Source organism: Actinomyces israelii (genome assembly GCF_030253495.1).
Lineage (GTDB): Bacteria > Actinomycetota > Actinomycetes > Actinomycetales > Actinomycetaceae > Actinomyces > Actinomyces israelii.
In genome coordinates, this window is the sequence record NZ_CP124548.1 from 3,606,553 (window position 1) to 3,980,311 (window position 373,759).

General features: G+C 71.3%; 296 protein-coding genes, 5 tRNA genes, 1 other RNA gene, 7 pseudogenes and 1 riboswitch (1 of these 310 cut by a window edge). Of the genes and pseudogenes, 132 read left to right on the forward strand and 177 right to left on the reverse strand.

Features of this window, described 5'->3' with window-relative positions:
* From AIF0345_RS15000 to AIF0345_RS15010, 3 genes are all read right to left on the reverse strand, one after another.
* On the reverse strand, positions 1 to 715 hold the start of the coding sequence (locus AIF0345_RS15000; RefSeq protein WP_285296592.1) for an NAD(+) synthase. It extends 1,565 nt beyond the left edge of the window; only the first 715 of its 2,280 coding nucleotides appear in the window; it begins with the start codon at positions 713 to 715; its stop codon lies off the left edge, out of view.
* Positions 716 to 1,191: 476 nt separating this feature from the next.
* Complete coding sequence (locus AIF0345_RS15005) at positions 1,192 to 1,902, reverse strand: TetR/AcrR family transcriptional regulator (protein ID WP_268917313.1); 711 nt, start codon at positions 1,900 to 1,902, stop codon at positions 1,192 to 1,194.
* A 1,075-nt stretch (positions 1,903 to 2,977) separates the two neighbouring features.
* Positions 2,978 to 5,692 carry an ATP-dependent Clp protease ATP-binding subunit gene (locus AIF0345_RS15010; protein ID WP_043560970.1) on the reverse strand — a complete coding sequence of 905 codons (2,715 nt, stop codon included), beginning with the start codon at positions 5,690 to 5,692 and terminating at the stop codon, positions 2,978 to 2,980.
* A 617-nt stretch (positions 5,693 to 6,309) separates the two neighbouring features.
* Between AIF0345_RS15010 and AIF0345_RS15015 the strand changes: the two genes are divergently transcribed.
* The 4 genes from AIF0345_RS15015 to AIF0345_RS15030 all read left to right on the forward strand — a co-directional run bounded on the left by AIF0345_RS15015 (position 6,310) and on the right by AIF0345_RS15030 (position 10,745).
* Positions 6,310 to 7,017 (forward strand): hypothetical protein, encoded by a 708-nt coding sequence (locus tag AIF0345_RS15015; RefSeq protein WP_285296593.1) that lies wholly within the window; start codon positions 6,310 to 6,312, stop codon positions 7,015 to 7,017.
* A gap of 247 nt (positions 7,018 to 7,264) precedes the next feature.
* On the forward strand, positions 7,265 to 7,924 hold the full coding sequence (locus tag AIF0345_RS15020) for a hypothetical protein (protein ID WP_268917315.1): 660 nt from the start codon (positions 7,265 to 7,267) through the stop codon (positions 7,922 to 7,924).
* 120 nt (positions 7,925 to 8,044) lie between these two features.
* Complete coding sequence (locus tag AIF0345_RS15025; protein ID WP_268917316.1) at positions 8,045 to 8,227, forward strand: Rv0909 family putative TA system antitoxin; 183 nt, start codon at positions 8,045 to 8,047, stop codon at positions 8,225 to 8,227.
* A 175-nt stretch (positions 8,228 to 8,402) separates the two neighbouring features.
* Positions 8,403 to 10,745 (forward strand): prolyl oligopeptidase family serine peptidase, encoded by a 2,343-nt coding sequence (locus AIF0345_RS15030; RefSeq protein WP_268917317.1) that lies wholly within the window; start codon positions 8,403 to 8,405, stop codon positions 10,743 to 10,745.
* Positions 10,746 to 10,783: 38 nt separating this feature from the next.
* Here the strand turns inward: AIF0345_RS15030 and AIF0345_RS15035 are convergent, their stop codons facing one another.
* Positions 10,784 to 11,527, reverse strand: coding sequence for a Fic family protein (locus AIF0345_RS15035; RefSeq protein WP_285296594.1), 744 nt, complete (start codon positions 11,525 to 11,527; stop codon positions 10,784 to 10,786).
* Positions 11,528 to 11,656: 129 nt separating this feature from the next.
* Positions 11,657 to 12,121, reverse strand: a complete 465-nt coding sequence (locus AIF0345_RS15040) for a GNAT family N-acetyltransferase (RefSeq protein ID WP_268917319.1) — start codon at positions 12,119 to 12,121, stop codon at positions 11,657 to 11,659.
* A 230-nt stretch (positions 12,122 to 12,351) separates the two neighbouring features.
* Between AIF0345_RS15040 and AIF0345_RS15045 the strand changes: the two genes are divergently transcribed.
* The gene (locus AIF0345_RS15045) at positions 12,352 to 12,774 is read left to right on the forward strand and encodes a YjdF family protein (RefSeq protein ID WP_273166920.1); all 423 of its coding nucleotides are present in this window, start codon (positions 12,352 to 12,354) and stop codon (positions 12,772 to 12,774) included.
* Positions 12,775 to 13,035: 261 nt separating this feature from the next.
* On the opposite strand, the gene AIF0345_RS15050 is transcribed toward AIF0345_RS15045, so the two are convergent.
* From AIF0345_RS15050 to AIF0345_RS15065, 4 genes are read right to left on the reverse strand one after another with little or no spacing between them, the layout of a single operon-like run.
* Complete coding sequence (locus tag AIF0345_RS15050) at positions 13,036 to 14,238, reverse strand: ABC transporter permease (RefSeq protein ID WP_043560988.1); 1,203 nt, start codon at positions 14,236 to 14,238, stop codon at positions 13,036 to 13,038.
* Positions 14,235 to 14,972 (reverse strand): ABC transporter ATP-binding protein, encoded by a 738-nt coding sequence (locus AIF0345_RS15055; RefSeq protein ID WP_268917321.1) that lies wholly within the window; start codon positions 14,970 to 14,972, stop codon positions 14,235 to 14,237. The genes AIF0345_RS15050 and AIF0345_RS15055 overlap by 4 nt, the downstream gene beginning before the upstream one ends.
* Positions 14,969 to 16,171: a peptidoglycan-binding protein gene (locus AIF0345_RS15060; RefSeq protein ID WP_268917322.1), complete on the reverse strand. Its 1,203-nt coding sequence runs from the start codon at positions 16,169 to 16,171 to the stop codon at positions 14,969 to 14,971. Before AIF0345_RS15060 ends, AIF0345_RS15055 begins: the two co-directional genes overlap by 4 nt.
* Positions 16,168 to 16,656 (reverse strand): hypothetical protein, encoded by a 489-nt coding sequence (locus tag AIF0345_RS15065; RefSeq protein ID WP_268917323.1) that lies wholly within the window; start codon positions 16,654 to 16,656, stop codon positions 16,168 to 16,170. Before AIF0345_RS15065 ends, AIF0345_RS15060 begins: the two co-directional genes overlap by 4 nt.
* 240 nt (positions 16,657 to 16,896) lie before the next feature.
* Between AIF0345_RS15065 and AIF0345_RS15070 the strand changes: the two genes are divergently transcribed.
* Positions 16,897 to 17,556, forward strand: coding sequence for a response regulator transcription factor (locus tag AIF0345_RS15070; protein ID WP_268917344.1), 660 nt, complete (start codon positions 16,897 to 16,899; stop codon positions 17,554 to 17,556).
* A gap of 1 nt (position 17,557) precedes the next feature.
* The gene (locus AIF0345_RS15075; RefSeq protein ID WP_268917324.1) at positions 17,558 to 18,826 is read left to right on the forward strand and encodes a sensor histidine kinase; all 1,269 of its coding nucleotides are present in this window, start codon (positions 17,558 to 17,560) and stop codon (positions 18,824 to 18,826) included.
* Between the two features lie 44 nt (positions 18,827 to 18,870).
* Here the strand turns inward: AIF0345_RS15075 and AIF0345_RS15080 are convergent, their stop codons facing one another.
* The 6 genes from AIF0345_RS15080 to dnaK all read right to left on the reverse strand — a co-directional run bounded on the left by AIF0345_RS15080 (position 18,871) and on the right by dnaK (position 24,381).
* Complete coding sequence (locus tag AIF0345_RS15080) at positions 18,871 to 19,692, reverse strand: regulatory protein RecX (RefSeq protein ID WP_268917325.1); 822 nt, start codon at positions 19,690 to 19,692, stop codon at positions 18,871 to 18,873.
* Between the two features lie 7 nt (positions 19,693 to 19,699).
* The gene (locus AIF0345_RS15085) at positions 19,700 to 20,158 is read right to left on the reverse strand and encodes a hypothetical protein (RefSeq protein ID WP_268917326.1); all 459 of its coding nucleotides are present in this window, start codon (positions 20,156 to 20,158) and stop codon (positions 19,700 to 19,702) included.
* Between the two features lie 112 nt (positions 20,159 to 20,270).
* Complete coding sequence (locus AIF0345_RS15090) at positions 20,271 to 20,732, reverse strand: heat shock protein transcriptional repressor HspR (RefSeq protein WP_043560998.1); 462 nt, start codon at positions 20,730 to 20,732, stop codon at positions 20,271 to 20,273.
* Positions 20,729 to 21,751: a DnaJ C-terminal domain-containing protein gene (locus tag AIF0345_RS15095; RefSeq protein WP_043561001.1), complete on the reverse strand. Its 1,023-nt coding sequence runs from the start codon at positions 21,749 to 21,751 to the stop codon at positions 20,729 to 20,731. Before AIF0345_RS15095 ends, AIF0345_RS15090 begins: the two co-directional genes overlap by 4 nt.
* Before the next feature lie 63 nt (positions 21,752 to 21,814).
* Positions 21,815 to 22,525 carry a nucleotide exchange factor GrpE gene (locus AIF0345_RS15100; RefSeq protein WP_268917327.1) on the reverse strand — a complete coding sequence of 237 codons (711 nt, stop codon included), beginning with the start codon at positions 22,523 to 22,525 and terminating at the stop codon, positions 21,815 to 21,817.
* Entirely contained in the window at positions 22,522 to 24,381 is a 1,860-nt protein-coding gene (dnaK, locus tag AIF0345_RS15105; protein ID WP_268917328.1) for a molecular chaperone DnaK, read from the reverse strand. Before dnaK ends, AIF0345_RS15100 begins: the two co-directional genes overlap by 4 nt.
* Positions 24,382 to 24,791: 410 nt before the next feature.
* Between dnaK and AIF0345_RS15110 the strand changes: the two genes are divergently transcribed.
* Both AIF0345_RS15110 and AIF0345_RS15115 read left to right on the forward strand, forming a co-directional pair.
* A complete protein-coding gene (locus AIF0345_RS15110) occupies positions 24,792 to 25,838 on the forward strand; it encodes a phosphodiester glycosidase family protein (protein ID WP_268917329.1) in 1,047 nt (348 codons plus the stop codon).
* 1 nt (position 25,839) lies between these two features.
* Positions 25,840 to 26,988 (forward strand): glycosyltransferase, encoded by a 1,149-nt coding sequence (locus tag AIF0345_RS15115; protein ID WP_268917330.1) that lies wholly within the window; start codon positions 25,840 to 25,842, stop codon positions 26,986 to 26,988.
* Positions 26,989 to 27,208: 220 nt separating this feature from the next.
* Here the strand turns inward: AIF0345_RS15115 and hemQ are convergent, their stop codons facing one another.
* The 3 genes from hemQ to AIF0345_RS15130 are packed head-to-tail and all read right to left on the reverse strand — an operon-like array spanning position 27,209 to position 30,881.
* Positions 27,209 to 28,015, reverse strand: a complete 807-nt coding sequence (hemQ, locus tag AIF0345_RS15120; protein ID WP_043561014.1) for a hydrogen peroxide-dependent heme synthase — start codon at positions 28,013 to 28,015, stop codon at positions 27,209 to 27,211.
* Positions 28,012 to 29,382, reverse strand: a complete 1,371-nt coding sequence (locus AIF0345_RS15125; RefSeq protein WP_268917331.1) for a ferrochelatase — start codon at positions 29,380 to 29,382, stop codon at positions 28,012 to 28,014. The genes hemQ and AIF0345_RS15125 overlap by 4 nt, the downstream gene beginning before the upstream one ends.
* Complete coding sequence (locus AIF0345_RS15130) at positions 29,379 to 30,881, reverse strand: glutamyl-tRNA reductase (protein ID WP_285296596.1); 1,503 nt, start codon at positions 30,879 to 30,881, stop codon at positions 29,379 to 29,381. The genes AIF0345_RS15125 and AIF0345_RS15130 overlap by 4 nt, the downstream gene beginning before the upstream one ends.
* 241 nt (positions 30,882 to 31,122) lie before the next feature.
* Here AIF0345_RS15130 and AIF0345_RS15135 point away from each other — a divergent pair.
* Positions 31,123 to 32,337, forward strand: a pseudogene (locus AIF0345_RS15135) (uroporphyrinogen decarboxylase); the annotation flags it as partial.
* On the opposite strand, the gene AIF0345_RS15140 reads toward AIF0345_RS15135, so the two are convergent.
* Positions 32,265 to 34,703 (reverse strand): PKD domain-containing protein, encoded by a 2,439-nt coding sequence (locus AIF0345_RS15140; RefSeq protein WP_285296597.1) that lies wholly within the window; start codon positions 34,701 to 34,703, stop codon positions 32,265 to 32,267. The pseudogene AIF0345_RS15135 and the gene AIF0345_RS15140 overlap by 73 nt on opposite strands.
* A gap of 323 nt (positions 34,704 to 35,026) precedes the next feature.
* On the opposite strand from AIF0345_RS15140, the gene AIF0345_RS15145 reads away from it, so the two are divergent.
* From AIF0345_RS15145 to AIF0345_RS15170, 6 genes are all read left to right on the forward strand, one after another.
* Positions 35,027 to 36,796, forward strand: coding sequence for a protoporphyrinogen/coproporphyrinogen oxidase (locus AIF0345_RS15145; protein WP_268917334.1), 1,770 nt, complete (start codon positions 35,027 to 35,029; stop codon positions 36,794 to 36,796).
* A 3-nt stretch (positions 36,797 to 36,799) separates the two neighbouring features.
* Complete coding sequence (gene hemC, locus AIF0345_RS15150) at positions 36,800 to 37,858, forward strand: hydroxymethylbilane synthase (protein WP_285296598.1); 1,059 nt, start codon at positions 36,800 to 36,802, stop codon at positions 37,856 to 37,858.
* Positions 37,855 to 38,721 (forward strand): uroporphyrinogen-III synthase, encoded by an 867-nt coding sequence (locus AIF0345_RS15155; RefSeq protein ID WP_285296599.1) that lies wholly within the window; start codon positions 37,855 to 37,857, stop codon positions 38,719 to 38,721. The genes hemC and AIF0345_RS15155 overlap by 4 nt, the downstream gene beginning before the upstream one ends.
* 34 nt (positions 38,722 to 38,755) lie before the next feature.
* On the forward strand, positions 38,756 to 39,844 hold the full coding sequence (gene hemB, locus AIF0345_RS15160; RefSeq protein WP_285296600.1) for a porphobilinogen synthase: 1,089 nt from the start codon (positions 38,756 to 38,758) through the stop codon (positions 39,842 to 39,844).
* A 111-nt stretch (positions 39,845 to 39,955) separates the two neighbouring features.
* A complete protein-coding gene (hemL, locus tag AIF0345_RS15165) occupies positions 39,956 to 41,419 on the forward strand; it encodes a glutamate-1-semialdehyde 2,1-aminomutase (RefSeq protein WP_268917338.1) in 1,464 nt (487 codons plus the stop codon).
* A 186-nt stretch (positions 41,420 to 41,605) separates the two neighbouring features.
* Positions 41,606 to 41,851, forward strand: coding sequence for a PspC domain-containing protein (locus tag AIF0345_RS15170; protein ID WP_268917339.1), 246 nt, complete (start codon positions 41,606 to 41,608; stop codon positions 41,849 to 41,851).
* A 61-nt stretch (positions 41,852 to 41,912) separates the two neighbouring features.
* Here the strand turns inward: AIF0345_RS15170 and AIF0345_RS15175 are convergent, their stop codons facing one another.
* Complete coding sequence (locus AIF0345_RS15175) at positions 41,913 to 43,232, reverse strand: alpha-amylase family protein (RefSeq protein ID WP_285296601.1); 1,320 nt, start codon at positions 43,230 to 43,232, stop codon at positions 41,913 to 41,915.
* Positions 43,233 to 43,271: 39 nt separating this feature from the next.
* Between AIF0345_RS15175 and AIF0345_RS15180 the strand changes: the two genes are divergently transcribed.
* Positions 43,272 to 43,892 (forward strand): TetR/AcrR family transcriptional regulator, encoded by a 621-nt coding sequence (locus AIF0345_RS15180; RefSeq protein ID WP_268917341.1) that lies wholly within the window; start codon positions 43,272 to 43,274, stop codon positions 43,890 to 43,892.
* A 1,101-nt stretch (positions 43,893 to 44,993) separates the two neighbouring features.
* Here AIF0345_RS15180 and AIF0345_RS15185 read toward each other — a convergent pair.
* From AIF0345_RS15185 to AIF0345_RS15195, 3 genes are all read right to left on the reverse strand, one after another.
* Positions 44,994 to 45,869, reverse strand: coding sequence for a macro domain-containing protein (locus AIF0345_RS15185; RefSeq protein WP_043563596.1), 876 nt, complete (start codon positions 45,867 to 45,869; stop codon positions 44,994 to 44,996).
* A 139-nt stretch (positions 45,870 to 46,008) separates the two neighbouring features.
* Entirely contained in the window at positions 46,009 to 46,500 is a 492-nt protein-coding gene (locus AIF0345_RS15190; protein WP_285296602.1) for a Dps family protein, read from the reverse strand.
* Between the two features lie 375 nt (positions 46,501 to 46,875).
* Positions 46,876 to 47,250, reverse strand: coding sequence for a thioredoxin family protein (locus AIF0345_RS15195; RefSeq protein WP_043563600.1), 375 nt, complete (start codon positions 47,248 to 47,250; stop codon positions 46,876 to 46,878).
* 139 nt (positions 47,251 to 47,389) lie between these two features.
* On the opposite strand from AIF0345_RS15195, the gene AIF0345_RS15200 reads away from it, so the two are divergent.
* The 6 genes from AIF0345_RS15200 to AIF0345_RS15225 all read left to right on the forward strand — a co-directional run bounded on the left by AIF0345_RS15200 (position 47,390) and on the right by AIF0345_RS15225 (position 53,263).
* Positions 47,390 to 47,683: a hypothetical protein gene (locus AIF0345_RS15200; RefSeq protein ID WP_285296603.1), complete on the forward strand. Its 294-nt coding sequence runs from the start codon at positions 47,390 to 47,392 to the stop codon at positions 47,681 to 47,683.
* A gap of 65 nt (positions 47,684 to 47,748) precedes the next feature.
* On the forward strand, positions 47,749 to 48,669 hold the full coding sequence (locus AIF0345_RS15205) for a MurR/RpiR family transcriptional regulator (protein WP_285296604.1): 921 nt from the start codon (positions 47,749 to 47,751) through the stop codon (positions 48,667 to 48,669).
* Between the two features lie 150 nt (positions 48,670 to 48,819).
* Positions 48,820 to 50,472: an NAD-dependent malic enzyme gene (locus AIF0345_RS15210; protein ID WP_285296605.1), complete on the forward strand. Its 1,653-nt coding sequence runs from the start codon at positions 48,820 to 48,822 to the stop codon at positions 50,470 to 50,472.
* A 76-nt stretch (positions 50,473 to 50,548) separates the two neighbouring features.
* Positions 50,549 to 51,808 (forward strand): threonine/serine exporter family protein, encoded by a 1,260-nt coding sequence (locus tag AIF0345_RS15215; RefSeq protein WP_285296606.1) that lies wholly within the window; start codon positions 50,549 to 50,551, stop codon positions 51,806 to 51,808.
* Positions 51,809 to 51,856: 48 nt separating this feature from the next.
* Complete coding sequence (locus AIF0345_RS15220) at positions 51,857 to 52,555, forward strand: DUF1345 domain-containing protein (protein WP_285296607.1); 699 nt, start codon at positions 51,857 to 51,859, stop codon at positions 52,553 to 52,555.
* A gap of 42 nt (positions 52,556 to 52,597) precedes the next feature.
* Positions 52,598 to 53,263: a GNAT family N-acetyltransferase gene (locus AIF0345_RS15225; RefSeq protein ID WP_285296608.1), complete on the forward strand. Its 666-nt coding sequence runs from the start codon at positions 52,598 to 52,600 to the stop codon at positions 53,261 to 53,263.
* 74 nt (positions 53,264 to 53,337) lie between these two features.
* Here the strand turns inward: AIF0345_RS15225 and AIF0345_RS15230 are convergent, their stop codons facing one another.
* Positions 53,338 to 53,892, reverse strand: coding sequence for a GNAT family N-acetyltransferase (locus AIF0345_RS15230; protein WP_285296609.1), 555 nt, complete (start codon positions 53,890 to 53,892; stop codon positions 53,338 to 53,340).
* A gap of 88 nt (positions 53,893 to 53,980) precedes the next feature.
* Between AIF0345_RS15230 and AIF0345_RS15235 the strand changes: the two genes are divergently transcribed.
* The gene (locus AIF0345_RS15235; RefSeq protein ID WP_043563607.1) at positions 53,981 to 54,802 is read left to right on the forward strand and encodes a sulfurtransferase; all 822 of its coding nucleotides are present in this window, start codon (positions 53,981 to 53,983) and stop codon (positions 54,800 to 54,802) included.
* A 386-nt stretch (positions 54,803 to 55,188) separates the two neighbouring features.
* On the opposite strand, the gene AIF0345_RS15240 is transcribed toward AIF0345_RS15235, so the two are convergent.
* Both AIF0345_RS15240 and AIF0345_RS15245 read right to left on the reverse strand, forming a co-directional pair.
* A complete protein-coding gene (locus tag AIF0345_RS15240) occupies positions 55,189 to 56,295 on the reverse strand; it encodes an aspartate-semialdehyde dehydrogenase (RefSeq protein WP_285296610.1) in 1,107 nt (368 codons plus the stop codon).
* A complete protein-coding gene (locus AIF0345_RS15245) occupies positions 56,292 to 57,800 on the reverse strand; it encodes an aspartate kinase (RefSeq protein WP_285296611.1) in 1,509 nt (502 codons plus the stop codon). The genes AIF0345_RS15240 and AIF0345_RS15245 overlap by 4 nt, the downstream gene beginning before the upstream one ends.
* Before the next feature lie 433 nt (positions 57,801 to 58,233).
* Here AIF0345_RS15245 and AIF0345_RS15250 point away from each other — a divergent pair, with 433 nt between their 5' ends.
* The 5 genes from AIF0345_RS15250 to AIF0345_RS15270 all read left to right on the forward strand — a co-directional run bounded on the left by AIF0345_RS15250 (position 58,234) and on the right by AIF0345_RS15270 (position 63,058).
* On the forward strand, positions 58,234 to 58,950 hold the full coding sequence (locus AIF0345_RS15250) for an ATP-binding protein (RefSeq protein WP_268918651.1): 717 nt from the start codon (positions 58,234 to 58,236) through the stop codon (positions 58,948 to 58,950).
* Positions 58,947 to 59,972, forward strand: coding sequence for an ABC transporter ATP-binding protein (locus AIF0345_RS15255; RefSeq protein ID WP_268918650.1), 1,026 nt, complete (start codon positions 58,947 to 58,949; stop codon positions 59,970 to 59,972). Before AIF0345_RS15250 ends, AIF0345_RS15255 begins: the two co-directional genes overlap by 4 nt.
* Positions 59,969 to 61,048 (forward strand): ABC transporter permease, encoded by a 1,080-nt coding sequence (locus AIF0345_RS15260; RefSeq protein WP_268918649.1) that lies wholly within the window; start codon positions 59,969 to 59,971, stop codon positions 61,046 to 61,048. Before AIF0345_RS15255 ends, AIF0345_RS15260 begins: the two co-directional genes overlap by 4 nt.
* 127 nt (positions 61,049 to 61,175) lie before the next feature.
* The gene (locus AIF0345_RS15265) at positions 61,176 to 62,072 is read left to right on the forward strand and encodes an ABC-2 transporter permease (protein ID WP_268918648.1); all 897 of its coding nucleotides are present in this window, start codon (positions 61,176 to 61,178) and stop codon (positions 62,070 to 62,072) included.
* 557 nt (positions 62,073 to 62,629) lie between these two features.
* Positions 62,630 to 63,058, forward strand: coding sequence for a hypothetical protein (locus tag AIF0345_RS15270; RefSeq protein ID WP_268918647.1), 429 nt, complete (start codon positions 62,630 to 62,632; stop codon positions 63,056 to 63,058).
* Between the two features lie 268 nt (positions 63,059 to 63,326).
* Here the strand turns inward: AIF0345_RS15270 and recR are convergent, their stop codons facing one another.
* The 3 genes from recR to ffs form a co-directional block, all read right to left on the reverse strand.
* On the reverse strand, positions 63,327 to 63,932 hold the full coding sequence (gene recR, locus AIF0345_RS15275) for a recombination mediator RecR (RefSeq protein ID WP_043563621.1): 606 nt from the start codon (positions 63,930 to 63,932) through the stop codon (positions 63,327 to 63,329).
* A 1-nt stretch (position 63,933) separates the two neighbouring features.
* Positions 63,934 to 67,245 (reverse strand): DNA polymerase III subunit gamma and tau, encoded by a 3,312-nt coding sequence (locus AIF0345_RS15280; protein ID WP_285296612.1) that lies wholly within the window; start codon positions 67,243 to 67,245, stop codon positions 63,934 to 63,936.
* A 47-nt stretch (positions 67,246 to 67,292) separates the two neighbouring features.
* Positions 67,293 to 67,387, reverse strand: an RNA gene (gene ffs, locus AIF0345_RS15285) — signal recognition particle sRNA small type.
* Positions 67,388 to 68,672: 1,285 nt separating this feature from the next.
* On the opposite strand from ffs, the gene AIF0345_RS15290 reads away from it, so the two are divergent.
* Both AIF0345_RS15290 and AIF0345_RS15295 read left to right on the forward strand, forming a co-directional pair.
* Positions 68,673 to 68,757, forward strand: a tRNA-Ser gene (locus tag AIF0345_RS15290).
* A gap of 129 nt (positions 68,758 to 68,886) precedes the next feature.
* Positions 68,887 to 69,492, forward strand: coding sequence for a septum formation family protein (locus tag AIF0345_RS15295; RefSeq protein ID WP_268918623.1), 606 nt, complete (start codon positions 68,887 to 68,889; stop codon positions 69,490 to 69,492).
* A gap of 148 nt (positions 69,493 to 69,640) precedes the next feature.
* Here AIF0345_RS15295 and AIF0345_RS15300 read toward each other — a convergent pair whose 3' ends face one another.
* Positions 69,641 to 74,881 carry an acyl-CoA dehydratase activase-related protein gene (locus tag AIF0345_RS15300; protein ID WP_285296613.1) on the reverse strand — a complete coding sequence of 1,747 codons (5,241 nt, stop codon included), beginning with the start codon at positions 74,879 to 74,881 and terminating at the stop codon, positions 69,641 to 69,643.
* Positions 74,882 to 75,233: 352 nt separating this feature from the next.
* Between AIF0345_RS15300 and AIF0345_RS15305 the strand changes: the two genes are divergently transcribed.
* The 3 genes from AIF0345_RS15305 to AIF0345_RS15315 all read left to right on the forward strand — a co-directional run bounded on the left by AIF0345_RS15305 (position 75,234) and on the right by AIF0345_RS15315 (position 77,072).
* A complete protein-coding gene (locus AIF0345_RS15305; protein ID WP_084682613.1) occupies positions 75,234 to 75,908 on the forward strand; it encodes a TetR/AcrR family transcriptional regulator in 675 nt (224 codons plus the stop codon).
* A gap of 155 nt (positions 75,909 to 76,063) precedes the next feature.
* Positions 76,064 to 76,402 carry a hypothetical protein gene (locus AIF0345_RS15310; protein WP_043563656.1) on the forward strand — a complete coding sequence of 113 codons (339 nt, stop codon included), beginning with the start codon at positions 76,064 to 76,066 and terminating at the stop codon, positions 76,400 to 76,402.
* Positions 76,403 to 76,445: 43 nt separating this feature from the next.
* Positions 76,446 to 77,072: a LytR C-terminal domain-containing protein gene (locus AIF0345_RS15315; RefSeq protein ID WP_268918625.1), complete on the forward strand. Its 627-nt coding sequence runs from the start codon at positions 76,446 to 76,448 to the stop codon at positions 77,070 to 77,072.
* Positions 77,073 to 77,124: 52 nt separating this feature from the next.
* On the opposite strand, the gene AIF0345_RS15320 is transcribed toward AIF0345_RS15315, so the two are convergent.
* Positions 77,125 to 78,540, reverse strand: coding sequence for a uracil-xanthine permease family protein (locus AIF0345_RS15320; protein WP_404975948.1), 1,416 nt, complete (start codon positions 78,538 to 78,540; stop codon positions 77,125 to 77,127).
* Positions 78,541 to 78,898: 358 nt separating this feature from the next.
* Between AIF0345_RS15320 and AIF0345_RS15325 the strand changes: the two genes are divergently transcribed.
* The 3 genes from AIF0345_RS15325 (at position 78,899) to AIF0345_RS15335 (ending at position 81,007) form a co-directional block, all read left to right on the forward strand.
* On the forward strand, positions 78,899 to 79,234 hold the full coding sequence (locus tag AIF0345_RS15325) for a DUF4190 domain-containing protein (protein WP_043563651.1): 336 nt from the start codon (positions 78,899 to 78,901) through the stop codon (positions 79,232 to 79,234).
* A 79-nt stretch (positions 79,235 to 79,313) separates the two neighbouring features.
* Positions 79,314 to 80,051: a glutamine amidotransferase-related protein gene (locus AIF0345_RS15330; RefSeq protein WP_273168441.1), complete on the forward strand. Its 738-nt coding sequence runs from the start codon at positions 79,314 to 79,316 to the stop codon at positions 80,049 to 80,051.
* Positions 80,052 to 80,158: 107 nt separating this feature from the next.
* Complete coding sequence (locus AIF0345_RS15335; RefSeq protein WP_268918628.1) at positions 80,159 to 81,007, forward strand: Sir2 family NAD-dependent protein deacetylase; 849 nt, start codon at positions 80,159 to 80,161, stop codon at positions 81,005 to 81,007.
* 116 nt (positions 81,008 to 81,123) lie between these two features.
* Here AIF0345_RS15335 and AIF0345_RS15340 read toward each other — a convergent pair whose 3' ends face one another.
* The 4 genes from AIF0345_RS15340 to AIF0345_RS15355 form a co-directional block, all read right to left on the reverse strand.
* Positions 81,124 to 81,858, reverse strand: a complete 735-nt coding sequence (locus tag AIF0345_RS15340) for a glutamine amidotransferase (protein ID WP_043563646.1) — start codon at positions 81,856 to 81,858, stop codon at positions 81,124 to 81,126.
* Between the two features lie 178 nt (positions 81,859 to 82,036).
* Positions 82,037 to 82,858 (reverse strand): nucleoside phosphorylase-I family protein, encoded by an 822-nt coding sequence (locus tag AIF0345_RS15345; RefSeq protein WP_285296614.1) that lies wholly within the window; start codon positions 82,856 to 82,858, stop codon positions 82,037 to 82,039.
* Between the two features lie 603 nt (positions 82,859 to 83,461).
* Positions 83,462 to 83,650, reverse strand: coding sequence for a helix-turn-helix transcriptional regulator (locus AIF0345_RS15350; protein WP_043563637.1), 189 nt, complete (start codon positions 83,648 to 83,650; stop codon positions 83,462 to 83,464).
* Between the two features lie 9 nt (positions 83,651 to 83,659).
* Positions 83,660 to 83,866 (reverse strand): hypothetical protein, encoded by a 207-nt coding sequence (locus AIF0345_RS15355; RefSeq protein ID WP_285296615.1) that lies wholly within the window; start codon positions 83,864 to 83,866, stop codon positions 83,660 to 83,662.
* Between the two features lie 272 nt (positions 83,867 to 84,138).
* Between AIF0345_RS15355 and AIF0345_RS15360 the strand changes: the two genes are divergently transcribed.
* The 7 genes from AIF0345_RS15360 to AIF0345_RS15390 all read left to right on the forward strand — a co-directional run bounded on the left by AIF0345_RS15360 (position 84,139) and on the right by AIF0345_RS15390 (position 93,267).
* Entirely contained in the window at positions 84,139 to 86,979 is a 2,841-nt protein-coding gene (locus tag AIF0345_RS15360; RefSeq protein WP_285296616.1) for an ATP-dependent RNA helicase, read from the forward strand.
* A 101-nt stretch (positions 86,980 to 87,080) separates the two neighbouring features.
* A complete protein-coding gene (locus tag AIF0345_RS15365) occupies positions 87,081 to 87,365 on the forward strand; it encodes an arginine repressor (RefSeq protein ID WP_043564390.1) in 285 nt (94 codons plus the stop codon).
* A 212-nt stretch (positions 87,366 to 87,577) separates the two neighbouring features.
* Positions 87,578 to 89,044 (forward strand): arginine-ornithine antiporter, encoded by a 1,467-nt coding sequence (gene arcD, locus AIF0345_RS15370; RefSeq protein ID WP_285296617.1) that lies wholly within the window; start codon positions 87,578 to 87,580, stop codon positions 89,042 to 89,044.
* Between the two features lie 73 nt (positions 89,045 to 89,117).
* The gene (locus AIF0345_RS15375; protein WP_268918761.1) at positions 89,118 to 90,365 is read left to right on the forward strand and encodes an arginine deiminase; all 1,248 of its coding nucleotides are present in this window, start codon (positions 89,118 to 89,120) and stop codon (positions 90,363 to 90,365) included.
* A 104-nt stretch (positions 90,366 to 90,469) separates the two neighbouring features.
* Positions 90,470 to 91,480, forward strand: a complete 1,011-nt coding sequence (gene argF, locus AIF0345_RS15380; protein WP_285296618.1) for an ornithine carbamoyltransferase — start codon at positions 90,470 to 90,472, stop codon at positions 91,478 to 91,480.
* A 118-nt stretch (positions 91,481 to 91,598) separates the two neighbouring features.
* Entirely contained in the window at positions 91,599 to 92,564 is a 966-nt protein-coding gene (locus tag AIF0345_RS15385) for a carbamate kinase (protein WP_285296619.1), read from the forward strand.
* A 130-nt stretch (positions 92,565 to 92,694) separates the two neighbouring features.
* Complete coding sequence (locus AIF0345_RS15390; RefSeq protein WP_268918606.1) at positions 92,695 to 93,267, forward strand: arginine repressor; 573 nt, start codon at positions 92,695 to 92,697, stop codon at positions 93,265 to 93,267.
* Positions 93,268 to 93,946: 679 nt separating this feature from the next.
* On the opposite strand, the gene AIF0345_RS15395 is transcribed toward AIF0345_RS15390, so the two are convergent.
* From AIF0345_RS15395 to AIF0345_RS15415, 5 genes are all read right to left on the reverse strand, one after another.
* Positions 93,947 to 94,032, reverse strand: a tRNA-Ser gene (locus AIF0345_RS15395).
* 107 nt (positions 94,033 to 94,139) lie between these two features.
* On the reverse strand, positions 94,140 to 94,736 hold the full coding sequence (locus AIF0345_RS15400; RefSeq protein ID WP_268918605.1) for a DapH/DapD/GlmU-related protein: 597 nt from the start codon (positions 94,734 to 94,736) through the stop codon (positions 94,140 to 94,142).
* 276 nt (positions 94,737 to 95,012) lie between these two features.
* Complete coding sequence (locus tag AIF0345_RS15405) at positions 95,013 to 95,888, reverse strand: S8 family serine peptidase (protein WP_285296620.1); 876 nt, start codon at positions 95,886 to 95,888, stop codon at positions 95,013 to 95,015.
* Between the two features lie 4 nt (positions 95,889 to 95,892).
* Positions 95,893 to 96,258: a hypothetical protein gene (locus AIF0345_RS15410; protein WP_285296621.1), complete on the reverse strand. Its 366-nt coding sequence runs from the start codon at positions 96,256 to 96,258 to the stop codon at positions 95,893 to 95,895.
* A gap of 60 nt (positions 96,259 to 96,318) precedes the next feature.
* Entirely contained in the window at positions 96,319 to 96,807 is a 489-nt protein-coding gene (locus AIF0345_RS15415) for a nucleoside deaminase (protein ID WP_285296622.1), read from the reverse strand.
* Positions 96,808 to 97,003: 196 nt separating this feature from the next.
* Here AIF0345_RS15415 and betT point away from each other — a divergent pair, with 196 nt between their 5' ends.
* Positions 97,004 to 99,208, forward strand: a complete 2,205-nt coding sequence (gene betT, locus AIF0345_RS15420) for a choline BCCT transporter BetT (protein ID WP_285296623.1) — start codon at positions 97,004 to 97,006, stop codon at positions 99,206 to 99,208.
* A gap of 1,038 nt (positions 99,209 to 100,246) precedes the next feature.
* On the opposite strand, the gene AIF0345_RS15425 is transcribed toward betT, so the two are convergent.
* The gene (locus AIF0345_RS15425; RefSeq protein WP_285296624.1) at positions 100,247 to 100,990 is read right to left on the reverse strand and encodes an FtsX-like permease family protein; all 744 of its coding nucleotides are present in this window, start codon (positions 100,988 to 100,990) and stop codon (positions 100,247 to 100,249) included.
* 107 nt (positions 100,991 to 101,097) lie between these two features.
* Here AIF0345_RS15425 and AIF0345_RS15430 point away from each other — a divergent pair.
* Positions 101,098 to 101,586: pseudogene (locus AIF0345_RS15430) on the forward strand (response regulator transcription factor); the annotation flags it as partial.
* 143 nt (positions 101,587 to 101,729) lie between these two features.
* Entirely contained in the window at positions 101,730 to 102,368 is a 639-nt protein-coding gene (gene upp / locus AIF0345_RS15435; RefSeq protein ID WP_043563999.1) for a uracil phosphoribosyltransferase, read from the forward strand.
* A 41-nt stretch (positions 102,369 to 102,409) separates the two neighbouring features.
* On the opposite strand, the gene AIF0345_RS16765 is transcribed toward upp, so the two are convergent.
* The 3 genes from AIF0345_RS16765 to AIF0345_RS15445 are packed head-to-tail and all read right to left on the reverse strand — an operon-like array spanning position 102,410 to position 103,587.
* Positions 102,410 to 102,679 (reverse strand): ribbon-helix-helix protein, CopG family, encoded by a 270-nt coding sequence (locus AIF0345_RS16765; protein ID WP_353962053.1) that lies wholly within the window; start codon positions 102,677 to 102,679, stop codon positions 102,410 to 102,412.
* Positions 102,680 to 102,715: 36 nt separating this feature from the next.
* Entirely contained in the window at positions 102,716 to 103,093 is a 378-nt protein-coding gene (locus AIF0345_RS15440; protein WP_285296625.1) for a hypothetical protein, read from the reverse strand.
* 14 nt (positions 103,094 to 103,107) lie between these two features.
* Positions 103,108 to 103,587 (reverse strand): hypothetical protein, encoded by a 480-nt coding sequence (locus tag AIF0345_RS15445; protein ID WP_285296626.1) that lies wholly within the window; start codon positions 103,585 to 103,587, stop codon positions 103,108 to 103,110.
* 462 nt (positions 103,588 to 104,049) lie between these two features.
* Between AIF0345_RS15445 and AIF0345_RS15450 the strand changes: the two genes are divergently transcribed.
* From AIF0345_RS15450 to AIF0345_RS15460, 3 genes are all read left to right on the forward strand, one after another.
* Positions 104,050 to 105,465 (forward strand): hypothetical protein, encoded by a 1,416-nt coding sequence (locus tag AIF0345_RS15450; RefSeq protein ID WP_285296627.1) that lies wholly within the window; start codon positions 104,050 to 104,052, stop codon positions 105,463 to 105,465.
* 138 nt (positions 105,466 to 105,603) lie between these two features.
* Complete coding sequence (locus tag AIF0345_RS15455; RefSeq protein WP_285296628.1) at positions 105,604 to 107,007, forward strand: hypothetical protein; 1,404 nt, start codon at positions 105,604 to 105,606, stop codon at positions 107,005 to 107,007.
* Between the two features lie 792 nt (positions 107,008 to 107,799).
* Complete coding sequence (locus AIF0345_RS15460; protein WP_285296629.1) at positions 107,800 to 109,416, forward strand: hypothetical protein; 1,617 nt, start codon at positions 107,800 to 107,802, stop codon at positions 109,414 to 109,416.
* 39 nt (positions 109,417 to 109,455) lie between these two features.
* On the opposite strand, the gene AIF0345_RS15465 is transcribed toward AIF0345_RS15460, so the two are convergent.
* Both AIF0345_RS15465 and AIF0345_RS15470 read right to left on the reverse strand, forming a co-directional pair.
* A complete protein-coding gene (locus AIF0345_RS15465; RefSeq protein ID WP_285296630.1) occupies positions 109,456 to 109,659 on the reverse strand; it encodes a hypothetical protein in 204 nt (67 codons plus the stop codon).
* Complete coding sequence (locus tag AIF0345_RS15470) at positions 109,656 to 109,907, reverse strand: hypothetical protein (protein ID WP_285296631.1); 252 nt, start codon at positions 109,905 to 109,907, stop codon at positions 109,656 to 109,658. The genes AIF0345_RS15465 and AIF0345_RS15470 overlap by 4 nt, the downstream gene beginning before the upstream one ends.
* Positions 109,908 to 110,293: 386 nt before the next feature.
* On the opposite strand from AIF0345_RS15470, the gene AIF0345_RS15475 reads away from it, so the two are divergent.
* From AIF0345_RS15475 to AIF0345_RS15495, 5 genes are all read left to right on the forward strand, one after another.
* Positions 110,294 to 111,685, forward strand: a complete 1,392-nt coding sequence (locus AIF0345_RS15475) for a MalY/PatB family protein (RefSeq protein ID WP_285296632.1) — start codon at positions 110,294 to 110,296, stop codon at positions 111,683 to 111,685.
* Positions 111,686 to 111,778: 93 nt separating this feature from the next.
* Positions 111,779 to 113,053 (forward strand): PLP-dependent transferase, encoded by a 1,275-nt coding sequence (locus tag AIF0345_RS15480; RefSeq protein WP_404975949.1) that lies wholly within the window; start codon positions 111,779 to 111,781, stop codon positions 113,051 to 113,053.
* 148 nt (positions 113,054 to 113,201) lie between these two features.
* A complete protein-coding gene (locus tag AIF0345_RS15485) occupies positions 113,202 to 113,891 on the forward strand; it encodes a hypothetical protein (protein WP_268918591.1) in 690 nt (229 codons plus the stop codon).
* 72 nt (positions 113,892 to 113,963) lie between these two features.
* Positions 113,964 to 114,197 carry a FitA-like ribbon-helix-helix domain-containing protein gene (locus AIF0345_RS15490; protein ID WP_285296633.1) on the forward strand — a complete coding sequence of 78 codons (234 nt, stop codon included), beginning with the start codon at positions 113,964 to 113,966 and terminating at the stop codon, positions 114,195 to 114,197.
* Positions 114,194 to 114,613 carry a type II toxin-antitoxin system VapC family toxin gene (locus AIF0345_RS15495; protein WP_285296634.1) on the forward strand — a complete coding sequence of 140 codons (420 nt, stop codon included), beginning with the start codon at positions 114,194 to 114,196 and terminating at the stop codon, positions 114,611 to 114,613. The genes AIF0345_RS15490 and AIF0345_RS15495 overlap by 4 nt, the downstream gene beginning before the upstream one ends.
* Positions 114,614 to 114,632: 19 nt before the next feature.
* On the opposite strand, the gene AIF0345_RS15500 is transcribed toward AIF0345_RS15495, so the two are convergent.
* From AIF0345_RS15500 to AIF0345_RS15570, 16 genes are all read right to left on the reverse strand, one after another.
* On the reverse strand, positions 114,633 to 116,078 hold the full coding sequence (locus tag AIF0345_RS15500; protein ID WP_285296635.1) for a GuaB1 family IMP dehydrogenase-related protein: 1,446 nt from the start codon (positions 116,076 to 116,078) through the stop codon (positions 114,633 to 114,635).
* A 194-nt stretch (positions 116,079 to 116,272) separates the two neighbouring features.
* Complete coding sequence (locus AIF0345_RS15505; protein WP_285296636.1) at positions 116,273 to 117,088, reverse strand: shikimate 5-dehydrogenase; 816 nt, start codon at positions 117,086 to 117,088, stop codon at positions 116,273 to 116,275.
* Between the two features lie 144 nt (positions 117,089 to 117,232).
* Positions 117,233 to 117,308: transfer RNA gene (locus AIF0345_RS15510), tRNA-Arg, on the reverse strand.
* Between the two features lie 190 nt (positions 117,309 to 117,498).
* Positions 117,499 to 121,092, reverse strand: coding sequence for a S8 family serine peptidase (locus tag AIF0345_RS15515; RefSeq protein WP_285296637.1), 3,594 nt, complete (start codon positions 121,090 to 121,092; stop codon positions 117,499 to 117,501).
* A 228-nt stretch (positions 121,093 to 121,320) separates the two neighbouring features.
* Positions 121,321 to 121,407, reverse strand: a tRNA-Ser gene (locus tag AIF0345_RS15520).
* Positions 121,408 to 121,630: 223 nt separating this feature from the next.
* A tRNA-Ser gene (locus AIF0345_RS15525) sits at positions 121,631 to 121,716 on the reverse strand.
* A 170-nt stretch (positions 121,717 to 121,886) separates the two neighbouring features.
* A complete protein-coding gene (locus AIF0345_RS15530; RefSeq protein WP_285296638.1) occupies positions 121,887 to 123,737 on the reverse strand; it encodes an FtsX-like permease family protein in 1,851 nt (616 codons plus the stop codon).
* Complete coding sequence (locus tag AIF0345_RS15535; RefSeq protein ID WP_268916817.1) at positions 123,734 to 124,501, reverse strand: ABC transporter ATP-binding protein; 768 nt, start codon at positions 124,499 to 124,501, stop codon at positions 123,734 to 123,736. The genes AIF0345_RS15530 and AIF0345_RS15535 overlap by 4 nt, the downstream gene beginning before the upstream one ends.
* A gap of 228 nt (positions 124,502 to 124,729) precedes the next feature.
* A complete protein-coding gene (locus AIF0345_RS16860; protein ID WP_449701834.1) occupies positions 124,730 to 124,942 on the reverse strand; it encodes a class III lanthionine synthetase LanKC N-terminal domain-containing protein in 213 nt (70 codons plus the stop codon).
* A gap of 536 nt (positions 124,943 to 125,478) precedes the next feature.
* Positions 125,479 to 126,828 carry an AGE family epimerase/isomerase gene (locus AIF0345_RS15540; RefSeq protein ID WP_285296639.1) on the reverse strand — a complete coding sequence of 450 codons (1,350 nt, stop codon included), beginning with the start codon at positions 126,826 to 126,828 and terminating at the stop codon, positions 125,479 to 125,481.
* Positions 126,829 to 127,112: 284 nt separating this feature from the next.
* On the reverse strand, positions 127,113 to 128,636 hold the full coding sequence (locus tag AIF0345_RS15545; protein WP_285296640.1) for an ABC transporter substrate-binding protein: 1,524 nt from the start codon (positions 128,634 to 128,636) through the stop codon (positions 127,113 to 127,115).
* On the reverse strand, positions 128,636 to 129,907 hold the full coding sequence (locus tag AIF0345_RS15550) for an HAD family hydrolase (RefSeq protein WP_285296641.1): 1,272 nt from the start codon (positions 129,905 to 129,907) through the stop codon (positions 128,636 to 128,638). Before AIF0345_RS15550 ends, AIF0345_RS15545 begins: the two co-directional genes overlap by 1 nt.
* Before the next feature lie 12 nt (positions 129,908 to 129,919).
* Entirely contained in the window at positions 129,920 to 131,191 is a 1,272-nt protein-coding gene (serS, locus tag AIF0345_RS15555) for a serine--tRNA ligase (RefSeq protein ID WP_285296642.1), read from the reverse strand.
* Positions 131,192 to 131,557: 366 nt separating this feature from the next.
* On the reverse strand, positions 131,558 to 133,060 hold the full coding sequence (nhaC, locus tag AIF0345_RS15560) for a Na+/H+ antiporter NhaC (RefSeq protein ID WP_043562834.1): 1,503 nt from the start codon (positions 133,058 to 133,060) through the stop codon (positions 131,558 to 131,560).
* Positions 133,061 to 133,366: 306 nt separating this feature from the next.
* The gene (locus AIF0345_RS15565) at positions 133,367 to 134,605 is read right to left on the reverse strand and encodes a MalY/PatB family protein (protein ID WP_268916822.1); all 1,239 of its coding nucleotides are present in this window, start codon (positions 134,603 to 134,605) and stop codon (positions 133,367 to 133,369) included.
* Positions 134,602 to 135,492, reverse strand: a complete 891-nt coding sequence (locus AIF0345_RS15570; RefSeq protein WP_268916823.1) for a helix-turn-helix transcriptional regulator — start codon at positions 135,490 to 135,492, stop codon at positions 134,602 to 134,604. The genes AIF0345_RS15565 and AIF0345_RS15570 overlap by 4 nt, the downstream gene beginning before the upstream one ends.
* 357 nt (positions 135,493 to 135,849) lie before the next feature.
* On the opposite strand from AIF0345_RS15570, the gene AIF0345_RS15575 reads away from it, so the two are divergent.
* Together AIF0345_RS15575 and AIF0345_RS15580 are read left to right on the forward strand one after the other, a co-directional pair.
* Positions 135,850 to 136,782: a hydrogen peroxide-inducible genes activator gene (locus AIF0345_RS15575; RefSeq protein ID WP_043562830.1), complete on the forward strand. Its 933-nt coding sequence runs from the start codon at positions 135,850 to 135,852 to the stop codon at positions 136,780 to 136,782.
* A 73-nt stretch (positions 136,783 to 136,855) separates the two neighbouring features.
* Positions 136,856 to 137,878: a diacylglycerol/lipid kinase family protein gene (locus AIF0345_RS15580; RefSeq protein ID WP_268916824.1), complete on the forward strand. Its 1,023-nt coding sequence runs from the start codon at positions 136,856 to 136,858 to the stop codon at positions 137,876 to 137,878.
* 171 nt (positions 137,879 to 138,049) lie between these two features.
* On the opposite strand, the pseudogene AIF0345_RS15585 reads toward AIF0345_RS15580, so the two are convergent.
* The 4 genes and pseudogenes from AIF0345_RS15585 to pheA all read right to left on the reverse strand — a co-directional run.
* A pseudogene (locus AIF0345_RS15585) lies at positions 138,050 to 138,193 on the reverse strand (prephenate dehydratase); the annotation flags it as partial.
* A gap of 30 nt (positions 138,194 to 138,223) precedes the next feature.
* Positions 138,224 to 139,660, reverse strand: a complete 1,437-nt coding sequence (locus AIF0345_RS15590; protein WP_285296643.1) for a hypothetical protein — start codon at positions 139,658 to 139,660, stop codon at positions 138,224 to 138,226.
* 286 nt (positions 139,661 to 139,946) lie between these two features.
* A complete protein-coding gene (locus AIF0345_RS16830; protein WP_404975951.1) occupies positions 139,947 to 140,885 on the reverse strand; it encodes a DUF4143 domain-containing protein in 939 nt (312 codons plus the stop codon).
* A complete protein-coding gene (gene pheA, locus AIF0345_RS15600; RefSeq protein WP_285296645.1) occupies positions 140,821 to 141,777 on the reverse strand; it encodes a prephenate dehydratase in 957 nt (318 codons plus the stop codon). Before pheA ends, AIF0345_RS16830 begins: the two co-directional genes overlap by 65 nt.
* Positions 141,778 to 142,311: 534 nt before the next feature.
* Between pheA and AIF0345_RS15605 the strand changes: the two genes are divergently transcribed.
* Complete coding sequence (locus AIF0345_RS15605) at positions 142,312 to 143,253, forward strand: fructosamine kinase family protein (protein ID WP_285296646.1); 942 nt, start codon at positions 142,312 to 142,314, stop codon at positions 143,251 to 143,253.
* Positions 143,254 to 143,316: 63 nt separating this feature from the next.
* Positions 143,317 to 146,106 carry a hypothetical protein gene (locus tag AIF0345_RS15610; RefSeq protein ID WP_285296647.1) on the forward strand — a complete coding sequence of 930 codons (2,790 nt, stop codon included), beginning with the start codon at positions 143,317 to 143,319 and terminating at the stop codon, positions 146,104 to 146,106.
* Here the strand turns inward: AIF0345_RS15610 and AIF0345_RS15615 are convergent.
* The gene (locus tag AIF0345_RS15615) at positions 146,079 to 146,855 is read right to left on the reverse strand and encodes a glycosyltransferase (RefSeq protein WP_404976016.1); all 777 of its coding nucleotides are present in this window, start codon (positions 146,853 to 146,855) and stop codon (positions 146,079 to 146,081) included. The two genes, AIF0345_RS15610 and AIF0345_RS15615, sit on opposite strands and share 28 nt — an antisense overlap.
* Positions 146,856 to 147,488: 633 nt before the next feature.
* Between AIF0345_RS15615 and AIF0345_RS15620 the strand changes: the two genes are divergently transcribed.
* On the forward strand, positions 147,489 to 148,217 hold the full coding sequence (locus AIF0345_RS15620) for a hypothetical protein (RefSeq protein WP_285296649.1): 729 nt from the start codon (positions 147,489 to 147,491) through the stop codon (positions 148,215 to 148,217).
* A gap of 231 nt (positions 148,218 to 148,448) precedes the next feature.
* Complete coding sequence (locus tag AIF0345_RS15625; RefSeq protein ID WP_285296650.1) at positions 148,449 to 149,708, forward strand: hypothetical protein; 1,260 nt, start codon at positions 148,449 to 148,451, stop codon at positions 149,706 to 149,708.
* Here the strand turns inward: AIF0345_RS15625 and AIF0345_RS15630 are convergent.
* Both AIF0345_RS15630 and AIF0345_RS15635 read right to left on the reverse strand, forming a co-directional pair.
* Complete coding sequence (locus AIF0345_RS15630; RefSeq protein ID WP_156966742.1) at positions 149,678 to 149,866, reverse strand: hypothetical protein; 189 nt, start codon at positions 149,864 to 149,866, stop codon at positions 149,678 to 149,680. The two genes, AIF0345_RS15625 and AIF0345_RS15630, sit on opposite strands and share 31 nt — an antisense overlap.
* A 912-nt stretch (positions 149,867 to 150,778) precedes the next feature.
* Entirely contained in the window at positions 150,779 to 151,801 is a 1,023-nt protein-coding gene (locus AIF0345_RS15635; RefSeq protein WP_285296651.1) for a LacI family DNA-binding transcriptional regulator, read from the reverse strand.
* Between the two features lie 143 nt (positions 151,802 to 151,944).
* Here AIF0345_RS15635 and AIF0345_RS15640 point away from each other — a divergent pair, with 143 nt between their 5' ends.
* The 6 genes from AIF0345_RS15640 to AIF0345_RS15665 all read left to right on the forward strand — a co-directional run bounded on the left by AIF0345_RS15640 (position 151,945) and on the right by AIF0345_RS15665 (position 160,972).
* Positions 151,945 to 155,169 (forward strand): glycoside hydrolase family 2 TIM barrel-domain containing protein, encoded by a 3,225-nt coding sequence (locus AIF0345_RS15640; protein ID WP_285296652.1) that lies wholly within the window; start codon positions 151,945 to 151,947, stop codon positions 155,167 to 155,169.
* Between the two features lie 4 nt (positions 155,170 to 155,173).
* Positions 155,174 to 155,647: a hypothetical protein gene (locus AIF0345_RS15645; RefSeq protein WP_043563201.1), complete on the forward strand. Its 474-nt coding sequence runs from the start codon at positions 155,174 to 155,176 to the stop codon at positions 155,645 to 155,647.
* A 59-nt stretch (positions 155,648 to 155,706) separates the two neighbouring features.
* The gene (locus AIF0345_RS15650) at positions 155,707 to 157,305 is read left to right on the forward strand and encodes an amino acid permease (protein WP_285296653.1); all 1,599 of its coding nucleotides are present in this window, start codon (positions 155,707 to 155,709) and stop codon (positions 157,303 to 157,305) included.
* 433 nt (positions 157,306 to 157,738) lie between these two features.
* The gene (locus AIF0345_RS15655) at positions 157,739 to 159,082 is read left to right on the forward strand and encodes a hypothetical protein (protein WP_285296654.1); all 1,344 of its coding nucleotides are present in this window, start codon (positions 157,739 to 157,741) and stop codon (positions 159,080 to 159,082) included.
* Between the two features lie 57 nt (positions 159,083 to 159,139).
* The gene (gene dcm, locus AIF0345_RS15660; RefSeq protein WP_285296655.1) at positions 159,140 to 160,483 is read left to right on the forward strand and encodes a DNA (cytosine-5-)-methyltransferase; all 1,344 of its coding nucleotides are present in this window, start codon (positions 159,140 to 159,142) and stop codon (positions 160,481 to 160,483) included.
* Positions 160,484 to 160,501: 18 nt separating this feature from the next.
* Positions 160,502 to 160,972 carry a very short patch repair endonuclease gene (locus tag AIF0345_RS15665; protein ID WP_285296656.1) on the forward strand — a complete coding sequence of 157 codons (471 nt, stop codon included), beginning with the start codon at positions 160,502 to 160,504 and terminating at the stop codon, positions 160,970 to 160,972.
* Between the two features lie 367 nt (positions 160,973 to 161,339).
* Here AIF0345_RS15665 and AIF0345_RS16550 read toward each other — a convergent pair whose 3' ends face one another.
* Complete coding sequence (locus AIF0345_RS16550) at positions 161,340 to 161,549, reverse strand: hypothetical protein (RefSeq protein WP_311136093.1); 210 nt, start codon at positions 161,547 to 161,549, stop codon at positions 161,340 to 161,342.
* 5 nt (positions 161,550 to 161,554) lie between these two features.
* Positions 161,555 to 161,821 carry a hypothetical protein gene (locus AIF0345_RS16555; RefSeq protein ID WP_311136094.1) on the reverse strand — a complete coding sequence of 89 codons (267 nt, stop codon included), beginning with the start codon at positions 161,819 to 161,821 and terminating at the stop codon, positions 161,555 to 161,557.
* Between the two features lie 1,266 nt (positions 161,822 to 163,087).
* On the opposite strand from AIF0345_RS16555, the gene AIF0345_RS15675 reads away from it, so the two are divergent.
* Positions 163,088 to 163,336 (forward strand): hypothetical protein, encoded by a 249-nt coding sequence (locus AIF0345_RS15675; protein WP_285296657.1) that lies wholly within the window; start codon positions 163,088 to 163,090, stop codon positions 163,334 to 163,336.
* A gap of 320 nt (positions 163,337 to 163,656) precedes the next feature.
* Here AIF0345_RS15675 and AIF0345_RS15680 read toward each other — a convergent pair whose 3' ends face one another.
* Positions 163,657 to 164,523 carry an SMP-30/gluconolactonase/LRE family protein gene (locus AIF0345_RS15680; protein WP_285296658.1) on the reverse strand — a complete coding sequence of 289 codons (867 nt, stop codon included), beginning with the start codon at positions 164,521 to 164,523 and terminating at the stop codon, positions 163,657 to 163,659.
* 342 nt (positions 164,524 to 164,865) lie between these two features.
* Here AIF0345_RS15680 and AIF0345_RS15685 point away from each other — a divergent pair, with 342 nt between their 5' ends.
* The 3 genes from AIF0345_RS15685 (at position 164,866) to AIF0345_RS15695 (ending at position 168,411) form a co-directional block, all read left to right on the forward strand.
* Positions 164,866 to 166,356 (forward strand): sugar ABC transporter ATP-binding protein, encoded by a 1,491-nt coding sequence (locus tag AIF0345_RS15685; RefSeq protein WP_285296659.1) that lies wholly within the window; start codon positions 164,866 to 164,868, stop codon positions 166,354 to 166,356.
* Positions 166,357 to 166,358: 2 nt separating this feature from the next.
* Positions 166,359 to 167,318, forward strand: a complete 960-nt coding sequence (locus AIF0345_RS15690; protein ID WP_285296660.1) for an ABC transporter permease — start codon at positions 166,359 to 166,361, stop codon at positions 167,316 to 167,318.
* A gap of 160 nt (positions 167,319 to 167,478) precedes the next feature.
* A complete protein-coding gene (locus AIF0345_RS15695) occupies positions 167,479 to 168,411 on the forward strand; it encodes a sugar ABC transporter substrate-binding protein (RefSeq protein ID WP_285296661.1) in 933 nt (310 codons plus the stop codon).
* A 172-nt stretch (positions 168,412 to 168,583) separates the two neighbouring features.
* On the opposite strand, the gene AIF0345_RS15700 is transcribed toward AIF0345_RS15695, so the two are convergent.
* From AIF0345_RS15700 to AIF0345_RS15710, 3 genes are all read right to left on the reverse strand, one after another.
* Positions 168,584 to 169,426 (reverse strand): MetQ/NlpA family ABC transporter substrate-binding protein, encoded by an 843-nt coding sequence (locus AIF0345_RS15700; RefSeq protein ID WP_268916860.1) that lies wholly within the window; start codon positions 169,424 to 169,426, stop codon positions 168,584 to 168,586.
* Between the two features lie 158 nt (positions 169,427 to 169,584).
* Positions 169,585 to 170,346 carry a methionine ABC transporter permease gene (locus tag AIF0345_RS15705; RefSeq protein WP_043563184.1) on the reverse strand — a complete coding sequence of 254 codons (762 nt, stop codon included), beginning with the start codon at positions 170,344 to 170,346 and terminating at the stop codon, positions 169,585 to 169,587.
* On the reverse strand, positions 170,343 to 171,356 hold the full coding sequence (locus AIF0345_RS15710) for a methionine ABC transporter ATP-binding protein (RefSeq protein ID WP_404976017.1): 1,014 nt from the start codon (positions 171,354 to 171,356) through the stop codon (positions 170,343 to 170,345). The genes AIF0345_RS15705 and AIF0345_RS15710 overlap by 4 nt, the downstream gene beginning before the upstream one ends.
* A 125-nt stretch (positions 171,357 to 171,481) precedes the next feature.
* Positions 171,482 to 171,573: riboswitch (SAM riboswitch) on the reverse strand.
* Between the two features lie 860 nt (positions 171,574 to 172,433).
* Here AIF0345_RS15710 and AIF0345_RS15715 point away from each other — a divergent pair.
* The 3 genes from AIF0345_RS15715 to AIF0345_RS15725 all read left to right on the forward strand — a co-directional run bounded on the left by AIF0345_RS15715 (position 172,434) and on the right by AIF0345_RS15725 (position 177,724).
* The gene (locus AIF0345_RS15715; RefSeq protein WP_285296662.1) at positions 172,434 to 175,040 is read left to right on the forward strand and encodes a hypothetical protein; all 2,607 of its coding nucleotides are present in this window, start codon (positions 172,434 to 172,436) and stop codon (positions 175,038 to 175,040) included.
* 38 nt (positions 175,041 to 175,078) lie between these two features.
* Positions 175,079 to 175,576 carry an NTP pyrophosphohydrolase gene (locus tag AIF0345_RS15720; protein ID WP_285296663.1) on the forward strand — a complete coding sequence of 166 codons (498 nt, stop codon included), beginning with the start codon at positions 175,079 to 175,081 and terminating at the stop codon, positions 175,574 to 175,576.
* An 834-nt stretch (positions 175,577 to 176,410) separates the two neighbouring features.
* Entirely contained in the window at positions 176,411 to 177,724 is a 1,314-nt protein-coding gene (locus AIF0345_RS15725; protein ID WP_285296664.1) for an alpha/beta hydrolase, read from the forward strand.
* 100 nt (positions 177,725 to 177,824) lie between these two features.
* Here the strand turns inward: AIF0345_RS15725 and AIF0345_RS15730 are convergent, their stop codons facing one another.
* Positions 177,825 to 178,487: an arsenate reductase/protein-tyrosine-phosphatase family protein gene (locus AIF0345_RS15730; protein ID WP_285296665.1), complete on the reverse strand. Its 663-nt coding sequence runs from the start codon at positions 178,485 to 178,487 to the stop codon at positions 177,825 to 177,827.
* A gap of 520 nt (positions 178,488 to 179,007) precedes the next feature.
* Between AIF0345_RS15730 and AIF0345_RS16770 the strand changes: the two genes are divergently transcribed.
* Together AIF0345_RS16770 and AIF0345_RS15735 are read left to right on the forward strand one after the other, a co-directional pair.
* Entirely contained in the window at positions 179,008 to 179,112 is a 105-nt protein-coding gene (locus tag AIF0345_RS16770; RefSeq protein WP_353962073.1) for a ribbon-helix-helix protein, CopG family, read from the forward strand.
* Positions 179,113 to 179,733: 621 nt separating this feature from the next.
* Positions 179,734 to 181,479 (forward strand): DUF885 domain-containing protein, encoded by a 1,746-nt coding sequence (locus tag AIF0345_RS15735; protein WP_404975952.1) that lies wholly within the window; start codon positions 179,734 to 179,736, stop codon positions 181,477 to 181,479.
* Positions 181,480 to 181,547: 68 nt separating this feature from the next.
* Here the strand turns inward: AIF0345_RS15735 and AIF0345_RS15740 are convergent, their stop codons facing one another.
* From AIF0345_RS15740 to nrdF, 9 genes are all read right to left on the reverse strand, one after another.
* Positions 181,548 to 182,951, reverse strand: a complete 1,404-nt coding sequence (locus AIF0345_RS15740; RefSeq protein ID WP_285296666.1) for an amidohydrolase — start codon at positions 182,949 to 182,951, stop codon at positions 181,548 to 181,550.
* 62 nt (positions 182,952 to 183,013) lie between these two features.
* Positions 183,014 to 183,268: a hypothetical protein gene (locus AIF0345_RS15745; protein WP_043564210.1), complete on the reverse strand. Its 255-nt coding sequence runs from the start codon at positions 183,266 to 183,268 to the stop codon at positions 183,014 to 183,016.
* Positions 183,265 to 183,477 carry a hypothetical protein gene (locus AIF0345_RS15750; protein WP_268916868.1) on the reverse strand — a complete coding sequence of 71 codons (213 nt, stop codon included), beginning with the start codon at positions 183,475 to 183,477 and terminating at the stop codon, positions 183,265 to 183,267. Before AIF0345_RS15750 ends, AIF0345_RS15745 begins: the two co-directional genes overlap by 4 nt.
* A 116-nt stretch (positions 183,478 to 183,593) precedes the next feature.
* Positions 183,594 to 185,102: an amidohydrolase family protein gene (locus tag AIF0345_RS15755; RefSeq protein ID WP_285296667.1), complete on the reverse strand. Its 1,509-nt coding sequence runs from the start codon at positions 185,100 to 185,102 to the stop codon at positions 183,594 to 183,596.
* Between the two features lie 535 nt (positions 185,103 to 185,637).
* Positions 185,638 to 186,591 carry a hypothetical protein gene (locus AIF0345_RS15760; protein WP_285296668.1) on the reverse strand — a complete coding sequence of 318 codons (954 nt, stop codon included), beginning with the start codon at positions 186,589 to 186,591 and terminating at the stop codon, positions 185,638 to 185,640.
* Positions 186,592 to 186,746: 155 nt separating this feature from the next.
* Positions 186,747 to 187,436, reverse strand: a complete 690-nt coding sequence (locus AIF0345_RS15765) for a hypothetical protein (RefSeq protein ID WP_285296669.1) — start codon at positions 187,434 to 187,436, stop codon at positions 186,747 to 186,749.
* Positions 187,437 to 187,971: 535 nt separating this feature from the next.
* Positions 187,972 to 189,180, reverse strand: coding sequence for a Fic family protein (locus AIF0345_RS15770; RefSeq protein WP_285296670.1), 1,209 nt, complete (start codon positions 189,178 to 189,180; stop codon positions 187,972 to 187,974).
* 359 nt (positions 189,181 to 189,539) lie between these two features.
* Entirely contained in the window at positions 189,540 to 190,919 is a 1,380-nt protein-coding gene (locus AIF0345_RS15775; protein WP_052375218.1) for an LssY C-terminal domain-containing protein, read from the reverse strand.
* Positions 190,920 to 191,117: 198 nt separating this feature from the next.
* Entirely contained in the window at positions 191,118 to 192,092 is a 975-nt protein-coding gene (gene nrdF / locus AIF0345_RS15780) for a class 1b ribonucleoside-diphosphate reductase subunit beta (protein ID WP_285296671.1), read from the reverse strand.
* Between the two features lie 127 nt (positions 192,093 to 192,219).
* On the opposite strand from nrdF, the gene AIF0345_RS15785 reads away from it, so the two are divergent.
* The 3 genes from AIF0345_RS15785 (at position 192,220) to AIF0345_RS15795 (ending at position 194,304) form a co-directional block, all read left to right on the forward strand.
* Positions 192,220 to 192,453, forward strand: coding sequence for a hypothetical protein (locus AIF0345_RS15785; protein ID WP_043564155.1), 234 nt, complete (start codon positions 192,220 to 192,222; stop codon positions 192,451 to 192,453).
* Positions 192,440 to 192,883: a TA system VapC family ribonuclease toxin gene (locus tag AIF0345_RS15790; protein WP_285296672.1), complete on the forward strand. Its 444-nt coding sequence runs from the start codon at positions 192,440 to 192,442 to the stop codon at positions 192,881 to 192,883. The genes AIF0345_RS15785 and AIF0345_RS15790 overlap by 14 nt, the downstream gene beginning before the upstream one ends.
* Before the next feature lie 164 nt (positions 192,884 to 193,047).
* Positions 193,048 to 194,304 carry a hypothetical protein gene (locus tag AIF0345_RS15795; RefSeq protein WP_285296673.1) on the forward strand — a complete coding sequence of 419 codons (1,257 nt, stop codon included), beginning with the start codon at positions 193,048 to 193,050 and terminating at the stop codon, positions 194,302 to 194,304.
* Between the two features lie 498 nt (positions 194,305 to 194,802).
* Here the strand turns inward: AIF0345_RS15795 and AIF0345_RS15800 are convergent, their stop codons facing one another.
* Complete coding sequence (locus tag AIF0345_RS15800; RefSeq protein ID WP_285296674.1) at positions 194,803 to 195,798, reverse strand: hypothetical protein; 996 nt, start codon at positions 195,796 to 195,798, stop codon at positions 194,803 to 194,805.
* Positions 195,799 to 195,892: 94 nt separating this feature from the next.
* Here AIF0345_RS15800 and AIF0345_RS15805 point away from each other — a divergent pair, with 94 nt between their 5' ends.
* Both AIF0345_RS15805 and budA read left to right on the forward strand, forming a co-directional pair.
* The gene (locus AIF0345_RS15805; RefSeq protein ID WP_268916878.1) at positions 195,893 to 196,582 is read left to right on the forward strand and encodes an AAA family ATPase; all 690 of its coding nucleotides are present in this window, start codon (positions 195,893 to 195,895) and stop codon (positions 196,580 to 196,582) included.
* A gap of 517 nt (positions 196,583 to 197,099) precedes the next feature.
* Entirely contained in the window at positions 197,100 to 197,834 is a 735-nt protein-coding gene (gene budA, locus AIF0345_RS15810; protein WP_043564149.1) for an acetolactate decarboxylase, read from the forward strand.
* A 167-nt stretch (positions 197,835 to 198,001) separates the two neighbouring features.
* On the opposite strand, the gene AIF0345_RS15815 is transcribed toward budA, so the two are convergent.
* On the reverse strand, positions 198,002 to 200,599 hold the full coding sequence (locus AIF0345_RS15815; RefSeq protein ID WP_285296675.1) for a hypothetical protein: 2,598 nt from the start codon (positions 200,597 to 200,599) through the stop codon (positions 198,002 to 198,004).
* A 368-nt stretch (positions 200,600 to 200,967) separates the two neighbouring features.
* Here AIF0345_RS15815 and AIF0345_RS15820 point away from each other — a divergent pair, with 368 nt between their 5' ends.
* The 5 genes from AIF0345_RS15820 to AIF0345_RS15840 all read left to right on the forward strand — a co-directional run bounded on the left by AIF0345_RS15820 (position 200,968) and on the right by AIF0345_RS15840 (position 205,550).
* On the forward strand, positions 200,968 to 202,002 hold the full coding sequence (locus AIF0345_RS15820) for a carboxylesterase family protein (RefSeq protein ID WP_285296676.1): 1,035 nt from the start codon (positions 200,968 to 200,970) through the stop codon (positions 202,000 to 202,002).
* A 987-nt stretch (positions 202,003 to 202,989) separates the two neighbouring features.
* Entirely contained in the window at positions 202,990 to 204,570 is a 1,581-nt protein-coding gene (locus AIF0345_RS15825; protein WP_285296677.1) for an ATP-binding protein, read from the forward strand.
* On the forward strand, positions 204,534 to 204,710 hold the full coding sequence (locus AIF0345_RS15830; protein ID WP_285296678.1) for a helix-turn-helix domain-containing protein: 177 nt from the start codon (positions 204,534 to 204,536) through the stop codon (positions 204,708 to 204,710). The genes AIF0345_RS15825 and AIF0345_RS15830 overlap by 37 nt, the downstream gene beginning before the upstream one ends.
* Positions 204,711 to 204,886: 176 nt before the next feature.
* Complete coding sequence (locus AIF0345_RS15835) at positions 204,887 to 205,252, forward strand: type II toxin-antitoxin system RelE/ParE family toxin (protein ID WP_285296679.1); 366 nt, start codon at positions 204,887 to 204,889, stop codon at positions 205,250 to 205,252.
* Positions 205,236 to 205,550: a helix-turn-helix domain-containing protein gene (locus AIF0345_RS15840; RefSeq protein ID WP_285296680.1), complete on the forward strand. Its 315-nt coding sequence runs from the start codon at positions 205,236 to 205,238 to the stop codon at positions 205,548 to 205,550. The genes AIF0345_RS15835 and AIF0345_RS15840 overlap by 17 nt, the downstream gene beginning before the upstream one ends.
* Before the next feature lie 210 nt (positions 205,551 to 205,760).
* Here AIF0345_RS15840 and AIF0345_RS15845 read toward each other — a convergent pair whose 3' ends face one another.
* From AIF0345_RS15845 to nrdH (AIF0345_RS15870), 6 genes are all read right to left on the reverse strand, one after another.
* Positions 205,761 to 207,248, reverse strand: a complete 1,488-nt coding sequence (locus AIF0345_RS15845; protein WP_084682631.1) for a sugar porter family MFS transporter — start codon at positions 207,246 to 207,248, stop codon at positions 205,761 to 205,763.
* A gap of 255 nt (positions 207,249 to 207,503) precedes the next feature.
* The gene (locus AIF0345_RS15850; protein ID WP_285296681.1) at positions 207,504 to 208,391 is read right to left on the reverse strand and encodes a hypothetical protein; all 888 of its coding nucleotides are present in this window, start codon (positions 208,389 to 208,391) and stop codon (positions 207,504 to 207,506) included.
* 338 nt (positions 208,392 to 208,729) lie between these two features.
* Positions 208,730 to 209,896 (reverse strand): ISAs1 family transposase, encoded by a 1,167-nt coding sequence (locus tag AIF0345_RS15855; protein WP_285296682.1) that lies wholly within the window; start codon positions 209,894 to 209,896, stop codon positions 208,730 to 208,732.
* Positions 209,897 to 210,513: 617 nt separating this feature from the next.
* The gene (nrdE, locus tag AIF0345_RS15860) at positions 210,514 to 212,670 is read right to left on the reverse strand and encodes a class 1b ribonucleoside-diphosphate reductase subunit alpha (RefSeq protein ID WP_285296683.1); all 2,157 of its coding nucleotides are present in this window, start codon (positions 212,668 to 212,670) and stop codon (positions 210,514 to 210,516) included.
* Positions 212,655 to 213,080, reverse strand: coding sequence for a class Ib ribonucleoside-diphosphate reductase assembly flavoprotein NrdI (nrdI, locus tag AIF0345_RS15865; protein WP_043563913.1), 426 nt, complete (start codon positions 213,078 to 213,080; stop codon positions 212,655 to 212,657). The genes nrdE and nrdI (AIF0345_RS15865) overlap by 16 nt, the downstream gene beginning before the upstream one ends.
* Before the next feature lie 5 nt (positions 213,081 to 213,085).
* Positions 213,086 to 213,331 (reverse strand): glutaredoxin-like protein NrdH, encoded by a 246-nt coding sequence (gene nrdH, locus AIF0345_RS15870; protein WP_285296684.1) that lies wholly within the window; start codon positions 213,329 to 213,331, stop codon positions 213,086 to 213,088.
* A gap of 646 nt (positions 213,332 to 213,977) precedes the next feature.
* On the opposite strand from nrdH (AIF0345_RS15870), the gene AIF0345_RS15875 reads away from it, so the two are divergent.
* From AIF0345_RS15875 to AIF0345_RS16775, 5 genes are all read left to right on the forward strand, one after another.
* Positions 213,978 to 214,478 carry a transcription repressor NadR gene (locus tag AIF0345_RS15875; protein WP_008732358.1) on the forward strand — a complete coding sequence of 167 codons (501 nt, stop codon included), beginning with the start codon at positions 213,978 to 213,980 and terminating at the stop codon, positions 214,476 to 214,478.
* 167 nt (positions 214,479 to 214,645) lie between these two features.
* Positions 214,646 to 215,803, forward strand: a complete 1,158-nt coding sequence (locus AIF0345_RS15880; protein WP_043564433.1) for a PTS transporter subunit IIC — start codon at positions 214,646 to 214,648, stop codon at positions 215,801 to 215,803.
* A gap of 237 nt (positions 215,804 to 216,040) precedes the next feature.
* Positions 216,041 to 216,388: a helix-turn-helix domain-containing protein gene (locus tag AIF0345_RS15885; RefSeq protein WP_285296685.1), complete on the forward strand. Its 348-nt coding sequence runs from the start codon at positions 216,041 to 216,043 to the stop codon at positions 216,386 to 216,388.
* Between the two features lie 103 nt (positions 216,389 to 216,491).
* Positions 216,492 to 216,809 (forward strand): hypothetical protein, encoded by a 318-nt coding sequence (locus AIF0345_RS15890; RefSeq protein WP_229118618.1) that lies wholly within the window; start codon positions 216,492 to 216,494, stop codon positions 216,807 to 216,809.
* On the forward strand, positions 216,781 to 217,128 hold the full coding sequence (locus tag AIF0345_RS16775; protein ID WP_353962054.1) for a transposase: 348 nt from the start codon (positions 216,781 to 216,783) through the stop codon (positions 217,126 to 217,128). Before AIF0345_RS15890 ends, AIF0345_RS16775 begins: the two co-directional genes overlap by 29 nt.
* On the opposite strand, the pseudogene AIF0345_RS15895 reads toward AIF0345_RS16775, so the two are convergent.
* The 3 genes and pseudogenes from AIF0345_RS15895 to nrdH (AIF0345_RS15905) all read right to left on the reverse strand — a co-directional run.
* Positions 217,121 to 217,318, reverse strand: a pseudogene (locus AIF0345_RS15895) (hypothetical protein); the annotation flags it as partial. The gene AIF0345_RS16775 and the pseudogene AIF0345_RS15895 overlap by 8 nt on opposite strands.
* Entirely contained in the window at positions 217,303 to 217,728 is a 426-nt protein-coding gene (gene nrdI, locus AIF0345_RS15900) for a class Ib ribonucleoside-diphosphate reductase assembly flavoprotein NrdI (RefSeq protein ID WP_043563913.1), read from the reverse strand. The pseudogene AIF0345_RS15895 and the gene nrdI (AIF0345_RS15900), both read right to left, overlap by 16 nt.
* Before the next feature lie 5 nt (positions 217,729 to 217,733).
* A complete protein-coding gene (gene nrdH, locus AIF0345_RS15905) occupies positions 217,734 to 217,979 on the reverse strand; it encodes a glutaredoxin-like protein NrdH (protein WP_285296684.1) in 246 nt (81 codons plus the stop codon).
* A gap of 716 nt (positions 217,980 to 218,695) precedes the next feature.
* Between nrdH (AIF0345_RS15905) and AIF0345_RS15910 the strand changes: the two genes are divergently transcribed.
* The 6 genes from AIF0345_RS15910 (at position 218,696) to AIF0345_RS15935 (ending at position 225,153) form a co-directional block, all read left to right on the forward strand.
* On the forward strand, positions 218,696 to 219,661 hold the full coding sequence (locus AIF0345_RS15910; protein WP_285296687.1) for a DUF4956 domain-containing protein: 966 nt from the start codon (positions 218,696 to 218,698) through the stop codon (positions 219,659 to 219,661).
* 53 nt (positions 219,662 to 219,714) lie between these two features.
* The gene (locus AIF0345_RS15915) at positions 219,715 to 220,533 is read left to right on the forward strand and encodes a polyphosphate polymerase domain-containing protein (RefSeq protein WP_285296688.1); all 819 of its coding nucleotides are present in this window, start codon (positions 219,715 to 219,717) and stop codon (positions 220,531 to 220,533) included.
* Between the two features lie 206 nt (positions 220,534 to 220,739).
* Positions 220,740 to 221,273, forward strand: a complete 534-nt coding sequence (locus AIF0345_RS15920; RefSeq protein ID WP_285296689.1) for a transcription repressor NadR — start codon at positions 220,740 to 220,742, stop codon at positions 221,271 to 221,273.
* Between the two features lie 283 nt (positions 221,274 to 221,556).
* On the forward strand, positions 221,557 to 222,354 hold the full coding sequence (locus tag AIF0345_RS15925; RefSeq protein ID WP_285296690.1) for a DUF4956 domain-containing protein: 798 nt from the start codon (positions 221,557 to 221,559) through the stop codon (positions 222,352 to 222,354).
* A 42-nt stretch (positions 222,355 to 222,396) separates the two neighbouring features.
* Positions 222,397 to 223,200, forward strand: a complete 804-nt coding sequence (locus AIF0345_RS15930) for a polyphosphate polymerase domain-containing protein (RefSeq protein ID WP_285296691.1) — start codon at positions 222,397 to 222,399, stop codon at positions 223,198 to 223,200.
* A 150-nt stretch (positions 223,201 to 223,350) separates the two neighbouring features.
* Complete coding sequence (locus AIF0345_RS15935; RefSeq protein ID WP_404975953.1) at positions 223,351 to 225,153, forward strand: carbohydrate-binding domain-containing protein; 1,803 nt, start codon at positions 223,351 to 223,353, stop codon at positions 225,151 to 225,153.
* 124 nt (positions 225,154 to 225,277) lie between these two features.
* Here AIF0345_RS15935 and AIF0345_RS15940 read toward each other — a convergent pair whose 3' ends face one another.
* From AIF0345_RS15940 to AIF0345_RS15960, 5 genes are all read right to left on the reverse strand, one after another.
* The gene (locus tag AIF0345_RS15940) at positions 225,278 to 227,248 is read right to left on the reverse strand and encodes a glycoside hydrolase family 13 protein (RefSeq protein ID WP_285296692.1); all 1,971 of its coding nucleotides are present in this window, start codon (positions 227,246 to 227,248) and stop codon (positions 225,278 to 225,280) included.
* Positions 227,249 to 227,577: 329 nt separating this feature from the next.
* A complete protein-coding gene (locus AIF0345_RS15945; RefSeq protein WP_285296693.1) occupies positions 227,578 to 227,814 on the reverse strand; it encodes a hypothetical protein in 237 nt (78 codons plus the stop codon).
* A 1,258-nt stretch (positions 227,815 to 229,072) separates the two neighbouring features.
* Complete coding sequence (locus tag AIF0345_RS15950) at positions 229,073 to 230,299, reverse strand: type II toxin-antitoxin system HipA family toxin (RefSeq protein WP_285296694.1); 1,227 nt, start codon at positions 230,297 to 230,299, stop codon at positions 229,073 to 229,075.
* On the reverse strand, positions 230,296 to 231,948 hold the full coding sequence (locus AIF0345_RS15955; protein ID WP_285296695.1) for a DUF262 domain-containing protein: 1,653 nt from the start codon (positions 231,946 to 231,948) through the stop codon (positions 230,296 to 230,298). Before AIF0345_RS15955 ends, AIF0345_RS15950 begins: the two co-directional genes overlap by 4 nt.
* A 66-nt stretch (positions 231,949 to 232,014) precedes the next feature.
* Positions 232,015 to 233,694 (reverse strand): L-serine ammonia-lyase, encoded by a 1,680-nt coding sequence (locus AIF0345_RS15960; protein ID WP_285296696.1) that lies wholly within the window; start codon positions 233,692 to 233,694, stop codon positions 232,015 to 232,017.
* 283 nt (positions 233,695 to 233,977) lie between these two features.
* Here AIF0345_RS15960 and AIF0345_RS15965 point away from each other — a divergent pair, with 283 nt between their 5' ends.
* Positions 233,978 to 236,539 (forward strand): ATP-binding cassette domain-containing protein, encoded by a 2,562-nt coding sequence (locus AIF0345_RS15965; RefSeq protein WP_404976018.1) that lies wholly within the window; start codon positions 233,978 to 233,980, stop codon positions 236,537 to 236,539.
* A 265-nt stretch (positions 236,540 to 236,804) separates the two neighbouring features.
* On the opposite strand, the gene AIF0345_RS15970 is transcribed toward AIF0345_RS15965, so the two are convergent.
* The 6 genes from AIF0345_RS15970 to AIF0345_RS15995 all read right to left on the reverse strand — a co-directional run bounded on the left by AIF0345_RS15970 (position 236,805) and on the right by AIF0345_RS15995 (position 247,186).
* On the reverse strand, positions 236,805 to 238,868 hold the full coding sequence (locus AIF0345_RS15970; protein ID WP_285296697.1) for an alpha-amylase family protein: 2,064 nt from the start codon (positions 238,866 to 238,868) through the stop codon (positions 236,805 to 236,807).
* Between the two features lie 164 nt (positions 238,869 to 239,032).
* Positions 239,033 to 240,364, reverse strand: coding sequence for a DUF3322 and DUF2220 domain-containing protein (locus AIF0345_RS15975; protein ID WP_285296698.1), 1,332 nt, complete (start codon positions 240,362 to 240,364; stop codon positions 239,033 to 239,035).
* Positions 240,361 to 244,116, reverse strand: coding sequence for an ATP-binding protein (locus AIF0345_RS15980; protein ID WP_285296699.1), 3,756 nt, complete (start codon positions 244,114 to 244,116; stop codon positions 240,361 to 240,363). The genes AIF0345_RS15975 and AIF0345_RS15980 overlap by 4 nt, the downstream gene beginning before the upstream one ends.
* On the reverse strand, positions 244,113 to 245,012 hold the full coding sequence (locus tag AIF0345_RS15985) for a DUF4194 domain-containing protein (RefSeq protein ID WP_285296700.1): 900 nt from the start codon (positions 245,010 to 245,012) through the stop codon (positions 244,113 to 244,115). Before AIF0345_RS15985 ends, AIF0345_RS15980 begins: the two co-directional genes overlap by 4 nt.
* Positions 245,009 to 246,484 (reverse strand): DUF3375 domain-containing protein, encoded by a 1,476-nt coding sequence (locus AIF0345_RS15990; RefSeq protein ID WP_285296701.1) that lies wholly within the window; start codon positions 246,482 to 246,484, stop codon positions 245,009 to 245,011. The genes AIF0345_RS15985 and AIF0345_RS15990 overlap by 4 nt, the downstream gene beginning before the upstream one ends.
* Before the next feature lie 123 nt (positions 246,485 to 246,607).
* The gene (locus AIF0345_RS15995; RefSeq protein ID WP_285296702.1) at positions 246,608 to 247,186 is read right to left on the reverse strand and encodes a winged helix-turn-helix transcriptional regulator; all 579 of its coding nucleotides are present in this window, start codon (positions 247,184 to 247,186) and stop codon (positions 246,608 to 246,610) included.
* Between the two features lie 102 nt (positions 247,187 to 247,288).
* Between AIF0345_RS15995 and AIF0345_RS16000 the strand changes: the two genes are divergently transcribed.
* The 5 genes from AIF0345_RS16000 to AIF0345_RS16020 all read left to right on the forward strand — a co-directional run bounded on the left by AIF0345_RS16000 (position 247,289) and on the right by AIF0345_RS16020 (position 251,516).
* Positions 247,289 to 247,903, forward strand: a complete 615-nt coding sequence (locus AIF0345_RS16000) for an NAD(P)-dependent oxidoreductase (RefSeq protein WP_285296703.1) — start codon at positions 247,289 to 247,291, stop codon at positions 247,901 to 247,903.
* Positions 247,904 to 248,058: 155 nt separating this feature from the next.
* On the forward strand, positions 248,059 to 248,889 hold the full coding sequence (locus AIF0345_RS16005; RefSeq protein WP_285296704.1) for a hydroxymethylpyrimidine/phosphomethylpyrimidine kinase: 831 nt from the start codon (positions 248,059 to 248,061) through the stop codon (positions 248,887 to 248,889).
* Between the two features lie 289 nt (positions 248,890 to 249,178).
* The gene (locus AIF0345_RS16010) at positions 249,179 to 250,834 is read left to right on the forward strand and encodes an AAA family ATPase (RefSeq protein ID WP_285296705.1); all 1,656 of its coding nucleotides are present in this window, start codon (positions 249,179 to 249,181) and stop codon (positions 250,832 to 250,834) included.
* An 11-nt stretch (positions 250,835 to 250,845) separates the two neighbouring features.
* The gene (locus AIF0345_RS16015) at positions 250,846 to 251,301 is read left to right on the forward strand and encodes a hypothetical protein (protein WP_285296706.1); all 456 of its coding nucleotides are present in this window, start codon (positions 250,846 to 250,848) and stop codon (positions 251,299 to 251,301) included.
* Complete coding sequence (locus AIF0345_RS16020; protein ID WP_285296707.1) at positions 251,298 to 251,516, forward strand: DUF2997 domain-containing protein; 219 nt, start codon at positions 251,298 to 251,300, stop codon at positions 251,514 to 251,516. The genes AIF0345_RS16015 and AIF0345_RS16020 overlap by 4 nt, the downstream gene beginning before the upstream one ends.
* A gap of 12 nt (positions 251,517 to 251,528) precedes the next feature.
* Here AIF0345_RS16020 and AIF0345_RS16025 read toward each other — a convergent pair whose 3' ends face one another.
* Entirely contained in the window at positions 251,529 to 251,789 is a 261-nt protein-coding gene (locus AIF0345_RS16025) for a hypothetical protein (RefSeq protein WP_285296708.1), read from the reverse strand.
* A 13-nt stretch (positions 251,790 to 251,802) separates the two neighbouring features.
* On the opposite strand from AIF0345_RS16025, the gene AIF0345_RS16030 reads away from it, so the two are divergent.
* Together AIF0345_RS16030 and AIF0345_RS16035 are read left to right on the forward strand one after the other, a co-directional pair.
* Positions 251,803 to 252,459, forward strand: coding sequence for a ComEA family DNA-binding protein (locus tag AIF0345_RS16030; RefSeq protein ID WP_285296709.1), 657 nt, complete (start codon positions 251,803 to 251,805; stop codon positions 252,457 to 252,459).
* Complete coding sequence (locus tag AIF0345_RS16035; RefSeq protein WP_285296710.1) at positions 252,456 to 253,091, forward strand: 4Fe-4S single cluster domain-containing protein; 636 nt, start codon at positions 252,456 to 252,458, stop codon at positions 253,089 to 253,091. The genes AIF0345_RS16030 and AIF0345_RS16035 overlap by 4 nt, the downstream gene beginning before the upstream one ends.
* A gap of 230 nt (positions 253,092 to 253,321) precedes the next feature.
* On the opposite strand, the gene AIF0345_RS16040 is transcribed toward AIF0345_RS16035, so the two are convergent.
* The 9 genes from AIF0345_RS16040 to AIF0345_RS16080 all read right to left on the reverse strand — a co-directional run bounded on the left by AIF0345_RS16040 (position 253,322) and on the right by AIF0345_RS16080 (position 262,529).
* Positions 253,322 to 253,933, reverse strand: a complete 612-nt coding sequence (locus tag AIF0345_RS16040) for a hypothetical protein (RefSeq protein WP_285296711.1) — start codon at positions 253,931 to 253,933, stop codon at positions 253,322 to 253,324.
* A 170-nt stretch (positions 253,934 to 254,103) separates the two neighbouring features.
* Complete coding sequence (locus AIF0345_RS16045; RefSeq protein WP_285296712.1) at positions 254,104 to 254,481, reverse strand: hypothetical protein; 378 nt, start codon at positions 254,479 to 254,481, stop codon at positions 254,104 to 254,106.
* Positions 254,482 to 254,747: 266 nt separating this feature from the next.
* Positions 254,748 to 255,806 carry an LppP/LprE family lipoprotein gene (locus tag AIF0345_RS16050; RefSeq protein ID WP_285296713.1) on the reverse strand — a complete coding sequence of 353 codons (1,059 nt, stop codon included), beginning with the start codon at positions 255,804 to 255,806 and terminating at the stop codon, positions 254,748 to 254,750.
* A gap of 340 nt (positions 255,807 to 256,146) precedes the next feature.
* Complete coding sequence (locus tag AIF0345_RS16055) at positions 256,147 to 257,700, reverse strand: AAA family ATPase (protein WP_285296714.1); 1,554 nt, start codon at positions 257,698 to 257,700, stop codon at positions 256,147 to 256,149.
* Positions 257,701 to 257,709: 9 nt separating this feature from the next.
* The gene (locus tag AIF0345_RS16060; protein WP_285296715.1) at positions 257,710 to 258,561 is read right to left on the reverse strand and encodes a serine/threonine-protein kinase; all 852 of its coding nucleotides are present in this window, start codon (positions 258,559 to 258,561) and stop codon (positions 257,710 to 257,712) included.
* Positions 258,558 to 259,808 (reverse strand): hypothetical protein, encoded by a 1,251-nt coding sequence (locus tag AIF0345_RS16065; RefSeq protein ID WP_285296716.1) that lies wholly within the window; start codon positions 259,806 to 259,808, stop codon positions 258,558 to 258,560. The genes AIF0345_RS16060 and AIF0345_RS16065 overlap by 4 nt, the downstream gene beginning before the upstream one ends.
* Positions 259,809 to 259,810: 2 nt before the next feature.
* On the reverse strand, positions 259,811 to 261,580 hold the full coding sequence (locus AIF0345_RS16070; protein WP_285296717.1) for a hypothetical protein: 1,770 nt from the start codon (positions 261,578 to 261,580) through the stop codon (positions 259,811 to 259,813).
* A 45-nt stretch (positions 261,581 to 261,625) separates the two neighbouring features.
* Positions 261,626 to 262,099 (reverse strand): hypothetical protein, encoded by a 474-nt coding sequence (locus AIF0345_RS16075; RefSeq protein WP_285296718.1) that lies wholly within the window; start codon positions 262,097 to 262,099, stop codon positions 261,626 to 261,628.
* Positions 262,100 to 262,241: 142 nt separating this feature from the next.
* On the reverse strand, positions 262,242 to 262,529 hold the full coding sequence (locus AIF0345_RS16080) for a hypothetical protein (protein ID WP_285296719.1): 288 nt from the start codon (positions 262,527 to 262,529) through the stop codon (positions 262,242 to 262,244).
* Positions 262,530 to 262,972: 443 nt separating this feature from the next.
* On the opposite strand from AIF0345_RS16080, the gene AIF0345_RS16085 reads away from it, so the two are divergent.
* Positions 262,973 to 264,703 carry a DUF5635 domain-containing protein gene (locus tag AIF0345_RS16085; RefSeq protein ID WP_285296720.1) on the forward strand — a complete coding sequence of 577 codons (1,731 nt, stop codon included), beginning with the start codon at positions 262,973 to 262,975 and terminating at the stop codon, positions 264,701 to 264,703.
* A gap of 294 nt (positions 264,704 to 264,997) precedes the next feature.
* On the opposite strand, the gene AIF0345_RS16090 is transcribed toward AIF0345_RS16085, so the two are convergent.
* From AIF0345_RS16090 to AIF0345_RS16115, 6 genes are all read right to left on the reverse strand, one after another.
* Positions 264,998 to 265,153 (reverse strand): hypothetical protein, encoded by a 156-nt coding sequence (locus AIF0345_RS16090; RefSeq protein ID WP_273167348.1) that lies wholly within the window; start codon positions 265,151 to 265,153, stop codon positions 264,998 to 265,000.
* Between the two features lie 391 nt (positions 265,154 to 265,544).
* Positions 265,545 to 266,036: a transposase family protein gene (locus tag AIF0345_RS16095; protein ID WP_285296721.1), complete on the reverse strand. Its 492-nt coding sequence runs from the start codon at positions 266,034 to 266,036 to the stop codon at positions 265,545 to 265,547.
* Positions 266,029 to 267,096: an IS630 family transposase gene (locus tag AIF0345_RS16100; RefSeq protein WP_285296722.1), complete on the reverse strand. Its 1,068-nt coding sequence runs from the start codon at positions 267,094 to 267,096 to the stop codon at positions 266,029 to 266,031. Before AIF0345_RS16100 ends, AIF0345_RS16095 begins: the two co-directional genes overlap by 8 nt.
* A gap of 9 nt (positions 267,097 to 267,105) precedes the next feature.
* A complete protein-coding gene (locus AIF0345_RS16105) occupies positions 267,106 to 267,408 on the reverse strand; it encodes a helix-turn-helix domain-containing protein (protein WP_285296723.1) in 303 nt (100 codons plus the stop codon).
* A gap of 522 nt (positions 267,409 to 267,930) precedes the next feature.
* A complete protein-coding gene (locus AIF0345_RS16110; protein ID WP_285296724.1) occupies positions 267,931 to 268,359 on the reverse strand; it encodes an amidase domain-containing protein in 429 nt (142 codons plus the stop codon).
* Entirely contained in the window at positions 268,356 to 268,949 is a 594-nt protein-coding gene (locus AIF0345_RS16115; protein ID WP_285296725.1) for a hypothetical protein, read from the reverse strand. The genes AIF0345_RS16110 and AIF0345_RS16115 overlap by 4 nt, the downstream gene beginning before the upstream one ends.
* Before the next feature lie 816 nt (positions 268,950 to 269,765).
* On the opposite strand from AIF0345_RS16115, the pseudogene AIF0345_RS16865 reads away from it, so the two are divergent.
* A pseudogene (locus AIF0345_RS16865) lies at positions 269,766 to 270,058 on the forward strand (ATP-binding cassette domain-containing protein); the annotation flags it as partial.
* Positions 270,055 to 270,627 carry a hypothetical protein gene (locus AIF0345_RS16125; RefSeq protein ID WP_043560309.1) on the forward strand — a complete coding sequence of 191 codons (573 nt, stop codon included), beginning with the start codon at positions 270,055 to 270,057 and terminating at the stop codon, positions 270,625 to 270,627. The pseudogene AIF0345_RS16865 and the gene AIF0345_RS16125, both read left to right, overlap by 4 nt.
* Positions 270,628 to 270,741: 114 nt before the next feature.
* Here AIF0345_RS16125 and ddaH read toward each other — a convergent pair whose 3' ends face one another.
* A complete protein-coding gene (gene ddaH / locus AIF0345_RS16130) occupies positions 270,742 to 271,518 on the reverse strand; it encodes a dimethylargininase (RefSeq protein ID WP_043560305.1) in 777 nt (258 codons plus the stop codon).
* A gap of 166 nt (positions 271,519 to 271,684) precedes the next feature.
* Between ddaH and AIF0345_RS16135 the strand changes: the two genes are divergently transcribed.
* Positions 271,685 to 273,319 carry an amino acid permease gene (locus AIF0345_RS16135; protein WP_285296727.1) on the forward strand — a complete coding sequence of 545 codons (1,635 nt, stop codon included), beginning with the start codon at positions 271,685 to 271,687 and terminating at the stop codon, positions 273,317 to 273,319.
* A 121-nt stretch (positions 273,320 to 273,440) separates the two neighbouring features.
* Here the strand turns inward: AIF0345_RS16135 and dnaB are convergent, their stop codons facing one another.
* Positions 273,441 to 274,898 (reverse strand): replicative DNA helicase, encoded by a 1,458-nt coding sequence (gene dnaB, locus AIF0345_RS16140; protein ID WP_404975954.1) that lies wholly within the window; start codon positions 274,896 to 274,898, stop codon positions 273,441 to 273,443.
* 450 nt (positions 274,899 to 275,348) lie between these two features.
* Between dnaB and AIF0345_RS16145 the strand changes: the two genes are divergently transcribed.
* A complete protein-coding gene (locus AIF0345_RS16145; protein ID WP_404975955.1) occupies positions 275,349 to 276,917 on the forward strand; it encodes an MATE family efflux transporter in 1,569 nt (522 codons plus the stop codon).
* A gap of 420 nt (positions 276,918 to 277,337) precedes the next feature.
* Here AIF0345_RS16145 and AIF0345_RS16150 read toward each other — a convergent pair whose 3' ends face one another.
* Together AIF0345_RS16150 and AIF0345_RS16155 are read right to left on the reverse strand one after the other, a co-directional pair.
* Entirely contained in the window at positions 277,338 to 277,787 is a 450-nt protein-coding gene (locus tag AIF0345_RS16150) for a hypothetical protein (protein ID WP_268917734.1), read from the reverse strand.
* Positions 277,788 to 277,791: 4 nt separating this feature from the next.
* The gene (locus AIF0345_RS16155; protein WP_268917733.1) at positions 277,792 to 278,211 is read right to left on the reverse strand and encodes a hypothetical protein; all 420 of its coding nucleotides are present in this window, start codon (positions 278,209 to 278,211) and stop codon (positions 277,792 to 277,794) included.
* A gap of 228 nt (positions 278,212 to 278,439) precedes the next feature.
* On the opposite strand from AIF0345_RS16155, the gene AIF0345_RS16160 reads away from it, so the two are divergent.
* The gene (locus AIF0345_RS16160) at positions 278,440 to 279,027 is read left to right on the forward strand and encodes a LuxR C-terminal-related transcriptional regulator (RefSeq protein WP_285296728.1); all 588 of its coding nucleotides are present in this window, start codon (positions 278,440 to 278,442) and stop codon (positions 279,025 to 279,027) included.
* Positions 279,028 to 279,058: 31 nt separating this feature from the next.
* Here the strand turns inward: AIF0345_RS16160 and AIF0345_RS16165 are convergent, their stop codons facing one another.
* On the reverse strand, positions 279,059 to 279,889 hold the full coding sequence (locus tag AIF0345_RS16165) for an alpha/beta fold hydrolase (RefSeq protein ID WP_268917731.1): 831 nt from the start codon (positions 279,887 to 279,889) through the stop codon (positions 279,059 to 279,061).
* Positions 279,890 to 279,949: 60 nt separating this feature from the next.
* Here AIF0345_RS16165 and AIF0345_RS16170 point away from each other — a divergent pair, with 60 nt between their 5' ends.
* The 6 genes from AIF0345_RS16170 (at position 279,950) to AIF0345_RS16195 (ending at position 288,856) form a co-directional block, all read left to right on the forward strand.
* The gene (locus AIF0345_RS16170) at positions 279,950 to 281,209 is read left to right on the forward strand and encodes a glycosyltransferase (RefSeq protein ID WP_285296729.1); all 1,260 of its coding nucleotides are present in this window, start codon (positions 279,950 to 279,952) and stop codon (positions 281,207 to 281,209) included.
* A gap of 263 nt (positions 281,210 to 281,472) precedes the next feature.
* Entirely contained in the window at positions 281,473 to 283,941 is a 2,469-nt protein-coding gene (locus AIF0345_RS16175; RefSeq protein WP_285296730.1) for a sensor histidine kinase, read from the forward strand.
* Between the two features lie 213 nt (positions 283,942 to 284,154).
* Complete coding sequence (locus tag AIF0345_RS16180; protein WP_043564495.1) at positions 284,155 to 284,799, forward strand: response regulator transcription factor; 645 nt, start codon at positions 284,155 to 284,157, stop codon at positions 284,797 to 284,799.
* A gap of 9 nt (positions 284,800 to 284,808) precedes the next feature.
* Positions 284,809 to 287,244 (forward strand): sensor histidine kinase, encoded by a 2,436-nt coding sequence (locus AIF0345_RS16185; RefSeq protein WP_285296731.1) that lies wholly within the window; start codon positions 284,809 to 284,811, stop codon positions 287,242 to 287,244.
* 263 nt (positions 287,245 to 287,507) lie between these two features.
* Positions 287,508 to 288,101, forward strand: a complete 594-nt coding sequence (locus tag AIF0345_RS16190) for a TetR/AcrR family transcriptional regulator (RefSeq protein ID WP_268917727.1) — start codon at positions 287,508 to 287,510, stop codon at positions 288,099 to 288,101.
* A gap of 107 nt (positions 288,102 to 288,208) precedes the next feature.
* Complete coding sequence (locus AIF0345_RS16195; RefSeq protein ID WP_268917726.1) at positions 288,209 to 288,856, forward strand: NAD(P)-dependent oxidoreductase; 648 nt, start codon at positions 288,209 to 288,211, stop codon at positions 288,854 to 288,856.
* A gap of 517 nt (positions 288,857 to 289,373) precedes the next feature.
* Here the strand turns inward: AIF0345_RS16195 and rplI are convergent.
* The 5 genes from rplI to AIF0345_RS16220 all read right to left on the reverse strand — a co-directional run bounded on the left by rplI (position 289,374) and on the right by AIF0345_RS16220 (position 294,003).
* A complete protein-coding gene (gene rplI, locus AIF0345_RS16200) occupies positions 289,374 to 289,829 on the reverse strand; it encodes a 50S ribosomal protein L9 (protein WP_285296732.1) in 456 nt (151 codons plus the stop codon).
* A 15-nt stretch (positions 289,830 to 289,844) separates the two neighbouring features.
* The gene (gene rpsR / locus AIF0345_RS16205; protein ID WP_043560285.1) at positions 289,845 to 290,081 is read right to left on the reverse strand and encodes a 30S ribosomal protein S18; all 237 of its coding nucleotides are present in this window, start codon (positions 290,079 to 290,081) and stop codon (positions 289,845 to 289,847) included.
* A 171-nt stretch (positions 290,082 to 290,252) separates the two neighbouring features.
* A complete protein-coding gene (locus tag AIF0345_RS16210) occupies positions 290,253 to 290,849 on the reverse strand; it encodes a single-stranded DNA-binding protein (protein WP_285296733.1) in 597 nt (198 codons plus the stop codon).
* A 24-nt stretch (positions 290,850 to 290,873) separates the two neighbouring features.
* Positions 290,874 to 291,161, reverse strand: a complete 288-nt coding sequence (gene rpsF / locus AIF0345_RS16215; RefSeq protein WP_043560280.1) for a 30S ribosomal protein S6 — start codon at positions 291,159 to 291,161, stop codon at positions 290,874 to 290,876.
* Positions 291,162 to 291,435: 274 nt separating this feature from the next.
* Positions 291,436 to 294,003, reverse strand: a complete 2,568-nt coding sequence (locus AIF0345_RS16220) for a transglycosylase domain-containing protein (protein ID WP_285296734.1) — start codon at positions 294,001 to 294,003, stop codon at positions 291,436 to 291,438.
* Between the two features lie 436 nt (positions 294,004 to 294,439).
* On the opposite strand from AIF0345_RS16220, the gene AIF0345_RS16225 reads away from it, so the two are divergent.
* Together AIF0345_RS16225 and AIF0345_RS16230 are read left to right on the forward strand one after the other, a co-directional pair.
* A complete protein-coding gene (locus AIF0345_RS16225; protein WP_285296735.1) occupies positions 294,440 to 297,889 on the forward strand; it encodes a hypothetical protein in 3,450 nt (1,149 codons plus the stop codon).
* A gap of 128 nt (positions 297,890 to 298,017) precedes the next feature.
* Positions 298,018 to 300,957, forward strand: coding sequence for a cation-translocating P-type ATPase (locus AIF0345_RS16230; protein WP_285296736.1), 2,940 nt, complete (start codon positions 298,018 to 298,020; stop codon positions 300,955 to 300,957).
* A gap of 106 nt (positions 300,958 to 301,063) precedes the next feature.
* Here the strand turns inward: AIF0345_RS16230 and AIF0345_RS16235 are convergent, their stop codons facing one another.
* From AIF0345_RS16235 to AIF0345_RS16305, 15 genes are all read right to left on the reverse strand, one after another.
* Entirely contained in the window at positions 301,064 to 301,894 is an 831-nt protein-coding gene (locus tag AIF0345_RS16235; protein WP_302473225.1) for a MerR family transcriptional regulator, read from the reverse strand.
* 606 nt (positions 301,895 to 302,500) lie between these two features.
* Positions 302,501 to 304,024 (reverse strand): NCS1 family nucleobase:cation symporter-1, encoded by a 1,524-nt coding sequence (locus AIF0345_RS16240; RefSeq protein ID WP_285296738.1) that lies wholly within the window; start codon positions 304,022 to 304,024, stop codon positions 302,501 to 302,503.
* A gap of 331 nt (positions 304,025 to 304,355) precedes the next feature.
* A complete protein-coding gene (gene gcl / locus AIF0345_RS16245; RefSeq protein WP_302473221.1) occupies positions 304,356 to 306,131 on the reverse strand; it encodes a glyoxylate carboligase in 1,776 nt (591 codons plus the stop codon).
* A 66-nt stretch (positions 306,132 to 306,197) separates the two neighbouring features.
* A complete protein-coding gene (locus AIF0345_RS16250) occupies positions 306,198 to 307,118 on the reverse strand; it encodes a sugar phosphate isomerase/epimerase family protein (protein WP_285296740.1) in 921 nt (306 codons plus the stop codon).
* Between the two features lie 99 nt (positions 307,119 to 307,217).
* Positions 307,218 to 308,168: a transketolase family protein gene (locus tag AIF0345_RS16255; RefSeq protein ID WP_285296741.1), complete on the reverse strand. Its 951-nt coding sequence runs from the start codon at positions 308,166 to 308,168 to the stop codon at positions 307,218 to 307,220.
* Positions 308,165 to 308,986 carry a transketolase gene (locus tag AIF0345_RS16260; protein WP_285296742.1) on the reverse strand — a complete coding sequence of 274 codons (822 nt, stop codon included), beginning with the start codon at positions 308,984 to 308,986 and terminating at the stop codon, positions 308,165 to 308,167. Before AIF0345_RS16260 ends, AIF0345_RS16255 begins: the two co-directional genes overlap by 4 nt.
* A gap of 61 nt (positions 308,987 to 309,047) precedes the next feature.
* On the reverse strand, positions 309,048 to 309,458 hold the full coding sequence (locus AIF0345_RS16265) for a DUF3830 family protein (RefSeq protein WP_043560263.1): 411 nt from the start codon (positions 309,456 to 309,458) through the stop codon (positions 309,048 to 309,050).
* A 56-nt stretch (positions 309,459 to 309,514) separates the two neighbouring features.
* On the reverse strand, positions 309,515 to 310,510 hold the full coding sequence (locus tag AIF0345_RS16270) for an aspartate/ornithine carbamoyltransferase family protein (RefSeq protein WP_285296743.1): 996 nt from the start codon (positions 310,508 to 310,510) through the stop codon (positions 309,515 to 309,517).
* Positions 310,511 to 310,594: 84 nt separating this feature from the next.
* Positions 310,595 to 311,950, reverse strand: coding sequence for an allantoinase AllB (allB, locus tag AIF0345_RS16275; RefSeq protein WP_285296744.1), 1,356 nt, complete (start codon positions 311,948 to 311,950; stop codon positions 310,595 to 310,597).
* 58 nt (positions 311,951 to 312,008) lie between these two features.
* The gene (locus AIF0345_RS16280; RefSeq protein ID WP_268917712.1) at positions 312,009 to 313,487 is read right to left on the reverse strand and encodes an NCS1 family nucleobase:cation symporter-1; all 1,479 of its coding nucleotides are present in this window, start codon (positions 313,485 to 313,487) and stop codon (positions 312,009 to 312,011) included.
* An 82-nt stretch (positions 313,488 to 313,569) separates the two neighbouring features.
* Entirely contained in the window at positions 313,570 to 314,511 is a 942-nt protein-coding gene (gene arcC, locus AIF0345_RS16285; protein WP_285296745.1) for a carbamate kinase, read from the reverse strand.
* Between the two features lie 63 nt (positions 314,512 to 314,574).
* Positions 314,575 to 315,297, reverse strand: coding sequence for an aspartate/glutamate racemase family protein (locus AIF0345_RS16290; RefSeq protein ID WP_043560254.1), 723 nt, complete (start codon positions 315,295 to 315,297; stop codon positions 314,575 to 314,577).
* A 496-nt stretch (positions 315,298 to 315,793) separates the two neighbouring features.
* On the reverse strand, positions 315,794 to 316,072 hold the full coding sequence (locus AIF0345_RS16295) for a hypothetical protein (RefSeq protein ID WP_268917711.1): 279 nt from the start codon (positions 316,070 to 316,072) through the stop codon (positions 315,794 to 315,796).
* A gap of 164 nt (positions 316,073 to 316,236) precedes the next feature.
* Complete coding sequence (locus AIF0345_RS16300; RefSeq protein WP_043560249.1) at positions 316,237 to 316,959, reverse strand: FadR/GntR family transcriptional regulator; 723 nt, start codon at positions 316,957 to 316,959, stop codon at positions 316,237 to 316,239.
* A gap of 193 nt (positions 316,960 to 317,152) precedes the next feature.
* A complete protein-coding gene (locus AIF0345_RS16305) occupies positions 317,153 to 318,463 on the reverse strand; it encodes an MFS transporter (protein ID WP_285296746.1) in 1,311 nt (436 codons plus the stop codon).
* 446 nt (positions 318,464 to 318,909) lie between these two features.
* On the opposite strand from AIF0345_RS16305, the gene AIF0345_RS16310 reads away from it, so the two are divergent.
* Positions 318,910 to 320,124, forward strand: a complete 1,215-nt coding sequence (locus AIF0345_RS16310; protein ID WP_285296747.1) for an MFS transporter — start codon at positions 318,910 to 318,912, stop codon at positions 320,122 to 320,124.
* A gap of 110 nt (positions 320,125 to 320,234) precedes the next feature.
* Positions 320,235 to 320,882 (forward strand): TetR/AcrR family transcriptional regulator, encoded by a 648-nt coding sequence (locus tag AIF0345_RS16315; RefSeq protein ID WP_043560243.1) that lies wholly within the window; start codon positions 320,235 to 320,237, stop codon positions 320,880 to 320,882.
* A gap of 115 nt (positions 320,883 to 320,997) precedes the next feature.
* Here the strand turns inward: AIF0345_RS16315 and AIF0345_RS16320 are convergent, their stop codons facing one another.
* The 3 genes from AIF0345_RS16320 to AIF0345_RS16330 form a co-directional block, all read right to left on the reverse strand.
* Entirely contained in the window at positions 320,998 to 322,434 is a 1,437-nt protein-coding gene (locus AIF0345_RS16320) for a glycoside hydrolase family 30 protein (RefSeq protein WP_052374663.1), read from the reverse strand.
* Between the two features lie 133 nt (positions 322,435 to 322,567).
* Positions 322,568 to 324,772, reverse strand: coding sequence for a beta-galactosidase (locus tag AIF0345_RS16325; RefSeq protein ID WP_285296748.1), 2,205 nt, complete (start codon positions 324,770 to 324,772; stop codon positions 322,568 to 322,570).
* Positions 324,773 to 324,877: 105 nt separating this feature from the next.
* The gene (locus tag AIF0345_RS16330; protein WP_285296749.1) at positions 324,878 to 326,008 is read right to left on the reverse strand and encodes a GNAT family N-acetyltransferase; all 1,131 of its coding nucleotides are present in this window, start codon (positions 326,006 to 326,008) and stop codon (positions 324,878 to 324,880) included.
* A gap of 214 nt (positions 326,009 to 326,222) precedes the next feature.
* Here AIF0345_RS16330 and AIF0345_RS16335 point away from each other — a divergent pair, with 214 nt between their 5' ends.
* Complete coding sequence (locus AIF0345_RS16335) at positions 326,223 to 327,365, forward strand: ROK family transcriptional regulator (protein ID WP_285296750.1); 1,143 nt, start codon at positions 326,223 to 326,225, stop codon at positions 327,363 to 327,365.
* A 127-nt stretch (positions 327,366 to 327,492) separates the two neighbouring features.
* Here the strand turns inward: AIF0345_RS16335 and AIF0345_RS16340 are convergent, their stop codons facing one another.
* The 5 genes and pseudogenes from AIF0345_RS16340 to AIF0345_RS16355 form a co-directional block, all read right to left on the reverse strand.
* Complete coding sequence (locus tag AIF0345_RS16340; RefSeq protein ID WP_285296751.1) at positions 327,493 to 328,023, reverse strand: aldo/keto reductase; 531 nt, start codon at positions 328,021 to 328,023, stop codon at positions 327,493 to 327,495.
* Between the two features lie 70 nt (positions 328,024 to 328,093).
* A pseudogene (locus AIF0345_RS16780) lies at positions 328,094 to 328,369 on the reverse strand (aldo/keto reductase); the annotation flags it as partial.
* 2 nt (positions 328,370 to 328,371) lie between these two features.
* Positions 328,372 to 329,073, reverse strand: a complete 702-nt coding sequence (locus AIF0345_RS16345) for an NADPH-dependent F420 reductase (RefSeq protein ID WP_285296752.1) — start codon at positions 329,071 to 329,073, stop codon at positions 328,372 to 328,374.
* A 61-nt stretch (positions 329,074 to 329,134) separates the two neighbouring features.
* Positions 329,135 to 329,878, reverse strand: a complete 744-nt coding sequence (locus AIF0345_RS16350) for an SDR family NAD(P)-dependent oxidoreductase (protein ID WP_285296753.1) — start codon at positions 329,876 to 329,878, stop codon at positions 329,135 to 329,137.
* Between the two features lie 25 nt (positions 329,879 to 329,903).
* Positions 329,904 to 330,287 (reverse strand): DUF2255 family protein, encoded by a 384-nt coding sequence (locus AIF0345_RS16355; RefSeq protein WP_043560227.1) that lies wholly within the window; start codon positions 330,285 to 330,287, stop codon positions 329,904 to 329,906.
* A 179-nt stretch (positions 330,288 to 330,466) separates the two neighbouring features.
* Here AIF0345_RS16355 and AIF0345_RS16360 point away from each other — a divergent pair, with 179 nt between their 5' ends.
* Entirely contained in the window at positions 330,467 to 331,351 is an 885-nt protein-coding gene (locus AIF0345_RS16360; protein ID WP_285296754.1) for a helix-turn-helix transcriptional regulator, read from the forward strand.
* A 355-nt stretch (positions 331,352 to 331,706) separates the two neighbouring features.
* Here AIF0345_RS16360 and AIF0345_RS16365 read toward each other — a convergent pair whose 3' ends face one another.
* The 7 genes from AIF0345_RS16365 to cas3g form a co-directional block, all read right to left on the reverse strand.
* A complete protein-coding gene (locus AIF0345_RS16365; RefSeq protein WP_268917698.1) occupies positions 331,707 to 332,888 on the reverse strand; it encodes a phosphoglycerate dehydrogenase in 1,182 nt (393 codons plus the stop codon).
* Between the two features lie 47 nt (positions 332,889 to 332,935).
* Positions 332,936 to 334,018, reverse strand: coding sequence for a 3-phosphoserine/phosphohydroxythreonine transaminase (serC, locus tag AIF0345_RS16370; RefSeq protein WP_285296755.1), 1,083 nt, complete (start codon positions 334,016 to 334,018; stop codon positions 332,936 to 332,938).
* Between the two features lie 682 nt (positions 334,019 to 334,700).
* Positions 334,701 to 336,011, reverse strand: a complete 1,311-nt coding sequence (gene csb2, locus AIF0345_RS16375; protein ID WP_285296756.1) for a type I-G CRISPR-associated protein Csb2 — start codon at positions 336,009 to 336,011, stop codon at positions 334,701 to 334,703.
* Complete coding sequence (cas7g, locus tag AIF0345_RS16380; protein WP_285296757.1) at positions 336,008 to 337,210, reverse strand: type I-G CRISPR-associated RAMP protein Csb1/Cas7g; 1,203 nt, start codon at positions 337,208 to 337,210, stop codon at positions 336,008 to 336,010. Before cas7g ends, csb2 begins: the two co-directional genes overlap by 4 nt.
* A gap of 68 nt (positions 337,211 to 337,278) precedes the next feature.
* Positions 337,279 to 337,914, reverse strand: a complete 636-nt coding sequence (locus AIF0345_RS16385; RefSeq protein WP_285296758.1) for a type I-E CRISPR-associated protein Cas6/Cse3/CasE — start codon at positions 337,912 to 337,914, stop codon at positions 337,279 to 337,281.
* Entirely contained in the window at positions 337,907 to 338,872 is a 966-nt protein-coding gene (locus AIF0345_RS16390; protein WP_285296759.1) for a hypothetical protein, read from the reverse strand. Before AIF0345_RS16390 ends, AIF0345_RS16385 begins: the two co-directional genes overlap by 8 nt.
* Positions 338,856 to 341,561 (reverse strand): type I-G CRISPR-associated helicase/endonuclease Cas3g, encoded by a 2,706-nt coding sequence (gene cas3g, locus AIF0345_RS16395; RefSeq protein ID WP_285296760.1) that lies wholly within the window; start codon positions 341,559 to 341,561, stop codon positions 338,856 to 338,858. The genes AIF0345_RS16390 and cas3g overlap by 17 nt, the downstream gene beginning before the upstream one ends.
* A gap of 343 nt (positions 341,562 to 341,904) precedes the next feature.
* On the opposite strand from cas3g, the gene AIF0345_RS16400 reads away from it, so the two are divergent.
* Positions 341,905 to 343,191: an ATP-binding protein gene (locus AIF0345_RS16400; protein ID WP_285296761.1), complete on the forward strand. Its 1,287-nt coding sequence runs from the start codon at positions 341,905 to 341,907 to the stop codon at positions 343,189 to 343,191.
* Between the two features lie 110 nt (positions 343,192 to 343,301).
* On the opposite strand, the gene AIF0345_RS16405 is transcribed toward AIF0345_RS16400, so the two are convergent.
* From AIF0345_RS16405 to AIF0345_RS16420, 4 genes and pseudogenes are all read right to left on the reverse strand, one after another.
* The gene (locus tag AIF0345_RS16405; protein ID WP_285296762.1) at positions 343,302 to 344,333 is read right to left on the reverse strand and encodes a hypothetical protein; all 1,032 of its coding nucleotides are present in this window, start codon (positions 344,331 to 344,333) and stop codon (positions 343,302 to 343,304) included.
* Between the two features lie 160 nt (positions 344,334 to 344,493).
* On the reverse strand, positions 344,494 to 345,075 hold the full coding sequence (locus tag AIF0345_RS16410) for an IS630 family transposase (protein WP_285296763.1): 582 nt from the start codon (positions 345,073 to 345,075) through the stop codon (positions 344,494 to 344,496).
* A 49-nt stretch (positions 345,076 to 345,124) separates the two neighbouring features.
* Positions 345,125 to 345,562, reverse strand: a pseudogene (locus AIF0345_RS16560) (IS630 family transposase); the annotation flags it as partial.
* A 137-nt stretch (positions 345,563 to 345,699) separates the two neighbouring features.
* Entirely contained in the window at positions 345,700 to 347,277 is a 1,578-nt protein-coding gene (locus AIF0345_RS16420; protein WP_268917690.1) for a CCA tRNA nucleotidyltransferase, read from the reverse strand.
* 77 nt (positions 347,278 to 347,354) lie between these two features.
* On the opposite strand from AIF0345_RS16420, the gene AIF0345_RS16425 reads away from it, so the two are divergent.
* The 6 genes from AIF0345_RS16425 to thrC all read left to right on the forward strand — a co-directional run bounded on the left by AIF0345_RS16425 (position 347,355) and on the right by thrC (position 357,012).
* Positions 347,355 to 347,864 carry an NUDIX hydrolase gene (locus tag AIF0345_RS16425; protein WP_043560200.1) on the forward strand — a complete coding sequence of 170 codons (510 nt, stop codon included), beginning with the start codon at positions 347,355 to 347,357 and terminating at the stop codon, positions 347,862 to 347,864.
* Positions 347,861 to 350,251, forward strand: a complete 2,391-nt coding sequence (locus tag AIF0345_RS16430) for a DUF6049 family protein (protein WP_285296764.1) — start codon at positions 347,861 to 347,863, stop codon at positions 350,249 to 350,251. Before AIF0345_RS16425 ends, AIF0345_RS16430 begins: the two co-directional genes overlap by 4 nt.
* Positions 350,248 to 353,988, forward strand: coding sequence for a lipid II flippase MurJ (locus tag AIF0345_RS16435; protein ID WP_043560197.1), 3,741 nt, complete (start codon positions 350,248 to 350,250; stop codon positions 353,986 to 353,988). Before AIF0345_RS16430 ends, AIF0345_RS16435 begins: the two co-directional genes overlap by 4 nt.
* A 95-nt stretch (positions 353,989 to 354,083) precedes the next feature.
* Positions 354,084 to 355,010, forward strand: a complete 927-nt coding sequence (trxB, locus tag AIF0345_RS16440; RefSeq protein ID WP_285296765.1) for a thioredoxin-disulfide reductase — start codon at positions 354,084 to 354,086, stop codon at positions 355,008 to 355,010.
* Positions 355,011 to 355,040: 30 nt separating this feature from the next.
* Positions 355,041 to 355,367 carry a thioredoxin gene (gene trxA / locus AIF0345_RS16445; RefSeq protein ID WP_043560190.1) on the forward strand — a complete coding sequence of 109 codons (327 nt, stop codon included), beginning with the start codon at positions 355,041 to 355,043 and terminating at the stop codon, positions 355,365 to 355,367.
* 220 nt (positions 355,368 to 355,587) lie between these two features.
* Complete coding sequence (gene thrC, locus AIF0345_RS16450; RefSeq protein WP_285296766.1) at positions 355,588 to 357,012, forward strand: threonine synthase; 1,425 nt, start codon at positions 355,588 to 355,590, stop codon at positions 357,010 to 357,012.
* Positions 357,013 to 357,119: 107 nt separating this feature from the next.
* On the opposite strand, the gene AIF0345_RS16455 is transcribed toward thrC, so the two are convergent.
* Complete coding sequence (locus AIF0345_RS16455; RefSeq protein ID WP_043560184.1) at positions 357,120 to 357,707, reverse strand: sugar O-acetyltransferase; 588 nt, start codon at positions 357,705 to 357,707, stop codon at positions 357,120 to 357,122.
* A 308-nt stretch (positions 357,708 to 358,015) separates the two neighbouring features.
* Between AIF0345_RS16455 and AIF0345_RS16460 the strand changes: the two genes are divergently transcribed.
* Positions 358,016 to 359,323: an aminotransferase-like domain-containing protein gene (locus AIF0345_RS16460; protein WP_268917687.1), complete on the forward strand. Its 1,308-nt coding sequence runs from the start codon at positions 358,016 to 358,018 to the stop codon at positions 359,321 to 359,323.
* 9 nt (positions 359,324 to 359,332) lie between these two features.
* A complete protein-coding gene (locus AIF0345_RS16465; protein ID WP_268917686.1) occupies positions 359,333 to 360,319 on the forward strand; it encodes a D-alanine--D-alanine ligase family protein in 987 nt (328 codons plus the stop codon).
* Positions 360,320 to 361,194: 875 nt separating this feature from the next.
* On the opposite strand, the gene AIF0345_RS16470 is transcribed toward AIF0345_RS16465, so the two are convergent.
* The 9 genes from AIF0345_RS16470 to rpmH all read right to left on the reverse strand — a co-directional run bounded on the left by AIF0345_RS16470 (position 361,195) and on the right by rpmH (position 373,390).
* Positions 361,195 to 361,605, reverse strand: coding sequence for a hypothetical protein (locus tag AIF0345_RS16470; RefSeq protein WP_285296767.1), 411 nt, complete (start codon positions 361,603 to 361,605; stop codon positions 361,195 to 361,197).
* Positions 361,606 to 367,392: 5,787 nt separating this feature from the next.
* On the reverse strand, positions 367,393 to 368,748 hold the full coding sequence (locus AIF0345_RS16475) for a ParB/RepB/Spo0J family partition protein (RefSeq protein WP_404976019.1): 1,356 nt from the start codon (positions 368,746 to 368,748) through the stop codon (positions 367,393 to 367,395).
* Positions 368,749 to 368,750: 2 nt separating this feature from the next.
* Positions 368,751 to 369,746 (reverse strand): ParA family protein, encoded by a 996-nt coding sequence (locus AIF0345_RS16485; protein ID WP_043560171.1) that lies wholly within the window; start codon positions 369,744 to 369,746, stop codon positions 368,751 to 368,753.
* 201 nt (positions 369,747 to 369,947) lie between these two features.
* Positions 369,948 to 370,544, reverse strand: coding sequence for a 16S rRNA (guanine(527)-N(7))-methyltransferase RsmG (gene rsmG, locus AIF0345_RS16490; protein WP_268917709.1), 597 nt, complete (start codon positions 370,542 to 370,544; stop codon positions 369,948 to 369,950).
* A gap of 94 nt (positions 370,545 to 370,638) precedes the next feature.
* Positions 370,639 to 371,214: a Jag family protein gene (locus AIF0345_RS16495; RefSeq protein ID WP_268917684.1), complete on the reverse strand. Its 576-nt coding sequence runs from the start codon at positions 371,212 to 371,214 to the stop codon at positions 370,639 to 370,641.
* A 41-nt stretch (positions 371,215 to 371,255) separates the two neighbouring features.
* Entirely contained in the window at positions 371,256 to 372,440 is a 1,185-nt protein-coding gene (gene yidC / locus AIF0345_RS16500; RefSeq protein ID WP_285296768.1) for a membrane protein insertase YidC, read from the reverse strand.
* Positions 372,441 to 372,521: 81 nt separating this feature from the next.
* A complete protein-coding gene (gene yidD, locus AIF0345_RS16505; RefSeq protein ID WP_052374657.1) occupies positions 372,522 to 372,851 on the reverse strand; it encodes a membrane protein insertion efficiency factor YidD in 330 nt (109 codons plus the stop codon).
* Entirely contained in the window at positions 372,848 to 373,240 is a 393-nt protein-coding gene (gene rnpA / locus AIF0345_RS16510) for a ribonuclease P protein component (protein WP_084682358.1), read from the reverse strand. The genes yidD and rnpA overlap by 4 nt, the downstream gene beginning before the upstream one ends.
* Before the next feature lie 12 nt (positions 373,241 to 373,252).
* Positions 373,253 to 373,390, reverse strand: a complete 138-nt coding sequence (rpmH, locus tag AIF0345_RS16515; RefSeq protein ID WP_084682357.1) for a 50S ribosomal protein L34 — start codon at positions 373,388 to 373,390, stop codon at positions 373,253 to 373,255.
* Positions 373,391 to 373,759: the final 369 nt, after the last annotated feature.

Consider the following 373,759-nt stretch of genomic DNA (forward strand, 5'->3'; position numbering starts at 1 on the left):
CCGCCAGCGACGACGGCGGCACGGGCACCCACATGTCCTCGCAGACCTCCACGTGGAAGGTCAGGCCCGGCACGTCGGCGACCTCGAAGAGCAGGTTCGGGCCGAAGGGCACGACGGCGCCGCCCTCCCGGTTCCCGACGGCGGGGGTCGCCCCTGCGCCGTCGCGGTGCCCGACGGCGCCGCCCTCCCCTGCGCCGTCGCGGACCCCCGGCAGGGAGATCCGCCGGGCCGCCGCGCTGCGCCCGTCGGCGCCGTCGGCGAAGTGCCGCTTCTCGTAGAACTCGCGGTAGGTGGGCAGGTAGGACTTCGGGACGACGCCGCGCACGGCCCCGCCCTGGATGACGACAGCACAGTTGTACAGGCGGTTGCCCTCCCGCAGGGGCGCGCCGACGACGATCGCCGGCAGGAGCCCGGCGGAGGCCGCGCGGATGGTCTCGATGGCGGCGAGGACCTCGTCGAGCAGCACGTCGCCGAGCAGCAGGTCGTCGATGGAGTAGCCGGTCAGGCTGAGCTCGGGGAAGGCGGCCAGGCACACGCCGTCGTCGGACAGGGTGCGGGCCTGCTCAATGATCGCCGTCGCGTTGGCGGCGGGGTTCGCCAGCGCGACGGGCAGGGTGACGGCGGCCACGCGCGCGAAGCCCTGGTCGTAGGCGGAGCGGAACTCGATGGCCGGCCGGCCGGTGGCGGGGGGCGGCGTGGGTGCGTCCTGGTGCATGTGACGATCCTCCCACGGACGTCGGGGCGGGGCGCGGGGCGGGCTGCGGGCAGCCGGAGGGCCCCCCGGGGCGGCTCCGGGGCCCCGGAGGGGCCCTCAGAACCCCCGACGTTACCGATTCGTTACCTTCGGAGAGGAATCGAGATCATTTCGTTATCATGGGCCCGCGGAATCTCGCGGAATCCCCGTGGGGCGGGATTGGATTTTCGAGCCGGGACCCCCTATAGTTTTCCTCGTCGGAACGCGGACGACACGAGGGGATCAGGGACCCTGTTGACTGTCGTCGCGTTCGGGGATGTCGCGATTCAGGGACCGCGCCCCCGAGCCCGACACGAGGCCCCGCACCGCAAGGTGTCGGGGCCTCCCTCTGTTCTCCGGCAGGTCATGATCGCAACACCTGCCGGAGAACCGCCGGGGGACGTCGCGATCAGTCGAGCCCCGGCTCGGGATCGCTTCGCTTCCGCGCCGAGACCGGTTCACCCGCGGGCATCGGCGTCGATCCGCCACCGCTCCCGCAGCCCGTCCACGAACATGCGGACCTCCGGCTCCATCGAGGTGGCCAGGCACTGATCCGCGGCGCTGTCCGGCGTCGTCGAGCACAGCCACTGGATCTGGAGCCCGTCGCTGAGGGCCACGACCGACCGGGCGATCATCCGCGACGGAGCCTCCGGACGCACGGTGCCCGTCTCCTTCCCCCGCTCCAGCGCCTCCTCGATCATCCTCACCGAGCCCGCCAGATGACTGGCGAACCACCGGTGAGCCGGATGCTCGGCGTCGAGCACGGACACCGCCGTCGCCGCGTAGATCGCCACGAGGTCCCGGTGAGCCGAGTTGTGCGCGACCAGCGTCACGAAGGCGTCGAGCAGCTCCCACGGGTCCTCGATCGCGCCACCACCCATCACGCCGACGAAGTCGTCCTGGTCCCGCCGCGCCAGCACCCGGGCGAAGAGCGCCTCCTTGGAGGAGAAGTGGTGCAGCAGCCCCGCCTTCGAGATGTCCGACGCCGTCGCGATATCGGCCAGGGACGTGCCGGCGTATCCGTGCGCCCCGAACAGCGCGATGGCCTCGTTGAGGATCCGCTCGCGCTTGTCCTCGCCGCCGGCCCTGGGGCGGCCCGGCTTGCGCCGATCGGCCTCCTCGATCTCGGAGGGATAGTCACCGGGGGAGGCACTGTCAATACTGTTCATACCAGCATTGTGGCACCGGGTCCCGCCCGCGCCCGGCAGGCGCGTCCCAATATCTCGAACTGATCTCAGCGCGGAACTGATGCGCGCGGGCCCGGCGGCCGCGCGACCATTCTTCGACGGCGAGGCTCGGCTTGTCCGCAGTTCGGGCGCCGCCCCGGGGACGGCCCGCAACTGGTGCGCACGCGCTCCTTGCGCGCCGGTACGCGGGGCGGCCGCGGCAGGCCGGCACGCATTCGCCCATCGCATAACACCGCGCCCCCTCCCGGTGCAGCAGCAGTCTATGAGGATTATCCATGGGACTTATGCGAATATGATTTCGAGGATGACCGCGAGAGCTTCGGGTTGTCGCCAGTCCAGGTCGGCCTCCCGGGGGTCCCGGAGAGCCGATGGAGGCCCGGCGGCGGGCGCCCCGAGTCCCCTTGAACCGATCTCGAGCCGGAAGCGGACCGATCTCGACGCGGAGTACGACCGATCTCGGCGAACGGGCGGCGGCCGCCGCCGGTGGACGGGGAGGGTGCCGGCGCGGGCACCTACAGCGTCCCGAACGAGAGCACCTCCACGGCCACCCACACGCAGAAGTCAGCCGGCTGCTGACCCTGAGGCGGAGGAGGGCATCATTCCTTTGCCGACGCTCAACCCGCCACAAGCAGCAACGCACCCAGCGTAAGCATGAGCGAAGCGGCTACATGCCGCTCACTACTCAACCTGGATATCACTGGGTCTCACCACGTACCCCAAAGAGCGCAGAAAAGGCCCCGGCCCAGCGCGCACCATAATGAGAGGCCTGGCCGAGGGCCGATTGATTGGGTTTGCAGCATCGGACTGGGGCGAAAGAGACCGATGCCGCCATTTATGTGTTCTGCATAATATCCGGGACCGAGTCGCACGAGTCGCACGTCCACCCACCCTGCGGAGCGCCTGGCCTCGACGCGGGCCCGGCCCGCCTGCCCCACTTCCCCACGCAGAAGCCCGGCCGGGGGCGGCAGGTGAACGCGCCTGCCGCCCCCGGCCCGCCAGCCGTCGGTGCACGCCGTCCCGGCTCAGGCCGGCCTCAGAGCCCGCCGCCCCGCCCGGCTCACACGGCGCTGGTTGCGGACGGCGCCCAGGCCTCGCCGCGGGCGGTCAGGGCGAGCCCGGCGAGCACGCCGTCGGGGCTGACGTCCACCACGACCTCCTGGCCGTCCAGGACCTCCCCGGCCAGGATCATGCGGGCCAGCTCGTCGCCGATCTCGCGCTGGACCAGGCGGCGCAGCGGCCGCGCCCCGTAGGCGGGGTCGTAGCCCTCGTCGGCGAGCCAGGCGCGGGCGGCGTCGGTGACCGACAGGGTGAGCCGGTGGCCCGCCAGGCGCTCCTGCATCTTGGCCAGCTGGATCTCGACGATCCGGCCCAGCTCCTCCTTGCTCAGCGGGTCGAAGACGAGGGTGTCGTCGAGCCGGTTGAGGAACTCGGGCTTGAAGGAGGCGCGCACCTGCGCCATGACCTCCTTGCGCTTCTCCTCGGGGCTCAGCAGCGGGTCGATGAGGAACTGGCTGCCGAGGTTGGAGGTGAGCACGAGGATGACGTTGCGGAAGTCCACCGTGCGCCCCTGGCCGTCGGTCAGGCGGCCGTCGTCGAGCACCTGCAGCAGGATGTCGAAGACCTCCGGGTGGGCCTTCTCGATCTCGTCGAGCAGCACCACCGAGTAGGGGCGGCGCCGCACGGCCTCGGTGAGCTGGCCGCCCTCCTCGTAGCCGACGTACCCGGGGGGCGCGCCCACGAGCCGGGCCACCGAGTGCTTCTCGGAGTACTCGGACATGTCGATGCGCACCATGGCGCGCTCGTCGTCGAACAGGAAGTCGGCCAGCGCCTTGGCCAGCTCGGTCTTGCCGACGCCGGTGGGGCCGAGGAAGAGGAAGGAGCCGGTGGGGCGGTCGGGGTCGGACACCCCGGCGCGCGAGCGGCGCACGGCGTCGGCGACGGCGGTCACGGCCGCCTTCTGCCCGATGAGACGCTCGCCGATGACGGACTCCATCTCCAGGAGCTTCCTCTGCTCGCCGGCCATGAGCTTGCCCACGGGGATCCCGGTCCAGGAGGAGATGACCTCGGCGATCTCGGTCGGGCCGACCTTCTCGGCGATCATGGGCTCGGGCGCGGTGCCGGGCTCGCGCTCGACGCCGTCGGGCCCGACGACGGCAGCATCGGCCGCCGCCTGAGCGGCCTCCATGTCGCGGATCTGCGCCTCCAGGGAGGGCATCTCGCCGTAGCGCAGGCGCCCGGCCTCCTCGAAGCGGCCCTCGCGCTCGGCCAGGTCGGCCCTGGTGCGCAGGTCGTCGAGGGCGGCGCGCAGCTCGCCGACCCTGTTGTGGCCGGCCTTCTCAGCCTCCCACCGGGCGTTGAGCGCGGTCAGGCGCTCGGAGGCGTCGGCCAGCTCGGCGCGCAGGCGCTCCAGGCGGTCCGCGGCGTCCGGGTCGGCGGAGGAGCCCTCCTCCTCGATGGAGTCGGCCAGGTAGGACTCCTCCATGCGCATGCGGTCCACCCGCCGCTGGAGCTCGTCGATCTCAACGGGGCTGGAGTCCAGCTCCATGCGCAGACGTGAGGCCGCCTCGTCAATGAGGTCGATGGCCTTGTCGGGCAGCTGGCGGCCGGTGATGTAGCGGTCGGACAGGGAGGCCGCGGCCACGAGGGCGCCGTCGGAGATGGTGACCTGGTGGTGGGCCTCGTACTTGGGGGCGATGCCGCGCAGGATGGCGACGGTGTCGGCCACGGAGGGCTCACCGACGAAGACCTGCTGGAAGCGGCGCTCCAGGGCGGGGTCCTTCTCGACGTTCTCGCGGTACTCGTCCAGCGTGGTGGCGCCGACCAGCCGCAGCTCGCCGCGGGCGAGCATGGGCTTGAGCATGTTGCCGGCGTCCATGGCGCCCTCAGACCCGCCTCCCGCTCCCACGACGGTGTGCAGCTCGTCGATGAAGGTGATGACCTCGCCGTCGGAGTCCTTGATCTCCTTCAGGACGGCCTTGAGGCGCTCCTCGAACTCGCCGCGGTACTTGGCGCCCGCGACCATGCCCGCCAGGTCCAGGGCGATCAGGCGCTTGCCGCGCAGCGACTCGGGCACGTCGCCCGCCACAATGCGCTGGGCCAGCCCCTCGACGACGGCGGTCTTGCCGACGCCGGGCTCGCCGATGAGGACGGGGTTGTTCTTGGTGCGGCGGGACAGGACCTGGACGACGCGGCGGATCTCGGCGTCGCGGCCGATGACCGGGTCGAGCTTGCCCTCCCGGGCGGCCTCGGTCAGGTCGGTGCCGTACTTCTCCAGGGACTTGTAGGTGCCCTCGGGGTTGGGCGAGGTGACGCGGGCGCTGCCGCGGACCTTGGGCAGGGCCTCGCGCAGCGCGGCGGCGGTGGCGCCGGCCTCGGCGAGGATGCGCGCGGCGGCGTCGGAGGACGGCTTGCCCGCGGCAATGCCGATGAGCAGGTGCTCGGTGGAGATGTACTCGTCGCCGAGGCTCTTGGCCTCGGCGGAGGCGGCCTCGAGGGCGGCAAGCAGGCCGCGGGAGGGCTGGGGCTGGCTCACCGAGCTGCCGGACGACGTCGGAAGCTGGGTGAGGGCGCGACGGGTGGCGGCGCCGATGGCCTGGCGGGCGCCGGCGTCGGGGTTGACGGCGGCGAGCAGGCCGACGGCGACGCCGTCCTCCTGGCCGAGGAGCTCGGCGAGCAGGTGGAGAGTGTCGATCTGGGGGTTGCCGGCCGCGGCGGCGGCCTGCATGGCTCCGGAGATGGCCTCCTGGGAGCGGGTGGTGTAGTTCGTGTCCATGTGGACCTCCTTGAAGTCGTTCAGACGGCGCAGGTCCTGGCGGGCGGGGCGGTCGAGGGCCCGCTCCTCCGGTGGTGCCGGTGGCGGTGAGGTCCCGGTCCGCGGGCCCGCGGGGATCCTGGCGTCTCCGGCCAGTGCAACCTCGCCAGAGCTGAGTCTATTCCGCTCAGCTTACTGGCAAGCCGGGCGCTTTCTGCGATGAGCGCCACACGGGCCCCTTGGCGCGCCCCGCAAAGACGCCGGACCCTTGCACGCGCCGCCCACGGAGGACCGGCGCACGCGGCGCCCTTGACACGGAGCCGTCGGGCACGCGGCATGATCGCCGCCAGAACCACGACCGTCGCCGACACCGAGACCTCCGCCGGACGGCGACCGGCACGGCACCGGTGGCGGCGGCTGTCGGCGGCCCCGGGGGTCGCAACCGGCGCTGCGCGGAGGCCGTGCAGGCTCTCGCTGGCGAGTGGCGGCCCCGGGGGTCGCGACCGGCGCGATCGCCCCCGGCATCGATCTGCCCCGCGGGGGGGGGCGCCCGGGGAGGGCTGAGCGGGAAGCGGACGGACTCCGGCAGTGGGTACTTCTGCCCACCGCCGCGCCAGGACCATCGCATACAGTGAGAAGTGTTCTTCAGCAACGACCCCAAGCACCGGGAGACACTCATGAAGACCTTCCACCGTGCAACCGCCGTCACTGCCGCAGCGCTCCTGTCCGCATCCCTGGCGGCATGCTCCTCGACCAGCCCCAGGAACGATTCCAGCGGCGACTCCAAGGATCAGGAGAGCTCGGCCCAGCCGACAGCCGTATCCGCTCAGCCGGCGCCCGCCGGATACCAGATGGTCACCACGTCCACGTCGAAGATCTCCTTCGCCATTCCCGATAACTGGCAGATCCTGAGCAAGGACGCCGCCCAGGACGACCAGCGGGTTCAGGCTATCGCGGACGCGCTCGGCAAGAGCCCCGACGAGGTCCGCACGATGCTCTCGTCCCTCGACATGCAGGCCATGTCCACGGCTCCCGACGACAAGGGATTCACCGAGAACGTGAACGTCGAGCCGGTGACAGGGCCCACCTCCCTGCCGACCGAGAACGACATGTCCCAGATGATCCAGGGGCAGAACGGCACACCGGGCGAGTACTCCACCACGCAGACCGCGCTCGGGGAGGTCGCCGTCATGACCTACACCATGACCGTCCAGACCACCACGGTGCAGGGCGCCGTAATCGCCGTCCGGACCAAGGACGGCACCTGGACTCTCATCTGGGTGTCAACCTCAGAGACCTCCCGCGCCAAGGAGCTGGCCGGCATCATCACGTCCACGCTGTCCTGACGCCCCCACCCTGACGCCTCCGCCTCCTCAACACGCCTGTTCGCGTCCGCGTCCCGACTACGCTCATCGCAAACACGCGGGAACGAGCAGACGGGCACCGCCATCACGGGAACCCCGCCGGGGCGGCCACCTCGCCGCCGGGCAAGGTGCACTCGCACCAGCCCGGCGGGGGCCTTCTCCCCGTCTGCTCCGATCGTGATCGTCACATACTGTATAGACGGTTCCTCTGCAATATCGGGAGACGATCATGAAGGCCTTTTCCTGCGCAACCGCCGCAGCAGCAGCATTGCTGTCCGCCTCCCTGGCGTCCTGCTCATTGATCGGCTCCGAGGATGACCGGGGCGTCACGGCGCCAACGGGCACGGCCTCGCAGAGCGCCGAGCCGACGGATGCCTCCACCGACGGGGCCGACGACGGCTACCAGACGGTCACGGCGCCCTCAACGCAGATCTCCTTCGACGTCCCTGCAAAATGGAAGGTGATCAGCAACGACGGCCAGGGGACCGCGATTATCGCCGAGACGCTCGGCGTCGGCACCGACGGGGAGGCCCATGCGCTCACGGCCGTCGACCTGGAGGCCATCGCTCCGAAGCGCAGGAAGAAGAGCTACGCGGAGAACGTGAGCGTCGCACCGGCGGCGGAGTTCTCCTCCCTGCCGAGCGAGGAGACTCTGTCCGAGCTGATCCGGACATGGGGGGCCACCCCGGGCGAGTACTCCGTTTCCGAGACGGCCCTTGGAGACGCCGCTGTCATGACCTCCTCCATCACCGAGTACGCCACCGCGGTGCAGGGCGCCTCAATCATTGTCTCGAGCAAAGACGGCGACTGGACGACCATTACGGTGCTGACATCAGACGCCTCCCGCACCAAGGAGCTGACCGACACCATCATCTCCACCCTGTCCTGACGCCCACGAGCCGCCCGCCGCCCACATCATTTTGTGACTCGCGGCGCCCGCGCCGGCGTGCCATGCTGTAGCCAGGCCGGTGCCGCCCGGCACCGCGCACCCCGACGAAAGGAGGTCGCTATGGGACTTGGTGACCTGACGAGCAAGGCTGGTGAGCTCCTCGGCTCCGACAAGAGCGAGGCCGTGACCGATCAGGCTCTCGACAAGGCCGCCGATGCCGCCAAGAAGGCGACCGGCGGCAAGTTCGACTCCCAGGTCGAGGCCGTGCGCGACGCTGTCGACTCCAAGATCGGCAGCGCCTGAGCCCAGGAGCATTGAAGCGGCCCTGTGATCGCAGGTGAGCCCCGGCGCCCCGCGGGGTGCCGGGGCTCCTGCGCTCCGGCCGGCCCGCCCGACGACGAGGCCCCGCCCAGTGGGCCCCTGGGCTGGGCGGGGGCCCGGCGGGCCCCCGCCCGGGAACCTCCTGCACAATGCCCCCATGACCGACCCGACCGACCCGACCGACCCGACCGACGCAGCCTCCGCCCAGCCCGGCCTGCCGCCCGTGCCCGCCTGGCTCGACGACATCGAGGGCGACCGGGCCCTCGCCTGGGTCGCCGAGCACAACGCCGCGACCCGCGCCGTCGTCGAGGGAGCCGAGCGCTTCGAGGCCATCCGGGCCGAGACCGAGGCGATCCTCGACTCGCCCGACCGCATCCCCGCCGTCGGCCAGGCGAACGGCCTGCTCTACAACTTCTGGACCGACGCCGACCACCCGCGCGGCCTGTGGCGCCGCACCACCTGGGAGTCCTACCGCGCGGGCGCCCCCGGTCGGGCCGACAACGGCACCGCTGCGTCAGGCGCGGCCTCCGCCGAGACCGGCACCCGGTGGGAGGTGCTGCTCGATCTCGACGCGCTCGGCGAGGCGGAGGGCGTCGCCTGGGTGTGGCACGGCGCCCAGGTCCTGCGCACCGGGCCCCTGGCCGGTCGGCGGGCCCTCGTGGCCCTGTCTGACGGCGGTGCGGACGCCGATGTCACCCGCGAGCTGGACCTCGACACCGGGCGCTTCGTCCCGCCCGCCGAGGGCGGCTTTCACCGCGGGGCCTCCAAGGGGTCGCTGTCGTGGGCCGACGACGAGGGCGGCTCGGTGCTGGCCCTGACCGACCTCGGCGAGGGCTCCTTGTCCCCCTCCGGGTACCCGCGCCAGGTCAGGCGGCTGCTGCGCGGCCAGCAGCCGGCCGAGGGCGAGGTCCTGCTGACCGCCGCAGCCGACGACGACGGCGCCTGGGCCCACCGCGACCGCTGGGGCCGCACCTGGCTGCTCACACGCCCCGACTTCTACACCGAGGAGCTGTGGCTGCTTCCCGACGGCGCCCCCGCCCTCCCGGCGTCGTCGGGACCGGGCGCCCTGGCGGAGGCCTCCGCGACCGTGGCCCCGGGAGCCGTGCACATCGACGTGCCCGCCTCCGCGGAGGCCTCCGCCGTGTGGGACTGGCTCCTGGTCAGCCTGCGCGAGGACTGGGAGACCGGCGGCGCCGTCCACCGGGCGGGCTCGCTGCTGGCCGCGCCCCTGGAGGACTTCCTGGCCGGCGGGCGCGACTTCGAGACCCTGTTCGCCCCGACGCCGTCGGCCTGTCTGATCGGCTTCACCGCAACCGCCCGCCACCTGGCCCTCACCCTGCTCGACGACTGTGCGGCCGCCCTGGAGGTGCTCACGCCCCCGCGCGCCACCACCGGCGGGTGGGCGCGCCGCCCCCTGGACCTGGGCGCGCTGGCCGGGAGGCCCGATGCCAGCGCCCGCGCCGATGCCGAAGCCGACGCTCCTGCGCGGCCCGACGCGCAGCCCGACCCCACTGCGCTGCGCCCGGGCCGGCCCCTGATCGAGGTCAGCGCCACCGCCGTCGACGGGCGGGAGGGCGACCGGCTGTGGCTGACGACGTCGTCCTTCACCCGGCCGACCACCCTCATGGCGGGCGAGCTCGACGACGACGGCGCCCTGACCGGCGTCGAGGTGCTGCGCGCCGCGCCGGAGCGCTTCGATGCGACCGGCGTCGAGGTGAGCCAGCACGTGGCGGTCAGTGCGGACGGCACGCGCGTACCCTACTTCCAGATCGGGCGGCCGGTCGCCGACGCCGAGGGGCGCGCCGCGGGCGGGCCGACGATCCTGTACGGCTACGGCGGCTTCGAGGTGCCACTGGGGATCGGGTACCTTCCGGTGACCGGCAAGGCGTGGCTGGAGCGGGGCGGCACCTATGTCATTGCCAACATCCGCGGGGGCGGGGAGTACGGGCCGGCCTGGCACCGCGCCGGGCTCAAGGAGCACCGGCACCGCGTCTACGAGGACTTCGCGGCGGTCGCCCGGGCGCTGAGCGAGCGGGGCGTCGCCGCGCCGGGGCAGCTGGCCGTGCACGGGGGCTCCAACGGCGGCCTGCTCGTGGGCAATATGCTCACTCAGTACCCCGACCTGGTCGGGGCGGTGCTGTGCGAGGTGCCGCTGCTGGACATGCGCCGCTATACCCACCTGCTGGCCGGCGCCTCCTGGCGGGCCGAGTACGGGGACCCGGACGACCCGGCCCAGTGGGAGTTCATCCGGACCTTCTCCCCCTTCCACCTGCTGGAGGCCGGGCACGACTACCCGCCGGTGCTGCTGGTGACCTCGACCCGGGACGACCGGGTCCACCCGGCGCACGCGCGCACCATGGCCCACCGGCTGGAGAGCCTGGGGCAGATGGTGACGTACTTCGAGAACTCCGAGGGCGGGCACGGCCGGGCCTCGACCAATGCGCAGCGGGCCTTCATGAGCGCCCTGACCTACGACTTCGCCTGGCGGACCCTGCGCTAGCCCGCCGAGATCGGTCCGCTGCACCGAGCCACAGCGAGCTACTCGTCAAGCACCTCGACGAACGGAGCGAAGCGGGCGTAGTAGTCGTCCTGCAGCGAGCGGAGCGTCTCGCGCAGGAACCCGGGCTGGTGCTCGTACTCGTTGAGACCCCGGTAGTAGAAGAGCTTCGTGGCGTCGAGGACGATGAAGGGCATGAGGCCATTGCGCAGGCACTGCTGGAACATCAGCATCCGGCCGACCCGGCCGTTACCGTCCTGAAAAGGGTGGATGCTCTCGAAGCGGTGGTGGAAGTCCGCGACGTCGTCGAGCGTCATGGACCCCGGCGTGCGCGCCAGAAGATCCTCGATCGCCGGCCCGACGCGCCCAGGGGCGACCGTCTCCCGCCCGCCGACGACGTTGGGCACGCGCCTCCAGCCGCCGACGGCGAAGGACGGCCTGCGGGCGTCGGCCGTCCCGCGCTTGAGGATCCGGTGGTAGTCCTTCATCACCGCTGCCGTGATCGGCTCGTCGAACCGGTCGAGCACGGCGTCGAACAGCTCAAAGCTGTTGACGGTCTCCACAATGTCGTCAACGGGGAGGGCATCGCCGGCAATGGTGCGGGTCTCGTAGATGTAGCGGGTCTGCTCCTCATCGAGGCGGCTGCCCTCGATCCGGTTGGAGTTGTAGGCCATGAGCACCTGGTTGAGGTGGTAGAGGCCGCCCTTCATCCGGGTGCGGCGCTGCTCGCGCAGGGTGCGCGCGAACCCCGTGGGGTCAATGGCGTACTCGCCCCGCTCGGGCATGCCGCACCCCCTCCCCGATCCGCAGGGCTTCCATGCTACGAGTCACCCGCACCGAGATCGGTTCACTTCCGGCTCGAGATCGGTTCACTTCCACAACTTCCACATCGAGACGCCGTCGCCTCAGCACGCTCAAAGGTCAGCACGCATGGCGGGGAACTTGTTGAGCGTGAAGCCGGTCTGCTCGTACATGCCCTGTCCCGCCTCGGTGGCCATGAGCTCGGCCCGGCCGATGCCGGTCGATGCGGCCCACCGCATCACCGCCTCGAAGGCCCTCCGGCCGTGTCCGCGGCCGCGATGAGCCGGAAGAGTGCACACGTTGCTGACCAGCACGTCACGGCCGTCGGGAACCTCCGGCGAGGGCGCGGCGTCCCGGACCGCCCCCATCGCGCAGGCAACGACCTCCCGGTCCGCCTGCACGACGAAGATCCCGTATATCGGGTCCCTGATCCTCTCAAGAAACCAGCGGCGCGCATTGCTCCGCCACCGGCCATCCGTCATCGCCGTCCCCGTCACGCGGAACATCTCCTCGCGCAGCGCCACCAGAGCACCGACGTCGGGAACGGTCGCCCGTCTCACGACAATGGCATCATCCACGGTCACGAAACTACCGCGGGCCCAAGCATGAGCAAAGGCCCTCACCCGGGCCGAGTCGAGGCGTGCGCCACGGCGCTCCGTCGGCGGCGGTAGAATCGCCCCATCAGCTCCTGGTGCGCGAATCGCACTGCCCGGTAGGAAGTCCGGGCGGCACCCCGCCCGTGCCCGTCGCCTCGCTCCGTCGAGGAATCCGGCGTCACCAGGTCCGCTTCGGCGTACCTGGAGGCACAATGGCGACGACTTTCACCATCTTCTTCGACGGCCACCGGTGGGTGGGCGTGCTCGAGCAGCACGACGGCGGCCGGATCCGGGCCGTCCGAGTCGTCTTCGGCCGAGAACCGAGCGGCGCGGAGATCGAGGACTGGCTCCGCCGCCACGGCAACGACCTCATTGGCCGCGCGGCCGCTGCGCAGCCCATCGACGGCGGCCGCCCGGCAATGCGGGCGCGCAATCCGAAGCGCGCCCAGCGCGAGGCCGCCCGGCAGGCGCGCCAGCCGCACGGCGCCACCGCCTCCCAGCAGGCCCTCGCCGCAGACCGGGAGGCACGAGTCGCAGCCCGCGCACAGGGTGAGGCCGCCCGACGCCGTCGGGAACGCGAGGAGGCCAGGGCGAGGCGACGCGCACGCGCCCGAGCGCGCCACCGAGGCCGGTGAACCGATCTCGACGCGGAACTGGACCGATCTCGGCGAAGAGGGGCGAGGGTGCCGGCGGGGCTGCGTGCTGGACGGGCGCGCGGGCACACGAGAGCCGCCGGCGCGTACCCCTGAAACACGCGCTCGGCGGCTCGTCGTGCTATGAACCTCCTCTCACTCGGTGGATCCCCGCGGCCGTCGTACCTGGAATAGGCCGCGGAGTCTGGACATCTTCCCCTGTCGTTCCTTGTATTCCTCCTTCCGTGCGAGCTGCGTGCAGGTCTACTGGGCGTTGAGGGCCGCCGTCGGGGGCGTGCGCGCCGCCCGCACCGCCGGGTACAGCCCCGCCACCGCGCCGATAATGACCGTGACCCCCAGGCCCGCCAGGATGATGAGCGCTGGCAGGGAGAAGGGCCAGCCGTTGGCGGCCGCCACCCCGGCCGTCACCCCGACCCCGATGACGCAGCCCAGCGCTCCTCCCAGCCCCGCCAGAAGCAGGGCCTCGGCGAGGAACTGGATGAGGATATGGCTGCGCATCGCCCCCAGGGCCCGTCTCAGGCCGATCTCGCGGCGCCGTTCCAGCACCGAGATGATCATGGTGTTGGCCACCCCGATCCCGCCCACGATCAGGGCGATCGAGCCGACCCCGGTCAGCAGGCTGGTGAAGGCCTGGTCGGCGGCGTTCTTGGCCGCCAGCGCGTCCGAGGGCCGCGAGATCTTGACGGCCCCGGGCGCCTGGGGCGAGATCGTGGGGCCGAGCAGCTCTCTGACCCGCTCGACGGCCTTGTCCGCGCTGCGCTCGTAGATGGTCGTCGGATTGCCCGCGTAGCCGAACAGCCTCTCGGCCACGGGCGCCCCGATGAGCGCCGCATTGTCGAGCTCGGGCGCCAGCACCGACGGCTTGAGGATCCCCACCACGGTGAAGGACGTCCCGCCGAGCCACACCTGGGTGCCGGGCTCCACCACGCCCAGTCGCCGGGCGGCGGAGGCCCCGAGCACGGTGGACGGGTAGGAGGACGTGGCCGGGTTGAGCCAGGCCCCCTTGTCCACCTCGCCGGCGACGACGTCGAGCAGCCCCGGCTCGGCCACCAGGGCCGAGATGCCGCCGGTCGCCGCCTTGTCGCTCAGGGAGTTGCGGTAGACGGAGGCTTTGACCAGCGAGGTCGAGCTCGACTGCTGGACGCCGTCGATCTTGTTCACGCGCCCGACGGCGTCGGTGGGGAACTTGACCTCGGTGCCGGTCAGATCGGAGCCCGGCGTGAGGGTGAGCATATTGGTGCCCAGGGACTCGAGCTGGGCGGTGAGCTGGGCCCGGCTGGAGGTGGACACGCCGACCACCGCGATCATGGCCGCGATGCCGATGGCGATGCCCAGGGCGGACAGGAAGGCGCGCATGGGTCGGGCTCGCAGGCCCGTTCCGGCCAGGCGCAGGATGTCGGCCGGACGCAGGTGCGAGCGCTTCGGGCGCGTCGTCGTCGAGCTCATTGTGCCTCCTTCGCCATTGTCGCCTCGCCCGCCCGCGGGCGGGCCTCACCCGCCTCCGGGTGGGCGGAGTCTGAGACGATCCTCCCGTCCCGGATGGCGACCCGCCGCGGCAGCTTGGCCGCCAGCTCGTTGTCGTGGGTGATGACGACCACCGTCGTGCCCTGCTCGTGCAGCTCGTGGAGGAGCTCGACGATCGAGGCCCCCGAGACCGAGTCGAGGTTGCCGGTCGGCTCGTCTGCCAGGAGCAGGGGCGGGTCCCCGACGACGGCGCGGGCGATGGCCACGCGCTGCCGCTCACCGCCGGAGAGCTGGTGGGGGCGGTGGCGCAGGCGGTGCCCGAGCCCCACGCGCCGCAGGGCGGTCTCGGCGCGCCTGCGGCGCTCGCCTCGCGGCACCCCCAGGTAGAGCAGGCCGTCGGCGACGTTGTCGATCGCCGTCACGCCGTCGGCCAGGTGGAACTGCTGGAAGACGAAGCCGATGCGCCGCGCGCGCACCGCCGACAGGTCCTGGTCCGACAGCCCGGCGACGTCGAGGCCGTCGATCTCGACGGTTCCCGAGCTGGGCCGGTCGAGGGTGCCGATGAGGTTGAGCAGAGTCGACTTGCCCGAGCCGGAGGGGCCGACAACGGCGATGAACTCGCCGCGGTCTACATCCAGGCTGATGCCGGCGCAGGCGGCCACGGGCGGCTCCCCGTAGGTGCGGCGCACATCGCGAAGGGACAGGATGCGGCTCATCGCTGCGGCACCACCACGCGCTGCCCCTCGGCCAGGCCCTCGCCCGAGATCTCGACACGGCCGGCGGCGAACAGCCCGGTGGTCACCGGGACCCGCTGGGTCGTGTTGTCGGCCTGGACCACCTCGACGCCGAACTGCTCCGGGCTCAGGGCGACCAGCGCACCCACGGGCACGGACAGGACGTTCTCGCGCTTGTCGCTGGGCAGGCCCACGGTGACCGAGACCTCCTGGAAGCTCGCGGTGACCGAGGCGTCGTCGGGCGTGATGGTCACCGGGATGACGCGCTCCTTCTCCTTGGAGTCGCCCGACCCGCTCTTCTCCGTGGGGGTGCCCACCGAGGAGATGGTGCCGGTGGTGTCGACGGCCCCCGGCAGGTGCAGGGTGACCTTGTTGCCGACGACGCCGAGCTGCTGGTCGGCGAGCTTGATGTTGACGTCCACCACCTGGGCGGTGGAGGTGACGTCGTACAGGTCGCCCTCGACCGCCGCCTTGTCCCCCACGCGGGACTTGATGGAGCCCACGCGCAGGTCGTCCGGGGCGAAGACGACGCGCCCCAGCGGGATGGCGCCGGTCTGCTCCAGGTCCTTGTCCTTCTGCCAGGCCCTGATCGCCCGCATGGTCCACCACCCGAAGGTGCCGTCCGGCTCGCGGGTGAAGTAGCCCAGAGACTGCAGGGCGGCCTGGAGCTGCTGGACGTCGCTGCCCTTGCTCATGCCGTCCTCGAAGGCGCGCCAGGCGGGGATGGAGCCGTGCATGAGGTAGGCGGGCTCGCCGCCGACGTCGTAGAGCTGGTCGCCGGCGTGGAGCACTGTGCCGGCCGCCGGCAGCCAGGTGACCACGCCCTCGAATCCGGAGCGCAGCACGTGGGAGTCGGAGAAGCGCAGGGTGCCGGCGGCGCTCGTCTCGCCCTGCAGGGTCCCGCGGGTGATCTCCTCGGTGGTGCCGGTGAACTCGGCGGGCTTGTCCTCGTTCTTCCTCGCCTGGCCCGGGAGCACTCCGACCGCCGCCGCGGTGCCCGCCCCGGCTCCGACCAGGAGGAGGGCGGCGCCGGCTCCGATGAGGAGCCGACGGCGGGTCGGGTGCGCGGAGCCCTTCCTCCTCGGGGCCTCCGCACCGGCCGGGTCGCCCGCGCCCTCACCGCCCTCGATGAGGGACGCGAGGTCGCCCCCGGCGTCACGGGTTCGACGCCTGAGCCTCACTGGCTGTCCCCGGACGTCGCGGCGGCGCACTTCTCAATGGCCTCCTGGGGGATGGTGCCGACGTCGAGGGACAGGCCCTTGCCGGGCTCGGGGTCCTTGACGTCGTAGCCGTCGTTGCGCAGGCACTCGGCGAGCGCAATGCTCGACTTGAGGATCTCGGGGTCGTCGGGTCCCTGGGTGCTGGCCCCGGGCGGCGTGCCGAGCTTCTTCTCGCACTCCTCGACGGCGGTGTTGAAAGCGGCCGCGTCCCCGCCCACGTCCTGGGTACGGACGTCCTTGTCGTCCGCGGAGTCGGAGACGTTGAAACCCGCGTCGCGCAGGCACTGGTTGAACTTGAGGTTGTAGTCCTGGGCCGCATCGGCCGTGCTGCTGGTGGAGGCATCGGCGGCGTCGGCCGACTTGCCGCCCCCGCACGCGGCGACCATCCCGAGAGCGCAGACCACGCTCGCCGCTGCCGCGAACATCCTCGTCTTGCCGTTCCTCATTGGGGTTCTCCTCATTCCTCGATCGTGGGTTCTGAGCTCCCGTGCGCGCGCCGCCCCGGCATCCGGGGCGGCTCAGCGCCGGGCCCCGGTCCGTCCGGAGCTGGGCACAATCTCAGCGAAGCCGACGTTGCGAGAGCCTTTAGAAAAATCTTTACGCGGGTTTTAACCCCGTCTCCCCTATCGTTGGCTCGGGAAGACGCGGGAGACCGCGGGAGGATGCAGAGCCTGGAGGTCGATGACGTGCGCGTGCTGGTGGTTGAGGACGAGTCCTACCTCGCAGAGGCGATAGCCACAGGGCTGCGCCGCGAGACAATGGCGGTCGACGTCGCGGGCGACGGCGCCGAGGCGCTGGCCCAGGTCGAGATCGCCGACTACGACGTCGTCGTCCTGGACCGGGACCTGCCCGGCACCCACGGCGACGAGGTCTGCGCCCGCCTTGCCCGCGAGCACCCGGAGGTGAGAGTGCTCATGCTCACCGCGGCCCGCTCCCTGCGCGAGCGGGTGGAGGGCTTCCAGATCGGGGCGGACGACTACCTCGTCAAGCCCTTCGAGTTCCCCGAGCTCGTGGCCCGCCTGCGCGCGCTGGAGCGGCGCAACCAGCCGGCCCGCGGGCCCGTCCTGGAGTCCCAGGGGGTACGGCTGGACCCCTTCCGCCGGGAGGTCTCACGCGACGGCCACTTCGTGCGGCTGAGCCCCAAGGAGTTCGCGGTCCTGCAGCTGCTCATGGAGGCCGACGGCGGGGTGCTCAGCGCCGAGACGATCCTGGAGAAGGCCTGGGACGCCAATGCCGACCCCTTCTCGAACACCATGCGGGTGACGATCTCCCACCTGCGCAAGCGCCTCGGCCGGCCCTGGGTCATCCAGACGGTCCCGGGCGCCGGCTACCGCTTCGGGGGCTGACATGTCGTCGCAGCGCAGCTCGGGCGACCCGGCCGTCGAGACGGCCCGGACGGCGTCATCCGCGTCAGGACCGACGACGACCGCTTCGGCTCTGTCGGCGTCGCCGCCGTCTGGGCAGTCGGCCCGGAGGCCCAGGGCCCGCAGGCTGACCATCCGCGCCCGGCTCACCCTGACCTATGCGGGCCTGGTGACCGGGTCGGGCGCCGTCCTCATCGCCCTGGTCTACCTCTATATGCGCCGCTTCGAGGTGCCGGTTTCCGAAGCGCCGGTGGTGGGCACCAATGAGAGCGACGGGTCCATCTACCTGCGGGTCACCCTCCTGTCGGAGTTCCTCAACACCATGCTCGGGATCTCCCTGGGGGCGCTCGTCCTGCTCGCCCTGCTGTCCGGCGCTGTCGGCTGGGTGGTCGCCGGTCGCATGCTCGCCCCGCTGTCGACCATGAACGAGGCCGCCAAGCAGGCGGCATCCGGCGATCTGAGCCGGCGTCTGGCGCTGGCCGGCCCGCACGACGAGATCCGCGACCTGGCCGACACCTACGACCACATGCTCGACTCCCTGGAGTCCTCCCTGGCCACCTACCGCCGCTTCGCCGCCAACGCCTCGCACGAGCTGCGCACGCCGCTGGCCACCGCCCAGACCATGATCGACGTGACCCTGGTCGACCCCGGCGCCTCGGCGGACCAGCTGCGCTCCCTGGTCGAGCGGCTGCGGGAGACCAACCAAGCGAACGTCGAGACCGTCGACGCCCTGCTGGACCTGGCGGAGGCCCAGTCGGGGGACATCTACCGCGAGGAGGTGGACCTCGGCGAGGTGGTGGCCACGGTGCTGGCCCAGCTCGCCCCGGAGGCCGCCGAGCGGGAGGTGACCCTGCCGGCGGCCCCCGGCGACATCGTCGTCGTGGAGGGCGACCCGGTGCTGCTGCGCCAAGCCGTCTCCAACCTGCTGCGCAATGCGGTGCGGCACAACGTCGCGGGCGGCGGCGTCGAGCTCGGGCTCGCCCGCGCGGGCGACAGGGCCCGGCTGCTGCTGTCCAACGACGGACCGCTCGTGCCCGCCGAGCACCTGACAGCACTGCGCGAGCCCTTCGTGCGCGGCGCCGGGCGGGGCCGGACCCGCGGCGACGGTCACGGCCTGGGCCTGGCCATCGTCTCCGCGGTCGCGGCCGCCCACGACGGCGTCCTGGAGCTGTCCGCGAACCCGTCGGGCGGGCTGAGCGTCGTCCTCGACCTGCCCGCGCGCAGCGGCGAGCCGGAGGGCGGGGCCCTGTGACGCGCCGCCGGCCCCTTCTCCAGAGCCTTGGACGTTCGGACGTCTCAGTACTGGTAGGTGCGTTCGAGGGAGCGGTAGCGCAGCAGGCGGGCGGTGGCGAGAATCGTCACCACCAGGCCCACCAGCCCGGACACCCCGGCGATCAGGAGCATCAGCATGATCAGCGGCATGCGCGAGAGGTTCAGGGGCGGTCCGATGACGACGTTGCTAGTCCCCGCGGGGCAGGTCACCGTGAACGTGCCCGTCCCGGGAGCCTCGAACAAGGCGTACAAGGCGTAGGGCATGGTGTCGGACAGCGGGGTCAGCGCCACGGTGTCGCCGCTCGGAGCGGTGACGGTGCAGTCGGTCGTGGTCCCGCCGAAGGTCGAGGTGTACAGGGCCGAGGTGGTCCCCTGCTCCAGGTACACCGTACCGGCCTCGCCCAGCGGCTCGCCCAGGCCCCTGGAGCCCCCGAACGCCACGAACATGCTGGCGGCGCCGAGGACCAGCGGCACGACGAACAGAAGGACCAGGCCGATCACCGCCATGCGCCAGGGTCGGCGCCTCGCGCGGGGCTGGGTGCTGAAGCCCGTGTCGGCCCCCAGGCCCGTGTACTCGCGCACGGGCGGTAGAGGGGCCGCCAGTCGGACCAGTCCGTCTCCGGGCGCGCGCGCATACGGATCCGGGCCGCTGCCCCCGCGGTCGGCCTCGGTGTCCCCCGCAGGCGACCCGAACGACGTCGTCGCCGGGGCCGTCTGCCAGTCGGAGTCCGCAGGCGAGGCCGACGACCGCTCGAGTCTCTGCTCGTGCAGGTAGGCCGCCAGCTCCTCGGGGCTCAGACGCTTGCCGTAAAGGGGCTGGCCGTCCTCGGTCTCGTAGCGCGCCACGCGTGACTCAGCCCTGACGGCCACCTGCGGGACCACCGACCTTCGCCGCGATCTCAAGCACAAGGCGCAGCCCCAGGATCTCGGTCAGGACCCAGGGCAGGTTCACGAGCAGGTCGATGAGGAACTTGCCGACGTCGAACTCCGAGCCGGAAAGAGAGGAGAAGGACAGCGAGACGCCCGCCTTGTAGGACGTGTAGAGCCAGGACAGTGCGAAGCCGATGGTGCCGACGATCATGACGATCGTGCCGTACTTGGCCGCGAAGGAGCGGCCGGCGTCGAACAGGTTGGTGAAGACGGAGTCCCCGGCCGGAGCCATGCCCGGCTGCTGCGGCACCGCGCCGGTGGGGACGTACTGGGTGTTCTGGGCCGCGAACTGCTGCGGGTTGTAGGCGCCCGGGGCGCCCGGGGCCGACGGCGCGGAGGTGGGTGGGATGTAGGGCTGTCCGGGATTGGGAGGTTGAGTCATGGCGAACTTCCTTCGTCGTTGGGAGTACTCGCACACTATAGTCACGGGGCCGGAGGCTCCGGACAGAGGATCACGTTCTGATCTCGGCCAGGATACGCCGGTCACGACGACGTCAGAAACGGGGCAGGATCATGGCGCCGCCCACAGACGTCCTCGGCGCCGCACTCCGCCCCGTCCGGCCGGTGCGGGCGGGCACGACCTGGACCTCGCCGTCGGCGGCCGCGGCGAAGATCCGCTCGGCAGCCGCCTGGCGCAGGCGCAGGGCGCGGTTCTCGCGCTCAAGGGCCTCCAGGCGGCGCTCGAGATCCAGGATACGCCGGATGCCCTCCAGGTTGACGCCGTCCTGGCTCAGGGCCTGGACGCGCCGCAGCCGTTCGACGTCGCGGTGTGAGTAGCGTCGGCCCCGCCCGGAGGTGCGGGCGGGGCTGACGAGCCCGAGGCGGTCGTACTGGCGCAGCGTCTGCGGGTGCATGCCGGCCAGCTCGGCCGCCACCGAGATGACGTAGACGGCGCGCTCGGCGGCGTCGTCGGCTGGGAAGTCGACGCTCTGGCCGGTGCGGCGCCGCGGGCTCACTGCGACGCCTCCCGGGCCAGCGAGGCGCGCGGGTCGGACTCCATGGCGGCGTCGAAGGCCTCCAGGGCGTCCTTGGCCGCGCGCGAGAGCCTCCGGGGCACGGCGACCTGGATGGTGACGAGCAGGTCCCCGGTCTTCTTGGAGGTGACGACCCCCTTGCCGCGCACCCGCATGACGGTGCCCGAGGACGTGCCGGCCTTGATCTTGATGCGGGTGGTCGTCCCGTCCAGGAGCGGCACCTCGACGGTTGCGCCCAGCGCCGCCTCCTTGAGGGTGACCGGCAGGTCCATGCGCAGGTTGACGCCGTCGATGGAGTAGACGGGGTGCTTGGCGACGGTGATGGTGATGACCATGTCGCCGTTCTCGCCGCCGTCGCGCCCGGGACGGCCCTTGCCGCGCAGGCGGATCTTCTGGCCGTTGTGCACGCCCGCGGGAATGCGCACGGTCATGGTCCGCCCGTCGGCGGTGAGCTCGACGGTGGTCCCGGCGACGGCGTCGCGCAGCGACAGGGTCGCGCTGGTGATCACGTCGGGGCCCTTGACGGGCTCGGGCTGGGAGCCGAAGCCCCCGAAGCCGAAGGGGCCGCGGGAGCGCCGCCCGCCGAAGCCGCCCGCACCGCCGGCCGCCCCGAACTGGCGCAGGAGCTCGTCGATGTCGGGGTCGGCGCCGCCCGACGTGGTGAAGCGGACGTTGCCGCCACCGCCGCCGAACATCGAGGAGAAGATGTCCTCGAAGCCGGCGCCGGCGCCGCCCCCGGTGCCGGAGGTGAAGCGGGCCCCGCCTCCGGCCATGGAGCGGATGGCGTCGTACTGCTGGCGCTCCTTGGCGTCGGACAGGACCGCGTAGGCCTCCCCGATCTCCTTGAACTTCTCAGCCGCGGCGGCGTCGTCGGGGTTGCGGTCCGGGTGGTACTTCTTGGCGAGGGTCCGGTAGGCCTTCTTAATGGCTGCGGAGTCGGCGTCCTTGGCGACGCCGAGGACCGCGTAGAAGTCCTTGGTCATCCAGTCCTGGCTGGCCACGGGTCACCGCCTCCTTGTCTGGGTGGTAGTCGTGTTTCTGTCTTTCGTGCGTGTGCGGGTGGGTCAGGCGGGGTTCGCGACCTGGACGCGAGCGGCCCGCACGATCCTCTCACCCAGGCGGTAGCCCGGCTGCAGGACCAGGGAGATGGAGGGCTCGCTGACCTCGTCCGACTCGGTGGCCATGAGGGCCTCGTGGATCGTCGGGTCGAAGACCTCGCCCACCTCGCCGAAGCGCACCAGGCCGAACTTGTCGGCCAGGATCGCCTCAAGCTTGCCCGCGGTGGTCTCGAAGGTGCCGGTGAGGTCCCCGTGCTGACGGGCCAGCTCGATCTCGTCGAGGACCGGGATGAGGGCCTCGACGACGGCGGCCTGCCCGGTCTCCCGGTGCCCCGCGGCCCCCTCGCGGGAGCGGCGCACGAAGCCCTGGTACTCCTGCTGGAGGTTGTACAGGTCGGCGCGCGCCCGGGCCAGGTCGTCGGCCGCCTGCGCGGCCTGTGCCCGGGCCCGCTCGAGCTCGGAGGTCTCGGCGGGCTCAGAGGGCCCAGCGGGCTCAGAGGCCCCGGCAGCCCGGGCGGACCCGGCAGCCCGGGCCCCGCCGTCGTCGGCCCCCCCGGAGCCCTCGGCCTCCCCGGCCTCCCCCGCAGGGGCGACCGGGTTGCCCGACTCATCCAGCACGACACCGTCGAAGGCGGAATCGACAGCCTCCGCCAGGGCGGGGTCTACCTGCTCCCCGCCGTCTCCGTTGTCCGTGCGCCCGGTGTTCTCGTCACTCACTTGGAGTCCTCGTCGTCAATGATCTCGGCGTCAACAATGCCGTCGTCCTCGGCCGGGGCCTCGGAGGAGGCGCCGGCGGCGGAGGTCTGGGCCTGCTGGGCCTGGTCGTGCTGGTAGAGGGCCTCGCCGATCTTCTGGGCGACCTCGCTCAGCTTCTCCTGGGCGGTCTTGACGGGCTCGATGTCCGAGCCCTCGAGGGCCTTCTTGAGGTCATCGACGGCGCCGGAGACCTCGGAGTGGACGGCCTCGGGCAGCTTGTCCTTGTTGTCCTTGAGGAGCTTCTCCACGGAGTAGGCCTGCTGCTCGGCGGTGTTGCGGGTCTCGGCGTCCTCGCGGCGCTTCTTGTCCTCGGCGGCGTGCGCCTCGGCGTCCTTGACCATGCGGTCGATGTCCTCCTTGGGCAGGGCCGAGCCGCCGGAGATGGTCATGGACTGCTCCTTGCCGGTGCCGCGGTCCTTGGCGGAGACGTGGACGATGCCGTTGGCGTCGATGTCGAAGGAGACCTCGATCTGCGGGATACCGCGCGGGGCCGGGGCGATGCCGGTGAGCTCGAAGGTGCCCAGCGGCTTGTTGTCGCGGGCGAACTCGCGCTCGCCCTGGTAGACCTGGATGAGCACGGAGGGCTGGTTGTCCTCGGCGGTGGAGAAGACCTCGGAGCGCTTGGTCGGGATGGCCGTGTTGCGCTCGATGAGCCTGGTCATGACCCCGCCCTTGGTCTCGATGCCCAGCGACAGGGGGGTGACGTCAATGAGCAGGACGTCCTTGCGGTCGCCCTGGATGACGCCGGCCTGGAGGGAGGCGCCGATGGCGACGACCTCGTCCGGGTTGACGCCCTTGTTGGGCTCCTTGCCGCCGGTCAGCTCGCGCACCACCTGGGCGACGGCGGGCATGCGGGTGGAGCCGCCCACCAGCACGACGTGGTCGATCTCGGACAGGGAGACGCTGGCGTCCTTGATGACGTTGTGGAAGGGCACCTTGGTGCGCTCCAGGAGGTCGGCGGTCATCTCCTCGAAGTGGGAGCGGGTGAGCTTCTCGTCCAGGTGGATGGGGCCGGACTCGCTCATGGACAGGTACTGCAGGTTGATGTTGGTGCTCGTCGCGGACGACAGCTCCTTCTTGGCCTGCTCGGCGGCGTCCCTCAGGCGCTGCATGGCGATCTTGTCCTTGGACAGGTCGACGCCGTCCTTGGACTTGACCTGCTTGACGAGCCAGTCCACGATGCGGGCGTCCCAGTCGTCGCCGCCCAGGCGGTTGTCGCCGTTGGTGGCGCGCACCTGGATGGTGGCGAAGCCGTCCTCGTCCTTGCCGACCTCCAGCAGGGAGACGTCGAAGGTGCCGCCGCCCAGGTCGAAGACGAGGATGAGCTCGTCCTCCTTGCCCTTGTCCAGGCCGTAGGCCAGGGCCGCGGCGGTGGGCTCGTTGACGATGCGGTCCACGCTCAGGCCCGCAATGGTGCCGGCCTCCTTGGTGGCCTGGCGCTCGGCGTCGTTGAAGTAGGCCGGGACGGTGATGACCGCGTTGGTGACGGTCTCGCCCAGGTAGGCCTCGGCGTCGGCCTTGAGCTTGGCCAGGATGCGGGCGCTGATCTCCTGGGCCGTGTACTTCTTGCCGTCGATGGTGACGGACCAGTCGGTGCCCATGTGGCGCTTGACCGAGGAGATGGTGCGGTCGACATTGGTGACGGCCTGGCGCTTGGCCACCTCGCCGACGAGGACCTCGCCGGACTTGGAGAAGGCGACGACGGAGGGGGTCGTGCGGCCGCCCTCGGCGTTGGGGATGATGGTGGGCTCGCCGCCCTCGAGGACGGCGATGGCGGAGTTGGTGGTACCGAGGTCGATACCGACGGCGCGTGCCATGGAAGACTCCTTGCTGCTCCTGACGGAGCGACGGTTGATGTTGAGTGGTATGCATTCAGGATTGCGGTTGAGCGGAGCCGTGTCAACTTCGCCGTCCTCAATCTTGAGCCTGCTGAACTCAACTTCAGCGCGGGAGGTTCTATTCCGCGCCGCCGCTCCGGGCCGTATGCGGTGCGCCACAGGACCTGCCTCCCCCGAGCCGGAGCACCCCGGCACCCTTTTGCCGAGATCGGTAGATCTCCGCACCGAGACCGGTTCGAAGCGCCCGCCCGGCACCATCCTCACCATGCCCGCGGGCCTGACCATGACGGGCCCGCCGAACGCCGTTCCGCTGGTCACCGCCGTCTTTTCACAGAAGACCCACAAGAGGGACCTGCGCGCGCCACACGCCGGCTCGACACGGTGGAACCATGTCGAGCAAGCACCATCCACCGGCCCCGCACGCCGCCGCCCCGGCCGACCCCGCCGGAACCACCGGTTCAGCCGCCACCGCCGCGCCCCCGCCCGGGCAGCACCGCCGCCACACGCGCCGCAATATTCTGCTGGGCGGCGCCGCCGCCCTGGGCCTGGCCGCCACCGGCACCAGCGCCTGGGCGCTCAACCGCTTCGTCATCGACCACACCGAGATCACCGACGTCGAGGCCTACGAGGCCGAGAACGCCGCCGCGACCTCGGCCGCGACCGCCGACGCGTCCAGCATTACAATCACCGACACCTCCTACACATCCTCGCTCACCTCGATCGCGATCGGCACGGTCGCCACCGGCTCCGGGGACGACACCGTCACCTACTACACGGCCGACATCACCGTCACCGACGCCACCGCCGTCCGCAGCGCCTTCGCCAACAACGAGTACGGCACCAACATCACCGCCAAGCCGAGCCGGATCGCCGCCGAGCACGACGCCGTCTTGGCCATCAACGGCGACTACTACGGCTTCCGCACCGACGGCATCCTCATCCGCAACGGCGTGGTCTACCGCGACGACGGCGTGCGCGACGGCATGGTCTTCTACTCCGACGGCCGCTGCGAGATCTACGACGAGACCTCCACCGGCGCCCAGGCCCTCCTGGACGCCGGGGCGTGGAACACGCTGTCCTTCGGCCCCGCCCTGGTCAGGGACGGGCAGATCCCCGCCGGGATCGACAGCGTCGAGGTCGACACGAACTTCGGCAACCACTCCATCCAGGGGACGCAGCCGCGCACCGCCCTCGGGTGGGTGGAGACCGACCACTACATGTTCGTCGTCGTCGATGGCCGTGACGAGGGCTACTCGCGCGGAGTCACCATGACCGAGCTCGCCCGGATCATGGCCGGCCTCGGCTGCCGGGCCGCCTACAACCTCGACGGCGGGGGCTCCTCGGCCATGTACTGGGGCGGGCGGATCGTCAACCGGCCCTCCAACGGGGGCGAGCGCGCCACCTCCGACATCCTCTACATCACCAGGGGGGCATGAGATGAGCGTGCAGACAGGCCCCGTCCCGGTCCGCCCCCGCATCGCCCCCGGCCGCCGCTCCCCCGCCGGGAGCCCGACGCGCCCGACGCCGGGGCGGGGCGCTGCGGCCCGGGGAGGGCGGGCCCGTCCCGCCCGTCTGGCGGTGCTCGTGCCCGCCTACCAGCCCGACGCCCGGCTGGCCGGCCTGGTGACCGACATCCGCCGCCGGCTGCCCGGCGCGCAGGTGCTCGTCGTCGACGACGGCTCCGGCCCCGCCCACGAGCACGTGCTCGCCGCGGCCCGCGCCGCCGGCGCCGCGGTCACCGGCTACCCGGCCAACGCGGGCAAGGGCGCGGCCCTGCGCACCGGCCTGGCACGGGTGGCGGAGCTGTGGCCGGACGCCGACGTCGTGTGCGCCGACGCCGACGGGCAGCACACGCCCGCCGACATCGCCGCGGTGGCGCGCCGGGTCCGCGAGACCGGCCGCATGACGCTGGGCGTGCGGGCCTTCACCGGGCCGGTGCCCCTGCGCAGCCGGCTGGGCAACCGGGCGACCGCGCTGCTGTTCCGCGGGGCGACCGGGTGGCGGCTGCGCGACACCCAGACCGGTCTGCGCGGCTACCCGGCCGGCGGGCTGGAGTGGCTGATGGAGGTCCCCGGCAACCGGTACGAGTACGAGTTGTCGGCCCTGCTGCGGGCCCGCGAGCTGGGGATGGCGGTCGAGGAGGTCGAGATCGCCACGGTCTACGAGCCCGGCAACACCTCCTCCCACTTCCGTCCGCTGCGGGACTCGGCGCGGATCTACGCCCCGCTGCTGCGCTTCACGGGGGCGTCGCTGGCGAGCTTCGTCATCGACTGGGTCGGGGTCATGGTGCTGCACCTGCTCACCGGGAACCTGCTGGCGAGCGTGGTGGGGGCGAGGCTGATCAGCGGCACCGCCAACTTCTTCATGAACCGTCGCGTCTTCCGGGCGGCGCCGGGGACGGTGGGGCGCACGGCGGTGCGCTACGTGGCGCTTGCCCTCGCCCTGGTCGCGGCGAGCTATCTCGCGCTGGCCGTGCTGACCGGTATCGGCATCCCGCTGGGCATTGCCAAGGTCGTGGGCGACAGCGCGATCTACATGACCAGCTATGCGATCCAGCGCCGGGTCGTGTTCCGCGAGAGGGCCTGAGAACCGGCTGGTGCGCGGCGTGGGGGTGTTTCAGAGGGTGGGATGGTGCCGAGCAGCGGGGCCAGGCCAACGGCGGCATCACCGCCAGACACCGGCATCAACCACCCGCACCAGAACCGATCTCGAGCCGGAAGTGAACCGATCTCGGCGGAAGGGGGCGGCCGCGTCTGGCCCCCCTCGCCCCCGGGACTCTCCCCCCGCCCTCGGGGGCTCGTCGAGGTCAGGCGCGCGGCTGGCGCTCCGCCCACTCGCGCGGGCTCACGCGGGACCCCGTGTAGAAGGGCGTGTCCTGGCGCACGTGAAGCCGGGCCTCGGTGTAGCGCTGGTGGTGGATGACGCCCTCCAGGCGGTCCAGGGTGTCGGCCTCGAAGGCGAGAATCCACTCGTAGTCGCTCATGCCGAAGGCCGACAGCGTGGAGCCCTTGACGTCCGGGTACTTCGAGAACCCGTTGCGGCCGTGCGCGGCCATAATGCGCGAGCGCTCCTCGGCGGGCAGCAGGTACCAGTCGTAGCTGCGCACGAACGGGTAGACCATGCACCAGTCGCGCGGGGCGACGCCCCCCAGGCAGGCCGGAATGTGCCGGCTGTTGAACTCGGCGGGCGTGTGCAGCCCCATGCAGGACCACACGGGCTCCAGGTACCGGCCCAGCGCGCTGGCGCGCAGCCGGTGGCTGGCGTCCTGGAGCTTCTCGGGGTCGTCGTCGAGCCACCAGATCATGAGGTCGGCATCCGAGCGGAACCCGGCCACGTCGTACCAGCCGCGGGTCGTGACCTCGGACTGGTCGACGAAGAAGTTCGACTCCCCGACCAGCCGGCGGCGCGTGTCCTCCAGAGCCGGCAGAGGCGCCACCAGGCAGTAGACGGCGTAGAGGGCGTAGTGGTGCCGGTTGTTGACGGCGTCGAAATCGACGTCGGTGGCGTCGCGCGGGTCGCGGTAGGGGCGGCGCTCCTCGTCCTCGAAGCGGTGCAGGCGCGGATCGCCCGCACCCGAGTCGGCAGTGGGCTGGGAGGCGTCATGGTTCGTCATCGCGTGCTTCCTTCATTGACGAGAGCAGTATCAGGAGCAGTATGCGGGCTTGCGGACACCGATGGGAGTGATTTCGCGGTCGGGCGCATCCCGCGACCGCGGGCGGAGCGGGTCTCCGGCCGGCAGCACTGGGGCGGGCAGACGGTGTGGAAGGGGCCGACGCCGGTGGTCGACGCCGGGCGGACCTCCTCGCCGCGAGCCACGGCGGCCCGCTCCGCGAGCACGTCCGCCAGGGAGGACACCAGGGCCGGGTGCGTCCCGGCGGTCGCGGCCCGCACGTAGGGCAGGCCCAGGCGGGCGGCGGTCTGCGCGGCCTCGGTGTCCAGGTCGAAGACGACCTCCATGTGGTCGGCCACGAAGCCGATGGGCGCGACGACGACGCCGACGGGCGGGCGCACGGGCGTGCCATCGGTCAGGCGGCCGCCCACGAGGGCCTCCAGGTGGTCGTTGACATCCGGCTCGAGCCAGCGGGCGTGCGGCGGCCCGGAGCGCGAGCAGTACACGAGGTCGTGGCCGGGCGCCGCCTCCAGGCCGAGGCTCTCGGCCAGGGCGGGCAGGAGGACCTCGATGAGACGGCGGTGCTGCTCCACGTAGGAGATCTCCGTGGACAGGTCCGCGGTCACGCCCGGCTCAAGGCGCGGAGCGGCGACCGGCGCCGCCCCGCCGAGATCCGGCACTACCTCGCCGGGACCCGGCGCCGAGAGCTCCTCCATGGAGACGGGCACGGAGTGGGTGACCAGCACGAGCCTGACGCTCTGCGGAGGCAGGCCCCGCTCGGCCATCCGCCCGTAGGCCTCGGCAATGGCGTCGACATTGGCCCTCAGCATGCCCTCGGTGTTGTAGAAGGGGCGGGTCTTGTCCACTACGAGCTCCACCGGCGCCCCGCCCGCGCCCCCCACCCGTGCGGCGGCGTCGGCCTCGGCGCCCCGCCCGGTGCTCCCGTCGGCGCCGGCGGCGAGCAGGGTCAGCGCCCCGGCCACGTCCTCGCGGTACTGCCGGCAGCCGGAGTAGGAGCCGTAGGCGGAGGTCGTGATCGCCAGGACGCGGCGCGCCCCGCCGTCGGCCAGAGCGCGCAGGGCCTCGGAGACGAAGGGGCGCCAGTTCCGGTTGCCGATGACCACGGGCAGGCGCGAGCCGCGGGCGGCGAGCTCGGCCCGCAGCGCCTCCAGCAGCTCGGCGTTGCGGGCGTTGATCGGCGAGACGCCGCCGAAGCGGCCGTAGTGGCCGGAGACCTGCAGGAGCCGGGAGTCGGGCACGCCCCGCCCGGCGGTGGCGTTGCGCATGAAGGGCAGGACGTCGTCGGGGCCCTGCGGGCCGCCGTAAGACAGCAGCAGGACGGCGTCGTAGGGGGCCAGTGGATCCGTCATGCGCGCCCTCCCGAGAGCTCCGACATCACAGCGAGCCCGGCGAGCGGCTCGTCCCGCCAGTCCGGCCAGTCGCCGGCGGTCGGGGCAGCCGGCCGAGTCGGAATCGTCGGGAGGTCGGCGGCCCCCCGCTCCACACCCGCGTCCTCGGCGCCCCCGGCGCCCTGAGCCTCGCGGGCGGGGCAGGCCGCGGGCGGGCGGACGCCGTCGCGCAGCCCGGCGGCGACCTCCGGGCCGACCACGAGGTCGAGGGCCGCGAGATACTCCCGCTCGCGGCCGGCCTCCCCGGCGGCGCGCGCGGCGACGCTGGGGTGGTGCAGCAGGCGGGCGGCCAGCCGGTGCAGCGCGCGGGCTGCGTCCTCGGCGTCGACGCGGCCGTCCGCAGGGCGCAGGCGGGCGATCTCCTCCTCGACGACGGCGCCGACGCCGCTGCGCAGCCGCCGCACGACCGGGTCCATGCGGCGCCCGGCCCGCACCCGCTCGAAGCCCGCCGCCTCCTCGGCCACGATCCGCCGCGCCGCATCGACCTGGGAGGCCTCGACGTCGGGTACGGCGCGCTGCACACTGGGCAGGTCGATGAGCAGGACGCCGGGCAGGGAGCCGACGGACCGCTCGACGTCGCGGCTCAGGGCGAGGTCGAGCACGACCAGGGGGCGCGCTGCGGGCCCGGCGCCCCCGTGCGGCGCTGCGGGCCCGGCGCTCCGGCGCAGGCCCGTGGCCGAGGCGACCAGCCCCCGGGTCAGGACGGGAGCGCCCAGCCCCCGGCAGGTGACGACGAGGTCGGCCTGCGCCAGCGAGCGCGGCAGCTCGTCCTTATCGACGGCGCGCACGCGGTGCCCGGCGGCGAACTCCCTGGCGCGGTCGGACCGGGAGTGGACCCCGATGTCGCGGATCCCGCGGTTGCGCAGGGCGGTGACGGTGGCGCCCGCGTAGGCGCCCGTGCCGACGATGAGGGCGCGCACCCCCTCGGGCGGCGGCAGGCGGCGCGCTGCGAGCTCCAGGCCGACGGCGACGACGCTGCGGCCGGTGCCGGCCAGCGCGGTCCGGGCGGCCACGCGCCGGGAGACGGCCGAGGCGTGCTCGACGGCGCGGGTAATGGCCCCGGTGACGGTGCCCTCGGCGGTGGCGAGGATCAGAGCGCGGCGCAGCTGGCCGGCGATCTCGCGCTCGCCGACCACCATCGACTCCAGCCCGGCCGCGGTGGCGAAGAGCTCGCGGTGCGCGGCCCGATCGGACCACAGGCTCAGGCGGACGGGCTCGCCTGCTCCCGAGCGCTCGGCGAGGAAGTCGGTCACGGCGTCGCGCAGGTCCTCGGCCGGCGAGCCCTCGGGGGCGTCCAGAAGGATCGCCAGGCGGTTGCAGGTGCCCAGGACGAGGACGCCGTCGATCCCCCGGACGGCGCGCAGCAGGTCGGGCCCGAGTCGCGCGGAGACGCCGCCCAGGCGGGAGACTGCCTCCAGGCCCTGGGCGCGGTGGTCGGCGGAGAGAAGGTGAACGGTCACAGCGAGCGCTAGTTAAGCATCTCCCGGCAGCGGGGTTCCAACACCGACCGCGGCATAGGGCCCGGCTATCGCGACAATGTGTCAAAATTGCGTTCTGACATACCGTCATATTACGGTCTGCGTTGCGATTCCGGGCGTCAAAAGCCCCCGTGCGGACGTCGGGGGCGCGCCGGGGAAATGACGTCGGTTAACATCCGTTAACGGCACGTGGTGTCGCCTCAACCGCATTCAGGGAGTTTTCATGACAGATTCCTCACCAAATTCGGGCGGAGGCGGCCCCGCCGCCGCGCCAGCCCTGCTCGCGGCGCTCGCGGGCGCCCGCCCCGCGCGCACCCCCGTGTGGTTCATGCGCCAGGCGGGGCGGAGCCTGCCTGAGTACCGGGAGCTGCGGAGGCGGGCCGGCCTGGGCATGCTCGAGGCCTGCCTGACCCCCGGGCTCGCGGCCGAGATCACGCTCCAGCCCGTGCGGCGCCACGGGGTGGACGCCGCCGTCTTCTTCTCCGACATTATGGTGCCGCTGCGCGTGGCGGGCCTGGACGTGCGGATCGAGCCGGGCGTGGGCCCCGTCGTCGGCGATCCGGTGCGCACGCCCGACGACGTCGCCCGCCTGACCGCCCGTCGCTACGGGCAGGGCGCCGCCGGGGAGGCGGGCGCGCGCGCCGTCGAGGCCGGGGTGCGCGCCGCCGTCGTCGAACTGGGGACCCCCGCCGCGCCGGGCGGCGGCCCCGGTCTGGCCGAGCGCGCCCGCGCCGGCCTGGCCGAGTCGCGCGGGCGGGCGTCGTGGACCCCGCTCATCGGCTTCGGCGGCGCGCCGTTCACCCTGGCGGCCTACCTCGTCGAGGGCCGTCCGAGCCGGGACCACCTGGCCGCGCGCACCCTCATGCGCGCCGACCCCGCCTCCTGGGACGCCCTCATGACCTGGTGCGCCCGGACCACCGGCGCCTTCATCGCCGCCCAGGTGCGCGCGGGGGCGAGCGCCGCCCAGCTCTTCGACTCCTGGGCCGGGTCCCTGTCCCCGGCGGACTACCGCGAGCGGGTGGCCCCCTACTCCGCCCTGGCCCTGGACATCGCCCGCGAGGCGGTCTCGCCCACCACCGGCTCCCGCGTCCCGCTGATCCACTTCGGCACAGGTACGGCCCGGATCCTGGCGGACATGCGGGCCGCGGGAGCGGGGGGCGACGGCGGGTGCGCCGTCGGCGTGGACGACCGCACGGACCTGGGCTGGGCCATCGGCCGGCTGCGGGCCGACGGCGCCGGTCCCGTCGTCGTCCAGGGCAACCTGGACCCGGCGCTGCTGGCCGCTCCCTGGGATGTCCTGGCTCCGGCCGTGGACGCCTGCCTGGAGGCGGGGCGCGCCGCGGACGGGCACGTCGTCAACCTCGGTCACGGGGTGCCGCCGTCCACGGACCCGGATACGCTCACCCGCGTGGTCGCACGCGCGCACGGCTCGGGCGAGTGGGAGGGCGTGGCACTCGCCGGCTGGGACGCCCCCGCCGAGATCGGTTCACCTCCGCACCGAGATCGGTTCACCTCCGCACCGAGATCGGTTCGGACGCGCAGGGCGACGGCGCCGGCCGTGGTCAGGACCACGGAGGCCAGGACCACTGCGGGGGCGTCGGTCCCCGTGCGGGCGATCGAGGAGGATCCCACCTCGACCCGGGAGGACGCCGGCGCGGCCCCGGACGGCAGGACGACGGGGGCGCCGGCGGGCTCGGCCGGCGCGGAGCCCGCGGACTCGTCGCCGGGTGCGGCGGCGGGGGCGCTGCCGGTGATCTCACTGACGCCGGGGGCGTCCTCGGCGGGGAACCCCGGGGTGGGGTCGCACTCGTCCCCGACGCCGTCGGAGTCGTAGTCGGTCTGCCCCCAGTTGCCGGTGTCGGGGCAGTTGTCCGACTCCCGCGGCGTCTGATCGCCGTCGTCGGTGACCATGAGCGGGGACGCGGCCGTCGCGCTCCGGCCGTCGGACTGGGTCACTCGCACCCCGACGACGCCGCCCCGCTCATCGGGGAAGACATGCTCGACCCTGGGCGTCGCGGTGGTCTGGTCGTAGGCGCCGTCGCCGTCGAAGTCCCACTCGTAGGAGACGATCCGGCCGCTCGTGGCGTACGAGGCCGACGCGTCGACGATCAGCGCGTCGCCGGCCTTGACGACGGCGCCCCCTTGGACCCAGGCGAAGGGCCTGGACGTCTCGGCCGTGATGTCGCTGTCGACCAGCCCGGGCAGGTCGTCCGGGGAGCCCGCCTCCGCTGCGCTGCCGCCGCTGGCCGACGCCAGGGCCCCGAGGGACTCGAGGGACTCGAGGCTCGCGGAGCCGCCGGCGCTAATGCCGTAAATGGTGACCTGGGCGCCCCCGCGGGCCGCCCGGGCCGCCCGGGCCACCGAGGCGGCGGTGTAGCCGGTGCCCGGCTCGGGGTCTCCGGCAGGCGCGTCCCCGATCACGATCACCTCTCTTCTCGCCCCGGACCGCCAGCTCAGCCCCATGGCCCGCATAATGCCGGAGTAGACGGGGGCGCTCGCACGACCGACCTCACCGGCGCCTCCGCCGCGAGCCAGGGAGTCCAGGCCGTTCTCGACGGCGGCGGCATCGGCGGTGAAGTCCACGTCGGTGCGGGCACGCTCATCGCCGGCGCCACCCCCGTAGGACACCAGGGCGAATCTGCACGACGACGAGGACGCCCCGGCCCTGTCCGCGATCGAGCGCATACTCGCGCGCAGGGCGGCCACGTCGTCGGACACGGAGGCCGCGGCGCTCACCACGAAGACGATATCGGTGCCCGCGCTGGAGGGCGCGGCCGGCCTGGCGTTGCCGGGCACGCCGACCCGCTCCTCGATAAGCTCGGCGATCTGCTCGTGACCGATCTTGTTGAGCTGGTAGAAGGTGCTGGCATCGCCGCTGAGACGCGACACCGTCGTCCCGTCCTCGCCCAGGTCCCCCTCGGTCTCCCAGGCCCCGTTGATCCACCGGCGGTCATTGCGGACGCCGGCCGACGGATCGGGCTCATGGCCGGAGAAGGCCGCTGCCGTGGAGTCGATGCAGGTGACCTTCAGGGTGCTGGAGCGCACCGCGTTCCACTCATCAACCAGGGCCGACTGGGACTCCCTCATCTTCTCACTCAGGCTCCGCACCCCCGCCCCGGCGTCATAGACCTCCCCGCCCGCGCCGGAGAGCCGGTACGACCTGTCCATCACCGGGTACGGGTAGCTCACCAGCACCACCTGCGCACCGTCGGCGAGCTTCGCGTCGAGCGCCTCGAGGATGCTCCGGGTCTGCGACCTCACGCTCGGCACGGCCACTCCCTTGTCGACCGTCGCGCTCTCCAGGCGCCTGCCGGCGGCCTCAACCGTCTCCCGGCAGCCGGACGCGCTGCGCGACCCGGGGACGAAGCACCGCTTCGCAATGGCCGGGACGCCCACATCGGCCCCGCCGACCGCGAGCATCACCAGATCGGTGTCGGCGGGCATTGCGCCGATCTGCCCGTTCGCGACGTCCTCGGCCGTGGCGCCGCTGCGGGCGAGGGTCGTGAGCGTCGCGTGCGCGCCCTGCTCGTTGAGCCAGCCCACGTAGTGGTGCGCCCAGCTGTTGCGGCTGCGGTAGGCCGGGCCGTCCGGGTCACTCGGGTTCTCGGCCTCGTAGTCGCCGGCCCCGCTTCCGGATGAGTAGGAGTCTCCGAGGATAACGACGTTCAGCGTCACATTCAGCGAACCCGAGCCCGCTGCCGCGCGGGCCGGAGCGGACATCGGCAGCAGGACCGAGAAAACGAGAGTGACCGCCAGAAGAATAAGCAGGGGGACGAGGGGGCGAGATCGTTCTGTCTCATTCATCAGGGAACCTTCTAAGGGAATTGTAAGGGAGGGGAAAGGGCGCGCAGGTCCGGAAACCGAACCGGCGCGCGCCGGCGCGTCGTCGCACACAGGATTGTTGAGAGCCAGGGAGCCAACGCCCTAAAATTAACGAGCCGGATGTGCAGCGTCAACGCCCGCATGGTCACCGTCTGACAACAATTCCCCGGGCCCCGCCGGCGCCGGGGCCCGGCTGAGGAGAGGGTGCCGGCCCGGCGCCGGTACAGTCGCCGAGGAGCGCGCGCCGCTCCCCACTCAACCGCCGCTGGCCCTCCGCGGGCCCTCCACCGCACAGGACGACGACCATGACGCCTCCCGCCGCCGACACCCCCTCGCCGAGATCGGTCCAGTTCCGCACCGAGACCAACGAGACCGGTGCGACGACGCCGGCACCGGCCGCGCCTCTCGACCTCCTGGGCGGCGAGGAGCTCGTCGAGCACTGGGACGCCCTCGTCGTCGGCGGCGGCATCGCCGGCCTGACGGCCGCCTGGGAGCTGACCCGCGCAGGCCTGCGGCCGCTGCTTATCGAGGCCCGCGGCTACACCGGGGGGCTCGTCGCCGCGGGCGCGATCGCCGGGGTGCGCATGGACCTGGGGGCGGAGGGGTTCGCCGTGCGCGGCGGGGCCGTGACGAGCATGGCCGATGCGCTCGGCCTGGACGTCGTCGGCCCCGCGGGCGGCGGAGCCCGCCTCTTCCTGCCGCCGCGCCCCGGCGAGCCGGCGCAGTCTCCACCCGCCCCTTCGGACGGCGACCCCGCCCGCGGATGGCGGCTGCACCGCTTCGTCCGCGGCGCCGTCCTCGGCATCCCCGCCCACCCCCTGGCCGACGACGTCATCGCCGTCATCGGCGAGCAGGCCGCCGAGCGGGCCGCCCGGGACGCCCGCCTGGGCGAGGCCGGCACCCGCCCCGGCGACCCGGAGGACCTGGCCTCCTTCGTGCGCACGCGCATGGGCGACGGCGTGCTCGACCGCCTCGTGGGCCCGATCGTCGCCGGCATCTACTCCGCCGACCCGGCCGCGCTCGCCGCGGACACGGTCCTCCCGGGCCTGCGGGAGGCCACGGCCCGGCTGGGCTCGCTGCAGGCCGCGGTCGGAGAGGCCCTGGAGCGACGGCGCGCCCGCGGATGCGGCAAGGCGGACGCGACGATCGCCGGAGGGCTCTCGCGCCTGACCGACGCCCTGCGCGCCGCCGTCGAGACCGCGGGGGGCGGCGTGCTCACGCGCACGGGCGCGCAGTGGCTGCGGCCCGCCGGCGGCACGAGCGACGGCCCCGACGACGGCGCACCCGGCGCGGCGCCGGACGGTGGCGCACCCGGCTGGGCCGTGGCCATCGCCCCCACGGGCCGCGGCCCGACGCCGTCGGACGAGCCGGTTCCCGTCGGCCCCGCCCGTATTGTGCGCACGCCCCGCGTGGTGCTGGCCTGCTCGGCGCCGGCCGCCCTGCGGCTGCTCGGCGGCGCGGGCAGTGCGGGCAGTGCGGGCGGCGCGGGTGCAGGACAGGTGGGCACGGACCTGCCGATTCCCGCCGGCGCCCCGATCGCCCGCTTCACCCTGGTGGCGCGCGCCCCCGACCTGGCGGGCGCCCCGGTGGGCTCGGGCCTGCTGGTCGCCGGCGCAGCCGGCTGCCCGGTGCGCGCCAAGGCCCTGTCGCACCTGAGCGCGAAGTGGCCGTGGATCGGGGCGGAGCTGGCCGCCCTGCACGGTCCGGGCACCCACGCCCTGCGCCTGTCCTACGGGCGCCCCGGCGAGCCGCCACCCGAGGTGGACCTGGAGCGCGCACTGGCCGACGCCCGGACCCTGACCGGCGTGCGGATCACCCCGTCCGACGTCGTCGACTCCGCCCTGGTGCGCTGGGACGGCACGCTGCCGCCGGCCACCCCCGAGCACCGCGAGCGCGTGCGGCGCCTGCGCGCCCAGGTCCGCGGGCTGCCGGGGCTCGCGCTCACGGGGGCCTGGGCGGCCGGCACTGGGATCGCCGCCGTCGTCGAGGACGCCCGCCTGCAGGCCATTGTCACGGCAGGCGCCGACGCGGGTAGCCTGCCGGTAGCCTCAGCGTCGATCCATCAAGAGGAGTGACTCGTGACAAAGCCCGCGACCAGGACCGTCAGACTCGGTACACGCGGTTCGGCGCTCGCCATCACCCAGTCCGGGCTCGTCGCCCACATGATCGCGCAGCGGGCCGCCGACCTCGACCTCGACCTCGCCGTCAAGATCGTCGAGATCCGCACCCGGGGGGACGAGGACCCCACGGCCCTGACCCAGCTCGGCGGCACCGGGGCCTTCGCGGCGGCTCTGCGCCGGGCGCTTCTCGACGGCGACTGCGACCTGGCGGTCCACTCCCTGAAGGACCTGCCCACCGCGCCGACGCCCGGGCTGCGCATTGCCGCGGTGCCGATGCGCGAGGACCCACGCGATGCGCTGTGCACCGTGGGCGGTCCCGACGGGCGCCGCCTGGCCGAGCTGGCGCCCGGGGCGCGCATCGGGACGGGCTCGCCGCGGCGCGCCGCCCAGCTGCTGGCCGTGCGCCCGGATCTTCAGGTCGTGCCGATGCGCGGCAACGTGCCCACCCGCCTATCAAGGGTCCTCGGCAAGGGCGTGCGGGAGGACGGCCCCATGGGGGCGGCGGGGGAGCCGGACCTCGACGGCGTCGTCCTGGCGCTGGCGGGCCTGCAACGGCTCGAGCTCGACAGCCACGTCAGCGAGATCCTGCCCGCCGGCACCGACGGGGACGCCCCGATCATGGTGCCGGCAGCGGGCCAGGGGGCGCTGGCCGTGGAGACGCGAGAGAACCTGGAGCGGGAGGACCCCGAGCTGTCGCAGGTTCTCAACCACATCGACAACCCGGCCACCCGCGCGGCGGTGACCGCCGAGCGCGCCGTGCTGGCCCGGCTCGGGGCGGGGTGCGCCGCACCCGTGGGCGCCCTGGCCGTACCGGCCGTGGCGGGGGGCGACGCCCTGAGCCTGAAGGCGGTCGTGGCCTCGCTCGACGGCCGCACCGTTCTGCGCGAGTCATCCACGGCGCACCTGGACCGGGCCGAGGCGCTGGGGGTGCACGTCGCGCAGGCCCTGCTCGCGGCGGGCGCCACGAGGGTCGCCGACCTGCGGGCCGGGGCCCCGGTCCGAGGGGGCCGGCGGTGAGCGGGCCCGGGGCCAGGGCGGCGACGCCCGGGTCCGCAGAACCCGGGGCCGCAGAACCCGGGGCCGCAGAACCCGGGGCCCCAGAGCGCAGCGGCCCTCTGAGCGGGCGCCGCATTCTGCTGCCGCGTCTCAAGGACGGGGACGCGCTGGCCGCCGCGCTGCGCGCCGCGGGGGCCGACGTCGAGACGGTCCAGGTGACCCGCACGGTCGCCGGCCCGTCCGAGCTGCGCGCCCGCGCCGGGGCGGCGCTGGCCGCGGGCGCCTACGCCTGGCTCATCGTGTCCTCCCCGCGGACGCTCGACCACGTCGACCTCACCGGCCTGCCCGCGGATACGGGCCTGGCGGTCGTCGGCGCCGCCACGGCCCGCATCGTCTCCCGGGCGCTCGGGCGCCGGGCCGACCTCGTGGCGGCCGGCTCGTCGGCGGCGCTCCTGGAGCTCGCCCCCCTGGCGGACGGCCCGGCGCCGGGCGCCGCCGGGGCTGCGCGGCGGATCCTGCTGCCGGGCTCCGCGCTGCGCGGCACCGTCCTGTCCGGCGGGCTGACGGCGGTCGGCTGGGAGGTGGATCAGGTGTCGGCCTACACCATGGAGCCGCTCGCCCCCGCCGAGCTGCCCGACGGCTTCGCCCGGCGCTGGGCGGGCGGGGCCTTCGACGCCGTCGTGCTCACGGCGGGCTCCTCCAGCCGGGCGCTGGCCGGGCTCGCCGGGCCGCCGCCGGCCTCCACGCGGGTGGTGGCGCTCGGGCGCCCGACCGCGACCGCGGCCGGCGAGGCGGGCTTCGCCGTCGACGTCGTCGCCGACTCCCCCACCCCGCCCGGCGTCCGCGCCGCCGCCATCGCCGCCACTACCACGCCGGCGCCCTGAGCCCGCGCCCGCCCCGTGCACGAAGGAGCACCCCATGACCGACTCGTCCGGCCGCACGGCCGCCCTGCCCAACCCGACCGACCCCGCCACATCCCCGGCCGCCGACCTGCTCACCGGCCGTGGCGTCCCGGCGCCTGCGGCGCCCGTCGTGCGGCCCCGCCGCCTGCGGCGCACGCCCGCCCTGCGGGGCCTGGTCGCCCAGACGCGCATCAGCCCCGCCCAGCTGATCCTGCCCGTCTTCGTGCGCGAGGGCATTGACGAGCCGGCCCCGGTCGGCGCCATGCCCGGCGTCGTCCAGCACACCCTGGACTCGCTGCGCCGCGAGGCGGCCGCGGCCGCCGAGGCCGGAGTCGGGGCGATCGACCTGTTCGGGGTGCCCGCCGCCCGCGACGAGGCCGGCTCGGAGGCCTGGGCCGAGGACGGCATCCTCAACCGCGGCATCGCCGCCGTGCGCGCCGAGGTGGGCGACGCGCTCGTCGTGTGCGCCGACACGTGCCTGGACGAGTTCACCAGCCACGGCCACTGCGGGCTTCTGCGCCCCGGGCCGGGCCCGCGCGCCGGGGAGGTCGACAACGACCCCACCCTGGCGCTCTACCAGGCGATGGCGGTCAGCCAGGCCGAGGCCGGGGCGCACATGGTCTCGCCCTCGGGCATGATGGACGGGCAGGTCGCGGCCATCCGCGCCGCCCTGGACGCCGCCGGGCACGACGACGTCGCCATCCTGGCCTACTCGGCGAAGTACGCCTCGGCCTACTTCGGGCCCTTCCGCGAGGCCGTGGGCTCGACCCTCAGGGGCGACAGGCGCACCTACCAGCAGGACCCGGCCAACCGGCGCGAGGGGCTGCGCGAGGCGATGCTCGACGTCGAGCAGGGCGCGGACATGGTCATGGTCAAGCCGGCGGGCCCGTACCTGGACGTGCTGGCCGACGTCGCGGCCGCCAGCCCCGTGCCGGTGGCCGCCTACCAGGTCAGCGGGGAGTACGCGATGGTCGAGGCGGCCGCCGCCAACGGGTGGATCGACCGCGAGCGCGTCATCGCCGAGTCGGTGCTCGGGATCGTGCGGGCCGGGGCGGACGCGGTGCTGACCTACTGGGCGCGCGAGATCGCCGAGGGGCTCGGCTGAGGCGCGGGGCGCCGGCCCGGTGCGCTGCGTTACGGGCGCCCGGCGAGCCAGTAGAGTCCGGGTACCGATCCTCACACGGCTCCGCCCGACCGACACACGACAGCAGGAACGATGACGCCCACGCACCCGACCCCGACCACCAACGACTCCCTCTTCGACGCCGCCCGCGCCGTCATCCCCGGGGGCGTGGACTCCCCCGTTCGCGCCTTCGGATCGGTCGGCGGCACGCCCGCCTTCATCGTGAGCGCCCGGGGCGCCCACGTCGTCGACGCCGAGGGGCGCGACTACGTCGACCTGGTGGGATCGTGGGGCCCGGCGCTGCTCGGGCACGCGCACCCCGCCGTCGTCGAGGCCGTGCGGGAGGCGGCCGCCCGCGGCCTGTCCTTCGGGGCGCCCACCGCCGCCGAGACCGAGCTGGCCGAGGCGGTGCGCCGCCGCGTGCCCGTGGCCGAGCGGGTGCGCTTCGTGTCCACCGGCACCGAGGCGACCATGACGGCCGTCCGCCTGGCGCGCGGGGCGACCGGCCGCGACCTGGTGGTGAAGTTCGCCGGCTGCTACCACGGGCACAGCGACGGCCTGCTCTCGGCTGCCGGCTCCGGGGTGGCCACCGGCGGCCTGCCCGGGTCGGCGGGGGTGCCGCAGCCGGTGGCCGCGCAGACGATCGTGCTGCCCTACAACGACGTCGTCGCCCTGGAGGAGTGCTTCGCGGCGCGCGGGGAGGAGATCGCCGCCGTCATCCTGGAGGGCGCGCCCGCGAACATGGGGATCGTGCCGCCCGCGCCCGGCTTCAACGAGTCGGTGCGGCGGGTGACGGCTGCCCACGGCGCCCTCATGATCGCCGACGAGGTGCTCACCGGCTTCCGCGTGGGCCCGGCCGGGTTCTGGGGCCTGGAGGCCCTGGACGGCTGGTCGGCCGACGTCCCCGACGGCGGCGCCCCGTCGGTCCCGGCAGTACCGGCAGCGGCGGCCTCCGCGCCGTCGTGGCCGGGGGCCGGCTGGCGCCAGCGGGCCGCCTGGGTGCCGGACCTGCTGACCTTCGGCAAGGTGGTGGGCGGCGGCATGCCGCTGGCGGCCCTTGGAGGTCGGGCCGCCGTCATGGACCTGCTCGCACCGCTGGGGCCCGTCTACCAGGCGGGCACGCTGTCGGGCAATCCGCTGGCCACCGCCGCCGGCATCGCGACACTCGCCCTGGCCGACGACGCCGTCTACGCGACTGTGGCTCGGCGCGCCCGGGAGATCGGGGAGGTCGTCGGCGCGGCGCTCGACGCCGAGGGCGTGGCGCACCGGGTGCAGTGCTCGGGCTCGCTGTTCTCGATCATGTTCGGGCCCGACGCCGCCGCCCGCGGGGTGCGTGACTACGACGGGGCGCGCGCCCAGGAGGCGTGGCGCTTCGGGCCCTTCTTCCACGCGTTCCTGGACGAAGGGGTGGCGCTGCCGCCGAGCGTCTTCGAGGCCTGGTTCGTCTCGGCCGCGCATGACGACGCCGAGCTGGAGCGCATCACCCGGGCGGCGCGCCCGGCGGCGCGGGCCGCGGCGGCGGCCCGGCCCCCGAGCGCGGACGCCCCCTCCGCCTGACCCGAGCCCTGGCCCGCCCCGTCCTCTTCGTCGAGATCGGTCCGCTTCCGCGCCGAGATCGGTCCGGGCGATGGGCGGCCCGCCCCGGGCGCGCACGCGCCGTCGTGAATGATCCACCAGGCGGCCGGGGCCGAATCAGGGGGTTCACGGATACCGGTCGAGGCCGGAAGGCGGCACACTGGAGCCATGACACAGCACTACCCCTCCGACCCGTCCCTGTCCGCCCGCACGGAGAGCTGGCGCTCCACGCTCCCCCGCCGCTCCCACCACCGGCTCCTGGCGGGCGTGTGCGGCGGCCTGGCCGAGTACTGGGGCGTGAGTCCCGCCCTCGTGCGCGTGGCCTACCTCGCCCTGTCGCTGCTGCCGGGGCCCATGTGGGTCGCCTACGTCCTGGCCTGGATCCTCATGCCCGCCCCCGACGAGGCCCTCTGAGCCGACCGCCCCGGGCCGCTGCGCCCGGGCGTCCCGCCGCCGCCGTGACCGCCCGGCGCGCTCAGCCCCCGTGCTCCATGACGAGGGCGGGCTCGTCCGGCGCCTCCGCCTCCGCCCGCGGCACCGGCTCAAGGCGAAGGCGGACCCGGATGCGCCGTCCCCCGGTCCCGACGGCGTCGTACTCCATGAGCCGGTTCTCCAGGGCGATGCGCTCGGTGCGGGCTCCCACGAGCCACGGGTGACGACGGCGCAGCCCGATGAGCTCCTGGTGCCAGCGGTAGAGCCAGCCCCCGAGGGGCGAGAGGGCCTCCGGTCCCGGCGGCAGCGCCGGACGGACTTCGTCGTCGCCTGACGGGCGGTCCGTCTTGACGCCGCGGAAGGCCTGCTCGTCGCCGTAGTAGATGGCGGGGACGCCGCCGACGGTGAGCAGGACCGTGACGGCGAGCGCGGCCTTGGCGTCGCCGATGCGGCTGGCAATGCGGGTGACGTCGTGGTTCCCGACGAAGGTCAGCGGCGTGAAGACGTCGAGGAACCCGTTGTGGCGGTTCAGGCACCAGTCGAGCTCGAAGAAGTTCTCGTCGAGCAGGGAGCTCCAGATCGCCTTCCACAGCTCGTACTGGGTCAGCGAGTCCATTGAGGAGCGCTCGACAATGCCGGCGTAGTCCCCGTGGATGACCTCCCCGACGAACCAGGCGTCAGGGAACTCGCTGCGGACCCGCGGCAGGACGCGGGCCCAGAAGGCCGGCGGGACCGCGTAGGCCGCGTCGAGCCTCCAGGCCGAGGCTCCCCGCCCCAGCCAGTGGGAGAGCACGGACACGGCCAGCTCGGCGACCTCGTCGCTGTCGTAGTTGAGCACCGCCAGCCCCTCATGCCCCTCGAAGACGGCGTACCCGGGTCGGGAGCCGGGGACGCCGGGCGGGCCGGAGGAGCCGTCGGCGTCGTCGAAGCGGAAGAGGCGGCGCTCCCGCTGCTCCGGGCCGCCGGCGCGGGCGGTGCGGAACAGCGGGTGCGCCGTGCCCACGTGGTTGAGGACGCCGTCGAGCATGAGCGCCACGCCCCGGTCACGGCAGGCCTCGGCGAGGCGGTCGAAGACGGCGTCGTCGCCGAGTCTGGGGTCGATGCGGAAGTGGTCGGTGGTGTCGTACCCGTGGGTGCTCGACTCGAAGACCGGCCCGAGCGCCAGGCCGTTGGCGCCCAGGTCGACGAGGTAGTCGAGCCATTCGACGAGGCGTCCGAGACGGGGTGCGGGCGACCTGTCGGCCGGGGTCTCCGGCCGGATCGGGGCTCCGGTGGCGCCCAGGGGGTAGACGTGCCACCAGATGCTGTGCTCGACCCGGGCGGGAAGGCCCCGTCCGCTTATTCCAGTACTCTCACTAGTCATGTTAATGACTGTACTCACTAGCATGACTAGAATGCAACCATGCCGACCAGATCAGATCGCCGACCCCGTGTGCGCATGGACCCCGACGAGCGCCGGCGGCTCATCCTGGACGCCGCGCGCCGGGCCTTCGCCGCGCAGTCCTACGAGGACGTGTCCCTGTCCGCGATCGCGCGGGAGGCCAGGGCCTCCGAGGCGCTCGTCCACAAGTACTTCTCGACCAAGGGGCGGCTCTACGGCCAGGTGCTCGCCCTGGACGCCGCGGACCTGGCCGAGCGCACGCGGCTGGCCGCCGACGCCCTGGACGACAGCAGCACCGCCCGAGACCATGTCCGCACCTCGATCGGCGTCTACCTCGACTTCATCGCCGAGCGCGCCCCCGGATGGGCCGCCTACCAGATGCTCGCCGGTCACGAGCCGAGCGAGGCCGCCGAGGTCCGCAGGCGCGCCCGCGAGGTCTCGATCGATGCGCTGCGGGACCTGCTCGGGGGCGCCGACGACGCGCGGACCACCTTCGCGCTGTGGGGATATCTGGGGTTCCTCGAGATGATCTGCCTGGAGTGGGTCTCACGGGGCTGCCCCGCGAGCGACAGGCCCGCCGTGACCGACGCCGCACTGGGCTGCCTCGAAGGGGCGCTCGGCGCGACGGGCCTCGGCCGCTGAGTCGGCTGAGTCGGCGTCCGGTCTGGTTGGCCGGCCCGGCGGCCCGCCGGGCGCTGCCGCGCCCCGCGAAGTGATCACCCCACGCGCCCTCAGCCCTCCGCCCGCATTGCTGGTGGCCTACGGTCCGCCTCGGCGATCACCCCACGCGCTCTCAGCCCTCCGCGCCGCCCGGCCCGCACAGCAGAACCGCGGAACCACGCCGACCTCCACCACACCCGAGACCGGCGACCGACCTAAAAGTGCGTGGGACGACCACCTCCCCCGCCCCGACTTGTCCCGCCCCGTCTTGGAGCCGGCCGGTCAGCCAGCCATCGGGACGACCGGCCCCGGACCAGCAGGCACCGCCACCAGGCACTGCGAGAGCCGGCCCCGCACCGGAACGTCAACATACCCTCCCAGCATGACCCCCTCCCCCAATCCTCCTGGGAGACAGAGCCCAGAAGGACGGGAGAAAAGCACGACCACACGACAAAGATACGTCCGTACGTCCACGTCGGGCCGCACGCCCCCTGTCGAGACAGACATTGTCGTACGAGATAGACGGTGACACCGCCGACCTCGTACGACAATGTCCATCTCGACGCCGGAGGCCGCCGCCGCGCGCCCCGACCGACACGACCCAGCGCGCCACACGACCCAGCGGACGTCACCGGCAGACAGGACGAGCTCGACCGGCAAGCACGGCAGAGCCACAGGACACCACCCACCACCAGCCCCGAATCACTCACCTAGGGCGGCCGCGCATCGCTGCGCTCAACTCGCACTCAACCCGCACACCAAGCCTGGTTGCACATGGGAGAAAGGCGCCCTCATGAAGCAAGGGCTACTTTTCTTTGATATTCCAGTGCTTCCTCTAGTCCATCAAGGTCAGTTGGCGGTCTCCCATGTGCGCAGAGGGGGGTCTGCGCACGTGGGAGCGGCTCCTCCTCGGCGGACGGTATAGCAATCCCGCATGATTCCGCGGTTCTTGAAGCGACGTGCCACACGTGAATGTGCAGCTCCACCGGCCCGGCACCTGCGGGATCCTCCACGGCCGCGTCGACGCAGGCCGAACCTCCGGCCAGTGGCCACGAGACGCCGGGGTCTCTTACAGGACGGCCATCATCCGCGCTGCGGGGCCAGAGCCGCCTCGTAGGCGTCGACGTCCTCCTGCTCGAAGGCGCAGATGACAATGCGCAGCCCGGCGTCGGGGTGCGCGCTCAGCCACTGGTCGATCACCGAGACCACCAGCGGGGCGGCCTCCCCCTTGGGGTAGCCGAAGACCCCGGTGGACACCGAGCACAGGCCGACGGAGTCCAGCTCCGCCTCGGCGGCGGCATCGAGGACGGAGCGGTAGGAGCTCGCCAGGAGGGCGCGGTGCTCCTCGGTGACACCGCCGTTGACAATGGGCCCGACCGTGTGGATGACGTGCCCGGCAGGCAGGTGGTGCCCGCCGGTGAGCAGGGCGCGGCCTGTCTCCTCCGGCCGGCCCCCGCGCCCCCGCATGTACTCGGCGCACTCGGCGCGCAGGCCCGGCCCGGCGACCGCGTGGATGACGTTGTCGATGCAGGCGTGGCCGGGGACCCGGCAGCCGAGCATCTCGGCGTTGGCGGCGTTGACGATCGCCCCGGCTCGCAGCGTCGTCAGGTCGCCCCGCCACAGGGCGACGCTCCGCCCCATCGGCTCCTTGACACCGTGCGTGGAGGACAGTGTCGGCAGGGTCTGCGCGTCGGGGGCGCCGGCGTCGAGGACGCGCTGGGCGACCTCCGCGGCGAGCATCTCGTCGAGGTCCTCGCGGACGTCGTCGTCGGGGATGGGTCTGGGCGGGCGGATGGTGAGCAGCCCGTCAAGAAGGCGGCGCAGCTCGAGCGGCGGAAGCTCGGCGAGCGCGGCGGGCGGCGGGAACGCGGCGACGTCGCCCGCCCGGACCGCCTCGGTGGCGAAGTGCTGCGTGAGGCGGACCAGGCGGACGACGTCAGCGCGTGCGGTGGGAGACATGGGCCCAGGCTATCGGCGGCCGGCGTGGCCGCGGGACGAACCGGTCTCGCACCGGAATACGACCGATCACGGCGCGAGGGAAAAAGCCCGGGGCCCGGTGCGACGCGCGTCGCACCGGGCCCCGCCGGCACCGGCAGTGTCAGGCGCTGTAGTTCTGGGCGGAGAGGAACCAGTTCTGCTGCTCCAGCCGCTGGGTGTAGTCCTCCAGAATGCTGGAGGAGGAGGGGTCGGCCTCGTCAACGGCGTCGTGGATGTCGCGCAGGGTCGTGGTGACCGCATTGATGGCGGACACGATGTAGTCGACGGCGTCGGAAGTGATGACGCCGGCCTCGGGGGCCTCGGGCACCGAGGTCTGGGCGGCGACCGTCGAGGGACGGGCGTCGGGGTAGGCGTTGATGGCGCGCATGCGCTCGGCGAGCTCGTCGGAGCCCTCGCGGGAGATGTCAACGACCTCGTCGAGGTTGAGGTGGAGGTCGCGGAAGTTCGGACCGACGACGTTCCAGTGGATCTGCTTGCCGACCAGGCTCAGGGCGGTGATGTCGATGAGAGCGCGCTGGAGGTCGGCGCGCAGCTCGGCTGAGGCGGTGAAAGCAGGGGCAACGGGCGGGTTCTTGACAGTCTTAGCACTCATGGAAGCGACCTTACAATCAAGGATGCTCAATGGTTAGATCTTATCGCTCTCAGGGAACACAGGACAGGCTCGCCTATAGCTTTGGGGCTGAGTGGCGCTGTGCGGCGGAAAAAGGTGGCTCCCACGCACCTTTAAGGTGCTCGGCGGTCTTGGGCGTAGCGAAGATTGGCGTGATTCTGCGGTTCTGCGGCGAGGACGGGGCGGCGGTCGGTGTTAAAAGTGCGTGGGAACCACCTTTTTCGGTCGAGAACGGCTCTCAGGGGTCTCGGAGAACCCACGAGGGGCGGCGCCCCGCCCCTTGAACCGAGCTCGAGCCGGAACCCGACCGATCTCAGCGAGGGGTCGGGAGGCCCCGCAGCCCGCCCGGGCCCGCGCTCACGCCTGCTTGCCCGCCCGCTCCTCGGCGATCTTCGCCTTGAGATCGGCCATGTCGAGCTCGCGGATCTGGTCGATGAGGGAGGCGAGAGCCGGGGCGGGCAGGGCGCCCGCCTCGCGGTAGACGAGGACGTCGTCGCGGAAGGCCATGAGGGTCGGGATGGAGGAGACGCCCAGTGCGCGCGCCAGCCCCTGCTCGGCCTCGGTGTCGACCTTGGCGAAGGTGATGTCGGGATTGGCCTCAGAGGCCTTCTCGTAGACCGGGCCGAAGCGCATGCACGGCCCGCACCAGGACGCCCAGAAGTCGACCAGGGTGATGCCCTCCCCGCGGACGGTGGAGTTGAACTGTTCGCCGGTGATGTTCGTGGTGGCCATGGGGCTCCCTTCGGGTGGTGCGCTCGGCGGCGCGTGACGGTTGTTCGACTGCTGTTCAGTCGTGTTGGCGTTCAGCCGTGCTGGCCGCTCGGCAGGCGCAACGCCCGCCGGTGCGGCCCCTATTCCGGGCCGCGCCCGAGTGCGGCTGGGGCCACGCGAGCCCCACGGCGGACGGCACGGCACGAGGGCGAGTGCGGACGCGAGCCGCACAGCGGGCGCTGCGAGCGGCGCGGGAGGCGTTCACAAGCACGAGCACCGTCCGGGCGCTCGCCCGCTACGAGGCCCGCAGGGCGCAGACCGCCCCTTCGCCCTGGTCGCGGCGCTGGCCATCCGCCCGATACGGCGGTACGCCCTCGGCATCTCGGAGCGGGTCTTCCTCCTGGCCGTCAACGTCTTCTACCTCGGCGCCGCCCTGGGGCTCGCGCTCGCCTGACGCCTCCGTCGGAGCCGGCGGCGCCAGTCCGCGGGCCCGTCCGCCCCTCCGATACATTGGGCGCCGTGGAGCCACGCACAGGCAGCACGGACAGCGCAGGCGGCGCAGGCACTCCCCCGGACGCCCCCTTCCTGGACAGGCTCGCGTCCGCCCGCCTCACCGCCCGCGAGCGCGACGTCGCCCGCTTCTACGAGGACTCTCTGCCCAGCGCAGCCCTGCTCAACCTGGAGGAGGTCTGCCGGGGGGTCGGCGTCTCCTCGGCCACGGTCGCCCGATTCGCGCGCAAGCTCGGCTACGCCGACTTCCGGTCGATGAGCCGCAGCCTGCGCGCGGGCATCCGCCAGGACCTCTCCCTGCCGGTGGATCGGCTCCGGCGGCTCGACGACGGCGAGGACCGCGCACCCGAGTCCGTCCTGGCCCATCGCATCCACCTGGCCCAGGCCTCGCTGTCCGCCTCCCTGGCCTCCATCGACGACAGCGCCTTCGCGCGGGCCTGCGACCTCGTCGCCGACGACGACCGGCCCCTCTACCTGGGCGCCGTCGCCTCCGGCCAGCCCCTGCTCCACCACTTCTTCCTGCTCCTGGCCTACCTGCGGAGGGGGGTGACGCTTCTGGACGGCACCGACCGCTGGGCGCACGCCGCGGCCGGGATCGGCGCCGACTCGGTGGTGCTGGCGGCCGCCTTCGACCGCAGCCCTGCCCCGGTGGAGGGGCTCCTGCGCCTGGCGCGCCGTCGAGAAGCGACGTCGATCCTGCTGACCAACCGGCGCACCGGCGCCTTGCCCCCGCTGGCCGACATTCTGCTGACCACGACGTCCCCCGCCCAGGACGCCATGTTCCGCACCCGGGCGGCCACGCTCGTCGTCCTGGAGGCGCTGCTCGACGCCGTGGCGGTCCGCCGGCCCTCCGGGCAGCCCTGCCGCGGTGGACGCGCCGAGGCGATCGAGGAGGCCTTCGCCCTCTTCGGCGGCTACCTGTCGTCCTGACGGCGCCCCACCCCGTCTCAACGGTAGTGGACAGTACGCGGAACAGATCGTAACTTTCCTCTCACAGTCTCACCAAGAGCGTCAGTCAACTGACACACTGGCCGCAGGGCGGCGCCCCGTCGTCGTCCTCCGCAGCGAGAGGAGCACCCCATGCCAGCCAAGCCGTCCGTCATCGCGGACCCCCTGACCAACCGCGGCACCGCCTTCACCGCCGAGGAGCGCCGTCGCCTGGGCATCCTCGGCCGCTTCCCCTCGGCGGTGGAGACCCTGGACGAGCAGGCCGCCCGCTCCTACGCCCAGCTGCGGTCCTTCGCCACAGACCTGGACAAGTACGTCTTCCTCGACCAGCTCCACAACCGCAACGAGGTGCTCTACTACCGCGTCCTGACCGACCACCTGGCCGAGCTGCTCCCGATCGTCTACGACCCCACCGTGGGGGAGGCCATCAGGAAGTGGAGCCGGGACTACCGGCGCTCACGGGCCGTCTACCTGTCCATCGACCGCATCGAGGACGTGCGGCCCTCCTTCGAGGAACTCGGCCTGGGCCCCGGCGACGTCGACCTGCTCGTGGTCTCCGACGCCGAGGAGATCCTGGGCATCGGCGACTGGGGCGTGAACGGCACGGATATCTCGGTGGGCAAGCTCGCCGTCTACACGGCGGCCGCCGGCATCCACCCCGAGCGGGCCATCGCCGTCAACCTGGACTGCGGCACCGACAACGAGGCACTTCTCAACGACCCCGCCTACCTGGGCAACCGGCACGCGCGCGTGCGCGGGGCGCGCTACGACGCCCTCATCGACGAGTACCTGGCGGTGGCCAGTGAGCTCTTCCCCGGCGCGCTGCTGCACTTCGAGGACTTCGGCCCGGCCAACGCCCGCCGCATCCTCCAGGCCAACCGCGAGAGGTACCGCATCTTCAACGACGACATGCAGGGCACCGGCGCCATTGTCATGGCCGCCGTCGTCTCCGGCATGCGAGTGACCGGCCAGACCTTCGCCGACCAGCGCCTGGTGGTCTACGGGGCCGGCACCGCGGGCACCGGCATGGCCGACCAGATTCACGCGGGCATGGTGCGCGACGGCCTCTCCCCCGAGGAGGCGACCGCCCGCATCTGGCTCGTGGACCGGGCGGGCCTGGTCACCGACGACATGACCGGCCTGCCCGACTACCAGCGCGCCTACGCCCGCCCCGCCGCCGAGGCCGCCGGCTGGCAGCGCTCGTCCCGCGGCGCCGTCGAGCTGCTCGAGGTGGTGCGCCGCGCCCGCCCCACCATCCTCATCGGCACCTCCACCAACCACGGCGCCTTCACCCGCGAGGTCGTCGAGGCCGTGAGCGCCGGCGTGGAGCGCCCCATTATCCTGCCGCTGTCCAACCCCACCGAGCGCATTGAGGCCATGCCCGAGGACGTAGTCGCCTGGTCAAGGGGGAAGGCCCTGGTGGCCACGGGCATCCCGGTGGCCCCCTTCGACTACGAGGGTACGACCTTCACCATCGGCCAGGGCAACAACGCCCTGCTCTACCCGGGCCTGGGGCTGGGCGTCATCGTCTCGGGGGCCTCGCGGGTCACCGACGGGATGCTGCTGGCCGCAGCGCAGGCCGTGGCTGGCCAGGTGGACCCCACCGAGCCCGGCGCCTCACTGCTGCCGCCGGTGGAGAACCTGCGGGCGTCCTCGGCGACCGTTGCGGTGGCCGTGGCGCGTCAGGCCCAGGCCGACGGCGTGGCCACCGCGAGCCACGACAACCTCATCCAGGCCGTGCAGGACGCCATGTGGCAGCCGGTCTACGGGAACCTGGAGGCCTGAGCTGGACGACCAGGACGGCGACCGGGAGGACCAGGGCGGCCGGGGCGGCCAGGGCCCTCGGGCGCACGCGGCGCTCGTGGCGGACATTGCGGCGCTCCTGCACGGCAACGGCTACGCCACCCAGGCGAGCGTGCGCGCCGTCGACCGCCTCAACGCGCTCCTGGGCACCCGCTACCGCCTGGTCCCCGCCTGGCGCGAGGTCACCCTGGTGGACGAGCACGGCGCCGTGGTCCTCACCCGCGCCGTCAACCTCTCCGCCATCAATATGAGCCGGGTGACGCACCTGACCCGGTGCCTCTACGGCGAGCGGGCCCCGACCGCCGCCGGGCTGCGCGCGGCCGCCGACGAGGCCGCCGCCGCTCCCGCGAGCCCCACCTGGCTCTTCTGCCCGGCGGCCGGGGCGGGGGCGGTGCTGCTCGCGCTCATCTTCGGACTGGCCCACCTCCACTCCGGCGTCCTCATCTTCGCCGCCGGCGCCCTGGGGGGCCTGGCGCGCCGCCTCCTGGGCGGGCGCGGGGCGAGCCTGACCACGCAGATCGCCGCCGCCTCCCTCATTGGCGGGCTGGCCGGGGGCCTGTCGGTCCACCTGGGCTGGACGAGTGCCGCCCGGCTCGTGGCCGTGTGCCCGGCCATGGTGCTCGTCCCCGGCCCCCAGGTGCTCAACGGCTGCCTGGACATCGCCCGGCGCCGCCACGACCTGGGCCTGGCGCGCCTGGCCGACGCGGCCCTGACCATCCTGGCCATCGCCGGCGGCCTGGTGGCGGGCATGGCGGCCTGGGGCGCGAGCCTGCCGGTGTCGGCGTCGTTCCTGTCCGTGCCGCTGTGGGTGGACGTGCTCGGCGCGGGCCTGGTGGCCTGCTGCTACCCCGTCTACTTCTCCATGCCCTACCGGACGGTCCCCTGGGCGCTGCTGGCCGGCGGGCTCGGGCACGCCCTGCACTGGGTCGCGGTGAGCCGGTGGGGATGGGGAGGGCCGGCGGCGTCGATGGCCACCTGCGCGCTGGTGAGCGCCATCCTGACCCCGGTAAGCCGACGGTTCCGCATCCCCTTCGCGGGCGCGGGCTTCGCCGCGGTAGTCGCCCTCGTGCCGGGGGTCTACCTCTTCCGGGCCACCGCGGGGCTGCTGGCCCTGCCGGGGATGAGCGGTGCGACGGCGTCGGCCGAGCTGCTGGCCGTCGCCCAGGACCTGACGACGGCGGGCCTGACCATCCTCGGGATGGCGATCGGCCTGCTGGCCCCCTACCACCTGATGTCACGGGGCGTAGGAAGCGCGGCGGCGGCCCCGCGCCCCGGCAGGCGGCCAGGAGGGCTGGCGAGGGCAGGGCGGGGCAGGTGAAGACGGGGCGGACCGTCCCCGGACCCCGGGTCTGAGAGGATGGCGGCCATGTACCGCTCCCGCGCCCTGGCCGTCATCGAGGTGCTCCTCCTCGCCGCAGGCCTCGCCCAGATGCTCTTCTCCGAGCTGGTCGTCATCGCGGTGGGCGCCCTGTCCTGGGTGGGGCTGGCCCTGGCCTACGTCGCCGGCTCCCTGTGGGCGGCCCGGGGCGGCCGCCCCGGCGAGCACGCGGACCGGGGCGGCCGGGCGCCGTCGGCCGGCCCCTGCTCCCGGCCGCCGGGCCACCACCCCTGGCTCCGCAACCTGTCCGACCTCACCCCGCTCCTGGCCGCCGCCACCGGCCTCATCACGGCCGTCGGCTACCTCGACGAGCCCGACGGCGTCGCCACCGGAGCCTCTCTGGCCGACGACGTCAGCCGCCTCTACCTGGCTCTGGACCGCAGCCAGGCCCTCACCGTGCTCATCGGCGTGCTGGGGTGGCTGGTCCTCCACATCGGGTTCGCCCAGATGTACGAGCGCCACGACCAGCTCGAAGCCCACGGCGGCTTCCGCTTCCCCGGGACCAGGACGCCGGCGAGCGCCGAGTACCTCTACCTGGGCATGACGATCGGGGCGACCTTCGCCACCTCCGACGTCGAGGTGCGCTCCTCGCGGACCCGCTGGATCGTCATGACCCACACGGTCCTCGCCTTCCTCTACAACGCCGTCGTCGTCGGCGTGGTGGTCAAGCTCCTCACGGGCGGCTGAGGGCAGGCCCCATCCCGCACGCACCGATCAGAAGGAGACCGTATGACACGACGGGAAGCCATCACCTACCGCCCCTACGAGGACCGCGACGCCGAGAGCGTCATGGCGATCATCAACGACGCCTTCCACATCCACCGCTACACCAGGCGCCGCTACCTGGAGCGCTCGACCCTGGAGGTCTATCTGGACGAGTGCCTGCAGGGATCGAGCTATGCGCGGGTCGCGGTCCTGGACGGCAAGGTCGTGGGCGTCATGATGGGGCGGGTCCGGGGCGAGCCGCCCCTGCCCGGACGCGTCCGGCGCCGGGTGCGGATCGCCGCGGGCAGGGCCTGGCTCCTCACCGTGGGGCTGCCGCAGTGGCGCACGCTGCGGTTCTTCTTCAGCTTCGAGCGCACCTACGAGGAGCTGCGCGAAGACGTGCGGCAGGCGGGCACGTGGGCCCTGAGCGACGAGGTCATGCTCTTCGCCGTCCACACCGTCGCCCGGGGCAGGGGCGTGGGCACCCACCTGTACCGGGACCTCATGTCCCACCTGCGCGAGCGCGGGCGCACCGAGCTCTTCCTCTACACCGACGAGCTGTGCACCTACCGGTTCTACGAGAGGGCGGGCCTGGTCCGCGCCGCCGAGCGGAGCCTGGACCTCGAGGTGCCGGGCCTGCCCAAGGCCGTGGGCGTGTACCTCTACGCGGGGCCGGCCCCCGGGGCGTGAGGCCGCCCCGGGCGCTGCACGGGTCGCCGTCGACGGCGGCCGGCGCGGCTCGGCGGCACGGACGCGCGCGGGCCTCACTCCCGCGTGAGGGACGTCCGGCGCAGCCCCAGGCCGAACAGGAACACCAGGCGGCGGAAGGCCCCGGGGTCGAAGACGCCGTCGGCCATGACCGAGTAGCTCTGATCGCCCTCGTGGATGCGGTAGCCGGTCAGCGCGAAGCCGCCCCGCTCGTAGAAGGCCAGGCGACGGCGGCGCTGCTCGAGGTTGGGGGCGCCGTCGTCGAGGGGCTCGAGCTCCAGGACGACCGTGCGCCCCGCCGCATGCCGGCGCACGCCGTTCAGGATGCGCGAGCCGTAGCCGCGCGAGCGCACGGAGTCATTGACCGCCAGGTAGAACAGCCAGACCGTGGCCGGGGAGTCGACCGTGTAGGTGAGCCCCACCAGGGCGCCGTCGTCGAGCCAGGCCCGGAACCCCACGTCTCGCCGCAGCGCCATCAGACGCATGTGCCACAGCGGCAGCCGCTCCTCGGGCGGGAAGGCGCGCCGGTACAGGTCGATGACCTCCCGGTACTGGGGCAGCCGCCGCGTCACCTCCCGCGACTGCAGATCGGTGTCGCTCCGCGCGGTCATTCCCTCTCCTCGTTCTGCTCCTGCGGTCGCGGCCGGCCGCAGCCGCAGACTACTCCCGCCGCCCGGCCGCCGCCGGTAGCCTGTCCCCATGATTCCTCCCGTTGTCGCCCCCGACTGGCTGCGCGACCACCCCGGGGCTGTCATCGCGGACGTGCGCTGGTACCTCGACGGCCGCTCCGGGGCCGCCGCCCACGCCGGCGGGCACATCCCGGGCGCCGTGTGGGTCGACGTCGACGTCGACCTCGCCGCCCCGCCCTCGCGCCGGGGCCGCCACCCCTTCCCCGCCCCGGAGGACTTCGCGGCCGCCATGTCCCGCCTGGGCATCGGGGACGACGACGCCGTCATCGCCTACGACGACGCCGGGGGCCTGTCCGCGGGGCGCCTGGTGTGGATGCTGCGCCTGCTGGGGGTGGACGCCGCCCTGCTCGACGGCGGCCTCGGCGCCTGGGGCGGGAGGCTGTCGGTCGACCCGGTCTCCCCCGCGCCCGCACGCTTCACCGCCCGCCCGTGGCCCGTCGGCGCCCTGGTCGCCATGGAGGAGGCGGCCGCGCAGGCAGCCGACCCGGCAGCGCCGCCGGTGCTCGACGCGCGCGCCGCCGACCGGTACCACGGCCGGGTGGAGCCGACCGACGCACCCGCCGGGCACATCCCCGGGGCGCTGAGCGCCCCTCTGGCCGGTAACCTCGACGACGCCGGCCGCTTCCTGTCCCCCGCGGCCCTCGCCGGGCGCTACGCGGCCCTGGGCGTGGCCGATGCCGCGGGCGTGACCGTCTACTGCGGCTCCGGGGTGAGCGCCTGCCACGACCTGCTCGCCATGGAGCGCGCGGGGCTGGGACGCGGCCGTCTGTACGTCGGCTCGTGGTCGCAGTACGCCTTCTCCGGTCTGCCCGTCGCCACGACTGCGCCGTGACCGGTGAGGGAGGGGCGCCTCCCGCCCGCCGTGCCCGGGCCGCCCGGAGGCGGGCGGTAACACCGTCAGGCCGTCGGTGAGCATACGGGCCAGCGGTAATGACGACCATCTCCGAGAGCCTGTCCCCGGCACACCGCTGAGCGGCGTGACAGGGGTCGCTCCTGGGAGCCGGGCGGCGAGGGCCGGATCTGCAGGCTGGTGCTTGGAGGTGTCGGTGCGGGCGTCAACGCGGCGGCGGACCCTGTCCCAGACCTCAGGGAGCTCCTGCCACTCGTCGAGGAGGACGGCGGGGCGCCGTCCAGGTACTCGCGGGGACCGGCAGGGGCCCCGGGGACGCGGGCCCCTGCGCGGACGGACCCGCCTCGGGCGACGTTCCGCCAGCGGGCTCAGGCGCGCAGCTCGGCGGCCACCAGCTCGGCGAGCTCGACGGCGTTGAGGGCCGCCCCCTTGCGCAGGTTGTCGCCCACGGCGAAGAAGGCGATGCCGCGCCCGGGGGCGAAGCCCTGGTCGGCGCGCACGCGGCCCACGAAGGTGCCGTCGCGCCCGGCGCTCTTCAGCGGGCTGGGCACGTCCTGGCAGGTGACGCCCGGCGCGGCGGCCAGCAGCTCGCGGGCCCGCTCCGGGACGATCTCGCGGGCGAACTCGGCGTTGACACTCACGCCGTGGCCGGAGAAGACGGGGATGCGCACGCAGGTGCCCGAGACGGCCAGGTCCGGGATCCCCAGGATCCTGCGGGACTCGTTGCGCAGCTTCTGCTCCTCGTCGGTCTCGCCGCTTCCGTCACCGGCGTCGCTGCCGGCCCAGGCGACGGCGTTGAAGGCGATGGTGTCCACGTACACGCCCGGAGCGGGGAAGGCGACGGCGCGCCCGTCGCCGGCCAGGGCCTCCATGTCCTTGTCGGCGACAGCGCGCACCTGCCCGGCCAGCTCGGCCACCCCGGCCCGCCCGGAGCCGGAGACGGCCTGGTAGGTCGAGGCGAAGAACCGGACCAGGCCGGCCTCGTCGTGCAGGGCCTTGAGGGCCGGCATGATCGCCATGGTCGTGCAGTTGGGGTTGGCGATGATCCCCTTGGGGCGCTCGCGCAGCGCGCGCGGGTTGACCTCGCTGACCACGAGCGGGACCTGCGGGTCCCGCCGCCAGGCGGAGGAGTTGTCCACGACGACGGCGCCGGCCGCCGCGAAGCGGGGTGCGTGCTCGCGGGAGGCCGCGCCCCCGGCGGAGAAGACGGCGACGTCGATGCCCGCCGGGTCCGCGGTGGCCACGTCCTCGACCTCCACCGCCGCGCCGCGGAAGTCCACGACGGTGCCGGCGGAGCGGGCGGAGGAGAAGAAGCGCACGGCGCGCGCCGGGAAGCCGCGCTCGGCCAGCATGGCGCGCATGACCCGGCCGACCTGCCCGGTGGCGCCGACGACGGCGACGGCCACGCCGTCGGCCGGGCCGACGTACTCGTTGACTGGGCGGTGCTGGGTGCTCTGGGTGTCCTGGGTGCTCATCGGCCGGTCCCTCCGTAGACGACCGCCTCGGCGGCCTGGGCGTCGAGGCCGAAGGCGGAGTGGACGGCGCGCACGGCCTCGTCGAGCACGGCGTCGTCGACCACCACCGAGAGGCGGATCTCGGAGGTGGAGATCATGTGGATATTGACCCCGGCCTCGCTCAGGGCGCCGAAGAGGCGGGCGGAGACCCCCGGGTTGGAGCGCATGCCGGCGCCCACCAGGGACAGGATGCCGATGTCGGGGTTGAAGCGCAGGGAGTGGAAGCCCAGCTCGTCGCGGGCCCTCTCCAGGGCCCGGCGGGCGGCGGTGGAGTCGCCGTCGGGGCAGGTGAAGGAGATGTTGGTCAGGCCCGTCTCCACGGCGGAGACGTCCTGGACGATCATGTCGATATTGGCGCCCGTGCCGGCCACGATCGCGAAGATGCAGGCGGCCGAGCCGGGGACGTCGGGCACGCCCACGAGCGTGATCTTGTCCTGGCTGCGGTCGTGGGCGATTCCGGAGATGACGGGGGCTTCCACGTGGTCCTCCTTGGCGGACGGGCGGGGGCGGGCCTGGGCCCGCGCGGCGATGGCGGTGCGGTGGGCGGCGTCGACGACGTCGGCGGAGGGGCCGTCGTCGAGCCCGGCCGGGGAGGCGGGCGCGGAGGCGGCGGGACCGGGTGCGGCGGCGAGCGGGGCCTCCGAGGAGTGGGCGCGGGGAGGCGGCTCAGTGTCGGCGGCGACGACGTCGTCGAGCCTGGCGGCCACGGCCGAGGGCACGAAGGCGCCCTCGCGGCGGCCGTCGTAGATCCAGGTGCCGGTCCTGTCGGAGAAGGAGGAGCGCACGTGCAGGGGCACGCCGAAGCGGCGGGCGTACTCCACCGCCCGCAGGTGGAGGATCTTGGCGCCGTGGGCGGCCAGCTCCAGGGTCTCCTCGCTGGAGAGGGACTCGATGCGCCTGGCGGTCGGGACGATGCGGGGGTCGGCGGTGAACAGGCCGTCGACGTCGGTGTAGATCTCGCAGACGTCGGCGTTCAGGGCGGCCGCCAGGGCCACCGCGGTGGTGTCCGAGCCGCCGCGGCCGAGCGTGGTGACGTCCTCGACCTCGTTAATGCCCTGGAAGCCCGCCACGATGGCGACGGCCCCGGTCTGGATGGCGCGGGCGATGCGCTCGGGCAGGACGCCGACGATGGAGGCGCGCCCGTACTTGGAGTCGGTCAGGACCCCGGCCTGGGCGCCGGTGTAGGCATGAGCGGGCACGCCGAGCTCGCCGACGGCCATGGCGAGCAGGGCCATGGAGATGCGCTCGCCGGCCGACAGGAGGATGTCCATCTCGCGGGCGGGGGGCGCCTCGGTCAGGGCGCCGGCCATGTCGAGCAGGTCGTCGGTGGTGTCGCCCATGGCGGAGACGACCACGACGACGGTGTTGCCCGCCTCGCGCGTGGCGACGACGCGCCTGGCGACGCGTCGCACCGCCTCGATGTCGCTGACGGACGAGCCGCCGTACTTCTGGACGACCAGTGCCATGTGGCGCTCCTCGGATTGTGGTCACCGCCGGCCACAGGGAGGGGCGCTGCTCACGCGGTTGGCGCGACCGGGCCCACCCCGACGTGGCAACGGCTCCCAGCATACGTGCGCCCTGGGCCCCGGGCCCGCTGAAACACCATCGTGAGACGACCGCCATGACGGACCGCCCGCTCGCGGCCGCCTTCGCCGCGCCGACCCCCTTCGCCAAGATCAGTCGTACTCCGCACCGAGATCGGTCCGGTTCCGGCTCGAGATCGGTTCGAGGTACCCGCCCGGGCACTGCGCTCCTCGCCGCGCCGGTCGGTCACCACTCGATGACGGCGACCGCCGCATCGAGGGGGCCATCCGGGACGTCATCAGGCAGGCGGCCGCCCTCATCGAGCAGTGGGCGCCGAGGCGTCGCGCCCTGAGGCGGGACGGAACCTTCGGGCCCGTGGACGTCATACCTCGGGACGCCTGGCTGGAGGCGGTGGTCAACGCCGTCGTCCACCGCTCCTACTCCATGGCCGGGGACCATATCCGCGTCTCCATCTTCCCGCACCGCATCGAGGTGTCCAGCCCGGGGCGCTTCCCGGGGCCGGGCGACCCGAGCCGGCCGCTGGAGATCGCCCGCTATGCCCGCAATCCGCGCATCGCCCGCGTATGCGCCGACCTCGGAATCACGCAGGAGCTCGGCGAGGGGATCCGCCGCATGGTGGAGGACATGCGGCAGGCGGGCCTCGCCGACCCCCGTTACCGCCAGACCTCGACCAGCGTCGTCGTCAGGCTGGACGCGGTCTCGGCACTCTCCAGCGATATTGCCGCCCGTATGCCCCCCGGAGCCCTCGAGATCATCTCGCTGCTGCGCAGCACCGGCCCGCTGAGCACCGGCGAGATCGCCTCGGGCATGGACGCCGCCCGCCCCACGGTGCTCAGATGGCTCAAAAGCTCCGAGGGGAAGGGCTCGTGGAATGGAGCGGGCAGTCGCCGCGCGACCCGCGGGCCACATGGTTCGTTCCCGGGCTGTAGAGACTGCGGAACCAGTCGCCGAATGCCTGAGGAGCCCCGAACCGCGCTCGTCCGCAGGGCCCCGGCCCGCGCAGCCGACGGGGACTCCTCCCCATCGGAATATGGCCCCGCGGGCCGCCGCCTCCGTAGCATGTACCCATGAGCATCGAGGTCACCGGGGTGACGCGCTTCTTCGGCCCCACGCGCGCGGTCTGGCAGATGAGTATGACGGTGCCCGCGGGCTCGGTCACGGGGCTCGTGGGCTCCAACGGGGCGGGCAAGACGACTCTTCTGCTCATGCTGGCCGCGCTCCTGGCCCCCGACGCGGGCTCGATCCGCGTGGCGGGGCTGGACCCGGCCACCCAGCCCCGTCAGGTGCACCAGGCGATCGGCTGGATGCCGGACTCCTTCGGCACCTGGGACTCGCTGACCTGCACCGAGATCCTCATGACCTTCGCGGCCGCCCAGGGGCTGGACGAGGCCACCGGCCGGGAGCGCGCCATCGAGACGCTCTCCGCCGTCCACCTCCAGGAGATGGCCCACACCCCCGCCCGCGTGCTCTCGCGCGGGCAGAAGCAGCGCCTGGGCCTGGCGCGGGCGCTCGTGCACCACCCGCAGGTCCTGCTGCTCGACGAGCCCGCGGCGGGCATGGACCCGCGCTCGCGCGCCGACCTGCGGGTCCTGCTGCGCGACCTCGCCTCCGGCGGCGTCACCGTCCTGGTCTCCAGCCACATCCTGTCCGAGCTGGAGCAGATGGTGGACGGCGTCGTCTTCATGGCGCGCGGGCAGGCGGTCGCCCCCGCCTCCGCACCATCCGCCCCCGCGGCCCCCGCGCAGCCGCGCCCCGACGTCGTCGGCGACGACGGCGACGACGGCGACGGCAGCCCGAGCGACGACGGCGCCCGGACCCCCGCCGCGCCGCCCGCGGTCCTCCCCCAGCCGCTGCAGCGCCAGTGGCGGATGCGGGCGCTGGACGCGCAGCGGCTGTCGGAGTGGTCCGCCGGGGCCCCGGTGCGCGCCACCGCGTCCGAGGACGGCACGGTGCGCCTGGCCGTGCCCGACGACGCCGTCGCCGCGCGCATCCTGCGGGAGGCGCTGGACGCGGGGGTCGAGGTGGTGTCCTTCGCCCCGACGGGCGGGGCCCTGGAGGAGATCTACCTGTCGATGGAAGGAGAGCGGCGATGAGCTGGTCCGCCGTGCGCACCGTTGCGGTGCTGGAGCTGCGTCAGCGCGTGAGGTCCACGCGCTGGCAGGTCATGCTGGTGGTGTGGGGCGTCGTCCTGGTCCTCCTGTGCGGGGGCCTGACCGCGCTGGCGGGAATGACCGGCAGCGAGGCGGAGGACACCGCCCCCGTCCTGTACGACCTGACGGTCTGCTTCGTCCTGGGCATCGGGCTGATCATCGCCCCGACCCTGTCGGCCACCTCCGTCAACGGCGACCGCGCCGACGCGACCCTGGCGCTCCTGCAGGCCACGAGGCTGCGCTCGCAGGAGATCGTCGTCGGAAAGCTCGTGGCGGCGTGGTCCGCGGCCCTGGCGTTCCTGGCGGTGGCCCTGCCCTTCCTGGTCGTGTTCACCCTGCTGGGCGGAGCGGCGTGGATGACGCTGGCGGGCCACCTGCTGATCCTCGTGGTGACCCTGGGGGCCGTGTGCGCGATCGGGCTGGGATTCTCGGCGGCGACCGCGCGCACCTCGGCCTCGGCGGTGCTGACCTACCTGGTCGTCGCGGGCCTCGTCATCGGGTCCCCCATTATCACCGCGATCTCGGCGACGGCGGTTCAGGGGAAGCAGACGACGCTCTCCTACGAGACGGACTACAGCGCCTCAACGAACGGCAAGATGGTCTGCGAGACCGAGCCCCACGTCCGCACCAGCAATATTGTGCACACCGAGCGGATCTGGTGGATGCTCGTCCCCGACCCCTTCGTGGCGCTGGCCGACGTCTCGGGGCGGAGCATGGTGTACGGCGGGCAGTCGTCGTACACCGAATACGATAAGCAGCCGTCGTACCCGACGTCTCCGCTGGGGATGGCGGGGGCGGCCGTCGACCAGATGCGCAACCCCCAGCCGGAGGAGGTCGTCATCAACCACTGCGAGCCGGAAACGACGTCGAGCCCATTCGACTGGGAGATCACGCACCTCGCCTTCTGGCCGGTCAGCCTGGTGATGGTGCTGGCCCTGGGCGCCTGGTCGCTGACGTCCGCCTCACGGAGGCTGCGCACGCCCGTGCACCGCCTCGCCCGCGGCACGCGAGTGGCCTGACGGCGCCCGACCGGCGTCGTCCGCGCAGCTGAGACCGATCATGTTGATCCGAAGGGGTGGGAGAGACGGCACCGGAGCCGCGTCGGGAGGCGGCACGTCCTTGGGCCGGGACGCTGTCCGCGCCGTCATGAGCCGGCGAACGGTGCTCACGTGCTGGTTCGTGATCCTGGCCGTGACCTGCGGCCTCATCACGCTGTTGAAGGCCTGCCTCAGCGCCGGTACCGCGAAGTACCTGCCGACCATGTACGAGCAGCTTGTCTGCTTCATCCTGCTCATGATTCTCGTCATGGCCCCTCTGCTTCCGGCGACCTTGAGCCCACGGGCCGCCGCTGGCAGGTTCCTGGGGGTCGGGGCGATCGGGCTCGCCTTCATCGTGACGGCCCTGCCCTTCCTCATCCTCCTCGTCCTGATCGGTGGGGCGACCTGGGAGGCCTTCCTCGGGCACCTGCTGGTCCTCGTCGTCACCCTGGGGGCGGTGTGCGGCATCAGCGCCGGCCTGTCCGCCGTGACAGCGCCCTCGCGGGCCGCGGTGCCGCTGACGTACCTCGTGGTGGTGGCGCTGACGATCGGCACCCCGCTGGTCAAGGTGACGGCGGAGCAGGTGTCGGTCGGGGTGCAGCGCGACACCTGGGAGTTCGCCGGGGACTCCGGCTACTGCGTCCTGAACCCTCACCACAAGAGGGTCCCCCACGCCATGCAGCTCTGGCTGGTCCTCGTCCCCAATCCTTTCGCCGCGCTCGGTGACATCACCGCGCACCATCCCGTCGGCGACCCCGACGACTGGCACATCGGATGGCTGTACGACATCGGGACCGCAGTGGACTCCATGCGCGACGCGGACACCAGGGAGGACTGCAAGAGGAGGGCGTACACCTTCTTCACGCCCGCCGTCGCCCGCCACGCGCCCTTCTGGCCGGCGAGCGTCGTGCTCCTGCTGGCGCTCGGGTGCGGGGGCGTGGTGACGGCCTCAGCGGCGGCCTCGCGCTCCCGCCGAGGTCCCCCGCAGCCTCACGACGGGAAGTAGGAGCGCCTGGCGACGCCCACCACCTCGTACTCGATGCCCTCGGAGTCCTTGAAGTAAGGAACCGTAGTAGTCAGCGCAGTACCCCGGCCGGCTGCGCGGGGCGCGGAGGAGGCGCGCCGCTATCCGGAGGACGGCGTCGTGGATCGGGCCGACGTCCCGGGGACTGCCGACCCGGAACGCCAGGTGGTGCATCGCACCGGCCCGGCGCCGCGCCCGCCGCCCCCTTCGCCGAGATCGGTTCACTTCCGCACCGAGATCGGTCGTACTCCGGCTCGAGATCGGTTCATACTCGCGTCGAGACCGGTTCGCCGGACGGGGCCCGGAGCGGGTGTCCGTCAGAATGACATTGGATCCTCCAGGTCCCGAGGTCTACACAGAGACCCGCGTGATCATGCGGATCCGTCCGACACGCACAGCCCCCGCACGCTCCAATGTCATTCTGATGGACACCTGCACCTGTGCGACCCGGCCCGCCCGGCGCACGCAGATCCGCTTTCCCATCGCCGACGACGCTGACGCTCTCAGCCGATCGATGTCCTGAGGAAGAAGGAAGAAGCATGGCGCTTGACAGTGAGCCGCTGCTCGGACACCACTGCGAGACAACGGCAACCGGCACGCTGCTGAGTCAGCTGGGGCTGCGACTGTCCGAACCGATGCTCTTCGGCTCGGCGGAGGACACCGACATCGTCTCCCTGGCGGGCCGCCTCGTGCCCCGGTACGGCCACCGCCTCCGCCTGCCGCGGCGCGCCCTGCCCCGCCCGCTGCTCCTGGCCCTCGCGCCCAGGATCGGGATGACGCTGGGACACGTGCGGCACAACATGGGCTTCCCGGTGCGCTGCGACGCCGGGCTCAGCGCACCGAGCTGGGCGTCCGCTACCGCCCGGCCCAGGGGTCGCCGGAGGCGATGGTCGAGCAGATGCTGCCCTGCAAGTCGCCGACGGCGCAGGGCCCCTCTTCCGGATCCGCTGGCTGAGTCCGTGCGCTGAGCGACCCTCGTCCGCCTCGGGCGAAGGGCCGCTCAGCAGGTGGTGGGGCATGACCGCGCATCAGTACTCCGGCCGAGGAGGCGGACCGCTCGCCCCTCCGTCCTCCTCACCCGGCGAGGCCGCGGGCCGCGCGGCGGGAGGGACCGAGGACTGGGGCGGGGCGGCTGAGGGCGCCGACGGGGCCTCGGAGGCGACCCGCCGCCGGGCACCGGCGTCGTCCCCTGATCCGGCGGCCGCCCGCCCGCCGCGTCGTCGTCCCGCCGCGCGGTCACCCCTCGACGAGCCGCCGCCCCTCGAAGGCCCGCCCCAGGGTGACCTCGTCGGCGTACTCCAGGTCGGAGCCCACGGGCAGGCCGGAGGCGAGCCGCGAGACGGGCACGTCCATGGTGCGCAGCATGCGGGTCAGGTAGGCGGCGGTGGCCTCGCCGACGACGTCGGGGTCGGTGGCGATAATGACCTCCTCGACGCCGCCCCCCACCCGGGCGAAGAGCTCGCGGATACGCAGGTCGTCCGGGCCCACCCCGTTAATGGGGTCGATCGCCCCGCCGAGCACGTGGTACAGCCCCCGGTACTCGCGGGTGCGCTCAATGGCGACGACGTCCTTGGGCTCCTCCACCACGCAGATGACCCGCTGGTCGCGGCGCGGGTCGCGGCAGACGGCGCACTGCTCGGACTCGGCGATATTGCCGCAGGTCTCGCAGAAGCGCACCCGGGCCTTGACGGCGCGCAGGGCCTCGATGAGGCGCTCGACGCTGGCCGAGTCGGCCGACAGGATGTGGAAGGCCATGCGCTGGGCGGACTTCGGGCCGATGCCGGGCAGCTCGCCGAGCTCGTCGATGAGGTCCTGGACGGCGCCTTCGTAGACGGCTGGCATGTCAGCGTCCCTCCTGGGTCACGGTGATCTCCTCCAGCACTGTCGCCCCGAGCAGCCGCTTGACCACCTCCAGGCCGACGACGCCGGCCTCCTCGGCGTCCTCGTCGTCCTCGCTGGGGACGTCGTCCTCGACGGAGGACGGCGAGAAGACGGCGCCGCGAGCCGCGCCCGGCTGCGCCTGCCCGCGGGCGGCCGCGCGGGCCGCGGCCCGGGCGGCGGAGACCCGGTCGCCAGCGGCGTCGGCGGGCGCCCAGGAGTCCTCCGGCCCCTCATCCTCTTCGGGCGGGGGCTCCTGCGGGACAGGCGTGCCGTCGGAGAAGGTGGCGGGGCCGTCCCAGCTGACGGGGGCCAGGCCCTGGTGCTCGTGGTGCTCGCCGCCCTCGTGAGGCTGCCGGTGCTGCTCGGCCCTCGTCGTCGGCGCCGACGACGAGGACGGCGCAGCCCCGCCGGGCAGCTTCGGCAGGGCGTGCAAGCGGTGGACGGTGGCGAGGGGGATCGCATCGGCGGGGTCCGGCGGGGCGGCGTCGGGAGGCGGGGCGGCGGAGACGGCTGAGGCCGCCGGAGCCGCCGCGCCGGGTGACGGCGCCGGTTCCGGGGGTGCGGGGGGAGCCGCGGGCGAGACCGGCCGGCCGGCCGGCGACGCCGCGGACGGCGGGGCCGCAGAGGGCGCGGCCGGAGCCGATCCCACGGCGCCGGAGCCCCCTGGGGCGGGCGGCGCGGAGCCGGGCGAGACCGGGCTCGTCCCCCCGGAGCCGGCCGACGCGCGCCAAGCGGGCCCGGACGCGGAGGCGGGGCCCGTTGCAGGAGCGGGCCCCGCGCCGGGCGGTGGCACGACACGTCCGCCGCCTGCGGGACCGGTCCGGGGCGGGCCGGCCGGAGCCGCCCCCCCGGAACCGGCGGCGTCGGGCGATGCCCCCGGTGCGGCCTCGGGCGACGACGGGACCGGGGCCGACCGGGCCCGCGCACCGCCCGGGTCCGCCAGTGCCGCGGGGCTGCTCGGCGCCGCGGGTGTCGGGCGACCGGGCTCGGGCGAGGGCCGCCGGTCCGCGACGTCGGCGGCCGGGCTGGCTGCCGGGGCCACCGGCTCGGCGCTCTCCCGGGCCGCGCGCCGGGCTCCGGGGACGGCGATGACGCCCCACCCGTCGTCCTCCGCCTCCGGCGGTGCGGCGGAGGCCGGGGGCCGGGGCGAGGCGGGGGCCGATGATGCGGACGCCTCGGGCGAGAGGGCCGCGGGCCCGGGGCCGCCGCCGTCGGCGGGGCCGCCCATGTCGACCGGACCGCGCGGGGCGGAGGCGCCCGGCATGCCGCCGAGACCGCTCGGGGCACCGCCCGTCCCGGCGTCGTCGGGCCACCCGGGACCGCCTGCCCCGCCGTCCGGAGCGGCAGGGCCGGGGCCCCCTCCGGGACCTGCCGAGCCGGCGGGTCGGCCACCGCCAGGGCCGCCAGGGCCGGGGCCCGGGCGCCCGCCTGGGCCGGCCAGGACGGCGTGCACCTCCAGCCTCAGCCCGAGCGCCTGGTGCAGGGCCGCCGACAGCACCGGGCCGTGGCCGCCGTTCTCGAAGGCGTTGACCAGGCCCTGCCCGCTGAAGATGACCTCGAAGACGCCGTCGCGGATGCCGCCGGGCTGGGAGTTGGGGCCGACGAGCGCCCAGGTGGCGCGCCGCGAGCGCTTGGCCGCCTCCAGGACCTCCTCCCAGCGGCCGCGGATCATCTCGGCGTCCGCCGCCGAGTCGCCCCGCCCGCGGCGCTGCGAGGCGGCGCCCTCCGGGGGGCCGGCCTGCCCGCCCGAGAGGCCTGCCTGCGCGGGACGCTGGGGCGGCTGCCCGGGGGCCTGGGCGGGGGCGTCCCAGTCCACCGGGGCGACCCCGCCCTGCGGCGTCGGGGAAGAGGCGGGGGCCGACGGCGCCGCGGGGGCGCCCGACGCGGCGGAGGCGGGGGCAGCGGGCCCGGCGGCAGCCGGAGGCGGCGTCGGCAGACCCGCCGGGGGGGCCTCGACGGGCGGGGCGCCCCGCGCAGGTGCGCCGCCGGGAGGGGCGGGCGCCGCGCGGCGGACGGTGTCGGAGGCCATGGCAGGGCCGCCGCCCCCCGCGCCGTCGGCCCAGATGCTCTCCGCCCCGCCGGCCCCCGCTCCGCTCCCGGGCCGCTGCACGGGCGCCGCCTGACCGCCCGGGGCCTGACCGCCGGCGGTCTGCCCGCCCGGGGCCACGGCGCGCCGTCCGGGCACGAGCAGCCGGGCCATGAGGAGCTCGAGCTGGAGGCGCGGCGAGGTCGCCCCGACCATCTGCGAGAGAGCCTGCGCCGTCGTGTCGGCCGCGCGCGACAGGCCGGCCGCGCCGATGGTGCGCGACTGCACCTCCATGCGGGCCAGCTCGTCGTCGGGCAGGGAGCCGAGCGCGGGGCCGGCCTCCGAGCCGGCCAGGGCGATGACCAGCAGGTCGCGCAGGCGCTGGAGGAGGTCCTCGACGAATCTGCGCGGGTCGTGCCCGGAGGAGACGACCCGGTCCACGACCCGGAAGACACCGGCGCCGTCGGAGGCGGCCAGGGCGTCCACGCAGGCGTCGAGCATGGTGGTGTCGGTGTAGCCCAGGAGGGCGACGGCGCGGGCGTAGTTCACCTCGCCGTCGATCGCCCCGCCGATGAGCTGGTCCATGACGGACAGGGTGTCGCGCACGCTCCCGCCGCCGGCGCGGGTGACCAGCGGGAAGACGCCCGGGCCGACCCGCACGTCCTCGGCATCGCACAGGTGGGCGAGGTAGCCCTCGAGGGTGTCCGGGGCCACGAGGCGGAAGGGGTAGTGGTGGGTGCGCGAGCGGATGGTGCCAATGACCTTCTCCGGCTCGGTGGTGGCGAAGACGAACTTCACGTGGGCCGGGGGCTCCTCGACGAGCTTGAGCAGGGCGTTGAAGCCCTGCGGGGTGACCATGTGGGCCTCGTCGAGGATGAAGATCTTGAAGCGGTCGCGCGCCGGGGCGAAGGAGGCGCGCTCGCGCAGGTCGCGGGCGTCGTCGACGCCGTTGTGGGACGCGGCGTCGATCTCGACGACGTCGAGGCTCCCGGGGCCGCCGGTGGCCAGGTCCCGGCAGCTCGGGCACTGCCCGCAGGGGGTGTCGGTGGGGAAGCGCTCGCAGTTCAGGCAGCGCGCCAGGATGCGGGCGGAGGTGGTCTTGCCGCAGCCCCGCGGACCGGAGAAGAGGTAGGCGTGGGTCACACGATCCCCGCGCAGCGCCGCCATGAGAGGGGCGGTCACGTGGTCCTGCCCGATCACGTCCTGGAAGGTGTCGGGGCGGTAGCGGCGGTACAGGGCGGTGGTCACGGTCCGACTCTAAACGGGACCGGTGACGCCGTGCGAGACTCCGGGCAGATGAAGACCCCTCGCGCACCCGCCAGAGCCCGCTTACCCTTGCTACCTCCCGGTCCTGGGGGATTCACTGGATGACGCCGCACGAGGGGCCGAGGACGAGTGTACCCGATGACGGGCCGAGCCCGGCACCGCGAGCCGGTCACACCGCTCCCCCGGCCGCGGGGCGCGCCCAGGGGAGTGTGGGCCCGACACTCGCGGCCTCCTCCCTCTTCGTCGGGATTTGTTCAGGTCATATGGGGGTGGGGTCTGATGGCTTGTGGGCCGGGGCCTGGCGTGTGCGACCTCGTGGGTCGTTGGCGGCTGTGAGGGGGTCGGGGTGCCGAGGTGGGTAGGAGGTCCCGGTGCTTGCCGGGTGCAGGAGTCTGGGACTGGGTGCTCGTGCCCGTGTCTGTCAGGGTCGCGGCGGTCGATGCGCTGACGGGTGAGCTGATTGACGGGACGGTGCCCGGTGGTGCCGGCGAGGTCATGGCGCTGGTCACGCGGCCTGCGGGCGGGGTGCGGGGGTGTCAGGGCGACGCTGTGAGGCCGGTCCGACCGGTCTCGGGCGGGCCCGGGGCCCTGGCCGGGGAGCGGGGTCGCCCGCCGGGTGGCGGCGCCCTCCAGGCTGCTGCGCCCTAGCGGTGAGCGGGCCCGGGACCGATCGCACGGTGCGCGATCCTGCTGGCCCGCCTGGCGCACCGCGACGATATCGCCCGTGGTGCGGGTCCCCCGCCCGTCCCCAGGAGGGGGCCCGTGACCTGGCGGGCTCGCGCCCCGGGTGCCCGCGGCAACCTGATTGAGGGCCCGCCACCGCCTGCCCCAGGACGCTGCTGCGCCGCGGGATCGTCTATGACGGCGCCAGGGGCGCAGAGCCCGGACCCCGCGGGCGCCCCCCGATCCCAGGCCAGGAACAAGGGACCAGCCCCACCCCGCCCACCTGACAGCAAGCACCCCCATACCAGCCCCGCACCGAGACCGGTTCACGGGGCGGGCGGTCTCTTCTGCCTGCTCTGTCTGCTCTCCGACGCCGTCAGGGGCTCCCGGGTGTCGGCCTTGACCGGAAAACTTGACCGAAAAAGGTGGCTCCCACGCACTTTTAGCACCGACCCCCGCCCTGCCCTCGTCGCAGAACCGCAGAATCACACCGATCCCCGCCGCACCCAAGACCGCTGAGCGCCTTAAAAGTGCGTGGGAGCCACCTTTTTTCCACCGCGCAGCACCACTTGACGACTGAGTCCTGGCGAGGCGGGGGCCACAGGTCGGCCCGCAGGTGACCCGCCGGACGGCCGCCGCGCCGCGTGACAGATCCCACCGTCGCGGGCTGGTCTCGGGGAGGGGCGTCCGATATATTGCTTTCTCGTCGCGCAGGCTCGGCGTCCCGCCGCTGCTCCGTGACGCCTGGAGGATTCGCCTAGTGGCCTATGGCGCACGCTTGGAAAGCGTGTTGGGTGCAAGCCCTCGGGGGTTCGAATCCCCCATCCTCCGCCGTCGCCCCGGATCCGCCCCATGATCCGGGGCTTTTTGCGCACGTTCAGGGGACTTCCGGATGCGCGTGGGGAGAACGCCCCGTGGTCGCCGGTGGTATCAGGGCGTCAAGTCTGCCAGACTCCGCACATGCGTAAGATCACCCATGTTCTTGCTGTCCCCACCGCCCTTGTCCTCGCCGCAGGTCTGGCCGCCTGCAAGCTCCCCGGCACGTCCACCAGCAGCGAGACCTCCGCATCGGAGCCCACGAGCACCTCCAGCCCCGCTCCCGTGCCCACGGTGCCCTCGATTGCGTCCACCTCCGGCGGGGGCAATGTCCCGACCGTCCCGGCCAGCCCGACCCCCAGCAAGCGGTCCATTCGCGCCGCCGACCTCAAGGTCAGCGACTGCTTCTCCAAGTCCGGCGGCAGCGGTACCGAGATCAGCACCGTCGATGTCGTCGACTGCTCAGTACCCCACCAGTACGAGGTCTACAATATCTACACCATCTCCGCCAGCACCTTGCCCACCGGCGACGACATGGAAACCGAGGTCTACACCGCCTGCTACGACTCCTTCACCAGCTACGTCGGCACCGACGCCGACAGCAGCAGCTACGGCGTCTTCACTCTCCGCCCCACCCCCGGCTCCTGGGGCCAAGGCGACCGTGCGATCACCTGCGCGGTGTCCCCCAACAAGGATGAAGGCGACACCACCAGCACCCTCACCGGCTCCGTCAAGGACACGAACAAGTAGCATCACGGCCCGCAGCCCCGCCGGCTGAGGCCGCACGACGCCGGCGGCCCGCTGCGGGCCGGGTCCGCCTCGCGCTGGCGGCGCGCCCCGGTTCCGGGGCCCCGGAACCGGGAAGCTCCGGTCCCGGGGCGCCGTCATGCCCAGCCGCTCAGCGCCCCGGCCCGCTGCGGAGCGCCTCGGTCCACTCCGAGGCGGCGACGTCGGGCGACTGGGGCGTGCTGTCCGGCGCCGGGCCCAGGTCGGCGAGGAGCTCATCGAGACCGACGACGACGTCCGCCGTGCCGGCGGCCTCGGTCTCCCCCGGCCGGCTGGAGCAGGCCTCCGCCCAGTCGCCGTCCGCCGTCGGGGCCGCGCGCTCTTCGGCCTGACGCTCGTTGAGCATGTGGGCGGTGGAGATCATGAGCTTGAGGCGGTTGAGCTGGTTGACCTCGCTGGCTCCGGGGTCGTAGTCGATGCCGACGATATTGGCCTGCGGGTACTGGCGGCGGATCTCGCGGAACATGCCCTTGCCGACGACGTGGTTGGGCAGGCACCCGAAGGGCTGGCAGCACACGATGTTGGGGGCGCCGTTCTCAATGAGCTCGATCATCTCGGCGACCAGCAGCCAGCCCTCCCCCGCCTGGTTGCCCAGGGACAGGACCTTGGAGGCCTTCCGCGTCATGTCGACGCTGGAGGCCTCGACGTCGAAGATCCCCCCGGCGGCGAGCGCGGCCCGGGCCGGGGCCTGGGCCTGCTCCAGGAACCACACGGCGGCCTTCTTCTTGGCCAGGGAGTCCAGCCCGATGCCGTAGGTGTCGGCCTCCCACTGGGCGGTGGCCGGGCCGTTGATGAAGAAGGCGAGCATCCCGGGGACGACGGCCTCGCAGCCCTCGGCCTCGATCTGATCGACGACATGGTTGTTGGCGTCGGGCTGGAACTTGACCAGGATCTCCCCGACGACGCCGACGCGCGGCTTGCGGGGGATGTCTCGCCGCGGCAGGGCGGCGAACTCGCGGACCATCTCGCGCAGCAGGCGCCGGTAGCCCAGGCGCCCGCCCCAGGTGGGGCAGCGGCCCTTGCGCTCGAAGAACTCCCCGATGATCGCGTTCCACCGCTCGACGAGCCGGTTGGCGGACCCCTCCTCGGCCTCGTAGGGGCGCACGCGCAGCAGGCAGGTGTTGAGGGTGTCGCCGATGACCACGCCCTGGACGACCTTGAGCGCCAGGGTCGGGGTGATCCTGAAGCCGGGGTTCTCCTCCAGGCCCTGCACGGAGACGGCCAGGACCGGGATCTGGGGGTACCCGGCGTCGTGCAAGCCCTTGCGGAGCATGGCGGCGTAGTTGGTGGCGCGGCACATGCCGCCGGTCTGGGAGATGGCGACGACGCAGCGGTCGGGGTCGTGGGTGCCGTCCTCGAAGGCGCCGATGAGCTGGCCGATCACCATGATGGCGGGGAAGCAGGCGTCGTTGTTGACGTAGCGCAGGCCCACCTCGAGGTCGGCCCGGCTGGCCGACTCCAGCAGCTCGACCCTGTAGCCCAGGCGCCGCATGAGCGGCGCGAGCGGCCGGAAGTGGACCGGGCTCATCTGCGGCATGAGGATCGTGTGGGTGGCGCGCATCTCCTCGGTGAAGGCCGGGGTGGTGGCCCCGGGCAGCCTGCGCGGCGGCTTCCCCCCAGACCCGTCGGCCCCGGAGCCGGCCTCCGCGGGCACGGGCCCGCCGTCGCGGACGGGGTCCGAGGGCGCCCCGCCGGGCTCGGGCGCGTGTGCGGGGCTGAGGCTCGTGTCGATCTCGGCCGGCTCGTTCTCCAGCGGCCGCGCGGCCTCCCGGGCCTCCGGGCCAGCCGGCTGCGCGCCCGAGCCGGCCCGCCGGGCGGCGGCCGGCGCCTCGTCGCGGTGACGACGCCGGGCCTCCGCTGCGGCGGACAGGGAGCGCAGGCGGATGGTGGCGGCCCCGAGGTTGGAGACCTCGTCGATCTTGAGGGTGGTGTACACGTCCCCGGCTGACTCCAGGATCTCCTGGACCTGGTCGGTGGTGACGGCGTCGACGCCGCAGCCGAAGGAGTTGAGCTGGACCAGCTCGAGGTCGTCCGCACCGGTGACGAGCTCGGCGGCCTGGTAGAGGCGGGAGTGGTAGGCCCACTGGTCGCGCACGCGCAGGCGCACCTGAGAGCCCTCGGTGGCGACGCTCGCCTCGGGGCTGGGCAGGTCCTCCTCGCGCACGTCCGACCAGTCGGCGGGGGCCTGCGGGTCCTCCTTCCTCCGGCTCAGGCCGCGGCGGATGGAGGCGACGGCGCGGGACAGCGCGCCGCCCGCCACCTGGTGCTCGACGCCGTCGTCCGCCTCGGGCCGGACGGGCTCGGGCAGGATCGAGTCCTCCGACAGGACCGCCATGCCCAGGGTGTTGATGACGTCGGGAATGCCGTGGTTGATCTCGGGGTCGATGTGGTAGGGCCGGCCCGCCAGGACGATGCCCTTGCGGCCGTGCTCGCGCATCCACTCCAGGGTGCGGCGCCCTTCGGCGCGCACGTCGGCCTTGAAGGCGGCGTCCTCGGCGAAGCCGGCGGCCACCGCCCTGCGGGCCTCGGGCAGGGTGACGTCCCAGTCGGCGAAGACCTCCACGAGCCGCTCGGCGAGCTTGGCCGGGTTGGCCAGGTTGAGGAAGGGGGACAGCAGGCGCACGCCCGGCCCCTCGCCGTCGTCGCTCCCGCCGGAGCGCTCGGAGCCGCCGGCGCCGTCGCGGACCTGCTCGACATTGGTGCGGATGACCTCGGGGTAGGTGGCGACGATCGGGCAGTTGAAGTGGTCGTCGGCCCGGTCGACGAGCTTGCGCTCGAAGAAGACGCACGGGAACCAGATGGTCTTGATGCCCTTGTCGATGAGGGACCTCACGTGCCCGTGGGCGAGCTTGGCCGGGTAGCACACGTTCTCGCTGGGGATGGACTCCATGCCCGACTCGAACAGCTCGTGGTTGGAGCGCCCCGAGATCATGACCCGGAAGCCGAGCTGGGTGAGGATGGTGAACCACAGGGGGTAGTTCTCGTACATGCCCAGCACCCGCGGCACGCCGATCTCCCCGCGCGTGTCCTGCCCGCGGCGCAGGCGCCGGTAGGCGAAGGTGCGCCGGTACTTGTAGTCGTACAGGTTGGGCATGTCGGACTTCTTGGCGCGCCGCTCCTGGGTGGCGCCGCGCTCGCAGCGGTTGCCCGACACGTGGCGCTGGCCGTCGCTGAAGGTCGTGATGGTGAGCTTGCAGTGGTTCTGGCACAGCTTGCACACGGCAGTCTCGGTGGTCAGGCTGAATCGGGAGAGCTCGGCGAGCGTCATGAGGGTGGAGGGCACGCCGTCGTAGGTCTCCCGGGCGGTCAGGGCCGCACCGAGGCAGCCCATGAGCCCGGCGACGTCGGGGCGCACCACCTCGCGCCCGGTGAGCAGCTCGAAGGCGCGCAGGACGGCGTCGTTGAGGAAGGTCCCGCCCTGGACCGAGACGTGGTCGCCGAGCTGGTCGGCGTCGCGCAGCTTGATGACCTTGTACAGGACGTTGCGGACCACCGAGTAGGACAGCCCGGCGCTGATCTCCCCGGGGGTGGCGGCCTCCTTCTGGGCCTGCTTGACCGAGGAGTTCATGAACACGGTGCAGCGCGACCCCAGGTCAACCGGGCGCTCGGCCCGCAGGGCCTCCTCGGCGAACTCCTGGACGGTCTGCCCCATGGACTGGGCGAAGGTCTGCAGGAAGGAGCCGCAGCCGGCCGAGCAGGCCTCGTTGACGCTGATGGAGTCGATGGCGCCGCCGCGGATGCGCAGGTACTTCATGTCCTGCCCGCCGATGTCGATCACGGAGGTGACTTCCGGGTTGAGGCGGGCGGCGGCCCGGTAGTGGGCCATGGTCTCCACCACGCCCTCGTCGATGTGCAGGGCCGCCTTGACGATGCTCTCGCCGTAGCCGGTGACGCAGGAGCGCACGATGCGCACGTGCTCGGGCATCTCGACGTGGATGCGGCGCAGGATCTCGACGGCGGCCGTGACGGGGTCGCCCTCGTTGCCCGCGTAGTGCTCCCAGACGATATTGCCGTCCTTATCCAGGACGACGGCCTTGATGGTGGTGGAGCCGGCGTCGATGCCCAGGAAGCAGTCGGGGCGGGGAGGCTCGGGGCTCTCGGCGGCGCCGGCCTCGGGGACGCCGGCGTCGGCGTCGGCGGCGTCGGGGCCGACGCCGGGGCCCTCGGGACCGGCGTCGGGATGACTCCCGGCGGGCGGCTCGGGCCAGCCGGTGCGGGGGATGGTGGCGCGGGCGTGGCGCTCGCGGAAGGCGGCGAGCTCGTCGTCGTCGGAGAAGAGGGGCCGCATGCGGGAGGTGGCCAGGCTCAGGGCCTTGCGGGTGGCCAGGCGCGTGGAGAGCTCGGCGAGGGTGACCGGCGGGCCGGAGGCCATGAGGGCGGCGCCGACGGCGACGTAGAGCTGGGCGTCGGACGGGCAGGTGAAGGAGTCGACCTGGTCGGCCAGGGTGCGCTCGAAGGCGGTGCGCAGCTCGGGCAGGAAGTGGAGGGGGCCGCCCAGGAACATGACGTTGCCGCGGATCGGCCGCCCGCAGGCCAGGCCGGCGATGGTCTGGGTGACGACGGCCTGGAGGACTGAGGCGGCCAGGTCGGCGGGCTCGGCGCCCTGGTTGATCAGGGGCTGGAGGTCGGACTTGGCGAAGACGCCGCACCGCGAGGCGATGGGGTAGAGCGTGGTGTGGGCGGCGGCGAGCCCGTTCAGGCCCGGGGCGTCGGTGTGGAGGAGCTGGGCCATCTGGTCGATGAAGGCGCCGGTGCCGCCCGCGCAGGTGCCGTTCATTCGCTGCTCGGGGGTGGGATGGAGGTAGGTGATCTTGGCGTCCTCGCCGCCGAGCTCGATAATGACGTCGGCCTCGGGGTTCTTGGCCTGGACGGTGCGGGTCTCGGCGATGACCTCCTGGACGAAGGGCAGGCCCATGAGGGTGGCCAGGCTCAGGCCGGCGCTGCCGGTGACGGCGCCGCGCACGGTGGCGCCCGGGAAGCGGGCGGCGGCCTCGGTGAGCAGGCGGGTGAGCTCGCCGCGCACATCGGCGTTGTGGCGGCGGTACTCGGCGAACACGGGCTCGGGGACGGGCGTCTCGGGGGCCTGCCCGGCGGCGCCGGGCTCAGGTGGCTGCGCCGCCCGCGGCGCAGCGGGGGCGGGCACGGCGCAGGACTCAGGTGGCTGCGCCACCCGCGGCGCAGCGGGGGCGGGCACGGCGCAGGACTCAGGCAGGAGCACGAGCTTGACCGTGGTGGACCCGACGTCGAGCCCCAGGGTCAAAGACCGCGGCGCAGCGTGCGCGACGCCGGGCTCGTCCGGCGTGTCGCCTCCGGCCCCGGCCGGGGCATCGGGGGGAGTGCTGTCAGCGCTCATCGTTCACCCTCCTGACTGCGCACAGACGTCACGCGATCTGCTCGGACCGTATCGATAGCATCTGCCGAAGTTCAACGACGTTGAAATTTACAACGGGCGGGCCCTAGGTCCCACCTACTTTCTGTTGACATTCGGAGCGTTGCGTGCGGCGGCCCCGCCCCCGGCCGACACTCACCCTCGTCGGCGTTGAATAGCGCACGGGTTGCGTGACGAAATTCCCGGTGCCCGACGAGGCCCTCGCACCGCCCCCGGCGGCTCACTCATCACCTCAAACCTCACCGCTCTCGCCGTCTTCGGGAGGGCGCCGCAAGCACCCAGCGGGATCGCGGCGGGCTCGGCATAGCCTCCCACCATGAGCAGCGCCACCGATGCCGCACTGCCGGGGCGGGACGCCCCGCGCCGTCGAGGCCCCCGGCCGCCGGGCACAGGGTCGGAGTCCACGCGTCAGGCGATCCTCGACGCCGCTCGCGCCTCATTCCTCGCGAACGGCTTCGCACGCACGACGATCCGCGGCGTCGCCCGCACCGCCGGTGTCGATCCCGCCCTGGTGTCCTACTACTTCGGCACCAAGGGGGATCTCTTCGGGGCGTCCATGAACCTGCAGGTCAGGGCCAGCGAGGAGATTGCGAAGATCGTGTCCGACGACATCCGCACAGCCGGTCCGCGACTGGTCCGGCTGGCCATGACCGCCTGGGACGACTCCGAGGGCGGGGCGACCTTCCACGCGCTCCTGCGCTGGATCGCCACCGACGACTCGGCGCCCGAGGCCGTGCAGGCCTACGCCACCAAGCAGATCGCCGGGCCCATCACCCAGGCGCTCGCACAGGTCGGCGTCTCCGTCCCGCACGCCCGCGAGCGCGCCACCCTGGTCGGCTCCCAGGTCGTCGGGCTGGCCGTGATCCGCTACCTCTTCCGCCTGGAGCCCCTGGCGAGCGCGAGCGTCGACCACCTCGTGGAGGTCATGGGGCCCACCGTCCAGCACTACCTCACCGAGCCGCTCATCCCGCCCCAGCCCCGACATCGTTGACCCCCGCGGCACCCCCGCGGCACCCCCACGGCCTCGCAGCCCCGCGCCACCGCGGCCCCCTGTCGCCCGAGCCGCAGCCGGTAGTGATATGACGCTCGCCGAGACGCGCCCGCCACCGGTCACGGCCGGGGCGGCATGGCCGCTAGCATGGACGCGTGATCTTCAAGGCAGTCCGCGAGCGAGCGCCCTACCCCGAGCACGAGCTCGTGGAGCAGCGCGGCTGGGCCGAGATCGCCCCGCGCCAGGTCCGCCTCGACCAGCTCACCACCACCCGGGCGACACTGGATCTGCGCAACCTTCTCGACGACGACTCGACCTTCTACGGCGACCTGTTCGCGCACGTCGTCTCCTGGCACGGCGAGTTCTTCCTGGAGACGGGGCTGCACCGGGCGCTGCGCGCAGCCCTCCAGGGGCGGACCACGATCCACGCCCGGGTCCTCGAGGTCGACGACGCCGGTCGGCCGACGACCCCTCCCCCGCCCCCGGCGCCCTGACACTCAGAGACCCGGGGCCGTCTCGTCCACTACTGTGGGGCGCGTGAGCACCGCAGACCCCCGCGCCGAGTACCGCCGTCGGCTCAAGCACCGTCAGACCACCGTGATCGGCGGAATGATCACGTTCCTGGCACTCCTGGTGATCATCTGCCTTCTGGTGTGGTTCAACGTACTCCCAGTCCCCGACCCCGGGTTCTCCTCCGCCAAGGACGACAAGGAGAAGGTCTTTCAGCCCTGCCTGCCGCCGGACGCGAAGACGACCGACGTGTCCGCCATCCCCGTCAACGTCTACAACGGCTCGGACCAGACCGGGCTGGCGACCGGGGTCGCCGATCTGCTGAGCGACTCCGGGCTCACGGTCGCCAACACCACGGACTGGCCCAAGGGCGAGTACGACGGCGAGATCGAGCTGACCACCTCGCAGGCGGGGCTGGCCAACGCCTACACCCTGTCCAAGGTGTTCACGGGCACCGTCGTCGTCCAGATCGACGAGACGCAGGACGCCACCGACCCCACCGTGAGCGTCGTGCTCGGCAACGACTTCAAGAACGAGATGCTCTCCGCCGCCGAGGTCGCCCAGATCAAGCCCGGGGAGGCCCTGAGCGCCCCGTCCGACTGCGTCCAGGTGACCACCGCCCCGTCGGCATCGGCCACCGCCACCGACGGCTGAGCCGGGCGGGCGCGAGCCGGGAGCCGGGGAGCAGGCGCGGGGAGGGCCGCAATCAGCCCCTGGAGTGCCGCGTGGCGTAGGCCGGGCCCTCCAGCTCGGTGCCCGCGGGCGCCGACGCCGGGGAGGCCTGCTCAAGGTTGGTGCCGCGCATCCTGGAGACCCATCGCATCGCGTGGTGGACCGCGATCGCGGCCGCTGATCCCAGGGCGATGCCGCTGAAGGTCATCTCGCCCCAGTGCCAGGTGTAGTCGGCGATGGCCACCACCATGGCCACGGCCGCGGTGTTGAGGTTGACCGGGTCGGAGAAGTCCACGCGGTTCTGCACCCAGATGCGCACCCCGAGCATCCCGATCATGCCGTAGAGGATGGTGGCCGCCCCGCCGAGGACGCCAGCGGGGATGGTGGCGATGACCTGGCCGAACTTCGGCAGCATGGACAGGCCCAGCGCGGTGAGGGCGGCGACGACGTAGGCGGCGGTGGAGTAGACGCGCGTGGCGGCCATGACGCCGATGTTCTCGGCGTAGGTGGTGGTGCCCGAGCCCCCGCCCGCCCCGGCGAGCATGGTGGAGACCCCGTCGGCCAGCAGGGCGCGGCCGGTGACGTCGTCGAGGTTCTCCCCGGTCATGGCGGACACGGACTTGACGTGCCCGATGTTCTCGGCCACCAGCACGAGCACGACCGGCACGAACAGGCCCAGCAGGGTCGCGTCGAAGGCGGGGGCGCGGAAGGCCGGGGCCCCCACCCAGCCGGCCTGCGAGATCGCGGAGAAGTCGACCTCGCCGCGCGCGCAGGCGACGGCGTAGCCGATGAGCACGCCGATCAGGATGGCCAGGCGCCCGACGATCCCCTTGAACAGGACGGTGATCAGCAGGATCGAGGCGATCGTGACCAGCGCGGTGGCGGGCGCGGACCTGACGTTGTTCCAGGCGCTGGGCGCCAGGTTGAAGCCGATGAGGGAGACGATGGCGCCGGTGACGATCGGCGGCATGAGCCGGTCGATCCACCCGGCCCCGGCGACGTGGACGACGGCGCCCACCAGTGCCAGCGCCGCGCCGGCGGCCAGCACCCCGCCCTGGGCCAGGGCGGCCCTGTGGGCGTCGATCGCGCCGCCGCCCCCGGCCACGTACCCGGTGACCGCGCCGATGGGGGCGATGAGCGCGAAGGAGCTCCCCAGGTAGCTGGGCAGGCGCCCGCTCGTGATCCCCAGGAACAGCAGGGTGCCGACGCCGGTGAAGAACAGCGTCGTGGAGGGGTCGAAGCCGGTGAGCAGCGGGACGAGGAAGGTCGCCCCGAACATGGCGACGACGTGCTGGACGCCGATGCCGACGGTGCGGGGCCAGGTCAGCCGCTCGCCGGGGGCGACGACCTCGCCGGGCGCGATCGAGCGGCCGTCGCCATGCAGGTGCCAGAGGCGGGACAGACCTGAGGGGGGTGCGGGCACTGAGGGCGCTGAGGGCACTGAGGGCACTGCGTACTCCTGTCGCGGGGGAAGGACGGGGCGGCGGGCCGCCCGCGAGGCGGCGCCGCACGCGACAGGGACCGACGACGCCGACGGCGCCGAGCCCGTGAACCTGACAGAGCCCTGCCAGGCCTCCAGCATAGACGGCGCCCGCCGGCATGTCGCATTGCCCGGGGCGCGCGGCCGGGGATGTCTCACGGGTCACCAGTCGCCCTACCTACGGCGCATTGCCCGGCGCGGCCAGGGGAGCGACGCTCCCGGGGCGGGCGGGCAGCGTCCCGCGCGCCATCGCCCGGCCCGGCGCGCCCGGCCGCGTCTCGTCCGGGCGGACGAGGCGCGGCCCCGGATCCGCGGGCATGATGAGCCCATGAGTCAGGAGCAGCCCGTCGACCCCGCACGGATCGTGCCGCAGGGCTTCGTCTTCCCCGGCACCGAGAGCCTCGACCCCCGCGAGGTCTTCGCCGGCCCCGGCTACCAGGCCCCGCGGCAGCGCACCGACCCGGCCGCCGTCGTCGCCCTCGTGACGACCGTGCTCAGCCCGTTCCCCGGTTTCGGCGCGGTCGCGGCGCTCACGGGCTGGTGGGCGCTGCGCCGTCTGCGGAGGAGCTACGCCACCGGGCACGCCCAGGCGTGGCTGGGCGTCGTCGTCGGCTCGGCGACCACCGTGGGGTGGCTGTGGGTGTGGGTGATGTCGACCCCCTGATGCGGGGGAGGGCTCCGGGGCGCCGGAGATTTCCGCGATGTTTCTGAGACATGACCACCGCACCCCATAGGCTGGGCGGATGAAGCCCTTCATCATGGTGTCGACGCGCCCCGAGCTCGAGGCGGCGCAGCACGAGTACGAGTCCTTCCTGTCTCAGAGCGGCCTGCGCCGCGAGGACCTTCACCACGTGCTCCTGGAGGATGTCGATTTCCTCGACGCCTTCACGGCCGGCGACGTCTCCGGCGTCCTGATCGGGGGGAGCCCCTACGACGTCTCCACGCCGCAGGGGTCCAAGACCCGCTCCCAAATGCGTGTCGAGGAGCAGGTGCGCGAGCTGCTGGCGGTGGCGCTCAAGGAGGGCGTGCCGGTACTCGCCACGGGCTTCGGGCTGGAGGTCCTGGCCGGCTACCTCGGCACCTCGACATCCCAGGAGTTCGGCGAGGACCTCGGCGCCACGGAGATCTTCGTGACCGCCGAGGGGCGCGCGGACCCGCTCCTGGCCGACCTGCCGCAGACCTTCACGGCGCTGGTCGGCCACCACGAGGGCGTCGGCCAGGTTCCGGCCCACGCGACCCTGCTGGCATCCTCGCCCGACTGCCCCGTGCAGATGATCCGGGTGGGCGCCGCGGTCTACGGCTCCCAGTTCAACCCCGAGCTCGACGCCGAGCGCTTCGCCCAGCGGGTGTCGGCCTACGCCGACGCCGGCTACGGCGACCCCGGCCGGGTGGAGACCATCGTGTCGCAGGCGCGCAGCACCTCCGAGCACGTGGCAGGCCGGGTCATCCGCAACTTCGTGGCCCACTTCTCGCGCGACTGAGGGATCGGCGGCGGCCCTGGCCGCCCCCTCTTCTTCCGTCGTCGGCCCTGCCCGCCCCCTCGAGACAGGGCTGGCCGGGGCCGGGGCGCACGGTGTAGACCAGGTGCATGAGCGATCTGAATCACGCCAAGGACGCCGCAGACGCTGCGGACGCGATCGCCGCCCTCATGCGGGGGCGGCGCACCCTCGCCGTGACCGGAGCGGGGATCTCCACCGACGCCGGCATCCCCGACTACCGGGGCGTGGGCACGACGCCGGTCGAGCCGGTGGACTACGACCAGTTCGTGACCGACCCGGTGTGGTACCGGTGGGTGTGGGCGCGCAACCACGCCACCTGGCGGCTGCTCGACCCGTTGACGCCGACGCCGGGGCACACCGCCCTGGCCCGCCTGGAGGAGGCGGGGCTGGTCACGGGCGTGGCCACCCAGAACGTGGACCGGCTGCACTCTCGGGCCGGCCAGCGCACCGTGTGGGAGCTGCACGGCGCCTACGACCGGGTCGTGTGCCTGACCTGCGGGCGGATCGTCCCGCGCGCCGAGGTCGACGCGCGGCTGACGGCACTCAACCCCGACTACCCGCGCGAGACCGACCCGGCGCGGGTGGCGATCACCCCGGAGGCGGACCGGGCGGCCGCGGAGGCCTGCGACTTCGAGACGGTGCTGTGCGAGGTGTGCGACGGCCCGCTCAAGCCCGACATCGTCTTCTTCGGCGAGGGGCTGCCGGCCGCCATGGGCGAGGCGATGGACGCCGCCGAACGCTGCGACGTCGTACTGGTGGCGGGCACGAGCCTGGCGGTGCTCACCGGGCTGTGGATCGTGCGCCAGGCCATGGCCCGCGGCGCCGCGCTCGTCGTCATCAACCGCGGGCCGACCGCCGTCGACGAGGTGGCCGACGTGCGCGTCCAGGGCGGGACGAGCCAGGCGCTCGCGCCGCTGGCCCGGGCCCTGGGGGCCTGACCGGAGCCCCGCGGACCGCCCGCCCTCCGACGCCCTCCCCTTCACCGAGATCGGTCGATCTCCGGCTCGAGATCGGTCGCACATGTGCACATATGCGCGGCGAGGGCCCGCGGGGCTCAGTCGCGGGCGTAGTGCTCGGCGAAGTTGCGCAGCACGGCCCAGGACTGGCTCACGTCCTGGGCGCGTGTCCAGGCCTGGACGGCCGGCAGCTCGTCGGGGTCGAAGTAGCCGTGGTCGGCGTAGAAGGCCTGGCGGTGGGCGAAGGACTCGCCGTCGAGCTCGGGGTGGAACTGCGTGGCGTACAGGTTGGTCCGCATGCGCAGCATCTGGACCGGGCAGGGCCGGGACGTCGCCAGCACGACGGCGCCGGGCGGGGGCGTGAGGATGGCGTCGTTGTGGGCGACGAAGGCCTGGAAGGTCGGGGTCATGCCGGCGCACAGCGGGTCGGCCCGGCCGGCGGCGGTCAGGGTGATCTCGGGGGCGCCGACCTCCTCGGCGTAGGTGCCGTCGATGACGGCCCCCTGGTGGCGCGCGAGGGTGCCGATGCCGTAGCAGGCGCCGAGGAAGGGGAAGTCGGCGGCGACGACGCGGTCGAGCAGGGCGGCGAACTCGGCCTCGACGCGCCGCTGGGTGGCGGACTTCGCGGCCTCGGGAGTGGTGGTGTTGAAGGGGGAGCCCCCCACCATAATGCCGGAGTACGCGCCCAGATCGAGGTCGGGCATGGGCCCCGCCTCCAGGCGGATGCGGCACAGGTCGCGCTCCTGCAGGCCGGTGCGGGTGAGGAAGGCGTCGTACTCGGCGTCCGCCGGACCGTCGTCGTCCCGGGTGGCGAGCAGGATGAAGGGCTTCACGGGCGCACTTTAGCGGCAGCGGGGCCGCGGCGGCGCGCGGGCCCGTTGAGCGGGCGGCAGAGGGCGCGGCTCGGGACGACGGCGGGTGCCGGCGGGCGGTGCGACGGTGCAGCGGTGCGATGCTCGGGACAGGAGACGACAGGGCCGGCCGGCGGCGGACGACGTCGGGCGCCGGCGCTCAGCCGAGGGCCGCCAGGACGGTCTCGACGGCGGCGCGGACGACGTCGGGCGCCGGCGCCTGGGCGATGCCCGCGCTGTGCGCGCCCGCCCGGCGATCCGCGGCGCGCCGGCCGGTGGCGGCGGGCCGATCGGCGACGAGGTCGACATAGGCCAGCCCGGCCACGCGGACGTCCCGGGAGGCCAGGGCCATGGCCTCGGCGACGGAGTCGGTGACGACGCCGTCGGCGCCGAGCGCGGCGAAGGCGTCGGCCTCGGCCCGGGTGGGGCGCAGCGGCCCCGGGGCGAGCGCCAGCGTGCCGGGCTCGCGCACGCCGTCGAGAGCGGCCAGACGCCCGGTGAGGCCCTCGTCCCAGTCGGCCTCGACGGCGCCCCGCGTGGAGAACAGCGGGGCGCCGGCGAGGTTGAGGTGGTCGCCGGCCGGGAGGAAGTCGCCGACGTCGGCGCCGCCCAGGCCGGTCGCCCGGGTGACGAGCAGGGCGGCGCGCACCCGGGCGGCGACGGTGCGGGCGAAGGAGGTGACGCGGCGGGCGGGCCTGCCCTCGAACAGGGTGGTGCGACCGCGAGCGATGAGGACGCTGAAGCCGTCGCGCTCGTAGGAGTGGAGGGAGTCCTCCTGCCCGGCGAGGCCGGGCGCGGACACGCCGGGGAGAACGGACAGGCGCACGCTGGAGGCGGGGCGGCCCCAGGCCTCGCGCAGGTCGGTGAGGAAGAAGGGCTCGGCGATGACGAGAAGGTCGTGCTGCGCCCGGCCGGTGGCCAGGAGAATCGAGGCCCCGGCGGGGTCGTCGTCCCAGGGCGCGGTTGCGGGCTGCGAGGTCACGCGTCCTCCCTCTGCTCGCGGGCGGATCCAATAGCCAGTCTACCGGCTCCTGCGCAGAAAGAGTCTTTTTCTAAGGAGAGCCGCGTGTCCCGCGCCGATTTCTCGACGCCGTCTATACGGCCGCGCGACCACCGCTCACTCACACGGTCCGGTCGTAGTAGAAACGGGCCGACACCACGATGATCGCGTACACGGGAATCCCATCCGGATGAGCCAGAACAGCGGAAACAACGTGAAGGACATCACGAGGAGAATGAACAGGAATGTGAAGGCCGCCTTGCCGGCCAGGGCCCACGTCCTCCGCTTGACCGCCCTGTCCCGCTCGTCCCACACGTGTCCATCCCGCGGCTGGGCATGGTGTCGTGGCCACGGCGGCCCCGCACGAGCAGGATCACCAGCATGAAGGCCCCGAGGAACAGCCCGACGGGCCCCATGCGCGGAATCGCGGGCCTGCTCTCATCGGCCAGGCGCGGAGCGACAGCGAGAAGGCCGGCCCCGGCGGCAACACATACGGCCAAGTACACGTTCCCCCAGAAGGTCCGGCGACACCGCTTGCGCTCGGCGGGGGATACGGCAGCCGGAGCCGCCGGCGAAACACGGCTGTCAGGCATGGAAGATCTCCTCGACGGCACGCCCGAAGAAACGCGCAATTGCAATGGCCAGCGGCAGAGAAGGGTCGTACTTTCCCTTCTCAATGGAGCTGACGCTCTGGCGCGAGACGCCGAGGGCCTTGCCCAGCTGCGCCTGGGTGAGGCCCTTCGCCTCGCGCAGCACGCGCACGTCGTTGTCCACCCCGCCCCCTCACCGCCGGGATCGATCATGACGAAGACGGGACAGGACGACCGCGGCGCCGGTCGCGAGCAGGGCGGCGGCCACGCCCGTGTGCCACCCGCCGAGAGGGCTCGCCAGGTCCCCGGTGGCGGCGCTCTGGGAGGCGGCCAGGAGCAGCAGCCCGGCGCTCATAACCAGGCGGCTGCGAGCGCGGCGGCTGCGAGCGGTGCGGCACATGGCGTTCTCCTTCTCGAACCATGTCAGGCGCCCTTGACATGGGCAGTCTGCTTGACATTGGCGCTTGTGTCAAGCGTGCTTGGCGCTCCCTCCTCGTCGAGGTCGGTTCGGTTCCGCTGGCGCCGCACCCGGACCGGCAGGCTCGGCGGCGGCCGGTGCACCCGCCGGGTCCGGGAGCCTGACGGCGTCGTCCTTGTCCGCCGCGCAGCGCCGCTCTGCCGCGCGATCCGTCCGGGTGCTGGCTCGCGGCCGTGCGTTGGCTCGTGCGCTCCGTGCTAGCGGAAGCAAAGAAGGAGGGGACGGGCGATGCAGGGGCGGGCCCGGCGTCGGCCACAATGAGCGCGTGGATCCGACCGCGCCCGACCCTCTCGCCCGGCTGCTCGCCGCCCCCCCCGCCACTGCCCGCACGCGAGGCCCTCCCCCGGCTGCGCAGGCTGCTGGCGGACGAGCCGGGGCGCGGCGTCGTCGTGACCGCCCCGCCCGGCACCGGCAAGACCACCCTCGTCCCGCCCCTGGTCGCCCGGGTCCTCACCGCCCCCGACGACGGTCGGCGCGTCGTCGTCACCCAGCCCCGGCGCGTCGCCGCCCGCGCCGCCGCCCGGCGCCTGGCGGACCTGCTCGGCGAGCCGTTGGGCCGAACCGTCGGCTACGCGGTGCGCGGGGAGCGGCGGGCCGGCCCGCGCACGCGCATCGAGGTGGTCACCGCCGGTCTGCTGCTGCGCCGCCTGCAGGCGGACCCCGACCTGCCCGGGGTTGCCGCCGTCGTTCTGGACGAGGTGCACGAGCGCTCCCTGGAGTCCGACCTGCTCCTGGCGCTCCTCCTGGACGCCCGGGCGCTGCGCGAGGACCTCGTGATCCTGGCCATGTCCGCCACCGTCGACCTCGACCGCCTGCCCGCCATGCTCGCCGCCGGCGGCCCGGCAGGCGCCGCCCCCGTCGTCTCGGTCGCCGGCGCGCTCCACCCGGTCGAGGAGGTGTGGGCGCCCCCGCCACCGCGCGCGCCCCGCCTGGGCCCGCGCGGCGTGCCCCGGGAGTTCCTGGCGCACGTCGCCGCCACCGTGCGGCGGGCCCTGGCCGAGCGCACCGGCGACGTGCTCGCCTTCCTGCCCGGCGCCAGGGAGGTCGATGACGTCGTGAGCCGCCTGCGCGCCTCGCTGCCGCCGGGCACCGACGTCCTGCCCCTGCACGGGCGGCTGAGCGCGAGCGCGCAGGACGCCGCCCTGGCGCCGTCGCCGCCGGGAGGGCGGCGCGTGGTGGTGGCCACGAACGTCGCCGAGTCCTCGTTGACCGTGCCGGGGGTGCGCGTCGTCGTCGATGCCGCGCTGGCCCGCCGGCCGCGCCTCGACGTCGCCCGCGGCATGTCGGGGCTGGTGACGGTCGGCGCCTCCCGCTCGGCGGGCGTCCAGCGCGCCGGCCGCGCGGGGCGCGAGGGCCCCGGCGCCGTCTACCGCTGCTGCTCGCCGGTGGACTGGGCGCGCGCGCCGCAGGCGCCCACGCCGGAGATCCTGTCCGCCGACCTGTCCCGCGCCGCCCTCGAGCTCGCGGTGTGGGGCGCACCGGGCGGGGCCGGCCTGGCCTGGATCGACCCGCCGCCCGCCCCGGCCATGGAGGCCGCCCACCGCACGCTCACGCGCCTGGGGCTGCTGGAGGGCGGCGCGGCGGCAGGCGGCGCCGGCAGCAGCGCTGGCGGCGCTGGCACAGACGACGGCGGAGCGGGCGGACCCGCCGGGCCGGGCAAGACGGGCGGGCCAGAGGGACCTGGCGGGCCTGGCGGCGCGGCCCCGGCGCCGCTGTCGGCGACCGCGCTCGGGCGCGCCGTGGCCCGCATCCCGGCCGACGTCCGCCACGCGCGCGCCCTGCTGACCGCCGGCGGGATCGTGGGCGCCAGGCGGGCCGCCGAGGCGACCGCGCTGCTCAGCGCCGACCTGCGAGCCCCCGGAGGCGACCTGACCGCGCTGGCGCGCGACGTGCACGACGACGGCTCTCCGACGAGCGCCTGGAGGGCGGAGACCCGCCGCCTGGAGCGGGCGGCCGCCGGGGTGAACAGGGCGGTCGCCGGAGCCCCGACCGAGGCGGCCGCCCCCGCGGCCAGCGCCGCCACCCTGGCCGAGGCGGTCGCCCTGGTGGCGGCGCTCGCCCGCCCCGAGTGGATCGCGCGCCGCCGCGGCCCGGCGCCCGCCGCCGGGGCCGACGCCTCCTACGCCAGCGTCGGCGGCACGGGCCTGCGCATCCCGCGCCGCTCCCCCCTGGGCTCGTCGCCGTGGCTGGCGGTGGCCGACGTTGACGCCGTCCCCGGCCGCGGCGACGCGACGGTGCGCTCCGCGGCGCCCATCGACGAGGAGCTCGCCCTGAGCGTCGGCGCGCCGTGGCTCGTCGAGGAGGAGCGGGTCGTGTGGGCCCGGGGGCGGCTGCGCACGGAGCGGCTGCGGCGCCTGGGCGCGATCACCCTGACGACGACGCCGGGCGGGTCGCCTCCGCCGGGCGCCGCCGCCGACGCCGTCGTGGCGGCGTGCCGGGCCGAGGGGCTCGGCGTGCTGCCGTGGGGCGGGGCGAGCGAGCTGCGGGCGCGCCTGGCCCTGCTCCACCGCGAGCTGGGTGAGCCGTGGCCCGCCATGGACGACGACGCGCTGCTGGAGCGGGCCGGGCTGTGGCTGGCGCCGGCCGTCGAGGCGCTCGCGGCCCGCGCCAGGCAGCTCGACCTGGACAGGCTCGACGTCGGCGCGGCGCTGCGGGCGCTGCTGCCGTGGCCGGAGGCGGCCGGGCTCGACGAGCTCGCGCCGGAGCGGATCGAGGTGCCGTCGGGCTCGCGGGTGCGGGTGTCCTACGTCGGCGAGCGGGGCGAGGCGCTCGAGCGGCCGGTGCTGGCGGTACGCGTGCAGGAGTGCTTCGGCTGGGCGGACACGCCCCGGGTGGCGGGCGGCCGGGTACCGGTTCTGATTCATCTGCTGTCACCGGCCCGGCGGCCGGTCGCGGTGACCGACGACCTGCGCTCGTTCTGGGCCGGGCCCTACCGGCAGGTGCGCGCCGAGCTGCGGGGCAGGTACCCCCGGCACGCCTGGCCCGAGGACCCGTGGACGACGACGGCGACCCGCGGGACGAGGCGGCGCCGCTGAGGCCCGGCGCCCGGGAAGGCCCGGCCCCGGACGCAAGCTACACTTATAACTACCCGACACAAACCGACCCCCTCCTTCATAGAAGAACTCGAGAAATCCAGATGCTCACCTTCCGACGACAACTCCAGAGCGCCGCGCTCAGACCGGAGCGCACCGCCCCCTCGCTGTGGCTATCCTTCGAGCGCGTCCGCCACCGGATCATTGTGCGCACCGTCGCGGGCGGGGCCACCTATGTGGCCCACAAGATCGACGCCGCGAAGCCGCACGACACTCTCGGCACCATCGCCGGCAACGACTCGGTCGTCGTCGTGTGCGCCAGCCCGGAGGCCGCCGCCGATCTCACGGCCCGGCTGACCGGCATCCTCTCCCCCGTAGGGGGACCTTAGTCCCAAATCGTTCCACGTATTTTTATGCGCGTGTCAACAGATCCCGGTCGCTCGCGCCCCGCATCCTGAAGAATTCCACGCGGCGGCGATGCATAGAGGAATGCTTATGCGCGAGGATTTCAATAAATTACCGTTTCACGGACAGAGACAATAGCCCTCAACCTGCCCTAGCCTTCTGACGTCAGACAAGCAGTTCCACAAAGGGGCGGGACATGGCGTCAGAATCGCCTATCGATTCTATTACCAAGGATCATCCAACACCTTCGTCACCCGCGAAGGTGTCCTTGGCCGTACTCATTGCGCTCGTCATCGGCTCGATGATCGGCGGAGGGATATTCGGCCTCCCAAAACAGATGGGTGCCGCGGCGGCGCCCGGGCCGCTCATTATCGGGTGGCTCATCACCGGGGCCGGAATGCTCATGCTGGCCAAGGTCTTCCAAAGCCTGGCCGTGCGGCGCCCCGATATTGACGCGGGCGTCTACGGCTACGCCAAGGAGGGCTTCGGCAACTACCTGGGCTTCTCCTCCGCCTGGGGCTACTGGGTCAGCGCCTGGATGGGCAACGTCGGGTACCTGGTCCTCCTCATGACGTCCATCGGCGTGTTCCTGCCCGGCTTCGGGGAGGGCACCACGCTTCTGGCCACGATCGTCTCCTCGGCGCTCCTGTGGCTGTACCACCTGCTCATTATGCGCGGCATCCGCGAGGCCGCCGTCGTCAACGTCGTCGTGACGATCGCCAAGGTCGTGCCCCTGATCGTCTTCATCATGATCGGGATCGTCGCCTTCAAGGTCGACACCTTCTCCGCCGACTTCTGGGGGGCCCAGAGCGACCTCGGCTCCACGCTCGACCAGATCAAGGCCATGATGCTGGTGACGGTCTGGGTGTTCATCGGCGTGGAGGGCGCCTCCGTCTTCTCCGAGCGCGCTCGTGAGCGCCGCGACGTCGGCCGCGCCACCATCACCGGCTTCGCCTCGGTGCTGGCCCTCCTCCTGCTCGTCAACCTCCTGAGCTACGGCATCGTGCCCCGCGAGGAGCTCGCAGCCCTGGAGGACCCCTCGCTGAGCGGCGTGCTGACCGCGGCGGTCGGCCCCTGGGGCGCCAAGTTCATCGCCGCCGGCCTGTCCATCTCCCTGATCGGCGCCCTGCTGTCCTGGTTCCTCATGTGCGCCGAGGTCCTGCGCGTGCCGGCGCTCGACAACACCATGCCGCGCTGGTTCTCCAGGGAGAACAAGAACGGCACGCCGGTCGGCGCAATGTGGCTGACCACCTCAATGGTCCAGCTCGTGCTGATCTGGGCTCACTTCGCCGGATCGACCTACAACGCCCTCGTTACCCTGGCGGCCGCGCTCATCCTCATCCCCTACCTGTTCTCGGCCGCGTTCCACCTCATCAACTCCTTCCGCAACCGCAGGAAGGCCGGGACCGGAGACATCGTCATCGGCGTGCTCGGAACCCTCTACGCCATCTGGCTCCTGTACGCGGCCGGACTGACCTACCTCCTGTTCGTGGGCCTGTTCTACCTGCTGGGAACCCCCTTCTACGTCGTCGCCAGAAAGCAGGCGAAGGAGAAGGTCTTCACCACTATCGACTGGATCGTCGTCGCCGTCTTCTCCCTGACCTCGCTATACGCGATCTACGGGTTGTGCATGGGATATTTCACTGAAATGCTTACAAACTGAGCCCAAGCAACTGCACGACCACCCACCGACGGCCGGATAAGGACCGGCCAGCTCAAGAAAGGACACCGACACCATGAGCACATCACCCAACGGAGTCTGGTCCGAGGCCGGGAGGCTGCGAACCGTCATGGTCTGCGCACCCGGACGGGCACACTCCTTCCTCACGCCCTCGAACTGCCACGAGCTCCTCTTCGACGACGTCCTCGACGTGGAGCGGGCCCGCGCGGACCACGCGGACTTCGTCTCCCTCATGCGAGAGCGCGGCATCAAGGTGCTGGAGTTCGAGTCCCTGCTCGCCGACGTCCTCGACGTGCCCGAGCACCGCGCCTGGATCCTCGACCGCCGCGTCAACAGGGACACCATGGGCGTGGGCGTGGCCGAGGGCCTGCGCGGCTGGATGGACGAGATGCCCAGCAAGGAGCTGTGCTCCTACCTCATCGGCGGGCTGTCCTCCGACGAGGTCGCCGAGGACATCCTCGGCACCGGCATCGCGCCCTACCACGTGGGCATCGACGAGCCCGAGATGCTCATCGCCCCCCTGCCCAACTCGATCTTCACCCGCGACTCCTCCGCCTGGCTCTACCAGGGCCTGTCGCTGAGCTCGATGTTCTGGGCGGCCCGCAAGCGCGAGACCATGCTCGTCAAGGCGGTCTACAAGTTCCACCCGACCTTCGCCTCCAGGGAGTTCCCCATCTGGTTCGACGCCGCCGAGGGCGACCAGGGCCACTCCTTCATCGAGGGCGGCGACATCATGCCGGTCGGCAACGGCGTCGTCCTGGTCGGCATGGGCGAGCGCTCGACCTACCAGGCCGTCAGCCGCCTGGCCCGCGGGCTGTTCGAGCAGGGCGGGGCCGAGCGCGTGATCGCCGCCCGCATGCCGCGAGACCGCTCCACCATGCACCTCGACACCATCTTCACGTTCTGCTCCGAGGACGTCGTCAACATCTACGAGCCGGTGGTCGCCGGCCTCACCTCCTTCTCCCTCGAGCCCTCGAGCACGGAGCCGGGAGGCATCAGGGTCACGCACGAGGCGGGCTCCTTCCTCGACGTCGTCGGCCAGGCGCTGGGCACCAGGCTGCACCCGGTGTCCTCCCCGGCCGGCCGCCTGGGCGCCGCCCGCGAGCAGTGGGACGACGGCAACAACGTCGTGGCCCTCGAGCCCGGCGTCGTCGTCGCCTACGACCGGAACTACGGCATCAACTCGGCCCTGCGCAAGGCGGGCATCGAGGTGCTCGAGATCTCCGCGGCCGAGCTCGGCCGCGGGCGCGGCGGCGGCCACTGCATGACGTGCCCCATCGACCGCGACGCGGTGGGCTACTGACACCCGGCTGCGCGCAGCCGATTAGCGTATCCACCGTATTCTGTCTATATTATTCCAATCATCTATCTATCTCATCCACCATCGAGTCAGGTTCAGGAGTTGTTGTGGGTCATTTGTTGTCTGGTCGTCATTTTCTGAGGGAGCTGGACTTCTCTGCTGAGGAGTGGGGGTCGTTGCTGGATCTGGCTGGGGAGCTGAAGGCGGCGAAGCGGTCTGGTTGTGAGGTGCGGCGTCTGGTGGGGCGGAATATCGCTCTGGTCTTTGAGAAGACCTCGACGCGGACGCGGTGCTCGTTCGAGGTGGCGGCCTATGACCAGGGGGCGCGGGTGACGTACCTGGACCCGTCGGGCTCCCAGCTGGGGCACAAGGAGTCGGTGGCGGACACGGCGCGGGTGCTGGGCCGGTTCTATGACGGGATCGAGTTCCGGGGCAGCCGGCAGGAGCACGTCGAGACGCTGGCGGAGCTGTCGGGGGTGCCGGTGTGGAACGGTCTGACCGACCAGTGGCACCCCACGCAGATGCTGGCCGACCAGCTGACGATGCTGGAGCACTCGGGGGGCCGGCCGCTGGGGGAGGTGTCCCTGGCCTACCTGGGGGACGCTCGTAACAACGTGGCCCACTCCCTGCTGGTGTCGGGGGCGCTGATGGGCATGGACGTGCGCATGGTCTGCCCGGGCGAGCTGCGGCCCGAGGCGGGTGTGGTGGCCGCGGCCGAGGGCCTGGCCGCGGGCAGCGGCGCGCGGGTCACGGTCACCGAGGACCCGGTCGCGGGCGTGGAGGGGGTGGACTTCCTGTACACCGACGTGTGGGTCTCCATGGGCGAGCCCAAGGAGGTGTGGGACTCCCGGATCGGGCTGCTGCGCCCCTACCAGGTCAACGCGGCCCTGGTCCGGGCCACCGGCAACCCCGGCGTGAGGTTCCTGCACTGCCTGCCGGCCTTCCACGACCGGGGCACCGCGGTGGGGGCGGAGATCTACGACAGGACCGGCATGGAGGGCCTGGAGGTCACCGACGAGGTGTTCGAGTCCGAGGCCAGTATCGTCTTCGACCAGGCCGAGAACCGCATGCACACCATCAAGGCGGTCATGGTGGCTACCCTGGGGGACTGGGAGTGACGGTGACGCAGGCGAGACAGGCAGGACAGGCCGAGCAGGCCGAGCGGGCCGAGCGGGCAGAGCAGGCCGGGAAGGCAGAGCGGGCCGGACAGGCCGGGGTGGCCGGGGGGGAGTGGCGATGAGGATCGTCGCGGCGCTGGGCGGCAACGCCCTGCTGGAGCGCGGGCAGGCGCCCGACGCGGCCGTCCAGGTGGCCAACGTGCGCGCCGCCGCGGCGCGCCTGGCCGAGCTGGCGCAGGACCACGAGCTGGTCATCACCCACGGCAACGGCCCCCAGGTGGGGGTCCTGGCCCTGGAGTCGGCCGACGACCAGCGGCTGTCCGAGCCCTACCCCTTCGACACCCTGGGCGCCCAGACCCAGGGCATGATCGGCTACTGGCTGCTCCAGGCCATGCAGAACGCCCTGCCCGGGCGCCAGGTCGCCTCCATGGTCAACCAGACCCTGGTCCTGGCCGGCGACCCCGCCCTGGAGCACCCCACCAAGTTCGTCGGCGAGGTCTACACCAGGGACGAGGCCCAGGCCCTGGCCGCGACGCGCGGGTGGACCGTGCGCCCCGACGGCGAGCACTACCGGCGCGTGGTCGGCTCCCCCGCCCCCCAGCGCGTGATCGAGACCCGCCTGGTGCGCACCCTGCTCCAGGCCGGCGCCGTGGTCATCTGCGCCGGAGGCGGCGGCGTGCCCGTCATCCGCAACACCCACGGCAAGCTCCAGGGCATCGAGGCCGTCATCGACAAGGACCTCACCGCCGCCGTCCTGGCCGAGGACCTCGAGGCCGACGCCCTGCTCATCCTCACCGACGTCAACGGCGTCTACACCCACTACGGCACACCCCACGCCAAGCAGATCCCCCGCGCCACCCCCACCACCCTGCGCGCCCTCAACCCACCCGCAGGATCCATGGGACCCAAGGTCGAGGCCGTCTGCCGCTTCGTCGAGCTCACCGGAGACATGGCCGCCATCGGCCGCCTCCACGACGCCACCCGCATCATCCAAGGCACCGCCGGCACCATCATCACCCCCGGCGGCAGCTACGGAAACCCCAACGACCTCCAACCACCCGCGGCACGCAAGCCCGCAAGCTAGGAGATGCTACGCACGCAACTGCTGAGTCATATCGAGAAGGAAATAGCACCGAGGTGCCGGCTACCGGAAAGCCCTGGGGAGAGCCCGCCCCTTCCCAGACGCACTTCGCAGGCTTCGACCCGGAGGGCCCGTGAACGCCAAGTCACCGCAAGAGGCCGTTGATATCGCGGCCCGGACCCGTGCTGCGCGGCGCCGCTTGATCGAACGGCTCATCAGCACCACACGCATCCACTCGCAGCGCGAGCTGCAGCAGATGCTCGAGACCCATGGGTTCAGCGTCACTCAGGCGACGCTGTCCCGCGACCTCAAGGCGATGCGGGCCTCCAAGGCCCGCACCGCCAGCGGGAAGCAGGTCTATGTTCTGCCTGAGGCGGGCGCCCCCGGGCAGAAGCGCCTTCCCGACGACGCCGAGGCCCGGGCCAACCAGCATCTTGCGCACCTGGCCGAGGAGCTCCTGGTCTCGGTCGCCTGCGCTCATGGGGACGTCGTTCTCCAGACGCCTCCGGGAGCCGCCCAGCTCATGGCAGCCGCCGTGGACGATGCGATGCTCCCGGGGGTCCTGGGGACCATCGCGGGCGATGACACCATTCTCATCGCCACGACCGGGGACGCCGCAGGCCTGGCGATCGCCCAGCACATCGCCTCGCTGTCGAAGTCAGTCCCCGAGGAAATCGACAACCGCCCCGATCGTCCCAGCCGCTGAGACCGAAACGCCGAGATCGGTCCAGCTCCGGCCCGAGATCGGCAAAGACCTATAAGGATAGCCGGCACTCTGAGCGGCGCAAGGTCCCGGAGCCCTTTCTGGGTTCCGGGACCTTGCGCCGCCCCGCAGTCGCCCTCACCGTCGAGATAGACGAAAGCCGAGTGCACTGGTCCTCGGTCCCGCGCTCCGGGCGGGGCGGCGCCTCGCGCTCCGGGCGGGCCCGGACGGGTCGGGCGCGGCTGCGCCGTCGTCCATGTTCCGCCTCACCCGGACACCGCGGCGCCTCGCGCCCCCGCATCACAGCGACGGCAGGCCCGGCCCGGACACGCAGTGGGCCAAGCAGGCCGAACGCGTGTCCGTCAGAATGACATTGACCGCCCCAGGCCTCAGAAGCACCAGTAAAAACCGCATGATGGCGGGGATCTCTCCACGACCCACGGCGTCTAAGAGCCCCAATGTCATTCTGACGGACACCCGCCCCGGGGTCGCGCCGTTAAAGGCACGTGCGGGGCACCCGGAAAGCGAGCGCCCCCCTGTCCTCGACCTCGCCGATGTCGTGCGGGACGGCCCGTCTCGACGTCCCCGCTGGGACCTCTCGGTATACCGCGTGCGTTCCACGCGCTATACGCGCTAATCCCCGGCACCCCACTCTTCTTTGGGATGCCGGGGATCGTGGCGGCGGTAGCGCTGGGATTCGAACCCAGGGTGGCTATGAACCACACAGACTTTCGAGATCTGCACCTTCGGCCGCTCGGACACGCTACCTCAGGGGTTGAGGTTACACGGCGGAGGGCACCCAGCCCAATCCGCGGCGGGTGCGAGGTCCCTCACGGCTCGGCCGGGTCCTCGACCGGCCGCCCGCCCTCGGCCCCCTATTTCCCGACGGCGGTGCCCGCCTCCTCGTCGGTGAGGCACCGGATGACCTTGGCGGGCACGCCGCCGACGATCGTGCAGGGCGGCACGTCCCGGGTGACGACGGCCCCTGCGGCGACGACCGCGCCGTCGCCGATGCTCACGCCCGAGGTGATGACGACCTTGGCGCCCACCCACACGTCACTGCCCAGGCGAATCGGGGCCGGGTGGGTGGTGGCGCGGTCGGCCACCGCCAGGGAGTGGTCCAGGGTCGCCATGACGACGTCGTGGCCGATGAAGCAGCGGTCCCCGATCCAGATGCCGCCCTGGTCCTGGAAGCGGCACCCGGAGTTGACGAAGACGCGCTCCCCCAGATGGATATTGGCGCCGAAGTCGGTGGTGAAGGGCGGGAAGAGGGCGAAGGACTCGGGCACGGCGCGCCCGGTGATCCGCTCCATGAGGGCGCGGATCTCCTCCGGCGTGCGGTACCCGGTGTTGAGCTCGGCGGTGAGCCTCTGGACCTCGACGGCGCGCCGGGTCTGGAAGGCGGCGGCGGGGGTGCCGGCGCGCACGGGCAGTCCGGCGTCGACGTGCCGGAGGAACTCTGTCAGGTTCACGGGGTCTCTCACCTCTGCATCTCGATCTCGGCGGCGGCTGCGATCATAGTACTCACCGGGGTGTAGATGTCCACATCGCTCTCAGGAGTCTCGATACTAACAATCAAAGAATAGCGGACCCCGAGACTGCTGCGACCCAGGGACGGACGACTCTTCCATTCACGCCGGGAGGGGTTCGGCTCAATGAAGTACGAAAGCGTGATGCGGAGCCCGACCTGTACCTCGTCCAAGCCGTCCAGAACGCCACGAGGCCATGGGAGCTCGTGGAGGGCCGTCTCACGGTAGACATGGTCGGCATTCTGCTGATGTCCGGGCTTGAACGGGTGCAGCTCGCCTCTCGCACACGAGTGTCAGAGCATCTGAAGCACTGCGAAGGGCGCGTTCGAGATCCGGTACGCCCATGCCGTAACGGCGCCGCAAAACCTGAAGCTCTCCTTTCGGAGGATTCTTCCCCGAAGACTGGTGAGCGTGCATGGCGTCCGCCCAGCGCGCGGAGTGGACGACCAGCCCGCGTACCGTTTCCGGACGAAGCGCCGGATAGACCGCTTGGACAGATGCGGCTGCCGCCGCGACCTTCGCGGCGGCAGCCGATGTGTCGAAGCCGCCCGTGAGGAAGCTGCCGGCGCCAAGATGCTGGAATCGGGTCGTGAGAACAGTCAGGTGGTCGGACCGGTCCACGGTGCCGCCATCCGGGGACCGGAGCAGGTTCCCGCCGTCGGCGACCGCGTCGGACTTGAAAGGCCAGCCGGTATGAGCGAAAGAGGCCGAGGTGCGACTGGTCGGAGCGAGGTCTCCCGCCGGTGCGATGGGTTCATAGCCCACGAAACTCGCGGGTGCGGACTCCAAGTCGCCGTACAGTGCCGGCCCCGCCATCTCCGTGCCATGAGGACAAACCGGGTCGGGTCGCCACTGCGCGTCAGCACGATGACAGTCGGCGCCATTGAGAGCATCGGTGAGCAAACGATGCTCTCGATGGACTCCGGTATCTAAGACGCAGACGGCAGGCGCATCGTCAGGGATCGGGCCGCCACGAGACAACAGGTCCTCAATCCACTCGATCTGCTCGGACCGGCGCGTGCCGGTGAAGAAGCCGGGCTGACGAGGCCGCCTCAATTCCGCAACACCATCGGCATGCTCGACGACCTGCACCATGTCCTCAACTGCGCCCCGCAGCAGGCAAACGGGCCGTGGCCCTGCGGATCCGCTCGACCGACTCGATGAGCCTTTGATGACGCGGGCGGTCCTCGTCAACAGTGGCAGCATACTCATCGAGTTTCTGCGTGAACCACGACTCCTGCGATTCAGGAATATAGACCGACGCCGTGAGGACAGCATCACCCTCGTCGCCTGCAATTGTCGCCGACAACAGCCCGACGCGAGGCTCCCGCAGCTCCCGAGGGAACCGCGACTGCCCGGCGCGCGCCGCCTTCGCAGCCACCTGGATGGCAACGGCGTAGAACTGCGCATCGTCACCATCCCCATGGCTGGGCACGAGTGCGCGAACCTGGTCGTTGGTCGCCATGAGCCCTCTCCCGGCACCGATCGGAACTACCCCAATGGCAACCGCCGCCTGCGCCCAGCCTCACCGCCGCTCGGCGAAGAAGCCCCGCAGCAGCGCCTCGGACTCGCGCTCGCGCACCCCGGCCACGACCTCGACGCGGTGGTTGGCGCGCGGGTCGCGCAGGACGTCGCGCACGCTCCCGCACGCCCCGGTCCGCGGCTCCCAGGCGGCCAGGACCACCCGCACCAGGCGCGCGAGCTGGATGGCGCCGGCGCACATGGTGCACGGCTCCAGGGTGACCACCAGCTCGCAGCCGTCCAGGTGGGAGTCCCTCAGCGCCGCCCCGGCCGCCCGCAGGGCCAGCACCTCGGCGTGGGCCGTGGGGTCGCACGCGGACTGCCGGGCGTTGGCCGCCTCCGCCAGGACCCCGCCGTCGGGACCCAGGACGACGGCACCCACCGGCACCTCGCCCGCACGGCCGGCGGCAGCGGCCAGGGTCAGGGCGCGGCCCATGGCGCCGCCGTAGCGCGCATCGAGAAGTCCCGTGCTCACACCGCCAGCCTGCCGCATTCCAAGGCGACGCCAAAATGTGTCCTACCTCATACCTACCGACCGAAACCGTAAGTCCCGCACGGCCCGCGACCCTCTTCTTCCGGCGGGAATCCGCCACTCGAAGTTGCCACGGCCACCCGCACCTGCCAGGCTCTATCACTGACATCACCACAGTGAATGGAGTCACACCAGTATGGAACCGCCGGCGAACAGCATGCCCGACCCCGCAGACAGATCCGAGACCGCCGACCCGAGAGCCTCCACCCCCATGGTCAAGGCCCCCGGCGACGCCCCGTCCGCACCCCACCCCACGACCCCCGACCCGCCCGACAGGCCCGACCCGCACGAGCCCCACCCCATCAACTGGGGCGTCTTCCTCTCCTCGGCCGTCATAATCGCCGTCGTGGCCGCCGCCGCCATCATCTCGCCCACCACCGTGCAGGACGCCTTCAACGCCGCCGTCGCCTGGGCCGGGAAGTGGTTCGGCTCCTTCTACATCTTCCTCATCACGGCGACGATCGTCTTCGTCGTCCTGCTCGCCCTGAGCAGGTACGGGCAGGTGAGGCTGGGCCCGGACAACTCCACCCCGGACTTCTCCACCTTCTCCTGGGCCGCCATGCTCTTCGCGGCCGGCATCGGCACCGGCATCATGTTCTTCTCCATCGCCGAGCCCGTGGCCCAGTACGTGCACCCGCCCACCGGCGAGGGCGAGACCATCGAGGCCGCCCGCCACGCCGTCGTCCTGGCCATCTTCCACTACGGGATCTCCGGCTGGGGCGTGTACGCGATCATGGGCATGGCCATGGCCTACTTCGCCTACCGGCGCCGCGACGCGCTGGCGGTGCGCTCCACGCTGCGCCCGCTGCTCGGGGCCCGCGTGGACGGCTGGATCGGCGACGTCGTCGACACCGCCGCGCTCGTGGGCGGCGTCTTCGGCATCGCGGCCTCGCTAGGGGTCGGCGTCGTCCAGCTCAACGTGGCCCTCGACATCCTCTTCGGCATCCCGCAGGGCACCGGCGGGCAGATCGGCCTCATCACGCTGTCCGTCATCATGGCCACGATCTCGGCCACCACCGGCGTGGACCGGGGCGTGCGCGTGCTGTCCAACATCAACGTGGTCCTCGCCATCGGCCTGGCCCTGTGGGTCCTGGTCAGCGGCGACACGGCCTTCCTCATGGACGCGCTGGTCGGAACCGTCGGCGACTTCATGGTCCAGTTCCCGCAGCTGACCCTGGAGACCTACGCCTACAACCGGCCCGAGGAGTGGCTCAACAACTGGACGCTGTTCTTCTGGGCGTGGTGGATCACCTGGGGGGCCTTCGTCGGCATGTTCCTGGCCCGCGTCTCCCGCGGCCGCACGCTGCGCGAGTTCATCCTCGGGGCCCTCATCCTGCCCTTCTCCTACGTGGTGATGTGGGTGACGATCTTCGGCAACAGCGCCCTGGAGCTCATCCGCTCGGGCGACACGAGCTTCGCCGAGACCACCATCAGCGCCCCCGAGCAGGGCCTCTACCTCCTGCTCGGCGCCGTCGGCGGGAAGCCCATTATCGCGATCGCGCTGTTCATCGGCGTCCTCTTCTACGTCACGAGCGCCGACTCCGGGGCGCTGGTCATGTCGAGCCTGTCCAGCCGGATCAAGGGCGAGAGGGAGGACGCCGCCCCGTGGCTGCGGATCTTCTGGGCGACCCTGACCGGCATCCTCACCGTCGCCATGCTCGTGGCCGGGGGCGTGCCCATCCTCCAGCAGGCGACTCTGGTGATGGCGCTGCCCTTCAGCTTCATCCTCGTGGTGATCATGGCCTGCCTGCTCAAGGCCCTCCACCGGGAGGCGAGCCTCAACCAGGCCCGCTCGCGCGCCTACCGCAACCGGCAGGTCGGCTTCACCGGGACGGCGGCGGGGCTGCGCCGCATCTCCTGGCGCGACCGCCTGTCCCACACCTTCGCCCGCGTCAGGGCCGAGCAGGCCCAGCGCGCCCTGGACGAGCGCATCGTGCCCGCCCTGGAGGCGGTGGCCGCCGAGCTGGCCAAGGAGAGGCTGGAGGCGGAGGTCCAGGTCGAGGGCCGGGAGGCCGACGACCCCGACGACGAGCGCACCTACCTGGGCCGTGTCACCCTGCTGGTGACCGATCCCAACAATGAGGCGCGCGAAGGCGAGATCGAGCCCGAGGTCCTCGAGCGGGCGGCCGGCCGGCGGATCTTCCGCTACGTGGTGCGCATGGTCGAGGCCCCGGCGCCCTCCTACGGCGGCGGCATGAATGAGGCTGACGACGTCACGGTGCGCCTGGAGGTGCGGCTGCGCGGAGGCGGGGTGGGCTACGACATTATGGACTGGTCGGCCGACCAGGTCGCCCACGACGTCCTCGACCACTACGAGCGCTGGCTGGAGTACCTGGGCACGAGCAGCACCGCACGCGTCTGAGCCGGGCTGGGCGCCGCCCCAGCTCGCGCCCGCCCGCCCTTTTCGCCGAGATCGGTCCAGTTCCGCGCTGAGATCGGTTCAAGGGGCGGGCGGGCGGTCTCTTCTGTCTGCTCTGTCTGCTCTCCGACGCCGTCAGGGGCTCCCGGGTGTCGGCCTTGACCGGAAAACTTGACCGAAAAAGGTCGCTCCCACGCACTTTTAGCGCCGACCCCCGCCCTGCCCTCGTCGCAGAACCGCAGAATCACGCCGATCCCCGCCGCGCCCAAGACCGCTGAGCGCCTTAAAAGTGCGTGGGAGCCACCTTTTTTCCACCGCGCAGCACCACTTGACGACTGAGTCCTGGCGAGGCGGGGGTCGGGCCGTCAACACCGACGGCGACCCGCAGCCGGCCCGCACCCCGGCACCCGCCCCCGCACCCCCTTCGCCGAGATCGGGCCGCCTCCGCGCCGGAGCCGGCCCGAAGAGCCCACCGGACGCCGCAATCCACCGGCACCCGCCTCAAGGGCCGGCCGGGACGGGCCCCGAAGACTGCGAGCGGGCGCAGCGCCCCGGCGCCCGTACGGAACGGGCCGGAACGTGAACGTACCTTCGCAGCACCAACGTATCTTTCTCTCATCCTTCTGCGGGTAGACCTCAGAAGGATGAGAGAAAGGCACGTCCACGCGACGAACCTCCGTTGAGGTTGAGGCTCCCCGCCCGCCCCGGCCCGCACCGCCACGCCCGGAATCAATCGTCTGGGCTACGGAACCCGTCCAGGCGGCGCCTTCTCGCAGTCGTACCACCCTCCTCGCGCTCTGTACGGGACCAGGCGAATGCGCAGGCGTCAAGAATGTCGACGACGACGGCCGGCGGGCACCGTCGAGCTCTCGGGCCTGGTGGCGCGCCGGTCGCCACCGGGTCTGCCGATCCGGGTGTGGCGCCAGTGAAACCGGACCGATCTCGACGCGGAATACGACCGGTCTCGACGAAGGAGGGGGACGCCGCCCGCATAGGCCCCGCCCCCACTCCGCCGGGAAACGCGCGGCACGCATCGGCCCCTCAGTCCCACGCACGCAGGGCCTGCCCGATGCCCTGCCCGCGGCGGGCCCGGGAGGAGACGACGACGGCGAGGCACGTGGTAACCAGGGTCAGGACCGCGACCGCGCCGAGCTCGGACCACGGCGCGTGGGCGAGGATGACGGCGGTTCCCAGGCCGGAGCCCTCGCTCATGATCGGGCCCACCGCCACGAGGATGAGGGCGCCGAGGAGGACCGCGGTGAGCGCGTGGATCACCCCCTCGAGGACCTGGGCGGCGAGCACGGCCCCCTCCCGGGCCCCGGCGGCGCGCAGCAGGGCGGCGTCGCGGCGCCGGTGCCCGGCGCTCATGGCGATGACGGCGACGCCGCCGCTCCAGGCCACGAGCAGGGCGAGCCCGAACATGACCAGGAACCCTGACAGCCTCATGCCGGTCAGGCCCAGCGACCTGGCGCCGAAGAGGACGACGACCAGCCCGATCGCCACGAGGAAGGGCAGGACGGTGGTCGAGGAGTGGCTCGACTCGAGCGCCGCGGTCCGCGCCGCCACCCGCCAGACGGTGCCGGGGACGGGCAGGGCTGCCACCGCCCTCTGCATCCAGGGGACGAGCCAGGGGGTGAGCAGGCACACGAGGACGACCATGCCGAGGGCGGCGAACACGGCGGCGTTGGCGGCGTCATCGCTTCCCGCGCCAGCGGCGCGGATGGTGCGGCGGTTGGCGACGATGAGCGCGACGAGCCCGGCCACCGCGGCCAGGCGCACGAGCACGCCGAGGACGCGGCTCGGCCCCCGGGTCCGCTCCTCGTCCCCGCGGCTGTTCCCGGCGCCGTGCCCGGCCCAGCCGTTCAGGAGCGCGACCTCGGGGGCGCGGGCGGCGCGCCGCGCACCCGGGGCTGCCGGTGGTGGTGCTCAGCGCCTACGTGGCCGGCCCGTACCTCGGCGAGCTCCTCGAGGGCGTCGACGGCTCGGTCGGCTACCTGCTCAAGGAGCGGGTGGGTCGCGTGAGCGACTTCCTGCGCTCCCTGGACGTGGTGGTCTCCGGCGGCGTCGTCATCGACCCGGAGGCCCTGGCGCACCTGATGCACGCGGGGGTGCGCGGGGCGTCGGACGTCCCCGGGGCCGCCGGCGCAGTGAGCTCCGTCTCCGCTGGCCCGCAGCTGGCGCGCCTGACCCCGCGGGAGACCGAGGTGCTCGCGCTCATGGCGGAGGGGCTGTCCAACGGGCAGATCGCGCGGCGGCTGGTGCTGTCCGACGGGGCGGTCGCCAAGCACGTGGCGAACATCTTCCTCAAGCTGGACCTGCCGCCGGGCGAGGAGAACCGGCGCGTGCGAGCCGTGCTCGCCTGGCTGCGCGCCCGCGCCTGACCGCTTACTACGCTCCTTTGTCCCTTACTACGCTCCTCCCCGCCGTACAGTAAGGAACAAAGGAGCGTAGTAAGCGACTCATGGCCGCAAGGGCGGCAACGGTTCGGCGCGTCCGGCGGGCCCGCACCCCGTAGGCTGATCTCATGCGTCTTCATGTTGCCGATCATCCGCTCATCGATCACAAGCTCTCCGTCCTGCGTGATCGGACGACGCCGTCGGCGGTCTTCCGCCAGCTGGTGGACGAGCTCGTCACCCTGCTGGCCTACGAGGCCACCCGCGAGGTGCGCGTCGAGAAGGTCGAGATCGCCACCCCGGTCGCGACCGCCCACTGCCTGCGTCTGGCCGAGCCGCGGCCCCTCGTCGTGCCGATCCTGCGGGCGGGCCTGGGCATGCTGGAGGGCATGACCCGCCTGCTGCCCACGGCCGAGGTCGGGTTCCTGGGCATGCGGCGCGACGACGACACCCTTGAGGTCGAGACCTACGCCAACCGCCTGCCGGACGACCTGTCCGGCCGCCAGTGCTTCGTCATCGACCCCATGCTCGCCACCGGTCACACCCTGGTCGCCGCGATCGAGTACCTGCTGGTGCGCGGCGCCCGCGACGTCACCGCCATCTGCCTCATCGCCGCCCCTGAGGGCCTCAGGACCCTGGAGGCCACCGTGGGCGGCCGCGCGAACGTCACCGTCGTCACGGCGGCCAAGGACGAGCGGCTCAACGAGCACGCCTACATCGTCCCGGGCCTGGGCGACGCCGGCGACCGGCTCTACGGCATTATCGACTGACGCCCGGCGCGGGGCTCGCGCCCGTTCGAGTCGCCGGCTCGTCACGACGCGGACTCGAGCGCGTCAGCGGCGGGCTCACCCTCGAAACCAGGCAATCGGTCGGCCTTCTCAGCGGGAATGGTCTCGACAAGGTCCGCCCGGTGAGCAGCAGCACGATCGGCAGCTCTCAGTTCCCACTCCAGCGACGGCGGGCCGCGCTCAAGTACCTCCCGCACGATGTCACCCTGGCTGCGACGAGTCGCGCACGCAGGCACAGCGACACGCTCACGCAGTTCCGAAGAGAGCCGGACAGAGATGGGAGCACTGAGCACCGGAATTATGCCTGCAGTCCAGGCTTCGCGCCGGCCTCACACCGGTCGTCCAGGCTGATGGAAAACAGGGGCAGGCACTGTCCGAGAAGCACCAAGCAGTCCAAAGACCATGCTGTGGTTGCGGACATCATCCGCGAGACTTTTACCGGTCCACATGGGCTCGTGATAGCACGCCGGCAGGACGGTCGCTGTTACGGTCTGGGTCGATGCCGTCACGCCGCCGCCACCGCCGTCTGAGCCTGATGCGGCCGACTCGTAGGTCACCGACACAGAGATCTGCGCGCTGCCGTCCGGAGCCTGACCGGAGTAGGCCTTCGTGTCTTCGCTGTAAGCCGGAGGCGCAGCCATAAAAACCAGTGCGGCCGCCAGGACCACCATGAAGGCCGCGCCGCATCGCCTCGCCGTCGCGATCATGACTCGGGTTCCTTTCAGCACTGGTCAGCATCTCCGTGAGAGGAGCCGGCGACCTTCCAGCCCGAGCCGCTCCGCACCAGGGTGTAGGTCATGGGGAACCGGTGCGGGACCTCCTCGGACGTCTGGTCCTCGCCCGATGCCGACACCACCCTCGCCTTGGTCATGTCGGTGCAGGTCCCCACCGACGCCGTGAAGTTGTTCGGCATCAGGTCCACCGTCCAGACCTCGGTGCTGGCAGAGCCCTCAACATGCTGGCCCTTGGCCTCCTGATCCTTGTAATTCGTCATGAAGTCCGTCAGCCTCTGGCCGGTCATGGTGGCCTCCACCTGCGCGGTGCCGTTCATGTCCCGCACGGCCTTCCATGTGGCCTGGTCATAGGCCACGAACGCCGCCAGCACCTCGCTCTGCGCAGGGTCCAGACCCTCGGGGACCGACACCATGGTGTACTCGATCTGCGGGTCCGACAGCGACTCCGCCGTCAGACCCGTCGCCACAGCACCCGCACCAGCGGACGCCTCCGCCGAGGACCCGTCAGCCCCCCCCCCACCCCCGCACTGGCCGACACCCCACCGCCGTCGTCCGGCGAGTACTGCGGCACCGACGCGCCCGCGCCCGCATCACCAGAAGAGCACCCAGCCGCCCCGCCGAGCACCAGCACCACAGCCGCCGCACCAGCAGCAGCCCCACACCAACGAACCGTACGCACAGCAACCCCCAGACACAGGGACAACGCGAACAACCCACACGCTACCAGCACACGCCACCCCACACCAGGGCCCTCGGCCCGGAATACCAAGGTCTTCGAGCCGAGGAATGCGGGTCGGGAGCAGCAAGGCCGACCGAGAGCCCCGCCGTCGGCGGCGGTATCCCCCGCCTCCCCGTATCGGCACTTCTACCCATCGGGTATTCGTCGGCCAGGGGCACAGCGCCTTTACCGTGCCTCTACCATCGTGGCCATGAGTCTGCCCGTATCGCCCCCCGGCCCCGGTCGCCGAGCACGCACAGATCCGCGCACCATGGTCATCGCCGTGATCGTCGGAGCGCTGACCCTGAGCGGCGTCGTCGTGGGCGGCAGGCTGATCGCCGGAGACGTCAACTACGCGCGGCCGCCCCGCGTGGAAGAGAACCTCGACTCCGACGCCCCGTCGGACTCGTGGGCGGGCGGCGCCGCCCGGCAGTGGTCGACGACGATCGACGCCGGCGCCTCGGTCTTCACCACCCCCGACCACCTCTTCTCAGTCAAGACCGGCGACGACCCCCAGACCTCCACCCTGACCGCCTACACCATGAACGGCTCCGGCGTCACCCAGGCGTGGACCGCCGCCGTGGACACCTCGGCGGACTCAGTAGCCGTGAGCGGCGCAGAGGACAATCCGATCTACCCCTCCTTCCTCCTGTGGACCAAGAACACCCTCATCCACGGCCGGACCCTCTACGACATCACCACCGGCGCCACCAGCGACGCCCCCTGGCCTGCCGACGCCGTCCCCGTCGTCGTCAAGGACGAGGGCGTCGTCGTCGCCTGCCAGCAGACCACCTGCGCCGGCTACCGCGAGGGCGCCGCCGAGCCCGCCTGGTCCTCAACCGTCCATGACGCGGTCCCGGGCTCTCCCGCGCAGACCGACGCGGCAGCGCGCATTACCAAGATGGTCGACCCCAACTACACGAATGCGGTCTCCCTGGCCGACGCGAAGTATGTCATTATCGCCTACCACTATGTGATCAACATCGATACCGGGCAGGTCGTCGACTTCTCCGTGCCGGATAATCCACCCGGCGTCTACAGTATCGGGCACACGGACGAGGGCTGGTCCATCGCCTCCACCTACTTCGATGTGGCGGCGAAGTCCCCGACGCAGTGGCACCTCTCCTTCTACGGCCCGGCCGGGGGCGAGCCCACATCCACGCAGGACACGCCAGATCCCCCCGACACCACCTACCCGCTGTACTACCCGCGGACGCCCACGAAGGACGACCACCGGAGAATGTTTCTCCACCATGACTACAGCACGCTGGCCGGGTCAGTAACCGCCGCCGAAGAGAACAAGAAGCTCTGTGTGCAGAAGATCGAGATGTCGAACGGCACCACGATCGACGTGACCGGTCTGGACAAGAACGCCTTCCCCTGCCTGGAAAGGGAGGCCACCAAGGTCTCGACCAACGGAGATGTGGTGATGGTGGGTATGAGGCAGGTCACGAATGCGGTTCCCTTCTCGCTGATGTACAATGCCGCCACTGGCGAGCAGATCGCCTTCGAGGGAATGGACCCCGCCAGCGGCGCCACCTTCACCGTGGCCGCCCCGAAGCAGATCATCGGCTACTCCCCCACGGACGGCACCCTCACCGGCTACACGCCCACCTCCTCCCAGTAGGCGCACGCCCAGTAGACGCCCACCAGGCCCCTGAACCGAACTCGGCGCGGAATACGACCGATCTCGGCGAAAGGGAGCCGAGGGCCCGGCCCGCGCTCTGTTGGGATCAATCATCTGGGCGCCGCTACCATCGAGGTCATGAGTCCACCCGCACCCGGCCCCGGCCGCCGCGCACGCACAGATCCGCGCACCGTGGTCATCGCCGTGATCGTCGGAGCGCTGACCCTGGGCGGCGTCGTCGTGGGCGGCAGGCTGATCGCCGGAGACGTCAACTACGCACGGCCACCCCGCGCAGGGAAAGAGGCAGGCACCCCGTCGGACTCGTGGGCGAGCGGCGCCGCTCGACAGTGGTCGACGACGATCGACGCCGGCGCCTCGGTCTTCACCACCCCCGACCACCTCTTCTCAGTCAAGACCGGCGACGACCCCCGGACCTCCACCCTGACCGCCTACACCATGAACGGCTCCGGCGTCACCCAGGCGTGGACCGCCGCCGTGGACACCTCAGGTGACTCGGTCCCTGCCGACAGCTCGGACAGCAACCCGATCTACCCCTCCTTCCTCCTGTGGGGCAAGAACACCCTCATCCACGGCCGGACCCTCTACGACATCACCACCGGCGCCACCAGCGACACCCCCTGGCCCGACAACGCCGTCCCCGTCGTCGTCAACAACGAGGACATCGTCATCGCCTGCCAGCAGACCACCTGCGCCGGCTACCGCGAGGGCGCCACCGAGCCCGCCTGGTCCTCAACCGTCCACGACGCTGTCAAGGGCCTTTCGCTGAAGGATGCCGACGCCGCCGCAGGCATTAGCAAAGACGGCCTCAACCAGACGGAGCCAATCACCCTGGGAGGCTCGAAGTACGTCGTTATCGCCCATCACTACGTGATCAATATCGATACCGGGCAGGTCGTCGACTTCTCAATACCGGACGATCCGCCCGGCATCTACGTCATCGCGTACACGGACGAGGGCTGGACCAGCATCTCCACCTACTACGATGTGATGGCGAACTCCTCGACTCAGTGGCACCTCTCCTTCTACGGCCCAGCCGGGGGCGACCCCACGTCCACGCAGAACGCGCCGGACCCCCTCACCACCAGTACCTACCCGCTGTACTACCCGAGCACGCCCACGAAGGACGACTACCGGAGAATATGGCTCGACCGCGACTACAGCACGGTGGTCGGGGCGATGATCATCAATGGCGACGAGGATTCCTGCGTGCAGAAGATCGAGATGTCGAACGGCACCACGATCGACATGTCCGGCCTGGACAAGAACGCCTTCCCCTGCCTCGATCAGAAAACCGCCGCAGTCTCCGACACCGCGAAAGTCGTGACGGTGGGCATGAGGCAGGTCACGAATGCCGCACCCTTCTCACTGATGTACAACGCCGCCACAGGCGAGCAGATCACCTTCGAGGGAATGGACCCCGCCAACGGCGCCACCTTCACCATAGCCGCCCCGGGACAGATCATCGGCTACTCCCCCACGGACGGCACCCTCGCCGGCTACACGCCCGCCTCTCCCCGATAGGCGTACGCGCCCACACGATGTCGGTGGGACTGAGGTTCTCCCACGGGGCGCCACGATCCGACATCCCCGGGTGCGCGCCGGTGGTCCGCAGACCCCCGCCCATCCACCCGTAGGCCCAGCAGTCGCGCAGTCGCCCGCCCGGAGATCGGACGTCTGGATGCTTGATTCCAGCCGGGCGCAGGCCGAGCGCCCGAGGCCCGTGCGTCCAACGTCAACGGAGGTTCGTCGCGTGAACGTACCTTTCTCCCATCCTTCTGGGAGTAGGCCTCAGAAGGATGGGAGAAAGGTACGTTGGTGCTGCGAAGGTACGTTCACGTCCGGCGTGCTTCGCTCAGGCGCGAGGTCGCTCGGATGCCGCACCCGCTCGCGCCTCCCGCCCGCTGCCCCGCCGTCCCCTCCGCCGAGATCGGTCCGGTTCCGCGCCGAGATCGGTCCGGTTCCGCGCCGAGATCGGTTCGCGGAAACTGGCGGGCGCCTGCCGGCCTGGAGTCAGCCGTCTCGATAGCTGACTCCGAGATGGGATGATCACTTTGCAGGGCGCCGCGGCAGCTCCTTCGACGCCTCCGGGTCGATCTCTATCATGCCGGCAAGACGGACCGCGATTGCGGCCTCCTGCAGCCAGGTATCGCGTCCAGGAGCGGGGTCGTGCTGTTCGTCGGCGCCGGATGCCCCGTCCAGGGGCGGCGCTCTCATTGCCAACAGGCCCGCCGGCCGAGGCCGCTCGTCTCGGCCAGAGAGATCAGACGCCCCAAGGCCTCCCCGCCGTGCGGCAGGTGACCATACGATGGCGATATGACTGAGGCGCATCCTTCGCACCAGGCACCGCGCTCCGGCGGCGGCTCCTACCCGCCGTCGAACCCTGGCGCATCCGCAGAAAATAGGGCTGCCTCGCGGCTCTACGAGTCCTACCCACCGGCCCCGCAGCCGTACTCCTCATACCGGCCGAACGCGCAGGAGCCGCCCTACCCGCAGCCGGTGCCGGGTCAGCAGCAGCCCTACCAGCAGCCCGCTCCGGGGCAGGCCCAGCAACCTGTGCCGTCCGGCTACCAGCAGCCCGCGCCCACTCAGGCGCAGCCCTACCAGCAGCCGGTGCCCCCGCAAACCCAGGTCTACCAACAGCCCATGCCCGGCGCCCTGCTCGCACGGCCGCCCCGACGACGGCGCAGGGGGCTCATCGTCCTGGTCGTCGCCCTCGTCGTCGTGCTCGTGGCCGGGGGCGGCACCGCCGCCTGGTGGTTCGTGCTGCGCGACCGCGGCACTACCTATGAGCCCGCCGCCGCCGTACCCGCCGACCAGTGGGCCGACGGGGCGAGGCAGACGGGCTCCTCCACGATCATGAAGGACGCCACCGTCGCGGTGTCCCCGGACGGGTCATTCCTCGCCGCGCTGAGCGGGAGCGGCCCCTCGGGCAGCGGGGAGAAAAGACTCAAAGGCTATTCCCTGACCGACGGCCAGACCAGCGAGTCCTGGCACGCCACCGTCACCGACACCTCGAGCACCACGATCAGGTTCTGGGGCGACGACACCATTGTTGTCGGCAGCACGCTCTACGACGTCGCCACCGGCGAGCATCACGACGCGCCATGGGACTCGGGAGCGGCATCCATTGTCAACGGCCTCGCCCTCAGGTGCGAAGACGGGTCGTGCACCGCCTGGAAGAAGGACGGCGGCAAGGCCTGGAGCGTCGACGTCGACAAGGACGCGCAAACACCTGAAAACACTATTGTGCGCGACGGCAAGCACTACGTCATCACCGGCGCAACAGTCATCAACATCGACAACGGCGACTCCTTCACGCTCGACGTGCCCGACGCCCCTCGCGCCTATGGCGTGGTCGCCCAGGACGGCTGGGCCGTGCAGACCTACGACGGCGACTTCCAAGACGGACACCTGTACACCTTCAAGCCCGACGGCAAGAGGGTCGGCGACACCGCCATCGAGAGCGGCTTGGACAGGAGCACCTACGTTCTGCTGCCCCCGAGAACTCTGCTCTCGTTGAGCGAGATCTCGACCTGGCTCAGCGGAGAGGATGAGGACGGCCCGAAGGGCAAGCGGGTGGGCGAGTACACCGCGAACAGAAAAGAATGCACCGCGAGCGTCACCATGGATCACGGAGCATCATTCGACTCTCCCGAGATCCACAAGTATCGCAATGGCAAAGTGGATAGCGACTGCAAGATGCCGCAGGCCAGCCCTTCGAACGGGAGCCGAGTGGTGTGGTTCTACGACGCCGGAGACGGCGGGCAGTTCTGGCGCGTTTACGCCATGGTCAACGCGAAGACCGGGAAGAGCATCGACTTTACCGGCCTCGACCCGACCAGGGGTGACCACCTCATCTTCGCCAACCCCAGCATGGCAGTCGGCTACTCGCCCAAGGACGGCACCCTCACCACCTACGAGCCCGCCTGAGGCGCTCCGGTACTTCCTGTCCGGTACTTCCTGCGCGCCTCACCCCTCTGCGTCGTCCTCCTTGGGGGGCTCGGTGGAGGGCGTCCGGGTGGCGCAGGGCGTGGGGGTGGGCGAGGCGGTCTGCGGGTCGAGCGGGTGCGGGATCCTCAGGGCTGTGGAGTCGATGATCGCGCCGGCGCGCTCCAGGGCGGTGTCGAGCAGGTCCATCGGCGTGGTCGGCGAGGGACGGTCAGCGTCAGTCACACATCATAAACATACGCACTCAAGACAAGACTCTCCTCCACCACCTCGTCGGGATTTTCCACGTATTCGGCCTTCTCCCACCACTCATCCGCAGCCGGCGAGAGCCACGCCCCGTCGGTAATCGCCTTGATCACACCAGAACAAGGATTGGACACCCCGTCGAATCCGCACATATCCGTGTAGCAGGTCCTAGCGGTGGTCTGAGGCGCCACCAGCGCAGCGCGGTAGAGGTTGGGCATCATCGCCATAGGAACCTCCAGGGTCGGAACCGAGAAGCAGGAACAGGACACAGATCGCACTACCGTGCTCCGGCGACCGCGGCCACCCCGCCCCGCCGCACGCGGTTGACACCGTCGTCCCTCGCACTATGCTCATGGCATGACTGCTGCGACGCCCACGACCCGTGCCCTGCCGGTGCGCGCCCAGGTCGTGCGTCGAATGCGCATGCGCTGACAGCGCCAGCCGTCGCTGTAGCACGAATAACGGTCAGAGTCCGAGCCCCGCACCCCGCCCGCTCGTCGCACTCCGCGTCCGCCGCGTCCCCGGCGGTCCGCGTTCATCTTCACCCCCGTTCTTTCGCGCGCCCGCCGCCTCGTGCGCGGTCCCGCGCGCCGTCCTCAAGGATCCGTCAGCCATGTCCGCCCGCCCTTCAGCCACCTCAGCCAACGCCGCCCTCGGCTCGCCCCTGCGCCCAGTCCGCACCCCGGCCGCTATCCCTGCCCTCGGCACGGGGCCCTCCGGCGGCCCCGGCCTCTCCCAGTTCGACCTCGTCCACGACCGCACAGGCACCGGCAGCCTCAAGTGGGACTTCGCCGCCGAGCGCGGCCGCCCCGCCAACGCCCTGCCCCTGTGGGTGGCCGACATGGACCACGTCGCCGCGCCCTGCGTGACCTCCGCCCTGCTGTGGCGGGTGCGCCACGGCATCTTCGGCTACTCCGAGCCCGACGCCGCCTACAACGCCGCCCTGACCGGCTGGTTCTCCCGCCGCTACGGCTGGCGGATCGACCCCGCCTGGAACGTGATCACCCCCGGGGTCGTGCCCGCCCTGGCGCTGGCGGTGCGCGCCCTGAGCGCCCCCGGCGACGCCGTCGTCATCGAGGAGCCCGTCTACTACCCCTTCCGGGAGATCGTCGAGGCAGCCGGCCGCACGGTGGCCTCGGTCCCGCTGACCCGCGACGCCGACGGCGTCTATCGGCGCGATGCCGCCGCCCTGGAGGCGACCCTGGAGCGCACCGGCGTGCGGCTGCTGCTCCTGTGCAACCCGCACAACCCGGTGGGGCGCGTGTGGTCGCGCGACGAGCTGGCCGAGCTCGCGGAGGTGACCGGCCGCCACGGCGTCGTCGTCGTGGCCGACGAGATCCACGCCGACCTCGCTCTGCCCGACCACCGCACCACGCCCTTCGCCTCGCTCGGCGAGGAGGTCGCCGTCCGCACGATCGCCTGCACCTCGCCGTCGAAGGCCTTCAACCTCGCCGGCCTGCAGGTCGCCAACATCCTCGTCCCCGACCCCGCCCTGCGCGCCCGCTTCCGCGCCGAGCTCGACGCCGTCGGCTACTCCCAGCCCAATGCGCTCGGGCTGGTCGCCTGCCGCGCCGCCTACGAGGGCGGCGACGCCTGGCTGGACGAGTTGCGCGAGCACATCGCCGCGGCCCGCGAGCACGTCGCCGCGCGCCTGGCGGTCGTGCCCGGCGTCGAGGCCGCCCCGTGCGAGGGCACCTACCTGCTGTGGCTGGACTGCACCGGCCTGCTCGCGGCCACGGGGCTGGAGGCGGACGAGCTCGACGGATTCATCCTGGAGGAGGCCGGGCTGTGGCTCGACGACGGCGCGATCTTCGGGGCCGGCGGGCGGGGCTTCACCCGCATGAACGTCGCCTGTCCGCGCGCCACCCTGGACGAGGCCCTGGACCGGCTCGAAGCCGGCGTGACCGCCCTGCTGGCCCGACAGAGGCGCCGGGCTCACCAGGCCGGCCGGGCCTGTACCGGCGCTGCTGCCGCCGCCCCCGCCGTCGTCTCCACCGCCGCCTAATTCGCCGAGATCGGTCGTATTCCGGCTCGAGATCGGTTCGGTTCCGTACCGATCTCGGTCGCTATTCACACCAGCCCCAGGAGTAACCGCACCATGACCGCCCCCGCCCGCCCCGGCTCGTCGGAGCCCGCGGCCCCCGCACGCAGCGCCCACAGCGCCCACAGCGCCCTCGAGGACCGCTCCGGCTGCCGCACCATGCCGATCCAGCACCACGCCTCCTGGCCGGCGCAGCCCCCGACCTGGAGGCTCGACACGCTGCTCGCCCACGCCGGCACCGCCACCGACCCCGCGACCGGCGCGATCACCACCCCCATCCACCTGTCGACCGCCTTCGGGCACCCGGGGCTGCGCGAGTCGACCGGCTACGACTACACGCGCACGGCCTCCCCCACCCGCGACGTCCTGCAGGACACGCTGGCGCGGCTCGACGGCGGGGCGGCGGGCTTCGCCCTGTCCTCCGGGATGGCCGCCATCCAGCTCGCCGTCGAGACCCTCGCCCCCCGCGGCGGCCGGGTCGTGGCGCTGGAGGACCTGTACGGCGGCACCTACCGCTACCTGCGGGCACTGGCCGAGGACGGCGCCTGCGAGGTGGACTTCGTCATCGGCGAGGAGGGTCTGCGCGAGGCGCTGGGCCGCCCGGCCTCCCTGGTGGTCATCGAGTCGCCGACCAACCCCATGATGGCCGAGATCGACATAGCGCGGGCGGCGCGCTGGGCGCACGACGCCGGGGCGCTGCTGGTGGCGGACAACACCTTCTACACCCCGGTCGTCCGCCGGCCGCTGGAGCTGGGGGCCGACGTCGTCGTGTACTCGGCCACCAAGTACCTGGGCGGGCACAACGACGTCATGGCCGGCGCCCTCGTCGTGGCCGACCCCGACCTGGGCGAGCGGCTCATGTACCGGCTCAACACCACCGGGGCGACGCTCGGCCCCTTCGACTGCTTCCTGCTGCTGCGCGGCCTGAAGACCCTGTCCCTGCGCATGGCGCGGCACGAGGCCAACGCCCGCCGGGTGGCGGCCCTCCTGGAGGCGGACGCGCGCGTCACCCGGGTGCTCTACCCGGGGCGCTCGGGCATGGTCTCCTTCGAGCCGGCCGACGACGTCGATATCGCGGCCTTCCTGGGGGCGGTGCGGGTGTTCGCCTTCGCCGAGTCGCTGGGCGGGGTGGAGTCGCTGGTGACCTGCCCGAGCGTGCAGACCCACGCCGACGTCCCGCCGGCCACGCGCGCCGCCTACGGGCTGACCGACCGGCTGCTGCGCCTGAGCGTGGGCATCGAGGACCCCGACGACCTCGTGGCCGACCTGGAGCGGGCGCTGACGGCGGCCGGGGCCGCGGGGAGAACCAGGAGCGCCGGGAGCGCCGGCTGACCTCGCCGAGACCGGTCGATCTCCGGCTCGAGATCGGTCGAGCGCGCGCCGCGCACGGGTCCTCGCCCCCCCCAGTACCGACCACCAGCTTTTACCGGGCCGTTATTATGAGTTGCATCATGTCGGTCCCCACCACGGAAGAACTCTCATGAACAGTCGCCTCATCGCTGTTGCCGGAGCCGCCGTGCTCGCACTCTCGCTCTCGGCATGCTCCACAAGCACGACCACGGACGGCCCCAGCGCCTCCGAGGAAGCCACGAACAACGCCCCCGCAGGGGCCACCACGAACGCCGCCTCCCCTGAAGCCGCGCACAACGCCCCCACCGAAGCCACCGAGTCCCCCACGACCCCACCAACCGCGAGCTACAGCGCGCCGGAGGACAACCAGGTCGCACCGCACCTCATAGTCACCCACATCCCCGAGGGCCACTCGCTGACAACGGACGACATCGGTTCCGACCGGCTGCTGTTCGCAACCGCGGCCAGCGCCGAGGAACTCAGCAACACGGGCTCCGTCAGCGGCTACCTGGTCCGCCTGGGAGACGCGACCACCACCGTCGAGGGAGTCATTGAGAAGGATGCCGAGAGCATCAACGTGGACCCGGACGACTTCGCCGCCACCGGCGAGGCGACCGTCGATGGCGAGACCGCGCAGACCTTCTCCGGTGAGGGGAGTCTGTCCGACGACAGCGGCTACGTTGCCGAGCGCGGCGCCGTCGTCACCCACAACGGGCAGACCTTCGTCATCACCGCCAAGGCGTTCGACAAGTCCGACCAGCCCACCCTGAGCGAGGACGAGTTCAACGCCTTCCTCAAGGGGATCGTCTGGACCGACTGAGCCCGCAGCGCCTCTCCGGCACTGCCTCCCCTTTGTGCGCTATCACTAGTGATAGCGCACAAAGGGGAGGCAGTGCCGTCCATTGTTATCCGCGGCCTGGACGAGTCCGTGAAGAAGCAGCTCGCCGCCCAGGCGAGAGAGAACAACCGCTCCATGGAGGCGGAGGCTCGGGCCATTCTCACAAGTGCCGTGCGCAAGCCCCATATTGGGCTGGCGCTCATGCGCGCAGTGCGGGAGTCAGGCGGGATCGAGGATCTTCCGGTGCCGACTCGCACGGATACGGCACGGACGATGGATCTCGGATGATCATTCTCGACACGAGTGTGCTCTCGGAAGTCTTCAGGCCGCACCCGGACACCCGCGTCACCGTATGGCTGGAGTCCCTCGCGGATGACGTCGCAATCACAGCGATCACGCTTGCCGAGCTGCTGGCCGGCGTGCGCCGCCTCCCGAACGGCAGACGCAGGGAGACGCTGAGCACGGCAGTGAGCACCACCGTGCGAACCTACCGGAGCACCCGGGCGATACTGGCCTTCGACAGCAGCGCGGCCGAGCACTACGCCACCATCCTCGCCGCGCGGGAGCACGCAGGACTTCCGATCAGCATGGCCGACGCACAGATCGCCGCGATCTGCCGGGCGCACGGCGCCTCCTGCGCCACCCGGGACACGAAGAACTTCGCGCAGACCGGCATCGAGCTGATCAACCCGTGGCACGAGTAGCCGCCGCCGGCCGCAGCCCTCACCAGCTCACCGGCACCGGCGCGCCCTCCCGGTAGCCCGAGGCCGACTGAATCCCCACGACCGCCCGCTCGCGGAACTCCGGAACCGACCCGGCGCCCGCGTAGGTGAAGGCCGAGCGCACGCCCGCCACGATCGAGTCAATGAGGTCCTCCACGCCCGGGCGCGCCGGGTCCAGGTACATGCGCCCCGCGCTGATGCCCTCCTCGAACAGGGCCTTGCGGGCCCGGTCGAAGGCGTCCTCTCCCTCGGTGCGGTGGGTGACGGCCCGCTTGGAGGCCATGCCGAAGCTCTCCTTGTAGGCGCGCCCGTCGGCGTCGTGGCGGATGTCGCCCGGCGACTCGTGGGTGCCGGCGAACCAGGAGCCGACCATGACGTTGGAGGCCCCGGCCGCCAGGGCCAGGGCGACGTCGCGCGGGTGGCGGACCCCGCCGTCGGCCCACACGTGGGCGCCGAGCCGGGCCGCCTCGGCGGCGCACTCCAGGACGGCGGAGAACTGGGGGCGGCCGACGCCGGTGGCCATGCGGGTGGTGCACATGGCGCCCGGCCCCACCCCCACCTTGACGATGGAGGCGCCGGCCTCGACGAGGTCCCGCACGCCCGCCGCCGAGACGACGTTCCCGGCCACGACCGGCGCCCCCCGCCCCAGGGCGGCGCGCACGGCCCCGACCGCCTCGATCATCCGGTCCTGGTGGCCGTGAGCGGTGTCAACGACGACGACATCCACCCCGGCGGCCACGAGCTCGGCGGCGCGCCGGGCCGGGTCGCCGTTCATGCCGATGGCGGCCCCCACCCGCAGCCGCCCGGCAGCATCCAGCGCGGGGGCGTAGATGGTCGAGCGCACCGCGCCGTCGCGGGTGAGCAGGCCCACCAGGCGGCCTCCGTCGTCCACGACGGGCGCCAGCCGACGGCGGGCGGCCCGCAGGCGGGCGAAGGCCTCGCGCGACTCAATGCCCTCGGGCAGGGTGAGCAGCTCGGTGGACATGACCTCGCGAACCTGGGTGAAGCGGTCCACGCCGGAGACGTCGGAGGTGTCCACGAGCCCCACCGGCACGCCCGTGTCCGCATCGACGACGACGGCGGCGCCGTGCGAGCGCTTGGGGATGAGGCCGAGCGCGTAGCCGCAGGTGTGGTGCGGCTTGACGGTGACCGGGGTGTCGTAGAACCGGTGCGAGGCCTTGACCTGGGAGACCGTGTCGATGACGACGTCGACGGGGATGTCCTGCGGGACGATCGCCATGGCCCCGCGCCGCGCCACCGTCTCGGCCATGCGCTTGCCCGCCACCGCCGTCATGTTGGCCACGACCAGCGGGATGGTCGTGCCGGTGGCGTCGTCGGAGGCCAGGTCCACCCCCATGCGGCTGCCCACGGCCGAGCGCGACGGCACCATGAAGACGTCGTCGTAGGTGAGGTCGAATGTCGGTGCGAGGCCGTTGAGGAACTTCACCCCGTCACGCTACCGGCAACCCGCAGAGGTGGGAAGCACCGGGCCTGCCGCCGAGATCGATCGGGGGCGCTCGCCGGCGCCCTGAGCGAGATAGACATTCTCGTACGAGGTCGGCGGTGTCACCGTCTATCTCGTACGAGAATGTCTATCTCGACGCAGGTTGCAGGACGCAGAAAGAACGACGCACCCGCCCCTCAGGCCCGCGAGATGCGGGAGGCCTCGGCCACCTGCTCGCGGGTGGGACGCACCCCGGTGTACAGGGCGAACTGCTCGGCGGCCTGCAGGGCGATGACCTCCGCCCCGCTGATGACGGGCCTGCCCGCGGCCAGGGCGGCGCGCACCAGGGGGGTGCGCGAGGGGAAGGCGACGACGTCGAAGACGGTGCCGGCGGCCCTGATGAGCTCCTCCCCCACCGGCAGGTCGTGCTCGGCGGGCCCCCCGGCCATGCCGATCGGAGTGGCGTTGAGCAGAAGGCCGCCGCCGTCGAGCTCCTCGGGGGAGGACACCCACGACCAGCCGTACTGCTCGGCCAGGGCCGGGCCGGTGCCGGCGTTGCGGGCCACGACGGTTCCCGGGCCGAAGCCGGCGTCCTTCAGCGCGGCGACGCAGGCCTTGGCCATGCCGCCGGCGCCGAGCACCGCGCAGGGGGTGCGTGGCACCTCGTGGGTGTCGAGGAGGGAGCGGATGGCAATGAAGTCGGTGTTGTAGGCCACCAGACGGCCGTCGTCGTTGACGATCGTGTTGACCGAGTGGATGGCGTCGGCCGAGGGAGTCGTCTCGTCCACGAGGGCGATGACGTCCTCCTTCCAGGGCATGGAGACCGAGCAGCCGCGTATCCCCAGAGCGCGTACGCCGGCGATGGCTGCGACGATATCGGTGGTGGTGAAGGCCTTGTAGACGAAGTCGAGGTCGAGGACCTCGTAGAGGTGGTTGTGGAATCGGGTGCCGATGTTCGTGGGCCGGGCCGACAGGGAGATGCACAGCCGGGTGTCCTTGGTGATGTCTCGCACAGTCCTATGGTGCCACCCTGGCGCGCCCGAGGGGAGGCCTGCGGGCCGGGCTGAACCGATCTCGGTGCGGAACCGGACCGGGCTCGGCGGGCTCGGGAAATGGAACACGCCCCGCTACCGACTATTCAGCCGATGACGGGGCGTTGGTGCGCCAGAAGGGATTCGAACCCCCAACCTTCTGATCCGTAGTCAGATGCTCTATCCGTTGAGCTACTGGCGCATGCCGTTTCCGACATTCAGGAACACTACTAGGCCCCGTGTTCCCAGACAAATCGCAGGGTCGTGAGTCTGAGCACACGCTGAAACTGGACGAAAAGAACACCGGGCGGCCCCGGGCGGCCCCGGGCGGCTCCGGGACCGCCCGGATCCCGGAGCCGCCGGGGCCGCCGTCGGTCATGCGAGCCCGCGGCTCACTCCTCCTCGGCCCCGCCCCCGGGGGTCCCGGTCTCGGCCTCGCGGGTCTCGGCCCCGGCCCCGTCCTCGGGAGCCCCGGCCCCACGACGACGGCGGACCATCAGGACGACCCCGGCCGCGACGAGGCCCAGGGCCACCAGGCCGATTCCGATGGACGCGCCGGTCCTGGCCAGGAAGCCGGGCACCGTGCCGGAGGCGCCCGGGGACCCGGAGCCGGGGCCCTGCGAGGAGCCGCCGGGCGCCGAGGGGTCGCCCGGCCCCGGCGTCGGGTCCACGGCGTTCCCGGCGACGCGCAGCTCGGCGCTCTGCAGCGTGGTCGCGCCGTCCTGGCCATTGGTCAGGGTGACGCGGACGTAGCGCGCCCGCACGGCGGTGCCCAGCTCGAGGATCGCCGGGTTGAAGGTCGCCGGGTCGATGTCGGCGGCCCCGGCATCGGACCACGCGGTCCCGTCCAGAGAGGTCTGCACGGTCCACCGCGTCGCGTGACCCGTCTTCTCGCGCTGCTGGGGCGTCCAGTGGACCTTGCCGACGTCGTAGACGCCGCCGAGGTCGATGTCGTAGGAGGCCTCGGCGGGGCCCTCGGCGACGGAGAAGATGTTGTCGTCGGACAACGCGGCCGCGTCCCCGCCCGCACCGTCGCCACCGGGCGAGGTGACGGTCAGCCGGTCCTGGGGGATGTAGCCGTCGGTCTTCCAGTCGAGGCTGAAGGTCGGCGAGGTCCACGACGCCCAGTCCTCGCCAACGCCCTCCTCGCCGCCGACCGGGAGCGCGTACACGGTGAGCTGGTACTGCCCGGTGGGGGCCTGCAGGACCCTGTCGCCGTCCGCGGCGTCGATGTAGCTGCCGTCCCACACGAACACCGGCTGGTCCGCACGGGTGTAGGGGCTCGGGTTGGACGCCACCTGGCCGAGGCTCTCGGTGGTGCCGTCGGCGTTGACGCGGGAGACCTCCATGGTCGAGCCGCGGTAGGGGATGGCCGTGTCGATGAGCGCGACCGGGAGGTCCTCGTAGGCGCCCAGCGTGGACAGCGTCGAGTCGCCGTACACGTAGCTCGCCGGGTCGACGGCCTCGCCCTTGAGGTTGCCCAGGTGGGTCCGCTCCCCGATGACGCCGGCCCGCGCGAGGTTGCCGCCCACGCCCTGGAAGGGGATGCGCACCGGCTTGGCGCCGGCGGGGGTCAGCACGATCCAGCCGCCGAAGAAGTCGCCGTCGGCGATGCCGTCCGGCGCCGTGATGGTGACGTCGATGGTGGCGGTCCCGCCCGCCGGGACCGTGACCGACTGGCCGTCGGTGGACACGGTCGACGGCGAGGCCGTACCCCGCTGGGGCGCCTCGGAGGCGCCGGTGACCGTCACCGCGTCCTGGTGCGACAGCGCGTAGGTGACGGGGCTGTCGCCGTGGTTGGTCAGGGTCACCGAGCTCTGGTAGCCGTCCGGGAGCTTGTCGTACCGGCCGATGCTGAGCACCGAGGAGCTGGGCTGCACGGAGGCGAGGACGGCGGCGTCGGCGTCGACGAGGCCTGCGCCCTGGCGGGCGGCGGGCTCGAGCAGGCTCGCGTCGCCCCCGGCCTCGGTCCAGATCACCGGCGTGGCGGTCGAGTGCAGGCGCCAGGCGATCTGGGCGAAGGCGTCGTGGCCCGAGGCGTCCTTGATCTCGGGATGCGCCTGCACAATGAGCGCCGCGATCCCGGCGGCGTACGGGGCCGCCATGGAGGTGCCCTCCGCGGTCAGGTAGGGGCCGCCGTGGTCGATCGGCCAGGTGGACCAGATCTTGCCGCCGGGGGCGACGACGTCGGGCTTGGCCTGGAGGGCGTCGTTGAGCCCCCAGGCGGAGAAGCTGGAGACGAGGCCGGCGGTGGGCCGGTTGAACTCGCCGGTGTTCTCGGTGTAGGTCAGGGTGGAGTCTGCGGCGAGCGCGCCGCGGATGGCGTCGCCGTCCTCCTGGGAGACGGTGACGACCGGGATGGTGATCGGGCCGCCGTCACCGTACAGGACGGCGGTGAAGAGGCCGGGCTGGTTGTTGTCCATGACGACGGCGGCGGCACCGCCGGCCTGGGCGCTGAGGACCTTCTGCCGCAGGGGGCATGCTCCGCGCCGGATGAGCACGGTCTTGCCGGAGTAGGTGCCGGGCGCCGGGGCGGTGCACAGCAGGGAGGCGTCGGACTCCTCGTCCCCGCCGTCGGCGGCCGGGTCGCCGGCCGCCACCAGCGGGTGCGCGGCAGCGTTGTCGCGGATGATCGCGGCGCCGGCGCCCTCCGCCTCCGCGTAGAGGTACTTCTGGCCGGGGTTGGTGGACACGGTCATGTAGAAGTTGGTCTCCACCGTGTTGTCCACGCTGCCGACGGCCAGGACGTGCTCGGCCGAGGCGGGGGCGCTCATGCTCCAGCGGCCCGTCTCGCCGGTGTTGCCCTGGGACGTCGTCACGATGACGCCCTTGGCGGCGAGGCTCTCCGCGGCGACGGCGGTGGGGTAGTCCTTGAAGACCATGAAGTCGGCGCCGATCGACATGTTGACGATGTCCATGCCGTCGGCGGCGGCCCGCTCCATGGCGGCCGTCATGATCTCGGCGCTGGTCTGGCCCGCGCAGCCGAAGACGCGGTAGGCGCCCAGCTGGGCGTCGGGGGCGACGCCCGTGACCTGCTTGGTGCCGGGCGTTCCCTTGGCCGCGGCGATGCCGGCGACGTGGGTGCCGTGGCCGCTGCAGTCGTCGGGGTAGGCGTCGGGGACGGGCTTGTAGCGCGCGGCCTGGTCGGCGATATTGGGGTCGCCGTAGGCGTTGCCGACGAAGTCGTAGCCGGCGACGACCTTGGAGGTGGGGAAGCTGGTGGAGCCGTCGGCCCCGGGGGCCTCGGCGCCCGGGGTGCCGGTGCCGCCGAACTCGACGTGGTCGTAGTCGACGCCGGTGTCGATAATGCCGATCTTGACCCCGCTGCCGGTGAAGCCGAGCTTGGAGTGGACGATGTCGGCCCCGGTCATGCCCAGGGCGTGCGCCATCTGGGGGGAGCCGACGCCCTCGTTCTTCTCCTCATCGGTGCGGGAGTCGTCGGTGTTGAGGCCCGGGCGCGGGATGGCCATGACGGGCTTGATGGCCACGACCTGGTCGAGCTCGGCCAGCTTGTCGACGTCGGAGTCGCTGACGGACAGGGCCACGCCGTTCCACAGCGTCTCGTACTCGGTGGTGACCTGGGCGTCGATGCCGGCGTCCTTGATCGCATTGGTGAGATCGGTCTGCTCGGACTTGATGGTGGCCTGGGAGCCGCCCGCGGCGACGGCGGGCGAGGACAGCTGGACGAACCAGCGGTTCTCGACCGTCTCGGCCTTGGTGCCGTCGGGCCTGGTCAGCTCGGTGGTGATCTTCGAGGAGGGGTCGCCGGTGGTGGTCTGCGACTGGGACCGGGACTGATCGGAAGTGGCGACCGCCGTCGGGGCGGCGAGCGCTCCGAGGGTCAGGACGGCGACGCCGGCGGCGATGAGGCGGCGCAATGGGCGCTGTGGACGCTGGGGGCGCTGGGGGCGCTGGGGGCGCGATGAGGGGATCTGGCGCACGGTTCTTCTTCCTGGCAGGGTCAGGCGCACGTCGTGGTGCGTCATGGGAGAGCGGGGATGCTCCTGCGCACACGTTATCGCCCCATCCCGCGCCATGGAAGGGCCCGCCGGCATATGAGCCCCGACAGCAATGTGACACGGCTCCTCCCGTCCTGCCGGGTCCGAGGGCACGAGTGCGACGGGCTCCACGGCACGGCCGGCCGCAGCGATGCTCCACGTGCAGGGCGCGCCCGCCCCCGTGGCGGGGGCTCTCGCTGGAACTGCGCGGTGCGGCGGAGATGGGGAGATTCGAACTCCCGAGGGGCTTCCACCCCAACCTCCTTAGCAGGGAGGCGCACTAGGCCACTATGCGACATCTCCGGGTGCCGGATCGGCCCGATGAGCCTACCCCAGGGCACAGGCCTGGGCCAAACCGGGCGGCCCGCCCGCGGCGTTCGCGCCCGCCCCCGTGCCCGCGCGCCTCCCGCTTCGCGCCGCCCCTGTCGAGATAGACGTTTTCGTACGAGGTAGACGGTGTCACCGTCTACCTCGTACGAAAACGTCTATCTCGGCGCACGAGGCCGGGGCCGGCGCGCCCTCGCCGCGGAGAGAGGGGGATTCGAACCCCCGGTACGCCAGGCGTACAGCGGTTTTCAAGACCGCCACATTCGGCCGCTCTGTCATCTCTCCACGTCCGCGGGCCCCGCCCGCGGGCAAGCCCAGACCCTACCACCCCGCCGGGCCTCCCTGCGTCCGTCTCCGGCGTCGTCGCCCACCCGCCGTCGCCACCCGTCGCCACCCGTCACCACCGGGCGCCGCCCGGGCTCGTCCCATGCTCGGGGGAGGAGCCGGACCGCCGATCATCCGCGCATCGCGGCGTAGGGCCGCCACGACGAGACGCAGAGCGCCGAGGCCGTGGAAACGAGCCAGATCACGACGGGGACCGCGACGTAGGACAGCTGCGCCCACGGAATAATCGGCCTGACGCCGATCATTGTCGCGTACGGGCGGATCACAAGGGTGAGGAGCGCCAGACCCACCGCCATCGCCACGATGCCCACGTACAGAGTATCGACTGCGACGGACAGAATCAGCGCCCTGGCGCGCTGCCACCGGGGCATTCCGAGAAGATCCAGCACGCGCAGGTCCGTGCGCCGGGCGACAACAGTCGTCGCAGTCGCCGCGGCGGCGAGCGTCAGGCACAGCGCGAGCGGGGCTCCCACCAGGAGCGGCGTCTCAAGGCTGCCGGACCCTCCCGAGTTGGACACAGCGGATCCGGGAGCCAGGGCCTGCACCCAGGCGGAGCCCTGCTGCACCTCCCACCCCTCGGGGGCGTCCCGGGCGCCGCGCAGGAGCATGGCGACCGGGCCCGTGACGAACCCGGCGGCGGCCGCATCGGTGACGAGGCAGTCCCCGAAGGTCGAGGGCATGTCGACGACGTCGGTCACCGCGACCCTGACCGGGCCCTCGCCCCGCCCCGACAGAACAAGCTCATCGCCCGGTGCGACACCCAGGTGCAGCGCCCCCTGTCGGGTCACCACCACGCCCGGGGTGCCGGCCGTGGCACCGAGCGAGGCGAGCCAGTCACCGGCCTCGGACCCGCCGAGCACCGTGATCGACTGAACCTGCTCCTCACCGCCGGTGGCGGTCGCACCGGGATTCCTGATGACCGCCTTCCCCTCGGCCAGGATCACCCCGTCGCCCTCCGTCACCTGCGTGCGGGCCTCCATCGCGGGCAGCACCGCTCGGGCCACGCGGTCCTGCCCCACGACCTCTTGGAGCCGGTGACGCGCCATCGTGTCAGTCGCAGCCGGGTAGCCGCCCAGGAAGACGCACATCATGGTGGCGATGACTGTTGCGCTGATGACCGTCACCTGGTGCCGGTGCTCGTGCCAGCGTCGTGACAGCAGCGCGGGCGCGGACACCCGGGGCCACGGGAGATGGGCCGCCGCCCTGCCGCAGCCCGCAGCGACGGCCCTCCACACCATGCACAGCAGGACGATCAGACAGATGAGGGCGAGCACGCCGAGCAGGAAGGCCGTCTCGTCCGAACGCGTGGATGTCACCACCCGCAGCAGGAGCACGGTGCAGACCGTCAGCACAAGCACGCCGAGCAGGCGCGCGGCCATGCGCAGGGCGCCGTGCGGGCCGTTCGCCCGCCCGGGCGGAGCGGTGCCGGCGGGCTCCACCCGGGTCAGGGTCAAAGAAGCGCCGAAAGTCCCCACGAAGGCGACGAGCGCCGTCCCGAGGACCGTGAGAAGTGTAGCGTTCAGGCGCCAACGCGCAGAGGTGCCCGCCGGCACCACATCCATTGACACCAGGTAGGGGGTGAGCAGTGGCACCACGACGTACCGGGTCAGCACGGTGCCGGTGAGGGCCGCTACGAGGGCGAGCGCCGCCGTCTCGATCAGAAGAGCGAGCCGCAGGTGTCGGGCGCTCATCCCGATGATTCTCAGCCGTCGGGCCATGGCCCAGCGCTCCGCCACGGCATGCCGTGTCACCGCTCTCAGCACCACCAGCGTGCAGACGATCGCGATGGCCCCTATTGTGACCAGTGATCCGATGTCCCCGCCCTCCGCCAGCCCGAAGGCGTAGGACGCCAGGGTGGAGATCACGAGGCCGCCGACGGTCAGAACGGCGAGGACCGGTTTCAGGAGGTCGCGCTCGCTCCAGGAGATGCGGACCAGGTCGTGGGCGGAACCGGATGTCATGCCGCGTCCCCCGTCTCCCTCAAGGCCTCCAGAACGCTGTCGGGCGTCGGCTCCTCCAGGGTCGCCGAGACCCTGCCGCCGTCGATGACGAGAACACGATCGGTGCTGCAGGCCAGCGACACGTCGTGGGTGGCGACGAGCACCGCCCGCTCCTCGCGGACGACCGGGTCCAGGAGGACCGACAGCACCTCCTGGCGGGTCACCGGATCCAGAGCGCCGGTGGGCTCGTCGGCGAACAGCACCCGCGCGTCGTTGGCGATCGCGCGGCCGATGGCCACGCGCTGACGCTGCCCCCCGGAGAGCTCGCCGGTCCGTCGTTCCAGGAGCGCGCCTATGCCGAGCGCCTCGGCCACCTCCTGCACCTGTTCCTCGCGAACAGCGCGCCTCGACATGCGCGCCGGAAGGGTAATGTTCTCCGATACGGTGAGCGCATCGACGAGGGTGTAGTCCTGGAAGACGAACCCGAACTCGTCCCTGCGGAGCCGTGCCCGGGCGCCCTCCGAGAGCCGCATGATATTCCTGCCCCGGTAGTGGACGGCGCCGGAGGTGGCGCGCAGGAGGCCGGCGGCGCAGCTCATCATCGTCGACTTCCCCGAGCCCGAGCGGCCGACCAGGGCCGTAACGGTGCCGATTGCAAGCGCAAGGTCGCATGGCCCGATCACCGGCCCGCTGTTGCGCCGTCCGTAACGGTGGGTTACCCCGTCCAGCCGTAGGACCGGATCGCTCTCCCCGCCGGCAGTCGCTCCACGCCCAGTAATTGTCATGAGATGCCTCCATCCATCATCAGCATCCTATAGATCGGCGACGAAGACGCCACCTGCTGCGGGCTGCCCGTCGCGACGAGCACCCCGCGGTCGAGAACAGCCACACGATCAACGTCTCGAATGGTCGACAGGCGATGAGCTATAATAATAACAGTGATATCGGGGGGAATGGTCCGGATCGCGTCGACAACCAGGTTCTCACTCTCCGCATCCAGACTCGCGCTGGGCTCATCGAGCAGCAGGATCGGTCTCCGGTGCACACGCCTTCGCAGTACGTGACAACGTCATCTCGGCATCTTGAGGCGTCGTCGACACATGAATCTTCCATCCTTGTACCGGCAGGCGAAGGACAGGCGGCCTTACGTGATGCCATCCTTCCGCAATACTGCTGGACCAACCCGTCGGAAGTGGGTCAACACTAAAAGGCTCTTCATCGATCACCCTGGGCAGGTCATAAAAATAAGGATCGCCTTGACAGAACTCGAGATATGCGACATTGGCCGTTGCGGAATCACCTCAATGATACCGCACCAAATGCAGACCCATGCGACTCAGGGCGGAAGATCAGGAAATAAATGACCTGCATGTGAGACTAGCGTATAAAGCACATACCGGATCGTCAATAGGCCTTTAGACCCAATATTGCTCGAGCGAGCGGATGACGGCGTCGAGAGCCACCGGGCGGCGCAGTCGACCACGGCGTCCTGAACAGCGGGCGCCCTCGGCCTCAACCGGCGGGCAGCCCCCTCGGCATTGCCCTGAGCAACGCCCCTCGACCGGATCTCGACCGACCGCTTCCGGGCCCGGGCCTCGGAGGATGCTCTGGTGCCGTCGTGGTGCACCACGAGTCGGACCCACAGCAGGAGAAGCCGACGGAACCCTCCCCGCCGTCGTCCGGACCCCCGCCACCGCACGCCCTAGGCCCGCCTGCCCGCGCCGTCGTCGTCCGCCCCGCCCGCCCCGCCGAGACGCCGCGCTCAGCCCCTCCCGAAGAACCCCCGCCGGCGGCTCGGCTGGGCCGACGCCGAAACCGGCGAGGCGGGCTTGTCCAGGCGCCCCTCCGCCAGGGCCTGCCCCATGGCCGGCCACACCGGCAGGCGGGACATGAGGGTGGCCTGCAGGGCGTGGTAGACGTCCGGGTGGCCGGCCCAGGTGCGGGCGGAGGGCTCGTTGTCCCGGTCGAGCTCGTGGACCCACACGCCCGGGGACTTGATGAGGTACTCCTCGGCGTAGTCGATCCAGGATCGGTAGCAGTGCTCGTAGTGCTCGACCTCGATCTCGCCGCGGCCGTCGTCGAGCAGGGCGCGGCGCAGGGCGGCGGCGGCGCTAATGCCCTCGCAGGCCACCCAGTGCATGCGCTCGTGGACGATCGGCGTGCCGTCGAAGTCCGTGGTGTAGACGAAGCCGGGGCCGCCGTCCACGCGCCAGCCGTCGGTGCGGGCGCGGTCGAAGAGCTCCTCGGCGGCGTCGAGCATCCAGTCCGGCACGGGCAGGGAGCGGGCCACGAGGGCCGCGCGGGCCTGGACGGTCAGGCGCGCCCACTCCAGGCCGTGGCCCGGCGTGACGCCGTAGGGCCGGAAGGGGTGGGCCGGCTGGTCCTTGTTGTAGTCCAGGTCGGGGTGCCAGCGCGTGTCGTAGTGCTCGGGCAGGTGCCAGTCATTGGCCCTGGCCTGGACGTTGACAGCGAAGTCGATGATCTGGACCGCGCGCGTGAGCCAGGTCAGGTCGCCGGTGACGTCGGCGGTGGCCAGGTAGGCCTCGACCGTGTGCATGGCGGCGTTAATGCCGCGGTAGTCCTCGGGGTCGGTGAAGTCGTGGGCGTAGGACTCGATCGGCAGGCCGTAGGTCTCATCCCACCAGTAGCGGTTCTGCACGGCCATGGCGTCGCGCAGGAGCTCGTGCGCGCCGGGGCGGTCGGCGGCGGTGGCGGTGGCGGCGGCGAGCAGGACGAAGGCGTGCTGGTAGCACTCCTTGCGAGCAGCGGGGTCGGCGGGCACGCCGCGGCCCTCGGCGTCGAGCCCATGGCCGACGGCGGAGTACCAGCCGCCGTGCACGGTATCGCGCATGACCCGGCTCAGGGCGCGCACGCCGTGGTCGCAGTAGCGGCGGCACCCGGGGATGCCCATGAGAGTGCCCAGCGAGAAGGCGAAGGTCATGCGGCCGGTGATCCACAGCTCGACGGGGTGGGAGGCGTCGACCCGGCCGTCCTCGCCGATCCACCCGAAGCCGGCCGGGACCCTGGCGGCCCGCGCGAAGTGGAGCAGCGCGTGCGTCTCGGCGGCGAGCCAGCGGTTGTGCTCCGGCGCTCCGAACCATCCCAGTCCCATGAGTCCTCCTCGACCCGGTCGGTGCTCTCGCTGATGCCTCAGCGGCCCGCCCGCTGCGCCGTCGCGGCAGCGGACCGGGCACGTCGAACGTTAGCAGGCGGCCCGCCGTCGTGCCCGCAGTATCGCCCATATGTATCGCCATATGATCGCCGCGCCCGCCCAGCCGCAAACCGGGACAGTTCTCGGGATCGGTGGGCGGGTTCCTTCTCGCCCGTCCCGTGGACGCGACCGACCGTCGTCGAGACCAGGCGACGCCCGCGGGACGGACGGGCCGCCCGGCCCGGCTACTCGTCGGGCCAGGCGGCCTCGGCCTGCGCCAGCGCCCTCTTGGAGTCCAGCTCGCCGGCCGTCCAGGAGGTCAGCGCCGTCCACAGGGCCCTGGTGCCCACCTGGGAGGGCATGGAGTCGGAGGCGTCCAGGCGGATGACGCTCTGACGCGACTGGAGGATCCGCGTGGCGCGGACGGTGACGTCGGAGCTGACCTCGCTCACGTCCACGCCGCGGTTGGCGGTCGCCACGCCGCCGAGCTCGGCCCGCTGCTGGGCCCACTCGGCGCTGGTGAGGTAGTCCATGACGGCGTTGGCGGCCTCGGATGTCCCGTCCGCCTGGCGCAGTGAGACGAGGTAGTCCCCGCCGACGAGCACCGGCGGCCCCCCGTCCGCGTCGTCGGCGCCGGGGACGAGGAAGGCCGACACGCTCGCGGGCGGGCCGCTGCTCGCCGTGGCGCCGGCGCCCGCCGTCGCACTGGTGTCGGTGCCGCTGTACGCCTCCGTGCCGTCGCTCGCCGCGACACCGCCCCCCACGGTCGGGGCGCTGCTCGGGCCCTCCCCGGTGCGCCCCTTGGTGTCGGTGATAATGGTGCCCGCCGGCAGCATGGTCTCGAAGTTCGAGGAGGCCAGCATCATGAGGCAGCTGCCGTCCGCGAGCTGCTGCCCGGCCTGCTCCATGGTCGTGGACAGGGCGCCGTCGCGCCCGCCATGGACGTGCCCGCCCTTCATCAGGAGGGAGTCGACCGTGCCCAGGGCGTTGACGGCCGAGGGCGAGTCGAGGGCGACGGTGTGATTGGCCCAGGCGTCGTAGGCGCCGAGGCCGCCGGTGGCCAGGAGGGACTCCTCGAGCCAGTCCGTCATGGTCCACCCCGTGGTGCCGCCGTCGGCCATCCCCAGGCACCATGGCGTCACCCCGTCCTTGGGGTGGTCCGCCGCGATCCTGTTGGTCAGCGCGACCAGCTCGTCCCAGGTGGCCGGGACCTCGTAGCCGGCCTTCGCGAAGGTCTCCGGGGAGTACCACACGAAGGACTTGACCGAGGCCATGAGCGGCGCCCCGTAGAAGGTGCCGTCCACGGTGCCGGCCGCGGACCAGGCGTGGTCCCAGCCGAGCTCGACATTGGCGCCCACGACGTCGGACAGCGGGCTGAGCGCGTCCTTGCCGGCGAGGTCCGCCACGAGACCGGGCTGGGGGACGACGGCGAGGTCGGCGTCCCAATCCGTCGTCCCGTCGGCCCTGGCGCGCAGGTTCTCCTCGAGCCGGTCGGAGCCCTCGTGCACGACGTCGATGCCCGTGCACTCCTCGAACCGCTCCATGGACTGCTCGAAGCGCTCCCCCTCGGTGCCGGTCAGGGCGGTGGCGATCTTGACGGTGCCGCCCCCGCCGTCCTTGGGCGTGTACCGGGCGAGGACCTCGCAGGAGCCGATCTCTGCGGCCGAGTTGTGCGCGCCGGCGCAGGCGTTGAGCCCCGTGCCGGTCAGCGCCAGGACGGCGGCGAGCGCAAGCGCCCGGGAGGCGGAAGTGGGCTTTGAACGCGCCATCAGCTCTGGCTCCTCTTTCTCGTTCGCTCGACGACGGCGTCGAGCAGGGCGGCGCAGCCGTCGTGCCACACCGGCCCGGTGACAATGTCACTGCTTTCCTTGACGGACCCGGGCGCCGAGCCCATGGCGGCGCCGACACCGGCCCACCGCAACATCTCGACGTCGTTGGTCCCGTCCCCCACCGCGATGGTGCGGCTCGCATCGGTGCCCAGCCGCGCGGCGAGGGCCTGCAGGGCCGAGGCCTTGGTCACGCCCTCGGGGGCGACGTCGAGCCAGGCGGTCCACCCGATGGCGTACTCCACCGAGTGGAGCCCGCAGCCGGCCACCAGGTCCGAGAACTCGCCCACGTCCATCCCCGGCGCGCGCAGCACCACGCGGGTGACGGGCTGGGCGGCCATCTCCTCCAGGCCCACAACCCGCTGCGCCTCGATGAGCTCGCCGTCGGGGAAGGGCCGCGAGACCTTGAACCCGTCGCCGAGGACCTCCACGGCGACAATGCCGTCCGGGACCGCCCGCGTCAGCGCGGCGATGGCGTCGGCGGGGTCGAAGGTGACGGCGTCGGCGATCTCGTAGCCGCCGGGCGCGGCCGGGTCCATGCGCAGGGTGATGGCCCCGTTGGCGCAGATCATCCACCCGTCGGTCAGGCCCACGTGGTAGGCCACGGGCAGGGCCGCCTGGATGCCGCGGCCGGTCGAGATGACGATCTGGACGCCATAGGCCCGCAGCCGGGCGAGGGAGGCCATCATCCGCTCCGAGACCCGCCCGTTGATGTCCAGGATGGTGCCGTCGACGTCGAGGGCGACCAGGAGCCGCTCATCGGGAAGGAGACCGGGGGAGGCGCCGGGGGAGGCGGGAGCAGCATCGGTGCCGGGAGGCCCGACGACGGAGGCGGAGGCGGGCCTCCCGGCACCCGCGCCGTCGTCGGGGGCGCCGGCGGCCGCGCCGTGGAGCCCGGAGGCTGCGCCGGTCGGGGGGCCGCCGGAGGACGCAATGCTGACCGGCTCCCCGGCCCGCGCCCCGGCGGGCAGGGGGGCGAGCCGGTCCAGGTCCGCCATGCGCGCCCGGACCACGGCGTGGTAGTCGTCGTGCGGCAGGGGCCGGAGCATGCGGTGGGAGCGGGCGTACTCGCTCGAGGAGCCCAGACCGGCGTCGTCCACCCCCGCCGCGGGGCCGACGAGCGGAGGCCCGGCCGCCCCGAGGGCGCCGGGGGTACGGCGGGGATGGGCCGGGGGGCCGTCCCCCGGCGCGGAGCCGACGTCGTACTCGTTCACGGGCCGGCCGTCTCAGGCGACGGGCTCGATGACCTCGAGGCCGCCCAGGTAGGGGCGCAGTCCTTCGGGGACGACGACGGCGCCGTCGGGGCGCTGATGGTTCTCCAGGATAGCGACGATCCAGCGGGTGGTCGCCAGCGTGCCGTTGAGGGTGGCCACCGGCGCGGTCCCCCCATCGCGCCGCTCGCGGATGGCCAGGCGGCGGGCCTGGTAGGTGGTGCAGTTGGAGGTGGAGGTGACCTCCATCCAGCGGCTCTGGGTGGGCAGCCAGGCCTCGCAGTCGAACTTGCGGGCGGCCGAGGAGCCCAGGTCCCCGGCGGCGGTGTCGATGACCCGGTAGGGCAGGTCGGCCAGCGCCAGCATCTCCTCCTCCAGGGCCAGGAGCCGGGCGTGCTCGGCCTCGGCGTCCTCGGGGCGGACGTAGGCGAACATCTCCGCCTTGTTGAACTGGTGGACGCGGATGATGCCGCGGGTGTCCCTGCCGGCGGCGCCCGCCTCGCGCCGATAGCAGGTGGACCACCCCAGGTAGCGGCGCGGACCGGCGGACAGGTCGAGGATCTCGTCGGCGTGGTAGCCGGCCAGGGCCACCTCGGAGGTGCCGGTGAGGTAGAGGTCGTCGGCGGGCAGGTAGTAGATCTCGTCGCTGTGGGCGCCGAGGAACCCGGTGCCGCCCATGACCTGGGGGGTCACGAGGGTGGGGGTGGTCATGGGCGTGAAGCCGCGGGCGGAGGCGAGGCCCAGGGCTGCGGTCATGAGGGCGAGCTCCAGGCGCATGCCGGCGCCCTTGAGGAAGTAGAAGCGGGTCCCGGAGACCTTGGCGCCGCGACGGGTGTCGATAATGTCCAGGCCCTCGCCGAGCGCCAGGTGGTCGGCCGGCTCGAAGCCCTCGGCGGCGAAGTCGCGGGGAGCCGGGCCCTCGTGGCGCACGACGACGTAGTCCTCCTCCCCGCCGGCCGGCGCCCCGGCGATGAGGTTGGCGAGCTGGTGGGCGAGCTCGTCGAGGGCGGCGGCCGCGGCGTCGGCGGCGGCCTGCGCCTCCTTGACCCGGGCGGCCAGCTCCTTGGCCCGGGCGAGGACATCCGGGCGCTCCTGCGGGGAGGCCTTGCCGACCGACCTGGAGACGGTCTTCTGCTCGGCGCGCAGGGACTCGAAGTCCTGCAGGAGGGTGCGGCGGGCCTCATCGGCCTCGATGATGCGGTCGACGAGGGCGACGTCGGCACCACGGGCTCTCTGGCTGGCGCGGTAGGGCTCGGGGTTCTCGCGGAGCGCGCGCAGGTCGATCATGGGGGCGAGTCTAGCGAGGGGCCGCGCCGCGCGCGGACCCTCCCGCCCATTCGCCGAGACGGCCCCCGGCACGCACCGGCCCACGCCCGCACGGCGGCATCCAGATCCTCCTTGACCAGCACCAGCGGCACGAGCACCAGCCCACGCCCGCACGGCGGTATCCTCATGCCCGCGAGCGCGAACGGCCCCGGGCCCCGGTCCGGGGGAACGGCCCGCCCCGCCGCGCACCGGCTCACGGAGGAGCCCGGGGCGCCGCACCGTCCTGCACGCCGCCGGCCCCGGCGCTCACCGGCTCACGACGGGGGCGGGCCCCGGTCGAGGACCGGGGCCCGCCCCGCACTGCCTACCGCTCGGCGAGTGCGCGTGTCAGCCGTCGGCGAGCATCTCGTCCCGCTCCTGCGAGGAGAGGCGCGCGATCCCGATACCGGTCGCGCCCCAGAGCATCGCGAAGAAGATGGCGATCCAGTTGGAGACGGCCCATGGCATGTAGCTGAGCGTCGCGACGCCGAGGGTCCCGGCCATGTAGGCGCCCGCGGAGGTCCACGGGAGGATCGGCTCCCACACGGTCGCGGCGTCCTCGATCGTCCGGGAGAGGTTCTTCGGGTGCAGGCCCCGACGGACGTACTCGTCGCGGAGCATCTCGCCGGGGATGAGGAGGGAGACCTGGCCGTTGGAGGTGATGCCGATCGTCGCCAGGCCGGTGACGATCGTGGCGAGGATGAGGCCGAAGGTCGAGCGGACGGGTTCGAGGACCCGGGAGATGAGGACGTCGAGCGAGCCCGAGACCGACACGACGCCGGCGAAGCTGATCGCGCAGAAGCAGATGAGCAGGACGCCCATCATCGAGTTCATGCCGCCGCGGTTGAGGAGGCGGCTGACGTCCTCGATGACGCCGGAGGGGTCGAAGCCCGCCTTGCCGACCATCTTGACGTCGAAGCCGTCGACCCCGGCGACGATGGTGTTCTTGAAGCTCACGTGCTCGAAGACGACGGCGTTGACCATGGCGCAGGCGGCGGAGACGAGCATGACGGGGATCGTCGGCTTCTTCCACATGGATCCGCCCAGGACGATGACGACGGGGAGCAGCAGCAGGATGTTCCAGTTGAAGGCGGCGTCGAGGTCGCCGAGGATGGCGCCCACCTTCTCGGGGACGGCGCCGCCGTGGGACCGGAGGCCGAGAACCGTGTAGACGACCGCCGAGGTGAGGAAGGCGGGGACGGTCGTCCACATGAGGTGCCGAATGTGCGTGAAGAGGTTCACTCCGGTGGCGACCGAGGCGATGTTCGTCGTGTCCGAGAGCGGCGAGAGCTTGTCGCCGAAGTAGGCGCCGGCGACGACCGCTCCAGCGACCATCGGCAGGTTCGCGTCCACGCCCATCGCCACGCCCATGAAGGCGACGCCAACCGTGCCGGCCGAGCCCCAGGAGGTGCCGGTGCACAGGGAGACGATCGCCGTGACGACGAGTGCGATGAGGGCGAGGAACTTCGGGCTGATGATCTTCAGCCCGAAGTAGATGAGCATGGGGATGGTTCCGCCGGCCATCCACGTGCCGATGAGGAGACCGACGCAGATGAGGATGAGGATCGCCGGCATGGTCTTGGCGATCTTCTCGGCGATCGAGGAGATGATCTCGTTCCACCCGTAGCCGAGGTGCCGGGCGACGAGGCCCGCGACGACCGCGGAGGCGATGAGGAGCGGCTCGACGGGCAGCTCCGCGGCGATGTAGCCACCGCCCAGGAGTGCGATGAGGGTCAGGACGGGGATCGCGGCGATCCAGACGCTCGGGGTCCGGTGGACACGGGACGCTTCCGCCCGGTCATCCTGAGGACTCTGAGGACCGGCATCGTCCTTGACGCGGGATTCTGACATGAAGGGATACCTTTCTGGGTTGTTTCCGGGTTGTGAGTCGTTTCCGGGTTGTTCTTCTCGGTTGTTCCCCGATCGTTGGGAACGAACGGGGAGGGTCGCGACTCGTCGGGCGCCGTCGGCCGGGACTCGGGGCCCGGGGTCCGGGCGGAGATCGGCGACGGGCGGGCGTGGCCGCGCAGTTCGTCATGCGGCCCCGTCATGCGGCCGCCGGGATCCGGGTGGAGGCCGGGAACGGCCGCGCGCCCGCTGTGCGGGACGGGCGGCACCCCGGCTCGGGGCGCTCCTCCGGGACGCCGCCCGAGACGCTCAGGGGTGGGGAGCGGTGTCGGCCCCGCCGGCCCGACCGGCGTGGTTGGCCCGGATGGCCCGGCACAGGCGCGGGAGCGCCTCGACGAGCTCGTCCGTCGGGAGCGCCGTATTGATGCGGAACCAGCCCGCGTAGTGGTCCCCGAAGTCCTCGCCGGGGCTCACCGCGACGCGGCAGGCCCGCATCGCGCGGTCGAGGTCGGCGCCGTCGCGCAGGTAGGGGCGCGCATCGATCCAGACGAGGTAGGTGCCATCGGGATCCGTGACGCGGGCGCGAGGCAGCTCCGCGCGGACGATCCTCACGGACTCGACGATATTGGCGTCGATGATGGACAGGAGGCCATCGACCCATGAGGCCCCGCGGGTCCACGCGGCGATGGCCGCGGGGATCGCGAAGTAGGAGGGGTTGTGAAGGCCCATGCGGCGCTTGGCGGCCTCGAGCTCGTCGCCGAGGCTCCCCGGGACGAGAACGGCGGTGGCCTCCAGTCCCGCGATCGTGAAGGTCTTCCCGGGCGAGGCGCACTGGATGAGGCGCCCCGATCCCCACAGGGCGGGGGAGGCCACGGCGATCGGGACGTAGCGGGTGCGGCCCGGGCGCTCGAAGTCGGCGTGGATGTCGTCGGAGAGGACGAGGGCCCCGGAGGACAGCGCGACGTCGGCGACGGCGCCCAGCTCCTCAGCCGTCCAGATGCGACCGGTGGGATTGTGCGGGTTGCACAGGAGGAGCAGGTCGGCGCCGTCGAGGGCGCGCTCCAGGGCGGGGACGTCGATGCGCGCGGGGAGGGCGTCGGTCAGGAGGGGGACGCGGCGGATCTCGGCGCCGGATCGTTCGGCGACCTCGAGGAGCGGCCCGTAGGCCGGATCGAGGGAGACGACGACGGGCCGGGCGGTGCCGCGGTCGGGCAGGACGATATTGAGCAGAGCGCTCACGCACTGAACGACTCGCGGGAAGAAGCGGACGCACGCGGGCCCGGGGTCCCAGTCGTGCCGCTCCCGCTGCCAGGAGACGGCCGCCCGCCGGAAGTCGTCGAAGACCTCCGTGTACCCGTAGGTCCCGTGCCGCGCGGCAGCGACGACGGCGTCGATGACGCACGGGGCGGTGCGGAACTCCATGTCGGCGACCGACATGCTGACGGCTCCGGGGCCGAGGGGGGCGGCGAGGAGGTCCCACTTCGCGCTGTGAGTGCCCCGGCGGTCAAGGTGCTCTGCGAAGCCCGCCGACGCCGCGACGGCGGTCATGAGGCACCCCCCGTCGGGGAGACCGAGGCCGACCGAGTCGAGCGCGCCGAAGGAGCTGACGCCGTCGGGGCCGAGCCCCGCCCGCCCTCCCGGGCCGCGCTCTCGCCGTTCCCGTTGATCTCCTCGATCTCGTTGAGGTAGTTGTAGATGGTGAAGCGGGTGACGCCGAGGGCCCGGGCGGCCATCTCGACGGCATCGCGCAGCATGAAGAAGCCGCGGCGCTTCAGGGAGCGGACGGCGTCCACCTTGTGCACCTTGCGCATAAGGGATACGGGCACGTCCTGCTCCTCGACGGCCTGCTGGAGGAGGACGGCGGCGAGCTCATCGACGTCGCGGGCGAAGGCCTCCCCTTCCCCGGCATCCGCGACGCGGGTCGTCCCCGCGCCGTCCCGCCGACCCCGCCCGGCGGCGTCATCGCCGGCGGCCCCGCGCTCGGCGGCGTCGGGTGCGAGGAACTCCTCGCACCCGAGGATGGAGCGCGCGGCGTCGCCGATGATCGTCCAATCCGTCACATCACGGTTGATGCAGAGGGCGGCGACGGGCCGGTCATCGGCGTCGCGGATGATGATCGTCGTCGACAAGAGACTGCGGCCGGTTGGAGAGGTGGTGCGATAACCGATGCGAGTCCTGAGGTCGCCGCCGGCGGCAGCCTCAAGAAGACGGTCCGTGGCCGGGTCACCGGGACGGCGCCCGGTGACGTCGCCCTCGATGGCGATGATCGAGTCGGGGAGGGCCGCGAGATCGTGGAGGACGACCTCCGCGGATCCGGGCAGCGACCGCTCAAGAGGGCCGACGAGCTGCTCGAGAACGGCGAAGACTCTTCTCCCGCCGGCAGCATCAGGTCGCCCGACGGTTTTGGGACGACCGCGTGTGGAATCGCTCTTCATCGGGCGTTTCACGCTCCATGTCTCGCTTCATGGCTTCCATGGGAAGCCTTCACCGTTTTGTTGTTGGAACCAACAATATAGAGAGGCCTCGACGTCGTCAACTCTCGTTTGAAGCCTTCAACAGTTCATCGCACGCCTCTGAGGCGGCCGAGCGCCCCGGGGCCGCGGCCCGAGCCGTCGCCCCGGCCGCACGGCCCGGCGGCCGGGGCGGCCGCGTGTGACGAACAGCCGTCGCCCACCCCACTGTGAGATAACCTGTGAAACGGGTCGGATTAATTGGGGATACCGTAGTGTTATGCGGTGAGTGGGCCTTCGCCTATCGCGAGCCCGATCCATCTGCCACTTTCAGGACGACACATGCCCACTTCATCCCTCCCCTCCTTCTCGCAGCTGAGGGCCTTCGTCGCGCTGTGCGACCACCAGCACTTCGGCGAGGCGGCCGCGACCCTCGGCGTCAGCCAGCCGAGCCTGTCCCAGGCGATCACCGCCCTGGAGAAGCGCGTCGGCGGAGAGCTGGTCGAGCGCACCACCCGCCGTGTCCTGGTCACCCCGCTCGGCGAGACCCTGCTGCCCTACGCCCGCGAGGCCGTCCTGGCCGCCGAGTCCTTCAACGACGCCGTCGCCAGCCAGGGGGCCGCCCTGACCGGGACGATGCGCCTGGGCCTGATCCCGACTCTCGCCCCCTACATGGCCCCGGTGATCCTCGACGGCCTGCCCGCCGAGCTGCCCGACCTGCACCCCGAGCTGCGCGAAATGGTCACCGGCGACATCCTCGACATGCTGGGGCAGGGGCGCCTGGACGCCGCCGTCATCGCCATCGACATCGACGATCTCCGCCGCGCCGCGGCCGTGCCCATGTTCGACGAGCCGCTCGTCGTCCTGGTCCCCCAGGACCACCCCTGGGCCGGCCGCACCGACCTGGAGCCCGACGAGCTCGAGGACCAGCGGCTGCTGCTCCTGGACGAGGGCAACTGCCTGCGCGACCAGACGCTGGCCCTGTGTCAGCGCTACAGCTCCCAGCCGCCGACCGCCGTGGCCACGACCCTGTCGACGGTGGTGCGCATGGTCGTCCACGGCGTGGGCATCACCGTCGTCCCCGAGGGGTCGCTGCACATGCTCGACCACGAGGACTACGCCGTCGCGCGCTTCGCCGGACGCGGGCCGGTCCGCCGCATCGGCGTCGTCCACCGCACCTCCTCATCGCGGGGGGAGGACTTCGTCCGGCTCGCGGAGGTCCTCACCCGGCTCGCCGACGACGCCGGCCTGCCCATGCGCCCCCTGGAGGACTGAGCGCTGGGGGCGCGGGCCCCGCCGGGGCGCCGCCGCCCTGCCCCGGAGCCGCCGTCGCCCGTACCCTGGGGGCATGACCACGCGCCGGGACACGACGGGGACGCACCCGCACCCCCTGGCCTACGTCGTCGTCAACCCGTCCAAGCCCTGGGCGACCGACGCCGTCCGGCGCCGCGCGGCCACCGCCCTGCACGACGCCGGGTACGCCGATCCGGTCTGGCTGGAGACGACGCCCGCCGAGCCCGGCAGCATGCAGGCGCGCCTGGCCGTCGCCTCCGGGGCGCGCCTGGTCGTGGCGGCCGGCGGGGACGGGACCGTGCGGGCCGTCGCGGCCGGTGTCGCGCACACCGGCGTCGAGATGGCGATCCTGCCCCTGGGCACGGCCAACCTCGCAGCCCGCAACCTCGGCCTGCCGGTCGGCCGCCTCAACGCGGCGCTCGACGTGGCCGCGCGCGGCACCGGCCGGCGCACGGACCTGGTGTGGGTGGGCACCGAGCCGACCGTCACCCCCGCCCCCGCGCCGCCAGGCGGCTGGTCGCGGCCCACCCTGAGGGACGAGCACGTCTGCATGGTGGTGGCCGGCGTCGGCTTCGACGCGGGACTGGTCGCCTCCACGCGCCCCGAGCTCAAGGCGCGGATCCGGTGGGGGGCCTACGCGGTGGCGGCGGTCGCCAACCTCGACTCCCCGCACATGGACCTGGTCGTGCAGGTGCGCGAGCCCGACGGCGGCATGCGGGTCGAGCGGCTGCGCGGGCGCACCCTGCTGGTGGCCAACGGCGGCCGGCTGCCCGCCGGGATCACGCTGCTGCGCGAGGCGCACATGGACGACGGCGTGCTGGACGTCGCCGTGATCGACACGGTCGGCGGGGTGGCCGGGTGGAGCTCCCTGGCGCGCCAGGTCCTGCCGCCATTCGCGGCCACCTACTCCAACCCCGCCCGGGCGCTGGGCCGGGTGACGCTGCGCCGGGGCACCGAGGCGGTCGTCCGGCTCGCCGAGCCGGCGCTGGTCCAGGTCGACGGCGAGCTGCTCGCGCCCACGCGCGGCCTGCGGGCGCGGCTGGACGCGGGCGCGCTCCTCGTGCGGCGCCCCGGCTGAGACGAAGAGCGTCTCCTCCCTAAATTCCCTCCTCCCTACTTCTCTTCTATTCGCCGAGATCGGTTCACTTCCGCACCCGCGCCACCACCTCGCTGCGTCGAGATAGACATTTTCGGACGAGGTAGACGGTGTCACCGCCGATCTCGTCCGAAAATGTCTATCTCGGCGACGGGCGCCCGAGCGGTCGTGGGGCAGCTGGACGAGCAGCGTGGTCTTGTCCGCGCCGGTGGGCTCGCCGACCCGCCCGGGCCGCATGACCCTGACGAAGCGGGTGACGGCGTCGGGGTTGTCGGCCACGCCCCCGGCCAGCACCTCCGGCTGAGGCGGGACCCGGAGGGCGCGCCTCTACCGGGGCCGGATGGCCGTGATGCCGTCCCCGCCGCCGAGGGCACTGGGGACGGCAATAATCAGGTCCTCCCTGACCGGCGCAAGGGATAGATAGCGCGCCCAGAGATTGTAGTGCATGGTCTCCTCCCCAGTTTCCATGTCATAGGCCGCGAGGGCGCTGTTCTCAGCATTCTCCTCCCCCCTCCAGTACCCGAGGACCGTCTTGCCGTCGGAGAGAAGGAAGAAGCTGGTCGGGTGGGGGTACGCCGAGATACCGGTACCGGGGCCGCTGATCGCATGGCCGTCGAAGGAGGCGCCCTCGAGAACCGCCTCGCACGGCTTCCACTCGCTGCGGCAGTCGTAGTCCAGCACGTGGACGTCGCCGTCGGGGCCGACGATGTTGAGGTCCCACTCATTCTCACTCATCTTCGGCAGGGCGTCGTGGAGCTCCTCGGAAGAGATGTCCGCCTGGACGCTCAGGAGCCAGTTGCCCTCCTCGGACCACAGCTTCTCCCCCCGGCTATCGAAGACGCTCAAGGTCCCGCGATCGGGGGCGGAGTCGTATGACACGTCTATGGCGACCTCGCCGTTGGCGAGCGGCTCCACCTGGAACTTGTCTCCGTACGTCAGTATGGCGCCCGTCCTGGAATCGAGGAGGGCCAGGGCGGGTGAGTCCTCGCTCTTCCCATCACGAGGAATGACGACGTTCTCCTCGAACCTCGACCCGGTCAGGGCGATGACGATGGGGGCGTCAGAGGCGCAGCCCGCCATGCTGGAGTATGTGCCGTCGCCCTCGTCGCCCACGCTCCACAGAAGACTCCCATCGGCGGAGCGCCCCTCCATCTCGTCCATATTGGCGGGATGCTCTGCATTCGTGAATATGCCGACGTCTCCGGCGACGCAGTGGAGCACCAGGTTCTCGGTCCACGCAAGGGGGGTGACGCTCCCGGTGGCGCCGTCGACCATCTGATAGGAGGTCACCATCACTCCGCCCTCGCCCTCCACCGAGCACATGAGATTATTTCCCCAGAGCTCCGCGCTGATGCCGCAGTCCCCGGACCACACCTCCCTCGGCTCGGCCCCGGAGATGTCATAGAGATAACTCTTCTCATAGTCCTCCGCAAACATGACCGTATGGTCCGCGGACAGGGCCTTGAACTGGATGTTATCGGTATCGATCCTCCAGGCCACGTCGGCTCCGTCCCGGTAGCCCGCGCTCAGGTCGCTGGGCGTGAAGCGGTGCGGTCCCGCCCCCTCTCCTCCGTCGTCGGAGCCCGCCACCCCGCCGAGGATCCGACCGACGTCCGGGACGCCCATCCATCCCTGCGTCCACGCGAGCGCCGTCCCCCCGATGATCGCCAGGACACTGACGACGACGGCCGGGAGCATCCAGGGGCGCGACCGGAGCAGACGCCCGGCCCCGCTCCCGGCGCGCGCTCCGGACGTCGGCGTCACGTCCGACTCCGGAGAAGGAGGCGCCGGCGGCGGAGACGAGAATCCCGGCGGAGGAGAGCCGGGGCTATTCTGCGGCAGGTCGGGATCGGGATTCACCATGAGCGAAGTGTATTTCGCGGCCCGGCCCTATGCGCCCGCACGAAAGCGGCAATTTCTTATACACTTCCACCCCTCCGAGTTGTCGCACCCGGGCCGCCGCTCATCGAGTCCGACCCGTACGGGCCGGTCAGCCGGACGACTCGACGCCTGTGGCCCGGGAGCCGGACAGGACCCGCCGGCGCCGCCCCTACGGCCCGAGCGTGCTCAAGGGCACGACGACGCCGTCGTCCCTTCGGTGCGCAATGCCGGCAGGAGTAACCACGACGAGCCCGACCGGCGTGCATTCAATCTTGGCGGCGACTCGCCGCAGGTTCTCGGCCGCTGCACTGACCTGACCGCCGCCGAGATTGGCTTCGACTCCGAGCCATGCGCCGTCGTGCCCCTCGACGACGATGTCGATCTCATCCCCGCCCTTGGAGTCCCGGTAGTGGAAGACTCCGCGGGCCTCAGCGGCCTGGGCGTAAACACGGACGTCATGCACGACCTGTCCCTCGAAGAGGAATCCCAAGGTCTCCGGATCTGCGAGCAGCCGGTCGGCTCCGGCGCCCAAAAGGCCGGCCGCGAGAGAGGGGTCGGCGAAGTGGCGCGTCGGGGCCCTGGCGGCCGCCTCCTTGGGCCTCAGGCGCGGGGACCATGCGGGCTGGTCCTCAACGAGGAACATCCGCCCGGCCAGGTCATGAAGGGCGGGAACGGCGGCCGCACCAACAGCCGCCGTGAGCTCCTCCTGCATCCTGCGAGTGAGAGCCGAGAAGGAGGCGGGCTGCGACTCGAGTGCGGCCACAGCCCGCAGGTAGGCGAGAAAGCGGCGCGGGTCGCGCGGGGCGCAGAAAGATCGAGCCGGAGCTCCGATGCCGCCTTCCGCCGAGCCGCCTCCGTCTTCCCGGTGGCGCGCCCCCTTGATGACGACCCCCTTTCCCTGTTGGTCCGCGTCCGCACCGTCCGGGCCAGAAGGCTGAGATCGAGGGTCGCGGCGGGTCCCCGAACCGATCTCGGCGCGGAGCTCGGCCGATCTCGGCGAAGAGCGGGCGGGTGAACAAGGCGAGCGGGGCCCGCTCAGAGTGTCAGAGCGTCCGGCCGGCCAGGACGTCGCCCACCCAGGCGCGGGCGACCACGAAGTCCTTGTCACTCGTCCCGGCGGGCACCACCACAGGGCGGGCGTCCAGCCTCGGGTAGGAGCCCAGGAAGCGCACCACCGGGCAGGTGCGGTGCAGGCCGATGAAGGCCGCCTGGAGGCGCTCCTCCCGGATGTGCCCCTCGGCGTCGATGGAGAAGCGGTAGCGGCCGAGCGAGTCCCCCACCGGCCGGGACTCGATGCGGGTGAGGTTGACGCCACGAGCGCTGAACTGCTCGAGCATGCTCAGCAGAGCGCCCGAGCGGTCGTGGGGCAGCTGGACGAGCAGCGTGGTCTTGTCCGCGCCCGTGGGCTCGCCGACCCGCCCGGGCCGCGCAACCTTGACGAAGCGGGTCACGGCATCGGGGTTGTCGGCCACGCCCCCGGCCAGCACCTCCAGGCCGTACTGCTGGGCGGCCAGCGGGTTGCACAGGACCGCCTGGTAGCCCAGGGCCTCCCGGGTCGCGGCGCCGTCGGCCCGCGCCAGGGCCCGCGCGGGGGCGGAGGTGGAGGTGCCGGCGACGTAGGCCGCCCCGGGCAGGTGCTGGTGGACCCAGCCGCGGCACTGCGCCCAGGCGTGGGGGTGGGTGGAGATGGCGCGGACGTCGTCGAGCGCGGTGCCGGGGCGCCCGGCCAGGACGAAGGTGATCGGCACGGCCATCTCGGCGGTGATGACGAGCGGCGAGCCCGCCACGAGGTTGTCGAGTGTCGCGTTGACGCCGCCCTCCACCGAGTTCTCGATGGGGACGACGGCGGCCGCGGCGGCGCGCTCGCGCACCCGGTCCAGGGCGGTGGGGACGTCCTGGCAGGAGTCGAGGACGACGTCGTCGGGGGCGACCTGCCGCAGCGCCATCTCGCAGAAGGTGCCGGAGGGCCCGAGGAAGGACCAGGTGGGGGCGGGACTCATGGCCCCAAGCCTAAACGGTTGATTCTCAGGCGCGTGGGCGCTGGCGAGCCCGGGCAGGCCGGTCGCGCCGCGCCTACGTGCAAGGCGGACCGGGGCCGACCACGGGAACTGCACATGGGAGAGCAGGCCCTCTGCGGAACGAGCAACACTTTCCGTTGATATTCTGCGCTTTCCTGAGAATCGTCACAATCGGTTGACGTGCTCCCATGTGCGCTGAGGGGGGTCAGTGCACATGGGAGAGGCTCTTCGTTCGCCCCCGAGGCCTTGTTTCCGCACGATCCCGCGGTTATGCACGACACAGAACGCAGACGAATGTGCGAACCCATCGGTCCGGCGGCCACGATCCCTCGGCCGGCGGTCGAACGGCGCCCGCGCGTCGAGGCGAGACGGCCGTGGCGCCCGAGAAGTGACCGTTCCACGCGCTCGGGACACCCCGGTCCCGTCCAACAGCCCGCTCGGGCCGATCTCGACGCGGAACTGAACCGATCTCGACGAAGGGGGCGGGCGAGCGGGGGCGGCGCATAGGCTGGGCGGATGAGCAGCGCCCGCCCCACCATCCGCAAGCACGACGACCTCCCGGGTGCTACCGGTCTGGAGGCGCTCGGCCTGGAGTGGCTCGCCGCGCCCATGGCCGACGGCGGCGCCCACGTGGTCCCGGTGACCACCGGCCCGGGGTGGATCGAAGAGCCCCGGCTCGCCGCCGGGTCCGTGACGGCCCCCGCCGCGGAGGCCTTCGGGCGCGCGCTCGCCGTCACGCACGCCGCGGGCGCGCCGGCCTTCGGGGTGGCCCCGCCCGGCTGGGACGGCCGTACGCAGATGGGCCGCTCGAACGAGCGCATCCGCCCCCACCGGAGCGAGCCCGCCACGACCGCGCCCCGGCGGTGGGGCGAGTTCTTCGCCGACGACCGTCTGGTCCCCTACCTGGCGCCCTGCCTCGAGCAGGGGTCGCTGACCAAGCGGGGCGTCGCCGTCATCGAGAAGGTGTGCGAGCGCCTGCGCGACGGGGACTTCGACGCCGACCAGCCCGCGCTCGTGCGCCGAGGGGCCCGCGAGCGCGGGGACCGGGTCGCCGTCGCCCGCACCCACGGCGACCTGTGGACCGGCAACGTCATGTGGGTGCCTGGACGGGCCATCGACTGGGCGCCGCCCCGAGCGGGGCGGGGACCGGCCACCGCCGACAGCGCAGCCGATGCAGCCGATGCAGCCGACCGCCAGAGCCGCGGCGACGTCGTCGGCGTCCTCATCGACCCGCTCGCCCAGGGCGCGCACGCGGAGACGGACCTGGCGGCCCTGGGCGTGTTCGGGCAGCGGCACCTGGAGCGGATCGTCGCCGCCTACCACGAGGTCTCGCCCCTGGCGGACGGGTGGCGCGAGCGCGTCGGCCTGCACCAGCTCCACATGCTCATCATCCACGCCTTCCTCTTCGGCGGCTCCTACGGCGCGGAGACGGCGTCGGTGGCCCGCCGCTACGCGTGAGGGGCCGCAACGGGTGGCGCGAAGCCGCTCCACCCCGCCCGCGGGCGCACGTACCCTGACGCCATGAGCAAGCCCCGGAGGAATCGGCAGCAGCGCTTCGTGCGCGCGGTGGTCTACGTCCTCGTCCTGGCCCTGGTCATCGGGCTGATCGCGACCATGGTGGGCACGGCCCTGGCCTCGCCCGCCCCCCGGCTCCCGTCCGCCGCCGGGGCCGCGGTCACGACGTCCTCCCCGGCCCCGGCGGGCCGGGGCGCGGCGCCGGCTGCTCGGGGTGCGGCGCCCGCCCAGCTGGCCGAGCCGGGCCACAGGCGCGCGCCCGTCGTCGTCCTGGGCACTGTGGACCTGACCTGGGCGGACCTCCTGGCCGCCGCCGACTCCACGGACGTCTCCTTGGCCGCGGCGGCCAAGGTCCTGCTCGCCTATGCGGACGGCGGGCAGCCGGTCAACCTCGTCACCCGCACCGTCGGGGAGCGCACCTGCCCGGCCGACGGCTGGCTGACGCTCGGCGCGGGGTCGCGCGTGCGCGCCGCCGAGCGCTCGGGCGACGGTGCCGCCGGCTGCCGCTGGCCCGCCTACTGGACCGAGGCGGCGGGAGCCACGGGGAGCACGGGCGAGGCGACCGCGCGGGCCGGCGCCCTCGCCGGGTTCCTGGCCCGCGCGGGGGCGACGACGGCGGCGGTCGGACGCGGAGGGGCCCTGGCGCTGACCGACGACGGCGCGGGCCCGGCGGTCGGCGGCTCCCCGAGCGAGCTCCTGGCCCGGGAGGACCCGCCCGACCTGATCATTGCGGACACCGTCCCGCAGGCGGCCGGCACGGCGGACACCGCCGACCTGGCGAGCTCCGACGCCGAGAGGATCCTCGCGCTGGCCGACGCCCTGGAGCCGCTGGCCGACGCCCCCGCCGGCACGCGCGTGGTCGTCGCCTCGGTCGCCGACGCCACGGACCCGGGCCCCCAGCTGGCGATCCTGCCCCCGGGGACGATCTCCCCGCTGGGGGCGAATGACCCGTTCCTGGTAGGCGCCTCCACGCACCGGCGGGGCCTCATCCAGCTCACCGACCTGGCCCCGTCGCTCGCCCTGGCCGTCACCGGCCAGACGCCGGGCTCGTTCTGGTCGCAGCCGCTGGACATGGCGCACGAGTACCGGGACTCCCTCGGCGGAGCCCGCAGCGTGCTCGGCAACGGCAACCCGGTGAACGGGACCTCGCGCGCACGGGCGCTGGCCGACGACGCCCTCCACGCCCGCGCCTCCCGGCGCGCCACCGTGCCGACGGGCCTGGCGCTCATCGGCGCCGCCCTGGCGCTGGGGCTGGCGGCGGCCCGGGTGCTGCGCTCCCCGCGGGACGCGGTGAGCGATGGGCCGCAGGACGCTGTGGGCGGCGAGCGTCCCCGGCCGGGCACCGGGCCGGCCGCGCCGGACGCCCGGCCGGCCACGGAGGCAGGCACAGGGGCAGCCGCGGGGGCAGCCCCACCTGTCAACGAGGCCGCCCCGCCGGAGGCCGAGCCGTCTGCAGGGCCGGCCACGGGCGCCGCCCTGCCGGACGCCCAGACCGCCCCGCCGATTGCGGAGCCGGCTCTCGCCGAGGCGCCCCGCACCGGCCCCTCGCCGACCCGCCTGCGCGCCCTGGCCTGGGCGGCCTGCCTGGTGGCCATGCTGCCGGCGGGGCTCTGGCTCGCCAACGGGGTGCCCTGGTGGCGGGCCGGCGGCGCTGCGACGCCGGCGGCGCTCGGCACCGGGCTCGCCTTCGCAGCGGGATTCGTGGTCGTCACGGCGGCGCTGGCGCTCACGGAGCGTCTGCGCCCGCAGGCGGCGCAGCGCCTGCTCGCGGAGCTCGGGCTCGCGGGCGCGGATCCCGGCCCCGTGACGCCGAGGGGCCTCGGGGCGCTGGTCTCGGTACAGATGCTGGTGGTGCTCCCGGCCGGCATGATCCTCACCGACGCCGCGCAGGGGGCGCCCCTCGCCTTCAACGGGCCGCTGGGGATGAACGCCGTCGTGGCCGGGCGGTTCTACGGCGTGTCCAACACGGCCTTCGCGCTGGCCGCGGCCTCGCTCCTGGTGGCGATCGCCGCGTGGGCAGGCCCGCTGGTGGCGACGCGGTCCGGGTCGCGCGAGCGGCAGCGGGCTCTCACGGTGGCGCTCGTGGCCGGATTCGGGGCCGCGGCCCTGGCTGTGGACGCGGCGCCGAACATGGGCGCCGACGTCGGCGGGGCCCTGGCCCTGGTGCCGGCCCTGGTGGCGCTGGGCGCTGGGCTGGCCGGCGTGCGCCTGGGGTGGTGGCGGTGGGTCGCCGTCGGGGCGGGCGCCGTGGGGGTCGTGCTCCTGCTCGGGCTGGGCGACTTCCTCATCTGCGGCTCGAGCACGCACCTGGGACGGTTCTTCGGCCGGCTGCTCACCGGCACCGCGGGGCCGACCCTCATGCGCAAGGCGACGGCCCTCGTCGCCCCCTTCGGCACCAGCTGGTTCGCCCTGGCGGGGCTCGTCGTCGGGGCGGGCGCGGCGGCGCTCGTCGCGCGGGCCGCGAGGCGCGCGGTGCACGAGGCCCGGCGGGGTCGGGGGCCCTACGCGTGGCTCGCGCGCCCGGGGGCGCTGCCGGGGTGGCTGGGCCCGCTGGGGCGGGCGCTGGCGGTGCTGGTCGTCGTCGAGGTGCTCGTCAACGACTCGGGGCTGACCATGCTGTGCTTCTCGGCCGCTGCCGCTGCACCGGCGCTCACCGCGGTCCTCGCCGCCCGGCTCGCCGCCGCGTCTGCGGCACCGGCTGGGCCGCCCGCGCCGGCCGTGCTGCCCGCACCGGCTGGGCCCTCGCCGTCGTCGCCCCCGCCGAACGATCAGGACGCCGGGCCGTCCCAGGCCTGATAGGCGAGGAAGGGCGACTGCTCGCGCACGGACTCCCGGCTTATGGCCTTGGCGGGCACCCGACGGCGGCGCAGCCGGCGGCCGGCGACCGCCCGCAGGACGTCCTTGTACTGGGAGGCGCGGTGCAGACGGCCGGCGCTGTCGTTGCCGGTGACGCGGTGGGTGATGCTGCAGGGGACCTCGATGACGGTCATCCCGGCCACGAGCACGTCGATGGTCAGGCCCACCTCGACGCCCCACCCCTCGGCCAGCGGCTCCGCCGCCTCGTAGGCCCGCCGCGTCAGGCAGCGCTGCCCCGACAGGGGCGCGACGGGCGACCAGCCGGTGGCGACCGCGATGGCGGAGCGCGCGAGCCGCACGACGCGGCCGCGCCCCCCGGCCCCCGCCTGCTTGGGCGGGACGGCGATCGACATGTCGGCGACGCCGTCGACGATCGGGGGGACGAGCTCGGCGCAGGCGGCGGCGGTGTCCCCCACGTCGGCGTCCACGAAGAGCAGCAGCCGCGCAGGACCGTCCTCATAGTCGCGCATCCCCACCACGCTGGCGCCGGTCTCCAGGGCTGAGGCCTTGCCGCGGCCCACGGAGTGGCGAACGGTCACCGCTCCGGCGGCGCGGGCGTGGTCCTGGGTGCCGTCGGCAGAGCCGTCATCGACGACGACGACGAGATCGACGCGGGGAATGGACCGGCAGGCGCGCACCGTGGCCGCGATGCGCTCCGCCTCGTCCCTGGCGGGGATGATGACGGCCACCCGCTGCTCAGCGCACCGGTCGGGCTGTGGCTCATGCGATGGCGTCGGACTCACAGGGCCAGGGTAGCCACACGACGGCAACTGTGGCTGTTCCGGTCGGCGCACGCGTGCCGTCCGGCAGAGCGGGCGACGGGCGGCGGGCGGGCGAGGATCGGCGGCAGTGCGCGGCACTCGCGGCCGGGACGGGCGTTCGCAGCCGGAGGACGCCCGGCAGTAGTCCTGACAAACCGCAGCGGACCGGGCGGCCACGGGGCCCGACGAGGGGACCTCGGTCCTGCGACGACCGGTGAAACGGTCGCCGAAGATGACGGGATGTCCGATCACCTCCCGATTCGTGACCTTGATCACAGAAAGGCGGCGTCGGCCATGAGATTCTTCCCTTCCGGGAACCCGTCAACGGCGCCGGGTTCCTCCCTGTCGCCCGGGCCGCCGATCGGCGTCGTCGATGAGGGCGACGCCGGCAGCCCCCTCTCACTCCTCATCTCGTTGTCTCTTCGCCGAGATCGGTTCACTTCCGGCTCGAGACCGGTCCGAGGCGCCTGCCGGGCGCCGCCGCCCGGGGTGCGGTCCGCAACACCCGGGAGGCACCGCGAGTCGCCAGCGGGGGATGCTCGTACCACTTATGATCACGTTGTGGTATCACACGATGCGGTAGCGACGGACCTGACGCCTCAGCAGCATCTTGAGCTGCAGTTCAAGGCGTCCTCGTCCAGCGACCTCATCGACGACGGGCTGAGGACCATCCGCGACGGGCGCCTGTCGACGACCAACCGCGATCAGGTGCTGGCGAGCCTGGCCACCGGGCTCGGCCGGCTCTATGCCCTCGCCCTCGACCTGCACCGCCTCGAGCTCGAGCGCATGCCGGAGCGCCCGGCCCCAGCGGCGTCCCGCGACCTCGGCCTGGCGGACCTGCACGCCAGGCTCTTCGACATTCTGGGCCTCCATCCCGAGCGCTCGGGCGCCGCGGCCGACCAGTGGCTGTGTCGGCTGAGCGCCGACCCGATCGCCGGCACGCTCGTCGAGGCGCTGGACGCCTACCGGGACGCGGCGGCGAGCGAGCGCACGGCCCCGGACGGCGCCTGGGAGCGGGTTCGGGCCGCCGTCGACCTGGACCCGGGCGTCGGCAGCCTGCGGCACAGGTCCCAGGAGGACGACAGGACCGACGACGAGGCCGACGTGACGAACACCGACCGCGCACCGGCGCGGGCCTACCGGGAGGCCTGGAACAGCCGGTTCATCTCCACCATCGAGACCATCCGCTCCACCATCGACGCCTGCAGCCAGGACGGTCTACTCGGCGGCCCGGCCCAGAGCCTGGGAGCGGAGCTCGCCAGCCGTCGTCAGGGAACGGACGCGGCATGAGCCGGCGCGGCGCGGCGGCTCGTGCCGGACCGGGGCCGGGACGACCGCGCCGGGCTCCCCGCCGACGCAGCGCGCGCCCGGGCGCCGCAGAGCATCGACAATAGCCGGACAGCTACTCGGCAGCACAGTGAGCCGCTCCAGCGCCCCGCGCGGCGAGCGCGACAGACACGAGCACGTGAGGATGATGAACAGGTGGAAGGACTCTCACAGGTACGCCGGTCCGGTGAGGCCGTGAGCGGCGCCGTGATGCCGCCGCTGTCGGGTCCTGTCCGGGTGGGCGACTACGCGCGCTCGGCCTGCCTGATCGCCGACGACGGCTCGGAGAGGCCGCTGCTCCCGGAGGGGGCGGTGACGCGGTGGGACACGTCGTCGGCGATGTGGATGTCGTCCGGGCAGTCCTGGGGCAGCGAGTTCGACCAGTACGTGCTTCCCCCCGACGGGGGGTGGTCGCTGCTGGTCCCGCAGAGCATCGACTGCCCCAGGGACTTCTCGGCCTGGAGCGACCGCGGCGCCTGGGGGCGGCAGCTCCCGTCGGAGACCGCCATCGACGGCTTCCGGGCCGCGGCGACGGCGATGCTCGACCGCACGCCGGTGCGGCTGCTGGACGTGTGGGGGGACACGGCGCGGGTGAGCGCTGACGAGCGCGATGCGCTCGGCGACTGGGTTGACCTGTCGAGGCTGACGCGGGTGGTCGTGGAGCAGACCCGGGCCCTGACGGCGACGAACGGCGAGCTGACGGCGTCGGTCCCCGACCGCTTCATGGACTGGCGGGTGGTGCTGCCGCGGGGCTTCAGCGGACTGGACGGCTCCGGCTCCGCGCCCGAGGCGCCGCTGGCGGGATGGACGCCGTCGTACGTGGGGCCGGTCCCGGCCTCGGGGCAGATGTTCGCGGTGCTCGGCGGCGTGCCGTTCAAGGCGGCCGAGTTCCACGACCGCGACCACGTGTACCCCGAGCCGGTGACGCTGCTGAAGGCCGACCCCTACTACCCGCGCCCGCAGGGGTTCGGCGTCGACCGGAACTATTCCAAGTGGTGGATGACCAGGCCGATCGCGACCTCGCAGCTCGACGGGACGTTCTCGGTGGCGCGCGTGCGGGCCATCTGGCGGGGCAGGCACGTGGAGGTGCGCCACGTGGCCTACGCCTACGCCTACGTCCGGGACCTGGAGACCGTTCCGGGGCGCCAGCGGCCGGCGCGCCAGCCCGGGCTGGCCGAGCTGGACTCCATGGAGGGCCCGATACGCCTCGACGAGCTCCAGCACGTCAGGTTCAGCGTCTCGGTCAAGACCCGGCACCGCGACGGCGGGCCCTGGCGGTTCCTGGAGGCGTGGGGACTGAACCCGTACCTGCGCACCTGGGCGGCCGTGCACGTCGAGCGCGGCGCCTGGCAGTCGTGGCCCATGCCGGCGGGCGCGCCCGCCGGCGCAGCCGCGCCCGCGCCCACCAGGAGGTCGCGCCGCAGTCACCGCTCCTCGCAGTACGCGGGCGCCTGAGGGGCAGCGTAGTGGCACTCGTCGACGGTGACCCGCCCGTAGCCGCGCGCGAGCTCGACGCGCATAGAGACGACGTCGGCATCAGCGGCAGGAGGAGCCGACGTCAATGCCGTGGGAGACTCCGGCGGCGGAGGCCGCCCTGCCCGCGCGTCGTTCATAAGCCCAGGCTACGGGAGCCACGAAGGCACAGCATTCATAGAACGTTCACAGGTTATGTGGGGGCGTGCATTCAGGTCGGGAGGGTTACATAGATACTGCCGCCGGACGGTACGGGCCGCATAGGGACGACTCCCTAGCGACTGGCCCGGCCGAGATGCGTCGGGGTCGCAGGGAGCCCCGACAACTCGCTCCGGCGAAGGAGGATGCGCTCTCCCGGACAGCAGGGAACCTGGGCGAGCCCCTCGATGCCGCAGGCCCGCGGGCCGGGAGAGACAACCCGGCACCGCGGGCCCGGTCCTGTTCGGCCTGCTTGGGTCCCGTTGCGACAGCTCTTCGGGCGGCGGTGCCACAACAGGTCACAACAGGTCACAACAGGGACTGATGGTTGGTTCCGAGGAGCGGCCCGATGCCCGCGGTCGCACGTGAGGAGTTCGGGCCGTGCGTCGGTCCAGGTCGGTCTCCCGAGGGTCTCGGAGAGCCGATGGAGGCCCGGCGGCGGGCGCCTCGAGTCCCCCTGAATCGATCTCGAGCCGGAATACGACCGATCTCGGTGCGGAACCGAACCGATCTCGACGAAGGGGGCGATTTCCTAGGTGTTTCACAGGCGGAGCGGGGCGGTTTTCCAGGAGTCGCTGGTTACATAGTCATTGCCGCTGGACGGGGCGGGCCGCGAGGGTTGGGGAACCCGATGACCGGGCCGCCGTCGAGGTCGGGACGGGTATTAGGGAGCCCGGGCCGGCCGCTCCGGCGAAGGAGGATGCGCTCCCCCGGATATGGGAACCCGGGGTCGAGCCCCTCGACGACGAAGGCCCGCGGGCTGGGAGAGACAACCCAGGACGCGGGCCGAGTCATGTCCGCAGCCGGATGCCACCGGCCGGACGCGGCGGGCGGTCGCCCCGCCGCTCCGGACCTCAGACCGAGGCGCGCTCGACCAGGCGCATGTCCATGACGACCGTCTCGGGGGGCGCGCCGTCGATCATGGCCAGCGCGAGCTCGGCCGCGCGCGCGCCCTCCTCGCACAGCGGCTGGTGAACGGTCGTGAGGCCCGGGGTGTACCGGGAGGCCAGGGCGTGGTCGTCGAAGCCGACGACCGAGACGTCGCCCGGCACGTCCCTGCCGGCCTCGCGCAGGGCCTCGATGGCGCCGACGGCAATGCGGTCCGAGCCGGCCAGGACCGCGTCGAAACGGGTGCCGGACTCCAGGAGCCCGCGCACGGCCCGGTGCCCGCCGAGCCGATCCCAGCCGGTATGGACGGTCCGGACGATCCGGCCGGCCCCCGCGCGCCCCTCGAGCACGCTCCGGTAGCCGCGGATGCGATCCGCCGACGCCGGGTTCTCGGCGGGGCCCATGACGCACACGACGTCGCTCCTTCCCGCGTCCACGAGCGCCCGCGCCGCCAGGGCCGCCCCATCGACGTCGTCGGAGTAGACGCTGGAGAAGACGCCCCGGTACGGGTCGCCCTCGAGCTGGCCGCACAGGACGACGGGGACGCCGAGCGCCCGGAGCCGGGCCAGGAGCCCGGCCCCCTCGTAGGGGGTGATGACGATGACGGCGTCGACGGCGCCCCTGCCGACGTGCTCGACGACGCGCTCCCGCTCGGCCTCGGTGGCCGCCTCCAGGATCATGGGCAGGTTCGGGCCGTCGGCGAGGCGCGAGACGATCCCGTGGCACAGGCGCGCGTAGGTGGGGTCGGTGAAGAGCTCCTCGAGGGGGTCGGTGAACAGCAGGGCGATGGCCTCGGACCTCCCGACGGCGAGCGCCCGGCCCCGACGGCTGACGACGAAGCCGGTCTCCTCGACGGCGCGCATCACCCGGTCGCGGGTCTCCTGCGTGCTCTTGGGGGAGTCGTTGAGCACCCGGGAGACGGTCGAGGGCGCGACGCCGGCGGCGCGGGCGACGTCGGCGATGGTCACGCGCTTGCCGGAGGTGGTCACGGCCCCATCCTGCTCGAACGCGCGCGGATCCGCATCCCGCTTGCGCTCCGGGCAGCCGCCGCCTATATTCGTGGAACCGCTTCCACGCTGTTGTGGAACCGGTTCCCCGCATTTGGCCCGCTGGGCCGCTAGGAGCATGATCGATGGCGAACTTGAACGACTGGGAGAATCCCGGTCTGCCCCACCGGCATCGCCTGCCGGCGAGGGCCTACTTCTTCGGCTACCCCTCCGCCGAGGCCGCGGCCACCCGCGACCGCGCGCTGTCCACGGGCTTCACCGACCTGTCCGGCCCGTGGTCCTTCCGCCTCTTCGACTCCCCCGCCCGGGTCCACGACGACGACCTCGCCGCGCCCCACCCCGAGTGGGACGAGGTCCGGGTCCCCCACCTGTGGCAGATCGACGGCTACGGCCGGCTGCAGTACACCGACGAGGGCTTCCCCTTCCCGGTCAGGCAGCCCCTCGTCCCCTCCGCCAACCCCACCGGCATCTACCAGCGGGAGCTGCCCCGGCCCGCGCTCGCCCCCGGCGAGCGGGCCGTCCTGCGCCTGGACGGCGCGGACTCCTACGCCGAGGTCTACGTCAACGGCGGCTTCGTCGGCATGACAAAGGGCTCCCGGCTCAGCGCCGAGCTCGACGTCACCGGGCACCTGGACCGGGAGACGAACCTGCTGGCCATCAAGGTCCTGCAGTACTGCGACGGCAGCTACGTCGAGGACCAGGACATGTGGTGGGCCTCGGGGATCTTCCGCGACGTCTACCTCATGACGCGGCCAGCGGCGCGCCTGGAGGACTTCCGCGCCTCCACACGCCTGACCGCGGGCGGCGGCGCCGACGTCACCCTGGAGGTGACCACCCGCGGCGCCCGGGACGTGCGGTGGTCCCTCACCGGCCCGGACGGCTCGCGCGTCGAGGGCGTCGCCGCCGACGGCGCGCCGTGCACCGTGCACGTCCCCGACGCGGTCACGTGGAACCCGGAGGCGCCCGCGCTCTACGACCTCCTCATGGAGGTGCGCGACGAGGCCGGCGCCGTCGCCGAGACGGTGCCGCACCGCCTCGGCCTGGCCGAGGTGACCATCGAGGACGGCCGCCTCCTGCTCAACGGCGCGTACGTCAAGATGCGCGGCGTCAACCGCCACGACCACGACGACCACAAGGGGCGCGCCGTCGACATGGAGCGCGTGCGCCGCGACCTGGAGCTCATGAAGCTCCACAACATCAACGCCGTGCGGACCTCTCACTACCCCAACGACCCGCGCTTCTACGAGATGTGCGACGAGATCGGCCTCATGGTGCTCGCCGAGACGGACCTCGAGACCCACGGCTTCGAGAACGTCGGCGACATCGCCCGCGTCACCGACGACCCGGCCTGGGAGCCCGCCTACATCGACCGCATTGAGCGGCTCGTGGTTCAGGAGCGCAACCACGCCTGCGTCGTCCTGTGGTCGCTGGGCAACGAGTCGGGCTTCGGCCGCAATATCCGGGCCATGTACGGGCGGTGCAAGGAGCTCGACCCGCGGCCCGTGCACTACGAGGAGGACCGCGACGCCGAGTGCGTGGACGTGATCTCGACCATGTACTCGCGCGTGTCCCAGATGAACGACTTCGGCGAGCACCCCCACGCCAAGCCGCGCATCCTGTGCGAGTACGGGCACGCGATGGGCAACGGCCCCGGCGGCCTGGCCGAGTACCAGCGGGTCATCGACCGCTGGGACTCCATCCAGGGGCAGTTCGTCTGGGAGTGGTGCGACCACGGCCTGGCCGCCACCGCCGAGGACGGCCGGGAGTACCACACCTACGGCGGCGACCACGGCGACTACCCGAACAGCTCGAGCTTCTGCATCGACGGGCTGGTCCTCCCCTGGCAGGAGCCGAGCCCCGGGCTGGCGGAGTACAAGCAGGTCCTGTGCCCGGTCGTCGTCTTCTGGATGGACGGCCTGCTGCACGTGCGCAACGGCCGCTTCTTCACCGACACCTCGGACGTCGTCCTCGACCTGGAGCGCGTCGTCGACGGCGTCACCGACTCGGTCCGGCTGCTGGCGCCCGGCACGCTCGTGCCCGGGCAGCAGACGGTCCTGCCCTGCCCCGTCGAGGCGGCCGCGGGGGCCCTCACCCACCTGACCGTCCACGTCCGGTCGACGACGGCGACCGCCTGGGCGCCGCAGGGGCACGAGCTGGGCGTCTACCAGTTCGTCGTCGCCGACGAGTCCGGCCCCGACGCCGCCGCCGGGCTGCGGCCGGACGCGGGCCCGGCGGCGCCCGACGCCGAGCCCGACCCCACCGCCGAGCCCGGCGCCGTCGTGGAGCCCGGCCCCGTCTCCCGACCGCGGCCGAGCGCGCCGTCAGCGAACCGGCCCTGCCGGGCGGACCGGTCCCGTCGGGCGCGCGTCGAGCGCGACGAGCTGGTGGTGACGGACGGCGACCAGGAGATCCGCTTCGACACCGTCACCGGCGCCCTGGGCTCGTGGGTGCGCCGGGGGCGGCGCGTCCTGACCGCTCCCCCCGCCGTCGGCTTCTGGACGCCGCTGATCGACAACCACCGCCAGGAGAGCGACGAGCTCTGGACGAGCCGGCACCTGCAGATCATGCAGACCTCCACCCGCTCGGTCGCGTGGCGCGAGGAGGGGGGCGGCGTCGTCGTCGAGGTCGCCCAGATCATCGCCCCGCCGGTCCTCGACCTCGGGGCGGAGGTGGCGCTGACGTACACGGTGACGGGCTCCGGCGTGAGCCTGAGCGCCGTCGGGCGGACCTACGGCGACTACCGCGACATCATCCCCCGCACTGGGATCACCTTCGAGGCCCCCGGAGCCTGCCGCGAGGTCACGTGGCTGGGGCTGGGGCCGGGCGAGAACTACCCGGACTCCCGGGCGGCGGCCGTCGTCGGCAGGTGGACCTCGACCGTGGAGGACATGCAGACGCCGTACGTGGTCCCGCAGGACTGCGCCAACCGCGGCGGGGTCCGCTGGTTCACGCTCACGGACCCGCGGGGGGCGGGACTGGCGGTGGCGCGGACGCCGGACGACGGCGCGGGGCGCGGCGCGGCGGGCGGGCCGGAGAGCGCGCCGCCGGCGGAGGGAGAGAGCCCCCGGAGCGGACCGGCGGCGGAGCGCGACTTCTCCTTCTCCGTGTGGCCGTGGACGTGCGAGGACATTGACGCGGCGCGCCACCGCACCGACCTCGTCGCGCGGGAGAGCGTCACCGTCAACGTCAACCACCGCGTGCTCGGGCTCGGCTCGAACTCCTGGGGCTCGGAGGTGCTCGACGCCTACCGGACCCGGTTCGAGGACTTCGCCTTCTCATTCGACCTCATCCCCCTCGACGGCGCTCTCCCCGACGGGCCCGCCACCGACCGCCCCGCAATAGGAGTCTGACACCATGAAGATCTTCCCCGACCCGGAGGCGCTCGTCCGCGAGCACGGCGGCGCCAGGAAGTGGCAGCGCACGCGCCAGGCGATCGAGGCCCTCGGGCGCATCGAGCCCGGCGTGGCCCACTCGGTGGGCGACTCCCTGACCTACTGGAAGGGCGCGGCCGGCGAGCTGCTCGCCGCGTGGCGGGCGGGCGACGGGCTCGTGGCCTCGCGCCGGTACCTCAATGTCCTCCACGCCGTCGACGCCGACCTCCCGGTCGAGGTCGTCCCGGTCGCGGAGGCGGACGTGCGCGCCCCCTACGACGACCTCAGCGACCGCGAGGTCGTGGGGGCCGCCGAGGGGACCCGCTCCGTCGTCGTTCCCGCCGGGGGCGTCGGCGTCGTCGAGCTCGGCGAGGCCTTCCGGCTGGTGCCGGGAACGGGCGGCCGGGCGGCGATCATCCGCGTCACCGTCGAGGGGGCGTCCTTCCCCAACAAGTAGCGCACCCGCCCAGACCACCTCTCCCCATCCACTATCCCGTCAGAAAGGTAATTCTGCCCATGTCCTCCGAGACACGAGCGCGCATCGGCCAGTTCGCGCTGCTCACCATGACGGTGTCCGCCGTCTTCAATATCAGGAACGTCATCAATAACAATGTGGCGATCGGCCTGGCGTCGGCGCCGGCGTTCTTCCTGGCCACGATCCTGTACTTCGTGCCGTTCACCCTGATCATCGCCGAGTTCGTGGCCATGAACCGCAGCTCGGAGTCCGGCGTGTACCAGTGGGTCAAGACGTCGATGGGCGGCCGCTGGGCCTTCATGGCCGCCTTCTGCTACTGGTTCGTGAACCTGTTCTTCTTCGCCTCGCTGCTGCCGCTCGTCCTGGTCTTCACCTCCTACCTGGTCACGGGCGGGGAGCAGACGATGTCGCCGTGGGTGATCACGGGGCTGTCGATCGGAATCTTCGCCGTGGCGACCTGGGTGTCCACGAAGGGCGCGAAGTGGATCGGCACGATCACATCGGTCGGGGCCACCGCGGTGCTCGTCCTCACCGGCGTCTTCGTCGTCATGTCGCTGGCGGCCCTGGCGGGCGGAGTGGAGCCCGCCACCCCGATCACCATGGGCGCGCTCGCCCCCGACACCTCGTCGTTCTCGACCACGTGGGCCTTCCTGGGGACGCTGGCCTGGATCATCCAGGGCGTGGGCGGCGCGGAGTCCGTGGGCGTGTTCCTCAACGACCTGCGCGGCGGCGTCAAGGCCTTCGTGCGCACGATCGTCGTCGCCGGGCTCATGATCGGCCTGCTGTACGCGGTGGCCTCGCTGCTCATGAACGTCTTCGTGCCGGTGGGCGGCCTGGAGCTGTCCAACGGCCTGTTCGTGGTCATGGGCGCGGTCGGCGAGCACTTCGGGATCCCGGCGCTGGTCACCTACCGGGTTGTCGGGCTGATCCTGCTCGCGGCGACGCTGGGCTCGCTGCTCATGTGGACGTCGACGCCGGTCAAGATCTTCTTCTCCGAGATCCCGCGCGGCGTGTTCGGGGAGAGGATCATCGAGCTCAACGAGCACGGTATTCCGTGGCGGGCGGCGTGGCTGCAGTTCGCCATTGTGGTGCCGATCCTCATTATCCCGGCACTGGGCTCGGGCAATATCAATGACCTGCTGGAGATCGTGGTCAATATGACGGCGGCGACGGCGCTCATCCCGCCGCTGCTCATCCTGCTGGCCTACCTGGTGCTCCGCCTGCGCTATGACGGCGCGAAGCGCGAGTTCCGCATGGGCTCGCGGACGACGGGCCTGGCGATCTCGGTGTTCCTGCTGGCCGTGTTCAGCTTCGTCTTCATCGCGGGGACGACGCCGGTGGACCAGGCGCTGTGGCTCACGCTCGTGTACAACGTGGGCGGCGTGGTCGTCTTCCTCGGCCTGGCGCTGGCCTGGTACCAGCGCTACATCACGCGCCTGGCGGCGAGCGACCCGGAGGCTGCCCGCGCCGAGCTCGAGCCGTCGGCCGGGGCCCGCGGCTCCGGTTCCGGCGAGGCAGCCGGAGCCGCGGATGAGGGCAGGGCCGAGCTCGAGCCCGCCGGTTCCACGGCCGAGGCGTCTCCGGTCGCCGGCACGCCGGACATGGCCGCGGCCGAGGCCGCAGCCCCGGCCGCCGACTGAAGGGGCCCTCACCGGCGCCGCGGGGCGGCCCGGCTCCCATGCCGGGCCGCCCCGCCCCGTACGCTGCAGAATAGACCGGCCCGAGGCAAAACTTGTCCCGCACCATCAGTTCATCCACCACAGCAGTCAGCCACCGATACCGGGAAAAGTTTCCCGCATCACCGCGACAAGTTTGGCGGCGATATCTCGATCAAGCTGAATGGTCTGACTTGTCTTTGGTGCACTCTGACGCTGATCAGAGCCAAAGGTAGCGAGGTGAAGATAGGTCCGCCCGTTTTTTCCTGTAACGACCTGGTAGGCACAGTCAACCTCGCTAGTATGAACGCGCACGTTCTGCGTGCCCTTCTCAAGACTTCTCAACCGTGCCATCGCGGATCCCCTCAGGTTGGTGCCGCACCGAGCCTACGCCCCGGCCCCCGCGTACCATCCGATCATGACGCCGACGCCGTTCGTCCCCGCCAGGTCCAAGCTCGAGGCCGTGGCCCGGCTCTACGCCGCGGCGCAGGCGCCCGCCGAGCCCCTCGGCCCCGGCAGCAAGGAGAAGAAGTCCGTCCTGATCAGGACGGCGGACCGGCTCTCGCTCCCAGTCGACACGACCGCCCCCAAGGACGTCCTCGCCCGGCAGATCCTCCAGACCCTCCACGAGCCGTGGGACCCCGCCTACGCCTCCACCGGTCAGACCATCACCCTGACCGGCCTGAACGCCATCCTGTCCGCCGTACAGGCCGAACTCGGACGCCGGGCGGCCCGCGAGCCGCATCGGAGCGGCCCGGCGCTGCCGGACTGGTTCGCCCCCGCGCGCGACAAGCTAGAAGCGGTCCGCCGCATCTCCTCCATCACAGGCGGGCGCCCGCAGGACCTCGGCCCGGGCAGCAAGGAGCGCAAGTCGGTCCTGACCGACCTCGTCCAGAACCTCTGCCTGCCGATCGACCCGGCCCTGAGGAAGGACGAGCTCGCCGGGCGGATCGCGAGGCACCTGGGGATGCCCTGGACGACGACGTGCCGGTCCTCCGGCCAGACCGTGACGCTCGACGGCCTCAACGCGGTCCTCGCGGGCGCCGAGCAGCGCGCGCTCCGCGGGCACGCCGCCGTCGGCGACCGGCTGCGACAGGAGGCCGAGCTGCTGGTCACGGCCCTCGCCCAGTCGTGCCCGCGCCGCTGGGAGGGCCGCCCGTGCGTCGAGGAGATGCTGACGGCCGAGTACAGCAGGGCCCGGCAGACCGAGTGGGTCGGCTGGTACTTCGAGTTCGTCGGGCTGCCGGCGCTCGTCAACGCCTACGGGGGTGGCCCCCGCCGGATCGGCGCGACCGAGTTCGACTACGTGCGCTCCTTCGTCTGGGACCTCAAGACCCACGCACAGGAAGGACTGGCCGCGCCCCACGACGTCGTCGGGCAGGCCCCGCTCAACGACCGCGATGCGATCCTCCGGTGCGCCCGGGAGTCGCACTCGATCGGCTTCCTCGTGCTCTCGGGCGCCTTTGTGCCAGACGCCGACGGCGCCTTCGACGCGTGGCACAGGAGGGTGCGCAGCTCGACCAGGCAGCGCGGCCCCGGGTCCCGGGCGCTCAAGGCGGCCTTCCGCCCGGTGACGGTGGACGCCTACGTCTTCCAGGGGGAGACGGGCGTGGAGGACGCGCTCGAGCAGAGGGTCCTCATCAGCTTCCGGCAGGGGCGCCAGCCCAGCGGGGCCGCGCGGAGGCCCAAGCTCAAGCTCGACCTGCGGCGCGGCCGCGAGAACGGCTACGTCATGGCCTCCCGGGCCGTCGGCGCGGCGTGACCCAGAGCTCAGCACGCGGAGCTTCCCCTCGGCTCGAACATGTGTTTAGCTTGGTCCGTGCCCGCAGCGTTCACCTACTCCGACCTCTTCGCCGGGATCGGCGGCTTCCACGCCGCCCTGTCCGCGATGGGCGGGGAGTGCGTGTACGCCGTCGAGATCGACAGGGCCGCCGCCCGCGTCTACGAGCAGAACTGGGGCATCAACCCGCTCGGCGACATCACGGCCGACGCCGGGGAGGACGGCGTGGCCCCGACGGTGCGGCCCCACGACGTCCTCACGGCCGGGTTCCCCTGCCAGCCGTTCTCGAAGTCGGGCGCGCAGAAGGGCATGGACGAGGTCCGCGGCACCCTGTACTTCAACATCCTTCAGGTCGTCCACAGGCACCACCCCACCGTGCTGCTGCTCGAGAACGTCCGGAACCTCGCCGGCCCGCGCCACAGGCACGAGTGGGAGGTCATCGTCCGCACGCTCCGGGAGGAGGGGTACCGGGTGGCGGACACGCCGGCGATCCTCTCCCCCCACCAGCTCGGGCCCGAGCGGGGCGGGCGCCCGCAGGTGCGCGAGCGCGTCTTCGTCACGGCGACCCACGACCCCGAGGGGCTCGGCGGGCCCGCCCCGGCGCCCGTCGCCAGGTCCAGGGAGCTCTACGGCGAGGGCGCCGCCAGCTGGAGCATCGGGAGCGTTCTCTCCGACGACGTCGAGGGGTACGGCCTGACCCCGGACGAGACCCGGTGGATCGAGGCCTGGGACGACTGGGTCCAGAGGTTCCGGAAGTACAACCCCGGGGCGAGGCTGCCCGGTTTCCCGATCTGGGTGGACGCCTGGCAGACCGTGGAGGAGCTCGAGATCCAGATCGACTCCGGCGAGCTCGACGGCACCCCCCGCTGGAAGATGGGCTTCCTGCGCAAGAACGCCGAGCTGTTCACGGCGAACCAGTCCTGGTGCCGGGCCTGGGTGAAGAGATCCGGGGTGAAGGACTTCCCCCCGTCCCGCCGCAAGCTGGAGTGGCAGGCGCAGGAGCTCGGGTCGCTGTGGGACTGCCTCATGCACTTCCGGCCGTCGGGCCTGCGCGCGAAGGCCCCGACCTACGTGCCGGCGCTCGTGGCCATCACCCAGACGAGCATCGTCGGCCCGAGGAGGCGCCGGATCACGCCGCGGGAGGCCGCCAGGCTCCAGGGGTTTCCAGACAGCTTCTCCTTCTCCGGGCAGTCCGACGCCACGACGTACAAGCAGCTGGGCAACGGCGTCAACGTCGGCGCGGTCTGGAACATCCTCAAGATGCACTGCGAGCGCGACCGGAGCGTTCTTGAGTCGACCGCCTCGGGGCGGAGGATTCTCGCGGCCGTGGACGGCGCGCCCGAGAGCCCCGACGGTCCCGTCCAGGACCTGTTCACGAGGTGAGGAGGCATGTCCAGGCCCATGAGCAGCGAGAGCGCTAAAAGAGATGAGAGTGCCGACGCGCTTCACGCGCCCGAGCCCGAGCGGGCCAAGCCGGCCGACGCCAGGGTGAGCAGGCGCTACTCGACGCTGGCGCGGCGCGACACGTCGCCGGAGGTCGAGCTCCGCCGGCTGCTGTGGCGCATGGGCCTGCGGTACCGCGTGCAGTACAAGGTGCCCGGCCTGCCCCGCCGGAAGGTCGACATCGCCTTCACCCGCCGGAAGGTCGCCGTCCAGGTCGACGGCTGCTTCTGGCACGGCTGCCCCGAGCACGGCACGATGCCGGGCCGCAACTCCGAGTGGTGGCGGTGGAAGATCGCGAGGAATCGGGCCCGCGACCGCGACACCGACGAGAAGCTCGAGGCGCTCGGCTGGACCGTCATCCACATCTGGGAGCACGAGGCCCCCGACGACGCCGCAGCCGCCATCGCCCGCGCCCTGGGACGCCCATGAGCAGGGGAATGAGCCAACGGGATGGGCAGTGCGGCCCGTTCTCAGGCAGTCCCTCGCACACCGGACACCGGGACGCTCTCGCCAGACCTATTGCCGGCCCCGCGAACGGTACGCACCACCGCCCCCGTCCGACTCGCCACGTCCCAGACGGTTTATCCAGGTCTGAGCGACGCTGCGCGCTCGAAAAGGGCGACGCACGGCGGGCACCGGCCAAGCGTCCTGAACCGATCTCGAGGAGAGGAAGGAAGCTGCAGCGGCGGTCGGAGCCGCACCGCGCCCTGTTGGAATCAGTCGCCTAGGACAGGCACTTCTGCCGCGCTGTCTCAATGACCCCCTCAGGAATCTGATTCACAGCGAACACTGCGCATCAGTCTTCTGTGCGCACGGCGACGAGGGCCTGGCGCACCTGGGCGGGATCGTCGTCGTAGACGCCCGTCGCCTGGGCGTCGGCCACCATGTCCGACAGCGCCTCGTTCGCAGCGCGCCGCTGGCGCCGCTGAAACTCAAGAACGTCGGCGAGGTAGAGACGCCGGTGCCGCCGGATCTTCTCGAAGGGGATCTCCCCGACCTCCAGCATCCTTATCAGCGTCGACCGCGAGATCCGAGCATGTCGGCCGCCTCCTGAGTGGTCAGCCGAGTGCCTTGCGGCGTAACCGTCACCGCGAGCCCCTGCTGCATCGCCCGCGCGACACGGGCCAGAACATCCGCCATCGCCGGGCTCAGGTCGACCGTCTCGCCACCGACCACCAGACGCGGAGCCGCCTCCCGGGCGGACAGCGCAGCCACGATCTCCTCGAACCTCCCGGCAACCTCCTCCTCGGGCAGGTAGGTCCTGCTCTCGACTGCCATAGTCATCGGTCTCTCCCCTCACCGGCCATATGTGATCACGCGAACGTTCCGCGCGTTATGATCGTTCTGGTCGAGTTGAGCATAGACGCTGCTCCCCTCCTTCACAGGTGCTGCACTGCCGGTCCGGTCTGGCACGGCAGCAGACCGGCGACGAGCGGCGTCCTTGGCGCGCACCGCCGACGCCGCAGGACCAACGCATCTCGCAGCCGCGTCCCGCCACGCCCTGGTTCCGCATTCGTCAACGCCGCCTGCCTCGCTCGCCGGAACCAGCCCAGCCATCGTCGTGGCGCTTCGATCCTGCCGAAGCCAGGGGCGGCGACTCGGAGCCGTCGCGAGAAAATGAGCAGCTGGAGCCCGATCCAGCCCGGGAGGTAGAGGCCGACCAGCAGCGCCGCGAGACGTGCGGGCCGGCACACGGACGCGATGTGACCTCAGCGGCACGGCCGCCCCCAGCCTTGCAGGGGCGACTGCACCATGCCGAGCCTTCGGCAGCATCCGAGGCAACCCGCGCGCCTGCACCACAGCCGTCGGCTCGGCCTGATCTCCTCGCCGCCCGGATCCTTCGGGCCGCCCCCGTGCACTCCGCCGTCGAGAATGCGCGGGGCAGAGTCAGCCCGCGCGTCCAGCCAACCGATGCACAGCAAAATCTATGAAGATATAGCGCCGTATAACCCCCGTATGCGGCCATGTAGCGAAACGCTATACCTCGGTAGACATCGCTACGCATCGTGCACCAAGGGCAGTCCCTGAACCACCCCTGGGTCCGCGTCTTCCCGGCGCCGTCACACGACGCCGGGCACAACCTGCCCGGAGGCGCAGATCACGGGCAACACCGCCACTCGGCCCTCATGAGGCTCGTTCACACTGTCAGACTAACAGCGTCACTGACGCTCCGGCGCTGTCACTCACTGTCATTGACACTGTTACTGACACTGTCATTGACAGTGCGGGTGTCACTCCTACTGTCGCTGACAGCCCGCACCCCGTCTGGAGCCGCCCCTCCCCGCGGACATCTCAGTGGGCATCAGCCTCGGCCCGGAACCGCCCCGCCCGGGCACCTGGCCGGACTCGCCTCACCCGGCGATCGCCCGGACGCCCCGGAGCCCAGCGACAACGGACCGACGATCAATGTGATCCACCAGATCTAGCGCGCTCGACAGCTCAGGCCGGCCTGCTCCGCCTCGCTGGCCTCCGTGGTCGCCGGGACGGTCTGCCTACCGGGACCTCACCATCGACCGGGACCACGATGCCGGCGAGTTCTGGATCATGCTGCTGCGCGACCGCACGCCCCTAGGCCACCTCGGCGCCGACCTGCCCCTGCTCATGTGCACGCGGACCCTGGCGCGGGAGAACTGGCCGTTCCCGCTCGTTGTCATAGGGCTCCCGGATCTCAATCGGCCCGTCATGCGGTGCGAGCCGGCAGTCCTGGAGGACTGCTTCGACCGCGCGATCAGCGCCAAGTCCCTCGATCCGGAGGCCTTCAGCGCCGCGGACCTGTGGTTCTGCACAATCTGACAGCCCCGCCGCGGACATGCGCAGTACGGCTAGATTCCGACAGGCTGTGGGTCGGGCCTACCGTGCGCCCGCACACCCGGCCAACCCGCCGCCCCTCCGTCAAGATCGGTACTTCCGCACCAAGATCGGTCCGCTGAGCCTTGCGAACGCCCGCCGCCCGCCCCTGCCGCCCCGGTGGCGTCAGGCCGGCGCCCCGGACCGATCTCGAGCCGGAAGTGAACCGATCTCGACGCGGAATACGACCGATCTCGACGAAGGGGAGCTGTGGGACTGCAGAGGCAGTAGAGGCCGACGGCCCCGCCCCACCTGGAATCAATCAACTACCCCCGGAACGGCAGCGGCTCCATGCCGCGCGCACCGACCTCGGCGACGTACACGGACCCGGCGGCCGGCTCGACGTCGTCGGGCAGGTTCTCGCGCGAGGTCGTGATGAACAGCCGGTCCAGGCCGCTCCCGCCGAAGGCGCACGCGGTCACCTGCCGCACCGGCACCTCGACGGTCTCGACCAGCCGCCCCCGAGCGTCGTAGCCCCGCACGGCCCCGCCGCCGTTGAGGGCGACCCACACCCCGCCGTCGGCGTCCACGGCGAGCCCGTCCGGGTGGCCGGCCCCCTCCTCGACCCGGACGAACGGCCGCGGGTCCACCAGCCCGGCACCGGCGTCGTAGTCCATGACCGTCACGGTCAGCGTGGGGGTGTCGATCCAGTAGGCGCGCGTCCCGTCCGGGCTGAAGCCCAGGCCGTTGCAGATCGTCGCCCCGCCCCAGGCCCGCCGCGGCTCGGCGCCCGGCCCGTCCCAGCGGTAGACGGCAGCGGCGCCCGGCACCTTGCCGTAGGACATCGACCCGATCCAGAACCGGCCGTCGGGGTCGCAGCCGCCCTCGTTCGTGCGGATCGTCGGGTCGTCCCACAGGGCGACGGCCTCCGCCAGGTCGCTCAGGTCCTCCGCCCGCCCCAGCGCAATGCCCCGCTCGGTGGCGACCACCGCCCCTCCGCCCGCGCGCGGCCGGATCACCGAGGCGACCGGCGAGGGCACGGGCAGACGGCGGTGGCCGCCCTCGGCCTCCTCGTCCAGCTCGACGACGGCGCCGGCGAGCATGTCGACCAGCCGCAGCCGCCCCGTGGCGGGCCACCAGCAGGGCCCCTCCCCGTGGTAGGTGATGGAGTCCGTGACGCGCTGAGCCCTCATGGGGCCACGGTACGCGCAGGCGGCAGGCAGCGCTGCGCCTCACCGCGCGCCCTCTCCTGCGTCGAGATAGACATTTTCGTACGAGATAGACGGCGACACCGTCGACCTCATCCGAAAATGTCTATCTCGACGCACGGGCCGGCCGGCGCAGCGCAAGGGGCGCCCGAACTCACCGCCACAGCGCAAACACCGCACCCAACCTCGCCGGCGCCCCATTTGAAAGGACCTTCTTCCCTTCCCCGGCGTCCGCCCGCGCTGCTACCTTGCCGGTGCCCATCCCGAACTACCGCCCTCCCCGCCGGAGGGCCCGTCTCGCGACGACGCCGTCGCAGAAGGCCTCCCATGACCTCCCCCGTCCTCGAGATGCTCGACATCGACAAGTCGTTCCCCGGCGTCCGCGTCCTGAGCACCGTCTCATTCGACCTGCGCCCCGGCGAGGTCCACGCCCTCATGGGGGAGAACGGCGCCGGCAAGTCCACCCTCATGAAGATCCTCATGGGCATCCACGCCGCCGACGCCGGCACCATCAGGATCGACGGCGAGCCGGTTGCCATCGCCTCGCCCCGCCAGGCGATCGACCACGGCATCGCCATGATCCACCAGGAACTCAACCCCGTCCTGGACACCCCCGTCTACGAGAACATCTTCCTGGGCCGCGAGCTGCGCACCCGCGCCGTCCTCGCCGACAGCCGCGCCATGCGCCGTCGGACCGAGGAGCTGCTGGCCTCCCTGCACCTGAGCCAGCCCGCTGACGCGCTCATGCGGGACCTGTCGGTGGCCCAGCAGCAGCAGATCGAGATCGCCAAGGCGATCTCACAGGACGCCCGCATCATCGTGATGGACGAGCCCACCTCCGCCATTACCGAGGACGACGTCGGCAGCCTCTTCGACCAGATACGCCGGCTCACCGCCGCGGGCGTCGGCATTATCTACATCTCGCACAAGATGAACGAGATCTTCGAGATCGCCGACCGCATCACCGTCCTGCGCGACGGGAAGCTCATCGGCACCGACGACGCGGCCGCCCTGAGCGAGAAGAGGCTCATCGCCATGATGGTGGGCCGCGAGCTCGACGACGTCTTCCCCAAGCGGGAGGTCCCCCTCGGCGAGACAGTCCTGGAGGTCGACTCCTGGAGCGCGCCGCCCAAGGTCAAGGACGTCAGCTTCACCGTCCGGCGCGGCGAGATCCTGGGCATCGGCGGGCTGGTCGGGGCGGGCCGCTCCGAGCTCGTCGAGTCGCTGTTCGGGGCCGCGCCGCACGACGGCGGCCGCCTGCTCAAGGACGGCAGGGAGGTCGCGATCCGCCGGCCGGCCGACGCCATCGCCCTGGGCGCCGCCCTCATCACCGAGGACCGCAAGCGCACCGGCCTCAACCTGGAGGGCTCGGTGGCCGCCAACATCACGCTGCCCTCGCTGGGGCGGATCTTCCGCGGGGGCCTTCTCACCGGCGGCGAGTCGCGCATCGCCCAGAAGTACATCGACTCCCTGCGCATCAAGACGCCGTCGTCGGGGCAGATCGTCTCGGCCCTGTCCGGCGGCAACCAGCAGAAGGTCGTCCTGGCCAAGTGGCTGGAGACCGATCCCGACCTCATTATCCTCGACGACCCGACCCGCGGCATTGACGTCGGCGCCAAGCGGGACATCTACGAGCTCATCGGGACCCTGGTCGAGCGCGGCAAGTCGGTCATTCTCATCTCCTCGGAGATGGGCGAGCTCATGGGGCTCAGCGACCGGATCATGGTTCTCACCGAGGGCCGCACCATGGGGATCCTCACGCGCGAGGAGTTCTCGCAAGAAGCAATCATGGAACTCGCCTCACGATTCGGAAGCTGACAATGGCCACCGCACTGAACCGCAAGCTCGTCCCCTCCGTGAAGGACGCCGGCATCCTTCTCGTGTTCGCGGCGCTTGTCGTCGCCCTGTGGGCGGTCTCGCCGGGGCACCACTTCCTGAGCGTGAACAACGTCCTGCTCATTCTCATCCAGACCGCCATCAACGGCATTCTGGCCATGGGGATGATGTACGTCATCGTCTCCGGGGAGATCGACCTGTCGGTCGGCTCGACGATCGGCCTGGCGGGCGTGACCGCGGCCATGCTGGCCCATCCCGGGGAGCACATGCTGATCGTGCCGGTCCTCGCCGGCATCCTCGTGGGCGCCGTCGTCGGGCTCATCAACGGGATCGGCGTCGCCTACGGCGCAATCCCCTCCTTCATCGTCACCCTGGGGACCATGACCGCCGTGCGCGGCATCGCCCTCATGGCCTCCGGCGGCGCGCCCGTCTTCAACGTCTCGGGCGCCTTCGAGGCGGTCGCCTCCATCAGGCTCGCCGGGTTCCCCATTATGGCGCTGTACTTCATCGTGATCGCCGCGGCCTTCGGATTCATTATCCACAAGACCGTCTACGGACGGCGCGTCTACGCGGTGGGCGGCAACCCCGTGGCCGCGGAGATCTCCGGCATCGACGTCAAGCGGTACAGGGTCTCCGTCTTCGTCATCGCCGGCCTGCTCGCCGGGTTCTGCGGCGTGCTCCTGGCCTCGCGCACCATTACCGGCGCGCCCACGGCCGGCGAGTCCTACGAGCTCGACGCGATCGCCGCCGTCGTCATCGGCGGGGTCTCCATGACCGGCGGCCGCGGCCGGGCGCTCGGGGTCATTATCGGCGCGCTCATGATCGCCGTCATCGGTAACGGCCTGGACATTCTGGGCATTGACGCGAACTTCCAGAAGGTCGTCAAGGGCGCGATCATCGTGCTGGCCGTCCTGCTCGACGTCAAGGCCCGCCGTCGCAAGTAGCGGCCGGCGCCGGGCCCCGCGGGTCGAGCCGGCCCTCCGGGTCGTCCGAGCCCCGCGGGTCGAGCTGGGCCCCGCGGGAGCCCGTCCGGCCCTCCGCCCGCCTCGCGCGCAGCCCGCACCGGCACCCGGCCCGCCCGCACCGGCACGAAAGGAACGCCACATGAAGAAGATCATCGCCGCGCTGTGCAGCCTCGCCCTCGCCTCCGCCCTGCTCACCGCGTGCACGGTGGGCGGCTCCGACGGCAGGCCTCGCATTGCGCTCATGATGAGCCACATGACCAACTCCTTCACCACCACCCTGGCCGGTGCCGCCCGGGCGCGGGGCGAGGAGCTGGGGCTGTCGGTCACCGTGTTCGACGCCAAGCAGGACGTCTCCAACCAGATCAGTCAGGTCGAGTCGGTGGTGAGCCAGGGCTATGACGGCATCCTGGTCGAGCCCGTCTCCAAGGAGGGCGTCACCGCCGGGCTCAAGGCGGCCAATGAGGCCGACATCCCCACCATCACCCTCGCCCAGCAGGCCAGCCAGCAGGAGCGGGCCAGCGCCTTCGTCGGCGGCAACGACACGGCGGCGGGCCGCCTCGAGATGGAGAAGGCCATTGAGGCGATGGGCGGTGCGGGCACGGTCGCGATCCTGTACGGGCCGATGGGCTCGGACGGCCAGCTGCTCCGCAAGGACGGCTACGACCAGGCCCTGGCCGACCACCCCGGCGTCAGCGTCGTCTTCGAGCAGACGGCGAACTGGGACACCGCCGAGGCGCTCACCGTCACCGAGAACTGGCTGTCCACCGGGCAGCGGATCAACGCGGTCGTCTCCCAGAACGACTCCATGGGCATCGGCGCCCAGAAGGCGATCGACAACGCCGGCATGAACGGCACGGTCGCCGTCTACGGCGTCGACGCCACCGACGACGGCCTGAACTCGATCCGCACCGGCGCCATGGACGGCACGGTCTCCCAGGACACCGCCGGCATGGGTGCAATGGCTGTGGACACCATGAGGACCCTTCTGGACGGCGGGAGCGTCGAGGCCATCAACTACACCGAGGCCACCTGGGTCACCAGGGACAACGTCGACACCTTCGCGAACGAGTAGGCCGGCGCCACTCACCGCGTCCCACCCCGCCCCGCCCTCCCACCCTGCCGAGATAGACATTTTCGTACGAGATCGGCGGTGACACCGTCTACCTCGTACGAAAATGTCTATCTCGACGCCCGGGGCCCGGCGCCCGGCCCGCCCGGGGCCCGGCCCACGCCCGAACCGCCAATCAGAAGGCCGGCAGCACGGACCCGTCGGTCCAGGTCTGCTCGATGTAGGTCCGCAGCTCCTCGGAGTTCATAAGCGCGGCGAGCTTCTTGAGGTGCTCGTTGTCCTTGTCCTTGGTGCGCACGACGAGCTCGTTGGCGTAGGGGCTGTTCTTGGCCTCCTCGAGCACCAGCGCGTCCTCGCTCGGCTTGAGGCCGGCGTCGAGCGCGTAGTTGCCGTTGATGACGGCGAGCTCCGCGTCCTCCATGGACCTGGCCACCTGGGCGCCGTCGACCGGAACGATCTGGAGGCTCTTCGGGTTGTCGGTGATATCGACGTCCTTGGGCAGCTCGACGGAGGGGTCGAGGGTGATCAGGCCCGCGGTCTCGAGGAGCTTCAGGCCGCGCGCAAGGTTGGCGGGGTCGGAGTTGAGAACGACCTTTCCGCTGTTCTTCGCCTGATCGACCGAGGTGTATCCCTTGGCGGTGTAGATGCCCATGGGCTCGATGTGCACGTCGGCCAGCGAGACGAAGTCGTATCCCTTCTCCTGGATCTGCTGCGCCAGGAAATTGGGCGTCTGGTAGAAGTTCGCCGCCAGGGAGCCGTCGTTCAGCGAGGAGTTCGGCGTCTGGTAGTCGTTGATCTCCTTGATGTCCAGGCTCAGGCCGGCGTCGGCGGCGAGATTGTCCTGCACCCACTGCAGAATGGTGACGTGGGGCTTGGGCGTGGCGCCAATGGTAATGGTGGCGGTCCCGCCGCTGACCCTGATGCCGCCGGAGCCGGAGCCGCAGGCGGCCAGGGAGAGGGCGACGGCGGTGACAAGGCCCCCGGCGAGGGCGGTGCGGCGGGAGATGCTGGTGGTCATGGTGGTTCCTGTTCTTGAGAGTCTGCGGGCCGGGAGCACCGGCGTCGTAATATGTCGCAATACGTCGTGATGCTGAGTCCCGAGCGGGCGTGCGGCGGCGGGCGGCCCGGGGCCGCCGCATGCCGCGCCTGCGAGCTCTTACTCCGGCTGGTCGAGGCTCAGCGGTGATCGACCAGCCGGCTGAGCATGTCGCCGCAGACCTGGATCACGCCGACAATGGCCACAATGAGGACGACGACGATGACCATGATGTCAACGGCGAAACCGTTGTAGCCGTACTGGATGGCGAGGTCGCCCAGGCCGCCTCCGCCGACGGTCCCCGCCATGGCGGAGTAGCCGAGCAGCGTAATAATGGTGACGGTGGCCGAGCTGACGAGAGTCGGCAGCGCCTCGCGCACGAGCACGCCCCAGGTGATCTGATTGCTGGAGGCCCCCATCATGAGGGCGGCCTCGACCTTTCCGTGGTCGACGTCGTTAATGGCGGTCTCGACCAGGCGCGCGTAGAAGGGGATCGCCCCGACCGTGAGCGGGACGCAGGCGGCCTGCCAGCCCAGGGAGGTCCCGACGATCAGGCGGGTCAGCGGGATGATCGCGACCATGAGGATGATGAAGGGCATGGAGCGCCCCATATTGACGATCTGGGAGAGGATCTCGTAGACGACGCGGTTGGGGTGCTGGCCGCGCCTGCCGGTGGAGATGAGCGCCAGGCCGAGCAGGAGCCCGAAGACGACCGTCAGCGCCCCGGACACGCCGGTCATCTCCAGGGTCTCGAGAGTGGCGGGCCACAGCCTGCGCTGGATGATCGAGTTGTTGAGCCAGGTGCCGTCCGAGCTCGCGCCGCTCGCCAGGGCGCCGGTCAGGCGCGGCGCCCCGACGGCGAGGGCGGATGCGGCCGCGGCGGTGAGGGCGGTCGGGGTCATGCGCGCACCTCCGCGGTGATACCGGCGTCGTGCAGGGCCTCGACGGCGGCCTCGGCGCGATCGGCGGGGATGGTGAGGGCGAGCCGCCCGACCTGGGCGGTGCCGAGGGTCTCGAAGACGCCCCCGGCGACGTCGGCGCCCTGCGCGGCCACCAGGGCGAGCACCTGGGCGGCGGCGGGCTCGCCCGGGTGCGCGGTCAGGGCGACGTCGACGACGGCGTTATCGGCGCTGCCGGCGCCATCAGCACCGCCGGCGCGCAGGGCCCCGGGCACGTCCGGGGGCGGGACGAGCTCGCGGGACAGGCGGGAGTCGACGTCGGAGACGACGTCCTCGATGGGCCCGGACTGGATGATCCTCCCGGCCTCCAGGAGGCTGACGGAGTCGCAGATGCGGCGCACCACACTCATCTCGTGGGTGATGATGACGACGGTGACGCCGAGGCGGTCGCGGACGTCGCGGATGAGGTCGAGGATGGAGCGGGTCGTCTCGGGGTCGAGGGCGCTGGTGGGTTCGTCGCACAGGAGGACGGCGGGCTCGTCGGCCAGGGCCCGGGCGATGCCGACGCGCTGCTGCTGGCCGCCGGAGAGCTGGGCGGGGTAGGACGAGCCGCGGCCGTCCAGGCCCACGAGCGTGAGCATGCGGGCGACGCGGTCGTGCCGCTGCCCCTTGCGCACCCCGGCAAGGGCGAGGGGGTAGGCGATGTTCTGGGCGGCGGTGCGCTGCTCCAGGAGGTTGGCGTGCTGGAAGACCATGCCGATGGCGCGCCGGGCCGCGCGCAGCTCGTGGGCGCCGAGAGTGGTCAGGTCCTGGCCGGCGACGCGCACCTCGCCGCCGGTGGGCCGCTCGAGGGCGGTCAGGCAGCGCACGAGGGTGGACTTGCCCGCGCCGGAGGTGCCGACGACGCCGTGGATGGAGCCGGCGGGGATGTCGAGGGTGAGCCCGTCCAGGGCGTGCACCTGCGAGCCGTCGCGCAGGCGGTAGACCTTGTGGACGTCGCGCAGGCAGATCATGGGCTCGGTCGTGCCGGGCACGTCGGGGGAGCCCGGCTCGGCGTCGGCGCCGACCGGGTTCGGGGCGTCCACCGGTCCGGCCGCCTCGACCGGGTCGGCGGCTGTGGGGTCTGCGCTCACTGGTTCCTCCATCGGTCCTGGCGGAAGCACCTGCACCGCTTCGCGGGGGTTGCTGCAACGTCGATGAGCCAGGTCTCTCGGCTGCTCTAGATGGTCGGTGACACAGTAGGCGTCGGCGGCCGCGGGACGCAAGTCCCAGTCCGTGAAGGGACGCATCTCACTCCCGACAGCGGGGTTTCGCGCGGTCTTGCGGGGCTCGCGGACGGTGCGCGGGGAGGGCGCGCCGCCGCCGGGACTCTTCGAGCCGCCGTACTCGGCCGATTCCTCGGCGCAGAGGCCTTGACGCGAGGCGCACGGGGGTCGTTACCGTGTCGTTATCCCTGCACGTGCAGGCGGCCATGGTCGCCCTGAACTACTGCGCAGGTGGGTGCGATGAGCTCCTACGGTCATGTCCCCTACGATTACAACAGACGGGTTCCGGATTCTCGACCCGGACCGCGGCCCCCTGAGGAGGTGGGCCCGGAGCCGGGTGCGGCACCGGTGTCCTCACAAGACGCTGCGTCGGGCCATGAGGGCAGGCGCAGCCGGGTGAGGGGCCGGCATCGAGCAGGTCGTGGGGACTGGACGCCGGGAGGTCAGTCCTACGGCGTAGCGCCGCAGACTTCCTCGTCTCACGGTGCGGCGTCGCAAGGGCTTTCGTCCGGGCCGGCTGCTTCGGAGCCCGTGCCCCCGCTGAGCCTGCCGGGTTCAATACCCCCGCCGGATGCGCCGCGCGCTCCCGCCCCGCCCCTCGCGCCCGGGCCGAACGCTCCGCATGTTGCAGCGGGGCCGATGCCTCAGCCCGGAGCGTCTCGCGCCGCGCCTGAGCCGAGCGCTCCGCGAGCCGCAGCGGGGCCGGCTCCGCCCGTTGGGTCCGGGCCGCGTGCGCCGGCTCTCGCGTCTCAGCCCGGCGCGTCCCGCGTCGCGCCCCCGCCCGGCGCTCCGGACTCTGCGGGTCCTGCTGGCGCACCTCGCGTCGTGCCGCTTCCCGGCGCGGCCCGGCCCGCGGGAGCGCCGCCCCTGGTCAGCGCGCCCGGCGGATACGGCGTCGTCCCCGTCCCGGATGCGAGCGGGTACCCGGGCGCGGGCGGATACGGCGGCCCGGGTGCCGGCGGCCCGGGTGCCGGCGGCCCGGGACCCGCCGATCGTGCCGGCGCGGGCGATCCGGCCGGCTCGCCTCGAAAGGCCGACCTGGAGTGGTGGGAGCGTCTGGGGGTGCGCCTGCGGTCCTGGCGCGCCCTGGTGGTGCTGCGCCGGATCCAGGCGGTCGTCGTGTGGGCGTCCTTGCCAGTGATCCTGGTCGCCCTGATGGTCAACGAGACGCTGCGCATCAGTCTCGGGGCGTGGCTGGGGACCATGTGGGTGGTGTTCGTCTGGTTCTGGATGGCGCGTACCAAGTCGGTCTCGTGGCGGCTGATCTCGGGAGTCTTCGCCGCCTCAATGCCGTGGGCGGGCGCCGTCGGCCTGCTGTCCCTGCGACTGGTGGCCGCCGCCGGCGTCAGCGCGAAGACGCCTGCAGCGACCATCGTGGTGGCGGGGGTCGCGGAGGAGCTGTGCAAGCTGGCCCCCCTGGCGGTCCTGGCGCTGGCGGCGCCGGGGAGGATGCGCCGTCTGCTGGTGTGCGACTGGCTGATACTGGGCGTGGCCGCCGGCGCGGGTTTCGCGGCGGTGGAGGAGATACTGCGGAGGATCGCGTACCTGTCCGCGCCGAGCACCCCCGGCCTGATGCTGGCCACGGCGCTGTGCCCGCCCGGGGCGAGCCAGATGCTGAAGTGCCTGGGGCTGCCCACGTTCGGCCTCTCGCCGTTCTCCGGCTCCTTCCCGACCGCGCTGTCCTACAGCGGCCACGCGATGGTGACGGGGATGGTGGCCGCGTGCATCGGCCTGGGGCGGCACCTGTGGTGGCGCTGCGGCAGCCGGGGCGGGCACCGCGGCGGCGGCGCGGGCGCCGTCGTCGGCCGGGTCCTCTCTCCGCTGGTGCCGCTGCTGGCCCTGTGGGTGGCGATCGTGGACCATCTCGCGTGCAACGCGTCGCCCCGTACGCAGGCGTGGGGCGAGACCGGCGGCAAGGCGCCCTGGCCGCTGGTGGACATCACCAGCACGCTGACCGGCGGCGGGCAGGGCCGGGGCTGGCTGGTGCTGCTCCTGCTGGTGGTGGGGGCGGCGCTGGACGCCCGGGTGCTGTGCTATGGCGGGTACGACGACGGGCTGCTCGACGACCTGGGCGTGTGCGAGGGGCGCGTCGGCGGTGGCGCGATCGGCGCCTGGCGGTGGAGGGTACTGGCCCGCCTGCCCCGGTCGGGGGTGGGTCGGTGGACCGCCGACGTCGTCGATGCCCTCGTCCTCCCCTGGCTGGAGTGGCGCCTGGTGGTCCGGGCGGCCGGGGAGGGCAAGGTGCTGAATCGGTTCCGGCTCCCGATCTGCACGGTGGTGGGTCTGCGTCGGGAGCGGGACGCGGCCGCCCGGGCCGTGCTGGATCCGGGGCGCCAGTACCGGTGGGTCGTGCGGGTCCTGGCCGCGCTGGCGGTGCTGGCCGGTGTTCTGGTGCTGATGCAGGTCCCGACCATCACCCATGATCTCAACAGGCAGCTGGCTCCTCACCTGGGAGAGGGCTGGCTGGCCGGGGTCCTGGACATGCTGGGGGACCTCTGGGACTCGCTGTCGCCCATGGAGCAGGGGCTGCTCATGGTGGCGGCCGGGGCTTTGGTGGTGCTCTCCGGCGGGGGCCTGGGGCTGGCCTTCGATGTGGGCCTGGGACTGGCGATGCTCGGCTCGGCGCACGATGCGGCCCGGTTCGCGCGCGATCCCCAGGGGACGGTCGCCCGCTACCTGTCCTCGCACACCCCCGGGGAGATCGCCCTGGACGTCGCGACGTGGATCGCCACCATGGTCGCGGGAGGCGGGGTGGGCGCAGCCGGCGGCACCCTGCGCTACGGCGTCGAGGCCGCCCGGGAGTCCCGCCGGTGGCGCCGGGCGAAGGAGGCCTTCGAAGAGGCGGCCGAGGAGGCGGCCGAGGAGGCGGCCCAGCGCCCGGTCGGGCGGCGGCCCGCCTACGCCTATGCTGATCCCCGCAGGACCCCGCACCCCCACTGGGGCGCACCCGACGACGGCGTCATGCGACGCTCCTCCCAGGGAGGCAGCGGACCGCGCCGCCGCGCACAGCCCGAGCCGAGGCCCGAGGCCGACCCGCGCGCCGGCGTCGACCGAGGCGACAACCGGGACTACAAAGGCCAGTTCACCGATGGCAACAAAGGAGCTCACGCCTATGACTTCGCCGAGTGGCAAGTGCGAGAAAACTACCGTGAGGCGATGGATGAAGCAGGCACTCCGTTGCGGGAGGTGCTTGCCGAGAAACGACTAGCGCGAGTGGAGGGAACTAGTCATGGGCGCTTCTACGACGGATTCGCCCAAAAACAGGACGGCACCTGGGTCGGAATCGAAGCCAAGTACAGAACCTCGCCTTACCGCGGGGAGCAGAAGGCCTTCGACGACCTCGTATCACCCGACAACCCCGCCATCGCCACTCTTGGCGACGGACGAACCATCAAAATCACCGAGGTATACGTCGAGCGGATCGCTGAATGACCGCAAATCACCAACCAACGCGCGACAAGGAGATCAGAATGAGAAGGCTAGCCACATGGACAATCAGTTCAAAAACAGGACGCTCGGACATTTTCACCCTTCCACAGACTCCGGAGAAGATCGCGGACGAGATGTCGCGCTGGCTGACGGCCCCTCGCTTCCTCACAGGGGAAAAACGCTTCGCCCTGGGCGTGTGGGCTCTTCCGGAGGGCTGTGATTTCCCCGACGACGTTCCCGAGGCTGAGCAGAGCAATTTCTATATGCAGGCGGGGGGCTCCAACCGGGGCATGACGATCGAGGTCCGCGTCCCGGACCCTGTGAGCGGTTACGCGCACTACGTGGTGGCCCGCGAACCAGTCCGCGACCCGGACGCGTGGGTGCCGCTGAGCTGGAACAACGGGGGTGACGAGCCCTTCACCACCCACGTCCACCCCGAGGAGGTCTTCACCGGCCAGCAGGCCGTCCCCGTCTTCCGCGCCTACATCCTCACCGGCCAGATCCCACCACCCACCCTCCTGCGCCGCATCACCATCTAGAACCAGGTAAGCCCGGCGCTCGTGCGGCCACGACCCGCCCGACGCGGCGCAACAGCCCGTTGGCGGAGGCCGCCCGAGTGCGGACATGTGACTCAAGGGGCGATCCGCGCCCATGCGCTGCGAGGTGGCCTCACACGGATCCACCCGAACGGAAGCGCTCCCGCGGGCTGGAATGCCACATCCCCGGGCGCACGCACTGCGCCGGACGACCATGACGCGTGCTGGTGGTGCGCAACGGTCCTGGCCCGCTCCAACGGCGCCCTGCAAAAGTCCGCTCTCGGTCCTGCCCGGCAGGCGGCGGCCCAGCGTGCCCGCTCTGTCTGCGCGGGCCAGGGCGCACCGCGCGAAGCGAGTACGGGCAACAATGCCAGCGAACCAGTGAGCGTCACAGACGAAGACACACCGGACCCGCAAGCGCGTCCGACAATGCCGGCGAACCGGTGGGCGTTACGCCTGCGAGACCGATGATTGCGCCGTCTTCGAATGGGCAGGGCGCCCGGGTAGACGTTACGAGTGCGAGGCCGGCGAACAGCCAGTGAGCGCCCAGTCGGTGCACCAGGCTGTCGATCCTCGCTCACGTCGGTCCAGCCCGCGCAGGCATTTCCTCTTCTCCGCAATCCGTGCGACCCCGGCTCGCGCCACGTAAGGACACATGACGGGGCAAAATGCGCCTGCCACGGGTCGGCATCCTCAAGAGGGCCGCCTCGCCCGCGCGAGGCGCCGAACAGGTCCGAGCCGGGGCCGCCGGTCACCACGGGGGCCGCCTCGCCCGCGCGAGGCGCTCAAGACACCGCCTGCACGCCTCGCAGCCCGGACCGTGCCAGGATGCCTCTCATGACCGAGACCACCCCCACCGGGCCCGTCGAACCCACCGGGCCCGCTAGACCCGCGCCACCCGCCTCATCACTCACGCCGGCCTCCACAGCCTCCACAGCAGCCCCGGCCACGCCAGCCGCCGCACCCGCCCGACCACATGCGCCTGACACGACCACACCGGACACACCAGCCCCCCTGACCACGGACATCCTGGGAGAGCCGTGGGTGGCCCGGCGCATCGACGTCGTCCCCGATGAGGACGCGGCTCCCGGAGCGGACCACGCCGTCCTGGTCCACCAGCGCGGGGCCATTCCTGCCGTTCCCGCCACTCCTGCCGGCACCGCAGGGACGCCGCGCCACAAGCGGGCCGTGCTCTACCTCCACGGCCGCAACGACTACTTCTTCCAGACCCACCTGGCCGACGCCTTCCTGTCGGCCGGCTACGAGTTCTACGCTCTGGACCTGCGCACCTGCGGGCGGGCGGGCGTGGGCCACCCCTCGCCGCACGACGTGCGCGATCTGCGCGTCCACGACGAGGAGATCGGCGAGGCGCTGCGAATCATCCGCTCCGAGCACAGGCACGACGTCGTCGTCCTCAACGGCCACTCCACAGGCGGGCTGCAGGCGGTCATCTGGGCGGCGGACCACCCCGACAGCGTGGAGGCTGTCACGCTCAACTCCCCCTGGCTGCAGCTGAACGCCTCCGGGCTCATGCGCTCCTACGGGTCGGCCTACGTCGACGTGCTCTCGCGCCGCCGCCCGGAGCGGGTCATCGACAACCCGGCGGAGGTCAGGGCCCGCAAGCGCCTGGCCGCCAGGGCCGCGAGCCCGGGAGGCGCGCAGGGCACGGTCCCCAGCGCCGGGACCGCGGTGGGGACCGACCCCGAGACGGCCGAGCCGGACCTGTACGTGCGGTCCCTGCACCGGCGCTGGGGCGGCGAGTGGGACTGGGACCTGAGGCTCAAGCCCTCGCCGTCCTTCCCGGTGCGCGCGGGGTTCCTGGCGGGGATCCGCCGGCTCCAGCGGGAGGTGCGCCACGGGCTGGGCATCAGGGTGCCCGTGCTCGTGTGCTGCTCGACGGCGTCGAACGGCCCCGAGGCCAGTGACGAGGAGGCTCGCCACAGCGACGTCGTGCTGTCGGTGGAGCAGATCGTCGAGCGCGCGGCCTTCCTCGGGACCGACGTCACCATCCGGCAGATCCCGGGCGGGGTGCACGACCTGGCGCTCTCGCCCCCACCGGCGCGCGAGGAGTACTTGGCGACCGTGACCGGGTGGCTGGCCGGCCGCCTGGGACTGGCCGAGCGCCTGAGGCAGACCGGGCGCCTGAGGTAGAGGCGGGTGGCGGCCTGTCGGCGGAGGCCCAGGCGGCACAGACGGGCAGCCCAGCAGCGGGGCGGCCCGCGGCCTGCCCCAGCGGCCTGGCCCCGCCCTCTCAGCGCCGCCGCTGCGCCGACAGCTCCGCCAGCGCCGGGACGAGGGCGTTGCACACGCGCTCGACGACCTCCAGGGTCTTGACGAAGTCCTCCATCGTCCCGTACCAGGGGTCGGGCACGTCCAGCCCGTGGTGCGTGCGGGCACCGACGGCGGCCCAGTGCCGCTCGTCCCCGGCGACGGCCGGGTCGAGCTCGCGGAACATGCGGATGCGGTCGGCGTCGACGCCGAGGCGCTCGGCTCGGCGCAGCAGCTCGCGGCGGTGGGCCGAGGTCATGGCCAGCACCAGGTCGGCGCCGGCGAGCTCGGCGTCGCCGATCCGGTGGGCGGCGTGGTCGCGGATGGCGACGGCGGCCGCGCGCGCAGCGGCGTCGCCCCCGGAGCCGTAGCCGCGCTCGGCCAGGAGACGGCGCGCGCGGCGGTCGATGGGGTTGCCGTGCTCCTCGTCGGAGACCCCGGCGGAGGTCACGACGACGCCGGTGGGCCCGCAGGCGGGGACGCCGGCTGCGGCGAGGCGGTCGATGAGCACCACCTCGGCCATGGCCGAGCGGCAGATGTTGCCGGTGCAGACCATGGAGATCGCGTAGGGGAGGTCGGGGTCGTGGGGCGCAGGCAGGTCGGAGGGCGCGATGGTGGTGGGCATGCGGGCCAGGGTCTCGCTCATGGAGCGGGTCTGGCAAGCCGGGCCCGGCCTTCAACAGGGAGTCATCCTGAGCTCTTTCATCGGCGCCCCGGCCGCGATTGCCCTCACCGGTCCTGCTCCAGACAGACTGGAAGATGCCCCCAGCCCCTACCCGGGAGAGCGACAGGCCGGCCCGACTCCTCGTCGTCGCCTACCGACGAGCGCCCGCGCACGGTGGAACTACCGAACCGGAGAGCTCGGGACCACCATAATCTCGTGGCAGTTGAGAGGACGTGCAGCGCCGAGAAGCACTATCCGATTGCGGACGGCCTGCACGCGCCGCACAACCGGTCCTGCTCCTCGAACGCTTTGATAAAGCATGGGATAGGCCGGGGAGGCTGTTGATCTGATAGGGGTCCGGCGCGCGACGGGCAGATGCTGGAGGTCCTCATTCACCGTCGCCGACCCGGCACCATATGCCTGCTCCACGTTCTGTATCTGCGTCCTACAACCTGGAAACGGGACACATGGCACCGGCCGCTCGCCCAAGCGACAGGTCCGTCTGCCGGAAGACCTGGACGCAGCGCTTCAGGCCCGCATCGATGCCGAGCAGCGCACAGCCAGCGAGATCATGCGCGACGCCCTCACGCAGTACCTCGCATCCTGAACCGGCCCGCGCAGCCGGCCCTGCTGGGGCGCAGCATCCGAGCACGGGCGCCCGACTCGCTTACTACGCTCCTTTGTTCCTTACTGTACGAGGAAAAGGAGCGTAGTAAGGAACAAAGGAGCGTAGTAAGCGCCGGGACACTAGATGAGCGACTCCGGGGGTGCTGGTTCTGTCCGGTCCTCGTGGCCGTGCCGCCGGGGAGCATCTCTTTCGATGGAAGCAGTGGGGCCATGGAAGGCGCTGTAGAGCGCAGCCCCAACCACCACCGGGCACCACCGCGGTCTCGCCGCATGCGGCTCGCCGGCCGTGTGGACCGCCGCACGCATCGCCGACATCGGCCGCTGACTCGAACGATCTTCATGACAGGGTCTGGAGCGGCTCTGGCGTCTGGTGGTGCGGCCGGTTGGCGGCCGTAGGTTCGTGGCTGTGGTCGCGGGCGGTGCCAACCGGGAGGGCGTGCGGCGGACCCTTCGGGCCGGTGCCGGCGTGGAGACGAACCGAGCTCGACGAAGAATCTGCGGGACCGGACGCCGGGACACGCGAGGGCTGCGGACCGCCATCGGCATTGACGGCCCGACCCGTCCCGCGCCCAGCCCGGAATCAATCATCTAGGCTCGGCCCGTGACCCGCTCCTCCGCAGAATCCGCCGGGCCCGTTGAGGCCGGCGAGACCCGCCCCAACGCCGCCCGCCCCGCCACCGCCGTCGACACCATCGCCGAACGCTACGTCGCGCACCTGGCCGACCTCTCCCCGGAGTTCGCCGTCTACAACGGCCTGCCCGGTCGCCGCGGCGAGCTCGACGACTACTCCCCCGAGGGCCTGGCCGCCCTGAGCGAGCTCGACCGCTCGACCCTGCGCGAGCTGGAGGCCGCCGCCCCCGCCGACGACGTCGACCGCGTCACCGTCGCCGCCATGCGCGAGCGCCTCACAGTGGGCGTGGAGCTCGCCGACGCCGGCGAGAGACTGCGCAGCCTCAACAACATCGCCTCCCCGGTGCAGTCGCTGCGCGACGGCTTCGACAACCTGCCCACCGGCACCGAGGAGGACTGGGCGGACTTCGCCTCCGCCCTGCGCGATGTCCCACGAGCGCTGACCCAGTACGCCCAGAGCCTGCGCCTGGCGCTCGCCCGCGGCGACGTCGCGGCGCGCCGCCAGGTCGAGGCCGCCATCTCCCAGGCGCGCGACCAGGCCGCGCAGGCCACGAGCTCCTACACGGCGCTCGTCGACGGCGCCGCCACCGCCGACGGCGCACCGATCCCGGCGCCCCTGGCCGAGGAGCTGCGCACCGCCGCCGCCACCGCCCGGGAGGGCTTCTCCCGGATCGCGGACGTGCTGGTCGCCGAGATCCTGCCTCACGCCGGCGACCGCGACGCCGTGGGCCGCGAGCGCTACGAGCGCTTCAGCCGGGACTTCCTGGGCGCCGTCGTCGACCTGGACGAGACCTACGAGTGGGGCCGGGAGCGCCTGGCCGCCATCGACGCCGAGCAGCGGGCGATCGCCGAGCGGCTCTACGGGCCCGGGGTGGGCGTGCGCGAGGCCCTGGACCGGCTCAACGCCGACCCCGCGCGCACGGTCCACGGGACGCGGGCGCTGCAGGAGTGGATGCAGGCCACCTCCGACGCGGCGATGGCGGCCCTCGACGGCGTCCACTTCGACATCCCCGCCCCGCTGCGCACCCTGGAGTGCCGCATCGCGCCGTCGTCCACCGGCGGCATCTACTACACCGGCCCGAGCGACGACTTCTCCCGACCGGGCCGCATGTGGTGGTCGGTGCCGGCGGGCACAGAGGACTTCGCCACCTGGCAGGAGCGCACCACCGTCTTCCACGAGGGCGTGCCCGGCCACCACCTGCAGGTCGGCATGCAGACCCACCTGCGCGACGAGCTCAACTCCTGGCGCCGCCTGGCCTGCTGGGTGAGCGGGCACGGCGAGGGCTGGGCCCTGTACGCCGAGAAGCTCATGGCGGACCTGGGGTTCCAGGACGACCCGGGCGACCGCATGGGCATGCTCGACTCCCAGCGGCTGCGCGCGGCGCGGGTCGTTCTCGACATCGGGGTGCACCTGGGCAAGGAGCGGCCGGCCGAGCTGGCGGACCTGCCCGGCGTGGGCGAGGGCGTCTGGGATGCGGGCAGCGCCTGGGCGTTCCTGCGGCACAACGTGGCGATGGACGAGCCCTTCCTGCGCTTCGAGCTGGACCGCTACCTGGGGTGGCCGGGGCAGGCGCCGTCCTACGCGGTGGGCCAGCGGCTGTGGGAGGAGGCGCGGGACGGCGCGCTCGCGGGCGGGACGAGCCTGAAGGACTTCCACACCCGGGCGCTGCGCCTGGGCAGCGTGGGGCTGGACGTCCTGCGCGGGGCCCTCGCCTGACTGGGCCCCGCGGCGGACCCGCGGCCCCCTCTTCGCCGAGATCGGTTCACTTCCGAGTCGAGATCGGTTCAGTCCCAGAAGTGCTCGACGTCGACGGCGCCGCCGGTGGCCTCGAAGTCGGCGCGCGCGGCGGCGCGGAAGTCGGCGTCGTGCAGCCAGTCCAGAGCGACCGCCGCCAGCCCGTAGGCGCCGTCGACGGCGGCCGCGTCCCCGGTCGGCGAGCCGGCGGCCCGCGCCATCTCGCGGGTGTGGAGGGCGACGTCGGCGCGGTCGGTGACCTTGATGAGCGGGTGGATACCGGGCACGCGCTGGGAGACGTTGCCGAAGTCGGTGCCCGCCGCGATCGTCTCGGGCACGACGCCGAAGGGCAGTGGGTCGCGGCCGCGCTCGCGCTGGGAGCGGACCCAGGCGGCGGTCAGTGGCCCGTTGGCGCGCACCGGCATCTCATTGGTGTAGGGCGGGGTGATGATCTCCAGGCCGGTGCCGGTCATGAGCGCGGCGCCGCGCAGGACGTCCTCCACGCGCCCCACCAGGTCCTTGAGGGTCTCGGGGTACTTCGAGCGCACGAAGAGGTTCAGCTCGGCGCGCTCGGGAATGACGTTGGGGACCCGGCCGCCATCGACGACGACGGCGTGGAGCCGGTCCATGGGCAGGATCTGCTGGCGCAGCAGGCCGATCCCGTTCAGGACGAGGGCGGCCGCGTCCAGGGCGTTGCGCCCCATGAAGGGCTGGGAGGCGGCGTGGGCGGGCACGCCGGTGAAGACGGCGCGGATACGGCGCACGCCCAGCCAGGTCTGGTCGGCGACGTCGTGGGCGTAGGAGTGGGTCTGGATGGCGGCGTCGACGCCGTCGAGCATGCCGGCCAGGGCCAGGCGCTCCTTGGCGGTGTCGGGCTCCTCGGCCGGAGTCGTCTGGAGGACGACGCGGCCGGGCAGGGCGTCCGCCGTGCGCCGCGCGAGGGCCGCCAGGGCCAGGAAGGCGCCCACGGAGCTGGCGCACATGACGTTGTGGCCGCAGGCGTGGCCGATTCCGGGCAGCGCGTCGTACTCGGCGAGAATGGCGATGGTGGGGGCGCCGGAGACGGCGTCCGGACCGGCGCCGTCCGGGGCGCCGGGACTGTCGTCGTCCGGGGCGCCCGGGCCGATCGCCGCGCGCAGGGCCGTGTCCATGCCGTAGACCCCGACCTCGGCCTCCAGGCCGTGGGCGCGCAGGATGTCGGCGACCGCGGCCACAGCGTGGTGCTCGCGGTAGCCGACCTCCGGGTGGACGTGGATGTCGTGGGAGAGGGCGACGACCTGCGGGGCGAGCCCGGCGACGACGTCGGCCAGCGCCTCGCGCAGAGCAGCCGGGGCGCCGTCGTCCTCCCCCAGGGCGGCGGCGGGGGCCGCAGCCCCGGCGCGCGCGGCAGCCTCGGCGGCCATCCGCTCCTGAACAGCACGACAGGGCTCAGTGGGACGGGAAAGATCACGCATGGGGCCATCATGCCCCTCGGCGGGCGGCGCCGCTGCGCACGGGCGGCGCCGGGAGCCGCCGCTCAGGTGCTCAGCCTCTTGCTCGCGCCCCGCTGGGTCATGCCCAGGATGTCGCCGATCTGCTGCCAGGAGCGCCCGCTGTCCCGGGCGCGCGCGACGGCCGCGTCGAGGTCGGCCTCGGCCGCGGCCAGGCGGAGCTGGGCCAGCGTGATGTCCATGAGGCAGGGGTCGCTCGTCCACGCCGCCACGTCGGGGCCCTGCCCGTCATTGGTCTGCTCGACCTCCCGGAGCATCTCCTTGACGCTTCGCACGGTCATCGCCTCCTGGAGTACTTCGATCGAGCTCTCATCGCGTGGAACACCTGGCCCGCCTCGTCGACCGCGACCTCGAGGAGGTCGCCGAGCCGGTCCGAGCCGAGAACCATGACATAGCCGTCGTGGTAGTGCACCTCGCGGGGATGGGAGAGCGCCTGCTCAATGTCCTCGCGATGGACGCCGTGCCTGAAGGCTCTCCGCTGATACCCCATTCGGTCACTGTAGTTGTCAAAACGTTATATCGGCGGAGCCTCGCCGCTTTCCGGCGCCGGACAGGCTCACGCCGCCCCGCGTCGTCGGCCGCGGCGGGGCCGGGGCGCCCCCGGCCTCATACTCGGGGGTGGGCCCGGCGCCGCTCGGCGCGGGCGCGCCACACCCCCAGGGTGGCGGCGGGACCGATCGGCCCCAGCCCGCCCAGGGAGTCGTCCACCAGCACGGGCACGCCCTCGAGCCGGTCGGGCACGAACTCGCGCCCCCGCGTCACCACCAGGCGCAGGTCGCGCAGGACCGCCAGGTCCTCGCGCGGGTCGCCCGCGACCGCAATGAGGTCGGCCTCGAAGCCCTCCGCCAGCACCCCGGTCACGCCCGCGCACCCGATGGCGGCGGCCGCCCGAGACGTCGCCGCGAGAATCACCTCGGTGCGCGGCAGCCCCGCCCACTCCAGCGCCTCGAGGCCGCCGACGTAGCCGCGCTGCGGAACCGCGGGGATCCCGGCGTCGTGCCCGACGACGATCCGCACCCCGTGCTCCCACAGCCGGCGCACGGGCGGGGCGTAGGAGTCGTCGCGCCGGAGCATCCGCGGCATGTCGGCGGTCATGGTGCACTCGACATACACGCCGGTGCGCGCCATCTCGTCGGCCAGGGCCGCATCGAACTCGCTGCGGCCGCGGTCGGTGATGAAGGAGGCGTGGGCGACGAGGTCGACGCCCGCGCGCACCGCCCGCTCAATGCCCTGGGTCCCGTGGGCGTGCGCGGCCGTCCACTTGCCCAGACGGTGCGCCTCGGCGAAGAGCACCTGAAGCTCGTCCTGGCTGAACTGGGCGAACCAGGGCGCCGACCCGCCCGTCATGAAGCCGCCAGTGGCCATCACCTTGATGGTGTCGACCCCCATCTTGTGGTGGCGGCGGACCTCGTGGCGGATCTGGTCGATGGAGTCGACCTCCGCGCCGGCGTGGTGGGAGTGCCCGCCGGTGGTGGTGATCTGCGGCCCGGAGGCGATAATGCGCGGGCCCCGCACGTCCCCGTTGTCAATGGCGTCGCGCACGGCCACATCGACGTAGTGCCGCGCCCCCAGGGACTGGGCGCTGGTGACGCCGACGCTGAGCAGCTCGCGTGCCGAGCGCGCGGCGTTGAGGGTGAGGCGGGCGACCTCGTGGGGCCCGTAGTCGGGGTACTCGACGGCGGTGCCGGATGTGGGCAGGTGGTCGTGGGTCTCGATGAGCCCGGGCATGAGGGTGGAGCCGGGCAGGTCGAGGCGCACGATCCGCTCGGGGACGGTAACGGCCAGGTCGGCCCGGGAGGACGGGTGGGCCAGGTGGGCCTCCGCCTCGGCGGCGGTGCCAGCGAACAGAATGCGCTTGCGGTCCAGGAGCACCGCTCCCCCGCGGCCGGCGCGCCGGGCGTCCTCGGCCGGGCCCGCGCCCTCGCCGTCGGGTCCGACGGCGGGGACGTCGCCTATGACCTCAAGAGTGCCGGGCGCCTCACCGCGGCGTCCCGTGATGAGGCGGTCGGCGGTCACCAGGACGGTGGAGCGGCCGTCGAGGCGCTCACCGCCGTCGGTGGGAGGGGTGATCCACCCGGTGGTCTCGCCGGGCGCAGGGAGGGGGTGGTCGGTCATGGCGCCAGGATCGCAGGTTCTCGCGCCTCCGGCCCTGTCTGCTCGCTCTCCCCGGAGCCAGTCGTCTGGGCCGGTTCTGGGACAAGACGCGTTCTGGGGCGCCGGCGAGGGGGCTCGGGCGGTGTGCCGGGCGGAAAAGGTGGCTCCTACGCACTTTTAGCTGCCCGTACCGTCCCGCCCGCGCCACAAAACCGCGGAAACATGCCGATCCTCACCGCACCCGGGAACGGTGAGCGCCTTAAAAGCGCGTAGGAGCCACCTTTTCCTGTCAGGGCCGGTCTTCAGGAGGCCGTGAAGAACCGGCTGGACAGCCGCCCGACGGCCACCCGGCCCCGCGAACCGGTCTCAGTGCGGAAGCGAACCGGCCTCGAGCCGGAACACGACCGATCTCGACAAGACAGGCCGGCAGGGACCGCGAGCGGGCCGCACGTCCGGGCGCCCGGACGGAACACACGACGAGCTCCCCTCGACGCCGAGCACGCCCGGCTGCCACCTCGGCGTTAATCATCCAGCGCACGTAGACCGCTCGGCGCGCTCAACGCCGCGGCATGAGGAAGGAGCTGCCGAGTGCGAAGGGGAAGCCCGGCTTGAGCACAGCATCCGCGACCGGTTGCGCCATCTCGATAAGGCCCTCGGTCTCGAAGCCCTGCTCGCCGCTGGGGTCGGAGGCCAGCAGCCGGGAGTAGGGCACGTCGAGGTCCAGCAGGGCCATGCCGTCGGCGTGATTGGCGTGGTCCCACGCGCCGCCCCTCATCTCGAGCAGGGTGCCCAGGTGGAAGTGCATGACCTGTTCGCCGTCCGGGCCGTCAACGTCGCTGGGCACGCTCAGCACGTGGTGGGGCTCGGGGTCGCGCGGGGCGCGCAGAGTGAACAGGAGGATGGCGCCGTCGCGGGCGGCGCGCAGCATGAGCCGCGCCAGGTGGACGGTGAAGCCGGTGATGTCGAAGTCGGAGGGGCTGGAGCCCATGGCCTCCTCGACGGTCAGCGCAGGCGTCAGGGGGACGGCGGCGCCGCGCCTGGGGTCGTTGAAGGCGCGACGCCCGGTGGGGGCCTCGGCGCGCAGCCGCAGGATCGGGCCGGACTCGGCGCCGGCGGCGACGTCGGCGGGATCGGCGCCGGGCGCCAGCAGGGTGCCGGTCTCCACGACCTCGATCCAGCCCTCGGGGGCGGTCGAGGGGCCGGGCTCGGTCTCAACGACGCCCATGCCGAGCACCGTGGCGAAGTCGGTGCCGTCGGTGGCCCGGTGCCAGGTGATCTCGGCGTCGTCGTGCCAGATGGGGACGGCGCCGTTGAAGGGGATCCCGAAGCGGACGTGCTCGGGGGCCGCGTGCCGGCCCCGGGCGGGGGCGGCGGCGTGACGGGCGCGCCGGACGTGGCGGGCCCGCCGGGCGCGCCGGGTTTCCGTGCTTCTGCTACGGGTCGCGTCCGGGGGCGGTGACTCGGAAGAACCGGTGCCGGCGTTGTGCTTCCCCGCGGAGTACTCGCTCATGGCAGCAGCCTACGGGGCGCGCCCGCCAATGGCGCTGCGCCGAGGAGGTTCGGCGCGGGCGGGACGGACATGATGGACGGGCGAGAGCGGGCGCGGCGCCTCCCGGACCGTGCCGGGAGGCGCCGCACTGCGGGGCTTTCGCTCAGGGGCCCGGCTCAGCCGTTCTTGACCGTCACCTTCGTGCGAGTCGAGTAGGCCTCATAGGTCTTGCCGTCGCTCTTGCTGGTCACGGCATCCCGCTCGTAGGCCAGGGTTGTGGCGCCCTCGGGCAGGGGGTCGGCCTTGTCGCCCTTCCCCGGGACGCCGAAGGCGAACCACCCGTCGATGTGGTTGGTGCCGTAGTCGTCGTAGTCGATCGGGTCCAGGCCGGCCTGCTTCATGTCGTCCTCGACGCCCGACGACTTGCGCAGGGCCTGATGATTCTTGTTGTTGTCGTCGATGAGGGTCAAAGCCTGACCGGTCTCGGAGCCGAACGAGACGTTGCCCGAGAAGTCCAGGGTGCAGTGCAGCAGGTAGATCGTCTCGCCCTGGGCCGGGGAGCCCGCCTTGTACTGAGCGGCGTCGAAGTTCGGCACGAGCTGGTCACAGGTCTCGGTCAGGCCGATGGCCCCATCGGTGAAGGTGATGGGCTCGATCGCCTGGGCCCCGGCCGGCGCCGCCCCCTGGCCGGGAGCGGCCGAGCCGCCGGGAGGCTGGCTCGCCCCCGGGGACGAGCCGCCTGGAGACTGACTGGCCCCAGCGGTCGAGCCTCCCCCGGCCTGCACGACCTCGTCCTCGCAGGCGGACACTCCGACGGCACAGGCAGCAGCGGCGACAATACTGAGGACCTTCGCGGTGGTACGCATAAGGGATTCCGTTCTCTGTGGGATCGGCGACAGGGCCAAGTGTGCTGAATGCGCGTCATGACAGCGATGGGGAGACGTCCCCAGGGAGACTTCCGGGGGCGGGCGCCCGCCGCCGGCGGCCCAGGTCCTCCACCACGGCCAGGAACCGCTGACCGCGGCCTGCCGCTGCCGGGCCGCCGCCTCACCTCGTCGAGATAGACATTTTCGTACGAGGTAGACGGTGTCACCGTCTACCTCGTACGAAAATGTCTATCTCGACGCAGGGCGCGCCGTTCTGAGGCCGGGCGAGAGGCGCTGGAGGCGCCGTCTGCACGGCAGGTACTTCTTGGGGAACCGTCGGCGGCGCAGCGCCCCCATCCTCTTGCGCTCGTGAACAGTCGGTTCGGGCGCAGTCCGGATGAGTGCGGTCCCGTCGCTCTTGGAGGCGTGCCGCCACCGGGCAGGAGCCCCGGCCGTCAGCCGCAGGCCGACGCAGGCCGACGGTGCGCGTGCAGTCGGGCCAGTGGCCGCCGCCCGAAAAAGCATCCGCTCCGACTCACCGCCCGCCGCTCAGGAGGACCCGGAGCGCCTCCCGGGCGGTGTAGCGGCGCGGCTGGGAGCCGGGGTTGACGATCCTCAGGATGCCGAGGTCGGCGAGCTGGCCGACGAGGCTATTGGCGCGCCCGTAGGACAGGCCCATCTCGCGCTCGACCCTGCGCACGGTGAAGGACGGGTTGGCCACGGCGAGATCGACCAGGGAGAGCGCCCGGGCCGAGCGCAGCGACGACGTCCGGACGCGCTCCCGGAGCTTCTCCTGCACCGACACCAGCACCAGCATCTGCTCCTTGGTCCCGGTCGCGGCGTCGGCGAGACCGCGTGCGAAGAAGGACAGGAAGGAGTCCCAGTCGCCGTCCGTGCTCACGCCGAGGAGCGTGTCGTAGTACTCGGTGCGCCGGGCCTCGAACCAGGGGGAGACGGTGAGCGTCGGCTCCGTCAGCAGGCCCGTCCCGAGAAGCGTCAGCACAATGAGGTACCGCCCGATCCGCCCGTTGCCGTCGCGGAAAGGGTGAAGCGTCTCGAACTGGTAGTGGGCCATGCCCGCCACGACGACCGGGTCGATGCGCTCGGCGTGATCGGCCCCGAGCCAGTCGACGAGAGCAGTCACGCCGGCGCGCAGCTGGTCCCCCGGCGGCGCGGGGACGAACCTGGCGGCCTCGACCGGCGTCGCCCAAGGCCCCGCCCCCGCCACGTCGCGGCGTCCGATGACGACCTGCCCCTCGCGCAGTCGTCCGGACTCCCCCTCCAGCGGCGTTCCGCGCATGAGTCGCCCCTGGAGGTCCTCGATAAGGCCCAGGGTGAGCGGTCGCCCCTCGCGCATCCAGTCGAAGCCGAGCTGCGCCATGCCGACATAGTTGAGGATCTCCGTCATCTCAGCGGATGCGGGGGCGTCGTCATCGGCTGTCAGCACCTCGCCGAGGGGGGCGTACGTCCCCTCGAGCGCCGAGGTGGACTGAGCCTCCCGGCGCAGCGAGGGCGCCCGAAGCAGGTAGGGGTTCGGGAGGCGTCGCGCGGTGGCGTCCAGGGCCGCAAGCGCCCGCCCGGCCGCCGCGACGGCCCGATGCGTCGCGCCTGAGAGCAGCGGCTCGTCCCGTCCCAGGGGAGCCGGGATGAAGGCCGAATGACGCCAGTCGCCGAGATACGGGTCCGACCCGCTGATCCCGGCGGGCTCCCCCATCGACGGATTCCTGAACATCTCCACGTCCACGATGTCACCTAACGATCGTTGTATGACATGCGCAAGGGGAACTTTGCACACAATGGCCGCTTGTGTGCAAAACCGACCCGAGCATGTCACACACGCGGCATGCCCTTGAGGCGCCCCTGCGGCCGGGCGGGCTGGGCGGATCGGACGGGCGGCAGGCAGAGCATGCCGGGCAGGCGGCAGGCAGGGCGGACACAGAGCGGGCCGGGTCACCCGCAGGGCGTGGCGCAACGCCGGCGGAGCCGCGCAACCCGCAGCTACGGGGGCGCGTAACCGCACCGGCAGCCCTCGGCACGCCCGGGCCTGGCGGCGGGGGAACCGGCGTCGGGCCACAGTCCTCAGCGGGCGGCTCCGCCTACGAGCTACGGGCCTCGCCGCGCGCGCCGCTCGGCCTTGCGCGAGCGCTCCCAGCGCTGGACCGGACGCGCGGTCAGCGCCAGGAGGGCCAGGACACCCAGGCCCGAGGTCACGATGAGGGAGAAGGTCGCCCCCCGCACCCCGACGGCGGACACCTGGGACATGTCCGCCAGGACGAAGAGCGTCAGCGCCCCGAGAAGGGCGATCCGCCCACGCGGGTGCCCGCGCCAGGCGGCCACGCCCAGGGCCGCCACGGCCGCGATCATGCCGGCCGACATCACGCTGAGCGACCCGTAGACGATCTCGGTCGCCCCGGGCACGCCCTCGCGGTTGAGCTCGGCGGCCATCGTGCCCACAGCGGGATCGCGGAAGAGCTGGGCCGCCTGCACCCCCAGCAGCATCACAATGAGGGCCAGGGCCACGAGCAGCTGGGAGGGACGCTGGCGGTTCGCCTGGGCGTCCGCGGCCCGGGCCCGGGCCAGCTCCACGGAGTGCACCGAGTTCGGGACGACGGCGTCCAGGTCCAGCACGTAGAGGTCACCGTCGGTCTCCACCCGGTCCCCGCCGCCGTTCTTGTCGTGGTAGGCGGTGAAGAAGTCCGGCCACACCCCCAGGCCCGCCGCCGCGTTGGCCCAGCGGACGTCGTCGACGACGAAGTTGCGCTCGATGTCGATGTCGGCGTCGATCTTGTGGGTGACCTGGAAGGTGAGGGCGCTCAGCCCCACGGAGCGGTCGTAGGTCGCGCCGGCCAGCCAGTCCACGCTGCGGCCCCCGGGCAGGACCCATCCGCCCGGCGTGTGCCAGAAGCGCACGTGGTGCCGCTGGGAGGGGTTGCCCTCGACCTCCTTCTGGTAGGCGAAGTCCTGGCCTCGCCCGAAGAGCATGAGGGTGGAGACGGGGGCTGCCGGGTAGGAGCGGCGCATCAGGGAGGAGACGACGATGCGCAGCGCGGAGCGCGGGGTGATCGCGTCGGCGCGGGTCCAGCCCGCCGCCCGCATGGCCGCGTGGATGTCGTCCTCGTCCCCGCGAACCGCCAGGTTGACCGGGTCCCCCAGGAGGCCGTCCGGGGTGCGGGTGCGGCCGATGAAGTAGTCGGGCACGTACAGCCAGGTGAGGACCTGGTGGACGCGCGGGATCGCCAGGTAGGCCAGCACCGCCCAGAACAGGACCGAGTTGAGCACGAGCCAGGGCTCCAGGTGCCAGCCCGAGGCGATGAGCAGCCAGGCCAGCCACAGGGTGGCCGCGGCGGCGACGGCGAAGAAGACGGCGTCGACGACGTCGTCCAGGCCCCAGGTCCGGGAGCGGGCCGGACTGACCTTCTCCCCGCCGTCCCGGTACAGGGGCGGGGACGTGGGGCGCGGCCGGGTCTTCACAGGGGCGCTCATGGGAGCCAGGTTACAGAGCGAGCGCTCTTCGGGCGGGAAGACCGGGGCACGACGGCGGGGCGGGTCTCCCGGCCCGGGAGCTCTCCCGGCGGCCCAGGGTCCGGCGGCGGGCGCCGCGGCGCGCTCAGCGAGGCGTACGACGACGGAGCGCGCCCCGGCCCGGCGCCGCCGACTCAGCCGCACCGGGCGCCGTCGCCCTCAGAAGTCCCAGTCCTCGTCCTGGGTGGCCTCGGCCGTGCCCATGACGTAGGAGGAGCCCGAGCCGGAGAAGAAGTCGTGGTTCTCGTCGGCGTTGGGGCTCAGGGAGGCCAGGATCGCCGGGTTGACGTCCACGGCGTCGGCCGGGAAGAGCGCCTCGTAGCCCAGGTTCATCAGGGCCTTGTTGGCGTTGTAGCGCAGGAACTTCTTGACGTCCTCGCTCAGTCCCAGCTCGTCGTAGAGGTCCTCGGTGTACTGCTCCTCGTTGTCGTAGAGCTCCATGAGCAGATCGAAGGTGTAGCCCTTGAGCTCGGCCTGGCGGTCCGGGGAGGCCTCGCGCACCGCCAGCTGGTACTTGTAGCCGATGTAGTAGCCGTGGACGGCCTCGTCCCTGATGATCAGCCTGATGAGATCCGCCGTGTTGGTCAGCTTGGCGTGGCTGGACCAGTACATGGGGGCGTAGAAGCCGGAGTAGAACAGGAAGGACTCCAGCATGGTGGAGGCGACCTTGCGCTTCTCGGGGTCATCGCCGCGGTAGTAGTCGAGGATGATGCGGGCCTTGCGCTGGAGGTTCTCGTTCTCCTCGCTCCAGCGGAAGGCCTCGTCGATCTCGGCGGTGGAGATGAGGGTGGAGAAGATCGAGGAGTAGGAGCGGGCGTGCACCGACTCCATGAAGGCGATATTGGTGTAGACCGCCTCCTCGTGGGGGGTGCGGGCGTCGGGGATGAGCGAGACGGCTCCCACCGTGCCCTGGATGGTGTCCAGGAGGGTCAGGCCGGTGAAGACGCGGGTGGTCATGTTCTTCTCAGCCTCGGTCAGGGTGACCCAGGACTGGACGTCATTGGACAGCGGCACCTTCTCCGGCAGCCAGAAGTTGCCGGTCAGGCGGTCCCAGACCTCCAGGTCCTTGTCGTCGATGAGGCGGTTCCAGTTGATGGCCTGGACGCGGTCGATGAGCTTGATGGGCTCGGGCATGGGAGCTCCTCCCGGACGGGTGCGGCTGACGCCGTCATGCTACCGACGGCGGGTGGTGGGCCCCGGCGCGCCCGGTTCCCGCGACGAACCGATTGATGCGGTGATGTTGTGATGCGATGATATTTGCATGCGCACCACACTCGAGATCGACGACAGGGTCCTCGCAGTTGCGCGCGAGCGGGCGCGCCGCGAGGGAGTCTCGCTGGGCAGGGCCGTCTCGGACCTCGCCCTCCGGGGCGCTGGCGGGGGGACCTGGGCTGCGAGCAGGCGGGGCGTGCCGCTCTTCACGCCGCGGGCCGGCGAATCCGCACCGGTGGTGACGCCGGAGACGGTGGAGAGGTATCGCGATGGCGAGGAGTGACGCCCCGCTGCGGCTCCTCGACGTCAATGCTCTGATCGCGCTGTCCCTGCCGAACCATGTGCACCACGGGCTGGTGTCCAGGTGGTTCGACGGCGTTGCGCGCTGGGCGACCTGCTCGATCACGCAGTCCGCGTACATCCGCCTCCTGCTCAATCCGAAGGTGACGGGTTTTCCCGTCGCCGCCGGCCGGGCTCGTGAGGGGCTCGCGCAGCTGTGCCGGGTCGAGGGGCACGAGTTCCTGGCCGACGACGCGCCCCTGGCGGAGCCCCTCATCGACATGACAGGACTCGTCGGGTTCCGACAGGTGACGAACCTTCATCTTGTCGATCTCGCGGCGCGGCACAGTGCCGTTCTCGCCACCATCGACGGGCGCATCCCCGACGCCCTGGTCGCGGGCGACCGCCGGCACGTCGAGCTCATCGAGGTGTGACACATGAGGACGACGGCGAGGCATGCGGATGCGAGCCGCGCGCGGTCAAGCGCCGGAGCGGGCCGGGTGCCCGTGACCTGGGCGTGATCGAGTGGTAGACTCGACATTGCCTTAATCCACGACGAGCGACGAGCAGTGACGCGACGAGTGAGAGGTCGGCAATCATGTCAATCGATACTCGTCTGGATGCGACGCCGTCCGACATCGCGACGTCGGCGGAGACGGTCGGCGATATCAAGACGAATGTTGACAGCGCCGAGGATGACCTGATTAGCGCGCGCAAAATCATTGCCGGCGACCTGGAGGGCGAGTCGGCGGACGCCGCCCACCGGGCGCTCGACGATTATGTCACCACATGCGAGGATCTGGTATCGGATCTGAAGAGCTACAGGGCCGCGCTGGACAACCTCTCATGGGCCCTGAGTGCCATCAAGACGGATCTGGAGGGGATCCGCAGCAGAGCCACCGAGGGAGGACTGGAGCTCGTCGGGGAGACCATTATTCGTCCGACAGATTCCTGCTCTTCTTCCGGGGACAGCCCAGGCGGCGGTTCTTCGCCTCACCCCGGGAGCAGCTGTAGCGGCACCGAGGTTGGTGGCGGGGAAAGCGATGAAAAGCAGCAGAAAATCATTCTGTATACTACTCTGCAGACCGACACCGACGACATCCGCAGCCGAGAGGCTGAGGCCCGTCAAGCCTTTGCGGACGCCTGCCTGAAGATCACTAATCCGATTTACCGTACCGTGGCGGGCGCAGCGGGCGGCTATTTTATTCCCTCGACCGAAGGCGGCGGCCCGATCGCGGCGGCACGTGTCGGCAAATGGGGCGTCAGCCGTATCGGAGACGCCGTTGAGCTGACGCGGGCCGCCGGGCTGAGAGCGAGTGGCGCGGATGTTGCTCGCTACAACTACAAGACGATGACATGGCGCTCAGCCGACCAGGGAAGACACGCCAGTAGATGGGCCAGGAGCAAGAAGCCGACGATGACCCAGGCCGGTGGCAGGGGAACGCGGCAGTGGAAGCATGCGCTCAGTGATCGCAAGCTCGGGAACTGGAGGGTGCCCGCTTCGGCCGAGGGATCCACAGGGGCCAAGGTCGCAAACGCGGCGCAGAAAGTTGCAGACAGTAAGGCACTGAAATACGCAGGCCGCGCGGGCACCGCGGTGAGCTTCGGTGTCGATGCCTACGAGCAGTGGCAGAAGGACTCGAAGGACCCGTCGATGGGCCAGGGAGAGAAGGTGGCCCGGGCAGCGACGAAGGGCGCCGCCTCCGCCGCCGGCGGCTGGGCCGGCGCCCAGGCGGGCGCTGCGATTGGCGCATGTGTCGGCGGACCGGTTGGTGCCGCGACATGCTGTCGGAGGCCTTCAACCTGGGCCGCAATACCGTTGCGCTCATCCAGCCCGCCGTCGGAGGGTTCATGACTTTCGGCGGAGGGGCCCTGCTGGTCAATGGCGACGGCCCGCTGATGTGGATTTTCGCCCCAGGTTCGCTCGCGTGCTTGGCGGTGGCGGCCTTGGGCCTGATCCCGTTTCCGTTGCCGCGTTTCATGTATCCGGAGTGGCAGATGGCGAGGCGTCGGCGGCGGAACAGGATGACCGCTGCCGACACGGCAGAAGAGGCCTGGCGGAGATCGGAGAACTCATCGCAATCTCCCGGCGACGGCTCGCCGCCCCGCTCCCATCGGGCCGGCAGACACCGCAAGTGACCGCCCCATCTCCCAGGAGGCCGGACTGAGGATCCGGTGCCCGCGTTCTCGTCGGGCGCCACGGTGCTCCTGCCGCTCGCAGGGCGCGGCCGGCGGCTTCGCAGGTGGCGCGGGCGGGCGACAAACGACCGTTGGACGATCGCAGACGCTCCGGCCGGAGCCGCCGGCGGCGTGATCATCGGACCGCCCGGGGCCAAGCGAGCGGGTCCCCGCCTCAGCCCAGGATCTCCGTAAGGAGCCGGCGGCTGTAGTCGTCGGTGTCGTACGTCGGCCCGCTGATGACGCCGTCCGACATGGACACATAGAGGGACTCCGCTTCCGGGTAATGGGGCCCGGTCGGGTCCTCGAGGCTGATCGAGACCCTCTCGATCACGGGAGCGCCTCGGATCGCCCGGATGAGCTCGGCGGCGAGGTCGCGCCCGTTCCCCAAGCCCTTGCCGATGGGGGCCAGACCATCGTCGTCGGAGCGACGGTATCCGATATTGAGATAGGGACCGTCATGGGTGTTCCAGTACGTGTCCACTTCCAGGCGGTGTCTCAGTCCCTGCGAACTGGGAGCGGGAACGGAGGAGAGAATCCTCTCCAGGGGAAAATCAGACAGGTCGTCGTCGCTCGTGGCCTGAACGCCGATGTCCCAGCCCGGCAAGGAGATGCTGCTCTGGAACTCAACGCGCTCCCGATCGAGCTCCTGCGCGCTGAGCACGAAATCGTCTGGCAACTCGTCCTGAGCCTCGTACAGGATCCTCATCGAAGGAACATCGACAATCTGGGCGCTCCCCTGTGCGATCTCCATCGCCCACTCGAGCAGGCCCTGATCGTGAGACTTGTCCCAGTCCTCACGATCCCAGAGACCAATGCTGTCGGTATTGTAATCGATCAGGGTGCCGCTGTAGCACCAGGAGACCCATATCCTGACATCGGCCTTCTTCCCCACCTTGCGAGCCGCACCTCGGAGCATGCCGACGAAGGCGTCTATCGAGGTGTCGTCCTTGACTCGCAGGTGAACCTCGATGAAGCTCGGCGCGTCCTCGCCGAGACTGTAACTCACCTCTGACTTCTCCACGATGTCCTGGCCGGAGAAGTAGCTCTTGAGAGCACGGTAGTCCGAGCTGGTGAGCGCGCACCCCGAGGCGCCGCAGAGAAGCCCCAGGGCGGAGCCGGCCAGGAGGGCTCTGCGGGTGGGCAAGGAGGAACGTGCGACAGGAACCATGGTGGAGAACCTATCGGCGCCGCCCCGAGGTCTCTACGGGGAGGCTTCCCCGTTGGCCCCCTCACAGCCAGCCGTCAGACGAGACAATGGGGGCATGAATGGCGATCCGAGCACTCCCCCGCAATTCACCGGCAAGGCCCCCGTCCTCCTGGCCGGACTGGTCGATACCGCGAGGCGGCTGGCGGAGCGGGCCGAGCCGGGCCGAGCCGTCGTCGGCATCACCGGTGCGCCGGGGTCGGGAAAGTCCACGCTCGCAGCCGCCCTGGAGACGGCGCTCGGCGAGCGGGGGCTGCTGGCGGGAATCGTGCCCATGGACGGCTTCCACATGTCCAACGCAGTCCTCGACGAGCTCGGCCGCCATGGGCGCAAGGGCGCGCCGGACACCTTCGACGTCGACGGCTACCTGGCGATCCTGGAGCGGGTGCGCCGGGTGGGCCCCGACGGCGAGCCCCGCGAGGTCCTGGCACCGGTGTACCGCCGCGACCTGCACGAGCCGGTGGCGGCGGGCACGCGGGTGGCGGGCCGCGGGATCGTCGTCACCGAGGGCAACTACCTGGCGCTGGACTCGCTGGGCTGGGAGGGCGTCCGGGAGCGGATCGACCTGCTCGTCATGCTGGAGGTGGACGAGGAGGAGCTCATCCGGCGCCTGGTGGCCCGGCACATGTCCTTCGGCCGGCACCGGGCCGACGCCGGTCACTGGGTGCGCGCCGTCGACCTGCCCAACGCCCGGCTCGTGTCCGCCTGCCGGGACCGCTGCGACGAGGTGTGGCGGATCGTCCGGTAGCGCGGCGCCGGGGCCGCCCTCGCGTCCCCCGACGTCGGACGGACCGCCCGCCTCGGGGCCGCGGCGGGCGCCTGGGCCGAGCGGGCGGCGGCCCCGGGGCGGTGGAACGACGGCGTGAGCCGCGGTAAACGGCATGGGGCGGGCTCGCGCGGATCCCGATCTGCGAGGGCCTGTCGAGATGGGGCGAATCGGCGCCAGGTCTCCGCGCGCTCATGGCGTCATGGGCGGGCTGCACATGGGAGAAACCCAGCACCCCGGCACCGCCAGCGGATTTCCGCGGAATCCCGCGGAAAGAGCGATCCACCCGGTGGCCGGCAGTCGGCTCCCATGTGCGCAGACCCCCCTGCGCGCACATGGGAGCCCGGCAACCAGTGTTGACGCGCGCGGTGAAACCCCGAGATTCCAATGAAAATCGGCCTCGGTCACCCGATCGCGCGTCTCTCCCATGTGCAACCGGGCCGCCGCGGCCCGCGGGCGGGCCAGCGCGGCTCCGCCGTCGTCCCCCTACCCTGGCACCATGACGTACTCGCAGCCGCACACCGTCACCCGCCACCAGATCTTCCAGACCAGCCTCATCACCGCCCTGGCCCAGGGCGTCTACGACGACGAGATGACGCTGGCCGAGCTGCTCGGGCACGGCTCCTTCGGGATCGGCACCTTCAACGGGCTCGACGGTGAGATGGTGATCCTGGGCGGCACCTGCTACCGGCTGCGCGGCGACGGCTCGGTGAGCGTGCCGGACCTGGGCGAGCGCACGCCGTACGCCGTCGTGACGAACTTCGTGCCGGCCATCCGCCAGGAGGTGGGCGGCGGGCTCAGCCGCGCGGAGTTCTCCGAGATTATCGACGGCCTCGTGCCGAGCTCGAACTACATGTACGCGCTGCGGGTGACGGGCCGCTTCGCGTGGGCGAGCGCGCGGACCGTGGTCAAGCAGAAGAGGCCCTACCGGCCGATGGTCGAGGCCACCGACGGCGAGGAGGTCGTGCGCCGCGAGGACTTCGAGGGGACTGTGGCGGGATTCCGCACGCCCCTGTACGAGCAGGGGATCTCCGTGGCCGGCTGCCACGCCCATGTCATTGACGAGAACCGCGCCTGGGGCGGGCACCTCGTGGACTTCGAGTTGACCCGGGGCGTCGCCGAGCTCTGCCTGGGCACCGACTTCCGTCTGAGGCTGCCGCTGACCGAGGAGTTCGGGGCGGCGGATCTGAGCGAGGACCTGAGCGAGGAGATCCGCCGGGTCGAGCACCACTGAGCGGAGCTGTGCCGTTCGGGATGTGGTGGGGCTGGTGTCTGGACTGCCTGGTGTTTCTCGGACATCCCGAAACACAGTTGTCAAGGATGTCCGAAACACGCTCTGCAGTCCATTCGCGCCCCAGCGGCAGCCCCCTCCGGGCCCGCCGCCGGGCCGCGCGCTGGTCGTCACCGCCCCCGTCCCCAGTGGCCGCCGGCCTCCACGGAGGCGGGCATGCCGGGCGCTGCGGGGACGAACGCGTCGGCAGCCACAGGAACGGGCGCGCCGAGCGTCCGCCAGCCGGGAACCGTCGTCGTGCCGTACTCGCCCGCGCTGACACAGTCCTGGACCTGCCACAGCCCCGGCAGGCCGACCGCCGCCCGGGCGCGGCGCGCGCCCACCGCCAGAGGGGCGAGCCTGACCAGGCTGATGAGCCACGTCAGCAGCGGCAGGGCCAGGACGGCCGCCCCGGGAAGGGCCGGCGCGCCGCCCGCCGGGGCGAGCAGCCACCACAGGACCGCCGTCTCCCCCATGATCACGAGAAACGACGCCGGCTTGATCGCCCCGTCAACGGCCCACCAGGCCGCGAGCGCGCCCCCGCTGTCCCGCCCGCGGGCCTCTGGCCAGGCCCAGGGGCCGCGCGCCTCTCCCGCCCAGGACAGCAGAGCGCGCCTCACCCGGGCGTCGTAGGCGATATCCCGCAGGGCGGAGAGCGTCCCGCTGACCACCATGACCCCGCCCAGCACCGCCGCGAGGACACCGAGGATCCACCCCCGGCCCGCCCCGAGCCGGGCGACGGCCACGACGAGGAGCAGCAGGCCAGCATGAAGGGGCATCCACCCGCCCCGGGAGCTGCGCCGGCGCTCGGCCGCCAGGTGGCTGAGCCGCTCGACCGCCACCCCGCACTCCCACGGCGTCGCACTTCCCGACCGGGTGGCGGAAGCGTCCCGCGCCCAGGCCCACGGGCCCGCCACGAGGGCGTCGTCGGGCACCTCCAGGATCGCTGTCGAGCCCCGCCCCGCCCCGGGGAGGGCTGACACCGGGGCCTCGCCCTCGTTGACGACGACGCGCCCGTCCAGGCCGACGCGGGCCACGCCGCCGGCCAGGAGCGCCTCCTCCAGGCCCCGGATCTGCCGCCCCCAGCGCAGGCGCCCCGCCACAGTGAGCACCCAGGCGCTCAGGCCGACGACGCACAGCAGGCCGAGCTCGATGTCGCCCAGCCCCCAGGAGCGCAGGGTGCCCAGGCTCAGGGAGCCGATGGAGCGGCCCAGGCTCGCCGGCGTCTCCCCCGCCGTCCACGCGACAGTCAGGACGCCGGCGACCAGGAGGATGAGCACCCACAGCCCCATCCCCCACCGTCCCGTGCGGGCCGGCTGACGCCGGGAGCGCCCGGGACCGGCCTGCGCCCAGGCCGGGGCCGCCCAGCCGGTGGCGACGCGGTGGCCGCGGGAGCGGGCCCAGGCCCGCAGCGCCCGCAGGTGCAGCTGTTCGGTGGTGGCGCCGTCGATAATGCCGTACAGCTCGGCACCGAGGATGGCGACCCCCGCGAGGGCGGCCGCGGCGCTGACGACCATGGGCGCGGTCCGCCAGGCGAGCGCGTCGCCGGTGGCCCAGGGCCTGGCGCCGGCGTAGACCAGGAGGGCGGCGGTGAGCACCATGCCGACGTCGAAGACACGCTGGCCCTGACGGGCGACGGCGCGCGCCGATTCCAGCAGGTCGGCCAGGGCGCGCCTAGTCCGCGCCTCGCCGCCTCCGGCCGCACCGGGGCCGACGCCGCCCGAGTACGGGCTCGCCTGCGGGGCACCGGGGCCGGCGATGTCGTCAGCGGCCTTGGGCAGGAGGGCCGCCCGCGCATCCAGGAGGGTGACGTTGACCAGCCCGGAGCGGTTGGGGCGGGTGGAACCCTCGGCGAACCGGGTGCGCACCGGGCCCGTGCGGGGCACGGCCGCCTCCCCCTCCGGCAGCACGGCGGGGTCGTCGGTAAAGCGCTGGATGAGGGTCCAGGCCCCGGTCTCCAGGCCCGTCAGCCCGACGGCGGCGCGGGCGCGCCCCAGCCTCGCCGACAGCACGAGGTTGCTGATCAGGCCGCCGCCGACCATGCCGGCTACGAGCGCCGTCCCCGCCGAGCCCACCGCGTCCCGGTAGGGGGCGGGGGCGCAGGCCCGGGCGAGGGTCGTCATGACCGCGGGGGCTGCGGCCGCCCACGCCAGCCCGGGCAGACGGCGGGGCAGCGTGGTCCGCATCCACTGGCCGACGGCGGGCAGGGCGCCGGGACCGACGACGTCGTCGGCCTCCCGCGGGCCTGTCCCGGCCAGGGATTCCCATGAGCCGCCATGGCGGGCCCGGGGATGGCTCGGCGCCGGGGCGCTGCGGGACCAGGCGACGGCGGCGCGCACGTGGGTACGGGCGGACTTCCACTGCATGTAGTTGATGTAGAGGGTGATGAGCGCGACGGGGACCAGGGCGATGAGAAGGAGGAGGGAGCCGGTGGCGGGGTCGTCGTCCGTCCTGGCGAGGATCTGGATGCCCGTGGCCAGGAGGATCAGCGGCGTGTAGACCTCCCGTATGAGGGGGAGGGCGGCGGGGCGGTGGAGGAAGGCGGTCGAGAGCATCTCGACGGCGGCCTCGGCCCTCCACGGGGCGCGCTCGGCCCGCTGGGCCGGGGTGGGGCCGTCGAGGTAGGGGGTGCTCAGGGGCGTGCCACTGGGACGGATGAAGCCGTTGTCCGCGACGGTGGGGCGCTCGGCGTAAGGGTGGGGCGCGTCGTCGGAGGTGGTGGTGCTCATGGCTCCACGTTACGGAGCAGTCGTGGGCAGCGACCCGGTTCGAGGACGACCGGATGGGGGCGGCCCTGCCCGGTGGCCGGTCGGCGCGGTTCCGTACGTCGCAAGCCTCCGCGCTCGTCACCGGTCCGCCGATCCCCGGCCAGCACCTGGTCCGCCGATCCCCGCCCGGGGCCCGGGGCGTCCGCTTCGAGCCGGGACAGGCGTGCATGCGGTATTCGAAACCCGCATTCTCAGCGCTCCGGCCCGAGCCTCGCAGCTCTTCGGCCACCGCGCGGCCAGTGCACGAAAACCGCATGAATTCCGTGTGAATCACCTGTTAAAAGCGAGGCGCTTCGCGGTACTCGCTCGTACGCGGTTATATTGCAGGGATGGCACGTCACTCATCAGCGCGCGTATCGCGCCGCTCCATCCTGGGCGCCACCTCTATCGGAATCGCGGCTTCCGGGACTGCCGCATGCTCTCGCGCCTCCTCACCCGGCTCCGGAGGCGAGGGAAGCGCGACCGCAGAAGGTGACTCCCTCATTTCCGCAAACGCCTCGGCCTCCGCACCGGGTCAGCCGGAGGTCCCCACCCTTGATGAGCTCGTCGCAGAGGTTCAAGGCAAATTCGCTCAGGAAACGTACAGCGATCCGGATACCGGTAAGGAACTCACCTTCAACGTGTTCCTGCCCGAGGGCTACTCCGGCTCCGGCTCCTACCCGCTGCTGCACTACATCGCCGACGCCAGCACCGTATCCGATGATCCCACCACCCCGTTATCGCAGTACGGCGCGCTCATCTGGGCGAGCAGCGTCACCCAGGCGGCCAATCCGTGCATTGTGGTGGCGCCCTCCTACACCGAGACGGTCCTGGACGACCATGACGGCTACACGACGACCGACTGGCTCGATATCACCGCCCGCTTCGTTGCATGGCTGCAGAGCCAGTACGCCATCGATTCCACCCGTGTCTACGGCACCGGGCAGTCCATGGGGTGCATGATCCACCTGGTCCTGGCGGGTAAGCAGCCCGACCTGTTCACGGCTCTCATGTTCGTCGACGGGCAGTGGGACCCGACTCAGCTCTCCGGTCTGGGCGAGTCCACATTCATCTACCATGTCGCGGGTGGGGACGAACCGGCCCTGGAGGGCCAGACCGCCACCGAGGACATGCTGACTCAGGCCGGCGTCGATTTCGCGGTTGCCGATGAGGAGTGGGATGCGACGGCGGACCCCTCCGTGCTCCTCCAGCAGGCAGAAGCACTATTCAGCAAGGAGAAGCCGCGCAACTTCTCCACCTTCGTCGCCGGAACGGTGATGACAGCGAATCCGACTCCGCAGTCGATGGAGCACATGGCCTCCTTCGAGCCCGCCTACAAGCTGACGGGGCTGCGGAACTGGCTGCTGTCCCAGCGCGGCGCCTGAGCGGACCGCCTGCGTCTGGCCCGCCGCACGCGCGCGGACTCGTTGCACCGTCTCGCGCTCGCCGCCGGAGCCGGCCTCGGGTCATGGCAGGGAGGCCGACGAGGGCGGGAGGGCCCGACGTCGTGCCACACGCACCCTGCGGAGGGTCTCGAAAGCATTGTCCCTGCGCAATCCCTCCGCACCTGGGCCGTCACATGCGGCTGCCCGAGGCCCGCAGGCGTTGGGCAGCCCGGTGCGCCGCTCAGAACGCCCAGGCCAGGCGGGACGGCCAGGCCGGGCGGGCCAGGACGAGTGCCGTCAGGAGGATCTGCAGGAGACTGTGTCTATGGCGGAGACGAGAGTGAATCTGGATATGCGGCATGCTCTCGACCGTACGCGAACAGTCTCGGAAAGGGAACAGGGAGGACTCTTCCGGTAGAGGAACTGCGGAGAAGGCGGCGGGCCGACGGGGTGCTCGGCGCAGTGGGCCCGCTCAGTGGCCTCGCCGAGCGCTCGGCAGCGTGACGCAGTGTCGGTCGATGTCGGCCTCCCGGGGCCTCCTGGGGTCTCGGAGAGTCCCGGCGCGGCCGCTGGAGGCCCACCGGCGGGTGCCCGCTGAGCCCCTTGAACCGATCTCGAGCCGGAGTACGACCGAGCTCGGTGAAGGAGACCGCGAAGTGGGCGGAGGCTGTGAGCGGGCTGGGCGTGCGGGCGCTCGGACGGGGCGCGCCAGGGCGTGAACGTACCTCCGCTGACGTTGAGGCCCGCCACTCACCCGACCCGGCCCGCACCATCGCAGCGGGTCTCAGCGTCGGGCGGCCCGGCTGCCGCCGTCGGGTAATAGGACGACCGGCCTCGCCGGCCCCGGTGCTCGCCGACGCCCTCATGGCAGAACAGGTGCCGTCAGTGAAGAGATCGGCCCTCTCACTCTATAGAGTGACGCTCTCACTGTAGAAACTGTGCTTCTCACTCTACAAAGTGACGCCCTCACTGAGGCACAGTGACGTCGTGACCGACGACGACCTGCTCTCCCACGTCGCGCGCATGCGCCGGCAGCGCAGCGACGACGCCCTCGTGGAGGCGAAGGCCGCCGTCCACGATCTCCCGAAGAGCATCTGGGACACCATCTCCGCCTTCGCCAACACGGACGGGGGAACCGTCATCCTCGGACTCGACGAGCGCGAGAACTTCCAGCCGGCCGAGGGGTTCACCGAGTCGGTTGCCAGCCGGCGGATCAACGCTCTGACCACCGGACTCGACACCTCGTCGCAGGGGAGCGCCAAGGTGCTCCCCGTGCCGGGCTGTCACCCGGAGCGCGCCACCGTGGACGGCCGCCCCGTGGTCGTCCCCGACGTGCCCTCCCTGCGCGAGCGCCCGGACCTCGACTTGCCGTGCCATGTCACCGCCATGGGGATTCAGAACGGCAACTTCAAGCGCGTCGACGACCATGACGTCCGCCTGTCCTCCTACGAGGTGTACGTGCTGGCGAGCCGTCGGATCGAGGACCGTACGGATCGTGAGCCGGTGACCGGCACGAGTCTCGAGGACCTCGACCCTCGGAACGTGGATCGCCTTCTCACCGAGCTTCGCAGCAGCGGCTCTCACATCCTCGACCATATCGCTGAGGACGACCGGGAGGCCGCCCTCAGGCGGCTCAACGTCCTGACATCCGACAGCGTCCCCACCTTCGCCGGATACGTCACGCTTTCCCCGTACCCGCAGCAGGAGCTTCCACGACTGGTCGTGGACGTCTCCGTTCATCCCGGCACCCAGAAGGCCCAGAAGGGCGACCTGCGCTTCCTCGATCGGCGGGTGTGCGACGGCCCTATTCCCCTTATGGTGGAGGACGCCGTGTCCGCGGTGGCACGAAATCTGCGCCGCCGCCGAATGACGAGAGGGGCGTTGGCGGAAGATGTTCTCGAGATTCCAGAAGACGTGTTACGGGAGGCCATCACGAATGCGGTGATGCACCGCGACTACTCCGCGCACGCTCAGGGGCAGACGGTTGCTGTGGACATCTATCAGGACCGGGTTGAGATCGGGAACCCCGGCGGCCTCTACGGAGGCAGGACCCTTGCCAATCTTGACGAGGGGCTTCCCGTCTCCCGCAACAAGGTCCTTGCGAACCTTCTGCGCAGCGTTCCCCGCCCCTATGGCAGGGGTGTGGTGGCCGAGGCCGCCGGCACGGGTGTTCCGCGAATGATCGACTCCATGCGCCAGCAGGGTCTGCCCGCGCCGGACTACGAGGCGACGACGATCGACCGCGTGACGGTCAAGCTGTCCCGCTTCGGCCTTCTCGACCCCGATGTGCGGGCGTGGCTCGACTCCCTTCCCGGCGGGCCGCGGGGCACCGCGGCGGACTCCGTTCTGGCGCTGGCGCGCAGGGACGGGAAGGTGCGGGTCGTCGATGTGCGGCGAAATCTCGGTCTCGACTCCGACGACGTGCGCGACCTCCTCGGCGGGCTCGTCGCGGAGGGGCTTCTGGTCGGCATGAACGACGGCCCCCACCTACTCGCCGACCTCAGGCTGCGCATGGCGGGCACCGGGGCCAGGTGGGCGGTCCTGTCTGTGATACCCGGAAGCCGCTGAAGATCCAGGACATCGCCGAGCGGACGGGCAAGTCCCCCACCGCGCTCCGACCGCTTCTGCGCGCGCTGATCAGCGACGGGCTGGTGACCGCGACGGCGCCGCCCACCAGCCGCAACCGCGCCTACCTGCTCGCCGAGTAGGCCGCCCAGACGATCGATTCCGAAGGTGGTGAGCGGGCCGGCCGCTTCTCGCCCGCAGCTCCGCCGCCGGTGCAGCCGCGGGATCGTGCCGATCCCGCGGCTGCACCGGCGCCGAACCACAGCGGCGGGCACGGCCCCGCTTCCATCCGGTATAGACCATGATCTATACTGGATGAGTGGCATGGGAGGTAATCCTGTGGGAGGACGTGGAGTCATGGTTGCTGAGTCTCGACGACGTCTCCTACGACCTGGTCGCCGCCGCCATCGATCACCTGGCGGCAGTCGGACCGACCCTTGGACGGCCACTTGTCGACCTGCTCATCGGTTCCCACTATCACAACCTGAAGGAACTTCGTCCCGGATCCTCCGAGCGCAGCGAGATACGCATCCTGTTCGCCTTCGACTCTCGCAGAAGAGCCGTGCTCCTCATCGCCGGGGACAAACGAGGGCGCTGGCAGCAGTGGTACCGGGAAAGCATCCCGCTCGCCGAGCTCCGATTCGATCAATGGCTGAGGGAGAGCAATAATGACGAGAACGAGTAGCTGGGAGGCCGTGCGCCGCCGCCGGCCGCCGCACGAGAGTGCTGTGACCGAGCACCGAGCGCGCTTCGCGGCAGAGCAGACGGCATACCGGCTCCGGGAGATCCGCGAGCAGCAGGGACTGACACAGGCCGAGGTCGCCGAGAGGATGGGCCTGACCCAGCCGACAGTCTCAGCACTCGAGTCGGGCGACCTGAGCCGCTCCGGTCTGGCAACTCTGCACGCCTACATCACCGCGCTCGGCGGAACTGTAGAGGTGACCGCCGCCTTCGGGGACCAGCGTCTCATCATCGCAACCTGACTGCGCCTGCCCGCTCCATCTCGACGGCGCAGACACTTCTCGACGTCGGCGACCGCGCGGGCCTCCTCGAGCAGGATCTCGCGGGATCGTGCCGATCCCACCACGCCCGGAACCGCCGGCACCTGAGAAGCGCGCGGAGGCCGTAGCTTCCCAAGCAGCTCCCGATCAGCGGCGCACCCAGCCCCGGAACCAGTCATCCGGACCGTCGGATCAGACCGTCAGCTCCTCCATGTCCTCCAGCTCCTTGCCCTTGGTCTCGGGGATCCTGAGGAAGACGAAGACGAGGGACAGCAGGGCACACAGGGCGTAGAACCCGTAGGCGAAGGTCAGGCCGATATTGGACAGGACCGGGAAGGTCGTGGAGATGACGAAGTTCGCCACCCACTGGGCGGCCGCCGCCACCGCCAGCGCTCCGGCGCGGATACGGTTGGGGAACATCTCCCCCAGCAGCACCCACACCAGCGGGCCCCAGGTGGTTCCGAAGGCCACTACGAACAGGTTGGCCGACACCAGCGCGATGGGAGCCCAGGGGGCCTCCAGGGTGACCTCACCGTCGCTGACGTTGGCGAAGGAGAAGGCCAGGGCCATGAGCCCCAGGGCGACGGTCATGAAGAACGACCCGGCCAGCAGCATGGGCCGCCGTCCGACCCTGTCCACCAGGAGGATGGCCACAATGGTGACCACGATATTGGTGACCGAGGTGATGACCGTGATGGTCAGGGCGTCGGACTCCTGGAAGCCGACGGTGCGCCACAGGGTGGTGGAGTAGTAGAAGATGACGTTGATGCCCACGAACTGCTGGAAGATCGACAGCAGGATGCCCACCCAGACGATGGGCCTGAGACCGAGGGTGCTGCCGCGCAGGTCGGCCAGGGACTCGCGCTTGGCGGAGTCGATGGTGGAGCGGATCTCCTCGATCTTAAGGTTGACGTTGACGATGCCGGTGAAGTCATAGAGGACCTGGGACGCCTTGTCGTAGTCGCCGCGCGCCACGAGGAAGCGCGGGGACTCGGGCAGTCGGAAGGCGAAGAGGCCATAGACCAGGGCGGGCACGGCCTCGGCAATGAACATCCAGCGCCAGGCCTCCATGCCGAACCAGAGCTCGTTGGCCGCGCTGCCGGCGAGGCCGGCGAACATGGCGTCGGCCAGCAGCGAGGAGAAGATGCCGACGACGATTGCCAGCTGCTGGAGGGAGCCCAGGCGCCCGCGCACGCTGGCCGGGGAGACCTCGGCGATGTAGGCCGGGGCGATGACGGAGGCGGCTCCCACGCCCAGGCCGCCGACGACGCGCCAGACGATGAAGTCGACGACCCCGAAGGCCAGGCCGGAGCCGAGCGCGCTGGCCAGGAACATGACGGCGGCGATGAGCATGACGGGCACGCGGCCCATGCGGTTGGCGACAGGCCCGGCGAACCAGGCGCCGAGGGTACAGCCGATGAGGGCGGAGGAGACGGCGAAGCCCTTGAGCGCGGCGTTGAGCTCGAACGTGCCGGCGAGGGCGTCGACGGCGCCGTTGATGACCGCGGTGTCGAAGCCGAAGAGGAAGCCGCCGAGTGCGGCGGCCACACAGATGCCGATGACTCGGGCGTTGAGGCGGCTGACGGTGGACGAGCCGGTTGAGCCGGATGCCGAGGTGGATTCTGGGCTGGAGTCGGAGGTGGACGGTGGGTTGTCGTTGGAATGGGCAGGATCTGGCATGGTGATGTCCTGACGTCGTCATCGGCCCGTGCCTGTCGTGCACTGCGCCGCGGCAGGCACGGGGTGCGGACCCGTCAAGCGTACGTCGGTGCGCCCGGTCACACACGGTTTTCGGCCCCGCCCCGTCCGGCCTCCTCGCTTACTACGCTCCTTTGTCCCTTACTGTACGAGGAGAAAGAGCGTAGTAAGGGACAAAGGAGCGTAGTAAGCGATCGCAGACCCCGAGGCGCCGCGCTGGGCAGCGCCTGAGGACCGTCACGACCTGACGCCGGCCCTGTTGAGGATCTCCCGAGCCTCGCGGGCCGAGCTCGAGGCCTCCGCGTCAACGCCGGGGACGCCGTCCTTCACCGTGTATGAGAAGCGCGTGCCATCCTCCACGCCATAGATATCGACGTACTCAAGCACCGGCGTGTCGACGACGGCCCGCAGGACGGCAGCCGCGGCGTCCTTCTCGGATCCGGAGACGCTCTGAGGAAGATGAACCGTCAGGGTCACGAGATCACTCTCGGAAGCAGATTCGCTTTCCAAGGTCAGCGAGTAAGGGTCAGAAGCCGTTCCGCGAACGATCATGCGGCTGATCACCTTGCCGAGCAGAACCGCGGAAAGGTCCTCGCCGCTGGCGGTGCCGACCGTCACGCTCCAGCCGGGCAGCCCCACGTGGTCCTTCACGACGTACACTGTGCCGCTGGGAGAGGAGGGGCAGGAGACAACAAGATCATCGGGCAGGTCGTCCCCGTCCCCGCGATCAATCTCGATCTGGGTCTGAGAGCCGCTCACGCTCTGCGCCGATCCGCCGGCAAGACCCGCCGCCAGCCGAACCATCTCCTCCTCCCGCTCGGGATCCTCATTCTTATCGCCCAGATCCGGCAGGTTCAGTGTCACGGCGGTGCCCGAGGCACTCCACACGAGAGTCGGGAAGACCGATGCCCCGCGTCTGGTGTACGCGGTGCGAGCCTGAGCGAGCATGTCCAGGATCTGCTCGAGCTCGGCGTCGTCGACAAGAGTCAGCTGAACATCGGTGCGATAGCCGTTGGCGGAGTCGCCGGTGCGATCCGCCGATGCGTCCTGGACGATCGGGAAGCCCTCGAAGTAGTCCTCAACCTCTCTGCCGTGCGCATTGGCACCGCAGCCGAGCAGGCCCATGACGCCCAGGACCGAGGAGACCGCGAAGGCGCGTCGCGGCAGCGAGACAGGCATGGGAGCAGGGTACCCGCGCGCCTGTCGCCCCGGGATCAGGCTACGCCAGCGCTGACACAAACACTTGCGTCGCAGGCAGCGCCTGCGTACCCTGGTCCCGCAAGGGGCAGTAGCCCTGCGAAGTGGGCCCGGCAGCCCTCCGGACGGTGGGCGAGCCGGGTTCCGCGCCTTCTTAGAGGGTTATAGGAACCTCAACTGGCCTCATCAGGCGAGCCATCCTCTTCCACTCTCCCCCTCTGCACCAGCACCAGGCGATAGCATCGGGCAACAGGGGGTCGGCGTTGTTATGGGGTGGGTTGTTGTGTGAGTTGTTGGAGGGTTTGGTGGGGGTGGGTTGCCCAGTAGCGGCAGGTGGAGGCGATGCTGCTTTTTCGGCGTTGTCGGCTGGGGTGGTCGGGGCTGGTGAGGCGGATGAGGCTGATGGCGGTGTTCCTGAGTGTGGCCATGGCTCGGGCGGTGGTGGTTGTGGGCAGCTGGTGGCGGTCCTCGTCGAAGGTGACGTCGCGGACCCAGTGGAGGCGGTTCTCTATTCCCCAGTGGCCTTGGATCCAGGCTGCTACGTGATCGGGCGGGGCGGCGATCATGTCCAGGGAGCAGATGGCGTAGACGGTCTCGGTGGTGCGTTTGTTGCTTGCGTCCTTGGTCCTGGTGGTGCGGGTGCGCCGGATCTGGAGGACCTGGGCGGCGTTGGGGAAGTCGATCCATTGAGGTGCCTGGAGTGCTTTGATGGTCCTGCGCACGTATCGGCCGTGGGAGCGCTCGGCTGCGGTGGTGGCGGGAGTGTCCTTCCAGGGCAGGGCCTTGAGCTGGGCCAGCAGCCTGGGCTGGTTGGCCTTGACGGTCAGGACCCAGTGGCCCCCGCGGGCCGTGATCGCCTCGGCGGTGGCCCGTTGGGTGTGCATGGCGTCGGCGGTGGTCACCGCGCCGTCCAGGCCCGGCAGGCGGGCCACGAGATCGTCGATCATGTCCCGCAGGGCGGGGATCTCGTTGGTCTTGGGCCCGACTTCCTGCTGGGCCACGACCGCGCCGGTGGCGTGATCCAGAACGGCCAGCAGGTGGGTTGCGGTGGCCCGCATGGTTTTGCCGTCCACCGCCAGCACGCGTCTGCCCGCGACGGTGGCGGCGGTGCGCGACCACATCCACGCTCCCACGGCCGCGTCCAGGGCGGCTCCGTCGACGCTGGACAGGACGCGGCGGATCGTGGTCTCCTCGGGCAGGCGCGCCGAGGCGGGCAGGCCCAGCCTTGTGCGCGCCTCGGCGTCCAGGCCGGCGGCCCACTGCCCGATGGCCAGCAGGCTGCGCGCTCCGGACAGCACGGCCCCCACCGCCACGGCCAGGATCACCTCCAGCCGGTGCCTCATTCCCCGGGCGCACCTGGGATCGGGCACGGTGGACAAGACCTGCATCAGGCTCGGCTGGCGCCCAGCAATGTTGATAGGGGAAGATGGCATAGCGGCGCGGCTCCTGACGACGAAAGGGTGCGTAGGACACACCCATCGTCACCCCAGGAACCGCGCCGCACCCCCACCAACACACCCACGACTACGCCGACCCCCTGCATCGGGCAACCATAGCAATGGTTCTTCGCGAGCGTGCAGGTGATCGAAAGTACCATCCCAGCCATGACTGAGTTCTTGACTTAGAACTTGCTTGTCCGGCTTCAGAACCGAATCATCCTGATCCAGGACGAGTTGCTGACAGCCTGAGCGTCGATGCCGTCTCGCTAGCACCTTAAGAATTTTTGGTCGAGCCACCCTAGGGGGACTGTCAAGGTGATATATTTCGATACCGATATTCATCTGCTGAATATCCGACACAACCGCTCGTCTTACAGAGGGACGCTCATTGGTGAAATGCAGGGACCGTTGATTCGACCGCAAATGCGTGCGTAAAATCGTTCTTATTTTATGCACGTCAGACGGTCTAACCAATACTGCGACAATCGTGTAACCACGAACCTCCGACTCGTCTATAAAAACCCGGTACGGGCGAGCGGACTCCCAGCCGGCGACACCATTTAGAATCTTTGTGCCCATAACTCAGCACCAGTCAACGCCAACCACCGTCTCTACAGCATGCAGGAGACGCAGCCCTCGACCTCGGTGCCGGTCAGGGCCGCCTGGCGCAGGCGGATGTAGTAGAGGGTCTTGATGCCTTTACGCCAGGCGTAGATCTGGGCCCGGTTGACGTCGCGCGTGGTCGCGGTGTCCGGGAAGAACAGGGTGAGGCTCAGGCCCTGGTCCACGTGCTGGGTGGCCGCGGCGTAGGTGTCGATGATCTTCTCCGGGCCGATCTCGTAGGCGTCCTGGTAGTACTCCAGGTTGTCGTCCGCCATGTAGGGAGCCGGGTAGTAGACGCGCCCGATCTTGCCCTCCTTGCGGATCTCGATCTTGGCCACAATGGGGTGGATCGACGACGTCGAGTGGTTGATGTAGGAGATCGAGCCTGTCGGCGGCACCGCCTGCAGGTTGCGGTTGTAGATGCCGTCGCGCCGGATCTTCTCGGCCAGCTCCGCCCAGTCCGCGCGCGTGGGCACGTGCGCGCTGGAGGCCTCGAAGATCTCCCGGACGCGGTCGGTGACGGGAACGAAGTCCCGGGTCGTGTACTTCTCGAAGAACTCGCCGGTGGCGTACGCGGACTCCTCGAAGCCGACGAAGGCCTCACCGCGCTCGACGGCAAGGTCGTGAGAGGCGCTCAGGGCCGCGAAGAGCACGCAGGCGAAGTAGACGTTGGTGAAGTCCAGGCCCTCCTCGCTGCCGTAGAAGATCCTCTCGCGCGCCAGGAAGCCGTGAAGGTTCATCTGCCCGAGCCCGATGGCGTGGGACTCGCGGTTGCCTCGGTCGATGGAGGGCACGCTCGGCAGGCGCGTCTGCTCCGAGACGGCGGTCAGCCCCCGCACCGCGGTCGCGACCGTCCTGGCGAAGTCCGGAGAGTCCATGGTCCTGGCGATATTGAGGCTGCCCAGGTTGCAGGAGATGTCCTTGCCGACGTGCGCGTAGGACAGGTCCTCATTCAGCACGCTCGGCTCGGAGACCTGCAGGATCTCCGAGCACAGGTTGGACATGACCACCTTGCCCTTGACCGGGTTGGCGCGGTTGACCGTGTCCTCGAACACGACGTACGGGTAGCCCGACTCGAACTGGATCTCGGCCAGGGTCTGGAAGAACCTGCGCGCGTTGATCCTGGTCTTCTTAATGCGCGCGTCGTCGACCATCTCACGGTACTTCTCGGTGACATCGAGGTCCGCGAACGGCACCCCGTGGACGCGCTCGACGTCGTAGGGGCTGAACAGGTACATGTCCTCGTCATTCCGGGCCAGCTCGAAGGTGATATCGGGAATGACGACGCCGAGCGACAGGGTCTTGATGCGGATCTTCTCATCCGCGTTCTCGCGCTTGGTGTCCAGGAACCGCATAATGTCGGGGTGGTGGGCGTGCAGGTACACGGCCCCCGCGCCCTGGCGCGCCCCCAACTGGTTGGCGTAGGAGAAGGAGTCCTCCAGCAGCTTCATCACCGGGATGACGCCGCTGGACTGGTTTTCAATGCGCTTGATGGGCGCGCCCATCTCACGCAGGTTGCTCAGCAGCAGGGCCACTCCCCCGCCCCGCTTGGACAGCTGCAGGGCGGAGTTGATGCCCCGGGCGATCGACTCCATATTGTCCTCGATGCGCACGAGGAAGCAGGAGACGGGCTCGCCGCGCTGGGCCTTGCCCTCGTTGAGGAACGTGGGCGTGGCCGGCTGGAAGCGGCCGGTCATCATCTCCTCGATGAGGTCCAGGGCCAGCTGCTCGTCGCCGTCGGCCAGCGCCAGGGCCACCATGGTGACCCGGTCCTCGAAGCGCTCCAGGTAGCGCTTTCCGTCGAAGGTCTTGAGCGTGTACGAGGTGTAGTACTTGAAGGCGCCCAGGAAGGTCTCGAAGCGGAACCTGTGCGCGTAGGCGGCCTTGAAGGCGGCCTTGACGAACTCCGGGGAGTAGCGCTCCAGGACGCCCCCCTCGTAGTAGCCCTCCTCGACCAGGTAGTCGAGCTTCTCCTCGATGTCGTGGAAGAAGACCGTGTTCTGGTTGACGTGCTGGAGGAAGTACTGGCGCGCGGCCTGGCGGTCCGCGTCGAACTGGATCCTCCCGCTGGCGTCGTACAGGTTCAGCCTGGCGTTGAGAGCGTGGTAGTCGAGCTCCGGGGAGGGGGCGGGCTCCAGCCCGGTGTCCGTCAGCGTGTCTGCCAAAAGTCTTCCAATCCTTGTCTGACGCGTGCGACGTCGGTGGGCGTCCCCAGAAGCTCGTAGCGGTACAGGAACGGCACCCCGAGCTTGCTCGCGATAATGTCGCCGGCGAGGCAGTACGCCTCACCGAAGTTGGTGTTCCCCGAGGCGATCACGCCCCGGCACAGGGAACGGTTGCGCGGGTCGTTGAGGAACGCGATGACCTGCTTGGGCACGGCCCCCCTGACGGACCCCCCGCCGTAGGTCGGCACGAACAGGACGTACTCCTCACCGACCGTGAGCGGCTCATCCCGACGGCGCAGCGGAATACGCGCACTGCGATAACCGAGCCTGCCCACGAAGCGGTGAGTGTTCTCCGAGGCGGAGGAGAAGTACACCAGGAGCGGGCCGCCCCCGGGACTCGAGGCGGGCACGCCCCTCAGACCGCGAGGGCCTCGACGGCGACGGCCAGGGCCTTGATCTTGTCCGGACGGAAACCGGACCAGTGGTCCTCTCCGGCCACGACCACAGGGGCCTGGGCGTAGCCGAGGGCCCTGACCTGCTCCAGGGCCTCGACATCGAGCGCGACGTCCACCGTCCGGTAGACCAGACCCGCCTTGTCCAGGGCGCGGTAGGTAGCGCCGCACTGCACGCAGTTGGGCTTGGAGTAGACGGTGATCGCCATATCGGTCACTTCCTCGGGTTCCGGTGGCGAGCCGGACGTATCACCCCGCAGGGGGATCGCGCCGGTGTAACCACACATCTGTCATTCGCGGAAGGCCATGGCGGCCCCGCGAGACAAGACACTACCCCTAGGGGTCCACCGGGTCCACCACCCCAACATGCTGTGTCTGGCGCCGACCTGTGCACAATGACCTCCTCGCCTGTGGATAGCTCCGGGACCGCTTGTGGAGGGACCGTGGATAGTCGCCCCGCGCGCCTCGGGGCGCCGTCCCGGGGCTCCCGCTCCGATCCACAGAACCATGGTCCTGCGGGGGTGTGACACGAAAGAGGGCCCCTTAACCACAGCACCGCCGTCCCGCTCGGAGCACACCGGCCCCCACCCTGGGGACAAGTCCGGCAAATCTCGGTTGCGTCACACCTGCCTTCCGCGTGTCGCCACCGCCGTCAGCCCACCAACCAGCAGCCGCCAGCCCACCAGCCCTCAGCCCGCCAACCGCAAGGCGCCAGTCACCGCCGCACAGGCTCCGCCGCTCGCCCTCCCCGCAGCCCCCCCACCGCGCATAGGCTTACCGCCACGGTCCCCGCGCCGGCCACCGCAGGGCGGCCGCACCACGAGCCTGAGAGAGCCTGAGAAGAAAGGACCGCCCATGGACGCCGGGATACGCCGTCAGGAGATCCTCGACCGCCTCGCGGCCACGCGCAGGCCCCTGGCCGCCACCCGCCTGGGCGCGCAGCTGGGCGTCTCGCGCCAGGTCATCGTCGGCGACGTCGCCCTCCTGCGCGCCGAGGGCCACCCCATCCGCGCCACCAACCGCGGCTACGTGCTGGCCCGTCCCGCCACCCGGCCGCACCGCTCCATCTTCGTCCAGCACACCCGCGAGGACATCGCCATCGAGCTGAGCGCCATCATCAAGGTCGGGGGGAGCGTTCTGGACGTCTCGGTGGAGCACCGCCTCTACGGGCAGATCACCGTCGACCTGCTCATCCGCAGCCCCGAGGACCTCGCCCACTTCCTGGCGCGCCTGCCCCGGTCCACGGCCCTGTCCGAGTTGACCAACGGCTGGCACACCCACACCATCGAGGCCGACGACGAGGCCGCCCTCGATGCGGTCGAGGCCCGGATGGGGGAACTCGGCTTCCTGCGGTAGCGCCCCGCCCGTTTCCCGCAGCGCACTCCCCCACGCCCCAGGCCACCCCTGCCTCCGTGACACGCATCCCACCCATGTGTCATGACACTGACGGCATCCGAGAGATAGGCTGCCAGGTGTCTTGACACCCATGGGCCTCGCGCCCCCTTCGACTCCAAGGCAGCCCCGTGACCACCAACCGCACACCCACCACCAGCGCCGCAAGCACCGCCACCACCTCCGCAGCCTCCCTGCTGCGCCACCTCCTGCCCGCACTGCGCGCCCTGGCCCACCGCGTCCTCATCGACGCCATGACCGGCATGGCCCACGGCCTGTTCGCCTCCCTCATCCTGGGAACGATCCTGGGCCAGCTCGGCAGGCTCCTGCCCGGCGCCGCCGGCACCTGGCTCACTCTCCTGGGGGCGATCGCCACCTCCCTGACCGGGGCGGGCATCGGCGTCGGTGTGGCCCACCGCCTCAAGGCGCCAACCTTCGTCGTCGTGGGCGCCATGGTGGCCGGGCAGGTGGGCGCCCGCGCCGCGGCCCTGCTGTCGGGCACCGCCCTGCAGTCCGACGGCGGAGCACCGGCCCTGGTCCTCAACGGCCCCGGCGAGCCACTGGGCGCCTTCATCGCCGCCTGGGCAGCAGTGGAGGCCGGGCGCCTGGTGGCGGGCCGCACCAGCCTGGACATCCTCGTCACCCCCACCCTGTCCGTATGCGCCGGCGGCAGCGCGGGCCTGCTGGTGGGCCCGCCGATCTCGCGCCTCATGATCAGCCTGGGCCAGCTGGTCAACTGGGGTACCGAGCGCCAGCCCCTGCTCATGGGCATTATCGTCTCTGCCCTCATGGGCATCATCCTGACCCTGCCGATCTCCTCGGCGGCCCTGGGCATCATCCTGGACCTCTCGGGCCTGGCGGCCGGGGCGGCCACCATCGGCTGCACCACGCAGATGGTGGGCTTCGCCGTGGCCAGCTATCGGGAGAACCGCTTCGCCGGGCTCATCGCCCAGGGTTTGGGCACCTCCATGCTTCAGGTGCCCAATATCGTGCGCCACCCCCTCATCTGGGTGCCGCCCACCCTGGCCTCGGCGATCTTGGGCCCCATCACCACCATGGTGCTGGGCATGCAGTCCAATGCCATCGGCTCGGGCATGGGTTCGGCGGGGCTCGTGGGCCAGATCATGACCTTCCAGACAATGTCGGCCTCCACCTCCACCGGGCGGCTCATCGCCCTCATAGTCGTCTTCCAGATCCTCATCCCCGCGCTGCTGACCCTGGGGATCAGCGAGCTCATGCGGGCCCGCGGCTGGATCAAACCGGGGGACATGGCCCTGGCCGCCGGCTGAGGGCCGCCGCAGCCGCCCCCACCCGGCCACGCCGCGCCAACCGCCTCAACCACTCTCAGCCCTCCCCCAGCCGAACCTCAGCCACCTCCAGCCACCCCGCTCTCCGGTATCCCACCCCTGCCAGGGTCGGTAATTTGTCTGGGTCCCATGGCCGGAATTAAACAAAACGACATTCTGGGGCGGCTGCTGCGAGATTGCTGGCTGGTATTTACGGGGATCGCGCATGAGGATCGCCTCGTGCAGATCGACATGACGAACGAGGAGCGAGGCGTCCTCATCAGGCGGAAGAAGCATTCGGACACCTACAAGCTGGTGAGAATGAAAACGGAGGCGATTGCGTACGCTGCCCGCGGCGTCGGCCTGGATATTATCGCAGAGATGGTCGAGCGGGCCGAGAAGACAGTGCGCAAGTGGCTGTCACAGTGGCGGAGGCGCAGACTGGGCTCCGTGGTAACCGGTCACGCCGTGGGCAGGAACGCGGCAAAGCTCAGGAGGGCGCAGAAGGAGGAGCGGGAGGAGATTTTTAACAAGCCGCCCTCGGAGGCGGGCGCCTGGGCCGAGCTCTGGGACGTTCCGGCTCCTTGAGGATGTCGCGTCTGATCAGATTCGGCGTCGAGTACAGGTCGGAGTCCTCATACTGGCTGCTCATGCGCTTGTCGGGCATGAGCCTCTGCTCCCCGACCCGTTCGTGGGGCGCCGCGACGAGAAGGCCATCACCAGGCGGATGGCCGAGATCCGGGACCAGGTCGCCGGTCTGCTCCAGGACGGCTGGGAGCCCTGTACCGACGACGAGGTCCGCGTGGAGCACGAGGCCGAGACGAGGCGCATGTGGCTTCCCAAGGGGAAGAGAACAAAGCTGTACGTGGACCGCAAGAAAGTGAGTCGGTCGTTCTTCGGGGCGCTGAGCCTGACGACCAAGAAAATGAGGATCCACCCCATCGAGGGAAACCAGAACGCCGAGCGGACCCGCCCTCACGATGGGTCGCCTGGCGCGCGAGACCGATGAGGGAAAGAAGATCGCGGCGGTCCTGGACAACGCCAGGTTCCACCACGCCAAGGCCTTGAACGATCTTTATGCCCCCGGTCAGGCTTTGGAGCGCATCACACCCATCTACATGCCCCCCCCCTACGCCCCGACCCTGGGTCTCACAGAACACATACGGGATGCCGCCAAAGCCAACATCGCCAACCCCCCGCGCTCGCCCCGGAGAACACCTTCGCGGCCTTCACCGCCTACATCACCAACCGCACCTTCGACTACGACTTCGAGCACCTCCCAGTCACGCCACCACACACCGATCTTGTTTAAGTCCAGCCATATTTGAAGGCGCCCAGGAAGGTCCCGAAGCGGAACCTGTGCGCGTAGGCGGCCTTGAAGGCGGCCTTGACGAACTCCGGGGAGTAGCGCTCCAGGACGCCCCCCTCGTAGTAGCCCTCCTCGACCATGAGAGCGTGGTAGTCGAACTCCGGGGAGGGGGCGGGCTCCAGCCCGGTGTCCGTCAGCGTGTCTGCCAAAAGTCTTCCAATCCTTGTCTGACGCGTGCGACGTCGGTGGGCGTCCCCAGAAGCTCGTAGCGGTACAGGAACGGCACCCCGAGCTTGCTCGCGATAATGTCGCCGGCGAGGCAGTACGCCTCACCGAAGTTGGTGTTCCCCGAGGCGATCACGCCCCGGCACAGGGAACGGTTGCGCGGGTCGTTGAGGAACGCGATGACCTGCTTGGGCACGGCCCCCCTGACGGACCCCCCGCCGTAGGTCGGCACGAACAGGACGTACTCCTCACCGACCGTGAGCGGCTCATCCCGACGGCGCAGCGGAATACGCGCACTGCGATAACCGAGCCTGCCCACGAAGCGGTGAGTGTTCTCCGAGGCGGAGGAGAAGTACACCAGGAGCGGGCCGCCCCCGGGACTCGAGGCGGGCACGCCCCTCAGACCGCGAGGGCCTCGACGGCGACGGCCAGGGCCTTGATCTTGTCCGGACGGAAACCGGACCAGTGGTCCTCTCCGGCCACGACCACAGGGGCCTGGGCGTAGCCGAGGGCCCTGACCTGCTCCAGGGCCTCGACATCGAGCGCGACGTCCACCGTCCGGTAGACCAGACCCGCCTTGTCCAGAGCGCGGTAGGTAGCGCCGCACTGCACGCAGTTGGGCTTGGAGTAGACGGTGATCGCCATATCGGTCACTTCCTGGCTCTGGTGAGGAGGGGTCGTTGGACAGCACTCGGGCGTCGCCTGCGGTACCCTCACCGGGAGGTTCCACCGCCGTAACAACGCTCGTGTAGTTCTCGGGCGGGCATGCCCGCCTCGCTGGGCAAGACACTACCCCTAGTGGTGGAAACGCGCCAGCACCACTACATGATGTGTCGCGGGTGGTGCTGTGCACAACCGCTCCTTTCCTGTGGAGAGCCGCCGCCGGCCTGTGGACGCCGGGGGCGCGCACCGCTCGCAGCCCCTGGCGCCGCGACCCGACGGACGGCCCCCGATCTGCGGAACCATGCTCCCCCAGGGGTGCGACACGAATTCCGCCCCTTACCCACAGGTCTCCACGACCGCTCCGGCCGGCTCCGTCCCCACCCTGGGGACAACTCCGCGGAGCCCGTCTCCGCAAGCGGGTTGCGTCGGGCGTGTCGCGTCTTCCGGCACGCCGTCGCCGGGCCCCTCCCGCCCTGCGGAGGCCCGCCGCCGCACTGCGATTCCGCCGCTCCAGGCCGACCCCGGGCCCGCCCCGGGCCGGAAGGAGGCCGCCCCATTTTCAGAAACTCATAAACTTTTACCGGCTACTCACAGGCTATTCACAGATCTAGGCGTTCGACTGGAAGCCTCCGGTCGGGGCAGTGTGCTCACCGGCCTGTCTTGCCCTGACGAACCACCAAGAAGGAAGGAATCCGGCAATGACCCTCGCTGCATTCGCCTCCATCTGCATCGACATGGTGGCTCTGGCCGTCCTGGTAGGAGCCCTCTACATACCCCGCCACGGGCGCCGAGACCTCGTGGCCGCCTATATCGGCGTCAACGTGGGCGTCCTGGCGGTCACCCTCCTGCTGTCCAACGCGCAGGGCCTGGGCGCAGGGCTGGGGCTGGGGCTCTTCGGCGTCCTGTCGATCATCCGTCTGCGCTCCACCGCCCTGGCCCAGGGCGAGGTCGCCTACTTCTTCGCGGCCCTGGCCCTCGGTCTGATCGGAGGCATGGCGACCAGCCTTGGACTGACCTCCATTCTCATGGCACTGGTTCTCGCCGCTCTGTTCGTGGGCGACAACCCCAGGCTTATGCGCCGCAACCGCAACCAGGTGGTCACGCTCGACCGCGCCATCAGCGACGAGGACGAGCTCGCCGGCCGGCTCGGAGAGCTCCTCAACGCCAAGGTGCTCAATCTCGACGTCCAGCGCCTCGACCTGGTCAACGACACCACCGTCGTCGACGTCCGCTACCAGCTGTACCGCCCCCTGCCTCAGGCCGAGGTGCAGCAGCACGACCAGGTGCGGGCCTCGTCGTCGCCGGAGGGCCTGACGACGGCGCCGCCCCCGGAGGGCCTGGCCGCGAGGCCGGAGGGCCTGGCGCCCCTCTCCCACGAGGGTCTGGCCACGACGGCGTCGTCGGGGGGTCGGACCGCCCACTCCCGCGACGGCCTGACGACGGCGCCCCGGGAGAGCCGCGCATCCTTCTCCCGCGAGGGCCCGGCCACGCGGACCCAGGAGCTTGCGGCAGCGTCGCCGCCCAGGCGCTCGGAGCGGCGGACCCAGTGGAGACAGCCGGAGCAGCCCGACCAGCAGGGCCCGCCCGCGGCGCAGCAGAGCCCGCCCGCATCGCGGACGCGGACCTCGCGGACGTCGCCGCCGTCCTATCCCAGGTCCTACTAGATCCTACTGACCCGGCACCGGCCTCATCGTCCATCGCACCGGAAGGAGGCAATATGCCACGCACCGAGCACCTCAGCACCATCACCCTCGACGAGCTCAACGCCGAGGCGAGCCTGCTGACCCGCATGGACCGCAAGTACCTGGTCCCGCCCACCGATGCCCAGAACGTCATCGATCTCCTCGCGCCCAAGGCCCAGGTCCTGCAGATCGACGGGATCCGCAGCTTCCAGTACGCCTCGACGTACTTCGACACCCCCTCGCTGGACGCCTTCTTCCTGGCGGCCCACAAGCGTCGCCGCCGCTACAAGGTCCGCACCCGCACCTACCTGGACTCCGGCCTGTGCTTCCTGGAGGTCAAGACCAGCGGCTTGCGCGAGGCCACGGTCAAGGACCGTCTGACCTACAGTCCCGACGACGCCGACCGCCTCACCGACGAGGCCCGGGACTTCGTCGTCGAGCGCCTGGTGGAGTCCGACACCTGCCCGCCCGACGAGGCCCGCCAGGTCGCAGACGCCCTGGTGCCGGTCATGGACACCACCTATGAGCGCACCACGCTGCACCTGCCCGATGACAGCGCCCGCGCCACCATCGACGCCGCCCTGACCTGGGGCGCGCTCGGGCCCGACGGCGCCCGGACGGATCACCGGCTGGCCATCAACGGGCTGACGGTCATGGAGACGAAGAACCCCTCCACGGCCGCCCCCACCGACAGGCTGCTGTGGGCCCAGGGCCACCGGCCGACCCGACTGTCGAAGTACGCCACCGGCATGGCGGTGCTCCACGAGAGGCTGCCCACCAACAGGTGGCACCGCACAATCGCCCGGGACCTCGACAGGTACCAGCGCGAGGCTCCGGCGCGTCAGGGCCGCTGAGGCGCGGCCACCGGCCCGGCTGGGTCCCTCCCGGCGCGGCCACCGGCCCGGCCCGTCCCGGGACGCATGGCACCACGACCGCCCGCACCATGCGTCTACCGCCTCGCGCGAGGAAAGACCGCCGTCGTGACCGGACCGCGCAGGGCGCGCCTCCCCCGGCACCCGGGCGACGCGTTACGGTGGGTCGAGCCACGCACGAACGCACTATGACCGGAGAGCCGAGTATGGACGCCGCCGACCGCCGCAACGCGATCCTCAGGAGACTGGAGGGCACCACCACGCCGCTGCCCGCGGCCAGACTGGGGGAGGACCTCGGCGTGTCCCGCCAGATCATTGTCGGCGACGTCGCCCTGCTGCGCGCCTCGGGCCACTCGATCCACGCCACCAACCGCGGATACCTCCTGGCGCGCCCCGCGACCCGGCCCCGGCGCTCGCTGATGGTGCAGCACACCCGCGAGCAGATCCCCGCCGAGCTCTCCGCGATCCTCGACGCCGGTGGCACCATCATCGACATCTCCATCGAGCACCGCCTCTACGGCCAGATCACCGCCGACCTGCTCATCCGGAACCGCCGCGACCTCAAGGCCTTCCTCGCCCGCCTGACCACCTCCTCCTCCCTCGCCGAGCTGACCAATGGCTGGCACACCCACACGATCGAGGCCGACTCCGAGAAGCGCCTCGACGCGATCGCCCGGCGGCTCGACGCGCTGGGGCTCCTGCGCCCGGAGGACGCCGGCTGAGACGCCCTCCGGAGCAGCCCCGCCGCCGAGAGGTGACGTGCGTGGGAGCCCGGGCGGCTGCCCGCGGAGCCCGGGGACCGGCGCGCCACCGGCGCACTCCGGTCCCCGTTCAGTGGCGGCCGCACCCGGAGGCCGAGGACCGTCGTCGAAGAACATACAGATCTCCTGCACGCCTCACAGGCTTCTCATGAGTTCGATGGGTTGACTCGTGGTCGGCCCGGTCGGGGACTTGCTCCGCGACCGGACTCCGCACCCGGACTCAAGGACCTTTAGGAGCCTCGCCATGACCGTCGCCTCGCTCGCCGCCATCTGCGCCGACCTGGTCGCCCTGAGCGCCCTCGTCGGCGCCCTCTACGCCCGCCGGCACAGCCGCAAGGACCTCATGGCCGCCTACATCGGCGTCAACGTGGGCGTGCTGGCGGTGACGCTCCTCCTGGCGACCTCCGACGTGGGGGCCGGCCTGGGCCTGGGGCTCTTCGGCGTCCTGTCGATCATCCGCCTGCGCTCCACCGAGCTCGCCCAGCACGAGGTCGCCTACTTCTTCGCGGCGCTCGCCCTGGGCCTGCTCGGCGGCATCGGCGCCTCCCTGGTGACGACGGCGGTGCTCATGGCGCTCGTCGTCGCCTCCCTGTGGATCGGCGACCACCCCGCCCTGCTGAGCCGCAGCCGCCACCAGGTGGTCATGGTCGACCGCGCCATCGCCGACGAGCCCGCCCTGACCGACCACCTCGCCCACCTGCTCAACGCCCGGATCCACTCCATCGACGTCCAGCGACTCGACCTTGTCAACGACACCACCCTCGTCGACGTCCGCTACCGGGTCCGCCCTCCCGGGGATCAGGACGACGCGCCTCGGGGGAACGCGCCCGCCCTCGCCGGCCGAGCACACTCCCTCGCGGGCCTGACGCCCACTCTCGCGGACCTGGAGCGCCCGGAGCCCGCTCCCGCCACCGTGCCGACGGCGGCCTCCCCCGCGGACGCCTGGAACCCGGCCGAGCAGGTGCCGCCGGCCTACCACCCGCAGGGCCGACCGCAGAGCACGGCGGCCACCCGTGTCACGGCCGACGCGACGGCCCGCTGACGACGAGCCGGACCCGGACAAGACTCGGACAAGGAGCCCGCCATGGCCGTCACCGCACCAACCGACCCCCTCAGCACGGGGCGCCTCACCCCCACGACCCTGGAGGAGCTCAATGCCGCCGCCGGCCTGCTCGCCCGCATCGACCGCAAGTACCTCATCACCGCCGACGCCGCGCAGGACGTCATCGATGCCCTGGCGGACCGGGCCCTCGTCCTCGACATCGACGGCTGCCGCTGCTTCTCCTACGCCTCGACCTACTTCGACACCCCCGGGCTCGCCTCCTACCTCCAGGCCGCCCGCAAGCGCCGTCGTCGTTTCAAGATCCGCACCCGCTCCTACCTCGACTCCGACCTGACCTTCCTGGAGGTCAAGACCCGAGGCCCGCGGGAGGCCACCATCAAGCAGCGCCTGGCCTACCGGACCGCCGACGCCGACCGCCTGACGGACGAGGGGGCCGCCTTCGTCGTCGAGTGCCTGGCGCCGCTGGCCGGGTCCGCGCGGGAGGCGCGCCGCATCGCGGACCGCCTGGTGCCGGTCATGGCGACGACCTACCGCCGCACCACGCTGCACCTGCCCGACGACGGCGCTCGCGCCACCATCGACACCGACCTGGCGTGGGCCGCGCTCGCGCCCCGCCCGGGTGCGCCGCGCGAGGCCGGGCCGTTCGCCGTCGTCGAGACGAAGACCCCGGCCCGGCACTGCCCCGCGGACCGCTGGCTGTGGGCCAGGGGCCACCGGCCGGCACGGATCTCGAAGTACGCCACCGGCATGGCGGCGCTCCATCCGGGGCTGCCTGCCAACAAGTGGCACCGGCTCCTCACCCGCGAGCTGGCCGGCGCCGCCTGAGCCGGCGCCGCGCGGCCGGGCGCGGGGCCCGCCGTGCCCGCCCGGCGCGGGGCCCGCCCGGCTCCGGGCCCGCGCACCCACGACCACAACCGACCCCGCCCGGCGGCAGCCGGGCACCAGCCGCCGGACCACCGGCACCAGGAGACACCCATGCTGAACCCCCTGAAGCACCTCACCGGCCGCCTCGCCGCACGCCAGTCGGCATCGATGGCGGCCGCGGCCCCGCGCAGCCCCGGGGCGCGCCGCGCCGGCGGCGCGATCGCCGTCCTGGCCTCGGCGGCGCTCGTCGCGTCCTGCGGGACGACGACGGCGACCAGCGGCGGGTCGTCGGGCTCCGGCACGACCATCAGCAGCGCCGTCAGGCAGGCCTCCATCGGGGCGTCCGCGGCCGACATCCTGGCTGCGAACGCCGACACCTCCGAGGCCGCCGCAGCCGCCACGAGCGCCGACAGCGCCGGCGCCTACGACTCCTCCGCCGCCACGACGATCACGGCCTCGGGCAGCTCGGTTAAGGTCTCGGGGACCGGCACCGGCAATGTCACCACCGACGGCGCAGACGGCGCGACCGCCACCATCACCGGCTCCGGCACCTACGTCGTGAGCGGCACCCTCGACGACGGCCAGATCGTCGTCGATGCCGACGACGCCGACGTCCGCCTCGTCCTGGCGGGCGCCTCGATCACCAACGCCGACGGACCCGCGATCGACATCCAGGACGCCGGCAGCGCCGTCATGGTCCTGGCGGAGGGCACGACGAACACGCTGGCCGACGGCCCCGCCTACGCCGACACCGGCGAGGACGCCGCCACCGCCGCCCTGTACTCCTCGGACACGCTCACCATCACGGGCACAGGCTCCCTGGACGTGACCGGCTCGTACAAGGACGGCATCTCATCGAAGAACGGGCTCGTCATCACGGGCGGCCCGACGATCACGGTCAACGCCGTCGACGACGGCGTGCGCGGCAAGGACTACCTGCTCGTCAGCTCGGGGAGGCTGACGGTGACCGCGGGCGACGACGGCCTGAAGTCCTCCGAGGACGACGACGAGACCAAGGGATTCGTCGCGCTCGGGGCCGCCGCGGTGACCGTCGTCTCCGGGGACGACGGCGTATCCGCGACCACCGACGTCACGGTGGACGGCACGACGCTGTCGATCACCGCGGGCGGCGGTCAGGCCAGTGCCACCGTCTCGGACCAGGGGCCGGGGCAGGGAGGGCCGGAGCGGGGGGCGCCCGGCCAGGACCAGTCTGCCGGCTCCGCCGAGGAGGACTCCACACCCTCCCCCAAGGGCATCAACGCCGGGGTGGCCTACGCCCAGGACTCGGGAAGCGTCACCATCGACGCCGCCGACGAGGGCCTGCAGGGCGCGTTCGTCAATGTGAACGGCGGAAGCCTCGACATCGCCTCGGGCGACGACGGCGTCAACGCCTCCAACGGCGACTCCACCATCGAGGGCTATGAGAGCGCCGACTCCGAGTCCGACGACGGCTCGGCGCTCACGATCTCGGGCGGCCAGGTGCAGATCGACTACGCGAGCTCGGACGGCATCGACTCCAACGGCTCGGCCCACGTCACCGGCGGCGAGGTCGTCGTGGGCGGCGCGGCGGGGGCGATGGACGGGTCGGTGGACGCCAACGGGGAGACGACGCTGGTGGGCGTGTCCGCCTCGCTGGCGGTGGCCGAGGGCGACACGATCACCGTCACGAGCGCGGACGGCACGAGCTGGACGCTGACCAGCAGGGTCTCCGCCGACGCGGTGACGGTGCTGGGGCTGAGCGAGGGCGTCGAGTACACAGTGTCGACGACGTCGGGCGGCTCGACGACCGCGACCGCCTCGGCCCTGAGCGCGGGCATGGGCGGCGGCCCGGGAGGCCCCGGCGGACCGGGCGACCAGGGTGGTCCCGAGGGCGGACAGGCTCCGGGTCAGGGAGGCCCCGGCCCCAAAGGCTGACCCCCCTTTTTCGTCGAGATCGGTTCAGTTCCGCGCCGAGATCGGTCCTCGGACCGATCTCGGCGCGGAACTGAACCGATCTCGCGGAAGAAAGAGGCCGAGAGTCCGGACGGCCGGGCGCGTCTCAGCCGGGGACGCGGATCCAGGCGGTCGCGTCGGCGGGCAGGACCCGCGCGGGCCGGCGGCCCGGCCCGCCGCCGCCGTCGTCGGGCCCGACCACGGCGAGCGGGGCGGAGGCCAGCAGCACCTCGCCGGCCGGCAGCCCGACGTCGGCGCCGAAGGCCGTCCAGCACTGCACGCCGCCGCGGGAGAAAGCCAGCACGTGCTCGTCGCGGCGCACCCACTCCAGCGGCGCTGCACCCGCCGGACTCCAGGCCTCGCGGCGCAGCCGCAGGCCCGCACGGTACAGGTGCAGCATCGAGCCCGGGTCGGCTTCCTCGACCTCGACGGCGCGCTCACCCCAGCCCGCCGGCTGGGGCAGGTGCGGCCGGGCGCCGCCGTCGGGACCGAATCCGAAGGAGCCGCCGGACGCCGTCCACGGCAGCGGCACGCGGCAGCCGTCGCGCCCCTTCTCCTGGCCGCGCATGCGGTGGGCGATCGGGTCCTGGAGGCGGTCCTCGGGGATGTCGGGGACCTCGGGCAGGCCGAGCTCGTCGCCCTGGTAGAGGTACACGGCCCCGGGCAGGGCCATGACGATCATGGCGGCGGCGCGCGCCCGCCGCTCGCCGCGGGCGGGGTCGCAGGCGGGGGCCGCGCCCTCAATACCGTCGGCGCTGATCCACCGGCGGGCCATCCGCTGGGCGGCGCCGGCGGGGTAGTCGGGGTCGGGCCCGCCGGGGGCGACGTCGTCGGCGAGGTCGAAGCCGTAGCGGGTGGCCACCCGCGGGGTGTCGTGGCAGCCGAGGACCCATGTGGTCGAGCCGCAGACGGCCTCGTCGGCCAGGCCCGCGTCGATGGCCCAGCCGACGGAGCGCGCGTTCCAGTCGGCGTCCTGCATCTGGAAGTTGAAGGCCTGGCCGAGGCTCGCGGCGTAGGCGGGACGCCGGGAGGCGGTGACGCCGGCCTCGGCCACGGCGAAGCGCGGCGGGTCGTAGGAGTCGAGCAGGGCGCGCCACCGGCGGTGGATGTCGTGGACCTCGTCGCGGTCGAACAGGGGGTGGGAGCCGTCGTCGGGCAGCGGCCACCAGGGGATCTCTGCCATGGGGCGGTAGGGCTCGGACATGTCCTTGGCCATGCCGGGGGCCATGTCGATGCGGAAGCCGTCCACGCCGCGGTCGCACCAGAAGCGCAGGGTGGCCAGGAAGTCCTCGCGCACGGCGGGGCTGTCCCAGTTGAGGTCGGGCTGCTCGGGGGCGAAGATGTGGAGGTACCACTGGTAGGGGCGGGGCGTGCCGGGGCCGGTCAGGGGGCCGTCGGGGCCGATGTCGTCGATGCGCTCCCAGGCGGAGCCGCCGAACATGGAGCGCCAGTCGTTGGGCGGCTCGGCGCCGTGGGGACCGGCGCCGGGGCGGATGTGGTAGAGGGCGCGCTCGGGGGCGTCGGGGCCGCCGGCCAGGGCGGCGCGGAACCATGCGTGGCGGTTGGAGGAGTGGTTGGGGACGATGTCCACCATGACGCGGATGCCGGCGGCGTGCAGGGCGGTGACCATGTGGTCGAAGTCGGCGAGCGTGCCGATCTCGGGGGCGACGTCGCGGTAGTCGTCGACGTCGTAGCCGCCGTCGGCCAGGGCGGAGGGGTAGAAGGGCGAGAGCCAGACGGCGTCCACGCCCAGGGCCGCGAGGTAGGGGACGCGGCTCGTGACGCCGGCGAGGTCGCCGACGCCGTTGCCGTCGGAGTCCGCGAAGGAGCGCGGGTAGATCTGGTAGACGACGGCGTCCCTCCACCACTGCCGGGCAGGAGCGGAGGCGGCCTGAGTAGCCGGCTCGGCCGACGACGGCGCGGGGGCAGGGCGGGCGAAGGGCCCGCCGGCGGGCTGGGCGGCCGAGGAGGACGCCCCGGCCGACGGCGACGCGGGGGCGGAGGGCACGATCTGCGCTGCCGGTGCTGCCGGTACTGCCGGTGCTGCCGGCGCGCTGGGCTGCTGGTCTGCGGTCACGGGCGCATCCTGCCAGGCCGCCCCGTCGTGCGCCCGCGCACCGTCGTGGCGCCGCCGCCCGGTCCGGGTGCGGCTACCTCAGCCACGGCCGAAGCGGCGCTGTGCGGCTTGGCGGGACACGCCCAGGGCGGCACCTATCACCGTCCAGGAGTCACCAGCGTCTTTTGCCGCCGCGACGGCGTCGTGGAGCTCCCGCTCCGCCTCGGCCAGCCTCTTCCGGGCCGCGATAATCCTGCGGAACCCTGCGGCATCGCGAGCGGGAGCGCGAGCAGGGTCGAGCGAACTCAGTCCGGCACTATCATCGGCGCGTGTTCTTATGCTCATATTTCTCACCTCAGATACTCGTAGAACCTCGGGCGCAGGAGGTCGGCGTGGATAATGTATATCGGCACGCCGGCGGGAACGGCAACAAGTTCTAAGAACGTGGAATCTCGTGCCGGTCCGATCACCAGCAACCGCTCCTCGCCGTCATACTCGTACTCGACCAGCCTGAGCGCATTCTCCCAGGCATGAACGATATCGCGAACCTCCACGCCGTGCTTCAGAGCAGAAGCCGCAACTTCCATGAGCAGACTTTAGTCTTACGGGTTTCCGGATGTCAACACGACGTTGACGTCCGGAAGTGGACTGCCGGGCCCGTCCGCTGTTCGCAGGCAGTCCGACGCCAGGCGGGAAGCCGGCTGGACCGTGCCGGCCCGCCCCCGCTGTCGGACACCGCGAGCACAACCGCCACCGCTCGTCCAGGCCCGGCAGGACGCTCCTCTCCTCACGCAGGCCGCCCAACAACAACACACTGCCGAACCGCGCACAGACCAACACCTGCGCAGGCAAGCGGACTGGAACGAATCGTCATCAGGTATCATTAAGACGAGTCGTTTCGGTCATGGGATCAGCACGATCCCGGTAGCACTGGGTGTCGTGCTCCCGCATGGCGCGCGTGTCCCCGCCTCCAGCGGCGCTCTCGCCCGGCACTCCTTCGACCGGGCCGCCTTCGCGCCCGGCCGCGACGCGATCGCTATCCCGGGCGTCGAGCCGCTGCTCCGTCGTCCGGGCCGCAGCCCGGTCAGCCTGGATCCGCCCCGCCGAAGCGCGGAGCCGCGGCGTCCGGGCGCCACGGGAAAAAGCACCGCATCATCCGGGCCGTTCAGAAATGAAGACGGGCGTCAGCCTCGGTTTCGCGCCGTAGATGGCCGCGACCGGCAGAACGCGTGTGCGGTGCGGTAGCGTCGAGCGAGCTCGTCCAGGGAGGTGGCGCCGCCCCTGAGAGCGAGGCGGTCCTCGACGTCCTCCCGATTGGGAACCCAGTTCTCGCGCCAATTGACCGCCAGACCGTTGACGAGCCCCTCGCGCTCGGCTCGACCCAGGGGCTCGAACAGGTCGGGCCGCCACTTGTCGGGGGTGAGGGGAACGGGCCCGCGCAGACGCGGGAACTGCACATGGGAGAGAGGGCCCTTCACTGGACGAATGCTGGTTTTCGTTGGAATTATGCGGATCCTTGACTGCCCTCAAGATCAGTTGACGGGCTCCCATGTGCGCCGAGGGGGGTCTACGCACATGGGAGCAGCGTCTCGATTGCCGCCGAGATCTCATTTCCGCATGATTCCGCGGTTCTGGGCGGCACGGCCCGTGCGTGAATGTGCAGCTTCCAATCATCGCCGCTCACAGGCTCCCGACCGGCTCCCGACGGCGCCGCACTCATCCCTCCCCGACCACGTTGAAGCCGCTCCGGCGCCGATCCCGACTAGGGACACGCCCCGGAACGAGCTCACGGCGCCTCGGGCACCCCGCGGGCGTGGCTGCAGCCCCGGCCGCTCCCCGAATCATTCACCCAGAAGTCCGGAGCCGGCTCCGGGTCTGCTCTACGTGCGCCCCTATCCACTCGGCCACAGGCGGCGGCATGCGCTCCCCCGCGCCATCGGCCCAGGCGTCGCAGAAGCGCTCAAGAGTCTCGTCGACGATGTTGAGAACCTCCCCGTCCCCCACGCGCAGCAGGTCCTTCAGGCGCGCGAAGTGCTCGCGCGAGACCTCGGAGAGCCGAGCTGCTCCGAAGAAAGGCAGCCCGAGCTCGGGGTCGCCTGGAGCGGGCAGGTAGACGGCTGTGCACACGAGGTCGTAGGCGGGCGAGAGCCGGGCCCGTTTGCGGTCGGGGTAGATGAGGGACCAGTTCTTGAGGTGGGCGTCGCCGTTGCCGACCAGCAGGTTGAAGACGGTGCGCCGCACCATCTCCCGCAGCGAGGCCCGGTCCTGCCCGCGGTAGGCGATCGCCGCAACGGTCTCCACAGAGGACTGGTACTTGCCCTCCCCGGAGCCGAAACACCCGAGGACCTGAGCGAAGTCCTCCATATGCACCCGGCCGCCCACCGACCGGTCGAAGCGCCGCACCATGTACGCCTCGACCTCATCCGAGGGCCAAGTCCCCGCCCCGAGATCATCCAGCCGATCGCGCCGCACCATCCGAGTCTCGGGAACCTCGATGCCGACATCACGCGCCAGCCCCATGACGGCGAGCTCATTGGCGGGCAACCTCGGAAAGGCGGCATCGGGAACCTTGACGATCCAGTCTCCGCCCTCACCGTGCGCGGGGAGCACGATCCGGTCCCCGTCCTGCCGCATGGAGAGCTTCATCCCCATTCCGGCCAGGGAAAAGCGCACGCGACTGCTCACTTCCGGAGTACGAGCCGAGTCCTCAACCGAGCCGTCGAGACCCGTATCGATATGAGTCTGCGGGTCCGGAACAATCTCAACCGCTCCCGGCAGATCACGACCGATCCGCACGAGCAGGTCGATCTCCCGGTAGGAGCTCACTCCCTGCTCTCGGGCAATAAGGTCTCGCAACCGTCCCTCGGGAAGCAGGTTAGAGAACCAGGCGGGCACACGATTCGTGGCGTGCGGCCGCCTGTTCGGGTGGTCCTCGAACCACCTGCCGAGGACCGCACGGTCGGGACGGTCCCAGTAGTCGCTGTCAAGGATGAACTTCGTAAAGGAATCTCGACGATAAATATCACCGACGTGCACACCATGAAGAAGGACCGCGTAGACCGCCTCGATCACGATCTCACACCTTCTACCGCCTCCGCGGCGCCGCCGTCGAATACCCAGTCGTCGAGCGGGGGAGAGTCCTCGTGCCCGTACGCGGTACGAGCCATAATAAAGCCCTCAAGGTAGCGGTGCAGCACCTCGGCCCTGAGCCGGACCGCCTGGTCGTACTCGTTACTCTGCAAAAGCTGCAGGATATCCTCATTCAGGAGCAGGGAGTCGAGATCGGATCCATCGTCCAGAAGTGCGAGCAGCTGGCGCCGGTCCAGAACGGAAATGGCTTTACTCGCGGCGACGGCGGCGCCCTCGCACAAGGAGGAGGGCGGAACAAGATCGGCGACCACAGCGCGCGGGGTCGTCTCCCCCTCCAGCTGAGCGTTCAACATCTCCACCGTCATCGGCTCACCCGTATCAGGATCGACCGGGTCCCGGTTCCACATCGCGGTGAGAACAACCTTGCTGTCCGCACGCGTCGCCCGGAACACGCCGAGGTCGGGAACCTGCGGCGCGCTCTTCAGAGTCGCCGCGCCAAGGAGCCGCTGGACTGACGCCGACCCCTCGCCAGGGGTCAGACACGCGGCCATATCACGCAGATCGGTCTGCGACCCGTTGATGCCGAGCTCGTCAGCGCCGACACTTGTACGCCAGAACCAGCGTCGGAGCAGCTCAAGGTTACGGTCATGAGGCTCCGGGAACAAGGCGAAGAACCTGGCCAGGACAAGCAGCTGGAACCGGAACGGCAGGAAGGTCATGTGCGGGATACCGCACTGCTCCTGAAGGAAACGTACGGCAGCGACCAGCGCCCGCTCTGTCGCCACATAGGCCTCCTCTTCGCTCTCGCTCGGGAAGTCGCTCACAAGACGACGGCTGGGAGCGAACTCTCCGTGAACATCTCGAGTGATATCCGTGTGGCGGCGCACCAGGAGCGCCTGCACAACGACCTTGTTCGCAAGCACGCCGAAGTGAGTCTGCTCGTCGACGTGCGCGGCGATCCCCGACGTCGTCAGCCCCGCGTCCGGCCCGCCGTGGATGGCATCAAATATCTCCGCGGCATTGAGCTTTTTTCCACGGTTGTTGATCCTGTCGAAGACCTCCCGGAGAACCTGCTCGTCAGCGTCCTCCATAATCGTGGCAGGGACTGAAACACCCGCAAGTCGCCCCGCGATCTCCTGGATGTGAGGGGCGAAATCAGTCCCGTCCGGGTTGTCTCTCAACCATGCCAGCGCCCGCCCGAGATCGAACAGGTCGGGCAGCGGGACGACAAGAGGAGGGTCGGGCTCGCGGAGCGGCACAACCTTCCTCTCCCTCAGGGAATAGCCGAGAGCGAACCGAGGGTCGTGTGACCCCACAGGATCGACAACATTGACGAGGCTTGTCACCCGCTGCTGCCCGTCCACGACCCACAGGGCGTCCGGCATCTGCCCGGCCTCGATATCCAGGGCACCGATCCGCAAACGCTCGGCCCCGGCCTCACGCTTCCAAAGGAGCAGACTGCCAATGGGATACCCGCGGAGCACCGAGTCAACAAGATTGAGAACATCTCGCCTCTCCCACCGGAACGACCGCTGGAACTGCGGCACCCGCAACCGCCCAGCCTTCACGAGGTCCCGCAGCCCCGCGATGCTGTAGCTCTGGCTGGTTGAGAGCGCCTGCGCTTCGTCCATGCGCCAATTATGCCGGGTGCCGCCGACACGCTCGGAGAACGCTCCCGAGACGGCGCCGCCCGCCCCTCAGCACTCCACGACGTTGACGGCCAGGCCGCCGCGGGAGGTCTCCTTGTACTTGGCGAGCATGTCCTCGCCGGTCTGGCGCATAGTCTCGATAACGGTGTCCAGGGACACGGTGTGCCGCCCCTCGCCCCACAGCGCCATGCGGGCGGCATTGATGGCCTTGACGGCCGCCACCGCGTTGCGCTCGATGCAGGGGATCTGCACGAGCCCGCCCACCGGGTCGCAGGTGAGCCCCAGGTTGTGCTCCATGGCGATCTCGGCGGCGTTCTCCACCTGCGCGGGCGTCCCGCCGAGCGCCTCCGCCAGCCCGGCCGCAGCCATGGACGACGCCGAGCCCACCTCGCCCTGGCAGCCCACCTCCGCCCCGGCGATCGAGGCGTTGGTCTTGATGAGCGCGCCCACGGCGGTCGCGGCGAGCAGGTAGCGGCGCGCCCCGTCGTCGTCGGCCCCGGGGATGAAGCGCTCGTAGTAGGCCAGGACGGCGGGGACGATCCCCGCGGCCCCGTTGGTCGGGGCGGTGACCACGCGCCGCCCGGCGGCGTTCTCCTCGTTGACGGCCAGGGCGAACAGGTCCACCCAGTCCATGCCGCGCAGCGGGTCGGCCATGGTGAAGGCGGCGGCCGGCCCGGTGGACTGGGCGAGCAGCCGCTCGTGCAGCGCCTTGGCCCGACGCCGCACCCCCAGTCCCCCAGGCAGCGTGCCGTCGGCGGCCAGACCGGCCTCGATGCAGGCGGTCATGGTCTCGCGCAGCCGGTCAAGGTAGGCGAGCACCTCCGCCCGCGGCCGGGCCGAGACCTCGTTGGCCATGACCGCCTCGGAGACGCGCAGCCCCTCGCGCTCGCAGACCTCCAGGAGCTCGGCGCCCGAGGAGAACGGGTAGGGCGCCGGGGTGGCGTGCATCTCGGCTGAGGCGGCGGTCGCCAGGGCCCGGATCGACGGCGCGCCGGGGGCTCCGGCGTCCTCCATGACGAAACCGCCGCCCACCGAGTAGTAGGTGCGGCGCAGCACCTCCTCGCCAGCGGCGCAGTAGGCGGTGACGGTCAGCGCGTTCGTGTGGTACGGCAGGACCCGGCCGGGCAGGAAGCGGATGTCCGTGGCCGGGTTGAAGGGCAGGGCCCCGACGCCATCGACGACGAGCTCGCCGGCCGCGGCCACATCCTCGTGCAGGCCCCGGCAGATCTCGGGCGGCACGGTCTCGGGCTCGTAGCCGGCCAGTCCCATGACGACGGCGCGGTCGGTGGCGTGGCCGCGGCCGGTCGCGCCGAGCGACCCGTAGAGCTCGACGACCAGATGGGTGACGGGCCCATCCGGGCGTCCTTCCGGGGCCAGCCGCCCCGCCGCGGCCCTCCGCCCGGGCTCACGCGCTCCGACGACGGCGTCGGCCAGCTCGCCGGCGAAGGCGCGCCCGGCGCGCATGGGCCCGACCGTGTGGGAGGAGGAGGGCCCGATGCCAATGCGCATGAGATCGAAGACGCTCAGCGGGCGCGACGCTCGCTGCGCCGTGATCTCACCTGCCAGCAGGGCCGCCGGGGTGGCGGCGTCCAGACCGGTGGGGACGGGCGTCGTGTCGAGGCCGTTGTCGGCGGACAGAGCCGAGATCGTTGACGGCGTGGGCAGGGCGAGCGGTCGGTCACTCACAGCCTCGACCTGCTCGGCCCCCGCGAGGTCGCGAATGGTCATGACGCCATGATGCACCAGTGCGAGCCGGTATGGTGGCCTCGTGCTTGCGGTTCCTCCCACCCCAGATCGTCCCGCAAATGTCGACGCGTCCCCCGGCGCGCTCGTCGTGCGCCAGTTCTTCGCACACCTGTCCTCTGAGCCGCAGATCTTCACCGCGGCGTTCATGATCGGCCGCGCCCCCGTCTGCGCCGTCATCGTCTCGCACCCGAGGGTGTCGCGCGAGCATCTCATGGTGGAGCCGACGCCGGTCGGCTGGCGCGCGACCTGCGCAGCGGGCCGCAGCATGCTCATTGACGGCCGCTGGGCGACATCGGCGATCCTGACACGGGAGACGCGCATCCAGCTGGTCGACCAGTTCGGACCGCTCATCTCCCTGACCCCTACCGGCGGCGCGCTCGGGCCAGGCGGCGCTCCCGTCGGTGCCGTTCCCGCTGCCCCGCCCCGGCCGCCCACCAGCGTCGCCCCCACCGGTATTCCCGGCCCGCCCGGGCCGCCCACCGGCGGCGCTTCCGCTGCCCCGCCCGGGCCACCCGCCGGCTTCCCTCCCACCGCCGCCGTTCCTGCCAGCGCCGGCCCGCCCGCCAATGGCGTTTCCGTCGGCCCGCCCGGGCCGCCCACCGGTGCCAGCCCACCCGGGCCGCCCACCGGCGGCCTCCCCGCCAGCGCCGCCAGCGCACCTAGCGCCGCCAGCACTGTCATGCTCGGGTCCGGCGGCGCTAGCACGTCCGGGCCGCCCGAACCCACCGGCGTCACCTCCGCCGGCGGCGCCGCGAGCGGGGATCTTGCCGCAACAGGCGAGGTCACGATCAGTGGGTCGGGGACGATCGGTCGGCGTCCGGACAACTCCTTCATCGTCAACGATCCCACGATGTCGGGGCGGCACGCGCGCGTGGACGTGACCCCGCAGGGCGCGGTCGTCACGGATCTCGGGTCGACCAATGGGACATTCGTCAGCGGCCAGCGGGTCGATCACTATGTTGTGACCGAGCCGACGGTGTTCGGCATGGGATCGACATTCGTCCAGGTCGACCCCAATGGCAAGTGCAGCATTCCCGTACCCGTCAATAGCGGTGAGCTGGTGGGTAAGGATCTGACGTTCAGTGTCAATGATGGCAGGCTGCGTCTGCTGGACGGGGTCTCGTTCAAGCTGCCGGGCAATGAGCTGCTGGCGGTGGTGGGTCCCTCGGGGGCGGGCAAGTCGACGCTGCTCAAGGCGCTGACCGGTGAGCAGAAGGCGCAGGCGGGGCAGGTGCTGTTCGACGGGCTGGACGTCTACGAGCACTATCCGGTGATGCGCAACAAGATCGGCGTGGTGCCGCAGAACGACGTGATCCACTCGGCGCTGACGGTGCGGCAGACCCTGGAGTACGCCGCCGAGCTGCGCTTCGCCAAGGACGTGTCCCGGGCGGAGCGGCGCGGGCGCATCGACGAGGTGCTGGAGGACCTGGACCTGAGCGAGCACGTGGGCAAGCGGGTCAAGAGGCTCTCGGGGGGCCAGCGCAAGCGGGTCTCCACGGCGATCGAGCTGCTGACCCGCCCGAGCCTGCTGTTCCTGGACGAGCCGACCTCGGGGCTGGACCCGCAGCTGGACCGCGACGTGATGGAGCTGCTGGCGACCCTGGCGCACGGGACGCGTCCGGGCGACACGGGGCGCACGGTGATGGTGGTGACCCACAACGAGAACCACATCGACCGGGCGGACAAGGTGCTGATCCTGGCGGCGGGGGGCAGGCCGGTGTACTTCGGCTCCCCGCGCCTGGTGGTCCCCTACTTCCGCGAGCGCCTGGCCGAGCTGCGGGCCGCCGGGCAGCTGGTGGTGCGCGCGCCGCGGGGCGGGTTCCCCGACCCCGGGCAGATCGAGGGGTTCGCCGACGTGTACGCGCTGATCCGCAACCACACCGACGTGCTGCGCGCCCACCTGGAGGCGGTCGAGCCCTCCACGCGGCGCGGGGACGGGCGGCGCATCCCCACCGCGCTGTCGGCCTCCCGCCCCAAGGCCCCCCAGCAGTCCGCCGCCCGGCAGGTCTCCACCCTGGTGCGCCGCCACGCGCGCATCATCGCCGCCGACCCCTCCTACCTCGCCTTCATGCTCGTCCTGCCCGTCATCATGGGCCTGCTCACCAAAGTCATATCCGGCAACGACGGCTTCGCCAAACCCGAACATGTTGTCCTCGACGCCGTTCAGGCGCAGCAGGAAGGCCCCAGCCCGGCCGTCACCCTACTGGTCATCCTCATCACGGGTGCGGCCTTCTCGGGCATGTCCGTGACGATTCGTGAGCTGGTGGGGGAGCGGGACGTGTTCCTGCGGGAGAAGGCGGTGGGGCTGCGCGCGGGCGCCTACCTGGTGGCGAAGATGATTGTGCTGGGGCTGATCGTCACGGTGCAGACGGTGCTGATGATGGGGATCGCCCTGGCGCTGAACAAGCATCCCTCCGGTGCGGTGCTGCTGGGCAGCCCGGGCCTGGAGCTGGCGGTGTGCTGCTGGGCGGTGGCCTTCGCCTCGGGCCTGCTGGGGCTGGCGGTCTCGGCGTTCGTGTCCTCCTCCGAGCAGGTCATGCCGGTGCTGGTGGTCTCGATCATGGGCCAGCTGGTCCTGGCCGGCGGCGTGGTCCCGATCACCGGGCGGGCCGTGTTCGAGCAGCTGTCCTGGCTCATGCCCGCGCGCTGGGGCTACGCCATGGCCTCCTCCACCATCGCCATGAACGAGATCATCCCCTACCGCGCCGACGACCTGTGGGAGCACACCAAGCGGCAGTGGCTGACCGACTACGGGTTCCTCACGCTCATCGGCCTGGTCTGCATGATCGCCTGCTACATCGGCCTGGCCCGCCGAGGACGCCGCTGACACAGCCCGACGCCGTCCGGTGCAGCCAGCGGCACATCACCCGCGGTGCGGAGGCTGCGGGGCCCGTGCACCCTCGATGCGGAGCAGCAGCCCAGGCGGCCCTGGCCCCCGCCCGCACCAGGACCGATCTCGACGCGGAACTCGACCGATCTCGACGCGGAGGTGAACCGATCTCGGCGAAGGGGCGGGCATCCCGTTGGGCGGGGGCAGGCCGGGGCCCATCCGAGCGCACCACTCGGATGGGCCCCGGCCGATCACCCGGCGCTCAGTCGGTCGAGCGCACCAGCCACCAGGCGGCGTAGGGGGGCACGGGCACCTGCCCGTCGCCGGAGCCCTCGAGCGTCGTCGAGTCGGCCGGGACAGTGCCGGTGAGCATGTCGACGGCGCCCAGCACCCCGTACTCGGCGAGCCGCCAGGCCGGCACGCTGCGCCAGTCGGGGGTCACGTTGTACACGCCGACGAAGGAGCCGCGTGGGTGGTCGCGGTAGGTGACCAGCACGCCCTCGTCGTCCACGGGGGCGACCACCGTGCGCACGTTGGCGCTCAGCTGCGGCAGGCTCGCCCGCACCTCGCCCAGGTGCGCCAGATCGGTGAAGACGCGCCCCTCGACGGTGGAGCGGTCGTGGCGGTGCTCCACGCGGGACTCGTCCAGGACGGGGCGCCCCGACCACCGCGAGTCGGACTCGTGGCCCGGCTCGGTGTCCCAGTTCGGGTCGTTGAACTGGCCGAGCTCGTCGCCGCTCCAGATGACCGGCACCCCGCCCCAGCCGTAGATAATGGCGTTGGCCAGCCGCAGGGCGTTGAACCGCTCCTCCAGCCAGGTGCGCAGCTCCTCCTCCTTCCAGGCGGGCGTGGACTCGTCAATGCCCTCGACCGCCTCGGCGGCGGCCTCGATGCCGATCAGGCTCGCGGCGGTGCCGGCGATGCGGCGGTCGTTGGTGACCGGGTTGTACTGGAAGACCAGGCCGCGGGCGTCGCTCATGGGGTAGGTGCCGCGGTACCAGTCGGCCAGGAAGACGCGGTGCCAGTAGCCGTTGAGGCCGACCGCCTCGGCGTCGGCGTCACCAATGGCCCAGCCGATGTCGTCGTGGCAGCGGATGTAGGTGATCCAGGTGGCCGTGGGCGGCTCGACGGGCAGCGCGTCCAGGGCGTGCGCGGCGAGCGTGACGCTGCGGGTGGCGAGCATGGACCAGATCTGGACCATGAGGGAGTTGTGGTAGGCGAGGTCGGAGACCTTGCCCGTGTACTTGCCCTGGCCGAGGTACTGGAGGAGCTCGGTGGGGGCGACGATCGCCTCGGCCTTGAGGTCGACGGCGGGGGTGGCGATGCGGGTGATGGCGCGCAGCACCTCGGTGATGGCGTGGACCTCGGGCTGCCCCTGGCAGTCGGTGCCCTTGCGCTTGATGGTGAAGGCGATGGCGTCCAGCCGCAGCACCTCCACGCCCCTGTTGGCCAGGTTCATAATGATGGAGACGAACTCCTCCATGACGTGGGGGTTGCGCCAGTTGAGGTCCCACTGGAAGGAGTTGAAGGTCGTCCAGACCCAGCCGCCCATCTCGTCGTTCCAGGTGAAGTTGCCGGGGGCGAAGTCGGGGAAGATCTCCGGGAGTGTCTGCTCGTACTCGTCGGGCTCGGTGCGGTCGGGGTAGACGAAGAAGTAGTCGCGGTAGCGCTGCTCGCCCGCCCGGGCGCGCTCGGCCCACTCGTGCTCGGCAGCGACGTGGTTGAGGACGAGGTCGATCACCAGGCTGATGCCGTCGCGGCGCAGCTCCGCGGTCAGGTCGGCGAGGTCGTCCATGTCGCCCAGGTCGGGCCGCACGGAGCGGTAGTCGGCCACGGCGTAGCCGCCGTCGGAGTCTCCCGGGCGCGGGGTGAGCAGGGGCATGAGGTGGAGGTAGGACACGCCCAGCTCGCGCAGGTAGGGGATGCGCTTCATGACGCCGCGCAGGTCGCCGGCGAAGCGCTCGGTGTACCCGGCGTAGCCGATGCGGGAGGGGTCCTGGACCCAGGTCGGGTCGAGGGTGCGGGCCAGGTCGAGGTGGCGCAGCTCCGGGATGCGCTCGACATAGGCGCGGGCGGCCTCGGCGAGCAGCTTGGCGGCGGTGCGCGTGGCGACGGGCTCGCCGTAGAGCGTGGTGAGGCCGTCGGCGACGTCGGGGTACCAGCGCTCGATCCGGGTGGTGAGGACCTCGCGCTCGGAGCGGGCGAGGTCGGAGCCGGACAGGACGGCGTCGACGGCGTCGCGGACCTCGCAGGGGATTGCGGCGGCGGTACTGCGGTCGGACCAGGTGGACTCAGGTGCGGCAGGGGCGGGTGTGGTGGCGCTCATGGTCCTATAGTGGCCGATGTGATCATCGTTTGGCAGGTTTTCAGAGCCGTGAGTTGGCCCGAACATCGATCCCGCCGCCCCCAGGACGCTTACTACGCTCCCTTGTTCCTTACTGTACGAGGAAAAGGAGCGTAGTAAGGGACAAGGGAGCGTAGTAAGCGACGCTACGCCCGCAGGGCGGCGTCGAGCCGTACGCAGGCCCAGTCCCAGGCGAGGCGCTCCTGCTCCAGGCGCAGCCCCCTGTCCACCAGCATCTCCCAGGCCTCCCGCTCGGGCGCGGTCAGACGGTCCGGCGGGCGCAGTGAGGCGGCGCCCGAGGGGCTCCTGGCGCCCGAGCCGGGGTCGGGGACGGCCAGGTGCCGCCACCGCCGCAGGGTCTCCCCGTCCATGGCCAGGGAGCGGGCGCGGGGCGCCGCGGTGCGCAGCGCGGCCAGGATGCGCAGCCCATCGACGTCGAGGTCCCCCCAGTAGACCAGGGTGCGCGCCCCGCGCAGCCAGCCGATCCGCGCCAGGGCGGCGGCCGAGTAGCCGTGCCCCCACACCGCTACGGCGCCCGGGCGCTCCTCGAGGGCGAGGAAGGTCGCCAGGTTCTCCACGACGACGACCGCCTCCGGCCCGCCCGGCGGGTGCGGCGGCAGTGCTGCCGCCCGCTGTGCAGCCGGGACCGGTGGCGCGGCACCGGCCGACGGCGCCGCCCAGAGACGGTCGATCTGCTCGATCGGGGCGCTCATGTCCCGCGGCGCCCCGGGGACGAGACCGCGGTCGAGCAGGCGGATGCGGCAGACGGCGGGCAGCGGCCGCAGCCCGAGCGCCTCCTCCAGGCCGCCGGGCGCAGCGGGGCCGGGCGCGCCCGCGGGACCGTTCGCCCCGGCCCGGGTGTCCAGCCCGCGCAGCACCGGCACGAGGACGCGCAGGACCCGTCTGTGGCGCTCCAGCCACTTGGAGTCCATGCCCGCGATGGGGATCTGTCTGAGGTAGAGGCCCGAGGCGTCGTTGTCGGCGAGCCAGGCCAGGGCGGCCAGCAGGCGCTCGACGTCGTCGTTCTCGTAGGAGGCCACGGCCCCTATGACCGAGCGCACCGCCGCCGCGAGCGCCGTCCGCTCCGCTCCGCCTCCCGCCCCGTGCGCCCGCCCCAGGGCGAGCAGCCGGGCCGCGCGGTCGCGGGCGCGCGCCCAGTCGTCCGCGCGTCCGGCAGCCGAGGCGATGGCGTCGGCGCCCGTGAGCACGGCCCGCACGGGGACCTGCTGCGCCCCCAGCGAGGCCCAGCTGCGCGTGCGGCGCTCGACGACGACGTCGCGGCCGGCCTCCCGCACCCGCCAGGCCGCCGCCCAGTCGGCGACGGCCTGGGCGCCGGCCAGGGCCTCGCGCTCGGTGGGCGGGGCGAGCCCGAGCACGAGTCGCGCGCTTTCGGCCGCCTCCGGGTCGACTGCCCAGGCGGCCGCCGACCGCCGGTAGGCCGCCGCGGCCCGGGAGCGCAGGTCCTGCGGGGTCCTCACGTCTTCTCGGCGAGGGCCTCGAAGAGGTCGCCGGTGTCCGGCGGGGCTCCCGCCCCGGGGGCGGCGGGGGCCCAGGACGCCCGGTGCGCGCTGCGGGCGCTGCTCCCGGCGGGCGCCTCCTCGGCCGCCTGCCGGGCCCGAACCGCCGGCGTGGTGCGGGTGACCGGGCCCGCGGGCCGCAGCTCGGCCTCGTTCGGCCCGTCGAACAGGACGGCGGCCAGGCGGGAGTCGTCGCCGGCCGGGGAGTTGGTGACCATGGCGGCGCCCCCGACGTGGTCCTCCAGGGTCTGGAGCATCTTCATGGGCGTGGCCAGGAGGAGCTGGAAGCCGAAGCCGCGGAAGACGTCCAGGCCGGCCCGGGTGAACTCGGCGTCGGTCTTGTCGAAGGCCTCGTCGAGGACCACCAGCGCGTACCCGGGCAGCGCCTGCCCGGGCTCGGTGAGCTGGTAGCGCAGCGCGGCCGCCAGGCAGAAGACGACGAGCTTCTGGCGCTGCCCGCCCGACAGGCCCGCGGCCCCCTCGTAGTAGTCGACGGCGATGCCCGAGGCGTCGCGCTCCACGGCGGTGAAGGACACGTGCAGGCGGGTGTCCAGGCACTGGCGCCTCCACGTCTCGTCGCGGGGGTCGGTCGAGCCCAGGCGCGTCATGACGGAGTTGAGGACGGCGAAGCGCGCCTCGGCCTCCTCGGTGGTCTCGTCGGCCAGGTCGAGGCTGCCGGCGGCGATGGTGGCCAGGTCCGTCAGGAAGTCGTGGACGACGGGCAGCCGCCGCTCGGCCACCTCGATGTGCAGGTGGTGGCCCGGGGAGTACTCGGTGGCGCGCAGGGCGTCGTTGACCGGGCCGATGCGGCTCCTGACCTGGCTGACGGCGCGCCGCACCTCGCTGGCGAGCTGGCCGACGTTCTGCCGGGACTGGTTGTGGAGGAGCTCGGCGAAGCGGCGCTCGAAGCGGGGCAGGCCGTCGCTCTGGAGGCGGTCCAGCAGGTCGAGGTAGTCGCCCAGGAAGGCCGCCTCCGGGCGCACCTCGCTGCCCGGGACGGGCCAGCGCTCGGAGAAGCGCACCATAATGGCGCGGGCCTCGCCCAGGCCGCGGCTCTCGGCCTGGGAGGCGCGCTGGTTCTCGTAGGCGATCTGCTGCTCGACCTCGCGGGCGGTGGTGTCCACCTCCGCCAGCCCCGCGTGGCGGCGGCGCGAGCGGAACCGCTGCTCCAGGTCGGCGAAGAGGGCCTCCCGCTGCGCCTGGGGAAGGTCGGACCAGCGGGGGCCGGCACCGTCGGCACGGGCACCGCCGGAGCGGGCTCGGCCCTCATCGCGCCGGCCGGCCCCGCGGGCCCCGCCGTCGAAGCGGGCCCCGCCGGAGCGACCAGCCCCGCCGGCGGCCTCGGCGCGCACCCGCTCCTCCTCCCGCTCCCGGCGTCGTCGGGCGATCCCGGCCAGAGCGGCCTCGGCGTCCTCCAGCCGCGAGCGCTGGACCTGCTCCTCCCCGGCGAGCCGGAGGACCGCGTCCCTGGCCCTGTCCTCGGCCAGGGACGCGGCCGCGGCGCGCGACTCGAGCTCGGCCAGGCCCGGCAGCGCCTCCGCGGCGCGGGCGCGCTGGGCGACCAGGTCGGCCTCGCGGGCCCGGGCGCCGTCGATGTCGACCTGCTCCCAGGTGGCCTCCAGGATGCGCAGGCACGCGTCGCGGCGCTCCCGGGCGGCCGACCGCGCCCGGTCCAGCGCGGCGAGCTCGACGTCAATGGCGTCCAGGCGGGCCGAGACCCGCCGGCCCTCGGCGACGACCTGGTCGAGGCGCTCGGCGGGGTCGACTCCGACCGTCCAGTTGCGCGGGTCGGTCAGGTCGCGGCGGTCGTCCTTGAGGTGGCTGGTGCGCGAGGACTTGACCTGCCCGGCGCGGGTGACCCCCCGGTCCAGGCCGACCAGGTCGCGCGCGTCCCGGACGCAGGCGTGGTCGAAGCGGCGCATGATCTCGGCGTCGAGCCACCCGGCGTGCTCGGAGCCGGGGCGGGGCCGGATGCGGCGGGCCAGGGCGTCGGCGCCCACGGGGCGGACGCGCCGGGCGGGGGCCATGCGCTCGTAGGCGAGGCGGGCGCGCAGCCTCCTGGCGTCCACGGCGTCGGCGACCTTCCGGTAGAGGTGCTCGGGGACGAGCATGGTGCGGGCGAAGGGGGCGACGACGGTCTCGACGGCGACGCGCCACTCCTCCTGGCCGGGGACGAGCTCGAGGACCTCCCCGGCGAAGGGCAGGGCGGCGGGCGCCTGCCCGACGGCGTGGGCGATGGTGTCCCGGGCGCGCAGCAGGTCCGCGCTCATGGCCGAGCGCGAGGCGGTGACCTGCTCGGCGCGCTCGCGCAGCTCGCGGCGCTGCTCGACCAGGGCGATCTGCTCGGCGCGCAGGGCGCTGCGGGCATCGTCCTGCTCGCCCTCGGCGCGCTCGGCGCGCTCGATCTCCTTCGCCGCGGTGCGCTGCAGCTCGGCGAAGGCGGCGCCCTCCCCCGGCGTGGAGGCGCCCAGGATGCTCAGCTGGGCGTCGAGGAAGCCCCGGGCCTGGGCGATGTGCTCGACGGTCTGGCGGGCCGCCTCCAGGCGGGCGTCCAGGGCCGGCAGGTCCTCCCCGACGCCGCCGGCCAGGGCGAGGCAGGCGGCCTCCCGCTCCCGGCGAGCGTCGGCCTCGGAGCGGCGGGCGGTGGCGAGCTCGTCGGCGAGGCGGTCCAGGGCGCGGCGGGCCGTGTCGGCGGTCTGCTCGTGGAGGCTCGTCTTGAGCCGCTCCAGGTAGGGGTCGATGGCGGCGCGCAGCTGCTCGGTGCGCTCCTGGCTGCGGCGCGCCTCGGCGATGCGCTCCTCGAGGGCGCGCAGCGGGGAGAGCAGCGCCTCCTGGTTGCGGGCCTCGACGACGGAGGCGTGGGCCTCGCGCAGCTCGGCGAACTGCTCGACGGCGGCGGCCGCCATGGCGAAGGTGTCCGGCTCGTCGAGCATGAAGTCGCGCAGGAGGGTGTCCAGGCTGGAGAGGTTCTTGGCGGACTGGGTGCGGTGGAGCAGGCGCTGGGCGACCTCGCCGGACAGGCCTAGGCGCCGTCTGAAGCGGGCGGCGAAGGCCTCGTAGCGCTCGAAGCGGGTGGCGCGCCCCTTCAGGTCGCGGCTCAGGGCGCGCTTGTCGATGCCGTTGGCCAGGTACTCCATGAGGTCGGTGAGGTCAATGCCGCCCTCGACGAGCAGCTGGGTCTGGGTCACCGAGTCGGCGGAGGCCGAGCCCTGCCTGGCGTGGTAGAGCTTGACCAGGGTGATGGTCTCCTCGGGGCGCAGGCGCGTGAAGGTCAGGGCGATGCCGCTGCGGGTGGCGCGCGGGCGCAGGTAGTCGGTGACGACCTCGCCGGTGATCTCGTCGGCGCTGCGCCGGTAGGCGCCGCGCACGTAACTCAGCACGGAGCGGGAGCGGTCGCCTGTGGAGGACTCCTGGGCCGCCGCGTTGAAGCGCAGGTTCTTGGCCGGCACGAGGACGGCCGACAGGGCGTCCAGCAGAGAGGACTTCCCCGAGCCCGAGGGGCCGGTCAGCAGGAGCCCGCCGCGCGGAACCGTCAGGTCGTGGTGGCCGGAGAAGGTGCCCCAGTTGTAGACCTGGATGCGGGCCAGGCGGTGCTGGGAGTCGGTCTGCGGTGCGGGCAGGGAAACGGCTGCCGGGCCGGTCGGGCCGGTCGCCGGGCCTGCTGCGGAAGCCGGGCCTGCTGCCGCACCGGCTGGGCCTGCTGCCAGGCTCATAGCTCGCTCCTCTCCCCCGGTGCGCCCTCATCGCCCGGGCCGCCGGCCTCCTGCGGGGAGGCGGCCCGGCGTCCGGGACCGGCGGCCCGGCGTCCGGCGTCGGAGGTGCCGCCGCCATTGGCCCGGGGCCCTCCGCCGGAGGGGCCGGCGCCGTCGTCGAGGGAGCCGCCCTCCCCGCCGCCGTCGGCCCGGCCGTCCCCGCCGCCGTCCGAGGCATTCCCGGCTCCGTCGTCCCCGCCGCCGTCCTCGCCCAGCAGCCGGCGGTACTCGGCGGCCACGGCGGCGACCTCGTCGGCGGAGAAGACCAGGGCCAGCACCGGGGAGATCTCGTAGCGCTCGGGCACGTCGGTCTCGCGCAGGAGGGAGGCCCGCTTGAGCTTGTCGATCGAGGAGCTCACGCGGCGCATGAACCCGGAGTGGTCGGTGGACACGTGCGGGCGGTAGACGGCCAGGTGGTCGTCGATCTCGCCGCGGTCCACGAAGACGCGCTCGCCCGGCGTCGTCGTGCGCAGCAGCAGGGTGCGCAGGTGGAGCAGCAGGACGGTGTCGACCAGGGTCAGCGGCAGGGTGCGCATGACCGAGGGGGACTCGCCGGTGGGGTCGTGGGCGTTGCGGGTGAAGGCCAGGCCCGCCTCCCGGTCCAGGACGAGCTCCAGGAAGAGGTCGCCCAGACGGCGTCGTATGGCGGCCTCGTCGGCCAGCAGGGAGTTCCACAGCTCGGGGTGGAGCTCGGCGGTGAGGTAGGGCCCCTGGAGGAGGCGCACGAGGGTGCGCCGGGTGCCTCGGGGCAGCGAGCCCGGGTCGCCGTCCCACAGCGCGCCGGGGTTGGCGCATCCGGCCTGAGCCGGCGGGTCCTGACCCGATGCGTCCTGGGCCGGTGCGACATGGGCACTCATGCGTCTCCTGACTTCTCGGTGCGGTCGGTGAACAGGAAGCGGGGGATGCGGGCCGAGCGCCGCCTGCCGCTGGAGGTCGTCCAGGCCACGGCCTCGTCCCCGGCGACCTCCTGGCCCCGACGACGGGCCAGGAGCAGCAGGCCCACGACGCTGGCCAGCCCCTGGGTGGCGGGGCGGTCGGCCAGGACCTCCCCGACAGTGGCCGCGCCGCGCTCGGCCAGGACCGCCTCGACGGAGTCGACGAGCTCGGCCAGGTCGATCTCGCTGGCGCGCACGACCCGGCGCACCTCCTCCAGGTCGAGGCGGGCGGCCTCGTGGCTGCGGATCTCCTCGGTGACGGCCGTGTCGGCGGGGTTGCGCATGCGCCACGAGCCGATGGAGGCCATGGGGACGCTGGTGAGTGCAAGGTCGACGCCCAGCTGGGTCTGCGGGGGCGTGTGGGCGGCGACGCGGGCGGCCAGGCGCTGGGCCTCGGCGAGCTCGGCGCCGAGCCTGCGGTGCTCCTCGAAGGCGCGCGACCTGACGAAGCGGTTGAGTGAGCGGGACAGGCCGGTCATGGTGCGGCGCACCGAGGCCGACTCCTGGGCGAGGGCGGAGCGCCAGCGGCGCAGGAAGCGCAGGTCGGCGTCCGGCAGGCGGGCGGTGAAGTCGCGGTCGAGGACCGTCTCCAGGTCCTCGTCCAGGCGGGCGGAGGACTCCGGGTCCATGAGCAGCTCGTGGAAGCCGAGGAAGGAGCGGCCGGCCTCCGAGCTCTCGATGCGGTCGACCCCGCGGAAGACGTCGTCGAGAACCTCTCCGCGCGAGGAGTCCAGGGAGACGATGCGCTCGCGCAGGGAGCGGTTGAGGACCGTGATCTCGTTGCGCACGCGGGCGAAGTCCCCGGGGATCTGCTCGGCCAGGGCGACGATCTCGGCCAGGCGCTCGGCGGCCTCCGGCCCGTCGAGCGGGGTGAACTCGCCGGCCTCGGCCCGCGCGATCTCGGCGTCCAGGGCGTCGCGCTCGGCGCGCAGGGCGCTCAGGCGCCCCGAGGCGGTGGGGTCGGAGTCGCGGGCCAGGCGGCTCACCTGCGCGGAGATGGTGGCCAGGCGCGACTGGGTGACGACGGCGCGGGGGCGCTCGGAGTGCACCAGGAAGCGGATGGCGGCCTCGGCGGGGGCGGACAACTCGTAGGTCTCCTCCCGGGCGCCGGGGGCGGCCGAGCGCACCAGGACACCGGCTCGGCGCCACTGGTCGCAGTAGGCCCGGGCGATGCGCGAGGCCTCCACGCCCGCCTCGCGCAGGGCGGTCAGGTCCTCATCGACCAGCTCGTGAAGCTCGGCCACGGGCCTGCGGCGCACCTGCCCGCCCAGGTGCTCGGCGAGGATCGCGGCGGCCATGGGGCCCAGGTCGGTGCGCAGGAGAGCCAGGCCCGGGTCCTCGCGCGCCAGGCGCGTGAGCCGGAGCGCGTCCGCGACGACGCCCTGGGTTCCCATCGCCCACCTCCTCGTTGTGCGCCTCGCCGGCTCGGGACGCCCGCCCGTTGCCGGACCGTTACCGGTACGAGCGTAGCGACTACCACCGGCACGGGGGCGGATCTCGCGCGGCGATCGGCCGTCTCACCGCGCGCCGTCGCGCACGACGGCGTCGTACCGGGCCCGGTTGCCCAGGACCTCCTCGGCGTGTCCCTCGGCCCAGGCCCGCAGGGCGCCCATGGGCTCGGCCAGGGTGGTGCCGAGCGGGGTGAGCGCGTAGTCGACGCGCGGCGGCACGCCGGGCGCCTGGTCGCGGGTGACGAGCCCGTCTCGCTCCATGGAGCGCAGGGTCTCGGTGAGCACCTTGGGGGTGATGCCGCCGACGGCGGCGCGCAGCTCGCCGAAGCGGTGCGGGCCGCGGGCCAGGACGGCGACGACGAGCGGCGTCCACCGGTCGACGACGTGCCGCAGCACCGTGCGCGAGGGGCAGGCCGGGGCCAGGATGTCGTAGTCATTGAGAGGGGCGCCGAGGGGGCCGCGCTCGGTCCTGGCGCTCCCGGCGCTCCCGGTACCACCGCCGCTCCCGGCGACCCTGCTGTCACCGGCGTTCTTCCCGCTTCCGGTGCTCCTGCCGTCACCGCCGGCCCTGGCGCCCTCGGCGGCCCTAGCGCCCTCTCCGCCCCGGCCGGCCGCGACCGCCGGGTCCCGTGCACGCTGCGACACACCATCCCCCTTAGTTACCTTGAGGTACTTCATATCTGAAACATACCATGATGATGCTACTACGGGCGACTCGCCCCCGCACCCTCGCTTTCAGGAGCATCCATGAAGATCACCGTCATCGGAGGAAGCGGCGCCACCGGATCGGCCGTCGTCGCCGAGGCCGCCCGCCGCGGCCACACCGTCACCTCGGTCACCCGCTCGGGAACGCACGCCGAGGGCGCGGCCGCCGACGTCGTCGCCGACCTCGCCAACACCCCCGCCGCCGTCGAGCTGGTCAACGCCGCCGACGCCACCGTCATCGCCGTCTCCCCCGACCGCACGGGCGGGCCTGCCCAGCCCCTGGTCGACGCCTTCGCGGCGCTCATCGCGGCGCGGCCGACCGGCCGTCTCGTCGTCGTCGGCGGGGCCGGGTCGCTGCTCGACGCGGACGGCCGCCGCCTGGTGGACGACCCCGCCTTCCCCGAGGACTACCGGGGCGAGGCCCTGGCCCTGGCCGAGGTCCTCGAGCTCTTCCGCGCCGCGGGCGACGCGGTGGCGTGGACCCTGGTCTCGCCCGCGCCGGACTATCCGGTCGCGGAGTCGAGCGGCGCCTACATCAGCGGCTCCGACTCGCCGGTCGGTGAGATGCTGTCCGCCGCCGACATGGCCCTCGCCCTGGTCGACGAGGCGGAGCGGGACGCCCACCGCGGGAGGCGCTTCACCGTCGCCGGCGCCTGAGCGCACCGCGTCGAGATAGACATTTTCGTACGAGGTAGACGGTGTCACCGTCTACCTCGTACGAAAATGTCTATCTCGACCACCTGGCAACACCGGCGGGGCCGGCGGGGCGGCCCGATTAGCGGCGGACCAAGGTCACAGGGCACGCTAGTGGCATGACAGCCACGCCCGACACCCCCCAGCGGACCACTCCGCCCATCGCCCTCGCCATCGCCGGATCGGAGGCCTCCGGCGGCGCCGGCGCCCAGACCGACCTCAAGACCTTCCACCAGCTGGGCGTCTTCGGCTGCACGGCCCTGACCTGCATCGTCTCCATGGACCCGAAGGCCGGCTGGGACCACCGCTTCGTGCCGGTGGACCCGCAGGTCATCCACGACCAGATCGAGGCCTGCGCGGGCGTCCACACGGCGATCGACGCCGTCAAGATCGGCATGCTCGGCACCGCCGCCACGATCGACGTCGTCGATGCGGCCCTGGAGGAGTACCGGTTCCCCAACGTGGTCCTGGACCCGGTGCTCATCTGCAAGGGCCAGGAGCTCGCCTCAGCCCGCGCAGTGGACGACGCGCTGCGCTCCAAGATCCTGCCGCGCGCCGCCATGGTGACCCCCAACCTGTTCGAGTCGGCCACCCTGGCCGGCATGGAGGAGATCACGAGCGTGGCCGACCTCAAGGACGCCGCCAGGCGCATCCACGACCACGGCGTGCCCAACGTGCTCGCCAAGGCGGGTCCGAGCCTGGGCACCGGCACAGCCCTCGACGTCTTCTATGACGGCGAGACCCTGGAGGTCCTGGAGGTCCCGGCAGTCGGGACTGAGCGGGTGCACGGCGCGGGGTGCACGCTGGCCGCCGCCGTGACCGCCGAGCTGGCCAAGGGCGCGACACCGCTACAGGCCGCCATCACGGCGAAGGATGTCGTCTCGGCCTCCATCGGCATGCGCGGCAACATCCCCTTCACCTACGTCTACCAGGGCTGGTACGCCAGCTGAGGGCTGGTCGCCGAGAGCGGTCGGCCGGGCGCTGCCCGCGGGACGCCCGAGCAGGCCCCGGCCCGTCCCCTTCGCCGAGATCGGTCGATTTCCGCGCCGAGATCGGTCCGGGGAGTCCGGCGGAGCGCGAACCGGGCACCGTCGGCTCCCGCCGGGCCGGGCTGGCTGTGCAGCCCCCGGCCCGCGTGTGCTCTTCACCGCATCGAGCCCATAGGCTAGTCTCAGTATTGGCGTCGCCGTCTGGCCGCCCCACCTAACGACGACCCAATTGCCCGAAAGGTTCCCGCGGATGGCCACGTCATTCAAGGATTCCCTCGCCGTCCTGGCGAAGGCGCGCTTCCCCATCCTGTACGTGGAGACCTTCGAGGAGCGCCGGGCCCTGGCCGAGATCCAGGCGACCGTGGGCCCCGGCGGGCTGCTCCCCTCGCCCCGCCCTCTCCACACGTGGAGCATCACCGCCGGTCTCGTGGACCCGGAGGGCAAGTCGGCTCCGGGGACGACCGACCCCCTGCGCGCGCTCGACGCCGCGCAGCACACCGACCACACCGCCACCTTCGCCTTCCTCGACCTCCACGCCCACCTCGGGGACGGGGCGCGCCCCGCCGATCCCGCGATCGTCCGCAAGCTGCGCGAGCTGTCCATGGACTTCCAGAACGGCGCCCTTCCGCGCACGCTCATTGTCGTGGCGCCGACCCTGAGGATCCCCCCGGAGCTCGAGAAGGACATCCACATCCTCGACTTCCCGCTTCCCGATGAGACGGCGCTGCGCCGGATCCTCGACAATCTCATCGACGCCAACGCCGGGAACCGCCGACTGCACATCTCCCTGTCCGAGACCGACAGAGACCGCCTGGTGCGCGCCTCCCTCGGCCTGACCGAGTCGGAGGCCGAGGGCGCCCTCGCGCTGGCCATGGCCACCGACGGCGTCCTGGACGCGAGCGACGTGGACACCGTCCTTCAGGAGAAGAAGCAGGCGGTCCGCAAGAGCGGGCTGCTCGAGTACGTCGACACCGACATCGACCTCGACGGCGTCGGCGGGCTCGACAACCTCAAGCGCTGGCTGTCCCGCCGCGACAGCTCGTGGCTGGCGGAGGCCAAGGAGTACGGCATCCCCGCACCGCGAGGCGTGCTCATCACCGGCGTCCCCGGCTGCGGCAAGTCGCTGACCGCGAAGGCCATCGCCGCCACATGGCGGCTGCCTCTGCTGCGCCTGGACATCGGCAAGGTCTTCTCGGGCATTGTCGGCTCCAGCGAGTCCAACCTGCGCATGGCGATCCGTTCCGCCGAGGCCGCCGCCCCGGCCGTCCTGTGGGTCGACGAGATCGAGAAGGGCTTCGCCGGCGTTAGCAGCACGGGCGACTCGGGCACCGCCTCGCGGGTCTTCGGCAGCTTCCTGACCTGGATGCAGGAGAAGACGACGCCCGTCTTCGTGATCGCCACATCGAACAACGTCCAGTCCCTTCCTCCCGAGCTGCTGCGCAAGGGCCGCTTCGACGAGATCTTCTTCGTCGACCTGCCCGCGCCCCGTGAGCGCGAGCAGATCTGGAGCCTGCACGTGCGGAAGCACATCGGTGCGGCCCCGCACCACGCCGGTTTCGTATTCGACGACGCCCTGCGCGCCGACCTGGTGACGGTCACCGAGGGCTTCTCCGGCGCGGAGATCGAGCAGGCCGTCGTCGCCGCGCTGTTCGACGCCTTCTCCGAGCGCCGCGAGATCCGTGGGGGCGACCTGCGCCTCGCGGTGGAGCGGTCGGTGCCCCTGAGTGTCACCCAGGCGGAGTCCCTTGCGAGCATCCGGGTCTGGGCGAGCGAGCGGGCCGTCTCGGCGAGCGACAGCAGCGCGGGGCCACCCCTCCATTCTCCCGGCCACCCGACGACGGCGCCCACCGGGGGCGCGGCCCCGGCGGCGCGCAACGAGCCGGCCGGCCGACGCGTCGAGTTCTGAAGAGTGGCCGCATGAGTGTCGAGATTGTCCTCATCCCCCTGGCGATCGCCATTACGGCCGCGACGCAGTCCTACAAGGCGCGTTCCGCCGGGGCTTCCGCGAGCAACGAGATGCACGTCGAGTCCCGGATGCGCGACGGGGGCCTGCTCGCCGCGTCCCTCCAGGAGCTCGGCGCCGTCGTGCGCCAGGGGGGCGACGACGTGCTTCTCGCCGAGACGGCCGCCGGCGGCGTCACCATGAGCCGGAACGCCGCCGGTCTGTGGACCGCGCGCTTCCCCCGGACGTGGGCGCCCGAGCGGGCCCGGGCCTTCATCGAGGACCTGGACCGCACCTACGGCCTCCAGGTCCAGCAGGCGGTCATCCGACGTCTGCAGGAGCGCGCCCCGCAGGCCGGCATGCGCGTCACGTCTCAGAGCGTCGACGACGATCGCGTCGTCACCCTCGTCATGGAGGTCGAGCACGAATGAGCGCCAAGAAACGCGCGCTGAAGGTGTCGGTGGCACCGGACGGCACCATTACCGCCGAGACGATCGGTTTCACCGGGAGCACGTGCCTGTCCCAGATCGGGGCGCTCGAGGACCTTCTTGAGGCGACCACCGTCCGCAGCGCGTTCACGGACGAGTACTTCACCACTCAGACCACGACCCAGGAAGGCGCGACCCTTGCCACTCGACAGGATTGACGCTCTCGTCTCTCAGAAATCCGCACTGTGGAAATTATGGCACTCATTATGGATCTTGGTGGTCGGAATCGGCTTCGGCGTCTTCTCCATCCTCGGCTGGCTGTGGGCCGGGGCGAAGGCGAAGTCATCCGGCGTCTGGCGCGCCGTCCTCGTATGGGCGGTCGTCACAACGGGTCTCTTTTTCTCGATATTCATGGCTGGTAGCGATAAGACATCGATCTGGAACGGTATCGGCTCACTCCTCCTCATCTTTACCTGGTTCGGCTCCCTCATCCACGCCTTCATTGTGAGGAACACTGTCCTGAGAGAGGTCGCCGCTCGCGAGGACGAGCTTCACCGGATCAGCGTCCGGCACGGCCTGGCTCCCCAACCCTCGGACTACCTCACCGCAGGATCCCCCACGACGACGTCCGCCCAGGTCCGCGCTCCCGTCACCCCCTCGCCCGCTCCCCTGCCCCAGGCGCTCCAGGTCGACATGGGCCAGTACTACGGGCAGCCGGTTGGAACGGGCTCGTGGGCACCGGCTTCCTCGGCCCCCGCCCGACCGACCGCTCAACCGGCCCCCGCGGCTCCGCCGCGGTCAGCGCCGTCGTCGGCTCCTGCTCAGAGGCCGCCTCAGCCGGCCGAGCAGCGGCCCCCGGCCATGTCGTCGCCGCCGGCGTCGTCCTCCCCGACGACACCGGTGAGCGCACCGGTATCCGGCCCCGTCGACATCAACACGGCCCCGGCCGAGAACCTGCTCGCCCTGCCCGCGCTGGGCCAGGCCGACGTCGAGCGGATCGTCGCCGCGCGCGGCGAGCGCGGCGGCTTCCGCGACATGGACGATCTCGTGTCGGCCGCGTCACTTCAGCCGCACCAGCTCGTCGCGCTCCAGGACCGGGTGGTCTTCGGCGAGTTCACGCGCCCCGGCTCCCAGGGACACGGACGCGTTCTGGACCTGTGACCCCGACCGCCCCGCGGTCCGCCCGGGTCGCCCGCTTCGTCGCACGGACCGAGGCGGAGGGCCCCGGCACCCGCTCGGCACTCTGGGTCCAGGGCTGCACCATCCGGTGCCCCGGCTGCTTCAACCCCCACCTGTGGGGAGCTCGCGGCGGCAGGACGACGACGCCGGAGCGGCTGCTGGCGAGCATCCCCCTCGACGTCGAGGGACTGACCCTTCTCGGCGGCGAGCCCTTCGAGCAGCCGGAGCCTCTGGCCGAGCTGGCCCGACTCGTTCAGTCCCGTGGGCAGACGGTCATGACCTTCACCGGCTACGAGCTCGACGACCTCCGCTCCGCCGGGGACTCCGCCGTCGCCGCGCTCCTGGAGCACACAGACCTGCTCGTCGACGGCCGCTTCGAGGTCGACCGCCTCGACACGGCCCGGCCCTGGGCGGGATCCACGAACCAGCGCTTCCACGCGCTCACCGCCCGCTACGCGGGGCTCGTCGACTCGCTGACCGCCCTGCCCGACCGGCTGGAGATCCACGTCGCCCCCTCCGGGCGCGTCGAGGTCAACGGGTGGAGCGACGCGGCCTCGCTCGAGATCCTGCTCGAGGGCATGCGGCGGCAGCCCCCGTCCAGGGCGCGCGCCTGACCGGGCCGAGACTGTCCCCGGCCCCCTCCTCTGTCCCCTCCCTTCCCCTTTCGCCGAGATCGGTCGAGTTCCGCGCCGAGATCGGTTCGATCGCTCATTGTGCAGTACACCTGCCGGCCGCTGGACGCAGCGGTTCCCGACGTCGGCGAAGCCGGTGAGCGCGACAGCCCACCGGCCGCCCGGCCGCTCTATGCCGTGCGCGGCAGGCCGGACACCCGTGCTGACATCAATCAGGACGATGGGATCCTGTCCGCGTAAGAAGGATCCTCGTCCTCGCTATCGAAAAGCAGCAAGAATACGGCGTTCTCATACCTCTTTACCACAACCGGCCTCAAGTCGGAGCCGAGAGGGTTCGGGAGGTCAGTCCTTCCGTAGAGGAAGCGGATAGTATCGCCACTTCGCGTCAACTCACTAGCGGCCCATTGAGCGCCTCTGTCGTTCGGTCGATAAAGTGTGCCGCACGAAGGCACCGCGGCGGCCATCTCATCCACAAAGGCACCCGCCCGCTCCGGGGAGTCGAACAGCCTGGCATCTGCCCAGGGCTTGTCCGATCCATCCAGGTCACCCATCACTTGATAATGAGCGGGGCCCTTCGACTCAAGATCGGAAGACGCAATCATTCCGACGCCGATCTGAGCGAGCACACCGCACACCGAAGGAGATGTGCCCTTTATGTTCTCAGTATCGGGCACATGCGCCTCCAGGCGCTGACCAGTCACCTCGACAACCAGCGAATCGAGGTCGGAGGGGCCAAGGGGATAGGTGTCGGGATAACGGGGCCAAAACACAAAGTACACCACAATGCTGGCGACAACAGCAGCCGCCAGGCCGGCGGCGAGCATCGCCCACAGTCGCCCCCGTCGGAGCCTTGTGCGCCCACGGGTAACTGCCGGAGCCGTCCGCGCCTGCGCAACAGCCCCTGGGGATGACTCGCCTGCGGGCACATGTGGCGGGGGGCGGGGGAGGCATCATTCCCGGTGCGTCTCGCGCCTGTATGGGAGCAGGAGCGGGATCAGCCGACCTGCTGGGCCGGAACGCGCCGTTGTCGAAGACCGTCATAGAGATTGCAGCGACCTTCTTCAGCGAGCTCGCGCTCGATAGGCTCGCCGCCGAGCAGCCGTATCTCCGTTGCCTGAATCGTCGGCGCCGACGCCTGCGCCTCGAAGGCCTTGCCTATGATTGCGGGACCCGATCCCGTCGCCACCGTCCCACTGTCACGGACGACAGCGGGAACCTCTGCACCCTCACCCGGCGGACCGACCGGCACGATCCATCTCGGCCCCGACTCGGAGATCTCCAGCAAAGAGATCATCGCACCGCGCTCCACGGCCTCGCGCCGCAGACTCGACCAATCCAGATAAGTGGCACGATCGGGCTCGACAACCACCATAATATGAAGCACTGAGCCGCTCACTCACGAACCTCCCGAATTCATACTTTTAGCGCGCCGTCAGCAACCTGTGAGGCGTCGGCCCCCACGTTCGATATTTCGCTCACCCACGGCCATGCACCCCGGCAACCGGAGGACCCGTTTTAGGCGCCGGCAACTGCCTGCTATTTCTCCGGCCGATCCGGATGGCAGAACTCCACCACCGACATCTGTCGGCCGTCTTACTAGCGCAAGCACGGCCCCGGTCCTGCGACCCCGGGATGGGGTCAGAAGAAGAGGGTCGTTTGGCGGTTCATGAAGGCGCCGTGGCCGGTATCGGTGTTCCAGCAGGTCAGGCCGTTCTCGGCGGAGGCGCACACAATGGTCCGGTAGTACACGACCTGCCCGTAGTCGACCACCATGGGAGCCGTGTACTGCTGGGGATTCTCCTGGCCCAGCTGATAGGAAGACGCGCCCCCGCGCATGGCCATATGGGGCTGGCCGCCCGAGTTGAACCCGGTGACCCACCACAGAGTGTGCCCGATCTCGTCAACTCCAAAAGGACGGTCCTGAAGGTAGCTGCGTATGCCGCACCCGGTATCTTCGAACTCACTGAAGCTGATGTCGCAGCCGATATTGCCCGAGGGGGTGACAATAATTGCGGGCCCAGTGTTCCCACCCGAATTATAAAAGGCCGTGATGGGCACCGCGTTCGCGGGCCTGGGCCCGCCGGCCCCCGGGAAGGCACCGGGAACCGGCGCCGGAGCCTGGTCGGTCGCCGTGAGCTCCTTCTCGGGCGGCAGGTCGCCCGTTTGAGTCGCCGCCCCGGAGCTCTCGTCCCAGGTGTACGTCGCCGTGCAGCTGCCCGACGCGGACTTGGGCTCCTCCCCGTCCTGCGCCCAGGTGTAGGTGACGGAAAGGGTGTCGTCCGACGTCCGGCTGACCTTCGGCGCGAACCCGTAGGGCCGCGCCGTGGCGGTACCGGCGAACTCCCCGTGGTGGAACAGCATGATCTGCCGGGGCGAGGACAGGGCAGGGTCGTGAATGCTCAGCGTGATCCACGACAGCCCCGCGCACGGGTCGTAGGTATCGACCGGCGCCCCCTGGAAGTCCCAGCTGCGCGGGTCGTCAGCCGCCAGGTCGCTCCAGGCTGTGGGAACCATGGACCCCCACTTCTTCAGCGCCTGCTCGCCGGTCAGGTCGGCGCAGGCGGTCGTGGCGCCAGCGCCCTCCTCCGACGCCGTCGCGGCGGACTGCGAGTCCGCCCCGGCGTCGCCCCCCTTCGACGACCGCGACGACCCGCACCCCGCCAGCGCCATGGCCGACAGGACGATGACAAGCAGCACCCGTATTCCGCGTCTTACACGGACAGCGGAAGACGGTCTGACGGACTCGAGTTTCATCAACATGTCGGACTCCGGTGATCGAGATTGACAGAGCTGTCGGTGCGGGAGGCCGCCGGCGCATGCGGCGAGGTCCCGTCTACGGGCCCGCCCGGTGGGCGTGCGGGCCCCGTGCATGGGCGCGCCGGGCCGAGGCGGTACAGGTACGGAACAGACACGGGCATTCGCATCCTCTCCATTGAGGCTTCATCGCTTCATCGCCAGAGGCCCCGGCGGGCAGCATTCCCAATGCCGCCGCGAGAACGGCGCTAAGAACCAAGAATACCGCCCGCCTGCCGGCACCTCACAGATCGCGCATCACAACACGGCGGCTGGTCGTGCTCCCCACCCCCGGGTCGGTCCGCTCAGCCCGCCCCGCGGGAACGGCCCGGGTGCGCCCCCACTGCTGGATCGCGGCCACGTCCTCCGGGTTGGACCGGGAGAAGGGGACCACCCGCTGGAACCGCCGGGTGATCGTCAGATCGTCGGGAAGGACGCGGGACCGCTGGGTGTACATGATCTCCGCGATCTCGTTGACGACGGCGTCGATGTCGGAGCCCGCGAAGCCCTCGGTCAGCACGACCAGGTCCCGCACCAGGTCCAGCGTCGGCTCGCAGCGCGTGTAGCGGCGGAAGCACAGGCGCAGGATCTCCTCGCGCTCCTCCTCGGTGGGCAGGTCCACGAAGAAGACCTCGTCGAACCGCCCCTTGCGCAGCAGCTCCGGGGGCAGGGTGGAGACGTCGTTCGACGTCGCCACGAGGAACGCCTTCGCCGTGGACTCCTGCATCCAGAACAGGAACTGCCCGATGAGCCGCCTGGTCACCGAGCTGTCGCCGCTGCCGGAGGCCAGCCCCTTCTCGATCTCGTCAATCCACAGGATGCAGGGGGCGGCGCGGTCCGCCGTCGCCAGGGCCTCGCGCAGCCGCGACTCCGACTCGCCGACGTACATGCCCATGATCGCCGCCATGTCCAGCCGGTAGAGCGGCAGCTCCCACTCCTGGGCGATCGCCTTGGCGGACAGGGACTTCCCGCAGCCGGGGACCCCGCACAGCAGGACGCCCTTGGGCGGCCGGACCCCCCAGCCGGTCAGGTCCCCGGTCATGAGGCCCTGCTTGCCCGCCAGCCACTCCTTGAGGTTCTCCAGGCCGCCGACCCTGTAGTCCTCCTGGAGGCGGACGCGCTCGAGCCCCGCCAGGGCCCCGAAGATCCGGTCCTTGAACTGGCTGAGCTCCGCCAGGTCCTCGTTGTGCACGGCCTCCTTGGCCAGGAGGGTGGAGATGACGTTGATGGCCTCCCCCTCCGTGACGCCGCTGAGGATCTCCGCGGCACGGTGGATCTCCAGGTCCTGCCACTCGATCGGCATGCTCATGCGGTAGGGCTCGATGGTGGAGCCGATGACCTCGTAGAGCTCCTCGACGGTGGGCACGTCCAGCGTCGTCGTCATCCCCAGGCGGCTCAGGCCGGACCACACGGGCCGGTCGCCGATGAGGACGATGGCGCAGGAGTTCCGCTCCGCCAGGTGGATGAGCTGGGAGAAGTGCCGAGAGGTCGGGGAGTCGTTCTCCAGGTCCTCCAGGTCGGTGAAGACGAAGTTCACGTTGGCGCGCGCCCGGAAGGTCTGCTGGGCCTGGTCCAGCGCGGCCACCAGGGAGTGGTCCTCCGTCACGGCCGAGCCCGAAAGCACCTCCCGCAGCCCCTCGGTGCGCGAGTACGAGAAGAAGGGCATCTGCCGGAACTCGGTGGCCATCTGGTTGATGATCTCGAGCGCGCGCATCGGCTCGACGGTCCGGATGATAATGACCGGGACCCGGGCCTTGAGAAAACGGCGCACCTCGTCGGCGGCCTGTCGTCCATCCATGTGTCCTCCTCAGCGGAAGCGCCGACCGAAGAGGCCGGTCCGTCGTGGGTGTCCTGTCTGTCCTGTCGGGGCAGCGGGTCCGGGAGCCCGTGCGGCCTCGTTGACGGGCTCCCCGACGGCGGCCCCGGGCTCCTCGACAGCGGGTCCGGGAGCGGGCCCCCCGACGGCTGGCCCGGCGGGGGGCCCGGGCGTCCCGGTCGGATTCCCGACGACCGGTCCGGGAGCGGCCCCGGGCACCCCCACGGCTCTATTGACGGACACGGGCGCCCCGCTGGCGGGTCCGGGCGCCCCGGCCGGGTTCCCGACAGCGGGCCCGGGGGCGCCGGCCTGATCGGCGAGCCGGACGATCGCGGACCCGTCGACGTACCCGCCGTCGAAGATGCGCGCCATGGAGTTCGTCCGCACGAGGCGCACCAGCTGCTCCTGCTGCTGCCGCATGGTCGGCGTGGTGAACCGGGAGACGTCCTGCATGTCCTCCTCCAGCTGCTTCTGGATGGACTCGACGTCCTTGCGCAGGCCCGTCATGAGGGCCGTGCGGATCCTCTCGGGCAGGCCGGGGTGGTTCGCCAGCGTGAGCCGGGGAAGGAGCCGACGGCGGGCCTCCACGAGGGCGGCCTCCGCGCCGTGGAGGTCCCCCGCGCCCAGGGCCGCGTTCCAGTCACGGGTGAAGTTGTCATTCCACTCGCGCATCATGGTGCCGATCGCGGTGATCATGTGGTCCAGGACCCGGTTGTAGGTGGTCGGGCTGAAGGAGTCCTGGTTCAGCGGCGGCAGGGAGTCGAGGCTGACGGAGGTGTCCCGGGACCAGGCCCGCAGGGTGGTGACCCATGACTTGTACGCGCTGCTGCCGGTGGCCGTCATGAGGCGGTCTTCGCCGGGCGGTGCACAATGAGCTCGTGCGGAGGCAGGGGGCACCATGCCGGCAGGTTGCCCGCCATCTTCGACTCCCTGGAGAGCTGCGGGCCCTCCTTGGTGCTGCGGGTGCGGGCCAGGAGGTCCTTGCGGTCGATGACGGTGGTGGACTCCTTGGACGGCGCCGGCGCGAAGCGGGGCATCCTGCGAGGGCGGCGGACCAGCGGCGTCGTGCCGGGCGCCGGCGCAGCCTGTGGAGCGCCGGGCGGCGGGATGGGGGTCCCGGGCGGCGGGACTGGGGCGCCGGCCGCCGAGGGCGGTGCGGGCACCGCCTCATAGGCCGACGACGTCGGGGCGGCTGCCGGCCCGGAGGCTGGGGCCGCGCCCGCCGTCGGAGCGGCCGACGACGTTGTTGGGGCGGGCACCGGAGGACGGGGGACGGGCGCCGTCTCGGCCTCTCCGGGCGGGGCGGGCACCGGCCCGGGGGCCGAAGCCGCTGTCGGAGCTGCCTGGGCCGCCTGGGCGGGGGTGGCCGACGACGTCGGCGGAGCGGGCACCGGAGGAAGCGGAGCAATCTCCACCTCCGCGGTCTGCGCCTTAGCGGCCCTGGCGGCCTCGACCTCCGTCTCCCTGGCCTTGACGGTCTCGACCTCCGCCTCCGCGGCCCGACCCAGGGCGGGCTCGGCTTCGCCCCGGTCGGGCGAGGCCGATACCGGAGGAACGGTCGCCGTCTGCGCCTGCGAGGGCGGAGCGGGCACCGGCCCGGGGGCCGGAGCCTCCGGCGCGGCCTCCGCCTCCGCAGCCTTCGCCGAGACGTCGTCGGCCCCAGTCTCCGCCCGCGCGGCCTCCGCCGCCGGCGCAGACCCGGCCTCGGCCGCATCGGACGGGGCCGACACCGGGGGAATCGGAGCGGACTCCGTCTGCGCGGCATCCGCCGGGGCGTCGTCGACATCCGCCTCCGTCACCTTCGCCGGGACGTCACCGGCCCCCGTCTGCGCGGCATCCGCCGCGGCGAGCACATCCGTGACCTTCAGCTCGACGGTCTTCCCCGCTAAGAACGACGCCGCGTCCTCGGCCTCCGCCGGCGGTGCGGGCACCGGGGGAATCCGAGCGGTCTCAGCCTCCGCCTTCGCGGCATCCGCCGGCGGGGCGGGGGGCTCGGGGACGGGAACCGGCGTCGTGCTCTCAGGTGCGGCGGGCCGGGCGGTCTCGGTGGTCTCAGGGCTCTTCTCGGTGCTCCTGGCGCTCTCGGGCATGGTCAGTTCTCCTTCTCGCTGGTCTCGCCGCTGGGCCAGACGTCGATGACCCTCAAAAGCTCGTCCTCGTCGGCGTCCTGCTCCTCGTAGGCCCACTGGAGCTCATCAAAGTCGGCGCGCGCGTCCTGGAGCATGGTGAAAGACTCCTCGTAGGCGCGCTGCTTCCTCGCATTGGCCTCATTCACCTTGGCCTGGGCGGCCTTCTGCGCCTGGTAGATCACGTAGTAGGCCAGTCCGCCCGCGATCAGGGCCACGAGGAGCCCGGCCAAGGGGTTGATTACGAAGGCGATGAGGGTGACCCCCAGGGCGATCCCGATCGGTATGATCATCTGCTGGTTCTTGAAGGTGACGCTCTGGATGTAGGCGGCGAAGGTCGCGTCCCAGACCTGTCGGAGCTGGCCGGCCATGACCGCCTCGTCGGTCTGCGTCGAGGTCGTGAAACCGCGGAAGCCGTAGGTCGCGGCGAGCTGGTGGTGGTTAGGCGCCAGGGTGAGCGTCACATTGTCCACGTGGCGGGACCGGTAGTTCTTCGTGTACGCGCGCACCGCCGTGCGGAAGTCATCCTTGCCCACGCCGATGGCGACCTGCTGGGTGCGCACCGAGACGCCGAGGCTGTCGGGGGCGATGGCGGCGTTCGTCTGGAGCGTCACGGCGTCGGTGCGCTCGTCGAGCACCGAGATCATCTGGTCCGCCTTGGTCCGGGCCCGCTCCAGGTCGCCTCCCGTCTCGATGATCGCGTCCTGGTAGGCGACCTCACGGTTCAGGGGCAGCTCCTCCTCGTCGTACTCGGTGACGAGCTGGATGAGCAGGTCGTCCAGGAGCGTCGAGATGACGCCGGTGGAGGTGAACTCGGAGTCCTTGATGGCCTCGTACTTCTCCGCGCACGCCTTGAGCGCCGTCGTCGCCTCCGCCTGCGCCTTGACCCTGGCGAAGTCCTCGGCCGAGGCGAGCCGGCGCAGCATGGGTGCCTCGGAGGGGTCGAGGACCTTCTGGTTGACGGTGAGCTCCTCGACCCACTTGGCGACCTGGTTCGCCACCAGCTCCTGGCTGTCGCGCAGCTCGGCGGTCCACTGCGCGAGCTGGGTCAGGGCCAGCTGGGTGCCCCGGGGCCCGAACTGCCCCTGGGAGGCGGCCTCCAGGATGACGGCGAACTCGCGGGTCAGGGTCCGCGGGTCGCAAGCCGCCAGGTAGTGGTGCAGCCAGCGGACGGACTCGGCCTCGCGCTTCTCGCGGCGCAGGACGAGGGCGAAGAAGAGGGCGGTCTTGGCCTGACTGCGATTGTAGGCCTCGGTGATCGAGCGCTCGCAGATGTCCTTGTCGTCGCGGGACCAGGCCGCCAGCGCCACGAGCGCGGGGGCGAGCCAGTAGCGCGGGGTCTGGATCATCAGCTCCTCGCTGATCTGGCTGGCCGTGGACTCCGAGACGTTGCCGACGTCGAAGGCCTGCAAAAGACCGATGCTGGAGCGGCGGACCACCTTGTAGTGGCCGAACTCGCGCTCCAGGTCCGCCTTGAGGGTACCGACCTTGGTCTCGGCGCGCTGGACGTTGGCGGTGCGCTCGGCCTGCTTGACGTACTCCTCGAACTGACGGCGCAGCTCGGCCAGCTCGCTCTGAGTGTTGTCCACCTTGTCGTCGATAAGGCCGACTCTATCGCTGACCCGATCGAGGTCGTTGCCAAGGACCGAGATATTTTTATTGACCGTGATAATATTGTCGTTAGCCTGATCGATAGCCCTGATAACGGGACTGAAATCAATATAGCCGTCTGCCATGAGAGATCCTTTCGGTAGGTGGAATCGGTGCGGTAGGGGAATCGGTTATGCGGGAGTGCCGTCGGCCGTGACGGGGACGACCTCGCCGTCGGAGTAGATCTCGATGTAGGCGTAGGCGGACGACCGAGCCAGGACGCGGGCGCCGTCGAAGGGGGTCGGGACCTCGTCGCCGGCGCTGTAGTGCTCCAGGATGCGGCCGACGATGGTGAGCCGGTGGTCCACGTAGGGGGCGCCGAGGTAGCAGCGGGCGAACAGGCCCAGGAGGACCCCGCCCATGCGCTCGGCGTAGGCGGCCTCGATCCAGTCGATGAGCTCGGCCCGATAGGCGGCGTCCTGCGTCATGTCCAGGTTCAGAACGGCCTGCACGAGCTCGGCGGAGCGGGGCCGGCGGCGCTGGTTGCGCTCGAACGGGGAGGGCGCCCTCAGCGCCTGTGAGGGCACGGTTGCGGGGGCCAGGGCGGTCGAGCCCGTCAGGTCGGCGGTCGCTCTGGTCTGGATGCGACGGCGCTGGGTCACCATGGTGGTCTCCTTGTCTGTCTCCGGGTCGATCGCCGGGCGGGTCTCCCGGGACGGTCTCTCTGCCAGTCGTGGTCGCCGCGCGTATCCGGGGCCGGGGGCGCACGACGTCGTCCCCCGGGCGGCGCGCCCGCTCACCGGGTCCTCACCGGGTCACGGCCACCACCACGCCGACGACGAGAAGGACCAGCACGACGACGGCGACCAGCAGGCGGGTCCTGCCCGCCTTCCCGGCCGGCGCGGCGGGAGGGGGATTCAGCACGACAGGGGGCGCGCTGACCGGCATGGCGGACGGCGGCGGGCTCGGCGCGGGGGCGCCGGGGCCCGCGGGTGCCGGCCGGCGAGCCGGCGGCTGCGGGGCCGCCGGGAGGGGTGCGCGGGAGACGTCCGTGCCGGTGACGATGACACGGCGCCGCGAGGGGCTAGGACTCATTGGTGACCTTGGGAGTGGAAGGTGGATTGGGAGCCGGTCAGGACCGACCCCGCCAGGGGTCCGTGGCACCCTTGGTGAGGATACAGCGGCGGAGACCGTGTGTCCCTCGTTTTCAGCGCAGCAGACGTGGCCAGAACTTGCCACTCCTCGCGCCCCCCTCGCGCGCTCGCCTCCTCCCGCGCCCCCTCGCGTCGAGACCGGTCGTATTCCGGCTCGAGATCGGTTCAGTTCCGTGTCGAGATCGGTTCGATCGCTCATTGTGCCAACTTGTCGGCCCACCGGGACAGGGCCGACACGGAGCCAGCACGGAGCCAGCACGGAGCCGACCCAGAGCCGCCGCAGCGCCCCGACCCGAAACCATCACGGAACCGCCCGAACCGCAGAACCATGTTGATTTAGTGCTACCCTAAATCAACATTCAGCGAGATCACGGGGAGAATCCGATGCGTCCTACCGGTCTGGACCGCCGGGACCAGCTGCGCCGCGCCGTCGACGTCATCCTCGCCTCGGAACGGGACGGCGCCCTCACCAGGACCGCCGAGACCTCCTCCATCGACTTCAAGGAGGAGGCCGGGCGACGCAACGGCCCGAACCTCGAGCCGGGAGGCACCGAGAACCCCATAGCGGCGACCAAGCTCGCCGACGAGGTCGCCTGCATGGCGAACTCGCCGGGAGGCGGCGCCCTCATCCTCGGCATCGAGGATGGCACCGGTGCGGTTCTGGGGACCGAGCTGGGCATCGACTGGCTCCGCCAGCGCATTCACCGGGCGATCGATGTCGCCCCCGACATTGAGGAGCGACGCGTGGGAGGCCAGCGCGTCCTCATCCTGTACGTGGCCGAGTCCCGCGAGCCGGTGCCGGACACCTCGGACCGCCTGCGATGGCGAGTCGGCGACTCGTGCAGGCCTGTGGACCGCGCCGAGTGGTGGCTCCACCGCGAGCAGGCCCGGGACCACGACTCGATGGCGGACCGCTCCACCCTCACCGCGGACGCCGTGACCGCGGGAGCCATGGTCCTCGCGCGCGCCGGCCTCCAGGCCGACGACTCCGAGACGAGTATCGACATCCTGCGCCGGATCGCAGCGCTCCGCTCCGACGGCCACCTCTCGCAGGCGGCGCGCCTGACCCTCACGCCGGCACGGGCGACGCTCATCGACCTCACGGTCCTGGACGTCCACGGCGGCGCTGTCACCAACCGGATCGAGGCCGACCCCTCGCTGTCGCTGCTGGAGCAGGTCGACGTCGTCGAGCGCACCCTGGACGCACTCAACACCTACTCGGCGCAGCCCTCTGACCGGTTCGCCCTGCCCCGCCAGCGCCTGGTCCCGCAGACGGCGGTGCGGGAGGCGATCCTCAACGGGGTCATTCACCGCGACTGGAACTCGACCGAGCCCACCGAGGTCCGCTGGATCTCGCTGGACTCCACACTCGTGGTGCGCAGCCCCGGCGGGTTCACCGGGGGAATCAGCGCCTCGAACGTCCTGAGCAACCGGCACGCGCGCTACCCCGCGCTGGCGGACCTGTTCCGCGCCCTGTCCCTGGTCGAGAAGCGGGGGCTCGGGGTTGACCGCATGTACACGGCCATGATCCCCCTCGGACACAGGCCGCCCACCATCGTCGAGGAGGCCGGCCCGCACGTGACGTGCACGCTCGCCGGCGGCGACCCTATTCTGCCGATCGCCGAGCTGTTCGAGCAGATCCGCCCGCTGCCCCGACGGCGGGACATGCGCGTGGCCGTCATTGTCGATCTCCTCCTGCACTCCCCCTTCACCACATTCGACGCCGTCGTCACGGCCCTGCAGACGGACGCCGAGGGGGCGGGTGCCGCCCTGCGGGCGACCGCTCAGTGCACGGTGGCGGAGGCGCCGCTCATCGAGAGGTACGCCGATGCCTGGCTTCTGGGGAACGGGCCGCGCAGGATCGCCATGCCGGCCCGCAGGGCCCCCTGGTTCGCCGACGTCGTCGGGTACGCATCGACACGGGCCGAGCAGTGCCTGTCGACCGCCCGCCAGTGGTGCCGCGCCTTCGAGACGATCAGCACCGGCGACCTCATGCGGCTGGCGGGCGTCTCCCGCGGTACCGCGCAGAAGATCCTGGTGACCATGGCCGAGCGGCAGGAGCTGCGCCGCATCGGCTCGGGCAGGGCCACCGCATACCGACTCGCGCACTTGTAAGGACGGCGAGAGTCGAGAGCACGGCCGGTCCCCGCCGCCTCCTCGCCCTCGCCGGAGTCGGTCGTACTCCGCGCCGGGACCGGTCCGATCGCTCATTGTGCCATCTTGTCGGCCCACCGGGACAGGGCCGGCACGGAACCGGCACAGGACCGGCACAGGACCGACCCAGAGCCGCCGCAGCGCCCCGGCCCGAAACCATCACGGAACCGCCCGAACCGCAGAACCATGTTGATTTAGCGTTACCCTAAATCAACATTCAGCGAGATTCCGGGGAAAACACGCATTCATGACGCCTCAGCCGAGCCTCCACAGCGCCGCGACCGGCAGTGCCCACAGGCTGCCACCCAGGTGGCGGGCCCGGTCGTCCGTCGTCAGGACAACGCCGGCCACCAGACGGTCGCCGATCCTCTCCTCCAGCCACCGCAGGTGCCTGGCATCGGCGGCGGACACCGACAAGGCGGCCTTGCGGCCTCAACCCTGGCCTCGACGACGATCACCCGCCCGTCCTCACACTCCAGAATCAGGCCGATCTCCCGCCCGTGCAGCGGTGAAGATTCGTACAGGGCAATGAGGTGGGCGCATGGACACAGATGATGGGTTCCGGAGTGGCGCAGCAGCGCCCGGCGGGCGTCAGGCCGGTACCCCGGACCGGCCTCGGTACGGAAGCGAACCGATCTCGGCGCGGGGGCGGTGGGGCCGCCGATCCGCTGGAGCGCGCTGGAACGTGAACGTACCTCCGTTGACGTCGGGGCCCGCCGCCCGCCCGACCTGGCCAACACTCCGTCAGGATCACTCATCGGAGTGCCTGGTGTTTCTCGGGCAGTGATGGAAAGAGACTTATTCATGCGGTGTGGGTGAATGTGATTCCGAGGACTGCTGTGAGGGCGTCTTTGAGGGTGTGGGAGAAGCGGCGGCAGTCGGTGTGCAGGGTGCGCCAGGTCCTCAGGTTGGCGATGGTGCGCTCTATCGTGTAGCGGATCTTGACGACGGATCTGTTCCGTTCCTTGTCGGCCTTGGGCAGTGGCCTTCCTAGTGGTTTGCGCCCGGGAGTGATCATCCCCAGCCCGATGCAACCCCCGTCAGCGATGCGTCGGGTCGCCCCCGCTCCTGGCGGCAGGTCGCGGTCAGGGACGTCCAGCAGGCCTGAGGCCCTGGTGGCCGCGGTGTCATGGACCCGACCGGGCAGTGGGTCCGAGACCCGCGCCAGGCGGCCAGTCAGGGTGCAGGCGACCTGGATGTCGAGGCCCGTGGCCTTGTGTCTGCCCGGATACAGATCCGGCCCGTCCTTCCAGGACCAGCACGGCAGGAGCGTGCTATGGCTGGAATTAAACAAGATCGGTGTGTGATGGTGTGATTGGGAGGTGCTCGAAGTCGTAGTCGAAGGTGCGGTTGGTGATGTAGGCGGTGAAGGCCGCGAAGGTGTTCTCCGGGGTGTCGCGCTGGAGGTTGGCGATGTTGGCTTTGGCGGCGTTCCACACGTGTTCTGTGGGATTGTGATCGGGGGCGTACGGGGGCATGTAGATGGGTGTGATGCGCTCCAGAGCCTGGCCGGGGGCATAAAGATCGTTCAAAGCCTTGGCGTGGTGGAACCTGGCGTTGTCCAGGACCACCGCGATCTTCTTCCCCTCATCGGTCTCGCGCGCCAGGCGACCCATCATGAGGGTGATCTGCTCGGCGTTCTGGTTTCCCTCGATGGGGTAGATCTTCATTTTCTTGGTCGTCAGGCTCAGTGCCCCGAAGAACGACTGGCTCGCCTTCTTGCGGTCCACGTACAGTTTTGTTCTCTTTCCCTTGGGAAGCCACATGCGCCTCGTCTCGGCCTCGTGCTCGACGCGGACCTCGTCGACGGTGTAGACCTCCCAGCCTTCTTCCAGCAGATCGTTGACCTGGCGCCGGATCTCGGCCATCCGCCTGGCGATGGCCTTCTCGTCGCGGCGCTTGTCGAACGGGTCGGGGAGCTTGAAGGTCATGCCCAGAAAGCGCATGAGCAGCCGGTAGGAGGACTCGGACCTGTACTCGACTCCGAACTTGATGGACACGACGTCCTTAAGGGCCGGGACGTCCCAGAAACCGGCTTTGACGCCTGCCTCCGAGGGCGGTCTACTGAGAATCTCCTCCAGCTCCTCCTTCTGCGCCCGCTTGAGCTTTGCCGCGTTCTCGTTGCCGGCGTGACCGGTTACCACGGAGCCCATCCTGGTCTGCCGCCATTCTGACAGCCACTCACGTACCGTCCCCTCGGCCCGCTCGACCATCTCCGCGATAATATCCAGGCCGACGCCGCGGGCAGCGTACACAATCGCCTCCGCCTTCATTCTCACCAGCCTGTAGGTGTCCGAGCGCTTCTTCCACCTGATGAGGATGTCCCGTTCCTCGTCCGTCATGTCGATCTGCATGAGATTATCTTATACGAGGTGCTCCGCAGACGCCAACCAGGAATCCCGCAGCAGCTGCCCCAGAATGCCATTTTGTTTAATTCCGGCCATATCAACGACGAGCCGGGCGGTGGGGTCCAGGTCCTCCACCACCGGCACATTCGCCTGAAGGGCCTGGGCGATCACGGGCGTCCGGGCCGAGACGACGCGAGAAGCGGTGGACCGGGACACCCTGGCCATGGTGGCCGGCAGAGCCTGGGGCAGGTTGAGGCGCAGGAGCATCAGGACCGAGTGCACGCACCGGTACGTCCCCGGGACGCGGGATCCCGCCACAGGCGCATTCACCGCATCGGAACGGATGGCCTGGCAGACATCGAAGACGAGCTCGTCCGCTAGGATGTCTTGATGTGCTGACGACCTCCAGTAATGAATCGGCGCAGCATGAGATGCTCCAGCCCAATAATTGCTATTATTATCGACAAGATTACTGCGATAGCAATCCGACTCTGGACGATGCATTCATGGGAGAATCCTTCAAGCTGTTCGAGACGGGAGTCCAGCATATAAAGATATCCTCCCCCGCACAGCGCACGATCACCGGACGCGGTCATGGTATGAGCGTCGGCTTGTGTCCACAAACAGGCATATGCGACAGCTATCGTCGCCGACAGCGATATTACGAGCCGTCTAACTATGGAGCTTCTGAGACCGCCACGGCGGTTCCACACCCAAGGTGCGACAGCCGCGATGACCGTCAGAGCCCCGAGTACTAACGCGACGATCTGCTCCGTCATTGTTGCGGACAAATTTTACACTCCACTCCAAGATGCATGCCGACATTACTCAATATGGATCTCACTGCTGTTTACGTTGGAGACCGTACCAAATGAAGTCATTCGCATCCATTCCCTCCTTCTCTGCCAGCCGGATCAAGTGATGAAGGGAGACGTTCGACCTGCTTGTCGATTTCTGGGTAATTGATGGGTCGCCTTCCGGCGTCGTGACCGTAACGACCATGACGTGGTTAATTTCTTCATCACCCTCCCAGTCTACGTAGAGCAAGTCTCCTGGATTAGCGTTCCAGATGTTGTCCAGATAGCCATAAGACCCGTTACGTACGTACGTATACTGATATGCGGCGTTCACCCACGTCCAAGATGCGCCTCCGGGGCCAGATAGATTCGGAGCCCAGCTAGCCGTATTTCTTGGAATAAATCCGTCGTCATACCCCCACCCACCGGCACGCAGAACCTGTGAGACGAAATTGGCGCAGTTATTTCTCAAAGTAAGGATAAGTGCTCTGCCTCGTCGCCTCTATACCGCCCGCTGGTCCAGGTTATAGCGTAGTCTGTCATACTGGCTACATCTGGACTCGTGCTGCTGTACACAGGCAATGCAGCCGTTGGTGCCGAAGTACCGCCGTCCGAGGTGCTTGGCGAAGTCTCCTCGCTTGATGATTTATGTGGGTTGTACCCATCGGGAACACCGCCCGGAGATCCGTCCCCGTTCTTGTTGGTGACAGTATCCTCGATAACGGAGTATGTCTCGTCTCCGCTGGACGAGAGAACTATTGTGTGATTATCAGTCACCACGCCTGGAGAACTATTCCCCTGTTTTCCTCCGTAAATAAAGGTGGTTGAGATCCTCGCAGAAACAGTAATTCTGTCGCCGTCCTGCTCGGTACCGAGAATCTCCACGGTACTTTCTGCCGACATAACTGGCTCACCAATGGCGATGAGCTTTTCTCGAATATTGTTGTTGGCGATTTCCGCCGAAGTGAGCACTGACCCGCTTGAATTGCTCGGACCTGTCCACTCCGCATCAAGCTCGGCCTGGTACTCATTTACGGCCGCGGACACTGCGTCATTGCTCAATTCACTTTGCACGCTTGACGCCGGCGACGACGGGTGAAATGAGAGCGCAAAAGTAAGGTCGAGCGTCAGCGCGAGCCCGCACAACAAAATTGATCCTCTCTTCATCGGCAACCTCCAAAGGTACTCGATTGCGCTTCCAGGGCCGTCGCGTATAGTATGCATCTTTTTTTCTGGGACGTCTACCCTGCGGTAGATATTTCCAGAGGAGCGTCAGAACACTCCCAGAGTGCAAACATAATCAATTTTTCTTGGATCATAAATAGATTTACCCTATTGGCTGAGGTGTCTTTGCGCTCGGCAGGGTTGCCGGCGGTGCTTGAGCTGCCGGGCGTGTCTTGGGGGGTCTTGAAGGCGGTGTCTCAAGCTGCTTGTCTTGCTGCTCGGTGCTCCTGGTCGGCCTCGCCGGGTGTCCTGTGCCTCGGGGCGGGGTGGGGCTGTCTCTGATCGTGTGTACCGGGCTCGGCCTGAGGGGGCAGTATCTCGGATGGTCTTGCTTCTTGTGGTGGTGGGCCATCTGATAGGCCCTCTCGTTCCTTGAGGGTGGCGCCCGCCGGCTTCCGCCCGGGCGCCCGCCCAGCACGCCCTGGTCCTGCCCGCCCGGAGGGCGAGCTCCGTGGTCCTCCGGGTGGTCGGCGAGCTGGGCGGAGGCGTGCCAGGGTGCCGCGAGTCCGGGCGCGGGCTCCGGGCCCGGCGGTGCTGTACGCCCGCGAGCTCGCCTCCGCCCTGCAGGACGTCGGCGCCCCGCTCGACAGCGCCGACGGGACCTCGAAGTCCTCTGCGCCCCCACAGTCCGGTCCGGTCATGCTCCGGCTGAGCGGCGTGAGCGCCCGCCGCGACCGGCGCCCCGCCGGAGCCCTGTCCGGCGGCACGCAGCAGAGGCTCAACGTCGCCTGACCCAGCTAACTCGACTCCCCGGCACTGCTGCTCCTCGACGAGCCCTACCGGAGCTTCGGCGCCTGGCCTACGAGGACTTGTGGACGCTGATCTCGTCCTAGCGGGACTCCGGGGCCGGAGTCCCGCTCGTCACCCACCTCCTGCGCGACGTCGACCTCGTCGACCGGGTGGTCGAACCGCCCGCCCCCGAGCACACGTCGAAGGAGACGGCATGAGCAGCGCATCAACAGCGGGCCCGGCCCTCGACGCAGCCCGCCCCGCCCCCGGCGGAGCGCGCCAGCGCAACCGCCACCGTGCGGGCACCCTGGGACTGGTCGCACTCATCGCCCTGCGCGAGCTCGCCCGACGGCGCGGGGTCCTCGCGCTCGCCCTCCTCCCGCCGACCTTCTTCCTGGTCCGCCTGAACACGTGGACGGCGCTCCGGCTGCTGTCCATGGGCCCGGGCTGGAGCATCGGCCTGCTCGCACTGGCCCTGGGGGCGCTGGTGGCCGCCGTCGTCCCCCGCGACCTCGAGGGTGCGCCCCTGCTCCCGGCGGTCATGGCGGTCCAGGTGCTCGTCGCCCCGGACAAGAGCCGGACCCTCGCCCTGCCGCTGTGGTCCGCCCGAGAGCCGGCGAGCTACATCCTGGACGTCGCCGACGCCGTGGGGCCACTGGGCCCTGAAGCGGGCGACTACCTGTACCACGGGCCGGCCCACAGGGCGGCCTACGGTCCGGCGCTGGGCACGACCAGCCGGCTGCTGGGGGTACTGCGCCTGCGCACGATCCGTCTGCCCGAGCCCTGAGCGTGCCGGGCCGCGCGGCAGGCCTCGACGGCAAGTACCTGCCCCGGCGCGCTCAGGCGGGGCAGCCGCGCCATCCGCCGTCGCGAACCGGCCGGCCCGCGCCGCCCTGCGCCCTCAGGCGGGGCAGCCGCGCAGGCGCACCGACAGGCAGGTCACACAGCCCTCGAGCTTCTCGTACTCGGAGATGTCGACCTCGGTGACCTCGTAGCCGCGCGACCGGAAGAGCTCGGCCGAGCGCGGCGCGTCGGCGGCCATGAGGAGCCGGTTGCCGCCCAGCAGGACGACGTGCGCGCCGCTCTCCTCGGGCACCGCGAGGAAGGAGTCCCACACCGAGGGGTCGTCCACCAGCGGCTCGTAGCCGACGACGGTGCCGTCCGGCAGCGCGGTCACGGCTGACTTGAGGTGGAGCACCCTGGTCAGGGGCACGCCGATCGTCTCGGCCCCCTCGGCGGCCAGGTGCTCGCGCAGCTGGCGCAGCCCCTCGGCGTTGGTGCGGCCGCCCTGGCCCACCCACACCCTCCCGCCGTGCTTGAGGACGTCGCCGCCGTCGAGCGTGCCGGGGGCGGTGATGCGCTTGACGTCGTAGCCGAGCGCCGCCACGGCCCGCTCGGCGGCCTCGGTCTCGGGCTTGCGCGAGTCGGCGCCGGGGCGGGTGATCACGGCGGTGCGCCCGTAGACGACGACGGCGTCCTCAATGAAGACCGAGTCGGGGCAGTCGGGGGCGGGGTCCACCTCGATGGTCTCCCAGCCCCGGGAGTGAAGGGCGTCGACGTAGTCCCGCCACTGGCTGCGGGCCAGGTCCAGGTCGACCGCGCTGCGCTCGATGTGGGTGACCAGCCCCTCGGCGAGTCGGGGGCTGGGCCTGCGGACGAGTGCCTTAGTGATCTCCATGTGATGACTCCGGTCTTCGGGGATGGCTCGCAACGGTATATCGAGCGCTCTTCATCCCAACGTTATAGTGAGGGCTCACTCGGTGCGAGCCACCCACTTGCCAGCGCGGCTCAACAGGTCTTCTTGACAGGCGCGGCACACAACCAACACGACGAACGAGGCACCCATGGACGGACAGGACGGACATCCCGACGGCGGTCATTCCCGCCCAGAGTCACCCGCTCAAGCGACCGTCGAGACGCCCGGTGACGGCCCCGCCGCAGACGGCGCCGACGGGGCGCCCGCACTCGCGGGCGATTCCGCCGAGGGCGATCCCGCCGGGGCGCCGACGACCGCGGCCGTCACCGCAGGGGACAGCCCCGGCGAAGGCCGCCTCCGGCGCAACCTCAAGGCCCGGCACGTCAACCTCATCGCCATCGGCGGAGCGATCGGCACCGGGCTGTTCGTGGGCACGGGAGCCTCGATCTCGACCGCCGGGCCGGGCGGCGCCGTCGTGTCCTACGGGATCATCGGCATCGCCATCTACTTCATGATGGCGGCGCTGGGCGAGATGGTCACCCACCGGCCCGTGGCCGGGGCCTTCGAGACCTACACAGGCGAGTACGTCGAGCCGGCGCTGGGCTTCACCGTGGGGTGGATGTACTGGTACTCGTGCGCGATGACCATCGCCGTCGAGCTGGTCGCCTCCTCCATCATTATGAAGTACTGGTTCCCCGACTCCCCCTCCCTGCTGTGGAGCACGCTGTTCCTCGGCACGATCCTCGCCCTCAACCTGTTCTCCGCCCGCATCTTCGGGGAGTCCGAGTTCTGGTTCGCGGGGATCAAGGTCATCACCATCATCGTCTTCCTCGTCATGGGCATGGCCATGATCGTGGGCATTATCAGCGGCCACGAGGACGGCCTGTCGAACTGGACGACCGGCGAGGCCCCCTTCGTGGGCGGGTGGTCGGGCACGTTCTCGGTGCTCATGGTCGCCGGGTTCTCCTTCGTCGGCGTGGAGTCCGCGGCGGTGGCCGCCGGCGAGGCGGAGAACCCCCGCAGGACCATGCCCCGGGCCATCAACTCCGTGTTCATCCGGATCATGCTGTTCTACATCGGGGCGATCGTCGTCGTGGCGACCCTGGTGGCCTACACCGACCCCAGCCTCCTGAGCGCCTCGGAGGAGAACATCGCGGCCAGCCCCTTCACGCTCGTCTTCGAGCGGGCGGGCCTGGCCGTCGCCGCCGCCTTCATGAACGCCGTCGTGCTGACCTCCGTGCTCTCGGCCGGCAACTCCACGCTCTACGTCGGCTCCCGCCTGCTGTACTCGATGGCGGGCGCCGGACGCGCGCCGAGGCTCTTCACCCGGACGACGGCGCACGGCGTGCCCGTGTGGGGCGTACTGGCCACGGTCGCCATCTCCATGCTCGGCTTCCTGTCCTCCCGCGTGGGCGACTCGGTGGCCTACACCTGGTTCTACAATGCGACCGGCCTGACCGGTTTCATCGTGTGGGTGGGCGTGTGCCTGGCCCACCTGCGGTTCCGCGCCGCCTGGAGGGCCCAGGGGCGCAGTACCGACGAGCTGCCCTACCGCGCCCGGTTCTTCCCGGCGGGCACGTGGTTCGCGCTCATCGTCTTCGTGGGCGTGATCATCGGGCAGGGCGTCAACCTGGCGATCTCGGGCTTCAGCTGGTACGGCCTGCTCTTGGCCTATATCGGTCTGCCGATCGCGGTGGCGCTGTGGCTCGGCTACAGGCGGGCGCGCGGCTCGCGCCCGCTCCCGCTGGCAGAGATCGACCTGTCCGCCGACGACGTCCGCTGAGACCGCCGGCGCCCGCCGGCGCCCCCTTTCACCGAGAGCGGCGGGGCCGCCGAGAGGCTGCGGGCCCGCCCGGCCCCGCGGACCCGCAGCCGGCCCCTGCTCGCAGCCCCGCAGCCGGCCCTCACTCGTAGGCGGGCTCGACGCTCACGTCGCGCGCCATGTTGGCGAAGCGCGACAGGTGCCCCTGGAAGGCGACCGGGATGGTGCGGGTCTGGCCGTTACGGTGCTTGGCCACGATGATGTCCGCCTCGCCCGCGCGCTCGTCCTGGTTGTAGTACTCCGGGCGGTGCAGCAGCATAATGATGTCCGCGTCCTGCTCCAGCGAGCCGGACTCGCGCAGGTCGGACATCTGCGGCTTGTTGCCGGTGCGCTGCTCGGGGCCGCGGTTGAGCTGGGCGACGGCGACCACTGGGACCTCGAGCTCCTTGGCCAGCAGCTTCAGGGAGCGGGAGAACTCGGAGACCTCCTGCTGGCGGGACTCCACGCGCTTGCCCGAGGTCATCAGCTGCAGGTAGTCGATGACCATGAGACCCAGGTCGCCCTGCTGCTTGAGGCGCAGCGCCTTGGAGCGGATCTCCGGCATGGTCAGGTTCGGGGAGTCGTCGATGAACAGCGGCGCCTCGCTGACCGGGTTGTAGGCGCGCGCCACGTCCTCCCAGTCGCGCTCGGTCATCTGCCGCCCGCCGCGCAGCTTGTTCATGTCCACTCCGGACTCGGCGGCCAGGATGCGCATCATGAGCTCCATGCGCCCCATCTCCAGGGAGAAGTAGCAGCTGGGGATGAGGGAGCCGTCGGCGCGCCGGGAGTGCATGGAGGCCGAGCGGCAGAAGTCGACGGCGAGGGTGGACTTGCCCATGGCGGGACGCGCGGCGACGATGATCATCTGCCCGGGGTGCAGGCCGCCGGTGAGCTCGTCGAGCTCGACGAAGCCCGTGGGCACGCCCGTCATCTGGCCGTTCTCGCGCGCCTGCCCGGCCTCGATCTGGAGGTTGGCCTCGTTGAGCAGCTCGCCGACCGGGACGTAGTCCTCCTTCTCCCCCTCGGAGTGGGCCACGGAGTAGACCTCGGCCTCGGCGAGCGTGACGAGCTCGGCGATGTCGCCGGCGTCGGTGGAGTAGCCGAGCTGGGTGATGCGCGTGCCCGCCTGGACGAGCCCGCGCATGAGGGCCTTCTCGCGCACGATGCGCGCGTAGTAGGCGGCGTTGGCCGCGGTGGGCACGGTCGCCATGAGGGAGGCGAGGTAGGGGGCGCCGCCGACGCGCTCGAGCTCGCCGCGCTTGGCCAGCTCGTCGGCCACAATGAGCGGGTCGGCCGGCTCGGAGCGGTTGTAGACCTCGACGACGGCGTCGTAGATCGACTCGTGGGCCGGCTTGTAGAACTCCGTGCCGCGCAGCACCTCGATGACGTCGGTGATGGCCTCCTTGCTCAGGAGCATTCCGCCGAGCGTGGCCATCTCGGCCTCGAGGTCCTGGGGCGGGATGCGGTCGAAGGCGTCGTCGTAGCGCACCGGGCCGCTGATGCCGTCGTCGGCGCCTGACCGGCCGGACTCGAAGCCCGGGCCGGGGTCGATGTCTCTCATGCGCGCCTCCCCTGCCGTGCACCCGGCCGGGTGCGCGCGCGACCATAGCGGGCGGCCACACCGCTCGCAAGCCGGTATCCACTCGCCGCCTGTGGACAATCCGCAGCCCCTTGTGGATAACTCCTCCGCGGTTGTGGACGACGCGCCGTGCCGCTTGTGCACAGCCGTACCAGACTGGTGGCCGCGCAGCTGGATGCAGCGGCAGAACCGTTGGAACGACGGGATTCTTCACGCGGAGTCACGATTCACAGCACGAACCCTGGGCGCCCCGGAGGAATCTGTGGACAAGTGGGTAAACCTGTGGATGAACCTCTACCTCACCCTGAGGTCTGCGGCTTGCCTGGGGATCGAACCCGTCCGGGCGGCGCGGGGCACGACGCGAAGCGCGGCGGGCCGCGGCGCACGTGAGACACTGGCCGGGCCCCAGACCGTGGAGGACTCCAGAAAATCGTGACCCGCCCCGTTGCATCGCCCGACGACCCGCTGGCCGGGCAGCCGTCCGCCCAGCCAGCTGATTCATCGCCCGCCGCCCAGCCGGCCAGCGCCTCGCCCACCCGACCGCCCGGCCCCGCCCTCGACCGTCAGATCCTGTCCCTGGCCGTGCCCGCCCTCGGCGCCCTGGTCGCCGAGCCCCTGTTCGTCCTCATCGACTCAGCCATGGTCGGACACCTGGGCGCCACGAGCCTGGCGGGCCTGTCGCTCGCCTCGACGGTGCTGACCACGGCCGTGGGCCTGTTCGTCTTCCTCGCCTACGCCACGACGGCGACCACCGCCCGCCTCTTCGGCGCCGGCGACCGGCGCGGCGGCCTGCGCGCCGGCATCGACGGCGCCTGGCTGGCGGCGCTCCTCGGGCTGGGGGCGGCGGCGCTGCTGGCGGCGGGAGCGCCGCGGGTGGTCGCCGCCATGGGCGCTGGCGGCGACGTCGCCGAAGCGGCATGCGCCTACCTGCGGGCCTCGGCCCCCGGTATCCCGGGAATGCTCGTCGTCTACGCCGCCACCGGCATGCTGCGGGGCCTGCTGGACACCCGCACGCCCTTCGTCGTGGCCAGTGCCGGGGCGGCCCTCAACGTGGGGCTCAACGCCGTGCTCCTGTACGGCGTCGGGATGGGGATCGCCGGGTCGGGCCTGGGCACCGCGATCACCCAGAGCGTCATGGCGGTGGCGCTCATGGCTCCCGTGGTCCGGGCGGCACGCGGCTCGGGCGTGGGTCTGGCGCCGCGGCGCCGCGGCCTGCGGGCGTCCCTGGGGGCGGGGACGCCGCTGCTGGTGCGCACCCTGTCGCTGCGGGCGGCGATCCTGGCGACAGTGTGGGCGGCGACGTCGCTCGGGGAGCTGCCGCTGGCGGCCCACCAGGTGGTCAACTCGCTGTGGAGCTTCTCCTCCTTCGCACTGGACGCGCTGGCGATCGCGGCGCAGGCGCTGGTCGGCACCGCCCTGGGCCAGGCGGACGCGGGGCGGGAGACCAGCGACGACGACGGCGCGCCCGGCCGGCCCGGCGCGGCCCCCGGAGACGCGGGTTCCCGGCGCCGACCCGATGCCCTCCCGGCGTCCGACGGCGCCGTCGTCGGCGGTGCCGGCACCGATCCGAGGTGCGCCCTGGACGCGGTGCTGCGCCGGTGCCTGGCGTGGGGCGTCGCGGTGGGCGCGGTGATCGGCGTCGTGCTGGCGGCGGCGAGCCCCTGGCTGCCGCGCGTGTTCAGCTCGGAGGCCGCTGTGGTGACGACGGCGACTCCGGCGCTGCTCGTGGCGGCCTCGGCCATGCCCCTGGCAGGCGCCGTCTACCTGTTCGACGGCGTGCTCACGGGAGCGGGCGACGGCCGCTACCTGGCGGGAGCCGGGCTCATCACCCTGGTCCCGTACCTGCCCCTGACGGTGGTCGTGGCCAAGGCTCTTCCAGCCGCAGCGGTCACGCCCGGCGTCGGACTCGCCTGGCTGTGGGTGGCCTTCGCCTGGGTGTTCATGGGGATGCGGGCGCTGACCACCGGCCTGCGCGCCCGCGGCAGCGCCTGGCGCCACTGAGCGCGCGGGGCGGTGAGAACCGGATGCGCCCGTGCGCCCCGCCGGTCGCCTCAAGGCGCAGGAGCAAGGCGCACGGGAGACGGGGGAGGGGAGTAGGTGGATCGGAGTATGAAGAAGAAGGATGACGACAAGCTCAACCACGCGTCGCACAGGCGCGTCGAGGGCGAGTCCCTCGTCTACGAGGCCGGCACACGAAGGCGCTCACCGCATTCCGGCGGGCCCTGGAACTTCACCGTCAGATCGGCGCCCGGCGGGATCAGGCCGACTGCCTGGAGAAGTACCGTCATGTCCTGCGTGCGATGGGCCGGGACGACGAGGCCCGCGCATAAGAGGCCCGGGTCTGCGGGACGGATGCGGCCGTCCCGCAGACCCGGGCCCGAAGGCTCCTGCTCAAGAGCCCTGCCTTCGATACGTCTCGCTCTACAGGCTCTCGGAGATGCCGGTCAGGCGTTTCGCGGTCATTCTGAGGGCGCGCTCCTTGGCCACAAAGCCGGCGCCCACGCGGCCGATTGCCGCCACCCAGGGAGTTTTCGGCACCGACTCGACCCGCACAGCGCTCGCGCCGTTCTCGGCGGGAGCGACCTGCACCCGGATGGTTGATCCGTAGTCTCCGTCCAGGACGAGAGCCGACGGGCGGGAGTCAATGAACAGGCAGTTGCTTCCGGTGGCATAGACCCGCATTCCCCCAGTCTGCGCCGCAGCCCGTCCGTAGGCCTCCAGAACCGTCGCCGGGGGCGCCAGAAGTACCCGTTCCTCATAATGCATCGGGTCGAAGCCGTCCGGAGAGCACGGCGGACCGAATCCTCTCATGGTGAGGTAGGCCTGCACTCCCAGGGCGACCAGACCGATGACCAGAATGACGGCTACCACGGCGTCAACCCTTCAGAGGGGTTGTGGTGACGCTGGCACCGGGGTCGAGGCGCTGCATCTCGTTGACGAAGGAGCTCAGGCGCATGCGCAGGGTGTATGCCTTGTTCGGCATGCCGTGCTTCTCGGTCCAGCGCAGCACCTCGACACAGGCCCTGCACCTGCCCCCCTCCTGCCTGACTTCGAGCCCGATCTGCTGGCGAATACCCGTCACCAGCGGGCTCTGCGCGATCATCGGGTTCCCGTCATCGACGATCTTCCACGTGCTCCCCGCCACCTTGCGCACGAACGCGTCTCGAACCTGAGCCGGCGAGGCGCTGGTCACAATTGTACGGCTCGCCATTCCCGACATCAGGAACTTCGAATAGAAGTGCACCACGGCGAAGCACACACCAAAAATGACGATGACACCAATTACGCCTTCCACGACATCACTTTCCTCTCAACCACAGGACCCGCCCCGCTCAGGGGCCGGCGATTGGGACGGCCATTAATCTACGTCGCACCCCGCTCATCCACGAGTCTCATTTCTTATACACATCTCTTGAGGACCCGCCTCCGGGGCGCCTCGGATCGCCAGTCTCAATTCTTAGACCTTGACGACGTCGCCCGCGCGCCGTGCAATGATGGGTCGGGACCCCGCCGAGGAGGCACCATGGATGACGTCTGCTCCGTTATCGTCATTGACGACAACGCGCTCGTCGCGCACAGCTGTCAGCACATGTTCAACGAGGCCGGACTGCCGTGGACGGTCACCCGGTTCGGACGCCTGCGCGACGTCGTATGGCCCGAGGGCCGCACCCTCGCGATCCTCGACCTGCACCTCGACGACGGCAGCCGGCCCGCAGAGATCATCGGGGAGCTCACGCGCCGCTCCATCCCCGTCGTCGTCTACACCTCTTGCGACGACCCAGTCCCGATCCGCGAGGCCATCGCCGCCGGGGCCGCGTCGGTCGTCAGCAGGGGCGCCGCGAACCAGGACCTCATCGACGCCGTCAGAGCCGCCCTGGAGGGCGGTCCCGGCGCCGGCCACGACTGGGCGCGCGCCCCGGAGAGGGACGAGAGCCCCGCCGCCGATGGCCTCAGCGACCAGGAGGTCCAGGTCCTCGCCCTGTACGCCGGCGGGATGAAGTCGTCCCGTGTCGCCCGCACCCTGGGCTTGTCCGTCCCCACCGTCAACACATGCATCGCGCGGATCAGGGAGAAGTATCGCAGAACCGGCCGCCCGACCGCCGGATCCTGAGGCGACCCACTCCCCCAGCGGCTCTGTGCAGCTACTCCGGCAAGAGGCGCGACCACGCCTCGAACTGCAGCAGGTGCCCCGCGTGCGGCACGCTGCGGAACAACGAGCAGGGCAGCAGCTGGTGCATCAGCTCTCGGGACCTGCGGTTGACCAGGAGATCGTTCTCCCCCATCACTACCGTCACACGCCGCTGCACGTCCTCCGGCAGCGTCGTCTCGAACGGGTTTCGTCGATAAATCAGCTCCGTCAGCGTATTCGCGGCCCGCTGACTCGTGTACTGCTCTTTCCTCCGTTCCGACTCGAGCGTCCAGGCCCAGGCGCTCCGATCGAGGGACGACAGGAGCAGCGCGGTCCTGGCCACCCGGATGCCGCTGGAGTTGTAGATCGGCCAGAAGAACCGCTCGGGTGCCCGGACGGACAGCAGGTGCAGAGCATTGGACAACCACGAGACCCGTGGCACCGGGCACCCGAGGATAACTCGCGTGCAGGTCGGCAGGAATCCCCGGCACATATACCAGTACAGCAATGACGAAGAATAGGAGTTGGCGACGATGACGTCGGGGGTTCGGCCGATCCTCCGCAGCGCCCGATCGCACCATCCGGCCAGATCATCGAAGCTCTTCGCCTCCAGAAAATCGGACCCGCCATGACCCGGAAGATCGATCGCATAGACGGCATAACCGCATCTCGCATATGCGCGCATAATCGGCAGCATGTCCATCTTGCCGCCCGTCACGCCGTGAAAGATCACCGCAGTGCGCGGCGCACCCGTGTCGCACTCCAGCCAGCCGATACCGCTTCTCCTCTGCTCTCGGCAGTCGAGCTCAAGCGCTATCTGCTGAAGAGAGTCGACTCTCCACATGTATGCACCTCATTAGCAACAGGGTCGCGTGCCGGTTGACGGTCACCCTATAATGATAGCATGCAGGTACTGCATATCGCCCTCGTGCTCGACGACACATACCCGGACTCTAGCGGGGTTAGCAGGTCCGTGCAAACTCAGATCGTCGAGCTGAACCGCGCCGGGCACAGTGTGACCCTGATCGCGCCGCGGACGCCGCTGGAGCCCCCGGAGAATGCGCGTACTATTGCCGCGCCATTCCACCGGCCGCCCGGGCTGCCGCCGCACACGACCATTTTATCGAGCAGCCCGCATTTGGCCAGACAAATCAGCGGGCAGCAGCGACTCGATGTGATTCACAGCCACACCGACGTCGGCGCGGTCATCCTAGCGGCGCGGATCGCGCGGCTTCAACGCATCCCCCACGTCCACACCTTTCACACCAACATCGCCGGCGCGCACACCAGGCAGGCGCTCACGCTGCTGGCCAGCCTCGGGTACCGGCTGAGAGCGCACCAACTGGCGTCGCTCCGCGGCCGTTCTCCTCGCCCCGGCCCGCGACCATCGGGCGGCGTCCTGTCCGGCGAGTCGGCCATCGGCCGCTTCGACTGGCGCACCCAGGCCCTGATAGCCGCCTCCGTTGACGCGTTCACCACGCCGTCGGGCTTCATGCAGCGCTACATCCGGGCGGCGGCCCCCGACCGCACGCCGCTGTCGGGCCGAGTCATACCGACCGGTTACAGCCGTTCGCTCGAATCGATCATCGCCGGCACGCACCGCAAGCGCCACGACGGCGCCATCCGCTTCATCAGCGTCAGCCGCATCGCCAGGGAGAAACGACTCGACGTCATGATCGAGGCGTTCCGCCAGGCGGACATCCCTCACAGCCAGCTCATCATCGTCGGCGACGGCGCGGAGCTGCCGTCCCTCCGGGCGCGCGCCCGGAACATGCCGCAGGTCGTGTTCACCGGGCACATCGGCGACCAGGCGGAGCTCATCCAGCACCTCCGCGACAGCGACGTGTTCGTCCTGGCCTCGCACGGATTCGACAACCAGCCCATCTCCATCATCGAGTCCCTCGCCGCCGGCGTTCCGGTGCTGTACTGCGACGAGCGCCTCGACGTCGGCCTCCACCCGACGAACAGCCTGCTGGTCGGCCCGTCCCGAACCGCACTGGCCGACGGCATGGTGGCGCTGGCGGACAGCGGTCGACGCCGGGCGCTGGCGGCGGGCACGTCGTCGGTCTTCGCCGAGCTGTCCCCGGAGGCCACCGCCCGCGCCTACATCCAGCTCTATGAGACTGCGATCGCCGACCGGTCGAGGGCGAAGGCGAGGGCATAAGGCCCGTCACGGCGGAAGAACGGCGGGAGGACACCAGAAGAGCGCCGGGAGGGAGGACGGAGCGCCGTCGCGTTCCCGTCGCAGTCTGTGACCTCAATGTGAGAAACCTTAGTATAATTATACTGTTTCGATTCTGCTGACGCTATGCACCCATGCCCGCAGCACCATCTCGCCGTCGGGCCCGGGGCCCGCGAGGAGACGCTATGGATACCGGGTGCACCAGCAGCCGCGGCCCGATCAACGAAGACGAGTGATCACCTCCCATGTCCGCCCCAACGAGTGCCCTGACCAGCTCGCCGCCGTGGCTCGCCACCGGCCCCCACTCCCTGCGGATGCGCAGACTCGTCGTCGCCATGGCGGTGGCCACCACGCTCATGTCGGCCTGCTTCATCACGCCATCGATCCGCATTATGGCGCAGACCGCGCACCGGCCGCTCTTCTGGGCCCTGCTGCCCGCCCTGCTGATCCCGCCGCTGGTCGCCGGGGGCGCAGTGCTGGCCCACGTGCTGGCCCGCCCGGTGAACCGCCGACGCCGACCGGGACCGGCGGCCACGCCGGCACCCCGCCCCACAACCGCGCCGGCACCCCGCCCCACAACCACGCCGGCGCTCCGCCCCACGGCCGCGGCCGCCGCGGTCACCAGCACGGACCGCGTATGGCAGACGGCCCTCCTGGCGCTCCTCGTCGGCTACGCGGCCCTCGTCCTGCTGGCGGCCTGGCTCCCGGTGCTGCCGTCCTACCACCGGTCGGACACCGCGCCCGCCCCCAACCCGCTGGTCGACTACTACGTCACCGCCGCGGTGGCGGCCACCGCGGTCCTGCCCCCTCGGGGCCGGTTCGCCTACGTGATCATGCTCGCGCCGCTCCTTCTGGCGACCTACCCTCCGAGCGGGGCCGGCCCGACACACATCGCGGTGGAGGAGGTCGCCCTCTACCTGGCCACCTGCCTGGGCGACATGGGGGTGCTCACGTGGCTGCTCCGCCAGGCGGACACCCTGGACGAGGCCGATGCCCGGCGCCGCGCGCTCCTCATCGACCTGCGCACCGAGCAGTCCCGCTCGAAGGCGCGCCGGCTCAGCGACGACTTCGTCCACGACCACATCCTGTCGGTCCTGAAGTCCGTCCCCACCGTGCCGGCGACCTCCCCCCGGCTGCGCCAGAGCGCCCGCGAGGCCCTGGCCTCGCTGGACGTGGCCGCCGACCGGCAGGCGGCCACGCGCAGCGCCTCGAGGCTCTTCGGCGCTCTGAGCGGGCGGCTGCGGGCGATCGGGGGCGACGGCGTCGTCGTCTCCAGCTCGATCGACCGGGACCCGCCCGTGCCCCGCAGCGTCGCGCAGGCCTTCGAGGGGGCCGCGGCGGAGGCGCTGCGCAACTCCCTGGCCCACGCCGCCGGCGCCGCGCCGGAGCGGGGAGCCTCGGACGGGGTCACGCGCACCGCCACGCTGCGCAGCGACCCGGACGGCGTCGTCGTCACCATCTCCGACGACGGCCGCGGCTTCGACCCCGATCGCACGCCCCTGGACCGGCACGGCATCACCGGATCGATCGTGGCGCGCATGCACGACGTCGGCGGCACCGCCCGCATTGACGCCGCGCCGGGCGCCGGCACCACCGTGACCCTCACCTGGACGGACCGCGCCCGGCGCCCGGCCGAGCCGGAGCCCGCCGGCCCGCGCCCGGGACGCCCCGCCGGCCCGGCGCCGGCCGCGGCCTCGCCGCTGTCCCTGTCGGCGTGCATGGAGGCCCCGATCACGCGGGTCGTTCTCGCCTGCCTTCTCGCCCTCTACGTCCTCATCGTCATTCTGGAGGTGCGGGCGAGGCCGTACCGGCACCCTGCCCTGGTCATTATCGGATTCATCGCCGTATCGATCGGCGCATTCCTCATGCTCAGGTCGTGGCCGAGGCACAGCATGCCCGACCTGGTTGCCGACCTGATCGCCGCGGTCGCAGGGGGCGCCAACGCACTCGTCCTGTTCCAGATCGCCGACGCGGAGTGGTCCGGCTACGCCTCATGGTGCACCGGCGCGGGCACCATGCTGTGCTGCGGGCTCCTGGCCAGGGAGCGGCCGCGCCAGGCATGGGCCGGCTTCGCCCTGATCGCGGCGACGTCCGCCGCCTGGATCCTGGCGACCGGCCGCGGCCCGGGCATGATCCTGACCTACGTCTCCGGGCAGCTCATCGTCCTGTGCATCTGGTACGGCATTGCGCGCACGTCGGTGGCCCTGGCCACGGCGACCGCCGCCAGCGAGGCGATCAGCGCCGAGGTGACCGCCCGTCGCCACGCCGAGCAGGAGAGCGAGGCGCTCATGCAACAGGCCACGGACTCGGTCCGCGAACGTGTCGAGCCCATCCTGACCGACATCGCCTCCGGCCGACCGATCACCCCCGGCCTGCGCGTGCAGGCGCAGATGCTCGAGGTCGAGCTGCGCGACGAGCGCCGCGCCCCCTTCTTCACCGGCACCGACGTCGTCGATGCCGCGCGCGCCGCCCGAGCCCGCGGCATCGACGTCATCCTCCTCGACGACCGGGGCGCGGACACGGACCTGTCCGACGACGTCCGGGAGGCCGTCATCGCCCACGCCGTCCGAGCACTGGGCGGCGCCGCCGGCGGGCGCGTCGTCGTCCGGCTCCTCCCGCTGCGCCAGCGCCCCATGCTCATGTCCGTCGTCACTACCGACAGCATCCTCCTCGTCACCGCAGACGGCCGGCCCGCCGCGCCGGCGCCCGCCTGAGCCCGGGCGCCGGCGGCGGAGGAGGCCAGGCAACATGCGCGACCGAGGGGACATATGCATGCAGGGGCGGCGCAGGATACCATCATGCTCTATGGCAACCAAGAATGCCGGTGCGATACCATCAGCCCTCCCCCATCCCGAACTTCCGCTGACGTCTTGCGCCCGTCCCCTGCCCCCCGCGCGTCGAGCCCGGACCACCCTCAAGGAGGCACCATGGACGCCGAGTGCTCCATCCTGGTCATTGACGACCACGAGATGATCGCGCAAGGCTGCCAGAACGAATTCGCCCGAGCCGGGCTGACATGGACAGTCAGCTGGTTCAGGAGTCTGCGCGACGTCGTGTGGCCGGCAGGCCGCGCCCTGGCGATCCTCGACCTGCGCCTGAACGACGGCACCCGGCCCGCGGAGGTCATCCAGGAGCTCGCGCGCCGCTCCATCCCCGTCGTCGTCTACACCTCCGGCGAGGCCCCCGACCTCATCAGGGAGGCCACCGCCACCGAGGCCGTCATGGCGATCATCAACAAGACCGCGCCCACCCGCGAGCTCATCGAGGCCATCGAGGCCGCCCTGGAGGGCCGCCCCAGCGCCAGCCTCGACTGGGCGCGCGCCCTGGAGGAGGACGAGAACTTCGTCGGGCAGCACCTCAGCGAGCGGGAGGCCCAGGTCATCACCCTGTACGCCAACGGGATGCAGGCCAGCACGGTCGCCCGTGCCCTGGGGCTGTCGGTCAACAGCGTCAACCAGTACGTCGCGCGCATCAAGGAGAAGTACCGCGCCGCCGGCCGCCTGACGACCAACTCGCGCGTCGCCCTGTTCAAGGAGGTCGCCCGCGACGGCCTGATCAGCTACTACGAGTAACCGCCGCCCATGACGACATCCTCCGCCAAGGAGCTCGCCGGAGAACTCGCCGCCCCCTCGTCCGGGCTCGCGCCTGGCCCCTACGTCCTGCGGATGCGCAGGCTCGTCGTCGTCACCGCCGCGACCGCGGCCGTGGTGGCGGAGTTCTTCGCCGCGCCGTCCATGCCGGTCGTGCCGCCCATCCGGACCGCGCTCGCCCAGATCCACCAGCCGCCCTGGGCCGTGACGCTCGCCCTGCTGCTCCCGCCGCTGATCGCCGGCGGCGCGGCCGCTATCGGGCTGGCGGGCCCTGCGACGCACCCCGGGTCCGACGAGGGCCGCGCACCCGTACCGTCCCGCGGGGCCCGAGCCGCAGCCGCGGACCGCGTGTGGCGCGCGGTCCTGCCGGCGGTCCTCATCGGGTACGCGGCCCTCGTCCTGCTGGCCGCCGGGCACCCGCTCCCTCCGGCCGGCGGCGCGCCCGACGCAGTGCCCGTCCCCAACCCGCTGACCTGCTACTACCCCGCCGCCGCGGTGGCGGCCACCGCCGTCCTGCCCACGCGCGGCCGGTTCGCCTACGTGGCGGCCCTGCCCCTTCCCCTGACGTGGACCTACCCCGCTCACAGCGGCTACCCCGCGCAGTCCCCGCTCGAGGAGGTCCTGGTCTGCCTGGCCTTCAATCTGGGCACCATGGGGGTGCTCGCGTGGCTGCAGCAGCAGGCGGCCGCCCTGGACGAGTCCGGCGCCCGCCGCCGCACCCTGGTCGCCCGGCTCCGCATCGACGAGTCGCGCTCCCGGGCGCAGCGGGAGGCTGACGACTTCGTCCACGACCACATCCTGTCGGTCCTGAAGTCCGTCCCCACCGTGCCGGCGACCTCCCCCCGGCTGCGCCAGAGCGCCCGCGAGGCCCTGGCCTCGCTGGACGTGGCCGCCGACCGGCAGGCGGCCACGCGCAGCGCCTCGAGGCTCTTCGGCGCTCTGAGCGGGCGGCTGCGGGCGATCGGGGGCGACGGCGTCGTCGTCTCCAGCTCGATCGACCGGGACCCGCCCGTGCCCCGCAGCGTCGCGCAGGCCTTCGAGGGGGCCGCGGCGGAGGCGCTGCGCAACTCCCTGGCCCACGCCGCCGGCGCCGCGCCGGAGCGGGGAGCCTCGGACGGGGTCACGCGCACCGCCACGCTGCGCAGCGACCCGGACGGCGTCGTCGTCACCATCTCCGACGACGGCCGCGGCTTCGACCCCGATCGCACGCCCCTGGACCGGCACGGCATCACCGGATCGATCGTGGCGCGCATGCACGACGTCGGCGGCACCGCCCGCATTGACGCCGCGCCGGGCGCCGGCACCACCGTGACCCTCACCTGGACGGACCGCGCCCGGCGCCCGGCCGAGCCGGAGCCCGCCGGCCCGCGCCCGGGACGCCCCGCCGGCCCGGCACCGGCCGCGGCCTCGCCGCTGTCCCTGTCGGCGTGCATGGAGGCCCCAATCACGCGGGTCATCGCCGTGTGCGTGCTCGCCATCTGCACCTACGTCCTTCTCCTGGAGGTGCGGGCGGGATCCTACCGACGGCCCGCGCCGGTCATCGGGGGACTCGGCGCCATGTCGGCTGCCGCGCTCCTCATGCTCAGGGCATGGCCGAAGCAGCGCATGCCGCGCCGGGCGGCCGCATGGGCGGCGGTCCTCATCGGCGCGGCGAATCCGGCCGTCCTGTTCCAGATCGATGTCGCGGGGTGGCCCGGCTGCGCCGCGTGGTGCACCGGTGCGGGGGCGGCCCTGTGCTGCGGGCTCCTGGCGCGGGATCGGATCCGGGAAGCGTGGGCCGGCCTCGGACTCCTCGTGGCCACCTCCGGCGTCTGGACCTTGGCGACGGGCTGGGACCCGACCATGATCCTGACCTGGATGGCGGGGCAGATCATCCCGGTGTGCCTGTGGCGCGCGATCGCGCGCCTGTCGGTCGCTCTCACCGCAGCCACCGCCGAGAACGAGACGATCGGGGCCGAGGCGGCCGCCCGTCGCCGCGCCGAGCAGGAGAGCCAGAGGCTCATGCGACAGGCTATGGACTCGGTCCGCGAACGCAGCACGCCCGTCCTCACCGCCGTCTCCTCCGGACGGCCGAGCACGCCCGCCCTGTGCGCGCAGGCGCGCATGCTCGAGGCCGAGCTGCGCGACGAGCGCCGGGCCCACGTCTTCACCGGCACCGACGTCGTCGATGCCGCGCGCGCCGCCCGCACCCGCGGCATCGACGTCACTCTCCTCGACGACAGGGGGCCGGCCGAGAAGGCCGCGGGCCGGATCCGGGACGCCGTCATGACCCGGGCCGTTCAGGCGCTCGACAGGGCCGACGGGGGGCGTGTCATCATCCGGCTCCTCCCGCCCCGTCAGCGCCCGGAGTTCATGTCCGTCGTCACCGCCGACGACGTCGTCCTCATCGGGGAGGACGGCCGCCCCGTCACGCGGGCGCCCGCGTGAGCGGCTGGGCGGGGGCGGCGATCGGCTCGTGCCCGGGTAGCGCCAGAACGCTTACTACGCTCCTTTGTCCCTTACTGTACGAGGAGAAGAAGCGTAGTAAGGGGCAAAGAGGCGTAGTAAGTGCCGCAGGGGGTGGGAGGCGTGTGCGGGGCGAGCAGCCGCGCGCGCCCGGCCCCGCCCGACACCCTGCGGGATCCACCACTGCGGGAGCTCTCACCATCACCTTGATTGACACGTGTCTAACTTCCATCTATGTTGGCCACATGTCCAACAAGAGTGGCTCGCGTCTTGCCCCCGAGGAACGCCGCAGCCAGATCCTCGGCGTCGCCGCGGAGCACTTCGCCCGCTACGGCGTCATCGGCACCTCCGTGAGCGCGGTGGCCAAGGCGGCGGGCGTGACCCGCGCCCTCGTCTACCACTACTTCCCGGGCAAGGAGGATCTCCTGCGCGCCGTCCTCGAGTCCGAGGCGGACCAGCTCCTCGCGGACACGGACATCGACCCGAGTCTGAGCCCGCGGGACAACGCCGAGGCGGCCCTGCGCGCCTACCTCGCCCGATTCCACTCCGCCAGCGGAGGCCTGCGCGAGCTCTACGCGACCGGCGACCCGGCGGGGATCAGCACCGTCGTCGAGCGCAGCCGAAGCACGCATATCGAGCGCATCCTCGCTCTGACGGGGGCGGAGGACACCCCGGCAACGCGCCGCAACCTTCACGCCTGGCTCGTCTTCGTCACGGCTATCGGCCAGGACATCGCCGACGCCGGCCCCGCCGAGCAGGGCGAGGCCATCGGCCTGTGCCTGTCCGTCCTGGCCACCGTCCTGGGACGCGACCTCGAGGCGACCGACACCGGCTCCTGAGCCGCCCCGTCCCAGCGGCAGCCACTCGCCCGCACATTCACAGAGCGACTATCACCCCCCGCCCGACGGCGTCGGGCCCGATACTCGCGCACCTTAAGGAGAACACCATGAAGCTCACCATCATCGGAGCCACGGGCAACGTCGGCTCCCGCATTCTGTCGCGAGCCCTCGCAGCCGGTCATGACGTCAGGGTCGTGGCCCGCCGCCCCGAGGCGATCGCGGCCGCCCCGAACCTGTCCGTCATCCGGGGGTCGGCCACCGACTCGGAGACCATCGCCCAGGCGGCCCGGGACGCCGACGCCGTCGTCGTGGCCATCACCGGCAAGCCCTCGGACAAGTCCTTCATGCAGACCAACCTGCCCGGGGTGATCGAGGGCCTCAAGAGTGCCGGGGCGCCGCGCCTCGTGCTCGTCTCCGCCTTCGGAGCGGGCGACACGGCGGGCAAGGCCTCCTGGTACATGCGGTTCGTCTACCGCCACGTGCTCGGCGGCTTCATGGCGGACAAGGACGCCTCGGACAGGCTCCTCCAGGCCTCGAGCCTTCCGTGGACGATTCTCTACCCGGTCAACCTCAAGGACGCCGCCGCCACCGGCACGGCCGTGACCCTGCCCCTGGACCGGGTCGCCAAGGTGCCGGGCCTGCCGACGCTCTCCTTCGACGATGCCGCAGCCCAGATCCTCGCGGCCGCCGAGAACCCGGACACGCGCGGTCAGCGCCTCCTCGTGACCACGGAGAAGGGGTTCCGCCGGGCCTGAGACCTGACTCACGACGGCTTGGCGAGGCTTGCCGGTTGGTGCTGATTCTTCGTCGGGATGGCGCGGTGCGCGGCAGCACCTGCCCGGGCGTCCTCCGCGCACTGCCTCAGCCACGAGCCGGCCGCCCTCGTGCACGGCCCGACTGTACGCGCGCAGGAGCCGGACGTCAGCGTCGTCGTGCCATACAAACCGCGCCGTCGAAGCACGCCCGGCAGCAGCCCACTCCCTCTGCCTCTGCATTGCGCCCCCTCCTGCGTCGAGATAGACATTCTCGTACGAGGTAGGCGGTGTCACCGTCTATCTCGTACGAGAATGTCTATCTCGACGGGGCGCAGCGGTGTTGCGGGCCCGAGCCGAGCCCCGTCCGACCCGCGAAGTCGTACCCCGGCCCACGAGCTCGTACCCTAAGCGCCGCGGCCGTACCTTGAAGGTACGACCGCGGCGCCTGAGACGACCGGGCGCGCAGGGGTACGGGGGTACGGCCTCGCGGACGCCAGCAAGGCCGGAAAGCCGGCCGTCAGCGCGCGGCGACGACGTTGACCTCGAGGGGGGCGACGACGTCGGGGTGCAGGCGCACCGAGGCGCTGTGACGACCGGTGGACTTGATCGGAGGGACGACCTCGATCTTGCGGCGGTCCAGGGCCGGACCGTCCGCATCCTTGACGGCCTGGGCGAGGTCGGCGGTCGTGACGGCGCCGAAGAGGCGGCCGTTCACGCCGGCGGTGGCGGTGACCGTGACGACGTTCTCGGTCAGCCAGGCGCGGGCGGCCTGAGCCTGGTCCAGGGAGGCGATGGCGCGCTTGCGGCGGGCCTCGGCCATCTGGTCGATCTGGCGCTGGGCGCCCTTGGTCCACGGCGTCGCGAGCTTGCGGGGAATGAGGTAGTTGCGTGCGTAGCCGTCCTTGACCTCGACGACCTCACCGGCCTCACCGAGGTGAGACACGTCGTGCGTGAGAATGAGCTTGGTGGTCATTCCTTCCTCCTCCCGTCAGCGAGCAGAGCTTGAGTAGGGCAGCAGCGCCATCTCGCGGGCGTTCTTAACGGCCTTGGCGATCTTGCGCTGGTCCTGGACGGACACGCCGGTGACGCGGCGCGCGCGGATCTTGCCGCGGTCGGAGATGAACTTCCGCAGCGTGGCGGTGTCCTTGTAGTCGATAGCGCCGACCTTGATGGCCTTGATGGGGCCAATCTTCTTCTTCGGCTTACGAAGCTGGGGCTTCGCCATAGTTCGGTACTCCTTGCTTCAAGCGCCTCGGGCGCTCATGGTGCCAAGCGCTCCAGGCGCTCATGCGAGATGTGATGTGTGCGCGGCGCCGGCCGGCGGCGCACTGCGCGATGAGGGCCGGCCTGGCGGACCGAAGCCGTCGTCGGCCCGACCCGCGGCGCCCCCGGAGGATCAGAACGGGGGCTCGTCGCCGAAGCTGGTCGCCCCGCCCGTGGCCCACGGGTCGTCCGAGGCGCCACCGGCCGGAGCGTTGTACGTCGGCTGCTGGCCGCCGCCCCCGCCGTAGCCGCCCTGGCCGCCGCCGTTGTAGCCGCCGGAACCCCCCTGGCTGGGGGCGCCCTGGTTCTGCTGGTAGCCGCCCTGGCCGCCACCGCCCTGGTAACCGCCGCCGTAGCCGCCGCCGCGCTCATTGCGCGTGACCTGGGCGCGGGCGCGGAACAGCGACGGACCGACCTCGCAGTTCTTCAGCTCGTAGACGGTGCGCTGCTCCCCGGACTGGGTCTGGTAGGAGCGCTGGGACAGGTTGCCCTGGACGATGACGCGCATGCCCTTCTTCAGGGACTCGCCCGCATTCTCGGCGGCATCGCGCCACAGCTCGCACCCCAGGAAGAGCGGGTCGCCGTCCGACCACTCGCCCGTCTGACGGTTGCGGACGCGCGGGGTCGAGGCCACCCTGAACGAGCACACGGGGATGCCGCTGCTGGTGTACCGCAGCTCGGGGTCCGCGGTGAGGTTTCCAATGACGGTGATGGTGGTCTCGCCAGCCATGCTTCTCTCCGTTCCCGGTCGGTCTCAGGCCTCGGGACGCAGGAGCTTGGTGCGCAGAACGGACTCGTTGAGGCCGAGCTGGCGGTCGAGCTCCTGGGCGGTCTCGGGCGCGGTGGTCATATCGACGACGACGTAGAAGCCCTCGGACTTCTTCTTGATGTCGTAGGCGAGACGGCGCTTGCCCCAGATGTCGATCTTGTCGACCGTGCCCCCGTTGCTGGGGACGACCTGCAGCAGCTTCTCGAGCGACTGCGCAATGGTGCGCTCATCCGTCTCGGGCTCGAGAATGATCATGATCTCGTAGTGACGCATGCTTGGTACCCACCTCCTCTGGACTCAAGCGGTCACGGCCTTTCCGTGACAGGAGGGTGATGCGTGTGGCCGCGCCGCCGACCGGATGCCCGACGACGGGGCTGACTTCCGCACACTACCGGAGACGGTGCGCCGCCCGGAAGGCGGGCACCCCTCCGGGCGGCGTGCGGTGCGCCACGATGGACCGCGGGCGCGCGAGGAGCGCAGCGCCCGGCCGCGGCTCGGGGCAGCTCACGACGACGGGGCGGGAGCCGGGGCCCGCCCCGCGACGTCGTCAGCGGCCGCCCTGGCCGCCGCCGCCTTGGCCGCCGCCGCCTTGGCCGCCGCCGCCTTGGCCGCCACCTCCCTGGCCGCCGCCGCCTTGGCCGCCGCCGCCTTGGCCGCCGCCGCCTTGGCCGCCGCCGCCTTGGCCGCCGCCGCCTTGGCCGCCGCCGCCTTGGCCGCCGCCGCCTTGGCCGCCGCCGCCTTGGCCGCCGCCGCCTTGGCCGCCACCTCCCTGGCCGCCGCCGCCTTGGCCGCCACCATTCTCGCCATTGCCATTGTCAATGCCGCCGCCGCCTGTGCCGCCACCCTGGCCACCGCCAGTGCCGCCGTTGTCAATGCCGCCGCCACCCTGGCTGCCGCCGTTGCCGGGGGCCTCGGTCCTGCCCTGGCCGGGCCCGACGGGCTGCTCGGGGACGGTCGTGGGCTCGGGGGCCTGCGGCTGCTGGGGCTCGGGAGTGCTGTTGTCCACCTCGGCGGGCGCCGGGGTCCCGTTGTCGAGGGCACCCGCCTGGTAGGACCCTTGGGTGCGATCGGGGAACTCCTCGACCGGAAGGTCCTTCAGGGCGGTAGTCATGTAGTCGGTGAAGATGTCGGCCGGATAGGTCGATCCGGTGATCTCGTCGTACTTGCCCCAGGGGGTGATCGACTCCTCCTCACCGTTCGCGCCGGCCTGGTAGAGGGTGACCGCGGTGGCGATCTGCGGGGTGTACCCGGCGAACTGGGCGGACTTGTTGTCGCTGGACGAGCCGGTCTTGGCCGCAACGGGGCGCCCCAGGCTCTGGGCGGTCTTGCCCGAGCCGTTGTTGACCACCTGCTGCATGGCATAGGTCGCATCGGCCATGACGCCGTCGGAGAAGACCTTCTCCCCGTCGGTGGAGGGCGTGTAGGACACCGATCCCGCGCCGTTGGTCACCGTGGAGACGATGTGGGTGTCGCGCCGCGTCCCCTGCGAGGCGAAGGTGGCGTAGGCGGTGGCGATGTCAAGGGTGTGCGGGGAGGCCGATCCGAGCACGTTCTGAAGGTAGGAGTTCATGCCGACCGTGTCGTCGGGGTATCCCGCGCGTGTGGCGACCTCGTTGGTGGCATTGGGCCCGACGTCGCGGTTGAGCTGGACGTAGGCGGTGTTGACCGAGTCGGTCGTGGCCTGGATCAGGTTGATCCGGGGGTACTGCGCGCCCTGGAAGTTGGTGAAGGTGCCATCGCCGATCTGCATGGGCGAGGACCCGTCATAGCTGTTGGACAGGGTCAGCCCGCCCTCCAGCCCGGCGATGAGCGCGAAGGGTTTGAAGGTACTGCCCGCCTGGGCGACGGCCTGGGTCGAGGAGTTGACCTGGTCGGTCAGGTAGTCCGAACCGCCGTACAGAGCCAGAATGCCGCCGTTCGTGGCATCGACGGACACCAGCCCCACGTGCAGGTTGTCCGCGTGCCCCTCGGGAAGGTTCTTGACGGCCTCGACGGCGGCATCCTGGTCGTCCTTGTTAATAGTGGTGACGATGTTCAGGCCGCCGGTATCGATCTGCTGGTCGCTCAGGTTGGCCCCGTTCTCGTCCCGGAGCTCGTTGCGCACCATCTGGAGGAGGTAGCCGTTCGGTCCCTCGTAGGTCTCGGTGCTCTCCGAGCTCACGGTCTGGGGGTAGGTCGCGGAGTCGTGCTGCTCCTGGGTGATGTAGCCGTCCTCGAGCATGAAGTCGAGGACGCGCTGCCATCGCTCCTTGGCCTTGTCGGGGTTGATGGCGGGATCCCAGGTGGACGGCGCGGGCAGGATGCCGGCCACCAGCGCCGCCTCGGAGACGGTCATCTCGGAGGCCGGGTGCCCGAAGAACTCGTTGGAGGCGGCCTCGATGCCGTAGGCGCCCCGCCCGAAGTAGACCGTGTTGAGGTAGGAGCCCAGGATCTTCTTCTTATTCATCTCCCGGTCGATCTTGATGGCCATAATGGCCTGCTTGAACTTGCCGGAGTAGGAGGACGTCGTGTCCACGTAGTAGTTCTTGACGTACTGCTGCGTCAAGGTGGACGCTCCCTGGCGGTCCCCGCCGCGCATATTGTTCACGAAGGCGCGGATAATACCCTTAGGATCAACACCGTTGTTGGAGTAGAATGTGCGGTCCTCACTGGCGACGACGGCGTTGCCGACGTAGTCGGGCAAGCCGCTGGTATCGATAATGGTGCGGTCCACGTCTGCGAACTCGCCCATCTTGGTGGTGCCGTCGGCGTAGTAGACGGTGGTCGTCTGGGCCTGGGCGAACTCGCTGGGCTCGGGGACCTTGACCATCGCGTAGGCGACGGCGAACGCCCCCACGGCCAGGATGATGAGCAGCAGGAAGCTCCCCAGGTAGAAGCGCCACCCGGGGATCCAGCGCATCACCGGGCCCTTGCCGGCGCGCGGGTAGTTGATCCAGCGACGGCGCCTGGTGGCCTCCTGCCGGACACCGGGTCGCCCGCCCGCCTTCTTCCCGCGGGCGCCGCCCACGGGGACGGGCCCGGTCTGCCGAGCACCGCCCTGGCCGGTGTAGCGGCTCGCGGCCTGAGCCAGCTTCGTGCCCTTCGGTCGCTTGCCCTTGTTAGCGGAGTCTGCCACGCGGTCCTCATTTCTGTGCGGACGACGGCGCACTGCCGTCACGGACTGTCGTCAAGTATGGCGGCTTCGGCGTGCCATGAACAGCGGGAAGCGCCTGCGAGACTCCCGAATGAAACCCATGACCCGCGCCCCTCCCCGCCGTCGGGTCGCGGGCGCCCCACCGTCCACCCGGCCTCGGCGCTGCCGGCAATCGCGCAGAACGGCGCGGTTCCCCCTCACTGCCGAGCCTGGGCCTGCCGCCCCGGCGTCGTCGTCGCCCCATGCGCCCGGTGGCAATCAGTAACCGATTCCGTGACCAAGGAGACCCGCTCGCCCTCTCCGTGGTGTGCAGCACGTCACGGATGCCGAGAGCCGCCGGGAGTCGCCGAGAGCCGCCGACACTCCCCGCGAGCCAATGAGACCGGCGTGTGTCGCGTCCCGCCATAGGCTCGGCGCCATGAACTCTTCTCCTGCCGCGCCCACCAACTCAGCGAACTCAGCGATCGCGCTGCGCCTGGAGCTGCTCGGCGCCCCCGTCCCGGACCACGCCGCCCGCTCCGACTTCGACCGCGAGACCGACCGCCTCGTGGCGCCGATCCTGGCCCGCCAGCGCGAGCTGACCCGCCGCCTGGCCAACCGCCCGTGCGCCGCGGACCGGCGCATCCAGGCCTTCCTGGACTCCTACCTCGACGGCGCCGCCGCGCAGCCGAGGCTGCCCGGGGCGACCTTCGTCCTGGACCAGCCGGGCCTGGCCCGCGCGCTGTCCCTGCCGGTGGACGCCACCAGCTTCACCTCCGACTACGTCGAGAGCTACAGGGTGCTCTCCGGCGTCCTGCACAACCCGCGCAACGACCGCCGCACCACCGCCGGCGTCTTCCACGTCGCCGAGGGCGGCCTGCCCATCCCGGACGACAAGAAGGCCGTGCCCCGCGACGTCTTCGCCCGCGTCCTCGCGGCCGCCGTCGACGCCCCCGACGACCTCATGACCCTGCCGTGGGCCTCCACCCAGGCCGATCCGGCCCGCTGCTTCGTCTCCCTGCTGCTGCGCCCCGTCGTCGTGCCCGAGGTACCCGGCTTCTCCGCCGAGCGCTCCATGGAGATCCGCTTCATCGCGCCCGGCGGCCTGGTGTCCAACCTCGACTTCGTCGAGGGCATCTTCGGCAACGGCGGGGACCCCTACCTGCCTGAGAACGACGCCTCCCTGGCGCCGGAGTCGTGGACCGGGCACACCGGCTGCGTCATCCTCGCCCCGCACCTGACCCGCCTGACCAAGAAGGAGCTGGGGCTGCCGGCCTGGGAGGAGGCCACCGAGCGCCAGCGCCGCGACGGCATGTGCTGGCGGGGCGCCGACGAGCCCTACAACGACGGCAAGGCCTTCAAGCTGGTGGCCCGCGACGAGCGCGGCGTCATCGTCACCATTATCGCCGACAACTACTACGGCTACTGCAAGAAGGAGGTCAAGACCCAGATCAGCTACTCGGCCAACCTGTTCGGCTGCGTGGAGGAGGAGCACTCCGGCGGGGCCCTGGCCTTCCCGCGCTACAACCTGGGCCAGGAGTACACCGACGTCCACACCCCCGCCGGCGCCACCGTCGAGCGGGTGCTCGCGCGCAACCCCGGCCGCTTCGAGGCGCGCGCGGACGGCTCGGCGGTCCTGCTCGACGACGACGGCCGCCCGGACGAGGGGATTGTCCTGGTGCCCGCGGGCGCGCACTTCTCCATGCGCACCCAGACAGTGACCTGGGACCGCGCGGACGGCCGGGAGGCCTCCATCCCGCTGCTGGCCGACCGGGTCTACATCGCCCCCGGCGGCTACCGGGTCCACGCCAAGCACCGCGAGGGCGACGCCACCCAGTGGCACCTGGTGGGCACCGCGCCGTGGGCCACCCAGGCGCACAAGCCCGCCACCGTCTCCGGCGGCGGCAAGTCGGAGATCTCCAAGTCCCTCCTGGACGCCTTCGTGTTCGGGGAGGCCTACGTGGGCGACGTGGACGCCGACCTCGACGCCGTGCAGAAGATCCTGGACGGCGACTACGCCGACCGCTTCGTGGACCCGGCCAACAAGAGCGCCCACCACCGCCCGATCCTGTCCGAGCGCCGTTCGCTGGGCAGCGTCATCAAGCTGCTGACGCCCTCGAGCATGTACACCGAGGAGTACAACGCCTTCCTGGAGTCCATCCCGGCCCACATCAAGGAGCTCATCTTCACCGTCAAGCGCTACTACCAGCCCGGCTGGGGCGCGGACTGGCGCAGCCACTTCTCGGTCGGCATTATCAACGGCCGTAAGGGCAACTCGCTGCGCCTGGACGGCGAGGTCATCAAGGTCAACATGCTGCGCGTGGGCTTCGAGGACGACGGCGCCTGGCGCCTGCTGTCCCTGCGCCCGGACTTCTCCCCGGCCGCCAAGGTCCAGACCGAGGACGACATCACCTCCTCGATCGTGGCGCCCGGCGGCCTGGAGTCCACGGCCGGCTCCAGCGTCTCGCGCAAGTTCGTCACCAACTGCGAGTCGCTGCTCTTCCAGCGCCCCGACGACGCCATTGTGCGCGGCTACGACAAGCAGACCGAGCGGGACATGTCCGGCACGGGTCTGTTCATCTCGAACTACCAGCCGCTGACCCCGGCCGACGCCCGCGCCATGGTCGCCGACGCCCCCGGCCTGTCACGTTTCACCGAGCCCATGCAGGAGCTCGTGCGGCGCGCGGCCGCGATCCCCGAGGCGGCCGACCCGCGCGAGGAGACCTACTGGACCTCGACGGCGAACCCGCGCCTGGTCGGCGGCGCGCCCACCAGGAACCCGCGCTACCTGCAGGTGCGCCCGGACATCGCCAACCCCCGGGACGTCGCGCTGGCCGACCTGTCCATCCACCTGTGCCGGGACGCGCCGCTGGCCGCCCCGGCGCGCCATGGCGTCGACGTCGTCGCCGCGGGACGCCGCAACAACCCGCCCGAGCCGGGCGTGCCCGCGCTGTGCGCCTACAACCCGCTGCACTACATGGAGCTGCCCGAGCTGTTCATGGAGTTCATCTCCTCCATGACCGGCAAGTCGCCCTCCACCACGGGCGCGGGCAGCGAGGGGGCGCTGACCAAGTCGCCCTTCAACGCGCTGCCGCCCGTCTACGACCTCAACGCCGCGCTGCTGTCCTACGCGCTGGGCGGCTACGACGGCTGGCTGAGCTCGGCGGGCTACATCGGCCCGAAGGTCAAGGTCGCCCACGACATCTCCCTGCTGGTGCCCGAGATCTTCTCGCGCATGACCCCGCAGGAGCGCGACGCCCGCGCCCTGATCGAGGCCGGCTACCTGGAGCGCCTGGAGGACTTCGACCACGAGGGCCGCCGCATCGAGGCCTCGCGCCTGGGCTACCGCATGAACGCCGCCTTCGCGACGGCCTACTTCGGGCGCATCTTCCTGCACCCCGACGTCGTGTTCACCGAGGAGATGCTGCGGCCCGAGCTGCAGGACCCGGCGGTCTTCGCCGACTCCGTGGAGGTCATCGTCGCCACCCACCGGGTCGTGGCCAAGCACTACGTCGACGACGGCTCCATCCAGTGGGCCGTGCCGCCGCTCAAGGCGCTGCTGGAGATCATGTACTCCGGGCGCTCCGAGGAGGGGTGGACGCTGTCGAGCCCGGAGCTGCGCGCCCTGTTCGAGCGGGAGAACATCCTGGCCTCCGACTGGTACGCGGAGCGCGTGGACGCCAAGGTCGAGCGCGACCGCAAGCAGGCAGAGTCCGCGATCGCGGCCCTGACCCGCTTCACCACGACCCAGGGCAACGAGGAGGTCACCGAGCGCCTCGATATCGAGGGCCGTCTGGCCTCGGCGCGCGCCTGGCTCGACGAGGTCACCTCGCCGGCCTACCGGGCGCACCTGGTGGGCACGCTCGGCCTCCAGCCCTCCCTGGCCTGAGGCCCCGGACGTCCCTCACGCTGGCGCCCCTCGAGAGAGACGTTTTCGTACGAGGTCGGCGGTGTCACCGTCTATCTCATCCGAAAATGTCTCTCTCGACGAGGCGGGGCTGCGGCTACAGTCTCTTCATGAGCGCGCCGACCGCACCCACGAACACGCCCAGTGCCCAGCCGCCCGCACCCTTCGCCGAGAGCCCCGACGCCGTCGCCGCCGCCTGCGGCACCAGCCCCGACGCCGGCCTGAGCGAGGCCGAGGCCGCCCGCCGCCTCGGCTCCGACGGCCCCAACGAGCTGCCGAGCGAGCCGCCGGTCCCCGCCTGGCGGCGCCTCCTGGCCCAGTTCCAGGACCCGCTCGTCTACCTGCTCATTGTCGCCATCGTCGTCTCCGCGATCGCCTGGGTCCTGGAGGGCGCGCGCGGCGTCCCCGTGGACGCGCTCGTCATCCTGGCCGTCATCACCCTCAACGCCGTGCTCGGCTTCGTCCAGGAGAGCAGGGCGTCCGACGCCGTCGCCGCCCTGTCTGAGATGACGCGGGCCACCAGCACCGTCCTGCGCGGCGGGAGCCGCCTCACGGTGCCCTCCGCCGACCTGGTCCGCGGCGACGTCCTCGTCCTGGGCGAGGGCGACCAGGTGGGGGCCGACGCCCGACTCCTGTCCGCCGCCTCCCTGCGCGTCGTCGAGTCCTCGCTGACCGGCGAGGCCGACGCCGTGGCCAAGACCGCCGACGCCGTCGCGCCCGACGCCGACCTGGCCGACCGCACCTGCATGGTCCACCGCGGCACCTCCGTGGCCCAGGGCACCGGGCGGGCCGTCGTGACGGCGACGGGCGCCGGCACCGAGATGGGCGGGATCGCCCGCATGCTGCAGGCCGTCGATGAGGAGGACACGCCCCTGGAGAAGGAGATCCACGTCATCTCCAAGACGCTGGGGGCGATCGTCGTCGTCATCGCCGTCGTCGTCGTGGCCACCCTGCTGCTCCTGGCGACCGAGCGCACCGCCGAGACCTTCATCGACGCCCTCCTCCTGGGGGTCTCGCTGGCCGTGGCCGCTGTCCCCGAGGGGCTGCCCGCGATCCTGTCGGTCGTCCTGGCGCTCGGCGTGCAGCGCATGGCCCTCCACAAGGCCGTGGTCAAGCGGCTCACGAGCGTGGAGACCCTCGGGTCGGCCTCGGTCATCTGCTCGGACAAGACCGGCACCCTCACCCGCTCGGAGATGACCATCCAGGAGGTCGCGACCGCCTCGGGCACCACGGTGGTCACCGGCATCGGCTACGCCCCGCACGGCGAGGTCGCCCCCGACGCCGACCGCGACGGGCGACCCGACCCCGAGCCGCTGGCCGGGGCCCTGCGCGACGAGGTCACCGTGGTCCTGTCCGGCGGGGCCATGGCCTCCGACGCCGAGCTGGCCGTGGACGACGGCGCCTGGAGCGTCGTCGGCGACCCCACCGAGGGCGCCTTCCTCGTCGCCGAGCGCAAGCTGGGCACACAGGGGAGCCGGGAGGGCCGCTTCGAGCGGGTCGGCGAGGTGCCCTTCACCAGTGAGCGCAAGCTCATGAGCGTCCTGTACACCGACGCCAAGCACGGCACCACGATCATCGTGTCCAAGGGCGCCCCGGACGTCCTCCTCGAGCGCTGCACCCGGGTCCGCGAGGGCGGCCCCGTCGGGGGCGCCGGCTCCGGCGTCGGCGGCTCCGACGACGGTGCCGGCGGGGTCGTCGGGGCGGCCGTCCCGCTCACCGAGGAGCGGCGCGGCTCCTTCGTCGAGCACATCCAGGACATGTCCGGCCGGGCGCTGCGCACCCTCGGGGTGGGCTACCGGGTGCTTCAGGAGGACGAGGCGCGCCGGGTCGCCCTCGCCGCCGGGGGCGGGGACGCGGACCTCTCCGAGCTGGAGAGGGACCTCGTGCTCGCCGGCGTCGTCGGCATTATCGACCCGCCCCGACCGGAGGCGGCCACCGCCGTCGCCGAGGCGCACCGGGCGGGCATCCGGGTCCTCATGATCACCGGCGACCACCCCGCCACGGCCGGGCGCATCGCCGCCGACCTGGGCATTGCCGAGCGCGGGGCCCGCGTGCTCACCGGCGGCGAGCTGAGCCGCATGGACGACGCCGAGCTCTCCAGGGCGGTGGCGACCACCAGCGTCTGCGCCCGGGTGGCGCCGGAGCACAAGATGCGGATCGTCAGAGCCCTGAAGTCGCAGGGTCACACGGTCTCCATGACCGGCGACGGCGTCAACGACGCCCCGGCCCTGCGCGCGGCCGACATCGGCGTCGCCATGGGCGTCACCGGCACCCAGGTGACCAAGGAGGCCGCCGCCATGGTGCTGGCGGACGACAACTTCGCCACCATTGTCGACGCCGTGCGCGAGGGGCGGCGCATCTTCGACAACATCAAGAAGTTCCTGCGCTACCTGCTGTCGTCGAACATGGGCGAGGTGCTCACCGTCTTCGGCGGGGTGGTGCTGGCCGGCGTCATCGGCCTGAGCGGGCAGTCGGCCTCCGGCGTCGTGCTGCCGCTGGTGGCCACGCAGATCCTGTGGATCAACCTCATCACCGACTCCGCCCCGGCCCTGGCCATGGGCGTGGACCCGAGCGTGGAGGACGTCATGGGGCGCCCGCCCCGCAGGCCCGAGGACCACGTCGTGGATGCCGCCATGTGGGGCGGGGTGCTCCTCATCGGGGCCGTCATGGCGGCCGCCACGCTGGGCACCCTCGACATCTTCCTGCCGGGCGGGCTGGTCGATATCACGGGGGTGTCCACCGACGACCTGGCCACGGCCCGCACGGCGGCCTTCACCACGCTCGTGCTCGCCCAGCTGTTCAACACGTTGAACTCGCGCTCGGAGACGGTGAGCGCCTTCAGCCACCTGCTGGTCAACCGGTGGCTGTGGGGCGCAATCGCGCTGGGGGTGGCGGCGCAGATCGCCGTGGTGGAGGTGCCCCTCCTGCAGGCGGCGTTCTCGACGTCGAGCCTGGACGCGGTGCACTGGGGCGTGACGGCGGCGATGGCCTCCCTGGTGCTGTGGTTCGACGAGGCCCGCAAGGCGGTGCGCCGGATGCGCGCCCGCTGACGCGCCGCACCCCTCGAGATAGACATTTTCGTACGAGGTAGACGGTGACACCGCCGATCTCGTACGAAAATGTCTATCTCGACGCCGGCAGAGCGCCGGCGCCGCCTCACTCCCAAACGGCGGTGGCCAGGTCCACCCCGTGGGCGGCGGCGTTGGCCTCGACGACATCCTTGAGCCAGGCGGCCAGGCCGTCCTCGATCCTGTCGTAGTAGGCGGTGAAGCGCGGGTCGGCGACGTAGCCGCGGGCGATGAGCACCTGCTTGGCATAGGTCGCGTCGAACCACTGGTCGATGCTCGCGAGGTGCCGCTCGGCCAGGGCGTTGGCCTGCTCGCTGCCGGGGGCGACGCCCTCGCGCATGGCGGCCGCCAGGTCGGCCTCGAGGACGCCCGTCTCCTTGGCGACGCGCGCCCAGTCCCACCGGGTCATGGCGGCCTTGCGGGCGGCCGACTGCGCCCACTCCTCGGTGTCGCCCCAGCGCTCCTCGGCCTCCTCCTGCCAGGCGGGGCCCCACTCGGCGCCGAGGATCTCGGCCTGCTGCTGCGGAGTCAGGTTCTGCCCCATGCTGTTCCTCTCCATCATCGTGTCGACCGCCCGGAGCATCCGGGTCAGGTGAGCGATGCGGGCCCGGAGCAGCTCGCGCTGGCGGGCCAGGTGCGCGACGGCGTCGACGTGCGGGTCGTCCAGGACCTGGGCCACCTCGGCCAGCGGCATCCCGGTCTCCCGGTAGACGAGCACCCGGTGGATCCGGGCGACGTCCTCGGCGCTGTAGAGCCGGTAGCCGGCCCACGAGCGGGCCGAGGGGACGACCAGCCCGATCTCGTCCCAGTGGTGCAGGGTGCGCACGCTGACGCCGACGAGCCCGGCGACCCGCCCGACCGTCATCTCGCCGGGCCCCTCGGCCCGGCCCTGCGCAGTGTCCGTGAGCTCCATAAGCACAGCATCTCTCACGCCCGACAGCATGGGCCCTCACGCAGCGCGAGGGTCAAGACGAGGGCCGGCGCAGGTCGGTGCGGGCCGGCTGGATCCCGCGAGCGCCACGATCTGATGTTCACAGGAACTTGCCAGGATTCATGGGGGTAAGTTTTCAGGCGGGTCGGGTTACATAGTAATCGCCGCCGGACGGAGCGGGCCGCGAGGGTTGGGGAACCCGGTGACCGGGTCGTTTCCGAGACGGAGCCGGGTCTTAGGGAGCCCGGCACCGGTCGCTCTGGCGAAGGAGGCGCGCTCCTCCGGATTTGGGAACCCGGAGTTGAGCCCCTCGACGACAAAGGCCCGCGGGCCGGGAGAGACAACCCGGCTCCGCGGGCCGCAGTCGTGTGTGCCGCCGTCGAGCCCCGCCAGCCGCCCCCTTCACCGAGATCGGTTCAGGCCGGCGGCCGCGGGGTGCGACGGCGTGCGCCAAGCGCCTCCGCGGCCGCGCGCTCAGCGTCGCCGTGCCGCCGTCGCACCCCGCACCGGACCTGTTCGGAGCCCGCACGGCGCGGCGCCGCCCGACCCGAGGAGCCCGCACAGACCGCATGATCTATACGATCTACTCGGACCCTATGCGGCCTCCGCCCCGCTCCGCTCCTCGGCGGTCGGCACGGGCACCAGCCGCTCCTCGACCCCGCGCACGCGCATGACCGTCCAGTAGCACAGCGATCCGAGCGGGGCGGCGATGAACCAGGAGAACGGGGCCAGGGTCTGCAGCAGCGGCACTGGGACGAGTGCGATGCACAGGGCGATGATCGCCGCCGGAATGAAGGCGATCAGCGCATTCATATTGACTCCGCGGTGGTAGTAGTACCGTCCGTCGCGCGCCGGCGAGTACAGGTCCCGCAGGTCGACGCGTGCGCGCTTGAAGTAGAAGTAGTCAATGACGAGAATCCCGAAGAAGGGGCCCAGGAGCGCCCCCAGCGAGCCCAGGAAGTAGGTGATGGCCGCAGGGCTCCCGTAGAGGTTCCAGGGCGTGACCGCAATGGAGGCGACGACGGCGACGATTCCGCCCACCCGGAAGGAGATCCGCTTGGGGTTGACATTGGACAGGTCGAAGGCCGCCGAGACGAAGTTGGCGACAATATTCACCCCGATGGTGGCCACAATGAACCCGATGCTCACCACGTAGAAGACGATGTCGTTGTCGACCAGGGACAGCAGCTCGCCCGGGTCGTGGATGGCCACTCCGTAGACCTCGATGGCCGCCGCCGAGCACAGGACCGACGTCATGGCGAAGGCGGTCCAGTTCAGCGGCAGGCCGAGCAGGTTGCCCATGACCATGGAGCGCGAGCTCGGCGCGTAGCGGGCGAAGTCGGAGAAGTTGAGCATGAGGGTCGCCAGCGTGCCGACCGTCAGGCCCACCGTGACCAGCACCTGGTGAGCCTGCGTGCCCGCCGGCGGCGCCACGCCGTCGGCGTTGACCGTCCAGTGGAACTGCCATCCGGCCCGGGAGAGCATCCACAGGCCCAGGCCGATCATAATGGCCCAGATGGTGGGGCCCGCGGCCCCCTGGAAGTGCCGGACCGCCTCCATCCCGCGCCACACGATGACCAGCTGGACGGCCGACAGGATCAGGAACGCCAGCCACCCGGAGAGCCGGAGGCCGAGGAACGAGGCGCTCCACGTCAGCATGCCCGGGAATATGCGCATGAGGAGCAGCTCCAGGGAGATGGAGGCGAGGTAGGTCTGAATGCCGTACCAGGCGATGGCGACAACGCCCCGGACGATCGCCGGGAAGTTCGCGCCCCACACGCCCCAGGTCACCCTGCTGATGACGGGGTACGGCGCGCCGGTCTCGTAGCCCATCTGCCCCGAGACGCAGCACGCCGCGAAGATGATCACGGTGGCGACGAGCACCCCGATGACGATCGCGAGCGGCGTCATGCCCATGAGCGTCCCCGTCCCGATGAACAGGGCGGCGGCGAATGTGTAGTTCGAGGCGTTGTGCGCGTCGTTCATCCACAGGGAGAACAGCGAGTAGCTGTTCCAGCTGCGGTCGCTCGCGCGCGCCGGGGCCAGGTCGTCGTTGAACAATCGTCCCGCGGTGTCGCCGCGGCGCAGCTCGTCGTGGCGGACGTCCAGTGCTTTCATGTCTTCTTCTCCTCACACCGTTGTCAGGTAGCGCGGGCCTGGCTGAGGGCTCGGCTCACCGCCGTCGCGGTGGCCGGCTGTCGTCACCGGCCCGCACCGTGACGACGACGGGCGCCCCGCGCCCGGGGCGCGCGATCGGCAGTGCGCCGCTCCCGCCGGCAGCCGACGGGCCTCCCCGCACCGGCGGTCGGCCTCAAGGTCTCCGACGTCGGAGGCCGCGGCACCCCGGTGGCCCCGCCCCGCCGGCGTCCCGGCGGGGCGGAGGCGGGAGCACGGAAGCGCTGAGGCCCGCGGAGCCGCCGGGCGAAGCGGCCGGCGACTCTGCGGCCGCTCAAGCGGACAGCCCGACCGCGGTCGGGGCGTCGACGGCCGGGTCCTCGGCGATCGGCTCGAACTCGGTGACGGCGTCGATCGCGCCGCCCATGGAGATGTTGGTGACGCGCTCGAGGATCGCCTCGACGACGACGGGCACCCGGTCCCGCTCGGCGAGGCCGCGGGCCCGCGCCAGCGCGTCCCCGAGCTCGTCGGGGGTGCGCGCGCGGATGGCGTGGCACCCTAGGGCCTTGACGACGCCGATGTGGTCGACGCCGTAGCCCTCGGTCTCGGAGGCGTTGATGTTCTCGTAGGAGAGCTGGACCTGGTAGTCCATGTCGAAGCTCCTCTGGGACTGGCGGATCAGTCCCAGGTAGGCGTTGTTGACGACGACGTGGACGTAGGGGATGCGGAAGTGCGCGGCCACGGCCAGCTCCTCGATGAGGAACTGGAAGTCGTAGTCGCCCGAGAGCGCCACCACGGGGGTGTCCGGGTCGGCGACGCACGCGCCGATCGCGGCGGGTATGGTCCACCCGAGCGGGCCCGCCTGCCCGGCGTTGACCCAGTGGCGCGGCCGGAAGACGTGCAGCATCTGCGCCGCCGCGATCTGGGACAGGCCGATGGTGGTCACGTACCGGGTCTCCGGCCCGAAGGCCCGGCACATCTCCTCGTAGACGCGCTGGGGCTTGAGCGGCACGTCGTCGAAGTGGGTCTTGCGCAGCAGGGTGCGCCTGCGCTCGTTGCAGGCCTCAACCCAGGAGCCGTACCGCTCCAGGGGGCCGGAGTAGCGCTCCTCGGCCGCCTCCAGCAGCACCCGCAGCGCGGCCCCGGCGTCGGAGACGGACCACAGGTCGGGGGCGAAGACGCGCCCGATCTGGGTGGGCTCGATATCGACGTGGACGAACCGGCGCCCCTTGCGGTAGACGTCCAGGCTCCCGGTGTGCCTGGCGGCCCAGCGGTTGCCGACGCCGATGACCAGGTCGGACTCCAGGAAGGTGGCGTTGGCGTAGCGCTGGGAGGTCTGGATGCCGACCATGCCCTGGGCGAGCCGGTGGTCGTCGGGGATGGACCCCCAGCCCATGAGGGTGGAGATGACCGGCACGTCCAGGTACTCCGCCAGGGCGACGAGGTCCCCGGCGGCGTCGGCGCTCATGACCCCGCCGCCGGCGATGAGCAGCGGACGCTCGGCGGCGTCGAGCATGTCCAGGACGCGGTCGGCCTGGGTGCGGGACATCGCCGGGACCGCGACGGGGAGCGGCTCGTAGCAGTCGATGTCGAAGTCGATCTGGGCGACCTGGACGTCGAAGGGCAGGTCGATCAGGACCGGGCCGCGGCGCCCGGAGCGCATGAGCTGGAAGGCCTTGGCGAGGGTGCCGGGGACCTGGGCGGCCTCCAGGACGGTCACGGCCATCTTCGTCACGGGCGCCGCTATGGAGGAGATGTCGACGCCCTGGAACTCCTCCTTGCTCAGCATGGGCACGCTCGCCTGACCGGTAATGCACAGGATCGGGACGGAGTCGGCGGCGGCGGAGTACATGCCGGTGACCATGTCGGTCCCGCCGGGGCCCGAGGTGCCGATGCACACGCCGATGTTCCCGGCGCCGGCCCGGCTGTACCCCTCCGCCATGTGGGAGGCGCCCTCGACGTGCCGCGCGAGCACGTGCCGGATCCCCCCGTGGTTCTTCATCGCGGAGTACAGGGGGTTGATGGCGGCGCCCGGGACCCCGAAGGCCTGGGTGGCGCCCTCCTTCTCCAGGATGAGGACGATGGCGTCCACTGCTCTCATGAGTGTCATGGTTCTCTGCTCCAATCGGTGGGATGTGCGCCGCCGGGCGGCCCCGTGCGGGGCCGCCCGCGGGTGTCACAGCGTCCGCCAGGCCTCCCGCAGCACGCGCTTGGCGTCCGCGACGACCGCGCGGCTGCGCTGGCCGCCGCGGGGCTGCACCTCGAAGGCGACGATGCTGCGCTCGGGGGCGTCGGGGCGCAGGTAGCCGATGTCGAGCAGGGCGCGGAGGAACTCGCGCACCTGCGGGACATTGCTCTCGCCCCGGGGGTGGCCGAAGTACGGGTGGAGGTCCCCGTAGTCGGGGTGGCTCGGGTCGCTGATGACGCAGTTGCCAATGTGGGCGTGGTTGATGAACTCCCGGGTGGCGCTCAGCGCCTGGTGCGGGGTCTCTCCCTGCATCGGCAGGTGGGACAGGTCGACCATGAGGCCGAAGTCCGGGATGGCCTTGCGCACCTCGTAGGCGAGCTCGCAGGCCATGCGGTTGGTGCCGACGAGGGCCTTCTTGTCGGTGGAGTCGTCGAAGGTCTCCAGGGACAGCACGAGGTCCCCCTTGGAGCGGGCGTAGCGGCCGAGCTGGACGATCGAGTCGGCCAGGAGCTCCAGCGCCCGGTCCCGCTCGCCCGCCGGCGGCCTGGGGCCCGACAGGAATCCGAACTTCCCCGCGCCGAGCTCATAGGCCTGGTCGATGCCCCCCTTGAGGACGTCGATGGCGTGCGCGCGCTCCTCCTCGTCTGGCGAGTTGAGGTCGAGCCGGCCCTTGAGGACGTAGGGCTGGCCGCCGAAGCCGACGGCGACGCCGGCGCTGTCCAGGAGGTCCGCCACGCGCCGGCGCTCGGCGTCGTCGTCAATGCGGGTGACCTCGATGGCGTCGAAGAAGTCGTCCTCGACGATCTCGGCGACCGCGTCCGCGACCGGCTCCTGGCCGCTCTGGGCGAAGGGGTAGGCCATGAAGTGGACGATCCCGACCTTCATGTAGTCGTGCAGTGACTCTTTCATGCTGTGTCTCCTCGGTCTTCTCGTAGCCGCGCGCCCGGCGGGTGCGCGTGGTGGGTGGTGTGCGGCGGGTGCGCGCGGCGGGCCGCGCGGGTGGGACGGTCAGCCACGGCGCTCCAGGACCGTGCGCGCCGCCCGGGCGATGTCGGCGGCGCGCAGCCCGAAGTAGTCGAAGAGCTCATCCATGGTTCCGGACACCCCGAAGACGTCCTTGGTGCCGATCCGCTCCAGGGGGGCGGGCAGACGGGCGCCCAGGGTCTCGGCGACGGCGGATCCCAGGCCGCCCAGCACGGAGTGCTCCTCGGCGGTGACGGCGCAGCCGGTCCTGGTCACCGAGGCGACGACCGCCTCGACGTCGAGGGGCTTGACGGTGTGCAGGTGGAGGACGTCGGCCTCGACGCCCCCGGCGGCGAGCAGGTCGGCGGCGCCGAGGGTCTCGGAGGCCATGCAGCCCGTCGTGAGCAGGGTGACGTCCTCGCCCTCGCGCAGCCGGACCGCCCTGCCGATCTCGAAGGGCGTGTCCTCATCGGTGACCACGGGGACGGGGAGCCTGCCGACGCGCAGGTACACGGGCCCGTCCAGGGCGTGGGCGGCGTGGACGGCCTTGCGCATCTCGACGGCGTCGCACGGCACGACGACGGTCATTTCGGGGATGGCCCGCATGATCGCGACGTCCTCCAGCGGCAGGTGGGTCGCCCCCTCCTGGGCTGCGGTGGTGCCGGCGTTGTGCCCGACGATCTTGACGTTGCGCCGGGAGTAGGCCACCGAGACGCGCACCTGGTCGAAGCCGCGTCCGGTCAGGAAGTTGCCGTAGGCGTTGGCGAAGGGCACCCGTCCCAGGGCGGCCATGCCGGCCGCGGTGCCGACGATGTCGCACTCGGCGATGCCGAGGTTGAAGAACCGGTCCGGGAACCTCTCCTGGAAGCGGTCGGTGTAGTTGGCCTTGGCGCAGTCGCCGTCGAGCACGAAGACGTCGTCGTGCTCGGCGCCGATCTCCACCAGCCCCCGGGCGTAGCCCTCGCGGGGCTCCCGGGGCTCGTGACGCTGGGTCATCGCAGTTCCTCCAGAGCGGTGGTGAGCTCCTCGTCCGTGGGGGCGAGCCCGTGGTACTTGGCGGTGTTCTCCATGAAGGACACGCCCTTGCCCTTGACGGTGCGGGAGATGATCGTGGTGGGGGCGCCCCTGGTGCGGGCGGCCTCGGTGAGCGCGTCGTCCACGGCGCGCAGGTCGTGGCCGTCGACGTCGATGACGTTCCAGCCGAAGGCCCGCCACTTGGCCGGCAGGTCGCCCAGGGACTTGACGGACTCCACGGTCCCGTCCAGCTGGATGCCGTTGACGTCGACAATGGCGCAGACGCTGTCCAGGCCCCGGGCGGCCGCCGTCATGGCCGCCTCCCAGATCTGGCCCTCCTGGCTCTCGCCGTCGCCGATCATGACGTAGTAGCGCGCGTTCAGGCCCTCGTAGCGGGCCGCGAGCGCGGCCCCGTTGGCGATGGAGAGCCCCTGGCCCAGCGAGCCGGACGAGGAGTCGACGCCGGGCAGGTGGGTGTTGGAGGGGTGGCCCTGGAGCCGGCTGCCCATGGCCCTGAAGGTGAGCAGCTCCTCATGGGGGAGGTAGCCGCGCGCAGCCATGACCGCGTAGTACGCGGGCGTGCAGTGCCCCTTGGACAGGAAGAACATGTCGCGCCCGTGCCACAGCGGCTCCTGGGGCCGCACGCGCATGTGCCGCAGGTAGAGGACGACGAGCGCGTCAACGGCCGAGAGGGAGCCTCCCGGGTGACCGCTGCCGGCCTTGTGGGTCATGCGGACGATGTCGCGCCGGCACTGGCGCGCCACGTCCTCGAGCTCGGCGAGCTCCTGGTCATTGAGCATGGTTTCCTCCTTCTCGGCTCCGCCTCCCGCCCGGCGGGAGGCGGAGCCGGCTCGTGGCGGGTCAGGCCTCTCGGAACGTGATCTCCTGGGCGCCGTCCCACAGGAGCCTCTCTCCGAGGGCGGGGAGGTTCTCGGCCCCCTCGACGACGGTGGCGAAGTGGTTGCCCGCGAGCTGGCCGGCCTTGGAGGCGAAGTTGACGTAGCCGTAGGCCATGAGCAGCTCGGTCTCGGAGACGCCGCCGGGGTAGATGACGAGCTCACCGGGGTGCGGGTAGCAGGTGCCGTTCTCGGGCGCGATCCCCAGGTCGAGGTCGCCCATGGGGATCCAGCCGGCCTGGCCGGACCAGCGGACGTGGATGATCTTGGAGTCCAGCGGCAGGAGCTTCTTCCGGAAGGCGGCGACGGTCGCGGGGGCCGTCTCCTCCTCGTAGCGGGCCAGGAAGGTGAGGCCGCCGGCCTTGATCTCGAGCATGGTGCAGGTCCTTTCTCTTGCGGTGCTGGGTTGTAATGCGGTTGCCGCCGGTGCGCTCACAGGCCGAGGATCGCGGTGACCAGGGCCATGCGGATCGAGACGGACTGGAGGATCGCCCGGAAGTAGAGCTGGTGCGGGGTGTCGTCGATCCGCAGGTCCATCTCGCCGGCGCGGCGCGGCAGGGTGTGCGTGACGTAGATCTGGTGTCCCTTGGCGGCCTCCTCCTGGAGCGTCTCGTAGCGCACGAGGTAGCGGTCCATGAGGGTCTTGAACTCCTCGGCCTTGGCGCCGGCGGGTGCGGAGCAGCCGGGCAGGTAGATGAGGTCCTGGGTGCGGACGAACTCGTTGAAGGTGTCCTGCTCGAAGTCGAACTCCTCCTTGAGGCTGACCTCGCCGTGGGAGAGGATCCGCTCCCTGACCTCGGCGGGGGTGCGGCGGTCGGAGTCGGAGCAGATGGTGACGTTGGCGCCGAAGCGGGCCAGGCCGGCGGCCATGGAGTGGCCGGTGCGGGCCTCGATCATGTCGGGGGAGACGACGGCGACGTTGAGGCCCTCGATCCGCCCGAAGCGGCGCCACATGGTGTACAGGTCGAGCAGGGCCTGGGTGGGGTGCTCCCAGTGTCCCCAGCCGCCGTTGATGACCGGGCACTCGGCGGCCCGGGCGCCGCGGCGGGCCTCCTCGGCGTCGTAGTGGCGGATGACCATGAGGTTGGCGTACTGCGAGACGCAGCGCATGGTGTCCTCGATGCTCTCCTCCTTGGCCACCGAGGAGGTGACCTTGGGGTTGGCCTCGACGATGACGTGGCCGCCCAGGCGCTCCATGGCGGTCTGGAAGCTCATGCGGGTGCGGGTCGAGGGCTGGAAGAACATGAGGGCGAGCATCCGGTCGCCGAGCAGGTCGACCCTCGAGCGGTTGAACAGCTCCAGGTTCTTGCCGAGATCGAACAGCGAGTAGAGCTGGTCGTTGGTCATGTCGGTGATCGAGATGAAGTCCTTGCCGACGTGGTCGACGGCGTCGACCAGGCCCTTCATCGAGCGCATGTACTCAGACATGGTGTCTCTCCTTCGAGATGGGGTGGTGGTGAAGGTGCGGGACGGGTGGGGCCCCGGAGCGGGGCCCCAGGGCCGCCGCCCGGGTCAGGGGCGGCGGATCATGCGGCCGGCCTTGGAGTCGCGGTCGACGGTCCGCCCCCGCAGCACGGTCCGCTTGACGACGCCGCGCAGGACGCGCCCCTGGTAGGGCGAGATCTTGTTCTTGTGCTCCAGGGACTCGACATCGACGACGAAGGTCTCCTCGGGAGCGACCACGGCGAAGTCGGCGTCGCTCCCGACGGCGATGGCGCCCTTGCCGGGGATGCGGAAGCTCGCGCAGGGGTTCGCGGCGAACCACCGGGCAATGTCGCCCAGGTCGATGCCGAGCTCTTCGCCGGCGCTCCACACCGCCGGCAGCCCGAGCTGGACGGAGGCGATGCCTCCCCAGGCCCTGCCGAAGTCGCCGGTGTTCTTGCACTTGAGGTCGATGGTGCACGGCGAGTGGTCGGAGGCGATGTGGTCGATGGTGCCGTCCTTCAGGCCCTCCCACAGGGCCCGGCGGTTGTCCTCCTCGCGCAGCGGCGGGCAGCACTTGTACTCGGTGGCGCCGTCGGGGATGAGCTCGGAGGCGAAGGTGAGGTAGTGCGGGCAGGTCTCGACGGTGACCCTGACGCCGTCGCGCTTGGCGGCGCGGATGGCGGGCAGGGCCTCGGAGGAGGACAGGTGGAGGATGTGGACCCGGGCGCCGGTCTCGCGTGCGGCGACGAGGACCTGCTCGATGGCGGTGTTCTCCGCGGCGCGGGGCCGGGAGGCCAGGAAGGTGGCGTACCGGTCGGTGATGCCCTGGGGCGCCTCGGCCAGGATGCGGGCGTCCTCGGCGTGGACGATGAGCACGGCGTCGAGCGCGGCGAGCTCGGCGAGGACCTCCCTGACGCCGTCGTAGCCGAGGTAGCCGTACTCGTCGAGGCCCGAGTGGGCGGTGAAGCACTTGAACCCGAAGACGCCCCGGTCCCACAGGGGCGCCATCTGGTCGATATTGCCCGGGACGGCGCCTCCCCAGAGGCCGACGTCGACCGAGAGCAGGCCCCGGGCGGCCTCCATCTTGGCCTCGAGGCCGGCGACCGTCGTCGTGGGCGGGCTCGAGTTCAGCGGCATGTCGATGATGGTGGTGATGCCCCCGGCCAGGGCCGCCCGGGTGGCGCTCTCGTAGCCCTCCCAGGCGGTGCGGCCGGGCTCGTTGACGTGCACGTGGGAGTCGACGAGCCCGGGCATGAGGACCTGGTCGTCGGGGACGACGATCTCCTCGCGGGCGCTGACGTCGGCCCCGGGGCCGAGCAGGGCGGTAATGCGCCCGTCGTCGACGACGACGGTGGCCGGGCGCGTCCCGTCGGGGAGGACCGCGCGCCGGGCGCGCAGGACGAGCTGGTGGGTCTCGCGGGTGTTGCGGGTGTCTGCGGTCATGGTTTCCTCACGTCCTCGTGATGTCGTCTGTGAAGTGGTGCGGTGGCGCGGGTGCGGCTCAGCGCGCGACCGAGTCGCGGTCGGCGTCGAGGTCCACCGCCGCCGCCTTCTCCAGGGCCCGGGCGATATGGGGGTCGTTGCGCGAGATGGCCAGGTGGGCGATCAGGCCGAGCCCGGCCCCGATGAACCAGGAGAAGGGGCTGAGGAACCTGCAGAAGTCGACCTGCACGACGGCGACCAGGATCGAGGGGATCGAGGCGATGATGAAGGCCCACACGGCGCGCATGTTCCAGCCGTTGTCGAAGGCGTGCTCCCCCCGCGCCCTGAACAGCTCGGAGACCTGGACCTGCTGCCTGCGCAGAATGAAGTAGTCGGCGATGATAATGCCGAACAGGGGTCCGAGGACGGCGCCGAGGGCGGCGAGGAACACGTTGATGATGAAGGGGCTGTTGAACAGGTTCCACGGCGTCATCACCAGGGCGATGCAGGCGGAGATGAGGCCGCCGCGCTGGAAGCTGATCTTCTCCGGCCAGGCGTTGGCGAGGTCGTAGGCCGGGGACACGAAGTTCGCCACGACGTTGATGCCCAGGGTGGCCACGGTGAAGGTCACGGCCCCGAGCACAATGGCGACGGGGTGGTCGAGGCGGGCCACCAGGTCGACGGGGTCGAAGATGTACTCGCCGTAGATCTGCAGCGAGCCCGCCGTGACGAGCACGGAGACGACCGAGAAGGCGATGAAGTTGACCGGCAGCCCCCACAGGTTCGCCAGCCACACCGCCCTGCGGGTCGGGGAGAACCGCGAGAAGTCGCAGAAGTTGAGCATGAGCGTGGCGAAGTAGGCCACGGTCAGGGAGATGGCGGCCAGGACCGCGTGGGCGGTGCCCCACTGGGAGGGGGCGGTGGCGAGGTCGAAGGAGACGTGCCAGCCGGCGAGCTTGAGGACGTAGACGGTCAGGATGAGCATGACGACCCACACCGCCGGGCCGGCCCAGTCCTGGAACTTGCGGATGGTCTCCATGCCCTTGCGCAGCAGGAGCAGCTGGAGCGCCCACATGAGGATGAACGCCGCCCAGCCGAGCAGGCTCTCCCCGAGGAGGCGGGTCCGGCCGATCTCGACGACGCCCGGCCACAGGCCGGCGACGAGCACGATGACGGCCCTGGAGGCCAGCCACGTCTGGATGCCGTACCAGCAGATGGCGACGAAGCCGCGCAGCAGCGCGGGCAGGTTCGAGCCGATCGTGCCGAAGGTGATGCGGGCGAGCACCGGGTAGCACAGGCCCGTCCTCTGCCCGGCGAACCCCACCAGGTTCATCAGGAGGAAGACAATGATGATGCCGATGCTCAGCGAGGCGAAGACGTGCGCGGCGCCGAGCCCGAGGGCGAACAGGCCCGCGGCGAAGGTGTAGCCGCCGATGGAGTGGATGTCGCTCATCCACATGGCGAACAGGGAGAAGAATCCCCAGTCCCGGCTCCTGGCGGGGGCGAGGTCGTCATTGATGAGGCGGGGGTCGATGCCGGCGGCCGGTTCGGGGACCATCGGCGGTCGGCCTTGCGTTTGTGCGGTCATGGGTTCTCCTGTGGGTGAGGACCGGGCTCCCTCGCCCGGCGCGCGGGGATGATCAGCGGGTGATGACGGTGCCGGCCCTGCCGTCGACGGCGTCCCGAAGCCTTGCCAGGGACGTGATGACGACCCTGCGGCCGCCGTTGCGCAGGAAGCTGATGGCCGCCTGGATCTTGGGGGCCATGGAGCCCTTGCCGAACTGCCCCTCGGCCAGGTGCCTCTCCGCCTCCTGGATGGTCAGCTCGCGCAGGTCGACCTGCGCGGGGGTGTTGTAGCCGAGGCTGACGGCGTCGACGGCGGTGCAGATGGCGAAGTCCTCGACGTCCAGCTGGTTGGCCAGCAGCGCCGAGGCGAAGTCCTTGTCAATGACCGCCTCGACGCCGACGTAGCCGGCGCCCTCGCGACGCACCGGGATGCCCCCGCCACCGCAGGCGACGACGACGCAGCCGGAGTCGACCAGCGAGCCGATGACGCGACGCTCGAGGATGTCGAGGGGCTGCGGGGATGCGACGACCCGCCGCCACCCGCGCCCGGAGTCCTCGCGCAGGACCCAGCCGTCCCTCTGCTCGTGCTCGCGGGCCTCGGCCTCGTCCATGAAGGAGCCGATCGGCTTGCTGGGCTCGGCGAAGGCGGGGTCGTCGGGGTCGACCAGGCTCTGGGTGACGACGGCGACGACCTGGCGGTCGATGCCCCGCTCGGCGAGACAGCCCCTCAGGCTCCTGGCGAACAGGTACCCGGTGGCTCCCTGCGTGTCCGCGCCGAGCACGTCGAGGGGCAGCGGGGGGAGCTCGCCGACCGCCAGCTCGGCGCGGCGCAGGAGGAAACCGACCTGCGGCCCGTTGCCGTGGGTGACGACCGGGGTGTATCCGGCGTCGACGAGCGCGGCAATGCGCTGCGAGGACTCCAGGACGGCCGCGCCCTGGCTCTTCACGGAGATCCGGTGCTTGTCCTTGATGAGTGCGTTGCCGCCCACGGCAACGACGATTCCCTTGGTGATCACGAGTGTCCTTCCGGCGAGGGCGGTGGGTGGTGGGGGTTCGACGAGGGCCGGCGGGGCCGGGGCTCAGCGCGCGGACAGCGGCCAGCCGCTGACCCTCTTGGGGCGCGGAGGGGCGAAGGCGCGGACCTTGGACGTGCTCAGGCGCAGGTCGCCCAGGCCCTCGGCGAGCTTGACCGCGGCGGTGACGCCCTCGACGACGGGGACACCGAGGTCGGCGGTCAGCTGGGCGTCCAGCCCGGCCATGCCCCCGCAGCCGAGGACAATGACCTCGGCGCGGTCCGCCTCGACCGCCTGCCGCGCCTGCGCGGCCACCGCCCGGCGGGCGGCTCCGGCGTCCTCGAGCTCCAGCACGCCGAGCCCCGAGGAGCGCACTGAGGCGCAGTGCGCGCTCAGCCCGAAGCACGTCAGGCGGTCCTCGATCCCGGGAACGGTCCGGTCCAGGGTGGTGACCACCGAGAACCGGTGGCCGATGAGCATGGCCAGGTGGGCGGCCGCCTCGGTGATATCGACGACGGGCACGTCGAGGAGCTCCATGAGCCCCTCCTTGCCGTGCTCGCCGAAGCCGGCCTGGATGACGGCGTCGAAGTCGCCGTCATAGGTGACGACGGCGTCCATGACGCCGACCGCCGCCAGGTAGGACTCGAAGCTGCCCTCGACCGAGTCCGCCCCGAAGCTCGGCGTGAGCTCGACGATCTCGGTGCCCGGCCGGGCGGCGGCGCGCGCCGCCTCGGCGATGGAGTGGGTCATCGTCCGAGTGGTGTTGACGTTCACCGCGAGGATCTTCATTCCGCGCTCCTCCACATGGGGTTCGGCTCGGGCCGCAGCGCTGCGGTCCATAGACCTCAGAGGTCTGAGGTATCTCAATTGAACCTCACCACAGCGCTCTTGGCAAGACCCAGATCACATTTCCCAGGCGCCCGTCCCCACCGTCACCGCGGACCGGTCTCGGCGAAGAGGGGAGGCGGGGACTGCGAGGGACGGGCGGTGGGGCTGCGTGCCGGCGTGCGGCCCGGGCGCCCGCGCGGAGCGGGCCGGAACGTGAACGCACCCTCGCAGCACCAACGCGCCTTTCTCCCGTCCTTCTGGGGTCTACCCCCAAAGGACGGGAGAAAGGCGCGTTCACGCGACGAGCCTCTGTTGACGTCGGGGCTTGCCCGACTCAACCTGCGCCCCGCGGCGGGCGCAGACAGTCCGCAGACGCGCCGAGGGCGACGCCTCTTGGCGCCGCCCTCGGCGGAGGGCGCTTGTCGCGCCCCGCCCGCGCCGGAGTTCCTCGCCGGCCTCAGAGCCCCGCGCGCCGCAGCTGCCAGAACGCGGTCGCAACGGAGACCACCACCGAGACGACGGCGCAGCCGACTACGACCGGCTTCGAGTCGGCGATGGCGGCGAAGATCGTGAACATGCCGAGGACGGCCAGCACCGCCAGGGCGACCGAGACGACGGTGGCGTCGGTCCGCCATGCGACGGTGGGGGCCTCATCGGTCGGGCTCTTCGAGGAGACGGCGCGAAGACGGGCGGAGGAGGGGCGGCGCGTAGCGACGTCCAGGGCAACGACGGACATGGTTCCTTGCTTTCTTCGTGGACGAAGGTGCGGGAGCGCAGCCGCACTCCGCACGGCTGTGTGGCATCCTTCAATCGGACCTGCGATCACCGTACAACACCTCAGAGCACTGAGGTATGTCGCTTCTATCACGAGCGCGCCAGCACCAGTGCCCTCTACGGCGCCTACAGGTTCTCCGAGACCTCGTCGGGGCGGCGCTGACGGGCGGCGAGGATGTCCTCGCGCGTCTGCGCCATGTGCGCCTGCATCAGCGAGACCGCCAGGTCCTCGTCCTGGTTCTCCACCGCCGCCAGGATCTCCCTGTGCTGGGCGTCCACACGGCTGCGCACCTCCTTGGACTCAGTCGCGCGGAACCGCACCCCGAGCAGGGCGTCCCGGTAGGGGTGCACCGCCGAGGAGACGAACTGGTTCCCGGCGGTCCGCAGAATCACATCGTGGAAGGCGTAGTCGAGACCGACCAGGGCCTGGACGTCGTCGGCGCGGTCCGCGACCGCATACTGCTCGACGCTACGCCGCATCTCGGCGAGGTCCTCCTCGGTGCGATTGCGAACCGCCAGGCGGACCGCCCCCACCTCGATCATCTCCTCCACGCCCAGCACCTGGACCTCGACCTCGACGGCATTGCCCTCGTGCGCCGAGACGTACATCAGGTACCGCAGCTCGCTCCAGCGGAACCGGGGCAGCAGGAATGTGCCTCGGCCGTGCACGACATTGAGCACGCCGCCCAGCGACAGCGTGCGGACCGCCTCCCGCATAGTCGGCCGCGACACGTCGAGGAAGCGCGCCAGGTCCGCCTCCGCGGGCAGCGGCTCCTCCTCGACGAACGTGCCGTTGACGACGGCGTCGAGGATCTTCTTCACTGCTCCGGCGACCATGTCGACGGCCATCCGACCTCCCTGGGACTCGGCGCTGCGGTGTATCGGGGTACTGACGCGCGCAGGACACACGCGCCCCGGCGAAGGAGAATGCGGCGGAGGCCGGCACTCGGTCTGCGCTGGGGCGGCGTCTTCTCAGACAACAGCATCTCATAACCGCCTCACAACCGCCGTCGTCCCCGACCGCCCTCACCGCCGCCGGACCTCACGCCCCGGGCCCGTCCACCGGGCGGGGCCGGCCGCCCAGCGCCCCGACCCGGCCGCGGTAGACCAGCGCGACCGCCCACACGAAGGCGATCAGCGCCGCCTGCACGCCCCGCGACCAGCCGACGGCGGGCATCACCAGCACGGCCGCTCCGGCCGCCGCGCACTCGGCGCTGTTGAACAGGACGTCGTAGATGGAGAAGGCGCGCCCGCGGTAGGCGTCGGCGGTGTCAGCCTGCACAATCGTGTCCACGGCGATCTTGGCGCCCTGTACCCCGACGCCGAAGAGGAAGATCCCCGCCGCCACCGCGGCCCGCATGTGCGTGGCCACGAGGACGAGCTGGCCCGCGGTCCCGCCGACCAGGCACATGACGATCCAGGCCGACGGCGCCACCCTCTCGCGGGCCAGGGGCGTGAGCACGACGGCGAGGCCGTGCCCGGCCACCATCGCACCCATGAGCGCGCCGAAGACCTCCAGCCCGGCGTCGGCGTCCTCGGGCGCCGCGAGAAGGTTGCGCGACATGAGGATCAGCGTGATCAGCTCCATGCCGTACACGAAGCGGTGCAGGGCCATGGTGGTCAGGGCCAGGCCGGGCGTCCCGCGCCGCACGAGGTAGCGGACGGCGGCGGCCAGGTCGTCCGCGGTCGCGGCCAGCGCCGTCGCAACCCCCGTGCGGCGGTCGATCCGCTCGGGCCCCAGCTCGTCCCCGCCCAGGCGCGTGACGGCGCCGGCCGCGAGCGCGTACAGCCCGACGGCGACGACGAGGCTGCCGGCGTCCTGGGCGGTGCCCGCCGGCAGCGCCAGGCGCAGGACCAGGCCGAGGACGGCGCCCGCCGCGGTGGCCGTGCCGCCCAGGGTGGGCACGATGGAGTTGGCGACCAGCAGCCGCTCGCGGCCGATGATCTGCGGCAGCCCGGCCGACATCACGGCCAGCAGGAAGCGGTTGACGCCCAGGGCCGCCAGGACCAGGACGTAGACGAGCGGCCCGATCCCTGCCGCGCCCAGGTGCAGCGCGGTGGCCGCGATCAGGCCGGCCCGCACGAGGTTGCCGACCAGGAGGGTCTGACGGCGCCGCCAGCGGTCGATGAAGGGCCCGACGAAGGGGCCGACGACGGAGAAGGGCAGCAGCATGACGATCAGCGCGGCGGCGACGCCGGCCGCGTCGGTCATGTTCTGGGGGCGGAAGAAGAACAGCGTCGCCAGCCCGGCCTGCACCATCCCGTCGCCGGTCTGGGAGATGAGGCGGACGCCGAGCAGAGTGCGGAAGGCCGAGACGGCGGCAAGGTCCCTGAGGTCGGCGGTCAGGCGCATGGGTCAAGACTGGCCCACTCGCGCCCCGGTGGGGAATCGGGGCGGGGCGGCTCGTCGTCGAGGTCGCCACGGCGGACCCCCGACGCCGGTCGCGGCCGGTACGCGCGGGCCGGGGTGGGCCGGGGCGCGGCAGCGCGGCAGCGCGGGCGGGGGACGACGGCGCCGCCGCGCATGTGGAGCAGTCCCGGCACGATTTTAACTTGCGGTAATCGTTATTGTCGGTCGTTGGCAAATCGGATGAGCAACCTGTTGACGCAACGGTGCGAAGCGATTACGATCGCCGTTGTACTTACTAATCAGTAAGTAGTCAGTTCTGACGGACACCGCCGTTCGACGAATAGGTCACACACATGCCCCCGACACCAGCAAGCCTCGCTGCCGAGGAAGCGGCCCCGGCTCCCTCCAATCTGGCGCCCGACACGGGACTGCCCCTGCCCAGGAGCACCATGGTGCGCTTCGGAGCGGGCTTCCTCCTCATCTCCGTCCTGTGGGCGATCGGCCTGAGCATTATCGCCTCAGTCCTCCTGCCCCAGCGCCTCAAGGACCTCGGCGTGGCGAGCCCCGACGCCCTCCTCGGCACGATCAACGCGATCACCGCCGTCGTGTCCCTGGTCTCCAACCTGGTCTTCGGCAACTTCTCCGACCGCACCCGCTCGCGTCTGGGCAGGCGCACCCCCTGGGTGGTGTGCGGCGGCGTCCTCGGCGGCATCACGCTCTTCGCCGTCGGCGTCCTCAGCAGCACCGTCCTGCTCACGCTCGACTACTGCCTGTGCATGGTCGGCCTCAACATGATGCTGGCCCCCGCCATCGCCGTGCTGTCCGACCGCGTGCCGGAGTCGATCCGAGGCACCATGTCCACCTTCTGGGGCGTCGGAGCCTCCATGGGGTACCCGCTCGGCGCCATTATCGGCGCCCGGTTCATCGCCGGCGGCACCGCGTCCGTCTCCGGATTCGTCCTGGGCGGGGCGCTCATGGGAGTCTCCGGCATTGTCGCCGTCGCCCTGTGGCCCCGCGAGCGCCCCTCCACGGACGCCGACGTCGAGGCGGGCTCGCTCCTGGACCTCCTGCAGTCCTTCGTCCCCCCGACCAGGAACGCGGGCGACTTCTACAAGGCCTTCGTCGGCCGCTTCACCATGCTCATCTCCTACCAGATGATCAACGCCTACCAGCTCTACATCATCCAGGACTACCTCCACCTGTCCGCCGCGGAGGTCGTCACCACCGTCTCGGTCACCAACACCATCATCCTGGTCACCAGCCTGTCCGGCGGCTTCCTCGGCGGGCCCATCTCCGACCTGCTGCGCCGCCGCAAGCTGCCCGTCGTCATCTCGTCCCTGTGCTTCGCCGTGGGCGTGGCCATGCCGTGGCTCATCCACTCCACCATGGGCATGTACCTGTTCGCCGCCATCGCGGGCTTCGGCTACGCCGTCTACAGCTCGGTGGACCAGGCGCTCAACGTCGATGTCCTGCCCGACCCGGACAAGGCCGGCAAGGACCTCGGCATCCTCAACATGTCCACCACCCTCGGCCAGATGTGCGGCCCGATCATCACCTCATTCGTGGTCACCCGCACCGGGGAGTACACCCTCGTCTTCCCCATCTCCATCACCTGCGCCGTCCTCGGCTGCTTCTCCATCCTCATGATCAGGAAGGTCCGCTGAGCACGGCAGCGCCCGCGCTGCACCGGCTGCGCCGTCCGCGCGCCAGTCCCGCCCGAACCGCAGGCGGGGCTGGCGCGCCGTCGCAACGGATTGTCTCTAGGATTGTAGTCATGACCTCCAATTCGGCCGCCAAGCAGCGTGTCCGGCTCTCCGCGGAGGAGCGCCGCGAACAGATCGTCACTGTCGCCACCGAGCTCGTCGCCCGGCACGGCTTCAACGGCCTATCCCTGCAGGAGGTCGCCGACGGCGTCGGCATCACCCAGGCCGGCCTCCTCCACTACATCGGCACCAAGAACGGCCTGCTCGAGCTTCTTCTGGACTCCCGCTACGACAGGCAGGGAACCCCGCAGGACTTCCTCGACTCCGGCAGCGCCGCAGCCACCCACCCTGAGGGAATATCCCTGCCCGCCTACTTCCGGTACCTGGTCGCGTTCAACCAGGCCCGCCCCCAGCTCATGGAACTCTACATGACGCTCGGGGTGGAGGCGACCGACCCCCGGCACCCCGCCCACGACTACTTCATCGACCGCCCCAACCAGGTCTGGGAGTACTACTCCAACTTCACCTGGCGCCTGCCTCCCGAGATCCAGGAGGCGGGCGGCTGGGAGACCATGCGGCCCCTGGTCGAGATGGCCCTTGAGGCCATGGACGGCGCGCAGATCCGCTACTTCCGGCGTCCCGCCATCAGCCTCGTGGAGGAGTGGACCCGGTGGGAGCCGCTGCTCTTCCCCTCCCCGCTGTGGGACGACTACCGCTGACGCGGCCCGCCCCGTCGAGATAGACGTTTTCGGACGAGATCAACGGTGTCGCCGTTGATCTCGTCCGAAAACGTCTATCTCGACGCCAAGGGTGCGCCGGGAGCGCGTGGCGGCCTCAGGCCAGCGGCTTTCCCGCGACCTCGACCTCCTCGGCGGGGACGACGACGGTGACGATGGAGTCCGCCGGCGCGGTGAAGGTCACGTTCTTCCGCCCGATCCCGACGACGATCTCCTGCGGGGTCGTCATGTCGTTCTGCGCGGCCACGACCACGGACCCGTCCGGGTTGTGGAAGGCGAGCAGGTTCTCATACCCCGTGTAGGACAGCGCCGGGATGAAGCGGGCGCCGGGCCTCACGAAGCCGGACAGGTGGCGCAGCACGTAGTACTCGTAGCTGAAGCGGCTCGTGCCGGTGGCCGGGTCCACGACGACGAGAGAGTTCTGGCTCCAGCCCCAGCGGGAGACCCCGCCCTCGTCGAGGGCCAGGTTCCAGTAGTCGTAGACGCTCGCGCCATTGGTGAAGTAGTGGCGCATCATCGTCCAGGCGTACCTGGCATAGCGCCAGTCGTTGCGCCCGTCGCCGCACTCCTGCTCGGACTGGTAGATCTTGAGGTCGGGGTGGGCGTGGTGGACGAAGGGCACGGCCCGCTTGCCGTCCCACTGGAAGCCGACGCCGCCGATGCGGGGGCCGACCTGCGGGTCGGCCAGGACCTTCTCCACCATGGAGTCGTCGGGGCGCTCCATGGTGCCGAAGAAGACGGCGACGCCGCGCCTGTCCATCTCTGGGATAAGCCGCTTGAGGAAGGCGATGAGGCCCTCCGGGGTCCATGTGCAGGCCGGGTAGATCTGCGCGGAGTTGAACTCGTTCTGGGGCATGACCATGGAGATCGTGATGCCGCGCTCGGCGTAGGCGTCGATGAATCTGCCGAAGTAGCGGGCGTAGGCGTCCAGGACCTCGTCGGTGAGGATGAGGCCGTCGGTGCCCTCGGCGATCTGGTTGTCCGGGTCGAGGCCGTTGTCGAACCTCGTCTGCTCGCTCAGGGGGTTCGGGGCGGCGCAGGCGTAGTGCCTGTTGCGCTTGAACCAGCTGGGCGGGCCCCACGGGGAGGCCCACAGGGTCAGGTCGGGGCGGTGGGCCAGGGCGGCCCTGAGGTAGGGGACGAGGGTGGCCTCATCGTGCTCGATGCTGAAGTGCTCCAGGGCGTAGTCGCCGTCGACCTCGTCGTAGGAGTACCAGTCCACCGCGAAGTCGTTGGCACCCACAGGCATGCGGCACACGGACAGGTCGGCGCCGACGCCGGGGGCGAAGACCTGGCGGAGCACCTCGGAGCGCTCGCCCTCGTCGAGGCGGGACAGGGCGACCCAGCCGAGCTCGTTGAAGCAGGCGCCGAAGCCGTCCACCTCCTGGGCGGGCTGGTCGAGGCGGAGGAAGGCGCCGGGGAAGGCGGTCATCTCCCCGATCGAGACGGGCTCGTCGGGGGTGAACCAGGGGTTGTCCTCGGTGGTGGCGACCCAGGTGGGGCCGGCGGTCGGCTCGGTAGCTGCAGCGGACATGACTCTCCTCGAATTCGTGTCGGTTGTCATTGCTCTCATTGCCATGACGGGGATCAGGAAGTCTGCGACAGGTTGTCGTAAAGCGGTGCGCGCCACCGGCGGGCGTATCCGTGCCGGAGGCGGCGCACGGGTCTCAGGCCCGGTCGCCCTCGACGACGAGCACCCCCCAGGCGGGGACGCTCACGGCCGCGCCCGCCGCGAGGGGGGCGCCCGGCTCGCCGACGGCGCCCAGGACGTCGCGCCCGCCGACGGGCAGGACAACGCCGACCGGCTCCCGGGAGTAGTTGAGGAGGTAGGTGAGGCTGCGCCCCCGGCCGTTGACGCCTTTGCGGACCGTCACGGTCCCGGCCAGGCCCACTGCCCAGTCGGCGACGTCGGCGCGCTCGGCGGTCAGGCGCAGGACGGCGCGCAGCAGTGCCGGGCTCGTCATGGTGGCCAGGTGGGTGACGGAGCCGGCGCCGACGGCGCGGGCGGCGATGGCGGGCCCGGACCAGGCGTGGTGGGAGTACTCGGCGAGGACCTCGACGTCGCCGCCCTCGGCCGGGTGGGCGGCCGGGGTGAGCAGCTCCATAAAGGTGGAGGCCGCCAGGTCCGCCTCATTGCGCCCGACGGCGCCGCCAGCGCCGCCGCCCGCACCCCCGCCGTCGGCGCCCTCACGCTCCGCCGCACTCCCACCGCCCGCGCCGGCGCTGTCGGATCCCAGCGCCTCGGCCAGGGCCCCGCGCGGGGCCAGGCGCACGCCCTCGGGGCGGGTGAACTGGTCGGTGCCGAGCCCCAGCAGGTCGCTCAGCCCATGGGGCTGGCGATCGGTGAAGACCTGGAGGTTCTCGTCGGCGACGCCGGTGCGGAAGGTGGTGACCAGGTGCCCGCCGCCGCGCACGTAGTCGCGCAGGGCCCGTGTCGTGGCCCCGGGGGTGACGTACAGGGCGGGGGCCACCAGCATCCCGTAGCGGGCCAGGCGCTCTGCGCCGGCGTCGGCGGGGACGATGTCGACCTCGATATTGAGGTCGAACAGGGCGTCGTAGACCCAGCGGAAGACGTCGTTGTAGCTCGCCCCGCCCCCGGAGTAGCGCCGGGGGAAGCCGGACTCCAGGGCGAACCACTCCAGGGCGGTGAGCGACTCGTTGGAGACCATGATGGCCGCCCGGTTGCGCTTGGTCAGACCGGTCAGGGCGGCGGCGTGCTCGGCGATCTCGCGGCCGAAGCCGGCTGCCTCCAGGTAGGTGGGGTTGGGGGAGTAGTCGTGGGAGAGCAGCCCCTTCCAGTAGGTCTCGAAGGAGTTGTGGAGGGAGCCCCAGTGCCAGTACATGACGCCGCGGGCCCCGCAGGCCAGGTGGGAGTAGCCCTGGAGGCGGAGCTGGCCGGGGTAGGGCAGCCAGCCCATCTGCCCCTGCGCCTGGGTCTCGACGACGAGGTAGGGCGCGCCGTCCTTCAGGGAGCGGCTCACGTCCCCGCCGAAGCCGATCTCCCTGCCGGTCAGGTGGTCCTCCCCGGGATGGTAGATGTCGACGCCGGCCAGGGTGACGGCCCGCGCCGCCCGGAAGTGGTCGACGGCGGGCTGGATGCCGAAGGAGTGCCCGCGCCACTCGTAGTCGAAGTTCTGGGTGACGAACTGGTCCTCGCGCCGGTAGTCGTCGACGATGGCGCGCTGCCAGGCGAGGAAGTCGGCGACCAGGCCGCGGCGGAAGGCGTCGAAGGCGGCGGCGAGCGAGCCGTTGATGGTGCCGGTCACGTCCGGGAAGTCCTCCCAGGCGCTCACCCGGTTGGCCCAGTAGCTCAGGCCGTAGGCGGCGTTGAGGGCGTCGAGGTCGCCGTCGAAGCGCTCCTTGAGCCAGTCGACGAAGGCGCGCTGGATGCCGGGGTTGGCGGCGTCGTAGTACTTGGTCTCGTTGTCGAGCTGGAAGCCGACGACGACGTCCCGCGGCGCCGTGCGCGCCACCAGCGCCCGGATGGCGGCCTCGGCCCAGTGGCGGTAGGCGGGGGCCGTGATGTCCATGTTCTGCCGGGGGCCGTACACGGCGGGGCCGGCGCCGGTGACGGCGAGGACCTCGGGGTGACGGGCGGCCAGCCAGGTGGGGACGGCGGCGGTGGGGGTGCCGACGATGACGCCCAGGCCGTGGGCGGCGGCAGCGTCGATGGTGCGGTCGACGTGGGTGAAGTCGAAGACGCCGGGGGCGGGGTTCCAGGTTCCCCAGGTGAACTCGGCGATGCGGATGGTGGTGAAGCCGGCCTCCGCCATCATCTCCATGTCGCGCTCCAGGCGGTCGGGGCCCGCGGAGGCGGGGGTGTACTCGTCGTAGTAGGCCGCGCCGAAGAGGATGCGGTCGGATCGGATCATGAGTGCCTCCTGTGCGGCGCCATCGCCATCTATCTAGTACTTACTAGATAATAGCCCGGTCGGCGCCCAGGGGGAAGAGGCCTCGCCCGAGAACCTACCGGCCGCTCAGAACTCGATGAGCCCGGCCCACGGGCGCAGCAGGCTCGCGCGCGCCAGATCCGCCGGAACGGTCTCGTCGCAGACCGGCGGGACCCCGGCCACGAGCTGGGCCAGGCGCGGCAGGCTCACCGGGACGCCACGCGCACCGCCCGAACGCACGCGGGCACGGCCGCCCTCCAGCGTCAGGACCCACGTCCCGGTATTGGCCGGCGCCAGGGGGTCGGCGACGTCCAGGCACCACCGCCCCTCGACGTCGTCGGGCCACCCCCGGCCCTCCAGCGCCCGCACGACGTCGATGACTCGCAGCATGGGCATGGAGCACTCCCGCACCCGCAGCCGGTCGGGGGACCAGCGGATCAGGTCGTCGTTCCCGCCGCCCCACACCTCGATGCGCGGCCCGCCGGCCTCTGCCGCCTCGGCACCGAGCGCGGCCAGCGCCGTCGTCCACGCACCGGCGTCGGCGGCGCGCAGGAAGTGGACGACCAGGCGCCCGGGGAGCCGCTCGAGGCGCAGCATGCCGACGACCCGGCCGGCGCGCTCCAGCACGACGTCGCGCACGCCGTCGTCCGCGGGCGGCGCCGGGCTGAGGGCGCCCTCGAGATGGCGCGACAGCGGGCCGAGCACGTCCTCGCCGACGCGGGGCCCGCGCAGGCGCACCGTCGGGTCCGCGGCGGCGTTCTCGACGACGGCGCGCGCCACTTCCCGCAGCTCCAGGCAGCCCACAGCCTCGTACCCCAGGCACCGGTAGAACAGGGGCGCAGCGGGGTGGACCAGGGAGATGGCGGAGCCGCTCGCGCGCTCGTCGGTGAGCAGCCTGCCGAGGAGCCCGCGGGCGACGCCGCGCCCCCGGTGGCGCAGGTCGACGGCCACATCGAGCAGGCCGTGCGCGGGCAGCGCCCGACCGCCGATCCTCACAGTCATCGGCAGGGAGCCGGCCATGGCGACCGGGAGGCCGCCGGGGTCGAGGGCGCCCATGACGCACGGCCCGCCGCCCGCGGGCGCCCGCGCGATCGGGCCGCACCGGGAACGGCCGGGAGGCCGGCGCTGGACGGCGAGGTACTCGCGCCCGGCCTCCTCTCCCAGGGGCCGGAACGTGAATCCGCCCGCGAGAACCGCCGTCGATGACGTCGCGCTCACTGCCACTCCCCTTCGCTCGACACCACTGGCTGCGCTGCCAGAGCCGTGAGGGCGCCCAATGCGACCCACTATGGATAAAGTCGCATCCCGACAAAAGTTTGTCAACGCTCTTGACGAAGCATGCGAACATGCAGTATTCTCATAGCGCACGTCTCTGTGGAACCCGTTACCGTGGCCCTAACGCCCACGGACGGAGGACACGGTGACAGGCAGGATGGGAGTTGGTCCCGAGCGAATCCGGGAGCTCAACTCCCTGCAGATCCTCCACTGGCTCGTCGATGGCGGTGAGGCCACTGCTACTGAGATCGCCGATCACTGCGGCCTGTCCCGAACCAGCGTCAACGCCGCTCTGGCCAACCTCCGCGAGCTGGGCTGGATCACCACGCTCGAGGCGGTCACGGGCATGACCGGCGGACGACCGGCGCGACGATACCGGTTCCGCAGCGAGGGCGCCGTCGTCCTGGGCGCTGACGTCGGTGTGCGCCACGTCGAGGTCCTGCTCGCGGATCTGGCGGGGACGGCGCTGGCCCGGTGCTCCCAGGACGTCGAGCCCGGCCTCGACCCGCCGGCCCGGCTCGCGGTCCTGGACCGGCTCATCGCCGAAGCGCTCGCGCGGGCCCGGCTGCGCGCCGACGACGTGCACGCCCTGACCGTCGCCGTCTCCGCCGCCCTCGAGGAGCCGGGGCGCACGGCCTCCCGCACGCCGCCGCCCCAGTGGCACGAGATCGACCTGGTGACGCGCCTGAGGGCCAGCTTCGCGTGCCCGGTGCGGGTCGGCAACAGCTGCAGGCCCGCGCTGCTGGCCGAGGTGCAGCACGGTCAGGCGGCCGGGTACTCCGACGTCGTCCACATCCTCGCCGGCCGGCGCACCGGCGCGGCAATCATGAGCCAGGGCAGGGTGATCGAGGGGTCAGCCGGAGCGGCCGGGGAGATCGGAGGGCTCAAGGTCCTGCGGTGGGAGCGCGCCGTCCGGGACCTGACCGCGCACCCGCGCCTGCCGGAGCTGGAGGATGCGGGCGAGCGCATCGCCTGGGTCGTGCGCGCCGCGCGAGACGGGGACGCCGAGGCGGCCTCCTGCGTGCGCACCTACGCCCGGGACCTGGCCACCGGAGCCGCCGCGCTCGTGCTCGCCGTGGATCCCGCCATTGTGGTGCTGGGAGGCGAGATGGCGCCGAGCGCGGACCTGTGGCTGGAGCACTTCACGCGCGCCCTGGCGCGCCTCGTCCCGCGCATGCCCGTCGTCAGGGTCTCGACGCTCGGGCGCGAGGCCGTCGTCCGCGGAGCCGCGCGGCGCGCCGCCCTCGACGTGCGCGACCGGTACTTCGGGGACTCCCTGGAGGCCGCCCCCAGGAGGTGACGCCCCTGCAGCGCGACTCCTGCGTCGAGATAGACATTTTCGTACGAGGTCGGCGGTGTCACCGTCTACCTCGTACGAAAATGTCTATCTCGACGCGGCGGGCCAGCACCGGCGCGCCCGCCGCCTGCTACTCGAAGCGCATGAGGGCCTCGAGCATCCGCGGATCCTGATGGGTGAAGCCGGCGTTGGGGGTCCTCCTGTCCAGGGCGGCGATGGCGGCCATCTCGTCGTCGGTGAGCGTGAAGCCGAAGACGTCGAGGTTGGCGCGCAGGCGCTCGACGTGCGTGGACTTGGCCACGAGCGCGGCGCCGCGCTGAACGAGCCAGCGGATCATGACCTGCGGGACGCTCACGTCATGGGCCTCGGCAATGGCGACGAGGACCGGATCCTCGCGGATCGCCGTGTTGCCCTGGCCCAGCGGGCCCCAGGCCTGGAGCACGGTGCCGTGGCGGCCCATGAGCTCCTGCATGTCGACCTGCTGGTTGTAGGGGTGGGTCTCGCGCTGGTTGACCGCCGGGACGGTGTCGGTGTGGGTGACGAGGTCGAGGTAGCGGTCCGGGTAGAAGTTGGACACCCCGATGGCGCGCACGAGCCCGTCCCCCAGGGCCTTCTCCATGTCCCTCCAGGCGGCGTAGTAGTCGTCGAAGGGCTGGTGCACGAGGTAGAGTGAGGTAGTCCAGGCCCAGGTTGTCCAGGAAGACCCTGAGGGCGTCCAGGGTCCTGCCCTCGCCGTGGTCCTTGAACCAGAGCTTGGTGGTGATGAACAGCTCCTCGCGGGGCACGTCCAGCTCCGCCAGGGCCCGGCCGACGGCCTCCTCGTTGTAGTAGCGCGAGGCGGTGTCGATGAGGCGGTAGCCGGCCTCGACGGCCGCCGGCACGATCTCGCGGACCTGGGCGTCGTCCATCTGGAAGACGCCGAGCCCGACGACGGGCATCTCGCCGCCGCTGTTGAGGGAGACGGTCTGCACGGCCGTCGGGCCGGTCGCGCGTGTCATGGACGTCATGGTCACTGCTCCTTCCGGCCCCCGGCGAGAACGGCGATATTGATGTCGAAGGTGCCCAGAACGCCCACGAGGGTGAAGTACATGCGCGCGAACATCTCCGCGGCCCGGGCGCCGGTGATGTCGCCCAGGTCGATGACCCGGTCCTCCGGCCAGCCGAGCTCGCCGAGAATACCGCGGACGACGCGCTTGGCGTCCTCGTCGTCCCCGGCCACGAAGATGTTGTGGTGGCCGGGCACCCGCGCCGGGTCGACCATCACCTCGGCGTAGGTGGTGTTGAGCGACTTGACCACCCTGGCGCCCGGGAGCTCGCGCTGGAGCTGCTCGGCGAGGGAGTCGGTGTTGACCACGGTGAGAGTGGGCGGCAGCCCCCGGGACAGGTCCAGCGGCTGGGCCACATCGAGAACGATCTTGCCGTCGAGCCGCTCGGCGCCAATGCTCCGGAAGGCCTCCAGCGAGACGCGGCCTGCCGTGGCGTTGACGACGAGCTCGGCGCCTGCGGCGGCGTCGGGCATGGTGGCCAGGCCGATATCGGGGTGCTCGCCCCGCCACTGGGAGAAGGGCGGGGCGCCCATCTGGTTGGGCTCGGTGCGGGCGAGCGTGGCCTCGACGTCACGGGTGCCGATGGTGACCTCGTGACCGGTTTCGGCGAGCTTGGCGGCCAGGACGCGCCCCACCATTCCGGTGCCGATGACTGCGATTCTCATTAATGCCTGCTTTCTGTGCTTGCGTACCTGTACGATCATTTCCAGGCCACTCCCGCGCGCCTCACCAGGGCAGCTGCTTGCCGTCGCGGAAGAAGAGCCCGGTGGGGCCGTCGTCGGGCAGCGTGGCCGCCCAGACCAGGCCCTTGGCGCTCTCGGCGGCGGGGCGGCCGAATCCCGCCCCGGGACGGCTGGCGGTCACGCCGGGACACACGGCGTTGACCAGGATGCGGCTGGAGCGGAAGTCCTTGGCCATCTTGATGGTCACAGCGTTGAGCGCCGTCTTGGTGATCCCATAGGCGGTGATCGACGCATCGCCGGAGCCCGGCAGGGCCAGGCCGGGGTAGTTGACCAGCCCGAAATCCGGGTCCCAGAAGGAGCCCGCCCCGCTGGAGACGTTGACGACCCTGGCGTGGTCGCTCGCGGCGAGCAGGCCGAAGAGGTGCTTGGCGACGCGCCAGGGCCCGACCACGTTGGTCTCGAGCTCCCGGCTCAGCTCCTCCAGGTCCTTCTGGGCGATCGTGCCCAAGGGGATCATGAGGACGGCGTTGTTGATGAGCACGTCCAGGCGGCCGTGCTCGGCCTCGACGGCGCGCGCCGCCGCCACGACGCTGTCGTCGTCGGTCAGGTCCAGGCGCAGCGCGGAGGCGCTCAGGCCCTGCGCGACGAGCTCCTGCGCCAGGGGCTCGACCTGCTCCAGACGCCGGGCGGTGAGGATGACGTGATGGCCCTTCTCCGCCAGCTGTCGGGACGCCTCGTAGCCGAGTCCGCCCTTGCGCCCGGCGCCGGTGATCAGTGCGATTCTCATACTCTCGTCCTCTCTCATTCGGACCTCAGCCGGCCTCGCTGACGGGGATGACCTCGACGCAGGCGGCGCGCACCCGCTCGCTCAGCTCCATCGGCAGGTACGGGCTGCCGGCGTACTTCTTGGAGTAGGCGTCGTCGATGATGCCTGCCCAGGACTCGGGGGCGGGGGCGAAGTCGACGTTGTACGTCCTGCCCCCGGACTTGACGATCCCGGCCCGCTGCTCAATGGCCGCCCGGTACCATCGGCCGCTGGTGCCGCTGTAGGAGCGCACGAACAGCCTGCCCTCCACAATGACCGACCAGATCCATGTGGGAGTTCCGGTGGTGACGCCGTCGGGGTGGAACGGCGCAATATGGAAGTCGTCGGCGGTACCGATGGCCCGAATGGCGTCCTCGCGCCATGTACTCATTGTCCTTTCCTCCTTCTCGCGGAGCTCTGCGGCCCGGCGCCCGCGATCCGCGGGGCTCCACGCGGGCCGGTCCGTCGTGCCGCGACCATGCAATCAGGGCGACCGCGGCCTGTGACAGATCCTGCTGAGAGGGGGACTCGCAGGGCGCCCCTCGCTGCGGCGTCGGGAATAATGGGACCGTGGACCCCCGAGCCGAGCTCCGCAGCTTCCTGGCGACGCGACGCGCCCGCCTGTCCCCGCAGGAGGTCGGTCTGACCGCGGCGGGAGGGCACCGCCGGGTTCCGGGCCTGCGGCGTGAGGAGGTCGCCCTGCTGGCCGGGGTGAGCGCCGAGTACTACACCCGCCTGGAAAGGGGGCGGGCCGGAGGCGTCTCGGACACGGTGCTCGACGCCATCGGCGAGGTGCTCCGGCTCGACGACGTCGAGCGCTCCCACCTGCGCAGACTCGCCCGCAGCGCCACAACGGGCCGGCGCGCCTCGGACCGGCCGGCGACGGCGGGCATCCGGCCGAGCCTGCAGTGGCCGCTCGATGCGATCGAGGGCGCCCCGGCATTCATCCGCGACGGCCGCCTCAACCTGCTGGGCGCCAACGAGCTGGGACGGCGGCTGTACTCGCCCCACTTCGACTCCCAGCAGAGCACGGGCGAGCCGGAGGACGCGCCCGATCATGCGCCCGGCGCGCCGAATATCGCTCGTTTCGTCTTCCTGGACGAGCGCGCGCCCGCCTTCTACACGGACTGGGACAAGGTGGCCGGCGACATTGTGGCCACCATGCACGCCGAGGCGGGGCGCGTGCCCGGGGACCGCGGCCTCCTCGACCTGGTGGTCGAGCTGTGCACGGGCAACCCCCGCTTTCGCGGGCTGTGGGAGACGCAGGACGTCATGGAGCAGCGGGCGGGCGTCCTGCGTCTGCACCACCCCGACGTCGGGGACCTGGAGGTGTGCATGGAGGCCACCCCTTTGGCGGCGGACCCCGGGCTGACTCTGGTGGTCCTCCCGGTCGCCCCCCACTCGCCCGCCGCCCGGACGCTGGGCCTGCTCAGGACCGCCGCGCGCAAGACCTGAGTACCGGCCCGTCGTCACCGACTCATGAGACGGCGGGCGGTGCAGCCCTCTTCACCGAGATCGGTCGTATTCCGCGCCGCGATCGGTCCGAGGCGCCTGCTGACCGCACCAACCGGCTCCTCGAGCCCCTTCGGGAGATGCTGCGGGGAGTCCGCAGCGGGCCTCGATGCCTCCGGGATCAGGTGGGCCGTCAACATCGGCAGCCGGGGGCGACCTTCCGGGCGCCAGCGGCCGCATGAGCGGCCCGGGCGCGCGAGAGCGGGACGGCGATGTTCGCTGGGCGAGTCCTGGAGAATCTCGCCCCCGCCCCGCGGCCGTGCGGGTGACGGCATGCCGGGCCGCCCCGCGCCGTGCCTCAGATGCCGCGGGCGGACATGACGCCGTCGATCGCCCGGAGCTCCTCGAGGACCTCGGCGCTGATCCCGCCCTCGACGTCCACCAGCGTGACCGCCAGCTCGCCGCGCGACTTGTTGAGCAGGTTGGCGATATTCTGCCCGCGGCGGGCCACGATCGTGGAGACCTGGCCGACCATGTTGGGCACATTGCGGTTGACGATGACGAAGCGGTGCGTGCCCTCCTGGCGCGCCATGACGGCCTCGGGGAAGTTGACCGAGTTGTGGACCTGGCCGTCCTCGAGGAAGCCGCGCAGCGCATCGACGGCCATCATGGCGCAGTTGCGCTCGGCCTCCTTGGTGGAGGCGCCCAGGTGCGGCAGCGAGATGCACTTGGGGTGCTTGTGGACCAGCGTGGAGGGGAAGTCGCACACGTAGCCGCCCAGGGTCCTCTCGTCCAGGGCGGCCACGACGGCGTCGGTGTCGACGATCTCGGCGCGCGCGAAGTTGAGCAGCACCGCGGTCTCCTTCATGAGGGCGACGCGCTGGGTGGACACCAGCCCGCGGGTCGCGTCGATGAGCGGGACGTGGATGGTCAGGATGTCCGCCCGCCGGAAGACCTCCTCGATGGACTCGGCGCGCTCGACCTCCGCGCTCAGGTGCCAGGCGTGCTCCACGCTGATGCCCGGGTCGAAGCCGACGACATTAAGCCCCAGGCCGAGGGCGGCGTTGGAGACCTGGACGCCGATGGCGCCCAGCCCGACCACGCCCAGGGTGCGGCCGGGCAGCTCGAAGCCGACGAACTGCTTCTTGCCGGCCTCGACGGCGGCCGCGATGGCGGCGTCGTCGCCCTGAAGGGTGTGGGCGAAGCGGGCGGCCGGAATGAGGTTGCGCGAGGCGATGAACAGGCCCGCCAGGACCAGCTCCTTGACGGCGTTGGCGTTGGCGCCCGGCGTGTTGAACACCGGCACGCCCCGTTCGGTCATGGCGGCGACCGGGATGTTGTTGGTACCGGCGCCGGCACGGGCGATGGCCAGGACGGTCTCGGGGATGGGCGCGTCGTGGAGCTTGGCCGAACGCACCAGGAGCGCGTCGGGGTCGGCCAGGGAGCCGCCGACGTCGTAGAGGTCGTCGGGGAAGCGGGAGAGTCCCGCGCCGGAGATGGCGTTGAGGGTCTGGACGCGGAACTGCTTGCGGGTGGTCATGGGGTCCTTCGCTGGGGTGCGGGGTTGCGGGTTCGGGTCGGGCGGGCTCAGGCGCGGGTGCGCTCGAACTCGGCCATGTAGTCGATGAGGGCGGTCACGCCCTCGACGGGCATGGCGTTGTAGATGGAGGCGCGCATGCCGCCGACGCTGCGGTGGCCCTTGAGGCCCGTCAGGCCCGCGGCCGCGGCGCCGGCGAGGAAGTCGGCGTCGAGGGCCGGGTCGGCCAGGGTGAAGGGGATGTTCATCCAGGAGCGGGAGCGGGGCTCGACCGGGTTGGTGTAGAAGTCGGAGGCGTCGATGGCCCCGTACAGGAGGGTGGCCTTGGCGCTGTTGCGCTCTCCCATGGCGGCCAGGCCGCCGGTGTCCTCGATCCAGTGGAGGATGAGGCCCAGCAGGTAGATGGAGAAGGTCGGGGGCGTGTTGAGCATGGAGTCCTTGGCGGCCATGACCGTCCAGTCCCAGATGGCGGGCACGTCCGGGCGGGCGCGCCCCAGCAGGTCCTCGCGGACGATGACGACGGCCAGGCCCGCCGGCCCCAGGTTCTTCTGGGCGCCGCCGTAGATGACGCCGAAGCGGGAGACGTCGAGGGGGCGCGAGAGGTAGGCGGAAGAGAAGTCGGCGACGAGGGGCGCGCCCCCGGCGTCGGGAATGTAGGGGAGCTCGACGCCGCCAATGGTCTCGTTGGGGGTGTAGTGGAGGTAGCGGGCGCTATCGGGCACGGTGAAGGAGCCGGGCGCGGGGGTGGTGGTGTAGGAGGAGGCGGCCTCGTCGACGACGACCTCGACGACGACGCCCTGGCGGCGGGCCTCCTTGATGGCCTTGGCGGACCACTGGCCGGTGTTCAGGAAGGCGGCGGTGTCGCCGGGGGCGGTGAGGTTGGCGGGGATGGCGGAGAACTGGCCGGTGGCGCCGCCGGCGAGGAAGAGGACGCGGTAGTTCTCCGGAATGCCGGCGACAGAGCGCAGGGCGGCCTCGGCATCGGCGGCGCACTCAACGAAGTCCCTGCCGCGGTGGGAGACCTCGAGCACGCTCATGCCGGAGCCCCGCCAGTCTGTGAGCTCGGAGGCGGCCCGCTCGAGGACGGGCAGGGGGAGCTGGGCGGGACCGGCGGAGAAGTTGTACACGCGCATGTCTCACGATAACCCGTGCACAGGGCGGGCAGCCGCGCCGTCTCACGGGGCAGGCCGCGTCCGGCGGGCCGGGCGGGGCCGCTGGACGTTCGCCCGGAGTCGCGATGTCCTGGACGGTGAGGCCCTGACTGTGCAGGACACTCACAGCATGGCGCAAGGCGTCAGCGGCAGCGCGCCCAGCGCTCTCGGCCTCCTCGGCCCGTAGCCCCCGCCGATTGCTTACTACGCTCCTTTGTCCCTTACTACGCTCCTTTTCCTCGTACAGTAAGGAACAAAGGAGCGTAGTAAGCGAGTAGAGGGCGCGGCGGGGCGCGCTCACAGCCATGCCCCACCGCAACCGCAGTACTCTGTCGCTCCCGACCGGAGACCACGAGAGCACCCTCACACCCCCGACGTGCGCGGGGCAAACTGGGGGAGCCGGCTGGTCCTGCAGGCGGTCAGGCCTCTACCCCCGCGTGCGCGGGGCAAACCGGCCACGTTCAGCTTGGCGTAGGTCATGCTGCCCTCTACCCCCGCGTGCGCGGGGCAAACCGGCGGCGGCCGCCCCTGGGTGTGGCGTTCTTGCCTCTACCCCCGCGTGCGCGGGGCAAACTCACGACTCCCGAGGTGAAGGCCAATATCGGCGCCTCTACCCCCGCGTGCGCGGGGCAAACCGTGCGAAACCGTACAATACAGCGGGATCTTACTCCCGCGCGCCTCGCTTCTCATTCACTGCCAACCCGCTGGCTTCCTCCGGAACGAGACACACGCCGTCCAAGACCACTGGGCCGGCAACAGCCTCATCGAAGATGACCGTGAGGTGAGCGGCGCCGCCCGGCTCGCACGCATCAGGCCCGACCGATGCTCGCGCCTGCGCATGACGCCCCACCCATACCAGGCGCACACCCAGCCGGTCCGCAAGCGCTCGTACCCGCTCGACCGCAACCTCCGACTCCATCTCGACGGGCACGATCGAGGTCCATGCCGACGTCGGCGCGGTCGCAGCGCGCACCACCCTCGGCAGCGAGGCCAGCTCGCGCAGCTCTGAGGGCCGCACCTTCACAACACCACTGCGCACGGCCAGAGTGATCTCGCCCGGTACTCCACCCGCCTGCAGCACGAACCCGCGCAGCACGGGCGCCCTTCGTCGTCCGACCTCCCCGAAGAGCGGCAGCACCCACTCCAGAGCCGGCACCTGCCCCCGCAGCTGATCGACAATGGTCGCCGCGTCAGCCGCGCCCACGGTGACTCCGCCCGACCGTCCCCCGGGAAAGCGATACAGGACCGCGTCGGCGAGCACATCCCACGGCGCCGAGGCCATCACCCGCGCGCCAGCACCAGCCTGCCGATACCTCGCAGTAGGGCGCACGTCAAGAGGCGGATGGGTACCGGTTACGCGGCTGCGCCTGCGCTGCTCCTCGCGCTCGTCAAGGGCGCGCAGCAGCTCCGGGGTCGCCACCCTCAAGGCACACTCCCCGTTCTCATCGGGAATCCACCGGTCGTGAGCCTCCGGCGGCTCCTGGACGCCCTCCACCACGTCGAGGATCACCGGCGACGTCGGCCGGCCCAGGTAGGCCACCCTTCGGGCGACCCGCTGCAATCCCTCCACATCCACGTCCTGCGCGTCATCGAAGACCCACCGCACGACGTCGTCGGGCCCCGCCCCGATCAGGGTGCCGCACTCAGAATTCTTGAGGTCCTTGCTCGCAAAACGAGAGTTAACATCGATAATACCGGTCACCCTCCCTCGGTTATCGAGCTTGACCTCATTATTGACAGGCACCCAGCGTCCGTAACCGACCCGGCGCACTCCGGCGCGAGGCGCCGAGATCCTGGGGGGCGACAAGAAGAAAAGACTCTCCGCAGCGCCCACCCCGTTCCCGCTTTCGTGCGCCGCCGCCAGAAACGCAGCGGCCAGACGAGCCGGGGCGGGAGGCCACTCCGGTCCCCCGTCGCGGTCGTGGGCGTTGAACTCACCTGCCGGGAAGCGCGCCGTCACAGTAAAGGCCGTCATGACTCGGTACTGCCGTCAATGGCGATAATGATCTTGCCCAGAGCGGAGTCATCCATAATGTGGGCCGTTTCCGGCTTCTTCCACCCGGCCTCGGCACCGAGCTCACGTACCAGGGCAGCCAGCTCGTCGACGTCGGGCAGCCCCAGAGGCTCCGGAGCAGCGCCATGACGCGCCACCCGCGCCTCCAGCCCGGGCTCAAGCAGACGCAACTCCGCGCCGGCCCGCAGCGAGAGGTTCTGGTGGTGCAGAAGATAGAGCAGGAGCGTGAGGGCCACCGTGAGCGAGCGCGCCGGCTCCGGCTGCTTGAATCTGAAGGTCCGCAGTCCCGTGAAGGAGAAGAAGGCGTGACTCTCAATGGTGCGGTACGTCAGGTCCGACGGCGTCGGCCGGTCTTTCTTCTTCCCGGTCAGGTCGGTCGGCGGAAGGGAACCCAGCCCCACGGTCGAAAGCTTGTTTCCCCCGATCTTCGTCTCGGCATCGACGGCGGCAAAAAGGGCATCAACCTTACCGGCCATGCGGCGCCGCTCCTCAACACCCGTTGCAATGAACTCGGCGGTGAACAGGCGCGCAGAACGAGAGTCCGCAGGATTCATGACGTAGTAGCCGAGGTACTCGTCGCGCCCTTTCTCAATCTCGTTGCCCTTCCCGTCGGAGGAAGACTTCTTGTTGGCCTTGCCGGCCGCCTTCTGGGAGCGCTTGGTCTGCGAGTGCCACCAGCCGAAGGGGATTGCCGTCGGGAAGCCGGTCAGGAGGGCATCGGGCTTCTCACGCGTGGCCTGCTGGATCCCGTCAAAATCGACGCCGGCCTTCCGCAGCTCGTCCCGCGCCAGCCGCCAGGTCGTATCGGCCTGCCGGTGGGAGAGCTCGACCGAGGTGGTGAGCAGCCGGCCTCTCTCGTCGACGAAGGTCACGAGCGGGAAGTTCAGGTAGTCGGCGAGGGCCTGACCGCGAAACCGTCCCGCCAGGAGCGCCTCGCAGCGCGAGGCCACCGAGCCCCAGGAGTCGATGGTGGCGGCCGGCTCGCCATCGGCGGTGGTGAAGATGCCGACGACCCTCCCGTCCTGCCGGATCGTCCCGGCCGGCGGGGTGACGGTCGGCCCGGTGAGGGACTCGTACCGGCCGGTGAGGGACAGGCCCGCGACCGCGGGATCGGAGGCGAGATCGACGAGCTGGCTGTGAAGCTCTGATGCGGTGGTCATGAATGGGCTCCTTCAACGAGGTCCGGAATAGTGCGGTGAGCAGAGGAAGATCGAGCAGGCTGGCAGGCTCACAGGACGATCGGCATGCCGTAGCCGAAGGCCTTCCCGCGCCCAATCCCACGGGTGTAGGCATCGCAGCCCTCAGCGAGACCGGTGATAGTGGCGGTGAGGTCCCGCACCGTGAAGGACCGTCCCCTGGGCGGATCGGCCCTCCGACCGGCCTCGGTGCGTCGAGTGCGCCGCGAACGGGGCCGCCCGGCGGGCGATCCCACCCTCCACCGCTCGGAGGCGACGACGGCGTCGGCCTCGATGCCGCGACGGGCCAGCAGGCCCCGGGCCCAGGCCTCGGCCTCCTCGTCGAAGACAGGACGGGAGTGACTACGGCCCTCGGGGTCCTGGTGGCGCTTCTCGGCCACGACCCGCACGGTGAAGCGCTGTCCGACGGCGAAGGCGTCCGGCGCCTCGATGTGCTCGGCGCCGTCGATATCGAAGGGGGCGCGGAACAGGATCGCAGCATGCCCGCTGCGCCCGCCGACGTCGGTGGGCAGTGCCAGGCGGTAGAGGACGCCGAGGTCCGCGCGGGCGGCCCGGGAGGCGCCCGCCAGGTCCGGGAGGAAGGACATGGCAAGACGATGGATGCCGTCGGGGCCGCCCAGGTGCGGCAGGGCCCGGGCCAGAGGCAGGGTGATGATCTGGTCAGGCACGGGATCCTCCTCGGACATCAGCGGCGGTCTCCTGCCTCGCGGGAGCCAGGAAGGTGATCCTGGCGGACCCCTCGGTGGACTGGATCGCCGAACTCCACCTCGGCCAGGGCAGGTGAGCCGGCGGCGACTCATGAAGGTCGACGATCGTGGTGACGGTCAGGGGCACGGGGTTAAGCACCCAGGTGAACACCTTGCGCGAGCCCGACATCGCCTGCTGTGCGGGCTGAAGGAGGAGCTGTCCGCAGAAGGCCAGCAGATCGATGAGCGGGTGGACATCGCACTTCTCCGAGCCGCTCGTGAGCCGCGGGGTGGGCTGGGCGGCGGAGAACCGCAGCCCCGGCTTGGCCTCGGCCACGGCCAGGCGCCCGTCGAGCAGACGGGCGATCTCAACCACAGCGGCGGCATCCCGGGCGGCCTCACGCGTTTCCGCTCCGAGCAGGGCCCAGGTGTCCTGCACTGACTTGGCGGTGTAGCTCTTGCCGCTGAGCAGCGTGAGCGCCGCGGAGCGCACCCGGACGTCTGGCTCCTTGACAGGCCCCGATGACGCCGACAGGTCGTAGGTCTGGACAATGCCGGACCCGGCGAGCACAGCCGACTCCCGGCAAGCCTCCCACGCCGCACGGGCCAGCGCATTGGCGACCGTCCGGCTCGGCGTCGTCGTCTGGTACTCCTTCGGCTTCAGCGCCTGGAGCTCTTGCGGCATCCGGCTCTCCAGGTCCCACGTGCCGGCAACCAGGGCCTCCGCGGCGACCTGCGCCAGAGCCTCCGCATCGCCGTCCCAGGTGAGCACCGGCACCGCCCAGTCGCCCTCGAAGTGGAGCGTGGCCCCGGGAAGAAGAGAGGCCAGCCCCCAGCAGGCCAGGACGTGGGCGGGGCGGTGCCCAGACAGGGCCGCGAGCGGGTGCTGGTGGTCAGTCGGCCGCTCAGCCGGTGCGGACATCTCACTCATCTCGCTCATGGTCTTCCTGCTCCTTCCGGGAGACCTCCCAGTCGGCGAGCCGCAGGACGGCCTCGGTCAGGGCCAGCCCGTAGGGGCCGTAGCGCTCGTTGAGCCGGTGGAAGGACTCGATCTGCGCGGCCCACCGGGAGCAGGCGGGATCCAGGTAGGGCTCGCCCGCACCGTCGTCCTGCGGGCAGATGGGCCCTGGCCCGCGGTAGAGGCCGTGGTGGGTGAGGATGAGGTGGCGCACCAGTTCGACGTCGTGGGGCCGCAGGGTCCCGGCGGCGACCGTCTCGTCGAGCACCCGCGCCGAGGCCGCCTCGTGCCGCCAGCCCCGGGGGACCCCGGCGAGCGCGGTCGAGCGCCGCCACAGGCGCCGGGGCAGCGCGGACTTGGCCAGCGGCACCGATGCCGCGCCGTCCTCGTCCCCTTCCGCGAAGGTGAGCCAGCCGTCCTCCTCCTTCATCCGCAGGGCGGACTGGAAGGCGCCGAGCTCGGCCTTGCCGGCATCGTGATAGGCGCCTGCCATGGCGATGTCGCCCACCACGTCCTCGGGCAGGCCGATGGCGCGCGCCCACCGCCTCGCGCACTCGCTCACGTCACGGCTGTGCTCCTTCAGCGGGACGGCGCGGAGCAGCTCCTGGCCCGCCGGTCGGGCGAGGCAGAGGCGCAGCCAGGGGTACTCAGAGTCCTCGCCCAGAATGTCGGCGGTCAGTACCCAGCCCTCGGGGGCGGTGACCTCCTCGACGATCTCGCGCAGAGTGTCGGCACGCGTCCGCCCCTCGACGTCGGCCTCCCCGCCGAGGTCGGTGAGAATGACGCGCGGCACCCCGGCACCCTCTCCGGACAGGGCCTCGGCCTCCACCTTCTCACGCAGGTCCTCGAGGTCCGCCCCCGGCAGGAGCAGGCGGTCGGACAGGTCCTTCCCGGCGCCAGCGATCCCGAGGACACCCTCGGCCGCGCGCGAGTCGATGACCAGGACGGCGCCGGGACTCACGGCCTTCGCCTCGCGCGCTTCCGTCAGCACCCGGGGCGGCTCCTCGCGGACCGGGTCGAGCGCAATGACCGGGGCCGTCCTGAGGGCGGCCTGAACCGCCCTGCGCGTGTCGGCCATCCGCAGCGTCCAGCCCTCGGCCCGCAGGTCGGGTGGGAAGTCCTCAAGATCGGCCAGGAGCGGCCCCTCGGCCACAAGGTCGACACGGTTCCGGACGACGACGGTGACCTCGGCCCGCGGGTCGGCGAGCTCGCGGATCCAGGGCGCCACCGGCGAGTCGTTCCTGGAGCCGGCCGTGCGCAGGTAGGCGCGCAGCACGGTCGGCGGGATGACGACCGGAACCTGCTGGGGGCGGCGAAGCGCCGCGGGGTCGCTCGCCTCGCGCAGACGCCTCACCGCCTCCCCGAGCACGGGCGCGTCCGCAATGAGCCGGGCGACGGCGTCGGCGGCGTCCCCGTGAATGGGATCGGACCCGCTGGCCGCGCGGATGATCGTCACCGAACCGTCCTGGCGCGCACCCACGCGGTTGACGCGGCCGAGCCGCTGGGTAAGTGAGTCCGCGCCGCAGGCCTGGGTGATGAGGTGGGTGAAGTCCAGGTCGGCCCCCACCTCGAGGGTGGAGGTGGCCACGACGACGACGGGCCCGGCCTGGGCCCGGTTCTCGCTCCCGGTGCGGTACGGCTCGAGCCGGTCGACGACGGTCCGGGTGAAGCGCTCCGGCATGCCGCCGGTGAGCAGCTCCAGGGCGACGCCGCTGCGCCTGCACGGCCTGCTGAGTCTGGTCATGACAGCCTTGGCGTCGGCGACCGTGGTGCAGAAGACGACCAGGCTGTTCCCGTTGCCGAGCTCCGGCACGATTCCCGCAGCCGCCTCGGTCACGGCCTTGACACTGCTCCCCCCGGTCTCGGTCAGCGTGACGGCTATGGCGTCCCGGGCCCGGCGACGCCGTGCCAGCGCCGGGTCGCGCCGCTCCTCCTCGTCCGCGTCCCAGATGAGCGCACCGTCGGCCCCGCCGCCGGGGGTGGCGCTCATGGCCATGACCCGCAGCCCCGGAACAGCGCCGCCGAACCGGTCCTCGAGCACCGACTCGTACGTCTGAAGCGTTTCCAGGGTGGTGTGCGCCTGCGCCGACAGGTGCGCCTCGTCGAGCACCCACCAGGAGTCGAGCCCGGTCAGGGCCGCGTCGATGCTGCGGCGCCCGGCGGAGAGCTGGTAGCCGCGGAAGAGCAGACGGGAGCAGACCATGTCCAGGGTGCCGACCACGACGGCGGGGCGGGCAGGGCTGCGGGTGTGCTCGGTCAGGTCGGGCGTCAGGCCGCCCCGCAGCCTTCGCACCTCGAGGACCGGCTCGTCCGGGCCGAGGCCGAAGCGGCCGCGCAGGATGGAGGCGAGCGCCGCCAACGGGCCCTCGACGGCGCCGTTGACCAGGTCCGCCAGGTCGCAGGCGCTCCGGTGAGCGTCGTCGACGACGACCCTGCGGTCGACGACGATGTGCAGGCGCAGCGCGACCAGCCGGGCGCCACCGCTGTCGGCGTCGGCCGCGAGCGCGTGGAGCCAGGAGAGGAGCACGGCCAGGGTCTTGCCCATGCCGGTCGGGACGTCGAGGATGGGCGGAACATCGCCTGCGGCGAGGCGTTCGGCGAGCCGCTCCTGGTAAGCGCGGGGCTCGTACCCGGTGGCGGCGCGGAACACCGGCGGGAACTCCGGCAGCACAGGACAAACTCCTTTATTTACCAATAGAACGTTCGATCCCCCGATCACTCGGGGCTCGGTTCTCTTCGTCAACATGCCGAACCAAGAGAACTCCTCAACATCCGCACAGGTGGAGAGCCCGCGCAGACCACGGGGCATCGAGATGCAGGCTACACTACCGCCGTCTGCGTGTCACCTGTCTCTTCTATGAAGAGCGACGAAAGTGAGTCCATATGGCCGACGGAAGTGAGTGTTTGATCCCGACGATTGTGAGTGTTCCGCGAGGCCGGCGCCGTCGGCAGCAAGGGCGCGGCCCTCGCCGAGGGGACGTTGCGCGGTGCGGGCGGCAGGGACCGGGCGGCGCATGAGCCAGCCGTACTCCCGCCTCATCGACACCCGGCTCGCCACGCTGCTCGACGGACTTCCGGCTGTCAATATCGAGGGCGCCCGCGGCGTCGGCAAGACCTGGACGGCCTCACGTCACGCGCGGACCCTCATCGCCGTCGACGACCCGGACGAGCGCGCCCAGCTCGCGCACCTGGGGAGGCGCTTCACCGCGTCCCTCGACTACCCGGTGGTCCTCGACGAGTGGCAGCGGCTGCCGGAGACCTGGGACAGGGTGCGGCGCGCCGTCGACGACGACCCCGCACCGGGGCGCTTCATCCTCACCGGCTCCGCCTCGCCGGCGCAGGCGCCCGTGCACACGGGGGCCGGGCGTATCGTCAACATCCGCATGTGGCCGCTCAGCCTGGCCGAGCGCTCCCTGGAAGCACCCACCATTTCACTGGCGGCCCTGATAGCGGGGGACGGGACGGGCGCCATCGAGGGAAGCACTCCGATCGACCTGGGCCGGTACGTCGATGAGATCCTCCGCTCCGGCTTCCCGGGCATCCGCGACCTTCCGCCCGTCGCCCGCGAGGCACAGCTCGACGCCTACCTGGAGCAGACCGTCCGCCACGACCTGGCCGACGGGCGCGCGCGGCGCACCCGGACCCTCACGGACTGGTTGCGCGCCTATGCCGCCGGCGTGGCGACCACGGCCTCCTACGGCTCGATCGCCGCGGCCGCCACCAGCAGAGAGGGCTCTACGCCCGCGGCCTCCACCACGCGCCAGTACCGCGACCTGCTGGAGGAGATGTGGATCCTGGAGCCGGTGCGCGGCTGGAGCCCCTCCGAGAACGACTTCAAACGACTCACCACGAGTGACAAGCACCAGCTGTGCGACCCGGCTCTGGCGGCGCGCCTCCTGCGCACCGGGGCCGCCGGCCTGCTCGGTGTGGGCAGGCCCGCCCAGACAGCCCTGAAGGGGGTCTCCAGGCGCACCCGGATGCTAGGCCCCCTCTTCGAGTCCCTGGTCACCCAGAGCGTCCGGGTCTACGCCTCCCTGTGCGACGCCGCCGTCCACCACCTGCGCGACAAGGGAGGCGAGCACGAGATCGACCTCATTGTCGAGGGCCCCGACCGCCGCGTCGTCGCCATTGAGGTCAAGGCCTCCGCCGCGCCACGACCCGGAGACACCCGCCACCTGCTGTGGCTGCGCGAACGGCTGGGAGAGCGCCTGGCCGATGCCGTCGTCGTCACCACCGGCAGCCACGCCTACCGCGACCGGCACGGCATCGCCGTCGTTCCCGCCGCCCTGCTCGGCCCGTAGCCCCCGCCGATCGCTTACTACGCTCCTTTGTCCCTTACTACGCTCCTTTTCCTCGTACAGTAAGGAACAAAGGAGCGTAGTAAGCGAGAAGAGGGCGCGGCGGGGCGCGCTCACAGCCACAGATCCCGGCGCCGCCGGGCACGCCCCGCCACCTTGGGCGGGAAGAAGTCCGCAATCCGCCGCACCAGGCGCTCGGGGGCGAACAGCTCCTTCCACTCGGTGCGCCCCACCGTCCAGCCGCCGCGCCGCAGGGCCATTTCGCGGGCCTTCTCCGCCCGCAGGTCCTCCGCCGTCACCAATTTGCCGTAGCCGTCGAACTCCAGGTCGACCGCCTCCTCCACGAAGCCCAGGTCGAGGTAGTACACATGTCCATCCTCATCAACCCAACGCAGCTGGGTCACCGGCTCGGGCAGCCCCGCCGCGGCCGCCGCCCACCGCAGCACGCTCTCGCCAGGCGACTCGGCGAAAGGGTCCGCCAGGGCGACCGCCGCCCGGGCACGGCGCTTGCCGTTGCGCTGCCCCTGCTCCTCAACCATGCCGGCGAGCTTTGCGCGCGCCTGCGCCAAGTCCATCTCGCCGTTGCAACGCCGGGTGAAGCGGTCGGGCCGGCACACCTGCCGCAGGGCGGCGTCAATGATCGGGAGGGACTCGCGCACCGGCATGTCGAAGGCGCAGTCGACGGCGGTGCGCAGCGGCGTCGTCACGCGCAGCCCGCTCACGACGACGATCTCCCCCTCGCGCGGCGCCACGAGGGAGCGCGCCACCGACACCGGCCGGGCGGCGGGCGCGCTGCCCGGTCGGCCGTAGGCCACGCCCGGGAGAGGACGAGTGGTGCGGGACCGGTTGGTCTCAACGGCGACCCGTATGCCGGGCTCCTGCTCGATCGGGGACAGCCCCTGGACGACGGCGGCCGCCTCATGGGTGAGGGCCAGCGCGGAGGGGTAGGCGCGCAGGGCCGCCTCGCAGCGGGCGAGGGTCACCATCTCCTTGAGGCGCCATAGCGGCGTGCCCGCGGGGGCCCTCACCATGTAGGCACCGCGGCTCACGCGGATGAGATCGTCACGCCCGGAGAAGTCGCGGTCGTTGCGGTCGGCGGTGTAGAGGACCTGCGGGGGCTCGGGCGGGACCGGGTAGCGCTGCATGGTTCCAGGCTCACCGCCGGACGCCGCGTGCGCGAGCGGCGCCGTCGAGCCCTGTGGACGGGGCCGTCGCGAGCCGTGACTGTGGAGCCCCGCCCCCACCGATCGCTTACTACGCTCCTTTGTCCCTTACTGTACGAGGAAAAGGAGCGTATGGCTGGAATTAAACAAGATCGGTGTGTGATGGTGTGATTGGGAGGTGCTCGAAGTCGTAGTCGAAGGTGCGGTTGGTGATGTAGGCGGTGAAGGCCGCGAAGGTGTTCTCCGGGGTGTCGCGCTGGAGGTTGGCGATATTGTTCTTGGCGGCGTTCCACACGTGTTCTGTGGGATTGTGGTCTGGGGCGTAGGGGGGCATGTAGATGGGTGTGATGCGCTCCAGAGCCTGGCCGGGGGCGTAGAGGTCGGTCAGGGCCTTGGCGTGGTGGAACCTGGCGTTGTCCAGGACGACCGCGATCTTCTTCCCCTCATCGGTCTCGCGCGCCAGGCGATCCATCATGAGGGTGATCTGCTCGGCGTTCTGGTTTCCCTCGATGGGGTAGATCCTCATTTTCTTGGTCGTCAGACTCAGTGCCCCGAAGAACGACCGGCTCGCCTTCTTGCGGTCCACGTACAGCCTTGTTCTCTTTCCCTTGGGAAGCCACATGCGCCGGGTCTCGGCCTCGTGCTCGACGCGGACCTCGTCGACGGTGTAGACTTCCCAGCCTTCTTCCAGCAGATCGTTGACCTGGCGCCGGATCTCGGCCATCCGCCTGGCAATGGCCTTCTCGTCGCGGCGCTTGTCGAACGGGTCGGGGAGCCTTGAAGGTCATGCCCAGAAAGCGCATGAGCAGCCGATAGGAGGACTCGGACCTGTACTCGACTCCGAACTTGATCTGCACGACGTCCTTAAGGGCCGGGACGTCCCAGAAACCGGCTTTGACGCCTGCCTCCGAGGGCGGTCTACTGAGAATCTCCTCCAGCTCCTCCTTCTGCGCCCGCTTGAGCTTTGCCGCATTCTCGTTGCCGGCGTGACCGGTTACCACGGAGCCCATCCTGTATCTCCGCCATTCTGACAGCCACTCACGTACCGTCCCCTCGGCCCGCTCGACCATCTCCGCGATAATATCCAGGCCGACGCCGCGGGCAGCGTACACAATCGCCTCCGCCTTCATTCTCACCAGCCTGTAGGTGTCCGAGCGCTTCTTCCACCTGATGAGGATGTCCCGTTCCTCGTCCGTCATGTCGATCTGCATGAGATTATCTTATACGAGGTGCTCCGCAGACGCCAACCAGGAATCCCGCAGCAGCTGCCCCAGAATGCCATTTTGTTTAATTCCGGCCATAGTAAGGAACAAAGAGGCGTAGTAAGCGAGTCAGGGGCGCGGCGAGCTCAGCGCGCCGCCCACCAGGAGCGCAGCGCCTGGCGCGCCATCTCCTCTCCCAGCGGCCCCTTCTCCATCCGCAGGTCCAGCAGGAAGCGGTAGGCCTCGCCCACCACCGGTCCGGGCTCCACCCCGAGCTCGTCCATGATCTGCGCCCCGTTGAGGTCCGGGCGGATGGCGTCGAGCTCCTCCTGCCTGGCCAACGCGGCGATGCGCGCCTCGAGGTCGTCGTAGGCGGCATCGAGCATGCGGGCCTTGCGCCTGTTGCGGGTGGTGACGTCCGCGCGCGTGAGCCGATGGAGGCGCTCCAGCAGCGGCCCGGCGTCGGCCACGTAGCGCCGCACCGCCGAGTCCGACCAGGCGGCGTCGGCGTAGCCGTGAAAGCGCAGGTGCAGCTCGACCAGCCGGGAGACGTCCTTGACGGTCTGCCTGTCGAAGCGCAGCGCGCGCAGCCGCTTGCGGGTCATGCGGGCGCCCACGTGGTCGTGGCCGTGGAAGGTCACGGTGCCGCCCGGCAGGAAGCGGCGCGTGGCCGGCTTGCCGACGTCGTGCATGACCGCTGCCAGGCGCAGTACGAGGTCGGGGGCGGGCACCGGTCCGTCGGGCCCCGTCTCCAGGGCCATCGCCTGGTCCAGCACCGTCAGGGTGTGCTCGTAGACGTCCTTGTGCCGCCTGTGCTCATCGACCGTCTCGACCAGGGCCGCCAGCTCGGGCAGGACGACGTCGGCGACCCCGGTGTGCACCATGAGCTCGAGCCCGCGGCGCGGCCACGGCGAGATCAGCAGGCGCTCCAGCTCGGCGCGCACCCGCTCGGCCGAGACGATCTCCAGGCGCGGCGCCATCTTCTCCATGGCGGCCATGACGTCGGGCTCGACGTCGAACCCCAGCTGGGCGGCGAAGCGGGCTGCCCGCATAATGCGCAGCGGGTCGTCGTCGAAGGACTGCACGGCGCTCACGGGCGTGCGCAGCACCCCGGCGCGCATGTCGGCCAGCCCGCCGAACGGGTCGACGAGCTCGAGGTCGGGAAGCCGCAGCGCCATGGCGTTGACGGTGAAGTCGCGGCGAGTCAGGTCGCCCTCCAGGGTGTCCCCGTAGACCACCGCCGGCTTGCGGGAGCCGACCTCGTACTCCTCGGTGCGGTAGGTCGTCGCCTCCACGATCGTCTCGCCCTTGCGCGCCCCGATGGTGCCGAACTCCTTGCCGATGTCCCAGCAGGCGTCTCCCCAGGCGCGCAGGATCCTCTCGGTCTGCTGGGGGCGCGCGGAGGTCGCGCAGTCCAGGTCGTGGGGGACGACGCCGAGGAAGGCGTCGCGCACCGGCCCGCCGACCAGCGCGAGCTCGTGGCCGGCGCGGGCGAATATGTGCCCGAGCGCCGCCAACGACGGCGGCAGCGTGCGCAGGGCCTGGCGCGCCGTGGGGGTCAGGCCGGCGGCATCGGGGGCCTCGTCGAGCAGCGCGTGGGCCGCGGGGCCGACGGGGACGGCGGAGGCAGCGGGAGCCCCGCCCGACAGGGCGGGCGAGCCGGGGCCGGAGGACGAGGCGGCACCAGGGGCGGAGGAGGCGGAGGGAGCGGCGGGATGAGTCATTGGTCTAAGCCTGCCACGCGGACTCCCCGCGAGCACCCGAACGGCGCCCACCCAGTCGAACCGCCTAGAGTGTCCTCATGCCCTCTCACCGCGCTCGCAAGCCCCGCGCTGGCTCATCGCCGCGGCGCGCGAGTGCGCGTTTCCTGCCGGTGGTCGATGAGACCAGCGCCGGCGGGCTCGTGATCGACGTCCAGGGCGGGCGGGCGGTCACCGCCGTCATCGCACGCCGCAATCGCGGCGGACGCCTCGAGTGGTGCCTGCCCAAGGGCCACCTCGAGGGCAGTGAGACCGCCGAGGAGGCGGCCGTGCGCGAGATCGCCGAGGAGACCGGCATCTCCGGCCGCGTCCTGCGGCACCTGGCTACCATTGACTACTGGTTCGCCGGTGACGACCATCGTGTCCACAAGGTCGTTCACCACTTTCTCCTTGAGGCGATCAGTGGCAGCCTCACCACGGAGAACGATCCGGATCACGAGGCTGAGGAGGTTGAGTGGGTGAGCCTGGACGACGTCGCCCGCCGCCTGGCCTATCCCAACGAGCGGCGCATTGTCGCCGCTGCACGCGAGATTCTCGTGGGGGACGGGTGATCCCGAACAAGCTCCGTCGCCGTCTCTCCCGCTCCCGGGCGCGCCTGCTGATCGCCCTGGTGACAGCGGTGACCGCCTCCGCCGCCCTCGTGAGCCCTCCTCCGAGCACCGGCGCCACCGTGACGGACGCGGCGAACGGGCCGGGTATGACGGAGCTGTCGCTCGCCCCGGCCGCCCAGGCCACATCGACCGCTCAGCCCGACGCCGCGAGCACCGCCGCCCCGACGACCCCGCCGGCGAAGGCCCAGATGATCGACGGCCAGGCGACGCTCTCGGTGGACTCCCTGGCCCCCGAGGTCATCACCTCCGGGCAGGACCTCACCGTCTCCGGCACCATCGCCAACGGCACCGGCGACGCCCTGGAGGGCCTGTCAGTCACGGTCCAGATGGAGGGCTCCACAGAGGTGACCGTCACCGGCCTGGAGTCGTGGCTGGCCGGGGAGCGCGACTCCGCCATGCGCTCCGTCCACCAGGGCGACCTCGGCGAGAGCATCGCCTCCGGCGAGGTCAAGACCTTCTCCGTGACCATCCCCGCCGACAGCCTCCCCCTCGGTGACGAGCAGCAGTGGGGCCCGCGGGGTCTGGAGGTGACGGTGTCCAAGGGCCGCACCGCCGTCGCCCAGGACCGCACGCTCCTCGTGTGGGACACGGGCACCAAGGCCGGCCGGTCGCACGTGACGACGCTGATCCCGGTGACGGCCTCGACCGGGGACCTGGAGCTTCTGACCGCGGGCGCCGAGCCGCCCGCGGACGCCGCTCTGGCGGGCCTGCGCAAGCGGATCACCTCCCTGCTGGAGTTCGCCGGCGACGGCGTCGTCCTGGCGGTGGACCCGGCGCTGCTGGAGGCCCTCGGGGTCACCAGGGAGACGGTGGCCGCCGCGACGCCCTCGCCCGCGCCCTCCCCGAGCCCCTCCGCCACGGGCGACGAGACCGGTGACGAGGAGAGCCCCGCGCCGACGTCGTCCCCCGACTCCTCCGAGACGCCCTCGGCGAGCCCCTCGCCCGGGCAGTCCGCAGGGCCGTCGGCCACCGCCTCCCCATCGGACTCCCCGTCCCCGTCCGACAAGCGGCCCGGCCAGGCCCTGACCAAGACGCTCGTTGAGGCCGTCGCGGCCGGCGACGTCGTCGCCCTGCCCTGGAGCGACGCGGACATCGCCGCCCTGACCCACCTGGGGGAGACCGACCTGCTCGCCGACGCCTACAGCCGCACCGAGGGCTCCCAGACCGTTGCGGCGGGCGCGCCCGCGTCGCTGGCCTGGCCGGCCGGCGCCCTGGACTCGGCGACGCTGGACGCACTGCCCGACTCCGTGCAGACCGTCGTCACCGACCCAGGGGACCTGCCGGTGGAGGAGGACCTGACGTACACGCCCTCGCAGGTCACCAGCGTCGGCTCGCGCACGGTGCTGACGCCCGACGCGAACCTGTCCGACACCCTCGGCGGCACGCTGGTGACCGACGAGTCCTCCACCGACCTGTCGAGCCTGGACGCCACCCAGCTGCTGCGCGCCGAGACGGCGATCATGACGCGCCAGGCCCCCGCGCTCAGCCGCTCCGTCGTCGTCACCCTCAAGCGGAGTGACGCGGCCGGCATCGACACCAAGGCGCTCGCCGAGCGCCTCAAGGCGCTGCGCGAGTCCTCCTGGACCTCGCCCCAGGGGCTCAGCGCCCTGACCGCCGAGGCCGCCGCCCAGCAGGACGAGGGAACGAAGGTGCACCGCGCCGACGCGCCCGACTGGGTCGTCGGCGACCAGGAGGCCTCGGCGGCCGACCTCGCCGCCGCGCGGGCGACCCGGGACTACCTCAGCTCGGTGACCTCGATCCTGCCCGATCCGCAGGCGGCGATCGGCTCGGCCTCCGATGTCGTGGCGCGCACCGCCTCGGCCGCATGGCGGTCCGATCCGCCGGGCCGCACGTCCATGGCGGAGTCGGCCCGCGAGCGCGGCGCCGCGGTGACCGCGAGGCTCACGGCGATGCCCTCGCGGACGATCAACCTGATCGCCGCCGAGGCCAACCTGCCGGTGCGCATCACCTCGTCCCTGAACCAGGACGCCACCGTCGTCGTGCGCGTCCTGTCCGGCTCGGCGCGCCTGCAGACGATCAAGGACGTCATCCTCACGGTCCCGGCCGACGGCCAGACGACCGCCACCGTGCCGGTCAGGGCCGTGGGCAGCGGAGACGTCAACCTGACCATCATGCTGCTGGCCAACGACGGCACCGCCGTCGGCGCCCCGCAGACCATCCACATGCGCGTGCACGCCGACTGGGAGTCCAGGGGCACCCGGGTCATGGGGGCCGGACTCGTCATCCTGCTCGTCGGCGGCATCGTGCGGACCGTGCGTCGCGGGCGGCGCACGACAGCGCCCCACCGCGTCGAGGAGAAGACATGAGCGGCAAGGACAACAGCTCGTCGATCGCTCGTTCGAGCGCCGTCATGGCGGCCGGCACGCTGGCCAGCCGCCTACTGGGCCTCGTGCGCAACGCCCTGCTGATCGCCGCCCTGGGGGCGACGGCGTCGGGCGCCGCCGAGGCCTTCAATATTGCGAACAACCTGCCCACCCAGCTGTACAACCTGGTGATCGGCGGCGTGCTCAACGCGATCCTCGTCCCGCAGATCGTGCAGGCGCTGCGCCGGCGCAACGGCGAGGAGCTCGTCAACCGGCTGCTGACGGCGGCCTCGGCCGCCATGGCCGCGGTCTCGGCCGTGCTGACGGTGGCGGCGCCGCTGGTCATTATGCTCTACGCCTCGGGCCTGGACCAGTGGCAGCCGCTGGCCTTCGCCTTCGCCTTCTGGTGCATGCCGCAGATCTTCTTCTACGGCCTGTACGCCCTGTGGGGGCAGGTGCTCAACGCCCGGTCGAGCTTCGGGCCCTACATGTGGTCCCCGGTGCTGAACAACGTCATCTCGATCGCCTCGATCATGGCCTACCTGCACATCTACGGCCGCTACACCACCGGCCAGAGCCCGGAGATCTGGGACGCGGGCCGCATCGCCCTGATCGGGGCCACGACGACGGCGGGCATCGCCATCCAGGCCCTCATCCTCTACATCCCCCTGGTGCGCTCGGGCTTCCACCCGCGCTTCGTGTGGGGGATCCGCGGCATGGGCCTGGGAACGATGTCGAAGGTGGCGCTGTGGGCGCTGCTGGGCACGGCGGTGGTCTCGCTGGGGGATATCGCGACGGCGAACCTGGGCGCCCGGGCCGTCACCGAGGCCTACCTGCCGCAGTACGACGGCGTCGTCGTGCCCTCCAAGACGCTGTACGACAACACCCAGCTGGTCTACATGCTGCCGCAGTCGCTGGTGACGACATCCATTATCACCGCCCTGTTCACGCGTATGAGCGAGAAGGCCGCCGCCGGGGACCGCCGGGGGGTGCGCGACGACCTGTCGCTGGGGCTGCGCAGCGTCGCGGTGTTCACCATCCTGTTCGCCGCGGGCATCGGGACCCTGGCCACGCCCTCGCTCCAGCTCTTCGTCCCCTCGCTGTCCCTGGCCGAGGCCACCGCCGCGGGCCCGATCCTCACGGTCCTGGCCGTCGGCATCATCTTCCAGGGCATCTGGTTCACGACCCAGCGCGTCATGCTGGCCTACGCGGACACCAAGCGGCTGCTCCTGGCCGACACCGTCGTCGGCATCGTCCCGGTCATCGTCTGCCTGGCCGCCTACGTGCTGGCGCCGGCCAACCACTGGATGACCTGGGCGGCGGTGGGCTCCATGCTCAGCCAGGTGGGCGGCTCGGCGATGGTGATCCCGCTCATCAGACGGCACCTGCCCGACCTCGACGGCCCCCGCGTCATCGCGACCTACGCCCGCCTGCTGGCGGCGGCGGTGCCGACGGTGCTCGTCGGGGCGGGCATCCGGGTGATCCTGGGCCCGGCCGACGGCTCCCTGACCGGCACCAGGCCGACGGACGCCATGGTCACCGTCCTCGTGGCGGCCCTGTTCATGACGGTCACCTACCTGGTGGCGGCGCGCCTGCTGCGTGTCGAGGAGCTCGGTGTGCTCTTCGTCCCACTGTCGCGCATTGTGGCCAAGATCGGGCGGCTCCTGCCGGGGAGGGCGGGCGAGGCGGTCCTGCACCTGGCCCACGTCCTGGCGCCGACCTCCGCCGACCGCGCGGGCACCGAGCTTCCGCCGTCGTACCCGCCGGCCTACCGCCCCATGCTGCGGGCCGTGGACGCGCCGCGCCCGGCGCCCGCCCCGCCGCCCGCGGTTCCGGCCCCGCCGCCCACGGTCGCGGACCTGGCCGCCCAAGCGGCCTCTGTCCGAGCACTGACGCCCGGTACACTCGCTCCACACGCACTCATGCTCTTCGGCACGGGAGGAGGCAACCTCATGACGGATGCGACCCCGATCGGCACCGGGCGCTACGCACTGGCCGCCACCCTGCCCGCGACGCTCCCACGGGTGGTCCGCCACGTCGGGCGGGACACCATTCTCGACCGCACGGTGACGATCCTCATGCTCACCGACGCGACTCCCCACCGGGCCGAGGTCCTGGAAGCGGCCAGCCGCGCCGTCCTGGTGGAGGACCAGCGCATTCAGCGGGTCTTCGACGTCGAGAAGGATCACCCCGCTTTCATCGTCACCGAGCCCGCCGACGGGCGCCCCCTGTCCTCCCTGGTCAGCCAGGGCCTGGACGCGGCCCAGGTGCGCGCCATCGTCGGCGAGGTCGCCCAGGCGCTGGACGCCTGCTCCCGCCGCGGCCTGCACCACCTGAACCTGTCCCCGGAGGCCGTCCGGCTGCGCTCCGACGGCACCGTCCAGGTCACCGGCGTCGGCATCGAGGCGGCCATCCTCGGCCTGGACCCTCACGGCGCCGGCGACGAGGGCGACGACGCCGACCCGCTGGAGGCCGACCGCACCGACGCCCGCGCCCTGGTCGAGCTGCTCTACTACGGCCTGACGAAGCGCTGGCCGGGCAAGCGCGCGGGGCTCCCCTCGGCCCCGACGACGTCGGACGGGGTGCCGGTGCCGCCCTCCATGCTGGCGATGACCATGAGTCCGGACGACGCCGACCTCGACGAGCTGGTGGCCCGCGCCTGGTCCGCCGCCGGGCCGACGTCCGCGGCCGAGGTCGCCAACGCGCTTGGGACCTGGGACGCCTCGCTCCTGTCGCAGGCGGTCTCGGAGGCCGCCTCGCCGTCGTCGCCGGACGCGCCTGATGCCCCGCGCGGGGTGCTCTCGCGCCTGCGCCGGGCGACCGGGACGCGCCCGGACTCATCGACCGCGGCCGTCGAACCGGACTCAGACGACTTTCAGACGGGCGCGGACACCCAGGCCGCCGCGGTCGCCCAGGCGCCCCGGAGCTTCGCGCCGGCCGCCACCCAGGCCGCCGCGCCGCCGCCGGACCCCGCGTCGCCGGCCGGCGCCATGGCGCCGGCCGTGGGGCAGGGCGGCGCGCAGAGCTGGACGCCCGGTGCCAGGCCCGCCCCCGCGCCGCCGGCGAGCCCGCCGCTCACCACGGGCGAGGCCCTCCGCGCCGAGGAGGAGGAGGTCGCGCGCTCGGTGTCGCGCACCACCATGGCGATTATCAGCGGCATGGTCGTGGTCATGCTGGTGGGCGTCATCTACGCGGTGCACAGCATTCTCGGCCTGTTCAACCTGCCTTTCTTCGAGCCCGACATCCCTGCGGCCAGCACGCTGCCCACGCCGGTCGAGCAGCAGGACGAGCAGACCAGTGAGCCCTCCAAGGTGCCCATTACGATCACCGGAGCGCGGGCGGTCAACGAGACCGGGGGGGAGGGGGACCATCCCGAGAACGCGGGCAAGACCGTCGACGGCGACCCCTCCACGACGTGGGAGTCGCAGCACTACAGCACCTCCAAGTTCGGCAATCTGAAGGGCGGCACGGGCATCGCCGTGACCCTGGAGCAGGCCGCCGAGGTCTCGGGCATCGACATCCAGGGGACGGGCGGCGGCGGCTACGTCCAGATCCGGGCCACGAGCCCGGAGGACCCCACCGGCGGCACCATGCTGGCCGAGGGGGCCTTCACCTCGGGAACGACGAGCTTCGACTTCACGCCGACGTCCACCCAGTCGATCGTCATCTGGGTGACCGAGCTACCGACCGCCTCGGACGGCCAGCCCAAGGTGAGCGTGTCGGAGATCACTCTTAAATAGGCATATCTTAGGGAACATCTGTTTTTCATGGACTGTTCTATGACTCGCAAGGCATCCGCGCCTCGCGGGCCCCATTCGTCAGTGTCAGGAGAGTCATGATCCACGACGTCGTCATCGTCGGTTCCGGCCCGGCCGGGTACACCGCCGCGATCTACGCGGCACGCGCCCGGCTGCGCCCCGTGGTCCTCGCGGGCTCCGTCACCGCAGGGGGCGCGCTCATGAACACCACCGAGGTCGAGAACTACCCGGGCTTCATCGAGGGCGTCATGGGACCCGACCTCATGACCCGGATGCAGGAGCAGGCCGAGCGCTTCGGGGCCGACATCCGCTATGAGGACGTCACGGCCCTCGAGCTCACCGGCGACGTCAAGCGCATCACCACCGACGACGCCGTCTACGAGGCCCGCGCCGTCATCATCTCGACCGGGTCGGAGTACCGCAAGCTGGGCCTGGAGGACGAGGACCGGCTGTCGGGGCACGGCGTGTCCTACTGCGCCACCTGCGACGGCTTCTTCTTCAAGGACCAGCCGATCGTCGTCGTCGGCGGCGGGGACTCCGCCATGGAGGAGGCCCTGTTCCTGTCCCGCTTCGGCTCCTCGGTGACAGTCGTCCACCGCCGCGACGAGCTGGGCGCCAGCGCCGTCATGGCCAGGCGTGCCCAGGAGGACCCGAAGATCGACTTCGCCTGGAGCTCCAGGGTCGTCTCTCTCAACGGCCTGGACGCCCTGGAGTCGGTGACCCTGGAGCACGTGGCCACCGGGGAGCGGCGCGACATCCCGGCGGCGGGCCTGTTCGTGGCCATCGGGCAGGTCCCGAGGTCCGAGCTGGTCGCCGGCGTCCTCGAGCTCGACGACGCCGGCTACATCGCCGTCGAGGCGCCGTCCCAGCGCACCGCGGTCCCCGGCGTCTTCGCCTGCGGCGACGTCGCCGACCCGCACTACCAGCAGGCGGTCACCGCCGCCGGCTCCGGCTGCCGCGCGGCCCTGGACGCCGAGCACTACCTCGCAGCTCTCACCGCCTGACCATTCACCCGACTTCTCTGGAGGAGAACCATGTCCAACGCTCTTGCCGTCACCGACGCCACCTTCGAGTCCGAGGTGCTGGCCTCGGAGGTGCCCGTCGTCATCGACTTCTGGGCCGAGTGGTGCGGCCCGTGCCGCCAGATGGCGCCGGTCGTCGATGAGGTCGCCGCCGAGCTGGGCCCGCGGGCCAAGTTCGTCAAGGTCGATGTGGACGCCAACCCGGCCACCGCCGCGTCCTTCGGCGTCAGCTCCATCCCGACCTTCGCCGTCGTGAGCGGCGGGAAGGTCGTCCACCGGTTCTCAGGCTCGCGCCCCAAGGGCTCCTTCACCAAGGAGGTCAGCAAGGCGCTCGGCTGATCCGCCGGCCCTCCGCACGCCCCGCTCGCCCGACCCGGAGCGGGGAGCGGGGCGTGCGGGGCCGCTGTTCTCGACGGCGGCCCCGCACGCCCGTCTGCGCCCCGGAGCCCGGCCGAGGCGGGCGCCGTCGAGACCCGGCGCATCGGTGTGGAGCTCGGCTCGCATGCGGGTCCGCTATAGACTCGGGGCGGCCGCACACCGACGACGCGAAGGCACGCCCATGCGCTTCATCTCCACCCGCGGCGGGATGGCCCCCGCCGACTTCACCGAGGTGCTTCTGTCCGGGCTCGCGCCCGACGGCGGCCTGGTCGTGCCGGAGAGCATCCCCGCGGTCGACCGGGGCCGGCTCGAGCGGTGGCGGCCGCTGAGCTACCCCGAGCTCGCCGCCGAGGTCATCGGCCTGTACGCCACGGACGTCCCGGCCAGCGACCTCGCATCCCTGACCGGTGCGGCCTACGGGCCCGGGCGCTTCGCGGCGCCCGTCGTGCCCGTGAGCCGGCTCGACGACGTCGCCGACGGACTCGGGCTCGTCGGGTTGTCGGAGGGGCCGACCATGGCCTTCAAGGATCTGGCCATGCAGTTCCTGGGCCAGGCGATTCCCCATGTGCTCGGCCGCAGGGGACAGGTGCTCAATATTCTCGGCGCCACGAGCGGCGACACCGGGTCCGCGGCCGAGCACGCCTTCAGGGGCCGGAAGGGCGTCGCCGTCTTCATGCTCTCCCCGCTGGGGCGGATGAGCGACGTGCAGCGCGCCCAGATGTACTCGCTCGACGACACCAATATTCACAATATTGCGGTCGACGGCGTCTTCGACGACTGCCAGAGCCTCGTCAAGGCGCTCAACAATGACGCCGCGTTCAAGGCCGCATATTCCATTGGCGCTGTCAACTCCATTAATATCGGCCGCATTGCCGCGCAGGTCGTCTACTATGTGTGGGCGTGGCTGCGGATGACCGATGAGAAGGAGCGGGGCGCCGGCGCCGAGGTGGATGTCGCCGTGCCCAGCGGGAACTTCGGCAATATCTATTCCGGCCACCTGGCCCGCTCCATGGGGGTGCCGATCCGGCGCCTCATTCTGGCCACCAACGAGAACAATGTTCTCGACGAGTTCTTCTCCACGGGGATTTACCGTCCGCGCAGGGGCGCGGAGACGCTAGCGACATCGAGCCCCTCCATGGACATCTCCAAGGCGTCGAACCTGGAGCGCTTCATCTGGCAGCTGCTCGGCCCCGAGGAGTTCGGCCGCCGCTGGCCCGCACTGGAGGCCGACGGCGTCCTCGACCTGTCCGACCACCTGGTGCGACTGGGCGCCGAGTTCGGCTTCGTCTCGGGATCGTCGTCCCACGCCGACCGGCTCGCCGCCATCCGCCGGGTGCACTCGGCCACGGGCAGGCTCATCGACCCGCACACGGCCGACGGCGTCACGGTGGCGCTCAGGCTCATGGAGCCGGGCTTTCCGACCCTCGTGCTTGAGACGGCCAAGGCCGCGAAGTTCGGCGGGACCGTGACCGAGGCGCTGGGGCGGGCCCAGCCCGTCCCGCCGGAGATCACCGGGCTGCTCGCGCTGCCGCAGCACGTGGAGACCATTGCCGACGACGAGGCGCCACTGCGCGCCCTCATCGAGGCCGGAGCTCTGCGCGCCTGACCGGCCGCTCCCCGCCGCCCCTCCCACGCCCTTCCAGCCGCCTCCTTCGCCGAGATCGGTTCAGCTCCGGCTCGAGACCGGTCCGGCCCCGCGCCAGAATCAACGAATCAGTCCTTCTTCTCGGCATTGAGCTCCCGGAGCCTGCGGGCAGGGACTCCGCCCACCACGCAGTTATCCGGAATATCCTTGGAGACCACCGCTCCCGCCGCCACGACAACGTTATCGCCTATTGCGACTCCAGGAAGGACAACAGCATTCCCGCCGAGCCACACATCGTGCCCGATATGCACGGGGGAGGCCTGGCCGAGCTTTTCACGCCGGCCCGCAGGATCCAGAGGATGGCCCACGGTTGTGATAAGCGTGTTCGGACCGATCATGACATGATCGCCGATGACCACCGGCGCAATATCAAGAATAGTCACATTGTAATTGGCGAGAAATCCGTCACCAACATGAATGTTGGGTCCGTAGTCGCACCGGAACGGCTGCTGCACAGAGAGATCCGCTCCGGCCGAACCGAAGAGCTCCCGCAGAATGCGGGTCTGCCCCTCGACGTCGGCGGGATCGGCGTCATTGAATCTCCGGCACGCCACCACCGCAGACTCCTTGCGGGCCACGACCTCCGGATCCAAGAAGCAGTAGACGTCTCCAGCCTCCAGCTTCTCGAGCTCTGTGCGCCTGTCCTGATCGCTCATGCGATGGCCTCCGTCTTCGAACCTCATCCCCGACCGGGCCCAACCCGGAGGACCGCTTAGGTCCCCTCCCTGCAGGAACTGCGGCGTCGCGCCACCGCGGGAGAGCACCCCACCATTATCGTCCCCGACGCCCTCCAATGGGCCCGGTTTACACATCCCGGCCCCGCGACGGACCTGATGAACCGGCGTCGGGTCCGACCGGCGCTCCCAAGGCGCTCCGGTCCGTTCTGGGAGCAGAGCGGCGAGGCACGGGCCCGCCGTGGCAGACTGGCCTCCTACGGCGGTGCCCGCCCAGGAAGGACGACGACGTGACTGACGCGAACCAGGTGAAAGGCAATCGGCTCGATCCATGGCTGGACAGTTATGCCGCCCGCGCCCACGGCCTGCGCGCCTCGGAGACGCGGTCGCTCTTCGCCGTCGCCGCCCGGCCCGAGGTGGTGTCACTCGCCGGCGGGATGCCCAACCTCAAGGACCTGCCCCTTGACCGGCTCGCCGACGCCACCGCCCAGATGATCCGCAAGGACGGGGGGAGGGCGCTCCAGTACGGCAACGGACAGGGACTGCCGCGCCTGCGGGAGCAGATCCCGGAGATCATGGCGCTCGAGGGCATTGACGCCGATCCAGAGGACATTATTATCACCACCGGCTCCCAGCAGGCCGTTGACATTGTCACTGAGCTCTTCATCGATCCCGGAGACGTGATCCTCGCCGAGGCTCCCACCTATGTCGGCTCCCTGTCGATCTTCTCCACCTACCAGGCCGATATCCAGCAGGTGGCGATCGATGCCGACGGCGTCATCCCGGAGGTGCTGGAGGAGACGATCACACGGCTGGAGCGCGAGGGAAGGCACGTGAAGTTCTTCTACTGCCTGCCGAACTTCCACAACCCCGCGGGTGTCACGCTGTCCGAGGAGCGTCGTCCTGCCATTATTGAGATCTGCCGCAGGCACCGCATTCTGATAATGGAGGACAATCCCTACGGACTGCTCGGCTTCGAGGGGCAGACCTACACGGCCCTCAAGACCCTCGCACCCGACGACGTCGTGTACCTGAGCTCGTTCTCGAAGATCTTCGCGCCCGGCTACCGGGTCGGCTGGGCGGTGGCGCCACCCGCCGTCAGGGAGAAGATGAAGCTGGCCTCCGAGGCGGCGATCCTCTGCCCGAGCTCGGTCGGCCAGTACTCGGTGTCCACCTACCTGGACAACTTCGACTGGAGGCTCCAGATCGAGGAGTTCCGGGGCATGTACCGCGGCCGCCGGGACGCCATGGTCTCCGCGCTCGGGGAGTTCATGCCCACGTGCACGTGGAACGTGCCCGCGGGCGGCTTCTACGTGTGGGTCGGGCTGCCGGACGGGCTGGACGCCAAGGACATGCTGCCGCGCGCCGTCACCAATCTCGTCGCCTATGTCTCCGGCACGGCCTTCTACGCCGGGGGCTCCGCCGGGCACGATCACGTCCGGCTGTCATTCTGCTATCCCGAGCCCGTGGAGATCCGTGAGGGAGTGCGGCGCCTGTCCGAGGTGGTCGCGCACGACCTCGACCTCATCAATCTCTTCGGCCCGTTCCCCGCCCATCCCACCGAAGGCGTGTCAGCCCCCGCTCCGGATCAGATCTGAGGAATCACTATGACCGAGTCGTCAGAGTCCATGCCCACGACTGCGCCCGCCTCCACCGAGCCACTCCGCGTCGCCATTCTCGCCGGCGGCCTCAGCCACGAGCGCGATGTCTCCCTTCGCTCCGGGCATCGCGTCGCGTCAGTCCTCAGGCACCTCGGTCACGACGTGCTCGTCCTGGATGTGGACGCGCGGACCATCTCATCGCTGCGCGCATTCGCTCCCGACGTCGTGTGGCCGCTCGTCCACGGGCTGCACGGGGAGGACGGGGGACTCCAGAATGTGCTCATCGCCCTCGGACTGTCCTATGTGGGGACGCACTCCGACGGGTGCCAGCGCGCCTCGTTCAAGCCGACGGCGAAGGCGACGGTGCGGATCGGGGGCGTGCTGACGCCGGACTCGGTCACCCTGCCCAAGGCCTACTTCTCCCAGCTCGGGGCGCAGGAGACGCTCGGCGTCGTCGCCTCCCACCTCGGGCTGCCCGTCATTGTGAAGCCCAATCAGGGCGGGTCCGGCCTCGGCGTCTCCCTGGCCCGCAATGCGGACGAGCTGCGCAATGCCATGGTGGCCTGCTTCTCCTACGACGAGCGCGCCCTCATCGAGAAGTACGTTCCCGGCACCGAGGTGGCCGTCTCCGTCGTCGACACGGGGCAGGGGCCGCGGGCGCTCCCGCCCGTCGAGGTCGTCTCGGAGGGGCAGTACGACTTCGACGCCAGGTACAACCCCGGACGCTCGGAGTACTTCGTGCCCGCACGGCTCAGCCCCGAGCTTATCGAGCGCGTGCAGGGCACCGCCATGACGGTGCACCGCACGCTCGGCCTCGGCAACCTGTCCCGCACCGACCTGATTCTCGACGACGCCGGAACCCCCTGGTTCGTTGACGTCAATGTGGTGCCTGGCATGACGGAGACCTCGCTGCTGCCGCTGGCGGCCGAGGCCGACGGCGACCTGCCCGGCCTGTACGACGCACTCGTCCATCACCCGCTCGTCCACCCCTGATCCGTTTCCGTCCTCGCGGCGCCTGTTCGCTCTCGGGCCGGGACGTTTCACGTGAAACGTCCCGGCCCGAGAGCGAACGGGCGCGGAGCAGGGGGGACTGGAGCCCGGACTGTTCTTCGAGGACGACGGCGCGAGTCGCGCAGGCGGCCGGCGTCGCGCTTCGTCTTCGCTCTGCCCTGGACTGCTGGGCCGGCCTCGGGCAGTGACACCTGGCAGGCCAGGGATCTTATTGCCCTGCTCGTATGGATGACGCGAGCCTGGCGATCTGCGCGGGCACTGTATTGCGGTGGTGACGCCCGTTATGCGGCCTCCCGTGTGCGATATGCGGGTACGGGGCTCGCATACCGTGCACAGAGCTCCATGCGGTTCCCGGAGGGGAGCATGCACCATCACCAAGCCGGGGAAGCGACGCCCGCCCTCGGGATCAGCGGGCGTTACGGTCTACTATGGGCGGGCGGGCTCTTCCTGTACGAGGCTGGCTGACTGAGCACCACCAATCCTGACAGCCTGATCCCGCCACCCCCACTGCACCCGACGTCTCCGGCGTCTACAACGTCATAATGGCCCGCAAGGCCTAGTCCTTACTGATGATCGCACCCTGTTCAGGGCAGGCGCATACGCGACTCTTGCCGGACCAGTGCGTACTCCGCTCCCGCTCGCGAAGCTCCACGAATCGCAGAGGAAGCCCGCAAACTGTACTGAGATCAGGGCCGGACATGGCCTGAATGTGCAGGTGGGGCTGCGTCGACTTCCCGGAGTTTCCACACGCCCCGGCCGGTCGCCGACCCTGACTCGGTCTCCCTGAGCGACGCTCAGCGAGCCCAGCTTGAGGTGCATTAAGCCAACAAAACGCCCGGTGTCCCGGTCGCGAATGATCACGTGGTTACCTGTGATCGCCCCGATTCCCTGCCGGATGCGCCGGCCCTGCGTGAGGGCCGTACGGAATCAGGGCCGGCAACGAACGACGCGCGGCCTGGTCCGGCTCTCCGCCACGGGTCGCTACGACCTCCCCCGTCGACCGGTGCCGACAGCGGGCTGCCGAACGCGTAGAACAGTTCCGGGGGTTCGACGCCGAAAATGGTCGCCGGCCCACAGGTGGGGGCGGTGCGGCCGCGCTCGTCGACCGCCATGAAATCGAGAGCGTAGGTGGTGGCGAAGAGATCCGACCCATGGCTTGGGATCTGCCGCGAGGGACTCACCCCGGTCAGCCACGTACCGCCGAAGAGCAGGCGTGCGACGACGAAGCCGTCCGGGGTTTGCAGTGATGTGCGGGGGCTGGCCACCATCCATCCGTTTCAAGGCCGACGGCGGGGCCGGCCCTGTCCACGTGAATCACCCCGCGACCTTGCTCGAACAGGCGATGGGCTCGGCAGAAGCGGAGAGGTCCGGGGCTCCCGTCGCGCTGCCTGTGCAGTGCGGGTTCGGCTGTGGACTTCTGTGCGCCGAACGCCATGGCGGCACGGTCGCTGAGCGCTCTGACGTCTTCATGTCACCCTCTTGGAGCTGTCGCCGATCTCTTGAGGCGCTGCATCTCTCTCGAAATCTCACTGTGTGAGGGCGCCGAGCAGCACCACCGTTGGGTAATGAATTATTTTATATGAGTCTCTCTGCGTTCAAGAGGAACACATCTGTCGTCACGGGCGCCCGCTCTGAGACAACGGCGAACCGCGTCATGGTCAGCCGGTCATGCCCGCGCTGCGCATGACCTCCTGTTCAAGGCCAACACCGGCACTCGTCGTGCTCGCCGACGTCCGGCGACCGCTGCGGTCATCCGGGGACCACCTCGGCATTGTCCGTCTGGAGCGCGCTCGGGCGGATCCTCCGGAGCTCTACGGCCCGGCTACCAGCATCCCTCCACCAGATCAGTACCGCCCCGACGAGCCGCTCACCTTACTCAGCTGGTCATTATGTGCCTGCGAAGGCTCCACCATATCGTTCGACACAGCAAACCTTCACCCCGCCCAATGCGGCATCGAGAGGGGAGTCGGAGCCCGCTGTGCCTCACGGTCCCACACAGCGGATCGTGCTGAGACGATTCGCTAACTGGTTGCAAACGAACCGGTCGAGGCGTTTCACGTGAAACGGGGACCTGATAGCCCAGCCTCAGCGAGCACCTTCGAGGTATTGGCTATATACCCCATCTGTCGAGGCGTGAAAGCACCTCGGTGCTCGATGCATGCCGAGCCGTCCAAGAACAGGGTGCACTGTGCAGACGGTGCCCCCTGAGGTGGCGGGGTCTGCAGCGGCGACCACCCGATCGGTCGTACCGGTTATTGGCATTGCCACGGGCACGGAGAAAGAGACGTCCCTCGCCGCAGCCACCCGATCTTCTTCGTCCTAGTCCTCGAAGCCGAGGTGATGCCCACCGGGGAGGGGAGCGCGGTCGTGCCGCTCCGCACCTCGCTGCACGAGTCTGCGCCACCACGTGCCACCATCGTCTCCAGGACCGCCTGTCATCCGTCGTCATGTCGATCTCATGCTCAGGACTGCTACATCCATTCGGCAGCAGCCGTATCCCGATGACAGGGACAAGTACTCGTCCCTGTCATTGGCGTCCTTGCGATCAGCACCCCTTCGGCATGACCTGTCTGACCGCCGTCCTGGGCCCTTTTCGCACAGACCATCTCCAATTCCGCTGATCTCTATGGCCTGGGATCATCCGGGCCCATGCTCTGGCGCCAGATCAGCACCGGCCTCCCGTCGTGCGCTGGTGCCCCGCCTGTTCATGGTCGAGAGTCATGCGACGGCATACGGCCAAGTTCAGTCACCCGCATTCTCTATCCACCGCTGTATGGCTGAACGGTCTGGGCTGTTCCCCGCGCAGGCCATTAGACCATCCGCCTTCGAGATCTCCCACGTGAAGGCCGCCAGTGCCGTCCTCGATGGGCGGCTACCCTGTTTCACGTGAAACGTGCGGCAGCGTATGTATGAATGCCGCCCTGTTTCGGCCTGCCGACGATATGCGCTCCATGCAACTGCGGGCGATGGTGGACCGCGAGGGTGCCTGTCGGCTACCGCCCCGGGGCAGGACCCACCACACGCTCCAGACGCCGGGCTCCCTGCCCCGGGCCTCCAGGTCCCTGCGGATCCGCGTGACAGCAGCGTCGGCGTCTGCGCCCCATCCTAGCGTCGGCGTCCTGGGAGCCCTGGAGGCCGCTGCCAGGGCCCGCGCCCGTCTCCGCTCGTCAGCCACACGACGGACCCGGTAGCACGACGCCCTCGAAATCTTCCCACCCGCCAGCAGAACCCCGAGACGCTCTCACCACTGACACCAGGACTGAACCCGACAGTCTCCACACGCCGACCAGGCGACAGCCCATTCCCCATGCCACCACTGTCACCGACGCCACGATATCCGAGTGCCTCAGGTCTCCTGAGAACCACAGACGGCGTCACCACGACATCGATCCAAGCATGCACCAGGCCTTCAGGTCCTCGTCGCAGTGCCGCTGCGCCCGTTCGGTTTCACGTGAAACCGAACGTGCCCGACGCAGGCTCCCGCACACTCTGGTCACCGGCTCCCGAGGAGGAGTGCACAACGGAGTAGAGGCCGCGTCCTGAGCCGGGAACTGCAGACGTCGAGCCATACGCCCAGAAGACCGATGAATCGAACCGCTCCCATGCTACTCGATAGGACATACCCCTCAGCAGAGGGTTTCGACCGGCACCAGGATGTCCACCAGAGCTGTCACTATCGACCCGTTCCGCGGAAACGCTGTCCGCCTCGGCGCGCCTTTCTGGGCCGGACAGCGCGCTATGTTTCACGTGAAACTCACCCCGCCCTGGGACCGGCGAAGCGTACATGACTAGTCGCCATGGAGTCCCGTGGCGACAGCTGTTCTTCTTCGACACCTGAGGTCGGTGATCTGTCCGAGGAGAGTCCGTCACTGCGCTGTTGAGCGCTCCCGCAAGCGCTCTCGATCGCCCGTAGCGGGGGTGGGTGCTGGCGGCAGGTCACCGTATGAGTGGCACCTCCGACTCCTGTGAGAGGACGCGCGGCGGAAGCAGTATCGACGACTCTTCCGAATGCTCTGCGTTTCCTTTTCCGCAGGAGGTCGGTGCAGCAGAGGCCCCTGTACCTGAGGCAATGCTGCCCACGCCATGCTCCCACGACCCGTTTGAAGCGCACCACGGGGTTCTTGTCGCTCCCCGTGTGCGAGCAGGCAGCTCTCGACGCCGACGGCGGTCTGTCAGGGCGGCTCTTGGCGCAGCGGAATCCGCAACACGTGTACTGCGCCTGTTCTCGAGCAGGACGGCGGTCGACATATGTTCTCGCGCGTCTCGCTCAGTGTCAGGAAGCTAGCGACAGCATCCCCCCTCCTCCGCAGCTGTCCAGAAGGAGAGAATGAGAGGCCATCGTAGTCCAGTCCTGTCAATCGTCCCGGTCCGCGCAGCACGCCACCTCGCACACGTCCGCGGCAGAGACTGAATCTGTTTCACGTGAAACACATGTCCTCAACCAGCTTCTTCTGGAGAAGAGCACGCCCCTCGTCGCCGGGGCGTGATCGGACTCCATCGCGATCAGCAGGCCATGTACCTACGGGCGCCAACCGTATTCGATTGGTTCCACGACCATCATGTACGCCTCAACCCACTGCTTGCCGGACTCAGACCTGCGCAATACGCCAAGTGGTGTGCCCCTTGTCTGCCGACTCTCCGCGCCCTGGTCATCGAAACGTTCCCAGCACTCCTCTACCGCCCGCCGTATCCGGTGGCGGACCGCCACTCATCCTCCAAGACAGCCCGCAGCATTATCGCCGAATGGTTGCCCCAGACAAGACATGGCCTGAGCAGCCGCCCTGCTTCTGCCTCGCCGGCTGTCGTCACTTCCATATCGCAGCAGTCATTCAACTCGACTCAGTCGCGCTGAGACTCACGTGACTCGAAGCCGCACTCGCGCCCGGGCCGCGTTTCACGTGAAACCTCTGCATTGCTTCTCCCAGGAAAACGACTCCTTCCTCGCGCCTCGGTCCTGTGCATTAGGGCTTTGGACGCCCTGGAGTCACATGACTCGGGTCGCGAGATCTGGGACGCCTTGTTGCCAAGTTGCGGCACAGCTGGACCGTCCAAACGGCCATGACCCTGCCTTTCCGTCGCATATCGTGAATGCGGAACCATGGTGACGACCCCGCCTAGGACCCCATGCAGTCCACCCCTCTCACCGGCCTCCAGGTGCAGGGTGAGACATGCTCACAGGCAGGTCGCCGCCCGCAGCGACACCAACCGTTGCCGGAGCCTCTGAGCATCTGCGGACCGCACGCGAACAATGGGCCGTGTTTCACGTGAAACACCGATACCCGCGGACAATCTGCCATCACGCAGCCAACGGCAAGGGTGTCACGAGATTCCGCAGGACCTGCGGTCGCCCCTCTCCTCCGCGACCGACCGACTGACGACAAGACACAACGCATCTTCAGTCTCTCAGACTGTTCAGTCCGCCCGCACCGCCGAGTCGCGAAATCGTGAGGTCACCCCCCACCCAAGACCGCCCAGTGCCTCCTGGAGTCCGGACCACTCCCGCTCTAAGACCGCCGGACGTCTCAGAGGTGCGCAAGGGTCATATGCTCCCAACCGGCAGCGCAACCGGCCTCGAAGTCGATTGTCTGGCGTTCGACATGGAGGCCCGTGCTATTCAAATTCGCTCCTGTCATTCAAGCAATGGCGCGCGCTGCCCGACGCACGAGACTCCACGTGTCCACAGCATCGAACACTGGTGGACACCGATCGTCCCGCTAACGGACTACTCCTACCGCTGTTGGTCCCTGTCGCGAACCACATGGGGAAGACATGCCCCCCCAGACCGGTCTCGGAGACCGGAGACGACGACCATGTTTCACGTGAAACCGCTGCATCGCCGCTCAATCGAAACCGATGACCCGACGCCCTACCATGCGCAAGGAGAGCAGTGGGCTTCCGGCCCTGGTCGAGCCGATTCCCCGGCCGTCTCACAATGCACGGGGAACAGGCGCCACACCGCCGTCAGTCAACGCCCTATTGCCGACGTGGAACCAGGGCCACCCTCCTGTGACCGACAGTGCGGATGTCATCGTGTGCACGGACGGGCAGTCCTCCAGGCCAGTAAGAGCTATCGGACACTGCTTCCGACGCCCTCCGCAGGCGGGCCCCGCGACCGGATGCGAGCCCACTGACGCATCTCTGCTCTCCCGCCTCCGACAGACGGAAAACGCAGAGACATACTTCGGAGGACCCCCGGTAGTCCGGGTAGACCGAACCGCCTTCTCATCCCGGCAGGCCTCAGGCTGACTCTTCTAGAACTGCCGGACTGCTTTAGAGCCCATGCTCCGCATCGGCCCCAGCAGGAACAGTTCCACGCGGGTCGACTATGAACTCGACGGCGATTCCCCGAGCAGCACCGACATGAGCGGGTCGCCACGACCCGGGGCTCGGCCGCCAGCCAGGGCCGCAGACCACTCTCCTTCCGCCGGCCACTGCGACCGAGCACGCTCATCAACAGCACCGCCACGGCCTGGCCTCGACGGCGCACCACGTGGAGCTGCAACCGGCCGGGGCCAGGAGAGCAGCGTCGTGCCCGGGCGGCAGGCAAAGCTGCCCCCAAGATCTGACGCAGTCCCGCACACGAGTCTCCCCGCTGCGAAAGCGGGCACAGGCCGCACAGCCAGTCCCAGCCGGACTGATGCGGCTCGGATTCGGGCGGACAGAACCCAGCGCCGGCGAGAAGGTGCAGACCGCCCGAAATGAACCGAGCATATGCGCACGGGCATCCGCCCGTCGAATGTCCCACCGGAAAGCCGCTTCCCGCCCTCACAGCGCCACGCCGCGTCGCACGCCACGTGCCCGCCAGGTGCACGCCACGGGCGCTGCACAGAAATGAGCATGCGTGGCGGCTACTCCTCTACCGCTTATCGAGTGCGCTCCACCACGCCAACTTATGTGCTCAGCGCACACAACCGCACTGCAGACCCGGTCCACGTGCCCGATCGATCCGACTCGCATCACCACGTCGTGCAGCCCCAGTGCAAGCATGAGGGGTGTACTCGCGAAAAGCCCACTCACGTGGAGCCCTCGCGGCACCGCGGCTCGACCGGCCGCGCTCAGTCCTCGTCCAGAGAGGTCCCCGGAGCGAGTGCGGTGACAATGCGCGCCAAATCGTCGTCACCGGCGAACTCGATTGTGATTCGCCCCTTCTTGGCCCCACGGGTCACCTTGACACGGGTGTCGAAGGCATCCGAGAGCCGCGTCGACAGGGCCGGAAGAGTCGCCGACCGCGTCCGAAGCGGCCTGGTACGCCGCGCATCGGGCTCGTCGTGCAGCGCCACGAGCTCCTCCGTCGCCCGCACCGAGAGCCCCTCGGCCACAATGCGCTGAGCCAGGCGCTCCATGGCCGCAGCGTCGGGAAGCCCCAGCAGGGACCGGGCGTGCCCGGCGGACAGCACTCCGGCGGCGAGCCGTCGCTGCACAAGAGGCGGCAGCTTCATGAGACGCAGCGTATTCGAGATCTGCGAGCGTGAGCGCGCGATCCTCTGCGAGAGCTCCGCATGCGTGCAGTTGAAGTCCTCGAGAAGCTGCTGATAGGCGGCCGCCTCCTCCAACGGGTTGAGCTGAACGCGGTGCAGGTTCTCCAGAAGCGCGTCCCGCAGCAGCTCATCATCTGCCGCGTAACGGACGACGGCGGGGATCGTCTCGAGCCCGGCCTCCTTGGCCGCCCGAAGGCGCCGCTCGCCCATGATCAGCTCGTAGCCGGCATCGCCGTCGTCGCCGTCACTGCCCTCGCGCCGGCGCACGACGATGGGCTGGAGCAGGCCGACCTCCTTGATCGAGGCGGCGAGCTCGGAGATGTCGTCCTCGTCGAAGACCTGCCGGGGCTGGTGCGGGTTGGCGGTGATCGCGTCCACGGGCAAGTCCGCGAAGGTCGCCCCTGGGACCGGAACGAGCGTCTGCTGCTCTCCGTCGTCGGCCTCGGCGGCCCCGTCGGCTGTCTGCGCGGCCTCCGGCTCCTTCTTCTCCACGACGGCGGAGGCGGCAGCTGTTCGAGACCCGCCCGGGTGGGCCGCGGGCTCCTCGGCGGGCTCGCTCGCCGATGTTTCACGTGAAACTCCCCCGGTCGCACGGTTGCGCTTCGTCCTCGACGCGGTCCTCTTCTCCGCGCCGTCGGACTGCGAGCTCCCGGCCGTGGCCCGCCGCCCCGTCCCCCTCGACGTCGATCTTCTCGTTCTCCTTGGAGGCGCCAGGAGCGTCGCCGCGATATCGTCCGACGTGCGCCGAGCATCTCCGCCCCTGGACTCCTCGTTGGTCTCACCGCCTGTGGGCGTCGTGGCGCTCTCCGCGGAGGGCTCGTCCCGCGACTCGGGAAAGAAGACGTCCGTGGGACGCGCCGACGGCGTCTCCGTCTGCGTCTCAGGGATAAGGGCCTGAAGTCCCCGTCCAAGCCCGCGCCTCTTCTGCGCCATCGTCACGCCTCCTGTACGTCGTCTGCGATACCCGCAATGTCTGCGGTATCTGCGATATCGGTGTCGTCTGCGTCATTTGCGTCATTGCCGCCGACCGTTGCCGAGGTCTTCTCCCAGCCGGCCACCCCGCGCTGAGCGATCTCCTGGGCGAGCTGCTTGTAGGCCACAGCGCCTGAGCAGCGCGGATCCCAGAAGACCACGGGCGCGCCGAAGGACGGCGCCTCGGCCACACGGACCGACCGCGGAATGCGCGTGTGGAGCGCCGCACTGGGGAAATAGGTCCGGACCTCCTCCTCGACGTCCCGAGCCAAGGTCGTGCGCTTGTCGAACATGGTCAGCGCGATCATGGACACGGCGAGCGCCGGGTTGTGAATCCGCGCAATGCGGTCCACCGAGCGAGTGAGCAGCGCCAAACCCTCCAGGGCATAGTACTCGGCCTGCATGGGAATGAGAACCTCCCCCGCTGCGACAAAGGCGTTGATCGTCATCAGTCCCAGGCTCGGCGGGCAGTCGATGAGCACGTAGTCCAGTCGGGGCAGACCGGCGGCCTCCCTGCTGGCGAGGTACTCCTGCAAGGCGTGGTGCAGGCGCGACTCGCGTTCCGGGGTGCTGATGAGCTCGATCTCGATCGCCGCCACGTCGATCGTCGCGGGGACGCACAGCAGGGTCTGCGAGAACTGCGTCGCCACCACGACCTCGTCGATCCGGGTCCCATCGACGAGGACGTCGTAAATGGACACCTGATCATCATCGTGGGCCACACCGAGCGCCGTCGAGGCATTGCCCTGGGAATCGGCGTCGATGACCATCACGTGAAGCCCGGCCTCCGCCAACGCCGCCGCGACATTGACCGTCGTCGAGGTCTTGCCGACCCCGCCCTTCTGATTGGCGATGGCAATAATACGAGTCTGATCCGGATGCGGGAAGCGCACTCCAGCGAACTCCTCCAGCGCCGAGTGGTCGGCACGCAGCTGCTCGAAGATAGACGATCCCGACAAAACTGTTCTCCTCGGACGACATCCCCGACCGCGTTCACGGCCCGGGCACTTCAGTCTACGTGAGCCGGACGACGCCGACGACGAGCCCCGCCGCGCACGTCACGCATTAATGGCGTTTCCTCGGATTGTGACCCCGCGCCGCCGCCGAGTCCCCGGTTCGGCCGCCATCCTGCACGTATACCGCGCCGGCCGGGATGCCCCTCACCGCCTGGGACGACGCACCTCGACGACACGCGTGACCTCCTCGCCCGGTGTCACGACCTCGTGAATGACCGCCGGCTTCAACCTGGCCTTCTTAATGACGTACTTCGCAGCCTCGACCTCCTCCTCCGCCTTGGCCCCCTTGAGCGCCAGCAGTCTGCCTCCCTGACGCAGCAGAGGCGCCGTCAGGCGCACCAGCTTGGTCAGATTCGCGACGGCGCGGGCGGTCACGGCGTCGAATCGGTCCCGGACCTCCTCGGCACGGGCCCGGTGCACGGTGACATTGTCCAGATCGAGCTCGCTCACCACGTACGTGAGCCATTCGACTCGCCGCTCCATTGTTTCTATAAGCGTTACCTCTAGATCGGGGCGCAGAAGCGCCACGACAACCCCGGGGAATCCCGCGCCGGAGCCGACGTCGACCACCGTTCCGCGCCTGGGCAGGAAGGGCGCCAGCGCGGCGGAGTTGACAATGTGGCGAGTCCACAGCCGAGGCAGCTCTCGCGGCCCCACCAGTCCGCGCAGCTCGCCCTCGGCGCCAAGCATCTCGGCGAAGCGCTCCGCGCCGGCGAAGGCGAGCCCGAAGAGCTCATGCATCTCATCCGTAGGCTGCTCCACCTCGACCGCGTTCCCGCCCGGGTCTCCGATCGAGCCCGCACCCGCCGGCCCACCGTTCACGTCCTGACCCATATCAGTCCCCTTCGGACGCCTCGGCCCGATCATCGACGGCCGGGTCCGCATCGGGCTCGTCGTCATCCTCATCGGCGGGCATGACGACGACATGGCGGTGCGGCTCGACCCCCTCGGACTCGGAGAACAGGCCCTCGGCGGCGACGACGTCGTGGCAGACCTTGCGCTCGAAGGGGTTCATGGCCTCCAGCGACACGGTCTCACCGGTGGCCAGGACCCGCTTGACGGCCTCCTGCGCGATCTTCGCCAGCTCGGTGCGACGCGCGACGCGATAGCCATTGATGTCGAGCATGAGGCGCGACCGGTTGCCGGTGCGGGCCTGCACCGCCAGGCGGGTCAGCTCTTGCAGGGCCTCGAGCACCTCGCCGTCGCGCCCCACCAGGTCGGCGAGCTCGCGAGCGTCCCCCTCCTCCGAGGCGACCACCGCGATGGAGGCGCGCCCATGATCGATGTCAATATCGATATCCCCACCGAGGTCGGCGATATCGAGAAGCTCCTCGAGGTAGTCGGCGCCGACCTCGCCCTCCTCCTCAAGGCGCTTGACGGTGCTACTGGACGGGGCGGTGTTGTCGCTCATGGCGGGTCCGTTCTCCTCAAATCAAATCTCGGAGCTGCGGGTCAGCTCCGGCGCTTCTTCTTCTGAGCCTTGCGGCGCTGCGCGGCGCGCTTTCGCTCGCGCGCGCGCCTCTCGTAGCGGCGCCGCGCGATCTCCTCATCCGTCAGGCCCCCCGGCCTGCGTGACGACGAGCCCCCGGCGGCGGTGCCGGCGTCAGCAGCGTCGTCGGCCTCATCGGCGCCCTCGCGCCCCTCCGCGGCACCCGACGACGCCCGTCCGGCTCCCTTCTTCTGACGGTCCTTGCGCACCGGCTGCGACCGCTGGCCGCCGGCCCTGGCGGTCCCATCGGCCTCGGCCTTGGCCCGCTCCTCCTCCTCGAGAGACGGCAGGCCCTTGCGCGCCCGCTTGGCGTTCTCACGGGCGCGGAACTTCTTCTCCGCCTCCGAGCCGGGAGCCGGCATGCGATTGATCGTGTAGAACTGCTGCCCCATGGTCCACAGGTTCGAGGTCACCCAGTAGATCAGCACGCCGATCTGGAACTGCACGCCGGTGAATGCGAAGAAGAGCGGCATGACCGTCATCATCATGCGCTGGGAGCGCATCATGGGATTGTCCGAGCTCTTGGAGGACTCGGGCATGTTCTTCATGCTCAGCTGCGCCATCGTGTACCACTGGGTGGCGCTCATGGCAATGATCATAATGACCGTGACGACCTTGACGGTCAGGTCCGAGGAGTTCATAAAGGACGAGGACAGGCTCGCCCCGAACACGGTGGAATGCTGGACGTCATTCGCCAGCTCGGCCGTGAGCGGGCCGATCGAGTCCTGCCCCTCGTAGGTCCCCTCGGCAATCGCCTGAAGATTCGCCAGCACCCGGAAGAGGGCGAAGAAGATCGGCATCTGAATGAGGATCGGCATGCACGAGGAGAACGGGTTCGTCCCGTGCTTGCGGTACAGCGCCATCATCTCCTCCTGCTGGCGCTGCCTGGAGGCGGGATCCTTCTTCCCCTTGTACTTCGCCTGCAGCGCCTGGAGCTCGGGCTGCATGAGCTGCATGCCGCGGCTGGCCCGGATCTGCTTGACGAACAGCGGCATAATGAGAATGCGCACGAAGATCGTCAGGCCGATAATCGACAGCACCCAGGCCACGCCCGGCCCATCGTGCAGACCGATGAGCAAGAGGAACTTGTGGATGTAGACCATGACCCAGGCGACGGCGACCTTGAGGGGCCACAGGATCGTGTCCATTGCACTCCTAGCTGTAAGGCGTGGCGGGCGCCGGCAGTGCGGCCCCGCCGACCGGGATGTCCGGCCTGCTCCCGATGCGGGTCATCCGGCGGATTGGTCGATCTCGAATCGGGGAACGTCATGGGGATAGTGGTAGCGCCACCGGCCCGGGTCGGGCACATGGTCGACGCCGCCGGGGGTCAGGGGGTTGCACCGCGCCAGCCGCCAGGCCGCCAGCAGGACGCCCTTGAGCGCCCCGTGGACGCGGACCGCCTCGACGGCGTACGCGGAGCAGGTCGGGTAGTACCGGCACCGGCGCGGCAGGGCCGGGGAGATGCACGCCTGGTAGAAGCGCACGGGAGCGGTGACCACGCGTGCGGCGCGATCATGAACCCGATCACGAGTCCCAGACCTGCTCGCCCACGGACTCATCTTCGGCCCCGCCCCGGCCGGTCGTTGCACCGGCCCCGGCGGGCCGCCTCACGGCTGCGGGTGAGCAGACGATCGAGGTCGGCCCCCAGCTCGTCGCTCGTGGCGCCCTCGGCCCCGGCCAGGCCCCGCACGACGACTCGCGCCCCCGGCTCGATGGCGTCCACGCGCGCGCTCATGAGCGCGCGGACACGGCGCTTGATCCGGTTGCGGTGGGTGGCCCGCGAGATCTGCTTCTTGGGGACGACGACGCCGACGAGCGCCGGAGTGGTCTCCCCGGTCTCGCCGGCGCGGTAGTGGATCACCAGCCTGCGGCTGCCGGTGCGCACGCCGAACCGTACCGCGGTGAAGAAGTCTTCACTCCGCAGCATTCGGTGCGCCGCCGGAAGCACCTTCTTAACCGGCTAGGCGGCGAGACGTGCACGGCCCTTGCGGCGGCGCGCGGCGAGAACCGCTCGGCCGGCGCGGGTGCTCATGCGCTTGCGGAAGCCGTGCACCCTAGCACGGTGGCGGTTGTTCGGCTGGAAGGTCCGCTTGCTCACGGGTGTACTCCTGGTCGGATGATCGGAACCGTGCATCACGGGATCGCGACACGGTCGCCCGCACCGGCTGCCCCATGGACCGGGACGTGACTCCGTGCGAACGTCCGCACCACAATACGGCCGTCTTTTCCGCAGGGTCAAACGATCCTGCGGCATCGGCGGTGAGAGTCCCGACACGCCGTCGCCGTCCGTCTGCCGCTCATCCGTCGCCGGCGCTCGCACGGCCCCCGGAGACAGGACACGCGGCGCCGTCCCGCCCGCGCTGTCCCCAGGTGGGGATGATCCTGTGGATAGACACAAGTGTGGACAACCCTGTGGAAAAACCCCATGATGTGAACCTCCATCGCCCCCACCCGTCAGGAGCACGCC

Excerpts from the sequence above, each read along its gene's own strand:
- AIF0345_RS15005 (WP_268917313.1), bottom strand. The coding sequence starts at position 1,902 with ATGAACAGTATTGACAGTGCCTCCCCCGGTGACTATCCCTCCGAGATC.
- AIF0345_RS15010 (WP_043560970.1), bottom strand. The coding sequence starts at position 5,692 with ATGGACACGAACTACACCACCCGCTCCCAGGAGGCCATCTCCGGAGCC.
- AIF0345_RS15020 (WP_268917315.1), top strand. The coding sequence starts at position 7,265 with ATGAAGGCCTTTTCCTGCGCAACCGCCGCAGCAGCAGCATTGCTGTCC.
- AIF0345_RS15025 (WP_268917316.1), top strand. The coding sequence starts at position 8,045 with ATGGGACTTGGTGACCTGACGAGCAAGGCTGGTGAGCTCCTCGGCTCC.
- AIF0345_RS15030 (WP_268917317.1), top strand. The coding sequence starts at position 8,403 with ATGACCGACCCGACCGACCCGACCGACCCGACCGACGCAGCCTCCGCC.
- AIF0345_RS15035 (WP_285296594.1), bottom strand. The coding sequence starts at position 11,527 with ATGCCCGAGCGGGGCGAGTACGCCATTGACCCCACGGGGTTCGCGCGC.
- AIF0345_RS15045 (WP_273166920.1), top strand. The coding sequence starts at position 12,352 with ATGGCGACGACTTTCACCATCTTCTTCGACGGCCACCGGTGGGTGGGC.
- AIF0345_RS15050 (WP_043560988.1), bottom strand. The coding sequence starts at position 14,238 with ATGAGCTCGACGACGACGCGCCCGAAGCGCTCGCACCTGCGTCCGGCC.
- AIF0345_RS15055 (WP_268917321.1), bottom strand. The coding sequence starts at position 14,972 with ATGAGCCGCATCCTGTCCCTTCGCGATGTGCGCCGCACCTACGGGGAG.
- AIF0345_RS15065 (WP_268917323.1), bottom strand. The coding sequence starts at position 16,656 with ATGAGGAACGGCAAGACGAGGATGTTCGCGGCAGCGGCGAGCGTGGTC.
- AIF0345_RS15075 (WP_268917324.1), top strand. The coding sequence starts at position 17,558 with ATGTCGTCGCAGCGCAGCTCGGGCGACCCGGCCGTCGAGACGGCCCGG.
- AIF0345_RS15085 (WP_268917326.1), bottom strand. The coding sequence starts at position 20,158 with ATGACTCAACCTCCCAATCCCGGACAGCCCTACATCCCACCCACCTCC.
- dnaK (WP_268917328.1), bottom strand. The coding sequence starts at position 24,381 with ATGGCACGCGCCGTCGGTATCGACCTCGGTACCACCAACTCCGCCATC.
- AIF0345_RS15110 (WP_268917329.1), top strand. The coding sequence starts at position 24,792 with ATGTCGAGCAAGCACCATCCACCGGCCCCGCACGCCGCCGCCCCGGCC.
- AIF0345_RS15115 (WP_268917330.1), top strand. The coding sequence starts at position 25,840 with ATGAGCGTGCAGACAGGCCCCGTCCCGGTCCGCCCCCGCATCGCCCCC.
- hemQ (WP_043561014.1), bottom strand. The coding sequence starts at position 28,015 with ATGACGAACCATGACGCCTCCCAGCCCACTGCCGACTCGGGTGCGGGC.
- AIF0345_RS15125 (WP_268917331.1), bottom strand. The coding sequence starts at position 29,382 with ATGACGGATCCACTGGCCCCCTACGACGCCGTCCTGCTGCTGTCTTAC.
- AIF0345_RS15140 (WP_285296597.1), bottom strand. The coding sequence starts at position 34,703 with ATGAATGAGACAGAACGATCTCGCCCCCTCGTCCCCCTGCTTATTCTT.
- AIF0345_RS15145 (WP_268917334.1), top strand. The coding sequence starts at position 35,027 with ATGACGCCTCCCGCCGCCGACACCCCCTCGCCGAGATCGGTCCAGTTC.
- hemB (WP_285296600.1), top strand. The coding sequence starts at position 38,756 with ATGACCGACTCGTCCGGCCGCACGGCCGCCCTGCCCAACCCGACCGAC.
- hemL (WP_268917338.1), top strand. The coding sequence starts at position 39,956 with ATGACGCCCACGCACCCGACCCCGACCACCAACGACTCCCTCTTCGAC.
- AIF0345_RS15170 (WP_268917339.1), top strand. The coding sequence starts at position 41,606 with ATGACACAGCACTACCCCTCCGACCCGTCCCTGTCCGCCCGCACGGAG.
- AIF0345_RS15175 (WP_285296601.1), bottom strand. The coding sequence starts at position 43,232 with ATGACTAGTGAGAGTACTGGAATAAGCGGACGGGGCCTTCCCGCCCGG.
- AIF0345_RS15180 (WP_268917341.1), top strand. The coding sequence starts at position 43,272 with ATGCCGACCAGATCAGATCGCCGACCCCGTGTGCGCATGGACCCCGAC.
- AIF0345_RS15185 (WP_043563596.1), bottom strand. The coding sequence starts at position 45,869 with ATGTCTCCCACCGCACGCGCTGACGTCGTCCGCCTGGTCCGCCTCACG.
- AIF0345_RS15190 (WP_285296602.1), bottom strand. The coding sequence starts at position 46,500 with ATGAGTGCTAAGACTGTCAAGAACCCGCCCGTTGCCCCTGCTTTCACC.
- AIF0345_RS15195 (WP_043563600.1), bottom strand. The coding sequence starts at position 47,250 with ATGGCCACCACGAACATCACCGGCGAACAGTTCAACTCCACCGTCCGC.
- AIF0345_RS15210 (WP_285296605.1), top strand. The coding sequence starts at position 48,820 with ATGCCAGCCAAGCCGTCCGTCATCGCGGACCCCCTGACCAACCGCGGC.
- AIF0345_RS15220 (WP_285296607.1), top strand. The coding sequence starts at position 51,857 with ATGTACCGCTCCCGCGCCCTGGCCGTCATCGAGGTGCTCCTCCTCGCC.
- AIF0345_RS15225 (WP_285296608.1), top strand. The coding sequence starts at position 52,598 with ATGACACGACGGGAAGCCATCACCTACCGCCCCTACGAGGACCGCGAC.
- AIF0345_RS15230 (WP_285296609.1), bottom strand. The coding sequence starts at position 53,892 with ATGACCGCGCGGAGCGACACCGATCTGCAGTCGCGGGAGGTGACGCGG.
- AIF0345_RS15235 (WP_043563607.1), top strand. The coding sequence starts at position 53,981 with ATGATTCCTCCCGTTGTCGCCCCCGACTGGCTGCGCGACCACCCCGGG.
- AIF0345_RS15240 (WP_285296610.1), bottom strand. The coding sequence starts at position 56,295 with ATGAGCACCCAGGACACCCAGAGCACCCAGCACCGCCCAGTCAACGAG.
- AIF0345_RS15245 (WP_285296611.1), bottom strand. The coding sequence starts at position 57,800 with ATGGCACTGGTCGTCCAGAAGTACGGCGGCTCGTCCGTCAGCGACATC.
- AIF0345_RS15255 (WP_268918650.1), top strand. The coding sequence starts at position 58,947 with ATGAGCATCGAGGTCACCGGGGTGACGCGCTTCTTCGGCCCCACGCGC.
- AIF0345_RS15260 (WP_268918649.1), top strand. The coding sequence starts at position 59,969 with ATGAGCTGGTCCGCCGTGCGCACCGTTGCGGTGCTGGAGCTGCGTCAG.
- AIF0345_RS15265 (WP_268918648.1), top strand. The coding sequence starts at position 61,176 with ATGAGCCGGCGAACGGTGCTCACGTGCTGGTTCGTGATCCTGGCCGTG.
- AIF0345_RS15270 (WP_268918647.1), top strand. The coding sequence starts at position 62,630 with ATGGCGCTTGACAGTGAGCCGCTGCTCGGACACCACTGCGAGACAACG.
- recR (WP_043563621.1), bottom strand. The coding sequence starts at position 63,932 with ATGCCAGCCGTCTACGAAGGCGCCGTCCAGGACCTCATCGACGAGCTC.
- AIF0345_RS15295 (WP_268918623.1), top strand. The coding sequence starts at position 68,887 with ATGCGTAAGATCACCCATGTTCTTGCTGTCCCCACCGCCCTTGTCCTC.
- AIF0345_RS15300 (WP_285296613.1), bottom strand. The coding sequence starts at position 74,881 with ATGAGCGCTGACAGCACTCCCCCCGATGCCCCGGCCGGGGCCGGAGGC.
- AIF0345_RS15305 (WP_084682613.1), top strand. The coding sequence starts at position 75,234 with ATGAGCAGCGCCACCGATGCCGCACTGCCGGGGCGGGACGCCCCGCGC.
- AIF0345_RS15325 (WP_043563651.1), top strand. The coding sequence starts at position 78,899 with ATGAGTCAGGAGCAGCCCGTCGACCCCGCACGGATCGTGCCGCAGGGC.
- AIF0345_RS15330 (WP_273168441.1), top strand. The coding sequence starts at position 79,314 with ATGAAGCCCTTCATCATGGTGTCGACGCGCCCCGAGCTCGAGGCGGCG.
- AIF0345_RS15335 (WP_268918628.1), top strand. The coding sequence starts at position 80,159 with ATGAGCGATCTGAATCACGCCAAGGACGCCGCAGACGCTGCGGACGCG.
- AIF0345_RS15355 (WP_285296615.1), bottom strand. The coding sequence starts at position 83,866 with ATGTGCCGCACCGCTCGCAGCCGCCGCGCTCGCAGCCGCCTGGTTATG.
- AIF0345_RS15365 (WP_043564390.1), top strand. The coding sequence starts at position 87,081 with ATGCTCACCTTCCGACGACAACTCCAGAGCGCCGCGCTCAGACCGGAG.
- arcD (WP_285296617.1), top strand. The coding sequence starts at position 87,578 with ATGGCGTCAGAATCGCCTATCGATTCTATTACCAAGGATCATCCAACA.
- AIF0345_RS15375 (WP_268918761.1), top strand. The coding sequence starts at position 89,118 with ATGAGCACATCACCCAACGGAGTCTGGTCCGAGGCCGGGAGGCTGCGA.
- AIF0345_RS15385 (WP_285296619.1), top strand. The coding sequence starts at position 91,599 with ATGAGGATCGTCGCGGCGCTGGGCGGCAACGCCCTGCTGGAGCGCGGG.
- AIF0345_RS15405 (WP_285296620.1), bottom strand. The coding sequence starts at position 95,888 with ATGGTGCAGGTCGTCGAGCATGCCGATGGTGTTGCGGAATTGAGGCGG.
- AIF0345_RS15410 (WP_285296621.1), bottom strand. The coding sequence starts at position 96,258 with ATGGCGACCAACGACCAGGTTCGCGCACTCGTGCCCAGCCATGGGGAT.
- AIF0345_RS15415 (WP_285296622.1), bottom strand. The coding sequence starts at position 96,807 with ATGCGGCAGGCTGGCGGTGTGAGCACGGGACTTCTCGATGCGCGCTAC.
- betT (WP_285296623.1), top strand. The coding sequence starts at position 97,004 with ATGCCCGACCCCGCAGACAGATCCGAGACCGCCGACCCGAGAGCCTCC.
- upp (WP_043563999.1), top strand. The coding sequence starts at position 101,730 with ATGCGTCTTCATGTTGCCGATCATCCGCTCATCGATCACAAGCTCTCC.
- AIF0345_RS15440 (WP_285296625.1), bottom strand. The coding sequence starts at position 103,093 with ATGATCGCGACGGCGAGGCGATGCGGCGCGGCCTTCATGGTGGTCCTG.
- AIF0345_RS15450 (WP_285296627.1), top strand. The coding sequence starts at position 104,050 with ATGAGTCTGCCCGTATCGCCCCCCGGCCCCGGTCGCCGAGCACGCACA.
- AIF0345_RS15455 (WP_285296628.1), top strand. The coding sequence starts at position 105,604 with ATGAGTCCACCCGCACCCGGCCCCGGCCGCCGCGCACGCACAGATCCG.
- AIF0345_RS15460 (WP_285296629.1), top strand. The coding sequence starts at position 107,800 with ATGACTGAGGCGCATCCTTCGCACCAGGCACCGCGCTCCGGCGGCGGC.
- AIF0345_RS15470 (WP_285296631.1), bottom strand. The coding sequence starts at position 109,907 with ATGGCGATGATGCCCAACCTCTACCGCGCTGCGCTGGTGGCGCCTCAG.
- AIF0345_RS15475 (WP_285296632.1), top strand. The coding sequence starts at position 110,294 with ATGTCCGCCCGCCCTTCAGCCACCTCAGCCAACGCCGCCCTCGGCTCG.
- AIF0345_RS15480 (WP_404975949.1), top strand. The coding sequence starts at position 111,779 with ATGACCGCCCCCGCCCGCCCCGGCTCGTCGGAGCCCGCGGCCCCCGCA.
- AIF0345_RS15485 (WP_268918591.1), top strand. The coding sequence starts at position 113,202 with ATGAACAGTCGCCTCATCGCTGTTGCCGGAGCCGCCGTGCTCGCACTC.
- AIF0345_RS15495 (WP_285296634.1), top strand. The coding sequence starts at position 114,194 with ATGATCATTCTCGACACGAGTGTGCTCTCGGAAGTCTTCAGGCCGCAC.
- AIF0345_RS15515 (WP_285296637.1), bottom strand. The coding sequence starts at position 121,092 with ATGACGCACCACGACGTGCGCCTGACCCTGCCAGGAAGAAGAACCGTG.
- AIF0345_RS15530 (WP_285296638.1), bottom strand. The coding sequence starts at position 123,737 with ATGACATCCGGTTCCGCCCACGACCTGGTCCGCATCTCCTGGAGCGAG.
- AIF0345_RS15535 (WP_268916817.1), bottom strand. The coding sequence starts at position 124,501 with ATGACAATTACTGGGCGTGGAGCGACTGCCGGCGGGGAGAGCGATCCG.
- AIF0345_RS15540 (WP_285296639.1), bottom strand. The coding sequence starts at position 126,828 with ATGGGACTGGGATGGTTCGGAGCGCCGGAGCACAACCGCTGGCTCGCC.
- AIF0345_RS15545 (WP_285296640.1), bottom strand. The coding sequence starts at position 128,636 with ATGGCGCGTTCAAAGCCCACTTCCGCCTCCCGGGCGCTTGCGCTCGCC.
- serS (WP_285296642.1), bottom strand. The coding sequence starts at position 131,191 with ATGATCGACCTGCGCGCGCTCCGCGAGAACCCCGAGCCCTACCGCGCC.
- nhaC (WP_043562834.1), bottom strand. The coding sequence starts at position 133,060 with ATGTCAGAATCCCGCGTCAAGGACGATGCCGGTCCTCAGAGTCCTCAG.
- AIF0345_RS15565 (WP_268916822.1), bottom strand. The coding sequence starts at position 134,605 with ATGACCGCCGTCGCGGCGTCGGCGGGCTTCGCAGAGCACCTTGACCGC.
- AIF0345_RS15570 (WP_268916823.1), bottom strand. The coding sequence starts at position 135,492 with ATGAAGAGCGATTCCACACGCGGTCGTCCCAAAACCGTCGGGCGACCT.
- AIF0345_RS15575 (WP_043562830.1), top strand. The coding sequence starts at position 135,850 with ATGCCCACTTCATCCCTCCCCTCCTTCTCGCAGCTGAGGGCCTTCGTC.
- AIF0345_RS15580 (WP_268916824.1), top strand. The coding sequence starts at position 136,856 with ATGACCACGCGCCGGGACACGACGGGGACGCACCCGCACCCCCTGGCC.
- pheA (WP_285296645.1), bottom strand. The coding sequence starts at position 141,777 with ATGAGTCCCGCCCCCACCTGGTCCTTCCTCGGGCCCTCCGGCACCTTC.
- AIF0345_RS15605 (WP_285296646.1), top strand. The coding sequence starts at position 142,312 with ATGAGCAGCGCCCGCCCCACCATCCGCAAGCACGACGACCTCCCGGGT.
- AIF0345_RS15610 (WP_285296647.1), top strand. The coding sequence starts at position 143,317 with ATGAGCAAGCCCCGGAGGAATCGGCAGCAGCGCTTCGTGCGCGCGGTG.
- AIF0345_RS15630 (WP_156966742.1), bottom strand. The coding sequence starts at position 149,866 with ATGAACGACGCGCGGGCAGGGCGGCCTCCGCCGCCGGAGTCTCCCACG.
- AIF0345_RS15640 (WP_285296652.1), top strand. The coding sequence starts at position 151,945 with ATGGCGAACTTGAACGACTGGGAGAATCCCGGTCTGCCCCACCGGCAT.
- AIF0345_RS15645 (WP_043563201.1), top strand. The coding sequence starts at position 155,174 with ATGAAGATCTTCCCCGACCCGGAGGCGCTCGTCCGCGAGCACGGCGGC.
- AIF0345_RS15650 (WP_285296653.1), top strand. The coding sequence starts at position 155,707 with ATGTCCTCCGAGACACGAGCGCGCATCGGCCAGTTCGCGCTGCTCACC.
- AIF0345_RS15655 (WP_285296654.1), top strand. The coding sequence starts at position 157,739 with ATGACGCCGACGCCGTTCGTCCCCGCCAGGTCCAAGCTCGAGGCCGTG.
- AIF0345_RS15665 (WP_285296656.1), top strand. The coding sequence starts at position 160,502 with ATGAGCAGCGAGAGCGCTAAAAGAGATGAGAGTGCCGACGCGCTTCAC.
- AIF0345_RS16550 (WP_311136093.1), bottom strand. The coding sequence starts at position 161,549 with ATGCTGGAGGTCGGGGAGATCCCCTTCGAGAAGATCCGGCGGCACCGG.
- AIF0345_RS16555 (WP_311136094.1), bottom strand. The coding sequence starts at position 161,821 with ATGGCAGTCGAGAGCAGGACCTACCTGCCCGAGGAGGAGGTTGCCGGG.
- AIF0345_RS15675 (WP_285296657.1), top strand. The coding sequence starts at position 163,088 with ATGCTGCTGCGCGACCGCACGCCCCTAGGCCACCTCGGCGCCGACCTG.
- AIF0345_RS15680 (WP_285296658.1), bottom strand. The coding sequence starts at position 164,523 with ATGAGGGCTCAGCGCGTCACGGACTCCATCACCTACCACGGGGAGGGG.
- AIF0345_RS15685 (WP_285296659.1), top strand. The coding sequence starts at position 164,866 with ATGACCTCCCCCGTCCTCGAGATGCTCGACATCGACAAGTCGTTCCCC.
- AIF0345_RS15690 (WP_285296660.1), top strand. The coding sequence starts at position 166,359 with ATGGCCACCGCACTGAACCGCAAGCTCGTCCCCTCCGTGAAGGACGCC.
- AIF0345_RS15695 (WP_285296661.1), top strand. The coding sequence starts at position 167,479 with ATGAAGAAGATCATCGCCGCGCTGTGCAGCCTCGCCCTCGCCTCCGCC.
- AIF0345_RS15700 (WP_268916860.1), bottom strand. The coding sequence starts at position 169,426 with ATGACCACCAGCATCTCCCGCCGCACCGCCCTCGCCGGGGGCCTTGTC.
- AIF0345_RS15705 (WP_043563184.1), bottom strand. The coding sequence starts at position 170,346 with ATGACCCCGACCGCCCTCACCGCCGCGGCCGCATCCGCCCTCGCCGTC.
- AIF0345_RS15710 (WP_404976017.1), bottom strand. The coding sequence starts at position 171,356 with ATGATCTGCCTGCGCGACGTCCACAAGGTCTACCGCCTGCGCGACGGC.
- AIF0345_RS15720 (WP_285296663.1), top strand. The coding sequence starts at position 175,079 with ATGAGAAGGCTAGCCACATGGACAATCAGTTCAAAAACAGGACGCTCG.
- AIF0345_RS15725 (WP_285296664.1), top strand. The coding sequence starts at position 176,411 with ATGACCGAGACCACCCCCACCGGGCCCGTCGAACCCACCGGGCCCGCT.
- AIF0345_RS15730 (WP_285296665.1), bottom strand. The coding sequence starts at position 178,487 with ATGAGCGAGACCCTGGCCCGCATGCCCACCACCATCGCGCCCTCCGAC.
- AIF0345_RS15740 (WP_285296666.1), bottom strand. The coding sequence starts at position 182,951 with ATGCGTGATCTTTCCCGTCCCACTGAGCCCTGTCGTGCTGTTCAGGAG.
- AIF0345_RS15745 (WP_043564210.1), bottom strand. The coding sequence starts at position 183,268 with ATGACCGTGCGAAGCGTCAAGGAGATGCTCCGGGAGGTCGAGCAGACC.
- AIF0345_RS15750 (WP_268916868.1), bottom strand. The coding sequence starts at position 183,477 with ATGGGGTATCAGCGGAGAGCCTTCAGGCACGGCGTCCATCGCGAGGAC.
- AIF0345_RS15755 (WP_285296667.1), bottom strand. The coding sequence starts at position 185,102 with ATGACCGACCACCCCCTCCCTGCGCCCGGCGAGACCACCGGGTGGATC.
- AIF0345_RS15760 (WP_285296668.1), bottom strand. The coding sequence starts at position 186,591 with ATGAGCGAGTACTCCGCGGGGAAGCACAACGCCGGCACCGGTTCTTCC.
- AIF0345_RS15765 (WP_285296669.1), bottom strand. The coding sequence starts at position 187,436 with ATGCGTACCACCGCGAAGGTCCTCAGTATTGTCGCCGCTGCTGCCTGT.
- AIF0345_RS15775 (WP_052375218.1), bottom strand. The coding sequence starts at position 190,919 with ATGAGCGCCCCTGTGAAGACCCGGCCGCGCCCCACGTCCCCGCCCCTG.
- nrdF (WP_285296671.1), bottom strand. The coding sequence starts at position 192,092 with ATGCCCGAGCCCATCAAGCTCATCGACCGCGTCCAGGCCATCAACTGG.
- AIF0345_RS15785 (WP_043564155.1), top strand. The coding sequence starts at position 192,220 with ATGCGCACCACACTCGAGATCGACGACAGGGTCCTCGCAGTTGCGCGC.
- AIF0345_RS15790 (WP_285296672.1), top strand. The coding sequence starts at position 192,440 with ATGGCGAGGAGTGACGCCCCGCTGCGGCTCCTCGACGTCAATGCTCTG.
- AIF0345_RS15795 (WP_285296673.1), top strand. The coding sequence starts at position 193,048 with ATGTCAATCGATACTCGTCTGGATGCGACGCCGTCCGACATCGCGACG.
- AIF0345_RS15800 (WP_285296674.1), bottom strand. The coding sequence starts at position 195,798 with ATGGTTCCTGTCGCACGTTCCTCCTTGCCCACCCGCAGAGCCCTCCTG.
- AIF0345_RS15805 (WP_268916878.1), top strand. The coding sequence starts at position 195,893 with ATGAATGGCGATCCGAGCACTCCCCCGCAATTCACCGGCAAGGCCCCC.
- budA (WP_043564149.1), top strand. The coding sequence starts at position 197,100 with ATGACGTACTCGCAGCCGCACACCGTCACCCGCCACCAGATCTTCCAG.
- AIF0345_RS15815 (WP_285296675.1), bottom strand. The coding sequence starts at position 200,599 with ATGAGCACCACCACCTCCGACGACGCGCCCCACCCTTACGCCGAGCGC.
- AIF0345_RS15820 (WP_285296676.1), top strand. The coding sequence starts at position 200,968 with ATGGCACGTCACTCATCAGCGCGCGTATCGCGCCGCTCCATCCTGGGC.
- AIF0345_RS15840 (WP_285296680.1), top strand. The coding sequence starts at position 205,236 with ATGACGAGAACGAGTAGCTGGGAGGCCGTGCGCCGCCGCCGGCCGCCG.
- AIF0345_RS15845 (WP_084682631.1), bottom strand. The coding sequence starts at position 207,248 with ATGCCAGATCCTGCCCATTCCAACGACAACCCACCGTCCACCTCCGAC.
- AIF0345_RS15850 (WP_285296681.1), bottom strand. The coding sequence starts at position 208,391 with ATGGGCCTGCTCGGCTGCGGTGCCAATGCGCACGGCAGAGAGGTTGAG.
- AIF0345_RS15855 (WP_285296682.1), bottom strand. The coding sequence starts at position 209,896 with ATGCCATCTTCCCCTATCAACATTGCTGGGCGCCAGCCGAGCCTGATG.
- nrdH (WP_285296684.1), bottom strand. The coding sequence starts at position 213,331 with ATGGCGATCACCGTCTACTCCAAGCCCAACTGCGTGCAGTGCGGCGCT.
- AIF0345_RS15875 (WP_008732358.1), top strand. The coding sequence starts at position 213,978 with ATGGACGCCGGGATACGCCGTCAGGAGATCCTCGACCGCCTCGCGGCC.
- AIF0345_RS16775 (WP_353962054.1), top strand. The coding sequence starts at position 216,781 with ATGGGTCGCCTGGCGCGCGAGACCGATGAGGGAAAGAAGATCGCGGCG.
- nrdH (WP_285296684.1), bottom strand. The coding sequence starts at position 217,979 with ATGGCGATCACCGTCTACTCCAAGCCCAACTGCGTGCAGTGCGGCGCT.
- AIF0345_RS15910 (WP_285296687.1), top strand. The coding sequence starts at position 218,696 with ATGACCCTCGCTGCATTCGCCTCCATCTGCATCGACATGGTGGCTCTG.
- AIF0345_RS15915 (WP_285296688.1), top strand. The coding sequence starts at position 219,715 with ATGCCACGCACCGAGCACCTCAGCACCATCACCCTCGACGAGCTCAAC.
- AIF0345_RS15920 (WP_285296689.1), top strand. The coding sequence starts at position 220,740 with ATGACCGGAGAGCCGAGTATGGACGCCGCCGACCGCCGCAACGCGATC.
- AIF0345_RS15925 (WP_285296690.1), top strand. The coding sequence starts at position 221,557 with ATGACCGTCGCCTCGCTCGCCGCCATCTGCGCCGACCTGGTCGCCCTG.
- AIF0345_RS15930 (WP_285296691.1), top strand. The coding sequence starts at position 222,397 with ATGGCCGTCACCGCACCAACCGACCCCCTCAGCACGGGGCGCCTCACC.
- AIF0345_RS15935 (WP_404975953.1), top strand. The coding sequence starts at position 223,351 with ATGCTGAACCCCCTGAAGCACCTCACCGGCCGCCTCGCCGCACGCCAG.
- AIF0345_RS15945 (WP_285296693.1), bottom strand. The coding sequence starts at position 227,814 with ATGGAAGTTGCGGCTTCTGCTCTGAAGCACGGCGTGGAGGTTCGCGAT.
- AIF0345_RS15955 (WP_285296695.1), bottom strand. The coding sequence starts at position 231,948 with ATGGACGAAGCGCAGGCGCTCTCAACCAGCCAGAGCTACAGCATCGCG.
- AIF0345_RS15960 (WP_285296696.1), bottom strand. The coding sequence starts at position 233,694 with ATGACCATTCGCGACCTCGCGGGGGCCGAGCAGGTCGAGGCTGTGAGT.
- AIF0345_RS15965 (WP_404976018.1), top strand. The coding sequence starts at position 233,978 with ATGCTCATTGACGGCCGCTGGGCGACATCGGCGATCCTGACACGGGAG.
- AIF0345_RS15970 (WP_285296697.1), bottom strand. The coding sequence starts at position 238,868 with ATGAGCGCCACCACACCCGCCCCTGCCGCACCTGAGTCCACCTGGTCC.
- AIF0345_RS15980 (WP_285296699.1), bottom strand. The coding sequence starts at position 244,116 with ATGAGCCTGGCAGCAGGCCCAGCCGGTGCGGCAGCAGGCCCGGCTTCC.
- AIF0345_RS15985 (WP_285296700.1), bottom strand. The coding sequence starts at position 245,012 with ATGAGTGCCCATGTCGCACCGGCCCAGGACGCATCGGGTCAGGACCCG.
- AIF0345_RS15990 (WP_285296701.1), bottom strand. The coding sequence starts at position 246,484 with ATGGGAACCCAGGGCGTCGTCGCGGACGCGCTCCGGCTCACGCGCCTG.
- AIF0345_RS16000 (WP_285296703.1), top strand. The coding sequence starts at position 247,289 with ATGAAGATCACCGTCATCGGAGGAAGCGGCGCCACCGGATCGGCCGTC.
- AIF0345_RS16005 (WP_285296704.1), top strand. The coding sequence starts at position 248,059 with ATGACAGCCACGCCCGACACCCCCCAGCGGACCACTCCGCCCATCGCC.
- AIF0345_RS16010 (WP_285296705.1), top strand. The coding sequence starts at position 249,179 with ATGGCCACGTCATTCAAGGATTCCCTCGCCGTCCTGGCGAAGGCGCGC.
- AIF0345_RS16015 (WP_285296706.1), top strand. The coding sequence starts at position 250,846 with ATGAGTGTCGAGATTGTCCTCATCCCCCTGGCGATCGCCATTACGGCC.
- AIF0345_RS16020 (WP_285296707.1), top strand. The coding sequence starts at position 251,298 with ATGAGCGCCAAGAAACGCGCGCTGAAGGTGTCGGTGGCACCGGACGGC.
- AIF0345_RS16025 (WP_285296708.1), bottom strand. The coding sequence starts at position 251,789 with ATGAGGGAGCCGAACCAGGTAAAGATGAGGAGGAGTGAGCCGATACCG.
- AIF0345_RS16040 (WP_285296711.1), bottom strand. The coding sequence starts at position 253,933 with ATGCTCGCCGCCGGCCTGGCGGCTGCTGTTGTCGCCAGCATTGTGGTG.
- AIF0345_RS16045 (WP_285296712.1), bottom strand. The coding sequence starts at position 254,481 with ATGGTGGTTGTCGAGCCCGATCGTGCCACTTATCTGGATTGGTCGAGT.
- AIF0345_RS16055 (WP_285296714.1), bottom strand. The coding sequence starts at position 257,700 with ATGGATGGACGACAGGCCGCCGACGAGGTGCGCCGTTTTCTCAAGGCC.
- AIF0345_RS16060 (WP_285296715.1), bottom strand. The coding sequence starts at position 258,561 with ATGACGGCCACCGGCAGCAGCGCGTACAAGTCATGGGTCACCACCCTG.
- AIF0345_RS16065 (WP_285296716.1), bottom strand. The coding sequence starts at position 259,808 with ATGCCCGAGAGCGCCAGGAGCACCGAGAAGAGCCCTGAGACCACCGAG.
- AIF0345_RS16070 (WP_285296717.1), bottom strand. The coding sequence starts at position 261,580 with ATGGCAGACGGCTATATTGATTTCAGTCCCGTTATCAGGGCTATCGAT.
- AIF0345_RS16075 (WP_285296718.1), bottom strand. The coding sequence starts at position 262,099 with ATGGTGACCCAGCGCCGTCGCATCCAGACCAGAGCGACCGCCGACCTG.
- AIF0345_RS16080 (WP_285296719.1), bottom strand. The coding sequence starts at position 262,529 with ATGAGTCCTAGCCCCTCGCGGCGCCGTGTCATCGTCACCGGCACGGAC.
- AIF0345_RS16085 (WP_285296720.1), top strand. The coding sequence starts at position 262,973 with ATGCGTCCTACCGGTCTGGACCGCCGGGACCAGCTGCGCCGCGCCGTC.
- AIF0345_RS16100 (WP_285296722.1), bottom strand. The coding sequence starts at position 267,096 with ATGCAGATCGACATGACGGACGAGGAACGGGACATCCTCATCAGGTGG.
- AIF0345_RS16125 (WP_043560309.1), top strand. The coding sequence starts at position 270,055 with ATGAGCAGCGCATCAACAGCGGGCCCGGCCCTCGACGCAGCCCGCCCC.
- ddaH (WP_043560305.1), bottom strand. The coding sequence starts at position 271,518 with ATGGAGATCACTAAGGCACTCGTCCGCAGGCCCAGCCCCCGACTCGCC.
- AIF0345_RS16135 (WP_285296727.1), top strand. The coding sequence starts at position 271,685 with ATGGACGGACAGGACGGACATCCCGACGGCGGTCATTCCCGCCCAGAG.
- dnaB (WP_404975954.1), bottom strand. The coding sequence starts at position 274,898 with ATGAGAGACATCGACCCCGGCCCGGGCTTCGAGTCCGGCCGGTCAGGC.
- AIF0345_RS16160 (WP_285296728.1), top strand. The coding sequence starts at position 278,440 with ATGGATGACGTCTGCTCCGTTATCGTCATTGACGACAACGCGCTCGTC.
- AIF0345_RS16165 (WP_268917731.1), bottom strand. The coding sequence starts at position 279,889 with ATGTGGAGAGTCGACTCTCTTCAGCAGATAGCGCTTGAGCTCGACTGC.
- AIF0345_RS16170 (WP_285296729.1), top strand. The coding sequence starts at position 279,950 with ATGCAGGTACTGCATATCGCCCTCGTGCTCGACGACACATACCCGGAC.
- AIF0345_RS16175 (WP_285296730.1), top strand. The coding sequence starts at position 281,473 with ATGTCCGCCCCAACGAGTGCCCTGACCAGCTCGCCGCCGTGGCTCGCC.
- AIF0345_RS16180 (WP_043564495.1), top strand. The coding sequence starts at position 284,155 with ATGGACGCCGAGTGCTCCATCCTGGTCATTGACGACCACGAGATGATC.
- AIF0345_RS16185 (WP_285296731.1), top strand. The coding sequence starts at position 284,809 with ATGACGACATCCTCCGCCAAGGAGCTCGCCGGAGAACTCGCCGCCCCC.
- AIF0345_RS16190 (WP_268917727.1), top strand. The coding sequence starts at position 287,508 with ATGTCCAACAAGAGTGGCTCGCGTCTTGCCCCCGAGGAACGCCGCAGC.
- AIF0345_RS16195 (WP_268917726.1), top strand. The coding sequence starts at position 288,209 with ATGAAGCTCACCATCATCGGAGCCACGGGCAACGTCGGCTCCCGCATT.
- rplI (WP_285296732.1), bottom strand. The coding sequence starts at position 289,829 with ATGACCACCAAGCTCATTCTCACGCACGACGTGTCTCACCTCGGTGAG.
- rpsR (WP_043560285.1), bottom strand. The coding sequence starts at position 290,081 with ATGGCGAAGCCCCAGCTTCGTAAGCCGAAGAAGAAGATTGGCCCCATC.
- AIF0345_RS16210 (WP_285296733.1), bottom strand. The coding sequence starts at position 290,849 with ATGGCTGGCGAGACCACCATCACCGTCATTGGAAACCTCACCGCGGAC.
- rpsF (WP_043560280.1), bottom strand. The coding sequence starts at position 291,161 with ATGCGTCACTACGAGATCATGATCATTCTCGAGCCCGAGACGGATGAG.
- AIF0345_RS16225 (WP_285296735.1), top strand. The coding sequence starts at position 294,440 with ATGAACTCTTCTCCTGCCGCGCCCACCAACTCAGCGAACTCAGCGATC.
- AIF0345_RS16230 (WP_285296736.1), top strand. The coding sequence starts at position 298,018 with ATGAGCGCGCCGACCGCACCCACGAACACGCCCAGTGCCCAGCCGCCC.
- AIF0345_RS16240 (WP_285296738.1), bottom strand. The coding sequence starts at position 304,024 with ATGAAAGCACTGGACGTCCGCCACGACGAGCTGCGCCGCGGCGACACC.
- gcl (WP_302473221.1), bottom strand. The coding sequence starts at position 306,131 with ATGACACTCATGAGAGCAGTGGACGCCATCGTCCTCATCCTGGAGAAG.
- AIF0345_RS16250 (WP_285296740.1), bottom strand. The coding sequence starts at position 307,118 with ATGAAAGAGTCACTGCACGACTACATGAAGGTCGGGATCGTCCACTTC.
- AIF0345_RS16255 (WP_285296741.1), bottom strand. The coding sequence starts at position 308,168 with ATGACCCAGCGTCACGAGCCCCGGGAGCCCCGCGAGGGCTACGCCCGG.
- AIF0345_RS16260 (WP_285296742.1), bottom strand. The coding sequence starts at position 308,986 with ATGCTCAATGACCAGGAGCTCGCCGAGCTCGAGGACGTGGCGCGCCAG.
- AIF0345_RS16265 (WP_043560263.1), bottom strand. The coding sequence starts at position 309,458 with ATGCTCGAGATCAAGGCCGGCGGCCTCACCTTCCTGGCCCGCTACGAG.
- AIF0345_RS16270 (WP_285296743.1), bottom strand. The coding sequence starts at position 310,510 with ATGTCTGAGTACATGCGCTCGATGAAGGGCCTGGTCGACGCCGTCGAC.
- allB (WP_285296744.1), bottom strand. The coding sequence starts at position 311,950 with ATGACCGCAGACACCCGCAACACCCGCGAGACCCACCAGCTCGTCCTG.
- AIF0345_RS16280 (WP_268917712.1), bottom strand. The coding sequence starts at position 313,487 with ATGGTCCCCGAACCGGCCGCCGGCATCGACCCCCGCCTCATCAATGAC.
- AIF0345_RS16290 (WP_043560254.1), bottom strand. The coding sequence starts at position 315,297 with ATGAAGATCCTCGCGGTGAACGTCAACACCACTCGGACGATGACCCAC.
- AIF0345_RS16295 (WP_268917711.1), bottom strand. The coding sequence starts at position 316,072 with ATGTCCGTCGTTGCCCTGGACGTCGCTACGCGCCGCCCCTCCTCCGCC.
- AIF0345_RS16300 (WP_043560249.1), bottom strand. The coding sequence starts at position 316,959 with ATGGCCGTCGACATGGTCGCCGGAGCAGTGAAGAAGATCCTCGACGCC.
- AIF0345_RS16305 (WP_285296746.1), bottom strand. The coding sequence starts at position 318,463 with ATGCGCCTGACCGCCGACCTCAGGGACCTTGCCGCCGTCTCGGCCTTC.
- AIF0345_RS16310 (WP_285296747.1), top strand. The coding sequence starts at position 318,910 with ATGGTGCGCTTCGGAGCGGGCTTCCTCCTCATCTCCGTCCTGTGGGCG.
- AIF0345_RS16315 (WP_043560243.1), top strand. The coding sequence starts at position 320,235 with ATGACCTCCAATTCGGCCGCCAAGCAGCGTGTCCGGCTCTCCGCGGAG.
- AIF0345_RS16320 (WP_052374663.1), bottom strand. The coding sequence starts at position 322,434 with ATGTCCGCTGCAGCTACCGAGCCGACCGCCGGCCCCACCTGGGTCGCC.
- AIF0345_RS16325 (WP_285296748.1), bottom strand. The coding sequence starts at position 324,772 with ATGATCCGATCCGACCGCATCCTCTTCGGCGCGGCCTACTACGACGAG.
- AIF0345_RS16335 (WP_285296750.1), top strand. The coding sequence starts at position 326,223 with ATGGGAGTTGGTCCCGAGCGAATCCGGGAGCTCAACTCCCTGCAGATC.
- AIF0345_RS16345 (WP_285296752.1), bottom strand. The coding sequence starts at position 329,073 with ATGAGAATCGCAGTCATCGGCACCGGAATGGTGGGGCGCGTCCTGGCC.
- AIF0345_RS16350 (WP_285296753.1), bottom strand. The coding sequence starts at position 329,878 with ATGAGAATCGCACTGATCACCGGCGCCGGGCGCAAGGGCGGACTCGGC.
- AIF0345_RS16355 (WP_043560227.1), bottom strand. The coding sequence starts at position 330,287 with ATGAGTACATGGCGCGAGGACGCCATTCGGGCCATCGGTACCGCCGAC.
- AIF0345_RS16365 (WP_268917698.1), bottom strand. The coding sequence starts at position 332,888 with ATGACCACCCGCAAGCAGTTCCGCGTCCAGACCCTCAACGCCATCTCC.
- serC (WP_285296755.1), bottom strand. The coding sequence starts at position 334,018 with ATGCGCGTGTACAACTTCTCCGCCGGTCCCGCCCAGCTCCCCCTGCCC.
- csb2 (WP_285296756.1), bottom strand. The coding sequence starts at position 336,011 with ATGACGGCCTTTACTGTGACGGCGCGCTTCCCGGCAGGTGAGTTCAAC.
- cas7g (WP_285296757.1), bottom strand. The coding sequence starts at position 337,210 with ATGACCACCGCATCAGAGCTTCACAGCCAGCTCGTCGATCTCGCCTCC.
- AIF0345_RS16390 (WP_285296759.1), bottom strand. The coding sequence starts at position 338,872 with ATGAGCGAGATGAGTGAGATGTCCGCACCGGCTGAGCGGCCGACTGAC.
- AIF0345_RS16400 (WP_285296761.1), top strand. The coding sequence starts at position 341,905 with ATGAGCCAGCCGTACTCCCGCCTCATCGACACCCGGCTCGCCACGCTG.
- AIF0345_RS16405 (WP_285296762.1), bottom strand. The coding sequence starts at position 344,333 with ATGCAGCGCTACCCGGTCCCGCCCGAGCCCCCGCAGGTCCTCTACACC.
- AIF0345_RS16410 (WP_285296763.1), bottom strand. The coding sequence starts at position 345,075 with ATGGCCGAGATCCGGCGCCAGGTCAACGATCTGCTGGAAGAAGGCTGG.
- AIF0345_RS16420 (WP_268917690.1), bottom strand. The coding sequence starts at position 347,277 with ATGACTCATCCCGCCGCTCCCTCCGCCTCCTCCGCCCCTGGTGCCGCC.
- AIF0345_RS16425 (WP_043560200.1), top strand. The coding sequence starts at position 347,355 with ATGCCCTCTCACCGCGCTCGCAAGCCCCGCGCTGGCTCATCGCCGCGG.
- AIF0345_RS16435 (WP_043560197.1), top strand. The coding sequence starts at position 350,248 with ATGAGCGGCAAGGACAACAGCTCGTCGATCGCTCGTTCGAGCGCCGTC.
- trxB (WP_285296765.1), top strand. The coding sequence starts at position 354,084 with ATGATCCACGACGTCGTCATCGTCGGTTCCGGCCCGGCCGGGTACACC.
- trxA (WP_043560190.1), top strand. The coding sequence starts at position 355,041 with ATGTCCAACGCTCTTGCCGTCACCGACGCCACCTTCGAGTCCGAGGTG.
- thrC (WP_285296766.1), top strand. The coding sequence starts at position 355,588 with ATGCGCTTCATCTCCACCCGCGGCGGGATGGCCCCCGCCGACTTCACC.
- AIF0345_RS16455 (WP_043560184.1), bottom strand. The coding sequence starts at position 357,707 with ATGAGCGATCAGGACAGGCGCACAGAGCTCGAGAAGCTGGAGGCTGGA.
- AIF0345_RS16465 (WP_268917686.1), top strand. The coding sequence starts at position 359,333 with ATGACCGAGTCGTCAGAGTCCATGCCCACGACTGCGCCCGCCTCCACC.
- AIF0345_RS16470 (WP_285296767.1), bottom strand. The coding sequence starts at position 361,605 with ATGGTGGCCAGCCCCCGCACATCACTGCAAACCCCGGACGGCTTCGTC.
- AIF0345_RS16475 (WP_404976019.1), bottom strand. The coding sequence starts at position 368,748 with ATGGCGCAGAAGAGGCGCGGGCTTGGACGGGGACTTCAGGCCCTTATC.
- rsmG (WP_268917709.1), bottom strand. The coding sequence starts at position 370,544 with ATGCATGAGCTCTTCGGGCTCGCCTTCGCCGGCGCGGAGCGCTTCGCC.
- AIF0345_RS16495 (WP_268917684.1), bottom strand. The coding sequence starts at position 371,214 with ATGAGCGACAACACCGCCCCGTCCAGTAGCACCGTCAAGCGCCTTGAG.
- yidC (WP_285296768.1), bottom strand. The coding sequence starts at position 372,440 with ATGGACACGATCCTGTGGCCCCTCAAGGTCGCCGTCGCCTGGGTCATG.
- yidD (WP_052374657.1), bottom strand. The coding sequence starts at position 372,851 with ATGAGTCCGTGGGCGAGCAGGTCTGGGACTCGTGATCGGGTTCATGAT.